The sequence below is a fragment of the Novipirellula aureliae genome (assembly GCF_007860185.1).
In the GTDB taxonomy this organism is placed as follows: domain Bacteria; phylum Planctomycetota; class Planctomycetia; order Pirellulales; family Pirellulaceae; genus Novipirellula_A; species Novipirellula_A aureliae.
Window position 1 is genome coordinate 519,044 of record NZ_SJPY01000001.1, and the last position, 461,373, is coordinate 980,416.

Below are 461,373 nucleotides of genomic sequence, written 5' to 3' on the forward strand. Positions count from 1 at the left end.
ATGATTCGAGCCAAGAAACCGTGGGCCTTGGCCGCCGTTGCGGCGCTGTTGGTTGGGATGCTCGGGCACTACATTTTTGTCGAACGGAGTTGGGCGGTAACGCATCCCGATCTTTGGCAACAAGCTCAATCCGCAGTGACGCAAATGTCGAGCTATTCGGGACAACAGAAAGAGGCCGATGAGCTGTTGTTGACGAAATTAACGTTCCTCAATGAGCTTGGGAAAGAGGTGTCGGGAAATGCCGAAAAACGTTTGAAGTGGATGGAAGCTCTGCAAGCGATCAATTCGGCAATTCCTCGGATGGAATTCCCTGACGGCAAGATCCCCAACGCAAAAGAATTGCCCTATGAAGATCGCATTGATATTCACATCACTCGGATCGAGAGTAAGTATGTTAGCGATCTGACACTATGGTGGTCCTTCTCAACGGCCGCACGATTCAAGGAAGAAATGCTAAACTGGACCAAAATCACTGGGAAACCGATTCCTGATGATGTCGACACCGATCCCTACGCAGGATTCGGTACCGAGGCGGGTATGGCGGCGCCTGCGGAAGCACCCATTTATGATTCAGCCTATGATTCAGCAGGGACTGCCTATGATTCAACAGGGACTGCCACCGGAGAGTTTGGCGCTGAGGTGAACCCAGCATTGGCGAAACTCGCCACGTTGCAAGGACCTTCCGGTGATGGATGGATTATCGAAATGCATGGGTATCACTACTACAACAGTTCGAAGTATATGGGCAAGGAAGGCAATAACCACATTCAGGCCTACTTGACGACCAACTTCATGCTCAAACCGATTCTGGTTCCTGATGAGACGGGCAAGATGGTTTCATTCACGCCGCGCCAATTTGGATTTTCGTATCCGATTTTGCTTGAGGATGGGAGACCTCAGTTGGTTTCAATCCCCAATCCTGATTTCGATCCTGAAGCGATCGCCTTGGCCCAACAGGCCTTGCAGATGAATGAGATTCCACTCGGACAAACGGCTCAAGAGCTAGAAGATCTCATCGAAGAACCCGCTACATTGGAGGTTTTGAAGCTTGACTTCGTTTACCAAATCGTTTGGCAACCGACGACGATGGCGGACCGGTTGGAAGTCAAGCGTCTCGCCGAAGAAGCCAAGGCCGCCGAGGAAGCCGCTGCCGCCGAGGCCGCGGCCCAATCGGTTGCCGCCATACCACAGTAAACCGTCCCCAGTCATAAACCGCCCCTCGTAACGCGTCTACTACTACTTCACTTTTCTATTCGCCTGCTCGTCACTTAACCGAGTTATCTCATGGGTCAACTAAAAGAACAATTCGCCGTCGTCATGCGTTACGGGTTTTGGATTGGAATCGCTGTTTCGGTTCTCGTGTCGCTTGTCGTTTGGTACTTGGCAACGTCAAGCTTGGTGGCGGAACGAGAGAGCCAGAAACAAAAGATTAATAGCGCGTTCACTTCGGTGTCGAGTTTGCAAGGAGAGTTAGCGACGCATCCCAATCCCGCTTCGCATGAGGTGATGGAACAGATGATTGACGCTAGGACCGACATCGTGTTACAGGCTTGGAAAGACATGTATGAACGCCAACGCGGCTTGTTGACTTGGCCTGATTCCCTGCAACAGGATTTCATTCGTGAATACGAAGACTTGATTCCGATCGAAAAGTATATCGATTTCCCGCCGACCGAAGCACAGAAAAAAGAAACCTATTTGTTGAGCCGGTATGGAACGTATATCGGCCGCGTTTTGCCGGACATCGCCAAGTATGCACGTACCGAATGGGTGGCAACTTTCGATCCCAACCGAGCAACCCCGACAAAGAAAGAACTCGATCAACGCAGAATCTCGGGTCGCGAAAATCGGCCTTTGGTTGAGTGGAGCTCAACAAGCCAACAAAGCCTCTTGAATGACCTGTTTCCCTGGCGAACCAAACCTTACCCATCGACTTTGGAAGTTTACTACTCTCAGGAAAATCTGTGGATCTTAAAGCAATTGCTACAGATCATTGATACCGTTAACAAGGATGCTAACGAGCCATTTGAGGCGAAGATTCACGCTATCAAGGCAATCAAAATAGGTCGATCCGTCAATTTCAATGCCGGTTCCATCCAACGCGTCCCAGCACGTCTATCGGACGGCATGGATGCTATGGGCATGGGGATGGATGAAATGGGCATGGACGACATGGGAATGGACGATATGGGGGGTGACATCTATGGCGGTGGCATGGGCATGGACGAAATGGATATGGGTATGGGTATGGGAGGAGTCGCCATCGATCCGGCTGACAATCGATATGTCGACCCGATGTATCAACCGATTACGGGGGCTGCCCTGCGTACTGCACTGACCAGCGAGCTGCCCACGGATGTGAACTTGGCGGTGGCAAAAAAGGTGCCAGTGATGATGAGTGTTTCGATCGATCAGCGTGCGATCCCAGACTTCTTGGCCGCTTGCGGCAGTGCAGCGTTGATGGTGCAAGTTCGCCAAGTCCGTGTGCTCGAAAAGGATGGTTCAGTCGTCTCCGATTCGGGTGGCGGCTATGGCGGCGGCGGTGGATTCGGCGGTTATGACAGTGGTGGGATGGAGGATTACGGTGGGATGGAGGATTACGGTGGCGGTGGCGGTGCAACCATGATGGACAGCGCACCCGCGGAACGACCGTACGATATGGATGTCGAAGTGTACGGTCTGATTAATATCTACAACCCGCCAAGCCGAGAAAGCTTAGGACTCGATCAATTGACCGAAGATACAGTCGTCGATGGACTCGATTTAGGTAATCAAGCGACCAAGCCTGCGGAACCGCAAACTCCCATCCCAAGTAATCCTGTCCCAAGTAATCCTGTCGTGCCCGACAATCCGGCTGGTACCGTTCCACCAGCAACCGATGCGGTTCCAGACGCCGGGCAACCCGCTTTGCCACCCACTCAGCCGGAACCTCAGCCCGCTGGCCAGCCACCGGGCCAGCCGACTGCTGCAGCGACTCCCGGCGGACCTTTCGTCGCTCGCGGAGCGTAAGCTTCACCTGCGATTGTTTTATGTTTTCAGATTTCTAGACGCTAACGACAATTTTGCGATGGACACTCAAAAAATCAAAGATCTATTCATTCAGCATGTCGAGAAAGCAGTGCTCGCGGTATTCGTGCTCTTCTCTTTGCTGTTGGTCTACCAAGCGCTGAAGATCGAGAGTTTTGAAAAGCAGCCTGAAAAGCTGCGAACGGATGCCAACAACGTTGCACAACAAGTCGACGTCAATCACAACGAAGAAATCATCCCATTGCGAGAGCCGAAAGAGGATATTTTGGCTCGCACCAATGCTGCGCAAACCCCGGTAGACCCTTCGATCTATGTCATCAAAGAACCTTGGCAGCGACTATCGGTCGACACCGAGTTCAAACGGAAAGATCCAACGATCTTCCCACCAACGGATCTCATCGCCAAAGGGGTTGTTCGGTCTTTGGCCATTCGCTCCACAGATCCTCAATATCCTTTGCTAGACAAAGAATTCGCCAAGTATTTGATTCCTGAAGATCAAGGAAGAAGACCTCGCGGGGGCGCTAGAAGTGGTCGTGGCAACCCGATGCGGGGGGATTATGTCGACGATTATGAAATGGGCTCAACCGACATGGTCGATCGGGCTCGTGGTCGGGGCGATCGCGGGCCAAATGCCGTCGTCGTGGAACAACCAAATTGGTTTGCTGAACCTGAGATCAATGAGTCGCTTTACAGTCCTCCACCAAACTTGACTGATTTTCGTGATTCGCGTGTCGAGCAGTATCCGGTTCCTCAGATCGCACGCTTTGTCGCAGGCGTTGCTGTGTTGCCGCACGGAAAGATCTATCAATCCTATCGGAAGGCTCTCGAGGTCGAATCCGCGGACTACCGTCCAAACGATCGCGATACTCCGAAATACTGGAATTTCCAAGTTCAACGGGCTGACGTAACCAACAAGTCCGTTGACCAATTGACCGAACGAGATTGGGTCGACCGACGCGATCGTGCCTATCACACCAAGTTGGCCGCGCTCTATTGGGCAGGTTTTGCACCTGAGCTTGTGCCCGTCGATTATCGTGACAGCATGATCACGACATGGATCCCACCCGTTCTTATGGACGAGTATGCAAGTTTTACAATGCATCCGAAAATTCCAACGTTAACTCAAATGGAAATCGACGAGATCGAGAATACGGAGGAATTGAGAATCACGGATCCTAATAGTATCTTTGCCCAAGACGGGACCATCACAGGCGTCGACATCGCAGGCCCCGAGTTTTCGATGGCCGATTCTCTCGATAACGAGTACGGTGGCCGAATGGGAAGCGGCTACGATACGACGAGTCGATCCATGTATGGCTATACCGGTATCGAAACTCGGCCAGCCGAGTACAAATTGGTTCGCTTCTATGATATGGCGATCGGAAATGATCCCCAGGCACCAAAGATGGGCCGCAAGTACGTGTACCGGGTTCGAATCAGTGTCAATGATCCGAACTTTCCATCGGACCCAATGCTACAACCCAAAACGAGTTCACTGGCCCCCGACGTCTATGGCCGAGTGAGTGAGTTGATTGCGAAAGCAGAAAGAATATTCCAAGAAAAAACTGCGAAACGCGAGCGATTTGACCCGTCAACGATTCGAGAATTCGAGCGTTGGTCCGAGTGGAGCGAACCGAGTAATCCGGTTCAATTGCCGACTGGCAACGGTTATCTCGTCGGTCCGGTGAGTGGAGCGGAAACCACAACCCTCTCGTTCCAAAATCGCAGTGTTCCCTACGAAAAGAAACCTGCGACGGCAAAGATGGTTGTGACCGCTTATGATCCATCTGTTCAGACGAAAGTGTCCTTGGAGATCGATGTTGCTGAAGGCAGTGTGTTGAGTGCCGAAAAGGTTAAGATTGAATCGGATAAACCGACGGTAACCGAAACCGAAGGTGAGAAGGGAGTCGTTGTCATCGATCCATTCACCTTGGCGGCTCATTCGTTAGACAGTGCGAAAATCAAGAGTCGAAACACGGTGGTGGGCATCGAAGGCGGGCAGCGGCTTCAAATCGTCGAGGAAGATGAGATGACTCAGCCTGGTCTCATCCTTGTCGCTGACGAGGATGGGAAACTTCGACTCGGTCAAGAGCTCGATGATTTACAAAGCTATCGTGCCCATTCGTTTGCCGTTCAGAAAGAATCGCATGTTGAAAGCAACTAGCTGATAATTTCTCGGCGATTTTGTACGTAGTCCCATAAAACGAACCGATCCAAATCGCGCCCGCTCGTAAAGAAGACGCGACCCTTTGTCGATTCAGCCAATCGATAGGCAAAGCGAATATCCTCTTCGCTTTGCGACCAACTCGGCACCAAAAAGATGTTGATGGTAATCCCTTCTTTTTGACACATCCGCGCCTCACGCATCGTCGCTTGCTCGGTCATCGGATCGGGCGGATAGAGCATGTACAACCATTGTTGTTCAAAATGGGCCGTTGGCAAACCGTCGGTAATCAAGACAATCTGACGATTCGGCGTATCGGTATTGACCAAGTTCTGACGAGCCAATTGCAAGGAATGCTGGATATTGGTGAAGTGAGGATGCACCTCGTGCTCGCTCACCTCCGCATCACTCATGTCCGCCTTCAAACGAACCCACGGATCGTGAATGGTTACTGGTTTGGGCATCAAATTGATGATCTCTCCAGGCGGCGTTAGCTTTGCGAATGTGTACATTTCGATGAACCGGAGAAAATCGCCAGGGTATTCTGAATGGATCAGCCCTTGCATCGCCAATGCCATACGTTTGACGTTGATGTATTGACCGTCATAGCGCATCGATCCGCTCATGTCCATAATCACACAGGTCGCACACTTGGGATGATTGCGTGTTTTGTGGACGACGATGTCATCGTTGTGCAGTCGTATCGGACGTTCATCCCCTTGGCGTAGCAGTGCGTTGATAACCGTTTGCGGCAAATCCAAATTCGCAACGCTATCACCAAACTCGTAAGGTTTGGTCCGCTGCATCTCGACCGCCCCTTCGCCGATGACATCACCTTGGTGCCGCCCGCTCCGAGATGGAGCGAGTTCACTAAAGATCTTTTCGAGCAATCGGGCTTGAAAGATCTTGTGTGCTTTTGGGGTGAGTCGAAAAGCACCTCTGTTATTGGGATCGCGTTCGAGACCTTGCCGCTCAGCTTGTTCACGAACCAGGTTTTCGACTTGACGCCGCATCTCTTCAAGCTGCTGCATATCGCCTGGTTCAGCAAATTCGTTCATCAAGTCCATATCGATCAAACCAATTTGAGCTGTCTTCGCTGCCTCTTCGATCTGGTTTAGCAGTTCGTCGATCTTTTCGAGTTCCTCCTTGACCTCGAGAGCTTTTGGGATGGTCAGCGATTCGACCCCAACAAAGTCGTATTTGGAAGCCATCTCTTCGATTTGGTGCTTATCCGCCATCCGCTGCGATACGTTGAGAATTCCGCGTGCTGGATCGCTGTTATCATCACCGATTTGGTACCACAATGACTCTAACAAATAAGGCTGCTCTTGAACGACGGCGCGTCTGAAAATCTTGTCCGACTCTTCCGGAAGCCGCACCGACTTGGTGGATTGCAGGAAGACTTTCTTCGCTTTCTGCAGCACGGAACGGGTCTCATACTTCTCGAGGATTTTGCGTTTGCGTTCTTCGAGCATTGCGCGAAGCGTATCCAAACTAGGTCCCATGCCCGCAATCTGGCTGGGGTCCAAACGGATCGCTCGCGCCAATTCCTCTTCGCTCAATTCACGATAGTTGCCATACATCAACGCTTGTTCGAATGCGGGGCTAACTAAATCGGGCGGCGGTTGTGTGGGGGACGGAAATTTTAACGGGTCATACTTCTGGTAGGAATGGATGACGCCCCCTGGTCGATATGCCGTTTGCCGATATGCCATCTGTGCGAATTCCTATAGCTCGTATTGAATTTGACCGTGACGTTGTGATCGGCTAATCCGATCCATGCTGTAGAGCCCCGCCAAAACGAATTCGACACAGCTAGCTCGTACCGCTTCATCTTCACTGGCGTTCAGTTCAAACGCCTTATCCCAAGCTGGCGGAACATTTTGTAACCGCTCGGCATACTCACGGCTCGGCAACATATCGCCAACTTCGACACGTACGCCGCTGCGGAAAATTTCGGCGATTTCGGACAAGCCATGCTCTTCGACATATTCTCGAAATACAACTTCGATCGCCTGAGCGATGACGGAATCGAGGACTTGACGCTCGCTCATTTGGTGGGTTCCCATCATGTCGAGTTCCAATTTCCCAAGCGAACTGGCATACAAGTGACCAAGATCGCTGATACGAGGAACAGCTGGCTTCTCGCCATGGATCACACCACGTTGGCGAGCTGAGGCAACGATGGTACGGAAATTTGCCATCGAAAAACGAGCGGATACACCCGAAGATTGATCGATGTACTTGCTTTTCCGCGCTTGAACAGTGATTTCTTCGACGATTTGATACATAAAGTAAGGGACCTGAACCGGGTAAGCACCGTCAAGTTCGCTGCCTACCTCTTGTTGCAGAATTTCAATCCCTTGATCTCGCTCATCGGGATAGTGCGTTTGCACGATCGTGCCGATACGGTCCTTCAATTGTGGGATCACTTTGCCGCTGCGGTTGTAAGTCGATGGGTTGGCCGAAAACAGAATCACCAAATCCAAATCGAACTGGATCGGATAACCCCGGATTTGCACATCTCGTTCTTCGAGCACATTGAACAAACCGACTTGCACCAAGTCATCAAGTTCAGGCAATTCGTTCATCGCAAAAATCCCGCGGTGCATCCGAGGGATCAAACCGAACGACAATGCCTCCTCGGCACTCATACTGACGCCGCCGGTCAATTTGGCCGGATCGATTTCGCCAATGATATCGGCAAACTTCGTTCCAGGGCTAAGTCGTTCCGCATAACGATCGCTGCGATGCCACCAGGCAATCTTGATTTCATCGGGCGAATGGTTGGCAACCAATTTTTTGCCCGCTGCGGAAATCGGTTGTTCGGGATCTTCGTGGACTGGCAAATCAGGATGATCGATGTAGGGAATCCATTCATCGAGAAAACGGACGAGCATTCGCATGATGCGACTCTTTGCTTGCCCTTTTTCGCCGAGAAATAACATGTCATGGCCAGCGAGTATCGCCAGATTGATTTCGGGGATGACGGTCGCATCATAGCCGATAATTCCGGGGTACAACGGTTCGCCCGCAGCGAGCATCCGGACAAAGTTGTCGCGCATCTCTTGCTTGACCGTCTTCGGTTTCCAGCCGCTCTCGCGAAGTTCGCCCAAGTTGCTCGGTTTGGTAGTTGTCGCCACGACTTTCATATGCAAATCATCCAAAACAGAAAAAGGGTCATTCAACACGATGGCTGTATTGTAGTGACAAGGCCAGAGCCGAGAACCTGCGAGAAAGATCGACCCGTCGAACTTGCCATCTATCGATGGAATCCGTTAACGGCAAACCAAAGGCGTCGAAGAGTCTATTAAGGGACGGAGCACAACTCGACGGTCAGCGGCAGCAGCACTGCCGTTGTGAGCCAGCCCATAGCGGTTGTGCGGCGTTTTTTGGCAAGCGAGTGAGGGCACCTTGATTTTTTCAAGTGTCACCCACTTGGGGCAGCTTTGTTCCTATGTGTTTTCTTGATCACGAACACGAACACGGCGACCGCAGCGATGAGAAGTCCAACCCCCAGTAACGGACGATAGACAATCCAGGCGATACTGATCGTCAGCAATGACAAGCTGATTGCGATCAATGCGGCAACCATTGTCGTTCCAAACTCAACGATGCTACCGAAGAACGGGACAACATCGCCCAGGACCGCCAACGGTTTCAGGAAAAACGCCAATCCAGCGAACATTAGCAGTGTTCCCACGCCACGAAGAATCCAAGTCATCCTCGCATTCGCTGCCTCGGCTTGTGCGATCATCGCTTCGGGGCTAACGATCCCCATCGCCAGCATACTCAGCTGGGTCCCCGCTTTCGTCTGGTACGGCTCAAACGTTTCTCCAAACTGTTTCGACATCACGCTCACTTCACCAACGGGTGTCGCTGTGAACCAAACTCGAACATCCCCAATCTGAGCGGGTCCCGATTTAGAGCCAGACGTCTCCTCTGTCGAAGTGGTTTCTTCCGCATCCGCATCCGAATCCGCTTCGATATCTTTGACTGCGAACTCGGAGCCATCCTCTTTGACGCTCTCCACTTCAGCCTTCACTTCTTCTGTCGCAGCGTCCTTTTGCTTAGGACTCCAGTACAACCTTGGCGAACGATTGGGGCCATCGTGTCGGATGACTGATTTCTGTGCGATTTCCGCGGGCAACTGTTCCATCTCAAACGGCAGCGGCTCATCTTGACTTATCTGATCGATCAGCGATTCTGGCAACCGGAAGCCCCCGAGCATGACGTGAGTCGCCTGCTGCTGTCGCGACGGAAACGGCATTTCGTTAGGGTTATGGTGGCCCGATTCCTTGAAATCATCCGAGTTGATCAGATCGTCGGACCAGACCTTGTCATAGGAGTACGTGGTCGTGGTCGTCGTCCCACCGCCCAGTTTCTTTTTCTCTTTACGTTTTTCGTCCTGTTCCCACTGGTACATTTCGGCATGTCGTTCGAGCCGGATACCTGGGTACGAGATATTGAACGTGTCATCGGTTAAGACATCGGATGTGGTTGTTGTTCCGCTAGTGTAAACGAATTTGCTTTCGTTCGCAGGGTCAGCCGCTTCGGCGTTCACTTTGACGACTGCACCAGCACCTTCGGTCAAACCCTGGGCCGTATGCACGGCTCGACCTTCATTCCAGAATAGCAACGGAAATGAGACCAAGAACAGAACGCCGCCGATCAAGATGCCTTTGAGTGAGCTTCCTAGCCGGCTGAACCAAGATTCATGCGTGACCTCAGTAACCATCAGTTTTTTTCCAGGTCTTTTGCGAGAGAAGAGGTAGGATTCGCGTCCGATTCTAGCAGAAGATCGCTGCAGTTGAAAGCAAAACGTCGCCCGACACAGATAGGGTCCAGGTCACCTCAAACTTCTCCGCTTGGAGAGCGACGGTGTTTACAAAAAGTTGGGCGGTCGTTTCTCTAAGAATGCCGCCACACCTTCTTTTGCCGCATCGGTGCTGCAGGCGGTTGCGCTATCCGCAATTCCGGCCGCGATTTGAATCAATAGTGTTTCGCCAATCGTTTCGTTCAGGACTCGCTTGGTCGCCTGAACCGCTTCACGAGGTGCATGGCCGAGGCGGGTTGCCAAATCGGAAGCCGCGACCCAAATCTGATCCGATGATACTGGCTTTTCGCAAAGGCCTCGTCGATAGGCCTCGTCGGCATCGATCGATTCACCCGTTAACAACATCTTTGCAGCCGTCGCGGCCCCCGCGCGAAAAGACAGTAGCGCCGCCGTCGCCCCGCCAACCAAACCTCGCCGAACCGCTTCGGCGGACAGACTTGCAGAGGTCGAGACGATCATTAAATCAGCAGCCAATGCTAAGCCCAACCCGGCGCCGACGGCCGCGCCATCGACGGCTGCGATGATCGGTTTCGGAAATCGTAGAATCATTTCCAACAGGTCAGCAAAACGCTGCCAAGCATTGAATGATTCGCTGTAAGCTTGCGAGCTCGGCAACTTCGCGATCTGTTCCAATACCGACAAATCGATGCCGGCACAAAAGTGATCGCCAGCCCCCGACAACACGACCGCTCGAACGCGGTTTTCTTGATGAATGTCGCTAAATGCTGTCTGCAAATCCTCAATCATACGAGGGCCGAGCGTATTGCAACGCTGTGAATCATTCATCAAGACCGTGGCAACCTTGCCATGAATTTTGACGTCGACGTATTGCAATTTCTTACCCTCGCTTCTCGTTCGGTTAGGCTTGGTCTGAAAACCTGCCAACGCTCGCTACCGTTTTGAAAACAGCCTAGTGATTCTGCTGGACGGGTTGCCCGGTCCCAAGTTGTGCGAGTACTTGTAGAACTCCGTTCAAGTGGGCCAATCGCGGTCCAAAGCGGTCGACAAATTCGTTCAGCATGAATTCGCCTTCCATCAAATGTTCGTCGTTATCCAAGATGTCCTCGGTCATGGTATCGAGGAAACGGGTTTGGACTCGACTAAGCGTTTCGGCAGCTTCGCGACAAGCACGTGATAGCTCTGGATTGGAGTCCTTCCAGGCTTGCAGTTCACCTGCACGTTGTTTTTGAATCGCCGCGTTCTGCTGAATCATTTCTTGTAGCAAGCGATTTTGCTGGTTCTGACCCGTGACCAATTGGCGCAGTAATTCGATCATGATCTTATCATCCGAGAGCGAAGATTCCGAGTGACTCTCCGGCGACACGTCGATACGGAACATTGGCGATGTAGGCTCTTGATCGAAGGACATATTTCAATTCTCTCTTGGCTTTCCAATTGGACAGGCAAAAACAATGCTGAGAACTGAGTATAACCAGCAAAAAGTGAAGTTGTCCAACAAACCGAATTGGCCAGCCGATTTTTTTTGAGATCGCCCCTTTTGTTCGAAAGGACCGCCGTAATGTTCCTAGCTTCTCTCGCGACCGCGTAATCGGAAAAAACGGCATTTTTGACGCTTCTCGGTAAACGCCACCATGCTTGCCAAAAAATGTGTTCTCGTGCTCCATGAAATCGCACTCGGGCGCCCAAGTCCCTTCGAATCCCAGTAGGAGATACGAATACCGCTGAAGGCTGAGTAGGAGTAGGAGTAGGAGTAGGAGTAGGAGTAGGAGTAGGAGTACGAGTAGGAGTACGAGTACGAGTACGAGTACGAGTAGGAAAACACAGTCTTTTCAGGTGATTGGCAGCAATCGGCGGTTGCGTTTACCGAGTCGTGGCCATTTACCTGCTAAGGTCATTGTTTTTTGGGTTCGCCGATAATTCGGTTGATTGCATTTAGCATCGCCAATATCGTACTTTCGACACTGTCGGTGCTGACTCCGACGCCGCGATAGCTACGCCCTTTGTGCTCGACTTCCAAGTTGACTTCGCCGATCGCGTCACGTCCGAGAGTTGCACTACGGACGGAGAAATCCTTGCAAATGAGTGAAATGCCGGTGATTTTTTCAACGGCCCAAAACGCGGCATCGATCGGTCCGTCGCCTTGTTCGACTTGCTCGGTGTGTTCTTCGTCACCGTTCTTTAAGGTCAACCGGACCATCGGTTCGCGATTGGTTCCGCTGGTCACTTCGTAGTCGACCAACGACCATTCCTGCTTCATGTTGTCGCTGATTTGATGCTGGACCAAAGCGATGATGTCACCATCGTAGATCTCTTTCTTCTTATCCGCCAATATCTTGAACTGCTCAAAGACCGCTTGCAATTGTTCGCTCGTTAAAGTGAACCCCAGTGTTTTGGCTCGATCCGCCAAGGCGGCACGTCCACTGTGTTTTCCAAGCACCAAATCGGTCTTGGCAAAACCGACATCTTCAGGCGACATGATTTCGTAGGTGCTGCGTTCTTTTAGCATTCCATCTTGATGGATACCTGATTCGTGTGCGAACGCATTGCGACCAACAATCGCTTTATTTCTTTGCACGTGGATACCGGTCGTTTTGCTGACCAAACGGCTCGTAGGAACCAATCGCTTGGTGACGATTCGCGTATCGCATCGAAAGAAATCACGACGCGTTTTCATTGCCATCACGACCTCCTCGAGTCCCGCGTTACCCGCTCGTTCACCGATGCCGTTGATGGTGCATTCAATTTGTCCCGCACCGGCGGCGACGGCAGCCAAGCTATTGGCAACTGCCATCCCCAAGTCGTTGTGGCAATGTGTGCTCAACACCGCTTTGTCGATGTTGGGTACCCGTTGGCGCAGCATGCTAAAGCGCTCGAAGATTTCGTTGGGTGTGGTGTAGCCTACGGTATCGGGAACGTTGATCGTTGTTGCTCCGGCGTCAATCGCCGCCTCGACGACGCGGCACAGAAAATCGTGTTCGGTGCGGCAGCCATCCTCGGGAGAAAACTCGACATCGTCACAGTAGCTTGCGGCTCGCCGCACGCCCGCGACCGCTCGCTCGACAATCTCATCGGTGCTCATTCGCAATTTGAATTCGCGATGAATTGCACTGGTGGCGAGAAAGACGTGAATACGTGCCGAGGGTGCGTACTTGACCGCTTCCCACGCTGCATCGATGTCTTTGTCACTACAGCGGGCCAAGCCACAAATTGTTGATCCACGAACCGTTTGAGCGATCTGTTTGACCGCCTCAAAGTCTCCTGGCGAAGCGATTGGAAACCCTGCTTCGATGATGTCAACGCCCAAGTCTGCCAGTGCCTGAGCCACTTCCAATTTTTCCGCCAAGTTCATGCTTGCGCCTGGCGATTGCTCGCCGTCGCGAAGGGTTGTGTCAAAGATGCGAATCATCCGTGATTCGGTTTCCAATGGTCCGGAATTGGGTGCGTTGGGATCAGGTGAGACCGTTTGGTCATCCGTTGCAGAATTTGGCATCGTAAAATCAACCTCAAAATAGAATCGGTGGAAGCAGAAACAATAAAAAAACCCGAGTCGCTTAGCGACTCGGGTTTCGTGTGTTTTCAAAGATTGACCAAAATTATGGTCGAAACAAACCCTCATCGCCGCCACGTAAACGTGGAATCAGGAGCAGCGATAGGAGGAGTGACGTTTGGTTCATCCTCGTATCATAGACAGCTACCGACCGCAAAGTCAATGGTAGGAAAGAGGATTCCTTTTCGTCGTCAAGCCGGTATGGGGGCCGATTGGCTGGATCGAGGAGGTGTCCGGAGTGAATGGCAGGGCGCTGCCCCCGCAGCCTCAGCGATAGAATCCAAAATCGCTCGCCCCGCCAAACTGGCTGGTGACGACCCGGCGGTCATGTTCAAGATCGCATCGCGGGTGTCGGTCAATAAAAGACAAAAAAAAGGCTCGACGTTTCCGCCGAGCCTTTCCGTTATTGAGATGGATGCTTTTGCCCATGACAAACTAGTCAGCGATCTTAGCAACCAGGTCGAGGACTTTGCAGGAGTAACCCCATTCGTTGTCGTACCAGGAAACCAGTTTGACAAAGGTATCGTCAAGTTGGATTCCGGCTGTCGCATCGAATACGGAGGTACGCGATTCGCCACGGAAATCGGTCGACACGACGTTCTCGTCGGTATAGCCAAGAATGCCCTTCATCTTGCCTTCCGAAGCGGTCTTGAATGCCTTGCAGATATCTTCGTAGCTAGCACCCTTTACCAATTCCGCGGTCAAGTCGACGACCGAGACGTCCGAGGTTGGGACGCGGAATGCCATGCCGGTGAGTTTGCCGTTGAGCTCAGGGATGACCTTGCCAACGGCTTTGGCGGCACCGGTGCTCGATGGAATAATGTTTTCCAAAATGCCACGACCTCCACGCCAATCCTTCTTCGAAGGTCCGTCAACCGTTTTTTGGGTTGCGGTTGTCGCGTGAACGGTCGTCATTAACGCTCGCTTGATGCCGAAGCTGTCGTTGAGAACCTTCGCCAAAGGAGCCAAGCAGTTGGTGGTACACGATGCGTTGGAGACAAATTGTTGGCCCGCGTAGGTATCGCAGTTGACGCCCATGACAAACATCGGTGTGTCATCTTTGGGGGGTGCCGACATGACAACCTTCTTGGCACCGGCGTCGATGTGACCTTGTGCAGATTCCTTTGTCAAAAAGAAACCGGTCGATTCGACGACGATATCCGCACCGATGTCGCCCCAAGCCAACTTGGATGGATCGGTATCGGCAGTAATGCGAATTTCTTTCCCGTTAACGACAAGGTTGCCGCCCTTCGTGGAAACGTCGCCATTGAAACGACCATGGACGCTATCATACTTCAACATGTAAGCTTGGTAATCGACGTCCAACAAGTCGTTGATGGCAACCACTTCGATGTCGTCGCGAAGGACGGACGAGCGGAAAACCATACGACCGATTCTACCGAAACCATTAATTGCAACTCGAATAGCCACTGTTTCTTTCTCCTGCGGTGATGGGGGCCTGACCCTGTCGCTGGCCGGCATCAAATAAAATGGACTGTTTTAACTCTTTTTCTGAACGATTCTCAAAATCTGATTTCGAGTCTCTGCAGCGATTATAGGAAGTTGTGCCCTCATTGAACCAGCCCCCGAAACCCACTCGTTTGCCTCTTTGGCGTCGCCCGCTCGGCGTTTCGCCTGGAACTTGGGATTACGTCAACGAACGGACGATCGCCGACCATTACGACGCATTTGTGGCGGACACGCCACTTTGTCGTTTGGACCAACAAATCGTCGCAGGCGAATTTCCGCTTCTCAATTTGGATAATTCTCTAGCAAATTCAGTTTCGATCCTCGATCTTGGCTGCGGCAGCGGGCGAGTGGCCCTGCCATTAGCGAGCCGCGGCTATGAGGTGATCGGCGTCGATCTAAGCAATCGAATGCTGGAGGTCATGTTGGAAAAGTCTCGCACTGCCGAATTACGAGGAAGCGTTCACGCAGTCCGTGCCAACTTGGTCGAACTTGATGGTTTTGCCGATCACAGCATCGACCACGCCATTTGCATGTTTAGCACATTGGGGATGATCAAAGGTCGCCAATATCGTCAACAATTGTTGAGGCACGTCGCGCGTATCTTGAGACCAGCAGGCAAGTTGGTTGTGCATGTCCATAACCGCTGGGCCGTACTACGCGAGCCTAAGGGCCCACAGCGGGTCATTGGAAGCTATTTGCGGTCTCGATTTCATTCCGAACACGAATTCGGTGATTACATCTACAGTTATCGCGGTTTGAGCAAGATGTTCATGCACCGTTTTAGCCGACGCGAATTAGCAGCCGACTTGGTCCACTGTGGTTGGAAGATCGACCGCATCGAACGAGTGACTGCCGACGGCCAATCCTTGCTGCATGGTTACCACTTCTTCCCGCCCGGCGGCTTTGTGGCGATCGGTACAAAGGGTGATTAATCACGCGCCATTTGCCACATGGTTTGACGAAAGAAGCACGTAGCTTATGCTATCACGGCCCGATCTGAATCGACTGCTAATTCCTCTCTCACTTTGACAGACCGATCTAATGAGTATTGCTCCCCAAAAGAACGCCGCCCCAAATGTTCCGCAAAGTTCTGGTATTCATCTCGGTGACGCCGATCCCCAAAGTCGACTCGATTTTGGAGACGGCTTTATCCGGCGGCATATCGGCCCGTCCGATGGAGAGATTACCAGCATGCTTGAGAGCCTTGGGTTTTCGACCCTCGAGGATCTCACGGATGCGACCGTTCCAGCAGACATTCGACTCGAGTCCGAACTCGATATCCCAGACCCGCGTGGCGAGCACGAGTTTTTGTCGGCTCTGAAAATGATTGCTGAAAAGAACAAGGTGTATCGCTCTTGTATCGGCATGGGTTACACCGGCACGGTCACTCCACCGGTGATTCTGCGCAACGTGTTGGAAAACCCCGGTTGGTACACACAATACACGCCTTACCAAGCCGAGATTGCCCAAGGGCGTCTCGAAGCGTTATTGAATTTTCAAACGATGATTGCGGAGTTAACGGCGTTGCCACTTGCCGGAGCCAGTTTACTTGATGAGGCGACCGCGGCAGCCGAGGCGATGGGCATGTGTGTTTCGATCGCAGCTCACAAAAAAATCGGTTTTTGGGCAAGTGACGATTGTCATCCACAAACCTTGGCGCTGCTCGAAACGCGGGCGGAAGGTTTAGGCGTTGATTTAAAGGTTGGGCCGATTAGTGAAATTGATTTTGATCATGGACAAGGCGGTTTGTGTGGGCTATTGGTGCAATATCCAACCACTGATGGACGGATCAATGACTATCGTGAATTGACGGCGAAGGCCAAGCAGCACGGTACGCTAGTGGTCGCTGCTGCGGACATCTTGGCACTGACCATGTTGATGCCGCCCGGTGAATGGGGAGCCGACGTTTGTATCGGATCGGCGCAACGTTTTGGCGTGCCGATGGGTTTGGGCGGCCCCCATGCGGCGTTCATTTCCACTCATGAAAAATATGCTCGCAAGTTACCCGGTCGGATTATCGGCGTATCCAAAGATTCGCACGGCAACCGGGCTTTGCGGATGGCGATGCAAACGCGTGAACAACACATTCGCCGTGACAAAGCGACCAGTAACATTTGCACGGCACAGGCCTTGCTGGCGATTATCAACTCTTTCTACGGAGTCTACCACGGTCCCGACGGGCTGCGCCAAATCGCACAACGAACGCAAGGCTTTGCATCGGCGCTGGTCAAGGGACTCGATCGACTCGGCCACACCACCCTTGATGACGGCCCGGTTTTCGACACCCTGCGTATTCGCTTGGGCAAAGGGCGTGTTCATGCCGCTCGTCAAGTGGCCGACGCCGCTCGCGAACGGCACATCAACTTGCGTGAATATGCCGATGGGACTTTGGGTGTAACGCTCGACGAAACCGCCGACCGAGCGTTGGTGGCCGATTTGTTGGCTGCGTTTAATTTCGGCCACTATACCGGTTTCGATATTGATGACTTATTGGCTGAAGCGGACGCCGATGGCATGTCCGACTTCGGAGCGATGAGGCGAACGAGCGAGTTCATGACCCAAGAGGTCTTCAATGTCTATCACAGTGAAACGGAACTGCTGAGGTATATCTTCAAGTTAATGGGCCGCGATTTGTCGCTCGCCCATTCCATGATTCCGCTTGGTTCCTGCACGATGAAACTTAACGGGACCAGCGAAATGATCCCGGTGACTTGGCCTGAGTTTTCTCAAATGCATCCATTTGCACCTGACACGCAATGGCGTGGCTACACCCACATGTTCCGCCAACTCGAACGCTGGCTTTGTGAAGTCACCGGTTTTTCAGCCGTTAGTTTGCAGCCCAACTCGGGTGCCCAAGGCGAATACACGGGGCTACTTGTCATCCGTGCTTACCATGAACATCAAGCCCGGCAAGAAGGCCGCGAAAACGTTCGCACGGTTTGCTTGATTCCCACATCGGCTCATGGAACCAATCCCGCTTCGGCGGTGATGGCTGGGATGAAAGTCGTCGGTATCAAATGCAACCAACGCGGCGATATTGACGTGGATGATTTGAAAGCGAAGGCGACCGAGCATGCGGAGCATCTATCGGCCCTGATGATTACTTATCCATCCACGCATGGCGTCTTCGAGTCGACGATTCGAGAAGTCTGTGCGATCATTCATGACAATGGCGGGCAAGTTTACATGGATGGTGCCAACATGAACGCGCAAGTTGGCTTGACAAGTCCAGGGCGGATTGGCGCCGATGTTTGTCACTTGAACCTACACAAAACGTTTTGCATTCCACACGGTGGTGGTGGTCCAGGAATGGGGCCGATCGGTGTGGCTGAGCAATTGGTGCCGTTTTTGCCGGGACATCCCGTCGAACGTCCCGATACCGCAGGTGAGTTTGCCATCGGTCCCGTTTCGGCTGCTCCCTACGGTAGCCCGAGCATTTTAATGATTAGCTACGTCTACATCGCTTTGATGGGCTCGGCTGGTCTCAAAAAGGCGACTCAGGTGGCGATACTCAATGCCAACTACATGGCCGATCGTTTGAAGAACGATTATGACGTCCTGTACACCGACAAGAACGGACGTGTCGCTCATGAGTTTATTCTCGATTGCCGACCTTTCGAAAAATCATCGGGTATCAAGATCGATGATATTGCTAAGCGGTTGATGGATTACGGTTTTCATGGGCCGACGATGTCATGGCCAGTGCCCGGGACATTGATGATCGAACCGACCGAGAGCGAATCGAAGGCAGAGCTTGATCGTTTTTGTGATGCGATGATCTCCATTCGCAAAGAGATTGCCGCAATTGAAAAGGGAGAGATGGATCGCGAAGACAACCCGTTAAAACATTCGCCGCATACCGTCGATGCGATCGGCAGTGATGATTGGCCGCACGGCTATTCGCGGTCGCAAGCGGCATGGCCAACCGAGTGGCTTCGAGACGCCAAGTTCTGGCCAACCGTCGGCCGTATCGATAACACCTACGGCGACCGTCATTTGGTTTGCACCTGCCCCAGCGTCGAAGAAAGCGAAGCGGCTGGTTAACGCTTTGTCAGCATGGAACCTTAGAGTAGTGGATCTTGTTAAAGATCCTGGCGGACAGGGATCTTTAACAAGATCCACTACGGGTCTACTCTGAAATCGCATAGTTGCACCACTCGTGCTCTTTCCGATCCGGCACCGACAATTCGCGATGAATCACCTTCGCCCACGATCGACATCTTATCGCGATTCCTCCACCACGTGGTGATTTCATGGGGTAGGGCGTTCCAGCAATCGGTTTGCTCGGCGACAAAATCCAGGTACTCTCGATAGACATCAAGCCGTGCAGCCGAATCAAGATAATCGGGATGGGTGATGACCATAGCCATCCCCGCTAATTTGCGCAAAAATTGAAACTTGTCAATCCAGATTTGAGGGCTCTGTTCGCCCAGCGAAACAAGCAGCGTGTGATCTTGTGGTTGAGTGTAGGGCAGTTCAACAAACTTTCCGACGATGATCGGCCAGACACTTCCCACGCCGCCCGGCATCGCTTGAAACGGATCGATGTCAAACGTTGACGTATCGTAATCGATATCGAGCTGCTGCATCCAAGCCAAATTTCGGTGAACCATCGGCGACCGAAAACCCTTGGCTCCATAGGCACGAATCGATTCATTAATTGGCCCAATGCGACGTTGAAACATACGCTTCGATTCAAAAAGTCGCCCGTCATGGTTGTAGCCTTGAACGCCAACCTCATGCCCACGCTGCTTCAGTTCCCTGACAAACCCAAGATCCACTTTGTATTTGTAAGGCACCAAATTCCAAGCAGACCTAAGTCCACGATCCTCTTCCATCTTGGCGATTCGCTCGATGCCTTGCATCCCCTGTTTCGTCTCAACATCATGTGTCAGCGAGACAGCCATTTCAAAGCGATCAGGCCAAGGATGGATGACTCGGCAATCGGAATTCTGTTCAATCGCGGCCTGCAAGTCAGAAACCATTCCGCTCGGGATGTACCACGATGGCGGCACTTTGATCGATTGGTTTCGCCACTTTTGCAGCCATTGACGCACGAAAATGGGTAGGAGCGGTCTAAATCGATAGTAGAGTCTGAACTTTGAGCCCAGTGTCTCGTTATCTCGATCCTCAATAAAACGACGACGTAGAACCTCTCCCACGGGACCATCAAAGACAAACCGCGCACCCAAAGTGGCCACATCCCCCTGCTCGAACGAGGTCGTTTGCTCTCTAGTCATCGCAAAAATGCCTTTTCGGGTACGGCAATGAACGATTGGTGGGCTGGGCTCAACGGAATGACCAAGTTTACATTTTAAGAAAGACCATTGGGTAATGTTCGCCAATACAATAGTCGGAAAGTGTACCCGTTTCCAGTGAAAGGGACTTTCCGCCTGAGAATTCTTCATGCAACGCTACAAACAAATACTCAAAGCAACGGTCGGGCCTCGGACGATCACAAAACGGCGGCGAATCTCTCCGTTGGCAAACGGATCGATAGAGTCTGCACTCATTCGGTTATCACCTCGCCGCGCTGGCGACATCATCGACAAACGTTTAATTATAATCGCTGCCATGCAATACAAATGTCTTCATCATTGGTTTGAACAACAAACCGCTTCGTCGAGCGGATCGGTTGCGGTTGTGTCGGCGAGTCGATCGTGGACGTATCGTGAACTGAACCGCATTGCGAATCGAATCGCCAACCAATTGACCGAGCGTGGCGTCAAAGCAGGCGATTTGGTAGCACTGTGTTTGCCGCGCGACATCGAATTGATTGCGGCCATCCTCGGTATTCTCAAAGCGGGAGCAGCATACGTTCCGATCGACCCCACCGTGCCGCCCGCCCGCTTCGGTTTCATCATCGAGGATTGCCAGGCCACTTCGATAGTCACCAATCACGAATTGGCAGATCGCTTCAACATCCCGAATGACAGCCAAGTTCTGCTAGCTGACGCGTCGATCACAGCATCTGACTCGCGCTGGGATGCCAACCCAAACGTCGACGTTGGTCCAAATGACCTGGCTTACGTCATCTATACTTCTGGTTCAACGGGGATTCCCAAAGGCGTCTTGGTCGAGCATCACAACGTCACTCGGCTCTTTCAGCAAACCGAGAAATGGTTTGGTTTCGATGGAAACGACGTCTGGACACTGTTTCATTCCGCTGCGTTTGATTTTTCAGTCTGGGAGATTTGGGGCGCTCTGCTCTACGGCGGCAGATTGGTGATCCTACCCTACGCCGTTAGCCGATCGCCTCGCGACTTCTATCGCTTACTCATTGAACAAGGTGTGACGGTTTTGAGCCAAACTCCGTCCGCGTTTCGGCAATTGATGATTGCCGATGAAGCGATGTTCGATCGCGATCAGCCACTCTCCCTGCGTTACGTTATCTTTGGTGGCGAAGCGTTGGAGTTTAGCTCGCTTCACGATTGGGTGGATCGGCATGGTGACGATTCTCCCAAGCTGATCAACATGTATGGGATTACTGAAACGACGGTTCATGTGACTTATCGGCATGTCACCGCCTCCGATGTACAAAGTGAAACAAGTAGCTGCGTCGGAGTTCCGATCCCCGATCTAAGCTTGTCTGTTTTGGATCAGAACCAAAACCGGGTAGTCGATGGACAAGTCGGTGAAATCTATGTTTCTGGTCCCGGTGTGGCACGCGGTTATTTGAATCGTCCGCAGCTCAATGATGAGCGTTTCGTTACGCTTCAATCATTTGAAGGTGAGTCCGATGCGGTGCCCGATGGTAAACGCGTGCGGTACTATCGAACGGGCGACCTAGGGCGTCTGCGGACGAACGAATGTGGGGAGACCGAACTTGAGTATCACGGACGTATCGATAGGCAGGTCCAACTACGTGGTTTTCGAATTGAACTAGGTGAAGTCGAAGCGAGGCTACAACAACACGCCGCTGTCGCCCAGTGCATTGTGATCGTTTGTAGCGAAGATCCCTCATGGCAGGATTCCCTTTCACAGGCTGGTCCAGTTCTGGCTGCTTATGTTGTGGCGAAACCAGAACAAACGTTGTTGGCTGAATCGCTTCGTCGTCATTTGGCGGTCAACCTGCCCGAGTACATGATCCCATCGTACTTCGTCCCCATCGACACGATTCCGTTAACCATCAACGGGAAACTTGACCTTGATTCCTTACCGTCACTCGATCGAGCGATTGAGCGAATCGGCCCGCAAGTAGACGTCCGCTCAGCGGCCAGTGACGCTGAACGAACGATTGCGGAAGTATGGCAAACGTTACTCGGTACCGAGGCCGTTTCCTACAACGCTTCATTCTTCGAGCAAGGCGGTCAGTCGTTGATGTTGTTGGAAATGGAGCGACAACTACAAGGAAAGTTTCCCAAGCCATTCGCGATCGTTGACTTGTTTGAATATCCAACCATCCCGCTGTTGGCTGAGTTTTTGAGTGGTTCGGTGCCCGCTCGGGTTGTCTCGCCACGCGGTGACTCAAGGCCGGCCAAGGACGATCGTGAAGACTCGGATGCTATTGCCATCGTGGGCATCGCGGCTCGCTTTCCGGGAGCGGATTCAGCCGAAGCGTTTTGGGACAACTTGAGGAATTCGGTAGAGTCGATCCGCCGATTTTCATCTCAGGAATTGGCCGATCATGGTGTCCCAAGTTCGATTTACCAAGACGAAGGTTATGTTCCTGTAGTGGCAACGCTCGATGGCATCGATCAATTCGACGCGTCCTTTTTTGGATTCAGCCCACGTGAAGCGATGCTTACCGATCCTCAGCATCGGCTCTTTTTGGAATCGGCATGGACGGCGCTTGAAGATGCGGGGTACGACTTTGCCGATGCGCAGCGGCGGCGGATCGGTGTCTTTGCTGGATCGAGACCGAACGGGTATCGCGATTTGATTCAGCAAGCGATTGACGCCACACAGCCCGATGTCAACTTTGAAGTGCTGTTGCGAAATGAAAAGGATTTCTTAGCCACCCGCGTCTCGCATTGTCTGGATCTACGTGGTCCGGCGCTGACGGTACAAACGGGATGTTCGACCTCGCTGGTTGCCATCCAATTGGCTTGCCAATCATTGCTTGCTGGTCAATGCACGATGGCATTGGCTGGCGGAGTCAGTGTCGATTTAGAAAACCGACATGGCTACATTGCGGTTGAGGGGATGATTCATTCCTCCAGCGGGCAGGTTCGCGCCTTTGATGCCGATGCAAACGGAACCGTTTTCGGAGAAGGTGTGGGGGTCGTGGCATTAAAGCGATTGTCGGACGCTCGTCGCGACAACGATTCCATTTACGCCGTGATCGCTGCGACCGCAATCAACAACGATGGAGCTGTGAAGACAGGGTTCGCAGCACCATCGGTTAGTGGACAAGCGGAAGTGATCGAAATGGCGATGCAGCAGGCGGGCGTGTCGGCGAACGACATCGGTTACGTCGAAACGCATGGCACTGGAACGTTCATCGGCGACCCGGTAGAAATCCGCTCACTCGAACGTGCGTTCCGCGATCGCTGTGCGGATGTTGGTGCGTGTCCGATCGGATCGGTCAAAACAAACATCGGTCATCTTGATGTTGCCGCCGGTATGGCAGGACTGATAAAAGCCGCCTTCATGGTGCGCGACGCATTGATTCCGGCGAGCCTTCATTTTGACAAACCGAATCCCAACATCCATTTTGAAAATAGTCCTTTTCGGGTCAATACGAAATTGGTGCCCTGGCAAACGAAAGGTCCGCGGATCGCTGGCGTCAGTGCGTTTGGGGTCGGTGGCACGAACGCTCATGTGATTTTGCGAGAGCCAACGGGGCAAAAACGACAACGGAGTAGGCGAACGCTAAACCCGATCACGCTTTCAGCGAAAACACCTACGGCGCTTTTGAACCAGCGTAAACGGTTGGCGGATTTTTTGATCCAGCATCCTAAGACATCACTCGCCGACTTGGCGTGTACTTTGATGCGTCGAGCTCGGTTTGATTACCGTACTACGGTCACGGCTGAGTCGGTCGAATCGCTGATCGAAGGCTTGCAAAGACCTCAGCCAGTCGAGTCACTTCGTCCGGCGGTCGCTTCGCCATCGATCGTGTTTATATTTCCTGGTCAAGGGTCACAGCATCCGAGGATGGCCAAAGAGCTGTATGACACCGAGCCCGTTCTGAAAACGCATTTGGATGCCTGTTTCGATTTTCTCTCAGCCGACCGCAAGCTTGATCTTCGAGATTTGGTCTTTCGTGACAACGCCGATGAAACAACCGCGGCAAAGCTCAATCAAACGAACATCGCGCAACCGGCTCTGTTTTGTCTTTGCTATTCGCTCGCTCGATGGCTCGAATCGCTCGGTATTCGTCCCGAGAGCATGGTCGGACATAGCGTGGGTGAATTCGTCGCCGCAACGATCGCCGGAGTCTTTACGCTTTCCGATGCACTGCGTTTGGTTGCGATTCGGGGTGAGTTGATGCAAGCGATGCCGGAGGGAGGCATGATGGCCATTCGCACGTCAGCCGAGGATGTCCAGAGATATCTGCCTCGTCGTGTCTCGATTGCAGCAGTCAACAGCCCGCAATTGTGTGTGGTTGCCGGCCCCGAAGAGCAACTCGATGCACTGGAGCGAAAGTTGGAGAAGAAATCGATCGTATGCAAGCGGCTGCATACCTCGCACGCCTTTCACTCGGCGATGATGAAGCCCGCCGTGGCACCATTCGCCGAGCACATGAAGGCGATTCCGCTATCGGCTCCGACGATTCCAATTGTATCGTCCGTCAGCGGAGAAGTACTCAGCGATGACCAAGCTACCGATCCATACTACTGGGCAGCCCATCTGTTAGAAACCGTCCGCTTCTCCGACGCCGTGACCCGTGTGACCGAGTTGGCACAACCTGATGCCGTCGTCGTTGAAGTGGGACCAGGCCAAGCGTTAAGCGGATTGGTGCGTCAATCCGCTTCGAAATCACCCATTCGACTCACGCAGCCACTCCTGCCCCACCCGCAACAATCCGTAACTTCAGCTGAACATGCCTGGGCATCCATCGGTCGATTGTGGCAATCGGGTGTCGAGGTCGATTGGAAGTCGCTCTATCGAGGTGAAGCAAGATCCGGACTGCACCTGCCTACGTACCCGTTCGAAAAGGATCGCTACTGGGTCGACGGTCTGGGGCCGCCGGTCGAGAAATTTTCGGAAACCCACGTACAAGAAAAAACGGAACCGATGCCAGCTCAAGATTTAACAACCCAACAATTGATTGCCCAGCAACTGCAGATAATGCGCGAGCAACTTGAAGCGTTTCGCAGTGGATCTTGAGTTCGTTTGTGTCGCCGCCAGAATCGATTGAGAGGTTTTTTCGTAGGAAACTTGTGAAGATGGAATGACAATTTGAGATGCGACTTTCGCTCATGTCTTAAGGTTCTGCAGCCGCATCGGGGGGGGATGCGAGCGATGAAATTCTGCGGAAATGTCCATTCTTTTCCTGGCCATTAGAACTATTCGATTGGGCAGCTATACTGTGGATACGACTACCCCAAACCGTTCGCTCCGCCATCGATCTTTTCCGCCTCTCCTATGAAGACTGAAACAAAACATTCTGCCGTCGAGTTCAAACTCGCCGAGATTTTACGGTCGTCGAGTGGGATGGATTTAGCGGATCTTGATCGGAATGCCAGCTTTCTCGAACTCGGCTTTGACTCGTTGTTTTTGATCCAGTTCAGTCAACGCATCAAACAATCGTTGGGGGTCAAAGTCACGTTTCGTCAAATGATCGAGGATTTGGCTTCGTTTGACGCATTGATCGGCTACCTTGTACCGCTAGTCGAAGTCGATGCGGCTCCCAGCGGTCGGATTGCGGGAACGCCGACGTTGGACTTAGGTGGCCCCACAAATGGTCCTGTCGTACCTCCGTCCATGACGGCGGCACCGGCAACAAACGGACAAGCGATCGCCGCTGGGCTAATACCGCATCAAATCACTGATGCTTCGCGCCAATCGAGTGGATTGGGAGCCGGCATTGGTCTGGAGCAGATCATTGCTCAGCAAAACGAGTTGATGGCGATGCAATTGCAATTGCTAGAGGGACCCATCGGTTCGCGAAAACTAGCAAATTCATCAAGCGACCGAGAGGGCGTCCCCGTATCGGAGAATTCTGGCCAAAAAAAGGACACGAAACGATTCGGCCCTTACAAACCGCTGCGGCGTAGTCCCAGCAGTGAATTGACGGCAAACCAACAAGCTCATCTCGACGCACTGATCAAACGCCTAACCGCAAAGACGGCCAAATCGAAAGCTCACTCCGAACGCCATCGCGAACACTTTGCCGATCCTCGCGGCGTTGCCTGCTACCGTCGGATGTGGAAATCGATGGTTTACCAAATCACGGTTTCCAAATCGGCAGGTTCGCAATTATGGGACATCGACGGAAACGAGTATATCGATATCGCGATGGGATTCGGGTTGAACTTGTTTGGCCAATCACCAGCATTCCTTACCGATACGATTAAGAAACAACTCGACTGCGGCATCGAAGTGGGGCCGCAATCACCGCTCGCCGGTGAAGTGGCTCAGCTATTGTGCGATCTGACTCGCAAAGATCGAGCAACGTTTTGTAACACAGGTTCCGAAGCCGTGATGGGAGCGCTTCGAATTGCTCGTACGGTAACTGGCAAATCGAAAGTCATCTTTTTCAACCAAGATTATCACGGCAACTTTGACGAAGTGCTGATGCGATGCAACCAAGTTGCCGGGAATTGGCGAACCTCACCCGCCTCGCCCGGCGTTCCGTCGAGCTTACTTGGCGATGTGATCGTATTGCCTTACGGAGCACCGGAGTCACTCGATTACATTCGCAGTCATACCGACGAGTTGGCGGCCGTATTGGTTGAACCGGTACAGAGTGCGAACCCGCTTTTGCAGCCGCGTGAATTCTTGAAAAAAGTCCGCCAAATTACCGCCGAATCGAACGTTGCGATGATTATGGACGAAGTCATTACCGGATTTCGGGCGGCTCAGGGCGGTGTACAAGAGCTGTTTGACGTCTGGGCCGACATCGCGACTTACGGAAAAATACTCGGTGGTGGTATGCCGATCGGAGCGATCGCGGGCTCGGCTCGTTACATGGACGCTCTTGATGGCGGCATGTGGCGTTACGATGACGATTCCGATCCGACCGCCGACATGACGTTTTTCGCTGGCACCTTCGTTCGTCATCCGCTTGCCATGGCCGCAGCTCATCAAGTGTTGATGAAGCTCAAAGAAGAAGGTCCCGAATTGCAACAAGAATTGACTAAGAAAACCGAACGATTGGCCGACCGTTTGAACGAGTTCTTCGAGAAAGAACTCTATCCGATTCGGATCGCCCAGTTTGCGTCCCAGTTCCGCATGACGTTTCCCACCGAGTTGCAGTACGCCGATCTACTCTACTTTCACCTGCTCGATCGTGGGATTTTCATGCGGGGTTGGCAAGACAATTGTTTCTTATCAACCGTACATACCGACGAACAAATCGAAACGGTCATTGACGCGGTCAAAGACAGTTGCGAGGAACTTCGTGCTGGTGGCTTTCTGCCGCATCCCCAAACGACCGCTACGGAAGTCTCCCTTGCATCGACAAGGGATGATTCGATGCCGTCATCCATCTCAACGCTGATTCCGATTCAAGAGGAGGGCACACGACCACCACTGTTTTGCATGCCTGCCGCCGATGGGCTGACACTCGTCTATCATGCGCTCAGCGAATGTTTGGGCAGTGACCAACCTGTTTACGGGCTGCACTCGCCCGGTGTTTTCAAGGAACCGATTCCTGATACGCTCGAAGCGTTAGCCAAGCGATTTATTCATGATTTAAAGGAAGTGCAACCCAGCGGTCCATACTTTATTGCTGGCTATTGCAGCGGAGGTACCACTGCGATCGAGGTGGCCCGGCAGTTGCTCGAACAGGGCGACAAAGTAGCTATACTCGCTTGTATTGAGACCTACAATTGGAACACCGCTCCTTGGACAACACGCAGTACAAAAGTCCGGGCAGTTTACGAGTTAGAACGAATCCGATTTCACTGGCAGAACTTTTGTCTGTTATCTCATCGCGATAAGAGGCAGTTCCTGGCATCAAAACTAAGCTCCTTGCGAAAGCGGACCAGGGTGTGGCGTGCGGGAATCGCAAGTCGATTTAGGCGTTCGGTGCAATCGCAGACGCCCACACGAACCGTTGTCAACATGTCCGACATATGGAAAAAGCATGACGAGCTCGCCGAGGCTTATGTCCCGCCTGTCTATCCAGGTCGTCTAATCCAATACCGGCCCTGTGTTGATTACCAATGCTACATGACGGACGAATTACAGGCCGAATCGATGTCGATCACTCGGTTGCCCAATTATCCCGCCGCAACGATGGCCCGCCCCTTTGTGGAAGAATTGGCAAGTCGATTGAAGGAAGAAATGGATGCCGTCATTGAAACGAAACACAAACCACGCATTCCTAGCAACGCCAACGTAGCGGATTCGGTTGACAGCAAGTTAAGAGAAGGACCGAAAAAAATATTGTTCCCGCTTGCCGATTAGTGTTTGAACTTTGAGGGATGTGGCTTCGGTATTAGGATTGGTTTACGCGAGGCCTCTATCACGGCACGTTTGGATCACCCAAACATTGTTAGCCTTTTTGATATGGACTTGGACCCGCAGGGACGTCCATTCTTTACGATGGCGTTGAAACAGGGTCGCTCGCTGCGAGTGATCATGAATTCCGCTGCAGGAGAGGGGTTGGCAAGGAAGAGTATTCATTGCAAAAACGCTTGGAGCTATTTCTGTGAGTCTGCGACGCGGTGGCGGGGGAAGTGAGTATGCAGAAATCGATAAGACAAAATCGAACGGAAGGCCAACGAAGACGCGGTATGCGGTATACTGTTTAAGCTTGGGGGTCTTCGTGGTAATCCAATCTCTCTAAGGCGAACTTGATGATATGAAAGCAGTCCACTTTACAACCTTTTTTTCCATGCTCCTCTTCGGATGCTTGGTATTTACGACCGATACTTTTGCACAGGAGTCGACCGACGTGTCACCAAAATTTCAAGATGATTTGACTTTTCTGAAAACGCATACCCCGATCGTGTTACTACACGATGGTGATGCTGCTGTCGCCGTCGCACCGGCCTATCAAGGCCGAGTGATGACCAGCACCATCGACCAAGCGAGCGGGCAAAGCTTTGGGTGGATCAACCGTAAAGTGATTGCGGCAGGCTTGTTGTCCGAGGAAGAGCGAAAAGGCAAGCTCGAAGAACACATTTACATTTTTGGTGGTGAAGAGCGATTTTGGCTCGGTCCCGAAGGTGGCCAGTTTGCGCTGTTCTTTCAACCCGGTACCGAGTTTGTATTTGAGGATTGGACAACACCGCCGGCGATTGATACCGAACCCTTCGTGTTAGTCGAACAGACCGCGAATTCGGCGAAGTTCCAACGAGACTGCGAGATGTTGAATCATTCGGGAACTAAGTTTGAAATGGGCATCGAGCGAACCGTTCGATTGCTGGATGAATCAGCGGTCGCGGCTGCGATCGGTGCTGACAATTTGCCGCAGGGTGCGAAGTGCGTGGCCTATGAAACCGACAATCGTTTGACGAATCGTGGCCAGCGTGAATGGACGCCTGAAACAGGCTTGCCGTCGATTTGGATGTTAGGCATGTATAACCCATCGCCGCAAACAACCGTCGTGATCCCGTTCAAGGCTGGCGACGAAGCGGCGCTCGGCCCCAAAGTGAACGACTCCTATTTTGGCAAGGTGCCCGCTGAATACCTGACGGTCAAAGAGGACGTGTTATTCTTCAAAGGGGACGGAACCCGACGCGGCAAGATCGGTATTTCACCCCAGCGTACCAAGGGGATCGCGGGCAGCTATGATCCCGATGGTGGTGTGCTGAATTTGGTGATGTACAACGTCCAAGATGCGCCGCATGGTTATGTCAATTCGATGTGGGAGCATCAAGAAAAGCCGTTCGATGGCGATGTGATCAATTCCTACAACGACGGATCTCCAACGCCCGGCGCACCGCCTCTTGGACCGTTCTACGAACTCGAAACCTCGTCGCCAGCCGCCGCATTGAAACCTGGCGAAACGATGCAACACGTGCAAAAAACCCTACATATCCAAGGTTCGAGCGAAGTGCTTGAACCGATCGCTCAGCGAATGTTAGGCGTCAGCCTGAGCGAAATCAAGGTCGTCGCTCAATAGCCCCCGCGTTCAACGCTCGGCCCTTCACCGGACGACCCAAAAAAGTCTTGAAGCTCTTTCAATCCATCGATCGTTTTTCCACGGATTTTTTTTACGATCGATGGCCGGGGATTTTGGACAAAGCCGATATCCCAGCAGCGCCTTCTTGTCCACCCTATCCAAACGCGTGCCCGCTCGGCCGGGCGCTGCGAAGAGTGGCTCGCCAACGATCGCATGGGGGGCTGTCGACCGCGGCTCGACATTGAAGTAGAGGTTGTTGTCGAAAGTCGTGTGGATACTCTTGGCATTCTTGCCTCAGAATCCCTTTTTTCGACATAATGTATCCTGCTAAGTATTCTGGATCCTCACAAGCGTGTCCGCTGAGTCGAGACAACAAGATCCACCACGGCCATCCTGAATGGTTCGTCGTTCCAGATCACTTCGTCTTATTCGGTCTAGGATTGCGATGGAAGCAGGCGATGATGGACCGAGCTAAAAGTGGTAGACTGATTGTATGTCAATGAGCGAGTTTGTGTGACGAAGCGGATGTGGACAGTGGCCCCTTCACGGTGGGCCCTTCACGGTGGGCCCGTCACGATGGGGTGGCATGGGGTACGGACGATTTAACCTGCGAGAAAATTGCGAGAGAGTGTATTGTGCGAAAGATGAAGCTGCTTATTGTTTTTGCCTGTTTACTGTCGCTAGCCGACTGGACGAAGGCGGACGGAATCTACCATGAAAATTGGATTGATCGAAACAAGAACGGAGAGATGGATCCGTATGAGAATCCTGAACTTCCCATCGACGAGCGCGTTGCCGACCTGCTCGACCGTATGACGATGGACGAAAAAACCGCTCAGATGGGAACCATCTATGGGCACAAGCGAGTTCTCAGAACGACTCATCCGACCGCCGACTGGAAGAATCGTGTTTGGAAAGATGGGATTGCAAACATTGACGAACACTGCAATGGCGTTCGTGAAGTGATGGACATGACGGGGCACCGCGAACATGCCGATTTGCTGAACTTGATTCAGCGTTGGTTCATCGAAGAAACCCGGCTTGGCATTCCCGTTGACTTTACCAACGAAGGGATTCGAGGGCTGTGCCATACCCGCGCCAGCAACTTCCCGAGTCAGCTTGGGATCGGTGCGACTTGGGATCGTGATCTGGTTCGGCACATTGGCGAGATTACAGGCAAAGAGGCCAAGGCATTGGGCTACTCGAATATCTATTCGCCTATCCTTGATGTCGTCCGCGATCCGCGATGGGGCCGGACGATCGAATGCTATGGCGAGTCACCCTTCCTGGTCGGCGAACTGGGGACGCAACAGACACTTGGGCTTCAGTCGCAGGGTGTCGGTTCAACCGTTAAGCACTTCGCGGCTTATAGCACCCCGCACGGAGGCCGGGATGGTCGCGCTCGCACCGATCCACAGATCCCGTTTCGGGATATGCAAGAGATTTTGTTGCACCCGTTCCAAAAGGTTTTCGCGCTTGCACATCCAAAAGGAGCGATGAGTTCCTACAACACCTACGATGGCATCCCTGTCACGGGTAGCCGCTATTTTCTGACGGAACTACTAAGAGGCGATTACGGGTTCAAAGGTTACGTCGTTTCCGACAGCGGTGCCGTTTCTCGTTTGCATGAGCAACACGAGGTTGCGGTAGATTTTGAAGACGCTATTGCTCAAGCGGTCAACGCAGGTATGAATGTCCGAACGACGTTCAAAAGGGCAGAGGACTTCATTCTTCCACTGCGCAAAGTCGTGAAAGATGGCCGAATTAGCGAAGACACCATCAACTCGCGTGTTGGCGATGTGTTGCGAGTCAAGTTCGAGCTAGGTTTATTTGACAAACCGTTTGTCGATCCCGATGCAGCGCCATCGATCGTTCACTGCAAAGCTCATGAAGAGATGACCCTTCGGGCAGCTCGAGAAGCGATGGTGCTGCTGAAAAATGAGGATGTCTTACCGGTCGACCCAAAAACATGCGGCACCATTTTTGTCACCGGGCCTGCGGCGGATGATGTGATCCCAATGATTAGCCGCTATGGGCCCGGCACGTCCGACGTGATTACACCCTTGGCTGGTATCAAGGCGTTCTTGGGTGAACAGGCCAGCGTGATTTATAGCCAAGGAGTGGATTACTACGATGCCACCTTCCCCGGTTCTGGAATTTTGCCTCAGCCGCCCAATGAAGAAGAGCAGGCCAAGCTCGACAAGGCAATCGAAGCGGCGAAGAGCGCAGACATCATTATCGCCGTCATGGGAGACAACGATGATACCGTGGGCGAATCTCGCTCGCGCACCGATTTGAACCTACCTGGACATCAAGATTTGTTGGTACAGGAAATGGTCAAGACGGGAAAACCGGTCATTGTCGTACTGATGATCGGACGCGCCGCTTCGATCAATTGGATCGACCGCAATGCGGACGGAATTTTGGTCAGCTGGCATGGTGGCGAAAAAGTCGGGCAAGCCGTGGCGGAAACGATCTTCGGCGCCAATAATCCTGGTGGAAAGTTGCCAATCACGTTCCCGAAAACCGTAGGGCAAATCCCCTTGGCTGTGCCCCATCGCAATGGCGCATGGGCCAAGCAAGAAGCACGCCACGACCCCAATGGCTGGGGGACGACTCGCGTGCTCGGTCCGCTGTATTACTTCGGCTATGGGCTAAGCTATACCTCGTTTGAATACGAGAACCTAAAGATCAGCCCCCAAGAATTGGATGCGGATGGGGAGATCCATGTGACCTGCGATGTCACCAATACGGGCGACTACGATGGTGACGCCGTGGTTCAATTGTACGTCAAAGACGTGGTGGCCTCGGTGGCACCGTTTGAACAACTGCTGCGGGGGTTCGAGCGAGTGTCGATCAAGGCGGGTGAAACCAAAGAGGTGAGTTTCAAACTATTGCCAAAACGGGACTTTAGAATGCTAAATCGTGACAACCAATGGGTGGTCGAACCAGGTCAGTTCGATATCATGGTCAGCGATTGCTCGGGTGTCGAAGGTGTCAAGTTAAAGGGTAGTGTTACGATCAAATGAAAACCTATCGTGTCGTTCGGCTGACCTTTGCCTGTTATCTTCTAATCGCTTGGACTTGGGGTTTCAGCGGATCCGCTTGGGCTGATTCGTATGACATCTATCTGCTAGCCGGCCAATCCAATATGGATGGCCGCGGTCAGGTGAGCGAGTTGACTCTCTCACAGCGTCGTCCATTGTCCAATGCGATCATCTACTATCGAAATCCACCGCGATCAAGTGACGGTTGGAAACCGCTTGCGCCTGGATTCAGTATTCCGCCGAAGTACAAAGGCGGATTTCCCTCGCCAACCTTTGGACCGGAGATTGGGTTCGCAAATGCGATTTTGCAAGCCGCCCCCCATCAAAAGATAGCGCTGATCAAAGGATCCAAGGGCGGTACGAGTTTGCGAGTGGATTGGAACCCCGGTGAGTCCGGGAAACCTGAAACCCAAGGCGAATGTTATCGCAATTTCTGTGAAACGATTCGCCTGGCAACCGAAGACTTGAAACGCCAAAATCACGACTTTCATATTCAAGGTCTGCTTTGGCATCAAGGCGAGGCAGACAAAAACTCTAACCCGGAAACCTACCAAGAGCGGTTCCACGTATTGGTTGACCGGATCAAGAAAGAGGTTGGCGTCGACGACTTGCCGGTGGTCGTAGGCGAGGTCTTCGACAACGGCAAACGCGACAAAGTGCGTACCGCTTTGCAAGCGATCGGCAACAGCGGCCCACCATTTGGATTCGTTTCATCCCAAGGCACGAAAACCTGGGATGAAGGAACCCACTTCGATGCCGCCAGCCAACTGTTGTTGGGCCAACGATACGCCGACGCGGTGTTGCGACTCAAAAAGTAAGCCGCCTTAGGAACGATCAATCGCATGGAGCGCAAACGCATGGGCTCCTACGGAAACAGCCTTGCTTGTTCCTAAGCGACTGACACCAATTGCGATGCGTTTCAACGGGTCATAGGACAATTCTCGATCGCTGTCGGGAATGCAGATGATCTTGGTCTCGCCTCGAAGGAATGCCTGGGTTTGCTCGGCGCATTCTAAGTTGAATACTCGTTGCACGATTCGGTCCATCGTGCGACCATCGTATGTGAGTATTTTGCTCTGCATTTCGCTGACCACCGATGGCATGAAAAGGCGATGAGCGTTTGAAATTCCGCCACCAAGGACCACGAGGCCGTCCAGCAGCGTGATCGCATTGGCCAACACATCACCGACGACTTCGCCCAATTCTGCGAACGCGGTGATGGCGGCTTGCTGATTGCCGGATTGTGGGTCTGCGGCAATGGCAGCGATCACTTGGGGCGTCGGGGCATCATCCATCGATGTTCCTGTGATTCGAGCGTAACTGCCACGAACGGCGCGGATGCAAGCCCCTTCTTCGGCAAAGCTTTCTGGCCTGCGTTTATTCCTCAGCAGCCATACCTCGCTAGCGTTTGAATTATCGCCGATGAACAGTTCCCCATTGTGAACCAACCCGCCACCGAGTCCGGTTCCTAGAGTAAGGGCAAACAGCGTTCGGTAGCGTTTGGGACTGCCCGATTGTTCCAGCATTTGATTGACGTATGGCAGCAAACCCGCGATCGCTTCGCCATAGGCGAACAAGTCACCATCGTTGTTGATAAAGACGGGTAAACCGAGTTGCTCTTCCAGGAACGGTCCCAGCGCGACCCCGCCTGCGAAGGCCGGTAAATTACCGACATTGTCGATGATTCCGCGTGGGTAATCCGCTGGTCCAGGAAACGCAAAGCTGATCGCCACGGGTTTGCGAGGGACTTGTTGAGCGACCTGTGTGAACCCCTCGATGATCGTCGCCAAGCTTTTCGCTAAATCCCTTGTTTCAGCTGGCAAGCGAACCGGTGCCACCACTTCGCCCGCGCCATCGATGGCCGAGAATACGAAGTTGGTACCGCCAGCATCAAGTGTCAGTACGACGCGATCGTCTGTCATGCGGCATGCTCCGCTGCTGGTGCGGTAGATGCCGTGGAATGCCGGTGACCGACCAGACCGTAGAAGGCGATATAAAGATAGTTCACGATGGGGACCAAGAAGGCCAATTGAATACCGACATAGTCAGCCGTCGCACCCATGATCAAAGGTACGATCGCACCGCCGACGATCATCATCACTAGAAGGGAAGAGCCCTGTGACGTGTGTCGTCCCAAATCTTTGATCGCCAAAGTGAAGATGTTTGACCACATGATGGAATTAAACAGGCCAGTTCCCAGTGCGGCCCAGAAGGCAAGCGGGCCGCCGGTCAGCGACGCGATTAACAACAAGGCGACCATGCCGACTGAGAACACCCATAACACTCGTGCGGCGTTGCCTTGACCGAGAACAAAGGCGCCAAAGTTGATCGCAATCATCAGCAGAAACGGTGCGACTTTGATAGGCGACAAGAAATCCATCGTAAACACGCCATCATCGAGGCGAATCGCGGTCACGAGGTAGACAACGCCAAAGACCGATACGGCGGTTGCGATCATGGCGGCGTACTTTTTCGATTGCGTACCGATCTCGCTCAGCGAGATCGCGCCGCACAGGCGACCGATCATCGCACCACCCCAGTAATAAGCTAGGTAGATACTCGCCGTCGCTTCAGGCAAGCCCATGATACTTTCATGCCTCATGAAGCTAATCAGATAGCTACCGATGGCAACTTCACCGCCGACGTACATAAAAATGGCGATCATCCCAAATCGCAAATGCGGAAAACGTAAAGCGCCCGTGCTGTCGTCATTCGTATCATCCTCTTTGCTAAAGCTGGGTAGATGACTTCGCCAAACGATCAAGGCCAGCACAACGAAGAGCGACCCGTAGATCAGATACGGCATCTTGATCGAATCGATGGTAACGACGCCGCCGTCGGCAAAAACTTTGTAGAGCAGAAGGCCGCCAGCGATCGGTGCGATTGTGGTACCCAGCGAATTGACGCCCTGGGCTAAATTCAAGCGGCTCGGTGCCGTCTCCGGTTTTCCCAGAATCGCTGCGTAGGGATTGGCCGCAATTTGCAGCAGCGTCACGCCTGTCGCCAACAGAAACAGGGCCGCTAAGAAGAACGGATAGGACCGGAACTCAGCCGCCGGAAAGAACATCGCACAGCCCGCTCCACAAACCAACAATGCGACGATGATACTGGCTTTGTAACCGATTCGGTTGATCGGATCGCCACTGGACAGCGATACGAAGTAGTACACCAACGAGACAAAAAAGAACGCCCCAAAAAACGCGAACTGTACCAGCCCCGCCTGAAAATAGCTTAACTCGAAACTGTCTTTCAAATAGGGGATGAGGACATCATTCATCACGGTGATGAATCCCCATAGGAAAAACAGCATCGTGATCGTGATGAACGGCTTGCGGTAATCCGGTGCTGCGTTGTTGGTTTCCACGGGAGACTTTTCAATCGAGGTGATGAGAGAACGTGTTTATTCGGTTCGTTGCGTGTTGGGTTGGTCGCTAAGGGTTAATTCCATAAGTCCACCCGCTGCGAACTCCTGATGAGTGATCCAAGTGCGGTCAAGCGGCTGCCCATTGAGCGATATCGATTCAATATAGCAATTCTCGGGGGCTTGGTTATGGGCGATGATCTCAAATTTCTTACCCGGGTAATACGCATTGTCGAGTTCAACCGTGACACGATCAAACAGGGGAGCTGTGACCTGGTAAACGCTGTCGACACTTGCACCACCGTCGACCTGAAACAGTCCAATCGCCATCAGAACACCGAGAGCTCCCATTTGTCCTTGGTCTTCGTCGCCATGATAACCGCCATAGGGCGTTACGTCCCCGTGTGCTTTTAGTTTGACCTGGCGAACCCATTTTTGGGATAGCCAAGGTTTGCCACTGACAGAAAACAGGTGTGCCATCCCCGTGCCCGGTTGATTGTCATAGTCAACCATGCGACTGCCATGTTGTCCGTGATCGGCGACGAAGCGTGTCGGGATACTTTGTTCGAACGAATGGTTAAGGAAATCGCAATAGGCCTCTTTGCCGCCAAATAATTCGGCGAGGTCGGCGATGTTGTGCGGCACGTAGTTCGTATAGATCATCGAATTGCTTTCACAGAACCCGCGGCAGGTAAACCCTTTGCCAACCGGTTCAAAGCCCGGCATCCAACTGCCGTCCTTCATCTTTGGCCGCATCAAGCGTAGCTCAGGATCCCAGAGGTTTCGGTAGTTATGCGATCGCTGTAGGAAATGCTGGTAATCGTCTTCTTTACCAAGTGATTTAGCGAACTGGGCCAAGCACCAATCCTGATAGGCGTACTCCAATGTCATGGCAGCCCCGTCACGATGGGCGCCCTTGCCGCCCATGTCTTCGGGAACATAGCCAAGGTCGATGTAGTACTTCATCCCACCACCGCTGGCGTTGTTTCCGTGTTCGTAACCTGCGTGGTCACGAATACCGCCTGGAAATGCATTCTTGCGCAGGCCTTCGTAAGCCGCTTCGTAGTCGTAATTCCGAATGCCCTTGTTGTAAGCGGTAGCAAAGAACGAAGTCGCTGGATCGCCGATCATCACGAAGGTGTAGTTTCCACCCGATGGACCACGCGGAATCAAGCCAGCGTTGTGGTAAATGTCGACCATCGTATTGCAGAAGCCATCCATCACGTGCGGATAGGCCATCGACCACAAAACATTCAGCGACCAATGGCTGCCCCATAAGGCATCGAAGTTGTAGTGAGGGTATGCCGGTTTGCCGTTCGGCTGCATTTTCAATTGGCGAATCACAGGCTTGGGTCCGGTCATGTCACAGTAGCTACCATCAACGTCGCTGATGGTGCGACGTCCGAGCAGCGAATGCCAAAGGTCGGTGTACAGTTTCGTACGGTGATCCGCTTGACCGCCGCTGATTTTGACGCGGCCTAGCCACTGGTTCCATTGGTCCGTGGATTCGCGATGCACGCGATCAAAATCCCAGTCGGGAACTTCGGCATTCAGGTTTTTGCGTGCGTTTTCGATACTGGTATACGAAAGCCCCACTTTGACCATGATCTGTTCGTCTTCCGCCGTGACAAACTTAACCGCCGCACCTACATTTTTTCCCTCGATGCCGTCGGATGGCTCCTGCAGCTTTCCACCCGACCATGTTGTCAATGCGTCGAATGGTTTGCTGAACTGGGCCACGAAGTAGACATACGTGTTCTTCGGTCGTCGCCCCGTTTTCTGCATCAACGAATAACCTTCAATCTCTGATTCGCCCGCTTGCTGGACCTGCGAAGAAGCCATCGGTCCATGAGCTAGGAGCGCACCGGTGTCGAAGATGATGTGGCTTTGCTCACTTTTGGGAAACGTGTAGCGATGAAACCCGACACGGCAGGTCGAAGTCAACTCCGCCGTGATGGAGTAGGTATCGAGGTGGACCTTGTGGTATCCGGGGCTGACAACTTCGTTATCGTGAGAATACTTAGATTGATACTTGTCCATTCCCAAGTGCCCCTGGAAGGGGCCTGTTGTCGGCATGACGGGAATCCCTGACATCTGCCAAGCATGGACGTGGCTAAAGCAGCGGATGGAGTCGTCGTCGTACAGGTAACCTGATTTCCAACTGCCTTTGGTCTGCGTGTCGGGGCTGAGGTTGACCAAGCCAAACGGGCGACAAGCCGAAGAAAAATAGAACCAACGAGAATTGTGGGTGTCGATTTGAGGGTTGACATATTGAGTCAAATCTTCGTTTTCAGCCGCCAACAGTGCGTTGGAAGAAATGCTCGACAATCCGTAGACAAGCAAAAACGCTGGAACAAACAAGACAGTGGATTTCATGCGATCGATGGGGGAAGGTAGGAGCGAAGGTGGTCACAAGGGTACGAGTGTTCTAAGTCAGCTCAGTTTTCCGGTAGGGGATCTTGGGAAAGATCCTTCAGTACTTGATTCTACCGTAGTGGATCTTGTGAAAGATCCTTCAGTACTTCATTCTACCGTAGTGGATCTTGTGAAAGATCCTTCAGTACTTGATTCTACCGGCTAGTGGATCTTGGGAAAGATCCTTCAGTACTTCATTCTACCGTAGTGGATCTTCAACAAGATCCACTACGGCCATCCTCTATCCTTAGCTGTGCCAAAGCACGAGGCTATCGATACAGCGGACCAAAGTTTTCACAAGCGCGGAAATCCGCACCTTCCAATTGATCGGTGCCGAAAGCATTCCATGTGCTCGGACGGAACACGCGGCCACTGTCGACGTTATGCATGTAGACAGGGATGCGAAGGATCGAAGCCAAGGTGATGAACAAGTGTCCGACGTGACCGGCAGTCATCACACAGTGGTTTGCACCCCAATGGTTCATCACTTCATAGGTCGATGTGAATGCGCCGCGACCGGTCACGATCGGTGCGAACCATGTCGTCGGCCAAGTCGGGTTGGTGCGCTGGTCGAGTGTGTCATGGACTTGCTCGGGCAATTCGACGGTATAACCTTCAGCGATTTGCAAAGCTGGGCCCAAGCCGTCGACCAAGTTGATCCGCGTCATGGTGGCCTTCATGCCGCCTCGTGTTTTGTACCGTGAACTCATGCCACCACCGAGGAAGTATTCGGTGATCGATGGATGCCACGTGGTCGCCTGCAAACATTTCTCGACTTCAACATCCTCGATTTCCCAGAATGGTTTCATCGTTGGTGTGCCATCGGCATCGGTCTGCTGACCCGTACCGTCCAAGGTTGCGGGGCCCGAATTGATCAAGTGCAGCAGCCCATCGCTTCCCGCACCTTCCAATTGGTAACCATCGCATGCCGAAGCGACCGCATCGGGACTCCAGTAGGTTCGCAAGTCGGCGAACACCTGAGCCGTGTTGGTCAGTAAATTTCCGAACAACATGGTGGCTGCGTTCAATGCATCGTTTTCCGTCGCGACGATATAGGGAGCGCGTTTTCCATTCCAGTCAAATGACGTGTTCAGGATCGCTTCCATGAAGTCACCGTTCGGGAAATGGTCTGTCCATTGGCGTTGACCTTGGAACCCTGACGCGATCGCTTGGTGCCCGTGTGCTTGTTCCTGCAAGCCCATTTCAGCCAACTTGGGGTTGCCCACCATTAGGTCACGAGCGATCAGCGACATTTTGACGCAGTCCGACCATTCACTATCGAGCTGTTCACGGGATCGCCGCGTTTCGTCACTGTTGTAGTCGTCGCCTTCGGGACAATGTTCTTTGACCCAAGCCAAAGCTTTTTCATATTCATCCTGATCGAATTGGCCCTTTTTCATTCGCCCAGCGAACTCGCTCATGTCGATGTCTTCGACCCGCATGCCGAGATACTTTTCCCAGAACCGATAGTCGACCATTGAACCGGCGATGCCCATCGATGTACCACCCATCGAAAGGTATGCCTTTCCACGCATCAATGCAGCGGCTAAACCGCAACGAGCGAAGTCCAAGATTTTCCCCTGCACGTCCGCTGGCATGTTCGCATCGCCAGCGTCCTGGACGTCTCGCCCGTAGATTCCGAACGCAGGAAGTCCTTTTTGACTATGACCGGCCAACACCGCCGCCAAATACACAGCCCCGGGACGTTCGGTACCGTTGAATCCAAACACCGCCTTGGGCCGCAATGGATCCATGTCCATGGTTTCCGATCCATAACACCAGCAAGGGGTGACCGTCAGCGAGACGCCAACGTTTTCGCGGCGAAACTTGTTCTCGCATGCGGCGGCCTCGGCGACGCCACCGATGCAAGTGTCCGCAATCACACATTCGACCGAATCGCCGTTGGGATAGCGAAGGTTGCTTGTGATCAGCTCAGCAACTCGCTTCGCTAAGTTCATCGTTTGATCTTCAAGCGATTCGCGAACACCGCCCTGCCGTCCGTCGATGGTCGGTCGGATGCCAATCTTGGGTAAGTCGCCTTGCCAGACGGTGGGTGAAGTTTGGTTGTGGTCCATAACTACTATTCCGAGGATACGTGGGGGGAGAGAGAAAGAACCAGCTCGCATCTCGTGTTCGAAGAAAGGAACTAATTGCGACGCCAGTCCGCCAGCAAACAAGATAGCATAAAGAAGAGGGCGACACTATCAATAGTGATTCGCGACGCAGCGGTAACTTTCTGCGACAAGCTGCTGCTTTGTCACCGCTTGATTTTAGGCTTGGCCAAAGTGTGGCTGCGGCATCTTGCCTCAGTAAGCTGCGACTGGAGGCCACAGCCACGAAAAACTCTTATCCTTATTCTATTCTTCGTTGTGACAACGCACTCGATGCGATGCTGCTGACTCGAAGAGTGTTTCTCCACGATCCTTCTTTTTGAGGTAGCCGATCCCGCCAAAGATTGGATCGCCGTAATGAGTGATCGAGTATGTCAATCCGCGCGTCTTGGGTTTGAGGGGGGAGGCCAGTTTGGGCTTGTACCTGGTTCGACATGGGCTAGTTTGGTGTCCCCTACCGTGGCTTCCAGTCTATCGCTCCGTCGGATAGGTTAGATGCACGAGAAACCGTTCGACGATTCACTTAAACCATCGCATGCTTCATGACAAACATTGACGCCAAGACTACCGTTTGTGCCCTGTTTGGGCATCCCGTTGGTCACTCGCTTTCGCCAGCCATTCACAACGCAGCATTCAACCATCTCGATTTGCCAATGGTTTACGTTGCCCATGACGTCGAACCGGGGCAAGTCGGCAAGGCACTCGATGGTGTGCGAGCAATGGGATATCGCGGCTTGTCGGTAACCATTCCGCACAAGGTCGAAGCAATGCAAAGTGTCGATGAAGTCGATCCGACCGCCGCTGGAATCGGTTGTATCAATACTGTCGTCAACGAGGGTGGGCACTTAAAAGGATACAACTCCGACGGACTCGGTGCCCTCAACGCTCTTCGTGACGCCGGTGCTGACCCCGAAGGAAAAAAAGTCGTGGTACTCGGATCGGGAGGGGCTGCACGTGCGATTGCCGTTACCTTGGCCTGTGAAGCCAAGCCCAATGAATTAGTTATCATGGGCGTCAAGCCGGATGAACTTGAGCAACTGGTTCATGACGCATCGCAGCGCGGCAACACGTCGGTGCGGGGATGTCCACTTAACGATGACTCACTGAAACAGGAAATCGTCGCTGCCGACGTTGTCATGCACTGCTCTCCGATTGGAATGCATCCCAACGAGGATGCATCGCTCGTTCCTGTAGAACTATTGAGAGAGGGGCTGGTGGTTTTTGATGCCGTCTATAACCCTCGTCAAACTCGTCTATTGAAAGAGACGATTGCTGCAGGTGGGATCGCCATCGAAGGCATCGAGATGTTTCTCGGTCAAGCGTACGTGCAATTCGAGTTGTGGACGGGGCAAAAGGCACCGCGAGATGTCATGCGCCAAGTGGTTGAGGCAAACCTATGAATGGCAAACCAATGAATGTTATCCTTGTTGGCTATCGTGGAACTGGTAAAAGCGAAGTCGGCCGATTGCTTGCGGGAAAGCTCGGTTTGACCGTCGTCAGTCTTGATGCGGAACTGGTCAAGAAAGCAGGCAAAGCTGTTCCTGAAATCGTTGCTGAGCGAGGTTGGCCAGGGTTTCGAGATTTAGAAGAAGAGATCGTGCGACAATTTGCCGCTCAGCAAGACCAAGTGATCGATTGCGGTGGTGGGGTGATCGAACGCGAAGCTAATTTTGAACCGCTTCGTAATGCGGGAATCGTCATTTGGCTGAAAGCCAAGCCCGAGACGATCGTCAACCGGATCGGCGGTGATGACCAACGTCCATCACTGACCGGCACGAGTAGCTTTACCGACGAAGTGGTTGAGGTCCTACGCAGACGAACACCGCTGTACCAGCGGATTGCTCATCACGAAATCGACACCGACAACGTGATGCCAGCGAAGATCGCTGATGAAATCGTTGATTTGATCTGACCAGTCGGCGCTTGGCCAAGAGACTCATTTGTCGGTCCCGGAACCAGGACCTCTCGACCAGAACACGGGAGCTCAAGAGCGGGCTCTGCTGGGAAGCAAGCTGAGCGCCGAGTCAAGCCAGGACCGAAGGGTCTACGTCGATCGATGGACCGGCGTGGACTTAAGAAAAACGGAGTGAGTTTCACAGGGGCGTTTTTCCGGCTTCCGTCCGGCTTGTCCGGGCGGAGCAACAGGTGGCAGCTACCATGAACGCAAAATTCCGCGCTCGCCCCACCCCCATGAATCGCCTCCGGCGATTCATGGGGGTGGGGCGAATTTCTTTCGGGCGTACGGTTTGTAGCCGCCACTTGTTTCCTCCGCCGAGACAAGCTCGACGGAAGGATGTTTCACGTTTCAGAATCCCTTAAGTACACGCCATCCGGATTGGCTCCCCCCCCCCTGCGAAAAATCCCCCGAGGCTCTCGGGTAGGATAGACAAGAGCCGCAAAACGGTCATTATTTTTCACCAAAGGGAATAACCGCAATCAAGCTCGACTCCCGTTCACGCTGAACCAAAACGGTGTCCGTTGGTGCTGCCGAAGCGGAAAGCGTCTCTTTCGAGCGGTGAAGCTTGAACAAAAGCGCGGAAGAGCCGATGCCCCATCGGCTCCTCCGCAACCAGATTCGCTACGATGATTCGTATAGCGTCTCTGGTATTCGGTGCACCATTTCCCTCGTGCTTGCGAATGAGCCGTTTGAGCGTTAGCCACGGTTCGCGCAACCAATCACGGAACCGTGGCTAACGCCAAGACGGCTAATGAATAATCTGGGCTAGGGACAGTATTTAACCCTAATGAATCTCTTAAAGATGCACAAGGCTTTCTTGGTCGGATTTTCAAAATAGCAATCGGGAATTGCCCGATCGTGCAGGAGGGGGGGTGATCGCGACCGATGCGACTGCAAAAAAAACGCCATCGATTGCTCGATGGCGTTTGGATGTTCAATCAGCAAAGAGGCGGGTGATTATTCACCACCGGGGAACAGTGGTCCTTCGCCGCTTCCGAGTCCGCCCTTCAAGTCGCCTTCGATTGCCGACGCAGGGACTTCGTTCTCGGCCGCTTCGGCCGCCGCAGCGGCTTTCTCTTGATCCTCGTCCCATTCGACACGCTTGAGCGACAATCCGATCTTGCGTTCGCTGGTATCGACGCGAAGCACTTTCACTTCAATGTCATCGCCGACCTTGACGACTTCTTCCGGATCTTCAACTTTCTGATCGGCAAGTTCGCTGATGTGAAGGAGTCCTTCGAGACCATCTTCGAGTCCGATAAAGACGCCGAAGTTGGTGATCTTGGTGACCTTGCCCTTGACCAATTGGCCGGGTTGGTACTTATCAGGAATGTCGCCATCCCATGGATCGTTATCAAGTTGTTTGAGTCCGAGTGCGATACGGCGACGTTCTTCGTCGACGCTGAGAACACGGCATGCCAGTTCTTGGCCCTTTTCGAGCATTTCGCTGGGGTGACCGATCTTTCGTGTCCACGACATATCGCTGACGTGAAGCAGTCCGTCGATGCCTTCTTCCAGTTCGATGAAGGCACCGTAGTTGGTCAAATTACGCACCTTGCCGGTAACGTCGGTCCCTTCGGGATAACGCTCGAGCACTTCGTCCCAAGGGTTCTTTTGGGTTTGTTTCATACCGAGCGACAACTGTTGGCCTTCGGGATCGACGCCAAGGATCTTGACTTCGATTTCGTCGCCGATGTTCACCAATTCGCTGGGGTGATTGACCCGCTTGGTCCAACTCATTTCGCTGATATGAACCAAGCCTTCGATGCCTGGTTCGAGTTTGACGAACGCACCGTAGCTCATCACGTTGACGACTTCGCCCTTGTGGTCGGTATTGACCGGGTATTTCTCTTCGATATTTTCCCATGGGTTGCGGTCTTTTTGCTTTAGACCGAGTGCAATCTTTTGCTTCTCGCGATCGATATGCAACACTTTGACTTCGATCTCTTGGTCGATCGAAACCATTTCGGTGGGATGTCCGATTCGTTCCCAAGCCATGTCGGTGATGTGCAATAGTCCATCGATTCCCCCGAGATCAACAAAGGCACCGAAATCGGCGATATTCTTGACGACACCTTTGCGGATTTGGCCGACTTCGAGTTCCTTCATCAAGTAGGTGCGATCTTCTTCGCGTTGTCGTTCGATCAACGAGCGGCGGCTGATGACGATGTTTCGCCGCGTGTCGTCGATTTTGAGGACTTCGGCTTGGATCACGCGACCGATGAAATCGCCGATATCGCCAGGGCGTCGGATATCGACTTGGCTGCCAGGAAGGAAGACGTGGATGACGCCAAGTTCGACCAGCAAGCCGCCCTTGATTTTTCGGACCACGGTGCCGGTGACCACTTGGCCCTCGGCAACTTTGTCCATCATCTCTTCCCATTCGATGATCTTTTCTGCTTTGCGCTTGCTCAGCGAGATCATGCCGTAGGGGTCGTCGGCGGCCCCAATTTCGTCCTCCATCTCCTCGATCAAGACTTTGACGGTATCGCCGACCTTGGGTGGGTGTTCGTCACCACTCCATTCGTCGAGACTAACCGTCCCTTCGCTCTTGAATCCGACGTCAATCAGCGCCCATTCATCATTGATTTCGACGATTTGCCCGTCGACGAGCTTTCCTTGGGCATAATCTTGTTGTTCGGCGGCGAGGGCTTCGAGCAGCAGCTCTTCCCCTTGATCCTCGGGGACCAAGAGTGCCAACTCGGCAAAAATATCGTCGTCTTCGAGGCTGCGAATGAGGTTACGGTTGACCATAAAATAAAACTACCAATGAGCTTCGTGATCATCATACCGCGAGACGTACGGCGGATCGATGCTCGGGGGGTTAGGGGGTACATCTGTCTCTGCTTTGCACACTGCAAAACGCATAGCTCGGTAACGTAACAAAGCAGCATTCTCGTCACAACGCCTTTCCAAGCTGTTTTCCCGCCTTTTTGCGGGAAAAAGTGAGTAATTGGGGTGGCAAAGACCGCGGAAGCAAAAATCACCCGGATATTTCGTCGCTCGGATTCATTTGCAGGACCGGTTTGACTTTCACTTCGAACGCTCGCGGACGGCTAGGACGATATTCAATGGCTAGCATGAACCTGTCGGTGCACAGGGCTACCGGTCCAAAGCTTCCGCCGATGGAAATGGTTAGCAAAAAACGGCTCACGGCGTTGGCAACCCCGCTTCTTTGGCTATGCTTGTTCCCAAACGGGGTGCAAACTCCCTTCAAAATCTAGCCCTTCGCAAAACTCTCAACTCTCACTCCCACGGCCCGCCCGCTTCCATGACCGATACACTTGCTAATCCCACGCCCCTTCGCATTGCCATTGGTGGCGACCATGCCGGTTTTCCGCTCAAAAAAATGATCGTCGAGCGATTCGGCAACGTCGCTGATTCCCTGGTCGATTGCGGTACGGCGAGTGAAGCAAGCTGCGATTATCCTGACTTTGCTATCGCAGTCGCCAAAGAACTACTCAGCGGCCGAGCCGACAAGGGCGTGATCGTTTGCGGTAGTGGTGTCGGTGTCAGCGTTGCGGCCAACAAAATCGCTGGTATCCGAGCCGCGATTTGTCACGATACCTACTCGGCCCACCAAGGCGTTGAGCATGACGATATGAATGTGTTGTGCATCGGTGGTCGAGTGATCGGTCCCGAATTAGCCTTCGAAATCGTAGCCGCTTTTTTGAATGCCAAATACACCCCTGAAGACCGCCATGCACGCCGGCTCGAAAAAGTAATCGCGATTGAGAAGAACGGGATCTAAAGCGATGCTTCCGCCAGCGTCGTGCTATGTCAACATGATTGCTTAGGGAAGGGGGATCTTGAACAAGATCCACTACCGCCAAGCCTCATTCCTCGATGTAGCGCAGCACCCGTTGTGTCGATAGGTGAGAATTAATGTTCCCTAACGTCCGAGGCAGTCCGGAATTTGGTTGCATGAGCGCGACAATTCGCCACAATGAACGTTCGGTTCTGTTTTGTTTGCGATACCTCCGCCTCGGACGATTCGTGTCATGCGTGCTGATTCAAGTTCCAACCCTCGCTCGCCAAACACCCGGTCAACAAACACCCGGTCAGCGAGCGATTGGCAAGCGATTCGCGAAGAACGCAACCGTTTGGAGAGAGAGCTGATCCGGGTGCAAGGGGAAGCCAAAGTGGCTGAGCTGAACGCTAAAGCAGCGGAATTGGAACTGCAAATCGAATGCTTAACGTCCCAGCTCGAAGGTGCTGTTTCAAGAGAACCTGTCATCCACCGTTTCGCCAGTTGGCAACAGCTAGCGGATGTGTACGAGATCGATTTCCTCCCTTCACCTCACGCGGTCTCCGAGGTGGAAACTTCGCTCGAACCAATCGAGCCGAAGGTAGAATCCAAATCCGTCGCCGAAGAAAAAGTACTCCGTGTCGATGCTGGCCATGCTGCGGTTCGTGCTCCTGTGTTGCATTGGAAACCCGAAGCGGATAAGAGTGCCGTAAGTGAGACGGATTGCCCACTCGAAGCCCCTGCACTCGAAGCCCCTGCACTCGAAGCCGCTGCACTCGATGTCGCTGCACTCGAAGTCACTGAAAGCCCGAATGATGAAGTGGCACCATCCAAGCGGCGTCCATTGTCACTAATCTTGAGTTTTCTCGTTCATGCGGTCATCCTTTTTCTATTTGCGATGGTGACATTTTCTTCCACCAGACCGAGGGATCAAGTCGCCTTATCCGCGTCGACCGTTTCGGAATCCAGTGCTGAGATGGAAACGTTTTCGATCGAATCGATTGAGCCGGTTGTTGAACCGTCCGAGTCATTCGAACCGACTGAAAGCCTTGTCGAAGAGGAGCTCAATCCAATTGGCGACCCGGTCGTGACGCCACCCCCAATCTCTGCGGTTCCAGCGCCAACGGCCTCGATTGCCACGATGATGCAGAGCCATTCGAATTCGGCGTCGTCGCTGAGGATGAAGCGTTCGAACTCTGACGCAAGGATGGAGTTTTGTGGCGTCGATGGTGGCGGTAACCATTTTGTATATTTGGTCGACAGTAGCGGCAGTATGGGATCGGCATTTGAATCGGCTCGAATGGAATTGATTCGCTCGATCCATCAATTGAAGCCGCACCAAAGGTTCTACGTCATCTTCTATGACTCGAAACCGGACTTCATGCGTTTGAGCGATCCGAATCAAGATGAACAGCGGAGTGTCTTGGCGACGCCGCAGAACAAAGCGGCGATGCAAGCCTGGGCCATGCGGATCACGCCTGATCGAGGCAAGAACCCCAATGAGCTGTTGGAGTTTGCACTCGACTTGCGGCCCGATGCGATCTTCTTGCTTTCCGACGGCGAGTTTCCTCAAACGACGGAGGACTTATTGCGTGAAAAGAATCGTCGGCAAAACTTGTTCGGTGATGGAGGGATCATTAGCATCGTTCATACGATTGCCTATCACAGCCGCGAGGGGGAAAGCAGGATGCAGCGGATCGCCGAACAAAATGGAGGCCAATATCGATACATCCCCCGTCCGAAGCCGTAAGCTGGATGCCAGACCCTTGCCGGGTAACAAGAGGGAGGGAACCTGCGAAGCATCCCGCTACAAGGCGGGGAGCATTTTAGCGAGTTGGAAAACGATTAGAGTTTCGCTGTCAATCGCAACAATTCGACAACCGCTCCAGCCGCTTCCTCGCCCTTGTTGCCAACGTTTCCCCCGCTGCGCTGCAACGCTTGCTCGACGGTATTGCATGTCAGCAAGCCGAAGCCGATGGGTATCTCGGTATCGAGCGACAGTTGCATCAGCGACGTACTGACGGCGCGATTGATATGCTCGTCGTGAGTCGTTTCGCCCTTGATCACGCAGCCGAGTGTGACAACGCCGATCACCCCAGCCTTCGCAATCATTTTTTTCGAAACGAGTGGCAGTTCCCAAGCTCCAGGCACGCGGACGACGATGACTTGGTGCGTTTCAAAGCCTGCTTCGAGCAACGTCTTCACAGCCGCTTGGACCAACGAATCGCAAATGGCGGGATTGTAGCGGCTCGCGATCACCGCAATCGTGCCGTTTGGTAAATCGCCATCCAGACCGGTTCGTTCAATTGACATCTTTTACACTCATCAAAAATTCGGCGTTATTTTGCGTTTTGCGGAGTTGGGTCGTTAGGTTTTGCATCACGTCCGCTGGCGATTGATCCGCAAAGAATCGCCGCAGCGCAGAAATCCGACGATACTCTTCGGGGTCCATCAGCATCTCTTCACGGCGAGTACCGCTGTGTCCGATATCGATCGCGGGCCAGAGGCGACGATCCACTAAAGCGCGATCGAGTACGATTTCCAAGTTGCCGGTTCCTTTGAACTCTTCGTAGATGATATCATCCATACGGCTTCCGGTATCGACAAGCGCGGTCGCTAGGATCGTCAACGAACCACCCTCTTCCACTTTGCGCGCTGATCCAAACAGGGCCTTCGGTTTCTGCAGCGCTCCTGCATCGAGGCCGCCACTGAGCAATTTGCCAGTCGTCTCACCTTCGCTGTTATGGGCACGTGCCAAACGGGTGATTGAATCGAGAAAGATCACCACGTCGGTACCGACTTCGACCATCCGCTTTGCTTTTTCGATCACCATTTGAGCAACTTGGATATGCCGTTGGGCCGGTTCATCGAACGTGCTGCTGATGACTTCGCACTGGGGGCCACGGACTTCGCGTTCCATATCCGTGACCTCTTCGGGTCGCTCGTCGATCAGCAAGATGAACACATAGGCTTCGGGATAGTTCTGCAGTACGGCGCGAGCCAATTGCTGCATCAAAACCGTCTTGCCTGCTCTCGGAGGACTGACGATCAAACCACGTTGTCCGAAGCCGATGGGCGTCAACATGTCGACGATCCGGGTGCTCAACTCCTTGCTATCGTGCTCCATCATGATCCGCTTGTCGGGATGCAGTGGAGTCAATTCGTCAAACGGTTTTTGCTGAGGTCGCGTCATCGGGTCATAGCGATTAACGGCTTCGATTCTCAGCAGAGCAAAGTATCGCTCATTCTCCTTAGGCGGACGAATTTGGCCAGCCACATGGCTTCCGGTTTGCAACCCAAAGCGTCGAATTTGGCTGGGTGAGACGTAGATGTCGTCGGGGCAGGAAACGTAATGGTAGTCCGCACTGCGAAGAAACCCAAAACCGTCGGGCAGAATCTCCAGCGTACCCTCACCAAACATCAGCCCGTTGATTTTCATCCGATTCTTCAAGATGCGAAAAATCAAATCTTGACGGCCCGCTGTGTTCGGAGCGATGCCGTCGGAAGCAGCCAAAGCGTCGAGTTGCTCCGTGGTCATCGTCTGCAATTGCGAGATGTTTAGCGGTGGCGAGGTTTCGATGCCTGTCGGGATGCCAACTTTTTCACCCGACTTGTTCGCTTCGCTGACAATCTCTTCCGGCAGTGACAGTGGGTCACGTTCGGCATCGAGCTCGCGAATTCGTTGGTCCACTTCCTTGTCAGGATGGCGAGGACGATCGCTAGGATGTTGTTTGTTGCGGTAGTCGCGAGTACTGCTGTGTCTGTCGTTGGAACCACGCGGATGGTGCGGGTTCGAGGGCCGATTCGGTTGCATGATTAGTAGTCCGCAGGAAGTGCGGATGAAGGGAAGCAGGAAGGGAGTTAATCGAAAAGAGAGGGGTCGAGTTTGAGAGGATGATGGCGGTGGGTAAGAATAGCCCCCCTATTCTAATCGTTTTCGCAGCGACCGTGGGAGTCGGTATCCAAATTTCCAGCCGACTGGGTCAAATCGTGCCAATAGCGTTCAATTTGGTGGTACAGATCGTCTAAACTGCCATCATTCTTGATGACTCGTTGGCTACGCCTCCGTTTTTCCTCAATCGAAAGCTGGTTCGATTCTCGTTTTTGCAGTTCTGCGGCGTCCCAGCCACGCTTCCGAGCACGCGCAAGTCGTGTTTCCCAGGAGGAGTCGACATACCAAATTTCATCGCAACTCGAGTCCCAATGCGATTCGAACAATAATGGGACGTCCAAAATTGCAACTCGCGTGCGGCTCGATCGAGGGGTGTCGGACTCAATCTGCTCAAGCCGATGAGTGATCTCAACGCGAGTCGGTGGATGGATCACCGATTCGAGAAATCGCAGTGCCGCACGACTCGAATCATCCTCCCCAAATACCTTGGACGCCAACCGAGCACGATCGATCGATCCGTCTGCGTCGACGATTTCATCGCCAAAGTGAGCAATCAACTCCACTTGTATGTTGCGACGGCCGAGCACTTCGCGCGCCACCAAGTCCGCATTGATCCAGGTTGCCCCGAGTTTTTCGAGCGCAGCAGCAACCGTCGACTTCCCTCCTGCAGGGGCTCCGACAATGCCAAGTACAATCATCACTGCCTCGTTCCCAGTGGAGAAAATCAACTCAATCAATGGCGTTCTTTACCTAGGGTGGAATACCAACCGCCTCAACGATTCGTGCGCGCGACCCATACAGTACACTGGGCATGTCGCAAGACGAACCGCGAGGTGCTGCCGAGCAGCATCCGTGTGATCGTGCTGCGTTCGGAATCACCGACGACGACCATGTCGCTTTCGCGCTGCTCGACTTCATTGACAATCGATTCGCCGACGTGAGGTGATTCGATGATGTCGAGAGAAATATGATGGCTGGTTTTCTCGAACCGATCACGAGCTTTTTCTAGGTATCGCATCGCTGCGGTTCGCTGTTCCGCTCGGTATTCAACAATGTTGGGCATCAGGTCTTGGCTGAAACTTTGAAACAATGGAACGACGGTCAATAGATTCAACGATGTGTCCGGATTCCAATCCAACTTTTCAATTTCCGCACACGCGGCATCGGAAGCACTCGTTTCATTGAGGGCGATCGTGAAGTTCAGCGGACGGGTCGGTGGGGTGGCCGTCGCTGCTGAATCCGATTTGCCTCGTACGACGATAACGTTGCATTTAGCATGCGTGGCAACATAATCGCTTGTGCTACCGAGCAACATGCGAGCGATTTGAGAGTGCCCCTTCGCTCCCATCACGATTATGTCGGCATGAGCGTCTTCGCCCGTCTTGACGATGCTATGGCCGATGTGTCCATGAACGACCTTTCGCTCGATCGAATCGGCAAAATCGCCAAGAATGGATGTTGCACGATCGTGAAATTGTTTCGTCTCCTCCTCCTGATGCTGACGAAAATCCCGACCAAGTGGGTCGATCGTTTCGTCTTCATACGAAGGGATGAAGACATTCGATACAAGGGTTACTTTGACTGGTTTGGGGAGCGGCAACTGGCACAGAAAGCTAGCCGCATGTTCAGCTTGCTCAGACCCATCGATTGCCAAAACTACGTTCGTCATCACTGCACCTTTATCGGTTGAAAGACGCTAAACTTGAAGGCTCGTTATGAAACGAGCAGAGCAATTCCTTGCCCAATCTTTAGTCTAGCAGGCTTGATGGCTCATCGCCAATCAAATCGATGCCAAAGCGATTGATCCTAGCCCGGAATATTCATGGGCTTGCAAATTGTTTTGCTAACGTCTACGCCTTCAAGCGTTTACGTTCATTGCTCGAAAAACAGTCTGCGTATTAGCCGTTTTGGCGTTAGCGGCCTGTCGATTTAATCGGTTTGACTCGACTTATTGTTTAACGCCAAGCCGTAGGCGACCGCTTATGGAAAAGCTGACGCCTTCGGCTAAGCGTTAAACGATTAAATCGACAGCCCGCTATCGCCAAAACGGCTAATGAATCATCCGGGCTAGCCGTTTGCTCGCTGCGATGAAACCAACGTCAACTCCGCACCCATGGTCGCGGTACTTGCCAGCGAGTTTAGCGGTCAATACCAGCATCCATTACGGCAACTCGCGAACCGATTGGCCAAAGGTCGCTCTGCTGCGGAAGCCCTGGCTCAAACGCCGGGCCTGGTAGCATGGCCCGTCGAAGGGTTACTAAAGATTGCATCTGAGACGGATTGTATGGTCGTTTTCTAACCCCAAAGCTTCGACCCCGATCTGTTTAGCCATCTGGGAACTGTTTAGCCAGAACTGTTTAGCCATCTGGGAAACCGCAGCGATCACGCAGTGATGAGCGTCGAATTTTAGGTGCCGATCACTCGCTAACCGGTTCGATCGTACACGACATGCTGCCTTTGCAGCGGGCGATCAATTCGTCTTTTCCAAATGCGTGGACCTGGTCTCGTTTTAGTTCCGCATGCTCAAGGGTGGTCGTCAAGCAGATTGCCTTGCCGGATGCGTCAACCTCTTTTGCGATTTGAAACCCGGTTTCGATCGGATGTCGGAACAGGCTCTTCATCATCAGGATGACGTAGTCGTAACTATGATCGGCGTCGTCCCAGAGGATGACACTGTAGCGAGGCTGTTTTTTTGTTTCTTGCTTTTGAGATGGTTTTTGTTTGGGACTGGCAACTTCGGGTTCGGCGATCTCCGGTTCCGCGACGGCTGCTTGGTAGTCTGACATGACGCAGCAAGCTCCTTTGGTATCTTCAATGGGTATTTGAGTAATCGGACAAGCACAGAATTTGGGACAAATCGAGATGTCCCAAGGAATCGTTTCGTCTGACGTTTTCGACTTTGACGACGATGCGTATATTGTAGCGCGGCTCCGAACGTCCCGGTAGGTTCGAAAATGCTGTTTTTTCCAGTCCTGCCGCGAAAAACAGTTTTTTCTGTTAATATTTGCCGAATCTGACGACGCCTCAAACACCCCAAGCGGAACAAATGAATTTATCGAATATCTTAAACACGCTGGACACTTCGTCCGAGCGTCATCTCGACGAGTTGTGCCAGTGGCTGAAAATCCCTAGCGTTAGTAGCGATTCGATGCATCGATCGGATGTTGCCGATGCCGCGAAATGGGTCGCCGAAAAATTGAAAAAAGCAGGGATGGCAACGGAGATTCTGCCAACGGACGGACATCCGCTGGTGATCGCTGAAACCCCAGCCGTCCCCGGTGCTCCGGTCGCATTGGTGTACGGACACTACGATGTTCAGCCAGCCGAACCGTTGGCTGATTGGATTAGCGGTGCCTTCGAACCGACGATCCGCGATGGCAATTTGTATGCTCGAGGGGCCACCGATGACAAAGGCCAAGTGCTGACGCACATCCAAAGCGTTTGCGATTGGTTGGCGACTGGCGAGCCATTGCCTTTGCAAATCAAATTTCTGATCGAAGGCGAAGAAGAGGTTGGTAGCGAAAACCTCGAACGGTTATTGCCCGGCCTTTCGGATCGTTTAGCCTGCGACTGCGTTGTGATTAGTGATAGCAGCCAATATGCCAAGGACAAACCCGCGATCACCTACGGGCTACGGGGCATTGCGACGTACGAACTTGAAATCCGCGGCCCCAGCCAAGATTTGCATAGCGGTTCGTTCGGTGGTGCTGTGATGAATCCCGCCATCGCTCTTTGTCATTTACTCTCATCGATCGTCGATTCAAAGGGACGAATCCAAATCGAAGGCTATTACGATGATGTGCAAGAACTAAGCGCCGCGGAACGAACGGCATGGTCAAACCTGGCCCACAGCGACGAAGCGTTCGCAAAGGAAATTGGCGTCGACGCCCTGTTCGGCGAAGAAGGTTTTACGACCAATGAGCGGCGTTGGGGCCGGCCTACGTTCGATATCAACGGATTGACCTCGGGTCATCAAGGCGAAGGCGTCAAGACGATCATTCCCGCATTTGCGTCCGCCAAAATCAGTTTCCGCTTGGTGCCAAATCAAGATCCCAAGAAGTTGACCAAGGCCCTGCAAGCTCACATCGACAAACACTTGCCCACGGGAGTGAAGGTGACGCTGTCGCCAGACCACGGTGCTGCGGGGATGGCTGCGGATCCACAAAGCCGTTATGCAGAAGCCGCTTCACGGGCGATCGAATCCGCCTTCGGCACGCCACCAGTACTGATTCGTGAAGGTGGCTCGATTCCGATCGTGTCCCGATTTCAAGATGTACTCCAGTGCGATTGTTTGCTATTGGGATGGGGGTTGTCCGACGACAAGCCTCATAGTCCCAACGAAAAATTTTGTGTCCAAGATTATCATCGCGGCATCAAAGCGTCCGCCATGCTATGGGCTGAACTAGGCTCTCTCCGGAAAGGGGTCTGACCCTTTGGATAACATTCCCGTTTCCATTATTTTATCGTTTGTTCGGAGAGGGTCAGGCCCCTTTTCGGAGAGTGCCCAGGAAAATTGAAAGCGTAATTATGCTCGACCGTAAATACATTGTCCAAAACGAAGAAGCTGTCAAACAGAATTGCAAACGCCGCGGTGTCGTCTGTGATATCGAAAAACTCGTTGCATTGGAGTCGGATCGTTTAGCCAAGCTTCAATTGGCCGAAGATTTGAATCGGCAAGCGAACGAGGTAAGCAAGAAGATCGGCCCAGCCAAGGATAACGAGGAACGCCAGAAATGGATTGAACAAGGCCGATCATTACGAGAGCAAAAAGAGGCCGCCCAAGCGGCTCGTGATGAACTTGAAGCCCAAATTCTCGAACTGCAAACCGTCATTCCCAACATGACGCACCCTGCTGCACCGACAGGCGGCGAGGAGGACGCAAACGAATTGTCGTTTGGGAAAACTCCCAAGCCAGCGTTCGATTTTAAACCGCTTGATCATCTAGAACTGGGCGAAAAACATGACTTGTTCGATTTCGAAGCGGGAGCACGCGTCGCCGGTGCAGGGTTCTATTTCCTCCGAAACGCAGCCGTGCGAATCGATCTGGCACTGCAACAATTCGCCGTTAGCTTCTTGGCCGATCGCGGGTTCACTCCGGTGACGACTCCCGATTTGGCGCTCACCAGTGTGCTGCATGGTACCGGGTTCAACCCGCGCGGTCCGGAAACACAGATCTATAGTATCGAGAATACGGAATTGAATCTGGTTGCAACCGCCGAAATTCCGCTCGGTGGAATGATGTCGGGGCAAACGCTCGATCTGGAGGATTTGCCGCTACGGCTATGCGGGCTCAGCCACTGTTTCCGCACCGAAGCGGGTGCGGCAGGCCGAGCATCAAAGGGGTTGTACCGAGTCCATCAATTCACAAAAGTCGAGATGTTTGCGTTTGCAGCACCCGATCAAAGCGATGCGATTCACGAGGAAATGCGGTCGCTCGAGTGCGAACTCTTCGATACACTCGAGGTTCCCTACCGCGTGATCGATACCGCAAGCGGTGATCTTGGCGGCCCAGCGTACCGCAAGTACGATTTGGAAGCGTGGATGCCAGGGCGTGGTGAAGCGGGTGAGTGGGGCGAGGTGACCAGTACGAGTAATTGCACCGACTACCAAGCTCGCCGCTTGAACGTTCGCTTCAAGCGACCGAAACAGAAGGGGACGGAGTTCGTTCACACGCTCAACGGTACCGCTGTCGCGACCGGCCGAGCGATGATCGCGATATTGGAAAACCACCAAAAAGCGGATGGCTCGATCAACATCCCTAAAGTGCTTCGGCCTTGGGTCGGTTGCGACGTGTTGTAGCAGGCGGCTAGCTGATACGGCGCCGAACGAATTGGCGTCGTGCCTTTTGGCGTCGTGCCTTTTGGCGTCGTGCCTCGCCGTCGGAGCATACCCTACTTCGCATACCCGTGCGGATGCGATTGGTGCCACTTCCATGCGGTTTCGACCATCGATTTAACATCCATGTATTTTGGTTCCCAGCCTAGCAGCTCTTTGGCTAAGCGGGCATCGGCGACCAATTTTGGTGGATCGCCTTCGCGACGGTCACCCATCTTTTCAGGAATCGGATGGCCTGTCACTTCGCGGCATGCTTCGACAATCTCGCGTACGCTCGTTCCACGTCCGGTTCCAAGATTGACTCGAATCCCTTTGCCAAGCTCGATCTTTTCGAGTGCCAAAAGGTGGGCGCTCCCTAAATCATCAACGTGAATGTAGTCGCGAACGCAGGTGCCATCTTCGGTCTCGTAATCGTCTCCGAAAATCGTGATCGACTCACGTTGCCCCAATGCAACTTGCAGCACCAAGGGGATGAGATGCGATTCAGGATCGTGGTCTTCGCCGATCGAGCCATCCGGTCGTGCACCGGCTGCGTTGAAGTAGCGAAGTGCCGCGTAGCCAAATCCGTAGGCTGAAGCGTAGTCCGCCAGTGCATGCTCGAAAACGAGTTTCGTGAACCCATAGGGATTGATCGGATTTTGCGGAGTTGTTTCCGGGATCGGCACGATCTCCGGTTCACCATAGGTAGCTGTCGTGCTGCTAAAGACAATCTTCTTGACGTCAGCCTCTCGCATCGCATCAAGAAGTTCGACGGCATCGATGACGTTGTTGCGGTAGTAAAGTGCCGGATCGTTGACGGATTCGTTGACCAAGGCAAATGCGGCAAAGTGCATCACGGCATCAATGTTCTTGTCGCGTAGTGTCTTGACGACCAAGTCGCGATCCGACAATTGACCTTCGACGAGCATCCCTTCGGGAACGGCCGCTCGATGGCCACGGGACAAATTGTCGAAGACGGTAACCGTATGGCCAGCGTCAATCAGCAAACGGACTGCGTGCGAACCGATATAGCCCGCACCACCTACCACTAGAACATTCATGGTAATCGTACTTCTTAGAAAACTTGGAACGGCTGAAACATCAAAGCGACGAAACGCGAACAGAACCGCTCTATTTGCGGTCAATCGCCGTCACTACCGTCGAATAAGATAGAGGCGAACGACGGATTCCACCAGCACCGAGAGCAACCAGCGATGGCAAAACGCCCCACAAAACTGCAAATGCTTGCCCAAACGGGCTCGCCCGAAAAAACATGCCAAGCGACGCAGTCGATTTGCAGCGACTTTTTGGACTACTTGCGGAGCGAATGCCATTTGGCAGCCAATACGATCGACGCCTATGGACGCGATATGAAACGGTTTACCGCTCATGTTGCGGACCGCAAACTCAATCAATTGTCGATTAGCGATTTGTCCGACTACATCGCGTCGCTTTCCAGTGAAGGGCTTGCCCCAGCATCGATCGCTCGAAACGTGGTCGCGACGCGGACGTTCTTTAAGTACCTACAGCTCGAAGGGATCGTCGAAGCAAATCCAGCCGAATTGATCGTTACCCAGAAAATGTGGCAACGGATGCCCGGCGTCTTGTCACGCAGGCAAGTGGAAGAATTTCTGCGCTCGCCAAGAAAATCAGATGCCTATTGGCAGCGAGATGTGGCGATGCTAGAAGTTCTTTATGCGACCGGTTGCCGAGCCTCCGAGGTTTGCTCGCTCCGCGTTCGTGATCTGTCGTTGGCGGAAAAACATCTGAAGTGCGAAGGAAAAGGGGGCAAGCAACGTATGGTGCCAATCGGCACACGAGCGATCAAGGCGATCGAGCGATACTGCGAAGAAATTCGCGGAAAGCTAGCTGCCAAAAGCCCGCATCCTCCCGAACCACTGTTCCTGTCGAGAAGTGGTCAAGCTCTTGACCGTATTCAGCTTTGGAGACTCGTGAAATTCTATGCCAAGCGAGTCGGGATCGACCCGGCCATTAGTCCTCACAGCCTACGACACAGTTTTGCCACCCACCTGTTGGCAGGCGGAGCCGATTTACGGCATGTCCAGGAAATGCTCGGCCACGCCAGTATCCAGACAACTCAAATCTACACGCACGTCGAGCATTCGCGACTCAAGAAGGTCCATCAAAGTTTCCATCCCCGAGCGTAACCGATTGTCACTCGGCTCTCCGAGCCAAAAGCGTCTTTGGCCTGGAGGCACCATCGTTGGACCGAGCCAATCGGTGGACGCTGTCAGCTCGGAGAACGGAGCGACATTTGCCTTGAGGTAAATCGAACCCAGGTTTTCTCAAAACCGAAGTGACTTGCAACGTTCCCCCAAACGTCTTTGAAGGGAGGATCCGAACGTCTTGGCGATTTTCGCTTCGGGAAATACGACGGGGAATACGACGGGGAATACGGCGGGAAATACGACGGGAATTCGGTCTGATTCCGTGCTGTATTGGCACATCCGCTGCGTGCTTGTTCGCTCACTCGGCAAGCGATCGGTCGGCCAAAACTGCAAAATGTTGTGCTGGCATCGGCTAAACCGGCGACGGCAAAAAAAGAGTTCCTGTTTTGGTCCTGTTATTGCACCTCTAGTCCGCGCGGCTCTGCGCGAGTTTGGACGGGGGTGATGTGGATCGGAGGTTTTGGCAACTTCCGCAACCGCTCCATCCTGGGGGAGAATAAATCGAGGGGGGGACAAGACATGACGGCGATTCAAACATCAATCAAACCCGAAGAACTGGTGGAACAGCTTCGCGATTGGCGGTCCTATCGACTGTCTCGGGCTTGTCCCGTTTCCGTTCGTGAAACACACATATCATGGGTTTTTTTGGTTGGCGATTATGCCTACAAGGTCAAAAAACCGATCGCGACGGACTTTTTAGACTACCAGACGCTGGAAAGCCGAAAACGATTCTGCGAAGAGGAGGTACGTCTCGACCGTCGTTTCGCCGATGATTTGTACTTGGATGTGGTTCCCATTGCCCTTGACCGAACAAAGGTCCAAGTCGAGGGTCGGGGAACACCGATTGAATATGCAGTGAAAATGCGGCGGTTCCCCGAAGATGCATTGTTGGTGGATCGTTTAGCGGCGAGAAATGTATCGACACAGGAAGTGAAAGACTTAGCAAACCAGATTGCTGATTTTCATACGACGGCAGCCGTTTGTGACTCCTTCGAACCCTACGGCAGCGCTGATCGCGTGCTATCGGATGCAACCGATAATTTCTGGGAGTTGCACCGTATCGATCTGGGCGAAAGCATGAAGGTGATCGACGACCTTGAGGCCTGGACACACGGCTATTTTGCAAACTTAGAGAACCGTTTTAAAGCTCGCTGGGTTAGGGGATTTATCCGCGAATGCCATGGAGACTTGCATAGCGGAAACATCGCTTACTTCCATGGCCGTTTCGTTCCCTTCGACGGAATCGAGTTCAACGAATCGCTTCGCTGGATCGATGTAATCAATGACGCCGCGTTCTTGGTCATGGATTTTGATGCTCATGATCGGACCGACTTGGGTAGCGTTCTACTGAATACCTATCTGGAAAATACCGGCGATTATGAAGCGATCCGCTTGCTAAAGTTTTACTTGGTGTACCGAGCTTTGGTTCGAGCCAAGGTTGCCATGATCCGCTCTCGCCAACGTGATCCAAATCAGCGTGAACGCCAAGAAGATCTGGATGAGTGCGTAAAGCAGATCGATCAAGCCGAGCGTTTGTCGAAATCGACGTCACCGACGCTATGGATTACTCATGGTGTCAGTGGCAGTGGGAAAACGACCATTAGTGAGAGCTTCATTCAGAAGCATGGTGCGATCCGGTTGAGGTCGGATTTGGAAAGAAAACGCCACTATGGTCTATCCCCTACCGATCGTCCGACGGAGTGCCAAAAGTCCGAACTCTATAGCCCATCGGCAACGCAGGCCACCTATCAATGTCTGGAAAAATTGACAGCTGAAATTTTGAACGCAGGTAGTTCGGTGATTGTCGATGCCGCCTTTTTGAAACGGGAACAACGGTCACGGTTTGAGCACTTGGCAAAGCAATTCCAGGTGCCGTTTTGTATTATCGATTGCGACGTGGACGAATCGGAACTACGCCAACGCATCGCAAGACGCCTAGCCGATAATTCCGACGCATCCGATGCGGACTTCGATGTCTTGGAACGCCAATTACGCACTCGCGAACGATTGAATGATCAAGAATGTCGCTCTGCTCTCCGAGCGGACCGCATCGAATGATGGGCTCGGCTCAACGTTCGTTTCCCTTTGCGAAAGTGTTTTCCGTTCGAAAAGCAGAGTGAGGATCGCCGCCTAAAAGCAGGCTTTCGATTTTTCGTATCGTCTTTGCGACATTGTGATATTCGTTCACATATCGCCAAGCGGTTTCCACTTTCTGGTCCGAGGAGTTTCGATGATGGGCAAATTGGATGATAGCCCTGGCTAGCGATTCGGGATCCTTGGGCTCCGCCCACTCGACCGTTGGCTCGTCACGCTCTAACTCCACGGTTCCACCTGCTCGCGTAGCGATGACCGGGGTGCGCAGCGCCATCGCTTCAAGCACAACATTGGGCATCCCTTCAAAGGTAGATGGCAAAATCAGAGCATCGGCTGCTGCAATCCATTTCTCAGCATTGGGATCGACGCCTACGAATTGAATCCGGTCGCTAGGAACCGATTGCCTTGCCAAAACTTGTAGTGATTCACGCAGGGGGCCGTCGCCGACCAATGTCAGTGAGAGCATCGATGCCAAGCCTGGCTCATGCAACTCAATCGAGCTCATTGCTTTGATCAAGTCTGCATGCCCTTTTTCGCCGCTCATTCTGCCGACGCATAGCAATCGTATTTTTTCGCTCGCCAAGCCCTCGAAAGGTGACGGTGTGTCAGGAAACTCCGCAACCTCGACGGGGTTGTAAACCACTTTGACGCTTTGCGGCTCGAGACCATAATAGTGTTCCGCCGATGCGGCTGCCACACGACTGACGGCGACGACGGTCCGCGATTCCTTGTAAGCCTTCGCTAGCCGCGATCGCTTGAAACGAACGAAACGTCGTTCCACCATCGGCAAAGCTTGGTGAGGAGGGCTGACGATCGTCGAAACTCTTGGGACACCGAGCTTTCGACATGCTTTGCCTGCGATCAACGTCATGTGAAAAGTTCGATCGTAGACAACATCGATCTCGTTCGATTGAAGGAGTTGCCGCAGGTGCGCCACTTGCTGATTCAATCGACGTCCTGGATAGTACCATCCCATCGGCGATTGGTGTTGGTCAAACGAGTGAATCGGCACATCGGAAGGAACCGAGCCAAGCAATTCGCCTGTCCGTTCGGTTAAGTATAAATGCGGTTCAAAGCGAGACCGGTCGAGATGCTTTAGGATCAGCAGTGTTTGCCGTTCGCTGCCGCCTCCCCGCATGGAGCTGATCATAAAAAGAACACGCAGCGACATCGTAATTGCCAAAGGGAGAAGGGCGTCAGAATAATATTATCGCATCGGATTCGCCTATGAAAGCCATGGAATCGTCTGGATGGAGATCCACAATCGGGTAAGGTACTTGACGATTCCGTTGCCCTGAGGCGTGCTGCAGCTAGCTTGCGTTGACGCTTCGCTTAGCTGACATTCCAATGCGGGCTGTTTTTCGGTGAAAGAGATCATTCTAACCACATTTAGCCAGAATCTTATACCCATGAAGTCACGATCGATTCCCCAAATGGACCTGCATCGCCACTTGGGGGCGCACACGTTAGCCGGAGACCGCACCGGATTCTTGGTTTGGGCGCCTCAAGCAAATAAGGTCGAAGTCGTGTTGGTCGATCAAGACCGTCGGATCTTGCTCGATCGCAACGGAGAGGGCTATTTTTTAGCGGTTGTTGAACGATGTGGGGCCGGCGAACGGTACATGTTTTCGGTCAATGGGGGAGAACCTCGTTGCGATCCGGCATCCCGATATCAACCGCTTGGGGTGCATGGACCGAGCGAGATTATTAACGAATCCTTCCAGTGGAGCGATCAGGATTGGCAGCCACCCAAGGCGGAATCGCTCGTCATCTATGAGCTGCATGTCGGAGCATTTACCGAAAAGGGGTCTTTTTTGTCAGCCATCGACCGACTTGATGAGCTCGTCGAACTGGGAATCACCGCCATCGAAATGATGCCGCTTGCCGAATCGGCAGGCCGCTGGAATTGGGGGTATGACGGCGTCGGTTTTTTTGCTCCTAATCATAACTATGGCTCACCCTATGATTTGAAGATGCTCGTTGACGCGGCTCATCAGAAGGGGTTAGCGGTGATCGTCGATGTCGTTTACAACCACTTTGGGCCTGAGGGAAACTATCTGGGTGAGTTCGCACCCTACTTCTCAACAAAACATGCGACTCCCTGGGGAGACGCCCCGAATTTTGATGATGCTCAATTCGGTGTCGACGTCCGTCGCTTCTTCATCAGCAACGCAATCTATTGGCTCGATGAGTATCACATTGATGGACTTCGTGTCGATGCCGTTCATTGCACCCGAGATGATTCTCCGGTTCACATCATCGCCGAAATGAACGAGCAGATCCACGGCTGGAGCAAAGCATCGAAGCGAAAAACCATTTTAATCGCGGAATCGAACGTCTATGATCCGGAAATGACACAGCTGCTCAATGACGGTGGAATTGGTTTTGATGCGATGTGGTGTGACGATTTTCTGCATAGCGTTTTTGCAACCGTGCGTCCGGGCGAGCAGCTCTCCAATCGGACCTACTACCCCAATACCGATTTGTCCCAAACCCTATCGCAGGGCTACGTTTATGAAGGCAGCTTGAGCCAGTTGCATTTTCGTAGCGATCCGACAAGATTCGGTCCGGGAAGTCGTCAACGGGTTCAAAGCAATGAGTTGGTCTATTCCATCCAAAACCATGATTTCATTGGTAATCATCCGCTGGCAAAACGGCTCCATCAGCTTACATCGCATGAGACTCAGCGAGCGGCGGCAGCGTTATTGTTGCTGAGTCCGGCGATTCCGATGCTATTCATGGGCGAAGAATTCGCATCCGAAAACCCTTTTTTGTTCTTTGTTGATTTTGGCGACGAGGCGATGCGAAAACAGGTCGTCGAGGGCCGGCATCGCGAATACCCACAACATGATTGGTCAGCAGGCACGTTGCCAATTGAACCGATGGCCTTCGAATCCTCTAAGATCGGGCCACGTGACCAAGGCGACATGCAAACTTGGGATTGGTACCGTTCTCTTATTCAACTTCGCAAAGCGTGGTGTGAATCGGGGTTGCTTTGTGATGCTAATTTGGAAACAGAGTACCGTCCCGAGAACAACGTTTTTGCACTTCGCTATTGTCGGGACGATACAGTCGCTAGCGTTGTGACCCGATTTTCGCCGAGCGTGTTAGATTCCACGGCCGCGTTCGGCTCACCCGTTCCGATCTCACCAATAGGTGAAATGATCTATGATTCCCGCCCCGGAGCCTCAGCCCCGGACGGGCTGCTGCTCAATCACGCCAAAGTCTATATCCAAAATGGTTCTTCGCGGAACTCGGTGGTCGGGGAATTCGGTGGTCAGGGAATTTAGTGGGGATTTAGTAGCTCGTGCGGTACACGCAGCGTGTTTTTTTTGGGGGGATGGCTCCGATCTGCCGAAATTTGATTTGCCGTAATCCAACCGCTAGGATTGGATCGCCAAGTGAAGCGGAGGGTAGGCTCGGCTGAGGGGCACCCATTCCGAAGAGACTGTGACAAAGGCCTAGGCGTCCTATTCGATTTGGATTACGATTTGGCGTTCCTTTCTCCACCATATTCTCCCATTTGGCAACCCTATTTGCGTGGTTTTCCCATGACATCCTCTTCCACTACTTCGCTATCTACATCAGCGGCTCAATCAGCGGCTCAGCGGCTCGGCACGGTCGCAATGGCTCCGCCCGACGCCATACTCGGGTTAACCGAGGCATTTGTTGCGGACGCGAAGCCGAACAAGATGAACTTAAGTGTCGGAGTTTACAAAGACGCGTCTGGAAAAACGCCTATCTTGGAATGCGTCAAGCAGGCCGAACGAAAATTGCTGGAGGATGAGACGACAAAAGGATACCTTGGCATTGACGGTTTGCCGAGCTACCGCGAACACGTCCACTCCTTGGTATTCGGCGATCGGGTTGCGTCGGATCGAATCGCCGTCCTGCAAACGCCTGGCGGCACGGGAGCCCTTCGGGTCGCATCGGAGTTTTTGGTCACCCAGTTGGCCCCGATTCGCATTTGGATGTCGTCCCCGACTTGGGCCAACCATCCTGCGATCTTTCGAGCGGCTGGATTGCCGAGTGAGACGTATCGCTACTTGGCTGCCGATCGTACGTCCCTTGATGTCGATGCGATGCTGCAAGACTTGAACGAAAAAACGTCACCGGGTGAAGCCGTTTTGCTACACGCTTGCTGTCACAACCCGACCGGGATCGATCCGACACCCGAGCAGTGGAAGGCGATCGCGGAAACGGTCGCCAAGCGGCGTTTGCTGCCGATCGTCGATTTTGCTTACCAAGGGTTCGGCGATGGGCTTGAACAGGATGCGGTCGGTTTGCATACCGTTCTCGATGCGGTCGACGAAGCGATCGTCTGTACCTCCTTCTCAAAGAACTTTGGTCTCTACAGTGAACGTGTCGGAGCGATTTGTTTGGTCGCAGCCGATTCCGATGCGATGAAGGCGTCGCAGAGCCAACTGAAAACGATCGTGCGAACGAACTATAGCAACCCGCCGCGGCACGGCGGTGCGATCGTCGCATGCGTTCTCGATGATCCGTCCTTAACGGAAATGTGGAAAAGCGAAGTCGAAGAGATGCGTCAAAGGATCACCCGATTGCGGACTCAGTTCGTCGAGACGATGAAGTCGACAGGCAAAGGCCACGACTTTTCGTTCCTGTTGCCGCAGCGAGGCATGTTCTCTTTTAGCGGTTTGACTCCGATGCAAGTGGATGAACTCAAGCATAAGTTCGGCATCTATATCGTCGGCAGTGGCCGGATCAATGTCGCGGGGATGAATGAGAATAAGATGCCAGAGTTATGCGAGGCCGTGGCATCGGTCTTAGAGTCGTAAACGCCCTAAATGATTAACATCGCATCGCCGTAACTAAAGAATCGATACTCTTCGGCAATCGCTTCTTTGTAGGCTCGCATGATCAATTCGTGACCAGCCAGCGCACTGACCAATACCAGCAAGCTACTTCGCGGTAGGTGGAAATTGGTCATCAGTGCATCGACAGCTTTGAATTCAAACGGAGGTTTGATGAACAAATCAGTCGAGCCGGTCCATGCGGCCAACCTTCCATGGTTCGCCGCCGCAGCGCTTTCCAAGACTCGAACGCTTGTCGTGCCGACAGCGACACAGCGACCCTTTTGACGACGATCATTGATTTTGTCTGCGGCGATCGTATCGAGGCTACCCCATTCGCTATGCATCACATGTTCGTCGAGTTGTTCGACAGCAATGGGCCGGAATGTCCCGATTCCGACATGCAAGGTCACGTCAGCGACGTCGGTGCCAGAACGACGAATTTGATCGAGTAACTTTTCCGTGAAATGCAAGCCGGCGGTCGGCGCCGCGACGCTGCCGCGATGTTCGGCATAGACGGTTTGATAATCATCCACATCCGAGTCGACCATTTGGCCGTCACGAATGTAAGGAGGCAGTGGAATCCGACCGTAACGCTCGAGCCACGCAGACGGTTCGCTCGGCGGTTCGGAGGTGTCACCTTTGGGCATCGTTGGTGTCACAATCAAATGCCCCTCGTCGGTTCGCGCGACCACGACCAATTGCATTCCATCGCGGCCATCACGATCTTGGATCGTGATCGTCTCGCCCGACTTGAGCGTGCCGCGCGTCTTGGTGAGCACTTCCCATGCACCGGTCGACGCATCGGCTTGCAAAAATAGTCCTTGCCAACGGCCGCCGGTTTCCGTTCGAAAGCCGACCAATTTCGCAGGAACCACGCGAGTGTTATTGACGACCAGGCAATCATCGGCATTCAGCCATTGTGGTAGATCACGGACGTAGGCATGGTCAATCGAACCATCTTGTCGGTTAACGATCATTAACCGCGAATCGCTGCGAACCGCCATCGGTTCTTGAGCAATTCGTTCGCGAGGCAGTTCGTAGTCGTAAGCATCAATGCTTGAGTTATTCAGGGGAGTAGTCATGCGGCCATTTTAGCAGCGACGGCAACCACTGCGTAGGCAGGGTCAAATGGCGTGGACTTAAGGAATTTTGGAACGCGATACATCCTTCCGTCGAGCTTGTCTCGGCGGAGGAAACAAGTGGCGGCTACAAACAAACCGCATGCCCGAAAGAACTTCGCTCCACCCCCACGAATCGCCCCGGGCGATTCGTGGGGGTGGAGCGAGCGTGGGATTTTGCGTTCAAGTAGCTGCCACTTGTTGCTCCGCCCGGACAAGCCGGACGGAAGCAGGAAAAACACCCTCTGTGAATCTCACTCCGTTTTTCTTAAGTCCACGCCATTCTAAGCAGGGTCCGGGGTGCTCAATGCTTGCTGTTTATGTGAAAAATGATTTAAACAGTTTTTGGGCACTTGCCGCCCGTCGCAACCAAGATTAGCAAGGAAACCCTACTCCTACTCCTACTCCTACTCGTACTCGTACTCGTACTTCGACGCCCAAGACTCTTCGAGTACGAGTAAGAGTACCGCCGAAGGCTGAGAACGAGAACGAGCACGAGAACGAGCATGAGAACGAGAACGAGAACGAGTACGAGTACGAGTACGAGTACGAGTACGAGAACGAGAATGAGAATGCAGTCCTTTTGGATGTTTGGCAGCAATCGCCGCTTTGGCGTCTTGGCCCAGCCTACGGCATCTACATCAATCATTGTATTTATGTTAGTTTCCTGTTGATTCAATTCATTTTGCGCAGATCATGATGGAGATTTTTTTGGCTGCTAATGACTCGGAAACGCCCTTCGACGATTTTCAACTCTCGCCTGTCTCGATCACTCGCGATGGAGATGTGGCAATTCAAATTCATTGGAGCGATGGTTCGATCAATCGCTGGACCGCCGCTGAACTCCGAAAAGCATGTCCCTGTGCCACCTGTCGCGAAAAACGCAATGCGATCGAGCAGGACAAGCGGTCTTCAAAGCCAGTGTCTTTGCCCGTCTTAAGTGCCCAAGAAGCTCGTCCCTTGCGAATCGAATCGATGTCGCCCGTTGGTTCCTACGCCTATAACATTGCGTTTAGTGATGGGCATTCCTCCGGGCTCTATCCGATGCGTTTGCTGGCAGGCAAAACAATTGAAATGGAATAGTCGGATGGTAAAGAGAAGAACCAAAATCACGGCGAATGTGATCGCTGCTGCGGAGCGATTGCGGGATCGAGTCGAAAAGCTGAAGTTTGAATCGCCAGTGGCCTACGTCTACAATCCGCTTCAATATGCATGGCAGTCACACCGCGACTACCTGCTCAAAGCCAATCCCAAAAAAGGAACCGTCTTCTTCCTAGGTATGAACCCAGGGCCATGGGGGATGGCGCAAACCGGAGTCCCATTTGGCGAGATCGCAGCGGTCAGGGATTGGCTGCAAATTGAAACCGTGGTTAACCGTCCCGAGAACGAACACCCGAAACGCCCGGTCGAGGGTTTTGAGTGTGAAAAAAGTGAAGTAAGTGGCCGAAGGTTATGGGGTCTTTTTCAAGAAAAATTCGCGTCGCCAGACGATTTTTTTCAGCATCATTTTATCGGAAACTACTGCCCTTTGGTTTTTATGGAAGCGTCGGCGCGGAATCGAACGCCTGATAAATTGGCTGCTAGCGAGCGGGAATCACTTCATGCGGTATGCGACGAACACCTGATGGAGCTGCTCTCTATTCTGCAACCAAAGCACGTTGTCGGCGTTGGTGCTTATGCGGAAAAGTGTTTGCAGCGCGCCTTGGATGCCGGAGCCTGTGAGGCAAAGTTGTCCAGGATTTTGCACCCCAGCCCCGCGTCACCAGCGGCCAACCGCGATTGGGCGGGGACCGCAACGCGGCAACTTCAGGAAGCAGGTATTTGGTGAGTTGGAGTCCAGGCTTTCGCCGCTCGGCGCGCTTCCCCGAGTCGCCTAAAGGCTATACTCCAAACACGGTCATGGTGTCATCGTTAGTATCTTTTGGTCTGTATCAGGCCAACGGCATGCAATCTCGAAGCGTATGTTGCCATTGATGCCAAGGGTGGTTGCCATCGCTTGCAACTGAGAAACTCGAGTCGTCATTTGGGTGACCCATTCGATTTGTGATCTCATGCTCGCTCGATTGTCTTGCAGATTTCTTCGTCCGGCGGTGTCGGCTTGACCGTAAATCGCTTCGAGGCGGATCCGTTGTTGTTCGAGTCGCTCCGATTGCTGTAACAGTTGGTCCGACAGTTGAGCTAACCCAGCATCCGTAAACGTCTGCCACGGCAATGCAGGATCAAGTCGCGCAGCAAAACGTATCTTCGCTGCAAACTTCCTCGAACAACGCACATTCAAGAGCACGGCGATTTGAACAAACTCGAATTCTTTATGCGATAGAACGGCTAAGCATCTTGAACCTCGCGGACGATCCACTTCAACGGGCTCAATCCAACCAACTTCGATTTCATCGGGTAGCGTGAAATCGACCGAAAGCTTCGATCTCTGAGCTGGGATCATTCCACCCAAATCCCAACTCGGTTGGTGGTCGGACTGAACGAACGACATCGCCCACGGGTCCGCTTCGATACAGGGACGCAGGTACAAAATATGCCCTTCGGCGTCTTGCAGTCGTCCCTGCTGAAGGGAATTTGCAATGATTCGCTGCTTCCCGTCATTGTCCCAAGCAAACAGCAAATGGCCAGAAGCACCGCGACGAAGCATGGCAATCGTTTGATGATCTTTGCCGTCGCAAATCAAGTAAGATCGATCCGACGGGCGTTCCTCAAGATACAGGTCAATCGAGTTGGGGAATTCAAGTGACAGATTGTTGGTTGATAAGCCCTCAATGCTTTTCGACTCTGCCACGGCGTTTGTATCGGGCAACGCGATCGCATGGACTTTGGCAATACGAACCGGTTGAGGTTTTTCTTCCGCTGAATTTTCTGGCTGCTCTTCAAACGCATCACGTTTTTCTATCTCGACATCGGTTGGGGAAATTACATTGTCGTCATCTGCTGAATCGATATCATCGGTTTGGGGGACCAAGGGATGGATACGGGGCATGACAAGTTTGGGGATCATTTCATGTACGGGCATTCGTTGGATAGGACTGTCGTCGGAAGTTCCTACATGCTCGTCGCTATCACTTCGACTCGCATCAAAGGTTTCAAGAGCCATTGCTTCGGAATGAGTCGAAGCATCGACCATACGCTTTGATTCGCGATTTCTGTCTGGGACAATGGGGGACAACTCGGCCGAGCGGCTTGCATCGACGATTGTGACCGAGTCAGCTGGACGACTCACCGCCCAACCAACCATCGCGGCGATGAAGGCAAGGATGGCTGCGACGATGCCAACCAATTTCGTCGTGGAACTCGCTCGATTTGAGTCCGACTGGTTCACCGACTTGGCGGGGGCGCATGTCTTGAGTTCGCTCCTCTCGTGTTCATCAAATTCCACTTCGAGAAGTCTGCTTCGAAAGGCTTCAACGCGACGCTGGTTCTCGTTGCTGATCGGCTGTCGTGTATTTTCCCGCAGTGTATTTTCCCGCAGTGTATTTTCCCGCAGTGTATTTTTCTGAGAACCAACCGAATAGGTTCGATCTCCGCAGCGAAGTTCGCCGCTTGGAAGGATCGTCCATTTTGATAGATCGATTTCGGGAAGCACCGATGAGCTTGAGACATCGGATGAGCTACCGTCTAAGTTACTGACAACGCCCGCGGCGCGAAGTTGTTCACACCATTGATCGACGATCGCTTCGGGGGGGCGCCCCAGCCGTTCGATAAGATCAGCGATCGATTCAAAATCATGCGCCGGATCGAAATGGTTAGGCAAGTTCGTGTGGCTCATCCTATTCATCGTCCATGTTTTGCGGTTGCCAAGATGACTTGGTTGAGTGATCAATTTTCATTTGCTTGCAATGAATCAGGACTTGGGTTGAGTCGAAAGTCAATACAGAAATGAGGATTCAGTCAATTTTCCTGGGTAGAACATTCAGAATAACCCAAACTTTGCTGCCGGTCATGCCGATAAAAACGCATGAAGGAGTTATTCCAAACGATCGGATGACTCTGCCTACTTTTGAACCACCTGCCGTTTGTGAGGCGGCGAATGCCGCGGAGACGTTTGCAATGCACCGAATGATCCCAGTAAAATCAATTTGCCTAAGCTTGTTGGCCCTCGGGGTCTTCGCAATCCACGTTGGCATGCCAACCTCGGAGGCTCAGCCACCTCGCGTTGCCCAGGCAGACATTGACTATGCCGCCAGCGGCTATGTGACGCCGGCCGGAATGGTCCCGCCCGAAATGAATCCTGGCATGTATCCTGGTATGGTGATGCCGGTCAACTATGACCAAGGCGGCTATGTCGCTGCACCGGGTAATGCGATGCCGATGGAGGCACCGATGCAGTATGGCCAAATGCCCTACCAAGGCATGGGTTACGGTGGCTACGATCAATGCGGTTCGTGTGATGCCTGCGATGGCGGATGCGACGGCATGGGATGTGGCGGCCAATGCGGCTGTTTGAGCTGCCGTGTGCTTGGCGAAGGTGGCTTGATCGGTCGACTCGGTAGCCGTGGCAATGGTTGTGGCGGGTGTGGAGCGCAAGGGTGCCCAAGTTGCGGCGGCCTGACCAATCTCCGACACTACTGTATGTTTTGTCAAGGCGAAGGATGTAGCGCGTGCCAAATGTTCGGACGCGGTTATGTACTCGGTGCCTTATCGTCCCTGCTTCCTTATCAAGACGCAGGCCGTGGTGCACAACGCTGGTATGACCTCTCCGCCGAAGCGCTGTTCCTTAGCCCCGACTTTGACGGCATGAGTTCGTCCGTCTTGACGACTCGCGGGATCAATGGCACTCCGGTTCTACGGACTTCGGATGCCTTTGATGATGATTTAGAAGCGGGGATGCGTTTGTCGGCAGCTTTGATCTTTGGTGCGGGTGGAAACATTGAGGGCACCTACATGGGAGGTCAAGAATGGAATGGTTCCGCTACTGCATTGTCGCCGGCCCAAACAGCTCCTAATCCAAACTACGATCCATTAGCACTAAGCGGTCCTGATAGTTTTCCGTTACAAATCCTTGACGGTGCCGATCTTTACTCATTCATTAGCGAGTTTGGTACGGACCCCAATGGTGGTTTCGACGACACCGACCGATCGATTTCGCAAAGCATCGACATGCAGACGAAATTCGATAGTGGCGAATTGAATTATCGTCGCCGAACGGTTGGACCGTACAATCGCTTTCAGGGGTCATGGTTATTCGGAATGCGTTACTTGCGAGTCGACAACCGCTTGGGACTCAATATTGTCGGCTTGAACAATGACGGAACCGATGCATCGTTGACCGACGGAACGCAGCGATTCTTCAATGCAACCGATGATGTTAATAACAACTTGTTCGGAGCCCAGATAGGTGGCGATCTCTGGTGGAACATGATCGCAGGCGTCAACCTTGGGGTGGAGCTGAAGGGAGCATGGTTGAAGAACGAAGCACGTCGAAATTCAACGATCAGCGCCAACTCGATCGCAGGCGGTGGCCCAGGAACGGTTACCAGTTCGTATCGAAACGACGAGGGGACGTTTGCTTTGGAGTTGTCTGCCCAAGCCGTCTACCGGCTAACCCATTCGTGGTCTTTCCGCTCGGCGTACTATCTGATCTCGATTGACGAGATCGCCAACGCGAGCTTTGATGCTTCAACGATCCGCGATTCGGTAGCAAGCGGCACGAACGCCAGTCAAGCACCACTGAACTTTGATACCTTCACGGTCGACGGTTTCTCGTTCGGTGCCGAATATATTTGGTAGAGAAAGGTGTGGTAGTGGATCGTGTGAAAGATCCCGTGCGGTACAGGATCTTTGATAAGATCCACGACCAAGACCAAGACTCGCTCACTGAGCTTGTTGGTTGATAGGTTCGTCGACAATCAATGCGGATGGGAAGTCAGTCGGTTCAGGTCCCTTGTCATCCCAGCGTTTGTTATTGCTACCGCCTCTGGGTCGATTCATGGGAATTTGCATCCCACCTTTTTCGCTCAGCATGGCATAGAGGCGGTCTTGCATTTCCTTTACCACCGATTTGTATGCCGGGTCATACAGCAAATTGTTCGATTCTCCAGGGTCCTTGGTTAGGTCGTATAGTTCATCGGTGTCCCACAATCCGTAGTAGGTGATGTATTTGAACCGGTCGCCACGAAGGGCAAATTGGGTTGGGGTTTGCGGGAAATTCTTTTCCCAATAGTAGACGTATAGGAAATAGTCTCGCCAATTCATATTGCGATGATTGGGCAGGTCGAGAAAGCTTTGCCCGTCCATGTACTCCGGTGCGTTTAGACCGGCGGCGTGTAAAATGGTTGGGCCGACATCGATATTGCCGACGACATTTTCAATCGGATTGCCGCCATCAAATAACGCGGGACATTGCATTAGCATCGGCACGCGTATCGATGCTTCGTAGGCAACACGCTTATCAATCAAGCCATGTTCGCCCCACATAAACCCGTTGTCTCCCATGTAAATGACAAGCGTTTGGTCGTGTATTCCCATCGCTTTTAGTTGCGCCAACACACGTCCGACACTGTCGTCTACCGCCAAAATCGACTCGCAGTACCGACGGTAAAGATAATCCAGTCCCCGATCACTGTGGTAGGCGAAATCGACTCCATGCCAGCTATTGCGTTGATCGCGCACCCAGCGTGGCGTGTTATTGCTAGCCGACAAGTCAGATCCATTGGGCAGGAAACTCAAGTCCGCATCCGCATAGCGTCCTTGGTGCCGTCGAGCCGGCGTGAAGTTTGCATGAACGGCTTTATGCGAAAGGTATAAGAAGAAGGGCTTGTCTTTGGGACGCGATTCGAGCCACTCGACCGCATAGTCGGTCAATTCGTCGGTGATGTATCCCTTTTGTGGGACCCGTTCACCGTCGACATTGAGCGTGTATTCGGAGGTGGGGGCGAGATAATGACCCTGCCCACGGAAACTGACCCAACGGTCAAAACCGGGCCGAGGTTCATCGTGTTCTCCGCCCATGTGCCATTTGCCAATGAATGCGGTTTGGTAGCCCGCTCGTTGCAAGTATTGTGGGAAGAACAAGGTTCCCTTGGGAACGAGGCGGTTGTTATCGATCACGCCGTGTTTGTGCGTATAAAGTCCCGTCAAAATGGAGGCGCGACTCGGCGAACAGAGACTGGTCGTCACAAACGCATTCTTAAGATGGACACCGTTGGCTGCGATCGAATCGAGATTTGGAGTTTCTAGAAAGGGGTGTCCAGCGCAACCCATCGCATCGAATCGATGGTCGTCGGTCAGTATGAAAACCACGTTGCGAGGTTTTGAGCCATCGCGAGCCGGCGTTGGCGGCAGATCGGCGGCTAAACTGTAGGGGGAAATTTGCAGCGCGATGGCGAAGATAAGAGACTTGTATCGAAGTTGGAGCATTGGGTTTCCTCGGAAATGATTTTGGTAGGTTCCGCTTTGGTTTCGTGCGATTTGACAAGAGATCGTTGCCTCTTGGTCTTCGCAAAATTGTAGTCTAAACGTTCCTTTGCGGAGCGAAAGACGATGATCACGCACTCAACACATCACATGATTAATCCACTGCCTTCGCCGGTTGAGCGAATGGCTAAACGATATTCGCCTGGCGTTTGTCCCGTTTCGCGTTTGAATACCGCGCTAAGGCTCTCTTTGTGCCGGTATCCCGCTTTGGGTGCAATCTTTTCCAAGGTCATGTCGGTTTCCTGAAGCAATCGTTTGACTCGGTCGATTTGAGTTTCCGTGATTTGCTCGTGCGGGGTCCGTCCCAATTTCTCGCGGAACCGTCGTTCCAATTGGCGGCGTGAAAGTGAAGTTATCTGCATGATGCTGCTGACATTGATGCCATCACAGGCATGTTGTCGAATGAATTGGCAAACCTCGGCCAATTCAATATCATCGATCGCAACCACCTGGGTTGACTCCCGCTCCCTAACATGCAGCGGTGAAACATACTCAACATCCAATTGTGGTCGAATCCCTGTGAGCATGAGGTGCAAAATTTCCGCCGCTCGACAGCCAACGCGTTCGGCGTTGGGGCAAACGCTTGATAACGGGGGGTCACACATCATGCAAATCGTTTCGTCATCGTCAACACCGATGACGCCCAAATTGTCAGGGACCGCTATTCCCACGGTACGACAGACATTGAGAACTTGTTGACCACGAATGTCGTTGCAAACGAGCATACCGGTCGGCCGCCTTAGCGTCAAAAGCCATTGCGACAATCGTTCGGTATCCCGAAGCCCCGATTTTTCTAACTCGGTAATGGAACGCCCCGGTCTGCCTCCTGATTGATAGCTCGTGAAGGAACAACCCGATTGTTTGACCAATTCACCAAAGTACTGCAGTCGAGATTCAGAGTATGACGCAAATTGGAAACCGCAAAAGGCAAAGCTGCGAAACCCGCGGTCCCATAAATGATCGAACGCCATTTGAGCAACGATTCGGTTATCCGTCTCCACTTGTGGAACGTTACTGAATTTGCGGTCACAGCGGACGTCGACGATCGGTATACGCAGTTTTCGCAAAGGCTCGATCGTGTCGTAATCCACCCTTGCTATAATGCCATCGATATGCGAGCTCAACATCCAATCGGGGATCGCGGAATCGAGCATCATCTCTTGATGCAGCAGCGACCAATTGACTTGGGTGCGAGCAAAGTAGGATATTCCCCGAAGCAATTGCCGCCCGTAAGAACGAGAGGCCTCGACGAGCAAAGCAATTTTGGGACGCCGTTTCGAATTTGGGAAGTTCGTTGCAGTAATCATCGGCATCTCTCGGCTTCTCTATTGGAGGTTCTCATCTTGGTTCAAGTTAGTGATTGCGTCTGCCTATGCTGCGGCTTGACGCGTTTCTCTATCAAAATCCACTTTCCTAAAACGATGCGGCGACACAGGATGAGAGGAGGCTAAACCTCTTCGTCGGTCACTTCCTTGGATGCTTTCGTTCTCCATTTGCCCCATCAACCAAACGGGCTGGCACTTCCGGTCAGAAGGCAGTGGATGGTATGGCTGCACACCGTCTTGTTGGTCGCGTTGCCGGTATCGATAAAGTCGCTTCGAAAGTCTTCATCTATCTTTTTTTTCGCGTATACGGGTTGAAGCACGAGTCGTGGACCGTTCAATCCGGGGGGTCATTCAAACTGGATGTTTGTTCGAGCCGGGATATCGAGCCGGGATATTACGAGTAGATGCCCACCGCCCTGCAGTTCTTAACAGAATAAAAGTGAGAAAAAGTTAGGATCAGGACGATTATCGTGGCAGTCGAACGGAATCCCTTCGTTCAGGTGGTGTGTCCGGTCGCCTGTTAGGGATTTGCGACACCTTGAGCCCTGTGCTTTGCCCCGCTTGTTTTTCGGCTTGGCAACAGAGTGGCTGGAGCATCTTGCACCCTAGTGAACTGCGGCTGGAAGCCACAGCCACGAAAGATTCTTACCCTCATTCTACGTTGTGACAAACCACGAGTGTGCAAGCAGCCTGATTTTCGTGCTCGTGGTGCGACCGAAGACAGTTCCACCTGGGGCGTGCCTACTTGAATTGCCTTCGGAAATCAGAAGGTGTGACACCCGTTGCCATACGAAATGCTCTCGAAAACGCACTCTGGTCATAGAAACCGCTCGCTAAAGCAACCTCGGAGAGTGGATCGTCCGTACCAAGTAGCAATTGTGACGCGACGGCGATTCGCGTCTTGCTGATGAACTGACTCGGCGTTAACCCAAACAAGCGTTTGGTGAGTCGGGCCAAGCGTTGGAGTGACATCTCCGACCGCTCGGCCAGCGTGGAAGGTGTGTTGAGTTCTATTAGATTTCGTTCGAAATCATCCAACACCAGTGCAAACGTTTCCGGTATCTCATGTTTTTCAACGGGGACGCGTACATCACGTGAAAAACCGACGACTCCAACGATTTCTCCCGCTTCATTCAGGATAGGAAGCTTCGTCGTCAAACACCAAACCGGCTTGTGTGGCTGATGCCACTGCATCTCGAGATGATCCACCAGCGGCACTCCCGTCCGCAACACTTTGGTATCTTGACTGGTGGGGCCGAGTCCAAATTTCCCAATACAAATGTCGATGGGACGTTTTCCGATGGCATCCTCGCAGCGATCCAAACCATGGCGATTGGCGAGCGATGTGTTGACCGCCACGTAGCGCCCCTCCATGTCCTTGACGAAAAACGCGACATCTGGCGCATACTCAAAAAGCTGCGTTAGTAGCCCGATATCGATTGCTCGCACCTCGCGAGGCAAGCGGCCGTCGATTATGGGATGGACTGAACGGTTCATGCGGTGCTTTTACGACCCGTTGCAGAAGTAGTTTACAAGAAAGTATCAGTGATCCTTCCAATCATAGCTTGAACCAATTCAGCCTTCAATGGAATGCCCTGTTGTGCGTTAAATGGCTGCGACGTCGATTTGCGGCGAAGCATTTGCCTTTATTAGCCGTTCGCTTGACCTTAGTAGTCGTCCTTGGGACAATCCATTGCCCCAGCGATCTTGAATCACGAAAGATCCGAAAAAAGGAAATCTACCCACCATGAAAGAACCCGCCATGAACATGAATAAGTCACTCGCTTTTGCGTTGTCCATTTTTTCGCTGTTCATTCTATCATTCAATAGCCATGCGAGTGAACGCGACCGTATGCTTTCCTTGCGGAAGATTGGTTTTAATACGGGCTGGGTCTTTCAGCGGGGAGATCAGCCCCACGCGATCGAAGCTGACTTTGATGATTCGAATTGGAAGGTCGTGACCATCCCGCATGATTGGAGTATCGAAGGCCCCATCGATAAGAATAATCCATCCGGTAGGCAAGGTGGATTCTATCCAGGCGGGGTCGGCTACTACCGCAAATCCTTCCCATTCGATCCGGCCTGGAAAGACAAACGGGTGCAGATCACCTTTGATGGCGTGATGTCCAACAGTGAAGTCTGGATCAACGGAAAACCGCTCGGAAAACGCCCCAATGGTTACGTCGGTTTCACCTACGAGTTGACCCCCCACTTAAACGAGGGAAGCAATACGATTGTTGTGCGTGCTGATAATTCAGCGCAACCCAACAGCCGCTGGTACACCGGTTCCGGGATTTATCGCAATGTATGGCTGCATGTAAAAAACAATGTTTCGGTAGCACAGCATGGGACGTATGTCGTTGCCAAGGAGGTGACTGACACCTCCGCTGAATTACAGATTGAGACCACGATTGAAAACAATTTGGCCACGGACACAGACGTTCAGATTATTTCAGCCGTCTACGGTCCTCAGGGTGAAAAGATCGCCGAGCATTCAACGGTGAAACAGATTTCCTCCAAAGGAGCGGTAACCGCAGGGCAGAAAATCGACGTAAAAGATCCCGCTCTTTGGTCGATTGAGTCTCCTCAACAATACGTGTTGGTGACCACGTTGATGGTGGGAGACCAGCAGACGGATACCTGCCGAACGAAGTTTGGGATTCGGGATATTCGTTTTGAAATTGAAACCGGGTTTTGGTTGAATGGTAAAAACATCAAGGTCAAAGGTGTCAACAATCACCACGACGCTGGACCCGTCGGTGCGGCGGTTCCCGAAGACGTGCTGTATCGCCGATTGGCGATTTTAAAAGAGATGGGCTGCAATGCGATTCGTACCGCACACAACCCCGCAGCGCCCGAGTTCTACGACTTGTGTGACCGCATGGGCTTTCTCGTCATGGATGAGGTCTTCGATGAATGGATCGCTTCCTGGCCATGGACGAACTATCAAGATCAAGGAAAAGTGAAGTATGGATACCATCTGCATTTCAAAGAATGGGCTCAACAGGATCTGAAAGACATCATCCTCCGGGACCGAAATCACCCCAGCATTTTCTTGTGGAGTGTTGGCAATGAAATCCCCGATCAATGCTACCCCGAAGGTCCGCTGCGGCTCAAACCGCTCATGGACACCGTCCGTGACTTGGATCCCACGCGTCCAATAACATGCGGTTGTTGCTTTATCCATTTGGCCAACAAAACCGGTTTTGCTTCGATGCTTGACGTTACAGGGTACAACGGGGGTGGCGGTTCGATCGTGTATGAAAAGGACAAGGCTACCTATCCAACCCGAAAATTCATCGCCACCGAGATCCCGCATTCCTTCCAAACACGTGGTGTGTACCGAACCAAAACCGTGATGAGGGCTCCGAAGGAGGGCGTGCCGGTTCCCGATTTGACCGAAGAAGAGGTTTTCCCCGAATTCTCTCCGTTCTATGCGTCATCCTATGACAACGCCAGTGTCCGCATCAGCGCAGGCGATTCATGGCGAAAAACCGCTAGTCTACCTTATGTCGCGGGCGAATTTCGTTGGACCGGCTATGACTACCTGGGCGAAGCCATCCGAGGTTGGCCATCGCGTTTCTGGGATTTTGGGATCATTGATCTCTGCGGATTTCCCAAAGACCATTATTACTTCTACCAAAGCCAATGGACCGACAAACCGATGGTTCATATCCTGCCGCATTGGACATGGCCAGGAAAAGAAGGCAAGGTCATTCCGGTGTGGACTTATTCCAACGCAGACGAAGTTGAACTCTTCTTCAACGGCAAATCTCTCGGTGCCAAGTCAAACCGTGACCAAATGAATCTATCGTGGGACGTGCCTTATGCGCCTGGCACCTTGAAAGCCATTGCCAAAACCGACGGAAAAGAGGTGGCTCAGTACACCGTTCAAACCGCGTCGAAGCCCGCGAAGATCCAAGTCATCGCGGACAAGCAAACCATGGCGGCGGACGGAGTAAGCTGCGTTCATTTAGAATGTAATGTGCTCGACCAAGACGGCAACTTTGTCCCCAATGCTGACAATCTGATCCAATTCAATATCTCGGGGCCAGTATCGAATATCGGCGTCGAAAACGGGGACGCCTTGGACTTGGCTTCCAATAAGATCAACGAACGGAAAGCTTTTAACGGAAAGTGCTTGCTGATTTTACAGAGCCAATTACGCGGGGGGCCAGTTACGGTGGAAGCCGTTTCCGAAGGCTTGGTCTCAGGCAAAGTCAGTATCACGGTTCTTGAATAGGCCCATTCCCTTTCTGCGCCTTGGAACGGCCCCAGCGGTTTTCCGAGCAGAATCCAAGAGCGGAATCGCGAGAGCGACAATCCAGACGCCTGCCCGAGTGACCGCGATCAAAGTAGAATAGTGCTTTGTTCTACTTCGGTGGGTTCCAACGGTTCTCTCCTCTTTCCTTCTACCTCTTTCGATTCTTCATGGCTGCAACCTACAAAGACGCTGGCGTCGATCTCGATATTTATGCCGAATCGATGCGCCGGCTGCCCCGTTTGATGCACCGCACTTTTAGTCCTAGGGTGATCCCGAGCGACGGAGGGTTTGCGGGGCTGTTCCAGCTTGATTTTGCTGGGAAATTGTTTTCACGCAATTATCAAGAACCGGTCCTCGTCAGCGGGACCGACGGTGTCGGCACGAAACTGAAAATAGCCCAGCAAACCAATCGCCACGAGACCGTAGGCATCGACTTGGTCGCAATGTGCGTCAACGACCTGATTTGTACCGGTGCCGAACCACTGTTCTTCCTCGATTATGTCGCCATGGGACGCGACGATCCGGCCCGACTTGAACGAATCGTTCAAGGGATTAGCGACGGCTGCGTCCAAGGCGATATGGCTCTCCTCGGCGGCGAAACCGCGATCATGCCCGATATGTACCAAACCGACGACTACGACCTTGCCGGATTTGCTGTCGGAGTCGTCGAAAAGAAGAAGATTATCGATGGCCATCTGATCGCCGAAGGCGACGTGGTGGTTGGTTTGGCTTCGAGTGGGCTGCATAGCAATGGCTTTTCATTGGTCCGAAAAGTGATAGCCGATGCCAATCTCGATTGGAATGCGACGGACGAAACCCTGACCGACCATTCGGCTTCTCCTACTCAACCGCAAACGATTGCCGATGCCTGTTTAGAGCCAACACGGATTTACACCTCGGCAATCCGCAAAGTTCAAACGAACTACCGTGTGAAGCAGGTATTGCACGGCTTGGCACACATTACCGGTGGCGGGATCGAAGAAAATCTCGATCGTATTTTGCCAAAGCACGTTGACGCAATCATCGATTCTTCGACTTGGGATCTGCCTCCGATTTATCGTTGGCTACAGAAAACAGGATCGATCGAGTTGTCCGAAATGCGGCGGGTTTTCAATATGGGGATCGGTATGGCTGCCGTCGTGAATGAGTTTTACGCCGACAGCGTTATCTCGCAGATCGAAGCTTGCGGCATCAAGTGCAACAAAATCGGCAAAATTGTCGCGGGCAAAGGCCACGTCGTCTACGCGGACTAGTGGATTGCCATCAATCGAATGTGAGTTTACAGGTGGTGGAGCTTGTTAAAGATCCCTTAGCAGCAGGATCTTTAGCAAGATCCACTACCTAAAGTTCAATTCTAACCAACCACGGGTGTGGCCCGTTGGAGATCTATTCACAAGATCCCTACCGACTCGTCTTTACTCAACGCGTGTAATTTCATATACCCCTTTTTCGCCGGCGGCTCATTGCCGCAAGGTCGATGAAACGGAATTTACGAAGACGACTTCGAAAGGACTCAGAAGTGGCTGACCTCGCGTTACCTCTTACCGAAATAGCGGAAAGCAATCCAGCGCCCTCTCCAATCCCCTTTGGCGAAGCCACCCAGCAAGTGATTAATGAAGTCACGCAAGGCGACATGTCGGGCGTGATCGAGTATGCGACGTTACATCTCGTCCCCCAATTGCTGCTCGCTGCAGTCGGTCTAGGGGTCATTTTTATTGGTTATTTGGTTGCCAGCTATTTGTCGCGGATCATCAGCAAACCGGTATGCCGGCGTGTCGATGAAACACTTGGCAAGTTCGTCGGGAAGGTCGTGTTCTACTGCGTCCTTGCAGCTGTCGTCGGTGCGGTATTGTCGAAGATGGGAGCCCCACTTGGTGGCTTGGCGGCGATGTTGGCGGCAGCGGGTTTTGCAATCGGCTTAGCCTTTCAAGGCACCCTTAGCAACTTCGCATCAGGTGTATTGATGTTGGTCTTTCGTCCCTTCAAAGTGGGTGATTTCGTCAATGCCGCTGGAGTGATGGGCAAAGTCAACGAAATCGATTTGTTCACGACGACTCTCGATACGCCTGATAATCGCCGAATCATCGTCCCCAACAGTTCGATATCGAGTGCGATCATCGAGAATATCAGCCACCACAAACATCGACGAATCGAAGTCCCCGTTGGAGTTTCCTATTCCGCAGACATTGCTGCCACTCGCCATGCACTCAACGCAGCGTTAGCAAAATTTGAAGACGAAATCGTTCAGGGCGAAGGCCGAAATTCTGCAGTGGTGCTCAGCAATCTGGGGCCGAGCAGCGTCGATTGGTTGGTCCGAATGTGGGTCAATTCAAGCGATTTTTGGCGACTGAAAGAGGGCCTGGTTGGCGAGGTCAAACAGCAACTCGATTCCGCCGCGATCAGCATTCCATTCCCACAAATGGACGTCCATTTGCATCAAGTAAACGGGGACGAAGAGGCATCACGATCACGGCCCAAGATCCGACCCGTCCGGCGAGAATTTGAAGCGTCCTCCAACCGTCAAGCATCGTAAAATGATCCACCGTAGCGAAAGCCGCCAAGACGTTCGAGGAAGGGGAACACGGATTGACCTTTCAGCGTCGTCCCCTACGGCAGCGGGGTCAGCTCAATCTTGCGGAACTCGACTTCCGAGCCTTCGGCTTGAATCGCGATTTGGCCTTCGCTGGCGGTTGCGCCGGTTCCATGGTTAACCAGGTCGCCGTTGACCCAAACCTTGATGCTATTTCCCTCACACTCGATCACCATCTTATTCCACTCGCCAGCCGGTTTTTCAGAATCATCGGTCAAGTTGAGAATTCGGCGAGTCTTTTTCCCATCAACGCCCCAATTTTCTTTGGGACCGCGCCGCTCGACCATATTGGGCACGGTGATGTCTTCACCGATACACCAAAAATCACCTGCCTGTAGGTGTTGCATTTGCACTTCAACCGATTGCGGGAACATGCTGTAAAGTCTTCGCGGCTTAGAGGCATGGACGAGGACGCCACAGTTACCTGGTTTGGCTGAAAAGCGATACTCAACCTCCAACCGGTAGTCCTTGTAGACCTTGTCGGTAATCAAATGGCCACGGGGCGTGCCGAGGCTAACCAAGAGGCCATCGCGGACGATAAATGAATCTGGCACGCTGGGATCTTTGTCCTTTGCCGGGACGTCGGTATGCCAGCCTGATAAATCGAGGCCGTTAAACAGTTCAATGGTGGGCGACTCGGCAGCGAGGTTGGAGACAAAAAGTGTCATTGTCAAAACCGAGGCGATCGACAGCTTCACAAACATCACAGTTCCTTGAAGAAAGGGAGGTGGGGAAACGACAAGTTTAACCAGTCCCGACGTATTTTGCAGCCCTTTAATCGGTCAGGAGTAGAGCGAAAACGGGTGGAATGGGCAAAAGGAAAGGAAAAATGTGAGCAGACCAGTCGTCTTTGGACTTGACGAGTCACCGGTCAAAGAACTAAATTCTCGTTCGTCCATAAGGACGGTTTTGGGGGATTAGCTCAGTTGGGAGAGCGACGCGCTGGCAGCGCGTAGGTCATCGGTTCAAGTCCGTTATCCTCCACTCAAAAAGCCGCTTGTGATTTCACGAGCGGCTTTTTTCGTGCGCTGAAGTCGTTCAAGACCAATGGTTTACGGCGTTTCCTGGCCCTAGCCGCTTTCATGGGGACAAGTGCGTGGGTCAGGAAATGGGGTGGATTTTGGGTCGGATTGGGTCCCGAAAACTTGCTTCTCTAGAGTCAGTATGATCGTGATCTGACCGCCGAAAAATGACTGGGCTACTCATCGTCGGCAAGCTCATCGAGCCTGTGGGCGCAACTCCAGAATCGCAGCTTTCAAAGCCGCATATCGTGGATCTGAATAGCGATTGGTGATCGACGTGCGTGACACCTTTCTGGCGTTGGACAGGTCGGCAAATTCAACACCGTACTTTTGGCGAAGGAGATTTGGCAGCACCTTCCGAAGATTATTGAACGGGTGTTTCGGGAAGCTCGGATCAATGCGTTGGACTCTCGTGATGACACCCGGTCTTTCCGTTCGGTACTTCTCCCCACCACTTCGTCATCCGCTGGGCTGAGTTGCGTTGCTCGGTCCGATAGGCTTTGGAATCTAACGCCGTTGGCGTGAACGTGCGCAAATACCGCAACGCGGTTACATTCCGTAGCCCAGGGTCGCGCAAGCGCACCCTGGGTCGACGATGCCTCCGGTAACCATGAACCCCAACGGGGTTCGACAACGCGTGTGGTGCTGGCGGTTGTCAAACCCCGTTGGGGTTTTTCGTTTTCGTTGGTGCCGGCAACCCAGGGTGCGCCGGGGCGGCGACCCTGGGCTTTGGAATTTAACGCCGTTGGCGTAAACGTGTGCGATACCGCGACGTTCAATGATTTTGTCGTGTTCCAAACCGAATGGCGTTGGCGTAAAGGTGTGCGATACCGCGACGTTCAATGGTTTTGTCGTGTTTCAAACCGAATGGCGTTGGCGTAAAGGTGCGCAAATACCGCAACGCGGTTACATTCCGTAGCCCAGGGTCGCGCAAGCGCACCCTGGGTCGCCGATGCCTCTGGTAACCATGAACCCCAACGGGGTTCGACAACGCGTGTGGTGCTGGCGGTTGTCAAACCCCGTTGGGGTTTTTCGTTTTCGTTGGTGCCGGCAACCCAGGGTGCGCCGGGGCGGCGACCCTGGGCTTTGGAATTTAACGCCGTTGGCGTAAACGTGCGCGATACCGCGACGTTCAATGATTTTGTCGTGTTCCAAACCGAATGGCGTTGGCGTGAACATGCGCGATACCGCGAAATCGACTGAGAGGGAGCAATGTTGTACCGTGGAGTCTATGCCAGCCTACACACAGACCAGGATGGTTGCCATTGGAGTGTAGCTACTTGTCCTTGATTGGCACGGGTCGGCGAGTTTTACCAGTTGATTCAATCGCAACGTAAGTCACCTCCGCTTCAGTGAGTTTCTCGATCTGTCCATCTCGTTCTGCTTCCACTTCAACATGGATCGTAATCGAAGTTCTTCCCATTTGAACCAGCGTTGTCCAAAAGCTCACCACGTTTCCCACAAAAACAGGACGATGGAACTCGACGCTTTTCATGCCAACGGTGACGATTGATTTTGGTCCGTAACCTGCCGTCCTGATCTCATGGTACGCCCCCACCGCCCCTGCTTGATCGATGTAACTGAGAAGCACGCCACCGAAAATGGTCCCGTGAGGATTTGTGTCTCTCGGCATCATCACGACCTTGATTGCCATGTGTCGGTCGTAGGTAGCTTTGTCGGACACGGGTATACCTAAGTCGAATTCAGATTGTGGGGATTGAGGAACGTGGTTGTGTTAAAACATCTCATATACGGAAAACTTTCGCAATCAGGAGTGAAATACTGGCTAGACAACCCAAGGCAATGACGCGTCCTCCATGGCATAAACTCGACGGTTTGCGTCGCAAATCGAAGGATCCCGGGGGGATCGGTAGGTCACCTGTGAAAGGGTAAAAAGTGTCACACTTTGGAATCTCGTGACAAATTATAGGAACAGGGACACCGTTCTCAAAGCGTCAAGATTGGACGCCCCTCCCCGCGATGAGACACAAGCAATCATGAATCTTATCCAAAAATACCTTCATTCGATGAGCTTCCATCGGTCGATCGGACTGGTGTTTTTCGGCAGCGTTTTGTCTGGCATGCCAATGCCGAGTGAGGCAATGGCCCAAGAAATCGCTGCGGCGCACGGGCTATCGCTAGAGCAAGTTAAAGCATCGGGAAGGCAGCGTTCGATTTACCGCAAGCCCGTTCTGGAAGCGAAGGCCTATGAGTCGCCGGAGGCGAACGTGCAAGCGTTTCGGGCAGAGATCGAGCCGATCTTACGAGAGTCCTGCTACGATTGTCACGGACCGGAGACCGCCGAGGGTGATTTGCGAGTGGACGCGTTGGACCCCGATCTCTTTCGCGGGGAAGACGTGAGTTGGTGGCTGGAGGTTTCCGCGGCTGTCAACAACGGCGAAATGCCTCCCGAGGATGGTCCTGAGCTAGCGGACGAAGACCGCAGCAGGATCATCGATTGGCTTTCCACCGAGATCCAGATCGCTTCGCAGGCGCGACGTGACGAGCAGGGGCATTCGTCGTTTCGTCGGATGACGCGTTACGAATACAATTACGCGCTACAGGATTTGCTTGGGCTTGAATTGGATTTTGCGAAGGACTTGCCGCCAGACCCCGTTTCCGAGGATGGTTTCAAGAACAGTTCTGAAATGCTGCAGATGACGCCCAAGCAATACGCTGACTACATGAATTTGAACCGCAGCGCGTTGAATCGAGCGACGGTGCGTGGTGACCGTCCCGAGATGCTGTACTGGGGAATCACCGCGAAGCGGGCAGCAACCCGGAGAATTAAAACGCGTCAGGAGCTCGATGCTGAAATCGGACGGGTTGCCGAAACGATTGGCGAGGTGATTGCTGAGGAGCAATTTGAAGAGGAGGATGAAGAGAAGGAGGAGGAAGATGAAGAGAAGAAAGAGGTCGCTGAGGTGCGTCCAACGGCGCGGCCAGCGGCAGCGAGAGGTGGCCGCGGCGGGCGTGGTGGTCAAAGTGCGCACTACTTGAACATGGAAACGGGTGAGACGTCAGCGGCGAGCTGGGCTTTCCGCCGGGCGGTCCATGCGTGGACGCCCACCAGTGTACCTCCCGCCTTGCCTGAGCCATCGGAGTACATTGTGGTGCTTCCGTCAGGTCAGCGGTTTGTGGTCGATCTCGGCAATCGGATCCCGGATGAGGGGATACTTCGCGTGCGGCTCCGTGCGTCACGAGTCTCCGATGACGACAATTCGATCCCCAGTGTCGCTTTGGAGTTCGGCTGGCAGGGCAGCAATAACTCGAAGGGGTCGGTGAGAATCAGTCAGCATGATCTTGAGATCGATGCGTCACCTGGAGAGCCGCAGTTCTATCAATGGGATATCCCCCTGAGTGAGATTTACCCTCGTAATCCGGTGCGAAAGACGGTGGCATTGGGTGCTCCAAAGCTTACGAATCCGTCCGAATACATTCGGCTGCACAATACATCGTTGTCACCAACGGCTGGCATTCAGTTCGATTACATTGAGGTGTCGGCGCCTGTGTACGAACAATGGCCGCCCGCTTCGCACAAGCGAATTTTTATCGGCAGCGAGAACAGCGACGACGAAGACGTGTACGCACGCGAGATCGTGTCGCAGTTTATGAAGCGGGCTTGGCGGCACAGCGTCAGCGCGGCGGAGGTCGACCGCAAGATGGAGTATTTTGCTCGCGTACGCCCTCTTTGCGAGGACTTTCAACAAGCCGTGATTGAAGTGTTGGCCACGGTGTTGTCATCCCCGCGATTTCTGTATCTGGTTCAATCCGATCGGTCGACGGCGGACAGCGACCGCACGCTCGACCCGTTCGAGTTGGCGACTCGTCTTTCCATGTTCCTCTGGTGCAGTACGCCCGATGACGAACTATTGGACTTGGCGGCGCAGGGGCGACTCGGTGACAAGGACGAATTGGTCCGTCAGACGCATCGTATGCTTGCCGATCCGCGGCATGAGCGTTTTTCGGAGCACTTTGTGCGGCAATGGTTAAACATGGAGTTGCTTGATTATCTGACGGTCGATCGGTCAACCTATCCGCAATTCGACGGGACCTTAAAGGATGCGATGCAACAAGAGCCAATCGCGTTTTTCGAAGAGATGTTGCAGAATGATCGCAGCGTGTTGGATTTTCTCCACGCCGATTACGCGATGGTCAATGAGCGTCTGGCCCGGCATTACGGGATCAGCGACGTGTCTGGAATACACTTCCAAAAGGTATCGTTGAATTTGGCGGAGGATCGCGGCGGGTTGTTGACCATGGCTGGGTTATTGGCAATGAATTCCGATGGCAAAGATTCCCATCCGCTCAAACGCAGCATTTGGTTGCTTGAGAGCGTATTGAATGATCCGCCGCCACCACCACCGCCGTCGGTCCCCGAGATTGATTTGGCGGATCCCGAGATCTTGAAACTCACCATCAAAGAGCGGATGGAGGATCACCGAAACCAAGCGGCTTGCATGTCGTGTCACGTCAAGATCGACCCGTGGGGGATCGCATTGGAGAATTTCGATGCGGTTGGCAGATGGCGTGATCAGATCAAAGGCGAGGCTATCGACGCGTCGAGTGACTTATTCAACCAGCATACTCTTGACGGGATCGAGGGGCTGAAACGCTATCTGCTTGCCAACCGGCAAGACCAATTCGCTCGTGCGATTGTCCACAAAATGACCACCTTCGCTCTAGGGCGGCCGCTGACGTTCAGTGACCGCGCGAGCGTTGACGGTTTGACTGCTGAACTTCGGAAAAAAGAAGACGGACTTGCGTCGCTCGTTGCCTTGATTGTGGCTAGCGATCTTTTTCAGTCGCGATAGCGATTTTGGACGCCTGTCGCGGAGGAGTCGACTTGCCGTTCCCTCGGCTTTTTAACCAACCTGGATGTAGGATCTAAACCAACCATGAAAACCAAACTTTCAGCGCTTGACCGTCGGAATTTCCTTCGTGGGGTAGGCGGTTTTGCACTTGCGCTGCCGGCCTTCGAGACATTTTCCGGGACCGCTGCTGCCGCCGAGAATATCTCTCGTCGCAAACGGCTGGCCTGTTTCTACTTGCCCAACGGTGTGCCAATGCCTCGCAAGGACGACCCGGCCTACGAGGATTGGTCTTGGTTTCCACAAGGTTCAGGAAAAAATTTCAAGCTCAGCAAATGCCTTGATCCTCTGGAGCCGCTACGCGAGCAGATGACGGTGTTTTCTGGTCTGTCGCACCCGGCGGTACGCAATGTCCACGGCCATTCCAATGCGGACCAGTTTCTCACCGGCGCGGACACTGGCGGCAGCGGCGATTACAAGAACTCAATCTCGATGGACCAGATGTACGCGGCTCATGTCGGCGAACAGACTCGCGTCGCGTCGCTCGTGATGTCGACCGATGGAGGTGCGGGGACACCTCGAGGTGCTCACACGATGTCGTTCGCTGCGAATGGACGTGCCATCCCAGCGGAGAACAAACCGAAGCGAATTTTCGACACGCTGTTCGTGAAAGATGACGGCAACGCGGCACGGCGTTTGTCGCTCAACACCAGCGCGCTGGACGAACTGATGGGCGATGCCCAGTCGTTGCGAAAGGATCTCTCTAAGTATGACCAGCGGACGTTCGACCAGTTTCTCGATTCCGTGCGCAGTACCGAATTGAAAGTCGAGAAAGCGGCGCGATGGATCGATATGCCGCTTCCCACCGTCGATGTCGATCACCTGAATCTCGACATCACGCCCAATGATCCGCGAGAGTATGTCCAGACGATGTACGAATTGATCTACCTCGCCTTCCACACCGATTCGACACGAGTCGCAACGTATATGATCGGCAAGGAGCTTGGTGCCGGGATCAGCGATTATCTGGCGAAGGCCGTCGGGCTTCCGCTAACGCACAAGCTGTCGCACCAAGTCAAAACGCCGGGTGGATGGAAGAATTTCGGCACGTACTGCCGATTCATCAGTGAGGAACATGGTCGCTTCCTGACCCGCTTGAAGTCGACGCCTGAGCCTGGAGGCGATGGCAGTATGCTGGACAATACCCTGTGTCTGTTCGGTTCGGCCTCCAGCGCCTTTCACCTGTCCCGGAATTACCCACTTATCCTCGCCGGTGGTGGGCGGACGGGGATTCGTCATGGGCAATATTTGCAATATGGTTCCACCGATCTTGATTCCATTTCGGGCATGGCCAACGATAATATCCGAAGGGTTCGGACGGAAGAGGATCCGATGGGGCGGCTGCTTCTGACGATGCTGCAGCAGTTAGGCGTCGAAACGAATGAATTCGCCGGTTGCAACCAAGTGCTACCCGAGATGTTAGCCTGATCATCCTTCTGTTCACCGAAATGAATCGCTGACACAATCACGTCGACGGATCACCATCAAAATATTGAAAGGCATCAAGATGATTTTTAAAGGTAAAGCAATCTCGCAACGACCGCTCAATCCGTGCCTCAGGGCTTTCTCGTTTTGCCTCGTTGTTTTCATTGCGTTTGGCTGGGCTGATCATGCGTTTTCGGATGATTTGCCACTGCCGACCATGCTGGCGAAACGAGGCAAATTGATTGTGGACGATGATGGATCCATGGATCGCGGCGGCAAGACGCTGCGGAGTTTGGGCAACGGCGTGAGTCTCAAGTCCGCATTGGGAATATGGGAACGTTCGGAATCGGATGCGAATGTCTGGCGTTCCACTTGGACCGAGGGAATGGGACACCCGCCCGTCGTTGCGTATCCAGGAGTCACCGCCGACAACCTGATCGTAGAAGTCACGTTTCGTTACGGAGGAAATACAGAACCCTGGCATAGCCAGTTTTTGCGGATCGCTGCGGATCAACGTCCTCAAATCAATGGGCACATCGTATCAGCATGGGTGAACCCAGATGGTCGCTACACGAAAAAGAACAGTATCGTGCTCGAGCACGTTCCTCCGCGCGGCGAACAAGGGATTTTGATGGACCATCAACCGCTCACCTCGGAACCCAATACTTGGTACACGGCGATCCTTGAGATTGTCGGTGATGAGACGTTGTTTCGTATGGGCGACCAGGTAGCCTACTCAAAGACAGAGGAAATCACTCTTCCCAAGAACCTTGTCTCATTGACGCTGGGCACAACTTGGCACGAGATCAAACGGGTTCGCATTTGGAATGCCGAGGCGAATCCCGATTGGGAGGCAAACAAAGCTGCGACTCTTCAATCACGTAAACCCTTTCGTCCCATCCCGCGATGACAAACAGACGTCCCGCGGTGCTAGCCGTCAACTCTCGACGACTTGCTTGTGTTGAGCTTTAAGGGAGTGTGGCAGCTTTCAAATCTCTTCGTTACAATGTCTGACAGCATCGGAGCGGATTGACTGAACCAATCGTTCGCAAATTTCCTTGATCATACTTTTTAGAGTTAGGTATCCCGATGAAACGACGCCATTTCATTCAAGCTGCCGCTGCCACGGCGTTGGCGTCTCCTCAAACGATTGTGTTTGGATCGGACGATCGGATGCAACCGACTCGTGTCATCGATACTCATACCCATTTCTACGACCCCACGCGTCCTCAGGGCGTTCCCTGGCCAGGCCCAAAAACGTCACTTTATCGGACGGTGCTGCCGGAGGACTTCCTAACGGTGACGAGCCCCTTGGGCATTCGGGAAACGGTGGTCGTGGAAGCGAGTGAATGGGTGGAGGACAATCAATGGATTCTTGACATGGCCGAAACGAATCCTTCGATCGTAGGATTCGTTGGTAACCTCAATCCCCGCGACGCTAATTTCAAGTACCATCTGCTTCGCTTTTCAAAGAATCCGCTGTTCCGTGGACTGCGGTGGCGCAGTAATTTGGTACCATTCAACGGCGATGGCGGCTTGGATCCATTGATTGCTGGTGCCAAGGGATTGGCGGATCACGATCTCGAACTTGATTTGAACGGGCCATGCACGACGTTGCCGATGATTGACCAGATCGCTCAAGCGGTTCCAAACTTGCGAATGGTTATCAATCATGTTGCGCATAGCGGCGATCCCAAGTCACTGCATCCGCAATGGAAAGCCAACGTTGCCCAGATCGCGAAGCGTCCCAACGTGTTGATGAAGGTATCGGGGCTACTCGAGCAAGCTCCTGGGAAAGCTGGTAAAGCACCTCGCGAAACCGAGTACTACGTGCCGGTGCTCGATCACCTTTGGGATCACTTTGGAGAAGATCGATTGATTTATGGAAGCAATTGGCCCGTGTCTGATTCCAGTGCTTCTTACGACGCCCAGTACAAAGTGGTGCACGAATACTTTTCGGGCAAGGGGCCCGAAGTCGTTGAAAAATACTTCTGGAAAAACTCGCTCACAGCCTATCGGTGGATCGAGAGGTAATCATGCCTCATCATTTGATGGGAAACTCATTTCTCCCTGTATTCCTTTTTCTTGAAATTTGATTTCGTCATGACTTCATTGCAAAAACTTGCCATGGCGTTTGTTGCCATGGTTGGGGCCGGTCTCTCTCCAGCAGACATGATGGCTGATAATACCAGGGCTGATATTCGTGTCTTAATTGTGGATGGCTTCAGCAACCACTCCGTTGAAAAGACCACTCAGAAAATCCAGCAGATCCTCGCTAGTGATGCGACTTTCAAGGTCACTGTATCAACGATGCCTGAGTTCAAGTCGGCTCAATGGGCTTCCTGGAATCCGAAGTTCACGGACTACGATGTTATTATCCAGACCTGTAACAATATTGGGAAAACCAATATTGTATGGCCTGATACGGTGAAGTCGAATTTGGAATCCTACCTCAAAGACGGCGGCGGCATGTACGTTTACCACAGTGCAAACAATGCCTTTGCCGATTGGGACGAGTACAACAAGATGATTGGGATGGGATGGCGGGCCGCGGATTTCGGAAAGGCACTTGAGGTCAAGGATGGGCGATTGGTGGAGATTCCCGCCGGCGTTGGAAAGAAGACGGGGCATGGACCACGAATCGATGCGGTTTTCCATCGATTCGGTGACCACCCGATACATGTGAACTTGCCGCAAAGTTGGAAGTCTGCGGACGTCGAGGTGTATGCGTACGCCCGTGGTCCACTACAGAACCTTACCGTCCTTTCCTACGCAAGAGAGCCGGTAAACGACATGGATTTCCCTACCGAATGGGTCGTTCAATATGGAAAAGGTCGAGTCTATTCGTCGACGTATGGGCACTACTGGAAGAATCAAGACAACCCGAAAGGTGTGCAGGACGTCGCATTTCAAACGATCTTGATAAGAGCCTTGCAATGGTTGGCGCGGAGTCCTGTCACGGAAACGGTTCCCGCGAACTTCCCGACCCGTGAAACGATCTCACTGCAAAATGTTCCTCCTGACGCTTCGTTGGATACGATCTCACCCTAGCCCGGATGATTCATGGGCTTGCAAATTGTTTTGCTAACGTCTACGCCTTCAAGCGTTTACGTTCATTGCTCGAAAAACAGTTTGCGTATTAGCCGTTTTGGCGTTAGCGGCCTGTCGATTTAATCGTTTAACGCTTAGCCGAAGGCGTCAGCTTTTCCAAAAGCGGTCGCCTATGGCTTGGCGTTAAACAATAAGTCGAGTCAAACCGATTAAATCGACAGCCCGCTATCGCCAAAACGGCTAATGAATAATCCGGGCTAGCCGGCTCATGCTCGCGCTGGGCACGACGGAAGAGAATTTCCACTGGGGATTGCAATTTGGCCTTTGAGGTTCGCCCAGCGATGAGCCGAGTATGCGGCGAAGTGTCTGTCGTTCTGTCGTGGGGTGATGGGGTGATGGGGTGATGGGATCCAACTTGCCTTGTACCGCAGATTGCCGTACAACCAAGAACGACGCATTCTTTCGCAATTTGGCGTTAACCGGTGACACGGATCATGCACGACGAGATCGGCGATTTCGCCTATGAAGATGACTCGATACCTGTCGCCGAGTTTCAGCCTGCTCGCTTCGAGTTCCGGCTTGATTTGCCCGAAGGCGATGCCCAGAAACAGAAGGATGCGGCTGCTGCGGTTCGTCAGGAGTATCGTGACGGGTCACGGTGGAAACGTCTAAATTGCCACCGAGTCAGCATCTTTGCTGAGCAGGATCGTGGGACCATTTTTGTCGTTCATGTCGGCTCGTCGGTCGAGTTTGATTGGACTTGGGAAGGTGCGAAAGCGTTTCGTCCGACGTCGCTTGACGGCGAGGAACGCTACTCGGATCACTTCTCTGAAGAGGCTGCCTATGAGGAAGGCATTGTCTGGTCGGGCGAGATTGTCGAAGTGGACGAGCGGAATGGTTGTTTGTTTATCAGCCTTGATGATCCTGAGATGACGCCGGCGACAGGGCCTTTCTTTGTTCGTCCGTTTGAGTTCATGTCGGTCTTGGACGCCATATACAATGGAGATGAGTTTGAAGAGGTTCGCGAGTATCTCCCCGCCAGATTGAACGCTAGCGAGGGCAATGTGCATCCGAGAGTCGCTCCGTCGTGTGGGGTTGGCTTGCCACATTTGCGTGATTGGTGGCAGCATTCGTGGAGCGTTCTTTGGGGACCGCCCGGCACTGGAAAAACTTGGACGACGGGGCAGCAGATCGCCAAGGTGATGCAAGCTGAGAACGAGCGAATTTTGGTGGTGTCGACGACCAACCGGGCGACCGACGCCGTGGCAATCTCGATCGGCGAAGCGGCAAAGGAATTCTGCCCTGATCGACTCGATAACGACTTGCTGCTGAGAATCGGGAAGGGGGCTTCGTATCAATCGTTCGTCGGGAAAAATCTCGATCCGATGCTCCGAGGGACCGAGTCGGAAGTCTTGTCACAGATCGACGGGCTTGCACAGCAACTTCAACTGTTTGAATCGTCGGAAGACAAAGCTCTCACACGAAAACGGATTGGTGAACTGCGAACGTCCGGTAACGACCAAAGCAATCGCATCTTTGTGGATGCACAGCGACGAGTGGTTGTCGCCACCGCTTTCAAGGCGATGAGCTATTTGAAGGACCCGTCCATCCGCAAGATGGTCGCGGATGGCGATGCACCTTTCACCACCATCTTTATTGACGAAGCAGGGTTGATCTCCAGGACAGCGGTTGCTGCGTTGTCGTTGTTGGCTGCTAGGCGAGTCGTGTTGGTCGGGGATTCAAAACAATTGGCTCCGATCAGTCGAATCTCACGGATTCTGCCGACTCGCCAACAAACCTGGTTGGCGAGCAGTGGGTTGAGTCATCTCGATGGCACAGAAAATCTTCCCATTGCGGTCCATTTATTGTCGCAGCAGCGACGTATGCACCCCGATGTATGCAAGGTCGTGTCAAGCTACCAGTACGATGGCGTGTTGACGACCGCTCAAGACATGGGGCCGGCAACATTGCGGCTGCTACTGTCGATCGTCGAGAAGTCAGACGAGAATGACGCCAACAGTCGTTCGGCACATATCTTCTACGACAACGCACAAAACGTTTACGACACCAAGACTCCGAAATGGTCAGAGTTCGGTCTCGACATGCGTGGTCGTTCGACGATTATGCGTGAGAGTTTTCGCTCAACCACGCCGATCACCGAGCTTGCGGTCAACGTGTTGAGCCGACTTTCCGAATCAAGCACGCGACAAGAGCAGCAAGAATTGCTTCAACTCGGACTGCTAGAGAAAACGGATCGAAATGGTGAAGAGTGGTTGCGAGTACGGTACAACCAGATCGATGGACCGAAACCGATCTACCATAGCTTCGATAACCGAAGCCAAGAAATGGCTTCGATTGCCGGCCACTTGAAGCACTTGATCCAGAAAGATGGCATTTCACCAACCGATATTTGCATCCTTTACAATGGTCGGGTTCAGAATATTTTGCAATCCAGCCTTGCACCGGCACTTGCGGAGATCGGTGTTGAGCTTTCGTTTCAGAAAAACCGTTCGTTCGAGAGACAGCCCAACACGCTCATTGCCACCACTCCGCATTCCTTTAAAGGTTACGAATCCGAAGCCATTGTGATCCCGTGCGTGGACAATTATGTGGCTCCCGAAGGCAAAACATTGGAGAACAGCCTGTACGTGGCGATGACTCGTGCTCGCTCGTTGCTGGCGATCTATGGAGTGAACGGTGGGTCGGAAGCCAGTCGAAAGATTGGCGAAACGATCCGAACGTGTCTTTCGATCCAGAATGCTTAACCGATCGATCGTTCAGAATTTGGATGATGAGTCACCCGATCCAACAGGGTGATGCGCCCCGTGTCCCGAGCGGTACTCGCCACGCCAATGGCTCCGACGAATCCTGATCTTTTCCTCGTCCGTGTCTTGACCGATCGGTACAAACCAGGTAGGGTTGGTACAATCAAGCAGGAATTTCAGGCGAGAGGAAACCGATGCCGTGGGAAAAGTCATTTAAAGAGTCGGACGTAATCGAGCAGGCGATGGAGGTCTTCTGGGAGAAGGGTTATGCCGCGACATCGATCTCCGACATAACCGAGGCGACAGGAATCAAGCGGGGTAGTCTCTACAACGCATTTGACGGAAAGCATGATATTTTTGTGCGCGCGTTGCTGAAGTACGGTGGTGAGCGGCGGACGAGTAAGTTGAGAATACTGGAGACGGTCGATGATCCTCGTGAAGCGATCACGATGTTCTTCGACTCTCTCGTAAAGGCCACGCTGGACGATCCCGACAAGAAGGGATGTTTATTGTTCAACACCGCGCTCGAATATTCGTCACACGACGATGACGTCAAGCAACTCGTGTCGGAAGGGATCCAAGAGGTCGTCTGTTTTTTTGAGGGACGGATCAAGCGAGGCAAGGAACTCGGGACAATTCCTGACTCGGTGGACGCTCGCCCTACCGCAAGGGCGCTTGTTGCATTAGTGGTTGGAATTCGTGTGTTAGGTCGGGGGGCGTTTGGAAAAGCGGCATTGCAACAAGTCGCCCGCCAGGCCGTTGAGATGGTTTCATAGAACAATCGAGAAAGGAAAATGATTCAGCATGCTGCGAAGGGCGGCAAGAAAAATATTGCTGCCATTGAATTTTTTTAGACGGATGCGATCGAGCAACGGCCATTAACCGATGGTTGGCAATCGCGAACGGATTGGCATGGCATATGCCCGGCTTATCGGCAGAGCTGTCGCTCGACGCGGCCGCGAAGTCACATCCAACTTCACACTCCAAAACGAAATTAGAGAGATGAACACCAATACCATTCTTTTAGCCGTGACCGTTTTCGCGATCGGATTGAGCGTCAACGGCGTGAATGCTCAAAGCCCAAATTCACAAAACGCAAATTCACAAAACGCAGTCACCGACCAGGTTCAACCAGGAGAAACACCGTTGCTTTCTGAACTACTTGAAGCGAAAGCGGCCGCGAGTGCAGCTCGGGCTCCGGAAGAAGTGCGTCAGGCATACGCCCAAGGTATCGAGACGGTCCGCGCGACCGAGATTGAGAAGTCGGCCAAGCAGGTCGGTGATGCGGCGATCGATGCCCAGCTCTCCGGTTGGGACGGTAAGAGTGTCAAGCTTAGTGATCTTTGGCAGGAAGGCCCGATCGTACTGATGTGGTACCGAGGAGGTTGGTGCCCGTATTGCAACATTCAGCTGCGCGCCATGCAGCAGAGCATGGACCGCATCGAAGATGCTGGAGCGAGATTGGTAGTACTAACACCGGAACTGCCCGAGAAGGCGAAAGAAACGGCCGAGGCAAACGATTTGGATATCGTGGCTTTGCACGACAAAGGCAATGCGGTGGCACGAAAGTACGGGCTGGTATTCGATCTTCCCGAAGCGATCATCCCGTCCTATCGCGACAAGCTCAAACTGCCTGAATACAACGGTAACGATGTGATGGAACTACCGCTTGCGGCAACCTACGTGATCGACAAGGTTGGCAAGATCACGTACGCGTTCCTCGATGCGGATTACAAGAAACGAGCCGAGCCGTCCGATGTCGTCAAGGCAGTCAAGGCGGCGGCTCAGCCGTAGTTACTTCTGCATGGCGAGGTAGGAACGAACGGAGAACGTGTTCGATATGAATATCAAGGACCAAGCTGACTTGAAGGTCCGGGCTGCTCTTGTGACCGGGGGGTCGGGTGGCATCGGAAGTGAGATCTGTAAGCGATTGGCTCGTGACGGCTATCAAGTGGTGGTTCATTACGGAAACGACCGTGAGGCCGCTGAAGCCGTCGTCCAATCGATCGCGGATTCGGGTGGCGTTGCGATGGCGCATTCGGCAGACATTGCCGAAGAAGATGGCATTGAGCAATTGTTTGAATGCGTGATTTCCGAGTTTGGCCACTTGGATGTTGTCGTGGCAAACGCAGGAATTTCCGGAGGCGGTGCCGTCGAGCAAGTCGAGTTGGCTGATTTCAAGAAATTGGTTTCTGTTAATTTTATCGGTGCATTCTTGACACTTCGCGAAGCGGCACGGCGGCTGAACGACGGTGGACGGCTGATCTTTGTCTCATCGCAGTTGGCCGAACGACCTCGCATGGGGACAGGTACCTATGCGGCGACAAAGGCAGGGATCGACGCGATGCTTGTTTCGATGTCACATGAACTCGGGTCGAGAGGGATCACCGTCAACAGCGTCCGCCCAGGGGCCACCGAGCCTGGCATGTTTGCCGGGAGCGACGAAGCGCGAAAAGATTATTTTCGCAACCTTTCTCCGTTCAAACGACTTGGTCATCCTACGGACATCGCTGCCGTCGTTTCGTTTCTGGCCAGTGACGACGCGGCCTGGATGACCGGACAACACCTTCGTGCGGATGGCGGAGCTTCGAATTGATTCGTTGATGGCAATCACTTACAAGCTCGAGATCGTGTCCGTCGCTTGCAGCTTGCGAGTCTTGGTTCCGCTAACCTCCACCTTAACCCAGATGATTCATGGGCTTGCAAATTGTTTTGCTAACGTCTACGCCTTCAAGCGTTTACGTTCATTGCTCGAAAAACAGTCTGCGTATTAGCCGTTTTGGCGTTAGCGGGCTGTCGATTTAATCGTTTAACGCTTAGCCGAAGGCGTCAGCTTTTCCAAAAGCGGTCGCCTATGGCTTGGCGTTAAACAATCAGTCGAGTCAAACCGATTAAATCAGCAGGCCGTTAGCGGGCTGTCGATTTAATCGTTTAACGCTTAGCCGAAGGCGTCAGCTTTTCCAAAAGCGGTCGCCTATGGCTTGGCGTTAAACAATAAGTCGAGTCAAACCGATTAAATCGACAGGCCGCTATCGTCAAAACGGCTAATGAATCATCCGAGTTAGCTCTGCTGAGGAGCAACTTACTTAGGGACAACGGGTCAGGGAGGGAAGAATGTCTTGCTTGGCCTTGATAAAACGGCTTGTTTTGCCGAGGTTTATTATTGAACGTCCGATTGCCGATGCAGCGAAAACATTCTTTTTGCCCTGCGGTGCCTGAAAAACCTACCCTTCGGTACTTGGGATGGATGAATCAACCCACGGATTCTTCGGTGGAGCCTTCTTTGCAAGCACCGATTTTTTTCAAGCACCGATCCTTCGGAAGAGCCGAGCTTATAGAGACAATAGGTATTCCACCAAATCATCAATCTGGTCTTCGGATAGTTCCGAAAGTTTACCACGGCTGTTGCCGTGTTCAAACGTGGTGACAACATCCTTCATCGTTGCAGCGCGGCCATCATGCAGGTAGGGGGCCGTTCGCCATGCTTCGATCAAATGCGGTACGTCAACCGGTTTGCCTTCGTCCGGGCCCGACGTAAAGCCAGCGTCATGCAGTCGGAAATCTGTAAACAACGGGGAGGGATGACAGTAGGCACAGCCGACTTGCTCGAATAGGATTTCTCCCCGCATGGCGGAATCACTTAGGCGGCCATCCACTAAATGGGGACTGGGGATCGGTTTCAGACTCTTCAGGTAAGCGTCGATTGCAAGCGCGTCTTCTTCCGGTCGAACTGAAAATTGAATGTGTCGAATTCCAGCGCGAACGGCCGTTTCTGCATCGGCTCGCACACCGAGCCACATCGCCGGCGGCGTTTTGTGAGCGTAAAGCATCGATTTGACGTTCTTGGGATTGCCAATACCATCATTCATCAAGTCCCAATTCAACCCATCGGTTCGCGCATCGGGGTGGCAGGTCGCACAGCTCAGCCAATTCTGGAAACAAAGGGCCGAGTCATTGAAGTAGATTTCCCCGAGTCGTTCAGGGGTGATCGCTTGTTGGCTTCCGAGTTGCAGCAGATCGCTTTCGGTATGTCCAGTCGAAGAAGAGCGAACGATTTCGATTGCATCCGAAAAATAGTTGCCAACATAAACGACTTGCTCATCAACCACCAACGATCTTGGTCCGATGCCTTTTAGTTTGACCCGCTTTCGTATCTCGGAGAGGAATGACAAGTCGTTGTGGGCATTCAGATGAGCTTCCCCCTCAAGCTGACTTGATCGAGAAGCTATCTTTGCCGTCAGTGCGGGCAAATCAATGAGTGAAATCTCTTGGTTTCCGGTCGAGGAGACGACCAATGTTTTTCCATCGGGGGAAAAACCGATTGCCCACGGATTGGAAAACCCTTGTTCGATATCATCTAACAGAACGGTGTACTGGAGCGTCTCACTGGCCACGTCGATGACACTGAGCGCATTGGTGGAAACCCAGCCACGTTCAAGTTGCGTGGTCGGCACGAGAAACCGGGCCATCAGGTGCGTAGCGAATATTTTCTTTCCATCGGGCGAAATTTCCATGGCACGCATCCCCTCGGCACCGTTCACCAGAGGTAGCGTTTTGACTTCTTGGGTTTCCGTGTTGATGATCGAGACTTGTGAGGCAACGTATTCGATATCCGCACGGCCATCCGGGATATGGTTGGCGACAAACAACCGCTTGCCATCGGGCGTCAGTACGGCCGCGATCGGTTCTCGCAAAACGGCAACTCTGGCCATCGTCTTACCGGATTCCAGGTCGATGATCGAGACATCGTTGTCGAACCGGTTGCAGACGTACAGCCATTTCCCATCTGGCGACACGATAGGTGACATCGGCGTGTGCCCGGTCTCGATTTCGCCCACTACCGAACCCGAGTTGACAATCCATACGCGCCCTTCTGGGCCCCCGCCTGCGACGTAAAGCGTTTCACCGTCGCCAGACATCACCATGTCGGTTGGCTCAGCAGGCAACTCCAGAGAACGACGAATTCCGTTTTCCTGCAAATCGAAATCGATCAACTGCTTTCCCGTTGATGCGAGAACATACAGCGTTTCTTTGTCGTGGGAAAGGATCAAATCGCTCGGCGACAAATAGTCCTGGGCCGAGACCAATCCAGCCGAGAGAATTGGCATTGTGAAGGACAATGCCATCACACAGATGGTTACAATTTTCATGATCGACGTTCAATGGGAAACGGTGGGTGGTTTAGCGTCTTGGCTTCGTGGTTCGATGACCACGCGGAAGCCGACGTTGAAAACCTTCTGGTAGGATTGGTAAGGTAGGCGATAGGAGCTCGTTGCTCGGTGAGGTCGATCACGCCACGAACCGCCGCGAACCACTTTTCTGGTTTGTAGGTCCAAGGCATTTCGGCCATCGTCGGCCACGTAGGGATATGGATTATAGTCTGACCTCGTCCATTCGGCCACGTTTCCGTGCATATCGTAAAGTCCCCACGGATTCGGTAGAAATTGACCCGTTCCTTGGGGCGTCAGCGCACCATCGTTAAAGCGGTTGTCACGTGGCACAAAGTCATTTGTCGGTGATCGACGGTTTGGGGCAACGGGTTGCGGATCGACGCCCCGGACCGCGAGCAATCCGATCGATTGATCGGCAAGGTTGGCGTGCTTCTCGAATCCCGCTTCGCCAAAGTAAAAGGGCTTGTCACTGCCAGCACGTGCAGCCCATTCCCATTCCGCTTCGCTGGGCAGCGTCATACTCAGGCCCGTCTTTTCCGACGCCCAATCACAATAGGCCATCGCTTCTTGCCAACTGACGCGGATCACCGGCATCTCAGGATCATTGGCCGGATACCCAGGGTAGATATGATCTTTCCATTGCTGGTCAATCGCACCGCTATCATGCTTGGGATCAAAGCGTCTGAATTGTTCATTCGTAATTTCTTTGACCGACATCCAGAATGGCTTGGGAATTTCGACGACGCTTTGAGGAGCTTCGTCAGCGGCTCCTGCTAGCGATCCCATCACAAAACGTCCCGCGGGAATCCGAGCAAACGTGATCGTCTGGCCATCGATTTCTACGTCGCGGGTCGCGGAAGCCATTTTCTGCACCATCGCTTCGCTGAGCGGCCACCCTTCTATCTGGACGGCTTGGTAATCCACTTTTTCTTTGCTGGGCATTACGAAATCGGGACGCACAATTTCATCTTCCGGCATCCACTCAATATTGTCATCGAGACAGGCAAAAGCCCGCTTCATCTCGATCGTTCTCTCGGCTTGCACCTTCGTCTTCTCGGAGTAATTTCGTTGTTGCATCCAAGTTGCGTGATACGGAACATTCAAATCGATCCAGGTCACGAGCCGATTCCAGCCGTCTTCATCTAATTCGACGCCATGGTGTCCTTTTTCGAGCATTTGAATCAACTCGCTGGTGGACGCATGGTATTCCATCGGTCGCATCAGGTGGATGTCGCTTTCAGGCCCTGGGCGGCGCACATAGGGATGCAGCGCATGATAGGAATTCGCGAACCCCGCATTCCCAGGTGAGTTGTCCTTAAAATTGGGGCGATCACTTTCGCTGCCGTCGTGGCATCCGACACAGTGGCGATCGAGTACGGGTTGGACTTCACGCTGGAAACCAAAGCCGTAGGCTCGTTCAATGCCCGCCCAAGGCTCCAGTTTCTGAGGCATTTTGCGAGCAGCCAAAGCCATGCGTTCAGGTGGCGGGGTGCGAGTCGATTCGTGGCAACCGACACAGGAAAGTCGTTCACCTGGCATCGCGGCAAGCCAACTTCGCATGATTTGAAGAGCTTGGCCATTTTCGTCCAATGGCTGAATCGAGATCGGGACGCTGTGAGGTATCGAGAGCATTGCCGAACCATCTTCCTCGACCGGGACCGTTCCTAAAACTCGTTTCGTATCCCAACCCCCTTCGATCGCCAACGCATCATGGCTGCCATGCAATCGGTAGGCATAACCGTAGTTAAACAGTCGCAGCGATTTGACGGTGCCGCGCGGGATGTCTTTCAAGCCGGGGCCTGCGTAGATGTCTTGAATAAACAGAGTAGCGTCTTCCGCGTCAAAGTCGCGGCGATCAGGAATGATCGGTGGTTGCTCTCGTTTCTTCAGCGGAATTGGCTCGAACAGAAACTTTCGGTCGGATGCCAACTTGATCATATTGTCGAAGCGGTCCACCAAGTACAGCGACCATCGTTCCGAAGGGTTCAATTGTCCGGAAACCAAAAAGTAGTTTTCGCTCAAAGGATACGGATGCAGAAAACGAGGCCACTTGTCTTTCATGTATTGATCGATGATGACCGGTTCGACTTCCTTACCATACCCAGGGATTCGTTGGATCACGCCGTCGGCTTCGAACTCGCCTTTGGCGGTATCGAAAACGATCAACTCGCCAGCCCGTGAAACGCCGTGATGGCCTGAGCAAATCGCGGCGAATTGCGAAGTTTTTCCAGGGATCTGCTTGGCATAGAACATCGTATTGGGCCAAAACGAGTTCGATCCATAGATGCTGCGCAAATTCGTCCCATCAGGATTCATTTGCATCAAGATACGAGTGAAGTAGTGCGCGTTGTCCGTGTATTCCCAGCGGCAGAACATCACGCGGCCATTTTCCATGACCCACGGATACCAATCGTTTTCCTGGTCAAAAGTAATCTGACGCATGCCAGTTCCATCGGGATTGATTTCGTACAGATTGCCGACGTAATCACTGCCACCCACACAAGGAACCGCATGCAGAGGCGCTGTGGAACAGAACACCAATTTTCCGCTTGGTAAATAAGTGGCGCTGTAGTGATCGACCTCAGGCATCACGGTTGTAATCCGCCGCTCGCCGGTCCCGTCGATATTGATCTCGTGGATTTGCTGTGTATTGCTGTCGATGTCAATTCCGGTGAACAGTAGTTTGTCGGCTTCGTAATGCAGGCTCAAATCCATCACACACTGGCGACTGTTCGCTGGTTTGAATACGGTCTCGACAGACCTGTTTTCGAGATTCAGGATTCGAAGTTCATCGTCAAAATTGGGTTGCCGTTCGTTGCCTCGGCTGCGCAAATAGTTCGCGTTTCCTTGCCAGTTTGCAGGTACGAGAGCATTCTTGCTAGCTCGAAATAGAACTTGATCAAAGTCAACCTCTGGATTGTTGAGCACCAAAGCCTTGTAGCGAACGGCTTCGACCTCGGTATCCGAAGCGTTGTCGGATGCCAGCTTGTCAAGCTGCTGGAGATATTCGGTTGCTGGATACGTCGAATACTGTGCGCCCAAATATTCGATTGCACGTTTGGCGTATTCGATTTTCTTGGCGACAGGCGTGAAGACATAATCGAGGTCTACCGGAGCAATGAAGAGTCCGGCACTGGCTCGATTTCCTTGATTCTTGTTTACAAATTGAATTTCAAAAACGTTGCTGCCCTTATTGAGTGGAAGCGAATAGAACGTCTTTTCGACACTTTGTAGAACGTTTCCATTGAGTCGCAAATTGACCGGACCGCTGACGTTAAAGCCTTGCGTGTAGTCTCGGTCGGCAACCAAGTCCGCGACGATGAATAGATCGCCACGACGGAGGTTCACGCTATAATTGTGGCTGATGCGCAGGCGGTTGTCGGCTTGCCAGATCTCTGGGTTCGCAGCCGCTTCCGAAAGATTGCCGATCCAGTCTTGAACGTGGGCGGGGTCTCCGACATAGACGTCACCGAAATGGCAGGTCTGAGCACGCAGTGACGACGCAAACGTAGCGATTAAAGCGAGTGCAATCAACTTTCGCATAAACATCTTTTCATCAGCCTTCAAGTTTGGGGTGGGAAAATACGGATGGAGGCCCTGAGAACCGAAAAAATTAGGAGAGATCTTTATACATTTCAAAGGCTTGGTCGGCCGTCATCCCCTCATGAACGACGCCGCGAACCGCCTTAATCATACTAATCGGATTTTCGGACTGGAACACATTGCGTCCCATGTCCACACCCGAAGCACCTTCATTGATTGCGCAGTAAGCGAGTTTCAGAGCATCCTGTTCTTCCAATTTCTTACCTCCAGCAATCACGATCGGAACCGGGCAGGCAGCGGTAACCTTTTCGAAGTCCTTCTCGCAGTAATAGGTCTTGACGAATGTTGCACCGTTCTCAGCACAAACACGTGTCGCCATTCCGAGATAGCGAGCATCACGCGTCAATTCCTTTCCGACAGCGGTTACACCAAGTGTTGGAATGCCGTATCGGTTCCCCAGATCAGCGGTGCGGACGAGATTCTCGATCGTCTTGCCTTCATACTGGCCACCAATCGAAACCATGATCGCCAGCGCCGACGCATTGATGCGTATCGCATCGTCGATACCAAGAATGCACTCATCATTTAGCTCGTTGAGCACGGTCGTACCGGCTGAAAATCGAAGCGAGATTGGCTTGTTCACTTGCGGCGGGATGCAGCTTCGCAGGACGCCTCGGCTGCACATCAAGCAATCCGCGTATTCGACGAGCGGTAAAATCCCCAGATCGATGCGTTCGAGTCCAGACGTTGGCCCCATAATGTAGCCGTGGTCAAACGCCAGCATCACGGTGTTCCCACTACGCGGGTTAAAGATCCGGCTCATTCGGTCCTTGATTCCCCAATCGACGTGATCGAGTCCTTTGAGGAAGAAGGCTTCCTTCTTCACGGGGATGTTGAGTCCATAATCGTTTGCTTCAATGTTACCGGTAGCATCGGCCATGATTTTCCTTTATGTGTTTAAACTGCAGCGGTAAAACCGCGTGAAAAAGCTTCAAAAGTGCAGGCGGTCGACACCGCGCCTGCGTCCAGGTGTCCGATGACTCGCTCGCCAAGATTTCGAGCACGTCCAAATTTCGCAACCATTTCCTTCGTGTTTTCCGCCCCCTTTGCCGCCGCTTCCGCAGCCGCTTGTAGCATCGTCGGGATGCCGTTTTCCACGTTGGCAACCAGCGCATCGACCGCTGGTTCCAAGGCGTCCATCATCGTTTTATCTCCGATGCTTGCCTTGGTTTGTTGTTTGACTTTTTCGAGTCCTGCTGAAAACATTGCGGCGGTTTCAGCAGCGTTCAATGAATCGCCTTCAACGCCGTCACTCATCCCCAGAAAAAGGGCACCGATCAACGTGCTCGTCGATCCACACGACTCCATCATCGCCGCAAAGCCCATGTCCCCAAGCATCTTCTTGAGGTTCGTTCCCTCTTGGGCAACTCGGTCAACCGCTGTCATGGCACTGACGATCGCGGTCCCATGGTCGCCGTCGCCTGTTTCTGCGTCTAAAGCCGAGAACTCACTCGCTCGTTCTTTCAACGAAGCAAGTGCAGTCGCCGTCATCTTCGCAAGTCGCTGGCAATCTAAAAAGGCCATCGATTCATTCCTCTAATCGTTCGCGTATAGCAAAGTTCTAGTGTAAGTTCTTGGATCCGGAAGGCTTCTATCGGACCGTCCAGTAGGGTGTGTTGCAGGGGGCCTTTAGCAGCGGCACATGATCGGCATCTAACTTGCAGAGGATCATTTGGAAGCCGGCCATTTCTTGCACCGTTAAGATCTCGTCGATCAAGCCAGACACAACGGTGATTCCTCGACTTTCAAGGACTCGATAGGCTTTGCGGAAAATTAAATTCATTTCCATCAGGGTTGTCGCACCCGTCCCATTGATGATCAACATCGTCTTGTCACCCGACTTTGCATCGACGGCTGTGATCAACGGCTCGATCATTTTCTGAGCGGTCTCGTCGGCGGAGAGAATCTTGGTACGTCCTCCACCGGCTTCACCGTGTTGGCCCATGCCAATTTCCATCTCATCGTCCGGCAATTCGGAGATCGCTTGTCCGTTTTGTGGATGCGTGGCCCCCGTCATCGCGACCGCCAAAGTTGCCATTTGTTTGCTGAATCGCTCGGCAATCTCGTAGACTTCATCGAGTGATTTGCCTGCCTCCGCGGCCGCACCAGCGACTTTAAAAAGCGGAACGCATCCCGCCAAACCGCGGCGGTCTTCATCGGGAGTCTCTAAACCCGCGCTGATGTCCTCGTGAGTCAACAGCATGCGGACATTTAATCCTTCTCGTTTGGCCAATTCCATTGCCATGTTCGCACTCATCACGTCGCCGGCGTGGTTGAGCACGACGAGCAAAATGCCTACGTCTCGATGGAGAGCCTTGAGAGCTTCGAGCAACTTTGGTGCACCGGGGGCCGCGAAAATATCACCCACGACACTGGCGTCGAGCATGCCTTCACCAACAAATCCGCTCAGTGCCGGTTCGTGTCCCGCACCGCCGAGAGTGACCAGAGCGACCTTGTCCTCGGATTTCGCATGGGTCCGCACCACAATTTTTTCCGACATCAAGCTCACTTTGTCGGCATAAGCAAGCGTGTAGCCTTCAAGCAACTCCGCCGTAATATCATTGGGGTCATTCAGGAATTTTTTCATGGTTCGATTTTGTCTGGTCATCATTTGCTCTTGATTAGGAATTGGATTCTTCGATTTGCAGAAACTCGATTGGCACACCTTCCTCGATCACAAACGCAACCGTCACGCCGGGCATCGCCGTAAAAGGCTCAACCAGCATTTCTGCGTTTTTCAATTCCGCAGCCAAGTCGTCGACGCGATAGGCAATATGAGGCATCGCTTTCAGAATTTCTGGCAACCCGCTGTGATCTTCGAACCGCAGCCACTCAATCCGATTGCGACTCTGATCGGGATCCGACACATGGACTCCCGCGTCCTTCAAGTACGTCATGTTCTCATCCAAGCGGTCCGTGGGGATGCCGATGTGATGCAACGTTCGCATAGTCCTACTCCAAAACTTTCAACAGAATGGATCTTGGCAAAGCTCCCTGAATAGCCCCGATCCCAAAAAAAACCGATGTAACGTCCTAAAAGACAACCGACTTGTTCGTGAACTCGAGCGCGTTACCATAGTGAGGCGATGCGTATTCCGAAACGATTGCTCCCTCGGGGCCTGCAATCATAAAATGTCGAGCTTGCAAGCGGTTGAGCGAGCCCACTTCGCCCTGTTGAAGCGGTGTGCAATGCCGAGCCGTGATCCCACCCGCATTCAATTGACTTTCGGGAAGTTTGATCGGCAGATCCTCGGTCGCTTCGTCGTCGCTAAATGCATAAACCATGCCGTGACGCACATGCCAGGATTCCATTTTGGCCGGACCTTCGGGAACGGGCCGATGACAATGTTCGACAATCATTTGGCCAGGCAACAAAAAGATCTCATGGGCAAAGTACATGTGTTCGGTATCGTTGACCCAAAAGATGCCGCCCATGCCGACGTTCAAAAAGTCGTCTTGCGCGAAATCGCTGGTCCAAAACTGATCGCTTCGCAACAAGGGTGAGATCGGGTAGCCAAACCGGTTCATCATCTCATAGTAGGCCGCAAACGCTTTCTTCTTATTGAAGGTGTCGCCATCGTAAAAGTCATTGCGCGTGTAGTTCTTGCGTTCACCGCCGACGGCCCAGGTTCCAGCCGCGAGCGTACCGGCTACGACGCTCGATGTTTTCAGAAGGGTTCGACGGGTGACAGGATCAGATTTGCTCATCGCTTGGCTCACTCTTTTGTTCTTGTGGCGGTGCGGATTGAAGTTGTCAGGCAGAAACCAATTGCCTCACTCTCCCGGCGAAACCCGCGAGCGTGAAGGGGCGTTCGGTATATGGAACTATGTCCCATATAAGCACAGTTGCAAGAGAACGTCAAGCTTTTCCTCGAACCAAATCGACCGAGAAATAGTCCATAGCGAGAGTTTATTGAACGTTGAGAGCAGGGAAAGACGCTTCAGCAACCAAACGGGGATTCGGGAGACTCCAGACTTCCTGGGGCTTTTCAAAGAACGTTCTACATATAGAATAACCTTGGCGTCTTGGTTGAGTTGGGAAGCACCCCTAGAAATAAGTGAAAAAAAATATGCAAATCGATTCCCGATACCAGGTCCCCAATCTCGAACGTGCATTGGTGATGATGGAGTACCTACTCGATCATCCCGATGGCTTGACGCTGTCGGAGTTGACGGTCGCTCTAAAACTACCCAAAAACAGTGTTTTTCGTATCAGCAATACGTTGTTGGCACATGGTTATTTGAACCGCGATGCGACGGAAAAACGCTTTACGCTCAGTCGCAAGTTGCTGACGATGGGGCAGATGAGTTTGGCCGAGAAACCGATCGTTCCTACAGCGATCGACATCATGCAGAAGTGTCGTGATGAGGTCCATGAAACCGTCCTTATCGGTACGCTCGTCGAGTCCCAATTTGTGGTGATGGAACAGGTTCTCGGTTCACACCCGTTTAAATTCTCTATCGACTTGGGCGTCCAGTTAGAAATCCATGTCTCCGCCCCTGGCAAAGCGATGTTGGCGTACCTTCCTGAGCGTGAAGTCGAGAAGCGGTTGAAGGGCTATCGCTTCGTCCGATACAACGAGCGGACGATCACGTCCAAACGAGCTTTGATGAAAGAGTTGCGTGCGATTCGCGAGTGTGGATTTGGCTTGGACCGCGGCGAGCAGTTGCATGGGATTCATTGTGTCAGTGCGCCCATCTTCAATCGCCACCAGCGTCCGATTGCAGCGATCTGGGTCACCGGGCCAATCGACCGACTTCCCAAAGAGGCGTTCCCCGGTCTCGGTAGAACGATGCGATCCTACGCAGACCAAATCTCCGAGCGACTGTTGTAGTTCCTCCTCGCTGCTTTCACGACATCTCCTGATGCCAATGCACGGAATCGAAGGGTGAAAACGAGATCCTACGAATCACTTTGGATCGGCTCGGTAAAACACGGCTAGCCAGATCGTTGGCTCATCGGGGGCCGTCCATTCAACACGATGTTTGCGATGGGCTGGGATCAGGACATGATCGCCGGGTTTTAAGTGAAGCGGGTCATTGTCGTTCTCAAAAATCAGCTTGGCTTCGCCGTGGAGCACGACCACCCATTCGTGTTCTTGCTGATCGTACCAAAATCCTTCAGGGCTAACGTGGCCGTGGGAAACGATGCGTTCGATGCGGGCATGCTGATCCTCAGCAATGACCTCCATCAACTCTTCGGGAAACGATTGCGGCAGGTCCGAAAAAAGATTTTTGGGTTTCTTACTGCCACGTTTCATGTTTCTCATATCGGGGAAGTCACCTAGTCAATCGAGCCAGCGGACGCGGCCGTCGAGGTCGTAGATGGCGCCGACGATTTTGACCGCATGCGTTTCGGAAACACGCTTCAGTTCAGGGCTCAGCTTAAGAGCCCGCTGAGAACAGCGAGTGTTCTTGTGGACGGCCGTGTCGATGTCCGTTGACGGCCCTACATCGGGTTCGCCATCATGGTGCTCGCGGATCTCATCGTGAATGTGTTGAACGAGCGATGTTAGTTCACGAGGCCCTCCACTTGACAAATGCTGCATGGCCGCCGTCACCGCACCGCATTTTTCATGACCAAGCACAACGACCAAATGGGTATCGAGATTGGCAACCGCATACTCGATGCTGGCCAATACATCGTCATCGACAATATTGCCAGCGACACGGATGACAAACAAATCACCAAGTCCTTCGTCAAAAATCAATTCGGGTGTCACGCGCGAATCGCTACAGCCCAGAATGGTTGCGAAAGGCTTTTGTCCGCTTTTAAGTTTGCTTCGCCAATCGGGATCTTCATGAGGATGTTCTGATTTGCCACTCAAGAATCGCTTGTTGCCTTCCTTGAGCATCGCCAACGCAACTTCAGCCGAAACATTTTCGCCGGACTTCGCTGCTTTGTGCTCCACAGGGTTCGTTTCGGACTCCTTCTCTGGCAGAGCGGTCGGTGGAGCGGCGACTAGCGGGGCGAGACCAGACACCAACAGCATTGCGGTAAGGAAAGCGAAACGATTTAGGTGACCGATATGGGGCGCTCGACAAACACTCGGGAGGCAGCAATAGTTCATGGTTCCTGCTCAATTTTGGAGAATGAAGACGTCGCCATCTTAGCTCCTTCCTTTGTTAGCTCAAAGTAAGAACGTTGCACCCTTTGTCAGGCGTGAAAGATATCGCCCCTGTGAATCGCACTGTGCACTCTGTGCCTCCTTTACGGTCGCTAGGGCGACCTTTAGACGCATCCACTTTTTCAGTTGTCGCCTCGATTCGTGTTGTTTCGTGGCGGTTGTTGCTCTGCTCTCGGAGCGGAAGACGCCTTTGTCTGGAGAGCGTTCGTTGTCCGGATCCGATCTCTCGCTCTGGCTCTGGCTCTGGCTCTGGCTCGATCGGCTACCGCCTGAGCCCTCTTTTCGCAGGGCAGAACGCGGATTATGTCAAACCAGGTGGCTTGCAGGTAGCTTCGGCGGAGGGGAAACTGGTAGTTGGTGTTCTTGCTACGATTCTTTCTTCTACGAGCGAACAAGATATGTATTGCCCAAATTGTGGTACCCCCATGGCTGACGGGACTCTCGTTTGTCCCTCTTGCCAATGGCGCGAACCGGTATCGAATTCGATTGGTGACGATCCTGCGATGCGTTTGATCCTGCCCGTCGGTCGGTCCATCTATGCGATCATCGCCGGTTACTTGGGTCTTTTCAGTCTGATCGTGCTGCCTGCACCGTTTGCCATTCTGTTTGGAATCCTTGGCCTCAGGGACATCAAGAAAAATCCTCACCTTGGTGGCAAAGGCCGGGCAATTTTTGGTTTGGTGATGGGAGCGATCTTTACGTTGCTGCCGATGATCTCGATCGCAATTGCTGTCGCAACATCATAGTCTTACGATGCGTTACAATGCTCGAAGTCTGTTTTTTTTCTTTTCAGGTAGGTGATCGAGAGGGACAATGTATTGTAAAAAATGTGGCGTTCAAAACGCCGATGGTGCGCCAACATGCACAGCCTGCGGGGCGCCGTTGACGAAGAATCCTTATCAACCGGTTGGTGCTCAGCAACCATTCGGGCAAGTTGGCGGGAGCATGATGGGCGAAAAGCCTAAGAACTACTTGGTTGAGTCGATTCTTGTGACCCTCTGCTGCTGTTTGCCCTTGGGCATTGCAGGCATTGTGTTTGCCGCTCAGGTCGATTCCAAGTGGAATGCAGGGGACCAACACGGAGCGATTGCGTCGGCGGATAATGCCAAGAAGTTTACACTGATCGGTTTTGGAATTGGGTTGGTGATGAACGTGGTCGTTTTCGGTATACAAATTCTGGCGGCGATTGGTGCAGCGAGTGCGCAGTAAGGCGAAATGGTTGATTGCTTCGGTGGCCCTCTACTTGGGCTACCGCTTTGCCATCGGTGATTTACCGATCTGGATGCCAAAGTGTTTGTTCCATCAATGGACGGGATTTCATTGTCCCGGATGTGGTGGCACGCGAGCGGTGTCAGCATTGTTTGAAGGCAACTTCGTTTTAGCGGTTCGCAACAATCCGCTGTTGATTCTTGGCACGCCGCTGATTGGCTTGGCGATCTACCGGCAACATCGCCGTGAATTGGCTGGCGGTAAAGCGTCACCCCGGTTGGTCTGGACGTTGTTCATTCTTTTCGTTGCCTATTTTGCGCTGCGTAACATTCCATCGCCGACGACCAGTCCGCTGGCACCGGTGCCAGAGATCCAGGATTCTCTTCGCCCTGCCATGCCTCAAAAAAAACTTCCGCAACTTCCTTCTAACCCGCAAAATCATCTGAAGAGCTAACTTTTTGGGTTGGTGCGCGCTGCTCAACATCGGAATCTTGAGTTTCGCTTTCGTAGCAATTGCGATGGCGAGAGAACCGATCTCGAAACTTCATGCCGCATGTTTGGATTAGAGCCCGCGGATCTTTCGAGGGCTTGCATCCATTATTTGGCAAACTTCAATACGTTGGTGTTGAAATTTAATTTAGTGCCCTATTTGACGCTGAGAATCATGAATGCAGCTTAACGAAAGGGTCGTTCGCGGCTAGGCAACCAAACCAGCATCGATAAACTAATTGGGAATGTTGACCCACCCACCTATCGATTAACGGCGTAGACGATGAACGAAACCCCGCCCACTCATTCGCAATCGGAATCGATTGTCGCGTCCGTTGCCGATCGTCCGAGTCTTTTTTCGGAGATGCGTACTAGCGAAGATTGGTGGGCTATCTGGTGTGCCGGCATACTTCTGGCCGCCTCGTTTGCGGCCGTTTGGGTAGCGAAACCCGTCGATTTCGCGACTCAGATTGCGGCTGGCGAGAACGTTCCGGTCACCAATCCGCTAAAGTCTTGGCTGGCCAAACCGGGGGGCTGGGACTCGAAACCGATCGATGCCTTTTTCAAAGAATCGAGTGATGGGACGTTGCACTCGATTGCACCTCAACTGCTAGTCGTTTTTTTGACGATTGGAGTTCTATTTGCAATCGCGACCTGGGTGCGCGGCAAATCGGCAGTCGGTTTTCTCAAAGGTTTCCCGTTTGTCTTTCTGTTGGCGGTTTTGTCGTACACGATGGCGGGGCAAAGCGTCGTCAGTGCTTACAATTTGGAATATGCTCTTTGGGCTCTGTTGGTCGGCTTGATCATCAGTAATACGGTGGGCACGCCAAAGTTCTTGAAAGAGGCGGCACTTACTGAGTTCTATATCAAAACGGGTTTAGTCCTGCTCGGTGCCGAGGTGTTGATGAGTCGCTTGTTGGCGTTGGGTCTGCCTGGCATCTTTGTGGCTTGGGTGGTAACGCCAATCGTCTTGGTGAGTACTTATGTGTTTGGCCAGAAGGTGTTGAAGATCAAATCCAAGTCGCTCAACATGGTCATCTCTGCCGATATGTCGGTTTGTGGCGTATCGGCGGCCATCGCGACGGCGGCAGCTTGCAAGGCTAAGAAAGAGGAGTTGTCGCTGGCGATTGGAATGTCGCTATCGTTCACCGTCGTGATGATGGTTGTATTGCCCGCAGTCATCAAAGCCGTCGGGATGAACGAGGTACTGGGCGGAGCGTGGCTTGGCGGAACGATTGACTCGACCGGTGCGGTCGCCGCCGCCGGTGCGGTACTAGGAGATCAGGCGCTTGAAGTCGCTGCGACCGTCAAGATGATTCAAAACATTCTGATCGGCGTGACCGCATTTTTCGTCGCGATCTATTGGGTTACCTATGTCGAACGTGATCCATCGGCTCCGCGACCGGGAGCGATGGAAATCTGGTATCGATTCCCGAAATTCGTGATTGGTTTTGTCGGCATGTCGATCCTGTTCTCGATCCTTTACGTCGAGCTTTCTGGCGGCCCTGAGCTGATTGACTCGATGATCAAAGGATCGACCAAAACGTTTCGCAGTTGGTTCTTCTGTTTAGCGTTCGTCAGCATTGGATTGCAGACGAATTTCCGAGCGTTGATGCCTTACTTTAAAGGTGGCAAGCCGTTGATTTTGTATGTCGTTGGTCAATCTTTAAACTTGGTTTTGACGTTGTTTATGGCGTGGTTGATGTTTCGCGTGATCTTTGTCGATTGGGTCGAGCAGATGGTACCGTGATCAAAACAGCTGGAAAGGAAATAGACACGCTCTATCGGTGGCTGCGATCACCATGGTGCTCGCTCGTTGTCGCTGCGGCCATGCTTGGATCGATTTGGTTGGTTGTGCTGCCGAGGGTCGCACGGAGTCCATCGATGCAGCAACGGATCGATTGGCTTGATGAGAAGGGGATTGATCCCAATGCAATGTATTACACCGATTTGGAGATGATGGAAGAATTGTTGGTGCGCCAGCGTTCGCCTGAAAAGCGTTTGCCTGAAATACGAGAAACGTTGGTGTTGGTTGCAGCCAGCACGCGAGAAGCAATCGGTGAGATAGCGAGCAAGTTTGAATCGCAAACCGGAATGGGCGTGACCCTCAGTAGCGGTCCCTCTAGCGGTCTCGCACGCCAAATTGTCGCGGGTGCATCCGTGGATATTTTTGTTTCTGCGAATCAGCAATGGGCGGACGAAATCAATGATGCGAAGCTATCCGCAGAGGAATACGTGCTACTTTCGAATCGCTTGGTGCTCGTCGTTCCCGAGGGCAATCCAGCAAAACTGTTTGGCCCGCGCGATTTGAATTCCGAGCGAGTTCGCCGCATCGCGATCGCGGGAGAGAACGTTCCGCTAGGGATCTATGCCGAGCAAGCTCTGCGAAAATTCGATATCTTTGAAACACTGGCTGATTCCAACAAGGTGGTGCGGGGCACGGATGCTCGGGTAACGCTGACGTATGTCGAGCGAGCCGAGGTGGAGGCGGGGATCGTTTATGCGACCGATGCGAAGCAATCCTCGTCAACCGAAGTGGTCTATGCGTTTGATACCGCATGTCACGATTCGATCGTGTACCCTATGTTGCTATTAAGGCATGCCGCAGGGAACGATGCGGCTCGAGCATTTTACGAGTATCTAAAGTCGGACGAGTCGATTCGCATTTTTCAAAGCCACGGATTCGATATCTCCACAGGGGCGTAGCCTGGGCTTCCAGCCTGGGACCATAATGGCACCCAGGGTGGAAGCCTAGGCTACGGTTAAACAGCGAGGCGACGGTCAATTCCCAAAGGTTAGTCGATGTCATATGGAGAATGGAGTGCGATCTGGCTTAGCATTCGGGTGTCTTTTGTAGGTGTCTTGTTCAGTTTGCCGTTTGGAATCACGATCGGGTGGTTGCTTGCCAGAAAGCAGTTTTTTGCAAAGTCGGTTTTGGAAACCGTTGTCAACCTGCCATTGGTTCTGCCGCCTGTCCTGACCGGCTATTTGTTGCTCATTACGTTTGGGCGGCGAGGGATCATCGGAAGCTGTTTCGAAGAATGGTTGGGTCTGCGATTTGTCTTTGATTGGAAGGGAGCTGCTTTGGCGGCTGCGGTCGTTTCGTTTCCGCTAATGGTCCGAGCGATTCGGATTGCATTTCGTTCGGTCGATCCAAAGTTGGAGCAGGTGTCTCGAACGCTTGGTGCCAGCCCTCTTGATACATTCTTTACCGTTTCGCTACCGTTAGCCCGTCATGGCGTCATTGCTGGATGTGTGCTGGCGTTTGCCAGAAGTTTAGGGGAGTTTGGGGCGACGATTATGATTGCCGGAAGTATCCCAGGTCAAACCCAAACGATTCCTCTGTATATTTTTGACCAACTGCAAACGTCCGATGGGATCAAAGGGTCCACCACGATTGTGTTATTTTCAATCGCCATCGCCGCCATAGCGCTTTACTTTGGTGAGCGGATGGATCGTCGAGTATCGCCGAAGGAAACGACCTTATGACATTTTCTTTCCGCGGTTGTTACCATCGTGAAACGGGCTTTATGCTTGAAGCTGCCTTCCAGACCGACGCTCGCGTTACGGCGATTTGTGGTCCTTCGGGAAGTGGGAAAACAACACTTTTGTCGCTAATCGCTGGACTCTTGAAACCGACGGAGGCATGCATCTGTGCTGGTGATCATGTCTTCGTTGACACGCAAAAAGGTATTTGTATCGCTCCTGAAAAACGCCAAATTGGATTCCTGTTTCAGGAGGACCGCCTCTTCCCTCATTTGCGAGTGAAAGCAAATATCGAGTACGCTGTACGTCGCCGAGGCGATGGGGGGATTGCGTTCAAAGATCTAGTGCAGACGCTTGAACTTGAAGAAGTCCTTCATCGATTTCCTGACTCTCTCAGCGGAGGACAGCGACATCGCGTTGCGCTAGCGAGAGCGGTTGCATCGCGTCCAAAGCTTCTTTTACTTGACGAACCGATGTCGGCAATTGAGGATGTTCTTCGTGATCGGATCACTACATTCGTCAAGCGATTGATTGACGAGTTTCAAATCCCAACCTTGCTCGTTAGCCACAACCGAGTATTGGTGGAGCGAATGGCATCCAAGGTGATTGAAATGAATAAGGGAAAAATCGTGGGGCAGAACACTTAAGGCCGCTTTGCCGCAACCAAATGGCTCCGTCCCATAATCGACATCCTTCGGGCTAGGGATCACGACCCGGCATCGCCTCGAACAGGGGGACAGACAAAAGAATCGGCGCTATCGCCCAAGCGGTTCAAGCTCAATCCGAAGCGTGGGTCTTCTTGTGCCGGTAGGGGTTGAACAATAAATAGTTCAAGTGCCGGTACAGGTCGCTGTTGGCCAACAGTTCCGAGTGTTTTCCTTCGCCAGCCAATCGGGGTCCGTTGAGCAGTACCACCCGGTCGGCCGAGCGGAGGGTTTGTAGTCGACGTGGCAAAACAATCACGAGGCTGCCGTTTTGAGAAAGTTTTTTGAGGCATGCCAACGTTGGGTCCTCGGGCAAATGCTCCGCTGGCGACGATGGTTCGACAACAATCAAGACAGATGGTTTGTGCAGCATCGCCCGAGCGATGCCGATCGCATAGGTCGTTTCCTCTTGCAACTGGCCATCGCCAAGCGTGATGAATGTATTCAAGCCTTCGGGTAGTCGTTGCAGTCGATCGTAGACATCCAAACGTTCGAGCACGTTCATCACATCGCTATTGTTAAACCCGCTATCCCCGCCCCGAACGTTCTCTTCGATCGTGCCATCCCAAAGCGGCCCGGAAGGGTCCACCCACATGACATTTCGAGACAAGGCTTTGGGGTGAATGTCTAGCAGTGGGATATCGTCGATCGACAATTGGCCTTCATGAGGGCGGCCAAATCCCATCATCAATTCTGTCAACGCGCGAGTCGAAACGGAGTCGGTTCCAAGAATCGCAACAAGACTCGCGGGTTTCAGCTTCAAGCTAAAATTGCTCAAGATCGAGCGACCAATGGAATCGTGCAAGCTGACATCACTCACGTCGAGAGATTTTCGCAGGCCGACCAATCCGACACGCTGCTCACTGGCCGGCGCGTCTTCGCTTTGTCGCAGGTAGCTATAAACGGAATCGCTCGATTCGTCGCTGATTTTCAGTTGTCCCGACAATTGGACCAACCGATGAATCCCGACGACGGCGGAAGTGAGGGAAAGCCCCAAGACGAAGGCCGCTGGGACGCTTAAGCCGTTGTCACCGACTAGTAAATTGCCGCCAAGGCCGAGGATTAAAATTCCAACCGCGAGTGCTCCGCAGAAAAACAAAATGGGCCACAGTCGGCTGTGCCGTGATTGTTCGCTGCTCAACCGACGGTAAAGCGATTCGAGTTCTGCACCAAACGCCCGATCTGCCATCCCCTGGGTTTGCAAGCGGGCTAAGAGTGGAGCTTGGCCGACGATTTCAGCCATCCGCTGCCGTGATCTGGGAACTTCCCAATCGAGGACCTCATCCTCGTCGCTGACACTAAGCCATTGGTACAACAGCCACAGCAGAACGCCAAAGATGACGGCCAAGACCGCTAGCCAGACATTGACAAGCAAACCAACGATCACGCTACCGAGAAGCGTCACAATGCTGCGTGGAATAGCGCGAAACCACATCGAAAGGCCCGCTTGAATTTGAGGCAGATGAGCGCTGATCAACTGCTCGACGCGAACATACTGTGCCGCCGCACCTTCAACTTCTGCGCGGCGAAGGCTTTGCTGCAAGACTCTCCGGTGCAGACCTTTCACGATGCTACGAGCGAGTGCGTCGGAGCTGCGGCGCTGCATCCAAACCGCTAGTGAGAACAGGCCCGCTACGAAGACGGTAAAGAATACCAACTCAAGTAGTTGCAGTAGCGGACTCTGAGCCAAGAAGCGATCCGGAATGGCTACCTTCAAGTAGGTGCCGAGCCGTATGGAGGGGCTCATCAATCCGCTTGAATTGAGCAAGGCGACAATCAAGCCCACCAAGATGATTAACAGCAGTGGAAGTAAGCCAGCAACAAGTGACCAGACGTGACGGCCCAATTCGCCACGCGCCTCGGGTTCACTTCGGGGGGCGGCAAGTCGTCTCATCGGTCAACTCATGCAGTAAACAAGGTGGTTATCGGCAAAACACGCAGGCTTACTCCGTGTGCCAAGTCGCGGGCAGTGTGCCAAGTCACGGGCCTTACGCCAAGTCACGGGCCTTACGCTAAGTCACGGGCCTTACGCCAAGTCGCGATCTTCAAACAACAACATGGCCAGCATCCAAATCGCAAAGGCGAAGCAGACCAGATAGTTAAAAGCACCCGCCAAATAAATCAATGGAATCTGATTACCTGCGTCTACCGCCGATTGTACATTAAAAACATTCAAGTTGGGGATTACCACCGCGATTAACTTGCCCACAAATCCCACCAAAACGTTTTCTCCTCGATCGGACGCGACCAGTGGCGACGTCAGGTTTCCGATCACGTAAATTACGAAACAGGTGATGAAATTCGCGAGCAGCGGTAATCGCGTCGCCAGTGCGACGGCGATCGCTCCGATCGCCATTGTTTGCATGAAGTATAGCCCAATCACGGGTAGCGTCGTCATGATCTCTTCATGACCGGTTTGCCAAACGGTTTCACCGCGGCTGAACTCACGAGCGTCATAGATCGGCTTGTAACTCACCACGACCGCCAAAACAGCAGACAAAATGACGAATAGCACCAATACCGACAGCATGATTCCAGCGTACTTGCCTAGAACAAACGATCGGCGGCTAACCGGCTTGCTGAGGACGGTTAGCGCCGTGCGTCCTTCGATCTCTTCGCTAACCGACGTTCCCGCACTCCAGACCGCTTGCAGCATGCCGAGAACCATGATGAGTGTCACGCCAGAATCTTTCAGGAGCCGAATGTCATCGCCCAACGTGTTGAACGGAATGATCCCGAACAGCAGAATGCCGAACAGACCAATGGCGAGTAGCAGTAGATAGAGTGGTTGAGCCATTTCATTTTTGGCTGTCGAAAGCGACAATGCCCATACTCGCGGTGCCGCTTGGCGAAAGACCATCATCGCGGTAATCAGCAAAAAGAAACTAACGCCTCCCCAAACAATTGAACTCGCCTGAGGAACAAGCGGCCGGTTTTTGAACGTGAACACCACCTCGGCAGGGTCGATTTCGCGGTTTTGAATGTGTAGCTTTTCTGGATCGAACGGGACGGGGGATTCGTCGCGGTCTTCGAGTCGATAGACAAGTGGTTCGCCCTCATTCACGCGAATAGGAGTCCGGCTAAACTCGGACGGTTCCGCTGCATCGCCCAGCATAATCGTGCGATTGCTTTCGATCGTCAATTCAGAAACGTTGCGAAGCTGATAGTCGATATTGGCCGGGAAAAACGGTGTCTCCGCAGCTGGCATGTCAGGCGTCGCTTCAATGGGAACGACCATTCGCTCTGTTCCGTCGCCAACCAAATTGACCGCCTTCACCGATTCCAAAATCCCACGAGGGTTGTCGACCAAGGGGGTCGAAGCCAAACCGATCAATGCAAAAATGCCTGCGGTTGAGAGGATGTAGGGGACGACCCCTTCACTAAACATCGCCGACCATTCCGATCGAGTCCGATGCCACATTCCGTAAATCACGGCAAACCCTAAAAGCAAGCCGATTGCGATCAATGGCATGTACAGTGTGCCAGCATAATCGCCCGCCAATGGGACATATTGAGAACACAAACCTGCAGAAAACAGAGCACCTAGAATCAAAGACGCTGCGATACCGGTCTTGGGGCTGTCGGCTAAATTCCCCAGTCCAGGGACAAACGACAAAATTGATAGGCCCCCATAAATCAAGACGGCAACCAGAAATCCAAGTAGCAAAGCAAGCGAAAGAACCCAAATCGGTGTCAGCCAGACCGGTAACCATTGGGACACCTGCGCAACGATCAACCCCGAATGCAGCGAATCTCCCAATGAGAGCAGGTCAAGGCGAAAGCAGGAGAGGGAAGCGAGTGACGGATCAACGCAAGAAGTCATTTCGAGTCGACCTTCGAAAATGGAAAACATGCCGGAGCGGTAACGAATCAGCAAACAATGCTACGGGCGCATCGGCACCCAGCGTGGGATTACCTACGGATTCGGGATAGGAAAGGTTCGCCAGAATGTTGTTTTGCACCGCGAGCCGAGCGAGTGAAGCGTACGCATCGAGATACACGCAGCCCGCGGGGCACCCAGTCAAACCCGGATTCTTAGCAACTTCTCGGCAAACGCCATCGGCGATGGCTGCCAAAAATCCGAAAAGACTGCATTTCTGTACCCGTACCCGTACCCGTACCCGTACCCGTACCCGTACCCGTACCCGTACCCGTACCCGTACCCGTACCCGTACCCGTACCCGTACCCGTACTCGTGCCCGTACTCGTGCCCGTACTCGTGCCCGTACTCGTGCCCGTACTCGTACTCCTGCTCAGCCTGCGGCGGTACTCCTACTCCTGCTCGAAGCGGCCTGGGCGTCCGAGTGCGAGTTTTTGCTGATTTTGGGTGGCGATCAGCCGGGCGGTACGACCAATGTCTGCAACTGTTGGCGGATCACATCGGGAATCGTTACCTTTTTCAGGGATCCGCCAGGATGCAGTTCGCAGCAAACAGCAGTCAAGCTCCCCACGGCGACTTGGGTTGGCGGGAGCCCGTCGCTTGCTTTCGAGAAGCGAATTTCGTACTGGACACTGGAGTTGCCGAGCTTTTTGATTGAAAGATCCAGATCGAGCAGGTCTTCAAAGCGGGCCACCGATTGGTAATCGCAGCTCGCCGCGACTCGGGGCCAGGTCACCGCTGTGTTTTTGAGACCTTCGTTTTCGGGGCCCGAGTTTTCGGGGCCTTCGTTTCCGAGGCCCGAGTTTCCGAGGCCCGAGTTTCCGAGGCCCGAGTTTCCGAGGACTGAGAAGCCGAGCGAACGGATCAGTTCATGCTCGGCTGACTCCATCATCGTAAAGAAAACGGAGAAATGGGCGATTCCGGCTGCATCGGTATCACGAAACTCGATGCGACGTTGGGTTCGGAACACTTTATTCGCCGACGAACGGCAGCAGAGCCATGAATCGAGCGCGTTTGACAGCTGCCGAAACCGCATGTTGGCTCGCAGCGGTGCATCCACTCTTGCGTCGTCCGGCGATCCGGCCTTGGCGATTGACCATTTTTTTCAGCAGCTCAACATCCTTGTAATCGACGTACATTGGCCGCGGCCGCTGGCCATCGACAAAAATTGGATCTTTTCTTTTGGTGCGGGTACGTACACGGGATCGTTTGCGGGCACGGCTTCGCGTGCTCATGGGACGTGGAGGCATCGATGGCTCTCTGAGGATAAATAAAGGGTGAACGGTCTGCTCTGTCGACTTGAAAACAAATAACGGGTAATTCAGCCCCGCAATCGCGCAGTTCGACAAATACGGCCGACAAATCAATCGTTGCTTGTCGGCTCCCCTAACATGGAGTTTCGGCAGTATGCCGTTAAAAAAAGATGTTCGCAAGGGTATTTCCTTTCAGATTTGCCCTTTCGCAAAAGTCAAACCTTTGCCATATTTTCTATTCACTTCCCTCGTACCTCTCCCCTGCGATTGGTGCGACCGGGAAATTAGTAGCAGAAATTAGTAGCAGAGACGCGTGTGCGAATAGTGATTCGTGAAGGCGAATGGTGATTCGAGAAGATACCGTTTCTGCGGGACAAAACTCTCTTTCGTAGCGAACGTATGACGTCCGTGATCCATTTTCCAGGCCCTGTCTAAACGTGACGTGATTTGTAGATCATGTCCCTGGAAATAACAGAATCATTCGCAAGCCGAAGATTCAGATCGCGTGCATTGCCTAGGTAGAAGAAAATGAAGCTGGAGAAACTCAGGAACATCGGTATCAGTGCCCACATCGACTCGGGCAAGACGACGCTCAGCGAGCGGATCCTGTTCTACACTGGTCGAATTCATAAAATCGAAGAAGTTCGTGGTGGCGGCGATGGCGCGACGATGGACCATATGGAACTTGAGCGGGAACGAGGGATTACGATCACCTCGGCAGCGACGAGCGTCGAATGGAAAGGCCACCCGATTAATTTGATCGACACGCCCGGACACGTTGACTTTACGGTCGAAGTGGAGCGTTCGTTGCGTGTACTCGATGGTGCCGTCTTGGTTCTGTGCAGCGTTGGCGGCGTCCAAAGCCAATCGATCACGGTTGACCGGCAAATGAAACGCTACGGGATTCCTCGCGTGGCTTTCATCAATAAAATGGACCGAACGGGTGCAAATCCGTTTCGCGTCGTAACCCAGCTTCGTGAAAAGCTCGGGGCCGAGGCGTTCATGATGCAATACCCGATCGGCAAGGAAGACCAATTCAAAGGGGTGGTCGATCTGATCGAAATGAAGGCTCTTCTGAATGAAGGCACCGAGGGCGAAAAGCTTGTCGAAGCTCCTATCCCTGAAGACATCAAAGACGAAGTCGATGCGGCTCGCGCCACGATGCTTGAAGCGCTTTCGATGTACAGCGACGAAATGATGGAGCTTCTTCTGAGCGAAGAAGAAGTGCCCACGACGCTGATCTACAAGGTTGCTCGAGATGCTGTCTTGGCAGGTGCGACACCGGTCTACATGGGAACGGCCGTCAAAAACAAAGGTGTGCAACCCCTTTTAGACGCAGTCATCAGGTACTTGCCCAGTCCACTCGATCGTGAAATTCGCGGTAGAGATCCTTCCGACGAAGATCGCAAAATCGATCTGCGTCCCGACTTTGCACGTCCCTTCGTCGGCATGGCGTTCAAAATTGCCGACGATCCATTTGGCCAGCTGACGTTCATGCGAGTTTATCAAGGTCAAATCAAGAAGGGTGAAACCTACGTCAACCAGCGTACGAGCAAAACCGAACGGTTTAGCCGGATCGTGCGAATGCATAGCGATAAACGCGAAGAGATCGAAACCGCTTCGGCAGGCGATATTATCGCTGTCATGGGCATCGATTCTGCTAGCGGTGACACCTACGCAGCCGAACGAGACTTCTGTACCCTCGAGTCAATGTTCGTGCCAGAGCCAGTCATCAAGATCGCGGTGGCACCGAAGACACGATCGGACGGCGACAAACTCGGGAAGGCTTTGCAACGGTTCCGCAAAGAAGATCCTACTTTCCGTGTCGAGACCGATGAGGAAACGAACGAGATCTTGATCAGCGGAATGGGGGAACTTCACTTGGAGGTTTATATCGAACGTATTCGTCGCGAGTACGGTGTCGAGATAATCGCCGGTGCTCCCAAGGTTAGTTATCGCGAAAGCCCGACCAAGTCGGTCGAGTTCGACTACAAGCACAAGAAGCAAACCGGTGGTAGCGGTCAATTCGCTCATATCAAGGGAATCCTTAGTCCGATCGCCTCGGATAGCGAAGACAGCTTCGAGTTCGAAGACAAGGTCACCGGTGGACGTATTCCAAAGCAATACATTCCTGCGGTTGAAAAGGGCTTCCGAGACAGTTTGGCGAAGGGACCCGTCGCCGAGTTCCCAGTGGTTGGTACAAAGATCGAATTGATCGACGGTAGCTATCACGAAGTTGACTCCTCCGAAAAGGCGTTCTACACCGCTGCAACCGGTTGTTTCCGCGAAAACTTCAAGAAGGCGGATCCGAAACTGCTCGAACCGATCATGAATGTCGAAATCGAATGCCCCGAGTCGTTCCAGGGAACCGTCGTTGGTGACGTCATTCGTCGCCGTGGAATCATGTCAAGCAACGATATCGTCGAAGGCAATAGCGTCATCAAAGCAGAGGTTCCACTGGCCGAAACGTTTGGCTATGCAACCGACCTGCGAAGTATGACGCAAGGGCAAGGGACGTTTACGATGGAATTGGCGTTGTATCGCCAAACGCCGTCAAACGTGCAAGAAGAGATTATCGAAGCGAAAAAAAAGGCCCAGCTGGTAGGGGCTAAGTAGTGATCGCTGCGTCGATCGAATGATTGAAAACGAAAACGGCGACATGTCAAAAACATGTCGCCGTTTTTTGTGGCGTCTCTGCCGAAAGCGGCTTCGCCGCAATGTCACTCAGCTCGCCGAGCTGACGGCGGCATCGATTGACTCGGCTTCGTGATTGTCCTGATGGCTGTGGAGAATCTGATAACGTTCTAGCAGGCGATAGAGTTTACGCCGATGGATGCCTAAGACTCGAGCGGTTTTTGCTTTGTTCCCATTCTCGCGTTCCAGCACCGCCAAGATATGTGCTTCGGTCACCTCATCGAGTAGATCACTTTTGGGATCGTTTTGCCTCGAAGACAGCGATCTTGTCGCGTCATTTTCAAGTCGATGCGCTTGGATCAAATCACGAGGTAAATCGTCGAGAGTGATCTCATCGTGGTCTGCCAAGATTGTCGCCCGCTCAATCACATTGATCAGTTCACGCACGTTGCCAGGCCAATGATGTTCATTCATCGCCGCGCGAGCCTCGGCATCAATCGACCAGCCCTTCGGGATGAAATGATCGATCAACAAATCGACATCACGACGATGGTCACGCAGAGGCGGTAAATGAATTGGCAACACGTTCACGCGGTAGAACAGGTCTTCGCGAAACGTTCCTCGCTTGACATCCTCTGACAAATCGCGGTTGGTTGCCGCGATGATACGGACATCCACCTTGCGTTCCTTGTGCGAACCAATTCTTCGTATCGAGCCGTCCTCAAGCACTCGTAGCAATTTGGGTTGCAGCGACAATGGCATTTCTCCGAGTTCATCGATCAGAAGCGTGCCACCATTGGCGACCTCAAACAAACCTGGCTTGTCGGCATAAGCACCCGTGAAGGAACCTTTTTCGTGACCGAATAATTCGCTCTCGACCAGCGATTCTGGTAGCGCTGCACAGTTGATCGCTAGGAACGGGTGATCTTTCAAATGGCTCGATCGCCAAATCGTTTTGGCCACCACCTCTTTCCCCGTACCGCTTTCACCCGTGATCAAAACTGGCTTGCTGGTCGGCGCAATTCGCTTGATCCAGGTGGCGACGGTACGCATCTCTTCTGAATCGCCAATCAGCTCCGTAACCTTTTCATTCCGCGTCATCATCGCTTTGAGTTGTTTGTTTTCGCGGCGTAGCCGACTCCGATCACGAGCTAATCGGCAATGATGCTCAAGGTCGCCGAGCGGGCAAGGCTTGGTCAAGTAATCCGTGGCTCCGAGTTTCATCGCTTGGACCGCCGATTCGATCGTTCCTTGGCCGGTTAAAATGACGACCTCCATGTCAATCTTGTCGTCTCGCAGGCGTTGCAATAGCTCGATACCCGACATCCCCGGCATATTCATATCGAAGACACCCACGTCAAAATCGTTACGTTGACAGATCGCCAATGCCTCGGCACCCCCCGCAGCAGCGACGACACGGTGCCCTTTCCGTTGCATCCACCGTGCGCACGAGTCGCGAAAATCGTAGTCATCTTCGACCAGCAAAACGGAAATCGATTCAACCATTGTCCCTGCACCTATGAGCCATCGTTCTATTGCCTAGGCTTTGTCTGAATACGTGGCAAACGCGGAAGCATCTTCAGGCAGAGCCTCGTGCGTTGTCAGCGTTTTCTTTCAGGGTAGTGGGTCTTGTTAAAGATCCTTCCGCATGAGGGATCTTTAACAAGATCCACTACTGCCAACCCTAATTCTCATCCCTGACAAAGCACTAGCACCGGAAAGACTCTATGGAGTGCAGTCCTAGTGCCAAGAACGGTTTAACTCATTAAACCATCGTTTTTCAAAAGAGTAAACCAAAATAACGTGCGAATACGCACGTGTCGGTGCATGGAGTGTGCGTATACGCACTTGTTGTGAAGTGGGAATGTGTCAAGAGAATCAGCCCGTATCGTCAACCTCGAAACCCTTGGCGACGTCCACTGCCCTAAATACTTGATCTCGACGCACCGCTTCATCTTGTTGAACCGCCCCCATCCTTTATGATGAAAACGTCACAGCGAAAGCCACCACTGGTTCGAAAAGAAAGGTTTTACGAAATGAGTGTCGAGCCAGCGGCAGGTAAAGCGGGGGAGCAGCTCGAGCTCGAATCGGTGTTGACGCTTTCGATGTTACCGGGACTTGGCCCGCGAACGCTGACCGCACTGCTGGATTGTTTTCCGACAGCCTCGGCTGTTTTATCAGCCGATGAATCGAAATTGGCGAGCGTTCATGGTGTCGGCATGAAGTTGATTCAAACCATTCGTACCGCCGCCCATCACGTTGACATACAAGCGGTCATCAGGTGGTGTCGCGAAAACGGTGTCGCGATGGTTGCGGCGGAACAGGACAGCTATCCGCGTCCGCTTTACGATTTGGTCGACACACCACCGGTGTTATTTGTGCGAGGGGATTTGTTGGCTCGTGACGAGTTGGCGGTGTCGATTGTTGGTACGCGTCATGGATCGGTGTATGGGCTCAAGCAGGCGGAGCGATTCGGATACTCGTTAGCCAAGGCAGGCGTCACCGTGGTTAGTGGGTTGGCGCGTGGCATTGACAGTGCCGCCCACCGTGGAGCCCTGGACGCCGGAGGGCGTACCATTGCGGTACTTGGCAGCGGTCTGGGGCAGATCTACCCCTCGGAGCACAAGGGCTTAGCGAGCGAGATTGCTGCAATGGGAGCGGTCATCAGCGAATACGCTCCTCATTGCAAACCGCATGCTGGAACGTTCCCGCAGCGGAATCGATTGATTGCGGCATTGGGGGTGGCGACATTGGTGGTCGAGGCTCCTGATCGTAGTGGAGCATTGATTACGGCCCGCTTGGCATGTGAGATGAACCGAGACGTCTTGGCGTTGCCGGGTCCGGTGACGAGCCGCACCTCGCGTGGCTGTAACCAATTGATTCGCGACGGAGCGATTTTGATTCAGAGCGTCGAAGATGTTCTCGAATCCCTTGGCCCGATGGTTGGTTCGGTAGAAGCGGAATCGGGGCAATCGATTCGCAGCGGCAGCGAACTGTTGCTCAATGAAGTGGAGCGGCAAATTCTTGATGCGATTGACGAAACCGGAACACCGATCGACACGGTGATCAACCAAACACGATTACCGGCTCACCGCGTCGTCGCAACGATTAGCGTATTGGAGATGCGATCGCTTGTTCGCCGTTTGAGCGGTCAGTACGTCAGTCGGGTTTAGGTGGCATGGGCTTGCCCCGATCTGTGGCAAGCCCGGCGGAAGCTGGAGTCAGCCAGATAAATTGCAACCCGGATTCGCTAGCAACTCGGACTTCAGCAGGAACTCGATTTTGGCTTGTGGTCTTGCTCGAAAACGGTACAGTAAACAGGATGACTACCTCAACAAAAACGAAGCCGATCATTCGGCAATTGCCGCCAAATCTTGTCAATCAAATTGCGGCTGGCGAAGTGATCGAACGGCCAGCATCGGTCGTCAAGGAGTTGCTCGAAAACAGTGTCGATGCCGGTGCGTTTCGAATTGAAGTGACGATTAACGGTGGAGGCAGCGAGTTAATTCGCATTAGTGATGATGGTTGTGGCATGTCGGAAGAGCAATTGCCATTGGCCGTCGCCAGTCATGCAACCAGCAAATTGCCTGATGAGCATGCACTGTTTCACGTCGACACGTTAGGGTTTCGCGGCGAGGCCTTGGCGTCAATCGGAAGCGTTTCTCAGCTGACGATCCGTAGCCGCAGCGAAGGCGATTCATGCGGCAGCGAGATCAATGTTCGTGGCGGTGTTGTCGAGTCTCCGGTCCCCTGTGGGTGCCCGGTTGGTACGGTCATGGAAATTCGCAATCTGTTCTTCAACACGCCCGTTCGCCATCGGTTCTTGAAGACCGCTCAAACCGAACGAGGGCACATCGTCGAAGCGTTTACTCGAATCGCATTAGCGAATCCCAAGATCCATTTTGTGATGACATCCAATGACAAGGTCGTCTATGATTTGCCACCCTCGGTGCGTTGGTCCGATCGCATCGAGGCATTCTTTGGTGGTGAGATTGCCGATTCCTTGATCCCGATTGAAAGCGACGATGCTCAGATACGAATCAGCGGATATGCATGCGATCCATCGGTCAGTCGCGGCAACAATCGGATGCAGTATTTGTTTCTCAACGGTCGGCACATTCGCGACCGCTCGCTGCAACATGCTCTGACGGAAGCGTACCGTGGACTCTTGATGGTTGGGCGTCATCCCGTCTGTTTTCTCCGAATGGAAATGCCTGCGGAGATGGTCGACGTGAATGTCCATCCATGCAAGTTGGAGGTGCGTTTTACCGATGGCGGACGGGTTTATGGACGCCTACTACAAACGCTGCGATATCAGTTTTTGAAAACCAACATGACACACCGCGTCGGGCCGAGTTCCTCGAGCGGTCTGCAAGTGGATGCGACAGAGATCAAGTCGATGCCAAACGAAGTGGCAACGCCCGGAGAAAGTGTTTTGGGCCTGCCTCGGCAAGTTGAGTCCGATCAGCGTCAAGAGGTCATTCATTGGGCGCGTTCGGGCGAATCGAGCTCAACAAACGCGACAAGTTCAACCCAACGTTTGCCCTCTCTTTCCGTGCCTGGTTTCCAACCCTTCCCAAGTGACGCTTCGAATTCTCGGCCTGACTCGGCGACGCTGACGACGCCAGCATTGTCCGAAGTCGCCATGTCCGAAGTCGCCATGTCCGAAGTCGCTGGCGTCAACGTCCCCCAACCCGATACCGCTCCTTGGGACGCTCCGAGCGAATCAACGGCAGAACCAAACCCGAACATGAATCCGACGGCTAACCCGACGGTTTGCTATTTGGGCTTTCAGGTCCACAATCGCTACTTGGTCACGCAAGATGAAAAAGGGATGGTCGTGATCGACCAACATGCACTGCATGAGCGGGTCTTGTACGAGCGGATCAAGGACAAGGTGTTAGGGGCACAAGAGCGGCTAGAGTCACAGCGGCTACTCGTGCCTGAACCGGTGTCTTTGACCCCTGCCGAGCGAACCGCTGCGCTGGAGGCCAAAGAGACACTGGCCCGAATTGGGATTGAAGTCGACGATTTCGGTGGGGAAACGATTTTGATCCATTCTTATCCAGCGATGCTCAGCAAGTCGTCTCCGAGTGACATGCTTCGAACGTTGCTTGAATCGTTGATGTCGGCGGGCAAGCAGCCTGATGCTCAAGACTTATTGAATCATTTGCTCAGCACGATTGCCTGCAAAGCGGCGGTGAAAGCGGGTGACCCGTTGACTCGCGAAGAGATCACCGCGTTACTGGAGCAACGTGATTTGTATCAAGATACGCATCATTGCCCGCATGGACGTCCGACGGCGATGTTCTTTAGCCGTGATGAACTCGATCGAATGTTTGGTCGGCTCGGCCCGCGAGGCCGTGCGAAAGGTCAATAGCCAAACCATACATCCCATACACCTTGGGCCAACCCGAGACCCTTCTGACGAGTGCGTAATCCTCTTCATGAGATACGGAACGGACTATTTACAGCATTCTGCTTTCTGATTAGCCTTTTCAGGTACGTTGGAGTCTTCCACACATACGTTCCCACCTCGCTTTGAAGGATGCACTTCATGAAGACGTTCTCGTCACATCGGCCTCTCGGCATCCGTCTTGGCTTGATTTTTCTGGTGTGCTTTTCAGCCGTCATCGGTTCGCCGTCAAATGGAGCGGAAACCATCAACTTGAAGATCAAGCCAAGGTGGACCGATGCCAATCATTTCTGGTTCATCCGGCAGTCCGAGGACGGGTCGAAGGAAACGATCGACGTGGACGCGCTGACGGGATCCATGACCGTGCGTTCGGCGGATCCGAATCGTGCAGCGTCCGATATCGAAGGCTTGAAGGGTGGTCCAATCCCCCATTCGGTCGCTGGGAGCAGCGGCGACACGGAAATCAAATTTGTCAATCAAACGAACCAGCCGATCACTGCATTTTGGGTGACATCGGATGGCAAGCGAGTGAAGTATGCGACGATCAAGCCTGGCAGCGACATGCATCAGCACACCTACACAGGCCATGCTTGGGCGGTGTTCGGTGAAGATGGGACCTTCTACGGCAGTATCACAGCGAAAGGACTTGGGCAGGACGCGATTGCCAAAGAATCCTATTCCCTAGAAAGGGGGCCTGAAGAACGGCGGCGCGGTGCAAAACGCTCGAGTGCCGCGAGATCACTTCGTCGTCAGGATTGGGAAGTGAGATTAATCGATGGCAAACTTCAACGCCGCACGACAAAAGACCAACAAGGGTCTTGGCAGCCCGTGGCGGAGGTCAACGCCTTGCTCGGCGATCAAGATCGCCTGACATCACCGCAGATTTCGCCAGATGATCGCTTTTTGGCAATCTGGAAGAAAACGGAGATTCCGACAAAGTCAGTTGCCACCATCGAATCCTCTCCCAAAGATGGCGGCCGCGCCGTGTTGCGACAACGTCCCTATTTGTTGCCTGGCGATCCAGTCGACCAATTTGAATTGATCGTCTGCGATACCGAGACTTGGGAACCGCTCGAACTCGAATTGCCAATCTTTGATTTTGGAACGCCCCGTATTCGCTTTTTTCGAGATCACGAGATCCTGATCCAAAAGGTGGATCGTGGACATCAACGATTTCGTCTGTTTTGCATCGATCCAGCCACTGCAAGCGTACGGACCCCGATAGACGAATCAACCGATACGTTTATCTGGACAATGAATGGGCCTGGTTTTCCAATCCTAACCTATTTGGAGAAAAGCGATCAGGTCATCTACGCCAGCGAACGGAGCGGGTGGCGGCATCTATACTTGGTCGATCTTGATTCGGATGGTTTGCTGAAGCCAATCACTCAAGGGGAATTCTTGGTTCGAGATTTGATTGAAGTGGATGAAGAAAATCAAACGATTGATCTGGCAATCGGCAGCTATCATGCCGACCAAGATCCCTATCACAAGCATCTCGCTCGAGTCAAATTCGATGGCAGCCACTTTGTCGTCCTGAGCGATGGCAACGGCGACCATCAATGGCAGTTTTCGCCCGATCGCCGATATGTCGTGGTTTCCTATAGCCGAGTGGATCAACCACCCATTCACGAACTGCGACGTTGCGATGATGGCAGCATCGTCGCGACACTTGCCATCGCGAAGCGAATCCCTCAATCGGATGAAATCCTTTGGGAAATGCCAACGGTCTTTTCAGCAAAAGGCCGTGACGGACAAACGGACATTTGGGGACTCATCACCTTTCCACCCAACTATGATCCCGACGCCGATAGAAAGTATCCGGTCATTGAAGCAATCTATGCCGGTCCGCATGGATCGCATGTGCCCAAGAGGTACCGCGGATCACCGTTTCACAAAGACCTGAACGATCTCGGGTTCATTGTGGTGCAAATCGATGGCCAAGGGACAGCCAATCGTTCGAAGGCGTTTCACGACGTGTGTTGGCAAAACCTAAAAGATGCCGGTTTCCCCGATCGTATTGCCTGGATGAAAGCGGCCGCGAAGGAGTATCCCGGAATGGATTTGGATCGGGTTGGCATTTATGGAACCTCCGCAGGTGGCCAAAATGCAATGGGAGCGCTGCTTTTCCACGGAGATTTCTACAAAGCGGCGATGGCCGCCTGCGGTTGTCATGACAATCGCATGGACAAGGCATCCTGGAATGAGCAATGGATGGGCTATCCGGTCGGACCTCACTATGCCGAGTGCAGTAACGTCGATAATGCTCACCGACTTGAAGGCAACCTACTGCTCATCCTCGGCGAGCTTGATAGCAACGTGCCACCGGAATCGACACTTCGCGTTGTTGATGCATTGATCAAAGCCGACAAAGACTTCGAGTTCTTGATGGTCCCTGGAATAGGTCATAGCAGCGGTGGACCCTACGGATGGCGACGAACCAAAGATTTCTTCGTTCGGGCGCTTCAGCCGTAAGCCGGGCTAGCGAATTTGATCGCCCTGAATGATCAACATTGCCATTCGTATCGGACCGCTTTTCATTGCCTCAGCGACTCGTCGCTGATATGGCCTGCGACGATCTTCGATCGGCCGAGGTTTAAACGGATGAAGAGTACACCCGTTTGGTTTGCTATCTGGGATTCGTTAGTTCCCTGTTATAGCCGAGTTCGATCACCGAGTTGAATCAGTAGATTTCCCATCTCGGGTAGAACGTCAATTGCGGCGTCGGATTCGAGCAGGTTATCGATCTCCATTACCTCTTGAACGGTATCAAGAATCTCGGGATCGAGTTTAGCGATTTCGTTGAGCTTCTTGCCGACGATCTCTGGCCGCGCTGCGGATGCTTCGGCCATCTTTTGTGAAACCTTAAAAGCGGTTTCACTTTTGATTAACCCCACACGGTTCTCGCCATCTTGCTTCATCGCACTGGTAACTTGCACAAGTCGTTTGACGACCTTCTCGGTAATATTTTCAACCATTTGGACATCGGTAAATTCGACTTTGCGAATGTAAACCGATCCGAGCCGATAGCCCCACTTTTCGGACAATGGGGACACCGCCGCGCGAACCGTTCGGCTCAGACTGTGCCGGTCCTCGAGCATTTTTTCCATTTCCAAATTGCTGAGTGTCGAGATCGTCGAACTGGTCACATTGGCTTGCAGGGATCCATCCGGGTTTGCGTTCGTGAACAGATATGCGACGGGATCCTTGACTTGCATCTCGTACCAAATCCCCACGCCCATTGGCGTTCCTTCCTCGGAATTGACCATTTGGCTTCGCAGGTAATGCTGACGAAGCGCCGTGTTGACGACATACTTCTTTCCGAAGAAAGGGATTAGCATCGCCCGTGGACCGTAATACGAAATGGGGAAATGCAAACCAGCTTGATCGATCGTTCCGATCACTTTGCCGAACAACGTAAAGACTTGTGATTGGCATTCTCCGACACAGGTGTAAAGGCCGAATGCGCGAGCGAGTCCGAGCAGAATGGGGATCACGGCCAAGCCAAGAACAAAACCAGGAATAATACTCATTGGTTGGCTCCTTTATCGGAAGAGGTTTTAATCAGGAATCGGCCTGCTCGTTTAAACAGGGGAACGCGAGCGTTTCGCAGGTATGCTTGTAAACAGGCCGACCCACCCTCTTTCTTGATCGATGCAAGGGTTCCCGCAAGTTCTTGCAGCGGAGCGACTTCAGCTTGGGCATTGTTCGTTGCAATTTCGACTGCTCGAGCACTCATCGTGATTTGTTGTTCGGAATCCGCTCGAGCTGTACTGATATCGGCGGCGACTTGGTTGCGGGTGCTATTGATGGCTGAAAGGGCTCGGTCGACCTCCGCTGGCGGATCGATTTCCGTAATCAATGCGGCATCCAATTCGATACCGTAGCGAGCGGTCGTGTTGCGGCACTGTTCTTCCATGTACTGGTTTAACAGCGGCAAATTCTTTCGCAAATCGTTAATGGAGACGCCTTCGGAAAGTTCCACCGCACTGCTGCTTGCTGCGTCCGCTTTCCCATCTCCGTCGCCGGTTTCGAGTTCTGTGGCTTCGAGCAAGCTTTGGCCCTTCGGATCGACAAAGTTGGCGATTCGTTCTCGGAGCACCGAGACGAAGTAGCCCATCACATGTTCGAGAGGACTGGTGACGCCAAACAAAAACGGGTACAGATTGCTTTCGCTAATGCGGTAACGAATTTGGCCGTTCACGCCCGTTGTCAAGTTATCCTTTGTGACCGCTTCAATCGTTTCTTGATACTTTGACGGGTCCCACGACAGGTCGACCGCCTGAGTCGCAACGGTAACTTTGTGGACCGTTTGCCAAGGCATTTTAAAGTACGGACCGCCGGGACGGATTACTTGAACCTGTGGGTATTCGTAGCGTTGGACTTCATCATCGCTAAGCGAAGGATTGCCGGCATCGGCTGCTTGACGGGTGCCAGGCATAATCTGGGCGGCACCGAAGCTAGTCACCACCGCCCGTTGATCTGGTGACACCGTGTAAAGGCATCCCGCCAGAACACGGAAGGTAGAGTAAACGATCAAGCCCGCTACAAAGGCGGCGAGAAAAAACATGTCAAAGCACCCAATTCGAGGAAGTGTGTTATGCTCCTGGTCTCCGATTCATCGGAGAAAACTGTTATAAGTCCTCAGCGTGTCACTCGCGAGGGGGGGGCGGGATATACGGGGTGATTTGTCAAATCCATCCTCTCGATGGCGGTAGTGGATCTTGTTAAAGATCCTCAGGCATCAGGATCTTTAACAAGATCCCCAGGCATCAGGATCTTTAACAAGATCCCCAGGCATCAGGATCTTTAACAAGATCCACTACCTTTGACCGCTTCGCTCTTTTTCGATTTGCCCAATTGTTCGTTGATGATTTTCATTCGCTGCTGCAATTCGAGTTCGAAACCTCGGTCCACGGGTTGATAGTAATTTCGGTCGACGCCCAAATAGTCTTGCTTAGCGACCCCATCTTCGGCATCGTGGCTGTACTGATAGCCTTCGCCGTGTCCGAGCGATTTTGCTCCTGCATAATGGGCACATCGTAATTCCTTTGGAATCGGGACGACGCTATTTTCGCGGACATCGCGGCGAGCAAGTCCGATTGCCATCGTCGCTGCATTGCTTTTGGGAGCCAACGCCAAATAGGCAACCGTCTGACTGAGGGTTAATTGGGCTTCGGGCAAACCGACGAACTCACAAGCTTGCATCGCCGAGACCGCAAGGCCAAGCGCGGCAGGGTCGGCGTTTCCGATATCCTCGCTAGCCAAGATAACCAACCGTCGACACAAGAAGCGAATGTCCTCGCCGCCCTCTAACATCCGAGCGAGCCAGTACAAACCGGCATCGACGTCACTGCCGCGAATACTCTTAATCAGAGCGCTCGCCAAATTGTAGTGATCGTCACCGCTGCCATCGTAGCCACCAATTCGATTGCCGATCGATTCGATGACTGTTTTTTGGGTAATTGATTCTGATTGCTTCGTATTGCTTAGCACTGCGATTTCCAATGCCGAAAGGGCTCGGCGTGCGTCACCTTCACACGCTTCGCTCAAATAGGTCAACGCTTGCTCATCGATCTTCGGCGCAAACGACGCGAGCCCGAGTGAATCGTCTTCGATCGCCCGATCGAGGATGTGCCGAATGTCGTCAGCCGACAAAGACTCGAGTGCAAACAGTTGACTTCGCGATAGCAAGGCTCCGTTAACGGCAAAGTAGGGGTTGCTTGTCGTGGCCCCGATCAAGGCCACCATTCCCTCTTCGACGTCGGGCAAGAGTGCATCTTGTTGGCTCTTGCTAAATCGATGAATCTCATCGACAAAAAGAATGGGTCGCGGATCACCTGCCGAGACGACATCCCGGGCCCAGGCCAAGACTTCACGCAGTTCCTTGACTCCACTGGTGACCGCACTGACGCTGCGGATTTGGCTGCCGGTTTCCTTGCCGATCAGGTGCGCTAAGGTCGTCTTGCCTGTTCCAGGAGGCCCAAACAGGATGATTGACCCCAGACGTCCTGAATCAATCATTCGGCGAAGCAGTTTTCCCTTTCCTAGAATTTGGCGTTGACCGACAAAATCAGCCAAGCGAGTTGGCCGCATTCGAGCAGCTAACGGTTGGGCCAATTTTAGGTTATCTTCTTCTGCGTCGGCAAACAAAGATCGATGGTTAGGCATGAGAAGGCTCGAACTTGGAAACGAAAAGGCTGAAAATGATTGGATTCATCGTACTGGCGGTCGTTGCGATTTCCATCGTCGCGGTTTGTTCGCGAATTGACAACTGGAGTCGTGACTTTACCACAAACGATGCGAAATTGGCTCTCGATAGTCTCGATCCCGGCCTCCGGATAGCTCCGCTTTCCGAGTCGGCGGAAGTCGTCGCTCAGCGAATCGAAACATGGGCTGGTGAGCAGTCGAAATGGAAGGTCTTGGAACGAAAGTCAAGTGATCGCGGTATCCACCTGCATCTGACTCGCACAACGATGCTCTTTCGTTTCGTCGATGATATCCATGTGGACTTGGTCCGCGCGGGCGATGGATGCCGAATGGAAGCGGAAAGCCAATCACGGGTTGGAAAAGGTGACTTGGGGCAAAACCCTAGAAATTTGAAAGAATTGGTTTCGGCGGTAAGGTCTTGAAGCCGTTTCTTGGTGAGGGTGGCTCCTTAGATACTGACGTCCGGCGTCCAATCGATTAACGTTCGTTGATTCGATTCCCTCCGCATCAATCGACACACGATCGATGGGAGGCTTAATTCGGTGAAGGCGGACATGGTGATGATCGAATGGTTGTACTTGAGCATCGCTTGGTAAGAAGCTTCGCGGGCCTCAGCCAAACCGAGTAAGCATGCATTGACCGTGGGCAGATTCATGACGTCTTCGTCATTCTCAGCTAGACGCAGTAGTTGGTCGGTCGACAACCATAATTCCGATTGAGCTTGGGACAACGATCTTGGTAGCAGCCGATTCGCAGGTTCTTCAAGCATGGACTTCAAAATCGCATTGGCACTCAAGCGGTCACGAGTGACCTGAGTCTGCAAACAGGGGGCGAAGCGTGAGGGGATTGATTCCACCAGATGTTCTAAGATCAAATGCTCTTTGCGGATTGCGGCCAGCAAATGAGTGAAAGCATCATCACACATCGAACGCATTTTGTACATCGAGCGATAGGTCCAAGCGATGCTTGTGGCCAGCAATAAGACGAGCAACAAGACGGTGATGGCAACGGCGGATTCCACGGGAATTCATTTCGTTTCGTTGATGCAAAACAGATCAGTCGCAAAATCGATCTGCGTCCCTCTCTATAGTTACGCACATTTTTTTACCCGTTACAATAGGCAGCTCAAGAATATCGCTGAGAATTTTCTCCATCCCCCCAATGTTGCTGGTTAGCATGCTCCCACCAGTGAGCCGCTGCTTTGGAGGTCCTGGCCCCCCGATTTTGGTGGGAGGCTCCTTCCTCGCAAGTTGCTGAGCTAAATCGAGTCACTGATGCTAAGAGGTATTGAGTATGGATCGAATCGCCAGTCGTCGGCCTCTGCCTAGCGAAATCGCGTCACCTTATCAACAAGGTTTGATAGATCGGGTACGGGGTGATTGCGTTATTGAGCAGATGGAAGCCCAGTTGTTTACCATTTGCGAGTTGGCGAGCAGCGTTTGTGTCGAACAAGTCGATAAGCTGCATTCCCCTTACACTTGGACGATTCGCCAAGTGTTTGAGCATTGCGCCGATGCAGAGCGAGTGTTCGGCTATCGGATCATGCGATTTGCTGCGGGAGACTCGACGGAATTGGTTGGCTGGGATGAAAATGTCTATGCCGATTCTCGCTTCGGATTAGGGCCTTTCGGCCAATTGGTTAATGAGCTGGGTGTGCTCCGTCAAGCGAATGTCCATCTGCTTCGGCGACTGGTTCCTCAAGCATGGGATCGTCTTGGCGTTGCCGATGGAAAGCGAACTTCGGTCCGAGCAATTGCCTGGCTCGCGACGGGGCATCTCGATCATCACCTAAGCATTGTCGCAAAACGCTGTGGCTTAGCGTTGCCAGCCATGTAGAACGAAATTCGATTCGTCAGCTTGCCGTTTGTTGTCAGCTCGCGGCGATTGTCGCTCTGTTCTTTGAGCGGAATGCGGCTTCGCGACCTCAAGTTCCCTAGTGCTTTGTCACACGAAGAATTGAAGGAAAGCATCTCTCGTGAGGGTGGCTTCCAGTCGCAGCTTACCGGGGCACGATGCCCCCAGCCACTCTTTTGCCAAGCCTAAAATCAAGCGGTGACTGAGGACTAGCCGCCGATCGAATACATGGGCCGCGAAGGACGCCGAAACGATAAATCGTCTGTCCCATGGCCCGCTTTCTTTTCCAGAACTGCGGTCTTAATCTTTTCAGCGATAACCTCGTCCGTCGCTCCACTGCGCATCAAGCTCTTCACGTCACCCGAATCCTCTCCGAAAAGACAACTGCGAAGTTGCCCATCGGCGGTCAATCGCAGTCGATTGCAGGTGCTGCAGAAGGGTTCACTCACCGAGGGGACGATTCCAATGCAGCCCGCGGAATCGACAAATCGATAGTCGGTTGCCGGCGACGAGTCCTGTTTTTCGACTTTTTCCAATACCCCAACCTGCTCGCGAAACAGATCCAAGATTTTTGCACCGGAGAGCATTTTCGCTTCCTCCCAGTTCGCATCAGAATCGAGGGGCATGAATTCAATGAATCGTACTGGAATTCCTGTACGCTTCGTCAACGCTGCAAACGCTTTGATCTGGAATTCTGTCAAACCCTGCATCGCAATCGAATTGATCTTGACGGACATTCCGATCGAGATTGCGCGGTCGATCCCGTCGAGCACCTTTTGCAGGCCCGGTCGCCGAGTCGCTTGGCGAAACGAGGCTTCATCGAGTGCATCAAGACTGACATTCACACTGCGTAAGCCGGCAGCGAACAATCGTTCAAGCTGGTCCGAGAGCAATATGCCGTTGGTCGTCAACGACACTTTTTCGAGTCCTTTGACGGCAACGATCTTCTCCATCAGGTTCCATAATTCGGCTCGCACGAGTGGTTCACCGCCCGTCACGCGAACATCATCCACGCCTAACCCAGCGGCAATCTGCACAAATCGCTCGATCTCTTCGAAAGAAAGAATTTCACTGCGTTCCTGGTAATCAGGGGTCGCGGCAGGCATGCAGTAGGTGCATCGCAAATTACAGCGATCGGTAACGCTGATTCGTAAACTGGTGTGAACGCGACCAAATCGATCAATCAGCATGGAAAGGGCACAAAGAAACGGTTTTGAAATAGGCGGAAGCAGAGTGAATTATACACCTTTTGGTGTCGATTGTTACTGCCCATTCGCTCCGTCCCTCCGAGAGGGAACATTCCGTCGCTCCGTCTCTGGAGATGCAGATCCTGTCCTACGTCGACGATCGATAGAGTTTTTGCAGGATGGCGAGGTCTACCCAGGCGTTGTTCATCCATCCAATCTCTTTTTGAATACCAACCAATTCAAAACCATGCCGATAATGAAAAGCCATGCTGCGCTGGTTATCGGCAATGATGCGAGCGACAGCGTGGTGCAAGTGATGTTCCATGCAGTGCTGGTCAATCGCGAATTGTAGTTGATCGGCGATCCCCTTTCCAAATTCGCTTGGCGAGATATAGATTGCCGTTTCGCAGGTTAGCTTAAATCCCTGACGCTCACTGTATCGTCTAGCGCACGCCCAACCGGAAACGCGCCCATTGGTCTCGGACACGTACCAGCCTTCAGGCGGTTCCGCACCGATGCGTCCTGCAATGACGCTGCATGTTTGATGCACCGTATCAAACGTTGAACCGCCTTGGTCGACGTAAAGATTGTAAATCGCGGCGATTTGCTCGGCATCGTCGCTTACCGCTTTGCGTATATTCAGTAAGTTCATGGTTGCAAACTAAGACCTCATTTCATGAAACGAGTGTTTTGTCAGGGATAGGAATGAGGGTTGGCAGATCTATTCGTGGCGTAGGCTTCCAGCCTGCGATTTGCGACAGGAATGGATTGGCAGGCAGGATGCCTACCTCACGTTTTGATGTCGCTAAAACGCTAGACACCCGATTGATTGCACAACCAATCAACTCCGTTACTCACCGCCAAGCCGTGCGAGTCATCAATGATTCCATCATGTCCGATCCCCTTGAGTTCCACCAAGTATTGGGGTCCAGCATAAGCGTCCCGAATCATCTGTTGCATTTCGGGCAACACCAAAGTATCGAATTCGGATTGGAAAAACAAAGCTGGCACATCAACCCGAGGTGCCGTTAGCAAAGCATTCATCGCCGCGTCAAGTCGGTCGGTGATCGATTTCACGAAGCGTCCAAGGGGATACTTTTTTGCTACATGACGAACGACATGATCGAGCGGTGGCGGGTTTCGAAGGATCAACCCCGTTGGTTTGAAATCAGCATTGGCAGATACCCCAAGTGCCGTGGCACATCCTAAGCTATTGCCGAGCATCCAGATCGGCGGGCGCGAACCATCGGATCGATCGTATGAAAGAGCAACGTGGTCGTAAAAACAGAGTGCCGAGTTGGCGATATTCTCTAGCGAAGCTCGGCCAGCACTCTGTCCATATCCGGGCGGATTCCATGTCCAGACATGAACGCGGCGAGCGTTCAAAAAAGGGGTCGGAAAGGCGGTCGATCTTTCCCCGCGTCCAGCGGTCCCAGGGAACTTCAAGATGACTAGATCAGGCGTCTCGGTCGGAGGCTGGCTGTCGCGTAAAAAGGTTTCCAGCGGACCCAGCTTCGTCGGCACCATCACTCGCCGCTGTTCGCCGTGGTCGAGCGGGTGGCTGCTCGGGCGAAGAATCATGCGGCTAAGCATTCGGCTGCGGAAACGATTGATCGGTCGTCGGCTCATTCGGTGGCTCTTAATGGACCCGTTGTCCGGGAACCGCTCCGTCGTCAACACCTAGGATGAACACCTCGGCCCCGCCTGGCCCCGACGCGGTCACCATGCCTTCGCTCAGCCCAAATCGCATTTTTCGTGGTTTCAAGTTTGCGACCATAACGACCAAACGACCCACTAAATCCTCGGGAGCGTAGGCTGCTTTGATGCCAGCGAAAACTTGACGACGATGATCGCCACCGAGACTGAGTGTTAACTTCAGTAGTTTATTCGCTTCGGGCACGTGCTCTGCCGCGATCACACGTGCGACACGCAAATCGACTTTTGCAAAGTCATCGATCGTAATCTCCTCGGCTAGCGGTTCGGCCTTTAGTGCTTCGTCGCTATCGTTGAACGCGGCCGCAGCTGCTTCCGTCGCATTCGCTTCTGCCGCTTCCGCAGCCAATGCTTTACTCTCTTCGATCATCTTCGTAATCTCCTCGGGTTGAACACGGTCCATCATCCGCTTGAATTTTGCGACCGGGGTTCCGGTCAATGGTGTTTTACTTTGATCCCATGACGTGATCGGCTCCCCGAGCAGTTCGCTGCACTGGGTCGCTAACTCGGGCAAGACCGGAGCCAAGTAGATCGCCAATTGGCGAAATAGATTCAGTGCCACCGTACAAACGTCCTGCAACTCTCGCTGGCGAGCGGGGTCCCTTTTCATCTCCCACGGCTTGGCATGTTCGACAAACGGGTTGGCTGCGTCGGCCAGTTCCATGATTCTTCGCATCGCTCGGCTATAGTCACACGCTTCATAGGCTGCCGCTATGTCGTCACCCGCCTTGGCAGCCGCCTCGAACAGACCACCATCCTCAGGATAGGTCGTCGACAATCCAGTTGCATGAGCGAACTTGCCAACTCGGCTAGCCAGATTCACAACCTTGCCCACCAAGTCGCTGTTGATTTTGTCGGCAAACTCTTCGATTGCTAAATCCAAATCTTCGACTCGTGGCGTCAACTTCGTCGCGTAGAAGTAACGAAGATAAGATGGTTTGGAGTATTTCAAGAACGTTTCAGCCGAGATCAACGTTCCGGTTGACTTGCTCATTTTTTCGCCGTCAACCGTCAAAAAACCATGAATGCGTACTTTGGTCGGCAAGTTGAAGCCAGCGGTTTCTAGCATACCAGGCCAAAACAGCGTATGGAAATAGGTGATATCCTTGCCGATGAAGTGGTGAATCTCACATTCATCACTCTCCCACCAATCCTCTAGCTTCTCGCCGTTGGCATCACACCACTGTTGAGTGCTGGCGATGTAACCGATCGGGGCATCGAACCAGACGTACCAGAAATTGCCTGGTGAGTCGGGAATCTCGAATCCAAAGTAAGGTCCTGGGCGACTGATGTCCCAATCCCTTAACTCATCTGCCAAAAAATGCCCCTTCAAGTAGTTCGCGGTTTCGGTTTGCAGTGCCTCACTTTCGTCGATCCATTTGGTCAAGAAACCATGTAGCTTTTCAAGCTCGACAAACAGATGGATCGCTTCACGAATTTCGGGTGTCGCACCACTGAGCGTACTTTTGGGGTCGATCAGGTCCGTCGGACTGTAGGTGTGTCCACAAACACAATTGTCACCCGGTTGATCGGTTCGACCACACTTTGGGCATGTTCCGCGAACGAAGCGATCGGCCAAAAACGTTTCGGCTTCGGGGTCATACAATTGGGCGACCGGCCGCTGAACGATCAAATCTTTTTCGCGAAGCGCCGCCCAAACACGACCGCAAACCTTGCGGTTTTCATCACTATGGGTGCTGCCGTAATTGTCGAATTCAATCCCAAACCCAGCAAAATCTCGCTGGTGCGATTCACTCATCGCGGTGATCAATTCCTCTTCGCTACGGCCTTCCTTGCGAGCACGGATCATGATCGCCGTTCCATGCGTATCGTCAGCACAGACGTAGATGCATCGGTTACCAGACAGCTTCTGAAACCGCACCCAAATATCGGTTTGAATGTATTCAACCAAATGGCCGATGTGGATCGGCCCGTTGGCATACGGCAAAGCACTCGTGACAAGAATTCGGCGTGGCATGAAAGGATCGTTGGGGAAATCGATGAAAGAAAGATGAATTTACGTTCGTTGGGAAGAGCTAAAAGATAGTGGATGTGTTCGACAATGAGTAGTGGATCTTGTTAAAGATCCGACAAGGGGGTGGTGGATCCTGATAAAGATTTCACCCGTAATTCGCCTGGAATCTGGCCAGAGATCCAATTGGTAACGAGCTGTTCAACACGTCTCGGCGCGATCAAAAACAACGAAAAACGTCCGTGAAACTCAAAAAAATTAAAGTTCTACTCGATTCCCTTTTCATTGCCCTTGTCCTGACGCGTACATTTGATGGAGTATCCAGCCGCACGACAATGCGTGGATCGAGCAAGGAAGCACGGTCAATACCCTAGCCGCGTTGTCGATTTTGAACACAAACGTCCATGGAGGGACGAGCGTGAAGACGAAAATGTTCGCGGCGATGACCGTATTGTTTCTTGGTGTCTCTCTGCTTGCCGAGACATCGGTGAACGAAGCCTCCGCAGCAAATGCGATTCTAATCGATTTTTCATCGGCGTCGTGTCCACCGTGTCGTGCGATGGAACCGATCCTTGCCGACTTGGAAAACGCCGGTGTCCCCGTTCGCCACGTCGACGTACGAGCTGAACAAGACTTGGCTCGCCGCTACGGCATTCGCCAAACGCCAACCTATGTCATCGTCGTTGATGGCAAAGAGGTGACCCGTTTGGTCGGCATGCAATCGATCGAAAAACTACGCTCGGCATTGGCGATCAACCCAGGCGGGCCGCAGATCCCCACCGGAGCAAAATCCAATTCACTCGACGACTACCCGACCCCTCGCACTCGTTTGGCTCCGATGAAACGGTTGCTCGAGGGGCATCAAACGTTGACGACGGCGTTGCCGGCATCCACATCGTCAGCGATTGCGTCCGAAGCGATGCCGAGTGTCAATTTGGCCGATGCGATCGAACGAGCAAAAGCGGCAACCGTCCGTTTGCGAGTTTACGACGGAAAAGGCTTTGGGGCCGGCACGGGCACCATTGTCGACACCCACGGCGACGAAGCTCTCGTGCTGACCTGCGGTCACTTGTTTCGTGAGACCGAAGGACAAGGCAAGATCGAAGTCGACTTGTTCGTCGGTGGTGAAGTGCACACCGTGCTCGGTCAAGTGATTGACTACGATTCAGAGGATCGCGACGTCGGGTTGGTCGCCATTCGCCCAGGCTTCCCCGTTATCCCCGTCCAAGTGCTCGGCAACGATACAAAAGTTCGTACTGGACAAACCGCATTCAGTTTTGGCTGTGATCGAGGCGACGATCCATCGCGCCGCGATACTCGAATCACGGGGATCGACAAGTACAATCAACAACTTGGCGTATCGAACTTGGAAATCGAAGGAGCTCCAATCGATGGTCGTAGCGGCGGTGGGTTGTTTGATGACGCAGGCCGATTGATCGGAGTTTGCAACGCCGCCGACTACAAAGGTGACGTCGGTATTTATGCAGGTCCAGGCAACATCTATTGGCAGTTTGACCGAGTCAACTTGGCACGTCTGTACAGTCAACCGCAGCACAACCAACCGCAGCGCAACCAACTTGCGGCTGCCCCTGAGCGAACCGCAAGTCTTGACAACGGTTCGCTTGCTGCAATGGGGCTGCCCGCTTCCGCCCTGCAACCGTCGGCAACCGCACCAATCGGTGGTGACCAGGAAGTGATCGTGATCATTCGCGATCGCAACAACCCGGCAGCGAATTCTCAAGTCATGACGGTCGCCGAGCCCACCGCCGAATTCATGCAAATGGTCCAGCAATACGCCCGGTAAAACTTAAGCGGAGACCGACGCCCCAGTCCGTAACGAGATCTTTCACCAAATATTCAAAGCCTTCTAGCTCGTTATCGATCGATTGCCAGTTGTGGTATTCATAGCGTGGCGACTTTTGCTCCGCTAACCGAGTCGTGCCGTTGACGAATTCATGTTCAATTCTTGGCGGGCGAAAGTTGATGATTTTGCCATGTGCGAGATCGGCCAGTAAGAGGTGATTCGTTAATTGAGCTTGGTGCCGCGGATGAAGCTGTTCTCAGCGTTTGCACCAGCGATCGCTTGGGTGACGGCTAAAATGTATTCGCGACACAAGAACATCGGATGCCAAAGTGCGGTTCCCACAACCAACCACTTGCTGATCGAATCGACCATTAGATCAAAGCCTTCATATTTCTCCGCGGATCGCGATATTCTCGTATCGAGCAAATCCGCAATGCAGTGAACAATCTTGCGGCGGACATTGAATGGGATATCGGCGGTTGTAGCCGACCGATCGTTGACGAAGGTGTCAATATCGGGTTCCGACTGGATTAGCGTCAGAACCGTTGCATCGGATGCGTGGAATGTGGACATTTCGTGTGGCGTTCCTTTTTGCGTCTCTTTGCGCTCTTTGTGGCAATTGTCGGATGGAGAGTCGCTAGCGAAAACGGTTGGCCACAAAAAACGCAAGAAAACACAAAAAGTCACAGGTCGTCAGTTGGTGTCGTACCCACGTCAACACACCGCGACGATTCTGATTTGGTTCACGCGGAACGGAAGCCGCCGTCGCCGGCTCGTTGTACCACATAAGCTAACCGCTTGAAAATTTTTTGCACCTGGCCCAAAAGCGTTCCATGCGTTGGACAGGTCGTAGGATCTCTGGATTCCAACCCAAACGTTTGCGTCCCGGGTTCGTTCTTTGGTCGATCGACAGCCCGCTATCGCCAAAACGGCTAATGAATAATCCGGGCTAGTTCTGCAACGCGCGCGATGCGTGAACGAGTTCGCTTTGATTTAGCAATCTGCATCTTCGCTCTGCGTGCTCGAACATTGCACGTTTGATCGGCAATTTTCGGCGTTTGGCGAACTTGTTCGCACCAGTCTTGCTGCTCGGATGTGTTTCGATTTTGACCTGCCCGAATCAGTAAATGCACATTGGGAACTTCGCTTTGGGCGACTGCGGAAAAGACATCGTAAATGTCCGATTCGCTATCACCAACGCACACGCAAGTAGTCTCGGGACAAGCTAAGGCGGTACGCTCGGTACAGTGGACTCCTTCAAGCCAACGAACACTTTCTTTTTCTTCAATGGGAACTTGTTTTCGCTTTTTGTTTTTCTCCGACTTGGATTCTTTGCTGATCGCGTCTCGTGTCCAACTTTTTTTGCCCCACGATTCCTAAGGCAACTCCTGCGACATCGAAGGCAATCATCGGGTGATAGAAAGCTCCACGGCGACTTTCGCAGTCCATTGGCCCTGCTCCATCGACTTGTTGTTCTGGCCGCGTCAAGTCGATCTCGGTAGTGTCCTGGACCAGCAAGACATAGTCGACTTGATTGATTCGTTGATGCGTTGCCTCGATGTGAGGCTGAAGGATCTTTTCAGGAGTGACGTTGTCGTTGTTGAAAAAGCGATAGCAGCCCTCAATCTCAGCCTTACTTTTCAAGGCTGCAGGAATGCTCATATTGGGACTGTGGCTGAGGACATCGGCCATCTTCTTGATTCGTTTCGTGAGCCGTTCGTCCCCGAACTGACAGTCACTGAGTTCCCTCGAAAGATCGGCAACCGTTGACATCAAAACACCTCCGTGGAAGAAATTATTCCGTGAACCGCTGCACCAACGCGGATCCTCAATTGACGATCATTCGCGGTGTCCAGCAAAAAGTCCAGTGGAGACGCATAAAAAATCAACCTGCCAATGCATGCAAAACGCAGGTGTTGTGTGGTACAACGAGCCGTCGCCGGGGAGGTCTTCTTGCGGTATGATAAGACGCTCGTTCATCCCCCTTCTCGAATGTGTCTTTGTAGTAATATGTCTGATCTTCCTGACGATCAAATTATCGAATCGATTCGGCTGTACCGTGAAACGCTTGAGGAAACCAAGGCGTTGTATGTCGGTAGCGGCAATGTGATTCGCCAAAGCTATGGCTGGGCCAGTAACGAGGGAGCTGGTAGAAAAGCGGGCGAAGATTCGGATCCCCAATCGATCGCGGATCAAATGGACGATTTGCATCAGGGACTCTTGATGAAAGTCTTTGCGGCAGCCGTCCCCGATGCGAGCAGCCGGACGATGGAACAACGGCAACTCGGACGTGTCCTCCTACAACATCTGTGGGGAAAATCGGTCTTAGGGAGTCAACTACATGAAGCGGTCGATTGGTTGATTTCGGCATCGAAGGATTTTCAGTGGCGTGATTTGGTTCGGCCCTTTGTCGAAGTCGCCGCCATCCGCGACCGCTGGGGTGAACTCGAAACGCTGGTCATGCGAATGGCCAATTTGCTAGTCGCAATCGATGGTGATACCAGTGCAGCGGACAATGCAAATTTGGAAGCGATGCGAAAGCAAATGAAAGAGCTCCGTGGCGATTCGGTTCCCGAGCACAACAGCCAAGTGGATAGCGACAACGCTCGCGATGCAATCGATTGGTTGCGAGCGGAAGCGAAACGACTTCGCGAAGGAGCATCGGTCACTGCAGCCGAAAAACCGACGGTGACCACAAGTGCAGGTCCAGGCAAAGGTTATTCATCTGCAGCAGCAAAAGAGTCTGGTGCGAACCAATCGAAAGTGGCCGCAGAACCGGTCGACGAGCGGACACCCGAGCAGCGGCTCGCCGAAGCACGCGGAAAACTCGATCAACTTATCGGTCTCGAGGCGATCAAAGACCAGATTCAAACGTTGACTAATTTTCTAAAGATGGAAACTTGGCGGCAAAAGGAAGGCTTGCCGACAAGCCGCCCAAGTCTGCATATGGCCTTTGTCGGGAACCCTGGTACCGGCAAGACAACGGTCGCCCGGATCATTGCCGAGATTTACGGGTCGCTTGGGATTCTTGAAAAAGGGCATTTGGTCGAAACCGATCGTAGCGGTTTGGTAGCCGAGTACGCCGGGCAAACGGGGCCAAAAACCAACGCGAAGATCGACGAAGCGCTCGACGGAGTTCTGTTTATCGATGAAGCCTACACCTTGATCGATGAAAATGGGCAAGATCAATACGGACGCGAAGCGGTGCAGACGTTGCTGAAGCGAATGGAGGATCAACGTGATCGGCTGATCGTCATTCTAGCTGGGTACCCCGTTGAAATGCGAACGATGATTCGCAGCAATCCCGGCCTCAGCTCTCGCGTCGGCACGACGATGCACTTTGATGACTATTCCCCCGAAGACTTATGCCGAATCTTTGAACTGATTGCAAAGAAATCGAAATACTCGCTGCCGACCGAATCACGTCGTCGGTTGCTCCGAGGTTTTACTTATCTTTACGTCAATCGGGATCGGCACTTTGGAAATGGGCGGACGAGTCGAAACAGTTTTGAGCGAAGTGTGCGGCGGTTGGCCAACCGGTTGGCGGCGATGACGGAGGTGACTCGTGACGACTTGACGACCCTAAAAGCGGACGACATTGAAGTGGCGGAAGTCACTCAACAGCATTTGATACTCTTGGCGGCTGACAAAGGATCGGTGCGAGTTCGGTGCAGTCATTGCGAAAAACCATCGGTGATTGACGATCAATTACTCGGCACCACAGTCAAATGCGAGTCGTGCAAAGAAAAATTCGCAGCCGATTGGGGAGACCCCGTTATGGAAATGCCCAAACCGGGTGAGACGGCTGCGAAAGAGAAAATTCCACCAGAGTCTGGCGAGCCGGCCCCAAAATTGTCGTGAACCGATTCGTTCGCTCGATCGTACTGATGCCAGTTTCCGTGTTTTTATCTTACGACACTTTTGGGCTGAGACGTGATTCGCTTTTTATTAGTATTGGTTTTGGCGGCGGCGGTTGGCGGAGTGGTCGGATGGAGCATCAACTACTCTCGGTTCGGGCATCGAACCGCTTACATGGGCGAAATGGTCTATCAGGGCGAGATCAAAGGCGAGGATTATGCTGAACATTTAGCCTCGTTCACGCAAGCAGAGAACCCCAAAGTCGAATTACCCGACGGCGATACCTACGACTTCGGCGCGATGTCACCCAACGAAAAAGGCGAGCATCGCTTCGTGATCAAGAATGTTGGCGACGGGGATTTGACGCTGCGACTCGGGGCGACCACATGCAAATGCACCCTCGGGACTCTGAAAACGGATCGACTCAAGCCGGGTGAAGAAACCGATGTTTTGCTTGAGTGGAACGTAAAAACAAACGAAAAAGCGTTTTCTCAGTCGGCCCAAATCTTGACCAACGACCCCGATAATTATGCGATCGACTTGAAGGTGGCTGGACGTGTCGTTTACCAGATGGAGATGGTCCCCGACACGCTGACCTTTGGCGAGATTGCCTCGAGTGAAGGAACGCAGTTGACCGCCAAAATTTATAACTACATGTCGCCTCCGATCGAAAATATCGAGGCCACTTTTAGTTCGGAGGAACTGAACAAATTTTCCGATGTGACGATCGAGCCATTCGAGCCATCCGATGCCGATGGACCGAACGCCAAAGCGGTGCAAGGGTTCCGTGTTTCGATCGATCTCAAACCTGGTATGCGTCAAGGTCCGGTATCGCAAAACCTGATCTTCAAGTTTACTCAGCCAAATCACGGGGAATTGGTTGCTGAAAATGCGAACGTTGAAGTCAACGAGGCCGCATCGAGCAGCGAAAACGAGAAGATGCAATTCTCGGCCGTGATCACGGGAAAAGTGGTCGGTTCCATTGGTATGATCCCCAACCCGCGATTGGAAGAAACGGAGTTAGGTAACTTTATCTATGACTTTGGGCAAGTTGGGGCTGATGGGCCGTTTAAGGCGAAGGTGTTCGTTGTGTTAAAGGGTGAGAATCGTGACGAGGAAAAGTTAAGTATCGGGGCCGTTGTGCCCGAAGACGTTGTTAAAGCTACTCTAAGTGAACCGCTTCGGCGAGGAGCGATGACGCTTTATCCACTGGAGTTTGAGTTGATCCCTGGCCCCGAGCCAATCAAGCGTTTGGGACGCAACAAGGATGATTATGGAAAAGTGAGGGTGGTCTCGGAACGAGAAGGCGGTGACAGGTTGACAATCGGCTTGCGGTTCTCGTTGGAACCCAAATAAGCCCATCGATTGCGTGTCAGCTTGTTTACGGCTGGCCCATCCGCATGAGCAACTGAGGAAAAAGCAAAGATGATGTTTCCACCACACACCCCTTCCGCTGCAGGGCTTCGGCTTGTTGCTCGAGGAGCCTGTCTTGTTGCCGTTTTAATGGTGTTTTTAGCGGTTGAAAGTGGGCTCGATATCGCTCGCGGCCAACAGCCGTCCAAACCGATCGCTATTGATAATGGCTCTGCAAAGGGCCCTGAGGACTACACCGATTGGAAGAGGCCCGATTTGACGCTGATGGTGACGGGGAATCAACACGGATACTTAGAGCCGTGCGGGTGCACCGGTCTCGATAACCAAAAAGGGGGCGTCGCGAGACGTTTTACGTTTCTCAATCAAATACGGGACCGTGGTTGGGAGGTGATTCCAATTGACGCAGGGAATCAAGTTCGTCGATTCGGTCGTCAAGCGGAGATAAAATTCCAACGGACCGCAGAAGCTCTTCGCAAGATGCAATACGAATCGGTCGGCTTTGGTACCGATGATGTCCGGCTTGGTGTTGGCGAGTTGATTTCGGTCGCGGCGAGCGAATCGCCGGAGGAAGCGCTCTACGTTTCGGCAAACGTGGTTCTGCTGGACCCCAGCCTAATGCCACAGTTCAAGATCATGGACCGCGGCGGGATGAAGGTGGGCATGACGAGTGTGCTCGATCCGGCAACGCTCGATTCACCCCTCGGTGACGAGATCGTACTCGAACCGCCCGTAGCTGCTACAAAAAAAGCACTCGAATCGATCGATGCGAAATCACCTGATTACAAAGTTCTGACCTTTTTCGGTACTGAAAAAGCGGCGGAAAAACTTGTCCGCGAAGTCCCTGGGTTTGACGTCGTCGTCGTTGCCGGTGGTTTTGGCGAACCGACTTATCAGATGCAATCGATTGATAACAGCGAAACGAAGATGATCGTTACTGGCGACAAGGCGATGTATGTTGGAATGATCGGTTTGTACAAAGACGCACCCGCGAAGTATAGTCGCGTTGCGATGACGCATGAAATCGAGGATTCGAAAGAGATGCGTAAATTGATGTCTGATTATCAGTTGCAGCTTCGCGATTTAGGTTTGGAAGCACTGGGGCTGCGTCCAATTCCAACGCCCTCGGGGAAGAGTTATATCGGTAGCGAAGCGTGTGGGAAATGCCACACCAGCGCGTATGAAATCTGGGAAGGAACGCCGCATTCCCATGCGACCGAATCGCTCATTCACCCTGGCGAACGAGGTGACGTGCCTCGCCATTTTGATCCCGAGTGCATTAGTTGTCATGTCACCGGATGGAACCCGCAAGGCTTTTATCCGTATGAATCGGGATACCTGTCGCTTGAGGCTACCCCGCATTTGACTGCCAGCGGCTGTGAGAATTGCCACGGGCCCGGAGCCGCCCACGCGGCAGCCGAAGAGGCCGGCTCGAATGTCAGTGAGCCGAAACGCATCGATCTGCGGGATGCTATGCGTTTGACTTTCGACGACGCTCGAGCAAAGTGCATGGAATGCCATGACTTGGACAACAGTCCTGATTTCCATGAGCAAGATGCGTTCGAGGATGTCTATTGGCCTGAAGTCGAACATTACGGAATGGATTAGGCTTTGTCTGAAAAGGGGTCTGACCCTCTCTAGGCAAGCCGGAAACGATTGACAAAACCAATCTCCTCCAAAGGGTCAGACCCCTTTTTGGAAAAAGCCAGCTGTCGCTGCTATGTTTCGTTCGACGCCGATCAAATTGCATGATTGCCAAGTTCACGGCGTGGGGACGGGAGCCGAGTTGTTTGTTGTCGAAGGTGACTCCGCATCGTTATCGGTCGCCCGGGCTCGCGACCCTCGCTTTCAAGCGGTGCTACCGATGCAAGGTAAGCCGCTCAACGCCATCAAGGCGTCACCGCGCGCGGTTGCTAACAACGAATGGTTTTCGGCGTTTGCCGAAGCGGTAGGTAGTGGTATGGGTGAGTATTTTCATTTGCAATCGATTCGTTATGACAACGTGATTTTGTTGTTCGATCCCGATGCGGACGGGATCCATTGTGGAGCGCTGATGATGATGTTTTTGCATCGCTTCATGCGCCCGCTGCTCGAATCGGGCCGTGTCTCGATCGTCCGTGCACCGATGTTCGAGATCACCGCGAATGCTTACAGCGATTCCTTGTTCGCTTTTGGCGAGGAACACTACCGAAAGTTGCGTGAGCATCTCGAATCGCAAAGGATCGAGGGGTTGAAGGTGAATCGTTTTCGTGGTTTGGCAAGTTTGAATCAATCGTTGCTGACGCGAACATGTATCGCCCCCGAAACACGTTCCGCAACCCCGCTCGACACGTCCGATGCCGAGTCAGCGATTAACCTGTTTTGTCAGTAGCCGCGTCTCTCCGAGACGCGAATGGAACATGGCGTCTCGGAGAGACGCCGCTACTGTACTGTGTGGATTTGGCGTCTCGGCGAGACGCCGCTACTGTGCTGTGTGGATTTGGCGTCTCGGCGAGACGCCGCTACTGTGCTGTGTGGATTTGGCGTGTCGGAGAGACGCGGCTACTGTGCTGTGTGGATTTGGCGTGTCGGAGAGACGCCGCTACTGTGCTGTGTGGATTTGGCGTCTCGGCGAGACGCGGCTGCTGTACTGTGTGGATTTGGCGTGTCGGAGAGACGCCGCTACTGTGCTGTGTGCATTTGGCGTCTCGGCGAGACGCCGCTACTGTACTGTGTGGATTTGGCGTCTCGGCGAGACGCCGCTACTAGCGATCGCCGGCGGCGTCGAGGACTTCTTCGAGCTGCATGACGCCATCGTAAATGGAGCGTCCGACGATCGCAGCGGGCATTTCAATTTGGACCAACTTGCGAACATCGTCGATCGTCGTCACACCGCCACTGGCGACAAGCGGGATATCGGTTGCCGCTGCCATCTCAATCAGGCCTTCGAAATTGGGGCCGCTCATCATGCCATCTCGAGCAATGTCGGTGTAGATGATCGCTGCGATTTTATCGGTACGGTTTCGTAGGTCCTTGGCCAAATCGACTGCGGGCGTCGTACTCGTTTCCAGCCATCCATCGGTAGCGACCATTCCGCCGCGGGCGTCGATCCCAGCCGCCAAGCGGCCAGGATACGTATCACACATTTTTGCGAACCAATCGGGTTGCTTCAGTGCAGCCGAACCCACGACGAGCCGATCGATTCCGAGAGCGAGCAGCGATTCGATTGACGCTTCATCTCGAACGCCCCCGCCCAGTTCGCATTGCAGGTTGGTTGCGGCAACGATTCGTTTCACCGCTTCACGATTTAGGGTGGGATCGTCACCACGGGCAGCATCCAAATCGACGAGGTGCAAGCGTCGTGCACCAGCGTTTTTCCAGCGCTGAGCAAACTCGACTGGATCGTCGCCGAATGTCGTTTGTCGATCATAGTCGCCTTGTCGTAACCGTACCGGTTTGCCAAAGCGAAGATCGATTGCAGGCCAGATTTCCAAAAGGGGACTCCTTGGTATGTTTGTAGGTTTGGATTTTGAAGAGACGATGGTTTCATTAGCCGCACGGCGTGAGTAGCGGATATCGCGATGCCATCTTTGAAGGTCTCAGCCCGGAGGGTGTCCTATCCGGTGTCGTGTCGGCCTTGGGCCTAATTCGTGGAGTAATTTCCGTATTTGCCATGTCTGGCTAACCTGTTAGCCCCGCGAGTTCGGTAGCCCGGTGCACTCGGGCGATACCGATCATATAGGCAGCCGTTCGGAGCGAAACCTCGTGCTGGTTCGATGTTTCCCAAACCGTCTCAAACGCTTCGTTCATCGTATGGTCTAATTCCTGACGGACGCGGTCAAGCGACCATCGATAGTGTTGTCGATTTTGGACCCATTCGAAATAGCTGACCGTCACCCCGCCAGCGTTCGCCAAAATATCGGGCAAGATATGGACCTCTCGTTGATTGAGAATCTTGTCGGCGGCAGGAACGATGGGACCATTCGCAGCTTCGACGATCACCTTGGCATGGATTTCATCAACGTTTTCCTCGGTAATAATGCCTCCGACCGCCGCGGGGATCAAGACCGCTGCGTCTGGTAGGGTCAACAGTGCATCCACTGGCAAAACCTCGCATTCGTTGTAGCCTTCGAGCAAGCCCTTGGGATGCTTCATCTTGTGCCGCATGATCTCGGGGATATTTAACCCGGTCGACTTGTAGTAGGTGCCGGTGATATCGCTAACGGCGATGATCGGAAACTCTGCTTCATTGAGAAACTTGGCGGCATGAGTGCCAACGTTTCCGAATCCTTGAATGGCCGTTTTTGCTTTATCTGGTTTGAGTCCAAGTCGACGAGTCAATTTCAAAGTCAACGTTCCGACGCCGCGTCCGGTCGCCTCTTCACGTCCGCGTGCTCCATACTCTTCGACCGGTTTCCCGGTAATGACGGCAGGGTTGAAGCCATGGTACTTCTCCCATTGGTTACGGAACCACGACATGATTTGAAAATCGGTCCCCATATCAGGGGCTGGGATATCGGTATCGGGGCCGACGACATCATGAATGGCATCGGCCAGGGAACGTGTCAGGCGTTGGAGTTCTGGTTGGGACAAGCGGCTCGGATCGACTCCTATGCCACCTTTTGCCCCCCCATACGGCAGATTGACCACGGCGGTTTTCCAAGTCATCAAACACGCTAACGCTCGAACCTCGTCAAGATCGACTTGAGGATGAAACCGCAGCCCCCCCTTCATCGGACCTCGCGCATTGTCGTGTTGCACTCGAAACCCAATAAAGTTCGCCAACTTTCCATCGTCCATTTCGATTGAAACTTGGACCTGGATTTCTCGGTCGGGCATCAGTAACGCTTCCCGCATCGCAGGATCGATCTTCAGTCGCTCTGCCGCTTCATCAAAAAATATTTGGGTCGCTTCAAAGGCTCGCATTAAGACAACTCACTGAACTTGAAAAAGAGGGGTCTGGACCTGGTGGGCTGGTCTAAACCTGGTGGGCTACTGTCCAGCGTTAGCTTTGACGACTACTTTTGCTTTTCGGATAACGATCGGATTGACGGGGACGTCTTGCATCAAACCGCCTGGAATCGATGGATCACGAACGGGCCGCGTTGGCGTTTTGCCGATTCGATCGACCACTTCCTTACCCTCGATCACTTTGCCGAAAACCGTATAGCCAAACCCGTCGCCAGACGTTGCACGGTTGAGCGGCGCGTTGTCGGCCGTATTGATAAAGAATTGACTCGTCGCGCTATGCGGGTCAGGCAATCTCGCCATCGCGATCGTATACTTGTCGTTTTTCAATCCATTGCCAGCTTCATTTCGTATCGGGGCCAAGGTGTCCTTCTTTTTCATCTCTTTGTCAAACCCGCCACCTTGGATCATGAAGCCATCAATCACTCGGTGAAAGACCGTGTTTTCGTAGAACCCGTTTTTGACATATTCCAAGAAATTTGCGACAGTTTTCGGCGCTTCTTCGGCATTGAGTTCCAATGTGATCATTCCTTCGGAAGTGTCCAATTGGACCAACACCGGTTCTTGGGCATTGCCGTGTGCCGATCCCAAGCCGATGAAGCAAGCGGCAAGGCCAACGATAATAGACAGTCGAAGCGTCATTGATTTGTCCTTAATGAGTTTGTTTGGAAGTGATGTTATCCGTGCACATGCTCTAACGGATGGAGGGCATGTTTGTAAAGAGTCAGCTTTCGCTCTGCGCAGGGCGACTACAACAGGCAGGGCGACTACAACAGGCAGGGCGACTACAACAGGTCCCTTGCCACCATGATTGCAGTGATCGTGACATTGACAACCACACAAAAGGCAAATTGTAGGCGGAACGACCGTTTTTGAGTCTTGTGGCGAATACGCTGTCCCACCAACCAAGCTCCTGGCCACCCTCCGGCCAACGACCAAAGCAGTAGCGTTTTTTCCGACACTCGGCGCGAATCTCGTCTTGCTGCTCGTTTGTCAACGGCATACAAAATGCCAGCAACGACGCTAGCGACTAGTGTCCAAATGGCAATTAAGACTAACATAGCGATTGCTTGTACCCTCTAATCACGATGGTTCCTTCGTTTCTACTCGCGAATTTCTACTCTGGATTGACTTCATGCCGCGTCGTTCACGCCAAAATCGTTTCGGTGATGGCATCCATCCTGTTGCCGAATCGAGCGGCACCGCTACGTCGATTTACAGTGTCCAAGATTACTTTTCAATGTTATCGCATTGGTTGGGGCTCGAAGGCGAAGCCGAAAGAGCCCGCATGGCCGTGCGGCGACAAATTCGTGACCGACGCGACGTGGAAGGCACTGGCGAAACGTTGGTGGCGATGCGTTTGTCGGATCACCACACCGGCTTAGCTGGGCGACTGCTGTTGGATTTTTCCAAACCAGGCGGCCAAACGCTGCCCATGAATCGGCTCAAAGTCGGTGCGCCTGTTGTCATTTCGGACTGGGATGACCCGGCGGACGAAGGTGTACCAGGGGTCGTCAGTCGCCGCAAGCACAACCATCTTCAAGTGGCGACCGAACAATGGCCGAGCGGCGACCAATTCCGCATCGATCTATCACCCGATGAGACGACCCGTCGGCGACAATTGGCGGCCATGAGTAAAGCCGAAACGGCCAACAAGCGAACCGGTCAACTGCGTGATGCCCTCTTGGGTTTTCGCCCGCTACGGTTCGAATCGGCAAATTCCGAGACCCATCCAGCGAAACCGATCAGCTTTCTGAGCGAGCTCAACCCCCCTCAACAAGATGCCGTGCGGTTTGCTTTGTCAGCGAAAGATACGGCGATTTTACATGGTCCGCCAGGAACAGGAAAAACGACCACCTTGGCCGAAGTGATCTATCAAGCGGTCGCTCGCGGGGATCGAGTCTTGGCGTGTGCACCGAGTAACACGGCGGTCGACAATCTGCTCGAAAAACTCGTGGCGATCATGCCAAATGTGCTGCGGGTGGGGCATCCAGCACGAGTGTTCGAGTCGCTTCGCGGTCACACGCTTGATGAATTGGTCGATGCCGATCCCGCAACCGATGTGATTCGCGAAATGCGCCGCGAACTCGAGCAATTGATGCGGGAAGCATCCCGGAAACCACGGGGCAAGGATGGCTATCGAAACCGTGGCCAACTTTATGCCGAAGCGGGGCAACTTCGAGGACAAATCCGTTCGTTTGAGCGGTCGATCATTCAAGGAGTTCTCGATTCCGCGGATGTCGTTTGCACGACAACGACCATCGATGACGATCTGTTCGGATCACGCCAGTTTGATTTGGTGGTCGTTGACGAAGCGTGTCAATGTACCCAGCCGAGTATTTGGCAAGCCGTGCTGCGTGCCGACCGTATCTTGTTTGCGGGGGACCATTTCCAACTGCCGCCGACCGTACTAAGTGACCAGGCAGCCGCAGATGGGATGCGTGATTCGCTGATGCAGCACCTGATAGAACGCGAAGGCGAAAACGTCTTTCGACGTCTGGTGGTCCAGTACCGCATGAACGAAACGATCATGAACTTCTCTTCGCAAACGTTTTACGATGGATCGCTCATCGCGGACGCCTCGGTCAAGTCGCATCGTCTTTGCGATATCGCGGCGGTAGCAGAAACCCCGTTGACGAGCGAGCCGATCGAGTTCATCGATACCGCCGGTGCGGAGTTTGACGAGCAACTCGAGCCGGATGGTCAAAGTAAAATGAATCCGAAGGAAGCGAACTTGATCGTAAAACTCGTTCGCGAATTGCTGGACTCGGGAGTCGACGCGTCCCAAATTGCAGTGATCGCCCCCTATGCGGCTCAAGTTCGTCTGCTGCGATCACGATTGGAGCTGCCGGAAATAGAAATTGACACGGTCGACGGATTTCAAGGAAGAGAAAAAGAAGTGGTGCTGTTGACGATGGTACGCAGCAACGACCGAGGCGAGATCGGCTTCTTGGCCGATACGCGGCGAACCAATGTGGCGATGACTCGGGCGAAACGAAAGATGGTCATGGTTGGCGATAGCTCAACCCTGGGCGGCCATCCGTTTTACGCAGCCATGTTGGACTACTTTGAATCTCAACAAGCGTACCGATCGGTGTGGTCCTACGATTGTCCCTAACATTGATAGGTTTTCGGGGGTCGGTTTTCGGGCAAAGCCTAGCGTTGGGGGTAAACAACCACTACCATACAGGGTGGGGATTATTCACAACGATGAAAGGGCTTTCGAAATGAAAGAAGAATATCATGGTTGGGACGTGCATGATGACAATTCAAACCGCTTTAATTTTGCGAATATAGCGGGTGAGAAACGAGGCCTTGACACGTTTGTCATCACCGATTTTGGGAAATCGACGAATGTTCGTCAGGCGGTTTCAGCGATGCTGGCAGCGACAAAGCAATTTCATTGCAAATTGCATGTCCAGCGTAGCGAACAAGCGATGGCGATATTGACGGAGCTGTCCGACGCGCGAATGTTGAAGATGGCACCCGTGCGATCCAATGAAAATGATGAAATCGGCGTGATGTCGATCCGAGCCACACCGCCGCCCCCGCCTCGTCCATGGTGGAAGTTTTGGGGTTAGCCCTGGACGGTTCAAAATTTGGGGTTGTGGAAGCCTAGCGATATGCAGTGATCGCCGCATCAGGAACAAATCGCTGAGAATCTTTTAGGATTATGCATGATTGTGCCGATGGTAATGATTGTACGGTGCCATCTGGTTGGTCCGTCGCAGTCAGACAAACACGAAGAGGCTCTCAAGCAATGCATGCTTCGGAACAACGACACGTCACCCCACCTTTCCCAGCATTTCCAAGCACTAGCCGTTACGTCGAGCTTGGCTCGATCGCCGAAGCAATGACGCGAGTCTGCCGGAGCGTTGATGCTCGCGAAGGTGTTTCCCTCGTCGTAGGGCCTCCCGGAACCGGCAAATCGCTGCTCTGTTCCTTGCTCGTGAAACACTACTCGGAAACTCACGACGTCGTCGTCTTGGGGGAGACTCCTATTCCAAGTAGTGCCGCCTATCAACGCTCGCTGCTTCATCACCTTGGTAGTGATTATCGTAGCCTCGATGAATCCGAGCTGCAGTTGGCTTTGGTCGACCGCGTTTCGGGCAGCAATGCGAAAAACGATGGTTTATTGATTATTGTCGATGAAGCTCAAGCATTGTCCGCCGAGGTCCTTGAGTCGATCCGTATGTCTACCAACATTCATCGCCGGGGTGAGCCGCGGGTGTTTGCGGTGGTCGTCGGCGGTCCAAAGCTTGATGAGACGTTAACCTCACCCGCACTTGAGGGATTCACTCAGCGAATCGCGGCGCGTTGTTATCTACATCCCATGAATGGTGACGAGACTCGTCAGTACATTACGAGAACGATCGAGAACTGCGGAGCGGATGCAGCGTCGACAATCTCAAGCGAAGCGATTTCATCCGTCCATCATGCTTGTCTAGGCGTGCCCCGTCTCATCAATCAAATCATGACCGAGGCGATCGACATTGCTGAGGAGTCGGATGAATCGTTGATTACCGATGCGACGATCGGTCGCGCCTGGGCGCAACTTCAGCAGCTACCAAGCCCGATGATCGAACCACCAAAGATCAAAGGATCAGGCTGCCTTGATGACGAATCGAGCTCCATTGAATTTGGTGAACTCGATGAGTCCGAAGACGGTTGCAAATTCGAGCAATCGTACGAGCTAACTCTCGAAGAAGAACTTACCGATGAAGTCGAAGCCGAAAAGGCAGCAGCGGATTTGGTGGAACAAGAGTGCGAACCCGATTATCAAGACCCCGAACCGGTGAGAGTCCTTGACACGCAAGCTCTGTTTGGTGATTTCGAAGAAGAGGAAGAGGTTTCCATTGGAGCGAAGACGGTTTTAACGAAAGAGCCTTCGTCGGAAAAAGTCGAAAAAGTCGAAAAAGTCGAAAAAGTCGAAAAAGTCGAAAAAGTCGAAAAAGTCGAAAAAGTCGAAAAAGTCGAAGAAGTCGAAGAAGTCGAAGAAGTCGAAGAGTTGGTGTGCGAAGGGTCAGCAGGCAATCGTGAGTTCGATAGCCTGTTGGATCAACAAATCGTTGGCATTTCGGATTCGCCACTCGCCGCCGAGCTCTATACTAACGAGATGACCGAGCAAGTGGAGCGGCTTGAGCAGGTTCAGCAAGTCGAACAGGCAGAGGAAATGTTGCAAACGGACGACGTGCCTTGTGCACAGGACTGTCAGGATTGCGAATGCAGTGGCGAGCAAGAAGAGAAGGGTGCGAAGCCTGCTGTTGTCGCGTTGCACATTCACAGCAACGCGGATATCGAATCTCGTTACGAGAGTGACCAAGAAGACGGATTGGAAGCAGAAGCGGAAACGCCTCAGCTAGCGGTTCGCAGCGAGCGTCGTGGTGACATTCAGATTGGTGATGACAGTGATCTATTGATTATCGAAGAGGATCTCGATTTGTCGGCTGAGGTTGCTGTCGCATCAGAAGATAAGCAGGATGTTGGTCGGTCGATTGACGTTCGCGCTATGCTCAATCGAATGCGAACGGGAACCGAGGGCTAGCGGATTACGATGCCACTAAGACGATTATCTAACGAGCTGATCCGGCTTGGTCGCGATGAACTAACCACGCCGGTATTGGTTTTACCGCCGTGGATATCGCTGCGTGCTGATTTTTACAAGGAATTGGCAGAAGCGATCACTTCGCAAACTGGCCAAAGCGTGCGATTCGATACGCTTCGACCGCTTGGTGGTTTGTGGCAAACGCTTGTCAACAAATTCAGCGATTGGCAGATTCGTCAAATCAATCGGCAAGTGAATCGAAAAGGGCAAGCCATGCCAGCGGCGGAAGTCGTCTTGACCGCCAGCATTGCGCGACCGACATCGATGTTAGCAATCGACAGAACTCAGGCTCAAACGCCCACGGTTTTCGTCATTGGCATTGCCAACGAAAAGGCGTCGTTGCCCTCCTGGACGACGCCAATCCATCTTGCAAGTTCACCCATCTCAGGTGTCGCGGCTTAGCCGATTCACCTGTCTCGGCGGACGCTCGAAGCCCCAGCCGCATCAAAAAGCAAGCCGCTCTCGCTTGTTGCCGATGGTTCTATCGTTGCTCGACCCCCCCGCCCATGAGGGCTGTTAACGGTTTCACGGTTGCGACGTACAATACCGACGAGTACCGGTGCGGTCACTCGTAGACCCGCAAATCGTAGACTCGCAAATCGTAGAATCGCAAATCGTTGTGCATGAATCTACGCAAAAAACAACCTACCAACGAGCTTAGGAGCTTATGACCCATGCGATCTTTCGCTATGTCTCTTTCCTTGATTGCCGTTTCGCTGCCCAGTTTTGCAGTCACAATGGGCCTTGTGACAATAAACCCGGCGTTTGCCGAAGCCGTGGACGAGACCAAAACATCGGGAATCGATAAGTCGTTGTTCAGCGACGAAGTCGGGCCTGGTGAAAATTTCTATGAGTATGCGAATGAAAAATGGCTCGAGTTGACAGAGATCCCCGGCGATAAGGCGGACTATGGGATCTTTACGATTCTAAACGATCAAACCCAAGAACAAGTCCGTGAATTGATTGAAGAGGCAGCCAGTCGTTCGAACCAACCCGGCAGCGCTGCGCAAAAGGTTGGCGATTTGTATCGTAGCCTGACCAATCTCGAAGCTCGAAACCAAGCGGGCATTGAGCCTGTGGAAGATCTGTTGGCAAAGATTGATGCGGTCCGTTCCAAGGAAGATCTTGCCGACGTGCTTGGGCTTCTCGCTCGCAACGGAGTCTACGGCCCGTTCGCTTCGTATGTGGGTGTCGATGCGAAAGCCAGCGATCAATACACCGTCTACATTACCCAGGCCGGCTTGACGCTTCCCGACCGTGACTACTACATCGAAGACGACGCTCGCTATGTGGAGCTGCGTGAAAAGCTGAAGCGATATATCGCGGATATGCTCGGCCGCATCGAAGTAGGCAAGGTGACCGTTGACGGAAAAGCGGTTGCAGGGGTGTTTGAAATTGAACGGCAAATCGCAGAAGCTCATTGGACAAAAACCGAAAACCGCGATCCCGAAAAAACGTACAACGCTGTCACGTCCGATGAACTCGCCAAGAAGTTCGGCGCGTTTGACTGGAACACATATGCAAAATCTGCTGGATTATCGGGGCAAGACAAGTTTGTTATCCGTCAACCGAGCTACGTCGACGCATTCGCAACCCTGTTCGAGGAGACGAATATTGCGGATTGGAAATCGTATTTGAGTTTCCACCTCATGGATACGTACGCCTCGTCACTAACCGAAGCGTTGGAGAAACGCAGCTTTGACTTCCACAGCACGGCCGTCAGCGGAATAACCGAACAGGAACCGATGTGGAAGCGGGGTGTCAATACGACCAGCAGCGTACTTGGTGAATTGGTCGGCCAAGTCTACGTCGAACGCCACTTCACTCCGCAGGCGAAGAAGCGGATGAACGAATTGGTTGACAATCTAAAGCAAGCCTTTGCGAAACGAATCGAATCACGCGATTGGATGGGCGAAGGAACCAAGAAACAAGCCCTCATCAAACTGAGCCAATTCACAACAAAAATCGGCTATCCCGACGAGTGGAAAGACTATTCGAAGCTGCAAATTGACCGTCGAAATTTAGCAGCAAACCTGATCGCATCGGCGAATTTCGAGTACCAGCGAGACCTCGATAAACTCGGCGGGCCGATCGACCGCAACGAGTGGCACATGACGCCGCAGACGATCAACGCCTACTACAATCCAACGATGAACGAAATCGTTTTCCCTGCTGCTATCTTGCAACCACCGTTCTTCAACATGGCGGCCGATGACGCGGTCAATTATGGAGCGATCGGGGCGGTGATCGGACACGAACTAAGTCACGGCTTCGACGACAAAGGCAGCAAGTATGATGGGAAAGGGAACCTGCGTTCTTGGTGGACTCCAAACGATCGCAACGAATTCGAACGGCGTGCGGCGATTTTGGCGGACCAGTACAGCGAGTTCGAGCCCGTCGAAGGCAACTTCGTGAACGGAGATTTTACGCTGGGGGAAAATATCGGCGATCTAGGCGGATTGAATGTCGCCTATGAAGCGTACCAACTGTCGCTTCATGGAAAGGAAGCTTCTGTGATCGATGGTTTGACCGGCGATCAACGATTCTTCTTGGGATGGTCGCAGATTTGGCGACGACTGTATCGCCCGCAAGAGCTACTCAAGCGATTGGTGACCGACCCCCATAGCCCGAGCGAATGCCGGGTCAACGGGATCGTGCGAAACATGGACGCTTGGTACGATGCCTTCGAAATCAAACCGAGCGATCCACTTTACTTAGCACCCGAAGAACGCGTTAGGATTTGGTAGTCGAGGGCGTTTCGTCGATCCACTCCACTTCGGCCCAATCGGCAAGCTGGATGTGTTCACATTGTTTACAGCGAACTCGCCGTCCCAGCGACTCAGGCATCATCCGAACTCGCCGCTCGCATCCGCTGCAAACGATTCGCAGGACATGCGGGCGGCGGACCAGATCGGTGAGTTTTTGCGGGCTGATTCCTGGCAAGCGAATGTCGTTTGCCAGTAACGTCGTCAACAACGATTCGGTCAACTCCGGCTGATTGGCAATCCGGTCGGCGAGACAGCGAACGGTGTCTTCAAAAGCGTTGCGTACCGTTCGCCCATTGCCGAAATGACGATCTCGTTTTTCGTAGAGAGCTTGCAAACCGACCAACAATCGATGTCTGGCCTCACTCGGCAATCGATACTGGTTTTGTTTGCAAAGTGACTCGAAAATCTTCGCCAGTTCTGGCGCGGCGTAATCTTCAAAATGGATACGCGTATTGATCCGTGACGACAAGCCGGGGTTACTGCGAATCATCATCGCCATTTCGTCACTGTACCCAGCCAGGATAACCGCCATGGATTCGCGGTCGTCTTCCATTCGTTTGAGTAGCGTTTGAATCGCTTCGCGTCCGTAAGCGTCGTCGCCCGATGAGTCGACCAGGCTATAGGCTTCGTCGATAAACAGGACGCCTCCTTTCGCCGAATCGCATAGTTTGTTGGTCTTGGGGGCTGTCTGTCCTGCGTACTCGGCGACCAAACCGCTGCGATCGGTTTCGATCACATGTCCGCGGCTGAGTGTCCCGAGCCCACCAAGAATTTGCCCGACGATCCGAGCGACCGTTGTTTTGCCCGTTCCCGGATTGCCGACAAAAGTCATATGTAAACTGATTGGCATCGTCGACAATCCGGTATCACGCCGCTGTTGTTGCAACTTTAGAAAGTTCGCGTAGCTGCGGATCCGATCCTTGACTTCTCTTAGTCCGATCAGCGATTCCAATTCTTTGAGTGCCGCTTGCAATTGTTTTTCGCGTGTCTCTTGACTTTCGGCTTCGGGCGTCGAGCCATCCGTTGCCGTCGCTTGCTGCTGAGCGTTTTGGTAGGCCGTTTTGGAAGGTCCTTCGGACGATGCATGTCCGAGCGGCGCCAGGATCGAAGCGGGGTCGGCGGGATGGAGCGCCATGTCGATCGATCGTTGCAACGTGTGTAGGACAACCGATTCTTCTGGCATCGTTTGGCCGTCACATTTGGCCACAAGATTGGCTAATCGCATCACGATCGTCTCGACTTGCACCTTGCTATCGGCCAACGGAGCGTAGCGGACGAAGGGTGCGACCAGAGATTCCCAAGACAACTTGTCGGCTTGTTCGAACAGTGATTCAGCTGCTTCGCGGAGATGGGGGCCGTGCATCTTTTGCCCCCACAAGTAGTCGATCATCTCTGCGGCGACTCGTTTTTCAGCGGCGCTCCAGCGGTCATCGGCACGGACGATCGTCACGTAAACTTTGATCAATAGTCCGCGATGAAGATCGTCCATCAATTCGACAAAGCGATTGGGATCGCCTTGAATCAAACTCGGATAGCGGCGAACCATCCATTTCCCGCAGTGCTGATAGAGTTTGCCACAATCGCGAAGTACGCGGCGGAGCATTCCAATCAGGCGGGTATTCTCAGGACTGTTCATGCGAATTTGCAGCCTCCTGCCGCGGCCCCCCTATTTCACCCCGTGCATCATGCGTTTAAGCATCGGCGTTAAGACGAGCAGGATAAAACCGGCGGAAGTGGGCAAGATAACCAGCAGCAAGAAGAATCCGGGAAGTCCGTCAAGGATAAACGACAAATCGGCTGGTTCCCCATTTTCGCCGGGCTTGAATTTGGTCGACAATGCTGCCAACAGTCCACCTGCCAGATTCGCTAGCGAGAACGAGAAGAACCAAGCACCCATCATCAACGATTGCAATCGTAGCGGAGCCAACTTCGTAATCATCGACAAACCGACTGGCGACAAACAGAGCTCGGCCCAAGTGCATACGACGTAGGTCACCAAAAGCCAATGTGGCGATGCCAGACCATTGGTATTCGCATCGATCGCACCAAGCACCATGGCGATGAAGGCCAAGCCGAGCAACCAGAGTGAGATGGCGAACTTTAGGGGTGTCGAGGGATTCGCATTGCGTTTCCCGAGCCAGACCCAGAGCATCGAAAACAGTGGTGCAAAAATAACGATCGTCAGCGCATTGACGGATTGATACCAGGTGGATGGGAACTCATAGCCAAAGAGGACTCGATTGGTTTGCTTTTCGGCAAACACGTTGAGTGAACTGCCGGCTTGTTCGAACGCGGCCCAGAAGAAGATATTCCCGACAAAGGCTAAGATCAGAATCACCATTAACCGCTGCCAATCGATGGCATTGAGTGGGCGATTGAGTTCGGTTTTTTCGTGCTCGGTAAGTTGCGTTTTGCCACTCGCGAGATCATCGACAACCTGCTTTGGAGAAAGGCCGATACCGGCTAGATATTTGGGACGAAAGAATTGATAGAAAAGCAATCCCAGGATCATCCCGACCGCCGCGGACCCAAAACCCCAGTGCCAGCCGACTTTTTGGCCAAGCGTTCCAGCGATAAGCGGTGACAGGAATGCACCAAGATTGATTCCCATGTAAAAGAATGTGAACCCGGCGTCCCGCCGAGCGTCGTCGTGGGGGCCATACAATTGGCCCACCATCACGCTCACGCACGGTTTGAAAAAACCGGTCCCGATCACAATGAGAGCTAGGCCGGTTAAGAAAATCAGAAGTGCCCCAGGGCCCGTTTGCAGCGTGACGGCTTCACCCGCGGTGATACCGAAGAGCTCGGTGCCCGCCAACGTGATGTGTCCGAGAGCGATAATCCAGCCGCCGATCAACATGGATCGATGCGTGCCTAGAAACTTATCCGCCATCCAGCCGCCGAAAATGGGCGTCAGATAGACCGCCCAGGTGTAGATGGCGTACAGAATCGCCGCGCTCGCTTCGCTCCATCCGAACCCCGGGTTGATGTTCGGGACGATTTCGCCGCTGCTGTTTTCCACCATCGAGCTTGTCGATGCGATCAGGTAGAGCACCAAGAGTGCCCGCATCCCGTAATAACTAAATCGTTCCCACATCTCGGTGATGAACAAAATCCACAGCCCAGCGGGTTGGCCAGGCGATTTCCCCCCCGCTTCGTCGGTGAGTAGTGATTCGGGCATGGGCGGTTGGTCGTGTTCCAACTCTGTCGGCGTGTACGGACTTATTCCCGATAGATTTTCGGCTGAATTGCCGTCACCGTTCCCACCACTGGGAGAATTGTCTTGGTTACCACGCATACGATTCATTCGCTCCTGTGAATATCCGCCCGACAATGAAACTTATTAAAAAATGGCTGAAGCGACCAATTCTAAGCGGAAAGGTGCTTGCTCCGCACCCCTAGTGCTTTATCAATCTTTCATTTTAGGGTTCGAGGGACCGGAGGGCTCGCGCCCTGCCGCTAAAACTTGTAGCGGAATGGCGCGAGCGGGCTGTTGATTTAATCGTTTAACGCTTAGCCGAAGGCGCCAGCTTTTCCATAAGCGGTCGCCTATGGCTTAGCGTTATACAATAAATCGTGTCAAACCGATTGAATCGACAGCCCGCGAGCCGTCCGGCCTGACCCTAGTTTCTAATTTGGACAAAGTTGGGGATGACAAAGCGGTGGATACCGGGTCAGCGTCACTACCGCGACGGGGCTCAGCCTGCGTTGCTAGCAGATACTCTTTTCGTGTCGAGGGGCCATAAATGGGGGCTGGGAGGTCTCGAGGCGGCAGTCAACCGCGAAATTCCTGGCAATAAATGGGTTTAACCCGCTTGAACCTACCGTGCTGGGCTTGTGACGTTTTTTTAGCTTCCATATCATGCCCCACTTGTTGTCTGCTATTTATTCGCAATTCGCAATACTGCGAGAGAAACGGATTGTTTGCTAACGTGTTTTTCCATACAACCGAGACTTTTGGCCAGATTGGCTTGATTTTATCCACTTTGTTGGCTCAGGATGCTACTGCTGCGCCCGCTGCCGATGCGGTGTCCCGCGAGCCGACATTTGTCGAGCAGCTGTTTGCCAACCCGTTGTTGCCGATCGTTGTCGTCATCTTTTTGTTCTACACCCTGCTATTGGCTCCCGAACGACGGCGCAAGGCGGAAGAAGCGAAATTACTGGCTTCACTAAAGAAAAATGACCGTATTGTTACTGTTGGCGGGATCCACGGGACGGTGGTTTCGGTGACGGCTGACAGTGATGTGGTGACCATAAAATGCGACGAAAGTGGCAATACCCGTCTGAAAATGAACCGTTCGGCGATCTCGACGATCGTCAATCCCAATAAAGAGACCTAGGAATCTGACCGCAAGGAAGCGGATTCTAAGGCGAAGACATAATATCACCCCGACACTCGCAGAAACGATCTGATGGATTGCTCCTTTCTTTCTTACCTTCCAAATCTATTTAACACGATGAATCCAATGTTGCTTGTCGCACAAACTCGCGAGGTGGCATCGAGTGTCACCAAAGGTATTTCCTGGGAACAATATGGTGCATTGGCGGTCGCGGTCGCCGTCATCGTCCTGCCATTTGTGATCGGGGGTTTTTTGGCAAAAAAGGCCAAGATGCCGACCTATGGCACCCGTTTCGGTTTGGTTCTGCTAGCAATCATTGCCAGTGCAGCGGTACTGCTTAACAAGTTGCCTGGACTCGGGGTCGACCTTCGCGGCGGTACGATTTTGGTTTACGAAATCGATCAAAGCAAAAATATCGGATCAAACGACCAAACCGGCCAGCGTCAAAAGATTATCTCCGAAGACTTGATCGAGCCACTGTCACGGCGTATCAACCCCAGCGGCACACAAGAAATTGTGATTCGCCCCTACGGTGAGAGCCAAATTGAGATCATTGTTCCCGAAGTCGACCAACGTGAAGTCGACCGCATCAAGCAGGTGATCGATACAGCGGGGATTTTGCGGTTCGCGATTCTGGCCAATCGTGCCGACCATCAACGCATTATCGACTTGGCGATCGAGCAGTCCGAAAGCGATTTCCAAAGCGATCGAACTCGCCCCTTCGTCCAAGACGTCAATGGTGACGTTGTCGGAGTGTGGGTGCGTGTGGACCAGGAAGTCGAAGAAACAGACGGAATTCGTCCGTTACGAGTGAACGTGGGCGACGCGATTGTTCGCAACCCCAGCACGGGGCAATTGATCGATTTGCCGATGAGCGTTCGTGGCGAAGGTGGCGAATCGAAAATTGTTCGGTGGTACCAAAGTCAAGGTCTCAAGAGCATTGAGACGTTGATGATTATCGACCCGCTTTTGGATGTCAAAGGCGAAGATTTGGCGTTTGCTGCGAGTACCTTTGACCAAAATGGTGCTCCCGCGGTCGCATTCAATTTAACCGATGCAGGCAGCGGAAAATTCTTTGCGTTGACGACCAACAACGCTCCGAAGGGAACGCGACAACGCCAACTTGGGATCGTGCTCGATGATACGCTGTTATCCGCTCCGAACATTTTGCAACCGATTCGCAAAGAGGGCCGCATTACCGGCAACTTTACACGGGAAGAAGTCGACCAATTGGTGCAGATTTTGAAGGCAGGTCAATTGCCCGCCGCCCTGACACCTCAACCGATCGCCGAAAATCAAATCGATGCAACGCTCGGTGCCGATACGATCCACAAAGGGGTCTTTGCGATTGGCTCGTCACTGATCATTGTGCTGATCTTTATCCTATTCTATTACCGCTTCGCGGGTCTCGTCGCCTGTATCGCCTTGATGCTGAACTTGGCAATGATTTTGGCGACCATGGTACTGATCAACCAACCGCTGACGCTGCCGGGATTAGCGGGTCTGGTTTTGACCGTCGGTATGTCGGTCGATGCGAATGTGTTGATTTTTGAACGAATACGCGAGGAACTGAAAAAGGGGGCCGCCGCCCGAATGGCGATTCGCAACGGTTTCTCCAAAGCAACCGTGACGATCGTCGATGCGAACTTGACCACCTTGATTACGGCCATCGTTTTGTATGCGATCGGGACCGACCAAATTCGCGGATTTGCCGTGACGTTGATTCTCGGTATCGTCTATTCGATGTTCACCGCGATCTACATGTCACGAACCTTCTTTGACGTTGCCGAACGTCGCGGAATCTTGACGCTAAGCATGTCGGACGGCGTCAACTCGCTTCGTTCAATGCTCACCTCGGGTGCGGACCTCGATTTTATGGGCAAACGAAAACTGGCCTTGGCGATTTCGAGTCTACTGATGATTGTCGGTGCCGCATCGATTTTTGCTCGCGGCAAAACCATGTTCGATATCGATTTCGCTGGCGGTTCGTCGGTGCAATTCCGACTCGACAAACCAACCGAAACCGACACCGTCCGTGATATCGTTAGTAAGACGATGATTGGTGCTGATGACAAGCCAATCCAATACACCGTCAACGGTGTCAGCATGGATGATGTCACGGACCAAACTGTCTACAAGGTGGATTCATCGTTCGAAAAGGTCGAGCAGCTCAAGGCCGCCATTTCCAAAGCATTCGCTGAGGAGCCGTCCGTCAACTTGGTGACCTACACGATCAACATTACCGCTACCGACCCGAATGAAACGTCCCTTTTCTATCGTAACCGTGGCTCGGATCGCAATGGCACCATGCTGGCGGTTATGCGACCTCAAGCATTGCCAGAAACGACTGCAGAAGAGATTGTGGAAACGGCTGCAGAAGAAACGGATACGGAAGGTGATTCTGGTCCCGGTGAATTGTCCGCTGGCGAAATCGTCTTCAGTACTTCAATGATCGAACTGGGTATTACCGGTGAAGAGGTTGGGGCGAAGGCGAATGCTGCTGCACTCATTGAATCGCTAACGGAGGCAGCTGAAACGGTCGGTGTGCCTCTCAATGCTCGTGCCATTGAACTGACCCCAATGGGTGATGGCGTTGAAGATTGGAATCCAGAATCGTCATTGGGCTTTAGCAATTGGAAAATCAGGTTGCCGTTGGCCTTTGAGCAAGCGGAGGCCGTGCTAGACCAAGTCAAAAAGACACTCGGAAACGACCCGGTTTGGATCAGCAGCAGTAGCGTTGGTGGCCAAGTTGCCGGTGACATGATCGGGCGAGCGTTCGGTGCCTTGTTCGGTAGCTTGTTGTGCATCATCGGATACATTTGGTTCCGATTCCAACGCGTCATGTACGGACTCGCGGCGGTTGCAGCTCTTTTGCACGACGTGCTCATCACGCTTGGTGCGATTGCAATTAGTTACTGGTTGTCCGACGCCCTTGGCTTTTTGCTGATTGACCCCTTCAAGATCAGTTTGACGGTTGTCGCTGCACTTTTAACGATCATCGGCTATTCGCTTAACGATACGATTGTGGTCTTTGACCGGATTCGCGAAACGAAGGGCAAGGCCCCCCATTTGACGAGCGAGATGGTCAACAGCAGTATCAATCAAACGCTGAGCCGAACCCTGCTAACGTCGTTGACAACGTTGTTGGTGGTGGTCCTGCTTTACGTGCTTGGCGGCGAGGGTATTCACGCATTCGCATTCTCGCTCGTGGTCGGCGTCTTGGTAGGGACATACAGTTCGGTCTTCGTCGCAAGTCCTGTTCTGCTATGGCTGATTCAGCGAAGAGAGCAACCCAAGGCGGCCTAGTGAATAACCCGGGCTAGTCAAGCATCGGTGATCTGCTTCGAATGGTTTGATGAGCGTGCATTAGCGGTTCGTCTTTGCCGCCGACATTCAAGAGCGGGACGAATACGAATCCGGAATGCTCGTTCATGGCCGAAGGCCGTGAACGGCTACACGAAACCTTGCTCGGAGAGCGGAGCGACTATACCTTGCGAATAAAATCGGCGGCGTAAGAGCGGACCTTTGTTCCATTGAGAACATGAACCATTCGAAGTTGTTGCACTTGCTCGTCGCTGAAGGAGCTGATGGGCACATGGACCAAATGCTTTTTATGGCGGCGTGCCAAGCGTTGCCACCCGCTTCCGGGCGGCAAGGCCGATAGGATCGCAATTTGACGGCCGCGCGAATGCAGGCATGCGGCGGCGATCAATCGCTCTTCGAGTGTCGTTGTGTAATCGAGCCGAGCATCGGTCCAAATGTCGGGCAACATGATCGGCGGATACAAAAACATGGCTCCCCCGTAAACACTCAGTCCGATCCCAGGGCCGACCATTTCGTCTTCGAAACGTGTTGCATAGAACGCGAGTGTCGATTCTTGTTCATGCTCGGCAAACCATGTCGTTCGCCAAGGGTAATTGCGAGGGTCCGATGGTGAATCGAAAAGCATCACGCAAGCGTCAAGTAATCCTCGGCTCGGCGGTGCGATTTTGACGTAGATTTGTTTCTCGTACCAATGCCGAAGCGTATCGCGAATATCAATTCCATCCTTGACGCTCGTCGTGAATTTTTCGGTGCGTGCCAAGTCGTTACCAATGATCGCTTTTGCTCGATCGAAAACGCGAGTGCGAAAGTTTTCGATCTGCGTATCCTCGGGCGGGTAGCTACATTGCTGGTACGGGTTCCAATCGTATTGCCAACGTTCCTTTTCGAAAGGAGTTGGCCTTCGACTGAGTTCGATTCGCTGCCAACTAATGGGTGGCCCAGGAAGTCGACTGACGATTGACACCATGTCACCATCGGGCAGTCGTGCTTGATCGATACCGAGTTTGACTTCTGGGAGAACATCGGCACCGTCAAAATCTTCAGCCGATTTGAGAGCGGGATAGTGGTTGGCAAGCTCGGCAACGTGCAAAGCAAATTGGTCCCCTAGGATCTGTTTGGATGCCGTAATGATCGTCACCAAATCAGGCGTCATGCGGCGATGGACGAGTGACAAATTGCGGATGTAAGTCAAGCACTTGGACAATAACAGCGGTGTGATCCGTCGAGCTCGGCTGCCAAGTTCTTGCCGGTAATTGTCTCGCGCCGCCAACATCAACTCCTTGACCCCGTCGATCTGCAGGTCCTCGTCCTCGTCCAGTTCCGCCCTTGCCCGTTCGTACAACCCTGTGATGAAAGGCAGTTCGCCGAACAAGAACAATAAGGATTTCGAATCGACACCGTAGCGGGTGACCGGTTCGACCAGATCATGTTCTGGATTGACACCATCATTCGGTGGTGAATTGCTCTGCGGATCGAGACGGTTGTAGGCTTCTCGAATCCACGGCCAATCCAAAACACTGCAAACCATCAAAACACGTTGGTGGTATTTTTCCAGTTCGCGAAGTCGTAACGCCATGCACTTCATTCGGTCAACCGCCTGTCCGTCATGAGGCCGGGCGATACTTGGCAGCACCGCTGCGGCAAACATTTCGGGCGACACCTTCCGCACCGCAAAGGGGTCGGGCATCACGGCGGAGTGAGGGCAAAAAGGATCGGTTTCCAAGTCCACATACGCTCGCGGTACATGTTCGCCCATTGCCGCTCGTATCGCCATAATCACTGGCTGGCACGGATCGATCGGCACGTAACTGGTCGGCGCGATATCGTCATCCACATCAAAGTCATCGTCATCCTTGTCGTCATCCTCCGACTCGCTCCATGGCTGTTCACCCCAAGCGGGCGCTGACCATTCGGGTTGTGATGATTCCACACCGAAACGCGGTGTTGGTGGTTGCATGACAATCGAGGGTCTTGGCAACTCTAAAACCGCCTCTTCGACTTGCTGGCGAAACGAAGCCGGCAGTGGAACGGCCAAGCAATCGGGGGAATGCTCTAGAAACCAGCGTCGCACGGTCAACGCAAATTGGCCACTACCGTGAATGACAGGCAACATGGACACGCGGTCACTAAGCCTGAGCAGCGGCGGAGTTCGATTCTGGGAGCTAGGATTCACGAAAGGGGCTCTTTTGATAAGGACGAGGACTGCATGGATTGTCGCCGTCAAGATCCATGCGGTCAACAAGACTTGTCCTTTGTTACCGCTTGATTTTGGACTTGGTAGAAGAGTGGCTGGGGTACCTTGCCTCAGTAAGCTGCGGCTGGAAGCCACAGCCACGAAAGATGCTTACCTTCATTCTTCGTTGTGACAAAGCACTAGCCGCTTATCGATTTCCGGTTGGCAGTCAAAACGACCGTTGACCGTTCTTGGACCGCATAGAAACGACGGCCCGAAACGGGAACAGCGATTCCAATATCACCTGGTGATGGTTCATGGGTATCGATGTGCCGGTTCCAATCCTTGAATGCTGCGGGCACCCTAGGCAACTCAAAATGGATGGGTTCCCAGTAAGCATTGAATATCAAGTGATACCATTTGTCAGGTGTTTCAATGGTAAAGGCAACCGTACGCGAATCTTGGCTCCAATCGGGGTGGTCCAAGACGGGGCCGTGCCAACGAACCTTGGCGCGTGCGATGACCTCGTTCAAACTCAGTTTTGTATCTTTGCGAGCGGGCAAACTCTTTCGGTATTGGATCAACTTCTTTAAGAATCGGTGAATGTCGGCGTGCTGGGTTAACCTGCTCCAATCGAACCAGCTAATCTCATTGTCTTGGCAATAGGCATTATTGTTCCCAAGCTGCGTGCGCCGTACTTCGTCGCCCATCAATATCATTGGAACGCCGAAAGCTAAGACGTTGATCGTCAAGAAATTTTTGATCTGTTTGATCCGCAATCGCTCGACCGCTGGATCGTCCGTCGGTCCTTCGACGCCACAGTTCCAGCTTAGATTCTCGTTATGGCCGTCCCGATTGCCTTCGAGGTTGGCCTCATTGTGTTTGGTGTTGTAAGAGACCAAGTCGTTGAGAGTAAAGCCGTCGTGGGAGGTGACAAAGTTAATGCTCTGTTCGGGCTCGCGATTTCGATACCCATAGATATCGGGGCTGGCCAGAAACCGTTTTGCATACGTTCCGGTTTTCCCTGGGTCCCCTTTGACAAACGACCGTACATCATCGCGAAAACGCCCGTTCCATTCTTTCCAATGATCGCCAAAAAAGCTGCCGACTTGATACAACCCGGCGGCATCCCAGGCCTCGGCAATCAGCTTCGTGCCGCTGAGTACCGGGTCGGTTTCAATGTCCCACAAAATCGGAGGATCGGCCTGAGGATGGCCCTCCGTATCGCGAGACAATACGGACGCCAAGTCGAAGCGAAACCCGTCGACGTGCATTTCCTCAACCCAGTATCGTAGGCTGCTGAGAATCATCCGACGGACAACGGCATGGTTCCCATTAAGCGTGTTTCCACAACCACTAAAGTTAGCGTAGTGGCTGCGGTTTTTTGCTTCCGGAGGCCGACTTTCTAGGATGTAGTAAGCCGGGTTTTCGAGACCGCGGAAACAAAACGTCGGCCCGTTGTCACCTCCTTCGGCGGTATGGTTGTAGACGACATCCAACAAGACTTCGATGTCGGCCCGATGGAGTGCTTTGACCATATCGCGAAATTCATCGAGCACTTCAATGGGGGACTGCGTCGATCCGTAACCCAAATGGGGTGTGAAAAATGAAACCGGATTATAGCCCCAGTAATTGGTCAATCCCGGTGGCGCTTCTTGCGGATCGAATTGGAAGACCGGAAGTAGCTCAACGGCAGTGATCCCCAAGTCTTTTAAGTAGGGAATCTTTTCGATCAAGCCTCGGTAAGTACCACGCATGTTTTCGGAAACGCCGGACGTGGGATGCTGCGTAAACCCACCAACGTGCATTTCATAGATGATCGTTTTGTTAAAAGGGTGCCGCAACGGTGCATCGCCTTCCCAATCATACAGACTCAGGTCGGCGACGACACTTTTCATCGCGTAGGGAGTATTGTCACCCGGCCGTGCGGCGGCTTCGCGATCGTAAAGGCGAGGGACGGCAACGGCCCGGCCGTAGGGATCGAGCAAGATCTTTTGGTTGTCAAACCGCATGCCATGTTCGGGCAGATACGCACCGTCGCAACGATACGCATAGACCTGGCCGGCACGAGCACCATTAACATGGACGTGCCAATAGTGGAACGTGCGGTTGGTGTCGCCATCAAGCCGAATCACTCGAGCGGGCTTGATGTCGTCGACATGATCAAACAGCAATAGCTCCATCGCAGAGCAGCTTTTCGAATGGACGCTGAAATTAACGCCGCTGGCGGTTAGGGTTGCCCCGAGCGGATAAGAGGTGCCCTTGCCAATGTCACTTGTCATGATGTTGTTGGAGATAGATGGTGGCATTTTTGTGCATTAGAGTACGCGTCGATGATAAGGTTTCTCCGGCAAACCGCCTAGCAAAGCTCCACTGCTTTTCAAAGCGGATTTCGACATCCACGGTGACTTCACGCGTGTCCTTGGTGATTTCGGCTGGCAAGGTGGCGAAAGATTTCATGCGATATCACGAAATACTTCGACAAGTGATACTTTCGTTGACGCAAAGCAAGGCATACCAAGCCCGACGAAAGCAATCTCTTGGCTTCGCGTTTGTCCGGTGACGCCCGATACCGGCATCCCAGCGTCGTGGATCAGCAAACACCTCTCCCGAGATTAGTCGCTCATTGGTAAGTCCTCGAATAACGGGACGGACCGCTTGATGGAACGATTCAGCCCGAGGATCGCTTCCGGATGGATGGGAAGCCCCGAAGGTGGTAAGAGAGTCTGTCGTCGGTTTTTGCGGAAAACCCTGGCCTGCACAAACGTTGGAAACCACAAAATCGGCAAAAGCAACGAACGGCACGCTACATCGTAGGTTGAATTTCATTGGTCACTCTGGCAAGATATTGGTCACTCTGGCAAGATATCGAAGAGACGCACTGTGGCTTGGAGATCGCTGTCCCGTTGAGGCATCGGTCTGCATGAACCCTATGTCAACATTCGAAGGGAAGCGAAAATAAACTTCCAAAAAAATACTTCTCTCCGATCACCACCAAGATTTACAGGAAACTCCTACTCCTACTCCTATTCCTATTCGTACGAGTACGAGAAGGGGTGCGAGAAGGGGTAGGGGGGGTAGGGGACTGCAGACTTGTCGGAGGCAATCGCTAGCAGTCAGGCGTCTGGTAACGAGCCTAAATTTGATGTTTTCAGTAAACGCAGGCCTCTCTACCTTCCCGCCGGCAGTGGTTAGTCCCTACAATCACGCCCTCAATCGTTTATCGTCATTTCATCCATTACTTCGAAAACTGTTAGGCTCGTATGTCCACTCGCCGCCGCGCTCGCGAGATCGTATTGCAATTGTTGTACGAAGCGGATGTCAACGATCCTCGCGATGAAGAAGATTCGTTGAAATTCATCCGTTCGCGGTTGCAAGGCCGCAAGAAGTTGGTCGCTTTTGCGAACGAATTGTTAACGGGCACACTGGCCAACCGCGAATCGATCGATTCGCAATTGTCAAAGTTGGCGATGAATTGGACGCTGCCGAGAATGGCGGTGACCGACCGAAACGTGCTGAGACTTGGTGCCTACGAGATTCTATTTGGTGACACACCAGGCCGTGTGGCGGTCAACGAAGCGATTGTGTTGGCAAAACGCTACGGTGACAAAAACAGTCCGCGGTTCGTTAACGGCGTACTCGATCGCCTTTACAAGAATCACGAATCAAAGCCAGAGAGTGTTACCGACCGGTGACAAGAATCTGGCCCACGATCAGCCAAACAGCGGTGAATAAAATACCAAATGCAGCGTGGATTGTGTCAACATTCATGTTGAATGGGCCTTGGATAAGAAGGTGAACGGACTGGAAATGGCCCGTTCCTTGGCCCTTCGTTCGGCTGCCTTCCTGCTTGGATTGCAATGGCCGATCTTTCGTTCGAATATTCCATTCGATGCGCTCTATGTTCCTGCGCTGAGAGTAGGTATCGGTTTGTTTGCCAGGCCAAAATGCGATAAAATCTTGACGGCGTTACAAACTGCCTAACCGACCGAAATGCCAGCGACCGCTCGCTCATTTCACGGCGGTTCTTCTTGGGGCTCCTCCGAAAAATCGGTGGTGATCTTTGGAGTTCCTCGTCCTGGACGATCGGTCCTCGAGGTAGGGCGGGACAAAACGAATGTCTTCCTCCGACGAGGTTCCTTTAGAAAAATACGATGACGATAAAATATTGGTTGATGAAAAGTGAGCCGAACACCTATAGCATTGATGACTTGGCGGCTCAGACGGATAAAACCACTTGTTGGGAGGGGGTTCGCAACTACCAGGCCCGAAATCTGCTGCGAGATGAGATTGCGGTCGGCGATAGGGTGCTCTTCTATCACTCGGCATGTAAGCAGCCAGCCGTTGTTGGGACAGCTGTCGTTTCCAAGGCGGGCTATCCGGATCCATTCCAATTCGATCCGAAAAGCAACTATTTTGATCCGAAAAGTGATCCCAACAATCCACGCTGGTATCTGGTGGATATTACGCTTGAAAGCAAGTTTGATCGGCCCGTTACATTGGCGGAACTTCGCGAGCTCGCTAGGAGTGGGCGAGCGAGTATCAAGGACATGGTCCTATTGCAAAAAGGGAGCCGTTTAAGCGTCCAACCCGTCCGCAAGAAAGAGTTCGATACCATCCTGAAAATGTCGCGTGGGGTGTAAACGGCAGTTTGGGGAAAGCTCTGATCGCATTCGTGTCAACGCAGGGCTTCGGCAGATCCGAGTCGGGATATGGGGGGGCAGTAGTCTACGATCCTTTTAATGCGCCGGTCGATTTTTTGTGCAGGAGCCCGTCGGGGGCGCTGAACCCTTTTTCGTGGAAACTCTTTACCCGCCTTCAACCCCGTCCATCGATTGATCGGCGGGACGGGCAATTACCTTGTCACATGAAACGCGGTACGATAGGGGAGAGAAAAGTACAGCGATTTTCCATCCAAGTGATAGGCATCTGAATTATGGCAAAGGTACTCTTAGTGGAAGACAGTCCCACCCAAGCCGTCAAAATGCGCATGATCCTGCAGGCTGACGATCATGAAGTACGTCATGTACCCAACGGTCGCGTCGCATTAGAAGCACTTGCCGAAGACAGCCTTGATATTGTTGTGACCGACTTGGAAATGCCGGAAATGAATGGTCTTGAGTTGGTCGAAGCGATGGTGCTCGATTATCAGCACATACCGGCCATTTTGGTGACCGCGCGTGGCAGCGAACATTTGGCCGCTGAAGCACTGCAAAAGGGGGCAGCAGGCTATGTTCCCAAAGACCATCTCGACAAGCAACTCAACGATACGATCACCAATGTGCTCGGTGTCATTCGCTCGGATGCTAGCTATGCGAAGCTGATCTCAAAACTAAAAAGAAACGTCTTCGTATTTGAACTCGACAATGATTCGGAACTGATATCGCCGATGGTCGGTTTGTTAATGCAGGTCGTGTCGGGAATGGATTTGCTTGGTGGGAGTGACATGGTACGCCTGGGTGTGGCAATTGAGCACGCGTTGCTTAACGCGATGTACCGCGGGAATCTTGAGCTTGGGCCCGATCAAACGCCCGTACACCGTGCGATTGTCTACGATGATGCGACCAACGATTTGATACAAGAGCGAAAGTCACAGCTCCCCTATTGCGACCGGACCGTCTATGTTGAAGCGACAGCGAGCGAGAATGAAATTCGGATTTTGATTCGTGACTGCGGACCTGGATTCGATACCACAACCATGCTCGATGCGGCTCACCAAGATGATCTCGATAGTGAATCGGGACGCGGTTTGGTGTTGATGAAGAACTTTGCCGATGAATTAGTTTTCAATGACTGTGGTAACGAGGTGACATTGGTCAAACGCTGCGGGGTTTGACAAAATAGTAGCGAAAGTCTTCGCGACTTTCGATGATTGGTAGCGAAAGTCGCGAAGACTTTCGTTGATTCTTTTCTAAGGATGACTCAAATGACGACGAAGACTCATTTTAATGTCAGTGTGATCGAGAACATTCCTGTCATCAAATTGGCTGATTCTAAGTTTGTTGATCGACTGATGATCCAAGAAACGCAGGATGAGTTGATCGAGTACATCCAGATTGGCAAACCAGAAAGGTTAGTGATCAGTTTCGAAGGGGTAAAATCGATTTCTTCGGAATTCATCACCACCCTGCTGCGTTGCAATGAATATGTGCGAAGTGTGGAAGGAGATCTTATTCTTAGTTGCATGAGTCCGGTTGTCCGAATGGCTTTCCAAGTAACCAATTTGGACGGAAATGTATTGAGAATCCACAACTCGGTGATTAACGCGATCGACTCGTTTCGATCTTAGAACCCGTTTTGATGAACTCGCGAAAACGGGTTTTTGACACGTAGCTATTGGTGCTTCCATGTCCGACAGCGTTCGAATTTTGGTGGTAGATGACAGTGGAACCCAGCGGTTTTTGTTGCAGTCGGTGCTCAGGCCTGCAGGGTTCGAAATTGTGACGGCGGTTGACGGCGTTGAAGCGTTTGAATTGGTTCAGCGCGATCCGCCTGATTTGGTAGTCACCGACTTGCAAATGCCACGGATGGATGGTTTGCAATTGGTTCGTGAAATCGGCCAATTGCAGCTCTCCATTCCCGTCATTTTGACGACGGCGGCCGGCAGCGAATTGATTGCTGCCGAAGCGCTGCATGCCGGTGCAGCAAGCTATGTACCCAAGAGCGGATTGTCGACGCTGCTTCTGCCAACCGTGCGGCGTATTCTCGAGCTTAAGAAAGCGACTCAAGAGAACAAGGCGCTGTCGGCTTGTCTCGATGAAGTCACCTACCAATGGCGACTGACGAACGATCCGTCTTTGGTTCCCGATTTGATCGGACGGGTGGAAAGCATCCTCAGCGAATTGATCCCTTTCGATCAATCGCAGCACATGCAAATCGCGATGTCACTCGACGAAGCGATTGTGAACGCGATCGTACATGGTAACTTGGAAATCAATAGCGAGATTCGGCAGCTCGATGATGGACAAGTCTACTTCGAAACGATCGACAAACGGCGAAAAACACCGCCCTACTGCGATCGCCGAGTTCTGTTTCGTATCGAGGCAAATCGCCAGCGGGTGACGTTCACGATTCGTGACGAGGGGCCTGGTTTTTGTGTCGATGGCGTAGCGGATGCGACGGACCCTGCGAATTTAGAAAAAGCAGGCGGACGTGGTTTACTGTTAATGAATGCTTTCATGGATGAGCTTCAGTATAACGATTGTGGCAATCAATTGGTGATGACGAAGCGATTGGGGTCCGTTGTTGAAGAAGCAATTTCATGATCGGCAATCCGTCTCCGCAAATTTTGCTAATTGACGACAATCCCGATGATGTGGTCGCGGTACAGCGTTGGCTTCAAATGAGCGAACGAAGCTACGAACTTCGCGTAGCCGCCACACTTGGCGAAGCCCAAGCATCGATTCAAAGCCAGCGTCCTGACTTAATCTTGCTTGATTTAACGCTTCACGAATCGGCGGGCCTTGATCGTCTTTGCCAGGTGTTGTCATTTGCGGACGAACGACCCATCGTCGTTTTGACTGGCTATGGAGACCGCAACATGGCTCTCGAAGCGGTGCGTATGGGCGTCGAAGATTGCGTCCTCAAACATGATATCACGCGCTGCGAGCATCTGACGCAGGCAATCGATTTGGCGATCGAGCGTTATCGTCGCAAATTAGCCGAGCATTCGATCGTTGCCTTTGAGAACCAAATGAATTTAGCTCAGCGCATCCAAAGAACATTGCTACCCATCGCCTGCGAACCGTTTGATCGAGTGCGGTGGTGCGGTCGATGTGAGCCTGCTGAACAGACCGGTGGTGATTTCTACGATCTTATGCTGCTGCCCGATGCCAGTTTGGCGGTTATGATTGCGGACGTCAGCGGCCATGGGCTGGGGCCAGCGATGTTGATGATGGAAACACGCGCGATCCTGCGGGCGATGTCCCTCGTCTGTGACGATCCGGGGACGGTTTTGTCCACGACAAATCATGTGCTTTGTCAAGACATTCGCCTACGCTATTTTGCAACCTTGTTCTTCGGCGTATTTTCGCCCGATCGAACCACCCTACGTTACGCCAGTGCTGGGCATCCAGGTTATTTGTTGCGAAGCCATTTTGAGCCGATGCCGCTCACATCGAATGATCCGCCACTTGGCATTGTCACCGACAAAGCCTACGTCACTCGAACAATCGATACCATCGCTGTGGCAAGCACACTCCTATTGTTCACGGACGGAATCCTCGATTTTTTATCGGATGATTTGGAGGAGCGAACGTTTCATAAGGCTGTCGAGCGAGCCAACCAATACTCGAGCGGCAGCATCATGGAAATGTTGGACGCGTTATTTGCCAATATCGATTGCCACGATGGCAAACGCGACGATTGTTCGACGCTACTGGTGCGGACGATGTGAGATTAATCGGAATAACCCGGTTGTTTTGCCTATTTTCTGGAAACAAATGATCGTTTGCGTCGTCTAATCCGCTGAGGTTTCCCCGTTTCCAGCCGATAATGCCATAGAGTCGTTCGCGTGGCGTAAGTTTCCAGCTTGCGGTTTGTAGATGACCTGCAGGGCGGCTTGGTCCACTTGTCTTGATTCCAATTACAATACGTGCATGTTCCGTACCCGATCCAACTGCCGATTTGCGAAGAAGCATCGCAGGATGCGGATCGAGTCGCTCGAACGACGAAGCATGATGGCCGCCAACCCCATCGGTATGACGCAGCTCGATACGGGCGAGTTTTTGCTTGGAAGCGTTGCTGTTACACCGGTGTTCTTCGAAAGCAATGGTGATATCGACCAAGAAACTCAGGACTGGGTGGCTGCGGATATTAACGCCACGATCGCGAAGATCACCGAAGGCGTGAATTGGTGGTCGGACACGCTCGACACGCTCGATACCGTCCACGAACTCGACTTTACCTTCGATTTCACGCACGCTCTTCACCCCGTCGAAACGCCCTATGAATTAATCGATCGCAAGAGCCAAGACTTTGAATTAGCGGTCGCCGATTGGATGGATTCGCTTGGTTATTCGGGAAGCAGCTCAGTGCAAACGGCGGTCCAGCAGTTCAATCACGACCAACGGATCAAACTAGGGACCGATTGGGCTTTCACGATTTTCGTCATCGATTCCTCGGATGATCCCGTGCTTGGCGATGCGATCGAGGATCCCGACGATCCCGATGACAATGATGGGTTTTTCCCTGCTGATGGGTACTTTCGAGGTGCGTTTGCCTATGCGGGGGGCCTGTTTATGGTCACACCGTCCTCGCGGCCTGCGGCCACGATTGCTCATGAAATGGGCCATATATTCTGGACTCGCGACGAGTATCCTGGTGGCGGTTCGTGGTATGACCAGCGTGGTTACTACAACACTCAAAACACCAATGCAGCGGACGATGCTCCGGTTGGGTACGAGCAAGAGATCAGCATCATGCGGTCGGGGATCCCGCTCAATGAAGCATACGACTTACACGTTAGCCCGGATTCGACGTTAGCGATGCTGGGCTGGCAAGACAGCGATGGGGACGGCATCTTTGATCTTGCCGATGTCCCGTTGGACTTCGATGGGGTTGGCTACTTTGACCGTGCAACTTCGATCTATCATTTTTCCGGTGCCGCATCCGCAGTGCCTCTGAAGAACGAAAATTCGGTCGGGCCGCAAAGTGATATCACGCTCAATCGAATTAGCGAGCTTCAGTATCGGCTCGATGAAGGCGATTGGATCTCAGCCGCCGTTCCTGATTCAGCGCGGGCTGATTTTGATCTGGAATTGTCCATCGATACGCCTTTTGAGCGAATCGATTGGCGGGTGGTTGATTCGGAGGTCGGAGTCACGAGCGAGCTGGTTTCCGGAGGCGTGAATACCCCGGCGATTTCGGCATCGCGAATCGCGGGCTATACGTATTTTGATGAAAACAACAACCAGCTTCGCGATTTTAACGAACCACTGCTCGCGGGGGTGACGGCGTCGATTGAATACGCCGATGGCAGCGAGATTTTGCAGTCCAGCGTCGCGGCAGTCGACCTCCCCACCGGCAAGATCGATCCACAGCAAACCGACGGATTGACGTTGTCGACCGACAGTTTTGGGCTTGATCCCGTCGTTTATGTCGAACCGTCACTGCTAGCCAGTGGCGAAAATTTGTTTCAATCCTATAGCTTCCAGCATTCCAGTTTGCGAGAGCATTGGAATGCGGAAAACAAGCTAAAAGCAACGTTTGACCAGCCTGTTGGATACGTCGAGCTAGACATCGTCGCTGGGTCGGAGCCCAGCTATGGGCGAATCGAGGCCTACGACGCAGCAGGCAATCTCGTGGGTCGGCAAACGAGCGATGATATCCCATTAGGCTCAAGCGTCCCTTTACGGTTTGAAGATCCGACAGCACAAATCGCATCGATCCGAGTTTTTGGACATGCGGGAACTTCGATCGGAATTAAAAGCATCGACTTCGGCAGCGTGAATCAAATCACCACCGATCAATCAGGAGCTTGGTATTTCGGGCAATTGGCCGACGGCGATTACCGCATCCGAATGACAGCGTCTGACGATTCGTTCGAGCTTGAGATGCCGACGTTTTTGGTCACCGTTGATAATTCCTCGGCGGCCCTCCTGTCCGTACCGGTCCGCGAGCGTACCAATTCCTGGCACAATGCAAACGTCCCAGGCGATGTCAATGGAGACAATCTCGTTACGGCGGGTGATGCCTTGGTCGTTATTAACTATCTGACCGACCAAGGTGCCAGACAGCTCGATGGCATCGCTCCTGAAAAGGAACTCGTCGATGTCAATAACGACGGATTGGTTACGGCGCTCGATGCGGTAATCGTTATCAATGCACTGACGCCAAATGCGTCAGCTGGCGATGGTGAACGAGTTATCGAGATCGAAAATCAAACCACTAGCAATCGTCAATCGTCCATCGCTCCACAACCGGCTCAGCGTGAGGCGACCGATCAAGCGTTTGCGGATTGGCCCTCGGTCAGCTTGCCTGAGCCCGAGAAGCTGGATATTCGCTACAGCTCCGGTCCGTTGCCTATTTTGCCCCTTACAAACCGTCATCGTTCGGAAATCTCGAAAAACTTCTCTAAGAAAACGGTTGTGGATCAAATCTTGGGAAGCACAATAGACATGGATTTGAGCCTTAACGATGACTTGGCGGAAAAAGTCGAGCAATTAATTGAGGCAAAGATCGACCTTTCCATCGATTTTCGCCGGAACTAACTAGGCGCTACGGTTGTCCAAAGGGCCACTTACGCCGGTTTTTCCGCTATTCCAACCGTTTTTCCTGCCAAAAAATGAAATAATTGACAACGCAGGTCGACTGGGTAAGATAGGCGGAATCCGTTTGCAAATCGGGCTTATCGTCATAGGTCGATCATAACGAACACAATGATCCGAAACAGTGTAATGCGAAACGTTTGTTTTGGGTTTTTAGCTTCCTCACATCTCTATTTTTAACTATCCCCGAGAGAATCAGATGAGACATCTGCGTCAGTTGCTTGGTCGCTCTGGATGGCCGCAGGCCGAAAAACGACGGAACCCAAACAAGAATCACGGAGGCCGCAAGCGTCGGCTGCAGAGTGAGGCTCTCGAACGTCGTGAATTGCTTGCTGGCGATGTGCTTGCCAGTAGCTATCACAATGCATCAATGCCGACGGATGTAAACCAAGATAGCCAAATCACTCCGCTTGATGCGTTGATGGTGATCAATTATCTCAGCGACAAGAGTGGTGCTGAAGGGGAACAGATCACTGGTTTTGTTGATGTCAATGGTGATGGAGAGATTACGCCGTCCGACGCTTTGATGGTCATCAATGAACTGTCTCGGCTTGGCGAAGGAGCTGGCGAACCGGTCATCGAACTTCAGCTGAACCCGAAATCGCCGACGGGTGTGGGGAGTAGTAATTCGAATTTGCCCGATGTCGATAACGACCGTACGTTTGATGTTTCGGTGGGACAGGTCTTTGAGCTAGAGGTTTCGTATCTTGATTTGCGCTCAGCGGATGCGGAGCAAGGCGAGACTCCGGATCGTCGTGGAGTGTTCCAGTTGGTGACCGACATATTGGCCAGTCAAGGCAATAACGTCGTGCCGATCGTTCACGAAGCCCAGCAAATTTTGATTGGCCAAACGATTGGCGACACGCCTGCAAGCGGTACTCTTTCGTTAGAAGTAACGCTGACGGATGAAAATGGCGCAACGATCCCTACGCTGGATGATAGTGGCAACCCTGTCATTGATCCGGTAACGCAAACCGCCGTTCCGCTCAAGGCGACGATTGCTGCGGATGCATTTGTTGCCGATCCGGTGGCGGCCCTTCGGACGGCTATGGAATCCCTTTCCAATCCGACCGTAGGGAACTATTTCCCGGTGGATAGTTTTGATGTCGCGCAGCTCGACGAAGTGAATGCGGTCTCCGGTGTAGAGGGCGACTATTTCTTGCAGGTCCGATCCAAGGGTGACGATCTTATTGGGGAAGACATTCCAAACGTTACGGTCAATCCCGTCTTGACGATCCCAGGCGTAGGAACCTTTCCTTCCAACACGGTTAAGAAGTTCAGTCGTCAATTTAGTACGACCAATGTCATTCCGTTCCCACCGGCGACTCCGGATTACGCACTCGATTTTTCCAGCACGAATCGCAACGGAAGTGATTTCTTTGCGAACTCAGGAGAACAGGGAACGTTCGAGCCAGATGGCGACGATGTGCTGTTCAACGAATTGCGAGGTCTCGGTGGAACGAGCATCGTTCCGGTTTCCCAACTAAGTGGCCCCTTCGATTCTTACAGCATCCCCGTCTTCATCTCGGGTGAAGTCACAGGATTGGATTTCAGCATTACCCCCGGTCAAGACTCTGAAGCGGTGCTGGTCTATGGCTTCCTCGATCCAGGTTCTTCGCAAGGTGGTTTGGTCGCCGCATCGACGACCTTTGGAACGACGACGGAAATCAACGTGGTCGCTGCCCAAGTTGGCGAAGCATTCAACGAAGTGACCATTGCATTTAACAGCAACGGTCCAACGAACGCCGCACCGACGGCTGCCTACGATGACGTGGCGAAAGTCATCACGGTCACCTACGATTCCGGTGCAACGGACGTTACCAATCGCAGTTACACCGCAATCGCGAATGCGATCAACGGCTTGGCTGATTTTAATGCCAGCGTTTCGGACGGTGATGGTGCGGCAGCGTTCGTAGAGCCAGAAACGACTCCTGAACTTGCTGGTGGTGGAGAACCAAGATCGATCGTGCCGCTCGACCGAATCACGCTCGATGCCGATTCTTCCTTTAAGATCAACGCATTGCCAGTCGGAGGTACGACCCCCGTTCCTGGAACACTCGGTTTCCAAGCTGCGACTGCAGAAGTCGATGAAGATGGCGGAACCGTTACATTGACGGTCAATCGCACTGGTGGCAGCGATGGCGAGGTCACCATCAACTATTCTGCCACCAACGAGACCGCGATCTCTGGGACAGATTATTCCCTCGACCCAGGAACGCTGACGTTTGCCGACGGTGTTACTTCGCAAACGATCACGATCAACATTATCGACGACGCTACGGTTGAAGATTCGGAAACGTTTACGGTAACGTTAAGTGCACCCGGCGGTGGTGCGTCACTTGGAACCGCTGTTTCAACGGTGACGATCAATGACGACGATACCGTCGTCGTCCAGCCTGGTACGATCGCTTTGGCTGCCGCAACGGTTTCTGTCAATGAAGGTGCTGGCAACGCTAGCTTCGTCATTAACCGCACCGGCGGTAGCGATGGCACTGTGACGGTGACCTACGCAACATCCGACGGCACAGCGGATGCTAGTGACGACTACACCGCAGTCAATACGACGGTCACCTTTCTTGATGGTGAAACGACCAAGACGGTAACGGTCCCGATTTTGGAAGATACGGACGTTGAAGGAGACGAAAACTTCATCCTCACCCTATCCTCGCCGACTGGCGGTGCAACGTTGGGGGCGACGACTTCGTCCACTGCGACCATCGTCGACAATGATGAGGTGGATCCGCAGCCGGGTTCCTTTACGATTACCCCTGTGGCCGTCACCGTTGGCGAAGCGGTCGGTTCGCAGCAGTTCACGGTGACGCGCAGCGGTGGAAGTGACGGGTCGGTTACGGTTGCTTATGCGACTGCCAACGGTACCGCTGTCATGGGCAGTGATTACACCGAGACGAGTGGAACGCTAACGTTTGCCGATGGCGAGACAACCAAGACGTTCAACGTACCAGTGATCGACGATGACGCTGTTGAAAACAGCGAGGATTTCACGGTAACGCTTAGCAATCCAACAGGTGGAGCGACCCTCGGAACCACGGTGACCTCGACGGTCACGATTACGGATAACGACTCAACCCAGCCTCAGCCGGGCGAATTGTCGCTTTCGCAGCCCACCGTTTCGGTGGGTGAAGGTGATGGAAGCGTCACGTTTACCATCAACCGCAGTGGCGGAAGTGATGGGACCGTAACGGTTGACTACACAACGGCGAACGGCACCGCAACGGCTGGGTCGGATTATACAACCAATTCTGGAACGTTGACGTTTGAAGAAGGCGAAACGTCAAAACAAGTCGTGGTCGCGATTCTTGAAGACACGGCGGATGAGTCGAATGAAACCTTTACACTGACGTTGTCCGCACCGACTGGTGGGGCAACGCTTGGTTCGACCACCACTTCGACAGCGACGATTGTCGATAATGATGATCCAGTGGTTCCTCAGCCAGGCGTTATCTCGATCTCGCCCGCGACCAAGTCTGTTGACGAATCGGGTAGCAGCATCTCCTTTACTGTCACGCGGACGGGCGGCAGCGATGGAGCCGTTTCCGTTTCCTACGCGACGTCGAACGGTTCGGCGACCGCCGGTACTGACTACACCGCCGCTTCAGGCACGGTCAACTTCGCCGATGGAGAGGTAAGCAAGACCATCACGGTTGACATTCTGGAAGACACGATTGATGAGCCCAACGAAACGTTCTTGATAACGTTGACGGGACCAACCGGTGGCGCGATTCTCGGTACCGTTCAGGTTGCAACCGCGACGATTATCGACAATGACGAAGCACCCATTGGTAGCTCGACGATCACCGGATCGGTCTTCATCGATAGCGTCGATAACATGGATGAAGTTTCCCAAGGTTATCCAAACGTCACGCCTGAGCGGGACGGATTGAAGGGGGCGGACGAAGTTGGATTGTCAGGTGTCAAAGTCGATTTGGTTGACTCCAGTGGCCAAGTGATTATGTCGGTGCGAACAGGCATGGACGGTGAGTACGCCTTGACCGGCGTTCCTCAGGGAGCCTACACCCTTCACTTCGGAGTAATGGGTCAAGGAAACCCGGGTCATAACGTGTTCTTGTCCGCTAGCGGTAGCAACATCGTTCCTGTGACCGTTGGAAATACGTCGGGTACCGTGCATAGCGACTTGCCTGTCCTTGGACGGGCGGGATCGTTGGCAAGTGTCGATATTTTGGCTTCGAGTTACCTCCGCAATAACCCCGAAATGATCGTAGCATCGGAAGGTGGGCGACGTGGCGGATCGGTTTCCCTCGATCCATCGACAGGCGAGCAGATCTTCTTCATGGCTGCCGAAGGATTCGACACGGTTGAATATGCCGAGGTCACGCTCAACAGTAGTCGCGATCAAGCGATTTTGGCGATCGTCGAAAACGGCCACGTCTTGAGCGCTGTTTTGACCGAAGAAGAATTTGTGATTAGCCGTGATGGTACGGCTTTGCAGTTCTTTGGTGGCTACGACGAACGTGACGATTTTGGGTTTGCTCCCGATTCAGGAATGGATCGGCTGAGTTCCGATGAGATCGCTGAGATCCTGTCACGAGCCGCATCGGCGATGTAGGGTCACGATTTTGCATATCATTAAGTTTCGCTATCCTTGGCAAAAACAATTGGAAGGGTCAAGCGAACGAGAGAAAGTCGAAGTACCGGAACCGCCGTCGAGAAGAACATCGGCGGCGGTTTCCGTTTTGGCTATCTACACTCGCAATTTCAACAAACCCACCGGCTTGGAAGATGCGAAACATGTGACGTTGTTTGTGTCCGATTGGCAGGGGACGCTAAAACGTCTGCTACTCAATGGCCAATCGCTTGAGATTGGGCAGGCTCCGATCGAGATTGACGTGAGCTCTTTGCTAAAGCCCAGCAACCGAATTGAAATACAGTTGCTGGGCAATGAGCAATTGACCGCCCGGTTGTCGGGTGAGGTACAGCTACGAATTGCCGAGTGAGATGTGACAAGGTTGGGTCTGAGCCTTCACAGAACGTCCGGCTTAAGTGTTGCGGTAGCCGCGACCACGAGATGGTCATTACTACCGGTATGGATGCCCTTCTAAGCTGGACGTTCTGTTTAGGCAATTCAAGAGGCGTGCGGAACGGCGAAAGCCTGGACCCCGACCTGCTACGAAGCTTGAAATGAATGAACTACTTCGCAGTCTGTGTAAATCGTGATTCTCTAAGCACGGTGACCTTGATTTCCCCGGGGTAGGTTAGTTCCTGTTCGAACGCTTTGGCGATGTCTCGGCAAATCGTTGCAGCTTGTTCATCGGTCGCTTTGTCGCTATTGACGATCACCCGCAGTTCTCGGCCTGCACTGATGGCGTAGGCTTGGCGGACGCCCTTGAACCGTTCTGCGATGGACTCGAGTTCTTCCATACGTTTGATGTAGCGTTCGAGCGATTCGCGTCGTGCGCCTGGACGACTTGCACTGCAGGCGTCACCGGTTGCGACCAGCATGGTGTAGGGATGTTCGGTCACGATTTCATCATGATGTCCAAGCGCGGCATGCACGACTTCGGGGCATTCTTGATGACGACGGAGCAGATCGGCACCGATCTTGGGGTGTCCGCCTTCGAGTTCATGGTCGGCCGCTTTGCCGATATCGTGCAAGAGCCCACAGCGGCGCGCCAGATCGGCGTCCATGCCAAGCATTTCGGCAAGCAGACCCGATATGAACGCCACCTCCACGCTATGCCGCAGCACATTTTGGCTGTAGGAGGTTCGAAAATGCAGTCTGCCGAGCATTTGGATCACTCGGTTGTGTAGGCCGGTTATGTTGACCTCATCCGCAGCCTCGCGGCCTTTTTGCAAGACAAACTCATCCATTTCGCTCGTCGCTTCCTTGACCACCTCTTCGATACGTGACGGATGGATTCGTCCGTCATTGATCAATCGGGTCAATGATTGGCGAGCGATTTCGCGGCGGACCGGATCAAACCCGCTAACGATCACCACCCCTGGGGTGTCATCGATAATGACGTCGACGCCAGTCGCTTTTTCAAAGGCTCGGATATTTCGGCCTTCGCGACCAATGATGCGTCCTTTCAAATCGTCGCTTGGTACGTCGACGGTGCTGGTGGTCGTTTCAGCGGTATGAGCCGACGCATATCGTTGGATTGCCGTCAGCAACATCTCGCGACCTTGAGCTTTCACCGTCTCGTTGAGTCGCTTTTGGTGTTTGAGCAGCACCGATCCCATCTCGTTTTCGAGATCATTTTGGAGGGACGAGAGCAGCTTTTCGGAGGCTTCTTCGCGAGTCATGCCACTCGCCTTTTCCAGCGTCGCTTGCTGTTGTTTGAGCGTTTCTTCGAGGGCGGCCCGCTGCGACGAGAGAGTGCGCAGTTGATTGTCGAGGCGTTCCTGAGTGCTTTGCAGTCCTCGCTGTTGCTTTTGTAGATTCTCTTCTTGCTTGGCCAGCAAATCCTCACGACGGTCAAGTTTGGCATCGCGAGTGAACAGCACTTTGCGTTCGGCGGCCATTTCCGCTTCCGCTTCCGCTTTCAGCGTCAGGACCGATTCTTTCCCATCCAAAACCGCCTGTTTGCGGAGCGTTACCGCTTCCGCTTCGGCCGCTTGGATGATTTTGTCAACATCGAACTGGATTTGTTGGTGGCGAAGAAATTGCAATCGTTGTGCGATACCCCAGACGATCGCAGCACCAGCGAAAAAGGAGATCGCACAATACAATATTGTGGTCTCGATTACGGCTATCATAGTAGTGTTTCCGGTACCAAGAACACCAGAATCTACCGTCACGAGCCGACCATTGCTTTACGACGGCGTCGCAACGACGCACAGGATCGACGCTGCATTGGCAGCCTTCGGGTGTGTTCATTCGCGAGAACAGTAGTAAAAGAATCGTCCACATGGTCAATTTTTCTAAGGTGAGCCTTTGCTCGAAAAGAGCGATTTTGCTGTTCAAAGGTTATGTTGGTTTAGTTGTAGTCTTGTAACATACTACGTCACAAAAGGTTGGGTCGGCCCAAACGAGGTCGAATCGACGCGCGGTGACGCACACCTTAGGGTAGCATTGACTTCGTGAGAGCGAAACAACCGATTCGAAAAAGTTGTGAGAAGCCACTCTATTTCCCACAAATGAACCATGAATATCGATCAATTCCTCTCCGAAATCGCAACCGCATGGCCCGTTTCCCGGTGGACGGCGGTTGGCGTTGTCGTCGGTTGTAGCGGTGGCGCCGATAGTGTGGCGTTGCTGCGAGGGCTTTGCGAACTGCGGAAGCAGGAACTGGAAAGGCTGGAGAGAGTGGAGAGCGTGCCGCCGTCGCCTGGCTTTATTGTCGCTGCCCACTACAACCATGCTCTGCGAGGCCGCGACGCCGATGCGGATGAAGCATTGGTTCGGGAATTAGCCGAACGCCTTGGAATCGAATGCGTCGTTGAAACGCGTTCCACCCAAAAGGGGGAGTTGAGTTCGGACGAAGAGTCGCTGCGTAACGAGCGGCTGGCGTTTTTGAAAAGGCATGCGGAGCGTTTGGGGGCCAGGTATGTCGCCGTCGGGCATACCGCAAATGACAATGTCGAAACGGTGCTGCATCATCTGTTTCGCGGCAGCGGACCGGCGGGCTTAGCGGGAATCGCACCGCATCGCAGTCTCGGGAAGGATGTCGTTCTGATTCGACCCATGTTAAGCATTCAACGAAGCGATTTACGCGGTGTGCTTGAGTCGATCGGGCAGTCATGGCGAGAAGACCTGAGCAACCGATGTACCGACTATCGTCGCAATTGGATTCGGCATAAGCTGCTTCCCCGCATCCTCGAAGCCTTTCCCAATGCCGAGTCGGCGATGGCCCGTGCGACCGAGTCACAGCGTGATTGGCGAGACCTGGTTCACCAATTCGCCGCCGATTGGCTCGACGAAAACGTGCGGTTGGATCACGCGATTGAAGTCAAGGTCGATAGGACGACGCGGTCGGCGATTGTCATTGCGGCGATGCAGCGGTTATGGAAAACGCAAAATTGGCCGCTTCGCGACATGACAATGCTGCATTGGAAACGGCTTTACCGAACGATTTCCGGACAATCGGACAAGCGATACCAGTTGCCAGGCAGGATTGAGGTTGTCTGCTCGCTCGAATACGTCTCGCTGCGGTCCAAACTTCACCCGATTCTTCCCCTGGATGTTTAGCCGATGTATGATCGATGCTACGAAATGCTTCGTTAACTCATCCCGGACCAATGACTCGATGCCCAGCAATCCATTCTCTTATCGCGTGCAACGCTTCATCGTGCTTGGCTCGTTGGCTGCGGTCATCCTCGTGAGTATTCCTCGCGTCTCCGCGCAGACCGGTGTGTCCGGTTCCAATAGCGATGGGACGGAACAACTCGAGGAAGCTGCTATCTTTTTAGAAGGACGCTTGCCGTTCGCGAACAGTCCGCAAGCCAAATCACGCATTCAAAGCGGAATTGACTCGCTTCGAGAGCTTGTCGCTTCGGTGGCGGATGGGGACGATGGGCAGATGTCTGACGTCGATTTTAAGCCAACCACTCGCGTCTTCCAACGCTATTTGGAAGGCACCGTTGCCTTTGATGAAGAAACCTGGGAACTGTCAATTGTTTATAACTTTAAAAATTCGAAGCAACTCAAGGATTTTCGAGGGGATGGTGCCTCGGTTCGGCCCGGGCTTCTCATCATCGAAGCGGGTAAGAAGCTTGAACATGTTGTTGAGTTCAAAGAGGTTGCGGTTGCCGGAACGGTCAAGCTGACTCATGACGCCGGTGAACTGATTTCGACCAGTGGTGGACTGAGGATGGAAACGACGTTTGGATATCAACAGCGTTTTGTCCTTTTTCTAAAAGGGGCATCCGATATCGCTCAAACTCAAGTGCTATCCAATGGGCGAAGCGGAACAGCTCAACCATTGCCTTTTCTGTTCAAGGTCGATGGGCAAACCGTTGCAGCGACATTGGGCAAACGCACGATTGGGGGGAAAATAGGAGAGCCTGACAAGCCAGAAGGAGCGGTCATGATCGGGCCTTATCAGGGCCCGCTGGCAATAAGCGGTTTGCGAATCGTTGGAAAAGTTGATCCTGCATGGGCCCAAACCTTACTGGAGAACGAGCCATGAATACTGCGGATTCTCCTGAAAATGAATCTTTCGATGGCTACCATAAACTGCTTGGCATTCCCAAAGCGGAACAGCCACCCAATCATTACCGTTTGCTGGGAATCACCCTGCTCGAAGACGATCCGGATGTGATTGATATCGCAGCTAGCAAACAGATGAATTATCTGCATGGATGTGCAAATAGTAAGCATGATGCGGTTGCGAACCAACTACTCAATGAAGTTTCCGCTGCACGCCTTTGCTTACTCGATTCAGAGAGGAAAGCACGCTATGACGAGCAGCTAATGGCATCGGTTGTCCAAGACGACGAAGAAACCGAGCACGATGCGAATCCACGCATTGACTTCGCGGTCGCGACAGCTCAAGCGATTGCTACCAAACCACCGACTCGAGTCGCCAAGAAGGGGATCGGTGGAGCTCTCTTCTTTTACGCTTCTTCCCTAATCGTCGCAGCTGCGGCGTTTTGGTGGTTATTGCCGTATGTGAGGTCCTTCCAAAAGGGGGCTAGCGGCATCGTTGCTGCGGACGTCGATGATGAACCGTCCCGCGTTCCATTTCGAAGGGGTGAACCGCTACCACGCGAGCCCGATGTTGCCAATGAAACCGTTGCCAATGAAACCGCTGCCAATGAAGTGCTGGACACCTCTGCGGATTCGATGGATTCGACCGATCCTGCGGATTTAGTCAATCAAGAAGACGCAATGCGGTCCGCCCCCGATCCAGCCGCTAAGATTGCGAATCCAACGCCATCCAGTCCAACGCCATCCAATCCAACGCCATCCAGTCCAACGCCATCCAATCCAACGCCATCCAATCCAACGCCATCCAGTCAAACGTTGCCGAGTGATACAGCCCGTACGATCGAATCGTTGAGGACCTCCGATTTCCGTGAACGGTTGCGAGGCAAATTGGCATTCAATGAGAAATCATCGGAATTGACGATGATTTATGATTTTTCGGATCCTGAACAACTGGATGACTTTTTCGTCGATGGCGTGACCATTGACGCGGGCGGCTATCTTTCGATTGAGCCAGGAGGAACGCTTATGCATAAGGTTGCTTTCGAGCGAGTTGCGGTCGCAGGGGTCGTCTCGCTGGGCCACCTCGATGGTATTTTGCTTCAATCGAGCGGTGGATTTCAATTGGTAACCGCGGATCGCGATGGGCCTTTTCTACAGCTTCGATGGGAAGAGGTTCTTGCCGAAGGCAGTCTGGATGCGGTTGGCAAAGCGACCCAAACGCCCCTGTCGTTCGCTTTGCAGATCGAGGATGCCGCGATTCGTGCGACAATAAACGAGCAAAAATTTAGTGAGCTTCATGTAGCCAGAGGTCCCGTCGGCACGGTTCAGTTGGGGCCTCGTCAAGGCGTACTCGCGGTCAAATCGTTGACGATCGTGGGACAAATCGATCGCGATTGGGTGCAGGGCTTCTTCGAACCTGTTTCACCTTAAAACCGATAAGAAATGGTATATAATTCGTCGAGTGGTCCCTTCCACTTCGTTATACTTTGGCACTGTATCACTCGTTGTGCATTGGAGCCGAGTTGATCCATTCCCTTCCCGAAACTCGGACTTTTCATGTCAGCGCCCAATAAAATGCCAGTCGATTTGAAGCCGGAATCGTTGCTTCAGAAAATTGACCAAGTCCGAAAATCCTTGCAAAATGTGATTTTGGGCAAACGAGATGTCATCGATGCGGTACTGACATCGCTATTAGCCGAGGGGTCGGTGCTACTCGAAGACGTTCCTGGGGTCGGCAAGACGACCCTTGCAAAGTCGCTCGCTCGGCTAATCGGTTTGGAATTTCAGCGTATTCAGTGCACGCCAGATCTTTTACCCGCCGATATTTTGGGCAGCAACGTGTTTTTGCCGTCGTCGGGGACCTTCGAATTTCGGGCTGGCCCGATTTTTAGCAATCTGTTGATTGCTGACGAAATCAACCGCGCTTCCCCGCGGACGCAAAGTGCCCTTCTTGAAGCGATGGCGGAATCCCAGGTCACGATCGACGGGAAACGCTATACGCTGAAAAGTCCCTTTATCGTTATCGCAACCCAAAATCCGGCTGGCTTTGAAGGTACGTTCCTATTGCCTGAATCGCAGCTTGATCGGTTTTTGATGCGGTTGACAATGAACTATCCTGATGCCGATAGCGAGATTTCGCTGCTACTCGAACAAGCGGACCATGATCCGGCCGAGTCACTCGATCCGTTAATGAACCAATCGGAATTGGTTGCACTTCAAGCGTTCACACGAGGAACAAAGGTGGATCGAAAGGCAGCGGCATACATTGTCGACATTGTTTCGGCAACGCGTACCGATACTCGATTGCGGATTGGTGCAAGTCCTCGCGGATCGAAGATGCTGCTGCGTGCTGCTCAAGCGAGAGCGGTTCTGCTGGGCCGAGATTTCGTGTTGCCCGATGACATTCAATCGCTAGCATCGACCGTCATCGCCCATCGAGTGTCACCTCGAAATGCGATGCAGACATCTCAAGAGACGAGTCAAATGATTTCGGAAATTGTTCGAACGATCGAGGTGCCAGCGTGAGCGATGCGGTCGTCCCTCCGACGAGACGGTTTCAATTCAAATCCGTTTTAGATGGGGCTTCAACGCTGGGGTGGTTGTTGCTGCGTGTGTTTTTGCTACCACTGCGTGTGATGCTAGCGATTCGGCGGTCGGCAACCGCTTCGTCCGTATCGTTGTTGCTGGTCGGTATCGTGACTCTCAATATTTTATGGGGGTATCCATGGGTCGGGATTTTTTCGGCCTGCTTTTCGATGATGTTGATTGGTTTGGCGGTCAATTGGTTCATGATGCCGAAGTTAACGGTTGATTTTTCGCTTCCGCGTTCGGTGGAATCCGGGCACTCCTTTTCGCTATTGATGCATCTGAAGAATCGCCGCTCGCTGCCAGCTCTACAGCTAAGTGCCAGTTTTGACAAAAAAGAGTTGCGGTCCCTTTTTCGCGAGCGACGTTTGTTTGCCAAGGATGCTCCTCGGGAAAATCGGAGACGCCAGCGGTACGAGCTAAACTCCGACCCTGTTTCCATACCGGTAATCGGTCCTGGTGAGCGAGCGTCGGTCGAAGCTTCTCTTCGTTTTTTGGATCGAGGTATCCACCCGTTGCCGCGAGTTTGCATTCGTTCTCATTTTCCGTTCTGCTTGTTCGAATCGACGACGCTTCATCCAAGTCAAGCGACGATTGCCGTGACACCTCGATTGATCGATGAAAGTAATGACACGGTTGCCGCCGGCCATTTGTCCGACCTTTCTCTCTGGGTGCGGCGATGTAATGCATTCGAAGCGTATGATTATGTTGGCAGTCGTGAGTATCAGACGGGGATGCCCGTTCGACGATGGGACTTTTCTTCGTGGGCACGGCTAGGCCGCCCAATTATTCGCGAATTCCAATCACCTGGATCTCGCACTGCGGTAATCGTCGTCGATACCGCTGCCAATCAACCGTCCAGCCCGTCGAAGGTGGTGCTGTTCGATGAAGGGGTTGAGCGGGTTCTTTCGCTGGCTGCTACCGCCATCACTCAATTAAACCGTCAGCGGGTGGAGGCGCAATTGATCACGACGGATGAGGCCAACGAAGAATGGGACTCGGCCGTTGGGGGAGTGCGACATTCGAGTGAGATCGAAGCGATGTTGATCCAGTTAGCCCAAGCGCAGGTGACGCTCGAGAAACAGGCAGATGAACGGCTTCGTGAGATTGCCGAGCAGTTTCCGAATCTCCCCTACCTATTAATCACCAGTCGGCAAACAATCGCAGTGGAGTGCCGTACGCCGCAATGTCAAGTGATCAGAGTAGACATGGGGTCCGATTTTGTTTAGATCGCGACGGTGATCGAGAGCTCCTTTTATCGCAGCGAGCGAACTTTGAGCTCTGCGGTATCGACTTCGATAACGGCTTCCATTTGCGGTTTGCCGTAGATCGATCCGCCAGTGTGAACCGTCAAGTTATCGCTGATGTTGGCGATGCCGTGATGATGAGTATGCCCACACAGCACTGTCCATTTGCAATCGGGCCGCGTGGGGCAAAATTCGCGAAGCATTTTCCCGATGCTGCCGCAGACAAAAAAGGGTGCCCAAAATTCATCGGTCGTTCGTCCCTCGTACCAACAAGCTTCCGAAAAGGGGGGGATATGGGTAGCGATCAGAACTTGCTGTGCGTCCACGGGGATCGCTTCGAGTTTAATGCGTAGCCGTTCGGCGGACTCCTCGCCTTCGCGTTGCAATCGTGATTTCCAGTCTGCCGGATCGGTTAGCCGAAAATCATTGATGTTCTCAAAATCGCGAAGCTTGATTGGCGACTGCTCATAGTTACCAACCGTTGCATCACCCCATCCATCGTCGCCGACGATGTAGACATTTCCTTTCAACTTGATTGGCCCGCAATCGGTCAGGTAGAACAGACGCTCTTTTTGCCGGCATAGCGAAATGAGTTGTTGGCGAGTTTCCGCGATCGAGCGTCGATAGAAGTCGTGGTTGCCGAGCACGAAGTAGATAGGCAACTCAAACGAGTTGGCCAAGCGAAGGAGTTGTAATCCAACGTCATCCCCTTCGGACAAGTCGCCTGTGATTAGAATGGCGTCGCCGCGGACTGCGGCGTTTGATTCGAACCACGATTGCCAAGCGTCGACGTCGGCATGATCAAAATGGGGATCCGTCGTCCACGCGATTCGCATTAAGAGATTCCTAGTGCATCGTCTAACTCGTCCGCTACGGTCTACTTGAAGGCTAAGCGGACAAAGCGCTAGGCGGTTGCTGCGGCACTCGCCGCTTCGGCCAAGGCTTCTGCTTTGTCGGTCTTTTCCCATGTGAACGCGTCGCCTTCGCGACCAAAGTGTCCGCCAGCACTGGTTTGACGGAAAATGGGGCGACGAAGCTGCAAATGCTCGATGATACCCGATGGGGTCAACGGGAAATGTTCTCGGACCAATTCGCAGAGTTTCGAGTCCGCAATTTTGCCCGTGCCTTCGGTATCGACATGCACGCTAACCGGTTCGGTCACGCCGATTGCATACGCCAATTGGACTTCGCAGCGTTCCGCCAATCCCGATGCAACAATGTTTTTGGCAACATAGCGGGCCATGTAAGCGGCACTGCGATCGACCTTGGTCGAATCCTTGCCACTGAAAGCGCCGCCACCGTGACGTCCCCATCCACCGTAGGTATCGACAATGATCTTGCGGCCCGTCAAGCCACAATCGCCGTGCGGTCCGCCGACCACGAAGCGGCCTGTGGGGTTGATGTGATACTTGATGTCGCCTTTATCGAGTTCCGCTGGGATCGATGGTTTGATAACCTTTTCGATGATGAATTTGCGAATCTCTTCGTTGGTGACATCCTCGTTGTGCTGAGCACTGACGACGACGGTGTCGATCCGAACGGGAGTCGAACCTTCGTATTCGACGGTGACTTGCGACTTGTTGTCGGGACGCAGCCAATCCACTTCCTTCTTGAAGCGAGCTTCGGTAATTCGATTGATGATTCGGTGTGACAGAGCGATCGGAAGTGGCATCCGTTCGGGCGTGTCTTTGCAGGCATAACCAAACATCAAACCTTGGTCGCCCGCACCGACTTCCTTACCGCTGGAGTCGTCGGAGTTGACACCTTGTGCGATGTCGGGGCTTTGCGTGTCGAGCGAAACCATGACCGCACACGTTTTTCCACAGATTCCGAACTCGTCATCGGTATAGCCAACTTCGTTGATCACTTCGCGGATCACATCGGCGTACTGGACGACGGCTTTGGTGGAGATTTCGCCTGCGACGACAACCATTCCAGTCGTGACCATCGTTTCACAGGCGACGCGGCTAAGCGGATCTTGCTTGAGAAGTGCATCTAGAATCCCATCCGAGATCCGATCGGCCAACTTATCAGGGTGGCCCATACTAACGGATTCACTAGTAAAAAGATAATTCGCGTCGCTCACGTGGTTCTCTCCGCAGGGTAAACTGTTCACAATCCAATGGAACGTTCCTGCGAATCGCAGAATCCAACGTTCATTGGTCTAGGAGTGTTTTGTATCAACCCAATAAAGTAGTTGTCTTCCGCTGTCCTGAAAACCACCAATAGGACTGGGAAACGTTTTTCCGGTCAAAAATTGATTTTATTACACTTTTTTACGTTCCACGTATTGCTCGGCATGTCTGTTTCACCGAATCGCTCGACGGTTGCTACTGGATTGACGGTTTCCGCAATCATCCCGCCTGAAGGGGGCGACATTGATTTGGGAAGGCGTCCGCTGCCCGCGCTCTTGATGTCGCTCATTTTTCATGTTGTGCTTCTAACCATTCTGGGGATTCTTTGGTCAAAAAGCTCCTCGGGAACGGGTGACGAAGTCAACCGCTCGGTCGGGATTGCAATGGTCCATCGGTTGCCGGACCGGGACCGCTACGTCGACGCCGCCGATTTGACCGAGTCGCAACACGCCAACGACGCTTCCGCCGCTGTGTCCTCCGATTCGGCGGCGACCAGTGCCGCGGCGGCGGCACCCGCAAACTTGGCACCGCCAATCGATTTGACAGGTATTCTTAGCGAGATCCATTCGACACCGACCCCCATTTCTGCGGCCGGATTGGCTGGGGAATCCAAGCTGGATGGCGATTCGTTTGCAGCAAGGCCCGCATCGGGCACCGACGGGGATCCTAACCGCACCACGACGTCCGTATTTGGTGTATCCGGCAGCGGTTCGCGTTTCGTTTATGTCTTCGATCGCTCCGATAGTATGAATGCCAACGGAGCGCTACCGCTAAGGGCTGCGAAAAAGGAACTGATGATCAGTTTGAAAACGTTAAGTGAACGCCAGCAGTTCCAGCTCATCTTTTACAACCAAATGCCGAAGCCGTTTCAAATCTCCGGCATGCCGCAAGGATTGATGCTTGGTGAAGAAGCCATTCTCGAGCGAGCCGCTCGCTATGTCGATTCGATTACGGCCTATGGCGGTACGGAACACTTCAGCGCGATCAGTATGGCGTTGCGACTTGGCCCCGACGTGATCTTCTTTTTGACCGATGCTCGAATCCCTCGGCTATCGACTTCACAGCTCGCTGAAATTCGCCGCCGCGCCGAACGTAGCGGCACGACGATTCACGCGATTGAATTTGGGTCCGAACCTGTAGCACCGAGCGACAGTTTTCTGCGAGACTTGGCATCACAGAATAGCGGGCTTTATAACTATGTCGATATTCGATCTCTGAAATTGTCACCATGATAGCTGCTCGTAACAACTTTATTTCTGTCCTTGCCTTTCTGTTTGGGATATCTGTTTGTGTTAGCGCGAAGGCACAAGACAAGGTGTGGCTAGAGCCGAAACCGTCTTCTGGCCAACCAAGCGGTTGGTATCCGCAAACCATTGAAATACTGGCGGGAGACGTCATCGAGTTTGATGCAAGTCGGTTCACCATTCGCACGGCGGCTGATCAACAAGAAAGATCTTTTGCCGCCAATCGGGTTCTGTGGATTGAACCAGAAAAACTTGGTGAGAAGCAAACATTGGGCACCGAGCTGTTCGAACAGCGGAAGTTCAATGAATCACTTTTTGCGTTGCTGGACGCGTTGAAGGAGCGGCCACCGATTTGGCGGCAGCAGTGGTTGTCGATGATGGCGGCACAGGCTGCGTGGCGAAGTGGCCGTAGTAAGATCGCGTTAGAACTCGTCAGCCAACTCGACCGACGACCTCTTCCCCCGCTGAGCACCGCGTGGCTTCCTATCGCTTGGCAAAGCGGGCGAGTCGAACGCGAAGCATTCGATGCAGCCACCGAGCGAATCGATGACCCATCATCGGCCGTCCGCTTGGTAGCCAGTAGTTGGCTATTGTCATCGAGTGATCGTGCGCAAGCGACGAAAACGCTTTCGGCACTCCGTCGTGACGCCCAGCGACCCGAGATCGCTAAGTTGGCCGAGTTCGTTTTACTTAGGACCCTCTCACCGCAGGTGTTTTCGATGCAAGTGGAGCGTTGGCAAGAGCGGCTCGATTCAACACCGATGGTTTTACAAGTCGGCCCGACATTGACGATGATCGAACGGCTAAAAGGTGCAGGCAGCTCGAATGTCGCCATCGCAAAGCGGCTAGAGTTGTCGCTCCGTCTAACGCCTCCGCATCCCCATCCCGACCTTTGAACTTCGCTGCAATGTCGCTCAGGTCTCCGAGCTGACAGCAGAGTGACAATCGCTGCGAAATACCCCCCAAGGCGGTGGCGCCCATCGCATCCCCTTGCACGGCAGCAGCCTCGTAACGAGTTGATGCGTGAACTAGCGTCACTTCACGATGTTCTGCCAACCAAAGCGGAGATCGTCACGATGTTTGTCGATCGCCTTGTTTAGCTTCGTTACGATGTTGTCGTTTTGCTTTTCGACAAAACGCTCGACGATCACTTCCTGCATCACTTCACCCCATGCCTCAGCCATATCACCACCCACATGGCTGACCCTGTCCACCTCGAAGCTAACCAGTTTAAGTTTGGCGTTTTCAATGTTTGGATCAACCACCAGAACGGGAGGGATTTGCAGATAGTCGACATGGAATCCAATCGTTGACACCAAGTTCAATCGCACTCGCATTTTTCCGCTTACGGTAACGCTATACAGTTTCACCCCATAATTCCAACGCTGCACGCGAGCGGTGAAGTGCATCGGCGTCTCGGTGGTCGCATCGATTCGCCAACGCGTGTCTTTGGTTTGGGCGTCTTCCGTGCGGGTGACGCGGTGGACCGTCGTAAAAAGCGACTTGGGGGACGAGCCTTTCGGAAGCACGATCTCGTATTGAATCCAACGTCCATGATCGAGTTCTCGATAGCGACGATGCGTCTTTAGTTTGAATCCGTCAAGGCGTGTTTTCACGCCAGCCCAGACGCGCCGCGTATCGCCCCAATCCTTGTCCCCTTTGAAGACAGATGGGATGTACTTCATCGCAGTGGTTGCAAGCCATTGAACCGATTCACGAGCTTGCTGTTCGCTGATCTCATGCCCGCTGATCGCGATCGGTTCGTCGCTTTCAACAGGCTCGGATGCACGGGCGGATGTGCATGTCAAACCGATGAGTAACGATAGCAAAAGTAACGCTGCGCGGTGTGGAAGTAGACATCGTTGGTAAGGCAAGCCAATCGTCCTGTCGCTGGTGAAGTTGCGCTATTTGAAAGTCGCGAAGCGATGATAGGCAATCGCCCCAGACGATCGTCCAAGGTCTACGTCGGACTCTACGGATTTGCGCCGGTTCGATGCAAGAGCGGTCCCGTCATGTCGACTCGTCGTGTAGACGAAATGAACGATGGAAACCATTCGGCACTACGGCGAATGATCCAGGCTTGCGTTGCGACGACGCCATCTATTGCTTTCCGTGGGAGCCTCGTTCAGCGATTGTTTTGCAAATTCACGATGGGGACTGTTGTCATAAAATCGGTTCGATGCGGGAGATGAGCTTAGTATCCGCGATAATATGTGTACGGTAAAACCACTTGAGTCCGCGGAGCTGCCATATTTGAAGGTCTTGAATACGCTTGACCTTGATAGCTTTGACGTTGATAGTAGCGACGGCGTACAGCATTCCCATAAAAGTGGAATGGGCGGTACGGCCGGAGCTCGATCGGCGTCGATTGAATTTGCTGACGATAGGATCCTGTTGCGACGATCACCGGCGACCAACCGGGCTCAGCAGCAATCGCCTCGTTGTTAGATTGTGTCGCGGACGCAAATAGTAGCGTGACAATCATCGCAGCCAAGAAGTTACGTTTGTGCATTCTTCCAGTCCTTATAAAACACCAGGCTTTCCCAAACTATGGATCCATACAATTATCGAAAAGCCGAGCCAATGCAAGTTCCCCGATCGAAATTTCATAGGATTTCAGCAAGGGGGGGGCGATGAATCGTCTTAAATCCACCCTAAGGACGGGAGTGATTGACAACAACCCGCCCAAGTCATCGAATTCGATGAAAAAGAAATCGTCGATCGGCGCGATTTTGCTGGCGTTGTTGTTGGGAATCTATTCCTTCGCACAACCGGTCTTGAACCAGCATTTCGGTTGGGACCTGCCTGCGTTCAACGCCGGCAATTCTGCTCAAAACGCCGAAGCGTCAAAAGCAAGTGACGAGTCAAGCGATCGAACTTCGCGGCCTCCCACGGGTTCAGCGACGAAGTTGCCTGTACCATCAGAATCGGAAGCGGTCCCCGTAGCGTCAGCGGATGATCGTGTCGATGGTCCTGAGTTGCTTTACAAGATTTTGCATGAAGTGTCCCCGCAGCGCTACCTGTCGCCCGCGGGGCTTCTGTACACGCCTGGTAGTGAGGAAGGGCATCGACTCGAGCATCTTCGACGGCACACCGCCGACATCCCCTCGCGGTCTGGCAGTCATGGTGTTTTCGATGGTGGAATGGAAGGGGCGCTCGAAACGATCGACAAGGCTTATGAGCGAGCCAAACGGGAGCAGCGAACAACGAAAACGGTGGATGATAATCGAACCATCTATACCGTCGATATGGGTGGACGGATCGGTTTTGTCGGCGGCCAGAACGGAAAGCGAAAAGGCAACCCGATGGCACGTCGTGTCCGTCTTGTCCTAGAAGGCAATCGATTCATCACCGCGTTTCCTCTGTAGGTGAGTCCGATGCGAAGGTTATTTTTCTTGACGCCTAACACCATTCTTCCCCGAGTAAGCCAGCATGACACCGAAACATTCCATCGACTATTGTCCCATTTGTGGTGGCGGACTGTGCGGCGTTCGCATTTGTGGTCTTGATGAAACGACGCCTCATCCACACGGGTTGATCGTTTGCGACGAATGCGAAGCGATTTGGCTTGAGCCCGATATCTCGTCACCGTATCAATACCCAGACGCTGATGATTCCCGTTGTCCCATTTGCAGTCAACCACTTTGGGGGAATCAAAGCCACTGGGCCAACGAAAAAGAAGTGGAGCAGCTCGGATGGAAAGGGTACATCAATCCAACGTTGGATCCGATTGACGACGACGAAATGCCCGTCGATGGCGGCACCGTGTAAATGTCCCGACGCAAACGCAGCCGGTCGAGTGCGAACCGGCCATCTCCCAATCGACTCGAGCGGGTCATGATACCGTCATCGGTTGACCGCTATCCTATTCCGAGTGAAATTCGGTTGTGGATCATCGATTCGCGTCAGCGTATCGAAGTGTTTCACGACCGCTGGGACCGACCGCAAATCGAACAATTCGTCGCGGCGGATTACGAGTTGGTCTATCAATCGATCGCTTGGATGCTTGATACCCAACCTCTTATAGGCAGCCGCTTTTTGGAATGGGGGTGCGGTTTTGCGGTTGTCAGCGCCTTGGCTTCGACCTTTCACTTGGATGTGATTGGCATCGAAGCAGAAACCGAATTGCTGGAGCGAGCGAAGCAGATCGTCGCCGATTGGAAGGTCACGGTTGAATTGGTCACCGGCAATTTTTTGCCGCCTGGCAGCGAATCGTTGGCGGACGATCCGACGCTACCGAGTCTCGGGCACCAAGTCGCATCGGCGTACGATTCGATTGGTTTAGAACTCGACGATTTCGCTGTCGTCTACTCGTACCCATGGCCTGGCGAGGATGATTTTCACGAGCGAGTGTTTGCAAACTACGCAGCACCGGGAGCGATGTTGATGCAGTTCTGCGGTCCCAACGACGTCCGGCTGTGGCGGAAAGTTGGCGTTCAATGCTGTTCCGCAGGGAGGACAGAGCGACAATGACTTTGGGCATGTAACTTGCACTGGGATTGGAGATCGGTGGTGGTTTCGCGCGAGATGAAATGTCTGGCGTCTCCTCTCTCTCTTACTTCAGTGACAAGGTGACAAGGTGACAACGATGAATAAGACGCAAGAGCAAGCAGAGCAGCCTAGCGAAGATCAGGGAGTTGTTGCCGAAATCAAGCAATCGATGACGGTCGACAAGGAAGTCCCGATCGATAAAAAAGTACCCGGAGCGACATTTTCTCTCGTCGCTCTTTCTTATCTGGTCATTTTGATCATCGTCGCTTTCGTTCTCGCCGCGGTATTTTGGTCGTTTAGCGGTTCGTGATTCTTCGCTCACTACCTCGCCATATCGATCATTGCATCGACGACCACGCGGTCTTCGTACTGGGTCAGCGTCGCTTGGCCGCCACGGAACCATTGCAGCAGCGGTGGTGTATAACTTTGCGGCGGATCGAACGGCGTACGGTGGTTTTGCCATGCGGTGCTTAACCAGCGATTTGCTGCGGAGTCAAAATGGTACTCGCCGCCAAGCGTGCACTGTAGGCCGGCCGCGAAAATTCGATTGGCGTCCGCCAACGCATTCGCCGGATCCACTTTCAATTGTCGTGACATCATATCCAAAAAGGTTGCTCCGGCATGACTTGTTGTCGCCGATCGTTTAAACAGTTGTTGCGTTACCCATGTTTCCAATCGACTGCCGCGGAGGTTGCCGACTCGAGCTCTTAACTGGGCCATGTCATTGACCTCGACGGAAGTCAGAAAAGGTAAGCTGGCCGTCAGTATGTCGGGATAAAAGGACAGCACACTGAAACCGCCTCCCGTATAGCGGTACAATCCACCGATCAGTTTTGTCATTCCGGGAGCGACCGGTGTTCCACGTCCAAGTCCTAGTGGCAGTCGGTCCAACACGCCAGGAAGTGGCCACGCCCCGAGGTAGCCGGGTAATTGGCGAAGCGCACGATAGGAGTTGAGCAGTCCATCAAAATCATCAGGATTGGGAGGCACCGAATCTTTAATCGCAGCGAACAAATGCGTCGGGGGGCCTAGGTAATCGGAAGCAACGTGAGCTTGAACGGCTACGATATCATCGGGGGCAAACCGCATTGCCACACGAGTCGGTGGACCGAGTTGCTTGGCCCATTTTCCATATTGATCGGGCGACCACGGTGCGACCTCGGCATGAATCGACAATTGTTCAACCGAGGTGGGATTGCCATCCGCATCAAGGACCGGTTTGCGATGAATCCCAGCCATAATCGGATCGATTCTTGCAAAACGACTGGAGTAGGCCTCGGCGATTTGGGCATACCAAGCCGCTTCCTCCACCGAGACTTGCTTGAGCGGTGTGTCGGCAATCGGCAAAAAAGTGCCACGTGCTCCACGTCGTGTATCGATCAGATCCTCTCCCACCGAAACGACACCGCTACCGTCCATTCGCTCGTTGAAATTTGCCGGCAAGTAGCCCGTGCGAATGAGCTCGTCGATCGATCCGGTTGGAAACCCCTCTGCCGCCGATGCCAAGCGTGCGAGTTGCACGAGCGTGATATCGGATTTGGAGTCGAGGCGGCGGCGAAGTTCAATCATATAATCAGGCGATACCAAACCCTTTAACATTAACGGCGACAAGTAGACGAACACCGAATCGTTACGCTCAATCGGCATCAAGCGGCGGGCCAATTGGAACTCGGGGGTCTTCGCCAACGATTGACCACTGTCGGCCACTTCAAGAAAACGGCTGGCGATCGTTTCGCTATTGGTCACCAAAAAGGAGTCTCCTTTTTCGACCATGAAGGAACGAATGCGGTTATCCGCGGTTCGCAGGAAGGAAACCGTTTGACCGTTGATCGTTGTGTCGCTTAGCTCGACCGCATCATCGCTACTTGCCGTTGCCGTGCGGTCGTTTTGTAGCGAGCGGCGGAACAGAAATGCATTGTTGACCTTAAACAAAACGCCGATCGACGCTCCGTCGCTTAGAAATAGATCGCGTCCGATGATCGCTTGATCTTGGATGATCGATGGACCGAGCATCCGCGACATTTGCGTCATTTGCAAATTCAATTGCGATTGAATGGTTTGGGTTGATTGCCCACGAAACCCTCGTAGTGAAATCATGCGCGAGATCTCGCCACCATAATCGTTCGACAAGTCGGTGAACCAGAGATAATTCTCGAACGACCCGTAGCGGAGATAGAAGCATTCCGGAGGTACACTTTCGGCAATCGGTTCCACGTTGGCGGTTGGCATGCGAGTATCGAGACCAACCACGTTCGGGTTTACGTCGGCGAATGAGGGTGCCCAACGTGGGCCGGGCGGTACGGTGACCGTCTCCGGAATCCCTTGTCCATTTGCCGATGCATTCGTCATGCCCCCGGTGGCAGCGCGTCGGAATATCACCTCGCTCTCATCTTCCGCACCTCCGATTAGCTTTAGTGTTGACAGTAGTTCGTCTTCGTCATTTGGCCGCGTCTGGAACCAATCGGGCAGAGGTAGACGCATTCGTCCTGACAACATCGCGACCAGATAGGTCTCGACCCATGGGGGGTAGTCGCCTGAGTCGATTTGGGTTTTGACTCCCGTCGTGTAGTCGCTCCACCAGCCCCGCAGTAGGGTCGCATAGATGGGAGGATTCGATTCGGGGACAAGTTCGTATTGCCCGATCTCGCCATTCTCGTCGTAAACGCTAACAATGATCGGTTCATCATTGGGAAACAAAAAAGAAACTCGCCGAGCGATTGTTTGCTCGGTGGCCCGATCCTCGTTGGTGAGTTCCCGGATTAGACTGCCGAGCCGTCCAAGCAATCGTCCACGCCCCGGTTCGGGTACGGGACGTTCCGACGGACGCACGATCGGGGCCGTCACTTCACCTGAAACGGGATACAGAACACGTCCGCCCGCATCGGTCACTCTCAATCGGGGGGCTGATCCAACGGGCGCAGCGGACGCAAGTGGGACCTCGATGGTTGCGACACCGAGTGGTTTGCCGATTTGCGCCGACACCATTGCCTCGACTGCCATTGCCGAGGCTGGGGGGATGGCGATGGCCGCCAGTAGCGCGAGGCACCAAAGAACGGGGCACCAAAGAACGGGGCACCTGGGAACGGGGCACCTGGGAATGGGGAGGTTCATGAGGCTGTCGTGGTGGCATTTATCGAGAAAAATGATTTTTTTCATAGCAAAGTGGTTTGTGGTTTCGGTTCAACGGTGGGCTGCTGGCGAAAGTCTAGCAAAGTGATTGTTGTACCTTTGCCGGAGCATCCGGGGGAGCTCTGATTGGCGTCCTTAAGGTGATTGCGAGGGAGGGGCTCGCACGGCACCTACACGAAGTTCAGCATGGGCGTCCCCCTTCCGAAGGGCGGCTTTCGGTCGCGTTGGACCTCGCCAAACTTCGTTCATTGGATGTCTAAGTCGTTTGCCAAGTTGCACTTAAAAGTTGCACGGCCGCTGCGATTGGGGACGGCGTTGTTGAATTGGTTGTCTGCGGGGGTCGCCAGCGAGCGTCCAACAAGGATAATGGTGGCTACCTAAAGCATACATTAATTCCTCCCAACAACATTTAGGATAGCCAAAAGCGTGGATAGTCCATCACGAAGCGGCGTTTTTCAGGCTCAAACCGACAAGCGACTTGAGGCATTTGCCGAGAGCATCAGCTTTGATCGAAGGCTCTATCGTCAAGACATTCGCGGTTCGATCGCGCACGCAGAGATGTTGACCGCCCGTGGAATGCTCTCTGGCGAAGAATTTGCCTTGATCGAAGCCACTTTGAAAGAAATCGAAGCGGAACTCGATGCGGAGACATTTCCGATCTCCTTCGAACTCGAAGACATCCATATGCACGTCGAGCAAGCCTTGATTGACCGGATCGGCGACACGGGGCGGAAACTACATACCGCACGCAGCCGCAATGACCAAGTCAGTACCGACGTTCGCTTGTGGGTTCGCGAATCGCTCGAAGAGGTCGACGCAAAACTTCTCGATCTACAGCGTGCTTTTTTGTCGCGTTGTGACCAAGACTTTGATGTTGTTTTGCCAGCCTACACGCACTTGCAGAGGGCTCAACCGGTGCTCGCTCCGCATTATTGGTTGGCCTACATCGAAAAATTCCAGCGAGATCGAACGCGTGTCGCCGATTGTCGGAAACGATTGAACGAATGTCCGCTTGGCGTTGCGGCAGTCGCCGGAACGACGTTGCCGATCGACCGTCAACAAACGAGCCAATCGCTGGGATTCGATCGACCGACGGCCAACAGTTTAGACACCAGCAGCGATCGCGATTTTATGCTTGAAAGCGCCTTCGTCTTGTCCGTGATCGCTTCCCATTTGAGCGGTTGGGCCGAGGAGTGGATCCTATGGAGCACCGTCGAGTTTGACTTCATTAAAATGCCACAAGCCTTTTGTACCGGCAGCAGCATCATGCCTCAAAAGGTGAATCCGGATACCTTGGAATTGACACGCGGTAAAGCGGCACGCGTGATGGGTAATCTGCAAACGCTAATGCTATTGGTGAAAAACTTGCCACTGGCTTATAACCGCGATCTGCAAGAAGACAAACCGCCTTTATTCGATTCGTTTGACACGGTGATCGCATCGCTATCGCTTGCCGCACCGATTGTCGAAGGATCGATGTTGCGGCGAGAATCGATCGAGAGCCGACTTGAAAAAGGCTATCTCGATGCGACGACTTTGATGGAATGGATGATTCGCAAAGGCATGCCGCAAAGACGGGCACATCATTTGGTTGGCGCGATTGTTGGTGAAGCCATGGGGCGCGACGTACCCCTTAGCGACCTAACGCTCGACGTGATGCAGTCCCATGCAGCGGAGATTGATGAGTCGGTCTACAAGGTGCTTGGCAGTCAAAATGCGGTCGCCGCGTTCGTTAGTTACGGCTCGGCAGGACCCGACCAAGTTCGCAGCCAGATCGATCGTTGGAAAAAACGGTTGCAGTAAATTCGTTTCTGGTTCCCCGGCTCCCGCCTGGGCACTGGATGATTGCAGGCTCCCGCCTGCTTCGTCCGACGTTCGCGAGGCGGGTGCCTCGGTTGCAGTGCGCCCCAGGCACAAGCCTGAGGACAAGTGTTTCGCCCTTTTGTCGTAGTAGAGTGATTGAATGTTCCCGATAGTCGAAGCCAGACCTTTGGCCCGCGATGTCAAGTTGTTTCGAATTCATGCACCGCGAGTGGCTAAAAAACGGCAAGCGGGCCAATTCGTGATCCTTCGTATTGCCGAACATGGTGAACGAATTCCACTTACGATCGCTGACTCGGACGACGAAGGAAATATTACGATTATCGTCCAAGGCGTTGGGAAAACAACCAAGTGGCTCAATACGCTTGAGACCGGTGATTCCATTCTTGACGTCGTCGGACCGCTCGGCGAAGAATCGGAAATCGATACCTTCGGAACCGTCGTTATCATCGGTGGCGGAGTCGGCACAGCGATTGCCTACCCGACGGCCGTTGCGATGAAAAAGGCGGGGAATCATGTGATTAGCATCGTCGGTTCTCGAAACAGAGAACTGTTGATTCTAGAGGATGAAATGCGAGCAACAAGCGACGAACTTTGCATCATGACGGACGACGGCAGCCATGGCGAAAAAGGTTTCGTCACTGAAAAACTACAACAGGTGATCGACCGCGGAGCCCCCATCGCTCGTGTCTTGGCGATTGGCCCGGTGCCGATGATGCGAGCGGTTGCCGAAAGGACCCGGCCGCATGCGATTAAAACCATCGTTAGTTTGAATCCGATTATGGTCGACGGGACTGGGATGTGCGGTGGTTGCCGAGTTCTGGTGGGGGGGAAGAGTAGGTTTGCTTGTGTTGATGGGCCCGAATTCGATGCTCACCAAGTCGATTTCGAAGTATTGATCCAACGAAACCGTTTATACAAACAACAAGAAACGGAATCGCTCGCCCGCTTCGAGAAAGAACAGTGCGAAGCCGCAAAGCAAAAATCATCGTGTCGTTTGGAGCAATCCACTTAATCAGGCGGTCTGTTTTCCGTTCACCCCAATAAAAACCTAACTCAACATCATCATGGCAAAACCGCTCCCTCCAAAAGAACGAATGAAGATTCCTCGTCAAGCAATGCCAGAACAGGAGGCGGCCGTACGGGCTCGCAACTTTGGTGAGGTTAACCTTGGGCTTGAAGTTGTTGCTGCGGAAACCGAAGCACAACGATGCCTCAGTTGTGCCGATCCTAAATGCGTCGGCGGCTGTCCGGTTGGGGTGAAAATCAAGGATTTTGTCGAGCTGGTTCTGGCCGGCGACTACTTGAAAGCGGCCGCAAAGATTCGCGAAGATAACGTCTTACCCGCGGTGACCGGACGGGTATGTCCACAAGAGAATCAATGCGAAGGGGCTTGCATCATGGGCAAGCGGTTTAGCTCGTTGGCCATCGGCAACCTGGAACGATTCGTCGCCGATTATGAACGCCAATCAGGACAAATCGGGCTACCAGAGCGAGCACCATCGACGGGCAAGAAAGTCGCCATTGTCGGCTCGGGACCGGCGGGACTCAGTTGTGCTGGTGATCTGGCATTGCAAGGTCACCAGGTCACTGTTTTTGAAGCGCTTCATGAAATCGGTGGCGTGTTGCTCTATGGAATTCCTGAATTTCGATTGCCGAAAGACATCGTTCGCGGCGAGATCGAAAACATGAAAAAGATGGGCATCGATTTTCAAACCAATGTCGTCGTCGGCAAATCGATGACGATCGATGAACTGTTTGACGAAGAGGCCTTTGATGCGGTCTTTATCGCAACCGGTGCAGGCTTGCCCCAGTTCTTGGATATCCCAGGCGAGCATTTTGGGGGAGTCTACTCAGCCAACGAGTTTTTGACTCGCGTCAACCTGATGAAAGCCTATGACTCAGAGCATTATGATCAGCCGGTTTATGATTGCCGGGATCGAAATGTGGCTGTCGTCGGGGGGGGCAATACGGCAATGGACTCGGTTCGTTCGGCGATGCGATTGGGAGCAAAAAATGCCTACATCATCTACCGCCGTAGTGAAGAGGAAATGCCGGCACGGAAAGAGGAAGTGCATCATGCGAAAGACGAAGGCGTCGAGTTTATGAATCTGCACAATCCCATCGAATTTATCGGTGATGAGCGAGGCGTTCTGACGGGAGTCAAACTCATCAAGATGGAGTTGGGTGAGCCAGATGACTCGGGTCGCCGTCGTCCGAAACCGATCGAAGGTAGCGAATTTGAAATGCCGCTCGATGTTGCCATCATCGCGGTCGGTACCGGTGCCAACCCGTTGGTCCAATCGACGACGCCCGATATGGCAACAAACAAATGGGGCTACATTGTCGCCGACGAAAAATCACTGCGAACGAACAAACGCGGCGTTTTCGCTGGCGGTGACATCGTCAGCGGAGCCGCCACCGTCATTCTGGCTATGGGAGCAGGCCGAACGGCAGCTCGGTCCATCAACGACTTCCTGCGAACGGGCGAGTGGTAGGCGGGATTGCCATTTTCAATAAGCCCTCGGTTCGATTGGGATTGCTCGTAGGATTCTCGTCCGTCAAGCCGCCGATGACCCAATCGTGTGATGTGTGCGGATACGCACGAAAAGTCTCTTCTGCGCGCTGATTCGCTCGGCCTGTGCTTTGGGATGCGAGGCAAGCGTGCGAAGTCGGTATTGGCATGCCGAATGCTACCGTTCTTAAAGGAAATAAACGCATGCTTCGCAACGAGTTGTGCTTAGAAACGGTCTCTTTAGGGAAAAAAGAAATCATGTCGACACCCTCTGTGCTATGTGCCACCGACTTCAGCCCGGCTAGTGACGAAGCGGTACGGGTCGCGGTCGAGGAATCCAATCGCCGAGGTGCGATCATGGATTTGGTTCATGTTTGGTATCCGGTTGACCCCGTCGCATCCGACTTCACTTCATTTGGTGTACCGGCTTGCAGTATCACGACGCCGCTGGAACTGCGGAAACTTCTGGAGGAAATCGAGATTCCCTTACCTCCCGATCGAGTCCGTCGGCATTTGGAGGTCGGCATCGCTAGTGAAATACTGGTGAGCAAGGCGCGGGAACTTGGCAGTGAAGTAATGGTGGTTGGAACGCATGCCCATGGGCCTTTGATGCGTTGGTTCATCGGCAGTGTCGTTAGCGAGGTGCTCCGCCATTCACCCTGTCCCGTGTTGGTTTGCCGAACACCGCCCAAGGATATCGAGTCAGGCAACCGGAAAGCCTACGAAAAAACGGTGCCGTCGGAAGCTTCCTATTGAGGTAACGGAAGTTGTCCATGGACCGTTTACGATTGTGGTTTGTCGTTGTTGGAGAGGCTAGAATCAGGGCATGAGAATCAGGGCATGATGCGGCATGAGGGCATTATCGAGAAGAATCCGTCGGTTTGCATTCGTCTTTTTTGCAGTTGCTTTACCAACGGCGGTCTTCGTACGATTCGAACGAGTTCGAGTGGCTCACCGTATGCACGTTGGCAATTAAATGGCAATTTATTCAATTTTTCCCAAAAACGATGATATGCATCTAGCGGTAACAGGCGACCAGTCCGTTGACATTCGTTCTGGAAAACGAGACGTTTTGGTCGATGGTCATGTCGAAAAGGGCTTTGAGTACGTCCGCGAACAGTTTGAACGAAACTTTCGTGAGCGTGGCGAGCAGGGGGCGGCGTGCGCGATTTATCACCAGGGAGAACGGGTCGTTGATCTGTGGGGAGGCACCCAGTGCGAGGACTCTCAAGTTGCGTGGTCGCCCGAAACCCTGACGCTCTGTTTTTCGGTGACCAAGGGCATGGCTGCTGCTGCGCTGGCGGTTGCCCACAGCCAATCTCTGTTCGAATTGGACCAGACCGTTGCGACGTATTGGCCTGAGTTTGCCAAGCAGGGCAAGGAACAGATTACGGTTCGTCAATTGCTTTCCCACCAAGCCGGTTTGGTGACGACCGGGCGACCGCTCGAAGCAGATCAGTTGGCTGACCAGGATGGGCTCGCGGAAATTTTGCAAAACCAACGGCCGCTTTGGGAACCGGGCAGCCGACATGGCTACCACACACTCACATTAGGCTGGTATCAGAGCGAACTGCTCCGTCGAATTGACCCATTGGGCCGAAGTATTGGAGTGTTTTTCCAGCAGGAAATCGCGGAACGATTGGGAATCGAATTTTATATCGGATTGCCGCGGCATATTTCCCTCGGCCGGCTGAGTACGATCCAGGGGTTTCACCGCTACGAGATGCTTGGTCATTTGCACGAGTTGCCGCCGATGATGGTGTTGTCAGGCATTTTGCCGAATTCACTCGTTTCGAAATCAATTCGCACGTTGAAGATCAACAATCCTGCTGAAATCGGTAGCGAGAAGTATCGTCACCTAGAGATTCCCTCGGCCAACGGTTTCGGTCAAGCGATCGCCGTCGCGAAGGTTTACGAAGTACTCGCCCGTGGCGGTAAAGAACTAGGGCTTCGCTCCGAGACCTATCGCGAACTCATCGCTCCGCCAACCACTCCGCGCGATGGCAATTATGATGCCATCCTCAAGATGGACACGAGCTACCAGTTTGGGTTTTCTCGACCTAGTCGAGGCATGCCGTTCGGAAGTGATTCCACAGCATTTGGTTGCCCCGGCGCAGGCGGCTCGTTTGGGATGGCGGATCCGTCACATCGAGCCGGCTTTGCTTACATCACCAACAAAATGGGCTTCCGTTTGTCGGATGATCCTCGCGAAAAAGCGGTTCGCGATGCCTTTTATGAGTGCATCGGAGCAAACGCTCAGCAACGGCAGATCGCATAAGGCGACTTCGCCGCAGGTTTCTGTATCACCCGAGACGAAGTTGAACATTTCCTCTTGGCTATGTTATTCCTCTGCTAAAAACTGGTTCCTGTTTCACCCGAGACGAAGTTAAACGTCGTGACGTCTCCGATTTGAGTGAAGGCCGGAGTCGGAGTGATTCGGACATATCGGCGGTCTGCCGAGATGATCGCGATCCCGCTGACCGCAGCTCCTTCCGACAACGTGGTGATTTCGGGTTTGAAACCAACGGCACCGCCACGGCGAAAACCGAGAGGACCAACCCCAGGCGATATGATTCCACCTGAGCTATCGCCCGTCAACGCTTGAATGTCGCGGTACAAATCTCGCAAAACTTGTCCTTGGTCGACGGGAGTAGGAAGCCCACCCACTTGAGCAAGCAAACCTTGGTTCATGTTTCGTTGTGCACCACGCAGTGATTCGAGTTGAGCCGCAGCGATCTCCTCTTTACGCTGGCCCTCTTTGACCTCGAACAGAACCAAGGCATCTTTCTCGGTCACCGGAATCTCTTCACGAATGTAGCGTTGGCTTTCGCGACCGGCATCGGTTACGATTTCCACGGTCGCATGGCCCGTCGAGACCGACCCCCAAACTCGCCGAATCAATAGACGGTACTTACCGGTGAAACCTTTTGGACAGATATAGGTTTCCGACACGGTTCCAAATTCGTCTTCGCCGTGACCTGGGAATGAGTCGCCGAGTAGTGTTCCACCGCCTGGGCTACTGAAGGAATCGATCGAACAAACGGTGCCTGATGGTTCTTCCACTGCCAAATCCAAATCGGCTTCACCCGTCCAAGAGACGCGGACGATCACGTCATGCGATGCGGCAAGCCGCAAAGCATCGCTGAACTTTTTGGCCTCTTCGGTCTTCTTTGCGGCCACCAAGTCGCTATGCGTTGCGCGAGCGACCAGTCGAGCTTCTTCAACGATTGGCTGAAATTTCTCGGGCCAAGCTTGGCTCAACACTCCGCTACAAGCCCACGCTAAGCCATCGGTGTCCTTTAGTTCTTGAGCAATACGAAGTCCCATCACGTAGGGTTCGCGTCGATAGGGGTCGATTAACGACACCTTCTTACACAATTCGAGAGCCGCGGATGGCGACCCGACTTCTTCCAATCGTGCGGCAACATGTAACAGGTCTTCGGGGGTTTCTGCAAAGTCGACAGCGGACAATAGCGTACGCTCGATTTGCTCGCTCGGTGCCCCGGTCGCCTGCAACGTAATCGCATAAGCTTGATACATCCAAGGACGTGCGTGACCGGCACGCAGCGCCGCTGCGATCAAATCTCGTGACTGAGAGAATGAAGCAATCGCCTTCTCGGTATCGCCGGCTTCTTGGGCTTGAGAGGCATGAATGGAATGTTGACGAAGGGTTGTACGAATACGGGCATCGAGGACCGATAGGTCTTCCGCATTGTCGATATTGATTTCGGCAAAGAAACGATCCCAGGCCGCTTCAAGTGATTCCCCGTCCTCGACTTCGACCGTTATCGGCTTGATGTCGAATTGCGAGATCGACTTACGCGGTCGTGGTGCATCGGATGCGGAATCGGCATTTGCATTGGCAGCGTCCGAATCCGTCGCTTGGGTTTTATTTTGCAGCGAAACCTCATCGGGAATGGCGAACATACCACCCCCCATGCCGCCCATACCGCCGCCCATCATGCCGCCGCCCATGCCGCCCATGCCGCCGCCCATCATGCCGCCGCCCATGCCGCCCATGCCGCCCATGCCACCCATGCCGCCCATGCCGCCCATGCCGCCGCCCATCATACCGCCGCCCATGCCGCCCATCTGCATGATGGGAATGACAAGGTCACCAACGGGATAGACCTTCACGACGGGGTCGTCTAATGCAGCTTCCTTGGTGGTGATTTGCATGACTTCCTCTTTGATGACGTAAGTCAATTCGTTTTCCTTCAGCATCAAACGCATGAAAGAACGAAGCGATACATTTTGCAGTGTCAGCGTCACCGGCATGTCAGGGGTCAAACCAAATTCTTCGAGAGCCCGACGATCGATAACGATCGGAATATCGTGGTCACGTCCGATTTTTTCAATCGCTTCTTCAAGTGGCGTTTCAATAAAGCTTTGTGTTGTTTCGTCACTCAACGAGTTTTGGATTCGACGAGCACTTTCGTTATCGTCGACCAATTCGACCGCGCCATATTTCTCGAGTCGACGTCGGCTAAGCCGTTGCCATACTTCGGCTTCCGGCCAAACGACCGGTGGTTCATCGACGAAGGGAACGTGTGCCTTGAGGACAAGAGACATCGCATCGATAAAGTTTCGTTCACGCATCTCGGTGTAACGACGATCGCGAGCATACGTTTGCAACCACAACGGGTAGTCGGTGAATTGTCGACCGGCGACCGAGTCGCGTGTGATGGTATCACCGGCGAGTCGAGCAAACGGAATACTGACTTCACCATCCGCTTCCTCGTAGCGTCCTTCGTCGATCAACGCATTCATCTGGCGAGATAGCGTTTTCATCGTGTCTTCACGCCGGAACGTTTCTTCGAGCAATCGAGACGTTGAGTTGGCCGCTGCGGCCTGTTGTTCCAAATTTCTTTGATCGTCGATGTACGCTGCTTCACGAGAGGATGCGATTTGGATCGCCGACCGCACCTCACCCATCAACTCTTGACGAAGGGCAGCGGACAAGTCTTCGTTCGCCTGCAACCAACCAAGCAAGCTCTTCAGTTGACTTGAGACATCCGTCGGATCTTGACGCAACATCCGACGTGCCGCTCGGAGTTGAGCGGTTACCTCGGCTCGAGCACGTCCCTCCGCAGCCGATTGCTGTGCAACGGTACGGTCGAGTAAATCGCCACCTGTTTCAAGTAGTTCATCATCGCCGACCGAAGGACCAAAGAAATTCTGGTTCGATGGTTGCAGGGGTTGCTGTGGTGCCGCTTGTGGTTGCTGTGGTGTTGCTTGTGGACGCGGTGGCAAACCCTGCTCGGGTTGCACATCCGTTGCTTGTGGTTGAGCTTGCGGTTGAGCTTGCGGTTGAGCTTGCGGTTGAGCTTGACGGGGGGCGGGCGGTGCATTCTCGTCAGCCGCAGGTTGGCCAAAACCCATCTCATCCGAATCGCCACCACCATCGCCGAACGGATCATTGACACCCGCAGTGTCATCGCTACCGAAGATATCCCCAAAGGGCGTATCGTCAGTGTTTTGAATGATCAATCGGTTTGCATCGTGAGTCGTTTCTTCGATGACCTGAGCTTCAGGGTTTTCGGGGTCAACTTCCAACGCCTTTTCGGCAATTACTTTTGCACCGCGAACGTTACCTTGCTGAAGTGCCATATTGCTCGCCCGAACCAACTCATCGGCTTGCGCCGCAAACAGACGAGCCGATTCACGAAGCAATGGCGATCCTGCGGTCGGCAATAACAAACCGCGATCATTCGTCGCTTGTTCAACCATCGCTGGCAAAAAGGCAAAATCAGGATGATTCGATTCGATCGTCGCAGTGGCCGTCATCTCGATCGATGCTGTCGTCGTTTCACCAACAAGTGTTAGTTGCCCCGAGGTGTTTGACAAATCGGCGGTCCGACCGAGCAAAATCGAGTCGCGGTCAAGCCGTAGTGGCGGCAGACGATCATGTTGTACGGTTTGCATCCCATCGAGCAACTTCATGCTCTCAAGCCAAATCGGTGAAACCGTAGCCGATTGGCCGACCGCACGAGCGATATCGACTGGATGAGCGCCTTCGCTATTCTCGGCAATGCCCAAAACACCACCGGTTTGGTTGGCTAAAATGGCTGGAAGTTCCACATGAGTGGTCGGGCCAATCACGATACTGTGAATGGAGATATGATCCGCTCGCAAGGCATCGACCAGAGCTTCAAAACGCTTGTGATCGGCGGAGGCCTCCAGGGAGGTTCCGTCGCCGATATAGATGACCGAACGCGTTCGATTGCCCGGTTCGGCAACCAAAGCGGTGCGAGCAGCATCGAGGGCGGAAACTAAGTTGGTATTTCCTAGCGGCAATCGTTTGCTAAGTTTTTCAACCGCGTCGCTGGTCAACGACGAAGCAGCCGAGCCGAATTCACCGCTCAAATCGGTCGGCTTGACGTCGACAGCGAACATGCGAACACGATCTCTTGTGTCAAGTTGTTCGACCACGGTTCGAACCGCAGCGACAGAATCGCGTCGGTATTCACCCATTTGGCTAGCGGACGTGTCGACGATTAGCACCACATCGGCGTCTGCTTGCCGAGTCGCTGAGAGCATTGAATCGCTAGCAGCAGGCAATATCGATGCGGCGAAAAATCCGTCACCCGACGGTGTTGCGTAGCTCACAATCCGCACCTGAGCGTCGTCGTCCGCTGCCGCAGCTGGTTTGCCAGCCAAGGCTGGCAAAATCGCGGCCGTTGCAAACGTCAAACTGCCAAAAAGCAGTCGATTCTTTAATAATCGTGTTCCAAGTCCCATCACATTTAGTCTCCGCGTTGACAAAAAACGCATTGCGTGTCTCATTTTGGTCGTTCTAGGCTTTATCCGAAAAAGGGTCTGACCCTTTTGAGGACATTCGTAATTCAATAGTATTCGGCTTGTCTGGAGAGGGTCAGACCCCTTTTTCGGACAAAGCCTAGTCTCGAATGAATCTCAGCATGGGAAAACCGAGCAAGTCGGAAAGCTCCCTACCAAGAGTCTATTTCCGAACGAACGGTTTCGCCATGAAAAAACATATCTTTCCGCCCGCCTTCTTGGTGAAGATGCCGGTTGTAGGTGTTGCAAGATGCAACACTTGTTGCAAACTAGCACAGTACAAAAGGACAAACACCGCGATTTTGGGATCGATAGCAGTAGAAACGCTAGCGGCGTGCCAAAAGAGTGGTCGGAGTCCATCCTTGAGGCGATTTTTTATCCTGATTTTTCTATCCTGGTAAGCTGGGTGGAATCGGCTAAAGCCTGGACTCCCACCGTACCCGTGAAACGCGAAAGAGCCCGTGAAACGCGAAAAAGCCCGTGAAACGCGAAAAAGCCCGTGAAACGCGAAAAAGCCCGTGAAACAGGAAATACTTGCGAAACCAGACCGAAATTGCTGGACCACCCCTGGTGGACACCCCTATGATTCGTTTGACAACAAACCGAGTCGCCACGTTAGGCTGGCCGGCTGTTAAGCTGGCCGGCTGTTAGGCTGGCCGGATGGTCGAGCGGGATTTGCGGACCAGAACGATCCCCACTAGAAACAAAGGTTATGACAGATTTTTTCGCCAATCCTACAATACAGGCTGGGCTTTCCGTTCTCATTCTGTGTGTCTTGATTGCTGTGGCATTTTCATTTGTGTCAAAGTTTCGCGACTACAACGCCAACGACCGGGAGACCACCTCGGAAACGCTAGCAAACTTAGAAGAAATGCGACGAAGGGGTGACATTAGCGACCAAGAATACCGAACTATAAAAGCGACGACCCATCGACAACTGTCAAACCAAGTCGAATCCGAACCACTCAGCGGCCCAACTCCATCGGCCAAATCAGCTGCGGGAAACGATTCGGCGGCCAACCGATTCGGCGGCCAGTGACAAGTCATAAGTTCGATGGAAACCTTTTCGAATGAGCTGTCCCTTCCATTCCATGTGGGCGTTCACTCGGGAAACCATATTTACTGTTTTAATACAACCACATTTGGTTCGAATCTTTCGAGGAAACGGATGACCTAACTGGTGACCGTCGAAAGTCACCGAGAAGCATTCGGACCCGTGGCCCTAACCGTTTGACGCGTTAAAGCATTTTGCGATTGACATTGGAATGAACCGCGAGAGCTTCGGCTCAAGAAATTTCGCAGAGTTGTTACAATGAATTTGCAAAGCACTTTAACACAACCAGGAGCCGTGTATGCCCTCGAAGGAAACCCCCAGTTCACGCCGTGGAACTTCATCAAGTAAAAAGAACGCTTCGTGTTCTTTTTGTCGAAAAAGTTATCGGGATGTTGGACCACTCGTTGAAGGCCCAGGTGATGTTTACATCTGTGGTGAGTGCATTGAGCTATGCGAGTCGATACTCGATCAAGAGCAGCGGCGGCGCGGACCCTCGAAAGCACTCTTCAACGAAATCCCAGCACCCAAAAAGATCGTTGAACACCTTGACCAATATGTGATTGGTCAAGAATCGGCTAAACGTGTTTTGGCCGTGGCCGTGCATAACCACTACAAACGTCTGACGAGCGAGTGGGAAGGTACTTCGGATGTTGAGATCGAAAAGAGCAATATCTTGTTGGCTGGCCCCACCGGGAGCGGTAAAACGTTGATGGCTCGATCCTTGGCACGCATGCTAAACGTGCCCTTTGCAATCGGTGATGCGACGACGCTAACCGAAGCAGGGTATGTTGGCGAAGACGTCGAAAACTTGCTGTTGAAATTGTTGCACGCTGCCGACTTTGACGTCGAAGCGGCTCAGCGAGGTATCTTGTATATCGACGAAGTGGACAAGATCGGTAAAACCAGTGCCAACGTCTCGATCACTCGCGATGTATCCGGCGAAGGCGTCCAGCAAAGCCTGCTGAAAATGCTCGAAGGGACCGTTGCCAACGTACCGCCACAGGGTGGGCGTAAGCATCCCGAACAACAGTATATCCAAATCGATACGTCGAACATCTTGTTTATCGTGGGCGGCACCTTTGTCGGTATCGAAGACATCATTCGCAAACGAATGGGGCACAAAACGCTCGGCTTCGGCGGCGGAACGAGCCTTCGCAGTGAGTTGTCCGATAACGAACTCCTTAGCAATGTGCAGACCGAAGACATCCTGCAGTTCGGATTGATCCCCGAATTGGTCGGACGTTTGCCCGTGGTTAGCTATCTCCAACAGCTGGATGAGGATGGTTTGGTTCGTGTGATGAAGGAGCCAAAGAACGCGTTGACGAAGCAGTTCCAAGCTCTGTTCAAAATGGAGAATTGTGACCTGAACTTTACCGATGAGGCACTGCACTTGATTGCCGCTCGAGCTCTCGACAAGGGGGTGGGAGCACGTGGGCTTCGTGGGATTATGGAAGAGGTGATGTTGGACATCATGTACGACTTGCCCGAACAAGAGCGAGGTAGCGTTTACACGATTGACGAGAGCATCGTTTCGGGATCAAGGAAATTGTTCCAAATGCCAACGACCAAGAGTGCCTAAGAAACGTTCTCCATTGGTTTCTCCCTCGGTTGAACACGCCAGTAACGCAGGCTTTCTGCGGTATTGGCGTCAACCGAGGCGATCTCGGTGCTCTTTTCGCCGTGCGGCGTAATCCTCTTGCCTGGGTAGACATGTCGATTCAGGGTTCTGGTCTTCCATCAACTTTTGTAGGAATGGCCTGCACCATCCACATCCCGTTCCTGCTCCATAGCACTCCGATAATTGGCTCACCTTCGTCGGCTTGGTGACACGTATGAACTGAATAACTTTTCGTTTCGATACGTGAAAGCAGATGCAGAGTTCTTCGTCAATTTCCACCAATTTCACCCTCCCGGCAAAGCTGGGAGGGCCAAAACCGAACCTTTCGCAAGTTTTTCGCTAAGGGCCCCCCCGCAACGCGTTCCTCGCGGGCAAGCTTACCGCAGGCCCTGTTCCGAACGACCCGTCGCTCTTTCGACCCGCCTCGAACTGCCTTTAGGGAGGGTGAAGAAGGATGGCGATCGGCAATACGCATCAGGTTGTCGTCACAATTCAGCATTAGGCACCTTCCGCAATCAACCAAGTTGCCATTCGGCACGCATCGAGGTAGTCGGCGATCTCGAGTCGTTCATCGACTGTGTGGATGTTCTGTTGGCCACACCCCAGCGTGACCGCTTCGATGCCATGTCGGTAGAGCCAATTGGCGTCGAGCCCGCCGTTGGCAACCGCACAATAAGGCGTTCGTCCAACCTGTTCGATCGCTTGGCTGGCTGCTTGAATCGATGCATGGTCATCTTTGAGGCGGAAGGAGTCGTAGTCGACTTGTGATTCGAATTCGATGTGTCCGGCCAGCTTGGAGTCGGTCCTCACCGTTTCGGCTGCGGAGGTAAACGCTTTTCGAATCTCCTCCACAATGCGACTGCGAAATGCCGCATCATGGCTTCGCGCTTCGGCTTTTAACAGTACCTCGGGGGTGATAACGTTGGTGGCATCTCCGCCGTGAAAGACGCCGACGTTGGCGGTTCCAGCGCCTTCGGGCTTCTCAATTTTGCCGAGCCAACCCCGTTGGTGCAGATCGGCGACCGCCTTGGATGCCATCACAATCGCGCTGGCTCCTTTCTCGGGTGCAACGCCTGCATGCGCGGGCGTGCCATGCACGGTTATCGACATCCTTTCGCCACCAATCGCACCTACCGTAATTTTGTGTGGGTCACCGCCATCAAAATTGAAGGCTCGGTCGACTTGTCCAATGGCGGAGGTGTCGAGATGTCGGGCCCCGCGCAGACCGATTTCTTCTTGAATGAAAAACACGATCACAGCGGGCGGGAAATTCTCGTCGCCTTGGGCAAGTCGCTCAATCGCAGCGGTAAGTATCGCTGCACAACCGCTACGGTCATCCGCGCCGAGTCCCGTCTTGACGCTACTTCGCACCTGCGCACCATCGACGACCGGTTGGCTGCCGACGCAAATCGGCACCGTGTCCATGTGAGCGGACAACATGGTCGTTTGCCCCGACCCCTTGCCGGGGAGTCTGACGATCAGGTTCCCGCAATTCCCCTTCAGTTCGGTTCTTGATTGGGCGCCGTCAAAGTGAATCTGAGACTCGTCAATTCCCACTTCGACAAGACGTTCGATAAGGTGGGTCGCAACCGGTAACTCGTCGCCACTGCGACCTGGGATAGCGGCGAGATCGAGAAATCGTTGTAGCGCGGTTTCGTTGTTCACAAGAGGGTGTCCTGTTGGGGGAGGAGTTTGATTGCTAATCGTTCGTTTTGTAGCCCAGAGGGCGGCATCTTTCTGCCGGTGGCGTAAGTCACCGGACCAGGAAAACCATTCCGGTGGCTCACGCCCAATGGCAAAAATGTATCGGCCTCTGGGCTGTTTGACGGAACTCTCCCCGAGTCTAGGCCCCAAGCGTCCTAAGACCAATACCGGCACCCGAAAACAGAGCCAAAATACTAAGCGACTTCCCCACCCCACCTTTTCTCGTTAATCTAACAGGTTCCTTTGATGACATTTGTTGTGAGAATCGATCGGAAATAGAAATGCGAATTGGTGTACCGGTTGAAACCTGGCCGGGTGAGTTGCGGACGGCATTAGTCCCTGCAAATGCGAAAAAATTGCTCCGGCTTGGTTTTGATATCACTGCCGAGTCGGGATTGGGTTCGGCGTCGGGATTTTCGGATCAAGACTATGTCGACGCGGGGGTCACGATTGCCACTGACCGGCATCAGATGCTCGGCGAAGCGGATATCGTCTTGCGAGTCCGCCAACCGGAACCTGGTGATATCGAACCGCTCAAAAGTGGCTCGGTCCACATTAGTTTTCTCGACCCGATGAACCGCCGCGAGTTAGTGGACGCGATGTCCAACCGCAAGGTCACGGCGATCTCGATGGAGATGATCCCGCGAAGCACGCGAGCTCAGAAGATGGACGCATTGTCGTCGCAAGCCAACTTGGCTGGCTATGTCACGGTCATCCAAGCGGCCTATCATTGTCCCAAAGCGTTCCCGATGATGATGACACCCTCGGGCACGATTCGGCCAGTGCGAGTTTTCGTGATCGGGGCTGGAGTCGCTGGACTGCAAGCAATTGCAACGGCTAAGCGTTTGGGGGCTCGAGTCGAAGCCTTTGATACCCGGCCGGTCGTCGCGGAGCAAGTTCGCTCGCTGGGAGCAAAATTCGTCGAAATCGATTTGGGCGAAGTGGGCCAAACGGAACAGGGCTACGCGAAAGCGCTAACGCCCGAGCAAATTGAAATGCAAAAGGCGGGACAAGCGAAGGTGATCGCGGAATCGGACGTGGTTATTACCACGGCTCAACTGTTCGGCCGCCCGGCGCCGCGGATCGTCACGTCCGAGATGGTTCACTCGATGCAACGCGGCAGTGTCGTGGTCGACATGGCTGTCGAATCAGGTGGCAATGTGGAAGGAAGTGTGCTCGACCAAATCGTTGACGTCGATGGCGTGAAAATCCTCGGTATGGGAAATTTGCCGTCACAGGTTTGCCGTAATGCCAGTGAAATGTATTCGAATAACCTGTTCAACTTAATCGAAGAGTTTTGGGATGCGGAAGCGAAGACGTTAAACTTGTCGCCTGAGGATGAAATTGTTCAATCCGCCGTGATCACTCGGGATGGTGAGATTGTTCATCCAATGTTGAAGTCTTCCTGAAGCAAGGCAGTAGCCGCGTCTCTCCGAGACGTGAAAAGATTTTCCTCCCAACCAACTTAACCACCTCCACTCAAGAAAGTCCACGATGGAAACCGTCTTCCTAGGTTTCGTACTCATGCTCTCGATCTTTTTAGGATTCGAGCTGATTTCGAAAGTCCCCGCGACGTTACACACTCCGCTGATGTCGGGTGCGAACGCGATATCCGGTATCACCGTGGTCGGTGCGATCACGTTAGCAGGCGGACCGATGGCCGAGTGGGCGACTTGGCTCGGGGCCGCGGCGGTCTTTTTCGCAACCGTTAATGTTGTCGGTGGATACATGGTGACCGACCGCATGCTGGGCATGTTCAAGACGAAAGAGAAGCCAGAGGTGCGGTCATGAGTGTTGAGCTAATCGGAGCCGTCTACATCGTTTCGGCGATCTTGTTCATCTACGGCTTGAAACTGCTAAGCTCACCAGCAACGGCGGTACGCGGAAACCAGTTATCGGCTCTCGGCATGTTGGTCGCCATCGTCGTGACGTTGGGATCACGAGAGATCATCGATTTTCGCTGGATCGGCGGTGCGGCAACGCTCGGTGCTCTCGTCGGTGCGATCGCCGCTCGGCGAGTTGCGATGACGGGGATGCCCGAAATGGTTGCTCTGTTTAACGGCTCGGGAGGTATTGCCAGTCTACTCGTCGGCTGGGCCGCGCTCGACATGGGCAGTGGCGAAGACCCGTCGACGCAAACCGCGTTTACGATCGTCACGATTTTGTTATCGATCTTGATCGGGGGCGTCACGTTTTCAGGCAGTATCGTTGCTTGGGGCAAACTTGCCGAAACGATCCCCAGCCGAGCGATCACCTTGCCAGGACAGCAAATCATTACGCTCCTGCTGCTGATCGCTTCGATTGGGTGTGGCATCGCGATGGTAATGCAGCCCGAAGCGTGGAACGCAACGCTGATCTATGTCGTCGTCGCATTGTCATTATTGCTTGGCGTCATGGCCGTCATTCCGATTGGCGGTGCTGATATGCCTGTGGTGATTTCGCTGCTCAATAGCTACAGCGGCTTGGCAGCTTGTGCGGCTGGATTGGCGATCAACAATACGATCCTCATCGTCGCAGGATCGCTCGTCGGTGCGGCAGGGATCATTCTAACGAATATCATGTGCAAAGCGATGAACCGTTCGCTCAGCCATGTCTTGTTCTCTGGATTTACAGCAACCAAGTCGGCGACCAAGGTTGAAGGCGAAGTCAAGCCGATCGTCGCCGAAGACGCGTATCTGATTTTGGAAGCAGCTTCCTCGGTCGTCATGGTGCCCGGTTACGGAATGGCGGTGGCTCAGGCGCAACACGTTGTCCGCGAACTGGGTGAGCTGCTGGAGAAGAACGGTGCAGAAGTCAGCTATGCGATTCACCCGGTGGCCGGACGGATGCCGGGACACATGAACGTGTTGCTGGCCGAAGCCAACGTTCCCTACGAGCAATTGGTCGAAATGGACGACATCAACCCTCGCATTGAGAACATTGACGTGGCGATCGTGATCGGTGCCAATGACGTGGTCAACCCAGCGGCTCGAGAAGATGAGAACAGTCCGATCTACGGCATGCCGATCATCAATGTCGATTATGCCCGTACGGTGTTTGTCCTCAAGCGATCGATGGCATCGGGCTTCTCCGGAGTCGACAATCCGTTGTTCTTTGGGCAAAACACCCGGATGTTGTTCGGAGACGCCAAACAATCACTGTCGAGCATCATCGCGGCTTTCAAGGAGTAAGATGGCAAACTTGTCACCAGCCGGGAGCCTTGTAACGATTGGATGAGTTTCGCGGACCTCGTTTTGCTCCCGTCGAGACAAACTCGATGGAAGGAGGCGGAAGACGCGGGCAGAGCTCGCAAAATTCTTCGCTAAAACGTCTGGCTCGTGCTATAGTCGAGTGGGAGGATTTTACCATTTTGGCGACTGATACTGACATGACCGGCACAACCGCTACGGGCGATCCGGCCCTGCAAACCGCTGGGGCGGCGATCCGTCCCGATGCTCCACCAATTGCTCAACCGAACGCAGAGTCGTCGCTCAAAGCGGTGTCACCTCTCCAAGCGGAAAAGCCGACGAGAGCGGCAGGAGGACCAGGCACGATTGCGTTATTGGTCAGTGCGATCGTGCATACCTTACTGCTAATCGTGCTGGCGTTACTCAGCTACCATGTCGGGTCCGCAGGTCGCCTTCATCTCGACGCCCGCCGAGGCCCCGCTTCAGCCGACGTCACGTTCGAATCAGCGATCGAGGAGCATGATTCGTCGACTTCAACTGCCATGTCGTTAGCGGAGCAAATGGAGACGGTGACGATTGCTCCAGCGGAACCATCCATGGTTTCATCGCCTCTGGAAAACCACGCCAATGCCGAAAAAACGACCGATTCGACGGAGGTTCGAACGGCAATCTCGGCGTCGGCGTCGAGCCAGTCGCTATCGAGACGGTTACCGAGTGGTGGAGGATTGGGCGGTCGCACCCCGACCGGCCGAACGCGACTAGGACAAAAATATGGAGCGACGGCTGAGAGTGAACAAGCCGTCGAACGAGCACTCGCGTGGTTGGCAAACCATCAACGCCGCGATGGTTCATGGTCGTTCAATTTAGAACTCGATCCATGCAATGGACGATGCAGTCACAGCCGCGAACCAGGTGATACGCCGACGCCTTCGACAGCAGCGACTGGGTTAGCTCTACTCGCGTTCCTCGGGGCGGGCTACACACAACACGAAGGCAAGTACGATAAAGTCGTCAAAGATGGCCTTTACTATTTGCGAGATGTTGCAACGGAGTCCGAGTTTGGACTCGATTGGCAACAGGGCAGCATGTATGGACATGGCATTGCGTTGCTGGCGTTAGCCGAAGCGTTGTCGATGTCACGTCGAGAAGGCTTTGAAGATGGCGATACTGATTTGAGATACTTGACCGATCGAGGCGTCCGGTTCACCGAGCGAGCACAACACTATTTCAGTGGTTCATGGGGCTACGTTCCCGGCAGTCCTGGTGATACGACGCTTACCGGATGGCAAGTGCTTTCGCTCGTCGCGGCCCGCCGTAGCAAGGTTACCGTTTATCAGAAAACGTTTTCGGACGCTCATCGGTTTCTGCTTGAAATGGCACCGAAAGGAGAATTCGAATTTGGCTATCGAATGCCGAAGCCTGAGCCGACGACGACAGCGATCGGATTGACGTTGATGTTGTACTTGGGCCATTCGCCGTATGAGGCTCCGATGGAAGAATCACTTAGCAAATTGGCGAAGCGAGGTCCCTTGCCGAACAACATCTATCACAACTACTACGGGACGTTGGCGTTACATCATTCGCGACATCACGGTTGGAACGAGTGGAACAGGAAGCTTCGTGATTCGCTGGTAAAAACGCAAGCGACGGTAGGCCATGAAGCGGGCAGTTGGCACTTCAAGGACCACTTCGGTGACGTTGGCGGACGGCTTTACACAACCGCGATGGCGGCGATGATCTTAGAGGTCTATTACCGCTATATGCCTCTCTACGAAGAAATTGAAGATTTCCCTCTGTAAACATTTTTGCGGCCAGCAGCATGGCCAGTGGACACTGGCCTGGATCGATGTTTTTGTTCCCGCAAAAATGCGCCAATGGACGCGAATAAAAGCTAGGAAAGGGGTTTTGTTGGTTTGCCATTGTTAGCGTTCATTCGCATGATTCGCGGGCAAATTTAGGCCACATTCGAAATGCCCAGAAGGAAGAAGATTTTCTGCCCGCTAATCACGCCAATGGACGCGAATAAAAACTAGGAAAGGGGCTTTTGTCGCTTTGCAATTATTAGCGTTCATTCGCTTGATTCGCGGGCAAACTTTGACCACATCCGAAATGTCAAGAAGGGGAAGAGTTTCTGCCCGCTAATCACGCTAATGGACGCGAATAAAAACGAGGAAAGGGTTTTTGTCGCTTTGCAATTATTAGCGTTCATTCGCTTGATTCGCGGGCAAACTTTGACCACATCCGAAATGCCCAGAAGGAAGAAGATTTTCTGCCCGCTAATCACGCCAATGGACGCGAATAAAAACTAGGAAAGGCTATTTTGTCGGCTTGCAATTCTTAGCGTTCATTCGCTTGATTCGCGGGCAAACTTGGACACATCGGAAATGCCCAGAAGGGGAAGGTTTTCTGCCCGCTAATCACGCCAATGGACGCGAATAAAAACTAGGGAAGGGTTTTTTGTCGCTTTGCAATTATTAGCGTTCATTCGCGTGATTCGCGGGCAAACTTGGACACATCGGAAATGCCCAGAAGGGAAAGATTTTCTGCCCGCTAATCACGCTAATGGACGCGAATAAAAACCAGGGAAGGGTTTTTGTCGGTTTGCCATTCTTAGCATTCATTCGCTTGATTCGCGGGCAAACTTTGACCACATTCGAAATGCCCAGAAGGAGAAGAGTTTCTGCCCGCTAATCACGCTAATGGACGCGAATAAAAGCTAGGAAAGGGTCTTTTGTCGCTTTGCCATTCTTAGCGTTCATTCGCTTGATTCGCGGGCAAACTTGGACACATCGGAAATGTCAAGAAGGGGAAGAGTTTCTGCCCGCTAATCACGCTAATGGACGCGAATAAAAACCAGGGAAGGGTTTTTTGTCGCTTTGCAATTATTAGCGTTCATTCGCTTGATTCGCGGGCAAATTTAGGCCACATTCGAAATGCCCAGAAGTGGATGGTTTTCTGCCCGCTAATCACGCCAATGGACGCGAATAAAAACTAGGAAAGGGGCTTTTGTCGCTTTGCAATTATTAGCGTTCATTCGCGTGATTCGCGGGCAAACTTTGACCACATCGGAAATGTCCAGAAGGGAAAGATTTTCTGCCCGCTAATCACGCCAATGGACGCGAATGAAAGCTAGGGAAGGGGCTTTTGTTGGTTTGCCATTGTTAGCGTTCATTCGCTTGATTCGCGGGCAAACTTGGACACATCGGAAATGTTCAGAAGGGAAAGATTTTCTGCCCGCTAATCACGCCAATGGACGCGAATAAAAACCAGGGAAGGGTTTTTGTCGGTTTGCCATTCTTAGCATTCATTCGCTTGATTCGCGGGCAAATTTAGGCCACATTCGAAATGCCCAGATGGGGATGGTTTTCTGCCCGCTAATCACGCTAATGGACGCGAATAAAAACCAGGAAAAGGGGCTTTTGTCGGTTTGCCATTGTTAGCGTTGATTCACTTGATTCGCTTGATTTGCTTGATTTGCTTGATTTGCGGGCAAACTTCTCTCAGCCATTCTCAAGATTCTTTTTTGGTGTGTACGAGTCGTTCCCATTCGAGCTGTGGATGGCCGCCAAAGTTGACCAGCAACCCCAGTTCAAAGCCTGTGGCATTCAAATAATTGATGACTTGAGCGCGATGTTCGTCGGTCAGCTTACTGACAGCTTTAATCTCAAGGATAATTTTTTCATAGCAGATGAAATCCGGGATAAATTTTTGCTTTAATTCTTTTCCGCGGTAAAACAATCGCAACGCTTGCTGCGGAACGAACGGGATCTGTTGGTATTCGTGTTCAATGACCAAGCACTCCTGGTAGACCGATTCCAGAAAGCCGCATCCCTTGTCGTTGTAAACCTCGAAGCATGCTCCAATAATCTTGTAGCACTCATCTTTGCAGATCAAGTTTGCCATTTCGAGAACTCCATCAACTACCGAAAAAGAAAGATTTGCCCGCTAATCACGCTAATGATACCAGGAAAGGGGCTTTTGTCGCTTTGCAATTATTAGCGTTCATTCGCTTGATTCGCGGGCAAACTTTGACCACATCCGACATGTCAAGAAGGGGAAGAGTTTCTGCCCGCTAATCACGCTAATGGACGCTAATAAAAACTAGGAAAGGGTTTTGTCGGCTTGCCATTGTTAGCGTTCATTTGCTTGATTCGCGGGCAAACTTTGACCACATTCGAAATGCCCAGAAGGAAGAAGATTTTCTGCCCGCTAATCACGCCAATGGACGCGAATAAAAACTAGGAAAGGCTATTTTGTCGGCTTGCAATTATTAGCGTTCATTCGCTTGATTCGCGGGCAAACTTTGACCACATTCGAAATGCCCAGAAGTGGATGGTTTTCTGCCCGCTAATCACGCCAATTGACGCGAATAAAAACTAGGAAAGGCTATTTTGTCGGCTTGCAATTATTAGCGTTCATTCGCTTGATTCGCGGGCAAACTTGGACACATCGGAAATGCCCAGAAGGGGAAGATTTTCTGCCCGCTAATCACGCCAATGGACGCGAATAAAAACTAGGAAAGGGGCTTTTGTCGCTTTGCAATTATTAGCGTTCATTCGCTTGATTCGCGGGCAAACTTTGACCACATCCGAAATGTCAAGAAGGGGAAGATTTTCTGCCCGCTAATCACGCTAATGGACGCGAATAAAAACTAGGAAAGGGGCTTTTGTCGCTTTGCAATTATTAGCGTTCATTCGCTTGATTCGCGGGCAAACTTGGACACATCGGAAATGTCCAGAAGGAAGAAGATTTTCTGCCCGCTAATCACGCTAATGGACGCGAATAAAAACTAGGAAAGGGTCTTTTGTCGCTTTGCAATTCTTAGCGTTCATTCGCTTGATTCGCGGGCAAATTTAGGCCACATTCGAAATGCCAAGATGGGGATGGTTTTCTGCCCGCTAATCACGCTAATGGACGCGAATAAAGGCTAGGAAAGGGGCTTTTGTCGGCTTGCAATTATTAGCGTTCATTCGCTTGATTCGCGGGCAAACTTTGACCACATCCGAAATGTCAAGAAGGGGAAGGTTTTCTGCCCGCTAATCACGCCAATGGACGCGAATAAAAACTAGGAAAGGGTTTTTGTCGGCTTGCAATTATTAGCGTTCATTCGCTTGATTCGCGGGCAAACTTTGACCACATTCGAAATGCCCAGAAGGGGAAGAGTTTCTGCCCGCTAATCACGCTAATGGACGCTAATAAAAACCAGGGAAGGGTTTTTTGTCGCTTTGCAATTCTTAGCGTTTATTCGCTTGATTCGCGGGCAAACCTCTTTCTAGTTTTAACTCCCAATCGACTGGACAAGAGTCACCAACGCTTGGTTTATCCTTTACGCCAGAAAGTACTTTCTGGCAACCTCAGACTACCGCATGACGCTTTCGACTCTCAGAGCCGTTCGGGCTTCTTCGACGTCCGGCAGTCGTCCGCTGATCGGTTGGAAACCTCTTATCTTCGCTCGCGGGGCCAACCCTTGTGCGTTGATCGGCGTTTCGAGGATATAGGTTCCGACATTTCCGGCACTGTCGGTCGCGTCGATTCTCAGATAGAACTGGCGAGGCAGTTGGGGGTCAGCAGGCCAAACGTAGTCGCCTTGATTCCTTAAGCCTGCTGCGATGGTGGTCCATGGGCCGTCCGCTCGATCGCTGAACGATAAGGTGATCGGACGTAACATGAGATTGGCGTCATCGCATTCGTATTGGATAACAAGTGATCCGGTGCGGTCCCCTTCGCCATAACGAGCACCTGTAATGTGGACGCGTGGCGATTGGTTGTCGACAACGACCACGATATCAGGTTTTTCGCCCGCGAGTGGTCGCGGGCTGGCGAGGCCATTGGCACTGATGACGACGATACGGAAACCGAATGTACCGTCCTCCTTGGTTTCGATATCGAACGGGCTCGATTTGTCAGGATCTTGCCCCCAGTATTTCCAGTTTTTGCCGCCATCGGTCGTCCCGTAAAGCTCGACGGTATCAACGCCGATACTGCCGACGGCTTCCAATTCGTACTCCAAGCTAAACCGCTTGGAGTTACTGAATCGCCTTGGCAACCGATCGTCAAACGCGGAGGCATCGCTGGTCGTTGCAGGCAATCGGTTCGCTTGGTAGCGGTCGTTTTGTGGGCTCGATGAAGATTCCGAGCGAATCGCTGGGGTGGGGCGAATCGGTGGGGCGGGGCGAATCGGTGGGGCGGGGCGAATCGGACGACGTGGGTCGATCGGACGCATTGCTTCGGCAGCTGTGCGCGGCCGTGTAGGCAGCGATCGCACCGACTCAAGCGGAGTCGAACGTTCCACTTGGCTCGGTGGGAACGAGAAACTCGATGGGGGCAGCTTTGTTGGCGAGTCAGCTTGCGGTGGCATGGAGACTTCCGGCAACCGATTCGGCACGGCCTCGTCGGTTGACTGTGAAGTGTTGGGGAACCCAGGAGCGAGCAGGGGTGGGTTCAGACCAAAGCGGTTACCGACTTGTTCGGGGGTTGCCGGTGGCGGTAGTTCAACGGGTTGCGAATCGATGTTCGATGGTGCACTGGCACTGCGGGCGGTGACCGTTGGTAATCGCTGTGGTGAATTGCTAACCGATGAGCGAATCCGAACGGGCTGATTCGATAGGTTTTGAAAACCTGGCAAAGGGGTAGCGGCCAATTGCACGCTCGGAGCGGATGCCGCGAAGGGAGCGGGCTCCAACGTCACAGTGTCCGCAGCGAGTAGCGGTTTCGATTTGACCCGGTCGAGCTTGATAACGGGGTTGGATGATGGTGAATGAGGGTTCGCCAAAGCGGGGCGCACGTAAACGAACGGATCGTTGAGCAGTCGAGCGGTCGAGACCGCGTCGGATTTGCGATTCTTTGCCTCGTTCGTTCTCGTTCGCAGCTCCGCTTGGGGTCGCGGGTCCGCTTTGGGCTTCATCGTAAAGCCCGCGAAATGGGTTGTCGGGGCAGCAGCGATTCGCGGCCGTTGTAGCAGTTTGACTTGACTCGATTGGTTACCAGCCGAATCCTTCGCGGTGACTTGGATTGACGCTTGCCGCCAATCCCGAGATGGCAGAAACGAAAACTCGGTTTTTTTAGCGTTTGTCGCCGGTTTCCATTCTTTCCAAACCGGTGCGACGTCGGTCGCATAGTAGAAACGCATCTCGGTGATCGGCGTCTGGTCCGTCGTCGTCACCGTTCCGCTAACCACTCCCTCGCCGCTGGCGTCCACATGCAGCACGATTTCGGGGCCTGTCGTATCGACGAGAATCCGCAATTGTGCATCGATCGATGCGCGAGGAACGCTGGGTTGGGAGTTTGGCTCGTTACTGTCAACGGTCTCGGTGGCGAACCAGAATTCGCCGTCGTCCTCGCAAAGGTAGGAAAATTCGCGGATGTTGGCGGGCTGAGCGTCGGAAAGCTCCCACTGGTCACTGGTTCCCCGTCTAACATACAATCGGACCGATGTTGGGGTCGTCGTGGACGCATCGATTTGGGTGTCAACGCTGAATGGAATTCGAAACGACCGCGTACCTAAGATGATGGGTTCGGCTGTTTGTGGGGCCGCTCGTGGGACCGGTGTGGCGCTTGATTGGCCGAGGCGACGAGGTTTTGAAACGTCCGACGGAGATTCAGCGAGCTGCGATTCGGCCAGCGAATCGACTGCAGGTAAGCGTGCGGGCGGTAAATGTGCGGGCGGCAAACGAACCGGCTGGGGCGACCCCGATGGGGTAAGCGTACGAACTTGAGTCGCTGCCGATTGGGCAGACAGTACACCGCATGTTGCGATCGTTAACCACCATGTGGTAAACGCTAGCAAAAGATGAAAGCGGAATTTGAGCAGAACTCCCGTTTGGGAAACGTCCAATTGAATCGCTTGTTTGGCGATAACCATTGTGTCGAACAAGCCCCACGGATGAGAAAGAAAACTGAACACGAAGTACGGCATTGATCGGCTTCGACGTCGTGGGAACCATTTCTTGAAGCCTTTTAATTGTTGTAAATCGAGATGACACAAAGCTCTTATCATTATGACGTTATTGTCATTGGTGCCGGTCATGCGGGCACCGAAGCGGCTGCGGCTGCCGCCCGTTTGGGGGCCAAGACGGCACTGCTAACAACCAACTTGGATACCGTTGGGCAAATGTCGTGTAACCCTGCAATCGGAGGTGTTGCCAAAGGACAAATCGTCCGTGAAGTCGACGCTCTCGGTGGCTTGATGGGGAAGGCGATTGATGCGACCGGCATCCAATTTCGTTTGCTCAACAAACGCAAGGGCCCGGCAATGCACAGCCCTCGTGCCCAAGCGGACAAGAAGGCCTACCAGTTCTACGTCAAGCACCAAATGGAACTGCAGCCGAATCTCGATTTGCGGCAAGAAACCGTCATCGATTTGCTAACCGAAACGGTCGAGGGTGTCACGAAGGTGACAGGTGTATCTGTGACCGGTGACGCACAATTCATTGCACCTGCCGTGATCCTTACAACCGGTACATTCCTCAAAGCGATCATGCACACCGGAGAATCGCAAACCGCAGGCGGGCGGGCAGGTGAAGGAACGACGACGGGGATCAGTGGCTCGTTAAACCGCTTGGGCTTTGAAGTCGAGCGATTCAAAACGGGCACACCGGCTCGATTGAATGCGAAATCGATCGACTTTTCATCGTTGGAACTGCAGCCGGGTGACGATGAGCCGCAGCCGTTTTCATTTTTGACCGAGTCACTAGCAAGTCTCGAGCAACTGCCATGTTACATCGCCCACACGAACGATGATGTTCACCGTTTGATCCGTGCCAACCTGGACCGCGCCCCGATGTATAGCGGTCAAATCAATTCGACAGGACCGCGTTATTGCCCTTCGATCGAAGACAAGGTGGTGCGGTTCGCCGACAAAACATCCCATCAATTGTTTCTGGAGCCGGAAGGTCGCCGAACCGAAGAGGTCTACGTCAACGGCATTTCTACGAGTTTACCACGAGACGTCCAAGACCGCATGTTTAGCATGATTGCGGGGCTAGAGAATGCACAGATCATGCGTTACGGCTACGCCGTGGAATACGACTTTTGTCCGCCAACCCAACTTTGGCCACACATGGAGTCGAAGCGTGTCAACGGGCTATTCCTGGCGGGCCAAATCAATGGAACGACTGGTTACGAAGAGGCTGCGGGGCAGGGGCTGATTGCAGGGCTCAATGCGGCTCGCAAAGTTGCCGGAAAAGATCCCTGGGTGCCGACAAGAGACCAAGCGTATATCGGTGTGTTGGTGGACGACTTGGTTACCGCAGGTACCGACGAACCGTACCGCATGTTTACCAGCCGAGCCGAGTATCGGTTGCTATTGCGACAAGACAATGCCGATCGTCGCTTGACCCCGATCGCCGATGAACTTGGGTTGATCGATGCAGATCGCCGATCTGCGTTTCAAGCGAAACAAAAGCAAATCGATGTGGCCAATGAGCTACTCAAAACGGCCCGCTTCGAGAACACGCCGGGCGATGTCTATCTGCGCCGCAACGATGTCGATTGGGATCAGGTTCGTAGCCACGTGCCAGGACTTAACCTGATCGATTCCGAAGCAGCTCGACAAGTGGTTTATGACATCAAATACGAAGGCTATATCAATCGGCAAAAGATGGAGGTTGAAAAACATCACCGACTTGCGGAAAAGAAGATTCCGGTCGCATTCGACTATAACGCGATCGGTCCACTGCGTCACGAAGCACGCGAAAAACTCAGCCGCGTCAGGCCACTCAATTTGGATCAAGCCAAACGCATCAGCGGCGTGACCCCCGCCGACTTGGCTTTGGTGCTAACGCATCTGGAAGGTAGGAAAAAGTAGCCGAGTCTCTTCGGGACTCACAAGGCCGGCACTCACAACGCCGAGACTCACAACGCCGGGACTCACAAGGCGGGGACTCACAAGGCGGGGACTCACAACGCGGGGACTCACAAGGCGGGGACTCACAAGGCTTCGCGTCTCGGAGAGACGCGGCTACTGGCTTGGGAAGTTCTGCGATTCGGAGCCGCGGCTGCGTTGGATCAAGCGGCCGCAGATGAACCCCAGAACGACGCCGAAGACGCCTGTGATGGCGACGGTCGTCACCAAAGTGCCCTTTGCCTTCGCCAAAATCGTGTTTTGAAACAGGTTCACACTCGCTTGAAAGCCGACGACTTTCCAACCTTCATCCGATGGGGTTAACGTCGCTGTCCAGCGTGCCGTTGTCGGCAATTCACTTCCGTCAACGAGCTTTAAGTGATCGGTCATTTGCCCCGTTGCAACGACCGTGGAAGCGTTTTGGAAAACGAATTCATCGTCGACGCGAAAGTCGCTTGTCACACTTTGAATGTTCGAGTTGACTCCGCCGTACAAATTCGACTGCATCTCCATAAAAGATTCATGTGTGCGATAAGTCGCTGCATCATACCAGGTAATCGCTGCGTCCTCGGCAAAGTCCTCAAGCATCATTTCAAGATTGCGTTCGGTGTACCGATTTCCGATGCGTTGCACGACGGAGTTGACGTCGCTCTCGACAGATGGTTCAGCAAATAGATTGGTGCAATCCATCGTGAAGATAGCGACACCAAGCATGAAGATTCTTAAGCTTGTAAACAATCGATTACTCGGAGGATGACATCGGGCAGGGGACGGTTCGTGAAGGGTTTAAGCATACCAAAGCGCCACCGCCAATCAACTCGCCCTGAGGTGTTCGCCAAAGACGAATCGCCATCGCTATTGAGCTTGTAAACAATCGACGACTCGGCAGATATCGTCAGGCAGTGGAGCTTCGATCGACATCGATTTGCCCGTTTGCGGGTGAGTTAACGTCAATCGCCGTGCGTGGAGAGCTTGGCGATCGAGCAGTACTCGTTTCGCGGATGGATCGCGAGATCCGGTTATCATCGCTTCGGTGACTTCCGCATGACCGGCATACAAGCGATCACACAGTATCGGGCAGCCGATGTGACTGAGGTGGACACGGATTTGATGGGTGCGTCCTGTTTTGGGCAGCACACGCACTTGCGTGAACCGTCCGTGCCGAGCGATCACTTCATAAAAGCTTGATGCTGGTTTACTGGTCGCGTGACTTTCGCGAATCGCCATTTTGTCACGCTGATACGGATGCCGCCCGATCGCAGCGTCGATGATGTCGCGGTCACGGTCTAGCTTTCCAGCGGTAATTGCAAAGTATTCTTTTTCGACCGTGCGGTTGGCAAATTGCTCGGCCAAGTTCATGTGGACGGCGTTATTCTTGGCAATCACGATCACGCCGCTGGTGTCCCGATCGAGCCGATGGACGATTCCTGGACGAGTCGATCCACCAACATCCGAAAGGGATTGAAAGCGAAACGCGAGTGCGCTGGTGAGGGTGCCGGTCCAGTTTCCTCGCGCAGGGTGGACGACCATGCCAGGTGGTTTGTTGACGACAACCATGCCATCGTCTTCGAACAAAATGTCCAGCGGGATGTTCTCGCCAACGGTGTCGTCCAAGACCGGTTCGGGCAAGCGAAAACGAATTTGCTGGCCCGCTTTAATCTTGACACTCGGGCGAACCGTTCTGCCGTCGAGTGTCGCCCCGTCCGCCTGGATCGCTTGAGTGATTTGGCTACGGCTGAAACCATCGGACGCTTGAGTCAAGAACAGGTCGATGCGCTGCCCTGCCGCCGATTCGGGGACCACGATATCGCGATAAGCTGTCTCGGGCGAGATGGGAAGGGACTCCGAGTCAGAATCGTCTTCGATTTCATCTTCTATTTCGTTGGTTTCATCACTCACGGTGAATCCGAGGCTTCAGCTGCAGGTTCCGGCTCTGCTGTAGGTTCTGGCTCTGCTGCAGGTTCTGGCTCAGCTGTAGGTTCCGGCTCTGCTGTAGGTTCTGGCTCTGCTGCAGGTTCCGGCTCTGCTGTAGGTTCCGGCTCTGCTGTAGGTTCCGGCTCAGCTGTAGGTTCTGGCTCTGCTGCAGGTTCTGGCTCTGCTGTAGGTTCCGGCTCAGCTGTAGGTTCCGGCTCAGCTGTAGGTTCCGGCTCTGCTGCAGGTTCTGGATCAGCTGCAGGTTCTGGATCAGCTGTAGGTTCTGGATCAGCTGCAGGTTCCGGTTCTGCTGCAGGTTCGAGTTCCATCGCTGGATCGGCTTCTGCCTCGGTTTCACTGCCTTGCAATTCCATTTCGCCTTGTTCAGCAGGAGCATCGGTTTCGGAAATGTCGGCGTCTTCGGGTAGATTCAAACCATCGGCTGGTTCCTCTTCACTCTCGCCACCTTCTAGTTCCATCATGCTCATATCGGGCGAATCGGGTAGTGCGGCTCCACTTGGCAAGGATGGTGGCAAGGCTGGATCAGCAGGCGTGAAATCTTGGTCTGCGAACCAGCTCAAGAATGCCTGGATTTCGGGTTTATTGAGGGCGGTGATACGATCTTGGCAAGCCTGGGCCATCCCCTTGGATTCGCCAATTTTGATGCAATCTTCGTAAAGGGAGATCGCTTCGTCGATGTTGCCGAGTGATTCGGCGACACGAGCCATCCCGAAAGTCGCTCGTGAGCGGATCAGTTCGTTATGATCGCCATCGATCGCGGATTGAAATGCTTTGTTTGCATCTTCCAATTGTGTGACAGCGTCTTCACGACTTAAAAACAAGGCTTGGGTGCCTTGAGCCAACAATTGGCTGCCACGTTGCAATTCAGCCCATGCTGCAGCAGGAGTCCCGGGATAGCGAACGGGAACCTGCTCGAGTGCTGCCGGATCTTGAGCGTCCGTTTCCTGCATCAAGCTAAGTGTCGCATCGCTGCGCTCGCCGGTCACCTTGCTGCTATAGAGTGAAAAACCGATTGCTACGACAAAGAGTGCGACGACTCCGAACCCGATCGGTTTGGAATAGGGCTCGATCCAACCATTGATTCTGCCTAGGTAGTAGGCCAAGTAGTTTTCTTGTAATTCGTGTCGTCGTTCGCTTTTCATTGCGTTTTCTTAATAAAGGCTTCAGTCGTAGCTGGAATGACGCAACCGCTTCGGAGTGCGTTCGTTTCCACGGAAGTATAGAAATTACAGTCACTTAGCGTCAATAGAGTGTGCATCGAGCTTTTCGCTGAGCAAACGTGATGCCTCGACTCGCATCCGCAGCACCAATTCCGCTTGCTTGTCTCGAGAATCCGTGTCCTGAGGGTTGCAGGCCTGTTCGAGCAGCCGAGCGGCTCGCAGTAGAGCTTCGGCGGTTTTTGCAGCGTGGGCAAGAGAGGGGTCCGCAGGAGAGAGGGCGGAAACAGCGAGTGGAGTCTTCTTCGCCGTTTCGCTCTTTGGCTCGATCAATGCCCCATTCGCTGGATCGAGCGACGACCCATCGAGAACGCTACCCTGTTGACGAATGATCTGCAAAATGTCGTCCAAGATCGGATCATTTGAGTTCGAATCGCTTTGCGGGTTCTCGAGCAGGCTACGGATTTTCTCTTCGGCAGCCGCTTTTCTCGGCGCTGGCGGGTCGGCAATCAGCGAGCCACTCGAAACTGCCAAGCCAATGGCGGAGACAAGAAGGAATCGAGTAAAAATCATGAGCAAAGTCTTTAAGCTGATTAGGGCGGAGCAAAAGTCAGTGTTGCTGAGCGACATCGCGGCGTTCGCCGCCTAAGAGCAAGACTAAGCCGCCTTCGGTTCCCGAACTTCCTGCTGCTGAATCCCGTCCTGCTGCTGAACTTTGCGAGGAACCAGGTACGCTGCCTCGCTCGGGTCGTAGGTTTTTTCGAGTCGTTGCAGTTCCCTTTCAATCCGTAGCGTAAAGGATTCGATCGACTCATTTTCATCGATGAACATCGGGACGCCAAAGTAAGCGTCAATCCTTGAGAATGGTAGCGGAAATTGTAGCCGATCCCAAGTTGACTTCATAATAATCCGACGCGACGGGATGATGACCGCCGGGATGACTGCCGCACCGGTTTGTTTTCCCAGCATGGCAATACCGCCCGAAACTTGGCCGCGTGGCCCACTCGGTCCGTCAACCGCAATCGTGGCGATCTTCCCCTCTTTGACTTTGCGAATCATTTGATTTAGCGCCGTTGTGCCTCCCTTTCGAGCACCGCCGGTGCTGCCGCGAACGGGGATATGTCCGCAAAATCGCAAAACCGGGTCGACGATTTCCCCGTCGGCCGACCGCGAGACCATTGCTACCAATTGCCGCTCGCAAGCCATCGATCCAGCGAGTTGTTGGGCGTGTAGAGAAGCGTACGCATGTCCAATGCCGCGAGCATCAAGTTGTTCGCGGGGGTCGTGGTGGTATCGGTACCGACAGGTGCGGCGGAGGATCGTGATTATCAAACCAACCGCATAGCCAAACCATTTTGCTGCTATTTTCTTCATCATGCTTCTACACGCAGTATTGCCAGATTGGGGGGGACACGTTGTCGCTAATTCGATAAGCTGGAATCCAGATATACGTTTTTAAGAAAACGAGCGATATACCGAAAATGGACGACGATCTGCTGGGGTGCATGACCGGGTTTGTGGGGAAGATTGGCCTGGGCTCAAATTGACATGGGATTTACAATAGGAGACGTGCAGCCCGGAAGGCTGGGAGTTTTAGAGAACACATTTTAGGTAAATTGCCATGGAATCGGCCTCCAACAGTCCCTCGGCGGACGAAATTGCTAGCCTCGTTGAATACTCCTTTTGAATTTCAAAAACGGAATACACTACCCACAAATTATAGGCGGATATGTGTAGTACTTTCGGCAGACTTGTTGATTTTGACCGCTAATGCACGCTGATCGACGCTAATGAAACCCATTCCAAAATGGTCTCCTGTTTGATTAGCGTTCATTCGCGTCGATTAGCGGTTCCCATCCCAATCCACAGAGCATACGAATTAACCGTTCCACACACACGACTCACAGAAACTCAGACAAAATAAAACGCTTGTATTCCAGTTTCTTGATTGGACCAAAGTTGACCAAATAACCAACGGAGCTGCGACTGATTCGCATATAATTGATCAATTGTGCTTCGTGTTCGGAACCGATTTCTGATGTCGCTTTCAATTCGACAACGACCTTCTCGAAAACGCACAGGTCAGGAACGTAGCGTTTCTTTAATTTGCGTTGCTTGTAGTGAATCTCAAGTTCTTGCTTTCGACGGAACATTATTCCGCGAAGCTCAAGTTCAATCTCCAGGCTTTCTTGATAGATTTCTTCAAGCAGGCCACCGCCCAAAACGTTGTGAACCTCAAAGGCGGCAGCCATAAAATCGTATCCTTCTTGCGCAAATGGGCTTTGTTGTTCAGGCACCAAAATACTCCTTTTGAATTTCAAAAACGGAATACACTACCCACAAATTATAGGCGGATATGCGTAGTGCATTCGGCAGACTTGTTGATTTTGACCGCTAATGCACACTGATCGACGCTAATGAAACCCACTTCAAAATGGTCTTCCATATTTGATTAGCGTTCATTAGCGTCGATTAGCGGTTTCCCATCCCAATCCACAGAGCACATGAATTAACCGTTCCACACACACGACTCACAGAAACTCAGACAAAATAAAACGCTTGTATTCCAGTTTCTTGATTGGACCAAAGTTGACCAAATAACCAACGGAGCTGCGACTGATTCGCATATAGTTGATCAATTGTGCTTCGTGTTCGGCACCCAAAACGTTGTGAACCTCAAAGGTGGCAGCCATAAAATCGTATCCTTCTTGCGCAAATGGGCTTTGTTGTTCAGACACCAAAATGCTCCCTTTGAATTTCAAAAATGGAATACACTATCCACAAATTATAGGCGTATATGCGTAATACATTCGGCAGACTTGTTGATTTTGACCGCTAATTCACGCTGATCGACGCTAATGAAACCCACTTCAAAATGGTCTTCCATATTTGATTAGCGTTCATTAGCGTCGATTAGCGGTTTCCCATCCCAATCCACAGAGCACATGAATTAACCGTTCCACACACACGACTCACAGAAACTCAGACAAAATAAAACGCTTGTATTCCAGTTTGTTGATTGGACCAAAGTTGACCAAATAACCACCGGAGCTGCGACTGATTCGCATATAGTTGATCAATTGTGCTTCGTGTTCGGCACCCAAAACGTTGTGAACCTCAAAGGCGGCAGCCATAAAATCGTATCCTTCTTGCGCAAATGGGCTTTGTTGTTCAGACACCAAAATACTCCTTTTGAATTTCAAAAACGGAATACACTATCCACAAATTATAGGCGGATATGTGTAGTACTTTCGGCAGACTTGTTGATTTTGACCGCTAATGCACACTGATCGACGCTAATGAAACCCACTTCAAAATGGTCTCCTGTTTGATTAGCGTTCATTAGCGTCGATTAGCGGTTTCCCATCCCAATCCACAATCTTCGCGATCTGCCGACGCCTCCGCTGGTCCAAAGCCCAAAATGTCCGCACTGTTCGCTTTCCTCGATCTGCCTGCCCGACGAAACCAACCGCTGTCGGCCAGGGCAAGCCGAAAGACGTGCACCGACGCGGTTGCCTGCTACGCCTCGCGATGACCAGCGACCGCTCTACTTGAACACGCAAGGACTTTGGGTCGGCAAAACGGGCGAGATCTTGCCAGTGAAAGAAAATGGAAAAGTCGTTCAAGAGGTACTTTTGCGAGAGATCAACCAAGTCAACCTGTTTGGCAATATCCAACTTTCGACGCAAGCGATCGTGCCGAGCGAACCGAAGAGCTGCTAGGGTTTGAAGGAACCGCCGCTCGACTCTACTTCCAGAGTTTTGCGGGGATGCTTCGTCCAGGCGACCAACCGGCGAACTCCGACGCTGCGTTGAACGGACCGGCGCAATGGTGTTTCGATTTCAACGGGCGCAACCGCCGACCGCCACGTGATCCGGTCAACGCGATGTTATCGATGGCCTACACCCTGTTGGCCAAGGAGCTCACGGTCATCGCTGCCTCTGTCGGCCTCGATCCATACTTAGGCTTCTATCATCAACCTCGCCCTGGTCGCCCGGCGATGGCGCTGGATTTGATGGAGCCTTTCCGTCCCTTGATCGCCGAATCCGTCGTGCTTTCGGCAGTGAACAATCGAATGTTGACACCCGAGCACTTCCTGGCGGCTGGGAAATCAGTCACCATGTCTCAATCGGGTCGCAAAGCGTTCTTCCGAGCGTATGAGTTACGGATGGACCAATTGGTCACGCACCCGTTGTTTGACTACCGAGTCAGTTATCGAAGATTGCTGGAAATTCAGACTCGTTTAATGTCACAAATGATACGAGGTGAGATTGATACATTTCCAGTTTTCGTGACTCGATAGAGAGAGAGCGAATCGCAATCCTTTTTTGTTCTGGTGTGGATGCGAGTGGTCGAGTGCTGCTGAAACCCCCGCCATCACTCGCAGATTGCAACTTCATTCCTCAACACGAGTTACGAACGGGGTAATGTCTCAAGCAGCCTTCTGCACGGCCTCCACGCCGAACCGCTCGCAAGCTTGTGTTAAGCGTTTGTTATTTGTAAACTCAAATCACAGGTCTCTTTCCGCGTTCGAAAGAACGCGGCCTCATTGAAGCGCTGCGGTTGCACAGGCTGTATCCGAAACAAGCGACACTTTCCGCGTTCGAAAGAACGCGGCCTCATTGAAGCACTGCTGTTTCGCTCACAATTTCTCACGTTACTTGCCTTTCCGCGTTCGAAAGAACGCGGCCTCATTGAAGCTGACTTGTCGGTTCGCTATCAGATCCAGCCGATTTACTTTCCGCGTTCGAAAGAACGCGGCCTCATTGAAGCCGAACCAAGTCGGTGCGAGTGTACTCGTCCTTGACGGCTTTCCGCGTTCGAAAGAACGCGGCCTCATTGAAGCTGAGACGACACAATGGCCGGAACAATCACAGTCAGCTTTCCGCGTTCGAAAGAACGCGGCCTCATTGAAGCATTGAAAAGATACCTGTTGAAGGTTCATATCCTGCCTTTCCGCGTTCGAAAGAACGCGGCCTCATTGAAGCGAGCGGGCGGGCGTAGCGGAAAGCCCGCTCTAATGCCTTTCCGCGTTCGAAAGAACGCGGCCTCATTGAAGCACAAACGTATTCTTCAGGGGTCGCTTTGTCTAAAATCTTTCCGCGTTCGAAAGAACGCGGCCTCATTGAAGCGCTTCGATTTGAACGCAGTAACTTAATGCCGGTGTGCCCTTTCCGCGTTCGAAAGAACGCGGCCTCATTGAAGCGTGAGAGAGGTCAACGCGGTGTCCACCAGTCCGCGACTTTCCGCGTTCGAAAGAACGCGGCCTCATTGAAGCTCGTCGGACCTGCAATCATATGTCGATCGGATTGCCGCGCTTTCCGCGTTCGAAAGAACGCGGCCTCATTGAAGCCAACGCCCGCTCAGTGGCTTGGTTACTGAGACCCTGAGCTTTCCGCGTTCGAAAGAACGCGGCCTCATTGAAGCAATTCCTGCGGTCCAGACGAACCCGACGTTTTCTTGTCCTTTCCGCGTTCGAAAGAATGCGGACTCATTGAAGCCCATCACAGGCTAGAAGCCTGTGCCACGCAATTCGGCTTTTCGCGTTGGAAAGGTGCGGTCTCGTTGAAACACGGAGGAACTCTCTGCAAAATAAAAGAAATGCTATCCTCGTCCTTCGGTTCTCAGCCACGTGTCGCACCGGGCTGCCAGTGTTTGTTTCGGATGATAATGATGCTCCAGCGAGATTAGTTGATTTTTTCGTCGTTGCTTTCGTCACCGCTGGATGGTTGGATCGGTTTTTCGTCGACTAACAATCGCACCGATGGCGTTTGCAGGTCGTCGAATTGGCCTCGACGGATCGACCACACGCATGCAATCAACGCTGACGCGCCGAGTGCTAACGCGACCGGCAATGCGACCGTCAATACGCTCATCGTAGGGTTCTCTTTTGGAGGGAGTTCTAGAACAGCCAGAGCAAAATACCGGCGGTAAGGAACTATAGTCTGGAAATGGGTTTCCTTCAAACCAGATTCCGTCGTCGAGCCTCGCCGAAGACTCGCAAGATCGCCCACTTTGCCGCTTTGTTCGGCTCGGTTTGTCCGTCTCGGTTTGTCCGTCTCGGAGAGACGGACCTACTTGCTTTGATTTTATTGCTCGGTTCTTTGGGCGGGGAGCTTCGCTCGGAGGGGTGAAAACCGGACCTGAGCCAATCGGCGGACGCTGTCAGCTCGGAGAGCTGAGCGATACTTTTGGGCGTTCTGGAGTACCATCGCGGAAAGTGCTCAAAAATGCTATACTTTGCGGCTTACGAAATGTCCCATTGGGGGCGTTTTTTCCCGTGTAAATTCAAGTGTTTTTGACTCGGACTTTCCATGAGTGACGATATTTCTTCGGAATCGACCCCCGACACCAATCCCACGGACGATAACGCTGTACCGGATACGCCAAACGTGTCGGTTAACGATCATGTCGCCGCTCGGGCAGCCGAGGCCGCGCAGGACTCGGCTGCTGCGCTCGCTCGCGAGGCGAGTGCCGCGGAAGCTCGTGAAGCGGTTGCCACCACACGAACGAAAGCGAATGCGGAGTATACCGACAAGGATTTGCAGCATTTGTCGGACCTCGAACACGTGCGCGAACGACCGGGGATGTACATCGGGGACACCGCCACGCGAGGTTTGCATCACTTGGTCTATGAAGTTGTCGATAATTCGATTGACGAGGCGATGGCAAAATTTGCTTCTTCTGTCTCGGTCACCGTCCATACCGACGGCAGCGTCACGGTGGAGGATGACGGACGTGGCATCCCCGTTACTCGCCACGACCAACTTTCTGAGGAACTCGACCGTGACGTTAGTACACTCGAAGGAGTGATGACGGTCCTGAAGTTCGGCGGCAAGTTCGAAAAGGGGGCTTACCAAACCTCGGGTGGTTTGCACGGGGTCGGTGTTACCGTCGTCAATTTTCTAAGCCAGTGGGCGGAAGTCGAGGTCAGTCGTGACGGATTCACCTGGACCCAAGAATACGAACGAGGCGTTCCGACGGGGCCAGTCGTGAAAGGACGTGCCACCAAACGTACCGGAACCAAGACAACCTTCAAAGCCGATAACCAAATCTTTAGTGTCAGCAAATACAACTTCGATACGTTATACAAACGGCTCCAAGAATTGGCGTTCTTGAATTCAGGAGTGCACATCAAGTTCCATGACGACCGTAACGGTGAAGGTGGTGATTTCAAGTACGAACGAGGGATCATCGAGTTCGTTGAACATCTGAACCGAGCCAGTGACGTGTTGCACCCCGACGTGATTCAAATCGTCGGCGAAAAAGACGGAACCGAGTATGAGATCGCACTCCAGTACAGCACGGAGTTCACCGAGAACGTCCAGTCTTACGTCAACAACATTCACACGATCGAAGGCGGAACGCACGTTTCCGGTTTTCGTTCGGCATTGACGCGGACGCTCAACGCCTACGGTCGCAAAGAAAACCTATTCAAAGGGAGTACGGTTCCAGGGGGTGACGATTTCCGTGAGGGTATCACGGCGGTCATTAGCGTGCGTGTCCCCCATCCTCAATTTGAAGGTCAAACCAAAACGAAGTTGGGTAACAGCGACGTCGAAGGAATCATTAACGCTGGCGTCGGCGAGCAGTTATCCAAGTACATGGAAGAGAATCCACGAATTGCCAAAACGATTGTTCGCAAGGGGTTGCTCGCAGCCGAGGCACGCGAAGCGGCTCGCAAGGCCAAGGACTTGCTGCGTAAACGAAAAGACGCACTCGGCGGCGGCGGTTTGCCGGGGAAACTTCGCGATTGCATTAGCAAGAAGATGGAAGAGTGCGAAGTCTACTTGGTGGAAGGTGATTCGGCGGGCGGTTCAGCCGAAGGCGGGCGGATGCGAGAGTTCCAAGCGATCCTGCCACTGCGAGGTAAGATTATCAATGCTTACAAGAGCCGCGAAGACAAGGTGCTTGCGAACGAGGAAGTTCAATCGATGATCCAAGCGATCGGCACCGGCATCGGAGCCGACCAAGATTTGACTCGCCGCCGCTACAACAAGGTCGTCATCATGACCGACGCGGACGTGGACGGCAGCCATATTCGGACGTTGTTGTTGTGTTTCTTCTATCGTCAGATGTACCAATTGGTCGCCGGCGGTCACGTCTACGTCGCACAGCCGCCGTTGTTTCGCGTCCAGCATGGGTCAAATCGCTACTACGTTCAAAGCGAAGAGGAGATGAAAGCTCAATTGCTTGATCGCGGTTTGAACGACACGATTTTCGAAGCGGAGGATGGTCGCCGTGCGGAAGGAGAATCGATGCGGCAACTCTGTACCACGCTGGCGTCAATGGAAGACGCGATTTTGGCACTCGAACGCCGTGGAATCAGTCTCCGTATTCATGCCGTTCGGCTTGACCCCGTTTCCGGCAAGTTGCCAGCACTGCTATTAACTTATGAGAACGAAGAGTATTGGCTGCAAACTCCCGACGAAGTCGACACGCTGTTAAATGAAAAGGGATGGCGTCTCGATATTGAAAAGGAAGAAGAGGATGCCGAAGCGACTGGCCTCGACGAATCCGATGCCGAAACGGCAACCGATCCCGATGCAACTCCCGAAGTGCTCGCCCACTTGGTTGAGATCCACGAAGTGCGGACAATCAACAGTGGTTTAAAGGATTTGCTACCGCTCGGCTTTGGCCTTGAAGACATGATCCCCATTGAACGCACCGGAGCGACCACGCCACGTTTTGAATTGGTGCGAGGCGAGGATATCCGCCGACCGCTCGATGATTTGCGAGAGCTGTTGTCAGAAGTTCGAGCAGCGGGTGAAAAGGGGTTGCAACTCACCCGCTTTAAGGGACTCGGTGAAATGAATGCGGAAGAGCTTCGTGAGACAACGCTCGATCCTGCGAACCGAACGTTGATCAAAGTCAACCTACGCGATGCCGGGGCAGCGGACGAGATGTTCCGCTTGTTGATGGGTGACAAAGTCGAACCACGCCGCGAGTTTATCGAGAAGCATGCGTTGGACGTCCGCAATCTGGACGTGTAAACGGCTGCTGGGAGCGTCTGGACCGTGCTCCTCTAAAACGAGAATTCGTAGCGTCCCGACTCAACGCGGTAGATGGCCGCGTTCTTTTCGATTCGCTCGAACACAACGCCTTCGGCTTGATCGATGCGTTGCCCGCTCTCTTTGATCGCTTCGGTGTCGAGGCAAGGCAAGTAGACGGTGGCAACCGTATTCACAGGGATTTCGATCTGCATCGTGGTCGTGCCGCTATTTTTACGCCAATTGCTGGTTATTTTGCCTCGGACAGAATCGTAGCTACATTCAACCCATTGTAAGTCCTTGGGCATTTGCGGCCGGATGACGATTTTGTCAAATCCGAGTGCATCGGGGTGCGGTTGGATACCACCCAACCAATTATAAAACCACTGCGAGACCGAGCCGAACATGGGATGGTTATGAGAAAACGTGTTGTCATTCTCTTTCCAATGCTCCCATAAGGTTGTCGCACCATTTTCGAGCATGTAGCCCCAACTCGGAAAGGTCTTTTGGTTGACGATATCATACGCCACTTGGCCGCTGTCATGCTGCGACAGTAGTTCGAGCAGATAGCGGGTTCCAAAGATTCCGGTGGTCAGATGGCGGTCATGCTTTTCGATATCGTTTAACAGATATTCCATCGCAAGTGGTCGCTGTGCTTCGGGAAGAATTTCCGAGAACAGTGCAAACGACTGACTCGCTTGTGTTCCAGGACTCGCTTGGCCAGAGCTGACATCGACGAACTTTTCGTTGTAGGCTTTCTTGATGTTTTCCGACAACCGTTCATATTTCTCGACATCCTCGTTGTAACCGAGTAGGCTCGCCATTTTGGCAAGCATTTTCGCACTCTGGTAATACAGCGGCGTCACCATCGGCCCCGCGGGCCTTTCCGTTAAAGACTCATGATCACTGAGGCCTCGGCTGACAATATGCGTCGGAGTGCTTTTGGTGACGAGGTCGAGCCATTGCTTGGATGTTTGGTATTGCTGCTCAATGATTCGCTTGTCACCGTAGTATTGGTAGAGTTTCAGTTGTGTTTGTGGATGTGGCATCGCCCAACCGACGCCGCAATACTGGATCCCCACCGACGGGGCGGTATCGGTAAGCATTCCATCTTCAAGTTTGGCGTCATCCCAATCGGTCACCGCCTTGGCGTAGAAGTTCGCCATGTCATAGTTGTACATGAATGCTTCATTGGTGTTGATCAGATCGCCACCGTATCCAAAGCGTTCACGATGTGGGCAATCGGATTGGACACTGAAGATATTGCTGAGAAAAGTCCATTGGCATATTTTTTGAATTTCATTGAGCATCTCGTTCGAACAGGCAAACGTTCCGACAGGTTTGACATCCGAATTCAGTCGTAGGCCGGTGATTTGATCGAGCGCCGGTTCGGTAGGGCATCCGCTGATTTCAATGTAGCGAAAGGCATGGAAGGTAAACCGAGGCGTGTAGGTTTCGGGTCCGCCGCCGCGAGCAAAATAGACATCATTTTGCCAAGCCACTCCTGGAGGCGATTCAAGAGCATCGTTTCGTTTCCCTTTGATTTGGCCACATACACTGGTCATCGGATTGAGCGTGCCGTCGGCATGGAGCAATTCACCATATCGCAAATTGACTTGTGTGCCTCTTTCTAGGTCAAATTCAAACGAGGCCAAGCCTGCGAAGTTCTGTCCCATATCGACGATGTAGACCCCTTTTTCGGGTTCGGTGATTTCAACCGGCTTGATGGTCGTCGTTACCCGAATCGGTTCCAAGGGCTGGGCTTGAAGTTTGCCAATGGGCTCATTCGCGAGTGCCGCATTTTGCCAACTCGCCCCATCGAAACCGGGCTGGTTCCAGCCCTTCATCTGCTTGCGAGCGTCATAGATTTCCCCCAGGTAGATGCTGTTCCGAAGGATCGGGCCCTCGGTGACTTTCCAATCGCGGTCGCTGGCAATCGTTTCGGTCGAACCATCGGCATATGTCACCATCAGTTGAGCCACCATTCTGGGGCGTCCTACCGGCAAATGTTCTCGAAGATTGCGACGTCCCCACATGCGTAGCGGCAATGGATTGTACCAGCCATTTCCAAGCATTACGCCTAGGCAATTAACGCCCTCTTGAAGTTGATCGGTTACGTCATAGGTGCTGTAGTAAACCCGTTCGGAATAATTTGTCCAACCCGGATCCAACATGCTGTCCCCGGTACGACGGCCATTGATGCTGGCTTCATAGTACCCCAGACCGGTGATGTAGAGCCGTGCCTGTTTTACGGGTTTTGTTAGCGAAAACTCTTTTCGGAACAACGGAGCAGGGTCAAATTTGTAAAAATCGTCTTCCACAACCGGGTTGTGTTTACCGTCATTGATCCACTTTGCACTCCAATCACTTGAAGTCAGCAGGGCCGTCTCAAACCAGGATGGCTGGCTCCAACTGCCAGGCTTATCATTTTTATCCCAGCAGCGAACCTTCCAATAATAGCGAGTGGCTGACGCCAACGGATGTCCCTTGTAAACCACCTGGATCGAATCACTCGAAAGCACTTTTTGGCTATCCCACGCGTCGCCTCGATCCGCTTGAAGATCCTCTAGCCGAGTCGATACGATCACTTGATAGGCGGTCTGCTTTTGTCCTCGACTCGTTGACAACAAGGTCCAGCTAAGCCGTGGTTCTCGTTCGTCGATCCCGAGCGGATTCACTCGGTATTCACATCTCAGATCGTCGGCCGTCAAAGATTGCGAAGATGCTTCGGCTGCTTTGCCCCAAGTGGAACTGCATAGAAAAAAACAAGAGCACAAAAGGATGAAACAGGTGTTTTGCAAGAGTTTCGATTTCATAAGGTTTTCTTTTCATTGCGGAGGTGGGCACGAGCCGTCCGGGGTCGTGGATCTTGTTAACGATCTATCGGTACTGGGCTATCGGTACTGGGCTATCGGTATTGGGCCATCGGTATTGGGAACTTTAGCAAGATCCACTACGGGCAATTCGACTTCTCAGTTTTGAGTGAGGACTAGGTTTTGATCCAATGGGTAGGATTCCCCGGCAATGGTCTTCGATTCCCAGGTTTTGTCACCATAGGTCACGCGGCAGGGTTGTCCGGACTTCGAGTGAATCATTACCGTGGTCAGTTGGCCGTCCTTCCACGTCATATCGACTTCGAATCCACCGCGGGCACAGAGTCCATTCACTGACCCGGTGGCCCAGGCCGACGGCAGGGCGGGTAGCAGTTGAATTTGGCCTGCATGGCTTTGGACCAACATTTCGCAGTACCCGGCGGTCGCACCGAGATTGCCATCGATTTGGAAGGGAGGATGCGAGCAGAACAGGTTGGAGTAAACTCCACCGCCGCTGTTGCCATAGATCGTTTTCGTCTCGCTGACCAGGTTCAATAGGCTCTTTAGCAATTGATGGGCTCGGTCACCGTCCGCCAATCTGGCCCAGAAATTGATTTTCCATGCACGGCTCCAACCGGTGCTTTCATCGCCGCGTGCATTCAGCGATACACGGGCAGCCTCCGCCAGTTCCGGTGTGGTTGCCATACTGATTTGGCGGCCAGGATAGAGGGCAAACAAATGCGACACGTGCCGATGATGGTCGTCGGGATCATCGCGATCGATCTCCCACTCCTGCAACTGTCCCCAACGTCCGATTTGAGGTTTCAAGAGATCGTCGCGCAGCGCAGCGATATGGTCTCGAAATTCTTGATCTTCACCAAGGGCGTCGGCGGCTTCAATCGTGTTGGTAAACAGATCATAGATAATTTCCTGATCGTAGGTCACGCCCTCTTCCGGTTCGTATTTGTACTGCTCCGGTGACCAACCATCCGGCGTGACGAGCGTACCGTCGGGACGCCGTTTCAAGTGGTCTTCCCAGAACTGACACGTTTCTTTGAGAATCGGGTACGCGGTCTCGCGGAGGTATTGGAGATCACGTCCAAATGCGTAATGCTCCCACAAGTGTTGGGCGTACCAGGCACTGCCCGGCGCGTTCCATTTCCAAAATGAGATACCACAGGCATTGTTCATTGTCTGGACCGTCCAGCCACGAACGTCGCCATAATGTTTTCGGGTATTGAGGGCACTCGGCTCGCGAATGCTGTCGATATAGTCAATAAACGGAACGTGACATTCGGAAAGATTGGCTGGTTCTGCTGGCCAATAATTCATCTCCAAATTGATGTTCGAGTGGTAATCGCACGCCCAGACAGGCTGATTGCTATGGTTCCAAACGCCCTGCAAGTTGGCGGGCAGCGCACCGGGACGCGAGCAACTAATCAGCAGGTAGCGGCCGAATTGGCAGAACAGTGCCTCCAGGGCTGGATCGGAGGCCTTGTTGTTTGAATAGTCCTGCAAACGTTGCCGCGTGCTCTTGGCAAGGACGTCGGGTGAAACGGTTCCCAAATTGAGAGTAAAGCGGCGGAACAGTGACTGGTAGTCCGCCACATGCTCGGACAACAGAGTTTCGACGCTTCGCGCCGCGGCCGAGTCAACTTGCTTCGTCACCAACGCATGGGGATGCTCGCCAAGCCACTCTTGGGAAAAATCTTGAACAAAGTTTGTGCCTGCACCTAGAATCAATGTCACGCTATCGCAAGCCGTGAAATTCAAACCAGTCGGCGACGTCGGGATTCTCCATGGATTCGCTGGCGTTGCACGTTTCAGCTCTCCGCCCTGATGGAGTACTTGAAGCTGAGCTTCGTATTCGAATTCATTCTTCAATTTGCCTGTCGAATAGAAGCGATTGTCTTTCAATCGAATGTTCGCACCGTGCATATCGGTCAACCAGACTCGCCCGGTATAGGCAGCAGGTTTGTCGGCGGTTAGTTGGACGACAATCACATTGGCGGGATGGTTTGCAAACGCGGTTTGCTGGTAGTGTATGCCGTTGTATTCATAGCTCACGCGATGAACGGCGCGGTCGATATCGAGTTCCCGTCGGTAGTTGGTGACCTTGGCCGGATCATGCCCGAGACGAATGAAGACATCTCCAAAAGCCTGGTGTGCCCCCATACTCTCTTCTTCAATATCCTCGGGCCGGGCCATCCGATCGCCGCTCCAAAGACTGATCTCGTTGAACTGGATCCGCTCGATATCGGTACCGCCAAACAGCATTGCTCCCAAAGGGCCATTGCCAATTGGCAGTGCTTCGGTCATCCACGCGGATGCTGGCTGATCGTACCAAAGGGTGAGCTGCTTATTCTCAGGCGTATCGGCGCCGTTCGCAGACGCAATCAGGATCAGGAAGATCAGGCTTGCACTAAGGGGCACCCACCTACGGATAAAAATATCAACTCGATTCATCGCTTATTTACCTTTTGGTTTTGATACAATCGTAGCGAAAGTCGCCAGGACTTTCGCTGTGGCTTCGTCAGCATTGAATCTCTGGGTAGTGGATCTTGTGAAAGATCCTAACTCGCCAGGATCTTTCACAAGATCCACTACCGCCAATCCGAATGCTTATTGCTAGCGTGGGCCGGGCGGCAGATGATCGATCAGATATCGGATGATCAGCATCCTCAAGTGCACTCCCGTCCCCACTCCTTCTCGCATGCCGTGGTCGCGATTGGGATAGACCATGTAATCGAATGGTTTGCCGAGTTCGATCAGTCGATCAACGAGTCCTTCGATAATTTGGATGTGCGTGTTGGTTTCGCCGGTGCCGGTAACGATTAGCAGGTTGCCCTTGAGTCCATCCGCAAAGTTAATCGCCGCGGCTCGCTCGTACCCGTCGGGATTGAGTTCACGCGTTCGCATGTAGATTTCCTGGAACCATGCGTTGTACAGGTGCGGTTGAGGCTTGGGCACGACCGCGATACCGACATGGTAGACATCGGGTTTGCGGAACAGGGCGTTGAGCGTATTGGATCCGCCGCCGCTCCACCCCCAAATCCCCACTCGCGAGAGATCGACATACGGGCGTGTTCGCCCTAGTTCTTTGATGCCAGCCGCTTGCTCCTCGGTGGAGAGCGGTCCTAGACTGCCGTAGACGGATCGGCGCCACGCGGCCCCTTTGGGGGCGGGGGTGCCGCGGTTGTCGATCGACACCACCAAGTATCCAAGATCTGCAACCAGCCGATGAAACGCGGCGTGGTGCGTTCCCCATTCATTGAGGACGGTTTGAGCATACGGTTCACCGTAAACATAGACAAACACAGGATACTTCTTGGAGCTGTCGAAATCCCTCGGTTTGATCATCCATGCATCCATCGAAATTCCGTCGGCAATGTCAAGTTGTAGGAACTCCGTTGGATGCACTGCGATTTGCTTCATCTGGTCTCGAAGTTCATGGTTGTCCTCCAGCACTCGAACGGCACGATGCTCCGGCAATTCAACAAGCTCCACGATCGGCGGTGTATCGATGGTGGAATAGGTATGGAACGCCCACTTCGCGTCGGGCGAAAAGTCATATTGGTGCGTACCAGGTTGACCTTCTGGCGTGATCCGCTCGAGTTTGCCGGAACCGTCAAGCGGGACACGGTAGAGGTACTTCTCGGTTCCATTTTCGGGTGACGCATAGAAGTAGTACCAGCCACCGTTTTCATCGACCGTTGCGCGGTCGATGATGTCGTATTCGCCAGGCGTTAGCAGCATTTCATCTTGTCCATCACGTGAGCAAAGAAACGCGTGCCTCCAACCATCTTTCTCGCTGACGACGATGAATGCTTTGCCATCTTGAACCCAAGTAAGCCCCGAATTCTTTCCCTGGCTCCCCACGGCCCAAGCATCATCGGATTCGTGATAGATCTGCTTCACATCGCCATCGATTTTTGCCAGTAGAAACTCGCGTACATCGCGGAAACGGCTCAGCTTTTCAACGAGCACTTCCTCTGAGTTACCAGCCCATTCGACCTGTCCCAAATAGATGCCTTCTGGCGGCGATTCGATAGGCAACCATTGCAGATTCTCGCCATCCGCGTCCACGACCCCGACGCGCAGCTTGACGATCTTTTCAGCAACCCTGGCAAATCGATGGTACGCAACACTCGGGTAGGACGGATCGTCAGGAACCAAAACGGCTCGCTGCCTGACGTTGGTGGAATCCGCTTCGACGAATGCAATGTGTTTGCCGTCAGGACTCCAGACCGGATCGTTGAACCGAATGTCACTCTCTGCCGCGTGCTTCGTCAATTGAATCCGTTTTCCGCTGGCTAAATCGCGAACGAAAAGATCTCGATGGCGAAACTCTAGCGTACTTTTGCCGTCCGGCGAGACCAAGTTGCCGCGATCTGCATCCTTGCGTTGGACAACGGTACGTTCGGCGGTCCGAACGTCGTATTTCGCCGTAACTCTCTTGTTGGTTTCTGGATCCGTTTCCTGAATCGTGTATCCCGAGCTGTCCGCTAGCCACCTCGCTTGAAAGCTCTTTCCGCGATAATCCCCATCGTCATAGATCGCTTTGAGTCGTGACTCCGCTTCTTTTTTCCAGGAGGATTCGGGAGCGGGCTGAGCTTGTAGATCGCTAGCCCCCGGTAACAGGGTGATTGCTGTCCCCATGCAAAGATAAGGGATTATCCATTTTAGATTCATATTCTTCTCCGGTGCGAGTCATGAGAGTTCGGCATCCCACTCAACAGCGCAAGGGGGTGGCGGAATGGGTTTGGTAGGAAGGGCTTGGTGGGTCACTCTAAGAGGATAATCCGTTTGTCAAGCCTCGTCTGGTATCACCTTGAGCGGAGCAGGCAAAAATGCGCACAATTCAGTCGAATGGGTCGGTCACATGCCCACCGCGTGGGCAACGCCGTGCGTGTTTGCGGTGCGCAGCGCGCGGCGCCCGGTTTGGGTGTGGCTGCAGCACGGATCGCGATATATTCAGCCGCCCAGCGCTCGGCGACAATCACATACTGGTTGGGGTTGCCCATCGACACATCCGATTCTCCCTGAAACCAAAAGATCGCTTTGACTTTTGCGATGGCAGGTAGCCTCAACGGCATGTCAGTGCACTCCTTGGTGTTTCAGGCTTAAGAGCAAGCGTTGGGGAATCCGCTTGACGGTTATTGAACGCCTAAATCGGGACGGGGCGAATCGATTTCGCTTAGCAGCGAGGCCTTTAACTGCGAAACCTTTTCCGGGTACTCGGCTGACAACTCGTGCCTTTCCTCGTTGTCGTCAGCGATGTTGTAGAGTTGAAAGCGATCTTGTTTGCGATCCAACTCGATCAACTTCCATCCGTCACGGGCGATGATCGCCGTACGACCCATTTGGTTGAACTGATTATTGATAATCACATAATCGTGAGTCTGCGATTGTTCTTGCGATCGTAGCGTTGGCAAGTAAGAAATGCCGTCTTTCCCAGCCGGGGGCTCGACGTTCAAAACGTCGGCGAGCGTTGCCATGAAGTCGTAGTGAGCGGCAAGCAGGTCCGTTTCCTGGCCGGCTGCGATTTGGTTTGGCCAACGAACGATCATCGGGCATTGCATTCCGCCTTGGTATCCACTTCGTTTGAGTCCAGCCCGTCCGCCCGCACCGTCAAAAACGTCACCGCATTCGGATGTGCGCCATTTGCGGTCGGTTAGATTCGCTGGTTCCCCATCAGCTAGAACCTGGTTCTTGTAGCTGGGTTTGGGGCCATAATACAGTTCGTGACCGTTGTCCGAACAGAAAAAGACAATTGTGTTTTCGTCCAGTCCCAACGTCTTTAATTCCGCCATGATCAAGCCGACGTGGTCATCGAGCATTTTCACCATCGAAGCGTAAACCTTTTCAGGAGTTGTCAATGTTGGGTGGTCCACGAAGTCGGGATGAATCTCGGGGATGGCGACCGGACCATGTGGCAACTGCGTCGGGTGATACAGGAAGAAGGGTTCGTCTTTGTGTTCCCGGATAAACTTCAGAATCCCCTCAATGAAGACATTCTGTGAATAGGTTCTGCCATGGGCACCCACGACATCGTCGCTACCCTCGATCGTTTTTCCACAGCGAGGATCCGTGTTCCCAGGCAAGTCGAAGCGGACTCCATTTCGCCATAGGTAAGGAGGATAAAAACCGTGGCATCGTTGATGGTCATAGTAACCCTCGTGGAAATCCCAGCCAAAGCGTTGAACCCGCTCGTTCCAAGTAAGGAAGCCACGATCGAGTTTGCCGAACTGAGCCGTTGTGTAGCCCGCTTGCTGAGCAATTTGGCCCAGAAAAACTTCGTTATCCGCGATCGGATTCGCCGATGCCTTCAGCTTCGCAAATGCGACTTGGTATTGGTCCTCGGTGATATTTCCAGCGTCACGATAAATCGGCAATCCAGGGCGAGTTTGTTTCCAGCCACCGATTCGACCATCGTGGACTCCCGTTAACAGACTCCAGCGTGACGGTGCGCAGTAAACGCCGCCATAGTAATTCGTAAACCGCATCCCTTCGGCCGCCAACGAGTCAATGTGCGGAGTTTTAACAATCTGCTGGCCATAACAGCCCAGCATGCCGATCCCGAGATCGTCTGCAAAGATCAGGATAACGTTGGGGGTCGGTTCCGCTTGAGCCGTGAACGTGATGCAAACAGACACCAGTAGAGTGAATAAGCCAAATTTCATGAGCGTTGTCAACCTTGTATTGTGCGGGGCATCGATATGGCTATCTTATCATAATTGCTCCGTTGAGAGCATGGCTAGCTCGGCAGCGCCACTCGGAAAGAGATTTCCAACCCCTCTCGCTAATCGTCACCGAGATTAGCAAAAAGTCCGAATTCGTAATTCGTGCTCGTGCTCGTGCTCGTGCTCGTTCTCGTGCTCGTTCTCGTTCTCGTGCTCGTGCTCGTGCTCGTACTCGTTCTCGTACTCGTACTCGTATTCGTATTCGTATTCGTATTCGTATTCGTATTCGTATTCGTATTCGTATTCGTATTCGTTCTCGCGCTCACTCAATGAAATGGTATTCGTACGCGCGTGGCATTTCGAGCGCGAGTACCGGCGAAGTACGAGCATGAGCATGAGCACGAGTGGAAGTACGAGTGGAAGTACGAGTACGAGCATGAGTACGAGCACGAGTGGAAGTACGAGCACGAGTGGAAGTACGAGCACGAGTGGAAGTACGAGCACGAGTGGAAGCTGACCAATTCAAGGTGTTCAAGATACGATCGAGCGTGCGAACCGAATGGCGTATTGAGAAAGCATCGTTGTTGCCAACCGTTTTGTGCAATATGCTTCAGTGTCGATCGCAAAGTTGATTAAATCGACACGCCGTTAACGAAATCCACTATCAAAACCCGTGTCGGAATATCATCAACGTTCGCCAAACAAAAGCACGGAGAATACCATGCCCCGATTCAAAATCCGCTACCTCATTCAGGCGACCGTCTTTGCAACGATTGTGAGGATGACTTCCGTGAAAAAGCTTTCGACGTACTGAATCGCGGAAGACTCTTTATCGGTCATTTGCACGTCGAGTTTCCGCAAGAGATCATAAGTGGTTCGGCGCGGTTATCACTTTGGCAAGCCGAAGCGACTGGCGCGGTAGAGTCCAAGGGTGGAAAGGCGATTTGGTCCACCGTCGTTCATTCGGATGAACCGGTGATCCGGTACGAACTAGCGGCGACTGGCGACTTGGCGGCGACGAGGTTTGTCTACATTGCCGAGGAGGCTCGTAATCCTCGCGCCGTACGAGCCAAGATAGAACGCCAGCCGGTGAATCCGCCAGCGGTTCACAAAAGGTTTGAGGACGGAGTGCAAACCTCCGTTCATAATCTGTTTGCAGGTGGTCAAACGGCAGTGGCTTGGTACCAATCCGTAGCGGAAGGACGCACACGAGTTTGGTTGAGCGTGATCCACTCCTACCCCGGCTTGGATGCCGAAGAGATCGCTGCCAATGCCGTTCGCAAGGCGGCGTCCGCGAACCAAGCCGAGTGGATTGACCAGCATCGTCAGTGGTGGCACGACTACTACCAGACCAGTTTTCTGTCGACCGGAGACCCGTACTGGGATGCCTTTTATTGGATTCAACAATACAAGCTTGCCAGTGCCACGCGTGCTGAAAAGTGGATCATTGACAATCAGGGTCCTTGGCTTCAACCCACCGCGTGGAATGCGCTATGGTGGAATCTGAATGTACCGTTGTCGCACAGTGGATTTGCAACCGCGAATCGAAGGGGTATGGGATCGGCGATTGGTCGTCGGCTGGATTTGTGTCGAGATCAGTTGGCAATGAATGTCGCTGAAGAATACCGCCACGATGCTTACGCGATCGGTCGTAGTTCATCGGGTTGGGATTTGGCGGGGCACGCTGGACAGCCCGGTACTGGTCGTCCGCCAATGGATGCCAAGATTGGGCATGAGTGTGGTAATTTGCTATGGGCGCTTCACAACGTGGACCTCGGATATCGTGATTGGCAGATACGGATTTGCGCGACCGAGTGCTCTATCCCTTGCTGGTTCGGGCGGTGAATTACTACTTGCATTTCTTGGTCGAAGAATCCGACGGCTATTTGCATTTGCCGAAAACGTTTAGCCCCGAATACAGGTTTGCGGAAGATTGCTCGTATGACTTGGACTTGCTCCGCTGGGGGGCGGGCAGGTTGTTGGAATTGGCGGCGGAACAGGGGATCAAGGAACCATCCGAACCGCTAATCCCCGTGTGGCAAAACTTGAAGGCCAAGCTTGTTGCGACGCATGTCAATGAAACGGGGCGGATGATTGGTCGCGATGTATCGTTGACGGGCAGCCATCGCCATTGGTCTCACTTGCTAGCCATTTATCCGCTGCGTACGTTAACACCCGAGCGGCGAGAGGATCGCGAACTCATCGAATGGAGCCTCAATCATTGGCACGGTTTCGGTCGACCGATGGCCGGTTATTCGGTAACCGGAGGGGCCTGCATGGCGGCACTGCTAGGTGACGGCGAGCGGGCGTTTGATTTTCTCAGTCGACTGAAATCCTATCTGCATCCCAACACGTTGTATTCGGAAGCGAGTGTATTACCAGTGATCGAAACTCCGCTACATGGTGCAACGGCGATCCAGGAAATGTTGTTGCAAAGTTGGGGCGAGCGAATTCGCGTTTTCCCCGCCGTCCCGCGAGTGTGGCGCGATGTTCAATTCGATCGGCTTCGCTGCGAAGGCGCATTCTTGGTGAGTGCTCGGCGCGAACACGCAGTGACAACTTGGGTGGATGTAGCCGCAGAGGTCGGCGGCAGCGTGCAGGTGCAGCCCCGTCTGATCGATCCGCAGTGGTCCGCATCTCGCGATGGAAATCAGGACGGACTCCTTGGTGATCGAGTCGAAATGCCATAACGGTATTGAAATGGACGATTCGGCTTGTCATTCCCATCGCGTGGTGACGGTCAGGGATTTGTGGAGCAAGCGATTTCAGCAGAGAAGTGGCATGTCACCATGAAACCAAGTAAGATACGCCTTCGCGTTTTGCGATCGCCTGAGAACGACTTGGCGTTGCCGGTTGTTCAAGCCCTATCGCTACGGGTGTCGCCTGAAACGGGTGTCGCCTGAAGACGATCGGCTGAGGCATCGCTATCCAGTCTGAAAGCGGACGTTCATGCGACGCCGTTAGAAAACACATATTTTTACCCGAAAGAATTGCATCATGAAATCCAATCCAACTCGCTTGCTGCTCTTGGTTGCTTTAACCGCAATCGGGCTTCTCAATCCCTGTCAAACTTTTGCCCAAGAGTCGATGGAAAAACTTTGGGGAGATCGTGTTGTCAAGCTACGTGCGGACAATGCCGAGCGGGGGCAGTTATTTGACGAAGGCAACTATGCGATGTTTATCCATTGGGGGCTGTACTCGATGTTGGGCAACGAGGTCGATGGGAAGACCTATTACGGCATCGGCGAATGGATCATGAACAGTAACATGGCCAACATTCCTGTTGAAGAGTACAAGAAATTGGCGGGAAAGTTCAATCCGGTCAACTTCGACGCAAAGAAGATCGCATCGATTGCGAAGGATGCAGGGATGAAGTACATCATCATCACGGCGAAGCATCACGATGGGTTTGCGATGTACGACTCCGATGCCTGCGACTTTAATATCGTCGATGCCACACCGTGGGGGAAAGACCCGATGAAGGAGCTGGCGGAGGCTTGTCGCGAAGCGGGGCTTGGTTTTGGTTTCTATTACTCGCATAGCAAAGATTGGACATTTCCGGGCGGTGGCAGCGGACCTCGCCGCGACGCGGAAGGTAACCCGGCGACGTTCGATGATTATTTCAAGAAGAAGTGCTTGCCACAGGTCAACGAGATCACCACTCAGTACGGTCCAATTGAATTGGTTTGGTTCGACACTCCAGGCCGAATTCCCAAGGAATACGTCGAGCAGCTCGTCGAGCTGGTTCATAAAAACCAGCCGCACGCCTTGGTGTCGGGACGTGCCGGGCATGGGCTGGGCGATTACCAAACGCTCGGCGACATGGAGGTGCCGCGGCGGAACATCGACGGCATGTGGGAAAGTGTAGACACGACCAATGATTCCTGGGCTTATGCGTGGTACGACGAAAATTGGAAGTCGCCGAGAGAGATTCTCGGACGTTTGCTTGCTTGTGTTGGCCGGGGTGGGACGTACATGTTGAACATCGGCCCGAAGGGTGACGGTGCGGTTCCCGCTCGGGCCGAGACAACGCTCAAGAAAGCGGGCCAGTGGATCGGGCGTTATCCCCAGGTGGTCTACGGTACCGACGGCTCACCTTGGCAACATAAATTCCCTTGGGGGGATGTGACGCGAAAAGGCAACACCCTGTTCTTGTGTGTGTTTGATTGGCCAAATAATGGCAAGTTGTACCTTCCGAATCTGAAGACAGAGATTGCCTCGGCCAGACTATTGGAGCACAAGGAGTCAACTGCGTTAACTTGGACGAAAGAGGGCGACACGGTCGTGATCGATGTGCCGCCCGGGCAACCCGAACCACTCGTTTCGGTGATTCAACTCGAACTAAAATCCGAGCCAAACGTTGACCCGGTTTGGGCGATGGATCCAGAATTGCCAACGATCATCTCTGCCGAATTTGCGACCGTTGATGAGCTGAAGCAGTCGCAAAAACGATGGATGGAAAAGTTTGGCGAGTGGAAGTCCATTGTCCAAGTCCACGGGTTTGACAAGGGTGGCAAAGCATCATGGGACGTCGAAGTTCTTGAGCCGGGTGACTACGCGGTTGCGTTGAACTATAGCGGTAACGGTCGACTGGTTTGGAGCGTTGAAGTCGAAGGGGGTCAGAAGATCCAGAATCAGCAGAACTCTTCGGCGATCTACCATACGTCTCCGATCGGCTGGTTGAGTTTTCCCAAAGCGGGGCGTTACAAGGTTTCGGTGGAGTGCCTTGAAGGCGATGTTGCGTCGGCGAGTTTAAAATCGATCCAGTTCGAACGGATGTAGGGCAGTATTCCTACCGTTATCGAGAATACCCGTCCAACAGTGCTTCTTATGTCCTGGAATTTGCAACTTTTTGGTTTAGAATTGCCTCGGACGGGCCATTGCTGTTGTGGCGCCGCGGTCATTCATCGAAATTAGATGTTCATGTGAGTAAAACCAATCCTTCTCATCGCGACCGCGTCCATGCATTGTTCGTGCAGCATTCACCGCGAATTCGCGGTTTTATCCTGAGTCTTTCGCCAAACATTGGCCGGGCGGACGATTTGCTTCAAGAGACCTTTTTGACGGTTTCGGCAAAGTCCGATGATTACCTCAGCGGATCGAATTTCGTCGCCTGGGCTTGTGCGATTGCTCGTTACAAGGTGCTCGAGGAGTACAAACGTTCGGGGAAGTCTCCGAATTTACTTTCGCCTGAGGTGATTGAGGCGGTTTGTGCTGCTAACCCGACGTCAGCTGATGAAAACGTTAATTCCGTCATGTTAGCTTTAAAAACTTGCTTGTCAGCGTTATCGCCTCACGCCAGGCAAGCGATTGAACTGCGTTACACTCGCGCTCACACGGCGACCGAAATCGCGACGATCTTAGGTTGGTCAACCGATTCGGTCTACGTCATTCTGTCGAGAGCCAGAGGCTCGCTGCAGAAATGTATCAACGCCCGTCTTGAAAGGGGGGCATAAAGCATCCATGGATACTCAACGACTCGAACAACTACTTGATCTTTATTTCGATGAGGGGCTAAGTCCTGAAACCAAGGCAGAGTTAGAGGAATTGCTACTCGGTTTTCCTCAAGCCCGGGCTCTGTTTTGGGAGCGTGCGAGTTTGAACGCGGTGCTTCGGCAACAGGGGCAAGAGGCTTGGGGTCAGCGGGACGGCGAGAAAGAATTGGTTGCCGACAGGGTGCGTTTCTCCAATCCAACGCCGACCTCATGGCTGAATCGACAATGGCTGACTCGTCAGAAATGGATGAGTTCGGTCATCGCCGCCTCGCTGCTGGTGGCTGTTGTCGGGCTTTGGCGATATGCCTTCACCGAAGTCGATGCTCCGGATAGTTTCGTAGCTCAACAAACTGGGAACGAAGGAGCGATAGCGGACACTTGGGTCGCCATCCTGCGAAAAGCTGTCGCCGTCGATTGGTCCGATTCTGCGGAAGCACCAGTCGTGGGCGAACCGATGGCCTCGCGACGCATTCAGTTTGAGAGCGGATTGGTCGAGATTCAGACCAATCGAGGTGCGTTGATTGCCGTCGAAGGGCCTGCGGATATTGAGATCGTTAGCGATATGGAAATGATCTGTCGAAACGGAAAAATGAGAGTGGATGTTCCCCCGCCAGCTCATGGTTTTTTAGTACGGACCTCAAACGTCAATGTCGTCGATCGCGGAACATCCTTTGCAATGAATGTCGGCGAGGACCGTGACGCCCAAGTCCATGTGATCGATGGATTGGTTGAGCTTGTGTCGCCGACCAACGCGGTTCCCATGCGTGAATTGCGAAAGGGCGAATCGATCGGCGTTGCGATGGAAGGAACGTATCAAGACATCTCGCCAACCGAAGAGATGTTCCCATCACATGAAAAGGTTCTCTCCAAAATCGAGGCTGCGGGAATCCGGCAGTTAAGGTCTTGGACACGAAGGCGTAATAAGATTATTCGCGATCCAAGTTGTGTGGTGTACTTTGACTTCGAGGGCTCTCAACAAAATGATACCGTGCTGCCGAATCTAGCAGAAAAGTCGGGGGCGGCCACGGATGTCGCTTTGGATGGAACGATTGTTGGTTGCGCTTGGACGGAGGGCCGATGGTCTGGAAAACAGGCGTTGGAGTTTAAGAACGTTTTTGATCGAGTGCTGTTTTCTGTCCCAGGTAGCCATCGATCACTTACCTGTATTGCCTCGGTCCGTTTGGATGCGATGGACAGCCCATTGAGTGCGTTGTTGATGTCTGGTGATGACAACTTAGGAATCCAGTGGCAGATTGCCCGTGACGAACAGGATCCGACGCTTGGCCGATTGCGCTTAGCTCATCGCGATAGCTCACACGCGAACTCCATGGTGGACTTTAGGACCCGCCCGATCTTTCGGCCGCAAAACCTCGGCACCTGGATTCAACTTGCCTTCGTCTGGGATGGAGAGAACCAAACCTTCAGCCAATTCCGGGATGGCAAACTTGTCTCGGTCGAACGTTTGAAGTCGCATGAGGTGTTGTTGAAAGACGGGCAATTGGAACTCGGGAACTGGACGTCCAATGGCCAGCGAGCTCAGTCCTTGGTGCGTAATTTTAACGGTCGCATGGACGAGTTCATGATGTTCGACCGCGCGCTTCGCCCCGACGCCATTCAGTCATACCAGAATATGGAGGACGTATTGTGGAGCAACGACGCGGGTGACAATGCTTGGAATAATTCGGAGAATTGGACCGAGCGAATTGAGCCATTGCGCGGAGACTCGGTCCGGATCAACTTGGAGGGAGCCGACAGGGCTGTCTTTAGCGAAGGCGATTCCCGGATACTACGGTCGATCTACGTAGGATCGAGTGTTGGTGAAATTGGCGAACTGGAGATCACAGGCGGATCATTGAAAGCCGTCGTCAATCCAGATCGTCATACGCGTGCTGGAGTGAAAGGCGGCGAAGGGTTGATTACCCAAAGTGGTGGGTATGTCAAACTGAATGCTCTGCAAATTGGGCTGGATCCGGGATCGTGTGGGGTCTATCGACTTCTCGATGGCAATCTCTCGCTTACCCGTAGGGTGAACGCCCTACGGGGCAATGAACCAATCGGTAGCTTGGACATCGGGCCCAAGCGGGGAATCGGGACTTTCATCATTCGCGGTGGAGCGTTGAAAACTCGTTCGGGAGTGTCGTTGGGACGCGAAGGGGGGGTCGGAACGTTCTCCGTAGAAGGTGCGGCAGCAGAGTTTATTCACATTGGCAGCCAGGCGGATTTAGATGGATTTTGGAGACAGCATTCACGTAGCACATTGAAAGTCATGATCGACGATCAAGGGGTCACCCCTCTTTCGATTCTGCGTGCTAGGGATGATGGCGAGAACGATGGAATCGGTGGCGATGTGACTTTCGAAGCGGACGCTTTATTGCATGTGGGTTTCGTCGGTGCCGCTCAAACGGGTTCGTGGGATATCATGAATTGGCATGGGACGTTAACGGATTTAGGATTGAGATTCGCAGATGAGGTCGATCAAGCTGTGTGGCGTTTTGAGTTTGTCGATACCGACGCTTCGGGCGGTCCCGATACCTTGCGTGTCAGCGCTAGCGACCCAAACGTGCCGTAATCTTGCTATCCCCCTACCAAGGACGGTCTCCGTTTTTCGGGGGCCTGGATCTCGTCAATGATCCTCCCAGTTCGCGGTCTTTACAGCATGGACGATGGAATTTGATAGGGCGGTTAACGCGACGAAGGATAACAAGGGACAAAGGATAACAAGGGACAGACCTTGCTCTACCATTTAAAGAGCGATCCCTACGAGCAAAACGATCTCGCGAAAGAGATGCCAGAGCTGTTTCAATCGCTCTCGAAAAGACTCGAAGCGATCGAAGCGATCGAAGCGAGTTGCCAAGAAAGTCGTGATGGAGCGGACTACGTCTATTAGCGTTGGTGGGTGCGTCGCGATCTTCAACAAGATCCACGACCTCAAATCAACGATATACCACTCGTCTTTCCCGTTTTCATTCTTGCGGATGATCTCGGTTACGAAGGCGCGAAGTGGGATACGCCCGGTCGTTCGAGGAACCGTTTTTAAAGCAACAGAAAACGGTCGGGATTTCGGACTGGTTTGCACCTGAGTTGTGACGCCCTTAGTTAGGTAGATCGTCGAGCGGTTTGGGGACGAGACCTTTGCTGCCATAATGAGAGACACCGAATCCGCCTTGGTAGCGAGGGTCGTATATCTTCGCGGGAACCTTCACGGTCTCGAAGAATTCCGGCACGGGTTTTTCGTACTGTGCTCGTATCGATGCAACGGTTTGCCCCTCTTTCAGTCGAAGAGAGCTCGGCAAAGCCCCCACCGATGCGGCACCAAATAGCCGTTGTTCGCCACGTTCCACGCGTAGCGTCGACCGATAGGATTGCCGCGTCAACCGTTCTGCATTGGCAAGTTGCTCGCGAGTCGGTCCGAAAATGGACATGCCACCGAAGCCCATCGGTGAGTTGCTTTTAATGTAGATCATCTCTTCGGGCGCGTCTCGACTCATGATTCCACGCAGGACGATCGGTGCCCCAGGAAGGTATTGCCATTGGTTTTCTTCAATCAATTCCGTTAGATTTTGGCGGACTCGATCGTTGTATTGTCCACACTCGACCTTCATATCGACCCCGACGTCCGGCTTGAGAACAAAGAGTTCTTCACGGTTCATCCCAGCGACTGTCTCGCGAACGATGGGCCCAGGCAATTCAACGGCACCGATCACCAGCCCGCCCGGGTTGGTGCGATCGTAACGGTTGCCAATTTGAACACCGTAACAAAGGCGGCTATCAGCGATGGCGACCGTGTTCGGTTCATCGCGATCTCGGACGACCTCCCCTTGCGGACGATAGCTCCACACCGGCAATTCCTGATCCAGGCTAAACAAGGTGCTTCCACCAACGAGCAGGTGCCCGTCGTCGACCCAGGCCAAGCGGGAACTTGACATCAGCAGATCGGCACGGACGCGGCGGGGTGGCTGCGAGGTACCCAATGTCCAGACGGCCATCTCGTTGGCACTTAGGATGGCCAGCCGCTCACCATCGGCATCAAACGCGACACTCGAGGCCGAACCGCCTTCGACAGGAAGGCTTGCCAAAACCTCGCCGCTAGTCGGTTTGACCAAACGAACGGAGCGGCCTTCGGGAATCGCTAGGATTCGGTGTCCTGGCGACAACACAGGCTCGGGACTGGTCCGAGAGTCCTGGCCGAATTTGTAGAGTGTTTGCTTGGCGACAAAATCGTAGGCGGCATATTCGCCCTTCCCAAGTCGGTGCAGCACCGTTCGACCGTCGATGAACTCTCCCCAACGATTCACCGGATTATGAGATGGATGCTCGCCGCTGGCCCACCGCACCACGGCCTCGGCTTCCTTCAACTTCGGACTTGACTTCCAAACCGTTAGTGTCGCCACGTCGTCATCGGCCTCGCCCAAACTAAGGACTTGTTGCGAGCGAGCATGGACGGCGATGGTCCTTTCTTGCGGTGCAAGGAGGTGCTGGCAGGCGATTTTGCCGTCGTCCAATGTCGCCCAAATCAGGCGTGTTGGGACATCCGATTTGGAAGAGTAGCGTTTGGGAAGGGTCGCACCGAGAATCCAGCCGCGGGAGGAGCCGATCGGAAAGACCCCGCCTAGCGTTTCGTCGGAGTAGGCTCGCGCAAAGGAGGCTCCGCCCATCGGCACCGCTACGGGAATCGATGGCGGGTCAGGCGGCAGTTCGGCGAGCGAGGAGGTGGCCCCCAAACTCGATCCGGCCAATTGTTGCGTCGGCGCGAATGGCTCAATCGGTGGCAATCGGGCTACGCGAACCGGTGCCGCGCGGATCAGAAGTCGAATGCGTTGCTGCTCGGTCGCACCCAGCCGATCGATCGGTAACGTAATCATGCGTCCATCGTCACGCCGGATCAACGTGACGTGATTCGTTTTCTCGTCAATCGATTCTACCGCCGCCACGATGGTGTGCTCGCCGGTCGAGTCCTTCCAGACATACACCGGACTGATTACCAGCGGTTGCCATGGATAGCGAACTTTCTCGATGTCGAACTCTCGCTCGTTCTGCCGCCCTGACGACGTGTATTCGACCAGGGCCGTCGCTTCTTCCTTGTCGGCACGGATCACGACGCCGGGACACCACTTTCCCCCGTAGTTCACCTCGACCTCTTCACCGCTCGCAGGGAACAATTTAACGGGGACACCCGGAAGGTACTGTGCAAAGAGAAACTCACCGCAGAAGCCAATGACCACAAAAAGCGACATAGCCGCAATCGTCGGAAAAGTTTTCAATACGGAACCCCTCGGACTCGCTTGGCTGACTAGACAATTCCCCATCAATCTTTTTTATCAGTGAGAACCCCGCGACGCAAGTCACGGAAGCAGACCGCGCAGGGCAAATCAATACCTTTTTGTCGTATCACGTCATTTGAATAGAGCGACGATAGATTAGAATATGCATCCCCACTTTAGAGGTCGTGTGGCTTTTGAGTGTAACTTGGTAAACGACTTAACAACCTCTCCCGAGTGAAACTTGGGGGACGTCGAACGCGGCCTAAAGCCGCCGTTCGGGAGGGGGCCTACACGATGTGCTTCGCGCAAGCGCTGTACGGGCCCCCTCCCTCGCGAACGCCTTAAAGGCGTCGCTCGACCTCCCCCGGGCTGCGCCGGGAGAGGTACAAAAAGTGTCAGTGTTTGTAAAACAAGTACTTTAAAGACGCACAACCGCTTTAGAGCACGTGGCCAAACGTTGACAACGCCGATGCATTCTCGAAAGAATGTTCCGCACGCTGGCCGAACCTTCACTTACCCCTAACGGAGCAACACAACGATGACTCGGATTTTGGCAATATTGACGATGGTCGTTTGTTTGGCGGGCCCTGCGAATGCTGGGCTGCAAGTCTCGTCGCTGTTCACCGACCATATGGTACTGCAGCGCGAGATGCCTGTTCCCGTCTGGGGCAGCGGCAATCCAGACGCGACGATCCAAGTTGAATTCGCTGATCAATCCAAAACAGTCCAGGTCGATCCCGATGGCAAATGGCAAGTCCGTTTGGATCCATTGGCCGCGAACCTCGAACCGGGTGAGATGACGATTTCATCCTCCGCGAATGACGAATCGATCGTGATAGGCGACGTCTTGGTCGGCGAAGTCTGGATTTGCTCTGGACAATCCAACATGCAGATGGGTTACCAGAACATTCAAGGGATTGCGGACCTCGTGCCCCAGACAAAGAACATTCGCACCTTTGAAGTCAAACGATCGGTGGCGTTCAGACCGCAGGAATCGTGTGAGGGGCAGTGGGCGGTAAGTCAACCCAGTAGCGCGGTCGCGTTTGCGTTCGCTCATTTTTTGCAGCAAGCCGCTGAGATGCCCGTGGGGATCATCCTTACCTGCTGGGGCAGCTCTTCGATCGAGGCTTGGATGCCCCGTGACATGACCGAGACCCTTCCCCACTTCCGAACGATGATGCAGGAATTCGATGCGGACACGGCACGGACGAGCAAAATCCAAGAAATCCTAGATGGGCCAAGACCTTGGAGCAGAGCCGATGATATCTATCTACGTCGTCAATCCAACATTTTGTACAACGCGATGATGCATCCACTTGCACCCTATGCCTGTCGTGGCCTGGTCTGGTATCAGGGTGAACGAAACACGCAGTCGATGGCTGGAATGCTCCGAGAACCTTGGTTTTCAAGGACTTCGGGTATGTTGATGTATGGCGAAGTGCTACAGCAATGGATCGAGCGGTATCGCAAACAGTGGAACCGCGACGATATGCACTTCCTTGTCGTCATGCTGCCGGGATATGGGGCAACCCTAAACAGAGATTCCGATCGCGATCCCAATAGTCCCACCGCACACTCTTGGGCGTGGATGCGTGAGTCGCAATTGATGGCACTCAAGCTTCCCCACACCAGCGTGGCGAATACCATTGACCTTGGTCATCTCAAGAAGATTCACCCCACCGATAAATTGCCGGTTGGTAGACGGTTAGCCCTCTTGGCCCAGCGTGATACTTTGGGACAATCGGTCGAAGCCCAAGGGCCAACCATCAAGAACGTCCAACCAAACGGTGATGCGTTGATCGTTCATTTTGACCATGCGGATGGGCTCAAAACAACCGATGGCAAATCGCCACAGGGGTTTTGGATTGCAGAGGAATCGGGAGAATGGTGTGAAGCAGATGCTTCGATTGAAGACGAAACAGTGGTCCTGCGATCGACGCAGTTGAGCAAACCTCTCTATGTGCGTTATGCCTTTTCGGCAAAGCCTGATGTCAATCTCGTCAATGATGCCGATTTACCCGCCTATCCTTTCCGAACCGACGATTTTCCGCCCACCAAGCCGGCGCAGCACTAGTGCTTCAACCAGATTATAATTTGGGGTAGGCTTCCTGCCTGCCAATTGGTGCTTGCCGCACATCGCAGGCTGGAAGCCTACGCCATGAATAGAAAATCGCAGGCTGGAAGCCTATGCCACCCATAATCGCAGGCTGGAAGCCTACGCCACGCATGATCGCAGGCTGGAAGCCTACGCCACGCATGATCGCAGGCTGGAAGCCTACGCCACGCTTAATGTGGATGAAGCGCGAGTTGTCTGTCACAAATGAAAATGAGGGTTGGCGGTAGTGGATCTTGTTAAAGATCCCCATGTGGAAGCATCTTTATCAAGATCCACTACCATTGGATGGTATGTTGATAAATCACTAGAACGACCTTTTTGAGATGACTAAAAAATGAAAACTACTTTCTCGTTGATCACCTTACTGTTTTTGTTTTGCCCATGCGTCGGGGTGAAGGCAGCCGATCAATCCAAACCAAACATCTTGTTTATCTTGACGGATGACCAATCCCCGATGGACTTCGGGTTTTACAATTCCGATGCTTCCATGCAAACGCCGGTCATTGACCAACTTGCGAAACAAGGGATGGTCTTCGACGCGGCCTATCACATGGGCTCCTTCTCGGGCGCGGTTTGCACGCCATCGAGACACATGATCATGACCGGACGCACGGTCTGGCATCTGCCGATTGCCCCGAATGCAAAGTCGCAGTGTCCTCCAGACATCGTACAAAACACATTGGCAGCGGTTTTCAATCGAGCGGGCTATTCCACGATGCGGACCTGTAAGAAAGGCAATAGCTACGACGCTGCGAATAAGCAATTCACGGTTCGTCATGATGCCGTCAAGCGAGGCGGAACCGACGAATCGGGGAGCGCATGGCACGCCGAACAAGTGCTCAACTATTTGAACGATCGAGAGACAACCAAGGACAACAAACCATTCCTGATCTATTACGGATTTTCACATCCACACGATACCCGCGATGGCACACCCGAGTTGCTGGCCAAATATGGTGCGGTCAATCACAAGGATAAGACGACGCTGCCACCGGAAAACCCAAAGCAGCCTCCGCTTCCACCGAATTACCTTCCCGAACATCCGTTTTCGCACGGACATCCAAAGTTGCGTGATGAGACCCGCGTGAGCGGCGTTTGGACTCGGCGTGACCCGCGAACCATCCGCAACGAAATTGGTCGTTACAATGCTTGCAGCGAGAATATCGATATTCAAATCGGACGAGTGCTTGAAAAACTCGATGCGATGGGAGAACTCGAGAATACCTACATCATCTACACCTCCGATCACGGCATGGCCGTCGGTCGACACGGATTGCAGGGAAAACAAAATTTGTACGAACACACTTGGCGGGTTCCATTGGTTATCAAAGGCCCCGGCATCAAGCCTGGGACGCGAGCAACCGGCAATGTGTACCTACTCGATACCCTAGCGACCCTCTGCGACCTGGCGGGTATCCCAACTCCCGATTCGAATGAAGGCATCAGTTGGAAGCCAGTGGTGGAAGGAAAGAAAACGGTCGTTCGCGATTGTCTGTATGGAGTCTATAACGGCGGCACGAAACCGGGCATGCGCAGCGTCAAGAAAGGTGATTGGAAGCTAATCGAGTATGACGTGCTCGATGGCAAAGTCCGCGAAAAACAGCTCTTCAATCTTGCCGAAAATCCACACGAATTTTTGCCCCAGCATCACGATCCCGCGACAATCGCGTTAACGGGAGTGACGCCGCAGCCGAATCAAACCAATCTCGCATCCGACCCTCACTACGCCGAAAAGCTGGCCGAGATGGAAGCCTTGCTGCTCTCCGAAATGCAACGATTGGACGATCCCTATCGACTTTGGCATCAACCTGCGGATGATTGAGTGATTGATCGCCACAGCGCAAGAAAAAACGGCCCAAGAAATCAATGTTCTTGGGCCGGATAGGCGTCAGGCTAATGTTAGTGGTGGATCATTCGTTCATGTCGCTGGCGGTTTCCGCCTTCTGCCGATCCATGATTTCCTGAAGGTCGGCTCTCGTTGAGCCTTCAGTGACGTTTGTTGGTTCGTCGCTGCCTCCGCAGCCGGGCAAGGCAGAAAACGCAGAAAACGCAACCACCGCGAACATCATGATTGTGAATTTTTTCATTCGAACTCAATAGCAAAAATAGAGTGTGGGGGAATATGTAAAATCGTAAAGGGGATTCAAGAAGCCGCAGGGCACCGAAGTGCCCTGCGAAAAGTAACAGGTGTTAGAACGTCTCGTCGATGACCTCTTTACTGGCGTTCGTTCCCAGTGATCCCCAGAGCCCGTACGGGCTTCTCGACCCAGGCGCCCGCACGCCGGTGCCGTCCTTCCATACATTGCCGATCGACGAATCACCCGCCTCGATCGAGTCGGTGATGAACTTGACCGCCCCGTCACCCATCAACACATGGCAACCACCTTGGTGCTGACTGGACATCGTAGCGATCAATACAATATCGTTGAAGTTATTACGGCCACATACTTCCTGGTTTGGAGGCAAAATCGTGAACGTAGCACTGAAGACGGTGGAGGCGTCCGCCCAACGGTAACCACGGGAGCGATCTTCTCGGGATACATCCCTGCCCCAAAACCGAGGACGAGCTGGATCGATGTCGCCGCGACAATAAATCGGGTTGTCTCGATACGGTTCTGCACCGTTAGTACCTCCCTTGTCTGGCACACTACTGCGAACGTCGGTGTCCCCTAAATAGGTGATCATCTCGCCCATCGCGATGGTGTTCGAAAGACCGTCGATGCAGTCGCGGAAGCCCAGTCGGTTGTTGAACATCTTGAAGAAACCTCGCTGGGCCGCTTGGTTTTGCAGTGCTCCATTGGCGGCCGTATCCCATTCGCTCTCGCTCTTCACTGAAGAAGCCCAAACTGAATCGCCGAGGCAAGCCCCGTAATTAGTCCGTCCTGCCGCAGGAAGCCCGCTGCCTGGGTCACTTGGGCAGCGAAGTGCCGGGATATCGGTTACCCATGGTCCGTAAAAATAGTTTCCCCCAGTAGGGCCCATGGCTGGCCAAGCTGGCGACCTCACGGTCCCGTCCGAGTCAAACCCGTTCGGATTGCTGACCTGCTCCCAAATCGCCTGCTGCTCCATGAACGGCATGATTCCAACCAACATGCTCAGCCTGGAATTATTGCTGTATTCATCATCATGATAACGGCTCTCCATATTGACCGGGTTCGTTGGGTCATAACCGCTACCGCCGGTTGAGATTGTGCCACCACCATGGGTCGGCAACAGGTTGAAAGCAGAATGATAATTGTGGATCGCAAGCCCAATCTGCTTGAAATTGTTGCTGCAACTCATGCGACGAGCAGCCTCGCGAGCGGCCTGAACTGCTGGTAGCAGAAGGCCCACTAAAACGCCAATGATGGCAATTACTACTAGAAGCTCCACCAATGTGAAGCCTCGCTGAACTCTCGGAACTCTCATTACATCACCTAAATTTTTGAAGAAACGAAATAGTAAACGCTTATACGAACAAAACGAAGATGCGCAGGGGGAAGCTCTCATCTCTCTGCGCTCAAGAAAATTTTCCTGCTCCGCTTAAACTGCTGGGGGGATTGGGGGGGGGAACGGTGGTTCAGCGGCCATCCGCTTTACCAATACGCGAAATCCGTATCAGTACGAGTCCTGCAACCATACCGAATCAAGAGATTTTGCAATCAAGACAAATGCGAAGCGAGTGAAATATAGTATGACGACATCGGTTAAGCCGATTCGTTCGCAAAGGCTATCATCTCCCCACTATAGTAGCTTTTGCGTGCGATAGCCAGCGTGATAGTCATTCTTTTTGCGGTGTTGCGAAATGCTATTGCGTTTGAAAGACGGCCTGAATCGCATACGCTCCATTGAGGCATCTATCGAGGCTCGAGGAATGTCGAATCGATTGCTGACGCTGTTGAACGACGTATTGGATCACCGAGAATTGAATTTTTGATTGCGATTTGCAATTCACCCCAGGCAATCAGTGTCACTCCGTTGACTCATTAGACTGGACTGCTGGCAGAAGGCCGCTTCCACTACGGACACGCGGCAGACCGACATCGCGATGGGGAGGGAAGATCGTTTGAAATGCAGTGTAACGACCGTGAGCCATGGCCCATTGAAGTCCGCGACCATTTTCCGAGCCCGCGAGACTATCGACCGTGCCCGACGCCAGTGAGAAATCGTAGAATAGAGGCCGAGTTGGGTCGATAACGCTTTGCACCTGACATGGCCGACACTGATCATGTGTGCACCACTGCGGCGAGACGCGGGACCGGCGGAATCACCGGCTGCTTGCGAGCGAACGTAACCCCGGCGATCAATACCCCGGCGATCAATACCCTGGCGATCAAAAAAACTGCCATCGGACCGCAGCAAAGAATCGCCAAGGGTTGCGGCATAGCTTGCGGTATCGTTCGTACGTCTTTGGCAAGTGATTGGGACGAGCCATGGCAACCCAACCGTCGGGTTGCCGGTGCCAGCAAAAGGTGACATGGAATGTTGGGGGCCGAGTTCATCTCGAGCCTCCTCGATTCCGGGTCGCGAAACTCGCAGCCAATCGCTGTGTGCTTAGACGCGGGTGCTTAGACGCGGGGTGCATCGCTCATCAGACTGCCCAGCGGTACGCCGCCGAATGGACGCGTTGTGGGCGTAGATTGCTCCTTGACCGCACTCGGTTGTTGGAAATATTCACTCAGCATTTGATCGAGATCGAGACACGCAATGTAGCAACGCCGACTCTCTTCGTCGGCTTCGATCAGTTCTTCAAGCTGCTGCATTCCGGGCTCAGAGATTTGCCCATCCAATAGATCCCAAGTCAGCTGTTCGGCAAGACTGGATTCTATGTTGTCGTCGATTTCGGGCTCGAGTCGATTTTTTAGCATCTTCTTTCAATCCAAGTGGAAGTTTCGTGTTGGTGAGCATTTGACATCGCACAGCCAACTCGCAAAAAATGCGCCCAAAGCCGATCGAAAAAGGCAAAGGGAGACTTCCGTCCCACAATTCGACCCGGGTGCGAATCCATCCGTTTTTATCGTCTGTTACCCACGATGGACTAAAGAAAATGACGTCGAAACATTGCATGGGGTTGCACGAAAAGTTGGCAACCCGTCCCGAAATTTGTTGATTGCCCGTCTAAATTTGGGGCGAATCGCCTGCATTCTTAAGGTTTTCTTAAGCTTCCGGTTCTACACTGCACCGAATCCGAATAGCAAAATATTACATTTAAGAAGAGAGCACACCGTTTTATGTCCACTCTAACTTCAATGGATCATTCTCCGATGCGCGTTGTTTGTGTTGTGAGCCTGCTCTGGATGTGCGGATTTGGGGGGCCACCCGCGTTTGGGCAGGGTTCGTCAACCGGTGAAGCGAATTTGGGCCAGCCAGCGGATCAAGCAACGATGGGAACGGATGGTAAACGTTTGCAATTCCAGTTTAGTGGCGCGGCGTGGTTGGAGGTGCTTCAGTGGTTTGCCGATGAAGCGGACTTGAATTTGGATTGGCGTGAGCTACCCGAAGGAAGTTTGAACCTGACGACTCAGCAGTCCTACAATGTTTCGGACGCTTTGGGCGTGATCAATCGCCATCTCGCTTCTCGCGGTTTCACGTTACTTCGCAGTAGCGATGTCCTGTTCTTGGTCAAATTGGACTCTCCGCTCAACCCCAGTATGGTGCCTCGGGTGTCGCCGGATGAATTGGACCAGCGATCGAGTTACGAACTCGTCAAAAGTTCGTTCTCACTCGATTGGATGCTTGCCGAAACGGCGGTGGAAGAGTTCAAGCCAATCCTCAGTCCCTACGGCATCATCTCATCCTTCTCGGCAACCAATCGAATCGAGGTGATCGACTTTGTTGAAAATCTGCTCGAGATCCGTGAGATACTAGGCCGAGAGGAGTCCAATCAGAGCCAAGCTCGGTTGGTCGCCGAGTTTCGACTCGAGCATGCTAACGCCATCGAAGTGGTCGATGATCTGCGCGAGCTGATGGGTTTAACGATCCCCCTTCCCAGGTCGGCGTCGATTATGATGCAGATACGAAATTCTCAGCGTGGTAGAGATCGCGATCGCGATCGCGATGACGACGACCGAAGCGGCCAACCGCAAACCGATCCCGCAGCCAGTTCGGTAGTCTATTTGGTTGCCAACGAACGGCAAAACAGTATTGTTGCGAATGGGCCACCCGATAAGATTGCTTTGGTACGCCAGGCCGTTTCGGCACTTGATGTTCCATCGAGCGATGTTGGGATGATGCTATCCGATGAAACGGTGATGAAGGTTTACCCGCTCAACGGTGTCGACCCCGACGCGTTGGAGGACATCTTTGAAGACCTACGCAACATTGGCAAGCTACATCAAGACAGTGTCTTTTCGGAGGATGACGACACGCAGATCCTGTTTGCGTATGCGTCGATCAAAGATCACATGACCATCCGGTCGGTGATGGATCAGCTTGCCAAGGCATCACGTACCTTTCATGTGATCCCGCTAAATCGATTGAATGCGGACGCCGTCGTCGCTGCCATCACGGAGTTGATGAATGGAGAATCAGGCGGGCAAGATCGATCCCGACGCGACCGCAACCGGCAACAGGGTGGCGATTGGGGCGGGTTTCGTGTGGAAGCCGACACGGTCAATAGCCGACTGTTGCTGTTTGCAACCGGATCGGAACTGAATCAGGTCAAGGAGTTGCTTTTGAATATTGGTGAGCGCGAGCAGGTCGGCAATATTCGAGTGATCGATGCTGGTACGCCTCAGTCGATTGCCAACGCGGTCAAGCAGCTACGACAGATTTGGCCTGACGAGAGTCCCAATCGGTTGGACATTGACATTGATCCTGCCGCGGAACCTACCAGAGAGAGTTCCAGGGCGATAAAGAAATTGCCGGTGCCACAAGCGATCGAGCTTGACCCCGCAGACGAAGCGCTGCGGCGAAATTGGAAGCTTGATGAGGCCAATAACCTAGGTGATTCCAGCGAGATTCAATGGGTTCATCAGTTGCCCCCTTCCAGTTCGGGTGAACGGTCCGGCATTTCTCTGAGTCGGGAACAAACGCCGATGGGCCCCGAGGTTACGATTCGTCGCGGAGCGGATGGGCAAATCATCCTGCGTTCGGACGATGCCGACGCGCTTGGTGAAGCGGAGCAATTGCTTCGAGCGCTGTTGCCACCGAAGCAACGCTATCGCGTTATCCACATGAAGCATCAAATCCCTGTAGCGATCGAGGCCAAATTAATGCAGGCGTTGGATCAGGGGGTTGTTCCTACGAGCGGGCCGGTATCGTTCATCTCGGATGCCGTCACCGATTCGTTGTTAGTCGTCGGGGCCAATGAGAAAGAATTTGACCAATTGAGTGAACTTGCCGACTTTTTCGACCAGCCCAACGAGGCAAATCCTGAATCGGTTCGTCGTCCGCAAATGTTCAAGCTAAACTATATTCAGGCGGATCAGGCAGCCACGATTTTAAAAGATTTGTATCGCGACTTGCTCAGTCCAGCCGATCCCGCTCTTAGCCAGAATCGCACCTCGCGAAATCGCGGTGACGGTTCCGATCGTGGGGCGGACCGCTCACTCACACAAGCACCTTACATGGGCACCGAGACCTCCAAGGCAACGTTCAAAGGATTGTTGTCCGTTAGTGTGCTGGCGGAGAGTAACACCGTCGCGGTTTCTGCTCCCGCGTTCATGATGGCCGAAATCGAGGAGACGATTCGCAGCTTGGATACGGATCAGGCGGAGACGGTTGTCGAGGTGATTTCAGTCGATGGCATCGATGCGGCAATGTTGTCGGAAGCTCTGGGCACGGCTATCGGCATCACCTCGGGGAGAACCGGGCAAAATGGCAACCGTTCAAGGACATCCTCGCGGACGAGCAATGATCCGCGTGCAAACCGTCAACGCGACCGAAACTAAGGGCGTCAAGGGTCCATCCACCATGTTCATTTCGATCTTTCTGATCCTATCGTCTTGTCTACTGCCGCCGTCGGTTGCATTGGAGGAAAGCTTCAGTGCCAGCGACGTTGGGAAACTACCGCCTGAATTCATTGCCATGCATACGGGCGATGGACCGCCGGGGAAGTGGTTGGTAACGAGTGATGGCGACAATCGCGTTTTGACCCAACGCGACGACTCGCAGTCAAAAGATCGGACTCACATTGCGATCGTGGACCACCAGAAACTGCGAAACGTTAAGCTTTCAGTGCGAATCAAGCTAGTCGGTGGAGAGAAAGAAAAAAGTGCCGGGATCGTTTGGCGATTTAAGGACAAGAAGAACTACTTGTTAGCTAGGATCGATGTCAAAGACAAGCGTGTTCGACTTTACCGCGTCATCAACGGCAATCGAATTCGGATTGGCGGTGACGACAAAACAGAGCTTCAGCATGATCGATGGTATACGCTTCGCATCGAACACATCGGTGACAACATCAAAGTCTATTTGGACGATAATATCGTGGCGATGCAAGAAGACCGACACTTTCGCGATTTCGGAGGCATCGGTTTATGGACAAAATCAGACTCTGTCGCGTTCTTTGATGATCTTCACCTCAAAGCGTTTGACGCAACGCATTAGAGACCGCACCTTGTAGTGGATCTTGTTAAAGATCCTATCGCAACTTGTAGTGGATCTTGTCAAAGATCCTATCGCACCCTGTAGTGGATCTTGTCAAAGATCCTTTGAAACTTGTAGTGGATCTTGTTAAAGATCCTATCGCCGGAGGAAACGTCCCGTGCGTTTTTTAGTATAGAGCGTGCGGCCCGTTGGGCACGCGGTTGAACGGGAAGAGTAACACGTCACATGGGTATTGGTTCTAAGTATGAGAGTTCTGCTAGTCGAAGACGAAGAAGATCTTTCCGCGATCATTTGTGCTGCCCTTGGAGAGCGGGGGATTCAAGTGGACGCTTCGTTGGACGGTCAGGATGGATTGCTCAAAGCGGCAACGGTCGATTATGACGCGGTGATCTTGGACTTGATGCTTCCGGTGCTTGACGGGTACACCGTTTTGAAACGCCTGCGAGCGACGAAAAAGACGCCGGTTTTGATGTTGACCGCCAGGGATTCGACGGACGATAAGGTCACGCTGCTCAATGAAGGCGCAGACGACTATCTGACCAAGCCTTTTATGATCGATGAACTAGCCGCTCGAATTCGTGCCATTGTGCGTCGCTCCACTGGCGAGCCTTCCCCACTGATTTGCATCGGCAACGATCTTCGAATCGACACGATCGATCGCCGCGTTACTTGTGGTGGACAACTCGTCGAATTGACTCCCACGGAATACTCCATTCTGCACTTGTTGGCAACTCATGCGGACCGTATCGTCACTCGGCAAATGATCTACGATCGAATCTACGGCGACCGAGATTCTGGCAGTTCCAATACGATCGAAGTCTATCTCTCGAACCTTCGCAAGAAGGTCGGCAAGGAACGGATCGAAACCCACCGTCGTAATGGATACACCCTTCGTGCGTAAGTCATTGCGATGGAAACTACTGGCGTGGTATCTCGGTCTGATCGCGTTGATGGCCTGCATCTTTAGTGCATTGACCGTGTTGACCATTCGGCATGAACTTGAACAGGATGCCGTGCAAGGGCTCAGCGAAAAAGCAATCTCGCTTTCTCGGGTGATCGAGTATGAGGAAGATGGGCAGTTCAGTGTGGATTTATCGCACCAGCAACTCGAATCGTTTGCTGCCGAATATCCGGCGGGGCCTTACTACCGAATCTGGGACTCGCAGCGTCGTGTCGTCGATTGTTCTTCCCCCGCGATACCCTCGGATTATCCGCCACAGACGGGGACGAGATGGGTTTCCGATCAAGTGGAGGTGATCATCGACGGGCCGGCTCAATCAAGGATTTTGGTGGGGCATGCCTTCGAGACTGAGCAGGCTCAGATCCGACGATTGATACTGACCTGTGTAGGGGTGGCAACCGTCACAATCCTCGTCATGCTTGCGGGCGGTTGGTGGATGATCGGACAAATGCTGAAGCCGATTGATCGTATCAGCGCGGCGGCTGCCCGAGTGACGGAGTCAAATATCTCCGAACGGATTCGTACCGAAAAGATGGAATCGGAATTCTTACTTCTCTCGAATACCTTCAACGGCACGCTTGACCGTTTGGAAGATGCCTTTCGACGGCAGAACCACTTTACGGCCGATGCCTCTCATGAACTACGAACGCCACTTTCGATCTTGCTGGCCCAATGTGAGCATGTCTTGAACGCCGAGCGTACCCCCGCGGAATACCGACAAGCGATCGAAACGATCCAACATGCTGCAACGCGAATGAAGTCTTTGGTGGAATCGTTGCTGATTCTCGCTCGAGCCGATGCCGAACAAGCAGCAATGAAATCCGAATGCTATTGGTTGGACCAAGTCGTGCAAAGAGCGTGTGAATTTGTTGAACCGCTTGCCCAACCGAAAGACATTTCGATTGTGAAAAAGCTAGAACGCACGAGAGTGAAAGGCGACCCGGAATGGTTTGCGAAAGCCGTGATAAACTTATTGACCAACGCGATCAACTACAATCGCGACCAAGGGACGGTCACCGTCTCGGTGTGCCAAGACGCAAGGGACGCTCGGCTGATTGTTTGTGATAGCGGCATTGGGATTAGCGAAGACAATCTCGGACGGATCTTTGACCGATTTTTTCGTGTCGACCCCGCACGTCCGTTTCGTTCGGTAGGCGGGACCGGATTGGGGCTTCCCATCACCCAGTGGATCGTCGAATCGCAGGGGGGCAAGATCGCGGTGGAAAGTTGTTTGGAAAAGGGGACGACGTTCACGATCACGTTACCCCGCTCCGCTTGAATCGTCGCGAAACGCAAATTGTCGCGAAACGCATTCCACGCAGCGATCGATCGTCCCAGCCAACAAGCCAACAAGCCAACAAGCCAACCATGGTGCCTGGGACGGCGTTGGGACTGCCAGTCGTCGGCATCAAGGCGGGACGCACGTCTTGATGGTCGACGGTGCGGTCAGGTTTATCACCGATTCGATCCACGCAGGCAACCGTGCACGCCCATGGATTCCGTTCCGTTCTTTGTGGAGTGTGTTCCTGCGTTACTATTTCTGCCTACTCTTGTTGACTACAATGCTTGGAGGCTGTGCTCGTTCGGCGGAGCCCAAGGCCATCACTTTGACCCCAGACGGGTGGCTTTGATGGAGGCGAGTCTCTCGGAGACTTGCAAATTCTGGGGCGTCCGCCTCGGAGAGACGGATCGACGGGCCATCGTGTTCCCAGACGCGAGCCTGGGATCACTTGTTTTCGATGGAAACAATCACCACCTTATAACCGAACCCCCCCAGTAAAGCTATGAAAAACGCTGCTCACTATTTTCTCTACACATTCGCGATTTTCTTAACCACCCATTCGGTCAAGCCGGCAATCTTGGCATCCGAAGTGACGACCGAGAAACGGCCAAACGTAGTTGTTTTCCTCGTTGATGACTTGGGTTACATGGACATCGGTGCGAACAATCCCGATTGTTTTTACGAAACCCCCAACGTCGACGGTCTTTCCCAATCGGGAATGCGATTCACCGACGGTTATGCTGCAAATCCGGTTTGCTCACCAACTCGCTATAGCTTGATGACAGGAAAATATCCGACACGTGTGCAATCAACCAACTTTTTCTCTGGGAAACGCGGCGGCACGTTCAATCCCGCGCCGCTGAATGACAACATGGCTGTCGAAGAAATGACGATTGCGGAGGTGCTCAAGGAAAAAGGCTACGCCACGTTTTTTGCGGGGAAATGGCATCTGGGCGAAAGTGAGGAGTACTATCCGCAAAACCAAGGATTCGATGTGAATGTTGGTGGCTACAGCCGAGGCGGACCCTACTCGGGCAATAGGTACTTCGCACCGTTCAAAAACCCTCAAATGGAAGTGGAAAGCCCCGAAGGAGTCCACTTGCCGGATCGCTTGGCACGAGACACGGCTGCATTTATTGAAGAACACAAAAACGAGCCCTTCCTGGCTTATCTGGCATTCTACTCAGTGCACACACCACTGATGGGGCGGCCCGACTTGGTTGCCAAGTACAAAGAGAAGGCCGCATCGATCACCGGCAAAGAATTTGCCCAGGAAGAGCAGGTCTTTGGAAAAGCGGTCCGAAAGGTACGCGTCCTGCAAAATCATGCGGTGTATGCAGCAATGGTCGAAGCGATGGACCAAGCGGTTGGGAAAGTTTTACAGCAGTTAAAGGACTCTGGGGTCGAAGACAACACGATTGTAATCTTCACTTCCGACAACGGTGGGCTGTCGACTTCCGAAGGCACGCCGACGAGCAACCTGCCGCTCCGTGGTGGCAAGGGTTGGGTCTACGAAGGTGGTATTCGTGAACCGTGGATTGTTCGCTATCCAGGCGTCACGAAACCGGGCTCCATTTCCGCTGAGCCAATCTGTTCCATCGATTTGTTGCCCACGGTCGCATCGGCCGCTGGTGCTGAGATACAACAAACGGTTGACGGGATCGATATCCGACCGGCACTCGAAGGGGGAACGCTCGATCGCGATGCATTGTTTTGGCATTATCCACACTACAGTAACCAAGGTGGTATTCCAGGCGGCGCCATTCGCGTCGGAAAGTACAAACTGTTTGAACGCTATGAAGATGGTCGCGTACATCTTTACGATCTTGACGCGGACATCAGCGAAACCAACGATCTTGCGGAGAAAATGCCCGAGCGTGTTGAGCAGATGCGGAAACGATTGCACCAGTGGTACCACAGCGTCGACGCCAAGTTTCTACAGCCAAAAGATGGCAAGCAACCGTGGAATCCAAACGCGATGTAGACCACACTTTGACGAACCTTTCCGAAGAGAATCCCGAGATCGTAAAACGCTGAGCAGCCATTTCCGAGAAAGCCGAAACAGAAGGCTGCACGCGGTTGTAAGGCTGAGGGGGTTGTGTCTTTGGGATCGACACACCCACAAGCTTGCGCAGGTTCTAGTCTCGGTAGAGACGGGATGCTTTCGCCTCGGATGTAAGTCCGAGGTTGGTACTTACCTTTTCCATGCGGAAACAACCGCACGCACTGGAGCGGGGTCGCCTTCGATTGTTCTCGTTTCGTCGTTCGGATCCAAGAAATCGTTGAGCGATTCGAAGGTCATCATCTCGGTCCGCCTTTGCTCTTGATCGGTCGTCTTGCTGATGTCAATCACTTCGATCTTGACAAAGCCGGTCCGCATCAACCACCGAGTCAACATACTAATCGAAGGAATGAACCAAACATTTTTCATTTTGGCATAGCGGCCGCTTGGAACCAAAACGGTCTCGGTATCCGATTCGACAATCAGGGTTTCCAAGATGAGTTGGCCTCCCGATTTGAGTGAACCTGCTAAGGTTTGCAAATGGTCGATCGGACTCGTTCGATGATACAGCACACCCATTGAAAAGGTCGTGTCGAATGCTTCGAGCCGTGGCGGTAAATCGGTGTCGGCGAGTGGCAGGATGAAATGACGTTCCGGTTTTTCGGCGTAGCGGCGGACGACTTCGAATTGCATAATGTAAAGCAAGTACGGATCACATCCAATCACGAGGTCGGCACCGGCGGACAGCATTCGCCATCCGTAATAGCCATTGCCGCAGCCGATATCGAGTACGGTTTTCGCGTTCAAATCGATCGCCGATGCAATCCGTTGCCACTTGATATCTGAACGCCATTCGGTATCGATCGGGATGCCAAAGAACTCAAAGGGCCCCTTTCGCCAAGGGTGAAACGCCATCAGAGTTTCTCGCAGGTCTGGCTTTCCAATCTCTCCTGAAACAATCACCGTGTCGTTGTCCGCGTCGATCGATGCGTTCGCACAATCAGGCAATTTGGACCAGGCTCGCTTCCAGCGATCAAGGTTGCCGTTTTTGGACGGATAGAAACGATCGGCGCACAACGCATCGATTTGATCCGACCACCCTGACAAATCACGCTCCGCTAAAAGGGCTTTCAAATCGCTTCGATCAAATAGTGTCATCGCGATTCAACATCCTTAACGGCTAAGATGGAAGCAAAGTTGAAGCATTGGAACCAGGGGGCCACACAGCCAAAACCTGCTTCGCGGAGCCGTTCGTGATGAGTCTCCATCGTCTCGGGACGCAAGCGGTTTTCCAGTGCGGTCCGCTTTTGCGAGATCTCTAAATCGCTGTATCCATTGGCACGTTTGAAGTCATGATGCAGATCATTGAGCAGCGATTGTCTGGCCGGATCGTCAAAACCGATTTTTTCAGATAACAGCAATGCACCGCCGGGAAGAAGGGCTTGGTAGATCGAATTGATCAGTTCGCCACGCTTTTCGATGTCGATAAACTGAAGGGTCAGATTCAATACCACGAACGAAGCGTTCGTCATCGGGAAACCGCAAATGTCGGCATGATGCACGATGACATCACAAACATCGTCGCTACGGGGGGAATTCGCCAATTCGATTTTCAGCCGCTGCACCATCGCTTCGGCATTGTCGACTCCATGGATGACACAGTCGGTCGGAGACTGACGCCGCATCAGCAACGTCGCTGCGCCCAACGAGCACCCCAGGTCGTAGACGTTCGTCGCGGGTCGAACAAACCGGTAGGATAATTGTTCGATCATCGATAAAATCGACGCATAACCAGGCACCGAGCGAGCGATCATGTCGGGAAATACGTCGACGACCGCTTCATCAAACGTGAAGTCCCCTACCCGATCGTGGGGGAGACGGTAAATCTGGTCTCGTTTGGGTATCATTGATTTTTTGTTCGAGATTCGTTGTGTAAGCGTTGAAGTTGCGTAGGAAGGGACAGCTGGTGGTAGGCAAAACGCGATCACCTACGCGTCAACTTAACAACCTCTCCCGAGCGAAGCTTGGGGGAGGTCGAACAAATGCATGCCTGCTTGGGTAGGGGCGGGCCTACCAACCCGCCCCAGCGGAGAGCATAACATTTTAGTCCCGCAAGCTGGAAGCTTAGGCGACTTGAGACCGGTTGACCAAAATCTCGCTTGGTGGGAAGTTATCGGGCTGAAAATATTGTGAATATTTTGTTCCGTTTCCTCCCTCAACTATGGCTTTGGCGATCGTGTCAGATACTGTTTCCGTAAAAAATGCTCTGATTAGCGTAAGTGACAAAATGGGCCTTGCCGATTTCGCCCACTCGCTGCAAGAAATGGGCGTTGCCCTTTACAGCACGGGTGGGACGCGAAAGCATCTCGAGGAGTCGGGCGTCGAAGTTCATGACGTCGCCGACTACACCGGTTTCCCTGAAATGATGGATGGACGGGTCAAGACGCTGCACCCCAAAGTATTCGGCGGAATTCTTGGGATTCGAGACCGCGAGGACCACGTTGCCAGCATGGAAAAGCATGGCATGATTTCTTTCGATATGGTCGTCGTCAACCTCTACCCGTTCGAAGCGACCGCGGCCCGTAGCGGTGTCAGTCGCGAGGAATGCGTCGAGCAAATCGATATCGGTGGTCCAAGTTTGGTGCGGGCTGCGGCGAAGAATCACCGTGATGTCGCCATCATTACAAGTTCGGAGCAGTACAGCAGGGTGCTCGCCGAACTGCACGAAAACGACGGCACGAGCCTGAAAACACGGCAAACCTTGGCGGCGGAAGCGTTCGAGCATACCGCCTGTTACGATCGAGCGATCGCCGACTACATGCGCGGCGATTCGATGTCAGGCGACTTCCCCACGTCGATGCACCTGACGCTTAAGCGTAAGGCTCATCTGCGTTACGGCGAAAATCCACACCAACGGGCTGCGCTGTACAGCGATCCCTCGGTCAAAGGTGCCAACCTGGTTTCCGCTCGTCAAATCAGCGGCAAGGAATTGTCTTACAACAACTATTTGGACCTCGACGCCGCCTTGGAAATTGTGCGTGGGTTTGCCGAGCCAGCGGTTTCGGTGATGAAACACAACAACCCCTGCGGTGCCGCAACCGGGGCGAAGCTCAGCATTGCATGCCGCAAAGCGTTGGCAGGCGACCCCTTAAGTGCGTTTGGTTCCGTTTTGGGTTTCAATCGAACGGTCGACGTCGAGACAGCCGAACTTCTCTGTGAGCCAGGCTTATTCATTGAAGCGATTGTTGCTCCCGATTTCGAAGCGAGCGCGGTTGGCTTGTTGACCACCCGTCCACGATGGAAGGATAACGTTCGGCTGATGCAAGTCGGCCGTCTCGACACGCTTGGTGCAACGATCCAGCGGCGATTTATCAGCGGCGGGATGCTCGCCCAGGACGCTGACCGGATGTCCAGTTCCCCGTTGCAGTGGAAAACGGCCACCGACTGCCAGGTCGACGATGAACTTTGGGACGACATCTCATTCGCTTGGGAAATGGTACGTCACGTCAAGAGCAACGCGATTGTGTTGGCTAGAGAAGCGGCGCTTATCGGTGTCGGAGCGGGTCAAATGAGCCGTGTCGATAGTGTCGAAATCGCGATTGAAAAAGCGGGCGATCGTGCGAAAGGTTCCGTTCTGGCTTCGGATGCATTTTTCCCGTTCCCCGATTCGATCGAAGCGGCTGCGGAAGCAGGCGTCATCGCGATCGTCCAACCGGGCGGCTCTCGCCGTGATAACGAGGTGATCGCCGCTTGCAACGAACATGACATTCCCTTGATCCTGACCGGACGGCGACACTTCAAACATTGATGACCATTCTCGATAAGATTCTCGTGGAAACGCGGCAAGCGATTTGCCGCGATCAAGCGAAGCGAAGTAGCCAAGAATTGGAAGCGGCGATCCAAAGGTTGCCGCCTTGTCGCGATTTCCATGCTGCGTTGGCAGCCGGAAACCAGGTTCAACTGATTGCCGAAGTGAAACGTGCGAGCCCCTCGGCAGGATTGATCCGCAGCGATTTTGATCCAGTCGAGATCGCAAGGTGTTACGCGGAATCAGGAGCCGCCTGCATCAGCGTTTTGACCGACGAAGCCTTCTTTCAAGGTTCGCTCGAGTATCTAAAAGCGATCCGCCGCGAAGTCGATGTGCCGCTGCTGAGAAAGGATTTTATTATCGACCGCTACCAATTGCTGCAAGCTCGTGAAGCGGGCGCCGACTGTGTGCTGTTGATCGCGGAATGCTTGACCGCCAGCGAATTAATGGAGCTTCATGGTCAGGCACTCGAATTGGGGCTACAAACTCTGATCGAGTTGTTTGAGCCTGGTAACCTGGAGGCCGTCTTGGCAACCGAGACGCGGTTGGTGGGGATCAACAACCGCGACTTAAAGACGTTTCATACCGATTTAGAGCATGCAATTCGGATGAGAAAACGCGTGCCGAAGAATCGTTTGCTGGTCGGCGAAAGTGGCATTCGTACTCATGCCGATGTGCTGCGACTCGGGGAAGCGGGTATTAAAGCGATCTTGGTCGGTGAATCGCTGATGCGGCAACCCGATATTCGCTTGGCAACCAAGACGCTACTTGGTGGGTAGTGTCAACGTTCGGTCGAAGAACGCTCGCATCTCTTCACGGGTTTTTGGATTCAGAAAAGCCATTGCATGGCCTTGGTCGGGTAAACGAGTCAATCCGCAGCTGGCGCCCGCCTTCTGCATCGCTTCACGAAACGCAACACTGGTTTGAATCGGCACCAACAGGTCCGATTCACCATGGATGATGTGGACGGGGGGATCGTCTTTTGAAACGTATGCGATTGGCGAGGCGGCTTCATAGGCACTTGGTTTTTCGCGACGGGATCCTCCAAAGAAGAATGCCAAGGTGGTATTGTCGAGTGGCAAATCACGGAAGTCACATGGCGGCCCGCCAACACAAGCCGCACGAAAGGTTGGTAGTTGTCCCCAACGCGAATCGTCGGCGGGCCAATGGCTGCTCGCCAATTTCGCTGCAGCCGATTCATCTTGAAGCGATGAAACCATCAGCGACAAATGCCCTCCGGCGGAATAGCCAAATAACCCCAAACGATCGACGTCAAAGTGGAAGCGTCCGGAGTTTTGCTTCACCCAAAGAGCCGCTTGCCGTACGTCGTCCACCTGAGTGGGAAAAGGGTACTCGGGAGCAAGCCGGTAATTGATCGTGACGGCGGCATAACCGTGCTGAGCCAAAAAACGCGAATAGCTTTGGATCACCCACTTGCTGCCGCTCATCCAGGCACCTCCGTGAATGACGATCACCGTTGCAAAGCCATTTTTGGGTGGGTCGCCCTGCGGGGTATAAACATCGCACAAACCAGCGCGGCCCTCGCTGTCACTGTATCGCTCGTTAAGAAACGAATGGAGCGACGACGGACCTTCGGCCTGGACGAACGCCGTGCTCGAGCCAACGAGTGCTGAAACGAGCAGGAAAACCGTGGGTGTCAGGCTGGGCCGCAACAGGTTGTTTTGAAGAGTCATTGAGCTTTTTTGTTTATTAGGCTTTTTAGGTGATCGCCTCGACTTGACGGTTTACCGCGTGGGCAAGTTACCGCGTGGGCAAGTTACCGGGTGGGCAAGGTCTCAAGCGATTTGCTGTGCTCGGCACGCGGTTTAACGGGAAAATGCTTCAGGATCTTTAGCAAGATCCAATACCGTGGAATGGAAAAGATCGTAAACAGGGGAGGTGGGAGATATTGCCTCCTGGACGTATAATAGGAACCTTGTCGAGAGTCTGTCATGTCGTATTTTTCTGAAAAGTTTCCGTATGCCAACCGAGCTGAGTTCCGTACCTGAAGCCGTCGAGGCGATTCGCCGGGGCGAAGTCATCATCGTCGTCGATGCTGAAGACCGTGAAAATGAGGGTGATTTCGTGTGTGCCGCAGAAAAGGCGACACCCGAGAACGTCAATTTCATGCTTTCAGGTCGTGGCCAACTGTGTGTCCCCATTTTGCCCGAAGATTGCAAACGGTTGGATTTATCCGCGATGGTGCCCAACAATGACGCACCGCTCAAAACCGCGTTTATGACGCCCATCGATATTCGAACGGCAAAAACCGGCATCACGGCACCTGAAAAGAGCGAGACCATTTTGAAGATGATTGCGGACGATTGTTCCGCAGACGATTTCGTTCGCCCTGGACACGTGTACCCGCTCCTTGCCAAAGAAGGAGGTGTGCTGCGTCGTGCTGGTCACACCGAAGCAGCGGTCGATTTGGCCCGCATGGCTGGACTGAAGCCTGCTGGCGTCGTTTGCGAAATCCTCGACGAGTCTGGCGACCGAGCTTCACGCGACGGGCTTTCTGAGATCGCCAAAAAACACAACTTGAAAATTATCAGTATCGAACAATTGATCGCTCACCGCCGAGTCAGCGAAAAGCTGATCAGCCGAGCTGCCGAAGCAACCGTGCCAACAATGTACGGCGGTTTCCAGGTCATTTGTTATGCGGTCCAGTATGAAAACCAAACGCCAATCGCATTAACGTACGGCGATCTGACCGCCCCAGGACCGCCACCACTGGTGCGAATGCATAGCAGTTGTTTCACCGGTGATTTGATCGGTTCACTTCGCTGCGATTGTGGTGACCAATTGCACATCGCTTTGGATATGATCAGTAAAGAGGGTCGCGGCGCATTGGTCTATCTGCCCCAGGAAGGACGCGGAATCGGGCTCGTGCAAAAGATGCGTGCCTATGCGCTTCAAGATAAAGGACTCGATACCGTCGAAGCCAATCATGCACTTGGGTTCAAAGCCGATATGCGAGACTATGGTATTGGGCTGCAAGTGTTGAAAGATCTCGGACTGCACGAAATCCGGTTGCTAACCAACAATCCCAAGAAAACCGAAGCGTTCAACCTACGCGGATTCGACCTTCGCGTCGTCGATCAAGTGCCGATCATTCCGGACGTCAATGAATTTAACAAACGCTATCTCGACACGAAGCGAGAAAAGATGGGCCACAAACTGCCGATCCGGTAGTAGCGGATGCGGCTTCAGCCGTAGCGAAAGTCACCAAGATTTTCGGCTTTCGGACGTTTGGTTGACCGTTGCCGAAACGCTTGGCGAGTTTCGCTACAAAAACGCAGAGCCCCACCGAGGCTGAAATGAGTGCTATCACTTCAGCAGTCACCTGCGTTGAGGCAGGGTAGAGTGGAGATTAGCTATTTCGTCAGTTCGAATTAGAATGAAGTCACAAGGGGTAGAAGAGACTCTCATGCCGCCATCCACCACAGCCCCATCGCCGTCGCCCGCCCGTCGTGAAAAATCGGCCACCAATCCGAGTCCGTCATTCGATGCGATTTCGGAATTGGTGGAGTCGCGGATTGCCGAGGCGCAGAATGCACTTTGGTGGGCGGAGCTGACGCGGGTTGGTTTAAAGACATTGCTCGGTGCTCTCGTCGGTGTGTTGCTATTTGTCGTCATCGATCAATGGATCTATTCGCCTGGAATCTTGCTACGAGTTGGCTGGTTCGGCGCTTGGTTGGTTTGGATGGGTTGGATGATTTTCTCGCGGATCATCCCGGTTCTTAGCGGGACCATTTGCCCCGAATACGCCGCGCGGTCGCTCGAACGCGATACGCCTGAAATGCGACAAGAACTGACCAGCTATGTCATGCTGCGGGACCAACGAAGCGATGCGGGGCTTCGCGGTAAAATCGTCCGGTCGGTTGGTGCCCACGCGGCTGGCCGACTAAAACAAAACGATCGATTGCCGAGCGAAGCGACAGGGACGATTGTGTGGTGGTTGGCCACCGCGGCGACCCTAGCGTTGTTCCTTGTCTATGCCGTCGTATCGCCCAAGAGTACGCTGCAATCGGCTAGCCGACTTGTCATGCCAGCCGCCTCGATTGCTCCAGCGAAACGAGTGGCTATCACGGATGTTCAACCTGGTGACGCCGAGGTCATGGCCGGACGAAACGTCGCCATCTCTGCAAGGGTTACTGGACTTTCTGACGATCAAAACGCCTGGTGCCGATACCGAGTAGGCCAGCAATCGCGAGAGATTCAGCTGCTTCTCAATGCCGATACAGACCGCTTTGTCGCGGAGTTGCCTCTCGATTTTTCGAGTATCGGACACGCTTCGAGTAGCGACATTGAATACGTGATCGCCGCGGGCGATGATCTAGCAGGACCGTTTCGATTGTCAATCGACGATGTGCCGGTCGTCGCGATCGAGTCGGTCTACTATGAACCGCCAAGCTACGTCGGGAAGGCCCCCCATTCGCTGACCAGTCCCATTATCCGCGGACTCGATGGAACACGCGTCACTCTACGTGTCCGTACCAACCGAGCGGTCGAGCGAGCAGTGGTCCAATTCAACCCAAAACCGCTCGGTAATATTGTGCAAGCGACCGCCGGTGTGACCGAGATGAAGCTTGACGATGCCGGAACATTGGCGACGGTATCGTTTCCACTGCGACATGTCAAAGGTCGATCCGCAGCAGTGCAATTGGAACAATACCGTATCGTCGTTCGGGATGAATCCGGACAAACCAATCCTGATCCGATCATCTATCCGATCGACGTGATCGCTGACTTGGCACCCGAAATCACGATTGTGATGCCTCAGCAAACCCCGAAAGACCTTCCGATCGATGCTCAGCAAGTGATCGAAGTCCACGCCGCCGATGCCGATTTTGGATTGAGCCAAATCGAGTTGGAAGTCCGACGCGGGATCGACGTCGTCTCGCGGCCGGTTCTCTGGGAAGACACGACAGGAGCAAAAGGGAACCAGGTCGCAGAGTATCGCTTCCGTCCTCTCGAGCATTTCTTGCGAGAAGGCGATTCCGTTGAGATTACTGCGATTGCAACCGACAACCGAAGTGACCGACACGATCCGTTGGTTGAACCCAACGTTACCCGTACGGGAGAAATCGTTTTACGGATTACTCAAAGTGAACCGCTCGATGACGATCCTCAGGGAAACGATGGAATGTCCGCAACGGATGACGAACCCGCATCCAATCGAAATGATTCGAAGCAGCAAGAAGCTGGCACGCAGAGTGGCGGTTCGGGAGGAAGTGGTGGCGATGAAGCGACCAAACAAAAGAGCGGCGAACATGAAGGTGGTGGGCAAGGTAGTGGCCAAAGCCAAGGAGATCAGCAGCAGAACGACCAACCGCAACAAGGTGGAAAACAAGAAAGCGGAGAGCAACAAGGCGGAGAGCAGCAAGGTGGTGAGCAGCAAGGTGGAGAGCAACAAGGCGGAGAGCAGCAAGGTGGTGAGCAGCAAGGCGGTGAACAGCAAGGTGGTGAGCAGCAAGGTGGGGAGCAGCAAGGTGGAGAGCAACAGGGTGGAGAGCAACAGGGTGGTGAGCAACAAGGTGGTGAGCAACAAGGCGGTGAGCAGCAAGGTGGAGAGCAACAGGGTGGAGAGCAGCAAGGTGGTGAGCAGCAAGGTGGTGAGCAACAGGGCGGTGAGCAGCAAGGTGGAGAGCCACAACCGATGGGAGATGGGCAGCAAGGCTCAAATGAAAATCTTCAAGGCGACGCGTCCTCTTCTGCCGAAGACTCGCAATCGAAAGAACCACCCAAACATGATGGCGAAGCATTTGAACGAATACGCGACTATCTGAACAAGAAGAGGCAGGCCGAGCAAAACGGGTCTGCGGGTGAACCACAAACGCAAGAGGATCAACAACAAAATTCAACCGCTGGTCCGTCGGGAGATCAAAACGCGGCAAATCAAGGAAGTCAATCGCAACAGAACGACGAAGGTCGTCGAGGCGACAACCAATCCAACCAAGAACCGCTCAGCGATCAACAAGATGGCAAATCGGGTGAATCGTCAAACGATGGTTCTGGCGTCAACCAACCAAATGGCGAAACTGAAAACGGAACGTCAGACCAGCAATCGGATTCGGATGGTTCGACGTGGACGGAAAATGAACAGAGTCAGGGTAGCGGTGAGGCAGGCGACGAGGGCGCCTCTGCCACCGATTCTGAAAGAAAAGACAGCCAAGATCACGAAGCGGGCAGCGAGGACGGAAACCAAGACGGTTCCAATCAAGAAGGACAGGGGCAAGAGGGACAGGGGCAAGAAGGACAGGGCCAAGAAGGACAGGGCCAAGAAGGACAGGGGCAAGAAGGCGAAGGGACACAAAACAATAGCGAAGGCGCAGACAGTGATTCGGGCGAAAACAGGAATGAGAGCAACGAGGGAACGGAAGCGAAAGGTGGTGATAGCGAAGGCTCACCGAGCGAAAACTCCGCTTCTTCACCACCAAATTCCGATCAAACTCCGCCGCCCACCGATCGATCTTCCTCCTCGCAAGGGAGCAGCGGTAATGGAACAGGCACGGAGCTGGGCGAGAATTCCACGCTTAGTGAACCGCCACCTGCACCCGATCCCATTGATTTGGAGTACGCCAAAAAGGCGACTGACATGGTTCTCGACTACCTCGATGAAACCCGTGAAGCTCCCGATCAAGAGTTGCTAGAGGATCTGAAATGGAGCGAGCAAGACTTGAAGCAGTTTGCAGATCGCTGGAAAGACGCCCGCGAAATGGCGCCGTCGCAAGCGGCGGATTCCGATAGACAGCGAGACTTACAAGAAGCACTCGAAAGCCTGGGGCTTCGCCCACCCACGCAGACAACCAACCGCAGGCAAGAGAACGCGGATACCCTTGGTGGGATCAAAGATTCGGGCAATCGCACGCCACCGCCTGCCGCCTACCGAGACGCCTTCGAATCATTTCGAAGGGCAATTGGTCGAAAAACGCCGTAGGGCGTCAAAAACAATGGCGTTCAATCAATGAATTGAGTTCGTTGGTCGAATGAACCGCACCGACGATCGTCGTTCTCGGAAACATTAGCTTGGGAATTGTCCCCGAACCAGCTCGCTGGTACAGCTGAACATGCTTATTGATGAATTCGGTCGGGATGGAACTTGCAAGCATGGCATTGAGCTCATCACGATCAACGATCGTAAAGGCGCGTTGGAGCGCTTGGTTGTAGGTTGGTCTCGATTCAAAAAGGAAATCATGGAAGCCACTAAAGGCAGCCCGATCGACGGCCCACACAGCGATCGACAACTTCGCTAAATCGCACGCTTCGGAACTGGCCGCTCTGGTCGACGACACCGTTGGGTTGCATTTTCCATCCATCGGTACTGGCAAACTCAGCACAGCCAAGCGATCACCATACGTCATTTTCGCACCCTTAATCGATTGATGGGTTTCTCGGCAATGCGAGCAAGTGTAGTCGAATAGTTCAACAAAGACTTTCTCTGCATCGGGATTGCCTATCATTGGCCAGGCTGATGTATCAAGCTTGACATTGCTCAATACGACCGCCTTTCGAGGCGATTTCTGGGCAGCGTTGTCTTCAGCAAACATCACGTTGGCTGGGCCTAACAAGAAGCAAAGGGCCGCAATGCAAAGCCCAAAATTACGGAAATCGGTACGAGGCCATTTGGATGTAATCATCGGGACTCCAGCGTGATGAATGGTTCGGGACGATATGTTGTGCATGTAAGTCGTCGAGTTTTAAAGACGTCAGAATGTGGCTTTCACCCGACTGCAGATTGCGTACCACCAATTATAGGTCACAGTTTATTGTGACGACTGTGAAATATATGTCCGTTTTAAAAACAATTCATCTGATGTCCTCACATAGCGGTCGAGTCGGCCTCATAGCGAATTCCAAACGCGTAGAAAAAAAAAGTGGCACAGGCTTCCAGCCTGTGATCGCCAAACCACAGGCTTCCAGCCTGCAATCGCCAAACCACAGGCTGGAAGCCAGTGATCGCCAAACCGCAGGCTGGAAGCCAGTGATCGCCAAACCGCAGGCTGGAAGCCTGCAATTGCCAAATCACAGGCTGGAAGCCAGTGATCGCCAAATCACAGGCTGGAAGCCTGTGCCACACATTGCACATCCGACACTTATGAACCACTCGTTCCTCGCGTCGGTTCGAATGACGTCCTTTTTTCAAACGAACCGTTCGGGTTTTCTGGATTCGAAGGAGACAGATGGAACACTGCTTCTATTCGACTTCCGAAACCAGCGTATTTTCGACGAGCGGGTGGAATGAGGGTGCGTAGAGATCAAAATCGTTATGCGTTCGCCTCCGATTGCTCAGGCTACAGGCGATTTCCATCTCGATTAGACGCGAAAGACGAACCACAGAAAGATCTTCGATCATTTTCACCTTTTGATCTTCATCGAGCTACAGATTGACCTTCTGCACCCGTCTGTGTAGGTTTGGCACGAATGACGCTCGATAGCTGTGCGACAACCCTCATGTTTTTCAACCACAAGGAAACCGATTATGAATGCGACGACCTTTCTCGATCTTGCAACGGAAGTGGATATTCCCGCAGACGGCACGATTAGCAAAACGCTTTACCAGGACGAGCGACTGAAAGTGATTTTGTTTGGTTTCGCTGCAGGCCAAGAACTTTCGGAACATACCGCTGCAGTGCCTGCCATTTTGCAGTTCCTCGACGGAGAAGCCGAAATCACCCTCGGAGAGCAAACGTTGACATCAGGGGCAAACACATTTGTCCATATGGAAGCGAATTTGCCACATAGTATTTCTGCCAAAGTGCCGACTCGAATGTTGCTGTTGCTATTGAAGGGGAAATAGCTCCCGATTATTTATAGCACTCTGCGGTTAAGTTTCTTAACGCCAAAAAAAATTCCAAATTTCTTTTCGCAGGTGTGACCAGACTTGTCACAGGGGTCGCGAACAATGGTCGTAGTTGAGTGATTGGCACTCACGTGGGCTTTTTCAGAGCACACAAACGACGACCTTCTTCGCACGGAAATATGTTCGATGACCCAATTGATGCTTTTTGACGCAGCGACTTCGATCACCGCCCCGACCGTCGCTTTCACCCCAACGGTCGCCGTTCGAAATGAGCAGCCGAAAACGACAGCGACTTTCGAAGAGCCGAAGCAGGGACTCAATCACATGGGCGATTTGGCTCGCTTGGTCTTGATGCGATACGACATGGTTGCCCGCCGCCGAGCCGAGCGAGCCGAAAAGGCGAGGCGGACCACGTTGGATTCCAGGCTTTAGCCGATCTACGAGGCGAGTGGAATCGCCTAAAGGCTGGACTCCAACCTCTACTGGGTCAGTTCGTCAACCGCATCGAGTGGTTTGGTCGCCTTCTGCGAGGCGGCCTTCTGCGACGCGGCCTTTCGGGCGGCCACTTTTTGGGCTTCCGCTCTCGCTTTTGCCTTTTTTCGTGACCTCAGCATCAAATAGGTCATGATCGATCCGAGCAGAAAGCCGATACCGAGGGACAGCAGGATTAGCAAAGAGAGAGAAAGCTGCTGACTGAAGAAAAACAGCTGGATTGTGGTCGGTTCGTTATTTTGAAGCGCGATCGCCAAAGCTACGATCACTGCCAAAATCAAAAAAAACCAACGTATTTTCTGCATCATCCCACGCTTCTCCTCTTTCAAAAAAACATTTGCCAGCAAAAATGCTGGTCATTCATGCTAACGAATGATAGCATAACGGCGTCTGTTTTATCGTTTGTCGTCGCTCGAATTATCAGGGATGTTTTCTCTCGTGACCACCCAGCAAACTTTTGCATTTATGGAATTCGCGACTCCATCGGTCCCCTCGGTGACCGGAACGCGGACGGCGAAAATGCAGACGGTCAAACCGGCAACGCTGCCCCCGCAACAGAAAACGGAGAAGCAAACTCCTGCCATCTCGGTTTCAAAACCTGCTTCGCCTGCCGAGTTGTCGAATGCAGAAACGGATCGGAAATCGATCTTAGACCGACTGCGTCAGAAAGCTCGCTGCGTGACAGCATCCTCGACCAAGACACGGATGTCACTACCGACCGGTTGCTTCGCGATCGACCAAGAATTGTTGCAAGGTGGATTGCGAGCCGATGCGGTGACCGAGTGGATTGCGGATAGCGACAGCAGTGGTGCGGCAGCGTTATCGATGGCTGTCGCTGCGAATTGTTTGCGTCTCGACCGTTTGATGGGGCCAATCGTGATCGTCGATACCAATCATTCTTTCTTTCCACCCGCAGCGATTTCGCTCGGCATCCCGGCTGACCGGATGATTTTGGTGCGTCCCCATTGCCATCGTGATTGCGTTTGGGCGATCGATCAAGCGCTTCGCTGTGAAGCGGTCGCCGCGGTTTGGTCGATTGTCCGATCAAGGCTCAATGACTGTGATGCGCGTCGTTTTCAACTCGCCGCCGAAGAAGGCTGCACGACGGGCCTACTCGTTCGTCCTGCTTCCGCACGCGGCCAAGCAAATTTCGCCGACGCTCGGCTGCACGTCAAACGCATTGCAGCGGAATCCGCCCCTCAGCGAAAAGCCGACGCATCCTGCTCGTCTCGTTTGGGCACGCCGCTCGAAGTGACCCTCGATCGCGGACGCGGGCACAGCCGAGGTAAACGTGTTTGGGTCCAAATTGACGATTCTGCTCGGCTGCAATCGATTGCTCATCCGCAAACGAGAGACGCTGCGAAGAAAGATTCCCATGACAAAACGACTGCTGTGCATTTGGCTTCCCAATTGGCCCATCCAAAGCCATCGTCAACTCGAACAAGTCCAGACCGAAAACGCCGCGCCTGATTCCGATTCGTCTCGGTCTCAATCGATTACGGTGTTGTGGAGTGAAAACGCTCGGCGAAGCCGCGTGGTGGTGGCATGTTGCGATGCCGCATCGATGCTCGGAGTGCGAATAGGAATGCCCTTGATCCGAGCGAATCAATTGCTTTCGCATTCACCGGAGGTTGGGAAAGAAGAGCTTCATGTCCTGCCTCATGATCGGCAGGCGGATCATCAATCGCTCGAGCGATTGGCTGAACAAATTCAAGCATCGTTTTGCCCCAAGGTGGCAGTCGAATCGCTTGGAGAAAAAGCTTGGGCTGGTTTTCCACGCCATCAAGCCGAATCGTTGCTCTGCGATATTTCAGGTGTCGCCCATTTGTTTGGAGATGAGCAAAGAATGGTTGCCGCAGTGGTGAAACACTTGGCGGACGCCCATCCGATACCGCTGCATGCGAGATTGGCGATTGCCCCAAATGGAGCCGCCGCCTGGGCATTGGCCCATTTCGGGAAGCAAGCGGTCGAAATGACCGATGATGACAATCTTGTTTCTTCGATCGAAACTTTACCTGTCGAGTCGCTTCGACTTGAAACCTCGGTCGTCGAAACATTGCATCGACTTGGCGTTGAACGAATCGACCAATTGCTCAAACTGCCGCGTGATGGTTTGGCAACACGGTTGGGCAAACCGCTGGTGAACCGAATCAGCCAAATACTTGGACAGCTTGATGAACCGATCATCGTCCATCATCCACAACCGATCCTAAGCTTCCGTGATGAACTTGAGTATCCAACCCGAGACCGCGATATATTACTCGACCGGGTCGAGCGATTGATTGACCGAATTTGCGAAGGTTTGGTGCAGCGTCGTCATGGAGCACTTCGTTTGCGATGCCACCTAAGCCTAACGCCGCAGTCGCCTATTACGATGACGATTGGTCTGTTCGCACCGAGCCAAGAAAAAAAACATCTACTTTCGCTGATCAGCACTCGTTTTGAAACGCTCTCCATCCGGCACGATGTGGTCAAAATCAAAATGGATGTTCCATTGACCGCACCACTTCGCCATTCGCAATCTGAATTGTTTGCGAGTGACGTCACTACACAAGCATCATCATCATCACTCGCTTTTGGAGGTTCTTCGCTATCGCGTTTCGTCGATTCTCTTAGCGGTCGCTTGGGGCGAGACACGGTATGGAGCGTCGAAGCGACGAAGGATTCTTTACCCGAGAATTCCTACAAACTGACGATCATGACAGGAAACCAGAACCGTGCAAACCGTAAAATGCGCCCCAGTCGCACCATTCGACCGGCAAAGACGAACACGGGCGGCGAGTCAAAGGCTCGAACGGCAAACCATTTACCGTCTCACGCCGATGCGATGCGGCGCCCGCTAACGGTACTGAGCCAACCGATGACTTTGCAGCCCGCTGATGGCAATTCGCTAAACCTGGGTGACGTTCCAGAGGCATTTCGTTTGCGTGGGCAAACACACCGAATCACCCGCTGTTGGGGACCAGAGCGAATCGAAACGCAGTGGTGGAATGGTCCATCGATTCGTCGTGACTACTACCGAGTCGAGACGTCGGAGGGTCGATGGTGGTGGATCTATCGAGATTTTTCGGAGAGCAAATCGGGCTCACAAAAGAGCACGTGGATGTTACACGGGCAATTTACTTAAGGCGGCGCACGCCGCAATCGCCACCAAACATCTTGATCAAAAATCGTCCAAACGGTTGCATCTGTACTGAACATAATGGTGGACGCACGAGATGGCACCATAAAACTTACTATTTAGCAAGAATATGCGGGCATATCACTGCGGTTTCTTGTCCTCGAAGTAGCGTCTTGTACTAAGCAGCGGAATCCACCCAGAAAAATGGTTCCGAGCCAAACAGGCTGTGCTATCAAGTTTACAATTTCTCTATTTCTCTCCTTTCAATGGAACACCCAATGAAAAAGTCGTTCTTCAGCTTTGCACTCGCGTTTGTCGCCACGATCAGCGGCACAACTGCGTTTGCACAATGTGACTGCGGCGCCACCCAGTCATCCGTTATGGTTGCGGGTAACCCCGTGGTCGAGTCAAGTGGATGTGGTGGATGTGCCCCACAAACCACAACCAAGACCATCATGGTTCCGCAACAGGTAATGGAGACCCAAATGGTCACCGTAACCAAAATGCAACAAGAAACTCGCACACGGGAAGTTACCGTGATGAAGAGTGTCCCTCGGCAAGAAACTCGCACCCGCACCGTTACCAAGAGTGTGCCTCGCCAAGTCACCAAGACTCAGACCTACACCGAAATGGTTGCCCAACAAGAAACGCAGGACTACACCGTTCAGGTTCCTGTAACGACGCAAGTCGCTCAGGAATACACCGTCAACGTGCCACGCACCGAGTCGATCGAAGTCCCTTACACGGTTCAAGTTCCTGTGACGACTCAGGTCGAAGTTCCTTACACGGTTTGCGTTCCGTACACCGAAACGGCTACTCGTACCTTTACCGTCAACGTGCCTTACACCGAGATGGTTGAGCAAAGCTACACCGTTTGTGTGCCTTACACCGAAACGAAGACGCAAGAGTACAGCGTGAACGTTCCTTACACCGAGGAAGTTGAGCAAAGCTACCAAGTCTCGGTTCCTTACACCGAGACGATGACCGGTACAAAGACCGTTTGCCAACGCGTTCCCGTGACTCAGTACCGCACGGTATCGAAAGACATGGGATCGTATCAATGCGTTACCGAAGAAGTCCAAGCATCTAGCTGTGGCGGCGGTTGCAACAGCGGTTGTGGTTGCTCGCAAACCGTTTCAAAGCGAGTTTGGGTTCCAAACGTTGTTTGCGAACAAGTTCCTTACACGACTTACACGACCGAGCAAGTGGAGCAGCCTTACACGTACGAAGTGACCAAGACTCGCAACGAAACACGCACACGTATGGTGCCTGTGCAAAAATGCCGTACCGAAACGCGTACTCGCAGCTACGAAGTGACGAAGACTCGTCAAGAAACACGAACGCGTCAAGTTCCTGTGCAACGATGCCGTCAAGAGCAACGTACTCAAGAGTACCAAGTAACGAAGACTCGCAGCGAAGAGCGAACCCGTACGGAAAACCGCACGAGCTACACGACCGAGCAACGAAAACGCACGCAACAAGTTTGCAAAATGGTTGCTGAAACTCGCACTCGCATGGTTCCTCAAACAACCATGACGACGGAAACACGTCAACGCACCGTTACGAAGATGGTTCCTGTGCAAAAGACTCGTGAGTACACCGTTACCGAGTGCGACCAAGTTCAAGAAGAAGTTTCTTACACCGTTACGGTTGTGGATCAAGTTCCTGAAACGAAGACCGAAACGTACACCGTGTGCGTTCCTGTCCAAGTTGAAAAAGAAGTTCAAGTTTGCAAGACCATCATGGTCCCACAAACCGTTGAAGTTCCTGTCAGCAGCGGATGCGGCCAAGCAGTCGGCAGTGGGTGCAGCGGCGGATGTGGCCAAGCCGTCAGCACTGGCTGCGGATGCTAGACGCAGCACTCGGTCAAGCTTGACCGAGTAAGTGATCTCTCCACTAACGAGAAGGGCGGTATCCAAATCTTGGATGCCGTCCTTTTTCGTTTTCCGCTTGACATTGCCACGACCGTGCATCTCGAGAAACAGGGACGAGGGTCCGGCAAAACGTTTGGCAGAGGAATGAATGACAAAGCATCAGGTGCCCGAAAATGCTTCATGCTGCGCTGCTCTTTATCGGACGGCTCGGTGTAGCCTACCTCTTTGCCATTAGATCGAAATTGCTCCGCTTTGCTTCTTCATTGATCCGCGAAGCGGAGTGAGTTAGGCAGCATCAACCAATTCAATCTTAATCGACTTACCTACCGCTTTTGCAATCCTCAACAACGTATCAATTTTCGGGTTTGAATTTACCCCCGATTCGATCCGTCGTACGGCCTGCTTCGTCATCCCCGCTCGCTCAGCAACTTCAGCCAAGCTCATCCCCGCCGCTAAGCGAGCTGCGCGAAGTGAACGGGACACTTCACTCGACGGACGCTTTGGATGTCCCAACTCCTCTCGGACTTGAGCCTCGATCTCGTCAACGTAACACTTGTCAAGTTTGCGTTGTTCAGGCGTTAGGTCTAAAACAATCCGACGATCGCCTTTCGCTTTGGCCTCTTCAATTTGACGTTTCTGCTCCACCGTTAATTCAAATGGAAGCACGGCATTAGCCCTCTGGGTAATAAGCGGTAATCGGATAAACCGTCAATCCATCGGCTCCCAATTCATAAACGCAAACAATCTCCTCGCCACGATTATCACACCCAAACGCCAACGGACGACCACGGTTGCAACTCGTCGCCTTACGATCAGGATTACAGACAATCTCTTCAAAATTGTCGGGGTCAACACCGTTGAGTTCAAGCTTTTCATGGCGATCAGGAGTCAAAAAGAATTTGTAAAACGGCATCTATTCACTCCTGCATCCGTTGCCTTTAAATAGACCACGAGGTGCATCGAAAGGCAGCTTACGCTGTTTGGAAAGATACAATTTTGTACCATTTGGTGCCATCGATAAAGTGAACCGGTAGCAACGCGAGTTGCTCCTCAAAACTCCTAGCATCTGTATTGTGGATGGCAGCAAACGACTTTTTATTGGGTTTAGAACAAGTAAGGCTGATTCTTGGCAAATCCCATGAGTTTTCTGAAAACCGATACTTTTCCTTGAATAAATTGGCGTGCCTGCAGGGTCTTTGTATTAGTGATCATCACGAATGATGTTTTTATGCGGCTGTGGCTTCCAGCTCCAACGCTTTATTAACGGTGCTGGAAGACCTGGACACTTTTGGTTGTGGCGATGCCGCCTTACGATCCAGCTTTGTCAGTGACGAACGATTCTAGCCCGGATGATTCATTAGCCGTTTTGGCGATAGCGGGCTGTCGATTTAATCGTTTAACGCTTAGCCGAAGGCGTCAGCTTTTCCGTAAGCGGTCGCCTACGGCTTGGCGTTAAACGATAAGTCGATTTAATCGTTTAACGCTTAGCCGAAGGCGTCAGCTTTTCCATAAGCGGTCGCCTATGGCTTGGCGTTAAACAATCAGTCGAGCCAAACCGATTAAATCGACAGGCCGCTAACGCCAAAACGGCTAGTACCTAGACTGTTTTTCGAGCAATGAACGTAAACGCTTGAAGGCGTAGACGTTAGCAAAACAATTTGCAAGCCCATGAATAATCCGGGCTAGTGGTCTGCCTCCGTTCCGCCTGTTCTTGGTGGTAAATTCGTTTGTCAAAAAATCGGAACACCCGTGAACCGTCCAAACTCGAACTTGAACGGATTCGAGGACGCCACACCAAGTCACTGTTCCAATCCCCGCCGAGCGGCAATGGCGAGCGTGTCAGCAATGGTTTCACTCGGTCCGGGTGGATGCCGTCCGGGCGTCGCTAATTGATTGCATGTCCCGGCGGTTGATCGCGATGATCACTTCGACGAATTGTTTACGCGTTTCAGGCGACACTTGCGGCAACCGCTGAGCCAAATCGATCATCGAATGCGGATTCCGCTTTGATGCTTCGGAGATCTGACTTAAAAAGCGGGCGGTTTCAATAAAGTTAGCATCTGCCGATCGACCGATAAATCCGCTCAAGCCACGGGCGATAAGGTCAGCCCCAAGACTGTCGAATTGAACAAAGCAATCGAGGGTACCGGTAACGGTCGTGTTGTCATCTGCCGATTTCGCGTAGGTACTGCGAAACACGAAAACGCCACTGCCTTGGATCGGCTTGGCAACCATTTTGCCATCGTAATAGCCATCGGCGACGAAGATATGTAGATTCCGATCGCCGTAAACCAAATCCATTTGACAGGTGGTACCGCTGCCATCCGACGCATCGATTTGGTAGGGCCCCGTCCGCGTCGTCTCCACTTGCGTGACCCCCATCACGTCCCACATGCCGACCAGGACTTCAGGGTTACGGGTGACAAACAAAAACAGGTCACGATCGCAGGCGATCGCTTGGGTTGGCAATTGCCGATAAATCGTCGGCGAATTGACAATCGACATGATCCGTTTTTGGGCCGACGCGGTCAAACGGTGCATCGGCAAACTAGCAATCACCTGAGCACGCCGCTCGGCCGACGCGGATCCGGTTTGAGAATCATCGGTTTGGCCCACCCCAGAAAGTCGGCTGAGCAAGCCCTCAGCGCGAGCGTTGGTCGCGGCGATGCCTTGGAAAGCGAAGCCGAGGATAGCGATCACGGTTATCGCTCGCAGCCGCCGATAGCGTCTGACGCCATCGAGCGGTGAGCCGTTCTCCGGTAGGGGCGTATAGCGGCAGCTATCGCGCACAAGTTGCCTTATCGATCCGCTTGGCACCAGCCGTCCCCCACTATGAATTGACCGCGGTCCACCTTACCACGGCTCAAGATGCCTCCGGCGAACTTACCGGTTGCAGTGCTTAACGTTATGTTTCGGTCTTTGGCGAAGGTAAAGTTGAGGAAAACTGTGCGGGTCGTCATCGGATCAATGCCCCCCTCCCTATTGGAATGCCCGGTCTCGACATCGTGCTTGGATTGTCGATAATCGTTCGGTTGACCGAATTCCCCACAATCCAAGTTGTTTTCAAGCAGCTTGGGAATGCACAAAACGCGAGTAAAAAGATGGCAAAAAAAACAATCGATCAAGTAGAAGTTGCTGGCAAAACCGTCCTCATGCGAGTCGACTTTAACGTTCCGCTTGAAGATGACCAATCGATCAGCGACGATCGACGCATTCGCATGGCAATGCCGAGTATCAAAAGTGTGATCGATCGCGGTGGGCGGGTGATTTTGATGAGCCATTTGGGCCGTCCCAAGGGGGAAGGCGACGATTCGAAGTTCTCGCTTGCACCGACTGCGAAGCGTTTGTCAGAACTGCTTGGCAAACCGGTCGCATTTGCAACCGATACCGTCGGTGACGATGCGACCAAGAAAGCGGCTTCCATGAGCGATGGCGACGTTTTGGTACTCGAAAACCTACGCTTCAACGCTGGTGAAAAGAAGGGTGACGGAGATTTTGCCAGCAAGTTGGCTGCGATGGCCGACGTTTATTGCAACGACGCCTTCGGTACTTGCCACCGCAAGGATGCGTCAATGGTCGCCGTACCCGAAGCGATGGCTGGAAAACCTCGCGTTGTGGGTCACTTGGTTGCCAAGGAAATCGCCTACCTAAGCGACGCGATCAGCAACGCCTCGCGTCCGTTTGTCGCCATTTTGGGCGGTGCAAAAGTGAGCGACAAAATCAACGTCATCAACAATCTGCTTGGTATTTGTGACACCGTGATGATCGGTGGCGCAATGGCTTATACTTTCTCGTTGGCCAAAGGTGGCAAGGTCGGTGATAGCTTGGTCGAAGCCGACAAGGTGGAACTAGCGAAAGAACTCATCGAAAAGGGCGGTGACAAATTGATGCTGCCGGTCGACACGCACTGCGGCGATGCGTTCCGTGCCGATTGCAACAAGCAAGTGGTCGCCGACGGCGAGATTCCCGATGGCTGGCAAGGTTTGGACATCGGTCCGAAAACGGCCAAAAAATTTGCGGACTTGTTGAAGAACGCAAAGACAATCGTTTGGAACGGACCGATGGGCGTTTTCGAAATGCCTCCGTTTGACGAAGGCACCAAAGCGGTCGCCCAAGCCGTCGCCGATAGCGATTCGACAAGCATCATCGGCGGTGGTGACAGTGCCGCAGCCGTCGATCAACTTGGCTTTGCGGATTCTGTGAGTCACGTCAGTACCGGTGGCGGAGCGAGTTTGGCGATGCTGGAAGGCAAGGCATTCGCCGCCGTCGATCTGCTCGACGAAGCGTAGTACCGACGCAAATCTCGTTACAAGGCTCCTGCCTTGTAACGGATGCTTCGCAGGCCCGCGCCTGCCGTGCGGCTATCTCAGGAGGCGGGGAACCTCCCAATATCGTGTCCCCAGGCGGGAGCCTGGGAACAAGGTTAATGCTCGTGGTCGTGATGGCTTATTTCACCGCTATATGGCGTTCCATCAATGGTCACGCTCAACTTTGGTGCCGCGGCGTCATCGTCCATGTGGCTGGCCAAATGATCGTCTTCGATGGTGAAACGCGAAGATTTTCCATCTGTATCACCTGCGTCGGGATTCGCCAGCAGCTTGAATTGCTCAGGTGCTCCATCGTGTAACACGTTGATCACCAATTCTTGCTCCGCGATTCGTACCGGCTCGGCCGCAGCCGAGTCGAGAAGATAGATCGTGACCGATACATCATCGTGTACCAATTCGGCATGATACTCTTCGTCCCCAAGTTCAATGAGCGTTCCACCATTGGGACCGTGAGATGGATGATCGTGGTCATGATCATGGTCTGCTTCGCTAAGAGGTCCCGGTGCCACGTCCGATTCGGGTGGTTGGCAACCGGTTGTTGCAACGAGGGCGGTACAAATCACTACAGCAATCAAATTTTTCATCGTTAACTCTTTGATTCAAGGAGCAAGGGTTTAGTGAGCGTAGCCCAGGCTTCTAGCCTGGGGACCATCGAATTTTATTCAAGGAGCAAGGGTTTAGTGAGCGTAGCCCAGGCTTCTAGCCTGGGGACCATCGAAATGTTTACGTAACTTAGGCCGATCAAACTCAGACAGGAAGCCTAATCTGCTTTTGATTCCTCGACCACTCGTTTGGCCGATTCGACTCCGAACAGCCAAAACAGAGCGGGATGAACGAAAAAGTCCAACAAGGTTGAGCTAATCAAACCGCCGAGAATGACGGTTGCAATCGGATAAAGGATCTCCTTTCCAGCTTCCCCCGATGAAAGAACCAAGGGTAGGAGGGCAATGCCGGACGTCAACGCCGTCATCAAAACGGGTGCCAACCGTTCTCGCCCGGCGCGAACAATCATTGTGGGCGTAAACTGTTCGCCCTCGTGTTCGACCAAATGCAAGTAATGCTGCAAGAGCAAAATTCCGTTGCGTGACGCAATACCTGCTAGGGAGATAAACCCGACCATGGCAGCAATCGTTAGCGTTTGGCCCGTTAACACCAACGCAGCCACAGCACCGATGAATGCCATCGGCAAGGCGGCCATGACCTGCAATGCCAAATTGACGCTATGGAACAGCGTATGCAGCACCATAAAGACGCCGAGCATAGCCAGCACAAACAAGCCTGCAATAATGCGGCTTGCCGATTTCTGGCTTTGAAACTGGCCGCCATATTCGACAAAGTATCCAGTGGGTAGCGAAGCGACCACTGGAGCGATTTGTTTTTGAATGTCATTCACCACATCCACGACACCTCGATCCGACACGTTGCACTGGATCACCACACGCCGCCGTACGTTTTCGCGATTGATCACGTTCGGGCCACCCGACTCATAGATTTTCGCAAGGCTCGACAGCGGAACCATTCCGCCTTCGGGCGTTTGCACGGTCAACCGCTTCAGTTCTTCGATGTTTTCACGGTAGCCTTCCTGCATGCGGATCATCAAATCGAATGTTCGCATCCCGTCGAGAACCTCGGAAACGACTTTGCCATTCATCGCCGTTTCGATATAGGTATTCACATCACTTGACGTCAAACCGTACTCGAGTAACCGGTCTCGATTCAGTTCGATACGCAGTTGTGGAATGACAACTTGCGGTTCTACCAAGGCGTCGGCAACACCGGGGACGGTTTCCATTTCCGCCTTGACCATTTCCGCTTTCTGGCGGAGCAGATCGAGATCGTCTCCATAAATCTTTATTCCAACCTGCGCCTTAACGCCCGACAACATGTGTGAGATCAAGTGGGCGATCGGTTGTTCGACAGCGGTAACGATGCCCGGGATGTCCTGCATCGCATCGCGAATTTCGTCCAGCTGTTGCTCGCGAGTTCTTGGCGAATGGGGGTCCATTTCGATCAGTATTTCGGACATGTGGACACCCTCGGCGTGTTCGTCCAATTCCGCTCGCCCGGTACGCCGCGCAAAACGTTGAACATCGTCAATCTGTTTCAGCGAATTTTCGACGGTCCGCCCGATCTCATTCGATGCCGCCAGTGACGTCCCGGGCGGTAGGACAACATTTAACTGAATCGTCCCCTCGTTGAACGGCGGTAAGAAATCCCGGTCTAATCGAGAAACAAAAATCGCAGCGATAAAAACCACCAGGATAGTGACCGACAGGTTGACCAACGGGAATTTCAAGCTGAAGCGGATCACTCGGTCAGCAATGCCCTTGAGCGTGCGAAGCAAAAGTCCATCGCGTTCCTCTTTTCCATCTTTGCTTCGACCTAGCAGCCAATACGATAAAACAGGCGTTACGGTCAAAGAGACCAGCAACGATGACAAGATCGAGACGATGTAGGCGATCCCCAAGGGGGCGAACAGCCTTCCTTCCATGCCGCCGAGAGCGAACAGCGGAATGAAAACGAGAATCACAATCATGGTCCCAAACACGATCGAACGCCGCACTTCAACGCTAGCGTTGAATACCACCAGCAAAGGGGATCGCGGATTTTCAGACGCACGGTTTTCTTTTAACCTGCGAAAGATGTTTTCAACATCGACAATCGCATCATCCACCAACTCGCCCATTGCGACCGCGATCCCGCCAAGGGTCATCGTATTGATCGACAGACCAAACACCGCAAACACAATCGATGTCATCATTAGCGAAAGCGGAATGGCAGTCAACGTAATGAAGGTCGTTCGCATGTTCAATAAAAACAAGAAGAGAACGACGACGACTAAGATCCCACCATCACGAAGTGCCTCGACAACGTTTTCGATGGCTCGGTCGATAAACGCCTTTTGCGAATAAACGGTCGATAAATGTGTCCCGTTGGGAAGCGTTGGCCCGAGTTCTTCAATTGCCCGCAGCACTTCGCGAGTTACCGATCGCGTATCAGCCCCCGGCTGTTTGTTGATCGTTAACACCACCGCGGGACCGCCGGACCAGCGCTGAAGCGAAGATGGTTGGTCGGAGGTGTCAGATTCGATGCGGACAAATGCCGAGCTATCGCCACGCTTGACTTGAGCCCCTTCGACGACGGATGCGACCTGTGAAAGTAAGACCGGACGACGGTTTCGAATTTTTACCGCTACTTTCTGCAGTTGCTCGATCGATTGAATGCGACCGAGTGATCGGACGAGCAATTCGCTGCCACCTTGGTCGTCTAAGTAACCACCGGTGCCGTTGACATTGCTGCCCGCTACAGCCCGTTCGATCTCGGCAAGCGTCACGCCAAAACGCAGCATTGCATCAGGATCCACCAACACTTGGAACTGTTTTCGCTCGCCACCCATCGTGAAGACTTGCGAAACCCCCGGGATCGTAAGTAAACGTTGACGGACAACCCAGTCCGCCGTTGTACGAAGTTGCATCGTGTCAACTTCTGGATTCTCATTCCACATGCCGAGCATCAAAACTTGGCCCATGATCGAAGAGATCGGTGCCAATTGCGGGAGGATGCCTTGAGGTAATCGATCTTGGACCATCTGCATCCGTTCGGCAACAATTTGCCGATCGGTATAGACGTCGGTTCCATACGCGAACTCGACATAGATGATCGACATGCCTACGCCAGACGAACTTCGGACCGCCTCGACGCCATTGGCTCCATTCATCGCCGTTTCGATAGGAAACGTAATCAGCGACTCGACCTCTTCGGGAGCCATTCCCGGTGCCTCGGTCATGATGACCACGCGAGGCCGATTGAGGTCGGGAAAGACATCGATCGGCATCACCACCGTCTGCCATGCACCATAGACGACAAGGAACAAAGCAGTCGCCATGACCAGCATACGTTGACGAAGCGCAAAACGAATAACGGAATCCAACATCAGTGGTTATGTCCTGCGTGTGGGTCAACGGCACCGCCGGATTGATTCTTGATGGCCATCTGCATCTGGTGGGCGGAACGCATGGCAATCACGTCACCTGGAAAGAGGGCACCGTCATTGGCAATGACCGCATCGTTTTGATCGCGGTGGAGAAGGTGGACCGCGACTCGCTCGAATTGCTTCCCATTTTGCTTGAATACGAACCAATCGGCACCGTCGCGGACAATCGCATCAACGGGGACCACCATTTGGTTTTGCCATTCTTCAACCGGAACTTGTAATTCAAGCCGCTGCCCCAAACGGTATTTCCAATCGAGATAGCGAATGCCTTCTGCGGTCGTGTCGTCACGAATGACCTCATTGGGTAACTCGACAAAGACGGACAAGGTTCTTGAAATAGGGTCAATTCCGTTAGCGACAAAAGCCAATTTCAGGTCGCGGACAATTTCGGTGCCACGAGCACCACTAAAGATGGCGTTGATCGACCAACCTTGTGAGATTGCTTCGTTGATCGCGGTCATGTCGTTCTCAAAGGCACGGCCTTCGATATACAATTGGCTGTAGTCCGACAGCGAACATAGTTTGTCTCCCTCGACAACCGCTTGCCCCTTATGAACCCTTAAGTCCTCGACCACCAACGGGCGATGTTCGTGATCAGAGTGGTTGGGGCTGCCGCTTGAATCGATCGAAGATGGTAAATTCGCTGCATCGTTTTGCGAGAGTGCATAGGAAGCGGGCCAAGCGACCACTTGACTTAAGCGTAGCTCCAACTCTCCGTCTTCGTCGTGGTCATGCCGATCAATATCGGGTGCAACGACTTGCAGTTTTTGCAGCAGTCTTCCCGTCGTTCCGATTTGCTCCACCTGTCGGTCGGACAATCCATGCATGCGAAGTGCTTCACGCTGGGAACGCAGAACGGCTTCGAGTTTGTCTTTGGCGTAGCGACGTTCGAGAAGCGATTTACCCGAGACCGCACCTGTGCGAGTCGCGTCTTCGAGCCGATTGATCTCACGCATTTCAACCTCTAGCTCACTTAGCGTCTTCAGATATTCGGTTTGCCGATCGACCAGCTCTTCATAAGTTAAACGGACTTCCATCAACAATTCACCTGGCATCACTGCTTGCCCGGTCACCGCGTGCACATGAGTCACGACTCCGTTGAGCGGTGATGAAATGACCACTTGCGAGCGGCCTGGTTTGGGTACGATCACCGCCGGAACCGTGATCGAACGTCGGTAGGTCGAAAGCTTCATGCCTCGCAAGTACTCGCCAGTCAAACCCAGATTCTTGATCGCTTGGGGTGTTAGGATGAGGGATGGCGAGTCAGCCGAAGTCGCCGCGGTAGTCGCAGGATCATGCGGAGGCTCATCCACACCATCGCTGGCCTGCGACGTCAAAGTCGCATCCACCCAATTCGACAAAGGCGGCCACCAGAGCATGTAGGTAAGCGCTGCAACAATCACGAGTGTCAATCCGCCGAGGAAACACAGCATCGGTGAGGACAGTTTTGGAAATGTACGACGCATCCAAGACAACTTATTGTTAGTGAATAGTAGGTCCGTCTCACCGAGGCGGACAAAAGTCATTAGTAGGTCCGTCTCTCCGAGGCGGACAAAAGTCATTAGTAGGTCCGTCTCTCCGAGACGGACAATACGCATTGCGATCGTGCATTCGAGTCTCGCAGAGACTCGGCTACGAGTGCTTTGTCCGGATTAAAAAATAGGCTTGGTCGTCGTAAACGAGGTTACGAGTCTTACTGCACGGCGGTCCAAAAGGACTCGTTACCTCGTCCACGACACCTCGTCCACGACCCTAAAAATGAAAGATTGCCAAAGCACTAGCGGCTTAGAGAAGCCAAGATTGTAGGTGCGCGCAGCGATCTGCTGACGATTCGAAAAGCGGGAATGGTTCCGCTGCATTGTCGACTCGTGCAGCCGGCTTACGGTGAAAAGCAGAATCAATGCCCCCCCAATCTTGTGCGAAACAGAAATCGCAGGGTGATGGAGCTGGATCGAATAGCCGCGAATTCCCATCGACGATGCGAACATGACCGGGCAAGAAGCGGCATCGGGATCCATTGCAGTGCGATCCATGTTCGCACGGTATCGGTGGATTCACCGAAGTAACGCTATCATGAGCGGCCAACGAATCGGTTTTGGGGACCACTTCGTACGCATGATCACAACATCGATGCACTTGTTCCAAATCGCATGCGGTAGTGGCAATCGCAGCTTGGCTCGATTCCGAATGCTGGAAACAATCACCATGACGATGATGCGCGCAGCAACCCAGCACCGCGTGAACGGCGAACACGATGAGCGTTAAGAAGTGGATTGGAGCGGACAGCATACGTTTCGTTAAATATTTAGACGTCGGGGCCGTGGCTACCTACTCATCTTTATCTAACACCTTTGATCGGGTCAAGTCTTACAAAACTTAACCCGTGGTTTATCCGAGATGAAAATTTGGGTCGTCGGTCGTGGATTCGACTACTGTTGGCTAAACGTCAAGTCTCTTAAACCGGAATCGCCACTATCGTCAACAATCGGCTCGAGAGCCCCTGATAGCATGCAGCCGTCAACCATTGCGGCGGCTTGAGCAAGTTGAGATTGAGACGCGATGTACTCGATCATTGTGTCAAAATAGGTCCGTCGTGCGACCAACACCTGCAGGAAGTTCGTTTCGCCCGCCTTGTAGGCCGTTTCTGCTAACCGCATACTTTCGGCGGCATTTGGCAGAATTTCGTCCGCATACTTGGTCACCGCCGCTAAGGACGAATCATAATCGCGGGATACAGCCCCAATCCGTGCTCGGATCGAGTTTTCGATCCTCGTCGCTGCCAAAGAGACCTGAGTCAACTCGGCTCGGGCAGCAGCGATATTGCCTTGATTGCGATTGTGAATGGGAATCGGTATGCCCGCTTCGAAATTGATGAGACCCGAACCGGTTCCATTATCGACGCCTGACGCCAGCTGAAAATCGATATTTGGGATCGCTTGTACACATTGGCGATCCAAATTGGCACGAGCTTGGCAAATCCGAGTCTGAGCCGCTTGGTATTCGGGGCTCGAAAAAACGATGGTCGAAGCCAAATCAGACCAGTCAATCTCTAGCAGGCTTTCAGGTAGATCACCGCTAAGTTCCACAGGAGGCATCTGGGGGTTGCCTGCTATCGCAGCCAGTTCACGCCAAGCTGCCTGAAAGCGGACTTCCGCTTGCTGAAGCGCCAACTCGATTTCATTCTTTTGCACTTTTGCTTGCAAGACATCTAGCTGGGAACCCTCGAGAGCTTCTTTACGGAGTTCTGCTAATTCGAGTCCTTTCTCGACGACTGACAGGAACTCGCGAATTTCACTGGCTTGTTTTTGCGCAGCCAACGCATCAAAGTACTTCATCCGGATGTCGGTCACGACTCGATATTTCTGGGCTTCGAGCTGCTGTCGTTGAGCGCGTAGTGTTTCGTTGAGCACCCGCCGATTGAGCGCCAGCTTGCCAGCGGTAACAATCGTTTGCGAGATAAAGACGACATGCTGGTCCGTTCCTTGATCGGCCAATTGGACCGCTTGGTAGCCGATAACCGGATTGGCTTTCAAGCCGACTTGCTGACGATACCCAGCCGCCTTTTGCGTGGTTGCAACCAATTCCTGAATCGTCGGGTTGTTCCCTAAGGCTAAAGCTTCGAAGTCGGACAAGGACATCGATCCTTCTTCGCTAGCAAATAACGGCTCGCTAGCAAACATCGGCTCGCTAGCAAATAACGGCTCGCTCGTGACGACCTCCGCGGTCTCGGTAGCAAGCGTTTCCAAGTTTGTGTCGACCAGCAGCGCTTCATCGTAGGCGACTAGCTCGATTGGTTTAGCCTGCGGCACGAGATCCACCGCATCATCACCCACCGCATCATTCTCGGGCGTTGGCGGGCCGGTAGCGGCGATCGATTCCGTTGGCTCGGTGTCGCTTGATAATCCGACCATTCCTGGCAAAGCTGAGACCGATGCACAGCCGGACAAAACAACGGCGACGGAATAACAGAGCAGCACTCCAGTGTGCTGGAGCCGAAACGATGACATAGCGGGTCTCACGCGAGAGCGGGGAACGAGATAGCGTCTCCTACTAGACGCATCCATTCCATTGAATCGGAAACCGATCATGCCGTTGTTGTGGCAAACAACGGTAATGCCGATCCTTCACGTGCTGGTCGCCCGGGCGACCGTTAAAACCGGAGCAGTTTATTTGACGAGTTGCGACCAAAGCACCCCGGCTGCGATACCGGACCCGATCACGCCGGCAACATTGGGGGCCATCGCGTGCATCAGCAAAAAGTTTTGTGGATCTTCTTTTTGTCCGACCATTTGCACGACGCGAGCCGCATCAGGAACTGCCGAAACGCCCGCTGCTCCGACAAGCGGATTGATCTTATCCGTCAAGAACAGATTCATAATTTTCGCAAACAGCACTCCGCCAGCCGTCGCAACCGAAAAGGCAATGGCTCCAAGAGCAAAAATCAAGATCGAATTCTTATTCAAGAAATACGGAGCACTGGTGCTGGCACCGACGCAGAATCCAAGCAGAATCGTGACGATGTCAATCATGGCCGTTCGTGCGGTGACCGCCAATCGCTCCGTGACCGTGCATTCCTTCAGCAGATTACCGAAAAACAGCATTCCAATCAAAACGATTGAACCGGGAGCAAGTAACGCACAGATCAAAAAGGCGATGATCGGGAACAAAATTCGCTCACGAGTCGAAACTTGTCGAGAGGCTTTCATGCGAATCAAACGCTCTTTTTTGGTCGTCAACAACTTCATGATTGGTGGTTGAATGACCGGTACAAGAGCCATGTAGGAGTAGGCGGCAATCGCAATCGCTCCGAGTAATTCCGGAGCAAGCTTTGCGGACAAGAAAATAGCGGTCGGACCGTCGGCACCACCGATGATGCCAATCGCCCCTGCTTGATTCGGATCAAAACCGAGCATCAACGCTCCAACAAAGGTGCCGAACACCCCGATCTGAGCCGCTCCACCTAGCAAGATCAGCTTGGGGTTGGACAGCATGGTTGAGAAGTCGGTCATCGCACCAATCCCCAAAAAGATGAGCGGCGGATAGACCCCGTTGGAGACACCGAAGTAAAGATACTGCAGCACGCTGCCTTGGTCGTAAACGCTGAGCGGCATCCCTTCGACGGCAGGAATATTGCCAACAACCACACCAAAACCGATGGGAACCAATAGCAACGGTTCGTAGTCCTTAGCAATTGCCAAGTACACAAAAAACAAACCGATGATGATCATGAGCGCATTGCCAAGTTCCAAGTTGGGCAACGCGGTTGTATGGATCAGTTGTTCGAGCTTGGTGAACAGGTATTGCGACAGAATCATCTTTGTATGTCAATTCTTATGTTTGTTTGTCTTAAAAACACTAGCTGAAGGATCTTTCACAAAATCCACTACTTCAACGCTGAAGGACCTTTCGCAAGATCCACTACCATTCCTCTAGCGATCACGCGGCTTCAGTTTATGCGACGCGTGGTGCTGGATTCGCCCTTGCAATGTCCAAGCCAATTCCGATGCCGTCAGCTGTCGAGTGCGTACGATGCGATGGGGGCGGTCCATGATGGATGCGACCGCGGCTGCGATCACCACCGCAACCTCTTCGGGAACACCGCCAATCATTTCACCCGCATTCGCGCCGCCTGATGCCGCGGGTTTCGCCTTCGGCTTGGCCGCCTTGTGGTGATGTGCATTCGAAGGGAACACCTTTTCCACCAACACCATCGCTCGCGGCAACATGCTGACGAAGAAGATCAATATCAACAAAGCGCTGAACACGACCGACATCCCCATGATGGCAAGCGTGATTCCAGTTTCGCTAAATAGCGCTTCGGTATGAATGGTAAAGAGAGGTACGTTTGGCATAGTCACTCGAGTGCAGTTATTTGTAGCGCGGCATTCGGAAGCATGTGAAAATGAATGGCATGGATTCGCTTTTACTCAAGCTCGACGAGGACTTGACCATCTTGGACCGATTCGCCAACGGATACATTTATACTCTTCACCGTGGCGTCCGCCGGTGCAATGATTTGATTTTCCATTTTCATCGCTTCGAGCACGAGAAGCAATTGGCCGCTGCCGACCGTTTCGCCTTCTTCCACGTCGATCGACAAGATCACTCCCGCCATCGGGCTCGCGATACTGCCGTGCGAAAGGGGTTGACGTGGTGCCGCCGCCGCAGCCGCTTTCATCGGTGCAGCAGGCGCGGCCGACGGTGTCGCCGGATGACTGGCCCAAGATTGTGGCGATGGATCCTCCGAATCAAGTGTTTCCACGGTTACGTCGTAGGATTTGTCACCAATCGTGATTCTCAGCTTTTTCATTCTTCAAACTTTCCAGGATAATCGATGCAGTAATAAATAACGGATGGGAGGAGAGGGACGCACACGGCCTAAAGAGGGATCAAGCCGTGCTTTTTCGGCGGCCGTGTTTCGCTCTTCATCAACGTGTTGCGCAACGCCAACGACACGGCACCACGAGTCATTTCGGGAGTGATCACATCGGTAATCATACCCCGAGAAGCTGCCATGTAGGGCGACGCAAATCGAGAATGGTACTCATCGGTCAATTCTTTGCGTTTTTCGTTGGGGTCTTCCGCATTGGCAATTTCTCGACGATACAAGATATTGACCGCACCGTTGGCTCCCATCACGGCGATTTCAGCGGTCGGCCATGCTAACACAACATCCGCTCCCATGTCGCGGCTGCACATCGCCAGATAAGATCCGCCGTACGCTTTCCGCGTAATCACCGTGATCTTTGGCACGGTGGCGGCGGAATAAGCAAACAACATTTTCGCACCGTGACGAATGATTCCGCCCTGCTCTTGCTGCACACCAGGCAAGAAGCCAGGTACGTCGACCAATGTCAAAAGCGGAATGTTGAATGCGTTGCAGAATCGTATAAACCGAGCCGCTTTGTCCGAAGCATCAATGTCGATCGTGCCTGCTTTGACCTTCGGTTGATTGGCGACCACCCCGACAACCACTCCGTCAACTCGCGCGAAGGCAACGATTATGTTTTGAGCGAATTGTTGATGGACTTCTAAGTACTTTCCATCGTCGACGACGCGGCGAATCACCTCGTACATGTCCATCGAGCCCTTCGCATCCTCCGGTACAATGTCGTTCATCGATTCGTCCGGCTCCATGCTGATCGATGGCGCTGGCATGTGGGGCGGATTTTCAACATTATTCGATGGCAGGTAACTCAGGAGCTCGCGAACCAAGTCCAATGCGTGCTCGTCGTTATCAGCGACAAAGTGCACATTACCGCTAATCCCCGCATTCGCAGCCGCACTGCCAATCTCTTCCATCGTCGTTTCGACTCCGGTTGCGGCTTTAATCACCTGAGGACCGCAAATGAACATGTTCGCGTTTTCGCGTGTCATGATCAAAAAGTCCATCAACGCGGGGGAATAGGCAGCACCACCGGCACAATTTCCGGCAATCACCGCGATTTGAGGAACACATCCCGACAAGATCACGTTGCGATAGAATACTTGTCCATATCCTGATAAGGCGTCCACGCCCTCTTGAATTCTGGCTCCTCCCGAATCATTAATCGCCACAAACGGCAAACCGCATTGGCTGGCGTAGTCCATCAAGTCGCAAATTTTCTTTGCATGCCGCTGGCCAAGTGCACCACCACCCACCGCGGTGTCCTGGCTGAAGGACGCGACGGGACGACCAAGCATCTGGCCGACCCCGGTGACCACGCCGTCGGCCGGTAACACTTTCTTTTCCATCCCAAAATCGTGACAAGCGTGCTCGACATGCATGCCCCATTCCTGGAACGTCTGCGCGTCGAACAAGTAGTCGAGTCGTTCGCGTGCCGTTAATTGCCCTTTGGCATGTTGTTTGTCGATGCGTTCTTGGCCGCCAGCAGCAGTCGCTGCGGTTCGTCGCTTTTCGAGGTCGTCTAAAAGTTCTTGCTTGATGGTCATTTTGAGTCGCTGACGTTGAGGTTCACTTTTCAGGTCATTCAGAGCGTAGGCATTGTCTCGAACAGATTCAATAGGGGAGTCTTCTCTCCATGGAACGACGTTCAATCTCGCTGCCGTTCCTGTAACGATACTCCATCTAAAAACCCTGTATAGTGGCACTTTTTCGTCGTTTCAGGCTCGCTGCGTGATTCAAAGTTTTGCGGTTTCGTTTTGCACTGCCTGAGTTGGCTCTCGCGACAAAACGCCATTTTTACCGCGAGGTTTTGTTTTCTTGCCTCCGGAGTCATCCATGGAAATTAAGTCGCCCCTAAGTGGGTCAGGAGGGTGTACGGATGCCTGAACCAGGATTTCGTAACGCTACAATATGCCGCTGCTTCGAATCGTGGTCGGAACAGCCGAAAAGGTGTTCGCTGCGTCAATAATCCGCACCTACTTCATCAAACTTGGCGTTCCAAGTAAACTCAATGGCTCAGTAAACTCATGGGCTAATCGAGATCCAGTGAACTGCCGATTGAAGTTCAGTCGGGCAGGTCGGTCTGCAAGAATATCATTATGATTCACAAAGGAAAAACACAGATGCCAAGTAACGCTTTCCCCCGGTTGACGGCTGAGGAAGCTGCCGAGTTGATCAACCACAATGACCTCGTCGCGATGAGTGGTTTCACAGCTGCAGGTGCCGCCAAAGCAGTCCCGCGTGCACTTGCGAAACGAGCGACTTCGCTGCACGAAGAGGGTAAGCCTTTTCAAATTCGTGTCATCACCGGCGCTTCGACCGGCGAGAGTCTTGATGATCGCCTAGCCGAAGCCGACGCGGTCAGTTGGCGAGCCCCCTATCAATCGTCACGCGCGATGCGGCAAAAAATCAACGAAGGCAAAGTTGCCTTTGTGGACATGCACCTTTCCCATGTGCCGCAATCCGTCTTGTTCGGCTTCTTTGGCGACGTCAATGTCGCGGTCATCGAAGCGTCGGAAGTGACTGAGGATGGCAAGGTTTACCTGACGACTTCAATTGGAGCTTCCCCAACATTCCTGAAGTGTGCCGACAAGGTCATCATTGAATTGAACAAACGACCTTCGCGAAGAATCAGCGATATGGCTGATATTGTCATTCCTGAACCGCCGCCACATCGGCCTGCACTTAGCCTGCAACATCCTCTCCAGAGGATCGGTAAGAACTATGCCGAAGTCGATCCCCGCAAGATCATCGGCATCGTTGAGACCGATGAAGCCGACGAACTCGGCGGATTTGCCGACTCCGACGAAATCAGCGAAGCGATCGCCGGCCACGTCGTTCGCTTCCTCAGTAAAGAGCTTGCCGACGGACGCATTCCGCCGCAGTTCCTACCGCTACAAAGTGGCGTCGGTAATGTCGCCAATGCCGTCACGAAGGGAATGGGCGATAGTCCCGACATTCCTGACTTTGTGATGTACACCGAAGTCCTTCAATCCGCCGCATTCGATCTGCTGCAAAGCGGTCGACTTCGCGGGGCTAGTACTTGTGCGCTGACGCTAAAGCCCGAGCAAATGCTCGATCTTGCCGATAATATGAACTATTTCTCCAACCGATTGATCTTGCGTCCGCAAGAAATTTCGAACAACCCCGCGGCGGTTCGGCAACTCGGGGTCATCGCACTCAACACCGCACTCGAAGCCGATATCTATGGCCATGCCAATTCGACTCACGTTTGCGGCAACATGATTATGAACGGGATCGGTGGCAGCGGTGACTTCGCTCGTAATGCCTACCTCTCGGTCTTCTTCTGTCCTTCCGTTGCAAAGGGCGGCAAGATATCGACAATCGTGCCAATGTGTACCCACGTCGATCATAACGAGCATTCGGTGCAAGTCGTTGTTACCGAACAAGGACTCGCCGATTTACGAGGACTCGCACCGCAGGCGCGTGCCGAAATGATCATTGAAAAATGTGCCCATCCTGATTATCGCGGTTACTTGAAACAATACCTCAAGGATTCGAAAAATGGGCACATTCGCCATGATCTCGATCACTGTTTCGATCTTCACAAGCGGCTAGCCGAAACCGGATCGATGCTACCCTAAGGCGGCTTTAGTTTTCGATTTCAAATCCAGACGTTTGAAGCTGGTTTCGCACCGCTTCGGAGAAGGCGTCGCCAAATGTGTCCTCCGCTGACTCGTCGGCGGCTTTCGCTTTTTCAGCTGCAATGTATGCGAGACGCTCTCGGTTGACCGCAGCTAGCTTCGCCTTGATTTCCGCTCGGCGTTTGGACATCGATTCAATTTTCTCCATTCGCTGCTCGGGACTCAAACCTTGCATCTCAGCCGGGAACTTTTCCACCTCGAGTTTCCTAACCGCCTCATTGTCTTCTTCGAAGGTGTCAACCAAATCGCGTCCCACGTTGCGATACAATGAACTTGACTTGGCCGCCGCGCGGCTACTAAGCCCACCTGATCCGTAGGCGTTGGAGTCTTGTGCCGCTTGGTTCGCTGCATAACCTTTGCGTTTTTCCTCGGCTCCGTACCACAGATAGGTTTTATTCAGCTCCGCATTGAGCTCGATGATGATCTTATCCTGTGGGCATTTAATGTGGACGACCTGTTCGTCCTGGTTGATGTTCATGTATTTGCCTTCCGCCAATTCCGCTCCATCTTTCCATTTGCCGTTGATGCCAGTTTGGTAGTCACCACAATGGATGGTGTTGACGATGATGCCATGATCAATCGCCTGACGACAGGCCATTTTGTAATCAACGGAGCCTTGGGTGAAAGGTTCGTTACCAGCGATAAAGACTGCTTTGTACGAATTCGGCTCGCCATTCCAATCGAGCCGCTTGATTGCTTCGGAGATAACTTCACCACAGTATTCATCGCCGCCACTTGTGCTTAAGGCAAACAGAGCTTCGGAGACTTTGTCTAAGTCGTCTGTCAATTGCACGACCTGGCGAATGTAGCCCTCGGTTGCTGGTAAATTCGTATTGCCATATTCGAATACGGAAACGCGCAACAGAGGTGTTTTGCCTGCGCGTTTTGCTTTCGCAAACTCTTGAACGATATTCCATAGCTGGCTTTTTGCTTGGTCAATCAGCCCATCCATCGAGTTGGAAGTGTCGAGCAACACCGCCACGTCGACCGCCGGTCGTTCCCCCACGAATGGCCGATTTGTCGACGAGTCCTCTTGCTTTTTCGATTCCGTCTTGATGGTAATCGTGACCTCGTCAGCCTCCGCCGCCGGCGGCCCGAACAAGCCGAAATCGGCTACGAAGGCTGAGACGGAAATCACGATCGCTACCGATTGGAGCGTTCTGTTAATCGTTCGTTTCATCATGGTTCCCCGAGAAAAGTGTGCGTGGGTTGGATCGTCGTCAACGGGTATTTTACCGCAGGTTCGCTGGCCGGGGGGGATGTTTTGCTGAAAATGGATCGGGTTTGCCGATTGCTTAAAGTTTTAGCAATGATCCCTGCCCCGAGTCTCCACGGCGATTAAATCAGAGGCATTCGCTTGACGTTTGGTGGGGGCGGAAAGCGATTCGATTTAGCCAATGGGGGAAGGGATGGGCTACAGCGCACTGCCAAACGGTGGTTTTGGTGAATTGCTTCTCCCCTAAGCAAGTCCATCTGGCTAAGCACCGACAAAGGCATGGCGTGTGCAGGCAGTGGCCCTTAACGAAACCCTTTTTGAATCCCTTTTAGGAACCCCAATGCAAACTGGCCTTTTGATCGACATGGATGGTGTCATCTACCGAAGCAGCGAATTGATCGCTGGCGCAGACGAATTTATTCGCACGCTCAAGCGAGAAAGAATTCCGTTTCTGTTCCTGACGAACAACAGCCAGCGGACGCGCCGCGATGTCACCACAAAACTGCAACGCATGGGCATTGATGTTGAGGAAGAGAATATCTTTACCTGTGCGATGGCAACAGCACGCTTCTTAGCGAAACATAAGCCAAATGGGACCGCGTTCGTTCTTGGCGAAGGAGGTCTTCTGCAAGCATTGCATCTCAACGGTTACTCGGTTGTCGACCATGATCCCGATTTCGTCGTTGTGGGAGAAGGGCGTACGCTAACGCTCGAAAACCTGGAAAACGCAGTCGACATGATCCTCGGAGGCGCAAAACTGATTGCTACCAACATGGATCCCAATTGTCCCACCAAGTCGGGCACTCGTCCGGGCAGCGGGGCGACGGTTGCCTATCTCGAAACGGTTACCGGTCGCAAGGCACTCAACATGGGCAAGCCAAGTCCGATCATGATGCGTGCGGCAAGAAAAGAACTCCAGATGCCAACATCGCAAACCGTAATGGTGGGCGACACCATGGAGACGGATATTCTAGGCGGTGTCCAAATGGGTTACCGGACCATCTTGACGCTCAGTGGCAGCACCAAGCGAGAAGATCTCGATCAATTCGCCTATGGCCCCGATGTCATTGTCGATTCGGTCGCTGAGCTTTGCGATCCAAAAGTCTTCTTTGAAAACCGCTTGCCACGCGGCATTATCGAGGATGACACGGTCGCCAACTTGGCAGCTTGGAAACTGGCAAACGCTTGATTCCCGGTCCGCTGGAAATGCCCGGTCCGCTGGAAATGCCCGGACCGCTGGAAATGCTCGGTCCGCTGGGCCGGAGTCTTTAGGACGCAGACGAGACCGACAGCACTTTATCGGCGGGTTGCCGGATGGGGGCTGTGGATGCTGGTTCTCCAATTTTTTCAGCAACGAGTATCCATTGTCGATCAAGCATTCTTTCGAGATTGCTGCTCAATCCCGATAGCCATCTAGCCCGCTCGGCCATTTGCTCAGCCAGCTTGGTATCGCCCTTAGCTCGCGCGACTTCCGACAACTGAGCCGCCAGCCATTGGTCCGATGGGTTCCAAGCGACTGCCTGCTTGAAGGTCTCAAAGGCAGCGTTCAAATCCGTCATTTCACCGAACCGTTGGTACACATGCAACTGAGCGGTCCCAAATTCCCGATACGCCGCCGGGTCGTCGCCGGATCGCAGCTTCGATCGATCGATCGAGGCTCTCCAATCTGCTTTCAATCGATCACTTGCTGTATCGCCCATTACCAAACGACGTCGGAAGACCTCGGCTCGCCATCGTGACGCATTGGCACTCCATCGGTCTGCCTGCTCTGCGGTTTCTAGCCAGCGGTCCGCTTGTACCAATCGCCCTCGGATCAGTTCGGATTCTGCAGCCGCCAATGCCCTGGTTTCTCGGTAGATCGGCAACCATGACATCCGCACGACACACACCAAACCAGCCAGGGTGCCAAGCAATAGCAAAAGAGACAATTGCTTATGTCGCGTGGCTTCAAACGGTTTCGTCTGAGCACGATCGGGCGATGGTATCCGTTCCTTGCCGTCCGGAACAACCGCTGCCGCACAGACCCAAACGTAGATCGAAATTCCTGGAATCGTCCAGCCACTCGAAATCGACAAGTGAATCATGATCGCCCCAAGAATCGACAAGGCGATCGTATTGAGTTCGATGCGGGAAGTCTTCCGCAGGCTTGGTGTCACGAAAACAATCGACGCAATTGCAATCGGAACGGCGAACGTGTGAGCGTCGAGATCAGGGATCTTGAGCGTGAGCAAGCCACCGATCCAAACGACCAATAATCCGACGCTTGCTCCGATCCAAACATAGATTTCTGCTGAACGATCGAAGACCGGCGGACCGTCTTTTGATTGATCGCCGTTGCGATATTTCGTGTAAACTTCGCTGGCAAATAGAATCATACCGAGTATCAAAAGAATGCCGGCGACCACACCACCGCTGCCAATCGTCTCGAAAAAGAAATGATGCGGATCCGCGATGCTCTCATTCGCACTCGGTTCACGAAACCGCTCATAGATCGATTGGAAGTTGCCTGGCCCGGCCCCGAACAATGGATGTTCGGCAACCATTCGCCACGTCGACCGCCAGTACTGCCATCGAAACGCGAGCGATGCCGGTGCTTGCTCGAACCATTCTCGGCGGCCAAACACCGAAAGCAAGATGCCCACTAGCGTGATCATCAATAGCGTTCCAGCGGACACCCATCCTAGCACCCGTTTGCGAATTCCCATTGTCATGAAGACAACAAACACAATGCCACAGAAAACAGCAATAACGGATGCTCGGCTGCGGGTCATCATCATCGCAGCGGCTAGCAAAACAAACAACAATAGCCAACCAATGCGCTCGGATGTGACCATCAACGAAAAACGCTGCCAAATCATGGCTGCGGAAAGCAGAACTCCAAAAATCAGAACGCCTGCTAATGAATTAGCCAGTGCGAACGTGCCGGTTGGACCACCATCGTAAAGCCGGTTCTCAAACACATTCCGTTCGCCCGAGCCCTGCGGTGCATCGATGCCCACACGAGCTAACACCGCATCGGGGTTCGATTCGTATTGAAGTCGCATCTGGGGCAAGCTGATGAGTTGCTGGTGTAGGGCGTGGACCGATTGCAAGACCGCGCAACCAAACAACAAAGCCAACAATGTTTGGCGGATCGCATCACTGGCAAACAACCGCCGTGACAAACCGAAGATAGCCGCTCCGCTAACCCAAATCCAAGCTTCGTTGGTCGCTTGACGAAGGTTCCCAGGAGGAGAGGATCCGAACGCCGCCAACATCATCCATCCGCCCAAGAGCCAGGGGATGACGTCCAGTGCGATGCTCGTTCGAGTTGATTTTCTGAATCGAAGTTGATGGGCCGATGAACCGCGACCGATGCTTAGTACCTCGAACGCAAACCAAACTGCCAATGCCCCCAAAGACGCAGCGGCCAACCAAACCGCATCACCACGTTCGACCGCTACACTATCACTCGGGTGATAGGCGACGACAACCAAAATTGACGCTAACAGCGATGCGACTACTCGTCGTTGTGTTGCCACTGTGTCGATTCCAATATGATGACCAAGAGCAACATGCAGCCAACGATTCCGATGACCATCATCGCTTGCCAAACGCCAACATGGGTTAGCAAGATCGAGGCCAAACCGCATGTCCCTGTGACCAGATAAATCGTCAAGACCGCTTGCGTTCGACTTAATCCCAATTCGACCAAACGATGAGAGAAATGGCTGCGGTCGCCAATGAATGGACTGCGGCCTTGGCGAATCCGAATCCACAATACCGTTATCATATCGTAAAGAGGGACAGCCATCGCACATAGTGGTGCCAGCATCGCATGAGGCCGTGGTTGATCGTTGCCCGCAAAGGTCGCCATTAACATCGCGACGGCAACGAGAAATCCGACCAAGTAGCTACCGCCGTCACCCATGAAAATCTTCGCTGGCGGACGGTTGTGCCATAAAAAACCCAATAGGGCACCACAGACCACTAATAGAAGCGCCGCCACAAGCACTTGCGGGCAATTTGTTTCCGGATCAGGCGTGGTCAACATCACAATTGCCATCGATGCCGCAATGATCGCCGCGACGCCACCACTAAGTCCATCCATGTTGTCGAGCATGTTGAATGAATTAATCAATCCAACGATCCAAATCACAGATAACAGATTGGTTAACCATGCGATCTCGATAAAGGCGGTCAGCCCAAATCCCAAACCGTAGACGACGTAGGCGGCCACCGCAAACTCGACCAACAATCGAAAGAACGGATTCACACCGCCTCGGCGATCATCGGTAACCCCAAGAATGACGAGCACCGAACCGGCGGCAAGCAGCGACCACAGTTGCCCCATTCGCGATGATGCCCCCTCAAGATAAGGCAGTAGCGGCGCCGGCACCCTCGATCGAAGACTCGGATCATGCTGAGCTAGATAGATGGCAAGAGTTGCGGCAGCAAACGTAATCAAAATGCCAAGCCAAATGCCGATGCCACCACCAAGCGGCGTGGCGTTCACATGAGTGCTATGACCGCCCGGATGTGCAACAAGACCGAGTTGGTAAGCAAACCGCCGAACGGGATAGATCGAGACAAGGGTGATCAACAACGGCGGCACGACCGTCGCGACTATTAACCAAATCATCCACGACGATGGACTTGTCAACATTACGCCTCTAGGAGAACAAGATCCATGGTGGGTTATACCGCCTTACTTCAGCTATCACTACGTTTACGTGGCTGTGGCTTCAAGCCGCAGTCTGTTTCGATCTGTGGCTTGAAGCCCCAGTCACATCACTACGTTTACGTGGCTGTGGCTTCAAGCCGCAGTCTGTTTTGATCTGTGGCTTGAAGCCCCAGTCACATCATTGCGTTTACGTGGCTGTGGCTTCAAGCCGCAGTCTGTTTTGATCTGTGGCTTGAAGCCCCAGTCACATCATTGCGTTTACGTGGCTGTGGCTTCAAGCCGCAGTCTGTTTTGATCTGTGGCTTGAAGCCCCAGTCACATCATTGCGTTTACGTGGCTGTGGCTTCAAGCCGCAGTCTGTTTTGATCTGTGGCTTGAAGCCCCAGTCACATCATTGCGTTTACGTGGCTGTGGCTTCAAGCCGCAGTCTGTTTTGATCTGTGGCTTGAAGCCCCAGTCACATCACTACGTTTACGTGGCTGTGGCTTCAAGCCGCAGCCTGTTTCGATCTGTGGCTTGAAGCCCCAGTCACATCATTGCGTTTACGTGGCTGTGGCTTCAAGCCGCAGCCTGTTTTGATCTGTGGCTTGAAGCCCCAGTCACATCATTGCGTTTACGTGGCTGTGGCTTCAAGCCGCAGCCTGTTTTGATCTGTGGCTTGAAGCCCCAGTCACATCACTACGTTTACGTGGCTGTGGCTTCAAGCCGCAGCCTGTTTTGATCTGTGGCTTGAAGCCCCAGTCACATCATTGCGTTTACGTGGCTGTGGCTTCAAGCCGCAGTCTGTTTCGATCTGTGGCTTGAAGCCCCAGTCACATCATTGCGTTTACGTGGCTGTGGCTTCAAGCCGCAGCCTGTTTCGATCTGTGGCTTGAAGCCCCAGTCACATCATTGTTTAAGAATGCTGGGCGATCGCATCGATCACCGCTTGCCCCATGTCAGCTGGAGTCGGTGCGACGACAATACCAGCATCTTCGAGGGCGGCAACCTTCTCCGTAGCCGTTCCCTTGCCTCCACTAATGATTGCACCGGCGTGCCCCATCCGTTTTCCGGGTGGGGCGGTTCGACCGGCTATGAACGAAGCGACTGGCTTGGTGATGTGCTCTTTGACAAACGCGGCAGCTTCCTCTTCAGCCGATCCGCCAATCTCCCCAATCATCAAAATCGCTTCGGTTTGATCGTCAGCTTCGAACCGTTTCAACAGATCGATAAAGTTCGTGCCGACGATTGGATCGCCGCCGAGGCCAACACAAGTACTCTGCCCAAGGTTCAGGCTACTGGTTTGCCAAACCGCTTCGTAGGTCAACGTTCCACTTCGGCTCATCACGCCGACCTTGCCGACTTTGTGAATGTATCCAGGCATGATGCCAATCTTACAACCGCCGGGCGTGATCAAACCGGGACAGTTAGGCCCAATCAAAACCGAATTGCTCTCACGAACTTTCTCGTAGACGTGAACCATGTCAATGACGGGAACGAATTCGGTGATGGCAGCAATCACCTCGATTCCGGAATCGACCGCTTCGAGAATTGCATCCGCCGTGAATGCGGGTGGGACGAAGATCATCGACGCATTGGCTCCGGTCTCCTTCACCGCTTCTTCAACGGTGTCAAACACTGGAATGCCATCGACCTTTTGACCACCCTTGCCCGGCGTCACGCCGCCAACCAACTGAGTGCCGTATTCGCGGCACCCCAGACTGTGAAAAGTTCCTGCTTTACCGGTAATGCCTTGGCAAATGACTTTCGTATTGCCGTCAACCAGAATACTCATAACTGAATGACTATCGTTTAATTTGGAGTTGGATAATGAATAATGTAAGAAAGCTGACGTTGTATCGTAGCGGTTATTTGACAGCTGCAACAATCTTCTTCGCAGCATCGTTGATGTCGGTCGCGCTGATGATGTTGACATCGCTTTCGGCCAACATTTTTCGACCCTCTTCGACTTCGGTGCCTTCTAGCCGGACAACCAACGGCACCGTAAATCCGACGGTCTTGCTCGCTTCGATCAAGGCCGCCGCGATCGTGGTGCAGCGTGCGATTCCACCAAAGATGTTGACCAAAACACCCTTGCAATTGGGGTCCGACAACAAGATGCGGAACGCTTCGGTCACTTGCTGAGCATTCGCTCCACCACCGACGTCCAGAAAGTTTGCCGGTTGGCCACCGTGATATTTAATAATGTCCATTGTCGACATCGCCAAACCCGCTCCGTTGACGAGACATCCGATGTTGCCTTCCAGTTTCACGTAGCTCAAGCCCGCATCACTGGCTCGCACTTCACTCGGTTCTTCTTCGGACCAATCGCGAAGTTCTAACAATTCCTTGTGTCGGAATAAAGCGTTATCGTCAAACGTGATTTTTGCATCGAGCGCGACCATCTTCCCGTCGCCCGTGATCACAAGGGGATTGATCTCAGCCATGGAGCAATCGTAATCGACGAAGAAACGACAGATCGACGTGAAGAATTTGTTCGCCGATTTCGCGGCATCGCCCGATATCCCCAGTCGCTTGCATAGCTTGCGAACTTGATAACCATAGAAACCATAAGCAGGATCAAAGTACTCTTTGAAGATTAATTCGGGCGTCTTTTCAGCGACGGACTCAATCTCAACGCCCCCCTCGGTGCTGGCCATCAAGACCGGCAAGCAAGTCGCACGATCAATTACGATGCCGAGATACAATTCGCGTGCAATGTCACAACCCGCTTCGATGAAGACTCGTTTGACAGTGCTACCCTGCGGCCCCGTTTGAATGGTTACTAGTTTTTTATTGAGAAGTGCCGCAGCAGCCGCTCGTGCCTCGTCAGCCGATTTGACGAGCACAACCCCTCGTTGGGAAGGATTGTCGATGACCGTCCCTTTGCCGCGACCGCCCGCGTGAATCTGAGCTTTTACAACCGCAATGGAACCGCCCAGTTTGTTGTACGCCGCCGCCGCTTCGTCAGCGGTCCGAGCGACAAACCCGTCTAAAACTGGAACCCCAGCTTGGCGAAATAATTGTTTCCCTTGAAATTCGTGAATTTTCATCGACGACTAACCAGCTCGTGAATACAGGTAATTGGTTCGGGTATAGAAGGTCTCTTTCGGACCACTGGCCCAATATACGCTGCTGACAAGCGTACCGGAACCATAGGTGTGTTGGCTTTCGTTCACCCGGATGATTCATGCCAACGCGTAGGCTCAAACGAGTCATCCATCTTGGCAAATCCCAAGATCTCGATTTTCGTGCCTTTTCCACAACGCACGCAAAAGCGGGCTCGACGTTCGTCACCGACGTTTCGCCAGGATACCGAAATCGGGCGATTCGATTGGCATACTTAGGTTCAAACGACACCCTTTTTGATCACTTGCTTCGCTTCGACTTGAACGGAATTTTCACGGTGAGCCGATTCACCCATGATGACGCCAGCCATCTCGCCTAGTGATTCCGTGTCGACTCGACAACCCAGCAGACCACCGAAAACGACCAAGGTAGCCAGACGAGTACTGGCGAAATGACGACCGCACGACGATCGGGTTTGGTGTCGAGAGAGCGGTGAGGACATCAAAGGTCTGCGAGACGAGAAATGGATGGAAGGTCATGCAAAACAATAGGTCACTCCCAATCCGTCGGCGGTGGCAACGCAGGATTCCGGGCCGACATAGGGATCGATTGTGCACCTTGTGGCGATTTAATGGGTTTTGCAACGATTCGTGGTCGGTCAAGGATTTGGTTTCATCTTCAATTAATCAAACCGTCATGCAATTTACTACGTAGTTTCCTTGCGTAAAGCTGACATCAAAGCTAAGGTTTTTCGTCGCGAGAGCTATTCGTCGCGTTCGCCTCTCTCTCTCTATTTCAACGGTTTGCTGGTCAAATGGCCTTAATCATACTTCGCTGCGTCTTCTTGCTATTTGCTGGAGGCGTTTCCACGTTCATCATCTCTAGCCTTCCCGACAATTCGCCTGTGTCGATGCCGTATTTGGTGTTCGCTGGCATCATGGCATTAGCCGGTGCGGTGTTGATTGCCGACATCGCTGTTCCCCGCAAGCGGATCGATACCGTCACGGCAGTCTATTTTGGCGTACTCGTCGGGGTACTTCTCACCTATATCTTGTGGATTGCCGCAGCTCCTTTGATTGACCAATCGTTCAATGGGCGTGGCGTCCAGTTGGTGATCGGGATGTTGATGTGTTACACCTGCACGAGCCTGTTGCTTCAAACCAAAGACGATTTCCGCTTCCTCATTCCGTACGTGGAATTTGTGCGTGAAGTAAAAGGTTTCAAACCGTTGGTTTTGGATACGAGTGTCGTGATCGACGGACGTATCGCCGACCTCGTCGGCACGGGCGTCTTTGACAACCAACTCATCATGCCTCGCTTTGCATTGTCCGAATTGCAGGCGATTGCGGACAGCAGCGACAAACTGCGACGCACCCGCGGACGTCGCGGCCTTGATGTTCTCAATCGAATGCGTGCCGATCAAGCGGTTGACTTGGTGATCTTTGATCGCGAATTGCCTGAGCTTGCTGGGCAAACGGTTGACTTAAAACTTGTCTTGCTCGCCAAACATCTCGATGGAAAAGTGGTCACCGGTGACTTCAACTTGAATAAGGTCGCGAAACTGCATAACGTGCCGGTTATCAACCTCAACGAAATCAGCAATTCACTTCGACCGGTTTATCTGCCCGACGAAGTGTTCCACATCAAGGTCATCAAAGCAGGGGAAGGGCCTGAGCAAGGAATCGGATATCTCGATGACGGCACAATGGTCGTGATCGAAGGAGCGAGACACCGTATCGGCCAAGATTTGGACGTGCGTGTGACGAGTACCTTGCAAACCAACGCGGGCAAAATGATTTTTGCCAAGTACGACAATCGGTAGATAAGCATGATGGCAGATTTTGCCAATGATTGGTATCGAGCAGCATTGCTGCTCTCCATTCCGATTGTGTGGTGTTTGGTTTGTCTGATCTTGAGCTGGGCCAGCGGATGGTGGGTGCTGGCCGATCACTACCTGGCCTCTCAAGCAGAGGTCGATCTGTCTGCGTCGCGAACGGATCGGCGCAAGGCGTACATGCGAACCGGGATGATTGGCCCGATCAACTATCACAGCACTCTGAACTTTGTCGCCGTTCCCGAAGGTTTGAGAATCTCGGTATTCTTCCCCTTTCGGCTAGGCCATCCGCCGCTGTTTATTCCTTGGGATGCCTTTACCAATCGGCGAGAAGACAACAAGCTGTTTTCGCACCGGATCAAGATGTCGATCGGCCAACCCGCGATCACTCGAGTCGTCTTTCCCGGTTGGGTGAAGTACGAAATGCCGCCAGGGTGACAAGATGAGGATTTAGTTTGACTTCACCCTCCCCAAACACCGTTTGGGGAGGGTCGAACGAGCGAAGCGATGTTCGGGGAGGGGCCCCACACTGTTTCGAACGTATTGCTCCACATCGAAGGCTCTCCCCGAAGAGCTCGCTGGAGGCTCGCTTTCCGACCCTGCCAGCTTCGCCGGGAGGGGCAAGGCTAAGGCATTTGGCTTAACGTGGTGCGTACCGCTACCGGCCCGACTGGTCTTCCATCTCTTGGATGTAGCGTCTTAGCCGCTCGTTTTCGTCGGTCATGTCTTTCCATTTGAGCATGTTTTCAACACGCTTAAGGAGTTCGACCTTGTTGACCGGTTTGCTCATGAAGTCATCGGTTCCTGCGGCAACCGCTCGGTCGACATCCCCAAGTTCGTTTAACGCGGTGACCATCAAAATCATCACCCGTCGGCCATTCGAGTCTTCCTTGATCTTTTTACAAACTTCGAAACCGCTTAACTTCGGCATCATCACGTCAAGCAAAATCAAATCCGGCTTAAACGTCTCCGCCTTATCGAGTGTGTCTTGACCATCCACCGACGTCTCTATTTCGCAGTCGACATTGGCAAGATAAGCTTCAAGTAATTCTCGATTGGCGACATTGTCATCAGCAATCAGGATGCGGTTCATATTAGTAGGCTTCGAAGGGAAAAAAGAAGGACCGGCTTAGACCAATTCTCGTTCGGCAGGGACGGGGAAACTCTTGCACATCTCGCGAATCTCATTGTGAATCGATTCATGCAGCGACTTGTCATCTGGTTTCGATAGTCCCTCGTAAATCCAATTCCCAACTCGCTTCATTTCATCGACTCCCATCCCTCGCGTTGTCAAGGCAGGTGTACCGATACGAATACCCGATGGATCCATTGGCTTGCGAGTGTCGAACGGAATCATGTTCATATTGACCGTGATACCGCACTGGCCGAGAACCGCTTCCGCCCTCTTACCGCCAAGGTCGACCGCCGTCACATCGACAAGCATCAAGTGATTGTCGGTTCCGCCACTAACGAGCGGCAGCCCGGCTGTCATCAACGTGTCGGCCAAACATTTTGCATTTTCGACGACTGCTTTCCCATAAGCCTTGAAGTCATCGGTCATCGCCTCGGCAAAACAAACCGCTTTCCCAGCAATCACATGCATCAGAGGACCGCCCTGATTGCCTGGGAATACATTGCGATTGACCAACTTCAAATGCTCGTTCTTGCAAAGTATCAACCCACTTCGGGGGCCACGCAGCGTTTTATGAGTCGTGGTGGTGACATAATCGGCATACGGCACCGGGCTGTTGTGCTGACCCGCTGCAACCAGTCCGGCATAATGAGCCATATCGACGAGCAATTTGGCACCGACCTCTTCCGCGATTTCAGCAAACCGCGCGTGTGGAATTTCACGCGGATAAGCACTCGCACCAGCAACGATTAATTTCGGTTTCTGCTCTCGTGCCAATTTCGCAATCTGGTCGAAATCAAGTCGATGTGTCTTGGGGTCGACCCCATAATGATGAAAGTCGTAGAGCCGGCCACTCATGTTTAGCTTCATGCCGTGGGTCAAGTGGCCACCTTGGGCCAGATCCAACCCGAGCACGGTATCGCCGACTTCGAGGCACGCCATGTAAACCGCCGCATTGGCCTGGGAACCACTATGCGGCTGCACGTTTGCCGCTTCGGCTCCAAACAACGCCTTGGCACGCTCGATTGCCAAAGTCTCGACCACATCAACATGCTCGCATCCGCCATAATAGCGGCGTCCTGGATAACCTTCCGCATATTTATTGGTCAGCACGCTTCCGGTAGCTTGCATGATCGCTGGAGACGTGTAGTTCTCGCTGGCGATCATTTCGAGTCCGTCCTGCTGACGCGTGGCTTCCGCTTCGATGGCATCCCAAATTTCAGGATCTTGTGTTTGCAAAAAACTCATAAATCGACTTGCCCGGTATTTTAAAGGTTTTTTTAGTGAGGTTTGAAATGGGGGCAATCGTATCCACTGCCCAACAATCGCTGCCCAACAATCGCTTTTGGTTTCCCATTGTCGGCGGGAAGTAGGGAAACGTCAATGTCACCGATCCCAACTCCCTCTGCTGCTGGTCAGGGGATGGTATCCGTGGCAATCGGTATTTCTGCAGAATGGACGAAGTGATGCCTGGGTCGACACCACATGCCTAGACGAAAAGCAAACGATTCTATATGAATAATCGGCCCTAGCGAGTTTGCAGAAATTCCTTTAGGATTAGAGGCTACCGTGAAATTCGTCGCCACCGAAAAAATCACGGGCCGTAGCGAAGCCTGGTTATCGCGCCACACTGGGGGTGTGGAGATCGCTGGTTCGAATCCAGTCGGCCCGATTTGTCTAAGTAATGGTTGATACTCACTTTAGAGTAACCGGCAGTGCGCCGTGCGACCCACTTCAATAACCATTCTTGATATTTCTATATCAAGAATCGAAATGGAGGGGTTAAATGCCTCGTCAAAAGTCCGATCAGCCCGCATGATCAGTTAGGGACAGATCAGCCCGACACAGACGACAAAAGTCGCTTTGAAGCTAGCATTATTCAGCGGCTTGGCTTGACGAATTGCTCGTAGCAGATACTAACAAATTGCTAGCAATCGCAAATTCCTTTGATAGCAAACGGTATCTCTCTTTGCTATCAATTGCAGCCGTCGTAAAAAGGCAAAAAAGAACGCCGCAAGCCGTTCCATTAACTTTTTGCTGCTCGCAGCGCGCTGAATGTTCCAACCCGCCACCTTCATCAGCAGACGGTGGAACACCGATCGCCTACCACAATGATCAGTTAGGGAAAAGGCAAATCCACCAGATTCATGCTCTGTCCCTAACTGAGTCCCCACCAGATTCATGCTCTGTCCCTAACTGAGTAAGACCGTCGCTGTCCCTAACTGACAGACACACGCAGTTGGTTGACTAGAAATCCCGGAAAATGCTAGCTAAACGGCGACTTTTGTCGTTTGTGTCGCAACATCCGGATTGTCTTGCCGACTTTCACGACGAGGGGTTGGCGACGAGTGATTTCCGGCAGATGCCCCATTGTCCGTAATTTTCATCCACTCCGATTTCAAGCAGCGTCATAGCACTACCGAGCGAATCACCCATCTGCTCAACGACTCGGTCCGCGATGACACCGGCAATTTCTTCGGCAGTCGTGTTGATGACAGGTAGGATGATGCAATCATCGTTTGGAAACACCCAGCGACGCTCCCGAAACATCGCCGTCGTCTCCTGGTCATCGGCGGTGACCTTGATTTCGGCGTGATGCTCGGGAAGCAGCACATGATGATCAAGGGCCTGCGTTTCCTTTAGCACGGCATCGCGTAGTGCGATAAAGTCGACGACGTAGCGGTTCTCATCAAGTTTTCCTTCGACCGCTGCCCGGACACCGTAATTGTGGCCGTGAAGTCGCTCACAGATATCGCCGGCGAAGGTAATGAAATGAGCCGCCGAAAAAACGAATTGTTCTTTCGCAACTTCGACTCGATAACTGGACTCTGACATTTGCTAGTACTCGCGTTGTTGGGGTATGCATTGCTACGGATTGCTGGCGGATTCGATCAGTAAAACGAAGAGTGCCGCAGCGATCAAGTCGGCCGTCGCACCTGGGTTTAGGCGATTCGCATCACTTCGCAGATAGCGATCGAATGTTTGCCACGTTTTTGTTGAAAGCGTATCAAGTTGTCTAGCCCGCGATTGCACGTTTCGTGCTGCAGCGTCCCCCAACTTACGAGCGATCAAGGTGTCAGGCTCTCGCTTCAACAACTCAATTTGTGCTGCGGTGATTCCAGAGAGCAGATCACCAACCGACTCGATCGTGTTCTTCAAAATGGGAACAACACGAACGAGCAAGTGAGCGAAATCCGTAGCATATTGCCGCGCGACTGCATCGCGGTTTTGCGCCGCCCTCATTGCAGCGATCAAGTCCAACGATCGCATCGTCTCGCTACGAACATCCATCGATTCGGCCGTCCCCAAACCGGAAGGCTGGGCCAAACGAATGGCTGCGAAAATGCGTTTGGCATCCTCACCATCTTGGCTGCGCAACAGTACCGCAATTTCTTTTTGCCAATCAATGATCGAAAACATTTGCCGGTTATTTTGCGGCCCATCGTTAGGCGGATCGTTAAGCGGTTCGTGCGTTGTGGCATGTTGATGGGCGACATGCGAAAGCGGGCCGAGCAGTAGCGTGATACCGAGGTTGACGTTCGTGCCCGCAATCTGGCGAGTTTGCTCGACGGCCTGCAGAACCTTTTCGCTGAACCGACCTTCGGGGTTTGCGAAGCAATGGGCCGCGACCTCTGCCGCATTGATAAAATCTTGGAAAGTTAAATCCGCAAAGGACCTTCCCGGATAAACATTGCCCGCTTTCGGAGCCGTGACCTCCAACACGCAAGCCCAGCGAACCGCATCGGCAACGCAGCCAACATCAGGAAGAATCTCGTTCAACGATATTCTTGGCGCTGTCACGACAAGAAGGACTCGATGACCGAAAGTGTTTGCTCCGGTGCATCCTCTATCACATAGTGACCTGCATCCGCTATTTCGACGGTTTTTGCAGCGGGCCAAGCGGTTTCGAACCGGCGCAAGCACTCGGGACGGAAACACCAATCCTTCATCCCCCAAACCAACAGAGAAGGGATGTCGGCGAGCGATGGCAAATCGGCTTCTAGCTTGGCGAGCGTTTCGTAAGTCGGATGTGATTTACGCTTCGGAATATCGCGAACAAATGCGTCAATCGCGACTCGATTTTTCCAATTGTCGTAGGGCGCCAACAAGCCCGCCGCAGCCTGCGGCGATAGTTTTTGCCGCGACATCGCCATTGTGACGGCCGCTTTAGCAAAAGCATTCAGCCCGCGAACCGCAGCCGTCCCAACCCATGGCCAACGGCAAGCCGATATCCGCCATGGGATATAGGGCGGCGGAAACGCACCGGTATTGAGAAGGACGATCCGAGCCAAGCGATCACGCCTCTGCAGCACCGACGTCAACCCGATCGCTCCGCCCCAATCATGGGCAACCAAGGTGATGTTTTGCAGATCGAGCGTGTCGATCAGGCGAACGAGATTGTCACGATGATCGGCGAGTCGATATCGAAATTCGCCCTTTGACGTCTCATCGCCTCGAGGCGGTTTCTCGCTACGACCACAGCCCAAATGGTCGACTGCGATCACTCGGTGAGAATGCGAAAAACGCTCAATGATCCGTCGCCAATAGAAACTCCAGGTTGGATTTCCGTGCACGCATAGCAGCACCGAAGCGGCGTTCGCATCCCCTTCGTCGAGGTACCTAAGCGTGTGCGGACCGACAGCCAAGTCGTTTGAGGCGTACGGCAGGAGGTCTTCAGCAATCGAGTTCATCGCCAAAGTGTTATCCATTTTGCCGTCGTCGGAAAGGTGCCCTAATCAACATCGCTACGGAACGGGATCGCAGGCAGGCCCTCTTCGTTGACTAGTGTCGCGATCGGGTTGTTCGCCCATCCATAGCGAACGGCTACTGGGGCGGAAACAGCGGGCGACGACACGATGACTTGATCGCCATCAATGACGGCATCGGCCCAGACAAACGTTTTGTCGGATCCAGCGATTGCGAACCCTTTTAGCTTGCCCTCCTTGGCCTTTAAACCACTGCCGATGCTCGAAAACTTAATGATTGCCTTTTCCGATTTGTACTCGACCGACTCGAATTTTGGCCCACTCGCAACAACGTCACGGCCATACGCGATCTTAAGGGCTGACAACATCAATCGCCGCCCCACCTCTTGTTTATTGCGAGGATGAATATCGTTGGCATCGCCGATATCGATGGCCACCGCCAAGCCCGTCCTTTCATCTTTCGCTGCGGTCATCGATTGGGCCTCACGCAGTTCGGCCCAACCTGGTTCCACCGGTTGTTGTTGAGGTGCCATGTAATTCGCCAATTGGACGATTAGGAAGGGGAAATCACCAACACCAAAACGATCTCGCCAATCCTTAATCATCGTCGGTAGTAATTCTCGGTACTGCATCGCGCGTCCAGCGTTCGATTCGCCTTGATACCAAATCGCCCCTTTGATGGCGTAGGGCTCAAGCGGTGCAATCATTCCGTTGTAAAGAACCGTCACCCGGTTGGGATTTTCCACCGGCGGGTCGGGGCGGAGCGACATCTTAGATAAGGGCACGCTAATTTTGTAACTCCATGATCCCTTTAGCGGAAGACTCGTTGCATCGTCGAACTTGATCTGCATCTGGTTCGGTTGGCCGAAAAAACCACCGGCCCCGCCCGTATCAAGGACTCGAATGGCAATCACATTCTTTCCCGCTCTAAGCACACCTGGCTTGATCGAGTATTGACGGTCGATGTTGAAACGATCGGTTTGCCCTATTTTCTTCCCGTTAATCCAAGTCGTTTCGCGATCGTCAATGGGACCAAGCCGAAGTTCCGCCTGAATCGAATCGCTCGCATTTGGCAGCTCAAATTCCTTGCGAAACCAAACCACACCATCAAAACCAGCTAAGTCGTGCTGGTCCCATCGCTTGGGTAAATCGATCGATTTCCACGGGTCCTCTACAGAAGGCGTCAGGACTCTTCGTTGCCATTTTTCACGCGTACCGAGATCATTTTCTCGCCACCATCGTGCCATGGCCGTCCGTTGATCCAACGGGTTTTCAGATCGCGACTCTCTCAACCTCTTCAATGCATTGAGCTTAGGACGAAAATCCTCCAACGACTCTAACGCCTCTGCACTGGTCCATGCTTCCGCAACCGTTCCGCCCCAAGACGCATCGATCAAGCCGATCGGAACATTGAGCTCTCGGTGCAGATCCCGACCAAAAAAGTAGCCCACCGCACTGAATGACTTTGCAAATTGCGACGTGCATACCTCCCAGCGACCTTCGAGCGAATCAACGGGCACTTCGGAAATCTGCCTAGGCACAGTGAACAAGCGGATGTTGGGATAGTTGGCAGCCGAGATTTCTGCGTCGCTATTCTTCGCGGCTGACAGCGGCCTCTCCATATTCGATTGGCCGGAACAAATCCAAACGTCGCCAATCAGAACATCCTGAATCGTTTGAACCCCCTGTTGGTCACCACCCTTCACCTTTGCGGTCAATTCGAACGGACCGCCTGCCGTGAAGGCAGGCAACTTGGTTTGCCAACGCCCGTTTTTTTCGACAGTCGCTTCGGCAGTCTTGTCTTGCAAGGTGACGAGAACCTGTTGACCTGGAACCCCCCACCCCCATACCGGAATTTCCTCGCCGCGCTGCAGAACCAAATGGTCGCTGAAAAGCGGGTGCAGTAGCGGAGTCTCCTGAGCAGCGGTCGTTAGGCCCCCCCCTGAGCCAACCCATGCCGCGAACACGAGGAAGCTTTGTGTAAATATCTGTGTAAATAGACGAGGCAATAATAGACGAGGCAACACAGGAGGGATTTTGTTCATCTAAACAAATTTGCTCAGGAGGGAATACAGAAAGGTGGGAAAAACCGCAGCAGCTCGATCACCTACAATTCTACACACCGGTTGCGGAGTAGGAAACGATCAAATCCGATGGATTGTTTGCAACAATGGATTCATCCCTCAGGGGACTCCTAGCCACGAAAAAGGGGCGGGCAGAAAATCCGCAGCGGTCCGGCAGCGGTCCGATTGAATAATCCTGTTTTTTGGGGCACTAATTCTTAAAGAAGGTCTGTACGCCATCCGATTGGCCCTGTAAACTGTGCCGCTCGAAATATCCGCCCGCGGGGCTGTGTCCGAAAAGGGGCCTGACCCTTTGGAGGACAATCGCTTTTTGTAACAATCGCTTTTTGTAATCGTTTTCGGCTTGCCAGGAGAGGGATCAGACCCCTTTTCGAACATTGCCCAACAGAACCTTGTAAGAGATAATAGACTATGTACGCTATCGTTGTTGATGGTGGCCGCCAATACCGCGTTGAACCTGGCATGGAGGTCGATATCGACTTTCGCGACCTATCACAAGGCGACCAAATCACGTTTGACAAGGTTTTGGCCGTTAGTGGTAGCGAAGGGCTAAAGCTGGGATCGCCCACCTTAGAAGGCGCCACAGTGACCGCATCGGTCATTGGCGCGAAGCAGGACAAAAAGATTTACGTCCAAAAATTCCGTCGCCGCAAGCATAGCAAACGCCGCACCGGCCATCGCCAAATTCACACTCGTGTGAAAATCGAAAGCATCGCATAGGCTTGCCCTTCGTCGGTTTGCCCCATAGGTTTGCCCCATAGGTTTACACGTGCCATCGTCAAAAATCACGGATTACGATCTTGGTGGGATTCTTGGCGTTGGAACGGTTGGAACGATCTACGAGGGGATTGAAAAAGAGACCCAACACAGCGTTGCGATCAAAAAGCTGCACCCTGGCGTGAGCTCGGACAAATTGATTCGGGCGCGTTTTCGCCGTGAAATGACGATCCTAGAACGCCTTCGCCACCCAAACATCATCGCCTACTACGGCGGGGGCGAAGCCGAAGACGGGCTGCTTTACTATGTCATGGAAAAGATCGAAGGCGGTACGATCAAAGAGATGATCGAAGCCAATGGTCACCTGGATTGGCAAGTCGTTGTTGATGTCGCGCGTCAAATCTGTTCAGCGCTCCAGTGCGCTCACAACCACGGCGTGATCCATCGCGATTTGAAGCCAGGAAATCTATTTCTCACCAAATCAGCGGTCGTCAAGCTAGGCGACTTCGGTATCGCCCGCGATTTGACCAACAGCGATTTGACCGCAACCGGCTTGACCGTCGGGACTCACGCCTACATGTCGCCCGAGCAAATCACTGGCGACGCGTTGATTTCGGGAAAGACCGACCTCTACGCTTTGGGTTGCTGCCTGTTTGAAATGCTTTCGGGGCGAAAAACATTTATGGGCGAGAATTTTGCTCAGCTTTTCGAGCAACACCTGCGTACTCGCCCCCAACACATTCGCGAGCTTGTGCCAAACTGCCCTACCGAACTCGATGAAATCATCGACAAACTGCTCGAGAAAAACCCCGAAGATCGACCGTTCAACGCGCGAGCTGTTCAAGGAGTCATGCTGCAACTCGGCGAGCGATATGGCCTCGAGGCAGAATTAGACCAAGCCCTTGAAGCGAACGACGTTGGCGCCGACGCGTTAACAGAAAAAGGGCGTCAAATTCTCCAGCAACAAATTCTCGATCGACTCGAAGGGCGAATTGGCCCGTCGATTAGCTGGGGTCGCCTAGCCGCTGTCGGCGTGCTCGTGTGCGGGATCGTGCTCGCCGCGATCTTGCTCTCACCGAAGTAAAGCTCTCGTAACGGAGGTCGCCAAGACTTTGCCTCCAAAGGCATGAAATTGCGATTGAACCATCAGCGAATCACAAGCAGAATCGCTTCTGGAGATCCGACCGATAGCAATCAATACAACGACCGGTAACCCGTCAGGTATCTATTGCGGAAGTTATCTCTTTTGACGCTTTACGGCAGAGCTCTTCGCACCACTAGTTTCAACCACGCCTTTGCGGCTATAATCAAGCCCTTCGGACCACGCCCACCTTTTTACCAACCTGAAAACGCTCCCTCACGATTGACAGCGTCCAAACCAAACAGGACTAAACAATGAATCGAACGATCACTTTACTTTTCGGCGGGTTCGCTCTCGTCACCTCCACCTTTATGACGGGAACCGTAATGGGACAGGACGCTACAGAATCGAAATACAAAACCGATGCCGAAGAGATCGGCTACTTTTTGGGCGTTTCGATCGGACAACAGATGGGCGCACAAGGCTTTCAAACTGAAGATATCGACCTGCAAGCGTTGATTGCCGGGGCAAAGGACGGAATCGCCGCAAACGAGCCGGCAATGAGCGACGAACAATTGAAGGGCGTCCAAGAGAAAATCGAAGCACTGCTGACAAAACGGCAACTCGAAATGATGCAGCAGAATAAAGAAAAGGGCGAAAAATGGCTTGAGGAAAACGCCAAGAAGGAAGGCGTCGAAAAACTTGCAGGTGGCTTGCAGTACAAGGTACTTGTAGAAGGTGACGGCCCATCGCCGAGCGCTTCCGATACCGTCAAAGTTCACTACACCGGCAAACTAACCGACGGCACAACGTTTGACAGTAGCGTTGCCCGAGGCCAACCGGCTCAGTTCCGTGTCGACGGAGTTATCAAGGGCTGGACCATGGCACTTCAAAAGATGAAGGTCGGCAGCAAGTGGATGCTCTACATCCCATCGGAATTGGCCTATGGCGAACGTGGCAGCCAAGGTGCGATCGGCCCTAACGAAGTTTTAACCTTCGAAGTCGAACTGCTTGGTATCGAGTAAGGTTGCCTCGGTTCCTATCCGCAGCTGGTAGTCGCCAAGACCACGAAACAGCGAAACGGCACCTGCTATCGTCAGTGTGTCGATTTCGCTGAACGACGGCACTCGGTAAAGATGCAAGTCTTCGTCGCGACGCTCAATCGAGCTGAGGGTTGCACGCGATCTTAGGATAGCAGGAACTCGTCGTGGTGTTATTCGCCAAGCTCGACAAACGCATCGTAAAGATCCCAGCACACAAACAGAGTGGATGCCGTGGTTTTGACTACTTTGCCAAATCCAGAGACCCATCTCGTTTTCCTTGCTGCCGCAGAGGCTTCCGCGCTAGCGGCTTTGTGAGCAGCTTCCGCCTTTCTGACTTCGGCGGACTTCGCAGCAATCTTTCGTTGCCTGGCCGCTTTCCCTTTCGTGCTTTGACCGCCGATTCTTCTGTCCTTTTTCCGCTTCAATTCTTGGCGAACCTGTTGCATCGCCGCGCGTGTTGCTTCGACTTTATTGCCCCCATCACCTTTCACTTTGAATTGTTTTTCGATCAGCTTATCGGAACCGTAATCCATTGTACTACTGGTAGCCACCTTGCCTGTTTCAAACGCAACCATCGTGGCTCCGGTATTCCTCGACGCTTCCCAATTTTTTGCCAGTCCAACACCGAGGCTTTTTAGCAGCGGGACTCCTGCCACACCAACGCCGCCGCCGCCAACCCAAGCAGCAGCTTCGGCAGCGGTCCAAGTAGCGCCGCCTTTTAACAAGGCCGCACCAACCGCACCAGAGGTGATCAATGCAATGTTATTGACAAAACGACCGGCTTTTAGCAGCTTGATTGAGCTATCGAGCCCAGAAAGCGTATTCGCATTGATTTGATTGAATTCCGCCATTCGCGTTTTAATGTTATCCAAACATTTGTCGCGAATCTTTATCTTGTCTTCCAAGTGCCTCTGCAACGCCACTGAGCCTTGAAAAGATGCTCGGATAAAGTGATTTACTCTTTCCAGCGTTTGATGGTCAATTGCCGTTTTCAATACTTGCGGGTTGGGGATGGTTGCTTCCCATGTTCCCGGCGAACCCGTTGCTCCCGGTAGCGGGATGTAATACACATCCGACGGTCGCCATATTTGACTCATGCTTTGCGAAATCGTGTAGGCTGCGGCAATCGATCGCAACAAGGGATAGCTTTGATCGAAGTCGACCACAAGCGCTTGAATCGTTTTATCATGTGCCACGATATTTGGCTCTCTTGCAATTGTGTATTTGTCCGAAACGGCTATCCGCATGTCGACGAACGAAACGTCGACTACCGGATAAGTGCTATTCTCGCAACCTAGCCTGCACATGTTGCTAGGAAACACCCAATTTTTTATTTTGCAGAAGAGCGAGCCGTGCAAGAAACGAAGCCCTGCCTTTCGTAAACGAGTGCTTTGCGACAACGAAGAAACAAGGTAAGAATCTTTCGTGGCTGTTGCTTCCAGCCGCAGCATATTGGGGAAAGATGTCCCAGCCACTCTTTTACCAAGCCTAAAACCAAGCGGTGACAAAGCATTGGCCCAGATTATTCGTTAGCTGTTTTGGCTCTAACGGGTTAGCAAATGACGACTCATCACATGAATATTCCGGGCTGGCAGGCCTTACCATCGAGCGACAGGACCTCAGAAATTCACCCACAGATTCTTCTGACGGGGCAAAAAAAAAGCTCCTGCGGTTTTGGCCGCAAGAGCTTGTGGGGATGATTCAAGATCATCAATCTTGTCCGCCGGAGCCGAACATCTCGTCGAGAGCCTCGCTGCTGCCTGTGTTCGATGCCTCGTCACTGGCCGCTTCCTCCAGTCCAGCTTTCAGAATCGACGGGTCCATTTCCGCACGTGCTGCAGGCTCGGCCTGCTTCGTGCCATCGTCCGCTGCGTTGAGTAACGGGTAGCTATCTTCGAGTGATGCGGCAGGAGCTTCCGACAAAGCTTCGAGTGCTTCGCGGCGGTAGTTGACTTCGCCTTCTTGGAAGATTCGGAAGCCGGTACCAGCAGGAATCAAGTGCCCAAGAATCACGTTTTCCTTCAACCCGACCAACTTGTCGACTTTGCCTGCCAACGCAGCTTCGGTCAACACCTTGGTTGTTTCTTGGAACGATGCCGCACTGATGAAACTGTTCGACTGAACCGCAGCCTTGGTAATTCCGAGAAGCTGAGTACTGGCAGTCGCAAACTTGGGTTTCTTGCCTTTCGCTGGCGTTCCGCCCATCGCTTCAATTTCTGCATTGGTCTGCTGCAGCGTTTCCTTCGGAATGATCGTTCCTTCGGAGAGTTCACTATCACCAGGGTTGGAGATTTTCAGACACTTGGCCAAATCCTGGTTTGCCTTGCGGAACTGGAATCGATCCATGACCAATCCAGGCAACAGGTTTGTATCACCAGGGTTTTCGATTTTGACCTTACGAAGCATTCGAGCGATGATGATCTCGCAGTGCTTATCGTTGATCTCAACCCGTTGCGATTGGTAGACCTGTTGGATTTCATGCAACAGATACTGCTGGACCGCTTCTTCCCCTGAAACCCGCAAAATATCGTGGGGGACGAGTGGTCCGTCAACCAATGCTTGGCCTGCCCTAACGATATCGCCGGAGTGAACTTGAAAGTGTTTACCGTGGGGCACGAGGTGTTCGCGTTCGATGCCCGATTCGCTTCGCACGACGATCGTCCGCTTGCCTCGTTTTTTCTCAGCGAGGATTTCGACTTCGCCATCGATTTCCGAGATCACCGCAGGATCTTTTGGCTTGCGTGCTTCGAAGATTTCGGTCACTCGAGGCAAACCGCCGGTAATGTCCGAGACGCCACCGGTTTCGCGTGGCATTTCGGCCAGCACCATCCCCGGTTTGATAGGGGTCCCTTCTCTGGCCATGATCGTCGCTCGTTCCGGCAAGTACTGGACATCAAGTGCTTTGCCTTCGGCATCTTCCACGACGATTTGCGGGTGCAAATCACCTTTGTGGTCGACGATCACCATACGGATGTTACCGCTGGTTTCGCGTTCTTCACGCATCGTTTCGCCTTCGACAACGTCCTCGAAGCGAACCTTTCCTTCGACTTCGGACAAAATCGGGATCGAGTAGGGGTTCCACTCGCACAGCACTTGACCTTCGACAACCTTGTCATCCTCTTCGACCATCAGCGCCGCACCGGCAGGCACCGGGTAGCTTTCGATTTCACGGCCACGTTCATCGACGAGGGAGATTTCGCCGTTTCGCGTCAGCACGATGTTGCGGCCTTCGGTGTTACGAACCGCCCGCATCCGAGTGAACCGAGCAATACCGTTACGCTTGCTCTTGATATCCGACTCTTCCATTTGCTTACTAACGCTACCACCGATGTGGAACGTACGCATCGTAAGCTGAGTCCCCGGCTCACCGATACTTTGAGCAGCGATGATACCGACCGCCATGCCTTCTTCGACCATCGATCCCGTCGACATATCCATGCCGTAACATCGTCGGCACACACCGAGCGGTGCATCGCATGTCATCGGTGTACGAACCTGGATCTTTTCCAAGCCCATCGCTTCGATCTTGCGAGCGATCTCAGGCGTGATCATTTCGTTTTCGGCGATGATCACTTCGTCCGTTACCGGATTGACGATCGATTGACGGCTGATTCGTCCGTTGATCGAATCGACCAAACTGACTTCGACCTTTTCACCCCGGTAAACGACTCCCTTGGTAATCCCTTGAGTGGTCCCGCAATCGTCCATCGTGATAACGACGTTTTGAGCGACGTCCGCAAGTTTACGAGTCAAGTAACCACTATCGGCCGTTTTCAGAGCCGTATCGGCCAAGCCCTTACGAGCACCGTGGGTCGAACTGAAGTATTCGAGAACGGACAAGCCTTCGCGGAAGTTCGCCTTGATCGGCGTTTCGATAATCTCACCGGTCGGCTTGGCCATCAAACCACGCATCCCCGCCAATTGGCGAATTTGCTCGATACCACCACGAGCACCGGAGTGCGACATCAGGAATACCGGGTTCACATACCATCCGCCCTCACGAATGTCGTTTTCCATGGCCTTCATCATATCGACCGTAATCGATTCGCGAGCCTTGGTCCATTCGTCAAGAACCTGGTTGTACCTTTCTTTCGGCGTCATCAATCCACGATCGTAAGCCTTCTTGTGCTTCATCACCTCTTTTTCAGCGTCCCTGATGAACTGCTGTTTCGAGTCAGGCGTGACAAGGTCATCGGTTGCGAACGACAAACCGCTACGGGTCGATTCGCGAAAACCGGTTTGCATCATATCATCGAGCAAATTGATGGTCGCTTTACGCCCCAGTCGTTGGTAGCAGTCACTAATGACTTTAGCCAAGTCACCGCTCCGCATCGCATGATTATAGAAATCCATTCCGGTCGGTAACATCTCATTGAACCGGACGCGTCCAGGCGTCGTTTCGATCAGCTCGCCATACTTGCCCGAATCGTCTTTGGTTTTCAAGCGTTGGAACTTGGGCAACCGCATCTTGATCTTCGCATGAACGTGAATAATGCCTTGGGCCGTTGCCATGTCGACTTCGTCATAGCCCGAGAAGACCATCCCTTCGCCCTTACGGTCCGCCGCTTCCATCGTCATGTAGTAGCAACCCATCACGATGTCCTGTGATGGACTCATGATCGGCTTACCATTGGACGGCGCAAAGACGTTATTGGTACTCATCATCAGCGTATGAGCTTCGACTTGGGCTTCGATCGAAAGCGGCAAGTGGACCGCCATTTGGTCACCGTCAAAGTCAGCGTTGAAACCTTTGCAAACCAGTGGGTGCAAGTGAATCGCGTTGCCTTCGACCAAAGTCGGTTCAAACGCTTGAATCCCCATGCGGTGAAGTGTGGGTGCTCGATTGAGCAGAACGGGGTGATTCGTGATCACTTGCTCGAGAATATCCCAAACCTCTTCGTCTTTTCGTTCGAGCATCTTCTTGGCCGATTTGATCGTGTCGGCATGCCCAAGTTCTTTCAAGCGACGAATGATGAACGGTTGGTACAATTCGAGCGCAATCTTCTTTGGCAATCCGCATTGATGCAGCTTCAGTCGGGGGCCAACCACAATCACGCTACGCGCCGAATAATCGACTCGTTTGCCAAGCAAGTTTTCGCGGAAACGACCCTGCTTTCCTTTGATCATATCGGTCAATGATTTGAGCGGTCGATTGGACGAGCCCAATACCGGACGCTTGCAACGGTTGTTGTCGAACAACGCGTCCACCGATTGCTGTAGCATTCGCTTCTCGTTACGAATGATGACTTCCGGTGCATTCAAATCGACGAGTTTGCGCAGTCGATTATTACGGTTGATGATCCGGCGATACAAATCATTCAAATCGCTTGTCGCAAAGTTGCCGCTATCGAGCAACACGAGCGGACGCAGGTCCGGTGGGATCACCGGCACGACATCCAACACCATCCACTCAGGACGATTATCACTGTCGCGAATCGATTCGACAATCTTCAAACGATTGATCAAATCCTTCTTCTTTTGCTTCGAGCCCGTCTCGGCCAAGTCAACTCGCAACTGCTCGGACAGCGTGACCAAGTCGAGTTGGTTGAGCAGTTTGCGAACCGCTTCGGCGCCCATGTCGGCTTCGAACGAATCGTTGCCATACTGAATACGTGCGGCACGGTACTCTTCTTCGGTCAACAGTTGACGAGCTTCGAGTTCGGTTTGGCCAGGATCGATGACCACGTAGTCTTGGAAATAGATCACCTTTTCGAGCGAACTCGTTTTCATATCCAACAGGTTCCCGAGTCGCGACGGCATCGCTTTGAAGAACCAAATGTGGACCACAGGAGCAGCCAATTCAATGTGCCCCATTCGTTCACGGCGAACACGACTGTGAGTGACCTTTACGCCACAGCGGTCGCAAATCATCCCCTTGTATTTCATCCCACGGTACTTGCCGCAAGCACATTCCCAATCCTTTTCTGGACCAAAGATCCGTTCGCAGAAAAGGCCGTCTTTTTCAGGACGATAGGTTCGGTAGTTGATCGTTTCGGGCTTCTTCACTTCGCCGAAAGACCAACTTTTAATGTCCTGGGGGCGGGCGAGAGAGATGCGAACCGATGCGTAGTCGTTAATGCGATCGTAGTTGCTAGTTTCGCTCATCGACATAGAGATAGACCTTCAAGAATCAAGTTTTAATTGTGTCGGGTTGAATGGGTGCGTCTGGTCGTGACAAGACGCGGGTCGTTTGCCAGTAGCGGCGTCTCTCCGAGACGCCAGAGGGCTGAACCTTTGCGTCTCTCCGAGACGCCAGAGGATTGAACCTTTGCGTCTCGGAGAGACGCCATGGGGTTGAAACTTCGCGTCTCGGAGAGACGCGGCTACTTTAATCGCGGCTTTTAAATTGGTCGCTTTTCGAGTTGCATGTTCAACGCCAAACCTCGAATTTCCTTGGTCAATACGTTGAAACTAGCAGGCGTTCCGGCCTCGAGCGTGTTTTCGCCCTTGACCATCGATTCGTAAATCTTTGTTCGACCTTCGACATCATCGCTCTTGACCGTCAACAGCTCTTGCAAGATGTAAGCAGCCCCGTACGCTTCGAGTGCCCAAACCTCCATTTCACCGAAGCGTTGGCCACCAAACCGTGCCTTGCCGCCGAGCGGTTGCTGGGTGATGAGCGAGTACGGTCCCGTACTGCGAGCATGCACCTTGTCGTCGACCAAGTGATGCAGTTTCAGCATGTAGATGTAGCCAACGGTGGTTTCTTGTTCCATCGGTTCACCCGTTCGTCCATCGGTCAAACGAATCTTTCCGTGAGCAGGAAGCCCTGCATCGGCAAGACACTGGTTAATGTCCTCTTCGCTTGCTCCGTCAAAGACTGGGGTAATCGCTTGGAATCCAAGTTTCGCCCCCGCCCATCCGAGGTGAGTTTCCAAAATCTGGCCCACATTCATACGACTTGGAACCCCGAGCGGATTGAGCATGATTTGGATCGGCGTGCCATCGGGCAAGAATGGCATATCCTCGATCGGCAAGATCTTGGCAATGACCCCCTTGTTACCGTGGCGACCTGCCATCTTATCGCCGACGCTGATCACTCGTTTGGTGGCAACGTAAATCTTGCACATCTGCAAGACACCGCTACGAAGTTCATCACCTCGCTTCATGCTGTTAAGTCGACGGTCGCGTTTGTCGATCGCCGACTCAACGTTGTTCCAATTTTGATCGTAAACGGTTTGCACCGCGCTCTTCTTATCCTCCGATTTGACTTGATCGAGAATGTGGTCGAGGCGGAAATTGACCGCTCGCTCGGCGACAAACTTTGGATCCTGGCCATCGGCAAGCGGGGTGCCCGTTGCATCGTTGAGCTTCGTTCCGGCGGCTTCCTCAAGTTCGCGGACCAAGTCCTCAAACGTGCTTGCCACTTCGAGATTGCCTTCGCTTTCGGCCTTCTTCAACTCCGCTTCGAATTCCTTCCGCTCGTCCTCGGACAAACTCATGCGCCGCGAGAACTTGTGGGTATCGATAACGATCCCTTCGATCCCCGAAGGAACTTCGAGCGAATCGTTCTTAACATCTTCACCTGCACGACCAAAGATCGCGTGCAGCAATTTTTCTTCGGGCGTTAGTTCCGTCTTGCTCTTCGGGCTGACCTTACCCACCAGAATATCGCCTGGCTTGACGTAAGTCCCAACATTGACAATTCCGGTTTCGTCCAAATTGCGGAGTGCTTTTTCGGACACGTTCGGAATGTCTCGCGTGAACTCTTCGCGGCCCAGTTTTGTTTCGCGGATTTCAACGTCGAAGTCTTCGATGTGAATGGAGGTGTACGTGTCGTTACGAACCAGTTCTTCGCTGATGATGATCGCGTCTTCGTAATTGAAACCGTCAAACGACATGAAGCCGACCAAGACGTTGCGACCGAGTGCCAATTCACCGTTACGCGTGGCAGCACCATCCGCGATGATTTGATTCTTTTCAACCTTGTCACCGACATTGATGATGGGCCGCTGGTTCAAGCAAGTTCGCTCATTGAGGCCTTGGTACTTCTTCAGCTCGTAGTGATCGCTACCGATTTCGATGCGTGTCGAATCGGCGAACGTCACCTTGCCAGCCCGGCGAGCACGCACGACCATCGCACTATTGCGGGCGACTTCACGCTCCATCCCGGTACCGACGATCGGTGGTTCCGCAACCAATAGCGGCACCGCTTGTCGCTGCATGTTCGACCCCATCAACGCGCGGTTCGCATCATCGTGCTCGAGGAACGGAATCAAACCGGCCGAAACGCCGACCATTTGACTCGGGGCGACATCCATGAAATCGACCTGATCAGGCTGAACGATTTCAAAGTCGCTACGGAAGCGAGCGATCATGTTCGGTCCCGACACCAACGCACCGTCGACGACTTCGGTATCCGCTGGAGCGACGTAGGATTCGCTTTCTTCGTCCGCTCGTAGCCAACGCACCTCATCGACAACCTTACCCTCTTTGATCAATCGGTAAGGAGTCACCAAGAAACCGTAGCTATCGACACCCGCGTAGATCGCAAGCGAACTAATCAAGCCAATGTTTGTTCCTTCAGGCGTCTCGATCGGACAGATACGACCGTAATGCGAAATGTGAACATCCCGCACTTCAAAACCAGCCCGTTTTCGGTTCAAACCGCCGGGGCCGAGTGCTGACAAGCGACGCTCATGAGCCAATTGGCTGAGCGGATTCGTCTGGTCAACGACCTGCGACAATTCTCCTCGACCGAAGAAGAAATCGATCGCTGCCGAAACACTCTTCGGGTTGATCAACGAACGAGGCGACATGTCTTGAGCATCCTTGATGCTCATACGCTCTTGGACCGTTCGCCGCAGTTTCAAGAAACCCTTGCGGAGTTCCTCACAAGCCAACTCGTCGATCGTTCGCAAACGGCGGTTACCGAGGTGATCGATGTCATCGATCTCGGCACCCGAATCAGGATCGAACAAATTGATCAAATACTTCATCGCCGCAATCATGTCATCGGGACGCAGCGTCATCTCTTCTTCGCTGATGTCCATGCTCAATTTACGGTTCAGTCGGAAACGACCGACTTTACCCAAGCGATAGCGATTGGCGTCGAAGAATTTTTCTTGGAAAAGCGTCCGAGCCTTTTCCAATTGAGGCGGGTTGCCGGGACGAAGTCGTTGGTAGATTCGCAGCAACGCCTCTTCGTGACTGGCGGTATTGTCATCCATCAACGTATTGAAGATCAGCGGAATCTTTGGCGATTCCATGCAGTCGACGCTCTTGACGCCTGCGGTGCAGATCGTTTCGGCAACCTCTTTGGTAATCTTGTAGCCCGCTTCAACGATGATCTCGCCCGCACGATCGGTTTCGCTGGGGTAGATCACATCATCGACGGCAATCTTGCCTTCGATCTTCGCAGCACTTTTGCCGCTGCTGATCTTGATCGTCATCGTCTCATAAAACGCGCTCAACAAATCGGCATCGGTCGAAAAACGCGGGTCCATTGCTCGCAACAGCGTGGTCGCAGCAAATTTACCGCTCTGGTCAATCCGGACCGTCAACGCATCCTTTTTGGTCACGTTGCACTCGATCCATGAACCACGTTCGGGGATCACGCGGCAACTCGGCAATTTCCGGTCGGTTGTCGGATCTTGCTCGAGAACAAAGTCAACGCCAGGACTGCGGTGCAACTGGCTAACGACCACTCGCTCCGCCCCATTGATGATGAATTCACCACCGCCCATCATGATTGGCAAGTCGCCCAAATAGACTTCCTCTTCAACGGGCTCTTCACGATTGAGCCGCAGCCAAATCCGCAACGGCCGTCCATAGGTCAAACGCAGCTGCCGACACTCTTGACTGGTATAGCGTGGCTTGCCCAATTCATAGTAAAGATAGTCGACCGTGATGTTACCGTCGTAACTAGCGATCGGGAAAATTTCACGCAGCACCCCTTCCAAGCCAGTCGCTTTCCGTTCGAGCGGCTCAGCGTCTTCTTGTAAGAATTCGGCGTAAGATGCCGTTTGCAGGGCGGTTAAATCGGGAAGCTCAAAGGTCGAAAGCCCGGTTCCAAAGTGACGGATGCTGGTGGGTTCGAGGCGACGCTTGGTCGTAGTTGCCATCTTGCGTGTGTGCTCCTTGGGAGGACCAAATGTTAGCGGTTTTTACTGAAAAAGACAGAACCGGCTGTACTTCCAGCGCTAGAATCGAAAGTCATTTTCAGAAAAGAACCGAAGCGGAGATTGCGATTTCGGACTAGAAAAACGTTTAGCGCAGACCTTCAGCGACGATGCTTTTTCGTGCCTGAAGGATCAAGAAAAGCTGAATTCTCTGTGCCATTCAAACCAAGGGCCAATACAAACAGATACAACAGCAGAGCGGGATTTTGACGCAAAACGGATTACCAAGCCTGATACCACTGTGAAACACTAACAGATCAGGCAAATATCGAAAAGGGCAACTCCGGATTTTTGGCCCGAATAATGCACCCGCCACAATTGTCCCGCCAAAACTCGGCTTTTCCAAAGCCCAACGTCAAAAAAACCGAAATAGCCCTAGCAAAAAACTTTTTTACTTGCGGCACGGACTTGGCCTTAATTCGGTCCCAAGGGACTCTCTTCGGTTACACTCAAACTTTTTTCAAAAATAACCAAAATATTTTTGAGAAAAATATATTTTTCTTTTGAGCGTCTCCAACCATAAAAGAGCGTTGGCGCCTCCCGATTTTTTTGCACACGCCACCACATCGGCATCGCGAACGATTCTCGCGGTCGCGATCCCCGCACCGCACGAACTCGAACAAGATCCGCTATGAGTTTTCAGCGAAATTCTCGACGATGCCGATCCCTTTGACGCCAAGGCCAAGCAGACGGTCGCTCAAACGCTTGACGTCCTCGGTTTTCGTGTGCCCGACGTCTTGGACAATCATGACACTGTCGACCGCCTCGGCACACCAATTGGTCGCGGGCAAATCACCGATCGTCCCGTCGACAATGACAAGATCGAAACTTGTCTTGAGCGTGTCGATCAATTCTTTCGTCTCCGCTTCCGTGGCTTCTTTACCACGTTCGCATGGCAACAGCGGCAGAAAGGTTAAGCCATCCTCGACAGAATGGACCGCTACGCTGCTGAGCGCCGTCTCGCTGCGAATCGACTCTAGCCAATCGGACTCGATATCCAAGCCCAATTCATCGATCAGTGTTGGGTAGGCAATATCGCCGTCGACAAGCGCAACCCGGATGCCAGCCGCCGCAGCGGCCATCGCAATCCCGATCGCCACCGTACTTCGCCCTTCTTCCCCGTTAACACTAGTAACGAGAATACTGGCTAAACCCGTTTCCACCGCTTCCAGCATCTGTTCGGCGATCTGCTGAAACACTTCGCCGTCAAAAAACAGTTTGCCAACGTTGGTGGGCAACGCAAATTGATCGACTTCCCATGCTGGTTTGAAAACGACGGCTTCCTCTTCCTTCGCAAGTTCAACCGCATCACTTTCAGTCAACGGATCTTCCGCAACGGCATCCTCAATCTCCGCGACACGCGGCGGTGGCGAAGAAGCTTCGGAAACTTGACTAGCCACCTCTTGGATCATCGCTGCTGATTCACTTAAAAGCTGCTCCTCGCTCGGGGGGGCTACTTGCTCGTTTGCCGCTTGCTCGGCTACTGCTTGCTCGTTTGCCGCTTGCTCGTTTGCCGCTTGCTCGGCTACCGCTTGCTCGCTCGCTCGGCTCTTCGTTCTCCGCTGCAGTGACTGCACAAAGAACTTGACATGCGGCTTGTCGACTCGATGCGTCGTGTCGTGCTGGGTGCAGAAAGACTCTAGCAGTTGCTGGTCAGCGAGCCCGACAACAAACTGCGAATCGATCGGCAGGGAAACCGAAGTCGGATCTGCTGCTGGGCTAGCCGTGGATTCCGGGCTTGGTTGAGAAACCGACTCGGCAACGAGTTCGTCGCGATAGTTGGCCAACCGGATGTCGCCGGCATCTTGTTTGCCCGCTGCAACCTTGCCCTCTGCAACCTTGCCCTCTGCAGCCGTGGCGGCTGCCGCCGTGGGATGCGTGTCACTGGCTTTGCGGAGCACCGACGTTTCTACCTGATCAACCCGATAGTGCCGTTCTTTGGATTCATCGGTCCACCAAGTCGCCGACGCTTCGGGCGAAAGTGGTTTGATAGGTGTTTTATGGCTAGATCGAGCGGAGCGTCGCTCTGCAATAGCGGCCTGCACGGCTGTACCGGAAATAGCGTTTTCCCTAGCGATTTGCATCGCAACGCTGTTGCTTGGAGTTGGCTGTGCGTTAGGCGCCGATGCGGTTGGCGTTGGCGTTGGCGTTGGCGTTGGCGTTGGCGTTGGCGTTGGCGTTGGCGTTGAAGCTGACGCGTTGCCGGCTTCCCCGAGTCGAATGCGGCGTGAGAACGCTTTGACGAAGTCTTGGTCGTTTGAGTTCATGGTTGCTACCAGGCAAAGGAGTACGGTGTTCGAATGGGGTTATCGAATGGGAGCCATCGCTACCGAGATGGCGGGAGGTAAGGGGACCAATCCGAGATACCTTGTGGAGTCGGCGTTTGGGGATAACGGGATGACCGCACGGCTGATTCCGACATTTGACTTGCGGGTGCAACTTGCGGCTCCCCGAGCGATGCATTGGCCGTCTTGGCTGCCGAATCCAACCCCGTAAAATCGGGCCCGGCCGGTTGGTCCGTTTGGGTGTGGGCGTACCCAGTCGCCGATGGCAAGGATGCCACAGCGGCCGACTCGGTTGCTGGCACGCTTGCATGCCTATCGCTTGCATATGGGTTGAGGCGGCTTGAGGTTGCGCTCACCGTTTTTGCTTCGATTCCGCTATCCTGTAGGCTTGGGGGAACCTCCACGGAAGAATCCGCTGGTTTCCTCTCGTCACTTGACTTCGCAGCGGTTGGACTTGGTGAGGATGGTTTCACGGACGACGCGAATGCATCGGATACCGACGCTTCGAATCCAGCTTTGTTGCCGTCTGTCGTGCCCGTTTCGACAGTTTCGTTGCTCGCCTGTTGAGCACGTTGTCGCTCGCGATGGCCAACGAATAATGCAGCCAAGATGACTGCGAAGAGCAACGTCAACACGGTGCCATTGGCACGCACCGTCCGAATCCAATCGGATGGAATCGATTTCCGTGATGGCTTCGGAAGCGAATTGCCGATCGGCGGATTCGAAGTCGCCGAATCTTTCCTATCGATGCGTTTGATTTCGCTCCTCGATGATTCAACCTCTGATTCGTCAACAGCAGGCAGCCCCGAGTTTAACGCCTCCGAGCATACCGGTTCCGAGTTTACCGATCGGGATGCTGGCTGGTGCGGTAGAGTCGGCTGAGTGGAATCGGTCGCATCTTGAGCGACTTCCGATGCTACCGGACGGTACAAATTAGGTAGTTGGAACAAGGTAGGTGGCATCGAAAACCTCGATAGGCGAACGTAAAATCAAATTAGGAAACGGCTTGCTTGGCCCGTTTCCTTGGCCAAGGGAGGGGCAACACTCAGGCACGCAGTTTCCCCAAACTAGAATCGGCTTATCGCCGTCCTGACGTTTAGAAAAACATCAACGATCTTGCGATTTATGCGGAATAGCGAAAGTTGAACGATTAAGCAAGATTGAATGCGGACAATCTGAGTGGTTCCCACAACGGCCGGTCGTTAAAATCGCATTTCACCTTGTGAAATTTCCTATTCTGAGGAAGATAGGCGGTAAAAGGTCGCAGGCCTTCGTCTGCGAATCGGCATCGAGACGCACAAACGTATCCCATTCCCGCAGAGACTCTCGCAGGCATTATGCTCCAATCCACCCCCACCGACATCCTTCTTCCCGAGTTGCTTCGTGAACGAATTTTAGTTCTAGATGGTGCGATGGGCACCATGATTCAGCGTTTGAAGTTGGACGAAGCGGCCGTTCGGGGCGAGCGGTTTGCAAACCATCACAAAGATCTAAAGAATTTTTCGGATCTGCTCTGCCTGACGCATCCCGACTCGATCACCGATATTCACGACGCCTACTTGGCGGCTGGCTGCGACATTGTTGAGACCAATTCATTTGGGGCATCGCCTGTTGGGATGATTGAATTCGATCTGCCGTTGGCATTGGTGGATGAGATCAACCGCGCGGCCGTTGCCTGCGCTCGGCGTGCGACCGATCATTGGAACGCACGAACGCCAGACAAACCTCGTTTCGTCGCCGCATCGATTGGCCCGACGACGCGGCAAACCGCGATCAGTACGAACGTTTCCGATCCGGCACACCGTGATACGACGTTTGATGAAATGAAGGACAGCTACCGAGCGCAAATCGAAGTGCTCGCCGATGCGGGCGTCGACATTTTAATGCCCGAGACAGCGATCGACACCTTAAACTTAAAGGCATGTCTGTTTGCAATGGAGGATTTCTTTGCCGCGGGTGGTCGCCGGGTTCCGGTGATGGTCAGTGGTACGTTCGATAAGGGGGGACGGACGTTCGTCAGCGGCCAATCGGTCGAGGCGTTTGTCACTTCGCTTTCGCATTTCCCGCTGTTGTCGATCGGCATGAACTGTGCGCTTGGTCCGGACGTGATGCGCGGTCATATCGAAGAGATGACTAACGCGACGAGCATTCCCATCAGTTGCCACCCCAATGCTGGTTTGCCCAACGATATGGGCAATTTTGATCTTGGTCCCAAACAGATGGCCGAGATCGTCGGTGAATATGCTGACAATGGATGGATCAATGTCCTAGGCGGTTGCTGTGGAACGACGCCCGATCACATCGCAGCCATAGCGGAACGAGTCAAAGGCAAAAAACCAAAACAAGAATCGAGCGGTCCCGTCTACACTCGGCTATCAGGTCAATTGCCGATGGTCATGCGCCCGGAGATTCCGTTCACGATGATTGGTGAACGGACCAACGTGACCGGCAGCCGAAAATTTGCACGCTTGGTTCGCAGCGACAACTATGACGAAGCGGTCGAAGTGGCTCGTGAACAAGTGCTTAACGGTGCGACCATTATCGACATCAACTTCGATGACGCATTGCTTGACGGTGCTGAAGCGATGACACGTTTTTTGCGTTTGATTTCGGGCGATGATGTCGCGGCTTCGGTTCCCGTGATGATTGACAGTAGCCGTTGGGAGGTGATCGAAGCGGGACTAAAAAACGTCCAAGGAAAAGCGATCGTTAACTCCATCTCCCTCAAAGATGGGGAACAAGAGTTTATCCGCCGAGCCAAGTTGGTTCGGCAATACGGTGCGGCCGCCGTTGTGATGGCCTTCGATGAGGACGGCCAAGCTGCGGATGAAGAAAACAAGGTGCGAATTTGTAAGCGGGCCTACGATCTACTCGTTCACAAAGTCGGCTTCCCCCCCGAGGATATCATCTTTGACCCCAACATTCTGACCGTTGCTACCGGGATGGATGAGCACAATAACTATGCGGTCGATTTCATCAACGCCGTTCGCCGAATCAAAAAGGAATGCCCAGGTGCAAAGACAAGCGGCGGGGTCAGTAACATTAGCTTTAGTTTCCGAGGGAACGATCCGGTTCGCGAAGCGATGCATAGCGCGTTCTTGTACCATGCCGTCAAAGCGGGTCTCGACATGGGGATCGTCAACGCGGGGCAATTGGAGGTTTACGAAGAGATCCCCAAGGATCTTCTCGAGCATGTCGAAGATGTCCTGCTTAACCGTCGCAGCGATGCCACCGACCGAATGTTGGAATTTGCCGAAACGGTCAAGGGCAGCAGCAAAAAGAAATCAGGCGAGGATTTGACGTGGCGGGAATTGCCCGTTGTCGAACGAATGAGACACGCACTCATCAAAGGAATCGACAAGTACATTGTCGAAGATACCGAGGAAGCACGCGTGCACTACGACCGTTGTATCCAAGTGATCGAAGGACCGCTGATGGATGGCATGGGCATTGTCGGCGACCTATTCGGTGCCGGTAAGATGTTCTTGCCTCAAGTGGTCAAGTCCGCTCGAGTGATGAAGAAGGCAGTCGCCTATCTCGAACCGTTTATGGAAGAAGAGAAGAAAGCCGCTGGGATCGAAGAGCATGCCGCGCGCGGAAAGTTCTTGATCGCTACGGTGAAGGGGGATGTCCATGATATTGGCAAGAACATCGTCGGTGTCGTTTTGCAGTGTAACAATTACGAAGTGATCGATTTGGGCGTGATGGTTTCCAGCGACACGATCCTGGAGGAAGCCGAAAAGCATCAAGTCGACATCGTTGGACTTAGCGGCTTGATCACGCCAAGCCTAGACGAAATGGTCCATGTCGCTCGAGAGATGAAACGAAAGAAGATGAACATACCGCTGTTAGTCGGCGGGGCGACCACCAGTGCGAAGCATACAGCGGTGCGAATTGCGCCCGCTTACGACGGAGCAACCGTGCATGTACTCGACGCCAGTCGCAGTGTGAATGTGGTTGAAAAGCTTATCAGCGAAGAGAACCGTGACGCTTACATCGCCGAAAATCGATTGTTGCAAGAACAGCTTGTCGCTAGTTTTAAAGATCGCCAACAAAAACTTGTTCCCTATGCAACCGCTCTCGAAAAACGATTTCAAACCGATTGGAAGACCGTTTCCGTCGACAAACCTTCGTTCACGGGCGTCGAGGTTTTGAAGGATTTCCCACTCGAGCAAATTCGACCCTACATCGATTGGTCGCCGTTCTTTATGACTTGGGAATTGAAGGGAAAATTCCCGAAAATCTTTGAGGATAAAATTGTCGGCGAACAGGCGAGAGAACTTTACGATGACGCCAATTCGCTGCTCGATGAGATCATCGAAAATAAACTTCTCGTGGCCAATGCAGCCTACGGCTTTTGGCCCGCGAATTCCGAGGACGACGACATCGTACTCTACAGCGATGAATCGCGGAGCCAAGAATTGTCACGGCTTCATTGCCTGCGCCAACAATGGGAACGGAAAGGGACGACCGATTACCGCTCGCTGGCCGACTACGTCGCTCCAGTCGATAGTGGACGAGAGGATTACGTTGGCGGTTTCGTTGTCACCACCGGTCACGGTGCCGAAGCATTGGCGAAGAAGTACAAAGCCGATCTCGATGATTATAAGGCAATCATGGTCCAGGCAGTCGCGGATCGCTTGGCCGAGGCGTTTGCCGAACGGATGCACGAAAAAGCTCGCGCGGATTGGGGGTTCGGGCAATCCGAGGGATTAACCAAAGAGGAGATGATCGCCGAAAAGTATCGCGGCATTCGTCCCGCTGCGGGCTACCCCGCTTGCCCCGATCATACCGAAAAACGAACACTGTTCGAATTGCTGGATGCGGAGAAGAACACGGGCGTCGAGCTAACGAGTAGCTATGCGATGTCACCAGGAGCCGCCGTCAGTGGTTTGTACTTCGGACATCCCCAATCGCGATACTTTTCAGTCGACCGGATCACTCGCGACCAAGTCGAATCCTATGCAAAGCGGAAAGGCAAGTCGATAAAAGAAATCGAGCGTTGGCTAAGTCCGAACTTGGCCTACGATCCGCAGTAAAGGACGCAGGCGGGCTTTGGGGGCTCAAAAGTTTCGCTTTTGAGCAGCTTTGAGGTTATCTCCTTTTCGTTGCTGCATTCGTCAAATACGCCAACGGCGTTAAACAACATAGCCCGGGGTTAAGGCATTGCGTGCGAAGCGTAGCAAACCGCAACCCTGGGTTTGGGATACTTTCAAGCACCCGATCACAGGAAGCAAAACGATGGCTTTACCAACCTGCCCGCTCACCGAAAACGGAATCGAAGTGACCCAGCTTGGTTACGGAAGCATGGGACTGCGTGGACCGAACACCTGGGGCATCAGGACGGTTGACGATCCGACCGCAGAGCGGATTTTGAATCAAGTTCTCGATCTGGGAATCAACTTTATCGACACCGCTCCTGATTATGGAATCGCCGAAGAACGAATTGGTCGCTTTATCGGATCACGCCGGAATGAGTTCTTTTTGGCGACGAAATGTGGATGCACTCCAGTTCAACATGACGATCATTTAGAGATCAATCACGTCTGGAAAAAAGAGGTTGTCGAAAAAAATCTTCAAACCTCACTGAAAAGAATGCGAACCGATCGTATCGACCTGTTGCAATTTCACGGTGGTGATGCGGACACGTTGGTCCGCGAAGGATTGGTCGACCAATTGAAGGGATTCCGCGACCAAGGATTGATTCGGTACATCGGTGTGTCGAGCAAGTCACCGCTCTTGGACGAACTGATCGATCTTGATGTCTTTGACACCATTCAAGTCCCCTATTCCTGCTTGGCACCCGAACATGACGAGGTGATCACGCGAGCGAGCGAAAAAGGCATCGGAGTCATCGTACGTGGAGGCGTTGCCCATGGTGGACCAGATGCCGCGATCCAACGGGATGAAGTCAACCGTGTTTGGGAAGAAGCCAACCTCGAAGAATTCGTGTCCGCCAACGTTTCACGCGCTGAATTGATTTTGCGATTTACGCTGTCGCACCCAGGATGCAGTACGACCATTGTTGGAACAGCGAACGAAAAGCACTTAAAAGAAAACGTTGCCTCCGCAGCAAAAGGGCCGCTTGAGGATGACTTGGTCGCAGAGATCAAAAACCGAGTATCCAAGCTCGGTTAGCCTCGATTCGTTTCTTCTTGATGGATTGGTTCAGCGTGACTTGGAGTGACGGCTGATCTTTGTTATTCCAAAAGTGAAAACAATGCCAACTCAACTGACCGATGAGGTGGCGGTAACAAACGTGCCTCTTTGCGACAGTGCCAATCAATGATCGGTCCAGCGCGGTCGGTTTTTCGCGTTGCGGAAACATCGAAGGGAAGACTTCAAGTTCTCCTCCGGCTAATTTCGTGTGGCGTGTCACGTACCCGATGGCACGCTGAAGTCGAACTTTGTTGTAGTGCTTCACGTAATCCGCCACCCACAGGCCGGAGGCCGAAACATCCCACAGGCCGGAAGCCGTAACGACCCACAAGCCGGAAGCCGAAACATCCCACAGGCCGGAAGCCGTAACGACCCACAAGCCGGAAGCCGTAACGACCCACAGGCCGGAAGCCGTAACGACCCACAAGCCGGAAGCCGTAACGACCCACAGGCCGGAGGCCGAAACATCCCACAGGCCGGAAGCCGAAACGACCCACAGGCCGGAGGCCGAAACATCCGCTGCCGGTGGCGTGAGCCACCGGAATGGATGGAAACGGAATCACTAGCCCGGAGGGCGACACATTACGATGGTGTGTCGGCCTCCGGCCTTGCGGCGACCCAAACGCCTTTGATTCGGTGGCTCACGCCACCGGCAAGGACATGTCGGCCTCCGGCCTAAAAACAATGCGACGCCGGTCGTCATCAAGGTGATGTTCGATCTGCGTCGCTTCTTGCTCCGTAGCATCGAGGGAGTCGAGCAAGAGTGGCAATGGGTATCGCGACTGCCATGCCCCCAAAATAACTTCCGCAACTTCCTTTTAACCCACAAATTCTTCTGAAGAGCCCTTTTATTAGCTGAACGTGCTCCTGTAGAAGATCAGCGACGACTTCGTTTTTGAGCTGGATTTAGCTTCGAGGGCCTCGATCTTTTTGTCATTCGCGTTGTCGGGCTTGGGCTTTCGGCCCGGCCGGGCAAACGCGGCGTCTGCGTTGTCAAAGAGCTGCTTCTGCCATTGGTCGATTTGCATGGGCGGTAAACGTTCGTCGAGATCGTGTCATCGTAAAGTCCTTCTTCGGACAATCGAAAAATTCGATCAACGGCAAACTCCAGATTCAGCTGAAGCAATACAGGGTTGATCAACCAAGAGAAAAACCGCCCGTCGATTGTATTTCGACAAACGCTGAGGAAGAACTCGGTTGTACGCACTTCGCCTACCGATTATCGCGGTGGATGACCGACATTTGTTGGAGTTGGCGTGTTCCGGGATTCTCTTGCCTGACCGTAATGCGGATCGCTTCAGGGCGTGCAGTGAAGGGAGCCGAGGTATCTCGTTCCAAGAAGTCATCGACTCCGCTGACGCCGTTGTTGTCGATGCCGTCGGCCCCTTCGTCGGCGTCAACGACTGTATTCACATTCCAAAGCACGCCGCCGTGATAGGAAGCCGGAACTCGCTGCAAGAAACCGTCTCTCTCGTAGGCCGACGTGTACGTATCAAACGCAGGTTGAAAAAAGACGATCTGGTCATTGTTATCGACGATAACGCGTCCCGATTTGAAAAGGGACGACGGATAAGCGTGAATCGCTAGCGTCGGATAGGTGGTAGCCGTCGGATCCAACCCTGAAAACTCGGATTGAAGTCGGCTGATCGGAACCGAGGGACTAGCGGTGAACGCCGTATTACCCGCATTCCCCGCCTCATTGAGTGCCAGCAATCGGGCTTGCCATCCTCTGGCCGGTCCGCCTGCCTGCATCAAGTATGCCAGATCAACAAAGCCACCTCCGTCGATCCAGCCAGTCGTCGATTCTTTCAATGCTTCACGAAATCCGACATCCGAAGGTCCAACCACAAGATTGTTCGTTGTCAGCTTGAAAGGAGCGGATTTGTCAAAGATCTGAAGGTCAAAAGCGCGACAATTGCTGGCGACGAGATCTTCTCCAAGTCGATCTCCTGAGAGCACGAAATCGGCTTGAAGAAACCCACCATGCTCATTCTCTAAAACGATGGGATCCTTGTTCGTTGAGGTATCAACCGGACGTAGTAGTGGCGGTGTTCCGTCCACCGGCGTGTTGATTAAGAGGCTTAGTGGAGGTTCGAGGGCCAGAACCGGCATCGAAGTATAATTCGCTCCGAAGGGTTTTCGCACATGTGCAAACCGATTGTGCGGCTTTGACAAATCGGCCAACGAGTTGGCGAATACTTCACCCGTTGCGTTTCCGTTCGAGTCAATCCCGCGTCGCAACGACAGATCACACATCTGATGAACGTCAGCCATTGCCGTTAGCCAATTTGGAACCGCGGGCATAAGTGGTGTATAGGGAATTCCTGTTATTGTCGCTAATGAATTCAAGTCAGGACGAATGAGCAGGACTCGTCGATAGAGCGACACACGATCCGGCAATCCATCGTCGTCCAAATCAATGATCGTCCCCGTTGCGTCTCGATCAGCATTGGCAAAGTAAATAATCTCTGCGTACTTGGATTGGATGGAGACCATAGGAGCATTCGGTACTGCGGCGGCTCCCGTTAAAACATAAGCTGGCACTTTTCCGGTGAACCAGGATCCTGGTTCTGCTACCGCCGTAAACGCCAAATAGTCATCCAAGTCGCCATAACGGGAGGAAACGGGTTGCCCTTTCTCAGCGACATCCTCTTTAACGGTATCACCAAAGATCGATGAAGTCGCATTACTCATCGGCCCTTCGTAGTACAAAAAGTAGCCAGCCTGATCGAGGCCTCCCGTATTGGGTTCGAGTGTGACGGTGCATCGGCTCAATTCATCTCGAAGCCGCGTGGTGACATCGCGAAGTTCGTTCGTCAGTCCCACATTGCCACGACTATCACGCACACGTTCGCCAACAAACGCAAACGCGCGAGCGAGTGCCGCCATCATCAATAGCGTCACCGCCATCGCGACGAGCATCTCGACAAGCGTAAAGCCGGATCGTTTTGTCATCGTCGTTCGTCGGGTTGGTTGATTCATCGTTTCGTGTTTCTATGAAATAGTGTTCAAGTTTATTACGTCCCTTACGTCCCCCGGCGGAGAGGTCGTGCCGCTTTTAAGTGCTTGTTTTACAAGCGTTTACGCTAGGTGCACCTCCCCCGGCGCAGCCGGGGGAGGTCGGTGACGCTCTTAAGGCGTTCGCGAGGGAGGGGGCCGGTGCGGCACTCGCACGAAGCAGATCGCGTAGGCCCCCTCCCGAACGAGGCTTACGCCCGTTCGACCTCCCCCAAGCTTCGCTTGAGAGAGGTTGTATGTTGTTTGCCATGTTGCACTTGAAAGCGGCACGACCTCCAGAGCCGGGGGAGGATCTAAGTCGCGTTCCCACATCATTGGTAAAACCGTTCAAAAATAACTGTATCACGAGCATTCAGGTCTTCACCTGGTTTGAAGCCGACCGGAATCGAGCGATCGACAATGAACATCGCCTGGTAACGTTCGTTCTCACCCGTCGACTCCTTGTATTCTGCACCCAAACGATTGACGTCATTCTTGTCGACTTCAAAGAAGCCGAGCGTCAAACGCACCAAGAAGATTTGCGAGTTATCCGAAACCAGGTTCGGCATCCGCATTAAGGTTTGGTATCGCATGAAGGGATTACGAGCCCGATCACGGTGGAGCGAACCCGTCGGAAGTTGACCTTGGTCTCTGACAAACATCGGCGGCAAGGTTAGCACACCGCCGTTATTAGGATCGTTTGACTCGAGAATGCCAGAGCCACGCATCAACGTCCCGTTTACTCCTCGTCGACGTAGCAGATCGGTTGCCGTCGCATCACGCAGTGCGGGTGCATCCTTTGCATCGAGCGTGTTTTTGAAGACGCCCGCAAATTGGGTCGGGAACCGGTGGTCAAGTTGGTCTGGCATGTAATTGAAAGGGCCGGATGCTGCCGTCACTTGCGTCATCGCGCCACCAGGAACGGCATACCCGCGCCGACTGTTCAAGAACGACTCAAACGACAATTGAGTCGCTGTTCCCGAACCTGTTAACGATGAGAACTCAGCAGGATTCAGGTGGCCCTGCATCAATCCGGCCCAGACTGGAAACTCGGCCAAGGTGTTGAGATTCACCGTGCCTTCACGGAGGTTGTCGAAGGTCAAGTTAAATGGTGGCAGTAGCAGGGACCGCATCTCGGCGAGGTCTGTATGTGCCTCAAGGCGGCTACGGTTTAGATACTCCACTTCGCCACGATAGCGAGGCAATGTATGAACGAAATCGAAAATTCTTGCAAAGTGGGCCGAATCGGCACTGTCTTCACTATCGTGGAAGAAGTTCAACAGATGTCGAAACGTTGCATTGAAAACGGCCGGATCTTCACCGTTTCCGGTGGTCGGGTAAACCGCAGGGTTTGCTCCACCGGGATCAAAGCTAAACTCTTCAAACAGCCGTCCTTGTGAACATGCCGGGACCATCATCAATTCCAAATGCGTTGCGTAAGGACGGTTCAGCCAAGGGTGAATGGCGAACGGAATGATCGGTAAGCCGCGGTCTTGGCCGATTACGTTATTAGCGGTCATGCCCTCACTGCCGATGGTCGTTGCAAAACCGACAAACCCAGGGTTCATCGTTGCGGCAAGCGTTGGTGTCACCGTCGCAGCCCAAGGCAACGTGTCCGTATTTAGAAAACCAAAGGAACTCCAAATGTGAGCACTCGCAGGCGTTGTAGAAAACGAAAAGTAGTCGAGTGCCGCGTTATCAAGCGGCAACTGCGGTCCCGAGAAATCGGTCTCGTACGAGTACAACGAATTTCCCTGTATCGGTGCGCCCGTTACCCGTTTGACAAACCCGTTCTTTTGACGACTTCGTCGGGCGTAGGTTTTTGGACCACTGTAATCGGTATCGCGGTCTTCTCCATTAAAGATGGTCAGATCGACGTTCATCCAATCGACGGTGCGGTAAGGATTTGTAACCGCATTGTAGGGTTGCAATGGATCGGCCAATCGCTGCAGAAACACGGAACAGTATTCTTCAATGGTACCTAGTTCTAACTCCTTACCATCATCGGGCAGCCGATCAATGTCGATGTCTAAGGGTTCATCGAGAGCGGTGTTGCCACTCGTCGAAAAATCGACATACGCATCCGTTAGCGCATAATCAATTCCACCTGCACCATCCAAATCAACGGTGCCGTTGAGGGTCAACATTGGTTCCGGATAGTAGTTCGTACCATTGGGAAGCGGTTCGGAAACATTCAACCCAACCACATCATCGGCGAACACGTCGTCCGCTGATCCCCAGAGCGTCGCTGGCCTCGGTGCCCCAATCACCAACGAGGAAGCCAGGCCAACGAAACTATTTGCCGCCATCATGTCGGGCGTCAAACGGCCTCCATCGTGTCGATATTGGAGCAGTCCGCCGCTGGTTGCCTCGAAGCCTTGCTCGCTTGGTACTCCGGGATAAGCCCCCACATTGAACTCTTTTGAACCGAGAACCGTCGTGCTCCTTGGAGCTAAACACAAATATTGGCCAGGCTCTATCGTTCGGTTGCTATTGAACGCAACCGAAGGAGGTGGAAAAAACACCTGGTTTGCGTTCATTCCCGTGATGACATTTTCAGCAATCACTTCGTCGATCAACGTTAAAGAAGCTGCTGGGTCGACGGCTGCATTTCCAAAATTGTTAAACCAAATGAATCGGTCGTAATTGAGTGTCTCTGTTGAAGTGGGATCGAGTTCATCGGGGTCTCGCGGTTCGAACGAGGCGCTATCAGGCAGATTGGCTCGAAGCCTCTCTGGGTTCGCGTTCTGTTTTCCCGATCCTGCAACATGCGGTTCACTAATGGCAATTCGCCACACCGGAGCACCGACCGTCCCACCAGTTTGCGGAGGAGCCAGTCGATCGAGGTCGAGAAAATGCTCGCCAGTCCCCGTGGGAAGTAGTTCGTATAGCTCTAGCGGAATTCCCGATTTGCTGGTCTCGTCACCCAGTGTGCTGGTCGTCGTCAAGACGTTCGTTGCAGGCCGTGGACAATACAATTCCAAAAACAGTGAACCTTCAGGGATTCGGATTTGATCCGTGTCGTTGTCGGCCGGTGTATCTCCCAGGTCATTGCCAGTTGTGTCGCGATCGGTGTCGCGACAACGAATGTCGTGAAAGGCCATTGACTCGGTCAATACTAACTCAGGTGCTTCGACGCCCCAAACCACGGACGTCGTCGGGGGACTCCAGCCAGTCGCGTCAAACGGATTGGGATCGTAGGGGAACCGAGTCATGATCGAATCGGGATCGCGATAGTCAACCACGTTCACCGCCCACTGGGCAATGCGTCGAGCCTTGTAAAGAGCAGAATCAAAACTTGCCGGAGGCGCACCAGATACCGAGGGGAAAGCAACACCGTCATTCGTTAAAGCCATCATCAATGTATACAGATGCCGAGCCAGGAGCTGGCCCGGCTGCACGGTCGTTTCACCAAACGTATAGGTCGGCGGATTTGACTGAAACTCCGTGGGGACCACTTGTCCAGATCCAGGCGACACGACAAACGCTTCGGTTTCAGACATCGCTTCAAACGGTTCGTCAATCACCCCGTTCCGCTCGTCCGCTTCGTCCACGTTTCCATCACCATCATCGTCGACGAGGGGAGTCCCCAGATCATCGATCCCATTTCCGAGCGGACGATTGATATCCAGTTTGCGACCAAGTCGAATCTCTGGTGCAATAAGTTGAGCGATCTGAGCATTCGTCAACGTCGATCCACCCATGAGTTGCATTGTTTTGACGAGGGCAACCAACGGACTTTCTTCGGTCGAATCGATTGTCGGTAGCGAATCGCTTGACAGACTGCGAGTCGTCAATGCCCGAGAAAACTCTTGGTGGCTTTCGATCAGTTGCGCGACGTGATTTCGCAAACGCTGCGGCAGGACATCGGTATCAAACTCGGAGGAACGCAAGATCGCTTCGAGTTCGTCGAGCGTGAACATTTCATCGCCGCTAAGGCGGCCCGTCGGATCCATCTCGTAGGGGTCGTTGACCGCTTCATTGATCGTCGGCTCGATCACCGTCGTCGCTGGGTCATCAAAGGCAATGATCCTACCCGATTCGGCTGCAACCAAGTTACCGCCTCGTCCGATTCCAATCCCACCGCGTCCGAAGGGATCGATGGAATAGCCGTAGCCGTTCCCCAACAACTGAGCTGGAGGGCGCGGCCCGGTCCGCAAAACATCCAACGCATCCGCGTCGAATTGACCTGGCAATTGTGTCGCTCTGCCAGCGTCCCCCACCAAGCGATCGGTTTGTATCGCCGCCAACCCCGTTTCAATGCTCGTATCGGCGATCAAACCCGAGTTCGAAGTCATTGGGATCGTGATCTCGGCAGGCCCATATCCAACGCCACGAAATATGGTCGCGTCGTTGTTCGTGTCGTTGAATGGATAGCGTGATCCCGCCCATTCAGCTCCATCGGATCTCATCGCAGCGGTTTGGAATTGTATTTGAGTATTGCCGTGGGCATTCACATTCAAACGACCACTAAGATCTTCGATCATCGGTGCAATCATTGGACGCAGCAATTTTCCCTCGGGCGATAGGATGATTGGCAAATTGAGGTTCATCCAAATACTGTCGTTCTTGCCGTCCCCGTCATTGTCAACGTCCCACTCGCCTCTCACCAAGGATCGGGCGAGTTGATCCAAACGGAAGTGAGCACTCGTAAAAGGGGTATCGGCCGCTCCAATCAATCGAATCGGAGTGCGAAGAGCAAACTCGCTGCTGCCGCCATTGAAGTCCTCGGCCATCGCGACGCTACTTGAACCAAATTGGTAAGCGCCAAACGGTAATGGGCGGAAGGTGCCGCGAGCCAAACTCATCAATAAATTGCGATAGTCATCGACGGTCGGGTCGGTCGGGTCAGGCGATATGGGATCGGCGATGACCCAGTCATACGACCCGTTTGTATTCGCTTGGTTCAAGATGTAATTGATAACCGATGGCCGATGGAATGACGGAATCACATTGCCTTGGTAATCCCGAGCACTCAAAAACCAATTATTGAAATCGGCCGCATCATATCCTTCATCGAAATCGCCTACCGTTAACGATTTATTGACGGTTTGGCGAAGATGGTTCGGTTGGAGCGCCATTGGCAAATCGCTGAAACCAATGTTCGCAGGTATCCCAGCGACAGTATCCTGTTGTGGTGCGATCGCGGTTGCCGTCACGGCGGTTCCGTCAAATCCGACCCCCTTTGAATTTCGTGGTACACCATTCAAGTGCAATGGATAGCCGGCGGTCGTTTCGTCAGCAGGGTTTGCATAAAAGAGAGTACGGACCTGCGTGGGTGTCGGCGACAGTTCCAAACCTTCATCACCATCAAGCTCGATAAAAACGTCGTCGGTGTTCAGCGAAGAGGTACGGTAGATCGACCGTAGAATCCGATAGGTACGATTCGCCAGCGGTCCTTCTTCAAACGTAATCAATCGTCCTGTCAGGACGTCATCGTAGGGTTCGTCAATGATACGCGTGTTGCCAACTTGCTGAATTGGAAAACGGATAAACCCACCGACCGTGCCACTGTTGAAGTACGCTGGCCCTAACGCAATGGTGCTGCCAGCGACGATACCTTCGTGAGCATCTCTACGTCCGTAAAAATCACTCAACAAGTCTTCCCCGTAAAAGGGATCGTTCACGTCCCCGGTCCCACGAATCAGCGTCATCAGCGCATCGTCGAGGAGCTGGTTGGGCTGTGGCGCGTGCGTCGTCCGACTGGCCATCGCGAAGGCGGATTGTCGCGATTGGTTGCTGAAGACCAGGTAGGCTGCTAACAGCAAACTGAAGAACGTCAGCATGCTGAGGACGACGAGCAAGATGATGCCGGATTTGGGTTGGCGTTTCATCGGTTTGATCCTATGAGAGGATTTTTTCATTTGGCTTAGATAAGATGGTGTATTGGTTGATTGGCGCAGGTGCGGTGACAATCGGCTCGTTACGTCCTTGTCAAAAATCCGCGAGCGATATCGTTCGCTCGGTTACCGAGACAACACCGTCCATGATCGTTGCATAGGTTGCAAAATTCCCGCCGCTGTGCGGACTGGCATCGAACGCCCAATCCGGTCCCGATAACATCACCGTCCGTTTCCAAACCTCGGTACCCGTCCGCCCGCTCGATGATGGGACGGTGATTCCATCGACCTCGGTATCCGAGGTCGGGACGAGACGCTGTGCCTCGGCATCGGTCGATACGACGCGGTACCAACGATGGACTTGACGTTGAGCTAACGGCGAAGCGGGAGACGTCGTTGGACGCAGGGTTCGCGAAAGCATGACCCAATCATTCGAGCGAAGGTTTGGCGTAATGTTTCCCGTCCAAAGCAGCGTAACCTGGCCTCCCGAACCGCCTGTGAAACCAACCGAATTCGCCACATAGGCAAGACGTTCAGATTGGATGTTCGATGCCGGTTCGACCGTATCATCATTCGGAAATTCTGTCACCCGATCTCGATTTCGCAAAACCACAACCGACATCGACGCATAACGACTGGTCTGGTCGGGGTCGACGGTAACGATCCAACTGTACTCACCCGTCGGAACACTTCGGCCAAATTCGACACCATTACTCACGGCCGTCAATCCGTTTAGCGATGCGGGTAACGATCGATCCTTGGGACGAACAAAATTGATATCATCGAATCGTTCGACAAGCGTCCGAGCGACCTCCAGTCGTTGGTTGGCCGTCAAACCCAACGCAGGCAATCCAAGACGTGCCATTCTGGGTTGGTTAGCAAAGCCCGTCGTGGCTAAAGAATTCGCCGTGGAAGGATTTAGCAATGGATCGCTCACAGCACCAAACATCGGAAAGACGGCGGCATTAAACGAGCCACTCGATGGTGTACCCGATTCGGTCTGAATTGGCCGATCTGCGATAAGCAATGGATCGACACAGAACGGTTCCACAAACACAAAATCCGTCCCCCCAACATTTTGAGTGGTCCTTGTAAAAGCAGTTATCCCGTCGGCCAAAGCTAAAGTGCCGCTTGAAATCAAGTCTCTCGCCAAAATCTCATCGGCAACCGAATCCGCGACAGCCGCTCCGACCGAGAAATCGATCGAGTCTTGCGCACGGTGTCCGGCCAATGGCAAAATCGACATCAAACCGACCAAGCCAATCAAGATCACACCGATTGAAAAGACCACTTCAATCAGCGTCACTGCCAAGCGACGGCGTGAGCCGATGGGGTAAGCTACAGACTCGTTTCCCGACCCTCCCTGGCTTCGCCGGGAGGATGAAGCGAAAGGTGAAACCGCTATGGGCTGCATGAGAGAGACGATTTCGGATGTGACCGCTATCGGCTCGCAGGTGAAACCTTGAGGCTGGTGTTTTGATCGTTGTTGAATGATGGGATTGCTCATGGTTTTTATTCGATTTGCACCGATTGGACGGCTAACGATCGGGCGTCCGCTAGCGCAGAATCATTGTTGGCGATGTCGACGGGGTCGACATCGGATAGGTAACTCAAGTCCGTTCGATCGGCGACATCCGTAGGAATGCTGGCCGAACGTACCGACGCAATTGGCGACGCGGTAATCTTTCCTGAGTTGGGATTGATCATCAACCAAACGGAATCCAGATTCATTAAGTTGGCTGTCCCCTGACGATCTTGTTGATAAAGATCTTCCCCCGCCGGGATCACTCCATCGGATTCGCCAAGACAGAGATAGATCATTGATAGAGGCGTCGACCCGCCTGCGGCAAAGACGCTACCGCTTGGACCAAAAATAATGTCAATGTCAGAAGTGGTAGATACAGGATTAAACTGATTTCCCGTAATTCCAACGCCTGAATAGTTGAGGTCGATCGCAGTTCCGCGTGGCAACGCTAACGTGTTGGATGAGGAAGGAACGGGGCTGCGATGGATTCGAAACTTAACCCTGTCTCCGGCCGAATTGAGTGCACCGCGGGTCGCAGTCGGAAACGTGTTGGCACCGCCAAGGACGCTCTGTTTCATCTGTAGCGTCAACACGACAGAGGCTGTCGGCGAGACCCCCGCCATTCCCGAAATCGGAACCATCCGCCCGCCAGGAAGTTCGAGTAGATCGCCGATTTGAATGGGTGGCGCGACGGCGGGGCCCACGCCATTGATGATCTGTGAACTGAGTAGCAGCAGTGGGCAATCGGCTGCAATAAACTCCGCTTGATTAATGGGCGACCCTTTTAAGGTTGCGTAGGCATTCGATGCGTCACCCGAGTAGGGAGGCACCCCCGTCAATTGGCGAAGTTGCACCGAGGCTGCTTGTCCAAACGCGGTTGCGGTATCGAGTCGCTCAATCCGTACACCGACATATCGACCTTCCGCGATCGCTCGGCTGCGAGCCACGTCGAAGAAAGCAATGATGCTACGTGCGGCTCGTGACCCCTTTTGATCCTCAATCAAACCTTTGGCAGTAGGCAAGGCGATCGCAGCCAACACGGACATGATAAAAAGGACGATAAGCAACTCAATCAGCGTAAACGCCTTGACCATGATCCGATTTCGGTAACGTCTAAACATGCGTCTCATTATCTCGACTCCTGTAATGCGAAGTTCGTGATATTGTCAGCCAGCACGGGGTCACGGTCTGCGGAAAGTGGTTCGCCGATCAGACGACGATTGGTTGCCGATCGAAGTATTATGTCTGGATCGTTCAGGCGGATGAACGACCGCATGTAGGGATCCGGTACGATGTAATTGAACGAACCATCGCCTCGTCCAAGATACTCGGTTGTTCCCATGTTCTTTGCGTCAACCCGCCACTTCCAAGCCGAGTTGACATAGCTAAACGTGTCCAAGCCAGGGTCTTCAGGATCGGAGGGGTCATCGATCGTGCGATAGGGATTGAACGCGATACCAAACTGACTGTCTTCGCCAGCGGAAATGATCAAAGGGCGTAGTGACCAAGGAAAGACGCTGTTTTGTGCCGTATTGACGCTGACTGCCCGTACGACGGCATCGCTCGATGGTGTCTCGCTCTCGGTAGGGATATCCGAATAAGCGAAGTCGGACCGAAACAGATCAAACTCGTCGGGAACGGTCACATCCAACGATCCTGTGGGATCGTAGTAGCCAACCGGCCAACGGACAAAACCGATCGGTTGCCCCCATCCATCCAAGATCTCGGGGATTCCGTCCCCATCGGTGTCTCCCGTGTTCGAAGATGGAATCATGTCGATCGCAGGTGTCCCCCCCACGAATGAAGTCGCCATGATCAAATACAAACATTCGGCGCTTTGGTTTGTATAAAAAAGCGTTTTTTCAGGCTCGGCCGTCGGAAGCGTCGCAGGCAGTCGACTTAGGTAAGCCGTACGCTTTGCTGAATCGATGGAAGAAACCACAACCGGATATCGGCTGTCCTTTGCGGTTCGGGTGCCAATGATGTCACCTTCTTTAATATTGGGCGGAATATCCACTTCCGCAATCTTCACTAAGTTCGCCGCAGCGCGGGGTTGGATGGGACCGTTGTAAATGTCGCTATAGCGATCGGGCATCTCCATCCGCTGTAAATCTCGCAACATTAAAAGTCGCACGCGAGCTGCCTCTACGGCTAAAACTTCGCGGCTCAGTTGCATATCCGCATCCGTGATCCCTTGGCTCATGTCGACGATTTCCACTGGCAACGGACGGTACTTGAAACTCTCGTACTGTTCCTGGATCACGCTATCGATGGTCGCGATGATGGTTCGGGTGCGAGAGGTTCGGGCACTGTTGGTGACCCCGGTGACGGCCGTCATGACCATCGCACTCATCACGCCGATGATGATTAAAACCACCAAGATCTCGACCAGCGTGAAGCCAGTTACCGATCGTCGGTTTCGTCTAGCGATTGGAGGCCAGATCATTGAAGCTCTCCCTCAAGCGTCGCTGCTTCAATAAAGTTGGTCGAATTGTCCAAGTGGCCGTTGACCGCAGTTCTGGCACCATCGTTCGTCCAGTCGCGATCTTGGTAGCCCCTGCCGCCAAGGGAAGGGCTGGGGAAAACCAATCCTTCCGGAGTCGTCGCGGAGACCTCGGGGCGAACGGGACGTCCAGTTTCGGTAACAAAATGAACGGGATTACCCAAGTCGTCATTAACAATCGCGCCAAAGACTCCATCGAGCCCCGGCGAAATAAGCTGGAACGTATTCGGATTGTGGAACGGAATCGCTGCGAACGCTTCGGCCACCGTTGCGTAATTAGCGCCCGTTGGTGGTTTCGCAGCGAGTTCAGTTTTATAGGGGCGGATGCCTCCGACACTAGCGAGACCAGATAGATAACCGTTGTAATCCCCGCCAATGTCGCCATACGTCCGCGAGTCGAAGTAAACGATCGGCGATAGCTCATCGCCACCCGCCAAATAGACCGGCAACAGATCCTTGCCACCGTAGAGTTCCGGATTGGTGTATGCGAACGATGTTTCATCGGTGCTAAGCATTGGATCGGTAGCGCTGGCTCGGCCAGCCGTGACGCGGGTCACGTCAATGTCGAACAGAGCGTTGTCGCGAGTCATGTTGACTTGGTAATTGGCCAAGTCGGTAAGGTCAGCTGTTGGCGAAGGGATCAGCTCCAACGGCCCGCCGGGCCCGGTGATCGGAAACTGAACGTCATTACTGAAACCTCCCAAGAAGAAAACCAACGCTTCCCCTCGATCCATGGCGACCGGCGAAAAAGTCCCTACCGTGGTTGTGTCCAGAGAATCATCTGTCATCAATTGTAGAATAGTAAAATCCTGGGAGGACATACGCGGAAACAGTTTTCGCATGTGCCGCTCGAGCACCGCTTTGCTGCTGCCGTCCGGTGGGTAGTCGCCGTATTTTTCCTTGTAATGCTCGACCGCTTGCGCGATCGAGTTGAGTTCCAGTTTCAATGCTGTCTGCCTAGCGGTCCGGATCGATCGCATGACCGCGGGGACGGTGATGCCTGCCAAGATCCCGATGATCACGATCACGACGAGGATTTCGACGAGGGTGAAGCCGTGTGGTTTTCTAGTACGCATGGGATCGGTTCTCAAAGGAATAGTCATTGGGAATTTGTCAGTTGGTTTTGGGCCACGAATCTCACAAATCGACACGAATGATGAAGTTGTTGTATCGGATGGATTTTGACTCGTGCTTATTCGCGAGATTCGTGGCTGTCTTCTACTACTTGGACTTTTTAGCCACGAATATTCACGGATGGAACACGGATCAAGCTGTACGGTTTCAATCCGTGGAAACCGGTGTCGATCCGTGGCGAAATAACCTGCATCGGATCGTGTTGATTCGTGGCTGTCTTTTAATCTTTGTTGGTCTGTCCGTTGTGGTGCTGGGTCGCCCGCCTGTCGACCCAGCCTACGATTGTTAGCTGCCGAAAGTCTTGGCGACTTCCGCTACGATTAGCTCAAACCGGTGATGAGGTCGACGAGTGGCATGAAGAGACTGATGACGATAAACCCGACGGCAAAGCCGAGGAATACGATCATCAATGGCTCCATCATCGCGGTCAAACCGTCCGTCAACGTTCGCACTTCTTCGTCATACGTATCGGCAACCTTGTACAACATGGTGTCGAGTTCACCGGTCTCTTCGCCGACGTCGACCATGTTGACAACAAGATCGTCGACGACTCGAGCTTTGATTTTTGTTAAGTAAAATAACGCTGACAATGCTGCTCCGCCTCCCATCATGTATCCCGACATTCTCATCAACATTTGGACCATCGTTCCATCGTCGATTTTGGTTCCGCGGCCCGTGACCGCGACACTGAAGACGAGTATGCCAGGGAACGCGGCAAACAATGCCCAAAAGAACATCGCCATCGGATTGAAGCCTGGCTCGCTGTGCTCGCTCAGCGGTTTGCTGATCACTTCCCCTTCGCGAATCTGTTCGTTGACTTTCGTGAACAAGCGTTCGAACATCGCATTGCCAGACGTTTCGCGAGTAATGTTGATCGCTTCCAAAATCGGCACACCGCTACTGACGAGCGTCCCAAGTGTTCGTGTTGTCCGTGCCAAAATGTTCTTTTCAATCAAACTACCAAACACAGGTACCTTGATAATGAATTGGTCAAATCCAATCCGGCCCACGTTGAACTTGCGTACCAATTTAACAAAGATCAACAAGCTGACGGGCATCGCAATCAAGAGGAACCAATAATTGGCGATGTAACTACTCATCGCAACCAACAACACCGTCGGTGCTGGCAGGTCGAGACCGAACTCATCGAACATCTTTTCAAACGTGGGAACGATAAACAGCATAATGAACGTCAAGATCAAACAAGCGACCGTGACCACAACGGCCGGATAGATGAGTGCGCCTTTTACTTTCTTCTTCAGCGATTCTGCTCGCTCTAAGAACTCGGCCAACCGTTGCAAAATCGTCTCGAGTGCTCCACCCGCTTCACCTGCTTTGATCATGTTGACATACAACCGGCTGAAGACTTTCGGGCATTTACTCATCGCTTCACTAAGCGTTGCCCCGCCTTCGATCTCTTCACAAACATCTTGTAGTGCAAATTTCAACTTGCCTGGCTTTTGATTGTTCTCCAAAATTTTCAACGAGCGCAAAATCGGCAGCCCCGCGTCTTGCAAAATCGACAATTGGCGAGTGAACGCACAGATATGCTTCGTCTTGGCACCGCCGATCGAGAACCCACGCTTCTTCTTCGCACCACCTGCTTGCCCGGCAGCGATCTTTTTGACGGAGATCTTCGTAACGAAGTATCCCATCTGGCGAATCGTGGTTTGTGCCTCATCTTCACTGGCGGCATCGATCTCATCCCGGATCTCTTGTCCGGCCGCGTCCATCGCTTCGAATTGATATGTAGGCATGGGAGGAAAAGCTCTCAGCTAGGAAGCGGTCAGCTATCAGCTAGTTTCTGACCGCAGTTAAAAGGGGAAAAATTAAAAGGAGAAATGCAAAAGGGAAGTAATAAAACGCATGCTGCTTCGCTGACTATTCTTCGACGGTTTCTCGAATGATTTCGTCGAGGGTGGTAATGCCTTCGTGAGCCAAGGCCATTCCGTATTCTCGTAGTGCGATCATGCCGTCTTTTTCGGCTTCTTCGCGGATGCGTTCGGTCGACTCATTGGCCATAACCATTTCGCGAATTTTGTCGTTCATAATCATCAGTTCAAAGAGTGCGATACGGCCTTTGTAACCGGTGTTGTTGCATGCTTCGCAGCCGCTGCCTTTGAAGAATGTCCTGTTCTCAATCTGTTTGCGTTCCATGCCGAGGTCAAACAACATCTCCGAACTGACTCGCGTTTCTTTACGGCACTTCGTGCAAATTCGACGCACCAATCGCTGAGCCAAAATCGCTTCGACCGTCGCACAGATCATGAAGGATTGAATGCCCATATCCTTTAATCGCGTCACCGTTGCAGCGGCACTATTGGTATGCAGCGTGCTGAAGACCAAGTGGCCGGTCAGTGCAGCTTGGATCGCGATCTCGGCCGTTTCCAAGTCGCGAATTTCGCCAACCAAAATCGTGTCAGGATCTTGCCGCAGGATCGCTCGCAAACAGGCCGCAAAGGTGACCCCGACATCGGTATCGATCGGAATTTGAATGATCCCGTCAATGTCATACTCGATCGGATCCTCCGTCGTCATCAATTTCTCACCGATGTCGTTCAGTTCCGTCAGTGCGGAATACAACGTCGTCGTTTTACCGCTTCCGGTTGGCCCCGTGACCAAGATAATCCCGTTAGGTCGATCGATCGCACTGCGAAAATTAGTGATCGTCGCCTCATCCATCCCTACATTTTCAAGTGACAAATTAACAACGCTGCGGTCGAGCACTCGCATCACGACGCTCTCGCCAAAGATCGTCGGCAACACGCTGACCCGCAAATCGACGGGGTGACCCCCGACCATCAATTCGATCCGACCGTCTTGGGGCATCCGACGCTCGGCAATATCTAAACTGGCCATCACCTTGATCCGCGTCGTGATCGCAAACGCCAAGTGACGCGGCGGCGGGACCATTTCATACAAAACGCCTTCCGCCTTGATCCGAATCCGAAACTCATCTTCGAATGGCTCGAAATGAACGTCCGACGCGTGATCCTTGATTGCCAACAGCAAAACCATGTTGAGCAGTTTTCGAACCGGCGCGGAATCCGCTAACGCCTCGGCATCGGTAATGTTGAACTTTTCCGTCTCCAATGCCGAAATCATCTTCTTCAGCTCGACATCGTTCGCCAATTCGGCGACCAACTTTTCTACGCTCTCCGTTTCCGAATCATAATACTTGATGATCGTTTGCAAAATATCATGCTCGGTCGCAACAACCATCGCGATGTCGTACCCGAGAAACGTCCTGAGCTCATCCTGAATCGTCAGGTTTTGTGGATCACAAGTCGCCACCGTCAAACGATTCATCGCCTCATCAAACTTGATCGGCACCACACGGTACAACTGGGCCATCGTCTCAGAAATCTTCTCGAGTATCTCAGGCGCGATATTCACGTCCTCGAGCGATACCGTTTGCATCCCCATCTGTTCCGCGAGCGCTTGAATCAGCTGCTCGTCGGTTATCAGTTGCATATCCTCGGCAATTTTTCCGAACAACGCTCCTGGTTGTTGTTCTTGTTCCTCAAGAACGATTTCGAGCTGCTCATCGGATAAAAAACCGAGGTCAACTAAGATCTGTCCGATGCGTCGTGGAGCCATTTTAGAAGCTTGGAGTTATGGGAGTTGGGAGTTGGGAGTTGGGAGTTGGGAGTTGGGAGTTGGGAGTTGGGAGTTGGGAGTTGGGAGTTGGGAGTTGGGAGTTGGGAGTTGGGAGTTGGGAGTTGGGAGTTGGGAGTTGGGAGTTGATGACTCATGCAGCTCTTCTCGTTGACTCCCTCTCTCCCAGCTCCCTCTCTCCCAACTCCCAGCTCCCAACTCCCTCTCTCCCAACTCCCCTGCTTTCCCGCTTCTCTTACTTTTCATCTTCCGGGATTGGGATTTGGCTGTCGCCTTCTCCATGGCGGAATTGAACAATCCGTTTCGCTAAATCGTCTGGCCGTTGTGCCTTCGACAAAGCGTCCTCAACGGTAATTTTTTCGTCTTTCCAATGCTTAAACAGCGCGTCGTCCATGAGCTGCATCCCGAACTTCGCTCCGGTTTGCATCGCACTGTTGATACGAAAGGTCTTGTTTTCGCGAATCAGGTTGGCGATACCAGGAGTCACCACCAACACCTCATACGCCGCCGTTCGCCCGCCGCCGATACGGGGAATCAGCGTCTGAGCGACAACGCCAATCAGCGTACTCGCTAACTGAGTTCGAATTTGATCCTGCAAATTACCAGGGAACGCATCGATGATTCGGTTGACCGTCCCCTGAGCACTGTTGGTGTGTAGCGTTCCGAATACAACGTGACCCGTTTCCGCCGCAGTGATTGCCGCTTCAATCGTCTCGAGGTCGCGAAGCTCACCCACCAAAATCACATCCGGGTCCTGGCGAAGTGCCCGGCGAATCGCTTCGGCGAAACTCGGTACGTCCACGCCGACCTCGCGCTGGTTGATCGTGCTCTCAATGTGATCGTGATAAAACTCGATCGGATCCTCAATCGTGATAATGTGGTGGTCAACCGTCTCGTTGAGCAAGTTGATCAAACTGGCCAATGTCGTACTCTTCCCAGACCCCGTCGGCCCGGTGACCAAGAACAGCCCGCGCGGGCGGTGAATCATTTTGACGACAGACTCAGGGAGTCCTAATTGTTCCGGTGTCAATTTGTCATTCGGGATTTGTCGCAGCACCATCGAGATGAAACCGCGCTGCTTAAACACCGACACGCGAAAACGGGCTGCATCGCCGAATGCGAACCCGAAGTCAGCCGAGCCCGATTCTTGGAGTTCCCGCTGACATCGCTCGGGGGTGATACTTTTCATCAGCCCGACCGTATCTTCCCCTTCCAGCGTTTTTGTGTCGAGCTTCCGCATCCGACCATGCAGCCGGAAAACAGGTGGTTGGCCGACGACAATGTGGATATCGCTCGCGCCTTGCTTGATCGCTGCATGGAGCAGCTTGTCAATTAACAGGGTAGCCACCAAGGGACTCCTGACTTGAGAAGTGAGATTAGATGCCGCTGGCGCGGCCTAAGCCGCGTCGACACCTCCATTATCTATGCCAGCAACGGAAAGTCCAAGAAAAGATGGGAATTCCGCAAAAGAAGACTGGGACAAGTCGTTCCTGAAAACAACAAACGTTCAGCAGCTTCGGTGCTTTTCTTAGCCAGCCTAGGGCTTTCGCCATTTGCCCCTTGCTAGAAGCCTGGGCGATGGAAGTCTCAGGCTAGAAGCCTAAGCCACGGAAGTCCCTAGGCTAGAAGCCTAGGCCACAGAAGTCCCAGGCTAGAAGCCTGGGGGATGGAAGCCTGGGGCACGGGTAAAACCACTACAGAGAAGCCAAATCCTTGACGATATGGTTCATCGCCAACTCCTCCTGCTCCGTCTTCTTCGCCACCCGATAGACCTCTTCGAAGGTGGTGATTCCACGAATCACCTTGAGCATTCCATCGGCGTAAAGTGTTGACATGCCATTGTTTATCGCTTCCGTTCGGATGATTTTCGAATCCTTGCCCTTGAACATCATTTCACGTAGTCTGTTGTTCACCAGCATCAGCTCGTAGATACCGATTCGACCGCGGTAGCCCTTGCGACCACAGTAGGGGCATCCCTTGCCACGAGCGAACTCGGCTTGGGCGATCATTTCGGGTGGCAACCCCGAGTCCCGGATCACCTCTTTGGGCGGCTGGTAGCGGACCTTGCAACGAGGGCAAATCGTCCTCACCAACCGCTGGGCCAAGACCGCAATCACACTACTAGCAACCATATATCCAGGTACACCGATGTCCACCATGCGTGATATAGCACTGGGCGCATCGTTCGTGTGTAGCGTACTGAATACCAGGTGTCCAGTTAATGAAGCCTGGATTCCCATCGATGCTGTCTCGTGATCTCGCATTTCGCCCACCAGAATAATATTGGGGGCTTGGCGTAGCATGGCGCGAATGATCAGTCCAAAGTCGAGTCCGATCTTGTGTTTCACTTCGACTTGATTGATCCCAGGCAGGTAGTATTCGACCGGGTCTTCGGCGGTAATGATCTTACGGTCAGGGCGATTGAGAGCATTGAGGGATGCATACAAGGTGGTGGTCTTGCCCGAGCCGGTGGGTCCGGTGACCAGGATGATTCCATTGGGCCGACGGATCAGCGAGTTGAAGTTGCGGAAGTCACGCTCGGACAATCCCAACTGCCGAACCCCCACTTTGATGTTGTCTTTATCGAGCAGTCGCATGACGCACGATTGGCCATGATTGGTCGGGATGATACTGACCCGCAAATCGAGCTGTTTGTCACCGACGGTGATTTTGATACGACCATCGGTTGGGCGTCGTTTTTCGCTGATGTCGATCTTGGAGAGAATTTTGATGCGAGCGATGACTGCCGAGAGCATTCGCCGCGGCACGCTTTCTCGTTCAACCAAAACGCCGTCAATTCGATAACGGATGCGAACTCGTTCTTCAAACGGCTCGACATGAATATCGCTAGCCCGAAGCTGGACCGCTTCTTGGATCATCAGGTTGACCAGTCGGATGACCGGCGCGCTACTATCATCGACGGTCTCGTCCATCGCGTCGGACTCGTCCGACGTTTCGGTGAAGTCGATCGCCGTGTCGGTGAACTCTTGGAGCATCGAGTCCGCGGACTCCCCTTCCACCTGCCCGTAGTACTGGTTGATGGCCCCTAAAATGGCGGATTTGGGTGCCAGTGCGGTTTCAATTTTTCGGTTCAGGATAAACCGCAGCTTTTCGATCGTTTCCAGATCGAAGGGGTCGGCGATTAGAATTCGCAGCGCCCCATCATCATCGCTGTAGGGCAATATCGTGTTTTCACGAGCGACCGATTCGGGGACCAATTCGATGACGGTTTCAGGAATGCGTTCTTGACGAAGATCGACGAAGGGGATTTTATGGAAATCCGCCAGAGCTTTGGCAACCTCTTCGGGCGTGGCGTATTCCATTTGAATCAAGACGTCGCCAACATCCGCTTTGGTTTGTTTTGCGACCTCCTCGGCTTCGGAGAGCTGGTCGAGGCTGATCGTTCCATTTTTCAGTAGCAAGTCAGTGAAATCTTGCATCGCTTGGCTCATGCTAAATACCTAGAAAGAACGCATTAGAGGGTGGCGTAAGGATAAGGGGGTTACACGTTTCGATTTCAACGTATTCCTTTAGGATACCATCGACGCGGCAAGATAGCTATCTGAAAAGCCCGTTTACGACATCCTCAGACATCCTCGGTGTGGAGACGGGTTTGACTCCAACAAAAGTCACCGACCGATCAATGCTTTGGCACCTTGGCTGGCCAGCACTTCGCTGGCTTGATTGGCGATTTCGATTGCGATTGCCTGCATCTCACCGGAGGCGAGCGGCAGCGAGCGTTGATCGGCGAGTCGAACCGAGCCATCGGCCGACAGCACGACGGATTCGAGGTGCAATGAATCCCCTTGGAAAGAGGCATAGGCGGCAATCGGGGCGAGGCAGCCGCCATTGAGGTTCGCCAGCAGCGTTCGTTCGGCGGTCACGGCGGCTCGCGATCGTGGGTCGTTGAGGCATCGTGTCTGCGCAATGGTCGCCTCGGCTTCCGCGAGCACTTCGATCGCCAATGCTCCCTGACCGGGTGCGGGCAGCATTTCCGAGAGGGGCAGTTCGATTCGCGGCAGAGATTCCATTTCCAAGCGGAGTATCCCGGCGGCGGCCAGCATGATGGCGTCGTAGTCACCGTTTTCCAGCTTTGCGAGTCGAGTTTGCAAATTGCCACGAATCGGTTCGATGCTCAAATCGCTGCGGTGATGCTTCATTTGCGCCGCCCTTCGCCGGCTTCCCGTTCCGATCCGAGCTTTATGAGGCAGCGTATCGAGCGACCAGCGGGCGGGAGAAACGATGCAGTCGTTAACGATCTCGCGCTGCGGCACGGCCACCAAGTGCAAGCGTGGATCGACTTCGGTTGGCAAATCTTTCATCGAATGGACGGCGATATCCGCTTCATCGTCGAGTAGCGCTTGCTGGATCCGCTTGGTGAACACACCGACTTGGCGGGTCGAATCGATCGGTCGCATGTCGGTGTCCCCGCGACTGACAAGCGGCACCAACTCGGTTTGCTGGCCCGCTTGCTCAAGCAGCATTGCGACATGTTTGGCCTGCCACATCGCCAAGGGGCTATGTCGAGTCGCAATCCGTAGCGGACGATCCGCCGACGATGAATTCGTTGTATTTGGTGACAAAATGGGGACTCTTTTGGGAAGCGGCGTCGCAGAAAACACAAAACCAGGATGGGGCCAACGCGGCAGTAGGCATAGCTTAATGCCGTTTCGGGTAAACCGGCAAGCAGCAATGGTTGGAGTTTCGCCGATTGGGGTAGGGGGTGGGAATGTGCGAAAGTCGGCGAAAGCCTGGACTCCAACCTTAGTGACAAACAACCGTTTGTACCGATTTTGCCATCGAGTGCTGGGATGGGCTGGCAAATTGTCGTTGCATTTAGGAAGTGAAGAAAATTTGGGAGTTCATCATCGGCAAGGTAGTCTATAATCGAGCGGTTCTTCTCTTCCCTATTTCATGCTCCATCGATTGCATTGTCCGATTCTTCCTCCTCAACGAATGGCCCCCTTACCGAACCGCCGACATGTGTTGGTGACTTGGCGAGCGGAACGGCATCGCGACTGAGTCAAAGCGGCGACTTTAGCGCTGACTTTAGCTCCGATGGGCATGGGGGCGTCGAAGGCATGACCGAGCTTGAGGAGCGGCATATCCCGTCACGGCTTGGCGGCTATGAGATCAAGCAATTGATCGGCAGCGGTGGGATGGGTCAAGTCTATTTGGCGGAGCATTTGCGGATGCAGCGAACCGTGGCGATGAAGACGCTGCCGCTAAAAATGGTGAAGGATGAGCACGCGATCAACCGGTTTTACGAGGAGGTTCGTGCGGCATCACGCGTTTTGCATCCCAACATCGTCACCGCATTCGATGCTGGTGAAGACAACGGTTTCCATTTTTTGGCGATGGAATACATCGACGGCATGACGCTGACGCAAATCGTGGCTCGCCGCGGTCCGATGCCGGTCGGCCAAGCAGCCTCGGTGATCCGGCAAGCAGCGATGGGGTTATTGTTTGCTCATCGAGCTGGGATCGTCCACCGCGACGTCAAGCCGGGCAACTTGATGCGTTCGATCGACGGCACGGTCAAGGTGCTCGATCTCGGCTTGGCCCGGATCAGCAATATTGACTTGACGCTGCACCCCGACAATCCCTCCGAAGCGGAACCGATCAAACGAGACAAGGGCCGATTGGTAGGGACGTTACCATTCATGTCGCCGGAACAATTGGAGGACCCTGATTCTGCTGATCCTCGCAGCGACATTTACTCGCTTGGAGCGACAATGTTTTTCTTGCTGACGGGCCAGCCGCCGTTTACAGGAGAGTACTTGGACCAAGTCTACGGGCATCGACATGGTGAGATCCCCGACTTGATGCAGTTTTGCGGCGATGTTGATTTCCAGTTTGCCAATTTGTTTCGCCGCATGATGGCCAAATCACCTGACGAGCGTTATGCATCGCTTGATGAAGTGATCGAAGACCTTGGCGAGTATGCGGACAAGTCGGACGAGCCGATTTGGCTAACCGAGTTTGCATCACGGCAATCAGCGGGCGACTCATCAACATTTGCAGGCGGCAGTACCTCGCAGCAGGTCGCGAACGTCTTGTCGATCGATCTGGGGATGTTTCTCAGTTCGGCTGCGGAAGCATCCCCCTTAGGACGCATCCATCTACTGAACGCAGGCGGAGAGGGTCGTAAACTATTTCGCATGGCGATTGCCAGCGAGCATGGAGAATTGCTTTACGGCGAAGATGCGATGCAGCTTCGCACGCGTGCGAACAAAAAGTTGGTGCATTGCGTGCCGATGTATATTGGCAGGCCGACGGTGGATCGAGAAGTCGCAGGTCGCCGATGTCCGCCCGAGGTGCTACTAGCGTTAATGATTCGCAAGATCATCCGAAACGCTTGGAGCCACAACGGGCCGCCGACTGCCGTCGCTTTGACGATCCCCTCCAGCTACGATCAATTGCATCGCAGAAGCATCTTGCAGGCGGCATCGATGGCGGGACTGCATTCGGTTCGATTGGTCGACCGTAGTGTCGCGGCGGTTCAATCGTTGATTTTCGAGCCAAGACTTGAAACACTGCTTGAATCGCCCGGTGATCCGAACGGGGAGCTATTGCCGCTCGAGCCTGCTGCCGAATCGGAAGCGAACCGCAGTCGCGAGGCAGCGGACAGGACGACCAACACGACGACTGCGAACACCAACCAAGTGGACGACCGGTCAAAACTGCGTCACGCCAGCGAAGAAAAGATTCTCTTTATCGGCTTAACGGGGCAAGCAAGTGAGACAGCGTTATTCGTGCGTGATGTCAATCGAATTCGCCAAGTCGCGACGGCAGGTCACTGGCATACCGGCACGTTACCATGGCAACAAAAATTAGTGGAAGTGACCGCTGAATTGTTTATGGCAGCGGCGGGGATTGATCCGCGCCGATCGGATCAAGCTCCCATGCTTCAGGTTGCTTGTGAAAACGCAATGAACGCTTTGTTGATATTGCCGTCCGCGAAAGTCACCCTATTTTTAGCTGGCATGAAGAGAACGGTCACAATCCGCCGGGCTCAATGGCTGGAAAAATGCACAGGCCTGCTCGAGGGACTTCGCTCGTCGCTGATGACCGCTTGCCACGATGCCAATGTGTCACGCGCTCAAATCGATACGGTGATCATGCTCGGTCCCTTGCTTCGCATTCGGGAGATCCAGCATGATCTGCTTCAAGGGTTTCGAGGTGATGTTTCCATTCAAGCGGTTGACCGCAGCGATGTGGCTCGCGGTGCAGCATCTTGTTTGGCAGGCGAACTTCCCGGGCGTGGTGGAAATGCGAGTCCGCCGCAAGCGGTTGCCGGTCAAACCATCGGTATCTTGGTCGAGGACGGTAAGCGTCGCCGCAAAGTACTACCGATCTTGCCTTGTGGAACCCCCTATCCAGCGCGAACCAATCGGCGATTGAACGTCAATCATGAACGAAAGATGATGTCCATTTCACTGGTCGAATCGTCTGGAGTTTCTCGTGGTGATTGGCAGTCCCTCGGACGCTACGACTTGGAAATCAGCAATGACTCAAGCACTGGCGTCAATCGGTCGCGGACCATCGGGTTCGAGATCAACATCAATGGTTTGTTGGTTGTTCGCGCTCAAAAATCGAGGATGCCCGGGAGCGAGAAGTTACAGACGCTTCCCAAGGCGACCTTGTCCGATGAGCAGGTCGCCGAGTGGACGCGGTGGATCGACCGTTTTGATTGACCGTTTTGATTGACCGAGCGTGTGAGTTGCATTTGCGGATCGCATGGATTATCGTCATGGTTGAGAATGAACTCGTTTCTAGGCGCACGCCGGGGAACACATTGCAACCGAGGCTCCCGCCTCGATTGTGTGGTTAGGTAACACGGCAGGCGGGAGCCTGCCACCATCCGGTCCCAGGCAGAAGTCTGGGCACCAAAAGTCGGACAACTCGTTCCCAGGCTCCTGCTTGGCAACGCACTGCAACCGAGGCTCCCGCCTCGGGAACTTTCATTTCAACATGGTAAGTGATCGATGTTTTATTTCATTCTTTGGGTCGTGTTTCTATTGACCGCTGTTTTGGCTGTCCCCGTCGTTTCGTTTTTAGAAAAACGGGCATTGGCCAAACCACAGGCCGACGATAGCGCAGCGACGACGAACGATGAATGGACGGACGAAGAGAACGGTGCACCCGAAGAAGGGTTTGGCTCGGACGACCCATTTGGTGGCGATGTCGAGGTTGTCGAACCGCTCAATGAAGAGTTAGCATCGTTCGAAGAAATAAAATAGGATTCGAAGAATTGAATGAGGGCAGGCTAGAAGCCTACCCCATGGGTTTGTTGGCAAGCTAGAATCTTGCCCCACTTTTAAGGAAATACTACTGCATGTTTGGGAAATGGGTCGAAGTCGAGTTTGATTGCTTGCCGCTACGTAGTGTGTCACGAATCGATGTGCCGCTTGACGCTTCGCCGACCTTCGAGCAATTTGTGCTGCGAGTGAAAGCAGCGATGGCAAAGCATGGGGCACATAACACTTACTATTTGCACCGTGGTGTTTGCCGGTTCCATTTGACAAACGATCCGCTGATCGGCATGGTCGAGTTCAGCTTCGAAGGAACGGTGATGACAGGTCAAAAGGACCTCAAGACCAAGGCACTTGAGTTAAAAGTAGAACTGACACGCGAAACGTGCGATTGGTTAACCGGACCTTTTGTGGAACTGCTAGCCGAAACGGCACAGCGAGCCGTGATGGTTGAGTTCGATCGCTATATCGAAGCGGGTGATCTTCAAAAGACCGAGGATCGCATCAAAGCAATCGAAGAGCAAAGTGATGCTGAAGGTGGTTTCCTGGGGATGTATCTGTAGGACGGAGTGCACCTGTCGTTCCTTTCGGGACGTTGTGAACTGGTTTAATTCGTATCCCTGGACGCACGTCTGGGGCTATCACCTGCCGTCGCTTCGCGACGCCGGAGTTTTCGCGACCGATGGCATCCGAGCACGACCGATTAAAGGACTTTCTAATCGATGCAGCGATGTTGCTACATCGCTACGGTACGCCGTCGCACCGGCTCGAACGAACGATGACAAAGGTGGGGACAGCGTTAGGTTGCGATTCCGTCTTTTTATACACTCCGACCGCGTTGGTCATTTCAATCACGATTGATGGCGAAGAAAGCACGGTGGTGCGGCGTGTCGACTCGGGGGAAGTCCATGTCGATAAGTTGCTGTGCACCGATGATGTGCTCGATCGCCTAGAGCAAAAAGAGATCACGATTGAGGAAGCGAGAAAGCAGCTATCCGAAATTGACCGAGCGCCACCGCTTTTTCCTTTTTGGGTTTATGCGTTTGCATGCGCTGCGGGTTGTGGGTCGCTGGCGGTTCTCTTTCGCGGTCGCCCCACCGAGGTATTGGCCGCATCGGCGATCGGTTTTGGCATTGTGGTATTCGAAAAATCTCAGTCATGGCTCGGACAAGATCGGAGCCTGTTGTTGCCTGTCTCTGGTTTTGCGGCGGCAATCGTATCGTTAGCGATTGCCCAGTTTGTGACGCCAATTGACCATCGGTTGGTAACGCTCGCAGGCGTAATCATCTTGATTCCTGGATTGAGCTTAACCGTTGCGATGACGGAGTTGGCGGTCGGACATCTATCGGCAGGCGTGGCGCGATTGGCGGGCGCAATGGTCTCACTCTTGACGCTATTCTTCGGCGCGGCAATCGCGTGGCGGCTAGCCGAATCATGGCGGCAACTACCGATCAAACCCGTCGCAGCGGAAATCACCGCAGCGCTGCCGCCATCGTGGGTGGTCCAGTGGGCTGCGCTGCTGATTGCACCGATCGCCTTTGCAATCATCTTTCAAGCCCGCATCGCCCAGTGGCCGGTCATCATTGCGGTTTCCATCATGGGAATCGCAACGAGCCGATTCGTGAATCCGTACTATGGCGTTGAGGTCGCTTCGTTTACGGCCGCGCTCGTGGTTGGCTGCGGTAGTAATCTCTACGCACGACTGCGGAATCGGCCCGCCCTGATCGCACTGACGCCTGCGTTGATCGTTCTCGTGCCTGGTTCGTTCAGCTACCGGACGCTCAATGCGCTCATGGACCATGATACGATCGCAGGGGTAGAACTTGGGTTTAACACGATCTTGATCGCAATGTGTCTTGTTGGTGGGCTGTTGACATCCAATGCGGTCGTCCCACCGAAGCGGATCATGTAAGGGCGCCCTGCCCTTCCACGGGCGTGACGTCGACGTTGACTTTTAAGGACGTGTCTCCACCGCCGATAATCACGCCGCGCATGGGACTGACGTCGCCATAATCACGTCCGATGCAGATCGGAATATGATCCGTGCTACAAAAGCAAGCGTTGGTGGGGTCGCAGTCAATCCAGCCGAGCTTTTGGCCTCCATAAACACTTAGCCAAGCGTGCGATTCATCGGCACCGACAAGCCGCGTTTGACCTTCAGCAGGTCGCGTCCGCAAATAGCCGCTGACGTAACGGGCTGGCAAGCCGATCGATCGTAAACAAGCGATTTGAATATGAGCGAAGTCTTGACAAACTCCTGCCCGCAATTGGAAGGCTTCTTCCGTTTCGGTGTGCACGTGAGTCGCTGCGGTGTCGTAGCGAAAGTCCTGATGAATCCGCCGGGTCAAATCGAGTGCGGCATCGACAATCGGCCGGGAATCAGCGAACGAGACGAGGGCATAGTCGGCAAACATTTTGCCCGAGACAACACGCGGTGAATCGAAGCGAAATTCGTGGATCATTCGCCCCGAAGCTCCGACGATGTCTCTCGATTCGGATTGGATCGACTGCCAATCCGGTGAGCTCGATACGTGCAAACATTTCGCTGGCTCGACCGTTACTTCACTGATGACGGTAGCGGTGAGTTCTCGGTGCATCCGCTCAATGGCAAACGAGTAGACACGGTTCCCGAAGTAGTCCTCATGCTCGGCCACTCGTTCGGGATGAGGGGTGATCGTGACATTCGAAAAATGACAAGTGATGGATGGTCTCGTTCGAGGTTGCATCCGCAATTGATTTTGGCATATCGCTACCGATTCGCTGTACCGGTAAGCGGTGCGATGTTCAATGCGATAACGCACAGATTCGTTGGCGGCTTGGTTATCGGCAGAGGGGGTTGGCATGCGATTCCTAGCTAAGTTCCGAAGGGCCAACGCCAGTCAAAGCGCGTGTCGTTCCGGTGTGAATTAGGTATCGCGCAGCGATTGCATCCGACAAATCCGGTAACCCTTCAATCAGTTTATTGAGTAGTTTTTGCAAGCGAAATCGCGTGCCCGAACCATTCACTTCGCTAAGTCGTATTGGATCCGCCATGCGTAGCGTGTGCAGCAGACCGCTAGCCAATTTTTCATCCGCACCAAGTCCAACAAGTTTTGCGTCGGTCGGTAGCTGAGTGATAAGTTCACCAATTTGCTGCAATTGAAACCGTAGCGACCGCGGGTTGGTTTCATCGGTCACGAGTAGATCAATGGTTGCTTCGGGGCGGACCAAATTCAAGTATCGCTGGCGGTAGGTCATCAGGCTATCGAGCGCATCGAGAACGGCTTCGGAGAGCGCGGTTTCTCGCTCAATCGGCTGGACCAACGTTGCGTCGAGTAGTTCCGCTGTCTGGTCGGCCCGCTCAATCCGGCGACCTAACTGCAGGAACCGCCATCCGTGAGTTCGTGTCGTGCTCTCGTTTGCGATACCGGCAAACGCTAAGAGATCGGTAATCAAACAGTTCAATTGTTCGATCAAGCGTCCCATGTTGTCATCATCGTGCGGTGTCTTGTCTTCGCTATCGCGTCCAATCCGCTGGATGATTCGATAGGCATCGATCGAAATTCGATCTCGAACCGCACGCGCGTTCGAGACAATCGATTCGATCGTTGACTGCAAACCACGCGGTTGGTTCTTGTCAATCACGGACTCGGGTAACATGCTTTCGATCTTTGGAAGGCTACCCACCATTCCGTCGACCACATAGCCTGGTTCGATTTGGCCGACTGCTGCCAATGCCGCCAAGAGGCGAGGGATTTCGGGTAGATCGCGAAGTTCATTTTCACCTGAGATGCGGACGACGGTCGCGCGGAGCAACCGCGTGATCGACTCGGCACGCTCCGCATATCGGCCAAGCCAAAACAAGTGCTCTGCCACACGGCTGGGCAACTCATCACCACTTCGCTTAAGCCGGACCGTTGCATCGGACGGTTTCAGCAGCGTAATTTCCAAGTCAACCGATTGTTGGCTTGAGACCCAACAATCCATCGTCAGGTTGCCGCTAGTGGTCGACCGCTCTAGCTCATCTTCGAGTGGGCTGAGGCGGGCGAGTGCTCCCGGCAAGACCTCGACGCCGCTGTGTGTTTGCAGCTGGAAGCACCTCAGGGCAACGTGCCATGGAATCAGTTTGTCGCCGGACCAAACCGGAGTCGTGCTATGGTCAAGTTTTTGTTGAGCGACGTACTCGTGAGGTTTTTCTTTGACTTCAGCGATTAGCCTTGCCTTGGCTTCGTCAGACATTGCCGACGGGATTTGGGGGGGTGTACCACTGACCGCAAAGGCGGGTCGGATAACCAGCGTCTCAAGATTGCTCAAGACAAAGTCACATTCGGTTTTCCCGCCACACCAATAGGTCGCCACGTTGGGGAGCGAAAGCGATTGCCCAAACAGAAACCGACTGGCGGCGGGCAAAAACGGCAAGAGCGCTGGAGTTTGGGCCATCACACTTCCGATCGAATTGACAACCGCAACGTTGTCCTCGCGAATCGCGTGGAGCAAACCCGTCGGGCCCTCGTCCGAAGTGGGATCGAGTTCGAGTGGATCGCACTTGCGATCGGAAACATGCCGCCACAATACCTCGATCGGCAATAGGCCACCGAGCGTTTTCAAATTCAATTCACCGCCGCGAACCGCCAAGTCTCGCCCTTCGACCAGCGTGAAGCCTAGATATCGCGCCAAATAGGCGTCTTCAAAATCGCGGTAATTGTCACCGCCGGGTGTTAACAAAGCGACGCGAGGATTATCACGCATTCGAGGTGCCAACGAACGCATATGAGAGCGAAGAGAATCGAAAAAACCGGCCAATCGGCGAGTGTTGCATTGGCGAATCAATTGCGGAAACACGCGGCTTGTCAAGATTCGGTTTTCAAGCAAATACCCGAGTCCGCTCGGCGCTCGGGTGCGATCGCCTGTAACCCACCAAGTACCATCGTTGGCTCTAACAATATCGGTCGCAGTAACATGCAATCGCTTTCCACTTGCCGTAGGCAAGTTATGATAAGCTCGTTGAAAAAACGGGTTCGCCCAAAGCACCTCGGGCGGAATGATCTTTTCTTTAATCAACTGCTGGTTACCGAGCAGATCGTCGAGGACGGCTTCGAGCAATACGGTTCGCTGGGCCAAGCCTGCTTCGAGACGAGCCCATGAACCGGGGTCGATTACCAAGGGGATTGACGACAATCGCCAAGGACGAATCGAGCGACCTTCATCGCTATCCACGTTGAAGGTGGTTCCATTTTCGTGAACCAGTTGCTCGATCGTTTCCGCACGTTCTTGGATCCCTTGTGGACTAAGCGATTGAAAGTAATCGGCGATGCTTTGCCAGTGCGGACGGATCTGCCCATCGGGGCTTTTGCATTCGTCATAACGCGTGGGCGAAGCAGCGTAGCCACTTAGAGAGCAAGATGGGGTAGCAGTAGTTGACAACGTCTGGCGGACCTATGCATACGAAGATTGGCTGGATCGGAAATTGTGACGAGCCGAGAGGCTTTTGAACAGAGCAAGGCGATACGGACCAGACCGTCAAGCGATCCGCAGGGAGCCTGCTTCGGCGACAATTCGCCGCACTAGCGTTTTCAATTTTGGTGCCGCACCGTTGGCGGTTGCAATGATCTCGTCGACATTCGCTGGTTTGAGGGCGTCGGGCAAGCACATGTCGGTGATGACGCTTAACCCCACCACCTTCAAACCACAATGCACCGCGACAATCGTTTCGGGCACCGTACTCATCCCGACCACATCCGCACCGATCAATCGCAAAAAACGGTACTCGGCTCGAGTTTCGAGGTTTGGTCCCGTGACGGCAACAAAAACACCTTTGTGAGTCATGATATTTTCCTGACGGCCGATTTCGATCGCACGGTCAATCCAACCCGGATCGTAGGGTGCGCACATGTCCGGAAAACGCGGGCCCAGTCGGTCATCATTGATGCCAACGAGAGGGTTATCGCCGAGCAGATTGATTTGATCTTCGATGACCATGATGTCACCGCCTGAGAAGTATGGGTTCAATCCACCACAGGCGTTGCTAACGACCATCAATTCCGCACCGAGTGCCTTGAAGACACGCACAGGAAGCGTGATTTGTTTTAGCGAATAGCCTTCGTATTGATGAAAACGGCCTTCCATGGCCAAAACTGGAACGCCAGCTAAATGCCCGCAAACCAATCTTCCTTTATGACTTGTTGCCGTTGAAGTCGGGAAGTGTGGGATATCGCCGTACTCAATGATCGCTTCGACCTCGATCTCATCGGCAAGGCCCCCCAACCCAGTGCCCAAGATGATACCGACTTTCGGTGTTATTGCAAACGAATTCTTAATCTTTTTTGAAGCGTCTTCGATTTTGTCAAACAAGTCCAACATGCTATCTTTCCATCAAGAAGGTTCATCTAGCGAAGCGGCATTTCGCATTCGCAAAGAGCGATAGTATCATAACGCGACGACGCATTGGTCCGCGACCATCCACAATCGGTTATGATAAGATTTCAATGAATTTGTTGTGAGTTACTTGTCATTGTTCGAGCTTTACTTTTCTCTACTCCTTACTCTTTTGCATCATGTCCGCTCCGTCACCTGAGATTTTTGAAAAGCTTTCTTCGTTCTACCTGGGGCGTCATTTTGACTTGGACTCGGGCGAGGTTCAGGATGATCTGTTGATGTACGACTCAAAAGATCTGTGCACGCATGCGATGTGCGTCGGGATGACTGGCAGCGGCAAAACCGGGCTGTGTATTTCGCTGCTCGAAGAAGCCGCCATCGATGGCATCCCTGCGATCTGTGTCGATCCCAAAGGGGATTTAGCAAACCTGCTACTGACCTTTCCGGAGCTACGACCAAGTGATTTTGAAGAGTGGCTGCATGACGATGCTGCCCGCCAAAAAGGGCTCACAAAAAGCGAGTTGGCGGAGAGAACGGCCGAGAGGTGGCGATCGGGATTGGCGAGTTGGGGACAAACGCCAGACCGAATTGAGCGATTAAAGGATTCCGTTGACGTGGCGATTTATACGCCTGGTAGCAACATCGGATTGCCGATGACGGTTCTCAAGAGTTTCGATGCACCGCCTCCTGAATCACGTGATGACAGTGAACTCATTGGCGACCGTGTGACCGGTGCGGTTTCAGGACTTTTGACGTTGATGGGCATGGATGCCGATCCCATGATTTCGCCCGAACATATTTTAATTTCCTCGATTTTGACGCACCGCTGGCGTGAGGGCAAAGACGTCAGCCTTGCACAGTTGATTCGCTTCATCCAATCGCCGCCAATCGAGCGGATTGGTGTGATGGACTTGAATTCCTTTATGCCGATCGCCGAGCGAGGGAAATTGGCAATGCGGCTCAACAACCTGCTCGCTTCACCCGCCTTTGCATCATGGTTGGAGGGCGAATCGTTGTCGATCCCAAAACTATTGCATACACCGGAGGGCAAGCCGCGCTTGACGATCCTTTCCATTGCTCATTTGAATGACAGCGAACGGATGTTCTTTGTTACGATTCTGCTAAACGAATTGGTAGCGTGGATGCGGATGCAAATGGGCACGAGTTCACTCAGGGCAATGTTCTATATGGATGAAGTGGCCGGGTACTTTCCACCCGTCAGCAACCCACCCTCCAAACCCCCGATGCTGACACTGCTCAAACAGGCTCGTGCGTTTGGACTCGGCGTGACATTGGCAACACAAAACCCAGTCGACCTCGACTACAAGGGGTTATCGAATATTGGAACGTGGTTCCTGGGCCGCTTGCAAACCGAACGAGATAAAGCTCGTGTCTTGGAAGGACTCGAAGGAGCCGCTGGTCAAGCAGGCCAACGGTTTGATCGTCAAAAGATGGAGCAGATATTGGCTGGACTCGGTAGCCGCGTCTTCTTGATGAACAACGTTCACGATGATCAACCGAGCATCTTTCAAACTCGTTGGGCAATGTCGTTCTTGGCGGGTCCACTCGCACGAACCCAAATATCCAAGTTGATGCAGGATCGAAAACGGATGATGGAAGCGTCGCAGCAAGCGATTGCACCAGAGGAAGTGATTGACAAAACAGAAACACAACCTGTGGCCGCTGAAGAGCGACCAATCGTACCGGCTGGGATCGAAGAACGATTTGTCGCATTGAACCTAACGCCCGCCGAGGGGGCTCGATTGGTCTATCGCCCAGCCCTTTATGGCGAAGCGTCGATGCACTTTATCCGCAAGACCGCCGATTTGGATGATTGGGAAGACATCCGCTTATTCGTTCCGTGTGCGCGAGGGTTGCCGGACGATGTCTGGGAATCAAGCCGTCCTTTGCGGCTTTCGACCGAACAGCTCGATTCACCCGAAGCGGGATTCACCTTCGCCAGCTTACCGACGGAATTGATCAGCAAATCAAGGTATCGATCCTTTAAGTCACAACTCAAGGATTACCTGTACCGACATCATTATCGATCGTTGTACAAGTGCAATTTGGTGAAAGGTTACGCACCGTCGGATGAAAAGAGCAAAGCGATTGCCTATTTCCGACATCGCATTCACGAAGCCAAAGACGAAGCCGAACGAAAGCTGCGAGACAAATACGAGGATAAAATGCGATCGCTCGATCGAAAGATCAAGGCAGCTGAGCAGCGTGTCGAGGTCGAGCAGCAGCAGTACGAGACGGCGAAATGGTCGACCATTTCAAGTGTTGGTGCGTCAATACTCGGTGCGTTCATGGGCCGGAAATTGGCAAGCCGTACCAATGTCTCAAAAGTATCGACCGCCGCGCGCGGTGCGAGTCGCGCCGCACAACAGCGCAGTGATATCGGCCGCGCTGAAGAAACGCTCAGGCAACTGGCTGTCGAAATGACCGAGTTGGATGTCGAGCTTCAGGAAGAATTGGCGATCCTTGGTGAGCAATTTGATGAGCAAAACCTTGAACTCGAAGAGACCAAAATCGCTCCTCGAAAAAGCGACCTGAACGTTTCCGATCCACTCATTCTTTGGACTCCATGGCAAATCGATCCAGCCGGGATCGCATCGAAGCTGTTCGCTGAAGAAGCTTAGGGCGTCAAAACCTCAGGCGGCAAGCAATTGAGACTGTAGCGATTTGGATGTCTTTGCAGTCAATTTCACGCTTTCGCGGCGAATGCCGTCGCTACCGTAATAGATGATAAGACTTTTCGTGAAGTCACAGATCGCCGTTAGTTTGACACTTCGTGGGCCATGCAAGCAAAAATACAAACCGCAAAGTTTGCCGCCCCGGACGACTTCTCGATGAGTCATCGGGAATTCTTTTGGCTCAAGATGTCCTAGTTCACACAATTTGTGTTCAATTTTTCCACAAAGGGTGTCCAAATCGAGCCGAACGGGCGTGGCACAGATCATTAACGTATCACTAAAGAGGGGGGGGGGCACCCAGCACTGCACATGTCCGCTAAAGGTGGGCGTTTTCCTATCGCGACAGCAAGACTATCGGCGCGGATCCGCCCGAAGATGAGTTTTCGAAAAAGACTAAAGTGGCGGCAGCAAAGATTGCGTCAAAGTGTTTTGATTATGCCGATTTCGGTCGAAAACAACGCTACCCAAAGGATTAATGATGCGGCAAGAATCCGCCGCCGTCTACTTGAGTGATACGACCGAAAATGTCAGCCAAAATTGCCTGTTCTAGCGAAGCGTCACGACCAAGCGGGATCCAGCCCAACGTTTGGGGGCCTTCGTCAATTCGGTCTCGTTCGCGTATCAAAGTTCCATCATGTCGCCGAGACAGCGTCGTTTCAGTCGCATATTGTGTTCGGTCGGTGTCCTCCAAGTCTTTTTGAACGACAACCTCGATCACATAAGCGGTTCCTTGCGGACGAACCGTTACAATGGCTTTGCGGCGAACCGACTGCAAACTTGCCTGTAATCGTTCAAATCCTGGCGTGCTATCCTTGTTCCACGGCTGCGCCAGCGAACTACCGACCTTGTAGACCGTCTCCAAACGCCCGTCGGAAACCAACCCACCTGAGTTCAATACGGGCTGCTCGCGAGCGATGCGGAAATAATCGTCCACCGAATCGACCACTTGGGACCACACGAAGTCATCCGCCGCGGGCGGTAATTCGAGCGGATTCGGGACGAACGTTTCGGGCGGGTTGTTGGTTAAGCGATAGGCAAGTTGTCCACACCCCGATACGACAGCGATGACGAGTGCCAAACAAAACGCTGGCAGCCGAAAATCGAGAATCGATAGATGACGGAAAACGATCACACGCAATCTGTGTTTGTCAAAGGGATGGTTGGAAATGGACCTTGAGCGAGACTCTCATGGCGAAGAATCTTTAACAAAATCCACGACCGGCAACGCCCGTCGAGAGTCTTGTCGAGAGTCTTGATGAGCGCTGCTGGCAAGTATTAGCGTACGGTTTCCGGAGCGGATTCGAAATGGCGAGACACGATGCTCTTGGGAAGCGGTTTTGCATCGGGGAAGTCATCTGGGAACAATGTCCAAATCGGAATTCGCTTGCTCATCTCTTTCAGAACTGATTTTTGTGACTCCACAATCTTCGCTTCGCGAATCTTCGCTCGTATTTCATCTTGGACTTCACTTAGCGGCGTGAACCCGCTACCGCGACGATCGAGCACACGAATGATGTGCATCCCCGTATCGTCAACGATAATTTCACTCATCGCGTTGAGTGGAAGCGAGAAGATTTGTTGATCGAGAATCTCGGAGGCCAGTGCACCTTGTGTCGTCCAGTCGTGCAACCCGCCTTTGCTAGCAAACGGCTCTTGGCTTTTGGCTTTTGCAACCGCCTGCATGTTACCTCCAAAGTAGGCTTCGCGGCCCATTTCCGAGATAGCCGCCGTCGCCTCATTCCGATCGGGGATCTGGCTAAACAGAACCGAAAGTTGTTCCCACTTCGCGGCCGCTGGCTGAGCGAACTCGTCGTGATTTTCTTGGTAGTATTGAGTGATTTCAGCGATTGATACGTTAGGGTCTTGAACGACCTTGCTCTTGATGTAGAGATGCCCGAGCATCGCGTCGGCAAACTCTCTTTGCCGGGCCGATAGCGAGCTGCCTTTCTCTCGTAGCAGGGCATCAAGCTCGCCGAGGTCTTGGACTTTGTATTGTTTTTGAAGCTGCGGCAATTCGGATTCGTAAAACATTTGCCGAGCCCGAGCAGCCAACATGGCGTCCGCTTCGTTTCGTTTGTCAGCGTTTTGGGTCGCGACTTGGTCGAGCAAAAAACACTCACGCATCATTTTGGTTTGAATCGCTTGGCGTAGCATATTGCGAGTAAGGCTGACGCGTGCAAATCGCAATTGGTCATCGGGAATCTCTTGATCTGTCTTTTCCAAAACCTCATTGATTCGGGCTTCAACCTTGGGCGAAATTTCATTCAGAAAAATTTTGGATTGGCCGACAACGGCTAAAATGGCAGCGGGGTCTTTGGGCAACTGGATTGCGAGTGCAGCTTGCACGTCCGTGGACGTCGGAGCTTGAGAGAAACCTTCGCTGGCCAGCAATCCCAGCATCAGAGATGCCGCCAGCATGCCAAACGGACGCCCAACACGGGCGTGTTTAGAGGGACGGTTAGGAGGCGAGTGCATTCCTTGCTCTTCACTTTTTCGAGTGGGGTCGCATTGACAAATCGACAAACGAATTCGCTTGTAACTGCGCCGTCAAAGCGGTGGCAAGATCAATCTCGGCAAACCCCGCTGTCCGAGTGCACCTGACACTTTGTAATTGGTATGGTATTTGATTCGGGATTTGATCAGAATCTCGGTTTTCCCTTGAAAACCGGTAAACCAGGAGGGTTAGGATGGCCATTTCACCCAAGAATCGTGCTTGAGCACTGGAACTCGCCAAAGAATTAAATGAAATCAACGGAGGCCGCTACCACGACGATGGTACGCCCAAGACGTTCGACGAGCTGGAGATTGAAACCAATGCCTTAACCGATCTGCTCAGCTCGATGGCATTGAACGAGTCCGCCAAGGATCTGCCGGCAGCAGAGAAGCCTGTTCGCTGTCCGAAGTGCAAAGCCGTGCCCAAGCCGCACGACCCTGACGACGACGAACCGATGATCATTCAATCCGCTCGCGGCGAAGTCGAGTGGATCAATGAAGGCTATTTTTGCCGGCGATGTCGCCGGTCTTTTTTTCCCTCGGCTGGCTGAATTGGCCCTCCGCGTTGAAGCCACCGTCAGCCCTAAAGTCGAACGTAAGATGGTTTACGCGGGAGCCAATAAGGCGAGTTATCAAGTCGCCAGTGACGACTTGAGAGAACTGGCCGAACTAGATATCAAAACCGAACGGATACGACTGGCCACGCTGCGAAACGGCAAGGCTCGGCGTGAACTCGAGAAGATCTTGTAGGACGCCTTCCTCGAAAAATCCATTCCCGATCAGAACAACTCTGGGCCTGCTGATAAAGAAGCACCGGAGCTGGCTGTGCTGATGAGCGACGGCGGTCGGTTCCAGCGATTTGATCGCGGTGGCGCGAAACCTGAGTCGGGTAGCTTTTGGAAAGAAAGTCGAATGGCGATCGTGCTGTCGATGAAAACCAAGTCTCACCAAGAAGATCCCGACGCGGAGTTGCCTGACTTCTTACAAGACGTTTGCATCGCAAAAAAGCTTGCCGAAATGGGTAAAGTCGCTGGCGAAAACCTTAAAGGTCAGCGTGGTGACGTCTCTCAGGAGTCTCCTTGGCAACGGCCAGAACTACTTAGCAAAGACGTTGTTGCCAGCGGTAAAACCTGGCAGGAGTTTGGGCCAATGGTAGCCAGTTCAGCTTGGTATGCTGGATTCTTCAAGACGCAGCACAAGGTCTTTGTCTCGGATGGTTCTTTGGCAATCGAAGAGATGCAGCAGCAGTGGTTCGGCAACTTCACCACCGTGTTGGACATCATGCATGCGTTGTCGTATAGCTTGGCAGCGGCCCGAGCAATTTACGGTGAACAGCCACAATCGTGGGAATGCTACCGTCGTTTCGCCACATTGATCTGGCAGGGAAAGGTTGATGAAGTAATCGCAGAATTGGATCAGTACCAGGAGGAACTCGGCAGTTCTCCGGCCGACGTGAGCGATACGGACGCTCGAGAGATCGTTCGTCGATCGCGAGTTTACTATCGCAACCATCGTGGCCGGATGGACTACCCGGAATATCGCCGGCGCGGCTATCCGCTGACGAGCTCGATCATGGAATCAACGGTCAAGCAGGTCAATCGTCGAGTCAAAGGCAGCGAAAAATTCTGGTCGACCGAAGGTGGAGACGCTGTCTTGTGCCTACGTGCTGCATACATTAGTGACAGCAAGCCAATGGAAGACCATTGGAAGCAAACCCAACAAAACGCCATCGGCATCCGTGCCTACTGCGCCGCGTAGATCTACAAAGTGTCAGGTGCACTCTTTAGGCGGCGAAGGCCGCAATGTCGCTCTTCTCTCCGAGCGGAAAGCTTTCTGTTACCCCAGCCGCTGGCGTCTGCGAGGCCAACCCAGCAAACGCGAATAGAAGATCTGCGCGAGCAAACGCACGGGACCGCGGTAAGACGATAGATAGACTACCCCGCCACGACGCCCCGATAAAATTCCTGCCAAGGCCGAAAAACCGCCGATCGTTAACAGGCAATACTTTGAGTTCGTCAGGAAAGCAAAGTCCTCGTCTGGATCCATGTCGATCCGTTTCTCCAGCTCCATTGGACGCCCCAACTTATCACTTATCTGCATCAGCACCCCTTCCAGTGTGCTGATATACTCCAAACTTTGATCCTGTCGGCCATCGCTGCCGACAATGTGATTCCCATACAGCAAGACGATGCGATCGATTTCGACGTGCCGCCGCAAAATACGTTCGGTGATTGCGGCTATTTTAGCAGCCGTCGGTAGTTTCTTCTGAGTGATCCGGTCACCCAGTCTCAAATGAATCGACAACGTCCGCTCCGTCGGTGTCGTACTGCTCCGCGCACTCTGCCATTGATCGACCAATCTCGACAATAACGCGTACTTCCGTCGACGCTTGGTGGTAACCAAATAAGCCGTTCCGATCGAATCCTCGTAGTGCTGCTGGTAACCCGCCGTTTCCGAATCCGAGAATCGATGACGTTTGATGACAAAATCGCCCAAACGATACTGTGGACGACGTGGTGATAATTCAGAACTACCCATGGCGAATACTCTGTTCCGATAATCGTTAAAGATGATTCTTTCTATTTTCTAAATAGGCGAGTGAAGATTTCGCCCGCATGGGGAATTTACGAAATCATTGTCTCTCCAGTCAAGTAAAGTTTTGCCCCCTCGTCCCTCTTCCCTCGGGTGCATGACCGGGTTTGTGGGGAAGATTGGCCTGGGCTCAAATTAACATGGGATTTACAATAGGAGACGTGCAGCCCGGAAGGCTGGGAGTTTTAGAGAACACATTTTAGGTAAATTGCCATGGAATCGGCCTCCAACAGTCCCTCGGCGGACGAAATTGCTAGCCTCGTTGCGCTCGCATCGCAACGCGTTGGCACAACAGCCGCATCCACCAACTGAAACTGCTCAGCCGCTCGCGGATTTCTTGGCATTTGATTGGACAACCAGCGATCGATTTGAGTTCTGGCTCGCTTGGCGGCAAAGGCGACCCGTCGGATTTGCGGCGGTGTGGACAGAGCATCAACCAGCGCCGAGCCACCTCCCTATCGCTCCAGGTCGCCACCAGATCGGGCCGCGATCTTAGGATCAAGTGGAGGTGGTTGTCTAGTATTGAAAAAGCTAGCAAATCTAAAGAAAAAAATTCCGCAAACTGTTGCAGATACTTTTCGATCCAGATTTTCCGGTGGTCGAAGTTTTTGCCGGACACTTGGTCATTTCCCATCAGGAAACAGCGTCGGCAGGTCCGATTGTACAGATGGGCGATAACGACCTCATGCGGATCAAACACTTCGCTACGTGCCAACCGAACCATCACACACCTCCCGAGAGAAAAGCATCAGCAGAATCACCAGGAATCGTATACCTCGGTTAGGGAAAAGGCAAATCCACCAAAATCATGCTCTGTCCCTTGGTGGTATGTCCCTTGGTGGTATGTCCCTTGGTGGTATCCCTTGGTGGTATCCCTTGGTGGTATCCCTTGGTGGTATCCTTGCGGAACTATCCGTCCATCCCAAAACAGCAAGGCGCATTTTGCGAAAGATGGCCGAACGCGGTTTGGTCCGCGTTGAATCGCGCCGGGGCCGGTCCCCATTGGTGACAATTGTTTCACCCGAGCCGGCCGAAGCAATGGGACCTATTGCCACCACTGACGAAGCCACGGAAGGAAATACGCCATGCCGATGCCAATAACGTCGATGGCAGTTATCAACACAAACAGAAGTCCGCACGCGGCAATCACATAAAGACATCCCCCTTCACGCTGGGCAAGTTGCTTCGGAGGTTTTCTGCTCATTGATCGGATCGCAGTATTAGTTGGAACGCTGGGGGACATTTGTTAGTATACCATTGCAACGGCGAGGTTGATCCCCGAAAACCGGCTTCACCACCGGCCCGCCGTTGCTCTATCTCTCCTTTGGTGACGTTGAAAGGTGATTCAATGGCAAGTCTACGCTTAGAAGATGACCGCGGCCGCAAAGGCTACCGTTTACAGTTTCGGGACGCGGAAAAGCGAAACCGAACAATATGGCTCGGGGACGTTCCCGAATGGAAGGCGCAGGAAGTTAAGGAACACGTCGAACACTTGCTAGATCAAGTGAAGAAAAAACGTCCGCCGGAAATGGCAACGGCCGATTGGCTTGGTGGTATCAATGACGACTTGCGGAATAAGTTGGCAAGATGCGGTTTGTGCGAATCGGTCGCAAAACGTGTTGCCAAAGTTTTGACGCTGGAAAAGTGGATCGACGAATACATTGGCGAGCGGCAAGACGTAAAGGCATCGACGAAAGAGAGTTTCACGAAAGCGAAAGCAAACTTGCTTACGTTTTTCGGTCGCAAGAAACTTTTGCGGGACATTACACCGGCGGAGGGCAAGCGGTGGCGAGTCTGGCTAAAGACGAAAGGCAACCGTCGGGATAAGAATAGAAAGTGGATGGCCGAAGATACCGTGAGACGTCGAACGGCAACCGCGAAACAGTTTTTCTTGGAAGCGGTGGAACGCGGCTACATGCCGGCGGACCCCTTTGCAAAGTTGCCTAGTTCGATTCAAGGAAATGCGAAACGGCAACACTTCGTCCCGGCCGCCGTCATTGAAAGTTGCATGGAGCATTGCCCTGACCATGAATGGAAAACGATTCTTGCATTGGCTCGCTACGGCGGTTTGCGTTGCCCAAGTGAGTTGGTGGCGTTGCGGTGGTTGGACGTGGACTTGCCCGCCGGACGGATGACACTTAACGCAAGCAAGACGGAACACCATGCGGCTGGCGGTGTTCGCGTTTGCCCGATCTTTCCCGAGTTGCGGCCGTACTTGGAAGCGGCATGAGATGCGGCCCCCGATGACGGTAGCGCGGAATTCGTCATCACCCGCTATCGGCAATCGACCCAGAATCTACGATCCACCTTTCTGTTGATCCTGAAACGGGCGGGCGTGACCCCGTGGCCGAAGTTGTTTCAAAAACTTGCGGGCGAGCCGTGAAACGGAATTGCTGGCTCGCTATCCGGCCAAGGATGTGGTTTCGTGGATCGGCAATTCCGTTCCCGTGGCGATGAAGTCCTACGCGATGGCAACGGACGAAGCGTTCCAAGCGGCATCGGATCCTAGCGGGCAAACCGTGGCCCCCTCGCCACTGGCGAGCGATCCCGAGCCGGAAACAGACGATTTGGGATGCAACCGCGGTTGCACTGGCGGTTGCATTTCGGGTCTATCTGGTACTATTGAGGGTCCGGACGATACGGCCGGAAATGAAAAAACACCGCAAAAAGCGGTGTTTTTTTAGTTCAGGATAGCAAGGGGAATCACTATCTAATGGGCAATACAGAACTCGAATCTGTGACCTCCACGATGTCAACGTGGCGCTCTAACCAACTGAGCTAATTGCCCGATTTTGTTTTCTGACACCATTTTCTCGCAGTGGTGACTCTGCTTTGGTTTGATTGACTTCGGACCGTTTCGGCACTGTTCTTGAGTGCGAGCGTCCTACAAACTGGTTGCGTAGTTTGGGCGGAATCAACCGACTCGTCAAGTACGTTTTAGGCTACCTTTTTGGTGGGAAAGGCATTTTCGTGTTGTTGAAGACGGATTTCTCGATCGAAAACGGCATTTTGTGTCGCTGTTCGCCGTTAAAATCCTGATTTCTGGCTTTTTCCTGTTGACGGTTACTTGGGGCAAGATAGATACTTTCGATACATGTTCTGTTGTAGACTATCACATTACTCCTTTTGATCGATCTCATTTGCGACACGCAAATGAATTGGTCAACCCTTTACCCGTTGTGCCAGATTCGCCCTCTGGCCGGAGACGATTTTATTAGTGGCATTGGCACGTAAAAGCAACCAGCAAGAAACTCGAGATAGCGTACGAATTAATGGCCAAATCCGGATCAGTCCGATTCGGGTGGTAAGTGAAGAGGGAGAGCAGTTGGGAATCATTCCCACCGAAGCCGCTCTCGATCGTGCCCGTGATGCGGGCCTCGACCTTGTCGAGGTCGCTCCAAATGAACGACCTCCGGTTTGCCGGATCATGGATTACGGCAAATTCAAGTACGAAAAAAACAAGAAGACACAAAGTAGTCACGCGAAGACGAAGACGAAGGAAATTCGCCTCCGTCCCAAGACGGGTGACGAGGATGTTCGCACCAAAATCCGACAAGCGGAAAAGTTCTTAGAGCATAAGGATAAAGTCCAAGTCAGCGTTCTGTTCCGAGGCCGAGAAATGGCTCACATCGAAGAAGGACGCAAGGTGATGGAGATGGTCGTCGAGATGCTCAGTGAGGTTGGTAAGGTCGAAACGCAGCCGCAGCAACACGGTCGCCGAATGATTTGCATGATCGCTCCTAAGTAGTCATTGTCATTGTCATTGTCATTGGATTCGATGCTTGAGGCCGTTAGCCGGTTCGTTGGGTAAGACTTGCTCCCAGATGAGGCTTTTTCGATGTCGGTCATTTCGGTAGATCAGCTTTGTCAGTTACTTGCGGAGATCGCTCCGTTGCAATTGGCAGAAACTTGGGACAACGTTGGTTTGTTGGTAGGGGATCGATCGGCAGAGGTCAATCGTGTGATGACTTGCTTGACCGTCACGCCCGCGGTCGTCGAGGAGGCCGTCTCCGAGAAGGTTGATTTGTTGGTCTCGCATCATCCACTGCCGTTCAAGCCCACCAACCGTATCACGACGGATACAACCGCTGGTTCGATGCTGATCGATCTGATCCAAGCGGGGACGGCTATCTACAGTGCTCATACAGCTTTCGATACCGCTGCAAATGGTATCAACCAAATGTGGGCAGATCGTTTAGAGCTTCGCGATGTGAAGCCGCTTGTGGAACCGGAGAGCTCGTCTGGCCACGAGGATGATTTAGACAGGATTCTTCGTCCGGGACGGGTGGGGGAATTGCCTCAGCCGACAACCACAGGTGCATTCGTGTTACGAGTTGGGTGTTTGGTTGGTTCCGAAAACCTCCGTTATATCGGCGATGCAGAGCGATTGATTCGCTGCGTTGCGATTGCTTGTGGCAGTGGTGGTAGCTTCTTATCCGCAGCGAAGCGTCGCGGGTGTGACGCGATGATTACCGGCGAAGCAACCTTTCATGCTTGTCTCGAAGCCGAGTCGGTCGGTATTGAATTGGTGCTCGTAGGGCATTACCAGAGCGAAAGGTTTGCAATGGAACGGTTGGCAGAGCAGCTTGCCGTCGAGTTGCCTGAATTGACGATTTGGGCCAGTCAGCGTGAATCCGACCCCCTCCGATTTCTTGAGTGAGACGCACCGTTTTAGTTCGCTCGCTAAATCGTGTTCTGGTTACGCGCCGACGGTCGCAAGGATCTGCTCGATGTCACTGAGGGGCGCTGCCAAGATGTTGCTGATCTGCTCGGCGGTAAGCCCTTGGTCGGTCAAGGCAATCGTCCGTTTTTGCAGGTCAGCTTGTCTGTCTTTCGAAACAGGCATCGCTGCCATTGATTGTGTTGACTCGGTGGTTACGGTGATGCCGAGCGTATCGATTCGGTCATCCATTTGGCGCAGCAGCGATTGAACGATTGCGATGCGAGTATCTAATTCGGCGGTCAATTCACGCTGGGTATCGTACATGGCGACTTGCCATCGTTGGATTTCGGGCGGTGCATTGCACAACGGAACGGCGGGCTCTTTGTGTTCTCGAATCGTTTTGAGTGCGGCTTTCGCAGCACGAGTGTCTTGGTTCACTCGTTTTCTCATGCGGAGCGTCCGCCGTGCCAGAACCCAACCTAGCAGGACAAAACCAGCGAGCATCAGCAGTTGTGCCGATTGTGTTTCGGCAAAGGCAAGTTTGAGTGCGGGCATCTTGGTAGACTCAAGGTTTAGCTACGGATAAAATGGAGGCGGATCGCAACAATCAACGGGTCGCGGGGGATCCTTTCATTTGTCATCGGTCGAAAAGGGTTGCGATCCCCCCTGCATCCAAATTGCATTGGTTTAACCCGACGTTAAGACTTTGTACGATTCATCCGAATCTATCGATGGAATGGATTTCAGTCAGTCAAGTCGATCAAATGGAAACGTTATTGTTTTTGACGCCCTAGCATGAAACAGCTGTTTACGAATCATTCGCGTTGTCCGAGCAAATCCGTTGTTCGGATTTGGCATGCGACCAGTTCATCAACCGAACCGGGGTTGGTTGAGGCTTTTTGTGATGCGCAGCTAAGCGGTGAAGAGCGGCAGCGTGCTGGTCATTTTCGCGTAGCAACGAGCCGAAACCAACACATCATCGGTCGTGGGATGGTGCGGCACTTGCTTGGACATTTCGCTTGTTCTCCACCGATCGAACCTCGCTCGATCGAGCTTTCCGTTTTGCAGCATGGCAAGCCGTTCGTCAAACACCCTTCCACGTTGACTCACTCGTTTAATGTTTCGCATACCGATGGATTGGTTTTGTGTGGAATCGGATCGCAGGATCATCATTTACTTGGCGTCGATGTGGAGCGACTTGAACGGCGGACCGACACGGAGTTGGCGGATCGTTATTTTTCGCCGCCTGAGGTAGAATACGTTCGATCGTTCGCAGATGGCGAATCGCGTCGTCATGCATTTTTAAGAGTTTGGACCTTGAAGGAAGCGTTCATCAAAGCGATTGGTACGGGGCTTCACACACCGCTGGCCGATTTCGCGTTTGATGACATCGACTCGTCCTCACCAAAGATCCGAATACTCAATGAAGAATTGGACTGTGGTTCCAATTGGCAGTTTTTCACCTTTCGTCCCCGTGAACCCTTTGTCGCCGCCGTCGCCGTGTCGATCGCTGATGCAGATACCGAGGTGTCGCTCGAGCTACAGAATTTTGACTCGCTGGTCGGTAGCGGATCTTTAGATTGACCGTTGCTTGGGCTTCTAGGCTGCGGGGGGGATTGTGGTCTCAGGCTGGGAACCTAGGCTAGGTAGATGATGGCGAAGTCGTTTCGTTAAAGGATCAATGAATAGTGGCAGCTTCATGGTGGAATTGGGGAAGATCAACGGATGACGCAATGGATACGAGCGCTCGTTCGTATGAGCAGGCGGTCGAAAAGCTAAAGAGTGAACAACCGGTGCCGGCGATTTGGCTGTTTGGTAAAACGGGCAGTGGCAAGAGTTCAATCGTCCGTTTCTTGACGGGTGCTGAAGAAGCGACAGTTGGTGAAGGTTATCGACCGGAAACGAAGACTTCACGGTGTTTCGACTTCCCCGATTCGAAAGAGCCGCTGCTGCGATTTGTCGACACGCGTGGTTTGGCTGAAGCGTCGTATGACCCCAGCGAAGACATCGAGCGTTTTTCGGGCTCCACGCAGTTGGTGATTGTCACGGTCCGAATCGCCGACCATTCGCTCGACCAAGTGATCGAACCCCTGCGACAGGTTCGCGCTTCTGCACCACAGCGTCCAGTGCTACTCGTGCTGACTTGTTTGCATGAAGTGATGGGGACCGTGGATCTATCGGATGGGCCGGATCCCTTTGAAGAGAGAAGTGGGGTGGCTACTTCCATTCCTGATACACTGCGGGTTTTGATTGACAGGAAAAAGAAGCAATTCGATCGACTCTTCGATTCGATCTTGGCGATCGACCTGACGCCGATGGAAGATGGCTTCGCCGACCCTGAGTTCGGTGGCAAACGGCTGAAGGCAGCGATTCTCGAAAAGATGCCGCACGCTTATCGGCAAGCGTTATTGGCAATCGAAGATACTGGTGCAAACGGCCAGGGCGATCCGATGTCACAGCGACAAAAGCGATCACGGTTGCAGGTATTGGGCTCCAGTGCAATGGCTGGCACTGCCGGTGCTGTTCCCATGCCGTGGGTTGATATTCCCGCCGTCGTTGCCATCCAAGCTCATTTGGCAATCAAGATTGCCCGCATCTATGAACAGGAGATCACACCAGCACGTTGGGCCGTTCTTAGCGGGGCAGCCGGTTCTCGCATTGCGATACGAATGGCCCTCAGAGAAACGCTCAAGTTCATTCCGTTCGTGGGCATGGCCGCCAGTGCTGCCAGTTCGTTTGCCTTTACCTATGCGCTAGGCATGTCATGGGATTGGTACTTTGCGGACCTTCGCAAGGGGAACGTGCCTGACCCCGAACAACTAAAAGTGATTTTTGCGGAACAACTCAAGCGAGGCCACCGATTATGGAACGCCTAAAGAGTTCGCTGGTTGATGTTCGTCTGCGGATGGTTGTTCTGTTTCTGCTATGGACATTGCCGGTTCTCTGCTACATCGTGATTGGGTTGATTGCGATTTATCAAACCGGGTGGATGAAATGGGTCTTGATCAGTTTGCCGATCGCGTGGACGAGTGCTTGGATCATCCGTCGAATGTGGCCGGCGGCGAAGTTGAGCCAGACGGGGCATACCGTTCCGCTAACCGCACCTGATTTTTGGACGCCCATCGACGCATCCGCCATTGAACTGGTCGAACAATTTCGCAGCGAAGTCGACGATGTCAACTCGAAGACGATCACCGACGGTTGGCGATTTATCGAAGATGCAAAGGTTTTGGCTCAACGGTTAGCGAACCATTATCACGCTGACACGGGCGGCAATCTGGTACATCAATTGACGCTCGTTGAGATGTTGGCAGTCATCCATTTGGCAACCGAAGATCTTGAAACATGGGTGCTCAGCAATGTACCGGGCGGGAACATCGCCACGATGGGGCAGTTAAAACAAGTGCCGGGCGTGGTCAATAAGATCGAGCTTGCGCAGAAGATTATCTATTTTGGTTCAGCGGTTTTGAATCCAGCCAAGTTGGCGGCGTATCCTCTATGGCGAAAATCGGGGCAAGTGGTTGTCGAGTTGCAAGACGAGTTGGTACGCCGGTTCTATCAGCGTTATCTGCGGCAAGTCGGATACTATTTGATTGAGATGTATAGTGGACGCTTGAAGGCTGGATCGCAGCAGTATCGGCAACGTTTCGCAGAGATGGCAACAGCAGTGCATGCCGCAAGAGGGGATGCGCGGCCTTTGGAGTTGTTGCAAGATCTTGAAACCACGATTGCTGTGATGGGGCAGGTCAAAGCGGGAAAATCAAGTTTAATCAATGCTTTGACTGGCGACGCGACTGCTAAAACGAGTGTGCTGCCGGAAACGCAAAACGTTGCTCGATACCAGTTCCGATTACCCGATTCCGATAACAATCTAATCCTGCTTGACACACCCGGTTATAGCGAAGCGGATGTGACGAGAAAACAGCGGTCGGAGATTCGGACGGCTGTCGAAAAAGCTGACATCGTGTTGTTGGTGATGGCAGCAAATTCGCCAGCTCGCGATGCGGACGTGAAGATGCTCAAGACACTCAGCGACTACTACCAAACGAAGCGGCAGCTTCGCCCGCCAACCATTATCGGTGTGCTGACGCATATCGATTTACTACGTCCCGTCCGAGAATGGCAACCGCCCTATGATTGGCGAAACCCGCATGAACTAAAGGAAGAGTCGATGGCTGCTGCGGTGGCTTATTGCCAGGAGTTGTTCGGCAGCACCGTGAGTGATTATGCGTGCGTTTACACCGGAGATGTTCATCCGTTGGAAAACCAGGTGGTCGATGAAGTCGTCGGAACGCTATTGGCTCATTTGCAGCAAGGGAAATCCGCGGCCGTTTTGAAAGCGTTTTACAAACAACTTAGTGAAAAACGTGTTTCGGAATTGACCAAGCAAGTGATCGGTTTGCTGAAATCGGCCTTGTCGTGAAGTCCCGAAAGGACGTCAAACGACGAATCATTTGCCATGATCGTTGAGGGATTCAGGTCTTGTAGGGGGTGACGCTTCCTCCATAAGCATTTTGTAACTTATTGCCGTCGCCGACGAAGGTCAACGATGAATCAGGGGTTGCATCGGCCGCGAATGGATTTCGAATGCCGAACAGGGAGCCGTGGAGGGGGTGGATATTGAGTTGGTGAGTCCTTCACGCCAAGTGAATTGACCGTTACAACATTGAGTAGGATTAGCATGTAGCCAATCCTGTTTGAAGCGACAGGCTGGGAGCCTATTTCACTTGCAGATCACGAGTCTCGGAGAGACTCGCATACTCCATCCACAAGAAGAGTCCGTGGCACGAAGACGAAGACCGATTCGCTATGCGTCGATCTTGCTGATCGCGATTTTTTGTTGCAGCGTTCTCTACGTGTTTGGCATGGCGTTGCTGCAATCATCCCAGTCGAACTTATTGTCATTCTCTGATTTGATCATCCCTCGCTTGATCGACGTGGTTATCTTTTTGTGGTTGTTTTGGATCGGTTCTTCGTTTGGCAGTTTTCTGAATGTGGTTGCATGGCGGATGCCGCGAGGCGAATCGATCAACGGTCGCTCTCATTGCCCTCGTTGTCAGCATCAACTTGCCGCTCGAGACAATTTCCCCGTCTTCGGGTGGCTCGCACTTCGAGGGCGTTGTCGAACTTGTCGATTGCCGATTTCGGCACGCTATCCGATCGTTGAATCAGCGGTGGGCATGTCGATCGCGTTCGTCGGTTTTGCAGAGATCAATCAAATTGCCTTGCCCCATCGCCCCCACTTGGGTCACGTTGGACCTCTCGGATCACCGGTGGTCGATGCCGCAACCTTGTTCATTCTTGCCTACCATATCTTTGCCATCGCATTTGTTTGGGCGATGGGATTGATTCGGTTTGATCAACGACATCTGCCACGTGAATTGTCGATATTTGGTTTTGGGGTTTTGATCACCACCATGCTAGGTTTTCCGATCGTTGGAATCGTGCCGTGGCAAATGGATGGAGGGCATCTGCAAGACGCAAAATCGATCTTTGGTGGTTCCTACTTGGATGCCTGGATGCGAGTTCTGACAGCATTGGTAGCAGCAGCGTTCTATGCCCGTTGTTTAGCGCCTGGTCTTTGCCGTGATGCGGATCCGAAGTTTGATCCACTCGGAAAATCGACGCGTCGCTTGATCGATTTGATTTTGGTTTGCGCCGCGGCGTCGATCGTGGTTGGTTGGCAAATGCTGCCAACGGTCTTGATTCTGGCGTCACTTATCTCGCTGCCGCTACAGAAACGTTTCCCCGACAGCGATGCGTTTGGAACCTTTTCGTTGGCGATGCCGGTTTCGTTGTCACTACATATCATGCTTTGGCGGTTGCTGCATCAGACTTGGTTTTGGCCCAGTGACGGCAGTCAACCGATAGTACTGCTAATTGCCGCTGGCGTCGTGCTGCTAATCCCCAATTGGCTTTATGAAAAGCCGAAGTTGGAGTCTCCACCGACGGATTCATCGTCTGATGAGGCTTGATCGTTCATTTTACCGAGCGACGATTTTGTCCTCGATGGCAGTATGGGCAACCTACCTTGTCTCTGTTTTTTATAGGAGACCGATCTCCACTTCGGTTTACATCCATGTGTGGGTATTGCTTCAAGGGTTGATGCTGATTCTTCCAGGATGGTTGTTCGCCGGATTCCTTGCCAAACGTTATCCGCGATTCGGGTGGACGGTTGGCTGCGGATGGATCGTGGGTATTCCGATGTTGGTGCTCTGTGATGCGATTGTCTACTCGTGGATGTCCGACCATCTTCTATCGGCCAGAATGTATCGAGTTACGACGGATTTACGGGGTAGTTTGATCGCCCACGCCCCGCTCCGTTCGGTGGTCGCGACGCTACAGAAATTGATCGTGTTTTTCTTGTTGGCTGCAATGGGGTATTGGGTGTCCGGATGGATCGCGAGATCGAGCTACCTTTGCCATTTGCGATTGTCTCGTTTGCGAAGGAGCCTTGTGGTTGCGAGTGTTACAATGTTTTTCGCCGCGATGTTTCTAACGACTGCCTTCTATTGGCGACCAATATCGAAACACATGCGTTCGTCACCTAGCCTGCATCCATTTTGTGCTGCTGGATTGTTTCGGGATTCGCGAAACGCTGTATCGAAAGATGCAGCGATTGATTTGCCAGCAAGAATGGGAACGCTTTTTCGTCAAGATCAGGAGCATCGTTTGAAGTGGGCTGGCTTAGATTTTGACCAAGTGTTGCAGCGTAGTGACCGGCCGACCGATGTGTTGATCGTCGTGATTGAGTCACTGCGGCGTGAGTGTCTTGACGAGTTGGTGATGCCCAATCTGCATGAGCTTTCCTCCGTCGGAGTCCTGTGCAAGAACCATTTTTCGGGCGGCAATGCATCGAGCCACGGCATGTTCAGTTTGGTGAGCGGGTTGGAGGCAATTTGGTTTGAGCGTCCGGTTCGATTTCGCCCACTGATGAATCGCTTGTTTCGTCAATCGGGTTATCGACTCGGACTCTTTTCCAATCAGGATGATTGGCGATTGTTTTATATGGACGCGTTTTTGAATTCGGAACAGTATGACAGGTATGAATGCGAACCGAAGGATTGGGTCGATGGCGATCGTCGTACCGTTGCTCGTGCGATGAAGTTTCTTGATGGGGATCGGGCGACGGATGCGAAGACACCCCGGCTTGCCGTGGTCTATCTCTATTCGACGCATGCTGACTATCGTAGCGATGTTGTCGATCGAATCTTTCAGCCAGCTGCGGATGATGATTTCCCGATTCCCTATTCGATCGATGATCGCAAGGCGGTTTGGAATCGCTACTGCAATAGTGCTCACACCGTCGACCGTCTGATCAAACCGTTGCTACGCCGCGACCGAATCATTATCGTCACTGGCGATCATGGCGAATCGTTTTTGGAAGATGGAACGTGTGGACATGGAACGCGACTGAGTGAGTTTCAGAACATGACACCCGCGGTTCTCTACGCGCCAGGTATTCGTCCACTTACCATCACCCATCCGACGATGCACGCTGATTTGTTACCGACTTTGGTTGATTTGGCTGATTTGCCGATGGTTGGCGAAAGCCCATTCGACGGGGTGAATCTTATGGATGAGGCACAGCGACACGATCGAGTCTTTGTGACGCGTGATTATATGACCAACGAGGTTTGTTTGATTGGGCCGTGGACGATAAACCCAAGCGAACCCTTTGGCTATCGCTGCGAAGTAGATAGGGGGTCAGGCACGATCGAGTTGACCGAGCCGATCCTACCAAATGGAGATCGGGCGGTTGGCCGTTAGCGTAGGCTACGACTTCTCGAAGAGAGCATCCGCCCATACGATCAAGTGGGGTGTCGCGGCCTTAGTTGGCAAAAGAAAGCTTTCTTTTGGTCTGGCAGTGAGTAGTCGAAACCGCAGGTTTGAAAGAAGAGTTCTGACGAGCTAATAGCCATCACCTCCATGACTCCTAAATCGCGGGCCCGGCCGACACAAGACTCGACCAATGCCTTGCCAACGCCCACATTTCGGTAATCGTGATGAACGGCAAGACTTAGGAGTTCAGCTAATTTTGCGCTATAGATTTCAATCGCAGCAAACCCGATGCACTGTTCTCGGTCTTCGACGGTTCGCACAGCCATGAAGCCATGGCGGGTCAACTCGATCACTTCGGCTTCTGTTCGGGAAAGTAATTGCCGCTGGACAACGTACGGTCTTAACAACGCGTGGATGGCCGCAGCATCGCTTGGCAACGCTTGGCGAATGGTCACCCCCGTTGGGAAGCTGCCCTCGATGAATGGTTCGTTTGCCGGTTGAGTTTGGCTGGACTGGGACGGTTGGGGGGCTGGATCAGGCGGAATGGAGTCGTCCATGGTTAGCAAGGTTTCTTCAATGGGGGGTGCTAGTTCAGACGCACGGGACTGGTGGCATTTTTGATCGTTTTGCGTAGTGTCGCCATGGGCGCGTCCTGACCGGTAAACAATTTGTGTTGGTAGGCTGCTTGGCGAACAAACATATCGACACCCGTGATAATCCGACAACCATGCTTGCGTGCATATTTGATTAAGAGGGTGCTTTCGGGGTTAAAGACGCAATCAAAAACCACCAAGAACTGCGTCATCGCACTGGCATCATACGGTGACCGGTCGAGGTCGGGGTGCATTCCAATTGGTGTTGCATTGATCAAAAGATTGATCTTGGGTTCATGGCGTTGATCCCATTCGATTGCACGGCATCCTATCTCGGAGGCGAGTACTCGGGTGTTATCCATCGTCCGCGAGGCGACGGTAACGTCGGCGCCTCGATGTCGAAGTCCCCAGGCAATCGCACGAGCGACATCGCCAGCACCGAGGATCAAGACATTGACGCCTTGCATTGGTTTCTCGACATCCTTCTTTAGCTTCAGTTTTTCCGAGATGCAGTCCATCGCAGCACGATAATCGGTGTTGTAGCCCAAATTGTCTTTGCCTTGGTACACCATCGTATTGATCGAACCGATGCCACTGGCACTCGATTCGGCTTGCGTGCAATACTCTAAACCGGCCTGCGAATGAGGGGCTGCGACACTGACGCCACTGATTTTCAGATCTCTGACACTTTGCATGAATTTATGCAAATCGTTACTGGGGACTCGAAATGGCAAAAAGCGGGCGTTCAAGTCTTGTTCATAAAACGCGGTGTTATGGACTAGGGGAGCATAATTGTCGGCGACGGGATCGCCGACAATTCCAAAAAGCTCTGTCTCCGAGTTGATTTGTTTGTAGCGATACAGCTCCGTCATTTCTTTCCAGTTCAATTGGCCGGGAGCCAATTTTTTGTCAGCGCTATACGTTGCATAGGTAAATGGCGAACCGACTCGTTCACCAAGGATCCGAGTAATCATCCCGATTTCGCCCATGCAAATCCCAATCGTGGGTTGCTTTGCATTTTTGACCAACTCCAACATGCGAACGTTATCGGAAAAGGTCGTCGCCATCGAAGCAATTTTAACAATATCGGCATCCTCCTCAGCCATCGCAGCGGCGAGCGATTCAAGATCGTCGGGTGTCTGTGTGAACTCGTGGTAACTAATGACCCGTTTGGTCTTACCGTATCGAGGGATTTGCGATGCCACGTCGGCTTCGATATCGACATACTCAACGCCTGCCGCGATGGCGGAGCGGAGCAGCATCATGCGTTCTTTTTCGCTCTTCATCCAACGTCCGCCATCTTCGCGGCGGCGGCAGGTGACGACGACCGGTCCCGGCCGATCGTCAATCAATCGCTTCAAATTGACTGCGCGTCCGATAAAATCGAGCCGTAGCTCGACCAACTCAGCACCTTGTTCGACAAGATACTTGTGTTCGGCGATCATTCGTTTGTGGCGAGCACGCCCAAGACTGACACAAATCATGAAAAAAATCGAAAAAGATCAAGGAGAGAAGGTAAGGAAATTGCCATGGAAACGGGACGTCTACCCAATCGAAACGTTATCACCCCATAATAATCGAACAAAAACGATATGATTGCTCTAAAATGAAATGTTGGCTACTGGTCAATTTGTGGTGGTATTCGCCTCGCAAACCCAAACGCCCCCTATTTATATTTGAAATGGCTTCAAATAACAGGCCGAGAGCTGGGGAATCGATCGATGCTGAACCGAAGAGGTTCGACGCCCAGGGATTTTGCCAGCCCATGACCTGCATGGAAACCCGAGCGACATCCGTTTTAGGCTGATTGAACGACTGAGAACTGCTAGAATCTAATGATCCTCTGCCAATCGAAAACTTCCCTTCAAAGTGATTTCACAAGTATGGCTGACAGAAATTCACACTTCTCGCTAAACGCCACCGCAAAGGGCTCGTTTGGGGGGCCCCGCCTGCGAACGCACGGCGGCAGAGACTGCCGCGTCGAAAAAGTTCCTCTCGGCAGCCGGAAGCTGGCAATTGATTGGGTTCCCGGGCAGGCTCGAAGAGCCACTGGGATAAGCATACCGGATCGGTTTGCACTGGAAACGGCGCAGCGTTCCCCGATGTTCTTGACCCTCGTTGGCGTCGTTTTCTTATCGATGTGGCTTATATCGACGCATGCAGCGGCAGAAAACGAGATTGTTAGGAGCGTTCCAGAAAACCTATCGGTTCAGTGGGAATTCCAAGCCGACGAGGCAATCGAAGCGGCGCCGGTCGTCGCCGAAAAACTCATTTTCGTGGCCGACGTGATGGGGAAACTCTATGCGGTCGATCGCTCAAACGGCAAGTTGGTGTGGAACCACGATTTTGATACAGGCTTTATCGCCGCTCCAGCGGTGCAGGAAAACAGGCTCGTTATTGGCGATGTGGAGGGAAATGTCTACGCCATCGAAGCCGATTCAGGAACCATTGTTTGGCAAAAGCAGACCGATGGCGAAATCAATGGCTCGGCTGCCTTCTATAAATCGACCGTTCTGGTCACCAGCCAGGATGGCAGCTTGTACAGTTTTGAGAGCGACGATGGCACATTGAAGTGGACGTACCAAACCGATGACCAAATTCGTTGTAGTCCTACCATTGCGGGTACGCGAACTTTCCTCGGCGGTTGTGACGGGCGATTGCACGTGGTCGACTTGGAAACGGGGAAAGGCATCGGTGAACCGATGCCATTGGGCGGTCCGACCGGTTCGACCGTCGCCGTCGCGGGCAACCTTGCCGTTTTGCCGATCATGGATGGGGCAGTGTTGTCGTTCGATTGGAAAACCGCGAAACAAATATGGCGTTATGTTGACGAGGAACGATCGCAGGAGTACCGCAGTAGTGCGGCAATTCAAGCGAACACCGTGGTCGTTAGCAGCCAAAAGAAACAGGTTGATGCATTGTCACTAAAAACGGGTGAGCGATTGTGGCGATACTCTTTACAGCGACGCGCAGACGCTTCGCCTGTGATTGCAGGCGACGATGTTTGGATTGCGGCGACCGATGGTCGTTTGATCCGCTTGTCACTCCAAGAGGGGAAAGAAATTTGGAAATTTGAAATTCGCGGATCGTTTGTTGCAGCACCTGTGATTGAAAAGACTCCGTCGGGCAGCGTACAGTTGTACGTTGCTGACGATAACGGCATCCTTCGATGCTTTGAATAATAATGTAAGGCGGAATCGCCGCGTGACCGTGGCCCAGGCTTCTAGCCTGGGTCCACAACGAAACCCCAGGCTGGAAGCCTAGGCCACGTTTGATACCGTAGCCCAGGCTTCTAGCCTGGGACCACAACAAAACCCCAGGCTGGAAGCCTGGGCCACGTTTGATACCGTAGCCCAGGCTTCTAGCCTGGGTCCACAACGAAACCCCAGGCTGGAAGCCTGGGCCACGTTTGATACCGTAGCCCGGGCTTCTAGCCTGGGACCACAATAAAACCCCAGGCTGGAAGCCTGGGCCACGTTTGATACCGTAGCCTGGGCTTCTAGCCTGGGACCACAACAAAACCCCAGGCTGGAAGCCTGGGCCACGTTTGATACCGTAGCCCAGGCTTCTAGCCTGGGACCACAACAAAACCCCAGGCTGGAAGCCTGGGCCACGTTTGATACCGTAGCCTAGGCTTCTAGCCTGGGACCACAACGAAACCCCAGGCTGGAAGCCTAGGCCACGTTTGATACCGTGGCCTGGGCTTCTAGCCTGGGACCACAACAAAACCCCAGGCTGGAAGCCTGGGCCACGTTTGATACCGTAGCCTAGGCTTCTAGCCTGGGGCCACAACGAAACCCCAGGCTGGAAGCCTAGGCCACGTTTGATACCGTAGCCTAGGCTTCTAGCCTGGGACCACAATAAAACCCCAGGCTGGAAGCCTGGGCCACGTTTGATACCGTAGCCCAGGCTTCTAGCCTGGGACCACAACGAAACCCCAGGCTGGAAGCCTGGGCCACGTTTGATACCGTAGCCCAGGCTTCTAGCCTGGGGCCACAACGAAACCCCAGGCTGGAAGCCTGGGCCACGTTTGATACCGTAGCCCAGGCTTCTAGCCTGGGTCCACAACGAAACCCCAGGCTGGAAGCCTGGGCCACGTTTGATACCGTAGCCTAGGCTTCTAGCCTGGGACCACAACAAAACCCCAGGCTGGAAGCCTGGGTCCACAACAAAACCCCAGGCTGGAAGCCTGGGCCACGTTTGATACCGTAGCCTGGGGCCACAATAAAACTCCAGGCTGGAAGCCTGGGCCACGTCCACGATTTAATCGATGAACGGTTGAGATAACCGTTTTACCTCCCGCAAAGAGAAACAAATGTCATCAACCGCAAGCGATAAGAAAACCAACGTTGGTAGTTATTTCATCTCCAACTATCCACCCTACAGCCAGTGGACACCTGGGGAATTGCCTGCGGTTCGCCAAGCTCTCGACAGTCCGCCGACCGAAGCGACTCCGCTCGGTTTGTACTTGCACATTCCATTCTGCCGAAAGCGATGCAAGTTTTGTTACTTCAAAGTTTTCACGGATGTCAAATCGGCGGAAGTTCAACGTTACGTCGATGCACTCTGCAGCGAGATATCGCTGGTAAGTCAATTGGAAGTGATGGGAGATCGTCCGTTTCGCTTCGTCTATTTCGGAGGCGGCACACCGAGTTTCCTCGCTCCAAAGCAACTCGTCAAACTTGCCGATCGGCTAAGGGAGCACATCACTTGGGATGGTGCCGAAGAAGTGACGTTTGAATGCGAACCTGGTACGCTCAGCGAGACGAAGGTAAAAACGCTTCGCGAGGATCTGGGCGTCACGCGGCTCAGCTTAGGGATTGAAAACTTTTCGGATAAACTGCTCGAAGAAAACGGACGCGCTCACTTGAGCAAGCAGGTTTTTAATGCGTGGGATTGGATTAGCGAAGCGAACTTTCCGAACGTCAACATTGACTTGATTGCTGGGATGGTCGGTGAAACATGGGACAATTGGAAAGACAACATCCGACGCACCCTTGAGCTTTCCCCCGAAAGTGTCACGATCTATCAGATGGAATTGCCTTTTAACACGGTCTACAGCAAAGATATTTTGGGCAATCAAACGGAAAGTCCTGTCGCCGATTGGCAAACGAAACGCGATTGGGTCGATGATGCGTTTAGTGAATTTGTGAAAGCGGGGTACAGCGTTAGCAGTGCCTACACGGTCGTAAAAGATCCTAACAAGGTAAACTTTTCCTATCGTGACAATTTGTGGCAAGGAGCGGATTTGCTGGCGACCGGTATCGCTAGTTTTGGTCATGCCAGCGGCGTGCACTACCAAAATTTACCGGAGCTAGAACCTTACTTGTCAACGATCGAATCGGGCGAATTGCCTCTCGGACGTGGTTTCGTTCCGACGGAACATCAGCGTTTAGTCCGGGAGATGATACTACTTTTGAAACGAGGCTTTCTGGATGTCAGCTATTTCCAAGATAAGTTCCAAGTCGATATTGTTGACCGCTGGCGAGCGGTGTGGGACCAATACGTTCAGGAAGGCTTGGTGACGATTGATGGTGGGACGATTCGATTAACGCGACAAGGATTGCTGCAAGCCGATGGGCTACTACCCGCGTTCTTCGAACCCGAGCATCAAGGGGTCCGCTATACGTAGTTTGCCACTGGTCATTTGCATTGGCCATTTGTGCGGATTCTCTACACTCCGGCAACTTCGGCCGCTTTGTAGACGACTTCGGCACGACGGAAGCCGAGCCGCTCATAGAGCCGGACTGCAGCGGTGTTGTCGGTTGTCACCTCGAGATGCATCTTTAGCAGGCCCACGGAACGAAAACCTTTGGCCGCGTGCATCAGCAAAATCGAGCCCAATCCTTTGCCACGATGTTCCGGGACGACACCAACGTTTTGGATCGCTCCCCAACCTTCGAATTGAATTCCTTGGATGGTGCCGATCGCTTCGGGACGTGCTCCGGGAACGGGGCGGTAACGGATCAACCAAGTGGCTTCGGGGACGAAGCCGATGCGGTCCGATATTTCACGCATCAACCGCAAGCACCCATCACGCTGAGCCAGGCAAGGGAACACGTTCGCATCGAGTTCTTCACGAAAACTGCGGTACTTGGCCGCTGCATGTTCACGAAGCAAATCCTCGCGGAAGGGGACCAATTCGTATCCAGCCGGGCAGAGGGAGTGGTCGACGATTAGCTTCGCCAGATCGAGCTCCATTCGAAATCGCTTAAAATAGGTTAACCCCATCAATCTTGACTCATCGTAATAATCAAACGTCTGTCTCAGCTAAGAATAGGGGACGAGGCTGTCTACCCATAGTTTAGCACCCCGCAAACCAACGGGCGTCCGCTTATCGATTTTTTTGGGGATTGGATCTGTTTTCAAGCGGGGCGAGACTCGCTATTTTGCCTACAGAGACTTTGACGATACAACTTGACTCGCTCCCGAAACCAACCGACTAGTCGGATGCAGCATCCATCAAATCAAACCTATACGTCCCTTGCCGGTCGCATCATGGTCGTGACGGGCCCAACGGCGTCGGGTAAGAGTTCGATTGCGATGTGCTTGGCGGAACAGATCAACGGCGAAATCTTGTCGCTCGATTCGATCGCAGTCTATCGTGGGATGGACATTGGCACGGCAAAAGCGACCATCGAGGACCAGCAGCGTGTCCCGCACCATTTGATTGATTTGGTCTCCCCCAGCAAGACGTTTAGTGTTGCTTGTTATCTGAAACAGGCTCACGCGGTAGTCGAGCAACTCGAAGCACGCGGCAAAATACCCATCTTTGTTGGCGGTACGCCAATGTTTTTAAAGGCGATCCTTAGGGGGTTTGATCCAGGTCCGCCTGCGGACGAGGCGTTTCGCCGATTGGTCGAACAAGATGTCGATCGTTACGGCACCGAAGCGTTGCACAAGCGGCTACAGCAAGTCGACCCATTAGCTGCCCATCGCATCGATCCTGCAGATGCACGGCGAATGATCCGCGCCCTTGAAGTGGCTCACCAAACGGGTCAGCCCCTTAGCCATCGACAAGTCCAATTCGACGAACCGATCGATGCAGCTCGAGGCCGTGTGTTTTGGATTGCTTGGGATCGCAAGCAATTGCATCAGAGAATTAACGAACGAGTCGAACGGATGTTTCAAGACGGTTTAGTCGATGAAGTCAAAGCACTGCTGCAGCTTGAGCCACCCCTTTCTAAAACAGCCGCACAGGCGGTCGGTTATCGCGAATTGATCGCATGTTTGGAAACGGGTGGCGAGATCAACGAAGCGAAAGAGCAAATCGCTATCCACACCCGGCAGTTAGCGAAACGACAAGAATCATGGCTACGCTCGTTTAGTGAAATTGACAGAATCGAGGTCAATGAATCGATAAGTTCGAACGAGATCGCTAATATCATCCACACGCGTTTTTTGTCAAGCTAGCCCTCTCCCCGAAGACGCTTCGCGGGTTCGCCCCGACGCATTTGGGGAAGGGGGAAGAATCGTGGCGATCGGTGCTGAGTGTCGTCATTGGTTCGCTGCACCGCATTCCGAGTGCATTGTCACGGCTTGATTTTCGGCTTGGCAAAAGAGTGGCTGGGGCATCTTGCCCCCAGTAAGCTGCAGCGGGAAGCCACCGTCACGAAAGATTCTTGCCCTCATTCTTCGTTGTGCCAAAGCACTCGGCCGTTTGTGTGACCTATGGTTTTGCATTGTCTATCATTCTCGACCTGCAAAGCCCACTCCATGACCAACGTAAATCCCTCACAGACCGCACGATCCGGCCAATCGGGACTGCCGATGCTGTGGTTCGCTGCCACGACGCTGCTCGGCGCGTTTTTGGTGTTTCAAGTTCAGCCGGTCATTAGTAAATGCGTTTTGCCGTGGTTCGGTGGCACGCCAGCGGTTTGGACGACTTGCATGCTGTTTTTTCAACTTTTGCTTTTCGCAGGTTACTTCTATGCGCATGTATTGAAGACATATTTCAGACCCGCCATCCAAGGTTCGATCCACCTCGTCTTGCTTGGATCCGCCGCCTTGGCATTGCCGATCGAGCCGTCCGAAGTATGGAAGCCGACGGGTAGCGAATCGCCGACGACCTTCCTGTTGTGGATGCTGCTTTGCCATGTTGGATTACCCTACTTCGTACTTTCGAGTACTGGTCCATTGATTCAAGCTTGGCTCAGCTACCAAGATTCGAGTGACCGCGTCTATCGGCTCTATGCTCTGTCCAACGCTGGGTCGCTCATCGCGCTGCTGAGCTACCCATTTGTGGTTGAGCCATTTTTATCGGTTTCGAATCAGTCGGTCGTTTGGTCGTTACTGTTTTGTGGTTTCGTGCTCGTTCAAGGTGCTGTCGCCATCGGTCTATTGCGAAAGCCAGGCCGCTGTACTCGAGACTCCGATGGAGGGCATTGTGAAGAATCAAAATCGGTAGAAATCATCTGGTCGGTTCGCTTGCTCTGGTTGGTGCTTCCTGCACTTGCATCGACCCTGCTCTTGGTCGTTACGAATCATGTTTGCCAGGACGTTGCCGTGATCCCATTTTTGTGGGTGTTGCCGTTAAGTTTGTATCTATTGAGTTTCATCATCTGTTTCGATTCGCCGGCTTGGTACAAACCAAAATGGATTGCCGGTCTGACGATGGTTGCGATCGTTGTTATTGCCGTCAAAGGTGCGTTCCCCGAATCGTTCCCGTTGCTTGTGGAAGCGACATGCTACATGATTCTGCTACTAGGATTCTGTTTGCTTTGCCATGGTGAAGTCGCTCGGCTCAAACCACCCGCAAAGTATTTGACACAGTATTACGCATTACTTTCGGCAGGCGGAGCGATCGGCGGCATGGTCGTCGCGATCGTCTGCCCGCTCGTATTCAATAGTTTTGCAGAATTGCCGCTTTCGCTATCAATCGCGTCCGGGGTTGCGTTTTTTATCTTTTTTGCATGTCAGCGATGGAACGTCGCGGAGTACGATTGGGACGCCGCATGGAACGCGAAATACTTTGGGATCGCGTTGATGGTCGCACCGATTGCGATCGCTAAATTCGCGGAACAAGACCAAACGATCGCGTCGGATCGAAACTTCTTTGGTGTATTACGCGTGCTGGAGACTCCCCAAGGCATTCAGCTTGTTCACGGAAGTACCGTCCATGGGATGCAGCTTCCGGGTGACGTTGCATGTGAGCCAACGACGTACTATGGCCGAAAAAGTGGTGTGGGGCGAGTCCTCACAGCCATACAGCAAGACTCGAGCGGCAAGAAAATCGGTGTCGTGGGACTCGGCTGTGGAGTGCTAGCTGCATACGGACGCGAGCAAGATGAGTTTGATATGTTGGAAATCAATCCTGCAGTGCTACAGATTGCCTCGGAGCACTTTCGATTTATGGAGATGTGTCCTTCGACGATTCGGCATCACCTTGGCGACGGCCGATTGCTACTGGAAAAACTGGATAAAACCAAGTTTGACCTCCTCGTTCTTGATGCATTCAGCAGTGATGCGATTCCCGCTCATCTATTGACGACCGAGGCTTTCACGTTGTACCGAAGCAGGCTCGCGGAAAACGGCGTATTGGCCGTTCATGTATCGAACAAGCATCTCGACTTAGCGCCTTTGGTCCATCGGTTGGCCAATGAATCGGGGCTTGAAAGTCGAATGATTCGTGCCAAGGGGGATGACTCCATTGGAACCACTTCCTCGACATGGATGATTCTAGCCGCACCCGATATAGCATTCTGGCAAGATGAAGCAATCGTCAGCGGTCAAACGGCCACATCGGAGCAGCTACAGCATGCTCCCTTGTGGACCGATCAACATCACAACCTCGTCAGTGTCCTGCGTCTATGGTAGCAGGCACTACATCGACGGCATCGTGAATCCATTTGGCAAGGCAAATGGCTCAGCCGTCGAGGTGTCCGTGGCGGGTGCTGCCGAAGTCGGGAGCGTCGTTGTCGGCGCGGTGTAGGTCGGCGGAGCAGGCAGGGCCGGTGTTGCCGGTGTTGCCGGTGCTGGATTTGCTGCTGCTTTTTGAGCCCAAGTGCCATGCCCCCAGTCAGGCGTTCCCGCTACGACCGCCGCTGGTCCAGCGGGTGCTGTCACATCGTTGGGCGTCGTCGGAGGGTTTTGCGTTGATGTTGGATTGGGCTTCGTGATCGACGCCATTGCGGGCGCCCACGCCGTCGTGCCAGGACGATAGCCTGCCGTCGCTGCTGGGACTTGGTTTGCGGTCGGATTGGTCATGGGGTAACCAACCGCTTGGCCTGCGACCCCTGTTGCTCCTGGAGCGGGCTGTGTCGCTTGCACCTGGGCAACGGCCTGTGGATTTTGCATCGGTGCTTGTGCTGCGGGTGTTGCTTGGGCAATGTTGGCAATGCCACTACCGTTTCCACTGGCATCGATTTGAGCGATCATCTCTCTTGAGCGATCGACAGCACGGCGGACAGCAGCATCGGTGCTGGCTTGCGCTTCATACTTCATCGCTTCCGCTAAATGCCCACGCGAGTCAGCCATTTGGCCTTTGCTATAGTGCAAGTATGCCATGTTGAAATGGGCGACCGCAGGCTTGTTATTATCTTGCAATACTTTGAATGCACCCTGTTTGTCACCCGCTTCGAATCGGATGCTTGCTAGATTGTTTGCATACCGAGAGGTGCCAGGCGACAACTCCAATGCTTGGGTTAGCATTTGAGCCGCTTGAGCATGATCGCCTGTCTTGCTTAATGTTAAACCAAGATCATTGTAAAGTGCAGCGTCTTTGGGAGATTCCTGAATCGCTCGCTGAAAATACGTGACGGCTTCAGGATGATTTCCTTGACGGAAATTCAATCTCGCAATGCTGGTCAGCGTTGGAACATCTTTTGGATCTCTCTCTAAAGCCTTGTTATAGCTTTCCATTGCCTTTGTGAAGTTTCCAGTCGATTCCCAAAGTTGTCCGTTTGCGACAAACACATCAGGGCCAACATCGGCAGGTTTGTCGGTCAATTTTAGCGGGTCGGTATCGGAGATTTCGTTGATCTCATCCGTTTTGTCGCGGCGGAAGACGCCAGCGAAGGCATCGCTCGTCTTACCGAAAGCCGTTTTCGCAGAGGCGCCCATTGCTTCGATCGATTTGCCAGCATTGCTGGTGGTCGATGCGATCGATTCGGTTACCGAAGGACTCGCCGGTCCAGTTGCTGGATCCGTAGCAACGGGCGAGCGAGAAAACGGGTTCATCGATGCCATCGAAATACCCTTGTTTGAACAGCCCGATGACAAGGTCATCGTACTGCCAACAATGGTAGATAGGAGCAGATTGCGGCGTAATTTTGTGAAACGTGTCACGAGATGGTCTCCCGAAAGTGCGACAGTCTGCCCCCGTTGACGTTCTTCTGGATGGGGGCAGGCATCGAAGCGTGCGGATATGCGGAATGATTGTATGTTTCCAATAGTAGGGATCGACCGTGTGGTGCGGTCTTCTCCATGTGCATTTAAGCATTTTGCGAATAAGTACAAAAAAAGGTGGACTTCTTAAACAGAAGTCCACCTAGCAGCACCATCTCACCGAGACGTCGTTTCCACCGTAGCAGCGTCTCTCCGAGACGTTGTTTGTACCGTAGCAGCGTCTCTCCGAGACGCCGTTTCCACCGTAGCAGCGTCTCTCCGAGACGTTGTTTTCACAGCAGCAGCGTCTCACCGAGACGCCGTTTCCACCGTAGCAGCGTCTCTCCGAGACGTTGTTTTCATAGCAGCACCGTCTCTCACCGAGACGTTGTTTTCACCGTAGCAGCGTCTCACCGAGACGCCGTTTCCACCGTAGCAGCGTCTCTCCGAGACGTTGTTTGTACCGTAGCAGCGTCTCACCGAGACGCCGTTTCTACCGTAGCAGCGTCTCTCCGAGACGTTGTTTTCATAGCAGCACCGTCTCTCACCGAGACGCCGTTTCCACCGTAGCAGCGTCTCTCCGAGACGTTGTTTGTACCGTAGCACCGTCTCTCTCCGAGACGCCGTTTCCACCGTAGCAGCGTCTCTCCGAGACGTTGTTTTCATAGCAGCACCGTCTCTCACCGAGACGCCGTTTGAGTGGAACGAGTCTCGGAGAGACTCGGCTACGGGATCTATTGTTGGGCGGCCGCTTGGTCGCCACCTGCGGTTCGCTCAGGCAACATCGGTTTGGGCAATACTTCCATCCACTTGCGAGTGATCTGGTTAGCCCAGTTGCCTGAAACCGTTGGTTGCTGCTTCTCGGTCACGATGACTTGAGGCGGTGCCCCGACGATGTAGCAACTGGCCAAGGTGTGGTGAACCGAGGCCACACGAGCGTTGGTTTCCTCCTCGGTTCGGCCACGAAGTACATAAATCACACGTCGTTCGACGGGGGCTTGCGTGGCTACCCATTTGACATGGTTGGTTCCCGAAGGACTTAATTGGCCGTCACTGGCACGGAACAATTCATTGCCGACGGTATTGTGAGTTCGCCAACCATTGTGTTTCATGACCTCGAAGGGGGCGGTCACTTGAAGCGCGTCTACCTCGTTAAACGGATCGGGCCAAGCATTATTGCGTTGATAATCGACATGGGATTGATGATAAAACTCATGCCATTCCGCTGAAGCACTCATGGCGGTCACCGTCAATAGCAACGCAGCGATGCCTAATGGGTTTCGGCGAGTGATTCTCGTAAAAATCGTCTTCATAATGAGGCAGTTCCTTCCGCCGAGTGCGATTGACAAAGTCCGTATAGGCAGTCAATCGGTCGCACGACCATGCTGACTTGCTCAAACGTTACGAGGCACCTCTCAGCCGTCAAAATCGAAAAAGTCGGTCTGGTTGACAATTAGCGTCTCGCCGCCAATATCGACGACGTCGCCAATCGTTATCTGCTTTCGGCGGCGTGTTTCTACCTCTCCGTTAAGGCAGACCTCCCCCGCTTGGATTCGAACTTTTGCTTCGCCCCCGGTAAACACCATGCCTCGGCACTTTAGAAAATCATCCAAGCGGAGGATCGGAGCAGGCTCGTTATCGATCGGATCAGCAGACATAACTATTTGACTTCGAAAGTGGCGATGACAGGATAATGATCGCTTATGTCGCGTTCAGAAGATGGTATTTCCCAATAGCCTTCCCAATGCTTCTCGGGATCATCGGGCGAGGCTTGGATATTGAGTTCGGGGTGGATACGAATGGATTTGAAAACCAAATCGGGTATCCGTGGAGTATCTTCGATCAACGAGCGACTGACCATGATACGATCAAATTGTTTTCCCGTAATCATATGAGTTTGCCCCGATTTTCTGTCCAAGAAGCGGTGCAAATCAACGAGATCATCGTCCTTGGTCTTCGTTTCCAAACCGGTAGCAACCCCCATGTCGCTGTTGGGCTTCATTCGGTCGCCCGTTTCTTCCGTGTTGAGATCACCGAGCAAGATAACCGCTTGGCCACTTCGAATCGTTCCGCCAATCCACTGTTGAAGTAAACGTGCTTGGCGAATTCTTAGCGGCATCGCTTCGGCACGTGCCCGCAAATGGACGTTCAACAAGGTGACACGTTCTACCTTATCGTTACCAAGCGGGAATTCAAAGACTGCCATAATATGCTTTGATACGTCAAAATAAGCATCGTCTTTTTGAGTTGCCAGCGATCGGTTGAACAGCGTTTGCAAGATCAAATCTGCTGGTTTTCGATACAAGAGGCCGACATCTTGCTCGGTGAAATGGTCACCACCTTCGAGGCAGAGTTCTTCGTATTGCGAAGAAAAATCACGGTCAAGTGCTCGCGTCAAATACCACAGCACGCGGCGATTTTCAATCTCTTGCACCGCAACGATCGTCGGCTTCGCTTTGGCAATACTCTTTGCAACGGCATCACGCTTCCAAGCCCAAAGGGTTCGGTCGGGCGCCGCTTTTTCCTTAGCCAATTCGCTGTAATTGTCACCCGATAAATCGTCAAAAAACCATTCCAAGTTCCATGTCATCACGGATAATTCTTCTGGCTCGGCCGCCGATATGCCAACCGACAAGATGCTGCTCAGCGGCGCAAAGATCAAGAGGCAACCGAAGCATCGAAAGCTCTGTTTCAGGTTGTGCAAAAGGATCCTCCAATGATTAAACAGCAAACACGCGGCGCTCGGTACACCAGCTCATTGTACTGCGATCGTCAGCCATCCTTTTCGTGCATCGATCAAAGTTGGCCGGAATTGGCGATTTCGAATCGCCTCGAATTCGACAGTCGGCGGCATGGTAAACGTGCGGTCGAGGAGCGACATTGGAAAGACATCGTTGAACTTCTCTTGAATGTTCCGCTTCAAACCAGCTTGAGAAATGCTCAAACGCCGTTGTCCGGGAAAATCAACGTTGATCGCCTCGTCGCGAATCAAGATCGCGCGACCGTCGTCGGTTCGGGTCGGCTGGTACATTGCCGTGATCTCCATGGGAACATTCAGGTCACGCGAACCTGTACTGAAACGCGTTCCCCGGATACCCAAACGAACCTTGCCGTCACGCGCTTCAAAAACAATCGGTTGCACTCGAGCGAAATCGATCTCGAACGTAGGTTCCTTTTTATCGTCACTGGCAAGCTCGTTTTGGGCTGTTTGGGGTTTGATCTTCGTCTGCTCAGTGAAACCTTCATCGCGGCGTGCTAATAGTTCATCGATTTCACTCTCCTTTACGGTGCGACCGGCTAGTAGCGGTCCGAACACGTTATCCACCAGTGATTCTTCGATTTGGACCGCCATTTCAAAGGAGCCGAGGATACGGGGTTGGGCGACGGCACTCGCGATTTGATTCTGCTTGCGGACGGTTGCCTCGATAAAAAGATAGTCTGCTGTCGATCCCCACGTTCGAAGGGGCTCTTCGAGAGACACTCGCTTCAAGATTGGCATGATTTTCGTGGTAAGATCAGGCCGTTTGATTCCGGATGCTTCGCCCGTTTGCTTTGCAAATTCATTGGTGACCTGGGTTTGGAATTTTGCCAACGCGATTCGATCGGCTTTGGGTTTCTGCTGGGCGGCCTTCTTTTTCGCGATCCGCCGCACGATGCCAAGTCGGTGCTCGATTGCATCGATTTGCGTATTCAAGGCAACGTTCGTGAAAATCGGATCAAAGGTTACCCCTTGCTCGTTGATATTCAAAACACGCGACGCAGCGATTTGCCCAGTGCCAGAGGTGCGAAGCCGAACCGGGCCGTTGTAGCCCAAATTGTTGGTCGTGACATGGCCCGACAATGCGACTTGGATTCGAGCCATTCCGGTCGCTGGAAGCAGCGTCGCGGTGACGCATCCGTTGGTATGGGCATTTCCGACAATGCGTGTTCCCAAAATACAATCTTGTACCGGTCGCGAGTTATTCACTTCACGGTTAATCGCTCGAGTGACGATTGGCTCCCCAGCAAAAACAGCAAGATTGGGGCGACCAAAGATTTCACGAAACAAGCTGACCACCTCGGTCACTTGGTTCGATTCGTCGATTAAACCGATAATCGCCGAGATTGCGGAAGCATCCTCGGATGAGGGGATTCGATCGAGTTCTTTGATGCGAGCTGATAAATCAGTCAATTGTTTGCGAAGCTGCTCTACTGATTTGTCGCCGTCGCGAAACCGGATTGCCGAAATCAGCTGCTCAACCGAATCACGCAAATCTCGTAGGACGTCGACTTCGAGTCCTGGTAGGTTGCCGATCAGTCGAAAACGCAGATCAAAAGCTGACTGTGCCAATTTCCCTGCCGATTCACCCTCTTTGATTGCTTCGGCGATCGGATCGAGGTTCAAATAGTCGAGCCAAGCTTGCCCGTTTGCCGCCGAAGGTTGCGACAGCATCTCGGCTCGAACCGATTCAATCCGCTGCATGACTCGCTGCTTCGCCACCGTCAAATCAGGAAATCGTTCGGGTACGACCGACTTTTGCGAATGCTCAATTTGAGTAACGATCCGAGAGCGGTCGTCGTCCGTTATTTGGGCTATCGACACGTTACAACATGACCAAGCAAGAACTACAAACGCCAGCAAAACGGAGCGTCGGACGGTCAGAATGGAAGATTTACACAGCCTAATCACAGCAAACCCTGGTTGGTAAGATTTAACAGTTGAGGGGGTCAGGTAGCTTTAGTGGCTTATTGTAGATGCTGAAGGCTCCGCCGTTGAGAGGGCTAGTCGACAAACCAAGAAATAGGCCAAAATGAGACACTTCTTAGTGAACGCTGCCGCCGATTGCTGCCAAGCATCCGAATCAGACTGCTCGATTTGCTGCTTGGTAGCCGGGAGACTGCGAAAACCCCGTCCGCGAGGCTGGAGCCTTGCGGACGAGCTCCATCAACCTAGCCTACCCTCAACCTCTTGCCGAACATACTCAAAGCATGAAAAAGACTTTGTTCCTAACCGGTGCGACCGGATTTATCGGGTCGCATTTGGTTCTCGAAGCCGTCAAGCAAGGATATCGGTGCCGTTGTCTGCTTCGGGAAACCTCCAATGCGGATCGGTTACCGGCCGAATTGCTCGAATCGGGGCAAATCGAATTGATTCGAGCAGATCTATTTACTCCGTCGACCTATGCCAAAGCACTTGAAGAGGTCGACGCTGTCATCCATTTGGCAGGAGAGATTCACGCGGTAGACGAGAAACGACTGTTTCGGGTGAACGTTGACGCCTGTGGCATATTGGCGGATGCGTGCCTAGCTGCCTCACCGCCGCCGCGATTGATTTGCATTTCATCGCTGGCAGCGGCTGGACCTGCTGAATCGAATCAGTCGAAGCGTATCGAGACCGATCCGCCGCGGCCTGTTTCACTCTATGGAAAAAGCAAGCTCGAAGGGGAGCGTGAACTGATGCGTCGTGCCGATCGTCTGCCGATTACCGTGCTGCGGCCTGGGATTGTGTACGGCACAGGGGATCGAGGATTGGGCGAATTGATTCGATCGATCTATCGCACTCGGCTACACATCACGATTGGATTTCGTACTCCGCCGCTATCGTTTGTCCACGTCGAAGACTTTGTGAAAGTCATTATGGCGTCGATCGAAAAAGGGGCGACACTTGATGGTCACTCAGCGAACGGAATTTATTTCGTTTGCGATGATCGCGAATTTCCAACGTATCGCCAGCTCGGCAAACAGATCGCAGCGGCGGTTGGCGTTCGAATCCTCGTTTGGCCGATTTGGCGTTGGGTTGGAAAGCTATCGGCATCCGTGATCGAGCAAGTGAACCAGAAACGAGGCAAGAGCAGTTTGATTAGCCGCGACAAAGTTCGCGAAGCGGTCGTCAAATCATGGGCCTGTTCGAGCCAGAAGGCTCGCGACGATCTCGGCTTTGCACCCGACAGGACGTTCGAGCAAAATATCGCGCGTGACATGCCTTGGTACATCGACAACCTTTGAGTGTACCCTTTCATATTTTCGATGGGTCTGCTGGTGCTTGTCACCTCGAATGGATCAACATCGTTCCATAGTATGTTCAACCGAGATAGATCAATTTTGAGGCCCAACCTCGAAATCAGAACGGTTTAATGAAAAGATTCTTCGGTGGAGCCAATGAAATGACATTTCTTTCCTTTGCGTTTTTATCGCTTGTGATGGTCGCTATGTCTGGTATCACCAGCGCTGCCGGATCGAGTCCGCAAATCTATGAAGTTCGCTCCTACGTGCTCGAAAAAGTACCTCGGTACCATGGCGCCGTTAGCCATATCGACAAATTTATCTTGACTCCGAAGCCTTACTCACCAATGTGATTCATTTGTCAGATTGGGGGCGACAACCGATGGCGTCTTGGCAATGGGCAGGCTGGGCAATACGACACTGGCGTCTATTTCGGAAAAATCGTAGCCTGGTCTGGCAGCGGGAGGCCCGGCATCGATCGCTTGGCAATTGGCTCAAGCGTCATCTTGATTTCTTACCGGGTCAAGTCGCTATCGCAACTTGACCCAGCCTACGAAGCTAGCCTGCGGCATCCGTTGATTCGAGTTCGCTTTTCGAGGTCGATCTCATAAAGGTGCTTGCTTCCACGTCGGCCTGTTTGAGCTGTTTGGTCTGTACGGGTAACCACAGCGAAACGACGGGCACGTAAGTAATGACCATCAGCGCCGCAATCATGGCAGCAAAGAATGGCAACATGGTCTTGGTGACTTTGGCAATGCTGGTTTTTCCAACACCACAGCCGATGAACAAGCAAGTTCCGACCGGTGGCGTACAGAGGCCAATGCACAGGTTAGCAATCATCATGATGCCGAAGTGGACTTGGTGCATTCCCAATGAATCGGCCACAGGCCAAAAGATAGGAGTAAAGATCAGCACCGCTGGAGTCATGTCCATAAAGGTGCCAACGCACAACAACAGTACGTTGATGGTCAGGAGAATGACGATCGGATTGTCCGAAAGCCCCAGCAGTGCGTCGCTGACGGTCTGTGGGATGTTGGCCATCGTCATGATCCAACTCATACCGGAACTGGCACCGATTAAGAGCATCACCACGGCGGTTGTGATTCCGGTTTGTAGAAGCAAATCCGGAATCTCTTTGAGCTTAATTTCGCGATAGAACACCACTGACAATAGGAATGCATAGACAACCGCAATCGCTGCTGCCTCGGTGGCGGTGAAAATCCCGATTAGAATACCACCGATCACAACCAGAATCAGAAACAGACTTAAAAACGCACGTTTGAAGCTTAGTAGAATCTGTTTAAACGAGGACCTCGGTTCGCGGGGATAGTTATTCTTGATTGCAAAGGCGCCACACACCAGCATGATGAACAGGCCGGTCAACAGACCTGGTATGACGCCTGCCATGAACATGGCCGCAATCGAGACCGAACCGGCGGCCACGGAGTAGACAATCATGATGTTGCTCGGCGGGATGAGCAGCCCGGTGGTCGCAGCGGTGGTCGTCACAGCGACATTGAATTCTCGGTTGTAACCTTTGCGGTTCATCTCGGGAATCATGAACCCGCCAACGGACGATACCGCAGCCGCTGCGGAGCCGGAGATCGATCCGAACAACATGCAGGTGAGCGTATTGACGTACGCCAAACCGCCTGGCAAAAAACCGACCAAGGTGGCAGCAAAGTCAATCAGCCGACTCGCCATCCCCCCCTTGCCCATCAGGTGTCCCGAAAGGATGAAAAACGGTATCGCTAGCAGAGCAAAACTGTTGACTCCGTTCGCCATGTTGGCAGCGACAACGATCGAGGGATCAGGCCCTTCGGCCATAACCGTGACGAACGTAGCCAGTGCTATCGCTACCGCAATCGGTACGTCCAAGACCAATAGCAGCACAAAAACAGCAACGAGAATCAATGCAACCGTACCCATCTTAGTCTAGCTCCCCGGCGGAGTCCGCCTCATGCATTTCGTCCGCTGGCGTGGCCAGTGATTCGATTAGGTTTTCAATCGTGAATAGCACCATGAAGAATCCGGCGATGGGAAGTGCTAGATAGACATGCCCCATCTTCCACCCCAATGCGGGCGTCGTCTGTTCCATCGCCAAGGCATCGAAGACGACACGAGTTCCGCCGTAGAGAAATATGGCAACCGCAAAGAAGATCACGATCAGGTGCACGACGATGGCGATTAGTTTTCTTGCGTCCGGATGCAGCTTGCCGACGAAATAGTCGACGCCCAGGTGTCCCTTGGTTCCGAAGGCGACCGCACCGCCGAGCAGTGTCACCCAAACCAACAGAAACCGCGCTAGTTCTTCGGTCCACTTGGCCTGCTCACCCATCACATAGCGAGTGAACACTCCCCAAACGACATCAATGACAAGTAGAGCCACCGCGATGATGAGAATCGCATTCAATGCGGAAGTCATCCATTTCATAAATCGAATCAACCCCGTTCGCATCATTCAACCTCGGAAATTCGTTTGACCAATTCGCTGACTCGCGAGTCTTCAATATTCTCGAGCATGGAAGCTACCTTAGAGGCGAAGGCGGCGGTGTCAACATCATAAAACGTCACGCCCTCTGCCTTGGCTTGTTCCAATGACTCCGTCGTGGTTTCCTGCCACAATTTCCGCTGGAAATCCGAAGACTCGTCGGCCGCTTGCTGCACCCACTGCTGCACTTGCGGGTCGAGCTTATCCCAAGCCCGAGAACTCATTAGCAGCAAATCGGGGACACGGGTGTGACCGTTGAATGAGAAGTGCTTGCATACCTCGTAGTGCTTGTTGGAGGTGAAACTAGGCAGATTATTCTCGGCGCCATCGACAGTGCCCTGAGCAAGGGCCGAATAGAGTTCGCCCCACGGGATCGGTGTCGGTGCACCGCCCATCGCCTTGACCATTTCGATCGCCGTGGCACTACTCATGACTCGAATCTTCAAACCCTTTAAGTCGTCAGGCGTGTGAATCGGCGTGTCTTTGGTGTAGAAGTTGCGGGAGCCAGCATCATAGTAGCACAGTCCATGCAAGAACTTCTTCTCGCCCTCGCTGAGCATTTCCCGGCCAATCTCACCATTGAGCACCGCCCAGTAGTGTTCGCTATCTCGAAATAGATAGGGGAGCCCAAAGGCCGACATCGATGGAATAAAGTTCTCCATCGCTGCGGCGGATGTCTTGGTCATCGTAAGCGAACCATTTTGAAGTTGCTCAATACACTGGGTTTCGGAACCGAGCACGGAGCTTGGGTAGATATTCATGGTGACGGTTCCACCCGAGAGTTCTTCTAAACGTCGCTTCATGAACTCCATCGATTTGTGAACAGGATGCCCGGTATCGAGACCGTGTCCGAGCTTCAAAACCATTTGATGAGAGCCACTCGCACTCGCTTTCTGGGCACGTAGAAACAGAGAAAACCCCACGGTTGCCAGCAAAGTTCCGATCGCGATCCAGCCGACCAGAAAGGATGTTAATTTACCCAATGTTACAGCTCCTGTTTTGAGGTTTTACCAATTCACTACCGCTTCGAAACTCATTACGAGTTCATGGATCACTTGAGATCCTTGATAGCGATGTGATCCATGTCGTCAAAACGCTGGTTTTCACCACCCATTCCCCAGCAGAACGTGTAGGCTTTGGTGCCGCAGCCCGAGTGGATCGACCACATCGGCGAGATAACCGCCTGCTCATTCGACATGACAATGTGCCGGGTTTCATCACCTGGGCCCATCATGTGGAACACCCTCGAATCATCATCGAGTCCAAAGTACAAGTAGACCTCCGTGCGACGCTCGTGCGTATGGCACGGCATCGTGTTCCAAACACAGCCCGGTTCGAGCACCGTAAAGCCCATGACCAACTGGCAACTCTTGATTCCATTCTCGTGAATGTACTGATAAATCGTGCGTTTATTGGCATCTTCGACCGATCCTAGCTTCAATGCATTGGCGTCAGCCTTCTTCGCCTGCTTCGTCGGATAATCGGCATGCGCGGGATACGAAATCAGATAGAATCTCGCTGGACTATCTTTATCCACGCTTTGGAAAGCCACCTCTTTTGCGCCGCGGCCAATATAAAGGCCGTCAAGATTCTCCATCGAATAATCGGTGCCATCGACGGTTACGGTTCCATTGCCGCCGATGTTGAGCACGCCAATTTCGCGACGCTGGCAGAAGTAGTCCGCTGCTAGTTCTTTGCCTGCCTCAAGTGCCAAACAGGACTGCGTTGGAACAGCGGCGCCAACAATCGCCCGTTCCACTTCACAATAGAGCAGATTGAGTTTGCCTGTTTCGAACAAATCTACCATGAATTCGTTGCGCAATTCATCCGTGGTCATGCGTTGGTACTGCGATTTCCCAACGGCGTATCGTATGTCCATGTTTCGTTCCTTTAGTGGTGCGTTATTGAACTGATATATGTTTTTGTCATCTCCCCCCGCTTTGCCGGAGAGAGCAAGATCCCAAAAGGGCCTATGGATTGTTGAGCGTTGAACTATTGAGCGTTGAACTATTGAGCGTTGAGATACATTTCCCAATCGGCCTCGCTCTTAATGACGCCCGCTTTTTTCCAGCCATAGCCGGCGCGGTAACGCACCATTCCGTTCTCATCCGATTTGGTAAGCAAGAGAATGTGGCCCGCGTCTGTGTCCGTTGCGTCTTTCGCTTCGACCACGCGAATTTCGTCAATACGCTCTGGGGCCATCATCGCTGCGGTCCCCAACTCGCTGGCATCTAGGTTTTCCCAGCATGCAATCCAGCCCTGTTCTTTATTGGAGATTGGCTTCGCTTTGCCATCATGAGTCGTCACGCCGATGCAGATCGGCAATCCGGCCGCGATTTCTCCATCCTTCGTAAAAACGGCACTGACATCAAAGAGTCGTGATCCCAGTTCGATGGTGATCGTTTTTTCTTCGCCATAGACCACGCCGTCAATTTCCCGCTCATAGCTTAACTTGAAGATCGACCTTGCGGGCGTGGATTCAATCACTTCGTATTTGGTGTAGGTTTCCAGTGGTTCGCGTTTGCCGTTGAGCCAAAGTCCCGTTCCGCCAGTCCCCGCGGAGGAACCGACGTGATAATTGTCGAGTCCTTCGCCGTGATCTTGGTGGTACGACTTCCCATTGCTGGCTTCTGCGTACCACTTGTCGATGATCGGATAGGTCACGCGTTTGAGCCAGCAGTCGATACCACTATTTTCCGCTCCGCTACGTAGTGCGGGACCATACGCGCGAAAGGCAATGAGATCGTTTTCCCAGGCGAAGTCGTCTTGGCGTTCGGGAACGAATCGACAAAATGTCCGAGTCTCATTTGTTTTACTTGATTGGTCAGGAGTCGCGGTAGGCCGTCCGGCACTGAGCCGCGGCTTTGCCGGGTTAACGGTTCCACCGAGCATCTTGTAGACTTCGGTGCCAGCGGCGAGAAACGCACCGATACCGTAGACCTCGGTCTTGTCTGGATAGGAATCGCCTGGTGCAGCGCCTACCGGTTGTACATACCCCAACAGACCTTCCTCGGTAACACATTGCGTCAGCGCCTGCCACCCTTTCAGCACTGCCGGCTCGTACGTCGCACGATCGAGGATTCCATTGTTAATGCCCCATGCCAAGCCAAAAGTAAAGAACGAGGTTCCGCTGGTTTCCTTGACCGGGTAACCCTCCACGCCGCCGAGCAGGCCCATTGACCAAGTGCCATCTTCTCGCTGAATGGTTTTGAGTCGCGCGGCCATCGTCTTGTACAAGTCGACATAGAACTCACGGCCTTTCCAGTCTTTTGGTAGGTCAGGAAGCATGAGGGCAAGTCCGCCGAAGACCCAGCCATTGCCGCGTGCCCAAAAGATTTTCTCGCCATTTTCCTCACGTTTTTCGAAGAAACTTGAGTCTCGCCAGAACAAACTTTCCTCTTTATCCCAGAGCAAATCACACGTGGCGTGGTACTCCTGATCCATGAAATCGAGGTACTTTTGATCGCCCGTTATTTTCGCCAATCGCGCCCAGACGGGCGGTGCCATAAACAATGCATCGCACCAACCCCAGCGATTGTGCGCATCGGTCGGCGTCTCATTCCATAGCAGAGTTCCCGTCTTTGGATGGGCCAAAATATCATCGAACCTCGCTCGAATCGGTCCGATCATTGCTGGATCTTTGAAGTCCTCATACATCGACAGATAGAATTGGCCAACCGTGTGGTCATCCGCATGATATTTTCGCTTATGAGGGTTCCATCCATTTCGCTGGCCGATCTCGTACAGCCAATCCGCATACTTAACTGGATCATCCGCAACGCCTCGCCATTGATTCATACCTGCATAGAGGGCACCGTGATGCCAGGTCAAATCGTGATGTTTTGCAAGCGGTCTTCCCCCATTTTGCAATCGTTGGCGATCCCGATCGGACAAGGCTCGGTACTTACTGGAGTCCTCAAACGTCTTGATCTGCCAATCCGCAACTTTTTGCGTGATTGCTTTCACCTCTTCGGGAGTAGGCTTCGCGGCTTTCGCCGCTTGGATTCCAAAACACGCGATCAATGTCGCCAGAAACACTGTGCTAAATTTCATTTGTAAACCTTTTTCAATGGAGTCATTCACCGATCCGCACGTAACTTACCGAACTTACCGACCCATCCAACCGCCGTCGACGGTCACAATGGATCCATTCATATAGGACGATGCCTCCGATGCTAGAAAGACACAGGGACCGCCGAAGTCTTCCGGTGTCCCCCACCGGTTGGCGGGTATGCGTTCCAAAATTGCTTTCGAACGAACGGGATCGTCACGCAGTGGTTGGGTATTCGCAGTTGCAATGTAGCCAGGTGCAATCCCGTTCACGTTGACTCCTTTGCTCGCCCATTCGTTGGCAAAAGACATCACCAAACGACCAACGCCCGCCTTGCTAGCTGCGTAACCGGGAACGGTGATGCCACCTTGAAACGTCAGCAGCGAGCAAGTGAAGACAATTTTTCCATTGCCCCGCTCTACCATGTCCTTGCCGAATTCACGTGTCAGGATGAATTGTGAATTCAGATTGATTTCGATGACGCGGTCCCAGTATTCATCTGGATGTTCGGCGATCGGTTTCCGCATGATCGTTCCGGCATTGTTGACCAGAATGTCGATCGTGCCAAACTTCTCTTTAACGACTTTGATCCCCGCATAGAGGGATTCGCGGTCACTGAAGTCCGTTGAATAGAAGAAGTAGTTGCGACCAAGTTTTGCAATGATGTCTTTGGTAAACCCTCGCTCGCCCTCCTTCTCTGTGCGGCATAGGTTGATGATATCCGCACCGGCTTCTGCCAACGCCGTTGCCATCCCTTGGCCAATACCTGTTGAGGCCCCGGTCACGAGTGCGGTTTTTCCCGCCAAATTAAATGAATCCAAAATCATGACTAACTCCGCCTTCTCTCTCTTGAAGCATTCCAAAGATCTTTTTGCAAACCACTCGGCAAACGACGAGCATTTCTTCCCAATACCATTCGCTCGCTATCGAGGGCTATTCGAACAACGCCGTTGAGGTGGGAAGGTTCCTCAAACCAAATCAGCAGGAAACCCAAATCGGTAGGCCAGTTCTACGGTGGCGGGTAGCGGAGGCCAGGGTGCATGAAAATGCATCGACCGCAGCGAGTACGAGAAATGTCGTTTTCATTTCAGATCGTTCAAACTGGGCTCTCGGTGTCAAACTGCTCGGCTAACGCGTGTTTCCAACGCTGGAGAGCGGCCAGAAACGATCACCTGAACTCTCGCAAGTGGCTTTGCACGATTACCTAACAATCATACCTACCTTTGATTCCGATTGACATAGGCCGATTATAGGTAAAAAACAGCCTCTGTCCAAGGGCACCATCCGACGTTCCAGGTCAAGTCACTTTTCAGGTTGGATCTTAGCTTGGATACCGCTCTCGTTTATCGCATTGCGTCCGAATGAATGGCATCCGTCGTCGCCGTTGGTAGATCGTCACCGTTGGTAGATCGTCACCGTTGGTAGATCGTCACCGTTGGTAGATCGTCACCGTTGGTAGATCGGCAAGTAATGATACCGAACGCTCAAGCTCAGCACCGCTAGTGAAGTTGCATAGACCGCTCCAACGTTTCGCTCTTCACTGTTTTCGGCGACCCACGAACCATTGGTCTTTTGTGAATCGAGAAGCATTTTTGACGTTACTTCCTCGGCCGTTTTGGCATACTTTCCGCCAGCTTGATGCATTGCTTGAGCATAATAGTAAATGCCGTAAAAGAAAAAGCGATCATTCTTTTCGGGTGGGTACTTTAGTAACCACTCCGCTGCGCTGGTAACCATCGGCGACTCGTACAGCCCGCACACTTGAATGGCCAGCAACCCAGCCGAGGTCATGGCGAACGTGCTTTGCCGTGAGCCGGGCATGTAAGTAAACCCACACCGAACAAGTGCACCGTCTTCCCCCGCCGGGGTTGCACTTGTAGCGGTCGTTAGTAGCTCCGGCTGGGCGAAAGATTCTTGTAGAAATTCTATCGCAAAATCGATCGCTTGCTTGGGGACGTTTAAGCTGTCGTTTTTTGCACTTCGTAGTGCCATCACCTGCCAAACCGATACGCTTAGATCGGAATCTCGGCTGGTTGGTTCGTAACGCCATCCACCACGATGCCGCCTGGATTTAGGGACTTTCTGCGCTGCCAAAATCAGGGCGATCGCGGGCGCGAGGGCCTCGAAAATTCGCCGGTTCTGATCGCGGCTAACCCCCATGCCCAGCATTTCCGTCAACATCAACGTTGTGATGCCGTGTCCGTACATTCGCGATGAATCGTACTGGCCGAAATAGCCCTCTTTGGTTTGATGGACGGGCTTGAGTACATAGTCGATTGCGCGCCGCATCGAATGAGCAAATTTTGAATTGTCACTAGGTTGAGTTCCGATCGAAGCCATCGCCATGATCGCAAGCGAAGTCATGGTGACGGGATGGTTCCGGTCTGCGATCGCACCTTCGGAGTCTTGCTTGTCAATTAGAAAATCGATAGCTTGCTGAACCGCACGATCGGTTGCATCGGCAAGGTAGAGTCGTGCGGAAAACTCTTCGGCGATTACGGGATCGGAATGCGAACCCGACCATGAGGATGCCAGCAATGCCCCGGCCGTCTGCATGGCTCGCCGGCGAGTATATTTGTCACGATCATTAACCACCATTTTATTCCTTTGACCGAGTGCTTTGCCGGGCGACCGCTTCGAAGTAGGCTTCGATTTGCGTCTGGTATCGAGGCGAAGTTCCTGTTCGCGAAGCTTCGGCGGCATCTTCTCGGCCTCGCAAACGAAGTTGTCCCCAATCCGATTCCCCTAAACGTTCGACGCCTTCGACTTCTAAAACGCCACCCTTCGATTCCGCTGCGGATGCCATCGCAGAAGGAGCACTCTGTGATCGGACTGCATTCGGAGACGGTTGTCGTTGGTTTGATAACGAAGACATTGTAGAGGAAACGATTTGCTCCTGTCGTTTCATCGCAATCGATTGCATCTGTTGGTTCATCTCTGATGCCAGCGTTGGTGACACATCGGCGGCTGACTTTGACGAACCTTGCTGCGAGTCCCCGTTTCCCTTGGATGCCTGCCCCGCATCTTGACGGTTGGGGATCTCTCCTGGAAAGACGACACGGTCGAGTTCATCGAGTGTCCGCGCTAGCTGCATCGCTTGCCGCTGTTGCTCCTGCTGATTTGCGGTGGTCGGTTCGGGTTGCGATCGGCCAATCTCGGCGCGGAACGCCCTTGATAGCTGCTGAGCTTCCGCTTCGATTGCATTGGACGCCTTCGCAATTTGCGTTAGAATCGGTTGGTCACGATCGTCGGATTGCTGTGATTGTTGAAGGATTCCCTCGATGACATTTTCCGATTGCTTCGATGATTCGACTGCGTTTTCCTTGACCGCTTCGGTTGCCTGGCGGAATTGTTCAGCCAGCTGGTGATCCCCCAGACGCTGCTGATGTCGCTTGGTACGAGCGAGCTGATCGACGACCAAGGCCGTTTGGTTGGTGATCTCCACCTGAGTCTGGTGAGCCAATTCGAGCGATTGGCGAGAGGGGTTGATTGCCTCTGCTTGTTGTGTTTGTTCAACCATCGAAGCGATCCGGTCACCTATTAGCGAGATCGCCTCACCCGCCTGCCTCATCAAGACCGCAGCCGCTTCCGCAGCAGGGTTCGGTTGCTCAAGGGGTTCAATACGCAGTCGCTCGACAATGCCCCGCTGCCGATCGGCAAGCAGTTGCTGCTGTTGGGCAAAGACCTTGGACGCACGAGCGGCCGCTTCGGTCCGTCTGGATCTTTCGACTTGCTCGCCCGTGCCGGAAGTCTGCCGCTGAGCTTCACTGATACGGCGGCTTGCTTCTTCCGCGTTGTCTGACCACCAATTCGCCTGGTTTAGAAGTTCACGGCTAAGTTGATTGCGTGATTCGATTTGAGCTTGCCGCGCGTCACTCGTTAAACGTTTTCGTTCCACTTCATTGGCGACACGATCCTTCTGAGCGGCTTCGATAAGAGCTTTTTCGATATTAGCGATTCGAGTTAGTACTTCGGCAAACTGTTGCTGGGTCTGTCGTGCCGATTGATTGATTTCCGACATCAATCGATCTTCTCGGTTGGTATCACGAATCGACTGCGAGATTGCCTGTAATGCTCGTTCTAATTCAGAAATTTCGTTTCGGACTTCTGTCTGGTTCGCCATCGCAGCGGTTCGATGGGCACGGTTCAAAATCGCACCTTGCACCGCTGTTGTCTGCCGAACCAAACCTTCAAACAGCTGGGACTGCCGTTTTTTCTGCTCTCGGATTTCTGGGTCGGAGGTTTCAATGCGGTTGTTCAGCTCCTTTTGTTTCTTTGCCGCATCGAGCAAATCGTTGATTGCGGTCTGCGTGGTATCGGAAGCAATTTTCACGAGAGCTTGCTGCATCGGTTCGTTGCGTTTCAACTCCACTTCAAGTCGTTTGAGCAACTCTTCGGGCGAAGAATTGCCAACTTTCGACAGTTGTGCGGCTTGGTCAAAACCGTTTGCCATTGCCTCGGTTTCCTTCTGCGCGTCGTCCGCCAATGCTCTTGCTTTTGCCAATTCGTTTCTCGACTCCGTCAAATCTTGGCCTTTTTCGGCTCTCTCGAAATGGTCAGCGGTTAAGCGGAGCGACTCTTCGAGTGTCTTAAGTGCGTCCGCGGTCCGATCAAGATTTTCACGTCGGTCCTGTTCGCTAGGACTTATGGTCGCTTTTCGCATCGAGGTTTCCGCTTGCTGAAGGGAACGGCCAATTTGGGCAGCCGCATCGTCGGCATCGCGTGCAAGTTGTTGTTCGTGCGGGTCGGCCAAGTCAGCGGTGTTTGCGAGGTCCGCTAAACGCTGCATCGTTTCTGCGGCCGCATCGGCAGCAATTTGTTGCTGTTGAGCAAGTTTCTGTGCGGTCGCTTGTGAAGTATCTTCTCGATCGCGTACACGCTCCTTCGCTGCAGCTGCTTTCTGCTCTGCTTGGCGAGCTTGCTCAACCAAACTAGGGACGTACCGACGGATGATCTGACGTGCTTCGATCACTTTGGGCTCGTTGATCTTAATCGCTGCGTTCCATTCGACGAAGACATCGCGGAGCAGTGAATCGATTGGCTGATAATTTTCTCCTCGCCAACGCCGCTCGTTGATCTGTTCCGCCGCTCGGCGGAAGCCGGGAAGACGACGAACCTGTTTGATCGCTTCAGACGATTGCAAATCGATGCCTCGATCGATTCGCTCGAACCAGTACGGATGTTCCACGCGAGCCTTGGCGTAAGTCACAGCGTCGGATTGCCGGAGGTCTCTAGCGGACCCCATTTGGCTTTCCGATGAAATCAGTTCAAAGAGTTCGCGTTTGATTTGAACCGCCTCATGAGCACTTTCCAATACTTCACCCGCTGCCAAAAGCTCACGCATCGCCACCCTCGGCTCGATGTCGAACGCCTCACGAAACGGATCCGACTCAATAAATGCAATCGCTTTCGCTAGAAGATCCAAATCGGATGCGTAGTCCAAATCAACATTCGAACCAATTCGATGCATCGACTCGTATTGCTCAAGCTGATTCAACCATTGCTTAAAGAAGAACTTGTTTCCAACCTCTTTTCGAATCGACTTGAATTCCAATCGGGCTTGATGATTCAAACGATCGGTTCGCCGATACAAGTCGCTGGCGAGTTGGTCTTTTAGCAATCCATTATTGCGAATCTGCTTCAAGTCGTTTGCAAATCGACTCATCAATTCCCGCAGATTTTCTTCGCCAGGCGGATCCTGTAAAGCGTTATCGAGTCTTATTTGCCAAGACTCCGAAAACCGCATCCACTCTTCGAAAGGGCGTCTTTGAGAATTCGAAAGCACAATGTCATACTTTCGAATGAGACGATCGATTGCGGACAAACGGACGATGGCGAGTCGGTAGTAACGCTCAAACAAAGGAAGCGGCAGATCGATTTGGCCAGTCACGATCGGCTCGAGACTTTCGCAAATCGCAGTAACATCCGCCATTACGGCAGAGGTTAAATGATGGTTGGTAATCGCCCATGCAAAACCGCTCAGCTGTTCGAGTTGTTTCGTCGAGTCCGAACGGATGATTGCCCTGCCCATTTGTTCGACGTTGATCACGTTGGAAGGTGAAGACAAACGAGCGAGCGTGCTGGTCAGGTTTTGTAGGAGTTCTTCCTTTTGAGCCGGTTGGCCGCCGTTTTGCTCTGTCGATTTTTCGACCCAATCGATCGTTTGCACCGCTATCGAGTGCATCGCATCCAACAACGTATGTCGCGATCGGTCAAACGTTTCATCGACGACAAATAGTTGCCGCCAATGGGAGGTGCCTTTTTGGTTGTGGCGGTCGATCGCGGCCAAGCGAATGCGAACGACGTCTCCATGACTCAGCTTTGAGTGACCTGACTCATGCTCTGACGCTAGACGAAGCAAATCAATGGTCTTGCTAATGAAAAACTGGGACGCTGGGAGTGAGTCGACCGAAATCGCTACTTCCCCAATCGCCCCGACGACGGCTTCCGAGCCATTGACACTCACTTCGTAAAACACATGGTCAATAGGCAAATCGTCTTGAACCGATCCGTCGATGGTGATGGTTTCGAGCGGTGAAACCAATTCGCTCTGTTGCGGATCTTTATCCAATCGAACGATCGGAGCTGAGTCGAGCACTGGGGTGATCGCATAGCGGGGGCCGAATGGATTGTTCAATTCCGTTTCGATACCGACTGCGTCGATGTGATACTCCGCCGCCGATTCGATCGGCACGATGCCGGTAAAGGCCATGTTTGATGAATCAGCCGGTTGCAGTGCGAGAGAGCGATCGTCGTTCTTGTAGACGACAAGCACATCACGAACGGCTTGATCGAAATGCACCATTAAGTGGGCGTTTGTTCCTTTCAAAGCGTTCAAATGGCCCTCGGTGCTCTGTTCGCATACATCGGGAAGACCCGTATACGCAGGGAATTCGTAACGCCACTGGAACAACTTGGTCGACGGCCGGCCGATCGGTGTCAAGGTATACCAAAGCGTGACGGCGTCGCCGGCAACGACGCGGTAGTCGATCGGATGGTCTCCCATTTCCAGATTTGCGGAATAGACGGTGGAACTTTCCAGTTGACGTTCAATCATTTGTTTGGACGCCAAGACTCCATCACTTTGATACTCGAGTGTGACTTGGTCCGCTGGCTTGCCCGCGAGATCAACGATCACCGCAATCGTATCGCCCTTAGGGACAAATCGTGTAACGGGTGACGGTTCAATAATCGTCACGCGAGTCAACGAGGCTCGCTCGATCGCTGCAATTGGCATCGCTGCTCGAGCCAAACGGCGACCAAACTGTAATGAAGGAATGAGCAGGAGGAGTAAACATCCCACGCCGAGCACCACAGAAGCGATCAACCAACGGCGCACCAAATCGATCGGCAATGCTTTCGGTATATCAAGCGTAAGAAGTCGGCGAGCCACCATGCTTTGCAAACGGTCATGCAATTCGACCGAGCCGTTGATGTTTTGTCGATCAGAAAACTCGACGGCCGACAATAGATCATCATGTACACGGGGTTCAACCGCTTGCAATTGCCGAGCGGCTCTCAATGTGTTTTGGTGCCGAAGATACCGTAGCCCCAACGCCCAAAGTGAAAACGCCGTGATCGCATAGGCGACAAGACTAAGCGCGATCCGAACGAGACCAGGCAATAACCAAAGGTAGTCGCAAAGAGCTACCAAGCTCATCGCCAATAGAAACGCGAGTGTCGCAATGGACACACTCCGCAGCAGAATCAACCGTCGCCGACGGCGTGAAAACAATTCCAGCGTCTCAATCGTTATTGGATCAAGCATCCTTTTAAACTAACCCCGCTCGCTTACGCAGTAGCCATTCAATGGACAACAGCAAAACAATCAATCCAAACCAATAGTACGACTGCCAAAGCAAAATCTCGGACTCAACGATCACACCACTCGAAAGGGGTTGCAATTTGTCGAGAAGTTGTTCAACGTTCGTTTCCGTTTCATCGAAATATTCGCCTTTCCCAGCGGTCGCGACAGCGACCATTCGATTTCGATCAAGCGACAGTCGATTCGATTCGACGAGCTGATTCGAACGAACCCAAATCGGAGTCGAAACTCGCAAAGCTTCCATCCCAAAACCGCTAGCTCGGATCTTCACGTCATAACGTCCGGTTTTTAGTTGTGACGTTTGGCCACGGTAGGTTCCACGCGACCGGTTTTCGACCGAAAGCGGTACGGCTTCTACAACTTGATCCCCCACCATTAGTAGGGCATCAACCGTCGCATCGCCAACCGCTTCACCATGAGGCCCTCTCAATCGAGTACGAAGCAGCGAAGATTCACCCTCATTGTAGTCAACTTTGTCCGTTCCGATCGCTACGAACCCATTGTCAACGGCGAAGGGCGGTTGGATCGCATTTTCGATTAATTGATTCCAGAAACGAGCGTGTAATTGGTCCGCCAACTTGTAACGCCATCGCCACGATTGGTCCGATGACAGATAGAAGATGCGGCCCGATCCGTACAATTGAGTGACCATCCAGGGGGGCGACAAATCTTCACCCATTCGCAAGTTCGCCAACACTTCCGCGCCAGGTTTTGCTGCGGTGGTGACGCTATGGGATGGAGGCGGCAACTGTTTCCAAAGTGTATCGAGGTTAGAACTTGTCGCATGAATGTCAAATACGGGATGATCGCGGCCGAGCGGAGTTAACTCGATCGGGCCGGCTGCAGCGGCGGTTCCGCCGAGCGGAAAACGGACGGGGACGAGATCCGCAAAATTGGTTGCCGCCAAATCGGCAATCTGACCATATTGACCATCGATGATAATTAACCCACCACCGCGAGCAACAAATCGCCGAATCAAATCTGCATCCTTTGCCGTGATTTGATCGGCGGGAACCTCACCCAATACAATCGCATCGTAGACGGATATCGCTTCGGCATTCGAAGGGAATTGTCCCGCTGCTTCACCTCGATCAATTTGCGGGGTCTCGGTGCCAGGCCCAAACAGGACCGTATCCACTTGCCACGCCGGATCTCGCTCGAAAATATTTTTCAAGTAGCGGGTTTCCCAGCGACTTGATCCATCCAAAATCAACAGGCGGCGTGCCCGAGTCGATGCCGCAACTCGAAATCGCATCGAGTTGTTTTCGCTCAAGAGAGAGTGGTTCGGATCGTCTCGTGATTCGAGTGACTTTTCATCCGCTGAGACAGCATTCACCACCGCTCGAAACTCGACTGCCACGGCGTCGCGTTTGATTTGCCGATCGGTATCGCTTGTGACCTCCTTTTGCTGAACCAAGTCAGCCAGGCCAATCTCGAAGTCCACTTCTTGTTCGCCATCATGGCGGGGGGGTAACCGCTGTTGCCAAACGGTCCTCCCCAAATGCTCGATCCGTACTTCGATCTCTTTTTCTGTCATGCCATAGTGCTTGACGACGACTTGCCCTTTGAATTTACCGTCGACGGCAACGGATTCAGGACGGACGACTTGGACAATCCCCAGGTCAACAGGTTCTGTTTCACTGCCGATGCCAAACGTCATAACCTGACGGGGAATCTCGATCATTCGTTCAGCCGCTTGCACCGGAGATTCGCCTGCGTTATGCCGTCCGTCGCTAAACAATACGACCGCTTCATGAATCGGCTGTTTTTCAACCGCGAACGTTTTCGCATTTGAATCTTCGGGGAGCTGAAAAGCCAAAGACAAATCCGTGCGGTTTGATTTGGCAAGGAGCTCACCAAGCACCATAGGCGACTCATCCGAGTCGCTGGTCCAAATCGGAATGGATGCATCGCCATCAATGGCAACGATTTCAATCTGATGCGTTGAGCGAAGACGATCGATCAAGCCTGGTTTGCCGTTCCGACCAGTCAATAATTTGGTCGCCCGCCGGAGCCGAGTTTCGAGCGGATGCAATGAGTGATCATCCGTAATGGACATACTAGAAGAAACATCGAGGGCAAACTGAACGCGGCCAAGCGTTCCGATGGTTGATCGTGAATACCAGACGGGACCTGACAAAATCAGAATCGTCAGTGCAATGGCCAAACCGCGAAGCAGCGGCAAGAAAATGGACATTGGTGCGGCAAGGTTGCGAGTTTCTCGGTAGTAAAACAGCACGACCGCAATCATTGCCACAGCAGCCAAACCCACGACTGCGAAAAGGGGCATGTTCGCCGTAAACCGAAGTGAAGCAAGAAGCCAATTCACCGTGCTTGCACTCCTGTGCTCCATTGTTGGTAGACCAATTCCGTCACCATCAGTACGAGCAATATGGCCAGCAGCGATTTCCAAAGTTCTCTTCCAAATTGTTCCTCCGTTTGAATTGTATTGATCGAATCGACATCGTCATGAATCGTCGCTCCGATTAGATCCGTGATCGATCGGATCGTTTCAGAGTTGGCTGCTTGCAATTGTGATTCCAGAGCCGGCGGTTGCCCCGCACCGTTCTGCCATTTGTCGATGGACGTAACCAAATCGACGACCAATTGCTGCATCAAGGGAACGAACACGGGGCGCAGAGGCAGATTGGTCCAGCCGGTATCCGCAGGGATTGCAAATTGGACAATGCTACCTGCACCTCGCGTCGCGGCCACGACGATCGGATCACCGTTTTGCATCGAGAGTAACACGGTAGAGTCCACGTCGCTCGACAAACGCAATTTTCGATAGGCATAAATGTCGACATCACGAAGCGGATTGCGGTCGCCACGACTGAGCCCCTGCCAGGCAGCGTATCGCAGTTCTCCGCTTTCGACTCGCAGTGGCGCCGCCGCCGACGTGGGCTTTTGCTTCTCTGGAACCACTCCGGCTAACTCCTTTATCGAAGCGGGAAGCGGCATCGTCACGTCACCATGCTGGAACCCAGAACGATAGTTTGCGTCACTTAAATTCGCCCCGTCAAACAAGATGAGCGAACCACCCGATTGAACGAATTCGGCAATCTTGTTTTGTGCGACAACCGATAAGTCCAAGACATTGGCGAGCACCAAAACGTCAGGACGGTTCTTGCCCAATTCATCCTCGATGCGATCGGCTGAAACCGTGGTCGTAATGATTGCATCCACCTCGTCCGATTGAGCAAAGGTGAACGGGCTGAGCGCAATGCGCAGAAAATCAGTTTCGCTTTCGAGCGGCCGCTCGCTCGGGTCACCATCGACCAGCCATACTTTGATTTGTTCGATCACTTGCAACAAAGACGAGCGAGTATTGTCAGCCCTCAAATGGTCTGCGGATTCAATCGACGCTGAATCAATTTGCACGGATATCTCATATCCGCCTGGTTCAGGAAATCGATAGGGAATCCGACTGGTTGCTTTCCCATTTGCGGGAACACTGACGGGAGCCGAATCCAAACGTTCTCCATTGATTGACCAAATCAATTTTAGTTCTGACAATTCTTGGTCGGCGGAACTTCGAATGGTCGCCGTCAATTCAGTCTGGCGTTCTGGAACCACAACGGGCGACTGCGTGTCGATCGACTCGATCCAAACGTTTTTGGGATCAGGGTCGTTCGCGGACAAATTCCAAAGTTGAATCCTTGGAAAGGAAAGCGATGGTGAATCTTCTGTTTTTGAATTTTCGACAAATGACCTGACGCTTTCGATCGATGAATGATCCAAATTGACGTTTTGGAAATCGGATGCGATGATGATTCGACGGTAGGGATACGAACCATCTTTGGCAACTGCGACGGCACGACGAATAACATTCGCAAGCGAAAAGGGGCCACGGATGGTTTGCATTTCATCCGCTTTTTCAATCGCCAAAGCGGGCGATATCGTCGCGGGCGGATCGTCGAGGTTGTTGGTCGGCATCCAAATCACCTCGTCACGCCTCGACTCGCTCGTGAATAAATTGCCGAGACTTTGACGTAACCGACGGATTCGCGAAACATTCGAAGCATCGGTGGTTGTCATACTTAAACTGTCATCGATGACCAGAACGATGGATTGAGGGCCATCGGAGGATGAGACTTGAAACCACGTCAGGACAGGGCGGGCCAGGCAAAATGCCAACACGATTGGTATCGCACAGCGAATCAATAGCAGAATGAGATTCGTCCACTTGAGACGGCGGCGATTGTTGTGGACGATCGGAGCGAGCAAATACATTGCTCCCCAAGGAACGGTTTGCAAGCGACTGCGGTGCAGCAGATGGATCACCAGCGGAATCACAAACGCTGCGGCGCCAAAAGCGAGAATTCCGTTAAGCAGAGACACTAGCTCTGCCTCCGATTCGAAACCGTCTGGCGACGCAATGATTTCAGCGACGCAACGGGTGCAAGCGACTGTGGCGAAACGAGGTCAAGGATTCGGATCATGATGCGGATGCCTATTCTTTCTTGGATCGAGTAACATACGCGATAAATCGCCCGTTTTCTATGACAGTACGTCATTCACGAATCTGGAAACCCGTAAATGAGTCGTTTCGCTCTTTACCACGATGCTGGCGGCGGACATCGATCGTTCTTGCACCGGTCGGGGACGTGATCTAATGCATCGTGAAGAGTTCTGTCCGACGAAAACCGAATTAATATTATTTTCTGCTCGTAACAGAGGACTGTCAAAGATCGACGTCTTCTTTAATTACCCATCTCTTGTCACCTCAAGTTGAACGAGAAACACGCTATGCGAATTTCAGCTAACTCTCTTTCCATCACTCTCCTCGGTTGCTGTTGTCTCTTGCCCGCAAACAGCTCTGCTCAAGAGGCGGTGTTGGATGCGAAACCAGCGTCCCTGACCTACTCCCAGTTGGTTTGGAGCGATGAATTTGAAGGAGAGGAGCTCGATCGGTCGAAATGGAGCATTGAGGTCAATGCCTTTGGGGGCGGCAACCAAGAACTTCAAATTTACACCGATCGCCAAGAAAACGTTCGTGTCGAAGATGGAAACTTGGTAATCGAAGCTCGAAACGACAAGGCGGCAGTCAGCGGTACGGAGCGAGAATATTCGTCGGGTCGAGTTCGAACGAAAAAACGTGGCGATTGGAAATACGGCAGGATTGATGTTCGAGCAAAGGTTCCGGCCGGAAAGGGAATCTGGTCCGCAATCTGGATGCTGCCGACCGACGAAAAGTACGGCGGCTGGGCGGCGAGTGGCGAGATCGACATTATGGAAATGAGAGGGCAAGATCCCAATATTGTCCTGGGAACCCTTCACTACGGTGATAACTGGCCGCGGAACACCCACTCAGGCGATCAGTACAAACTAGAAGCAGGAAGTTTCGCAGATGACTTTCACGTCTTTTCAATTGTTTGGAAGCCTGGGCAAATCGACTGGCTGATCGATGGCAAACGATACCAAACTCAAACCAAATGGAGCACAGCCGGCGCCGACTTTCCGGCACCGTTTGATCAGGAATTTCATCTGCTTTTGAATGTCGCGGTGGGCGGCAATTTCCTTGGTTCGCCTGATGCGACGACCGAGTTTCCCCGCCAGATGCAAGTCGATTACGTCCGCGTTTATCAGTAAGTCTCGTAGACAGCTCTCGGGCAAATCTTGTCAAATTTCTCTTTGGGCATTTTGGGGTGTTTTAGGGTCGATCCAGTCGAACACTTCCGTGAACTTGATCGCTACCTTGCAAACAAATTTCGACAGGACCGATGAAGAGGTTGCTTCGCCCTGAATCACTCCACTTTCTTCGAACTCGATCGATTGATTTTTGATTGAATGCCGCCCCGAACCGAAAAGCAAGCGAGCGAAACGTCCCCGCTATTGGCTCCGCCATTTCACGCCGTCGTCGAGCATCGACTGGACTGCGGATTCGACTTCACCCGTAATTCGGGCGATTTGTCCCTTGTCCTTGCGGTCCGCTGACACCTTGACTGGCGATCCAAACGCTAGCCGCACACTCCGCTCAGCTTTAATCGATGCGGTAGGATGTTTCAAAATATCCTCTTCAAACTTATCGAGCGTTTCGGCTAGCCGCTCGATCGACGGTTTCGCTTTGACGTAGTCCCCAGGGTAACTGAACGATTGAACGACCAAGAACAGATCCTCGAGGTCATTGTTGAGGTCCGTTGTCACCTGCGAATCCGATTCGACGTTTTCGAGCTTGCCAATAATGGCTCGCCGCGCCGCTTTGACGCGTTCCGGTACGGAACCGATACCACCATCGATCTCGTGACGCGACTCGACGGATCGTAGAATATGATCACTCAAAGAGCGAATCCGCTCCGGCAGCGGTCCCGAATTAGCCTGCTCGAAATACTCTAACTCTTTCACAGCCAACAATGCCTCGGCGAAGTGATAGATACGTTTTTCAAGTGGCCGATCGCTACGACGTCTCCAAAAAATCGCTTCTTCCAATCGCCCCATCGTCTCTGTCAGCTGCGGAGTCGGGTCTTCCTCATAGCGATACGTAATCGCGCACGGGATACAGACAATCGGTCGATCCGATTTACGTGCCGCTGCAACCGCGATCGCCGACGCTCCATCTCGAAACGGAGTTACACGATCGTTGCAATGATAGATCTCGCCTTCGGGAAACAAAACCAACGGCTGCTTTTTCTGTTGCAAGATGCCGGTTGCCAATCGAAATGCACCGATGTCGTTCGCTTCACGGTCGACGCTAAAACAACCATGGCACCGAAGCAGACGCTGCGTTAGCCAAGGTTTTCCGTCAAAGACATGCCAAGTCGCCATGACATACAATGCCGTACCAATCAAATCCGCCGCCGCATAGATTGTGAACGGATCCGCATGGCTGGAATGATTCGGCATCATTAACACGCCGCATCCCGCATCGAGTTGTTCGCGTACAATGGCATCGCCAACCACTTCAACATTCTTGATCCGCAGCTCAGACCACTGGCGGCGTTTGCGAAACGGTCTCAGCCAATTCACCAACCAAGGAGTCAACTGGGGCGTCCAAACATTAGGAGCAAAACGCATGCGATATCGGTTCATTGTTGGTACGCTTCACTGTTTAAAGAAGTCGGCCATTCGCCTCGGGGCTTCATGGTGCAATTGGTGCAATTGTTGTGCTCCTGCGAATGCAGGTGTTTTCCGTCTAAGGATAGCGTGATCGAGGTAATTTCATTTGAATGTCCCGCGAACTGCGAAGTGAGTTCCAACTTACCTTTTCGCTGCACTAGCCGATTCTCCGGTTCGATACATAGTGATGCAGCGCATGGTCGAGCGGTTCATCGGTTTGGATCGTTACCAAATCAATGCGATTTCGTGTGCAAAGTTCACGAAGTTCGGATGCGTGATCGTCGAACCGCTTCAAATAGCCACGGCGGATCAGGTCGGGATCAAGCTTAATATCGTCGGTTTGCCGTTCGAGATCTTGAAACTGGACATGCCCATGAAACGGAAAGTCGACTTCGTCGGGATCGAGAATATGGAAGAATACAATCTCATGTTGTTGGGCACGGATTTGTGCAAGAACGCGTCCGAGCTTTTTGAGGTCTCCCATGGCATCGGACACCAGCACGACAAGTCCTCGTCGTTTAAGGTTGGGCACGATGCTGGAAATGGCAGCCCCCAGATCGGTTTCCGATCCATCGATCGGGCGACACAAAGCATTCAACACGGCTTGCAAATGTGACGGGCGGTTGCGGGGCGGAATGTTCGCTCGCACGATGTGGTCGAACGTGATCACACCGACCGAGTCTTGCTGGGATAGCATCAAATATGCTAGCGATGCCGCCAGGCCCTGAACGTAGCGGTCCTTGTTGCCTTGGGTGCTACGACTCCCCCCATACATCATCGAGCCGCTGCGGTCGACCAGCAACGTGCAGCGTAAGTTGGTTTCCTGTTCATGTTGGCGGATGGACAGCCGATCGCTTTTTGCGAATGCTTTCCAGTCCACGTCCTTGAGTTCGTCGCCACGGACGTAGGGGCGATGCTCTTTGAATTCGACGCTGACACCTTTTTGAGGCGAGCGATGGCGTCCCGAGAAATAGCCCTCGACCGTCTGCCGAGCCAAAATCTGCAGTGACGCGACTCGCGCAAGCTGCTGTGGCGAAACGAGGTCGAGGATTCTGGTCATGATGCGGATGCCTTTTCTTTCCGGAATAGAGTAGCATAGATTAACGATGAGGGATTTCTAGCGAAGTCCCCTACGGAAATTTTCAACGACCTGTTTTCTATAACGGAGCTTTAGAAGAATGTCAGTCAATATCCAAGCCACATACCATGGTAGTCTTCGCGTCGATGCGGTCCATGGGCCGAGCGGCGTCCAACTTCACACCGATGCGCCCGTCGACAATGGTGGCAAAGGATCGAGTTTTTCGCCCACGGATTTGGTCGCAACGGCTCTGGGCAGTTGTCTGTTGACAATCATGGGCCTCGTTGCCGAGCGACACGAAATCGATTTATCCGGGACGACGGTGAGCGTTACCAAGGAAATGGCCGCCGACCCGGTGCGTCGCATCGGCCGCCTTGAAGCGATCGTCACGATTCCGGCGGGCCGAGTGAACGATTCGAAGATGCGAGAGCGAATCGAAGCGGCAGCCCGAAAGTGTCCCGTCCACCAAAGCTTGCATCCCGATATCGAGGCACCGATCGAGTTTGTCTACGAAGCGTAGTGTCCGATGTCATCGTCACTTTAGGGGGCTCCATCGATACGCTGTTGTTTGTCATGTTTTTTCGCATGCCTTGCCATGGCCTGCGGTTTGGCAGCAGCGGGTGAAGTTGCCGCTTTTTTCTTTTCTCCGACGAGATGCGATTCACTGCATTTGGGACATCGAACTCGCCTTCCCCTAAGCTCATCGGGAATGCTCAGTCGTTGACCGCATTTCGTGCAGGTTAGTACGAGTGCCATTTCGGCTCCGACAGTAACGATGATAGGAAAAGAAAGCGTAGGGAGTAACTGGAACCATCGTGCCGTCTGGCTTCTCGACGAGGGCTACGGTTTCTACCGGGGGCTGTGACACGTTTGCATATCAGTTTTTGCGGGCGTTCGAAGATTTGCGAAAAGATCTCTATCCACTGCACGGTATCCACTGCAGGGTGATCTTACACACAGTGATCTCACACACAGTGATCTTACACACAATGATCGTTTGATTTTGTTTAATCGTTGTTGTCTACTGCGGTGCGCTAGGCATTGACAATATCTTTGTGGTCATGCCGATCTTGGCGAGTACTAGGTAGAGCACGAAGCCGACGATGATCGCTGCAACCGGTGGGCATGGCATCGCAAAATCGATGCCCAATCTTGGTGCTAAAGTGGGCCAGACACCGACGACGAATCCACATGCCCAAGAAATCCATCCCGCTGGATTGAACCCTGCACGCGGGCCAGGCCACTGCTTGCCAGCCAACAGATAATCAGCGGTCATTGCACCACAGATTGGCCCGAATGATGCGCCGATAAATCCGAAGACACCCGCTGCATTACCCGCCTGGCCTGACAAAACCAAGCCAATCGCACAAGCTGCACCGATGCCACACGAGACGAATGGATTGACACTTGGAAGCGTGTTTTTGAGACTCTCGGCAGCGATGAACGAGCTAAAGCAAGCAGGTGGAAAGGCCGCTAATGCCAACAGGAGCATGAAGACCTTTCCGGTCCCCGTCCCCATAATCGACTCCATCAACTTGGTGGGTTCGAGTGGCGTTTCGCCGCCCGCGATCATGCCGCTTCCGTAAGTTCCCGCGACGATTAGTAGTGCCAAGCAACCGGTGAAGATCGTAACGCCAGCAACTCCGACCAAGCCGCCCAAGTGGACGTCCTTTTTGGTTGGGTTACTTGACGCGATGTCGACGCCCGCAGCACCTGCAGTGGCAAAGAAACCGACCACGTTTGCGATCAGAATGAACATCAAGTCCAATGATGAAACATTTAGGTCTGCGGTGACGCCCAGCATACTCGGCTCAAAACTTCCGATACCCGAGAAGGTCTTGGCAAACAAAACCAAGAGGATGACTAGCGGGATGAGTGGCAAGTAGGTCGCTACTTTGGCAACATACGCGATTCCCTTCAAACCGACGAAGACCGCCAACAACGCCCACGCGATCGCAATTCCCATGTGGACCGCAGAACCACCGTCATGGCCTGCAAAACTGGCCACCAACATCGCAGAGAAGTATGCGTTAACGGCCAACCAACCGAATTGCAAGATACCCATAAAGAAGCCAGGCATGATAAAACCGCCTCTCACCCCGTAGGTGGACGTGCCGACCACGGCCAACGACAAGCCGGTCTTCATCCCCATCAAGCCGGGAGCTAGATAGCAGCAGAAGTGACAGACGAGGGCCGCAATGACGACTCCGAGCAAGGCGATCGCAAGCCCATGTCCAAGCACTCCGCCTGCTGTCGCCGCACCACTGGCGGGAACATTGTCCCAAAAAACAAACCACAACATAATTCCCGCGTAGGTTTGGGCCGTGCTTTTGAACCACGGCATTCGGCCTTCTTGTGGGACAGGTTTAGCTGACGCGACATAGTGCGGTAAGTTCGTTGCCATTGAGTTGTCTTTTGCGGGAAATTGGTGAGGGGGAAGGGAGTGCTCATGCCCATCGCAAGAGTATAGCCGCGATGAAGCACCGGTAAACCAGGCTAAGGTAAAGAGATCTGCCATCGTGGCGAATATCGTCAAGACCTTCGTGCGCGATCACTTAGCGGGCGAAAGGCTTGACGACTTCCGCTGCCCAAAGATTAAGCGGTGGCAAGCTGCGAGCGAGAATTGCTTCACAGAGGGCATCTCCGCGAGTAGAATCCGAATCAACGAATGATTTACACCCCAGAGCGAGGACTGAATGGATGGCAAGCGAATTAACTTATTCCGAAAGCGAAGTTCAAGGACTGAAGGCACAAGAGGCAAAGGACTATTGCATCGAACTGATGCGACAATTAGCCGCTCGTGAAGGAGGGCCAATTTCTCCAGGCGAAGTCCAGTTGCAAGAACTTCAATACGAACTGGAAGTGAAGGAGGCGGAAGCCGAGGACAATCGACAACGCGAAGCTCATCTGGAACGCATGAAAGAACTTGAGCTGGAGATAGAACGAGAGAAAGCAGAATGGGCTAAGGCGGAACGATTGGCCGATGATCGGCGCGAACGTTACGCCAAAGTGATCAGCCAAGTTGCCGAGTCACAAGAAAAACTGAGTGTTCAGTTGGATCGAGCGACGCGGGAACACAACGTCAAGCTGCAAATGATGCAGTCCGAACATGATGCTCGCCGCACGGCTCTGCAACAGGAACTCGAAGAGCTGACCAATCAGCGTGATACATTGGTCGAAGAAATTGGCAAGTTGGCCGACTTGAATACGGCTGCCGAGGATGTCGATCGTTTGCGATCGGAAATAGAAGAGAAACGTGCCGATGCAACACGGCATCAAAAACAATTGGATGATGACATCGAAGCGGCGGCATTTGAAAAAGAAAAAGAACTCAAACGTATCCGACGCGAACAGGACTTGACTTTGGCCGAACTCGAAGCGACCCATCGCAAACAACTTCTCGAAGCAAAATCGGATGCACTCGATGCAATGCTGAAGGACCTGGGGATGGCCAAAATCAATCCCATTGAACTGGAACAACTTCGCCAACAAGCGGCTGAACAACGATCACTTGCCGAGCAGGAAGTCGAATCGATTCGGCAAAGTGCAATCGACGAGTTCAAACGACAATTCAATGTCACGGCGGGTGAACCGTTGGACGTGACCGATTTGTTCTACCGCGAAAAAGCGTTGCAGGAAGACAATCAATCGTTGGAAAAACACGTCCAGAAATTGGAGTCCGAAATCGCTCGGATGCGGACGCATATCGAAAGCGAATCGTCACGAGTTGCATCCGCAATCGAGGCCGCTCGTACCAACATCCAAAATAACATTGAACCGGGTGTGAAACGCTAAGGCACGCCAAAAACACAAATGTGAATGGCGTGTGCTGCTTTGGTGTAGCGGGAAAGCCTCAAGGGTCTTCTTGTATCTGACGGATCTTTTCGGCACCAAAATGATTGTCCTTGTCCCAAAAACTGTACGAATCTCCGTTGTCCCAGCCGTGCCAATGGTAGGTTTCCTTGACGTGTTGTCCGCGTTTTTTCAAGTTCCGCAGTGCATCTTGGAGCCCTTGAAGTGCCAACACATTTCCGTTCCTCGTCGATGAGGCGTTGTAGACATCACCTCGATTGAGGGCTGCACCGAATTCGGTGATGTAAATGTCGTTGCTGACCCCCGATAGGCTGGTTTGAATGAGCTGCGAATAGTTCCCTAACGATTGCTGCCCACGCGGCAACCAATTGGGGTAAAAGTGGTACGCCAAGTCTCCGGTCCAGCCTGCCTTAGCGACCGACTGAATGTCTTCCGCGTAGCCAATTCCATTGAGGATGCAGCGTTCTTCGGGCAAACCAGCCTTAGCGATGAGAGTATTCATTGCCTGCAAATACTCTTCAGCAGACCGATAGCCAAACGGTTCATTAAAGACCTCAAATTTGACGTCTTGTAGATGCTTGACCCGTTCATAGACGATCTTCCATGCTGCCGCCATTTCGGCTAGATCGTTGACACGGCCATTGCCATGCTCGATTTCACCCGGTTGGTTCGTGTCGTTCATGCACACGATACCTCGACTGCCCAACTTCGCAAAAAGGGTCAACATCTCGGTGAGTGCCTCGGAGTCATGGCAGGTTTCGACGTTGACCAACATGCGGAAATGATCAAAGTGTGACTCTTGTATTCTGGCGATGTCTTTTTCGTCATAATCGTATTGGTAAACGCCTGGCAGAAACGCGCCTTGGTTCGACGAGCCATGGGTCCGCGGCAAATTCATTCCGCCAGCATGACTAAAACCCGTGAAGCTCAATACGATTCCGGTTGCCCAGAAAGACGTTAGCAAGGTGTTTTGGAAAATCATCGATTGAATCCTTCGGTAAGTTGCTGACCCCCTCAAGCGAGAGGATGTTTAAGAAACGTCGATTTTAGTGGCGGAAGCTTTTGAGTAAAGGCGAACGATAAACCAACCGAAGGGATTTCAGCCCTCAGGATGGCGGTCGAACGCAGCGAACACCGCTGAAATCCGGACGACGAAGGGACTATCGACATCCCAACAAGATCCACGACTGCTTTGTCACAACGAAGAATTGGGGTAAGAATCTATCGTGGCTGTGGCTTTCCGTTGTAACTTACTGGGGCAAGATCCCCCAGCCACTCTTTTGCCAAGCCTAAAATCAAGCGGCGACAAAGCACTTCATTAAAACGCTTCGTTGAACGGTAGGGTGGTTGAACGGAAAAAGAAACGAGTGTCTCAAAACAATGATTCACAGCGATGGCAAAATTTTCAGCGATGGTAAATAGGACGAAACATGGACGAGTCGATTCAAAACAAGCTACCACAAAACAAGCTACCAATCGTCTCTCTGCGTATCGGGGCGTTTCTTTGTTTTGCTGGTTGGACTTGGGCACACTTTTATTGGGAAGGACCCTACAATGCGTTGCTTTGGCATGAGAGGGCATTTGAACTTGCAGGCCGCTTGGGCCTCGATTGGGATCGATTTGTTGGATCCGGTGCAGATGACGGCTTTGTGCAAAAATGGATCGCCAGAATCGGTTGGCTGTACCTGGGATGTACCATTCTGACGCTGACTGTCAGAAAAAAATCCTGGGTACAGATGTCCGCCTTGGTGTTGGGTAGCGGGTTGCTGACGCTACTCAGTTACGCGGCCTACGTTTCATCGCAGTACCAGTTGCCGATGTTCGTTGAACAGGGCGGCCAGATATTGATGCCCATTCTGCTTGTCATGGCGTTAACCTTTGGGGTGACTCAGCGGGCGACCGTGGTCACCGCAATGATTGCCGTGATCACGACCTTTGCCGGTCATGGTTGTTATGCGCTTGGCCTTTGGCCGACACCCGGAAAATTTTGTGGCATGACAACCCTGATTCTCGGCGTTGAGTACCCTACTGCTCAAACGCTACTGCGAATCGCAGGCGTCCTCGATTTCTTGGTGTGCATTGGTATTTGCATTCCATGTACACGCCGGGTGAGTGCTTTGTATGCAACCCTCTGGGGGTTTTTGACCTCCATCGCGCGTCCGGTCGCCGGTATGTCGTGGGGACTCATTTATTGGGGAGCAGACCATTATCTTCACGAAGCAGTGTATCGAGCGCCACACTTTCTTGTTCCTTTTTATTTGTTTCTAATAGGGCGGCAGCCTTCCAAACCAAACAAACCCAATCGCCCAGTCCATGATCCAAAATAAACACCGTATAAATAAACACCGAATATTCGTACTCTTCTACTTGGCCATGCTCTTTGCCGACGCTTCGCTTTTCGCTCAGCAACAGAGCCAACGGCCCGCTCGAGCCGACCTATCGATCCCCGATGTCGAGCGGAGTGAGGTGATTTGTTTTGCGTTGTACACGGTCCACGACAAGACCCTTAAACTGACTGCCCAACTTTATCCTCTTGAAAAAGGCGACCCCAAGACGGCTCGTTTGGAAATCCTCAAAGGTGTCCAGTGGTTGGAAGTTGCCAAGGCGGACGTAATCGAAGCAGGATGGACCGCACCCTTTCGCGTCGAAAACTGGGATGACACCCGCGCGTACCGCTATCGTGTGCGGCATGGTGCGGATGCGAAGTATGAAGGCGTTATCCGCAAAAACCCTGTGGACAAAGCTGAGATGATTGTCGCTGGATTTACCGGCAACTCGATTCAACCGGCTCACGGTGGCGATATTTCTCGTCAGGATCTCCTTGAAAACGTGAAGAAGATCGATGCCGACGTACTGTTCTTTTCCGGCGATCAAGTCTACGACCACCATCGCCATTATGCGGCATGGCTAAAATTCGGGCGAGACTTCGGAGATATCATCAAAGACCGTCCGACGATCTGTTTGCCCGATGACCACGATGTCGGACAACCCAACCTGTGGGGCGAAAGCGGAAAGATCTCGACGCTCGGCGGTGCCGCCGACGGAGGTTATTCTCAACCTGGCGTTTATGTCCAGGAAGTGGAACGAGCGCAAACGAGCCATCTGCCCGACCCGGTCGACCCGCAAAGGATTGGCCAAGGCATTGGCGTCTATTTCACCAATTTGAATTGGGGGAATGTCGACTTCGCGATTCTAGAAGACCGCAAGTTCAAGACCGGTCCAGCGGGGCGAGTTCCCAAACAAGGGCCGCGACCTGATCATATTCGCAATCCCGATTATGATCCCGCCAGTGTCGATGTGGAGGGTGCCATTTTGCTGGGCCAACGACAACTCGATTTCATTGATGACTGGGCCCAAGATTGGAAAAATGCAAAGATGAAAGTTGCATTGTCGCAAACGATCTTTTGTGGAGGTGCTCACATTCACGGCACCGCGAACGGTCGGCTGCATGCCGATATGGACTCCAACGGTTGGCCACAAAGCGGACGCAATCGTGCACTCCGATCGTTACGCAAAGCGTTCGCGTTCCACTATGCGGGTGATCAACACCTAGCCACGATCTTTCATCACGGCATTGACGAACACCGCGACGCGATCTGGTCGTTCTGTGTTCCCTCCATCGCCAACCTTTATTTGCGTTGGTGGAAACCGCTTGAACCGGGAACGAATCGTGAACCGGGCAGCTTCGAATACACGGGGGATCAAGTCGATGGATTCGACAACAAAGTCACCAACTACGCAGCCGCGAACCCTGAGGAAACACCGGCGGGCAACTTGTTGAACACGCGCGCGGCGGGTTTTGGCATTGTGCGTCTCAATACGAAAACACGCCAGATCACGATGGAATGTTGGCCACGAAACGTCGACATCACCGATCCCGCCGCCAGGCAATACCCGGGATGGCCCCGCACGATCTCGCAATTCGACAACTACAATCCACCATCGTGGGGAAAGCTTGACGCGTTGACGTTTGACGTCGATTCACCCGTTGTCCAACTAATCGATTCGGAGAACGCCGAAATTCTATATACGGTTCGTGTGAACGGGCGTCGTTTTGTGCCTCATGCGCCGCGCGGTCGAACGTTCGTCATCAAAGCGGGCAAAGACGCTCCGGAAACGATCGTGAAAGAAAAAGCTCGCGTGGGCGACGATGGGTAGCTACGACGATGGGTAGCTAATCGTAAGACGGCTTCGCCGAATGATTGCTAGCTTGAGTGATGTCCGCTGCGGATGCCAGCCCAGCGACGACAAGACTCCTTGACCGAGCCTACGATCAAGGGCGACAATCACAGTTGACCCATCTTCACTAAACTCGTAACTTGCCATACTTGAAGCACTTAGATGGCTCAAAATGCACCCAAATCAATCCCTGACCAGGGCGTTTGGTCAATGCATGGCCCCCTATTTGCCGTAGACTACCAAAACAGTAGGTGCAATGCCATTTTGACGCAGCTTGATGCTTGGCCGTCGCAATCGCGTGAGCCCATGTTTTTCCGCAACAAACTGTGTTTTTTAGGGCTATCCCTCTAAAAAACCGAAACCTTTATAAAATAGCTGGGCCGAATCGATGGCCAAACGGCTATCCGCATACGATTA

Annotated in this window: 333 protein-coding genes, 3 tRNA genes, 2 pseudogenes and 1 CRISPR repeat array (1 of these 339 running past the window's edge); of the genes and pseudogenes, 166 read left to right on the forward strand and 172 right to left on the reverse strand. The window is 53.0% G+C overall.

Annotation, left to right across the window (positions count from 1 at the left end):
- The 3 genes from pilM to Q31b_RS02030 all read left to right on the forward strand — a co-directional run.
- On the forward strand, window positions 1–1,194 hold the 3' portion of the coding sequence (gene pilM, locus Q31b_RS02020; RefSeq protein ID WP_146597990.1) for a type IV pilus assembly protein PilM. Its footprint begins 1,125 nt before the window's first position; 1,194 of the gene's 2,319 nt are visible here — the last part of the coding sequence; its start codon lies beyond the left edge, outside the window; it ends in the stop codon at window positions 1,192–1,194.
- 90 nt (window positions 1,195–1,284) lie between these two features.
- Entirely contained in the window at window positions 1,285–3,009 is a 1,725-nt protein-coding gene (locus Q31b_RS02025) for a hypothetical protein (protein WP_146597991.1), read from the forward strand.
- Window positions 3,010–3,067: 58 nt separating this feature from the next.
- The gene (locus Q31b_RS02030) at window positions 3,068–5,191 is read left to right on the forward strand and encodes a hypothetical protein (protein ID WP_146597992.1); all 2,124 of its coding nucleotides are present in this window, start codon (window positions 3,068–3,070) and stop codon (window positions 5,189–5,191) included.
- Here Q31b_RS02030 and Q31b_RS02035 read toward each other — a convergent pair.
- The 7 genes from Q31b_RS02035 to gap all read right to left on the reverse strand — a co-directional run bounded on the left by Q31b_RS02035 (window position 5,188) and on the right by gap (window position 15,018).
- Window positions 5,188–6,906 carry a hypothetical protein gene (locus Q31b_RS02035; RefSeq protein WP_146597993.1) on the reverse strand — a complete coding sequence of 573 codons (1,719 nt, stop codon included), beginning with the start codon at window positions 6,904–6,906 and terminating at the stop codon, window positions 5,188–5,190. The genes Q31b_RS02030 and Q31b_RS02035 overlap by 4 nt on opposite strands.
- Window positions 6,907–6,918: 12 nt before the next feature.
- A complete protein-coding gene (locus Q31b_RS02040; protein ID WP_146598707.1) occupies window positions 6,919–8,343 on the reverse strand; it encodes a magnesium chelatase in 1,425 nt (474 codons plus the stop codon).
- Between the two features lie 278 nt (window positions 8,344–8,621).
- Window positions 8,622–9,929: a TMEM43 family protein gene (locus tag Q31b_RS02045; RefSeq protein WP_146597994.1), complete on the reverse strand. Its 1,308-nt coding sequence runs from the start codon at window positions 9,927–9,929 to the stop codon at window positions 8,622–8,624.
- Window positions 9,930–10,076: 147 nt separating this feature from the next.
- Complete coding sequence (locus Q31b_RS02050) at window positions 10,077–10,862, reverse strand: enoyl-CoA hydratase/isomerase family protein (protein ID WP_146597995.1); 786 nt, start codon at window positions 10,860–10,862, stop codon at window positions 10,077–10,079.
- Window positions 10,863–10,938: 76 nt separating this feature from the next.
- Window positions 10,939–11,397, reverse strand: coding sequence for a hypothetical protein (locus Q31b_RS02055; protein ID WP_146597996.1), 459 nt, complete (start codon window positions 11,395–11,397; stop codon window positions 10,939–10,941).
- Window positions 11,398–11,880: 483 nt separating this feature from the next.
- Window positions 11,881–13,395 (reverse strand): 2-isopropylmalate synthase, encoded by a 1,515-nt coding sequence (locus Q31b_RS02060; protein WP_231617327.1) that lies wholly within the window; start codon window positions 13,393–13,395, stop codon window positions 11,881–11,883.
- 576 nt (window positions 13,396–13,971) lie between these two features.
- A complete protein-coding gene (gene gap / locus Q31b_RS02065; RefSeq protein ID WP_146597998.1) occupies window positions 13,972–15,018 on the reverse strand; it encodes a type I glyceraldehyde-3-phosphate dehydrogenase in 1,047 nt (348 codons plus the stop codon).
- Window positions 15,019–15,110: 92 nt separating this feature from the next.
- On the opposite strand from gap, the gene Q31b_RS02070 reads away from it, so the two are divergent.
- Together Q31b_RS02070 and gcvP are read left to right on the forward strand one after the other, a co-directional pair.
- On the forward strand, window positions 15,111–15,938 hold the full coding sequence (locus Q31b_RS02070) for a class I SAM-dependent methyltransferase (protein ID WP_231617235.1): 828 nt from the start codon (window positions 15,111–15,113) through the stop codon (window positions 15,936–15,938).
- Between the two features lie 109 nt (window positions 15,939–16,047).
- The gene (gene gcvP, locus Q31b_RS02075; RefSeq protein ID WP_146597999.1) at window positions 16,048–19,050 is read left to right on the forward strand and encodes an aminomethyl-transferring glycine dehydrogenase; all 3,003 of its coding nucleotides are present in this window, start codon (window positions 16,048–16,050) and stop codon (window positions 19,048–19,050) included.
- Window positions 19,051–19,127: 77 nt separating this feature from the next.
- Here the strand turns inward: gcvP and Q31b_RS02080 are convergent, their stop codons facing one another.
- Window positions 19,128–20,246 carry a hypothetical protein gene (locus Q31b_RS02080; RefSeq protein WP_146598000.1) on the reverse strand — a complete coding sequence of 373 codons (1,119 nt, stop codon included), beginning with the start codon at window positions 20,244–20,246 and terminating at the stop codon, window positions 19,128–19,130.
- 166 nt (window positions 20,247–20,412) lie between these two features.
- On the opposite strand from Q31b_RS02080, the gene Q31b_RS02085 reads away from it, so the two are divergent.
- The 5 genes from Q31b_RS02085 to Q31b_RS02105 all read left to right on the forward strand — a co-directional run bounded on the left by Q31b_RS02085 (window position 20,413) and on the right by Q31b_RS02105 (window position 34,055).
- Entirely contained in the window at window positions 20,413–25,281 is a 4,869-nt protein-coding gene (locus Q31b_RS02085; protein WP_146598001.1) for a polyketide synthase, read from the forward strand.
- A 258-nt stretch (window positions 25,282–25,539) separates the two neighbouring features.
- The gene (locus Q31b_RS02090) at window positions 25,540–28,527 is read left to right on the forward strand and encodes an aminotransferase class III-fold pyridoxal phosphate-dependent enzyme (protein WP_146598002.1); all 2,988 of its coding nucleotides are present in this window, start codon (window positions 25,540–25,542) and stop codon (window positions 28,525–28,527) included.
- Between the two features lie 430 nt (window positions 28,528–28,957).
- Window positions 28,958–30,190: a DUF6786 family protein gene (locus Q31b_RS02095; protein WP_197170770.1), complete on the forward strand. Its 1,233-nt coding sequence runs from the start codon at window positions 28,958–28,960 to the stop codon at window positions 30,188–30,190.
- 644 nt (window positions 30,191–30,834) lie between these two features.
- Window positions 30,835–33,219: a glycoside hydrolase family 3 N-terminal domain-containing protein gene (locus tag Q31b_RS02100; protein ID WP_146598709.1), complete on the forward strand. Its 2,385-nt coding sequence runs from the start codon at window positions 30,835–30,837 to the stop codon at window positions 33,217–33,219.
- Complete coding sequence (locus Q31b_RS02105; RefSeq protein WP_146598004.1) at window positions 33,216–34,055, forward strand: sialate O-acetylesterase; 840 nt, start codon at window positions 33,216–33,218, stop codon at window positions 34,053–34,055. Before Q31b_RS02100 ends, Q31b_RS02105 begins: the two co-directional genes overlap by 4 nt.
- A gap of 6 nt (window positions 34,056–34,061) precedes the next feature.
- On the opposite strand, the gene Q31b_RS02110 is transcribed toward Q31b_RS02105, so the two are convergent.
- The 5 genes from Q31b_RS02110 to Q31b_RS29300 all read right to left on the reverse strand — a co-directional run bounded on the left by Q31b_RS02110 (window position 34,062) and on the right by Q31b_RS29300 (window position 41,502).
- Window positions 34,062–35,159 carry an ROK family protein gene (locus Q31b_RS02110; RefSeq protein ID WP_146598005.1) on the reverse strand — a complete coding sequence of 366 codons (1,098 nt, stop codon included), beginning with the start codon at window positions 35,157–35,159 and terminating at the stop codon, window positions 34,062–34,064.
- Entirely contained in the window at window positions 35,156–36,601 is a 1,446-nt protein-coding gene (locus Q31b_RS02115; RefSeq protein WP_146598006.1) for a sugar MFS transporter, read from the reverse strand. The genes Q31b_RS02110 and Q31b_RS02115 overlap by 4 nt, the downstream gene beginning before the upstream one ends.
- A 36-nt stretch (window positions 36,602–36,637) precedes the next feature.
- Window positions 36,638–38,974 carry a GH92 family glycosyl hydrolase gene (locus tag Q31b_RS02120; protein ID WP_146598007.1) on the reverse strand — a complete coding sequence of 779 codons (2,337 nt, stop codon included), beginning with the start codon at window positions 38,972–38,974 and terminating at the stop codon, window positions 36,638–36,640.
- A 308-nt stretch (window positions 38,975–39,282) separates the two neighbouring features.
- Entirely contained in the window at window positions 39,283–41,088 is a 1,806-nt protein-coding gene (locus Q31b_RS02125; RefSeq protein WP_146598008.1) for an L-fucose isomerase, read from the reverse strand.
- 282 nt (window positions 41,089–41,370) lie between these two features.
- Window positions 41,371–41,502, reverse strand: coding sequence for a hypothetical protein (locus Q31b_RS29300; RefSeq protein WP_261343812.1), 132 nt, complete (start codon window positions 41,500–41,502; stop codon window positions 41,371–41,373).
- Window positions 41,503–41,666: 164 nt separating this feature from the next.
- On the opposite strand from Q31b_RS29300, the gene aroE reads away from it, so the two are divergent.
- Together aroE and Q31b_RS02135 are read left to right on the forward strand one after the other, a co-directional pair.
- A complete protein-coding gene (gene aroE, locus Q31b_RS02130) occupies window positions 41,667–42,524 on the forward strand; it encodes a shikimate dehydrogenase (RefSeq protein WP_146598009.1) in 858 nt (285 codons plus the stop codon).
- Window positions 42,521–43,036: a shikimate kinase gene (locus tag Q31b_RS02135; RefSeq protein ID WP_231617236.1), complete on the forward strand. Its 516-nt coding sequence runs from the start codon at window positions 42,521–42,523 to the stop codon at window positions 43,034–43,036. Before aroE ends, Q31b_RS02135 begins: the two co-directional genes overlap by 4 nt.
- 1,002 nt (window positions 43,037–44,038) lie before the next feature.
- Here the strand turns inward: Q31b_RS02135 and Q31b_RS02140 are convergent.
- A complete protein-coding gene (locus Q31b_RS02140) occupies window positions 44,039–45,835 on the reverse strand; it encodes a 30S ribosomal protein S1 (protein WP_146598010.1) in 1,797 nt (598 codons plus the stop codon).
- A gap of 517 nt (window positions 45,836–46,352) precedes the next feature.
- Here Q31b_RS02140 and rpiB point away from each other — a divergent pair.
- Both rpiB and Q31b_RS02150 read left to right on the forward strand, forming a co-directional pair.
- Window positions 46,353–46,832 (forward strand): ribose 5-phosphate isomerase B, encoded by a 480-nt coding sequence (rpiB, locus tag Q31b_RS02145; protein WP_146598011.1) that lies wholly within the window; start codon window positions 46,353–46,355, stop codon window positions 46,830–46,832.
- A 250-nt stretch (window positions 46,833–47,082) separates the two neighbouring features.
- Entirely contained in the window at window positions 47,083–48,579 is a 1,497-nt protein-coding gene (locus Q31b_RS02150; protein ID WP_146598012.1) for a vWA domain-containing protein, read from the forward strand.
- 95 nt (window positions 48,580–48,674) lie between these two features.
- On the opposite strand, the gene ribH is transcribed toward Q31b_RS02150, so the two are convergent.
- The 4 genes from ribH to Q31b_RS02170 form a co-directional block, all read right to left on the reverse strand.
- Window positions 48,675–49,142: a 6,7-dimethyl-8-ribityllumazine synthase gene (ribH, locus tag Q31b_RS02155; RefSeq protein WP_146598013.1), complete on the reverse strand. Its 468-nt coding sequence runs from the start codon at window positions 49,140–49,142 to the stop codon at window positions 48,675–48,677.
- Window positions 49,132–50,643: a transcription termination factor Rho gene (gene rho, locus Q31b_RS02160; protein WP_146598014.1), complete on the reverse strand. Its 1,512-nt coding sequence runs from the start codon at window positions 50,641–50,643 to the stop codon at window positions 49,132–49,134. The genes ribH and rho overlap by 11 nt, the downstream gene beginning before the upstream one ends.
- 113 nt (window positions 50,644–50,756) lie before the next feature.
- The gene (gene coaE, locus Q31b_RS02165) at window positions 50,757–51,419 is read right to left on the reverse strand and encodes a dephospho-CoA kinase (RefSeq protein WP_231617328.1); all 663 of its coding nucleotides are present in this window, start codon (window positions 51,417–51,419) and stop codon (window positions 50,757–50,759) included.
- Between the two features lie 74 nt (window positions 51,420–51,493).
- Window positions 51,494–52,390, reverse strand: coding sequence for a universal stress protein (locus tag Q31b_RS02170; RefSeq protein WP_146598016.1), 897 nt, complete (start codon window positions 52,388–52,390; stop codon window positions 51,494–51,496).
- 444 nt (window positions 52,391–52,834) lie between these two features.
- On the opposite strand from Q31b_RS02170, the gene Q31b_RS02175 reads away from it, so the two are divergent.
- The gene (locus Q31b_RS02175; protein WP_146598017.1) at window positions 52,835–53,020 is read left to right on the forward strand and encodes a hypothetical protein; all 186 of its coding nucleotides are present in this window, start codon (window positions 52,835–52,837) and stop codon (window positions 53,018–53,020) included.
- 118 nt (window positions 53,021–53,138) lie between these two features.
- On the opposite strand, the gene Q31b_RS02180 is transcribed toward Q31b_RS02175, so the two are convergent.
- The gene (locus Q31b_RS02180) at window positions 53,139–53,507 is read right to left on the reverse strand and encodes an ATP-dependent Clp protease adaptor ClpS (protein WP_146598018.1); all 369 of its coding nucleotides are present in this window, start codon (window positions 53,505–53,507) and stop codon (window positions 53,139–53,141) included.
- 260 nt (window positions 53,508–53,767) lie between these two features.
- On the opposite strand from Q31b_RS02180, the gene Q31b_RS02185 reads away from it, so the two are divergent.
- Both Q31b_RS02185 and serS read left to right on the forward strand, forming a co-directional pair.
- Window positions 53,768–55,150 carry a dipeptidase gene (locus Q31b_RS02185; RefSeq protein ID WP_146598019.1) on the forward strand — a complete coding sequence of 461 codons (1,383 nt, stop codon included), beginning with the start codon at window positions 53,768–53,770 and terminating at the stop codon, window positions 55,148–55,150.
- 98 nt (window positions 55,151–55,248) lie between these two features.
- Window positions 55,249–56,520: a serine--tRNA ligase gene (gene serS / locus Q31b_RS02190; RefSeq protein WP_146598020.1), complete on the forward strand. Its 1,272-nt coding sequence runs from the start codon at window positions 55,249–55,251 to the stop codon at window positions 56,518–56,520.
- 92 nt (window positions 56,521–56,612) lie between these two features.
- Here serS and galE read toward each other — a convergent pair whose 3' ends face one another.
- The gene (galE, locus tag Q31b_RS02195; RefSeq protein WP_146598021.1) at window positions 56,613–57,596 is read right to left on the reverse strand and encodes a UDP-glucose 4-epimerase GalE; all 984 of its coding nucleotides are present in this window, start codon (window positions 57,594–57,596) and stop codon (window positions 56,613–56,615) included.
- A gap of 153 nt (window positions 57,597–57,749) precedes the next feature.
- Here galE and xerD point away from each other — a divergent pair, with 153 nt between their 5' ends.
- Window positions 57,750–58,703, forward strand: a complete 954-nt coding sequence (gene xerD / locus Q31b_RS02200; protein WP_146598022.1) for a site-specific tyrosine recombinase XerD — start codon at window positions 57,750–57,752, stop codon at window positions 58,701–58,703.
- Window positions 58,704–58,994: 291 nt separating this feature from the next.
- Entirely contained in the window at window positions 58,995–60,782 is a 1,788-nt protein-coding gene (locus tag Q31b_RS02205) for a bifunctional aminoglycoside phosphotransferase/ATP-binding protein (RefSeq protein WP_231617237.1), read from the forward strand.
- Window positions 60,783–60,792: 10 nt separating this feature from the next.
- On the opposite strand, the gene Q31b_RS02210 is transcribed toward Q31b_RS02205, so the two are convergent.
- Window positions 60,793–61,989 (reverse strand): glycosyltransferase, encoded by a 1,197-nt coding sequence (locus Q31b_RS02210; RefSeq protein ID WP_231617238.1) that lies wholly within the window; start codon window positions 61,987–61,989, stop codon window positions 60,793–60,795.
- A gap of 238 nt (window positions 61,990–62,227) precedes the next feature.
- Between Q31b_RS02210 and treZ the strand changes: the two genes are divergently transcribed.
- On the forward strand, window positions 62,228–64,108 hold the full coding sequence (gene treZ / locus Q31b_RS02215) for a malto-oligosyltrehalose trehalohydrolase (protein ID WP_146598023.1): 1,881 nt from the start codon (window positions 62,228–62,230) through the stop codon (window positions 64,106–64,108).
- Window positions 64,109–64,369: 261 nt separating this feature from the next.
- Entirely contained in the window at window positions 64,370–65,617 is a 1,248-nt protein-coding gene (locus Q31b_RS02220; RefSeq protein ID WP_146598024.1) for an amino acid aminotransferase, read from the forward strand.
- Window positions 65,618–65,622: 5 nt separating this feature from the next.
- On the opposite strand, the gene queA is transcribed toward Q31b_RS02220, so the two are convergent.
- Window positions 65,623–66,717, reverse strand: coding sequence for a tRNA preQ1(34) S-adenosylmethionine ribosyltransferase-isomerase QueA (gene queA / locus Q31b_RS02225; RefSeq protein WP_146598025.1), 1,095 nt, complete (start codon window positions 66,715–66,717; stop codon window positions 65,623–65,625).
- A 732-nt stretch (window positions 66,718–67,449) separates the two neighbouring features.
- On the opposite strand from queA, the gene Q31b_RS02235 reads away from it, so the two are divergent.
- Together Q31b_RS02235 and Q31b_RS02240 are read left to right on the forward strand one after the other, a co-directional pair.
- Window positions 67,450–67,836 (forward strand): DUF971 domain-containing protein, encoded by a 387-nt coding sequence (locus Q31b_RS02235; RefSeq protein ID WP_231617239.1) that lies wholly within the window; start codon window positions 67,450–67,452, stop codon window positions 67,834–67,836.
- Window positions 67,837–67,840: 4 nt separating this feature from the next.
- Complete coding sequence (locus Q31b_RS02240; protein ID WP_146598026.1) at window positions 67,841–68,581, forward strand: uracil-DNA glycosylase family protein; 741 nt, start codon at window positions 67,841–67,843, stop codon at window positions 68,579–68,581.
- Window positions 68,582–68,650: 69 nt separating this feature from the next.
- Here the strand turns inward: Q31b_RS02240 and Q31b_RS02245 are convergent, their stop codons facing one another.
- Window positions 68,651–70,525: a hypothetical protein gene (locus Q31b_RS02245; protein ID WP_146598027.1), complete on the reverse strand. Its 1,875-nt coding sequence runs from the start codon at window positions 70,523–70,525 to the stop codon at window positions 68,651–68,653.
- Window positions 70,526–70,740: 215 nt separating this feature from the next.
- Between Q31b_RS02245 and Q31b_RS02250 the strand changes: the two genes are divergently transcribed.
- A complete protein-coding gene (locus Q31b_RS02250) occupies window positions 70,741–72,486 on the forward strand; it encodes a BBP7 family outer membrane beta-barrel protein (protein ID WP_146598028.1) in 1,746 nt (581 codons plus the stop codon).
- A gap of 84 nt (window positions 72,487–72,570) precedes the next feature.
- Here Q31b_RS02250 and Q31b_RS02255 read toward each other — a convergent pair whose 3' ends face one another.
- From Q31b_RS02255 to Q31b_RS29465, 3 genes are all read right to left on the reverse strand, one after another.
- On the reverse strand, window positions 72,571–74,115 hold the full coding sequence (locus Q31b_RS02255) for a sulfatase family protein (RefSeq protein WP_146598029.1): 1,545 nt from the start codon (window positions 74,113–74,115) through the stop codon (window positions 72,571–72,573).
- 143 nt (window positions 74,116–74,258) lie between these two features.
- Window positions 74,259–75,479 carry an AraC family transcriptional regulator gene (locus Q31b_RS02260; protein WP_231617240.1) on the reverse strand — a complete coding sequence of 407 codons (1,221 nt, stop codon included), beginning with the start codon at window positions 75,477–75,479 and terminating at the stop codon, window positions 74,259–74,261.
- A gap of 759 nt (window positions 75,480–76,238) precedes the next feature.
- The gene (locus tag Q31b_RS29465) at window positions 76,239–76,994 is read right to left on the reverse strand and encodes an AraC family transcriptional regulator (RefSeq protein WP_146598031.1); all 756 of its coding nucleotides are present in this window, start codon (window positions 76,992–76,994) and stop codon (window positions 76,239–76,241) included.
- A 250-nt stretch (window positions 76,995–77,244) separates the two neighbouring features.
- Here Q31b_RS29465 and Q31b_RS02270 point away from each other — a divergent pair, with 250 nt between their 5' ends.
- The 3 genes from Q31b_RS02270 to Q31b_RS02280 all read left to right on the forward strand — a co-directional run bounded on the left by Q31b_RS02270 (window position 77,245) and on the right by Q31b_RS02280 (window position 82,294).
- Window positions 77,245–79,740 carry a glycoside hydrolase family 2 TIM barrel-domain containing protein gene (locus Q31b_RS02270; protein WP_146598032.1) on the forward strand — a complete coding sequence of 832 codons (2,496 nt, stop codon included), beginning with the start codon at window positions 77,245–77,247 and terminating at the stop codon, window positions 79,738–79,740.
- Between the two features lie 188 nt (window positions 79,741–79,928).
- Window positions 79,929–81,014, forward strand: coding sequence for a phosphoribosylformylglycinamidine cyclo-ligase (purM, locus tag Q31b_RS02275; protein WP_146598033.1), 1,086 nt, complete (start codon window positions 79,929–79,931; stop codon window positions 81,012–81,014).
- A gap of 266 nt (window positions 81,015–81,280) precedes the next feature.
- Window positions 81,281–82,294 (forward strand): mechanosensitive ion channel family protein, encoded by a 1,014-nt coding sequence (locus tag Q31b_RS02280; RefSeq protein ID WP_231617241.1) that lies wholly within the window; start codon window positions 81,281–81,283, stop codon window positions 82,292–82,294.
- Window positions 82,295–82,368: 74 nt separating this feature from the next.
- Here the strand turns inward: Q31b_RS02280 and Q31b_RS02285 are convergent, their stop codons facing one another.
- Window positions 82,369–83,055: a 3-keto-disaccharide hydrolase gene (locus tag Q31b_RS02285; RefSeq protein ID WP_146598035.1), complete on the reverse strand. Its 687-nt coding sequence runs from the start codon at window positions 83,053–83,055 to the stop codon at window positions 82,369–82,371.
- Between the two features lie 207 nt (window positions 83,056–83,262).
- Here Q31b_RS02285 and Q31b_RS02290 point away from each other — a divergent pair.
- Window positions 83,263–83,335, forward strand: a tRNA-Ala gene (locus Q31b_RS02290).
- A gap of 1,314 nt (window positions 83,336–84,649) precedes the next feature.
- On the opposite strand, the gene Q31b_RS02295 is transcribed toward Q31b_RS02290, so the two are convergent.
- Entirely contained in the window at window positions 84,650–85,057 is a 408-nt protein-coding gene (locus Q31b_RS02295) for an acyl-CoA thioesterase (protein WP_197170773.1), read from the reverse strand.
- 313 nt (window positions 85,058–85,370) lie between these two features.
- On the opposite strand from Q31b_RS02295, the gene Q31b_RS02300 reads away from it, so the two are divergent.
- From Q31b_RS02300 to Q31b_RS02340, 9 genes are all read left to right on the forward strand, one after another.
- Entirely contained in the window at window positions 85,371–88,187 is a 2,817-nt protein-coding gene (locus tag Q31b_RS02300; RefSeq protein ID WP_231617242.1) for a DUF1592 domain-containing protein, read from the forward strand.
- Window positions 88,188–88,271: 84 nt separating this feature from the next.
- Entirely contained in the window at window positions 88,272–89,672 is a 1,401-nt protein-coding gene (locus Q31b_RS02305) for a DUF1552 domain-containing protein (RefSeq protein ID WP_146598036.1), read from the forward strand.
- Between the two features lie 79 nt (window positions 89,673–89,751).
- Entirely contained in the window at window positions 89,752–90,579 is an 828-nt protein-coding gene (locus tag Q31b_RS02310; protein ID WP_146598037.1) for a hypothetical protein, read from the forward strand.
- Window positions 90,580–90,758: 179 nt separating this feature from the next.
- Entirely contained in the window at window positions 90,759–91,703 is a 945-nt protein-coding gene (locus tag Q31b_RS02315; protein WP_146598038.1) for an amidohydrolase family protein, read from the forward strand.
- Between the two features lie 69 nt (window positions 91,704–91,772).
- Window positions 91,773–92,720 (forward strand): ThuA domain-containing protein, encoded by a 948-nt coding sequence (locus tag Q31b_RS02320; protein WP_146598039.1) that lies wholly within the window; start codon window positions 91,773–91,775, stop codon window positions 92,718–92,720.
- Window positions 92,721–93,214: 494 nt separating this feature from the next.
- On the forward strand, window positions 93,215–95,485 hold the full coding sequence (locus Q31b_RS02325) for an AAA family ATPase (RefSeq protein ID WP_146598040.1): 2,271 nt from the start codon (window positions 93,215–93,217) through the stop codon (window positions 95,483–95,485).
- Between the two features lie 194 nt (window positions 95,486–95,679).
- Complete coding sequence (locus tag Q31b_RS02330; RefSeq protein WP_146598041.1) at window positions 95,680–96,261, forward strand: TetR/AcrR family transcriptional regulator; 582 nt, start codon at window positions 95,680–95,682, stop codon at window positions 96,259–96,261.
- 226 nt (window positions 96,262–96,487) lie between these two features.
- Complete coding sequence (locus tag Q31b_RS02335) at window positions 96,488–97,279, forward strand: peroxiredoxin-like family protein (RefSeq protein ID WP_146598042.1); 792 nt, start codon at window positions 96,488–96,490, stop codon at window positions 97,277–97,279.
- 46 nt (window positions 97,280–97,325) lie between these two features.
- Window positions 97,326–98,081, forward strand: a complete 756-nt coding sequence (locus Q31b_RS02340; protein ID WP_146598716.1) for an SDR family oxidoreductase — start codon at window positions 97,326–97,328, stop codon at window positions 98,079–98,081.
- A 736-nt stretch (window positions 98,082–98,817) separates the two neighbouring features.
- On the opposite strand, the gene Q31b_RS02345 is transcribed toward Q31b_RS02340, so the two are convergent.
- The 7 genes from Q31b_RS02345 to Q31b_RS02375 form a co-directional block, all read right to left on the reverse strand.
- Window positions 98,818–100,635, reverse strand: a complete 1,818-nt coding sequence (locus tag Q31b_RS02345; RefSeq protein WP_146598043.1) for a PD40 domain-containing protein — start codon at window positions 100,633–100,635, stop codon at window positions 98,818–98,820.
- A 9-nt stretch (window positions 100,636–100,644) separates the two neighbouring features.
- Window positions 100,645–104,199: an SUMF1/EgtB/PvdO family nonheme iron enzyme gene (locus tag Q31b_RS02350; protein ID WP_231617243.1), complete on the reverse strand. Its 3,555-nt coding sequence runs from the start codon at window positions 104,197–104,199 to the stop codon at window positions 100,645–100,647.
- A 70-nt stretch (window positions 104,200–104,269) separates the two neighbouring features.
- Window positions 104,270–105,139 carry a 3-hydroxy-5-phosphonooxypentane-2,4-dione thiolase gene (gene lsrF, locus Q31b_RS02355; RefSeq protein ID WP_146598045.1) on the reverse strand — a complete coding sequence of 290 codons (870 nt, stop codon included), beginning with the start codon at window positions 105,137–105,139 and terminating at the stop codon, window positions 104,270–104,272.
- 17 nt (window positions 105,140–105,156) lie between these two features.
- A complete protein-coding gene (locus Q31b_RS02360) occupies window positions 105,157–105,783 on the reverse strand; it encodes a DAK2 domain-containing protein (protein ID WP_146598046.1) in 627 nt (208 codons plus the stop codon).
- Window positions 105,784–105,850: 67 nt separating this feature from the next.
- Window positions 105,851–106,846 carry a dihydroxyacetone kinase subunit DhaK gene (locus tag Q31b_RS02365; protein WP_146598047.1) on the reverse strand — a complete coding sequence of 332 codons (996 nt, stop codon included), beginning with the start codon at window positions 106,844–106,846 and terminating at the stop codon, window positions 105,851–105,853.
- 34 nt (window positions 106,847–106,880) lie between these two features.
- Window positions 106,881–107,207 carry a VOC family protein gene (locus Q31b_RS02370; protein WP_146598048.1) on the reverse strand — a complete coding sequence of 109 codons (327 nt, stop codon included), beginning with the start codon at window positions 107,205–107,207 and terminating at the stop codon, window positions 106,881–106,883.
- 85 nt (window positions 107,208–107,292) lie between these two features.
- Window positions 107,293–107,967 (reverse strand): hypothetical protein, encoded by a 675-nt coding sequence (locus tag Q31b_RS02375; protein WP_146598049.1) that lies wholly within the window; start codon window positions 107,965–107,967, stop codon window positions 107,293–107,295.
- A gap of 362 nt (window positions 107,968–108,329) precedes the next feature.
- On the opposite strand from Q31b_RS02375, the gene Q31b_RS02380 reads away from it, so the two are divergent.
- Entirely contained in the window at window positions 108,330–109,094 is a 765-nt protein-coding gene (locus tag Q31b_RS02380; protein ID WP_146598050.1) for an IclR family transcriptional regulator, read from the forward strand.
- A gap of 75 nt (window positions 109,095–109,169) precedes the next feature.
- On the opposite strand, the gene Q31b_RS02385 is transcribed toward Q31b_RS02380, so the two are convergent.
- Window positions 109,170–109,520 carry a cupin domain-containing protein gene (locus tag Q31b_RS02385; protein WP_146598717.1) on the reverse strand — a complete coding sequence of 117 codons (351 nt, stop codon included), beginning with the start codon at window positions 109,518–109,520 and terminating at the stop codon, window positions 109,170–109,172.
- A gap of 27 nt (window positions 109,521–109,547) precedes the next feature.
- Entirely contained in the window at window positions 109,548–110,330 is a 783-nt protein-coding gene (locus Q31b_RS02390) for a carbonic anhydrase (RefSeq protein ID WP_197170774.1), read from the reverse strand.
- Window positions 110,331–110,812: 482 nt separating this feature from the next.
- Here Q31b_RS02390 and Q31b_RS02395 point away from each other — a divergent pair, with 482 nt between their 5' ends.
- The 9 genes and pseudogenes from Q31b_RS02395 to Q31b_RS02425 all read left to right on the forward strand — a co-directional run bounded on the left by Q31b_RS02395 (window position 110,813) and on the right by Q31b_RS02425 (window position 116,218).
- A complete protein-coding gene (locus tag Q31b_RS02395; RefSeq protein WP_197170776.1) occupies window positions 110,813–111,133 on the forward strand; it encodes a DUF4190 domain-containing protein in 321 nt (106 codons plus the stop codon).
- Window positions 111,134–111,200: 67 nt separating this feature from the next.
- Window positions 111,201–111,266: pseudogene (locus Q31b_RS29540) on the forward strand (zinc-ribbon domain-containing protein); the annotation flags it as partial.
- Window positions 111,267–111,269: 3 nt separating this feature from the next.
- On the forward strand, window positions 111,270–111,596 hold the full coding sequence (locus tag Q31b_RS02400; RefSeq protein ID WP_231617244.1) for a CD225/dispanin family protein: 327 nt from the start codon (window positions 111,270–111,272) through the stop codon (window positions 111,594–111,596).
- 22 nt (window positions 111,597–111,618) lie between these two features.
- On the forward strand, window positions 111,619–112,050 hold the full coding sequence (locus tag Q31b_RS02405) for a DUF2752 domain-containing protein (RefSeq protein ID WP_146598053.1): 432 nt from the start codon (window positions 111,619–111,621) through the stop codon (window positions 112,048–112,050).
- Window positions 112,051–112,054: 4 nt separating this feature from the next.
- Window positions 112,055–112,162, forward strand: coding sequence for a hypothetical protein (locus Q31b_RS29545; protein WP_390622298.1), 108 nt, complete (start codon window positions 112,055–112,057; stop codon window positions 112,160–112,162).
- A 206-nt stretch (window positions 112,163–112,368) separates the two neighbouring features.
- Window positions 112,369–113,835 carry a YeiH family protein gene (locus tag Q31b_RS02410; RefSeq protein ID WP_231617245.1) on the forward strand — a complete coding sequence of 489 codons (1,467 nt, stop codon included), beginning with the start codon at window positions 112,369–112,371 and terminating at the stop codon, window positions 113,833–113,835.
- Entirely contained in the window at window positions 113,832–114,791 is a 960-nt protein-coding gene (gene modA / locus Q31b_RS02415; RefSeq protein WP_146598054.1) for a molybdate ABC transporter substrate-binding protein, read from the forward strand. The genes Q31b_RS02410 and modA overlap by 4 nt, the downstream gene beginning before the upstream one ends.
- Window positions 114,792–114,887: 96 nt before the next feature.
- The gene (gene modB / locus Q31b_RS02420) at window positions 114,888–115,574 is read left to right on the forward strand and encodes a molybdate ABC transporter permease subunit (protein WP_146598055.1); all 687 of its coding nucleotides are present in this window, start codon (window positions 114,888–114,890) and stop codon (window positions 115,572–115,574) included.
- Entirely contained in the window at window positions 115,571–116,218 is a 648-nt protein-coding gene (locus Q31b_RS02425) for an ATP-binding cassette domain-containing protein (RefSeq protein WP_146598056.1), read from the forward strand. Before modB ends, Q31b_RS02425 begins: the two co-directional genes overlap by 4 nt.
- A gap of 130 nt (window positions 116,219–116,348) precedes the next feature.
- On the opposite strand, the gene Q31b_RS02430 is transcribed toward Q31b_RS02425, so the two are convergent.
- The 4 genes from Q31b_RS02430 to rpsR all read right to left on the reverse strand — a co-directional run bounded on the left by Q31b_RS02430 (window position 116,349) and on the right by rpsR (window position 121,405).
- Window positions 116,349–118,169 carry an ATP-binding cassette domain-containing protein gene (locus Q31b_RS02430; RefSeq protein ID WP_146598057.1) on the reverse strand — a complete coding sequence of 607 codons (1,821 nt, stop codon included), beginning with the start codon at window positions 118,167–118,169 and terminating at the stop codon, window positions 116,349–116,351.
- 132 nt (window positions 118,170–118,301) lie between these two features.
- Window positions 118,302–120,098, reverse strand: coding sequence for an ABC transporter permease (locus tag Q31b_RS02435; protein ID WP_231617246.1), 1,797 nt, complete (start codon window positions 120,096–120,098; stop codon window positions 118,302–118,304).
- Between the two features lie 511 nt (window positions 120,099–120,609).
- Entirely contained in the window at window positions 120,610–121,125 is a 516-nt protein-coding gene (locus Q31b_RS02445) for an acyl-CoA thioesterase (protein WP_231617247.1), read from the reverse strand.
- Window position 121,126: 1 nt separating this feature from the next.
- Window positions 121,127–121,405: a 30S ribosomal protein S18 gene (gene rpsR / locus Q31b_RS28800; RefSeq protein ID WP_231617248.1), complete on the reverse strand. Its 279-nt coding sequence runs from the start codon at window positions 121,403–121,405 to the stop codon at window positions 121,127–121,129.
- Between the two features lie 531 nt (window positions 121,406–121,936).
- On the opposite strand from rpsR, the gene fusA reads away from it, so the two are divergent.
- Window positions 121,937–124,024: an elongation factor G gene (gene fusA / locus Q31b_RS02455; RefSeq protein WP_146598059.1), complete on the forward strand. Its 2,088-nt coding sequence runs from the start codon at window positions 121,937–121,939 to the stop codon at window positions 124,022–124,024.
- A 108-nt stretch (window positions 124,025–124,132) separates the two neighbouring features.
- Here fusA and Q31b_RS02460 read toward each other — a convergent pair whose 3' ends face one another.
- On the reverse strand, window positions 124,133–125,548 hold the full coding sequence (locus Q31b_RS02460) for a sigma-54-dependent transcriptional regulator (RefSeq protein WP_146598060.1): 1,416 nt from the start codon (window positions 125,546–125,548) through the stop codon (window positions 124,133–124,135).
- Between the two features lie 530 nt (window positions 125,549–126,078).
- On the opposite strand from Q31b_RS02460, the gene dprA reads away from it, so the two are divergent.
- The 3 genes from dprA (at window position 126,079) to Q31b_RS02475 (ending at window position 131,933) form a co-directional block, all read left to right on the forward strand.
- Complete coding sequence (gene dprA / locus Q31b_RS02465; RefSeq protein WP_231617249.1) at window positions 126,079–127,215, forward strand: DNA-processing protein DprA; 1,137 nt, start codon at window positions 126,079–126,081, stop codon at window positions 127,213–127,215.
- A gap of 149 nt (window positions 127,216–127,364) precedes the next feature.
- Window positions 127,365–129,422 (forward strand): DNA mismatch repair endonuclease MutL, encoded by a 2,058-nt coding sequence (gene mutL / locus Q31b_RS02470; protein ID WP_146598062.1) that lies wholly within the window; start codon window positions 127,365–127,367, stop codon window positions 129,420–129,422.
- 177 nt (window positions 129,423–129,599) lie between these two features.
- Window positions 129,600–131,933, forward strand: a complete 2,334-nt coding sequence (locus tag Q31b_RS02475; RefSeq protein WP_197170778.1) for a prolyl oligopeptidase family serine peptidase — start codon at window positions 129,600–129,602, stop codon at window positions 131,931–131,933.
- Window positions 131,934–132,112: 179 nt separating this feature from the next.
- On the opposite strand, the gene Q31b_RS02480 is transcribed toward Q31b_RS02475, so the two are convergent.
- From Q31b_RS02480 to Q31b_RS02490, 3 genes are all read right to left on the reverse strand, one after another.
- Window positions 132,113–132,991, reverse strand: coding sequence for an SPFH domain-containing protein (locus tag Q31b_RS02480; protein ID WP_146598064.1), 879 nt, complete (start codon window positions 132,989–132,991; stop codon window positions 132,113–132,115).
- Window positions 132,988–134,028 (reverse strand): SPFH domain-containing protein, encoded by a 1,041-nt coding sequence (locus Q31b_RS02485; RefSeq protein ID WP_146598065.1) that lies wholly within the window; start codon window positions 134,026–134,028, stop codon window positions 132,988–132,990. The genes Q31b_RS02480 and Q31b_RS02485 overlap by 4 nt, the downstream gene beginning before the upstream one ends.
- 239 nt (window positions 134,029–134,267) lie before the next feature.
- On the reverse strand, window positions 134,268–135,629 hold the full coding sequence (locus Q31b_RS02490) for a replication-associated recombination protein A (protein WP_146598066.1): 1,362 nt from the start codon (window positions 135,627–135,629) through the stop codon (window positions 134,268–134,270).
- Window positions 135,630–135,664: 35 nt separating this feature from the next.
- Here Q31b_RS02490 and Q31b_RS02495 point away from each other — a divergent pair, with 35 nt between their 5' ends.
- Window positions 135,665–136,090: a DUF1499 domain-containing protein gene (locus Q31b_RS02495; RefSeq protein ID WP_146598067.1), complete on the forward strand. Its 426-nt coding sequence runs from the start codon at window positions 135,665–135,667 to the stop codon at window positions 136,088–136,090.
- A gap of 26 nt (window positions 136,091–136,116) precedes the next feature.
- On the opposite strand, the gene Q31b_RS02500 is transcribed toward Q31b_RS02495, so the two are convergent.
- Window positions 136,117–136,689, reverse strand: a complete 573-nt coding sequence (locus Q31b_RS02500; protein WP_146598068.1) for a hypothetical protein — start codon at window positions 136,687–136,689, stop codon at window positions 136,117–136,119.
- 272 nt (window positions 136,690–136,961) lie between these two features.
- Between Q31b_RS02500 and Q31b_RS02505 the strand changes: the two genes are divergently transcribed.
- Window positions 136,962–137,504 (forward strand): DinB family protein, encoded by a 543-nt coding sequence (locus Q31b_RS02505; RefSeq protein ID WP_146598069.1) that lies wholly within the window; start codon window positions 136,962–136,964, stop codon window positions 137,502–137,504.
- Window positions 137,505–137,731: 227 nt separating this feature from the next.
- Here the strand turns inward: Q31b_RS02505 and moaA are convergent, their stop codons facing one another.
- The 4 genes from moaA to metG form a co-directional block, all read right to left on the reverse strand.
- Window positions 137,732–138,712 carry a GTP 3',8-cyclase MoaA gene (gene moaA, locus Q31b_RS02510; protein WP_146598070.1) on the reverse strand — a complete coding sequence of 327 codons (981 nt, stop codon included), beginning with the start codon at window positions 138,710–138,712 and terminating at the stop codon, window positions 137,732–137,734.
- A gap of 145 nt (window positions 138,713–138,857) precedes the next feature.
- The gene (locus Q31b_RS02515) at window positions 138,858–139,361 is read right to left on the reverse strand and encodes a GNAT family N-acetyltransferase (RefSeq protein WP_146598071.1); all 504 of its coding nucleotides are present in this window, start codon (window positions 139,359–139,361) and stop codon (window positions 138,858–138,860) included.
- A 161-nt stretch (window positions 139,362–139,522) separates the two neighbouring features.
- Window positions 139,523–140,338, reverse strand: coding sequence for an alpha/beta hydrolase (locus Q31b_RS02520; protein WP_146598072.1), 816 nt, complete (start codon window positions 140,336–140,338; stop codon window positions 139,523–139,525).
- A 10-nt stretch (window positions 140,339–140,348) separates the two neighbouring features.
- Entirely contained in the window at window positions 140,349–142,400 is a 2,052-nt protein-coding gene (gene metG, locus Q31b_RS02525; RefSeq protein ID WP_146598073.1) for a methionine--tRNA ligase, read from the reverse strand.
- A 412-nt stretch (window positions 142,401–142,812) separates the two neighbouring features.
- Here metG and Q31b_RS02530 point away from each other — a divergent pair, with 412 nt between their 5' ends.
- On the forward strand, window positions 142,813–144,198 hold the full coding sequence (locus Q31b_RS02530; RefSeq protein ID WP_231617250.1) for a trypsin-like peptidase domain-containing protein: 1,386 nt from the start codon (window positions 142,813–142,815) through the stop codon (window positions 144,196–144,198).
- 222 nt (window positions 144,199–144,420) lie between these two features.
- On the opposite strand, the gene Q31b_RS02535 is transcribed toward Q31b_RS02530, so the two are convergent.
- The gene (locus Q31b_RS02535) at window positions 144,421–144,771 is read right to left on the reverse strand and encodes a hypothetical protein (RefSeq protein WP_146598074.1); all 351 of its coding nucleotides are present in this window, start codon (window positions 144,769–144,771) and stop codon (window positions 144,421–144,423) included.
- A 711-nt stretch (window positions 144,772–145,482) separates the two neighbouring features.
- Entirely contained in the window at window positions 145,483–145,971 is a 489-nt protein-coding gene (locus tag Q31b_RS02540) for an IS4/Tn5 family transposase DNA-binding protein (protein WP_146598075.1), read from the reverse strand.
- 237 nt (window positions 145,972–146,208) lie between these two features.
- Here Q31b_RS02540 and Q31b_RS02545 point away from each other — a divergent pair, with 237 nt between their 5' ends.
- The 5 genes from Q31b_RS02545 to Q31b_RS02565 all read left to right on the forward strand — a co-directional run bounded on the left by Q31b_RS02545 (window position 146,209) and on the right by Q31b_RS02565 (window position 152,215).
- Complete coding sequence (locus tag Q31b_RS02545) at window positions 146,209–148,059, forward strand: AAA family ATPase (protein WP_146598076.1); 1,851 nt, start codon at window positions 146,209–146,211, stop codon at window positions 148,057–148,059.
- A 72-nt stretch (window positions 148,060–148,131) separates the two neighbouring features.
- Window positions 148,132–149,412: a DUF1573 domain-containing protein gene (locus tag Q31b_RS02550; RefSeq protein ID WP_146598077.1), complete on the forward strand. Its 1,281-nt coding sequence runs from the start codon at window positions 148,132–148,134 to the stop codon at window positions 149,410–149,412.
- A gap of 69 nt (window positions 149,413–149,481) precedes the next feature.
- Window positions 149,482–151,035, forward strand: coding sequence for a multiheme c-type cytochrome (locus Q31b_RS02555; protein WP_146598078.1), 1,554 nt, complete (start codon window positions 149,482–149,484; stop codon window positions 151,033–151,035).
- Window positions 151,036–151,147: 112 nt separating this feature from the next.
- Window positions 151,148–151,798, forward strand: coding sequence for a toprim domain-containing protein (locus Q31b_RS02560; RefSeq protein ID WP_146598079.1), 651 nt, complete (start codon window positions 151,148–151,150; stop codon window positions 151,796–151,798).
- Window positions 151,799–151,819: 21 nt separating this feature from the next.
- Window positions 151,820–152,215 carry a hypothetical protein gene (locus Q31b_RS02565; protein WP_146598080.1) on the forward strand — a complete coding sequence of 132 codons (396 nt, stop codon included), beginning with the start codon at window positions 151,820–151,822 and terminating at the stop codon, window positions 152,213–152,215.
- Here the strand turns inward: Q31b_RS02565 and hisA are convergent.
- The 4 genes from hisA to Q31b_RS02585 all read right to left on the reverse strand — a co-directional run bounded on the left by hisA (window position 152,172) and on the right by Q31b_RS02585 (window position 155,435).
- Complete coding sequence (gene hisA, locus Q31b_RS02570; protein ID WP_146598081.1) at window positions 152,172–152,900, reverse strand: 1-(5-phosphoribosyl)-5-[(5-phosphoribosylamino)methylideneamino]imidazole-4-carboxamide isomerase; 729 nt, start codon at window positions 152,898–152,900, stop codon at window positions 152,172–152,174. The two genes, Q31b_RS02565 and hisA, sit on opposite strands and share 44 nt — an antisense overlap.
- Window positions 152,901–153,087: 187 nt before the next feature.
- Window positions 153,088–154,332 carry a Glu/Leu/Phe/Val family dehydrogenase gene (locus Q31b_RS02575; protein WP_146598082.1) on the reverse strand — a complete coding sequence of 415 codons (1,245 nt, stop codon included), beginning with the start codon at window positions 154,330–154,332 and terminating at the stop codon, window positions 153,088–153,090.
- A 66-nt stretch (window positions 154,333–154,398) separates the two neighbouring features.
- Complete coding sequence (locus Q31b_RS02580; RefSeq protein WP_146598083.1) at window positions 154,399–155,016, reverse strand: peptidylprolyl isomerase; 618 nt, start codon at window positions 155,014–155,016, stop codon at window positions 154,399–154,401.
- A 143-nt stretch (window positions 155,017–155,159) separates the two neighbouring features.
- The gene (locus tag Q31b_RS02585) at window positions 155,160–155,435 is read right to left on the reverse strand and encodes a DUF1294 domain-containing protein (RefSeq protein WP_146598084.1); all 276 of its coding nucleotides are present in this window, start codon (window positions 155,433–155,435) and stop codon (window positions 155,160–155,162) included.
- A gap of 74 nt (window positions 155,436–155,509) precedes the next feature.
- Between Q31b_RS02585 and Q31b_RS02590 the strand changes: the two genes are divergently transcribed.
- From Q31b_RS02590 to Q31b_RS02610, 5 genes are all read left to right on the forward strand, one after another.
- Window positions 155,510–157,492, forward strand: coding sequence for an AAA domain-containing protein (locus Q31b_RS02590; protein WP_146598085.1), 1,983 nt, complete (start codon window positions 155,510–155,512; stop codon window positions 157,490–157,492).
- 109 nt (window positions 157,493–157,601) lie between these two features.
- On the forward strand, window positions 157,602–157,955 hold the full coding sequence (locus Q31b_RS02595; RefSeq protein WP_146598086.1) for a hypothetical protein: 354 nt from the start codon (window positions 157,602–157,604) through the stop codon (window positions 157,953–157,955).
- A 179-nt stretch (window positions 157,956–158,134) separates the two neighbouring features.
- Complete coding sequence (locus Q31b_RS02600; protein WP_197170780.1) at window positions 158,135–159,919, forward strand: ExeA family protein; 1,785 nt, start codon at window positions 158,135–158,137, stop codon at window positions 159,917–159,919.
- 9 nt (window positions 159,920–159,928) lie between these two features.
- Window positions 159,929–160,381, forward strand: coding sequence for a hypothetical protein (locus Q31b_RS02605; protein ID WP_146598088.1), 453 nt, complete (start codon window positions 159,929–159,931; stop codon window positions 160,379–160,381).
- A 272-nt stretch (window positions 160,382–160,653) separates the two neighbouring features.
- Window positions 160,654–162,726 carry a M13 family metallopeptidase gene (locus Q31b_RS02610; RefSeq protein ID WP_146598089.1) on the forward strand — a complete coding sequence of 691 codons (2,073 nt, stop codon included), beginning with the start codon at window positions 160,654–160,656 and terminating at the stop codon, window positions 162,724–162,726.
- Here Q31b_RS02610 and Q31b_RS02615 read toward each other — a convergent pair.
- Both Q31b_RS02615 and Q31b_RS02620 read right to left on the reverse strand, forming a co-directional pair.
- Window positions 162,713–164,383, reverse strand: coding sequence for an AAA family ATPase (locus tag Q31b_RS02615; RefSeq protein ID WP_146598090.1), 1,671 nt, complete (start codon window positions 164,381–164,383; stop codon window positions 162,713–162,715). The two genes, Q31b_RS02610 and Q31b_RS02615, sit on opposite strands and share 14 nt — an antisense overlap.
- A 30-nt stretch (window positions 164,384–164,413) precedes the next feature.
- Window positions 164,414–166,054 (reverse strand): peptide MFS transporter, encoded by a 1,641-nt coding sequence (locus Q31b_RS02620; RefSeq protein WP_197170782.1) that lies wholly within the window; start codon window positions 166,052–166,054, stop codon window positions 164,414–164,416.
- Window positions 166,055–166,718: 664 nt separating this feature from the next.
- On the opposite strand from Q31b_RS02620, the gene yajC reads away from it, so the two are divergent.
- Window positions 166,719–167,087 carry a preprotein translocase subunit YajC gene (gene yajC / locus Q31b_RS02625; protein WP_197170784.1) on the forward strand — a complete coding sequence of 123 codons (369 nt, stop codon included), beginning with the start codon at window positions 166,719–166,721 and terminating at the stop codon, window positions 167,085–167,087.
- Between the two features lie 117 nt (window positions 167,088–167,204).
- Window positions 167,205–170,393: a protein translocase subunit SecD gene (gene secD, locus Q31b_RS02630; RefSeq protein ID WP_231617251.1), complete on the forward strand. Its 3,189-nt coding sequence runs from the start codon at window positions 167,205–167,207 to the stop codon at window positions 170,391–170,393.
- A gap of 178 nt (window positions 170,394–170,571) precedes the next feature.
- Here the strand turns inward: secD and Q31b_RS02635 are convergent, their stop codons facing one another.
- The 3 genes from Q31b_RS02635 to Q31b_RS02645 all read right to left on the reverse strand — a co-directional run bounded on the left by Q31b_RS02635 (window position 170,572) and on the right by Q31b_RS02645 (window position 175,044).
- Window positions 170,572–172,524 carry a hypothetical protein gene (locus Q31b_RS02635; protein WP_146598724.1) on the reverse strand — a complete coding sequence of 651 codons (1,953 nt, stop codon included), beginning with the start codon at window positions 172,522–172,524 and terminating at the stop codon, window positions 170,572–170,574.
- Between the two features lie 260 nt (window positions 172,525–172,784).
- Complete coding sequence (glgX, locus tag Q31b_RS02640; RefSeq protein ID WP_146598093.1) at window positions 172,785–174,866, reverse strand: glycogen debranching protein GlgX; 2,082 nt, start codon at window positions 174,864–174,866, stop codon at window positions 172,785–172,787.
- The gene (locus tag Q31b_RS02645; RefSeq protein ID WP_146598094.1) at window positions 174,856–175,044 is read right to left on the reverse strand and encodes a hypothetical protein; all 189 of its coding nucleotides are present in this window, start codon (window positions 175,042–175,044) and stop codon (window positions 174,856–174,858) included. The genes glgX and Q31b_RS02645 overlap by 11 nt, the downstream gene beginning before the upstream one ends.
- Before the next feature lie 803 nt (window positions 175,045–175,847).
- On the opposite strand from Q31b_RS02645, the gene nusB reads away from it, so the two are divergent.
- The 9 genes from nusB to Q31b_RS02690 all read left to right on the forward strand — a co-directional run bounded on the left by nusB (window position 175,848) and on the right by Q31b_RS02690 (window position 188,824).
- Window positions 175,848–176,279 (forward strand): transcription antitermination factor NusB, encoded by a 432-nt coding sequence (nusB, locus tag Q31b_RS02650; RefSeq protein ID WP_146598095.1) that lies wholly within the window; start codon window positions 175,848–175,850, stop codon window positions 176,277–176,279.
- A 459-nt stretch (window positions 176,280–176,738) separates the two neighbouring features.
- On the forward strand, window positions 176,739–177,227 hold the full coding sequence (locus Q31b_RS02655) for an EVE domain-containing protein (protein ID WP_231617252.1): 489 nt from the start codon (window positions 176,739–176,741) through the stop codon (window positions 177,225–177,227).
- A 293-nt stretch (window positions 177,228–177,520) separates the two neighbouring features.
- Window positions 177,521–178,420 (forward strand): ATP-binding response regulator, encoded by a 900-nt coding sequence (locus Q31b_RS02660; protein WP_146598096.1) that lies wholly within the window; start codon window positions 177,521–177,523, stop codon window positions 178,418–178,420.
- A 90-nt stretch (window positions 178,421–178,510) separates the two neighbouring features.
- Window positions 178,511–178,873 (forward strand): STAS domain-containing protein, encoded by a 363-nt coding sequence (locus Q31b_RS02665; RefSeq protein WP_146598097.1) that lies wholly within the window; start codon window positions 178,511–178,513, stop codon window positions 178,871–178,873.
- Between the two features lie 58 nt (window positions 178,874–178,931).
- Window positions 178,932–179,849 carry a response regulator gene (locus Q31b_RS02670; RefSeq protein ID WP_146598098.1) on the forward strand — a complete coding sequence of 306 codons (918 nt, stop codon included), beginning with the start codon at window positions 178,932–178,934 and terminating at the stop codon, window positions 179,847–179,849.
- Window positions 179,846–180,979: a PP2C family protein-serine/threonine phosphatase gene (locus Q31b_RS02675; RefSeq protein WP_146598099.1), complete on the forward strand. Its 1,134-nt coding sequence runs from the start codon at window positions 179,846–179,848 to the stop codon at window positions 180,977–180,979. The genes Q31b_RS02670 and Q31b_RS02675 overlap by 4 nt, the downstream gene beginning before the upstream one ends.
- A 202-nt stretch (window positions 180,980–181,181) precedes the next feature.
- Window positions 181,182–183,794, forward strand: coding sequence for a dockerin type I domain-containing protein (locus Q31b_RS28805; protein WP_231617253.1), 2,613 nt, complete (start codon window positions 181,182–181,184; stop codon window positions 183,792–183,794).
- A 256-nt stretch (window positions 183,795–184,050) separates the two neighbouring features.
- Window positions 184,051–188,436, forward strand: a complete 4,386-nt coding sequence (locus Q31b_RS02685; protein WP_146598100.1) for a Calx-beta domain-containing protein — start codon at window positions 184,051–184,053, stop codon at window positions 188,434–188,436.
- 10 nt (window positions 188,437–188,446) lie between these two features.
- The gene (locus Q31b_RS02690; RefSeq protein ID WP_146598101.1) at window positions 188,447–188,824 is read left to right on the forward strand and encodes a hypothetical protein; all 378 of its coding nucleotides are present in this window, start codon (window positions 188,447–188,449) and stop codon (window positions 188,822–188,824) included.
- 193 nt (window positions 188,825–189,017) lie between these two features.
- Here the strand turns inward: Q31b_RS02690 and rny are convergent, their stop codons facing one another.
- Complete coding sequence (gene rny, locus Q31b_RS02695) at window positions 189,018–190,586, reverse strand: ribonuclease Y (protein WP_146598102.1); 1,569 nt, start codon at window positions 190,584–190,586, stop codon at window positions 189,018–189,020.
- Window positions 190,587–190,974: 388 nt separating this feature from the next.
- On the opposite strand from rny, the gene tilS reads away from it, so the two are divergent.
- The 5 genes from tilS (at window position 190,975) to Q31b_RS02720 (ending at window position 196,793) form a co-directional block, all read left to right on the forward strand.
- On the forward strand, window positions 190,975–192,018 hold the full coding sequence (gene tilS, locus Q31b_RS02700; RefSeq protein WP_146598103.1) for a tRNA lysidine(34) synthetase TilS: 1,044 nt from the start codon (window positions 190,975–190,977) through the stop codon (window positions 192,016–192,018).
- 58 nt (window positions 192,019–192,076) lie between these two features.
- Window positions 192,077–192,958, forward strand: a complete 882-nt coding sequence (locus Q31b_RS02705; protein WP_146598104.1) for a hypothetical protein — start codon at window positions 192,077–192,079, stop codon at window positions 192,956–192,958.
- Window positions 192,955–194,409, forward strand: coding sequence for a hypothetical protein (locus Q31b_RS27800; RefSeq protein WP_197170786.1), 1,455 nt, complete (start codon window positions 192,955–192,957; stop codon window positions 194,407–194,409). The genes Q31b_RS02705 and Q31b_RS27800 overlap by 4 nt, the downstream gene beginning before the upstream one ends.
- A gap of 126 nt (window positions 194,410–194,535) precedes the next feature.
- Window positions 194,536–195,504, forward strand: a complete 969-nt coding sequence (locus Q31b_RS02715; protein ID WP_146598105.1) for an AAA family ATPase — start codon at window positions 194,536–194,538, stop codon at window positions 195,502–195,504.
- Window positions 195,501–196,793: a DUF58 domain-containing protein gene (locus tag Q31b_RS02720; protein ID WP_146598106.1), complete on the forward strand. Its 1,293-nt coding sequence runs from the start codon at window positions 195,501–195,503 to the stop codon at window positions 196,791–196,793. The genes Q31b_RS02715 and Q31b_RS02720 overlap by 4 nt, the downstream gene beginning before the upstream one ends.
- Before the next feature lie 26 nt (window positions 196,794–196,819).
- Here Q31b_RS02720 and Q31b_RS02725 read toward each other — a convergent pair whose 3' ends face one another.
- The gene (locus tag Q31b_RS02725) at window positions 196,820–197,647 is read right to left on the reverse strand and encodes a metallophosphoesterase family protein (protein ID WP_146598107.1); all 828 of its coding nucleotides are present in this window, start codon (window positions 197,645–197,647) and stop codon (window positions 196,820–196,822) included.
- A gap of 68 nt (window positions 197,648–197,715) precedes the next feature.
- Window positions 197,716–198,897, reverse strand: coding sequence for a methionine adenosyltransferase (gene metK / locus Q31b_RS02730; RefSeq protein WP_146598108.1), 1,182 nt, complete (start codon window positions 198,895–198,897; stop codon window positions 197,716–197,718).
- Window positions 198,898–199,110: 213 nt separating this feature from the next.
- Here metK and Q31b_RS02735 point away from each other — a divergent pair, with 213 nt between their 5' ends.
- Both Q31b_RS02735 and Q31b_RS02740 read left to right on the forward strand, forming a co-directional pair.
- Entirely contained in the window at window positions 199,111–200,178 is a 1,068-nt protein-coding gene (locus tag Q31b_RS02735) for a vWA domain-containing protein (RefSeq protein WP_231617254.1), read from the forward strand.
- On the forward strand, window positions 200,175–201,086 hold the full coding sequence (locus Q31b_RS02740; protein WP_146598109.1) for a hypothetical protein: 912 nt from the start codon (window positions 200,175–200,177) through the stop codon (window positions 201,084–201,086). The genes Q31b_RS02735 and Q31b_RS02740 overlap by 4 nt, the downstream gene beginning before the upstream one ends.
- A gap of 138 nt (window positions 201,087–201,224) precedes the next feature.
- Here Q31b_RS02740 and Q31b_RS02745 read toward each other — a convergent pair whose 3' ends face one another.
- Together Q31b_RS02745 and Q31b_RS02750 are read right to left on the reverse strand one after the other, a co-directional pair.
- A complete protein-coding gene (locus Q31b_RS02745; protein WP_146598110.1) occupies window positions 201,225–202,064 on the reverse strand; it encodes a hypothetical protein in 840 nt (279 codons plus the stop codon).
- A 320-nt stretch (window positions 202,065–202,384) separates the two neighbouring features.
- Window positions 202,385–202,702 carry a hypothetical protein gene (locus Q31b_RS02750; RefSeq protein ID WP_146598111.1) on the reverse strand — a complete coding sequence of 106 codons (318 nt, stop codon included), beginning with the start codon at window positions 202,700–202,702 and terminating at the stop codon, window positions 202,385–202,387.
- A gap of 121 nt (window positions 202,703–202,823) precedes the next feature.
- Between Q31b_RS02750 and Q31b_RS02755 the strand changes: the two genes are divergently transcribed.
- From Q31b_RS02755 to Q31b_RS02770, 4 genes are all read left to right on the forward strand, one after another.
- Window positions 202,824–203,558, forward strand: a complete 735-nt coding sequence (locus Q31b_RS02755; protein ID WP_146598112.1) for a hypothetical protein — start codon at window positions 202,824–202,826, stop codon at window positions 203,556–203,558.
- 64 nt (window positions 203,559–203,622) lie between these two features.
- Window positions 203,623–203,961 (forward strand): hypothetical protein, encoded by a 339-nt coding sequence (locus Q31b_RS02760; protein ID WP_146598113.1) that lies wholly within the window; start codon window positions 203,623–203,625, stop codon window positions 203,959–203,961.
- Window positions 203,962–204,663, forward strand: coding sequence for a class I SAM-dependent methyltransferase (locus Q31b_RS02765; RefSeq protein WP_146598114.1), 702 nt, complete (start codon window positions 203,962–203,964; stop codon window positions 204,661–204,663).
- Between the two features lie 115 nt (window positions 204,664–204,778).
- The gene (locus Q31b_RS02770; RefSeq protein ID WP_146598115.1) at window positions 204,779–204,991 is read left to right on the forward strand and encodes a hypothetical protein; all 213 of its coding nucleotides are present in this window, start codon (window positions 204,779–204,781) and stop codon (window positions 204,989–204,991) included.
- A gap of 11 nt (window positions 204,992–205,002) precedes the next feature.
- Here the strand turns inward: Q31b_RS02770 and Q31b_RS02775 are convergent, their stop codons facing one another.
- The gene (locus Q31b_RS02775; protein ID WP_197170788.1) at window positions 205,003–207,681 is read right to left on the reverse strand and encodes a hypothetical protein; all 2,679 of its coding nucleotides are present in this window, start codon (window positions 207,679–207,681) and stop codon (window positions 205,003–205,005) included.
- Window positions 207,682–208,236: 555 nt separating this feature from the next.
- On the opposite strand from Q31b_RS02775, the gene argH reads away from it, so the two are divergent.
- The 5 genes from argH (at window position 208,237) to Q31b_RS02800 (ending at window position 214,424) form a co-directional block, all read left to right on the forward strand.
- Entirely contained in the window at window positions 208,237–209,613 is a 1,377-nt protein-coding gene (argH, locus tag Q31b_RS02780; protein WP_146598117.1) for an argininosuccinate lyase, read from the forward strand.
- A gap of 160 nt (window positions 209,614–209,773) precedes the next feature.
- Window positions 209,774–210,646 (forward strand): sulfide/dihydroorotate dehydrogenase-like FAD/NAD-binding protein, encoded by an 873-nt coding sequence (locus Q31b_RS02785; protein WP_146598118.1) that lies wholly within the window; start codon window positions 209,774–209,776, stop codon window positions 210,644–210,646.
- An 82-nt stretch (window positions 210,647–210,728) separates the two neighbouring features.
- Window positions 210,729–212,129 carry an NADPH-dependent glutamate synthase gene (gltA, locus tag Q31b_RS02790; protein WP_197170791.1) on the forward strand — a complete coding sequence of 467 codons (1,401 nt, stop codon included), beginning with the start codon at window positions 210,729–210,731 and terminating at the stop codon, window positions 212,127–212,129.
- Between the two features lie 275 nt (window positions 212,130–212,404).
- A complete protein-coding gene (locus tag Q31b_RS02795) occupies window positions 212,405–212,902 on the forward strand; it encodes a universal stress protein (RefSeq protein WP_197170793.1) in 498 nt (165 codons plus the stop codon).
- Window positions 212,903–213,122: 220 nt separating this feature from the next.
- Window positions 213,123–214,424, forward strand: a complete 1,302-nt coding sequence (locus Q31b_RS02800; RefSeq protein WP_197170795.1) for a serine hydrolase domain-containing protein — start codon at window positions 213,123–213,125, stop codon at window positions 214,422–214,424.
- 74 nt (window positions 214,425–214,498) lie between these two features.
- On the opposite strand, the gene Q31b_RS02805 is transcribed toward Q31b_RS02800, so the two are convergent.
- Entirely contained in the window at window positions 214,499–218,920 is a 4,422-nt protein-coding gene (locus Q31b_RS02805) for a VWA domain-containing protein (RefSeq protein ID WP_231617255.1), read from the reverse strand.
- A 736-nt stretch (window positions 218,921–219,656) separates the two neighbouring features.
- On the opposite strand from Q31b_RS02805, the gene Q31b_RS02810 reads away from it, so the two are divergent.
- Together Q31b_RS02810 and clpX are read left to right on the forward strand one after the other, a co-directional pair.
- Entirely contained in the window at window positions 219,657–219,983 is a 327-nt protein-coding gene (locus tag Q31b_RS02810; protein WP_146598121.1) for a hypothetical protein, read from the forward strand.
- Window positions 219,984–220,296: 313 nt separating this feature from the next.
- A complete protein-coding gene (gene clpX / locus Q31b_RS02815; RefSeq protein ID WP_146598122.1) occupies window positions 220,297–221,577 on the forward strand; it encodes an ATP-dependent Clp protease ATP-binding subunit ClpX in 1,281 nt (426 codons plus the stop codon).
- A 69-nt stretch (window positions 221,578–221,646) separates the two neighbouring features.
- Here clpX and Q31b_RS02820 read toward each other — a convergent pair whose 3' ends face one another.
- Together Q31b_RS02820 and Q31b_RS02825 are read right to left on the reverse strand one after the other, a co-directional pair.
- A complete protein-coding gene (locus Q31b_RS02820) occupies window positions 221,647–221,904 on the reverse strand; it encodes a (2Fe-2S)-binding protein (protein ID WP_315860372.1) in 258 nt (85 codons plus the stop codon).
- Between the two features lie 210 nt (window positions 221,905–222,114).
- Window positions 222,115–223,281 carry a M20/M25/M40 family metallo-hydrolase gene (locus Q31b_RS02825; protein WP_146598124.1) on the reverse strand — a complete coding sequence of 389 codons (1,167 nt, stop codon included), beginning with the start codon at window positions 223,279–223,281 and terminating at the stop codon, window positions 222,115–222,117.
- A 320-nt stretch (window positions 223,282–223,601) separates the two neighbouring features.
- On the opposite strand from Q31b_RS02825, the gene Q31b_RS02830 reads away from it, so the two are divergent.
- The 4 genes from Q31b_RS02830 to Q31b_RS02845 all read left to right on the forward strand — a co-directional run bounded on the left by Q31b_RS02830 (window position 223,602) and on the right by Q31b_RS02845 (window position 228,286).
- A complete protein-coding gene (locus Q31b_RS02830; RefSeq protein ID WP_146598125.1) occupies window positions 223,602–224,729 on the forward strand; it encodes a Re/Si-specific NAD(P)(+) transhydrogenase subunit alpha in 1,128 nt (375 codons plus the stop codon).
- Window positions 224,730–224,814: 85 nt separating this feature from the next.
- Window positions 224,815–225,111 (forward strand): NAD(P) transhydrogenase subunit alpha, encoded by a 297-nt coding sequence (locus Q31b_RS02835; protein WP_146598126.1) that lies wholly within the window; start codon window positions 224,815–224,817, stop codon window positions 225,109–225,111.
- Window positions 225,108–226,490 carry an NAD(P)(+) transhydrogenase (Re/Si-specific) subunit beta gene (locus Q31b_RS02840; RefSeq protein ID WP_146598127.1) on the forward strand — a complete coding sequence of 461 codons (1,383 nt, stop codon included), beginning with the start codon at window positions 225,108–225,110 and terminating at the stop codon, window positions 226,488–226,490. The genes Q31b_RS02835 and Q31b_RS02840 overlap by 4 nt, the downstream gene beginning before the upstream one ends.
- Window positions 226,491–226,669: 179 nt before the next feature.
- Window positions 226,670–228,286: a prenyltransferase/squalene oxidase repeat-containing protein gene (locus tag Q31b_RS02845; RefSeq protein WP_146598128.1), complete on the forward strand. Its 1,617-nt coding sequence runs from the start codon at window positions 226,670–226,672 to the stop codon at window positions 228,284–228,286.
- Between the two features lie 1,711 nt (window positions 228,287–229,997).
- On the opposite strand, the gene Q31b_RS02850 is transcribed toward Q31b_RS02845, so the two are convergent.
- Together Q31b_RS02850 and Q31b_RS02855 are read right to left on the reverse strand one after the other, a co-directional pair.
- Window positions 229,998–230,390, reverse strand: coding sequence for a GxxExxY protein (locus tag Q31b_RS02850; RefSeq protein WP_146598129.1), 393 nt, complete (start codon window positions 230,388–230,390; stop codon window positions 229,998–230,000).
- 1,456 nt (window positions 230,391–231,846) lie between these two features.
- Window positions 231,847–234,348 carry a hypothetical protein gene (locus Q31b_RS02855; protein WP_146598130.1) on the reverse strand — a complete coding sequence of 834 codons (2,502 nt, stop codon included), beginning with the start codon at window positions 234,346–234,348 and terminating at the stop codon, window positions 231,847–231,849.
- 114 nt (window positions 234,349–234,462) lie between these two features.
- Between Q31b_RS02855 and mnmG the strand changes: the two genes are divergently transcribed.
- Window positions 234,463–236,292 carry a tRNA uridine-5-carboxymethylaminomethyl(34) synthesis enzyme MnmG gene (gene mnmG / locus Q31b_RS02860; RefSeq protein WP_146598131.1) on the forward strand — a complete coding sequence of 610 codons (1,830 nt, stop codon included), beginning with the start codon at window positions 234,463–234,465 and terminating at the stop codon, window positions 236,290–236,292.
- Between the two features lie 153 nt (window positions 236,293–236,445).
- Here the strand turns inward: mnmG and Q31b_RS02865 are convergent, their stop codons facing one another.
- The 8 genes from Q31b_RS02865 to Q31b_RS02900 form a co-directional block, all read right to left on the reverse strand.
- The gene (locus tag Q31b_RS02865) at window positions 236,446–237,042 is read right to left on the reverse strand and encodes a nuclear transport factor 2 family protein (RefSeq protein ID WP_146598132.1); all 597 of its coding nucleotides are present in this window, start codon (window positions 237,040–237,042) and stop codon (window positions 236,446–236,448) included.
- A gap of 141 nt (window positions 237,043–237,183) precedes the next feature.
- The gene (locus tag Q31b_RS02870) at window positions 237,184–238,194 is read right to left on the reverse strand and encodes an RluA family pseudouridine synthase (RefSeq protein ID WP_390622305.1); all 1,011 of its coding nucleotides are present in this window, start codon (window positions 238,192–238,194) and stop codon (window positions 237,184–237,186) included.
- A gap of 29 nt (window positions 238,195–238,223) precedes the next feature.
- The gene (locus tag Q31b_RS02875; protein ID WP_146598133.1) at window positions 238,224–239,405 is read right to left on the reverse strand and encodes a tetratricopeptide repeat protein; all 1,182 of its coding nucleotides are present in this window, start codon (window positions 239,403–239,405) and stop codon (window positions 238,224–238,226) included.
- 90 nt (window positions 239,406–239,495) lie between these two features.
- Complete coding sequence (locus tag Q31b_RS02880) at window positions 239,496–239,993, reverse strand: hypothetical protein (protein ID WP_146598134.1); 498 nt, start codon at window positions 239,991–239,993, stop codon at window positions 239,496–239,498.
- 84 nt (window positions 239,994–240,077) lie between these two features.
- Window positions 240,078–240,797, reverse strand: a complete 720-nt coding sequence (locus Q31b_RS02885; protein WP_146598135.1) for a lysophospholipid acyltransferase family protein — start codon at window positions 240,795–240,797, stop codon at window positions 240,078–240,080.
- Window positions 240,798–241,321: 524 nt separating this feature from the next.
- Window positions 241,322–241,717: a GxxExxY protein gene (locus tag Q31b_RS02890; RefSeq protein WP_231617257.1), complete on the reverse strand. Its 396-nt coding sequence runs from the start codon at window positions 241,715–241,717 to the stop codon at window positions 241,322–241,324.
- A gap of 234 nt (window positions 241,718–241,951) precedes the next feature.
- Window positions 241,952–242,158: a GxxExxY protein gene (locus Q31b_RS02895; RefSeq protein ID WP_231617258.1), complete on the reverse strand. Its 207-nt coding sequence runs from the start codon at window positions 242,156–242,158 to the stop codon at window positions 241,952–241,954.
- A gap of 234 nt (window positions 242,159–242,392) precedes the next feature.
- Window positions 242,393–242,599, reverse strand: a complete 207-nt coding sequence (locus tag Q31b_RS02900) for a GxxExxY protein (protein WP_231617259.1) — start codon at window positions 242,597–242,599, stop codon at window positions 242,393–242,395.
- A 333-nt stretch (window positions 242,600–242,932) separates the two neighbouring features.
- Here Q31b_RS02900 and Q31b_RS28810 point away from each other — a divergent pair, with 333 nt between their 5' ends.
- A complete protein-coding gene (locus Q31b_RS28810; RefSeq protein ID WP_231617260.1) occupies window positions 242,933–243,142 on the forward strand; it encodes a CRISPR-associated endonuclease Cas1 in 210 nt (69 codons plus the stop codon).
- Window positions 243,136–243,723: a CRISPR-associated endonuclease Cas1 gene (gene cas1, locus Q31b_RS02905; protein WP_231617333.1), complete on the forward strand. Its 588-nt coding sequence runs from the start codon at window positions 243,136–243,138 to the stop codon at window positions 243,721–243,723. The genes Q31b_RS28810 and cas1 overlap by 7 nt, the downstream gene beginning before the upstream one ends.
- Before the next feature lie 217 nt (window positions 243,724–243,940).
- Window positions 243,941–244,921: a CRISPR direct-repeat array (repeat unit 36 nt; unit sequence CTTTCCGCGTTCGAAAGAACGCGGCCTCATTGAAGC).
- Window positions 244,922–245,107: 186 nt separating this feature from the next.
- Here the strand turns inward: cas1 and ccoS are convergent.
- A complete protein-coding gene (ccoS, locus tag Q31b_RS02910) occupies window positions 245,108–245,296 on the reverse strand; it encodes a cbb3-type cytochrome oxidase assembly protein CcoS (RefSeq protein WP_146598136.1) in 189 nt (62 codons plus the stop codon).
- Between the two features lie 438 nt (window positions 245,297–245,734).
- Between ccoS and Q31b_RS02915 the strand changes: the two genes are divergently transcribed.
- Window positions 245,735–248,413: a DNA gyrase subunit B gene (locus Q31b_RS02915; protein ID WP_231617261.1), complete on the forward strand. Its 2,679-nt coding sequence runs from the start codon at window positions 245,735–245,737 to the stop codon at window positions 248,411–248,413.
- Between the two features lie 32 nt (window positions 248,414–248,445).
- Here Q31b_RS02915 and Q31b_RS02920 read toward each other — a convergent pair whose 3' ends face one another.
- From Q31b_RS02920 to Q31b_RS02945, 6 genes are all read right to left on the reverse strand, one after another.
- The gene (locus Q31b_RS02920) at window positions 248,446–251,226 is read right to left on the reverse strand and encodes a family 78 glycoside hydrolase catalytic domain (protein WP_146598137.1); all 2,781 of its coding nucleotides are present in this window, start codon (window positions 251,224–251,226) and stop codon (window positions 248,446–248,448) included.
- Window positions 251,227–251,382: 156 nt separating this feature from the next.
- On the reverse strand, window positions 251,383–253,689 hold the full coding sequence (locus tag Q31b_RS02925) for a glycoside hydrolase family 95 protein (protein WP_146598138.1): 2,307 nt from the start codon (window positions 253,687–253,689) through the stop codon (window positions 251,383–251,385).
- A gap of 162 nt (window positions 253,690–253,851) precedes the next feature.
- Window positions 253,852–255,915, reverse strand: coding sequence for a S9 family peptidase (locus Q31b_RS02930; RefSeq protein WP_146598139.1), 2,064 nt, complete (start codon window positions 255,913–255,915; stop codon window positions 253,852–253,854).
- A gap of 134 nt (window positions 255,916–256,049) precedes the next feature.
- On the reverse strand, window positions 256,050–256,319 hold the full coding sequence (locus Q31b_RS02935; protein ID WP_146598140.1) for a sialate O-acetylesterase: 270 nt from the start codon (window positions 256,317–256,319) through the stop codon (window positions 256,050–256,052).
- A gap of 60 nt (window positions 256,320–256,379) precedes the next feature.
- Complete coding sequence (locus Q31b_RS02940) at window positions 256,380–257,906, reverse strand: arylsulfatase (RefSeq protein WP_146598141.1); 1,527 nt, start codon at window positions 257,904–257,906, stop codon at window positions 256,380–256,382.
- Between the two features lie 135 nt (window positions 257,907–258,041).
- The gene (locus Q31b_RS02945) at window positions 258,042–258,236 is read right to left on the reverse strand and encodes a hypothetical protein (RefSeq protein ID WP_197170801.1); all 195 of its coding nucleotides are present in this window, start codon (window positions 258,234–258,236) and stop codon (window positions 258,042–258,044) included.
- 510 nt (window positions 258,237–258,746) lie between these two features.
- On the opposite strand from Q31b_RS02945, the gene Q31b_RS27805 reads away from it, so the two are divergent.
- The 7 genes from Q31b_RS27805 (at window position 258,747) to Q31b_RS27815 (ending at window position 266,288) form a co-directional block, all read left to right on the forward strand.
- Complete coding sequence (locus Q31b_RS27805; RefSeq protein ID WP_197170803.1) at window positions 258,747–259,751, forward strand: hypothetical protein; 1,005 nt, start codon at window positions 258,747–258,749, stop codon at window positions 259,749–259,751.
- Complete coding sequence (locus Q31b_RS27810; RefSeq protein ID WP_231617262.1) at window positions 259,748–260,596, forward strand: glycosyl hydrolase family 95 catalytic domain-containing protein; 849 nt, start codon at window positions 259,748–259,750, stop codon at window positions 260,594–260,596. Before Q31b_RS27805 ends, Q31b_RS27810 begins: the two co-directional genes overlap by 4 nt.
- Before the next feature lie 24 nt (window positions 260,597–260,620).
- Window positions 260,621–260,809 (forward strand): hypothetical protein, encoded by a 189-nt coding sequence (locus Q31b_RS02960; protein WP_146598144.1) that lies wholly within the window; start codon window positions 260,621–260,623, stop codon window positions 260,807–260,809.
- Between the two features lie 94 nt (window positions 260,810–260,903).
- A complete protein-coding gene (locus tag Q31b_RS02965) occupies window positions 260,904–262,688 on the forward strand; it encodes an alpha-L-fucosidase (protein ID WP_315860373.1) in 1,785 nt (594 codons plus the stop codon).
- 143 nt (window positions 262,689–262,831) lie between these two features.
- Entirely contained in the window at window positions 262,832–263,362 is a 531-nt protein-coding gene (locus tag Q31b_RS02970) for a sigma-70 family RNA polymerase sigma factor (RefSeq protein WP_231617263.1), read from the forward strand.
- 7 nt (window positions 263,363–263,369) lie between these two features.
- Complete coding sequence (locus Q31b_RS02975; RefSeq protein ID WP_146598145.1) at window positions 263,370–265,970, forward strand: LamG-like jellyroll fold domain-containing protein; 2,601 nt, start codon at window positions 263,370–263,372, stop codon at window positions 265,968–265,970.
- Window positions 265,971–266,132: 162 nt separating this feature from the next.
- Window positions 266,133–266,288: a hypothetical protein gene (locus Q31b_RS27815; protein ID WP_197170807.1), complete on the forward strand. Its 156-nt coding sequence runs from the start codon at window positions 266,133–266,135 to the stop codon at window positions 266,286–266,288.
- 205 nt (window positions 266,289–266,493) lie between these two features.
- On the opposite strand, the gene Q31b_RS02980 is transcribed toward Q31b_RS27815, so the two are convergent.
- A complete protein-coding gene (locus tag Q31b_RS02980) occupies window positions 266,494–268,662 on the reverse strand; it encodes a WD40 repeat domain-containing protein (protein ID WP_146598146.1) in 2,169 nt (722 codons plus the stop codon).
- Window positions 268,663–269,200: 538 nt separating this feature from the next.
- Here Q31b_RS02980 and Q31b_RS02985 point away from each other — a divergent pair.
- Window positions 269,201–270,736, forward strand: coding sequence for a sialate O-acetylesterase (locus Q31b_RS02985; protein WP_146598147.1), 1,536 nt, complete (start codon window positions 269,201–269,203; stop codon window positions 270,734–270,736).
- A 376-nt stretch (window positions 270,737–271,112) separates the two neighbouring features.
- Window positions 271,113–272,600, forward strand: a complete 1,488-nt coding sequence (locus Q31b_RS02990) for a sulfatase-like hydrolase/transferase (RefSeq protein ID WP_146598148.1) — start codon at window positions 271,113–271,115, stop codon at window positions 272,598–272,600.
- Window positions 272,601–272,688: 88 nt separating this feature from the next.
- Here the strand turns inward: Q31b_RS02990 and Q31b_RS27820 are convergent, their stop codons facing one another.
- The 4 genes from Q31b_RS27820 to Q31b_RS03000 form a co-directional block, all read right to left on the reverse strand.
- A complete protein-coding gene (locus tag Q31b_RS27820; protein ID WP_197170809.1) occupies window positions 272,689–272,865 on the reverse strand; it encodes a hypothetical protein in 177 nt (58 codons plus the stop codon).
- A 103-nt stretch (window positions 272,866–272,968) separates the two neighbouring features.
- Window positions 272,969–274,186, reverse strand: coding sequence for a DUF1559 domain-containing protein (locus Q31b_RS02995; protein WP_146598149.1), 1,218 nt, complete (start codon window positions 274,184–274,186; stop codon window positions 272,969–272,971).
- Between the two features lie 797 nt (window positions 274,187–274,983).
- Window positions 274,984–275,142 carry a hypothetical protein gene (locus tag Q31b_RS27825; protein WP_197170811.1) on the reverse strand — a complete coding sequence of 53 codons (159 nt, stop codon included), beginning with the start codon at window positions 275,140–275,142 and terminating at the stop codon, window positions 274,984–274,986.
- 183 nt (window positions 275,143–275,325) lie between these two features.
- Window positions 275,326–275,625, reverse strand: a complete 300-nt coding sequence (locus tag Q31b_RS03000; RefSeq protein WP_146598150.1) for a hypothetical protein — start codon at window positions 275,623–275,625, stop codon at window positions 275,326–275,328.
- 363 nt (window positions 275,626–275,988) lie between these two features.
- On the opposite strand from Q31b_RS03000, the gene Q31b_RS03005 reads away from it, so the two are divergent.
- The 6 genes and pseudogenes from Q31b_RS03005 (at window position 275,989) to Q31b_RS03030 (ending at window position 283,534) form a co-directional block, all read left to right on the forward strand.
- Complete coding sequence (locus Q31b_RS03005; RefSeq protein WP_146598151.1) at window positions 275,989–278,649, forward strand: secretin N-terminal domain-containing protein; 2,661 nt, start codon at window positions 275,989–275,991, stop codon at window positions 278,647–278,649.
- A 22-nt stretch (window positions 278,650–278,671) separates the two neighbouring features.
- Window positions 278,672–279,307: a family 16 glycoside hydrolase gene (locus tag Q31b_RS03010; protein WP_197170813.1), complete on the forward strand. Its 636-nt coding sequence runs from the start codon at window positions 278,672–278,674 to the stop codon at window positions 279,305–279,307.
- A 244-nt stretch (window positions 279,308–279,551) separates the two neighbouring features.
- The gene (locus tag Q31b_RS03015) at window positions 279,552–280,208 is read left to right on the forward strand and encodes a response regulator transcription factor (RefSeq protein WP_146598153.1); all 657 of its coding nucleotides are present in this window, start codon (window positions 279,552–279,554) and stop codon (window positions 280,206–280,208) included.
- Window positions 280,201–281,547, forward strand: a complete 1,347-nt coding sequence (locus tag Q31b_RS29550; RefSeq protein WP_197170816.1) for a sensor histidine kinase — start codon at window positions 280,201–280,203, stop codon at window positions 281,545–281,547. The genes Q31b_RS03015 and Q31b_RS29550 overlap by 8 nt, the downstream gene beginning before the upstream one ends.
- 22 nt (window positions 281,548–281,569) lie before the next feature.
- Window positions 281,570–281,899: pseudogene (locus Q31b_RS29555) on the forward strand (DUF1559 family PulG-like putative transporter); the annotation flags it as partial.
- Window positions 281,900–282,052: 153 nt separating this feature from the next.
- The gene (locus Q31b_RS03030; RefSeq protein WP_146598155.1) at window positions 282,053–283,534 is read left to right on the forward strand and encodes a sulfatase; all 1,482 of its coding nucleotides are present in this window, start codon (window positions 282,053–282,055) and stop codon (window positions 283,532–283,534) included.
- Between the two features lie 210 nt (window positions 283,535–283,744).
- Here the strand turns inward: Q31b_RS03030 and cmoB are convergent, their stop codons facing one another.
- Complete coding sequence (cmoB, locus tag Q31b_RS03035) at window positions 283,745–284,710, reverse strand: tRNA 5-methoxyuridine(34)/uridine 5-oxyacetic acid(34) synthase CmoB (protein WP_146598156.1); 966 nt, start codon at window positions 284,708–284,710, stop codon at window positions 283,745–283,747.
- Window positions 284,707–285,459 carry a carboxy-S-adenosyl-L-methionine synthase CmoA gene (cmoA, locus tag Q31b_RS03040; protein WP_146598157.1) on the reverse strand — a complete coding sequence of 251 codons (753 nt, stop codon included), beginning with the start codon at window positions 285,457–285,459 and terminating at the stop codon, window positions 284,707–284,709. Before cmoA ends, cmoB begins: the two co-directional genes overlap by 4 nt.
- A gap of 380 nt (window positions 285,460–285,839) precedes the next feature.
- Between cmoA and purH the strand changes: the two genes are divergently transcribed.
- Window positions 285,840–287,360, forward strand: a complete 1,521-nt coding sequence (gene purH, locus Q31b_RS03045) for a bifunctional phosphoribosylaminoimidazolecarboxamide formyltransferase/IMP cyclohydrolase (RefSeq protein WP_231617335.1) — start codon at window positions 285,840–285,842, stop codon at window positions 287,358–287,360.
- Window positions 287,360–288,139, forward strand: a complete 780-nt coding sequence (gene trpC / locus Q31b_RS03050) for an indole-3-glycerol phosphate synthase TrpC (RefSeq protein WP_146598159.1) — start codon at window positions 287,360–287,362, stop codon at window positions 288,137–288,139. Before purH ends, trpC begins: the two co-directional genes overlap by 1 nt.
- On the opposite strand, the gene Q31b_RS03055 is transcribed toward trpC, so the two are convergent.
- A complete protein-coding gene (locus tag Q31b_RS03055; RefSeq protein WP_146598160.1) occupies window positions 288,125–289,054 on the reverse strand; it encodes an alpha/beta hydrolase in 930 nt (309 codons plus the stop codon). The genes trpC and Q31b_RS03055 overlap by 15 nt on opposite strands.
- A 286-nt stretch (window positions 289,055–289,340) precedes the next feature.
- Here Q31b_RS03055 and ribA point away from each other — a divergent pair, with 286 nt between their 5' ends.
- Together ribA and Q31b_RS03065 are read left to right on the forward strand one after the other, a co-directional pair.
- Window positions 289,341–290,552, forward strand: a complete 1,212-nt coding sequence (ribA, locus tag Q31b_RS03060) for a GTP cyclohydrolase II (RefSeq protein WP_146598161.1) — start codon at window positions 289,341–289,343, stop codon at window positions 290,550–290,552.
- Between the two features lie 235 nt (window positions 290,553–290,787).
- Window positions 290,788–294,300: a hypothetical protein gene (locus Q31b_RS03065; RefSeq protein WP_146598162.1), complete on the forward strand. Its 3,513-nt coding sequence runs from the start codon at window positions 290,788–290,790 to the stop codon at window positions 294,298–294,300.
- 4 nt (window positions 294,301–294,304) lie between these two features.
- Here Q31b_RS03065 and Q31b_RS03070 read toward each other — a convergent pair whose 3' ends face one another.
- Window positions 294,305–295,000, reverse strand: coding sequence for a DsbA family protein (locus Q31b_RS03070; RefSeq protein ID WP_197170818.1), 696 nt, complete (start codon window positions 294,998–295,000; stop codon window positions 294,305–294,307).
- Between the two features lie 131 nt (window positions 295,001–295,131).
- On the opposite strand from Q31b_RS03070, the gene Q31b_RS03075 reads away from it, so the two are divergent.
- The 3 genes from Q31b_RS03075 to Q31b_RS03085 all read left to right on the forward strand — a co-directional run bounded on the left by Q31b_RS03075 (window position 295,132) and on the right by Q31b_RS03085 (window position 296,595).
- The gene (locus tag Q31b_RS03075; protein ID WP_231617264.1) at window positions 295,132–295,605 is read left to right on the forward strand and encodes a hypothetical protein; all 474 of its coding nucleotides are present in this window, start codon (window positions 295,132–295,134) and stop codon (window positions 295,603–295,605) included.
- Window positions 295,606–295,842: 237 nt separating this feature from the next.
- Window positions 295,843–296,160, forward strand: coding sequence for a cupin domain-containing protein (locus Q31b_RS03080; RefSeq protein ID WP_146598165.1), 318 nt, complete (start codon window positions 295,843–295,845; stop codon window positions 296,158–296,160).
- 189 nt (window positions 296,161–296,349) lie between these two features.
- Window positions 296,350–296,595, forward strand: a complete 246-nt coding sequence (locus tag Q31b_RS03085) for a hypothetical protein (protein ID WP_146598166.1) — start codon at window positions 296,350–296,352, stop codon at window positions 296,593–296,595.
- A gap of 47 nt (window positions 296,596–296,642) precedes the next feature.
- On the opposite strand, the gene Q31b_RS03090 is transcribed toward Q31b_RS03085, so the two are convergent.
- Window positions 296,643–296,963: a lipopolysaccharide assembly protein LapA domain-containing protein gene (locus tag Q31b_RS03090; RefSeq protein ID WP_146598167.1), complete on the reverse strand. Its 321-nt coding sequence runs from the start codon at window positions 296,961–296,963 to the stop codon at window positions 296,643–296,645.
- Window positions 296,964–297,093: 130 nt separating this feature from the next.
- Between Q31b_RS03090 and Q31b_RS03095 the strand changes: the two genes are divergently transcribed.
- The 3 genes from Q31b_RS03095 (at window position 297,094) to Q31b_RS03105 (ending at window position 301,629) form a co-directional block, all read left to right on the forward strand.
- Window positions 297,094–298,125: an ImuA family protein gene (locus tag Q31b_RS03095; protein ID WP_197170822.1), complete on the forward strand. Its 1,032-nt coding sequence runs from the start codon at window positions 297,094–297,096 to the stop codon at window positions 298,123–298,125.
- Complete coding sequence (locus Q31b_RS03100; protein WP_146598169.1) at window positions 298,031–299,782, forward strand: Y-family DNA polymerase; 1,752 nt, start codon at window positions 298,031–298,033, stop codon at window positions 299,780–299,782. The genes Q31b_RS03095 and Q31b_RS03100 overlap by 95 nt, the downstream gene beginning before the upstream one ends.
- A gap of 272 nt (window positions 299,783–300,054) precedes the next feature.
- Window positions 300,055–301,629, forward strand: coding sequence for a hypothetical protein (locus Q31b_RS03105; protein WP_146598170.1), 1,575 nt, complete (start codon window positions 300,055–300,057; stop codon window positions 301,627–301,629).
- Between the two features lie 306 nt (window positions 301,630–301,935).
- Here Q31b_RS03105 and Q31b_RS03110 read toward each other — a convergent pair whose 3' ends face one another.
- The 3 genes from Q31b_RS03110 to Q31b_RS03120 all read right to left on the reverse strand — a co-directional run bounded on the left by Q31b_RS03110 (window position 301,936) and on the right by Q31b_RS03120 (window position 304,440).
- Window positions 301,936–302,316 carry a helix-turn-helix transcriptional regulator gene (locus Q31b_RS03110; RefSeq protein WP_146598171.1) on the reverse strand — a complete coding sequence of 127 codons (381 nt, stop codon included), beginning with the start codon at window positions 302,314–302,316 and terminating at the stop codon, window positions 301,936–301,938.
- A 4-nt stretch (window positions 302,317–302,320) separates the two neighbouring features.
- Entirely contained in the window at window positions 302,321–302,563 is a 243-nt protein-coding gene (locus Q31b_RS03115; protein WP_146598172.1) for a hypothetical protein, read from the reverse strand.
- 938 nt (window positions 302,564–303,501) lie between these two features.
- A complete protein-coding gene (locus tag Q31b_RS03120) occupies window positions 303,502–304,440 on the reverse strand; it encodes a hypothetical protein (RefSeq protein WP_146598173.1) in 939 nt (312 codons plus the stop codon).
- A 311-nt stretch (window positions 304,441–304,751) separates the two neighbouring features.
- On the opposite strand from Q31b_RS03120, the gene Q31b_RS03125 reads away from it, so the two are divergent.
- Window positions 304,752–305,939 carry a phosphoglycerate kinase gene (locus Q31b_RS03125; protein ID WP_146598174.1) on the forward strand — a complete coding sequence of 396 codons (1,188 nt, stop codon included), beginning with the start codon at window positions 304,752–304,754 and terminating at the stop codon, window positions 305,937–305,939.
- 134 nt (window positions 305,940–306,073) lie between these two features.
- Here the strand turns inward: Q31b_RS03125 and Q31b_RS03130 are convergent, their stop codons facing one another.
- The 4 genes from Q31b_RS03130 to Q31b_RS03145 all read right to left on the reverse strand — a co-directional run bounded on the left by Q31b_RS03130 (window position 306,074) and on the right by Q31b_RS03145 (window position 311,990).
- Window positions 306,074–306,562: a hypothetical protein gene (locus Q31b_RS03130; RefSeq protein WP_146598175.1), complete on the reverse strand. Its 489-nt coding sequence runs from the start codon at window positions 306,560–306,562 to the stop codon at window positions 306,074–306,076.
- A 176-nt stretch (window positions 306,563–306,738) separates the two neighbouring features.
- Window positions 306,739–309,912, reverse strand: a complete 3,174-nt coding sequence (locus tag Q31b_RS03135) for an efflux RND transporter permease subunit (protein WP_146598176.1) — start codon at window positions 309,910–309,912, stop codon at window positions 306,739–306,741.
- The gene (locus Q31b_RS03140) at window positions 309,912–311,498 is read right to left on the reverse strand and encodes an efflux RND transporter periplasmic adaptor subunit (protein ID WP_231617265.1); all 1,587 of its coding nucleotides are present in this window, start codon (window positions 311,496–311,498) and stop codon (window positions 309,912–309,914) included. The genes Q31b_RS03135 and Q31b_RS03140 overlap by 1 nt, the downstream gene beginning before the upstream one ends.
- A 195-nt stretch (window positions 311,499–311,693) precedes the next feature.
- Complete coding sequence (locus tag Q31b_RS03145; protein ID WP_146598177.1) at window positions 311,694–311,990, reverse strand: hypothetical protein; 297 nt, start codon at window positions 311,988–311,990, stop codon at window positions 311,694–311,696.
- A gap of 55 nt (window positions 311,991–312,045) precedes the next feature.
- Here Q31b_RS03145 and Q31b_RS03150 point away from each other — a divergent pair, with 55 nt between their 5' ends.
- Entirely contained in the window at window positions 312,046–312,237 is a 192-nt protein-coding gene (locus Q31b_RS03150; protein ID WP_146598178.1) for a hypothetical protein, read from the forward strand.
- A 164-nt stretch (window positions 312,238–312,401) separates the two neighbouring features.
- On the opposite strand, the gene Q31b_RS03155 is transcribed toward Q31b_RS03150, so the two are convergent.
- The 5 genes from Q31b_RS03155 to Q31b_RS03175 form a co-directional block, all read right to left on the reverse strand.
- On the reverse strand, window positions 312,402–313,979 hold the full coding sequence (locus Q31b_RS03155; protein ID WP_231617266.1) for a TolC family protein: 1,578 nt from the start codon (window positions 313,977–313,979) through the stop codon (window positions 312,402–312,404).
- Window positions 313,980–314,138: 159 nt separating this feature from the next.
- Window positions 314,139–315,287, reverse strand: a complete 1,149-nt coding sequence (locus Q31b_RS03160) for a sodium ion-translocating decarboxylase subunit beta (RefSeq protein WP_146598179.1) — start codon at window positions 315,285–315,287, stop codon at window positions 314,139–314,141.
- 114 nt (window positions 315,288–315,401) lie between these two features.
- Window positions 315,402–315,824, reverse strand: coding sequence for an OadG family protein (locus Q31b_RS03165; RefSeq protein WP_146598180.1), 423 nt, complete (start codon window positions 315,822–315,824; stop codon window positions 315,402–315,404).
- 71 nt (window positions 315,825–315,895) lie between these two features.
- Window positions 315,896–316,282, reverse strand: coding sequence for an acetyl-CoA carboxylase biotin carboxyl carrier protein subunit (locus Q31b_RS03170; protein ID WP_146598181.1), 387 nt, complete (start codon window positions 316,280–316,282; stop codon window positions 315,896–315,898).
- A gap of 68 nt (window positions 316,283–316,350) precedes the next feature.
- Window positions 316,351–317,904, reverse strand: coding sequence for an acyl-CoA carboxylase subunit beta (locus Q31b_RS03175; RefSeq protein ID WP_146598182.1), 1,554 nt, complete (start codon window positions 317,902–317,904; stop codon window positions 316,351–316,353).
- A gap of 576 nt (window positions 317,905–318,480) precedes the next feature.
- On the opposite strand from Q31b_RS03175, the gene Q31b_RS03180 reads away from it, so the two are divergent.
- Window positions 318,481–319,962 (forward strand): succinate CoA transferase, encoded by a 1,482-nt coding sequence (locus Q31b_RS03180; RefSeq protein ID WP_146598183.1) that lies wholly within the window; start codon window positions 318,481–318,483, stop codon window positions 319,960–319,962.
- Between the two features lie 7 nt (window positions 319,963–319,969).
- Here the strand turns inward: Q31b_RS03180 and Q31b_RS03185 are convergent, their stop codons facing one another.
- On the reverse strand, window positions 319,970–321,205 hold the full coding sequence (locus Q31b_RS03185; protein WP_146598184.1) for a vWA domain-containing protein: 1,236 nt from the start codon (window positions 321,203–321,205) through the stop codon (window positions 319,970–319,972).
- 373 nt (window positions 321,206–321,578) lie between these two features.
- On the opposite strand from Q31b_RS03185, the gene Q31b_RS03190 reads away from it, so the two are divergent.
- Window positions 321,579–322,427: an HAD-IIA family hydrolase gene (locus tag Q31b_RS03190; RefSeq protein ID WP_146598185.1), complete on the forward strand. Its 849-nt coding sequence runs from the start codon at window positions 321,579–321,581 to the stop codon at window positions 322,425–322,427.
- 79 nt (window positions 322,428–322,506) lie between these two features.
- Here Q31b_RS03190 and Q31b_RS03195 read toward each other — a convergent pair whose 3' ends face one another.
- The 5 genes from Q31b_RS03195 to Q31b_RS03215 form a co-directional block, all read right to left on the reverse strand.
- A complete protein-coding gene (locus Q31b_RS03195; RefSeq protein WP_146598186.1) occupies window positions 322,507–324,759 on the reverse strand; it encodes an O-antigen ligase family protein in 2,253 nt (750 codons plus the stop codon).
- On the reverse strand, window positions 324,738–325,859 hold the full coding sequence (locus tag Q31b_RS03200) for an MraY family glycosyltransferase (RefSeq protein ID WP_146598187.1): 1,122 nt from the start codon (window positions 325,857–325,859) through the stop codon (window positions 324,738–324,740). Before Q31b_RS03200 ends, Q31b_RS03195 begins: the two co-directional genes overlap by 22 nt.
- A gap of 937 nt (window positions 325,860–326,796) precedes the next feature.
- Window positions 326,797–327,675: a succinate--CoA ligase subunit alpha gene (gene sucD, locus Q31b_RS03205; protein WP_146598188.1), complete on the reverse strand. Its 879-nt coding sequence runs from the start codon at window positions 327,673–327,675 to the stop codon at window positions 326,797–326,799.
- 73 nt (window positions 327,676–327,748) lie between these two features.
- The gene (sucC, locus tag Q31b_RS03210) at window positions 327,749–328,933 is read right to left on the reverse strand and encodes an ADP-forming succinate--CoA ligase subunit beta (protein WP_146598189.1); all 1,185 of its coding nucleotides are present in this window, start codon (window positions 328,931–328,933) and stop codon (window positions 327,749–327,751) included.
- Window positions 328,934–329,229: 296 nt separating this feature from the next.
- Window positions 329,230–329,451: a hypothetical protein gene (locus Q31b_RS03215; RefSeq protein WP_146598190.1), complete on the reverse strand. Its 222-nt coding sequence runs from the start codon at window positions 329,449–329,451 to the stop codon at window positions 329,230–329,232.
- 312 nt (window positions 329,452–329,763) lie between these two features.
- Between Q31b_RS03215 and Q31b_RS03220 the strand changes: the two genes are divergently transcribed.
- On the forward strand, window positions 329,764–330,771 hold the full coding sequence (locus Q31b_RS03220; protein ID WP_146598191.1) for a PIN/TRAM domain-containing protein: 1,008 nt from the start codon (window positions 329,764–329,766) through the stop codon (window positions 330,769–330,771).
- Between the two features lie 6 nt (window positions 330,772–330,777).
- Window positions 330,778–331,221: a hypothetical protein gene (locus Q31b_RS03225; RefSeq protein ID WP_146598192.1), complete on the forward strand. Its 444-nt coding sequence runs from the start codon at window positions 330,778–330,780 to the stop codon at window positions 331,219–331,221.
- Window positions 331,222–331,441: 220 nt separating this feature from the next.
- On the opposite strand, the gene Q31b_RS03230 is transcribed toward Q31b_RS03225, so the two are convergent.
- Together Q31b_RS03230 and Q31b_RS03235 are read right to left on the reverse strand one after the other, a co-directional pair.
- Entirely contained in the window at window positions 331,442–331,876 is a 435-nt protein-coding gene (locus Q31b_RS03230; protein ID WP_146598193.1) for a response regulator, read from the reverse strand.
- Between the two features lie 36 nt (window positions 331,877–331,912).
- Complete coding sequence (locus Q31b_RS03235; protein WP_146598194.1) at window positions 331,913–333,163, reverse strand: serine hydroxymethyltransferase; 1,251 nt, start codon at window positions 333,161–333,163, stop codon at window positions 331,913–331,915.
- Between the two features lie 349 nt (window positions 333,164–333,512).
- Between Q31b_RS03235 and Q31b_RS03240 the strand changes: the two genes are divergently transcribed.
- Window positions 333,513–333,587, forward strand: a tRNA-Pro gene (locus tag Q31b_RS03240).
- A 653-nt stretch (window positions 333,588–334,240) separates the two neighbouring features.
- On the opposite strand, the gene Q31b_RS03245 is transcribed toward Q31b_RS03240, so the two are convergent.
- Genes Q31b_RS03245 through Q31b_RS03260 form a run of 4 tightly spaced genes read right to left on the reverse strand, consistent with a single transcriptional unit; the run spans window position 334,241 to window position 338,666 of the window.
- Window positions 334,241–334,750 carry a 6-pyruvoyl trahydropterin synthase family protein gene (locus Q31b_RS03245; protein WP_146598195.1) on the reverse strand — a complete coding sequence of 170 codons (510 nt, stop codon included), beginning with the start codon at window positions 334,748–334,750 and terminating at the stop codon, window positions 334,241–334,243.
- Window positions 334,751–334,783: 33 nt separating this feature from the next.
- Complete coding sequence (locus tag Q31b_RS03250) at window positions 334,784–335,695, reverse strand: triphosphoribosyl-dephospho-CoA synthase (RefSeq protein WP_197170824.1); 912 nt, start codon at window positions 335,693–335,695, stop codon at window positions 334,784–334,786.
- Between the two features lie 17 nt (window positions 335,696–335,712).
- The gene (locus Q31b_RS03255; protein ID WP_146598739.1) at window positions 335,713–336,606 is read right to left on the reverse strand and encodes an alpha/beta fold hydrolase; all 894 of its coding nucleotides are present in this window, start codon (window positions 336,604–336,606) and stop codon (window positions 335,713–335,715) included.
- Window positions 336,607–336,647: 41 nt separating this feature from the next.
- On the reverse strand, window positions 336,648–338,666 hold the full coding sequence (locus Q31b_RS03260) for a sialate O-acetylesterase (protein WP_146598197.1): 2,019 nt from the start codon (window positions 338,664–338,666) through the stop codon (window positions 336,648–336,650).
- Window positions 338,667–339,116: 450 nt separating this feature from the next.
- On the opposite strand from Q31b_RS03260, the gene rplU reads away from it, so the two are divergent.
- The 3 genes from rplU (at window position 339,117) to Q31b_RS03275 (ending at window position 341,528) form a co-directional block, all read left to right on the forward strand.
- On the forward strand, window positions 339,117–339,425 hold the full coding sequence (gene rplU, locus Q31b_RS03265) for a 50S ribosomal protein L21 (protein ID WP_146598198.1): 309 nt from the start codon (window positions 339,117–339,119) through the stop codon (window positions 339,423–339,425).
- A gap of 49 nt (window positions 339,426–339,474) precedes the next feature.
- On the forward strand, window positions 339,475–340,506 hold the full coding sequence (locus tag Q31b_RS03270) for a serine/threonine protein kinase (RefSeq protein WP_146598199.1): 1,032 nt from the start codon (window positions 339,475–339,477) through the stop codon (window positions 340,504–340,506).
- 311 nt (window positions 340,507–340,817) lie between these two features.
- Window positions 340,818–341,528, forward strand: a complete 711-nt coding sequence (locus Q31b_RS03275) for an FKBP-type peptidyl-prolyl cis-trans isomerase (protein ID WP_449289924.1) — start codon at window positions 340,818–340,820, stop codon at window positions 341,526–341,528.
- A 188-nt stretch (window positions 341,529–341,716) separates the two neighbouring features.
- Here the strand turns inward: Q31b_RS03275 and Q31b_RS03280 are convergent, their stop codons facing one another.
- The 5 genes from Q31b_RS03280 to Q31b_RS03300 form a co-directional block, all read right to left on the reverse strand.
- On the reverse strand, window positions 341,717–342,742 hold the full coding sequence (locus Q31b_RS03280; protein ID WP_146598200.1) for a hypothetical protein: 1,026 nt from the start codon (window positions 342,740–342,742) through the stop codon (window positions 341,717–341,719).
- A gap of 514 nt (window positions 342,743–343,256) precedes the next feature.
- On the reverse strand, window positions 343,257–347,657 hold the full coding sequence (gene rpoC / locus Q31b_RS03285; protein WP_146598201.1) for a DNA-directed RNA polymerase subunit beta': 4,401 nt from the start codon (window positions 347,655–347,657) through the stop codon (window positions 343,257–343,259).
- 230 nt (window positions 347,658–347,887) lie between these two features.
- On the reverse strand, window positions 347,888–351,610 hold the full coding sequence (gene rpoB, locus Q31b_RS03290; protein ID WP_146598202.1) for a DNA-directed RNA polymerase subunit beta: 3,723 nt from the start codon (window positions 351,608–351,610) through the stop codon (window positions 347,888–347,890).
- Window positions 351,611–352,296: 686 nt separating this feature from the next.
- The gene (locus Q31b_RS03295; protein WP_197170827.1) at window positions 352,297–353,934 is read right to left on the reverse strand and encodes a P-loop NTPase; all 1,638 of its coding nucleotides are present in this window, start codon (window positions 353,932–353,934) and stop codon (window positions 352,297–352,299) included.
- A gap of 59 nt (window positions 353,935–353,993) precedes the next feature.
- On the reverse strand, window positions 353,994–354,914 hold the full coding sequence (locus Q31b_RS03300) for a hypothetical protein (RefSeq protein WP_146598204.1): 921 nt from the start codon (window positions 354,912–354,914) through the stop codon (window positions 353,994–353,996).
- Window positions 354,915–355,289: 375 nt separating this feature from the next.
- On the opposite strand from Q31b_RS03300, the gene metH reads away from it, so the two are divergent.
- Both metH and Q31b_RS03310 read left to right on the forward strand, forming a co-directional pair.
- Complete coding sequence (gene metH / locus Q31b_RS03305; protein WP_146598205.1) at window positions 355,290–358,991, forward strand: methionine synthase; 3,702 nt, start codon at window positions 355,290–355,292, stop codon at window positions 358,989–358,991.
- Window positions 358,992–359,193: 202 nt separating this feature from the next.
- Complete coding sequence (locus tag Q31b_RS03310) at window positions 359,194–360,090, forward strand: aldo/keto reductase (RefSeq protein ID WP_146598206.1); 897 nt, start codon at window positions 359,194–359,196, stop codon at window positions 360,088–360,090.
- Window positions 360,091–360,962: 872 nt separating this feature from the next.
- On the opposite strand, the gene Q31b_RS27835 is transcribed toward Q31b_RS03310, so the two are convergent.
- From Q31b_RS27835 to Q31b_RS03345, 7 genes are all read right to left on the reverse strand, one after another.
- Entirely contained in the window at window positions 360,963–361,139 is a 177-nt protein-coding gene (locus tag Q31b_RS27835; protein WP_197170829.1) for a hypothetical protein, read from the reverse strand.
- Window positions 361,140–361,323: 184 nt separating this feature from the next.
- Window positions 361,324–363,066, reverse strand: coding sequence for a PulJ/GspJ family protein (locus tag Q31b_RS03320; RefSeq protein ID WP_231617267.1), 1,743 nt, complete (start codon window positions 363,064–363,066; stop codon window positions 361,324–361,326).
- 374 nt (window positions 363,067–363,440) lie between these two features.
- Complete coding sequence (locus tag Q31b_RS03325) at window positions 363,441–368,942, reverse strand: hypothetical protein (protein ID WP_146598209.1); 5,502 nt, start codon at window positions 368,940–368,942, stop codon at window positions 363,441–363,443.
- 100 nt (window positions 368,943–369,042) lie between these two features.
- Entirely contained in the window at window positions 369,043–370,455 is a 1,413-nt protein-coding gene (locus Q31b_RS03330) for a type IV pilus modification PilV family protein (protein ID WP_146598210.1), read from the reverse strand.
- Between the two features lie 5 nt (window positions 370,456–370,460).
- Window positions 370,461–371,603: a pilus assembly FimT family protein gene (locus Q31b_RS03335; protein ID WP_146598211.1), complete on the reverse strand. Its 1,143-nt coding sequence runs from the start codon at window positions 371,601–371,603 to the stop codon at window positions 370,461–370,463.
- Window positions 371,603–372,919, reverse strand: coding sequence for a type II secretion system protein (locus Q31b_RS03340; RefSeq protein WP_146598212.1), 1,317 nt, complete (start codon window positions 372,917–372,919; stop codon window positions 371,603–371,605). Before Q31b_RS03340 ends, Q31b_RS03335 begins: the two co-directional genes overlap by 1 nt.
- Window positions 372,916–374,052: a type II secretion system protein gene (locus tag Q31b_RS03345; protein ID WP_231617268.1), complete on the reverse strand. Its 1,137-nt coding sequence runs from the start codon at window positions 374,050–374,052 to the stop codon at window positions 372,916–372,918. The genes Q31b_RS03340 and Q31b_RS03345 overlap by 4 nt, the downstream gene beginning before the upstream one ends.
- 77 nt (window positions 374,053–374,129) lie before the next feature.
- Here Q31b_RS03345 and Q31b_RS03350 point away from each other — a divergent pair, with 77 nt between their 5' ends.
- Window positions 374,130–374,399: a hypothetical protein gene (locus Q31b_RS03350; protein WP_146598214.1), complete on the forward strand. Its 270-nt coding sequence runs from the start codon at window positions 374,130–374,132 to the stop codon at window positions 374,397–374,399.
- Window positions 374,400–374,430: 31 nt separating this feature from the next.
- Here the strand turns inward: Q31b_RS03350 and Q31b_RS03355 are convergent, their stop codons facing one another.
- The 5 genes from Q31b_RS03355 to hemC all read right to left on the reverse strand — a co-directional run bounded on the left by Q31b_RS03355 (window position 374,431) and on the right by hemC (window position 382,311).
- A complete protein-coding gene (locus tag Q31b_RS03355; RefSeq protein ID WP_146598215.1) occupies window positions 374,431–375,867 on the reverse strand; it encodes a type II secretion system F family protein in 1,437 nt (478 codons plus the stop codon).
- Between the two features lie 124 nt (window positions 375,868–375,991).
- Entirely contained in the window at window positions 375,992–377,710 is a 1,719-nt protein-coding gene (locus Q31b_RS03360; protein WP_146598216.1) for a GspE/PulE family protein, read from the reverse strand.
- A 253-nt stretch (window positions 377,711–377,963) separates the two neighbouring features.
- On the reverse strand, window positions 377,964–379,076 hold the full coding sequence (locus Q31b_RS03370) for a type IV pilus twitching motility protein PilT (RefSeq protein ID WP_146598217.1): 1,113 nt from the start codon (window positions 379,074–379,076) through the stop codon (window positions 377,964–377,966).
- A gap of 346 nt (window positions 379,077–379,422) precedes the next feature.
- Window positions 379,423–381,180, reverse strand: a complete 1,758-nt coding sequence (locus Q31b_RS03375) for a GspE/PulE family protein (RefSeq protein ID WP_146598218.1) — start codon at window positions 381,178–381,180, stop codon at window positions 379,423–379,425.
- A 177-nt stretch (window positions 381,181–381,357) separates the two neighbouring features.
- Window positions 381,358–382,311 (reverse strand): hydroxymethylbilane synthase, encoded by a 954-nt coding sequence (hemC, locus tag Q31b_RS03380; RefSeq protein WP_261343813.1) that lies wholly within the window; start codon window positions 382,309–382,311, stop codon window positions 381,358–381,360.
- Between the two features lie 348 nt (window positions 382,312–382,659).
- On the opposite strand from hemC, the gene Q31b_RS03385 reads away from it, so the two are divergent.
- The 4 genes from Q31b_RS03385 to Q31b_RS03400 all read left to right on the forward strand — a co-directional run bounded on the left by Q31b_RS03385 (window position 382,660) and on the right by Q31b_RS03400 (window position 387,895).
- Window positions 382,660–385,425, forward strand: coding sequence for a protein kinase domain-containing protein (locus tag Q31b_RS03385; RefSeq protein WP_146598219.1), 2,766 nt, complete (start codon window positions 382,660–382,662; stop codon window positions 385,423–385,425).
- A 291-nt stretch (window positions 385,426–385,716) separates the two neighbouring features.
- Window positions 385,717–385,971 carry a hypothetical protein gene (locus Q31b_RS03390; protein WP_146598220.1) on the forward strand — a complete coding sequence of 85 codons (255 nt, stop codon included), beginning with the start codon at window positions 385,717–385,719 and terminating at the stop codon, window positions 385,969–385,971.
- A 95-nt stretch (window positions 385,972–386,066) separates the two neighbouring features.
- Window positions 386,067–386,546: a hypothetical protein gene (locus Q31b_RS03395; protein ID WP_146598221.1), complete on the forward strand. Its 480-nt coding sequence runs from the start codon at window positions 386,067–386,069 to the stop codon at window positions 386,544–386,546.
- A gap of 119 nt (window positions 386,547–386,665) precedes the next feature.
- A complete protein-coding gene (locus tag Q31b_RS03400; protein ID WP_146598222.1) occupies window positions 386,666–387,895 on the forward strand; it encodes a threonine/serine exporter family protein in 1,230 nt (409 codons plus the stop codon).
- Here Q31b_RS03400 and Q31b_RS03405 read toward each other — a convergent pair.
- The 3 genes from Q31b_RS03405 to Q31b_RS03415 all read right to left on the reverse strand — a co-directional run bounded on the left by Q31b_RS03405 (window position 387,888) and on the right by Q31b_RS03415 (window position 392,322).
- Window positions 387,888–388,826 (reverse strand): transglutaminase family protein, encoded by a 939-nt coding sequence (locus Q31b_RS03405; RefSeq protein WP_146598223.1) that lies wholly within the window; start codon window positions 388,824–388,826, stop codon window positions 387,888–387,890. The two genes, Q31b_RS03400 and Q31b_RS03405, sit on opposite strands and share 8 nt — an antisense overlap.
- A gap of 7 nt (window positions 388,827–388,833) precedes the next feature.
- Complete coding sequence (locus Q31b_RS03410; protein WP_146598224.1) at window positions 388,834–391,386, reverse strand: circularly permuted type 2 ATP-grasp protein; 2,553 nt, start codon at window positions 391,384–391,386, stop codon at window positions 388,834–388,836.
- A gap of 96 nt (window positions 391,387–391,482) precedes the next feature.
- Window positions 391,483–392,322 (reverse strand): purine-nucleoside phosphorylase, encoded by an 840-nt coding sequence (locus Q31b_RS03415; protein ID WP_146598225.1) that lies wholly within the window; start codon window positions 392,320–392,322, stop codon window positions 391,483–391,485.
- A gap of 194 nt (window positions 392,323–392,516) precedes the next feature.
- Between Q31b_RS03415 and Q31b_RS03420 the strand changes: the two genes are divergently transcribed.
- Window positions 392,517–394,979, forward strand: a complete 2,463-nt coding sequence (locus Q31b_RS03420; RefSeq protein WP_146598226.1) for an ATP-binding protein — start codon at window positions 392,517–392,519, stop codon at window positions 394,977–394,979.
- Between the two features lie 12 nt (window positions 394,980–394,991).
- On the opposite strand, the gene Q31b_RS03425 is transcribed toward Q31b_RS03420, so the two are convergent.
- The 3 genes from Q31b_RS03425 to Q31b_RS03435 form a co-directional block, all read right to left on the reverse strand.
- Window positions 394,992–395,198 carry a hypothetical protein gene (locus tag Q31b_RS03425; RefSeq protein WP_231617269.1) on the reverse strand — a complete coding sequence of 69 codons (207 nt, stop codon included), beginning with the start codon at window positions 395,196–395,198 and terminating at the stop codon, window positions 394,992–394,994.
- Window positions 395,199–395,505: 307 nt separating this feature from the next.
- Window positions 395,506–396,165, reverse strand: coding sequence for a hypothetical protein (locus Q31b_RS03430; protein ID WP_315860378.1), 660 nt, complete (start codon window positions 396,163–396,165; stop codon window positions 395,506–395,508).
- A 143-nt stretch (window positions 396,166–396,308) separates the two neighbouring features.
- Entirely contained in the window at window positions 396,309–397,508 is a 1,200-nt protein-coding gene (locus tag Q31b_RS03435) for a peptidylprolyl isomerase (RefSeq protein ID WP_231617271.1), read from the reverse strand.
- Between the two features lie 513 nt (window positions 397,509–398,021).
- Here Q31b_RS03435 and Q31b_RS28825 point away from each other — a divergent pair.
- Window positions 398,022–398,276: a hypothetical protein gene (locus Q31b_RS28825; RefSeq protein ID WP_231617272.1), complete on the forward strand. Its 255-nt coding sequence runs from the start codon at window positions 398,022–398,024 to the stop codon at window positions 398,274–398,276.
- A 75-nt stretch (window positions 398,277–398,351) separates the two neighbouring features.
- Entirely contained in the window at window positions 398,352–399,284 is a 933-nt protein-coding gene (locus tag Q31b_RS03445) for a hypothetical protein (protein ID WP_231617273.1), read from the forward strand.
- Between the two features lie 78 nt (window positions 399,285–399,362).
- Here Q31b_RS03445 and Q31b_RS03450 read toward each other — a convergent pair whose 3' ends face one another.
- The 3 genes from Q31b_RS03450 to Q31b_RS27840 form a co-directional block, all read right to left on the reverse strand.
- Entirely contained in the window at window positions 399,363–400,064 is a 702-nt protein-coding gene (locus tag Q31b_RS03450) for a hypothetical protein (protein ID WP_146598228.1), read from the reverse strand.
- A 307-nt stretch (window positions 400,065–400,371) separates the two neighbouring features.
- Window positions 400,372–400,842: a hypothetical protein gene (locus tag Q31b_RS03455; RefSeq protein WP_231617274.1), complete on the reverse strand. Its 471-nt coding sequence runs from the start codon at window positions 400,840–400,842 to the stop codon at window positions 400,372–400,374.
- 321 nt (window positions 400,843–401,163) lie between these two features.
- Window positions 401,164–401,322, reverse strand: a complete 159-nt coding sequence (locus Q31b_RS27840; RefSeq protein WP_197170831.1) for a hypothetical protein — start codon at window positions 401,320–401,322, stop codon at window positions 401,164–401,166.
- Window positions 401,323–401,466: 144 nt separating this feature from the next.
- On the opposite strand from Q31b_RS27840, the gene Q31b_RS03465 reads away from it, so the two are divergent.
- Both Q31b_RS03465 and Q31b_RS03470 read left to right on the forward strand, forming a co-directional pair.
- Complete coding sequence (locus Q31b_RS03465) at window positions 401,467–402,348, forward strand: tyrosine-type recombinase/integrase (protein WP_146598229.1); 882 nt, start codon at window positions 401,467–401,469, stop codon at window positions 402,346–402,348.
- A 136-nt stretch (window positions 402,349–402,484) separates the two neighbouring features.
- Entirely contained in the window at window positions 402,485–402,802 is a 318-nt protein-coding gene (locus Q31b_RS03470; RefSeq protein WP_146598230.1) for a hypothetical protein, read from the forward strand.
- 30 nt (window positions 402,803–402,832) lie between these two features.
- Here the strand turns inward: Q31b_RS03470 and Q31b_RS03475 are convergent.
- Window positions 402,833–402,906 (reverse strand) — tRNA-Val (locus Q31b_RS03475).
- 429 nt (window positions 402,907–403,335) lie between these two features.
- Between Q31b_RS03475 and infC the strand changes: the two genes are divergently transcribed.
- Both infC and Q31b_RS03485 read left to right on the forward strand, forming a co-directional pair.
- On the forward strand, window positions 403,336–403,866 hold the full coding sequence (gene infC / locus Q31b_RS03480) for a translation initiation factor IF-3 (RefSeq protein WP_146598231.1): 531 nt from the start codon (window positions 403,336–403,338) through the stop codon (window positions 403,864–403,866).
- 90 nt (window positions 403,867–403,956) lie between these two features.
- The gene (locus tag Q31b_RS03485; protein ID WP_197170833.1) at window positions 403,957–404,778 is read left to right on the forward strand and encodes a Nif3-like dinuclear metal center hexameric protein; all 822 of its coding nucleotides are present in this window, start codon (window positions 403,957–403,959) and stop codon (window positions 404,776–404,778) included.
- Between the two features lie 39 nt (window positions 404,779–404,817).
- Here the strand turns inward: Q31b_RS03485 and Q31b_RS27845 are convergent, their stop codons facing one another.
- A complete protein-coding gene (locus Q31b_RS27845; protein WP_197170835.1) occupies window positions 404,818–405,336 on the reverse strand; it encodes a hypothetical protein in 519 nt (172 codons plus the stop codon).
- Window positions 405,337–405,576: 240 nt separating this feature from the next.
- On the opposite strand from Q31b_RS27845, the gene Q31b_RS03495 reads away from it, so the two are divergent.
- The 5 genes from Q31b_RS03495 to Q31b_RS03515 all read left to right on the forward strand — a co-directional run bounded on the left by Q31b_RS03495 (window position 405,577) and on the right by Q31b_RS03515 (window position 412,551).
- The gene (locus Q31b_RS03495; RefSeq protein WP_146598232.1) at window positions 405,577–406,365 is read left to right on the forward strand and encodes a 4'-phosphopantetheinyl transferase family protein; all 789 of its coding nucleotides are present in this window, start codon (window positions 405,577–405,579) and stop codon (window positions 406,363–406,365) included.
- A gap of 149 nt (window positions 406,366–406,514) precedes the next feature.
- The gene (locus Q31b_RS03500; RefSeq protein WP_146598233.1) at window positions 406,515–407,657 is read left to right on the forward strand and encodes a GTPase family protein; all 1,143 of its coding nucleotides are present in this window, start codon (window positions 406,515–406,517) and stop codon (window positions 407,655–407,657) included.
- Window positions 407,645–409,204, forward strand: a complete 1,560-nt coding sequence (locus tag Q31b_RS03505; RefSeq protein ID WP_146598234.1) for a GTPase family protein — start codon at window positions 407,645–407,647, stop codon at window positions 409,202–409,204. Before Q31b_RS03500 ends, Q31b_RS03505 begins: the two co-directional genes overlap by 13 nt.
- Window positions 409,205–409,562: 358 nt before the next feature.
- A complete protein-coding gene (locus tag Q31b_RS29310; protein ID WP_315860374.1) occupies window positions 409,563–410,756 on the forward strand; it encodes an A24 family peptidase in 1,194 nt (397 codons plus the stop codon).
- Window positions 410,746–412,551, forward strand: coding sequence for a sulfatase-like hydrolase/transferase (locus Q31b_RS03515; protein ID WP_197170837.1), 1,806 nt, complete (start codon window positions 410,746–410,748; stop codon window positions 412,549–412,551). The genes Q31b_RS29310 and Q31b_RS03515 overlap by 11 nt, the downstream gene beginning before the upstream one ends.
- Window positions 412,552–412,592: 41 nt before the next feature.
- On the opposite strand, the gene Q31b_RS03520 is transcribed toward Q31b_RS03515, so the two are convergent.
- Both Q31b_RS03520 and aroD read right to left on the reverse strand, forming a co-directional pair.
- Complete coding sequence (locus Q31b_RS03520; protein ID WP_146598236.1) at window positions 412,593–413,120, reverse strand: GNAT family N-acetyltransferase; 528 nt, start codon at window positions 413,118–413,120, stop codon at window positions 412,593–412,595.
- 29 nt (window positions 413,121–413,149) lie between these two features.
- A complete protein-coding gene (gene aroD, locus Q31b_RS03525; RefSeq protein ID WP_146598237.1) occupies window positions 413,150–414,640 on the reverse strand; it encodes a type I 3-dehydroquinate dehydratase in 1,491 nt (496 codons plus the stop codon).
- Window positions 414,641–415,258: 618 nt separating this feature from the next.
- On the opposite strand from aroD, the gene Q31b_RS03530 reads away from it, so the two are divergent.
- Together Q31b_RS03530 and Q31b_RS03535 are read left to right on the forward strand one after the other, a co-directional pair.
- Entirely contained in the window at window positions 415,259–416,338 is a 1,080-nt protein-coding gene (locus Q31b_RS03530; RefSeq protein WP_197170840.1) for an outer membrane protein assembly factor BamB family protein, read from the forward strand.
- Between the two features lie 1,133 nt (window positions 416,339–417,471).
- The gene (locus Q31b_RS03535; protein WP_146598239.1) at window positions 417,472–418,788 is read left to right on the forward strand and encodes a coproporphyrinogen-III oxidase family protein; all 1,317 of its coding nucleotides are present in this window, start codon (window positions 417,472–417,474) and stop codon (window positions 418,786–418,788) included.
- Between the two features lie 41 nt (window positions 418,789–418,829).
- Here Q31b_RS03535 and Q31b_RS03540 read toward each other — a convergent pair whose 3' ends face one another.
- Window positions 418,830–419,387 carry a GNAT family N-acetyltransferase gene (locus Q31b_RS03540; protein WP_146598746.1) on the reverse strand — a complete coding sequence of 186 codons (558 nt, stop codon included), beginning with the start codon at window positions 419,385–419,387 and terminating at the stop codon, window positions 418,830–418,832.
- A 219-nt stretch (window positions 419,388–419,606) separates the two neighbouring features.
- Between Q31b_RS03540 and miaA the strand changes: the two genes are divergently transcribed.
- Together miaA and Q31b_RS03550 are read left to right on the forward strand one after the other, a co-directional pair.
- Window positions 419,607–420,569 (forward strand): tRNA (adenosine(37)-N6)-dimethylallyltransferase MiaA, encoded by a 963-nt coding sequence (gene miaA / locus Q31b_RS03545; protein ID WP_146598240.1) that lies wholly within the window; start codon window positions 419,607–419,609, stop codon window positions 420,567–420,569.
- Window positions 420,570–420,872: 303 nt separating this feature from the next.
- Window positions 420,873–422,972 (forward strand): fused MFS/spermidine synthase, encoded by a 2,100-nt coding sequence (locus Q31b_RS03550; protein WP_146598241.1) that lies wholly within the window; start codon window positions 420,873–420,875, stop codon window positions 422,970–422,972.
- Window positions 422,973–422,978: 6 nt separating this feature from the next.
- Here Q31b_RS03550 and Q31b_RS03555 read toward each other — a convergent pair whose 3' ends face one another.
- The 6 genes from Q31b_RS03555 to Q31b_RS03575 form a co-directional block, all read right to left on the reverse strand.
- Window positions 422,979–424,343, reverse strand: coding sequence for a tetratricopeptide repeat protein (locus tag Q31b_RS03555; protein WP_231617275.1), 1,365 nt, complete (start codon window positions 424,341–424,343; stop codon window positions 422,979–422,981).
- 447 nt (window positions 424,344–424,790) lie between these two features.
- Window positions 424,791–425,147 (reverse strand): hypothetical protein, encoded by a 357-nt coding sequence (locus Q31b_RS28835; protein WP_231617276.1) that lies wholly within the window; start codon window positions 425,145–425,147, stop codon window positions 424,791–424,793.
- A gap of 68 nt (window positions 425,148–425,215) precedes the next feature.
- Window positions 425,216–425,794, reverse strand: coding sequence for a hypothetical protein (locus Q31b_RS03560; RefSeq protein WP_146598242.1), 579 nt, complete (start codon window positions 425,792–425,794; stop codon window positions 425,216–425,218).
- 102 nt (window positions 425,795–425,896) lie between these two features.
- Complete coding sequence (locus Q31b_RS03565) at window positions 425,897–426,139, reverse strand: RNA-binding S4 domain-containing protein (RefSeq protein WP_146598243.1); 243 nt, start codon at window positions 426,137–426,139, stop codon at window positions 425,897–425,899.
- Window positions 426,140–426,141: 2 nt separating this feature from the next.
- Window positions 426,142–427,185: an endonuclease/exonuclease/phosphatase family protein gene (locus Q31b_RS03570; protein WP_146598244.1), complete on the reverse strand. Its 1,044-nt coding sequence runs from the start codon at window positions 427,183–427,185 to the stop codon at window positions 426,142–426,144.
- A 51-nt stretch (window positions 427,186–427,236) separates the two neighbouring features.
- Window positions 427,237–429,063 carry a hypothetical protein gene (locus Q31b_RS03575; RefSeq protein WP_146598245.1) on the reverse strand — a complete coding sequence of 609 codons (1,827 nt, stop codon included), beginning with the start codon at window positions 429,061–429,063 and terminating at the stop codon, window positions 427,237–427,239.
- A gap of 386 nt (window positions 429,064–429,449) precedes the next feature.
- On the opposite strand from Q31b_RS03575, the gene Q31b_RS03580 reads away from it, so the two are divergent.
- Window positions 429,450–430,466 carry an NAD-dependent epimerase/dehydratase family protein gene (locus Q31b_RS03580; RefSeq protein WP_146598246.1) on the forward strand — a complete coding sequence of 339 codons (1,017 nt, stop codon included), beginning with the start codon at window positions 429,450–429,452 and terminating at the stop codon, window positions 430,464–430,466.
- Window positions 430,467–430,624: 158 nt separating this feature from the next.
- Window positions 430,625–430,816: a hypothetical protein gene (locus Q31b_RS03585; protein ID WP_146598247.1), complete on the forward strand. Its 192-nt coding sequence runs from the start codon at window positions 430,625–430,627 to the stop codon at window positions 430,814–430,816.
- A 205-nt stretch (window positions 430,817–431,021) separates the two neighbouring features.
- On the opposite strand, the gene Q31b_RS03590 is transcribed toward Q31b_RS03585, so the two are convergent.
- The 10 genes from Q31b_RS03590 to Q31b_RS03635 all read right to left on the reverse strand — a co-directional run bounded on the left by Q31b_RS03590 (window position 431,022) and on the right by Q31b_RS03635 (window position 449,171).
- Complete coding sequence (locus Q31b_RS03590; RefSeq protein ID WP_146598248.1) at window positions 431,022–432,392, reverse strand: TRAP transporter large permease; 1,371 nt, start codon at window positions 432,390–432,392, stop codon at window positions 431,022–431,024.
- A gap of 1 nt (window position 432,393) precedes the next feature.
- The gene (locus tag Q31b_RS03595; RefSeq protein WP_231617277.1) at window positions 432,394–432,924 is read right to left on the reverse strand and encodes a TRAP transporter small permease; all 531 of its coding nucleotides are present in this window, start codon (window positions 432,922–432,924) and stop codon (window positions 432,394–432,396) included.
- Window positions 432,921–433,937, reverse strand: coding sequence for a TRAP transporter substrate-binding protein (locus Q31b_RS03600; protein ID WP_231617278.1), 1,017 nt, complete (start codon window positions 433,935–433,937; stop codon window positions 432,921–432,923). The genes Q31b_RS03595 and Q31b_RS03600 overlap by 4 nt, the downstream gene beginning before the upstream one ends.
- A gap of 68 nt (window positions 433,938–434,005) precedes the next feature.
- Window positions 434,006–434,833: a 5-dehydro-4-deoxy-D-glucuronate isomerase gene (kduI, locus tag Q31b_RS03605; RefSeq protein WP_146598249.1), complete on the reverse strand. Its 828-nt coding sequence runs from the start codon at window positions 434,831–434,833 to the stop codon at window positions 434,006–434,008.
- A gap of 128 nt (window positions 434,834–434,961) precedes the next feature.
- Window positions 434,962–437,007, reverse strand: a complete 2,046-nt coding sequence (locus Q31b_RS27850) for a glycoside hydrolase family 88 protein (RefSeq protein ID WP_197170846.1) — start codon at window positions 437,005–437,007, stop codon at window positions 434,962–434,964.
- Between the two features lie 54 nt (window positions 437,008–437,061).
- On the reverse strand, window positions 437,062–437,832 hold the full coding sequence (locus Q31b_RS03615) for an SDR family oxidoreductase (RefSeq protein WP_146598250.1): 771 nt from the start codon (window positions 437,830–437,832) through the stop codon (window positions 437,062–437,064).
- Between the two features lie 619 nt (window positions 437,833–438,451).
- Window positions 438,452–439,603 (reverse strand): hypothetical protein, encoded by a 1,152-nt coding sequence (locus tag Q31b_RS03620; RefSeq protein WP_146598251.1) that lies wholly within the window; start codon window positions 439,601–439,603, stop codon window positions 438,452–438,454.
- A gap of 1 nt (window position 439,604) precedes the next feature.
- Window positions 439,605–444,773, reverse strand: a complete 5,169-nt coding sequence (locus Q31b_RS03625; RefSeq protein WP_146598252.1) for a hypothetical protein — start codon at window positions 444,771–444,773, stop codon at window positions 439,605–439,607.
- Window positions 444,774–444,777: 4 nt separating this feature from the next.
- Window positions 444,778–447,159: a glutamine amidotransferase gene (locus Q31b_RS03630; protein ID WP_197170849.1), complete on the reverse strand. Its 2,382-nt coding sequence runs from the start codon at window positions 447,157–447,159 to the stop codon at window positions 444,778–444,780.
- The gene (locus Q31b_RS03635; protein ID WP_197170851.1) at window positions 447,156–449,171 is read right to left on the reverse strand and encodes a BatA domain-containing protein; all 2,016 of its coding nucleotides are present in this window, start codon (window positions 449,169–449,171) and stop codon (window positions 447,156–447,158) included. Before Q31b_RS03635 ends, Q31b_RS03630 begins: the two co-directional genes overlap by 4 nt.
- Before the next feature lie 408 nt (window positions 449,172–449,579).
- Between Q31b_RS03635 and Q31b_RS03640 the strand changes: the two genes are divergently transcribed.
- A complete protein-coding gene (locus Q31b_RS03640; protein WP_146598255.1) occupies window positions 449,580–450,422 on the forward strand; it encodes a glycoside hydrolase family 16 protein in 843 nt (280 codons plus the stop codon).
- Window positions 450,423–450,662: 240 nt separating this feature from the next.
- Here the strand turns inward: Q31b_RS03640 and Q31b_RS03645 are convergent, their stop codons facing one another.
- Together Q31b_RS03645 and Q31b_RS03650 are read right to left on the reverse strand one after the other, a co-directional pair.
- Window positions 450,663–451,859 carry a lysophospholipid acyltransferase family protein gene (locus Q31b_RS03645; RefSeq protein WP_146598256.1) on the reverse strand — a complete coding sequence of 399 codons (1,197 nt, stop codon included), beginning with the start codon at window positions 451,857–451,859 and terminating at the stop codon, window positions 450,663–450,665.
- A 184-nt stretch (window positions 451,860–452,043) separates the two neighbouring features.
- Entirely contained in the window at window positions 452,044–452,946 is a 903-nt protein-coding gene (locus Q31b_RS03650) for a DUF58 domain-containing protein (protein WP_146598257.1), read from the reverse strand.
- Between the two features lie 118 nt (window positions 452,947–453,064).
- Between Q31b_RS03650 and Q31b_RS03655 the strand changes: the two genes are divergently transcribed.
- Window positions 453,065–453,484 (forward strand): OsmC family protein, encoded by a 420-nt coding sequence (locus tag Q31b_RS03655; protein ID WP_146598258.1) that lies wholly within the window; start codon window positions 453,065–453,067, stop codon window positions 453,482–453,484.
- A gap of 501 nt (window positions 453,485–453,985) precedes the next feature.
- On the opposite strand, the gene Q31b_RS03660 is transcribed toward Q31b_RS03655, so the two are convergent.
- Window positions 453,986–455,368: a cytosine permease gene (locus tag Q31b_RS03660; protein ID WP_146598259.1), complete on the reverse strand. Its 1,383-nt coding sequence runs from the start codon at window positions 455,366–455,368 to the stop codon at window positions 453,986–453,988.
- A gap of 296 nt (window positions 455,369–455,664) precedes the next feature.
- Here Q31b_RS03660 and Q31b_RS03665 point away from each other — a divergent pair, with 296 nt between their 5' ends.
- The gene (locus Q31b_RS03665; RefSeq protein ID WP_146598260.1) at window positions 455,665–456,759 is read left to right on the forward strand and encodes a hypothetical protein; all 1,095 of its coding nucleotides are present in this window, start codon (window positions 455,665–455,667) and stop codon (window positions 456,757–456,759) included.
- A 58-nt stretch (window positions 456,760–456,817) separates the two neighbouring features.
- Here Q31b_RS03665 and Q31b_RS03670 read toward each other — a convergent pair whose 3' ends face one another.
- Window positions 456,818–457,759 carry a cellulase family glycosylhydrolase gene (locus Q31b_RS03670; protein ID WP_146598261.1) on the reverse strand — a complete coding sequence of 314 codons (942 nt, stop codon included), beginning with the start codon at window positions 457,757–457,759 and terminating at the stop codon, window positions 456,818–456,820.
- A gap of 448 nt (window positions 457,760–458,207) precedes the next feature.
- Between Q31b_RS03670 and Q31b_RS03675 the strand changes: the two genes are divergently transcribed.
- Window positions 458,208–459,104, forward strand: coding sequence for a hypothetical protein (locus Q31b_RS03675; protein WP_146598262.1), 897 nt, complete (start codon window positions 458,208–458,210; stop codon window positions 459,102–459,104).
- 46 nt (window positions 459,105–459,150) lie between these two features.
- The gene (locus Q31b_RS03680; protein WP_197171009.1) at window positions 459,151–460,935 is read left to right on the forward strand and encodes an alkaline phosphatase D family protein; all 1,785 of its coding nucleotides are present in this window, start codon (window positions 459,151–459,153) and stop codon (window positions 460,933–460,935) included.
- Window positions 460,936–461,373: the final 438 nt, after the last annotated feature.

Coding starts and splice junctions, on each gene's coding strand:
- Q31b_RS02025 (WP_146597991.1), top strand. CDS start 1,285: ATGGGTCAACTAAAAGAACAATTCGCCGTCGTCATGCGTTACGGGTTT.
- Q31b_RS02030 (WP_146597992.1), top strand. CDS start 3,068: ATGGACACTCAAAAAATCAAAGATCTATTCATTCAGCATGTCGAGAAA.
- Q31b_RS02035 (WP_146597993.1), bottom strand. CDS start 6,906: ATGGCATATCGGCAAACGGCATATCGACCAGGGGGCGTCATCCATTCC.
- Q31b_RS02040 (WP_146598707.1), bottom strand. CDS start 8,343: ATGAAAGTCGTGGCGACAACTACCAAACCGAGCAACTTGGGCGAACTT.
- Q31b_RS02045 (WP_146597994.1), bottom strand. CDS start 9,929: ATGGTTACTGAGGTCACGCATGAATCTTGGTTCAGCCGGCTAGGAAGC.
- Q31b_RS02055 (WP_146597996.1), bottom strand. CDS start 11,397: ATGTCCTTCGATCAAGAGCCTACATCGCCAATGTTCCGTATCGACGTG.
- Q31b_RS02060 (WP_231617327.1), bottom strand. CDS start 13,395: ATGATTCGCATCTTTGACACAACCCTTCGCGACGGCGAGCAATCGCCA.
- gap (WP_146597998.1), bottom strand. CDS start 15,018: ATGCCGGCCAGCGACAGGGTCAGGCCCCCATCACCGCAGGAGAAAGAA.
- gcvP (WP_146597999.1), top strand. CDS start 16,048: ATGAGTATTGCTCCCCAAAAGAACGCCGCCCCAAATGTTCCGCAAAGT.
- Q31b_RS02080 (WP_146598000.1), bottom strand. CDS start 20,246: ATGACTAGAGAGCAAACGACCTCGTTCGAGCAGGGGGATGTGGCCACT.
- Q31b_RS02085 (WP_146598001.1), top strand. CDS start 20,413: ATGCAACGCTACAAACAAATACTCAAAGCAACGGTCGGGCCTCGGACG.
- Q31b_RS02090 (WP_146598002.1), top strand. CDS start 25,540: ATGAAGACTGAAACAAAACATTCTGCCGTCGAGTTCAAACTCGCCGAG.
- Q31b_RS02095 (WP_197170770.1), top strand. CDS start 28,958: ATGCTCCTCTTCGGATGCTTGGTATTTACGACCGATACTTTTGCACAG.
- Q31b_RS02100 (WP_146598709.1), top strand. CDS start 30,835: ATGAAGCTGCTTATTGTTTTTGCCTGTTTACTGTCGCTAGCCGACTGG.
- Q31b_RS02105 (WP_146598004.1), top strand. CDS start 33,216: ATGAAAACCTATCGTGTCGTTCGGCTGACCTTTGCCTGTTATCTTCTA.
- Q31b_RS02110 (WP_146598005.1), bottom strand. CDS start 35,159: ATGACAGACGATCGCGTCGTACTGACACTTGATGCTGGCGGTACCAAC.
- Q31b_RS02120 (WP_146598007.1), bottom strand. CDS start 38,974: ATGAAATCCACTGTCTTGTTTGTTCCAGCGTTTTTGCTTGTCTACGGA.
- Q31b_RS02125 (WP_146598008.1), bottom strand. CDS start 41,088: ATGGACCACAACCAAACTTCACCCACCGTCTGGCAAGGCGACTTACCC.
- aroE (WP_146598009.1), top strand. CDS start 41,667: ATGACAAACATTGACGCCAAGACTACCGTTTGTGCCCTGTTTGGGCAT.
- Q31b_RS02135 (WP_231617236.1), top strand. CDS start 42,521: ATGAATGGCAAACCAATGAATGTTATCCTTGTTGGCTATCGTGGAACT.
- Q31b_RS02140 (WP_146598010.1), bottom strand. CDS start 45,835: ATGGTCAACCGTAACCTCATTCGCAGCCTCGAAGACGACGATATTTTT.
- rpiB (WP_146598011.1), top strand. CDS start 46,353: ATGACCGATACACTTGCTAATCCCACGCCCCTTCGCATTGCCATTGGT.
- Q31b_RS02150 (WP_146598012.1), top strand. CDS start 47,083: ATGCGTGCTGATTCAAGTTCCAACCCTCGCTCGCCAAACACCCGGTCA.
- ribH (WP_146598013.1), bottom strand. CDS start 49,142: ATGTCAATTGAACGAACCGGTCTGGATGGCGATTTACCAAACGGCACG.
- rho (WP_146598014.1), bottom strand. CDS start 50,643: ATGCAACCGAATCGGCCCTCGAACCCGCACCATCCGCGTGGTTCCAAC.
- coaE (WP_231617328.1), bottom strand. CDS start 51,419: ATGATTGTACTTGGCATTGTCGGAGCCCCTGCAGGAGGGAAGTCGACG.
- Q31b_RS02170 (WP_146598016.1), bottom strand. CDS start 52,390: ATGACGAACGTAGTTTTGGCAATCGATGGGTCTGAGCAAGCTGAACAT.
- Q31b_RS02175 (WP_146598017.1), top strand. CDS start 52,835: ATGGTCGCGGTACTTGCCAGCGAGTTTAGCGGTCAATACCAGCATCCA.
- Q31b_RS02180 (WP_146598018.1), bottom strand. CDS start 53,507: ATGTCAGACTACCAAGCAGCCGTCGCGGAACCGGAGATCGCCGAACCC.
- Q31b_RS02185 (WP_146598019.1), top strand. CDS start 53,768: ATGAATTTATCGAATATCTTAAACACGCTGGACACTTCGTCCGAGCGT.
- serS (WP_146598020.1), top strand. CDS start 55,249: ATGCTCGACCGTAAATACATTGTCCAAAACGAAGAAGCTGTCAAACAG.
- galE (WP_146598021.1), bottom strand. CDS start 57,596: ATGAATGTTCTAGTGGTAGGTGGTGCGGGCTATATCGGTTCGCACGCA.
- xerD (WP_146598022.1), top strand. CDS start 57,750: ATGGCAAAACGCCCCACAAAACTGCAAATGCTTGCCCAAACGGGCTCG.
- Q31b_RS02210 (WP_231617238.1), bottom strand. CDS start 61,989: ATGTCGCTGCGTGTTCTTTTTATGATCAGCTCCATGCGGGGAGGCGGC.
- treZ (WP_146598023.1), top strand. CDS start 62,228: ATGAAGTCACGATCGATTCCCCAAATGGACCTGCATCGCCACTTGGGG.
- Q31b_RS02220 (WP_146598024.1), top strand. CDS start 64,370: ATGACATCCTCTTCCACTACTTCGCTATCTACATCAGCGGCTCAATCA.
- queA (WP_146598025.1), bottom strand. CDS start 66,717: ATGACTACTCCCCTGAATAACTCAAGCATTGATGCTTACGACTACGAA.
- Q31b_RS02235 (WP_231617239.1), top strand. CDS start 67,450: ATGATGGAGATTTTTTTGGCTGCTAATGACTCGGAAACGCCCTTCGAC.
- Q31b_RS02240 (WP_146598026.1), top strand. CDS start 67,841: ATGGTAAAGAGAAGAACCAAAATCACGGCGAATGTGATCGCTGCTGCG.
- Q31b_RS02245 (WP_146598027.1), bottom strand. CDS start 70,525: ATGAGCCACACGAACTTGCCTAACCATTTCGATCCGGCGCATGATTTT.
- Q31b_RS02250 (WP_146598028.1), top strand. CDS start 70,741: ATGACTCTGCCTACTTTTGAACCACCTGCCGTTTGTGAGGCGGCGAAT.
- Q31b_RS02255 (WP_146598029.1), bottom strand. CDS start 74,115: ATGCTCCAACTTCGATACAAGTCTCTTATCTTCGCCATCGCGCTGCAA.
- Q31b_RS02260 (WP_231617240.1), bottom strand. CDS start 75,479: ATGATTACTGCAACGAACTTCCCAAATTCGAAACGGCGTCCCAAAATT.
- Q31b_RS29465 (WP_146598031.1), bottom strand. CDS start 76,994: ATGAACCGTTCAGTCCATCCCATAATCGACGGCCGCTTGCCTCGCGAG.
- Q31b_RS02270 (WP_146598032.1), top strand. CDS start 77,245: ATGAAAGAACCCGCCATGAACATGAATAAGTCACTCGCTTTTGCGTTG.
- purM (WP_146598033.1), top strand. CDS start 79,929: ATGGCTGCAACCTACAAAGACGCTGGCGTCGATCTCGATATTTATGCC.
- Q31b_RS02285 (WP_146598035.1), bottom strand. CDS start 83,055: ATGTTTGTGAAGCTGTCGATCGCCTCGGTTTTGACAATGACACTTTTT.
- Q31b_RS02300 (WP_231617242.1), top strand. CDS start 85,371: ATGAATCTTATCCAAAAATACCTTCATTCGATGAGCTTCCATCGGTCG.
- Q31b_RS02305 (WP_146598036.1), top strand. CDS start 88,272: ATGAAAACCAAACTTTCAGCGCTTGACCGTCGGAATTTCCTTCGTGGG.
- Q31b_RS02310 (WP_146598037.1), top strand. CDS start 89,752: ATGATTTTTAAAGGTAAAGCAATCTCGCAACGACCGCTCAATCCGTGC.
- Q31b_RS02315 (WP_146598038.1), top strand. CDS start 90,759: ATGAAACGACGCCATTTCATTCAAGCTGCCGCTGCCACGGCGTTGGCG.
- Q31b_RS02320 (WP_146598039.1), top strand. CDS start 91,773: ATGACTTCATTGCAAAAACTTGCCATGGCGTTTGTTGCCATGGTTGGG.
- Q31b_RS02325 (WP_146598040.1), top strand. CDS start 93,215: ATGCACGACGAGATCGGCGATTTCGCCTATGAAGATGACTCGATACCT.
- Q31b_RS02330 (WP_146598041.1), top strand. CDS start 95,680: ATGCCGTGGGAAAAGTCATTTAAAGAGTCGGACGTAATCGAGCAGGCG.
- Q31b_RS02335 (WP_146598042.1), top strand. CDS start 96,488: ATGAACACCAATACCATTCTTTTAGCCGTGACCGTTTTCGCGATCGGA.
- Q31b_RS02340 (WP_146598716.1), top strand. CDS start 97,326: ATGAATATCAAGGACCAAGCTGACTTGAAGGTCCGGGCTGCTCTTGTG.
- Q31b_RS02345 (WP_146598043.1), bottom strand. CDS start 100,635: ATGAAAATTGTAACCATCTGTGTGATGGCATTGTCCTTCACAATGCCA.
- Q31b_RS02350 (WP_231617243.1), bottom strand. CDS start 104,199: ATGCGAAAGTTGATTGCACTCGCTTTAATCGCTACGTTTGCGTCGTCA.
- lsrF (WP_146598045.1), bottom strand. CDS start 105,139: ATGGCCGATGCTACCGGTAACATTGAAGCAAACGATTATGGACTCAAC.
- Q31b_RS02360 (WP_146598046.1), bottom strand. CDS start 105,783: ATGGCCTTTTTAGATTGCCAGCGACTTGCGAAGATGACGGCGACTGCA.
- Q31b_RS02365 (WP_146598047.1), bottom strand. CDS start 106,846: ATGAAAAAATTCCTGAATGACCCCAATGATATTACGGCGGAGTTGCTT.
- Q31b_RS02370 (WP_146598048.1), bottom strand. CDS start 107,207: ATGCGAACGTTGCATCACATCGGCATCCCCACGGACCGCTTGGATGAG.
- Q31b_RS02375 (WP_146598049.1), bottom strand. CDS start 107,967: ATGAGCAAATCTGATCCTGTCACCCGTCGAACCCTTCTGAAAACATCG.
- Q31b_RS02380 (WP_146598050.1), top strand. CDS start 108,330: ATGCAAATCGATTCCCGATACCAGGTCCCCAATCTCGAACGTGCATTG.
- Q31b_RS02385 (WP_146598717.1), bottom strand. CDS start 109,520: ATGAAACGTGGCAGTAAGAAACCCAAAAATCTTTTTTCGGACCTGCCG.
- Q31b_RS02390 (WP_197170774.1), bottom strand. CDS start 110,330: ATGAACTATTGCTGCCTCCCGAGTGTTTGTCGAGCGCCCCATATCGGT.
- Q31b_RS02395 (WP_197170776.1), top strand. CDS start 110,813: ATGGCTGACGGGACTCTCGTTTGTCCCTCTTGCCAATGGCGCGAACCG.
- Q31b_RS02410 (WP_231617245.1), top strand. CDS start 112,369: ATGAACGAAACCCCGCCCACTCATTCGCAATCGGAATCGATTGTCGCG.
- modB (WP_146598055.1), top strand. CDS start 114,888: ATGTCATATGGAGAATGGAGTGCGATCTGGCTTAGCATTCGGGTGTCT.
- Q31b_RS02425 (WP_146598056.1), top strand. CDS start 115,571: ATGACATTTTCTTTCCGCGGTTGTTACCATCGTGAAACGGGCTTTATG.
- Q31b_RS02430 (WP_146598057.1), bottom strand. CDS start 118,169: ATGAGACGACTTGCCGCCCCCCGAAGTGAACCCGAGGCGCGTGGCGAA.
- Q31b_RS02435 (WP_231617246.1), bottom strand. CDS start 120,098: ATGACTTCTTGCGTTGATCCGTCACTCGCTTCCCTCTCCTGCTTTCGC.
- rpsR (WP_231617248.1), bottom strand. CDS start 121,405: ATGCCTCCACGTCCCATGAGCACGCGAAGCCGTGCCCGCAAACGATCC.
- fusA (WP_146598059.1), top strand. CDS start 121,937: ATGAAGCTGGAGAAACTCAGGAACATCGGTATCAGTGCCCACATCGAC.
- Q31b_RS02460 (WP_146598060.1), bottom strand. CDS start 125,548: ATGGTTGAATCGATTTCCGTTTTGCTGGTCGAAGATGACTACGATTTT.
- dprA (WP_231617249.1), top strand. CDS start 126,079: ATGAGTGTCGAGCCAGCGGCAGGTAAAGCGGGGGAGCAGCTCGAGCTC.
- mutL (WP_146598062.1), top strand. CDS start 127,365: ATGACTACCTCAACAAAAACGAAGCCGATCATTCGGCAATTGCCGCCA.
- Q31b_RS02475 (WP_197170778.1), top strand. CDS start 129,600: ATGAAGACGTTCTCGTCACATCGGCCTCTCGGCATCCGTCTTGGCTTG.
- Q31b_RS02480 (WP_146598064.1), bottom strand. CDS start 132,991: ATGAGTATTATTCCTGGTTTTGTTCTTGGCTTGGCCGTGATCCCCATT.
- Q31b_RS02485 (WP_146598065.1), bottom strand. CDS start 134,028: ATGTTTTTTCTCGCCGCCTTTGTAGCGGGCTTGATCGTTTACTCTACC.
- Q31b_RS02490 (WP_146598066.1), bottom strand. CDS start 135,629: ATGCCTAACCATCGATCTTTGTTTGCCGACGCAGAAGAAGATAACCTA.
- Q31b_RS02495 (WP_146598067.1), top strand. CDS start 135,665: ATGATTGGATTCATCGTACTGGCGGTCGTTGCGATTTCCATCGTCGCG.
- Q31b_RS02505 (WP_146598069.1), top strand. CDS start 136,962: ATGGATCGAATCGCCAGTCGTCGGCCTCTGCCTAGCGAAATCGCGTCA.
- moaA (WP_146598070.1), bottom strand. CDS start 138,712: ATGCTGATTGATCGATTTGGTCGCGTTCACACCAGTTTACGAATCAGC.
- Q31b_RS02515 (WP_146598071.1), bottom strand. CDS start 139,361: ATGAACTTACTGAATATACGCAAAGCGGTAAGCGACGATGCCGAGCAA.
- Q31b_RS02520 (WP_146598072.1), bottom strand. CDS start 140,338: ATGAGCCGACGACCGATCAATCGTTTCCGCAGCCGAATGCTTAGCCGC.
- metG (WP_146598073.1), bottom strand. CDS start 142,400: ATGCCACGCCGAATTCTTGTCACGAGTGCTTTGCCGTATGCCAACGGG.
- Q31b_RS02535 (WP_146598074.1), bottom strand. CDS start 144,771: ATGTCCACATTCCACGCATCCGATGCAACGGTTCTGACGCTAATCCAG.
- Q31b_RS02540 (WP_146598075.1), bottom strand. CDS start 145,971: ATGTCAACGGTTGCCGATCTTTCGAGGGAACTCAGTGACTGTCAGTTC.
- Q31b_RS02545 (WP_146598076.1), top strand. CDS start 146,209: ATGTCTGATCTTCCTGACGATCAAATTATCGAATCGATTCGGCTGTAC.
- Q31b_RS02555 (WP_146598078.1), top strand. CDS start 149,482: ATGATGTTTCCACCACACACCCCTTCCGCTGCAGGGCTTCGGCTTGTT.
- Q31b_RS02560 (WP_146598079.1), top strand. CDS start 151,148: ATGTTTCGTTCGACGCCGATCAAATTGCATGATTGCCAAGTTCACGGC.
- Q31b_RS02565 (WP_146598080.1), top strand. CDS start 151,820: ATGGAACATGGCGTCTCGGAGAGACGCCGCTACTGTACTGTGTGGATT.
- Q31b_RS02575 (WP_146598082.1), bottom strand. CDS start 154,332: ATGCGAGCCTTTGAAGCGACCCAAATATTTTTTGATGAAGCGGCAGAG.
- Q31b_RS02580 (WP_146598083.1), bottom strand. CDS start 155,016: ATGACGCTTCGACTGTCTATTATCGTTGGCCTTGCCGCTTGCTTCATC.
- Q31b_RS02585 (WP_146598084.1), bottom strand. CDS start 155,435: ATGTTAGTCTTAATTGCCATTTGGACACTAGTCGCTAGCGTCGTTGCT.
- Q31b_RS02590 (WP_146598085.1), top strand. CDS start 155,510: ATGCCGCGTCGTTCACGCCAAAATCGTTTCGGTGATGGCATCCATCCT.
- Q31b_RS02595 (WP_146598086.1), top strand. CDS start 157,602: ATGAAAGAAGAATATCATGGTTGGGACGTGCATGATGACAATTCAAAC.
- Q31b_RS02600 (WP_197170780.1), top strand. CDS start 158,135: ATGCATGCTTCGGAACAACGACACGTCACCCCACCTTTCCCAGCATTT.
- Q31b_RS02605 (WP_146598088.1), top strand. CDS start 159,929: ATGCCACTAAGACGATTATCTAACGAGCTGATCCGGCTTGGTCGCGAT.
- Q31b_RS02610 (WP_146598089.1), top strand. CDS start 160,654: ATGCGATCTTTCGCTATGTCTCTTTCCTTGATTGCCGTTTCGCTGCCC.
- Q31b_RS02615 (WP_146598090.1), bottom strand. CDS start 164,383: ATGAACAGTCCTGAGAATACCCGCCTGATTGGAATGCTCCGCCGCGTA.
- Q31b_RS02620 (WP_197170782.1), bottom strand. CDS start 166,054: ATGAATCGTATGCGTGGTAACCAAGACAATTCTCCCAGTGGTGGGAAC.
- secD (WP_231617251.1), top strand. CDS start 167,205: ATGAATCCAATGTTGCTTGTCGCACAAACTCGCGAGGTGGCATCGAGT.
- Q31b_RS02635 (WP_146598724.1), bottom strand. CDS start 172,524: ATGTTGCCTGTCATTCACGGTAGTGGCCAATTTGCGTTGACCGTGCGA.
- glgX (WP_146598093.1), bottom strand. CDS start 174,866: ATGACAAGTGACATTGGCAAGGGCACCTCTTATCCGCTCGGGGCAACC.
- Q31b_RS02645 (WP_146598094.1), bottom strand. CDS start 175,044: ATGAAATCTTTCGCCACCTTGCCAGCCGAAATCACCAAGGACACGCGT.
- nusB (WP_146598095.1), top strand. CDS start 175,848: ATGTCCACTCGCCGCCGCGCTCGCGAGATCGTATTGCAATTGTTGTAC.
- Q31b_RS02655 (WP_231617252.1), top strand. CDS start 176,739: ATGACGATAAAATATTGGTTGATGAAAAGTGAGCCGAACACCTATAGC.
- Q31b_RS02660 (WP_146598096.1), top strand. CDS start 177,521: ATGGCAAAGGTACTCTTAGTGGAAGACAGTCCCACCCAAGCCGTCAAA.
- Q31b_RS02665 (WP_146598097.1), top strand. CDS start 178,511: ATGACGACGAAGACTCATTTTAATGTCAGTGTGATCGAGAACATTCCT.
- Q31b_RS02670 (WP_146598098.1), top strand. CDS start 178,932: ATGTCCGACAGCGTTCGAATTTTGGTGGTAGATGACAGTGGAACCCAG.
- Q31b_RS02675 (WP_146598099.1), top strand. CDS start 179,846: ATGATCGGCAATCCGTCTCCGCAAATTTTGCTAATTGACGACAATCCC.
- Q31b_RS28805 (WP_231617253.1), top strand. CDS start 181,182: ATGTTCCGTACCCGATCCAACTGCCGATTTGCGAAGAAGCATCGCAGG.
- Q31b_RS02685 (WP_146598100.1), top strand. CDS start 184,051: ATGAGACATCTGCGTCAGTTGCTTGGTCGCTCTGGATGGCCGCAGGCC.
- rny (WP_146598102.1), bottom strand. CDS start 190,586: ATGATAGCCGTAATCGAGACCACAATATTGTATTGTGCGATCTCCTTT.
- tilS (WP_146598103.1), top strand. CDS start 190,975: ATGAATATCGATCAATTCCTCTCCGAAATCGCAACCGCATGGCCCGTT.
- Q31b_RS02705 (WP_146598104.1), top strand. CDS start 192,077: ATGCCCAGCAATCCATTCTCTTATCGCGTGCAACGCTTCATCGTGCTT.
- Q31b_RS27800 (WP_197170786.1), top strand. CDS start 192,955: ATGAATACTGCGGATTCTCCTGAAAATGAATCTTTCGATGGCTACCAT.
- Q31b_RS02715 (WP_146598105.1), top strand. CDS start 194,536: ATGTCAGCGCCCAATAAAATGCCAGTCGATTTGAAGCCGGAATCGTTG.
- Q31b_RS02725 (WP_146598107.1), bottom strand. CDS start 197,647: ATGCGAATCGCGTGGACGACGGATCCCCATTTTGATCATGCCGACGTC.
- Q31b_RS02735 (WP_231617254.1), top strand. CDS start 199,111: ATGTCTGTTTCACCGAATCGCTCGACGGTTGCTACTGGATTGACGGTT.
- Q31b_RS02740 (WP_146598109.1), top strand. CDS start 200,175: ATGATAGCTGCTCGTAACAACTTTATTTCTGTCCTTGCCTTTCTGTTT.
- Q31b_RS02750 (WP_146598111.1), bottom strand. CDS start 202,702: ATGCACAAACGTAACTTCTTGGCTGCGATGATTGTCACGCTACTATTT.
- Q31b_RS02755 (WP_146598112.1), top strand. CDS start 202,824: ATGAATCGTCTTAAATCCACCCTAAGGACGGGAGTGATTGACAACAAC.
- Q31b_RS02760 (WP_146598113.1), top strand. CDS start 203,623: ATGACACCGAAACATTCCATCGACTATTGTCCCATTTGTGGTGGCGGA.
- Q31b_RS02765 (WP_146598114.1), top strand. CDS start 203,962: ATGTCCCGACGCAAACGCAGCCGGTCGAGTGCGAACCGGCCATCTCCC.
- Q31b_RS02770 (WP_146598115.1), top strand. CDS start 204,779: ATGAATAAGACGCAAGAGCAAGCAGAGCAGCCTAGCGAAGATCAGGGA.
- Q31b_RS02775 (WP_197170788.1), bottom strand. CDS start 207,681: ATGGCAGTCGAGGCAATGGTGTCGGCGCAAATCGGCAAACCACTCGGT.
- Q31b_RS02785 (WP_146598118.1), top strand. CDS start 209,774: ATGTTCCCGATAGTCGAAGCCAGACCTTTGGCCCGCGATGTCAAGTTG.
- gltA (WP_197170791.1), top strand. CDS start 210,729: ATGAAGATTCCTCGTCAAGCAATGCCAGAACAGGAGGCGGCCGTACGG.
- Q31b_RS02795 (WP_197170793.1), top strand. CDS start 212,405: ATGTCGACACCCTCTGTGCTATGTGCCACCGACTTCAGCCCGGCTAGT.
- Q31b_RS02800 (WP_197170795.1), top strand. CDS start 213,123: ATGGCAATTTATTCAATTTTTCCCAAAAACGATGATATGCATCTAGCG.
- Q31b_RS02805 (WP_231617255.1), bottom strand. CDS start 218,920: ATGCGTTTTTTGTCAACGCGGAGACTAAATGTGATGGGACTTGGAACA.
- Q31b_RS02810 (WP_146598121.1), top strand. CDS start 219,657: ATGACAGATTTTTTCGCCAATCCTACAATACAGGCTGGGCTTTCCGTT.
- clpX (WP_146598122.1), top strand. CDS start 220,297: ATGCCCTCGAAGGAAACCCCCAGTTCACGCCGTGGAACTTCATCAAGT.
- Q31b_RS02830 (WP_146598125.1), top strand. CDS start 223,602: ATGCGAATTGGTGTACCGGTTGAAACCTGGCCGGGTGAGTTGCGGACG.
- Q31b_RS02835 (WP_146598126.1), top strand. CDS start 224,815: ATGGAAACCGTCTTCCTAGGTTTCGTACTCATGCTCTCGATCTTTTTA.
- Q31b_RS02840 (WP_146598127.1), top strand. CDS start 225,108: ATGAGTGTTGAGCTAATCGGAGCCGTCTACATCGTTTCGGCGATCTTG.
- Q31b_RS02850 (WP_146598129.1), bottom strand. CDS start 230,390: ATGGCAAACTTGATCTGCAAAGATGAGTGCTACAAGATTATTGGAGCA.
- Q31b_RS02855 (WP_146598130.1), bottom strand. CDS start 234,348: ATGGTTATCGCCAAACAAGCGATTCAATTGGACGTTTCCCAAACGGGA.
- mnmG (WP_146598131.1), top strand. CDS start 234,463: ATGACACAAAGCTCTTATCATTATGACGTTATTGTCATTGGTGCCGGT.
- Q31b_RS02865 (WP_146598132.1), bottom strand. CDS start 237,042: ATGCTTGGTGTCGCTATCTTCACGATGGATTGCACCAATCTATTTGCT.
- Q31b_RS02875 (WP_146598133.1), bottom strand. CDS start 239,405: ATGAAAAGCGAACGACGACACGAATTACAAGAAAACTACTTGGCCTAC.
- Q31b_RS02880 (WP_146598134.1), bottom strand. CDS start 239,993: ATGATTTTTACTCGATTCCTTCTTGTCTCCGCCATTGGCTTGGCAGTT.
- Q31b_RS02885 (WP_146598135.1), bottom strand. CDS start 240,797: ATGATGAAGAAAATAGCAGCAAAATGGTTTGGCTATGCGGTTGGTTTG.
- ccoS (WP_146598136.1), bottom strand. CDS start 245,296: ATGAGCGTATTGACGGTCGCATTGCCGGTCGCGTTAGCACTCGGCGCG.
- Q31b_RS02915 (WP_231617261.1), top strand. CDS start 245,735: ATGAGTGACGATATTTCTTCGGAATCGACCCCCGACACCAATCCCACG.
- Q31b_RS02920 (WP_146598137.1), bottom strand. CDS start 251,226: ATGAAATCGAAACTCTTGCAAAACACCTGTTTCATCCTTTTGTGCTCT.
- Q31b_RS02925 (WP_146598138.1), bottom strand. CDS start 253,689: ATGAATCGAGTTGATATTTTTATCCGTAGGTGGGTGCCCCTTAGTGCA.
- Q31b_RS02930 (WP_146598139.1), bottom strand. CDS start 255,915: ATGAATCTAAAATGGATAATCCCTTATCTTTGCATGGGGACAGCAATC.
- Q31b_RS02935 (WP_146598140.1), bottom strand. CDS start 256,319: ATGCCGTTGAGGCTACCTGCCATCGCAAAAGTCAAAGCGATCTTTTGG.
- Q31b_RS02940 (WP_146598141.1), bottom strand. CDS start 257,906: ATGAAATTTGGCTTATTCACTCTACTGGTGTCTGTTTGCATCACGTTC.
- Q31b_RS02965 (WP_315860373.1), top strand. CDS start 260,904: ATGAAATCCAATCCAACTCGCTTGCTGCTCTTGGTTGCTTTAACCGCA.
- Q31b_RS02975 (WP_146598145.1), top strand. CDS start 263,370: ATGGATACTCAACGACTCGAACAACTACTTGATCTTTATTTCGATGAG.
- Q31b_RS02985 (WP_146598147.1), top strand. CDS start 269,201: ATGACTCGGATTTTGGCAATATTGACGATGGTCGTTTGTTTGGCGGGC.
- Q31b_RS02990 (WP_146598148.1), top strand. CDS start 271,113: ATGAAAACTACTTTCTCGTTGATCACCTTACTGTTTTTGTTTTGCCCA.
- Q31b_RS27820 (WP_197170809.1), bottom strand. CDS start 272,865: ATGAAAAAATTCACAATCATGATGTTCGCGGTGGTTGCGTTTTCTGCG.
- Q31b_RS02995 (WP_146598149.1), bottom strand. CDS start 274,186: ATGAGAGTTCCGAGAGTTCAGCGAGGCTTCACATTGGTGGAGCTTCTA.
- Q31b_RS27825 (WP_197170811.1), bottom strand. CDS start 275,142: ATGCCGCAACCCTTGGCGATTCTTTGCTGCGGTCCGATGGCAGTTTTT.
- Q31b_RS03000 (WP_146598150.1), bottom strand. CDS start 275,625: ATGCTAAAAAATCGACTCGAGCCCGAAATCGACGACAACATAGAATCC.
- Q31b_RS03005 (WP_146598151.1), top strand. CDS start 275,989: ATGTCCACTCTAACTTCAATGGATCATTCTCCGATGCGCGTTGTTTGT.
- Q31b_RS03010 (WP_197170813.1), top strand. CDS start 278,672: ATGTTCATTTCGATCTTTCTGATCCTATCGTCTTGTCTACTGCCGCCG.
- Q31b_RS03015 (WP_146598153.1), top strand. CDS start 279,552: ATGAGAGTTCTGCTAGTCGAAGACGAAGAAGATCTTTCCGCGATCATT.
- Q31b_RS03030 (WP_146598155.1), top strand. CDS start 282,053: ATGAAAAACGCTGCTCACTATTTTCTCTACACATTCGCGATTTTCTTA.
- cmoB (WP_146598156.1), bottom strand. CDS start 284,710: ATGACACTATTTGATCGAAGCGATTTGAAAGCCCTTTTAGCGGAGCGT.
- cmoA (WP_146598157.1), bottom strand. CDS start 285,459: ATGATACCCAAACGAGACCAGATTTACCGTCTCCCCCACGATCGGGTA.
- purH (WP_231617335.1), top strand. CDS start 285,840: ATGGGCCTTGCCGATTTCGCCCACTCGCTGCAAGAAATGGGCGTTGCC.
- trpC (WP_146598159.1), top strand. CDS start 287,360: ATGACCATTCTCGATAAGATTCTCGTGGAAACGCGGCAAGCGATTTGC.
- Q31b_RS03055 (WP_146598160.1), bottom strand. CDS start 289,054: ATGACTCTTCAAAACAACCTGTTGCGGCCCAGCCTGACACCCACGGTT.
- ribA (WP_146598161.1), top strand. CDS start 289,341: ATGCCAACCGAGCTGAGTTCCGTACCTGAAGCCGTCGAGGCGATTCGC.
- Q31b_RS03065 (WP_146598162.1), top strand. CDS start 290,788: ATGCCGCCATCCACCACAGCCCCATCGCCGTCGCCCGCCCGTCGTGAA.
- Q31b_RS03070 (WP_197170818.1), bottom strand. CDS start 295,000: ATGATTACATCCAAATGGCCTCGTACCGATTTCCGTAATTTTGGGCTT.
- Q31b_RS03080 (WP_146598165.1), top strand. CDS start 295,843: ATGAATGCGACGACCTTTCTCGATCTTGCAACGGAAGTGGATATTCCC.
- Q31b_RS03085 (WP_146598166.1), top strand. CDS start 296,350: ATGACCCAATTGATGCTTTTTGACGCAGCGACTTCGATCACCGCCCCG.
- Q31b_RS03090 (WP_146598167.1), bottom strand. CDS start 296,963: ATGATGCAGAAAATACGTTGGTTTTTTTTGATTTTGGCAGTGATCGTA.
- Q31b_RS03100 (WP_146598169.1), top strand. CDS start 298,031: ATGACAAAACGACTGCTGTGCATTTGGCTTCCCAATTGGCCCATCCAA.
- Q31b_RS03105 (WP_146598170.1), top strand. CDS start 300,055: ATGAAAAAGTCGTTCTTCAGCTTTGCACTCGCGTTTGTCGCCACGATC.
- Q31b_RS03115 (WP_146598172.1), bottom strand. CDS start 302,563: ATGCCGTTTTACAAATTCTTTTTGACTCCTGATCGCCATGAAAAGCTT.
- Q31b_RS03125 (WP_146598174.1), top strand. CDS start 304,752: ATGGCAAAAAAAACAATCGATCAAGTAGAAGTTGCTGGCAAAACCGTC.
- Q31b_RS03130 (WP_146598175.1), bottom strand. CDS start 306,562: ATGAAAAATTTGATTGCTGTAGTGATTTGTACCGCCCTCGTTGCAACA.
- Q31b_RS03135 (WP_146598176.1), bottom strand. CDS start 309,912: ATGTTGGATTCCGTTATTCGTTTTGCGCTTCGTCAACGTATGCTGGTC.
- Q31b_RS03140 (WP_231617265.1), bottom strand. CDS start 311,498: ATGACTTTTGTCCGCCTCGGTGAGACGGACCTACTATTCACTAACAAT.
- Q31b_RS03145 (WP_146598177.1), bottom strand. CDS start 311,990: ATGGATCCCGATGCCGCTTCTTGCCCGGTCATGTTCGCATCGTCGATG.
- Q31b_RS03150 (WP_146598178.1), top strand. CDS start 312,046: ATGAGCGGCCAACGAATCGGTTTTGGGGACCACTTCGTACGCATGATC.
- Q31b_RS03155 (WP_231617266.1), bottom strand. CDS start 313,979: ATGTCATCGTTTCGGCTCCAGCACACTGGAGTGCTGCTCTGTTATTCC.
- Q31b_RS03160 (WP_146598179.1), bottom strand. CDS start 315,287: ATGATTCTGTCGCAATACCTGTTCACCAAGCTCGAACAACTGATCCAT.
- Q31b_RS03165 (WP_146598180.1), bottom strand. CDS start 315,824: ATGCCAAACGTACCTCTCTTTACCATTCATACCGAAGCGCTATTTAGC.
- Q31b_RS03170 (WP_146598181.1), bottom strand. CDS start 316,282: ATGAAAAAGCTGAGAATCACGATTGGTGACAAATCCTACGACGTAACC.
- Q31b_RS03175 (WP_146598182.1), bottom strand. CDS start 317,904: ATGACCATCAAGCAAGAACTTTTAGACGACCTCGAAAAGCGACGAACC.
- Q31b_RS03180 (WP_146598183.1), top strand. CDS start 318,481: ATGCCAAGTAACGCTTTCCCCCGGTTGACGGCTGAGGAAGCTGCCGAG.
- Q31b_RS03185 (WP_146598184.1), bottom strand. CDS start 321,205: ATGATGAAACGAACGATTAACAGAACGCTCCAATCGGTAGCGATCGTG.
- Q31b_RS03190 (WP_146598185.1), top strand. CDS start 321,579: ATGCAAACTGGCCTTTTGATCGACATGGATGGTGTCATCTACCGAAGC.
- Q31b_RS03200 (WP_146598187.1), bottom strand. CDS start 325,859: ATGATTTGGTTAATAGTCGCGACGGTCGTGCCGCCGTTGTTGATCACC.
- sucD (WP_146598188.1), bottom strand. CDS start 327,675: ATGAGTATTCTGGTTGACGGCAATACGAAAGTCATTTGCCAAGGCATT.
- sucC (WP_146598189.1), bottom strand. CDS start 328,933: ATGAAAATTCACGAATTTCAAGGGAAACAATTATTTCGCCAAGCTGGG.
- Q31b_RS03215 (WP_146598190.1), bottom strand. CDS start 329,451: ATGTCCTCACCGCTCTCTCGACACCAAACCCGATCGTCGTGCGGTCGT.
- Q31b_RS03220 (WP_146598191.1), top strand. CDS start 329,764: ATGGCCTTAATCATACTTCGCTGCGTCTTCTTGCTATTTGCTGGAGGC.
- Q31b_RS03225 (WP_146598192.1), top strand. CDS start 330,778: ATGATGGCAGATTTTGCCAATGATTGGTATCGAGCAGCATTGCTGCTC.
- Q31b_RS03230 (WP_146598193.1), bottom strand. CDS start 331,876: ATGAACCGCATCCTGATTGCTGATGACAATGTCGCCAATCGAGAATTA.
- Q31b_RS03235 (WP_146598194.1), bottom strand. CDS start 333,163: ATGAGTTTTTTGCAAACACAAGATCCTGAAATTTGGGATGCCATCGAA.
- Q31b_RS03245 (WP_146598195.1), bottom strand. CDS start 334,750: ATGTCAGAGTCCAGTTATCGAGTCGAAGTTGCGAAAGAACAATTCGTT.
- Q31b_RS03255 (WP_146598739.1), bottom strand. CDS start 336,606: ATGAACTCGATTGCTGAAGACCTCCTGCCGTACGCCTCAAACGACTTG.
- Q31b_RS03260 (WP_146598197.1), bottom strand. CDS start 338,666: ATGAACAAAATCCCTCCTGTGTTGCCTCGTCTATTATTGCCTCGTCTA.
- rplU (WP_146598198.1), top strand. CDS start 339,117: ATGTACGCTATCGTTGTTGATGGTGGCCGCCAATACCGCGTTGAACCT.
- Q31b_RS03275 (WP_449289924.1), top strand. CDS start 340,818: ATGAATCGAACGATCACTTTACTTTTCGGCGGGTTCGCTCTCGTCACC.
- rpoC (WP_146598201.1), bottom strand. CDS start 347,657: ATGTCGATGAGCGAAACTAGCAACTACGATCGCATTAACGACTACGCA.
- rpoB (WP_146598202.1), bottom strand. CDS start 351,610: ATGGCAACTACGACCAAGCGTCGCCTCGAACCCACCAGCATCCGTCAC.
- Q31b_RS03295 (WP_197170827.1), bottom strand. CDS start 353,934: ATGAACTCAAACGACCAAGACTTCGTCAAAGCGTTCTCACGCCGCATT.
- Q31b_RS03300 (WP_146598204.1), bottom strand. CDS start 354,914: ATGCCACCTACCTTGTTCCAACTACCTAATTTGTACCGTCCGGTAGCA.
- metH (WP_146598205.1), top strand. CDS start 355,290: ATGCTCCAATCCACCCCCACCGACATCCTTCTTCCCGAGTTGCTTCGT.
- Q31b_RS03310 (WP_146598206.1), top strand. CDS start 359,194: ATGGCTTTACCAACCTGCCCGCTCACCGAAAACGGAATCGAAGTGACC.
- Q31b_RS27835 (WP_197170829.1), bottom strand. CDS start 361,139: ATGCAAATCGACCAATGGCAGAAGCAGCTCTTTGACAACGCAGACGCC.
- Q31b_RS03320 (WP_231617267.1), bottom strand. CDS start 363,066: ATGACAAAACGATCCGGCTTTACGCTTGTCGAGATGCTCGTCGCGATG.
- Q31b_RS03325 (WP_146598209.1), bottom strand. CDS start 368,942: ATGAAACGCCAACCCAAATCCGGCATCATCTTGCTCGTCGTCCTCAGC.
- Q31b_RS03330 (WP_146598210.1), bottom strand. CDS start 370,455: ATGAGCAATCCCATCATTCAACAACGATCAAAACACCAGCCTCAAGGT.
- Q31b_RS03335 (WP_146598211.1), bottom strand. CDS start 371,603: ATGAGACGCATGTTTAGACGTTACCGAAATCGGATCATGGTCAAGGCG.
- Q31b_RS03340 (WP_146598212.1), bottom strand. CDS start 372,919: ATGATCTGGCCTCCAATCGCTAGACGAAACCGACGATCGGTAACTGGC.
- Q31b_RS03345 (WP_231617268.1), bottom strand. CDS start 374,052: ATGCGTACTAGAAAACCACACGGCTTCACCCTCGTCGAAATCCTCGTC.
- Q31b_RS03350 (WP_146598214.1), top strand. CDS start 374,130: ATGATGAAGTTGTTGTATCGGATGGATTTTGACTCGTGCTTATTCGCG.
- Q31b_RS03355 (WP_146598215.1), bottom strand. CDS start 375,867: ATGCCTACATATCAATTCGAAGCGATGGACGCGGCCGGACAAGAGATC.
- Q31b_RS03360 (WP_146598216.1), bottom strand. CDS start 377,710: ATGGCTCCACGACGCATCGGACAGATCTTAGTTGACCTCGGTTTTTTA.
- Q31b_RS03375 (WP_146598218.1), bottom strand. CDS start 381,180: ATGAGCCAAGCGATGCAAGATTTCACTGACTTGCTACTGAAAAATGGA.
- Q31b_RS03390 (WP_146598220.1), top strand. CDS start 385,717: ATGTTTTATTTCATTCTTTGGGTCGTGTTTCTATTGACCGCTGTTTTG.
- Q31b_RS03395 (WP_146598221.1), top strand. CDS start 386,067: ATGTTTGGGAAATGGGTCGAAGTCGAGTTTGATTGCTTGCCGCTACGT.
- Q31b_RS03400 (WP_146598222.1), top strand. CDS start 386,666: ATGGCATCCGAGCACGACCGATTAAAGGACTTTCTAATCGATGCAGCG.
- Q31b_RS03405 (WP_146598223.1), bottom strand. CDS start 388,826: ATGCCAACCCCCTCTGCCGATAACCAAGCCGCCAACGAATCTGTGCGT.
- Q31b_RS03415 (WP_146598225.1), bottom strand. CDS start 392,322: ATGTTGGACTTGTTTGACAAAATCGAAGACGCTTCAAAAAAGATTAAG.
- Q31b_RS03420 (WP_146598226.1), top strand. CDS start 392,517: ATGTCCGCTCCGTCACCTGAGATTTTTGAAAAGCTTTCTTCGTTCTAC.
- Q31b_RS03425 (WP_231617269.1), bottom strand. CDS start 395,198: ATGACTCATCGAGAAGTCGTCCGGGGCGGCAAACTTTGCGGTTTGTAT.
- Q31b_RS03435 (WP_231617271.1), bottom strand. CDS start 397,508: ATGCACTCGCCTCCTAACCGTCCCTCTAAACACGCCCGTGTTGGGCGT.
- Q31b_RS28825 (WP_231617272.1), top strand. CDS start 398,022: ATGAAGGCTATTTTTGCCGGCGATGTCGCCGGTCTTTTTTTCCCTCGG.
- Q31b_RS03450 (WP_146598228.1), bottom strand. CDS start 400,064: ATGGGTAGTTCTGAATTATCACCACGTCGTCCACAGTATCGTTTGGGC.
- Q31b_RS03455 (WP_231617274.1), bottom strand. CDS start 400,842: ATGGTTCGGTTGGCACGTAGCGAAGTGTTTGATCCGCATGAGGTCGTT.
- Q31b_RS27840 (WP_197170831.1), bottom strand. CDS start 401,322: ATGAGCAGAAAACCTCCGAAGCAACTTGCCCAGCGTGAAGGGGGATGT.
- Q31b_RS03465 (WP_146598229.1), top strand. CDS start 401,467: ATGGCAAGTCTACGCTTAGAAGATGACCGCGGCCGCAAAGGCTACCGT.
- Q31b_RS03485 (WP_197170833.1), top strand. CDS start 403,957: ATGTCGGTCATTTCGGTAGATCAGCTTTGTCAGTTACTTGCGGAGATC.
- Q31b_RS27845 (WP_197170835.1), bottom strand. CDS start 405,336: ATGCCCGCACTCAAACTTGCCTTTGCCGAAACACAATCGGCACAACTG.
- Q31b_RS03495 (WP_146598232.1), top strand. CDS start 405,577: ATGAAACAGCTGTTTACGAATCATTCGCGTTGTCCGAGCAAATCCGTT.
- Q31b_RS03500 (WP_146598233.1), top strand. CDS start 406,515: ATGGATACGAGCGCTCGTTCGTATGAGCAGGCGGTCGAAAAGCTAAAG.
- Q31b_RS03505 (WP_146598234.1), top strand. CDS start 407,645: ATGGAACGCCTAAAGAGTTCGCTGGTTGATGTTCGTCTGCGGATGGTT.
- Q31b_RS03515 (WP_197170837.1), top strand. CDS start 410,746: ATGAGGCTTGATCGTTCATTTTACCGAGCGACGATTTTGTCCTCGATG.
- Q31b_RS03520 (WP_146598236.1), bottom strand. CDS start 413,120: ATGGACGACTCCATTCCGCCTGATCCAGCCCCCCAACCGTCCCAGTCC.
- aroD (WP_146598237.1), bottom strand. CDS start 414,640: ATGATTTGTGTCAGTCTTGGGCGTGCTCGCCACAAACGAATGATCGCC.
- Q31b_RS03530 (WP_197170840.1), top strand. CDS start 415,259: ATGTTCTTGACCCTCGTTGGCGTCGTTTTCTTATCGATGTGGCTTATA.
- Q31b_RS03535 (WP_146598239.1), top strand. CDS start 417,472: ATGTCATCAACCGCAAGCGATAAGAAAACCAACGTTGGTAGTTATTTC.
- Q31b_RS03540 (WP_146598746.1), bottom strand. CDS start 419,387: ATGGGGTTAACCTATTTTAAGCGATTTCGAATGGAGCTCGATCTGGCG.
- miaA (WP_146598240.1), top strand. CDS start 419,607: ATGCAGCATCCATCAAATCAAACCTATACGTCCCTTGCCGGTCGCATC.
- Q31b_RS03550 (WP_146598241.1), top strand. CDS start 420,873: ATGACCAACGTAAATCCCTCACAGACCGCACGATCCGGCCAATCGGGA.
- Q31b_RS03555 (WP_231617275.1), bottom strand. CDS start 424,343: ATGGCATCGATGAACCCGTTTTCTCGCTCGCCCGTTGCTACGGATCCA.
- Q31b_RS28835 (WP_231617276.1), bottom strand. CDS start 425,147: ATGAAAACAACGTCTCGGAGAGACGCTGCTACGGTGGAAACGGCGTCT.
- Q31b_RS03560 (WP_146598242.1), bottom strand. CDS start 425,794: ATGAAGACGATTTTTACGAGAATCACTCGCCGAAACCCATTAGGCATC.
- Q31b_RS03565 (WP_146598243.1), bottom strand. CDS start 426,139: ATGTCTGCTGATCCGATCGATAACGAGCCTGCTCCGATCCTCCGCTTG.
- Q31b_RS03580 (WP_146598246.1), top strand. CDS start 429,450: ATGAAAAAGACTTTGTTCCTAACCGGTGCGACCGGATTTATCGGGTCG.
- Q31b_RS03585 (WP_146598247.1), top strand. CDS start 430,625: ATGACATTTCTTTCCTTTGCGTTTTTATCGCTTGTGATGGTCGCTATG.
- Q31b_RS03590 (WP_146598248.1), bottom strand. CDS start 432,392: ATGGGTACGGTTGCATTGATTCTCGTTGCTGTTTTTGTGCTGCTATTG.
- Q31b_RS03595 (WP_231617277.1), bottom strand. CDS start 432,924: ATGATGCGAACGGGGTTGATTCGATTTATGAAATGGATGACTTCCGCA.
- kduI (WP_146598249.1), bottom strand. CDS start 434,833: ATGGACATACGATACGCCGTTGGGAAATCGCAGTACCAACGCATGACC.
- Q31b_RS27850 (WP_197170846.1), bottom strand. CDS start 437,007: ATGAAATTTAGCACAGTGTTTCTGGCGACATTGATCGCGTGTTTTGGA.
- Q31b_RS03615 (WP_146598250.1), bottom strand. CDS start 437,832: ATGATTTTGGATTCATTTAATTTGGCGGGAAAAACCGCACTCGTGACC.
- Q31b_RS03620 (WP_146598251.1), bottom strand. CDS start 439,603: ATGGTGGTTAATGATCGTGACAAATATACTCGCCGGCGAGCCATGCAG.
- Q31b_RS03625 (WP_146598252.1), bottom strand. CDS start 444,773: ATGCTTGATCCAATAACGATTGAGACGCTGGAATTGTTTTCACGCCGT.
- Q31b_RS03640 (WP_146598255.1), top strand. CDS start 449,580: ATGCGAATTTCAGCTAACTCTCTTTCCATCACTCTCCTCGGTTGCTGT.
- Q31b_RS03645 (WP_146598256.1), bottom strand. CDS start 451,859: ATGAACCGATATCGCATGCGTTTTGCTCCTAATGTTTGGACGCCCCAG.
- Q31b_RS03650 (WP_146598257.1), bottom strand. CDS start 452,946: ATGACCAGAATCCTCGACCTCGTTTCGCCACAGCAGCTTGCGCGAGTC.
- Q31b_RS03655 (WP_146598258.1), top strand. CDS start 453,065: ATGTCAGTCAATATCCAAGCCACATACCATGGTAGTCTTCGCGTCGAT.
- Q31b_RS03660 (WP_146598259.1), bottom strand. CDS start 455,368: ATGGCAACGAACTTACCGCACTATGTCGCGTCAGCTAAACCTGTCCCA.
- Q31b_RS03665 (WP_146598260.1), top strand. CDS start 455,665: ATGGCAAGCGAATTAACTTATTCCGAAAGCGAAGTTCAAGGACTGAAG.
- Q31b_RS03670 (WP_146598261.1), bottom strand. CDS start 457,759: ATGATTTTCCAAAACACCTTGCTAACGTCTTTCTGGGCAACCGGAATC.
- Q31b_RS03675 (WP_146598262.1), top strand. CDS start 458,208: ATGGACGAGTCGATTCAAAACAAGCTACCACAAAACAAGCTACCAATC.
- Q31b_RS03680 (WP_197171009.1), top strand. CDS start 459,151: ATGCTCTTTGCCGACGCTTCGCTTTTCGCTCAGCAACAGAGCCAACGG.